Genomic DNA, 454,096 nt, shown 5'->3' with positions numbered 1-454,096 from the left:
ATTGCGGCTATTCCAGGTATTGCGACGGGGGGCGGCTGCGCGGGCGGCCACCGGTGACGCCGCCCAGGGCGCCGGCGGTGGTGCCGGCCGTGGTGCCCGATGTCGCTGCGCCGGTGGTCCCGGTGGTCGTCCCGCCGGTGGTGCCCTCGTTGCTCCGGCCTTCGGTCGTGTCGCCTTCGGTGGTGCCGCCCTCGGTGTCCTGCCCCTGGTTCCGGCCGCCCTGGTCCTGTTCGCCGTCCGGCGGTGTCGGGCGGTTCGGGCGGTTCGGTCGGCTCGGCGGTGCCGGGGATTGCGGGGTGCTCTCGTCCGGCGTCGGCTCGGGGCTGCTCGGGATGAACGGCGGCGGGGACGGGGCGGCGCCCGGCTGGAGTTCGAGGTCGAAGTCCAGCGGGTCGCTGCCTTCCAGGGCGGTCTTGGTGTATTGCGCCCAGATCCGGGCCGGGTAGCCGCCGCCCCCGATCCGGGCCTCGCCGAGTGCCCCGTACAGGGATTCCAGGGCGCCGGTGTCGGGGTCCTGGCCCATCATCGAGACGACCGTGACAAGGTCCGGGGTGTACGCCGCGAACCAGGCGGAGCGGTCCAGTTCGCCGGTGCCCGTCTTGCCGGCGGCCGGGTGCCCGGCTGCGAGGGCGGCCGTACCGGTGCCGTTGTCGACGACGCTGACCAGCATGGACGTGGTGGTGTCGGCGGCTTCGCGGCTGACGGCCTGCTTCGGGGTGCGGTCGGGCAGGTGGATGCTGTCGCTGCCCTTGGTGATCTTGTCGACGAGCGTGTACGGGGTGTAGCGGCCGTGGTCGGCGAGGGTCGCGTAGGCCTGGGTCATGTCCAGGACGCTGGCCTGCATGGTGCCGAGGGCCATGGCGGGGCTCGCTACGAAGTTCGGGGTGTTCTCGGGGATGCCGAGGTCGATGGCGATCTTCTTGACCTTGGCGGTGCCGACGTCGACGACCATCTGAGCGAAGACGGCGTTGACGGAGAGGTCGGTGGCGGTGCTGACGGGGATGTTCCCGTACGACAACTGGCCTTCGTTCTCGGGGGCGTAGGGGGTCCGGGTGCCGGCGACGCGGCGTTTGTTGTCGCCGTTGTAGACGGTGTTGGGGGTGATCAAGCGGCCGTCCTGGGTGCGGGAGTCGTTCTCGACGGCGGCGGCGAACACGAACGGCTTGAAGGTGGAGGCCACTTGGTAGTCGTGCCGGGTCGCGTTGTTGACGTACTGCTTGGTGTAGTCGATGCCCCCGTACATGGCGACGACCTTGCCGGTGGCCGGGTCGATGGAGACTCCGCCGGCCCGTACGACGCGGTCGGCCTTGCGGGCTTCCGGGTCGAGTTTGCCGACCATCTTCTCGTCGACGGCGTCGACGAAGGCGTTCTGGCGGCGCTTGTCGATGGTGGTGGTGATGCGGTGGCCGCCCTCGGCGAGGGTCTTCTCGTCGAGGATCTTGTGCTCGACGATGTAGTCCTTGACGGCCTCGACGAGGTAGCCGCGCTGCCCGGAGAGGCCGGCGGCCGGGCGGACCTTGCCGGGTTCGGGGAACTGCGTCGTGGTCCGCGCGGCCGCGGGCAGCCACTGCTTCTTGACCATGCCGTCGAGTACGTAGTTCCAGCGGGCGACCGCGCGGGCGCGGCTCTGGGGGTGCGCGACGACGTCGAAGGCGCTGGGGGAGTTGAGGAGCGTGGCGAGGTACGCGCCTTCGGCGGTGGTGAGTTTGCCGACGTCCTTGCCGTAGTAGGCCTGGGCGGCGGCCTGGATGCCGTAGGCGTTGCGGCCGAAGTAGCTGGTGTTGAGGTAGCCCTCGAGGATGTAGTCCTTCGATTTCTCGCGGCCGAGTTTGATCGCGATGAAGAACTCCTTGACCTTGCGCGTGATCGTCTGTTCCTGGCCCAGGTAGTAGTTCTTGACGTACTGCTGGGTGATGGTCGAGCCGGACTGGGTGCCCTTGCCGGTGGCCGTGTTCCAGGCGGCGCGGATCATCGCCTTGGGGTCCACCGCCCGTTCGGAGTAGAAGTCCCGGTCCTCGGCGGCCAGTACGGCCTCCTGGACCGTGCGGGGGATCTGCGAGAGCGGGACGTTGACGCGGTTGACCTCGCCGTCGCGGGCGAGCTGGGAGCCGTCGGCGTAGAGGTAGAGGTTGGACTGGGCGGTGGCGGCGGCGTTGGCAGGAGGGATGTGGACCAGCAGGTAGCCGGCGATGAGGGCGCCGATGACCAGCAGGGCGAGCAGCAGGACGGTGCCGAGGACGATGCGCCAGGTGGGGACGAGGCGGCGCCAGCCGGTCCGCTTCCGTTTCCGCTCGGCCTTGTCGGCGGCTCGGCGCGACTGCTTCTCGCCGGACGGCTGCCGTGGATTCTGTGGCTGCTGCGCGGGAGGTCCTGCGGGGGTGTCCGGGTCACGAGGGGTCCAGCCCGGTGGTGGTGACTGGTCGCTCATCGCCAGGACTCCTCGACGCCGTACGAAATAACCACATCTGTACTCCGTGCTGTCTACCCGATGACCGCTCATTCCGCTTCGGACGGGCGTAAATCGGTCGCGTGGATCGCCCCTCCGCACTAAGCTCGCGCGCTTTGGCCGACGTAGGAACGACCGGGGAAAACGGAGGGATACGGTGCGCCAGGCAACGGCTCGCAGAGCGTGGCTCTATCCGGCCGTGGCGGCCGGGGGGTTCCGGCGCTACGCCACGTACGGGACGGCGACGGCGGCAGGGGTGTTCACCAACACCGTCTTCGGCTTCATCCTGGCGTACACGTACGTCGCGCTGTGGGACGAGCGGCCCGGACTCGGCGGCTACGACCAGGCGCAGGCGCTGACCTTCGTCTGGGTGAGCCAGTCGCTGCTCGCCGCGGGCGCGCTCATCGGCGGCGGCTTCCAGGACGAGATGCAGGAGCGTATCCGTACGGGTGACATCGCCGTCGACCTGTACCGGCCGGCCGATCTGCAGATGTGGTGGCTCGCGGCCGATCTGGGGCGCGCGGGCTTCCAGTTGCTCGGGCGCGGGGTGGTGCCGTTGTTCGCGGGGGCGCTGGCGTTCGAGCTGGCGCTGCCCGCCGATCCGCTGCGCTGGCTGCTGTTCCTGGTGTCCGTACTGCTCGCGCTGGTCGTCAGCTTCGGGATCCGGTACCTGCTGGGGCTGGCCGCGTTCTGGCTGATGGACGGGGCCGGGATCAACCTGATGGCCGTCGTCGTCACGATCTTCTGCTCCGGGATGCTGCTGCCGCTGACGGTGTTCCCGGGCGGCCTCGGCGAGATCGTCCGCGTCCTGCCGTGGGCGGCGATGATCCAGGTGCCGCTGGACGTGCTGATGGGCGTGCACGCCGGCGCCGGGGGCGCGGTGCGGGCGCTGGGCTTCCAGGCGGGGTGGGCGCTCGTACTGCTGGGCGCGGGGCGGCTGTTGCAGTCGGCGGCGACGCGGAAGGTGGTGGTCCAGGGTGGCTGAGGCGGTGGTGGCTCCGGCGCGGCGGCCCGGAGGACTCGTGGACGTCCCGCCGCGGAACCGGGCCGTGGAGGGGCTGCGCGGCTACGGGCTGATCGTGGCGATGTGGGTCCGGTCGACGATGACGTACCGGACGTCCTTCCTGCTCTCCACGTTCGGGAACGCGGCGATCACGCTCCTCGACTTCGTCGCGATCTGGATCATGTTCTCGCACGTGGACGTGCTCGGCGGTTTCGCGCTGCCGGAGATCGCCCTGCTGTACGGGTCGGCCTCGGCCTCGCTGGGGCTCGCGGATCTGCTCCTCGGCAATACGGACCGGATCGGCGTCCGGATCCGCGACGGCTCGCTCGACACCATGCTGGTGCGCCCGGTCCCGGTGCTCGCGCAGGTCGCGGCGGACCGCTTCGCGCTGCGGCGGGTGGGGCGGATCGGGCAGGGCCTGGCGGTGCTGGTCTGGGCGGTCTCGGCGCTGGACGTGGAGTGGACGGCCGGGAAGGTGTGGCTGATGCCGGTGATGGTCGTGGCCGGGGCGGCGATCTTCGGGGCGGTGATGGTGGCCGGGGCGGCGTTCCAGTTCGTCGCCGGGGACGCGGCGGAGGTGCAGAACTCCTTCACGTACGGCGGGAACACGATGCTCCAGTACCCGCCGGCGGTGTTCGGGAAGGACCTGCTGCGCGGGGTCACCTTCGTCGTGCCGCTGGCCTTCGTGAACTGGCTGCCCGCCCTGTACGTGCTGGGGCGGCCCGATCCGCTGGGGCTGCCGGGGTGGGTGGCGTTCCTGAGCCCGCTGGTGGCGGTGGTGGTGTTCGTACCCGCGTCGCTGGTGTGGCGTGCGGGTCTTCGTTCGTACCGGAGTACGGGGAGCTGAGCGGCTGTGGGCACGGATGTGCTGATCGAGCTGGACGGGGTCGAGAAGGTCTTCGACGTACGGCGCCGGGTGGGCCTGATGCGGCGGGAGAAGCGGCAGGTCAGGGCGGTTGACGGGATCAGCTTCGAGGTGGCGCGGGGCGAGGTGGTCGGTTACATCGGGCCCAACGGCGCCGGGAAGTCGACCACGATCAAGATGCTGACCGGCATCCTCACGCCGAGCGGCGGCCGGCTGCGGGTCGCGGGCATCGACCCGGCGCGGGAGCGGATGCGGCTGGCGCACCGGATCGGGGTGGTGTTCGGGCAGCGGACCACGCTGTGGTGGGACCTGCCGCTGAAGGACTCGTACGGGCTGATGCGGCGGATGTACCGGATCCCGGCGGCGCGGTTCAAGGAGAACCTGGAGCGCTGCGTGGACCGCCTCGACCTGGCCGAGCTGATGGACGTGCCGGTACGGCAGCTGTCGCTGGGCCAGCGGATGCGCGGGGACATCGCGGCGGCGCTGCTGCACGATCCGGACGTGCTGTACCTGGACGAGCCGACGATCGGGCTCGACGTGGTGAGCAAGGCGAAGGTACGGGGCTTCCTGAGGCAGTTGAACGCGGAGCTCGGCACGACGGTACTGCTGACCACGCACGACCTTCAGGACATCGAGCAGCTGTGCGAGCGGGTGATGGTGATCGACCACGGGCGGCTGATGTACGACGGGCCGCTGGGCGGTCTGCACGCGATGGGGGAGGGCGGCGGCGAGCGGACGCTGGTGGTGGACCTGGAGCGGGAGCTTCCGGAGATCAGCGTGGCGGGGGCGCGGGTGGTGAAGGTGGACGGCCCGCGGCAGTGGCTGGCGTTCGCGGCGGGGACCTCGGCGGCGCCACTGGTGGCGGAGGTGGCGGCCCGGTACCCGCTGCTGGACCTGTCGGTCCGGGAGCCGGACATCGAGGACGTGATCGCGCGGATGTACGCGGGGCGGGGGTGAGGGGGCGGGCGGTCCAGGGGGCCGGGCGGCCGGGGCGCCCCGGGGCCAGGGACAGGGGATCAGGGATCAGGGATAAGGGATAAATCAGGGGCGAGCCGGGGTCGGAGCCAGGGCTGGGCCATACAACTCCCGTGCGTGGCTGCATAGGCTGTTCCCCATGACTGACGAGCGGCCGGAGAAGCCGTTGCCGGAGCTGAGGGCGTCGGACGCCGACCGTGACCGGGTGGTGGAGCGTCTGCGGGACGCCGTCGCCGAGGGCCGGATCGACATGGAGGAGTTCGAGGAGCGGCTGGAGGCTGCGTACAAGTCGAAGACGTACGCCGAACTGGAACCACTGACCCGCGACTTGCCGGCGCCGGGCGCGGCCCCGATGCCGATTGCGGCGTCGGGCCCGGCCCCGGCCCCGGTGCCTGCCGACAGCTCGTGGTCGTCCCGGATCGGCGGCGGCGTCGGTCTGCCCGCGGGATCCTCGGCGGCCGTCGCGGTCATGTCGTCGTTCCAGCGCAAGGGCAACTGGACGGTGCCCGCCCGCCTGGACGCGGTGGCGTTCTGGGGCGGCGGCGAGCTCGACCTGCGCGAGGCGAACTTCGCGCAGCGGGAAGTGGTCATCAACTGCGTCGCGATCATGGGCGGGATCCAGATCACCGTCCCGCCGGGCGTGGAGGTCGACGTCCGGGGCTTCGGCTTCATGGGCGCCTTCGACCAGCGCGACGCCCCGGGCCCGGTTGTCCCGGGCGCCCCGCGGGTGGTCGTGACGGGCTTCGCCTTCTGGGGCGGCGTCGAAATCAAGACCAAATCCCCCAAGCGCCCCAAACCCCTACCCGGCGGCCCGAACCTCCACAAGGAGCTGTAGCGGGCCCGCGCAGGCCTCCGGGCCGCGGCCCGGACACCCCGGACCGAGCCCTGGCCGGTACCCGAGGCCCGACGGAGCTCGGCCGGGCCGCACGGGTCGTCCGGCGGCGGTAGGTCCGGCGGGGGCGCGTGCCTCCGGGCTCGGTCGCGTCGTACGGGACGCCGGGCCCCTCGCGGGCAGTGAATCGGCGTGCCGGGAACTCCTCGGGCCTCCTGGGAGTCGGATGCTATGCAGACAAAACCGGCGCCCGGGGGAAGGGAGGAGCACGTGGACAACCGCACCAACGCCGTAGGCACTGGCACTGGCACTGGGACTGGCGGCTTCGTGTTCAGCGAGGCCGACGAGGAGCGCCGCCGCGGCGTCCGCCGCATGAAGACCACCGCGACCGGCCTCCTGATCCTGGTCGCGCTGGTCTACGTACTGACCACCTGGGCCGAGCACTCCGGGGCCGGCGGCTGGGCCGGCTACGTCCGGGCCGCCGCCGAGGCCGGCATGGTCGGCGCGCTCGCGGACTGGTTCGCCGTCACCGCGCTGTTCCGGCACCCGCTCGGCCTGCCCATCCCGCACACCGCGATCATCCCGACCAAGAAGGACCAGCTCGGCGTCTCCCTCGGAGAGTTCGTCGGCGAGAACTTCCTCTCCCCGGACGTGGTCCGCGCCCGCCTGCACGCCCTCCGCATCGGCAGCCGCCTCGGAGCCTGGCTGGCCGAGCCCGCGCACGCGGACCGGGTCACGGCCGAGCTGGCCACCGCGCTGCGCGGAGCCCTGACCGTACTGCGCGATTCCGACGTGCAGGCCGTCGTGGGCGAGGCCATCACCCGGCGGGCCGAGACCGCCGAGATCGCGCCGGGGATCGGCAAGACGCTGGAGAAGGTCGTCGCGGACGGCGGGCACCGCCGCGTCGTCGACCTCGTCTGCGTCAAGGCCCACGACTGGCTGGTGACGCACGGGGAGTCGGTGATGGGCGCGGTCCAGGGCGGCGCGCCCGGCTGGACCCCGCGGTTCGTGGACCGCAAGGTCGGCGAGCGCGTGTACAAGGAACTGCTCCGCTTCCTGACCGAGATGCGGGACATGCCGGAGCATCCGGCGCGCGGGGCGGTGGACCGGTTCCTGACGGACTTCGCGGCCGACCTCCAGTCGGACACGGACACCCGGGCCCGGGTGGAGCGACTGAAGTCCGAGATCCTGCAGCGCGAGGAGGTCCAGGACGTGATCGCCTCTGCCTGGACCGCGATCCGGTCGATGATCATCTCGGCGGCGGAGGACGAGCAGAGCGAGCTGCGGCTGCGGGTCCGGTCCTCGCTGCTGTCGCTGGGGGCGCGGCTGGCGACGGACGGCCGGCTCCAGGACAAGGTGGAGGGCTGGATCGAGGGCGCGGTGGTGTACGTGGTGACCACCTACCGGGCCGAGATCACCTCGCTGATCACGGACACCGTGGCCGGGTGGGACGCCGAGCACACGTCGCGGAAGATCGAGGCCCACATCGGCCGGGACCTGCAGTTCATCCGCATCAACGGCACGGTGGTCGGCGCCCTGGCCGGGCTGCTGATCTACGTGGTGTCGCAGGCGTTCGGCGCGTAGGCGCGTAGGCGGGCAGGCGGGCAGGCAGGCAGGCGGGCTCGACGCGGAGAGCCGTGTCTGCCACCGGGCCTGCCCGGCCCGGCTGCCTCAGCCGCGGTCGGCGACGACCCAGGACGCGGTCGCCACGACGGCCGCGGCCCCGAGGACGGCCGGCCACGCCCCGACCTTCTTGGCCAGCGGGTGCGCGCCCGCGAAGCCGGCGAGGTACAACGCGCCGAGCCCGGCCGCCGCGGGGGTGCCGCCGCGCCGGTGCCATTCCCGCCCGGCGGCGAGCCCGGCGGCGCCGAGTACGAAACCGCCCAGCGGACGCTTCTTGGTCCACCGGGCGACGGCGTACCCGCCGACCAGTCCGGCGGCCGCCACTGCGGAACTCGGTACGCGCGCCATGCCCACTCCTCAAGTCGTCTGATCTGACGGATCTCACCTGTACTACTACTGCGAGTGCTACGAGGCTAGCGCGGGGGCTTGACCACCCGGCGGGCCCCCAGCGCCCCCAGCACGAGCACGGCCCCGCCGATCACACCGTCCGGCACGGCGTCCTTGACGGCGCGCGGCAGCAGTGCCACCACACCCAGGACGAGAAGGAAGGCGAGCACGCACCGGCCGGTGGCCCGAAGCAGTCTGTCCACGGGCTGCTCAACGCGCCGCGGGTCCCCCCGACACGGAGTACGGGGAGGGGATTTGTCGCACACTCGCCGGATCCGCGCGATACGTGCTCCAGGAACCGGTCCGGCATAAATTGACTCTCCCATCCCAAACGGGAAAAAAGAGGAGCTCGGACATCGTGATCTGCTACGGACAGGCCGTCCTCGACCTCGCGGACGAACTGGTCGACGCCTATGCCGACGTCTTCTCCGCCCCGCCGTGGAACGAAGACGAAGAAACCATTCGTCAGTTCGCGGCCCGCCTCCCGGCCGACGCCCGGCGCCGCGGCTTCCGTACGGCGCTCGCCCAGTCCGCGGCCGGCATCGACGGCTTCGCCACGGGCTGGCTCACCCCGGCGTCCTTCCCCAAGGCCCGCGGGTACGCCCAGGTCGCGGCGCAGCTCGGCCCGGAGCGGGTGCGGGAACTCCTGACGGGTGCGCTGGAGATAGACGAGCTCGCCGTACGCCCCTACGCGCGCGGCCACGGCACGGGCCGGGCCCTGCTCACCGAGATCACCGCCGACGCCCCGGACCGGCGGGCCTGGCTGCTGACCTCCCGCCTGGCGACCGACACGGTGGCCACCTACCGGCGCCTGGGCTGGCACGAGGTCACCGCCCGGCCGGGCACGCAGACGGGGGTGATCGTCTTCCTGTCCCCGGACCACCCGGGCCGCTAGGTCGTGTCTTCGGCCCGGCACGACACATCTCGCGCCGTTGTCGAAGCGCGCCGGTACGGGCACCGGACGGCCAGGGCTGATCCGGCGTGATCGGGCGTGATCCGAAGGCGAGCCCGTGGGTGTCTGCGACTCATGCCGGGCATACCCGCGGCATGATCACACCGAAGCCGCTGCTGCGCAGGCAACTCAACCTGGCCACCCGCCACCAGCTCGCCGCGTCCGGGATCCCGGACGGCACGATCACCTCCCGCACCCGCCCGGGCGGGCCCTGGCAGCGCTTACTACCCAGGGTGTACCTCCTGCAGACCGGGCCCCCGGACCACCGCCAACGCGCCCTCGCCGCCGTCCTGTACGCCGCCGAGCCCGCCGCGGACCCGCTCTCCGGCGACACGGCCGTCCTCACCGGCGGCGCCGCCCTGGCCCTCCTCGGCATCCGCGACGTCCCGTACACCCCGGCCGACGTCCTGGTCCGCGCCCCGCGCCGGCTCACCGGCACCCCGGAGGTCCGCCCGCTGGCCACCGCGCGCTGGCCGCGCACCATCGCGGTGTCCGGCGTCCCGAGCACCCGCCCGGTGCGGGCGGCGGCCGACTTCGCCTCCCGGGCCGGGGATCCGGCGCGGATCCGCTCGACCCTGGCCCATGTCGTCCAGGCCGGCTGGTGCCACCCGCAGGACCTGCACGCCGAGCTCCGCGCGGCCCGCCTCCTCACCCGCCCGGCGATCCGCGCCGCCGCGTCGGAACTCGTCGCCGGGGTCCGCTCGATCGCCGAGGGCCTGGCCCGGGACACCCTCACGGCGACGGACCTCCCGACCCCGCTGTGGAACGCCCGCCTGTACACCCCGGACGGCACGTTCCTGGCCAGCCCGGACGCGTACTGGCCCGACGAGGGGGTCGCCCTGGAGATCGACTCGGCGGAGTACCACTACACGCGCGACGCCTGGCACGCCACCCTCCTGCGCCGCCTGCGCCTGGAGTCCCACGGCATCCTGGTCGTCAGCGCAACCCCGTCGATGATCCGCGACACCCCGCCCCAGGTCATCGCCGCCCTCCGCACCCTCCTCACCTTGGGAGCCACCCGCCCCACCCCACCCACGGCCCAAGCCCGCGGCCACCAACAGCTACAGCCCTTCCCGCGCGACCTGTAACCGGCCAGTTTTGACAGGATGCGATCGGTCATGTTTGACAGATGACAGTTGCTGCATAGCGTCGTGCCATGACGATGCGGGATCTGCTTCTTGAGGTTGCACACACCTACGACCAGAAGGCCGGCACGCGCGCAGAGGTGCCTGGCCAGCAGGTACTTCGCGGTGTCTCCAGCCGCGACGATCTCGGGGTGGTGGAGGGCTGGAGCGCTGCCGGCTACGGCGGCAATGGGAGCGCGGCCACGGCGCCATGGATCGGCGTATTCGATCTGAAGATCAACACAGATCCCAAGATTGGTGTGTATCTCGCCTATATCTTCAGCACGGATCTAAAGTCTGTGACGCTGACCCTTCAGCAAGGAGTCACTGACCTGAGCGAAAGGATCAGCGGAAAGAAAGCCTTCCACGCGCATCTTGAACGGCAAGCAGATGAGCTTTACGGGGCGCTGTCGTCGAGCCTGGCTGAGGAGTGGAACCATCGTCCGTCGTTCGGCTCGGGGAATCGTCCCGAGTCGTACGAAGCGGCGAGCGTGGTAGCTCGCACGTACGGGATCGACGAACTGCCCGCCGAGGAGCAGCTTCAGCAGGACCTGCGTGAGGCCGAGGTTCTTCTCCAGCTGGTGGCAGAGGCCGACACGGCCATGCGCTCCGCGCGAGAGGGTGGTGATGAGGCCTTTACCCCGCCAAAGCCGAAGCGGAAACGGAAGAACGCGGCGTCACCGGTGATTGCATTCAAGCCGGGGAACAGCAGCGAGTACGTTGCGCACATCGCTGCTCATCAGCAGATGAAGGGCCGGAAACATGAGCTGCTGATCGAGGAATTCGTCGAGTACATCAAGACCCGAGACTACGAGGCGAGGAACCAGCGGATTCACCCCAAGGACCTTATTCTCGAGCTGGCCGGCGTTGTAGACAGCGGCGCCCCAGAGTGGCTCGTCGAGGCCAAGGTCATCAGAAACGGGAACATCACCGCCGCTGTCCGTGAAGCCGTGGGGCAGCTGCGTGAGTACAGCTACTTCCTCTACCGAGAGAGCGAGTTGGCAACCCCCCACCTCGTAGGCCTGTTCTCCGAGGACATCGGCGTGTACGCGTCCTACTTGGAAGACCAAGGGATCGCAGCGGTTTGGCAGAGCGGTGATGGTTGGCAGGGAACGAGCACCGCTGCTGCCTGGGGGATGGTCGACTGAATAGAGGGCAGGCCTTCCTAGCCCCCGTGGCACTCCGAGTACGGCTTGCCTGAGGTGCACCAGCACGGGGACGTGGGGGTGGGGGGCCAGGGGGTGGCTTTGCCGCGGGCTGCCAGGGTCGTGGCGTATTCCGGGAGGAGGGACGGGGAGGCCGGGGAGGTCTTCTCGGATGCCGCGAAGGCCTCGTACGAGGGGACGCTCGCCGTCACAATGCCGAGGTTCGTCGTGCCCGAGGCCGCCAGGGCGCGCAGGGACGTCTCGATGTGCGCGAGGTGCGCAGCGTGCGAGGGGTATTCCGCCGCCAGGGTGGGGTACGACGTGAGGAGCTCGGCCAGTTCTCGCTGGGGCCAGTGGAGGATGGCCACCGGGAACGGGCGGGAGAGGGCGGCGCGGCGGTCGCCCAGTTCGGCGCGGAGGCGGGCGATCTCGGCGCGGAGCTCGGCCGGGTCGTCGGAGCCGAGGGCCCAGATGCGCTTCGGGTCGTGGAGCTCGTCCAGCGGGATCGGCCCGATGTGGCGGGTGTCGGCGACCATGTCCCAGTCGTCGTGCGGGAGTCCGAGGAGGCGGCGGACCCGGTGGCGTCCCGTCAGGAGGGCTGTCGTGGCCGGGGTCAGGGGTGCGCTCTCCGTGATCAGGAGGGTGGCCGCCTGGGTGAAGCACTCCTCCGACGTGGTCAACTCGTCGTGGGCCTCGAGGGCTTCCGCGATGACCTCCCAGGGGGCCGGGTCCGCGGGCGCGGCCGCGCGGATGCCCTGGATGAGGGCGCGGGCCTCGGGCTCGTGGCCGTACTCCCACAGGTTCGCGGCCTGGAGCGCCTTGATCAGGTGCGGGTCGGCCGGGGAGGCGGCGAGGAGTTGGTCGTACAGCGCGCTGGCGCGGTCCCGGGCGTCACCCAGTTCGAGGTGGGCCGCGGCCTGGAGGAGCAAAGGCTCCTGGTCCTCGGGGTAACGGGTCGCCGTGCGGATGAGGCGCTCGGCTTCGGCGATGTGCTCGGCAGGCGTGTCAGGGCGCATGAGTCACACCGTACTGCCGCTGGTCTGTTGACGGGGGAGGACTTAAGGTGCGGCCCGTGCGGGATCACATGGGTGTGGTGGTGCAGGGGGGTGGCCGGCGGGCGCGGCGGGCCGGTCTTGCCGGGGTGCTGTGGGGCGCCGCCGAACTGACCGTCACCGTGGGCGTGGTGGTGTTGTTGCTGGTGGTGCATCAGGTGTGGTGGACCAACCGGCAGGCCCTGGCCGCCGCGCACGAGCAGGTCCGGGAGTTGGAGAAGGAGTGGACCCTCCTTTCCGATCTTGATGCCGATCCCTCCACGGCTCCGGTGCCTTCCGCATCGCCTTCTGTGTCGCCTTCTGTTTCCGCGTCCGGGGCGCCGGGTGCCTCCGCCGCGCCGGCCCCGCCCGCCGGCGCGAAGGCGCCGCCGGCGCAGGAGTCGGCGTACGGGGTGCTGCGCATCCCGCGGCTCGGCGTCGTCGTGCCCGTCGCGCAGGGGGTCGACAAGCGGGCCGTGCTGGACAAGGGGTACGCCGGGCACTACCCGGGGACCGCGCAGCCCGGGACGGAGGGGAACTTCGCGCTCGCCGGGCACCGCAACACCCACGGCGAGCCGTTCCGGTACATCAACCGGCTGCGGGCCGGGGACGAGCTGATCGTCGATGTACGGGGACAGCGGTACACGTACGTGGTGGGGAAGGTCTTGGCGGAGACGAGCGAGCGGGACACCGGGGTGATCGCGCCCGTGCCGCGCAGTACGGTCCGGCCGGAGTCCGGGTACGGCGAGCCCGGCGCGTACATCACGCTCACCACCTGCACGCCCGAGTACACCTCCAAATACCGGCTCGTGGTGTGGGGAACCTTGAGGGGATAGCCCGCGTTCTTGTATTCGGTGAGTACGGATCTTGTGGGGGGGGGGCTCTGCATGGCTCGGCATGATCGTGGGCGGTTGATGTCGCCGCTGCTGATGTCCCTGTTGTTGTCCCTGCTCCTGTTCGCCGGGGTTCTCGGGTTCCTCGGGCTGTTCGCCGGGGAGGGCGGGCTGGGCGGGCTGGGTGCCGTCGTGGTCGCCCTCGCCGCCACCGTCACCGCGGGTGCCGCGGCCCTCGCCGCCCGGCTGGTGCGGCCTGTGCCGCCCCACCGCATACGCACCGCGATACGTGATCGCGAGCAGCGCACGGCTTTCCTGCCGCAGCGTGATCCCGATGCCTCGGGCCGCTCGCGGCCCAGGGCGCCAGGTCGTCGCGTCCTGACGGCCGCGTAGGGGCACCTGCTCCGTTCTTGCTCTGTTTGCTGTCGTGCCCCTCGTGGTCGTCGCGCCGAAATGCATTTTTTCGACGTTGACGAGACCCCTCGGAGGGCCCGCGTGTCCGTTTTCACCTCTCTTGTTGTCGAACTGGGCCGGTTCCTGGAGCCGGTACTGGCCGAGTCCGCGACCGCTGCCGCGATCGTGCTGTTCACCGTGCTCGTACGGCTCGCCCTGCATCCGCTGAACCGGGCCGCGTTCCGCGGTGCGACCCCGGTGGCCGGCTGTCTGCCCGTGCTGCTCCAGCTGCCGGTGTTCTTCCTCATGTACCAGGCCTTCTCCTCGTCCGGCGAGCTGCTGGAGCACCGGCTGTTCGCCGCCCCGCTCGGGGCGCGGTGGAGCGATGCCCTCGGGGACGGCGGCTTCCTCGGGGCGCAGGGGCTGGTCTTCCTTGGGCTGTTCGCGGCCATTGCGGCGGTCGCCGCGTGGAGCGCCGTACGGGGGCGGCGGGCCGCCGCCCTGGCCGCTGCAGCGGCCGCTTCGGCTCCCGTGGCGGCCGCCCCCCGGGCGAAGGGCAAGCCCGGGGTCGCCGCCGAGGTGAGCGCCGAGCAGCAGGCGATGCTGCGCAAGCTGGGCGGCGTACTGCCGCTGCTGTCGTTCGGGACGCTGATCACGGCGGGCGTGGTGCCGCTGGCCGCCGGGCTGTACCTGGTGACCACCACCGCCTGGTCCGTGGCGGAGCGGGCCTGGCTCCAGTACCGCAAGGAGGCGGCCGAGGGGCGCGAGCGTTCCAGTCTGTGAACAGGGTCTTGCGGATTGGGCGGCCATCTTGGAGGATCAACCAATTCTCCGATGGCCGCAACCCATCGGCAGGCCCGGGCTTGCCCATGGGCCGACCACCCACGACCAGGGGAGAATGCCCATGAAGCTGCTGCGTGTCGGACCGGTCGGAGCGGAGCGTCCCGCGCTGCTCGACCAGGACGGGACCCTGCGCGACCTGTCCGGCCTGATCACGGATGTGGACGGCGCCCTGCTCGCCGACGACTCCGTGCTGTCCCGGGTACGGGACGCGGCGGCGGCCGGGGAGCTCCCGATGCTGGACGCGGAGGGCCTGCGGATCGGTGCGCCGGTCGGCAGGATCGGCAAGATCGTGGGCATCGGGCTGAACTACTTCGGGCACGCGGCCGAGATCGGTGCGGAGCCGCCGGCCGAGCCCATCCTGTTCCTCAAGGCCGCGGACACCGTGGTCGGCCCGGACGACACCGTGCTGATCCCGCGCGGCAGCGTGAAGACCGACTGGGAGGCCGAGCTCGGCGTCGTCATCGGCAGCACCGCCCGCTACCTGTCCTCCGCTGCGGAGGGCCTGGCGCACGTGGGCGGATACACGCTGGTCAACGACGTCTCGGAGCGCGAGTTCCAGATCGAGCGCGGCGGAACCTGGGACAAGGGCAAGAACTGCGAGACGTTCACCCCGCTGGGCCCCTGGCTGGTCACCGCCGACGAGGTCGAGGACCCGCAGGTCCTGGACGTGAAGCTGTGGGTCAACGGCGAGCTCAAGCAGGACGGCAACACCGCGGACCAGATCTTCCCGGTCGGCGAGGTCGTCCGGTACCTGAGTCAGTTCATGACCTTGTACCCGGGCGACGTCATCGTCACCGGCACCCCGGCGGGCGTGGCCATGGGCCAGCCGGAGCCGAAGCCGTACCTGCGGGCCGGTGACGTCGTGGAGCTGGAGATCGAGGGCCTCGGGCGTCAGCGCCAGGAGTTCAAGAGCGCGTAGCCGCGAGCGAGCGGGCGAAGCGAGGGAGGGGGGGCCGTCTTTGGCGGCCTCCTCTCCTGCATCCGGTCGTATGCGGATGCGTGCGTACGCGGTGCCGGTCCGTCAGTCCTTCGCGGACCCGCGGCGACGGCGGCCGGCGAAGACCAGGCCGGCGCCCGCGCCGAGCGCGGCGGCGCCGCCACCCGCGATCAGGGCGGTCTGGGTGCCCGTGCTCGCGAGCGCGCCCGATCCGCCCGTCGTCGCCGTCACGTGGGTGTTGCCGCGCGACGCCGTGCCGGTGGCCACCGTCTGCTGGACGCCGCCGTCCTTGCCCGCCTCCGGCTTGCCGGTCTGCGCGTCGGCGGCCTTGTCCTTGTCGCGTGCCGTGAACTGCCCGGTCTTCAGGAACTCGACGCGGTCCGCGGGCGTGCCGTTGATCGCGATGATCGCGGCCTTCTTCAGCTCCGGGCCGGCCTTGTTGAGCATCGCCCAGATCAGGACCATGTTGTCGTCGTCGCGCAGCTCGTGCTGCGTGGTCGTGACGAACGTGCGCAGCTCCGCCGGGCTCGGGTTCCCCTTCAGGAGCGCGAGGATGCCCTCCTTCAGGCCCGGGCCGGCGCCGTCGAGCATCGTCAGCAGCGCCACGCGGTCGTCCACCGCCCGGATCTTGTGCTGCCCCGTCGCGACGAACTCGCGGACCTGCTCCGCCGTCCCGCCGTCCAGCAGCCGGTTGACCGCCTCGGTGATACCGCGGCCCGCCCCGTTCAGCATCCGCGCCAGCTCGACCCTGTCGTCCTCGAAGCGGGCCGTGTGCTGCCCGTTCTTGAGGAACTCGGTCAGCGCGGCCTGGGTGTCCGTCCTCAGGGCGGCCTTGCCGGCCTTCTGTACGGCCGGGCCGCCGACGTCGATGATCTGCGAGACCCGTACCCGGTCGTCGGTGAGCTGCTCCCGGGCCCACTCCACCTCGAGGAACTTCCGCATGCCCGCGGCCGATCCCTTGAGCGCCTTCTCGGCCGCCTCGCGTACGCCCGGCCCGCTCGCCGGGTCCGCGAGGATCGCCTGGATGGCTGCCCGGTCCTTCGCGGCCCGGGGGTCCTCGGCCGGGTTCTCGGCCGGCTTGTCCGCGGGCTTGTCCGCCTGCTCCTCCGTCGGCCTGGCCGCAGCCGGGTCCGCAGGCTTCCCGGCAGGCCCCTGGTCCTCGGCCCCCTGGTCCGGCACGCTCGGAGCGGCCGGCGTGGCCGGCGACGAGGCGTCGGCGGCGAAGGCCGGCGAGGCGAGCAGGACGGCCGGGGCTATCGCGGCGGTGGCGACGACCGATGCGATCCGGGGCAGCTTCACAGACAGATTCCATTCTTCACATGCGTGACGATCTTCAACCTGTGCAGGATAGATCGCCCGCGACCCGCAAACTGTCCATTTTCAGGACAAGGCGGTGCCCGTGCTCAGCTCGACGGTCACCCCGTCCCGGGACGACGTCCGCGCGGCCTCCAGCACGGCCAGGCACTGCGCCGCCTCGTGCGCGGTGACCGGCGCCGGGCCGCCCTCGCGCAGGGCCGCCGCCACCGCGGCGTAGTACGCGGGGTAGTCGCCCGGCACGGTCGGCACCGGTGCCCCGCCGCCGGTCAGCGGGGACTCGCCGGATCCCACCCGGCCCCACAGGTGCTCGGGCTCCTCGCCCCACTGGCTCTCCCCGACGCCCGGCCGCTGCCCGTCGCGCAGGGCCGCCTCCTGCGGGTCCAGCCCGTACTTCACGTAGCCCGCGCGGGAACCCAGTACGCGGAAGCGCGGACCCAGCTGGGCGGCGGTCGCGCTGACGTAGAAGTGGGAGCGGACCCCGTTCGCATGCGTGACGGCGATGAAGGTGTCGTCGTCCGCCTCGGCGCCGGGGCGGCGTACGTCGGTCTCCGCGTACACGCGCACGGCCGGGCCGAACAGCACCAGCGCCTGGTCGACGACATGGCTGCCGAGGTCGTACAGCAGGCCGCCGATCTCCTCCGGGGCCCCGGACTCGCGCCAGCCGCCCTTGAGCTGCGGACGCCACCGCTCGAACCGGGACTCGAAGCGCTGGATCTCGCCGAGCTCGCCGTCGGCGAGGAGGCGGCGCAGGGTGAGGAAGTCGTTGTCCCAGCGGCGGTTCTGGAACACGGACAGGAACGTGCCGGTCTTGTCGGCGAGGGCGGCGAGTTCGCGGGCCTCGGCGGCGGTGGCGGCGAGCGGCTTGTCCACGACGACCGGGATACCGGCGTTGAGCGCGGCGGTGGCGAGCGGGACGTGGGTCTTGTTGGGGGAGGCGACGACGATCAGGTCGAGGGCGGGGGTGAGGTCCCAGAGCTCCTGCGCGGAGCCGACGATCCGGACGTCGGGGTACGCCTCGCGCGCCTGGGCCTGCCGGCCGGGGTCGGAGGTGACGACCGTGTCGAGGACGAGCCCGTCCGTGGCCGAGACGAGCGGCGCGTGGAAGACGGAACCGGCGAGTCCGTAGCCGACGAGGCCGACACGGAGTGGGGCGGAGGAGGTGGTGGCGGTCATGGCTCCACTTTGGCAACAGTGTTGCCTAAGTGCAAGGAGGGTGGACAATGGAGAGGTGGACCGGGAGAGCAAGGGCAATGGAAGCGGCGTGAACCTACCGGCGCTGCGCGGGCACAACGACGCGCTGGTGCTCGGCCTGCTGCGCGAGGCGGGCATCGAAGGCCTCAGCCGCGCCGACCTCGCGGCCCTCACACGTCTCACCCCGCAGGCCGTCAGCAAGATTGCGGCGCGGCTGCGGGCGGAGGGGCTGGTCGCCGAAGCCGGGCGCGGCGCGTCCACCGGGGGCAAGCCGCGGACGCTGCTCCGGCTGGTCTCGGGTGCCCGGCACGCCGTCGGCGTCCACGCGGACCGCGACGAGCTGCGGGCGGTACGGGTGGACATTGCGGGCACCGTCGTCGACCGGCTCCGAGGCCCCCTGGACTTCAGGGCCGGACCGGAGGCCACCGCGGAGGAGGTCGCACGCGCCGTGATCCGGCTGTGCGGGGAGGCCGGGACGCGGTCCCTGCTGGGCGTGGGCGTCGCCACGCCGGGGCCGCTGGACTGGCAGGCGGGCGTACTGGGGCGGGTGACGGGACACCCCGACTGGGAGGGGTTCCCGCTGCGGCAGGCGGTGGCGGAGCGGCTCGGACCCGACGCCCCGCCGGTGGTGCTGGACAAGGACACCAGCGCGGGCGCCGCCGCCCCCGGCCGCCGGGCCTTCGAAACCTCGCTCTACCTGCACCTGAGCACCGGCCTGGGGGCCGGGCTCCGGCTCAACGGAGAGGTCTACCGGGGGGTGCGGTCCACGGCCGGGGAGTTCGGACACCAGGTCCTGAGCCTGGACGGCCCGCTCTGCCGGTGCGGAGGCCGCGGTTGCGCGGAGGTGCTCTGCCTCGCGGCGGTGGCCCGCGGAGACCTCCCGGGGGCAGCGCGGATCCTGGGCGAGGGCGCTGCGAACGTGGTCGCGCTGCTGGACGTGGACCGGGTGTGGCTCGGGGGACGGGTGGTGGACTCCGCCCCGGAGGTTTTCACGCAGGGCGTCCGCCGCGTCCTGGCGGCCCGCACCCTGGGCGGCCCGATTCCGGAAGTCGCCGCGTCCGAGGACGGCGTCGCCGAGGGCGCGGCGGAACTGGCCCTGGCCCCGCTGTTCGGCCGCGTGCGCTGAGGCTCCACCGCCCGGCGCGGCGCGCGGTGCCCGGCGCGATCCACAGCCTTCCGCGGCGGCTTTCCGCGCATCACGGCTTTCCGTGCATCGCGGCCATCCGCGCATCACGGCCGTCCGTGCATCACGTTCGCCCCCCGGGGCCGTGACGAGGCGGCGGATTTCTGGCGCGACGTCATGCAACGCGCCGGCCCTGCGTGTTGGGGCTGAGCCGGTGCTGTGACTGATGGGCGCGGTGTCGGTGTGGGTGCCGCCCGGCGGTTGGTGCGTCACCCGCGGCGAGCCCGTGGGGGCGGCGGCCCGGCGGCCCGGCCCGGCGGCCCGGCCCGGCGGCCCGGCCCGGTGGGCCGATCAGGCGTAAGCGGGGGGTGGGGTGGCGTGGCGGGGGGAGGGGGGTGCGGGGGCGTGGGAGGGTGCGGGGAGGCCGGGGTGATTGTCGCCTTGTCCGACCATCCTCCCGTCCGGCGAGCAGCGAAGCGAAGGTCTTCCATGCGACTGCGCAAAGCCCTTGCCCTCTCCGCCGTCCTGGTCGCCGTCGCCCTCTCCGTGCCGAACGCCGCCGCGGACATCGGCAACGGCGGCGGCGCCCGGCCCGCGCCCGCGCTGCCGTCCCGGATCGAGGCCACCTGCGGCGACGGGAAGAGCACCGCCTTCCCCATCGGCGCGCGGATCCGCGGCGGGCCGGCCGTGTACCGGGCCGGCGGCGGGCCGCAGACCTGGTTCCTGGACCTCACGAACACGACGAACTCCGAGTGCACCGCCATCCACCCCGTCGTGGTGTTCACGGACAAGGCCCGTGCCCTGCTCCCCGCCCACTTCCGGATGGAGTTCGAGACGCCCGGCGGGACCCTCCCCGTCAGCCTCGAGCGGAGTGACCGCGACGAGATCATCGCCGTCTTCGACGGGGGCGAGGCCTTCTCCGGCTTCGCCGTTCGCGGCGGCGGCTCCCTGACCGTCACGGTCCGCCTGGCGTTCGCGCCCGGCACCCCCGCGGGCGAGGTCGTCGCCGACGCCGCCCTCGTGCAGCGCCGGGCCGACGACGGCGACTGGGTCGGCGAGGCCGGCGGCTACCGGTTCTCCGTCGAGGGCCCGGAGGAGGAGACGGGCGCGGCGGGCTCCCTCGCCCACACCGGCCCCCGCGACTGGGCGTTCGCCACCGGCGCGGCCGCCGCCCTCGCCGTCGGCGGCGGCCTCCTGCTGACGGCCCGCCGACTGCGAACCCCCGCGTAGCCCGGCCGCCGCCGGTACCCCGGGCCCGCCCGGCACCCCGCCCACCCCCCGTACCCCATCGCGCTGATCTGCGTACACCCCGTCCGCGTACAGTCCGAGGGTGGAAGAACAGAACCAGCATCACCGCCCCGGCTCGCCCGTCCGGTCCGGGATTCCGGAGCACGGCCGCATCCCCAAGTACTACGCCGTCAAGGCCCTCATCGCGGATCTTCTCGACGACCTCGGCGAGGGCGGGCTGCTGCCCACCGAGCGGGATCTCGCCGAGCGGTACGAGGTGTCCCGCGAGACCGTGCGGCAGGCCCTGCGCGAGCTGCTCCTGGAGGGCCGTCTCCGCCGCTCCGGCCGCGGTACCGTCGTCGCCGGTCCGAAGCTCGAACAGCCCCTCTCCCTCGCGAGCTACACCGAGGGCGTACGGCGCCAGGGCCGCCGGCCCGGCCGTAACCTCATCGGGCTCGAGCAGTTCCCCTGCCCGCCCGAGCTGGCCCCCGGCATCGGCGCCGAGCCCGGCGAGCCCGTCTGGCACCTGGAGCGCGTCCTGCTCGCCGACGACGAGCGGGTGGGCCTGGAGAGCACGTACATCCGGGTGGCGCGGGCGCCGCGCCTGGACACCGAGTTCCAGCCGGACTCCTCCTTCTACGGGTACCTCCTCGACCGGCTCGGGATCTCGTTCGGGGACGCCGACGAGAAGCTGGAGACCGTCCTCGCGACCCCCCGCGAGGCCCTGCTGATCGGCACCCCGCCTGCTCTCCCCATGCTGCTCATCCACCGGTTCTCCCGGGACCAGGACGGGCATCCGCTGGAGCGGGTGCGTTCGCTCTACCGTGGTGACCGGTTCAGCTTCACGACCCACCTGCGCCCCGAGTAGTCCCGAGCGGATCACCGCCAAGGAGCCGAAAAGGGACGTATTCAAGGCGTAAGCAGATCACGAGAAGATAACGGGTCTAGTCCAAGCGTCGAGGGCTGTTCACCATCCCGTTGCCACCGCGATCCCCCCGGTCCACGGGCCGCGACCACCGTGGAGCGCGTGAGAGTCATAGTCGTCGGAGGCGGCGTGGTCGGCACCATGCACGCCTGGCAAGCAGTCGAACGCGGCCACGAGGTCGTCCAGATCGAGCGAGAGGCGGAGGCCAGAGGCGCGTCACTGCGCAATTTCGGCCAGATCTGGGTCAGCGGACGGGCCGGGGGCGAGGAGCTCGCGACCGCCCTGCGGGCCCGTGAGCTCTGGGAGCGGATCGGCGCGGAGGTGCCCGGCCTGGGCTTCCGTGCGATCGGCTCCCTCACCCCGGTCCGCAACGCCCGCGAGTACGCGGTCGCCGAGGCGGCCGCCGCCCGCCCCGACGCCGCCGCCCGGGGCTACGAACTGGTCACCGCCGAAGAGGCGCGGCAGATCAACCCCGCCCTGCGCGGCGCCTTCGAGGCCGCCCTGTGGTGCGAGCGGGACGCGGCCGTCGAACCGCGCACGGCCCAGCTGCACCTGCGCGAGGCCCTCGAGTCGAGCGGCCGCTACACCTTCCTGCCCGGACGGGAGGTGCGCGAGGTCGTCGGCAACGGCGCCGTCCGCGACGACCACGGCGACGTCCACCAGGGCGACGCCGTCGTCCTCGCCACCGGCGCCTGGCTGTCCGGACTCGTCCGCGAGCTGGTCCCCGGACTGCCCGTGCGCCGCGTCCGGCTCCAGATGATGCAGACCGCCCCGCTCGGCGAGAAGCTCACCACCTCCATCGCGGACGCCGACAGCTTCCGCTACTACCCCGCGTACAGGAGCGACGCGCTCGACGCCCTCAACGGCGAGCAGGCGCAGGCGCCGATCGCCGCCGCGCACAAGATGCAGCTGCTGATGGTCCAGCGCCAGGACGGCGGACTGACCATCGGCGACACCCACGAGTACGAGCACCCCTTCGCATTCGACACCCTCGAAGACCCGTACGCGTACCTCACCGAGATCGTCGAGGGCTTCCTGGGCCGCCCGCTGCCGGAGATCCGGCGCCGCTGGGCGGGCGTGTACGCGCAGTGCACCGACACCACCCGCGTCGTCCACCGCCAGCAGGTGGCCGACGGCGTATGGCTGGTGACCGGACCCGGCGGCCGCGGGATGACCTGCTCGCCCGCCATAGCCGAGACCACCGCGAACGAACTGGGCTGGTAGAGGACATGAGCAACATGAGCAGTGCAAGCAGCACGAACAACGCGTCCCACCGCCTCGTCGTCCTCGACATGGCCGGCACCACCGTCGCCGACGGCGGCCTCGTCGAGCGCGCCTTCGAGCGCGCCGCCGAATGCATCGGCGTCGAGCCCGGCACCGCCGACCACGCGGCCAAGCTCCAGTACGTCCGCGACACCATGGGCGAGTCGAAGATCTCCGTCTTCCGCCACCTCTTCGGCACGCAGGAGATGGCCCAGCGCGCCAACGCCGCCTTCGAGGAGGCGTACGGCGAGCTCGTCGACGGCGGGCTCATCGCCCCGATCCCCGGCGCCCGCCAGGCCATCGAGAAGCTCCGCGCCGACGGCCGCACTGTCGTCCTGACCACCGGCTTCGCCCGCGTCACCCAGGACGCCATCCTCGACGCCCTCGGCTGGCAGGGCCTGGCCGACCTCACCCTCTGTCCCGCCGACGCGGGCGGCCGCGGCCGGCCCTACCCCGACATGGTGCTCGCCGCGTTCCTGCGCACCGGCGCCGCCGACGACGTACGGGAGGTCGTGGTCGCCGGCGACACCGCGTACGACATGCTCAGCGGCCGCCGCTCCGGCGCCGGGATCGTGGCCGGCGTCCTCACCGGCGCCCACGACCTCGCCGCGCTCACCGAGCACGGCGCGACCCACGTCCTCGACTCGATCGCCGAACTGCCCTCGGTCCTGCCGGAGTCGGCGTGAGCGGCATCCGCTTCGAGGGGGTCAGCGTCGCGTACGGCGGCAACACCGTCCTGGACCGGCTCGACCTGACCGTCGAGCCCGGCGAGGTCATGGCGCTGCTCGGCCCCTCCGGCTCGGGCAAGACCACGGCGCTGCGCGCGGTCGCCGGTTTCGTACGGCCCGCCGCGGGCCGGGTGCTGATCGGCGGCCGGGACGTCACCGCGCTCCCGCCGCACAAGCGCGGCATCGGCATGGTCGTCCAGCAGTACGCGCTCTTCCCGCACATGCGGGTGGAGGACAACGTGGCGTTCGGCCTCAAGGCGCAGAAGGCCCCCAAGGCCGAGATCCCGGGCCGCGTCGCCGAGGCGCTGGAGATGACCGGGATGGCGGCGTACGCGAAGCGCTACCCGCGCGAGCTCTCCGGCGGACAGCAGCAGCGCGTGGCGATCGCCCGCGCGCTGGCGATCCGGCCCGGGGTGCTCCTGCTCGACGAGCCGCTGTCCGCGCTCGACGCGCAGCTGCGCTCCGGGATGCTCGCCGAACTGGCCCGGCTGCACCGCGAACTGCCCGACGTGTCGATTCTGTACGTCACGCACGACCAGGTGGAGGCGCTGACCCTCGCCGACCGGATCGCGGTCATGGACAAGGCGCGGCTGCAGGACTGCGGCACTCCGCAGGAGCTGTACCGGGCACCGCGCACCGAGTTCACCGCGTCGTTCGTCGGCAACGCCAACCTGCTGCCGGTCACCGTCGCCGACTCGGGGGCGCTCTTCGCCGGGCGGGCACTGCAGCTGGACCGAGGGCAGGCCGCGCCGGGCGCGAGCGCGACCCTGTGCGTACGGCCGCACCTGCTCGGCCTCGGGGCCGGGCCCAACGCGCTGACCGGCACGATCGCCGAGGTGCAGTGGCGCGGCTCGACGCACCGGCTGTACGTCGACGTCGACGGCCACCGCGTCAAGGCGGACCTGCCGGAGCTGCGCGAGACGCCCGCGCTGGGCGACACGGTGACGCTGCACTTCGAACCGCGGTACGCCGTCCTGCTGTCGGCGGGAGTCTCCGATGGCTGAGGTCCCCGCCCCGGCCGCCGCGACCGTCCCGCACGGCTTTGCGGTTCCCGCCGCACGGGCGCCCCGTACCGTGCCCGGCTGGCTCTGGTCCGTACCGCCCGTGGCCGTGCTCGCGCTGGTCTTCCTCTACCCCCTCGCGCTGGTCGTCCAGCAGTCCCTCACCCCCGAGAACGGCGGCGGCGCCTTCGACGCGTACGCCTCCGTCTTCCGCTCCCACGCCTTCGGCGAGGCGCTCGGGACCACGGTCTGGCTGGCCGCCGGCGCCACCGTCGGCTGTCTCGTCCTCGGCTTCGCGCTCGCGCTGATCATCGCCTTCGTCCCCTTCCCCGGGGCGCGCGGCGTCGCGAAGTTCATCGACGTCTTCCTCTCCTTCCCCTCCTTCCTCATCACCCTCGCCCTGCTCTTCATCTACGGGACCGTCGGCATGGCCAACGGGATCTGGACCGACGTGACCGGCGCCGCCGACGGGCCGTTCCACTTCCTCACCACCCCGTGGGGCGTGCTGCTCGCGGAGATCACGTACTTCACGCCCTTCGTGATGCGCCCGCTGCTCGCGGCCTTCTCCCAACTCGACACCGCCCAGCTCGAAGTGGCCTCCTCGCTCGGGGCGAAGCCCGCCCGGATCATCCGGCGCGTGATCCTCCCCGAGGCCCTCCCGGCGCTCGCCGCCGGCGGCAGCCTCGTCCTGGTCATGTGCCTCAACGAGTTCGGGATCGTCCTGTTCACCGGAGCCAAGGACGTCACCACGCTCCCGATGCTCATCTACGGCAAGGCGATACTCGAATCCGACTACTCGGCCGCCTGCGTGGTCGCCGTCGTCAACATCGTGATCTCCGTCGGCCTGTTCGGCCTCTACCGGGTGGTGAGCAAACGTGCTGGTGCATAGCAAGGCCGGCCGCTGGGCCGCCTGGGGCCTGTTCGGGCTCCTCTTCCTCCCCCTCTTCGCGCTGCCGCTGCTCGTCGTGGTGGCCGCGTCCTTCTCCACCCACTGGTCCGGCGCCTTCCCCTCCGGCCCGACCACCGGGAACTACGCCTCCGCCGTACGGGGCGAATCCCTCCAGGCGCTGACCACCTCGCTGGTGACCGCCCTCGTCGCCGGCCTGCTCGCGCTCATCGTCGGCACCTGGGCCGCGCTGGCCGCCGCCGGGCTGAAGCGGCGCGGAAAGCGGTCCCTGGACGCCCTGTTCATGCTGCCGGTCGCCGTGCCGTCCGTGGTCGTCGGCCTCGCCGTCCTGGTCGCCTTCAGCAAGCCCCCGCTGCTGCTCAACGGCACCAGCTCAATCGTGATCCTGGCGCACACGATTCTTGTCACGGCGTTTGCCCATCAGTCGGTTTCGGCCGCCATCGTTCGTCTCGACCCCGCGTACGAACAGGCGGCGGCCTCCCTGGGCGCCCGTCCCGCGTACGTGCTGTGGCGGGTCAAGCTCCCCCTCCTGCTGCCGTCCCTGACGGCGGCCGCCGGACTCTGCTTCGCCCTGTCCATGGGCGAGCTGAGCGCCACGATGATGCTCTACCCGCCGGACTGGATGCCGCTCCCGGTCCGGATCTTCACCGCCACCGACCGCGGTTCGCTCTTCGGCGGTTCCGCCGTCGCCGTGGTCCTGATGGCCGCCACCCTGCTGGTCCTCCTGGCCGTCTCCCGCATCCGCACCAGAGCCACGTACCGCTGACTCCCTTTCCCCGTAAGGAAGTTCCATGTCCAGCAAGCTCAGAACCGCCAACAGCCGTCGCCGCCTCCTGCGCATCACCGCCTCCGTCACCGGCAGCCTCGCCCTCGCCGCCGGCCTCACCGCCTGCGGCGGCTCGTCCTCCGACGGCTCCAAGGGCGGCGGCGAGAAGATCGTCACCGTCTACAGCGCCGACGGCCTCAAGAGCGACAAGGGCGACGGCTGGTACGACAAGGTCTTCGCCGACTTCACGAAGAAGACCGGCATCGAGGTCAAGTACGTCGAGGGCGGCTCGGGCGAGATGGTGCAGCGCGCCGTCCGGGAGAAGACCAACACCCAGGCCGACGTACTGGTCACCCTGCCGCCGTTCATCCAGCAGGCGGACGGCAAGGGTCTGCTCCAGGCCTACAAGCCGCAGGGCTCCGACAAGGTCAACGGGGCCAACAAGGCCGCCGACGGCAAGTGGACCTCGGTCGTCAACAACTACTTCGGCTTCGTCTACAACAAGAAGGAGCTCACCGAGGCGCCCAAGACCTGGGAGGAGCTGCTGGACGGCACGTACAAGGGCAAGCTCCAGTACTCCACCCCGGGCGTCGCGGGCGACGGCACCGCCGTCCTCATCAAGGCGATGCACGACTTCGGCGGCAAGGAGCCGGCGCTGGAGTACCTGAAGAAGCTCCAGGCCAACAACGTCGGCCCGTCCTCCTCCACCAGCAAGCTCGCGCCGAAGACCGACAAGGGCGAGCTGCTCGTCGCCAACGGCGACGTCCAGATGAACTTCGCGCAGTCCAAGTCCATGCCGAACCTGGGCATCTGGTTCCCCGCCAAGGACGGCGGCAAGCCGACCACCTGCGCCCTCCCGTACGCGGCCGGCCTGGTGGACAAGGCCCCGCACACCGAGAACGGCAAGAAGCTCCTCGACTACCTGCTCAGCGAGGACGCCCAGAAGCTGGTCAGCGAGGTCGGCGGCGGCTTCCCCGCGCGCACCGACGTCAAGCCGACCGACGCCAACGCCGTCGAACTCACCAAGCTGATGACCGGTGTCGAGGTCTTCGAGCCGGACTGGGCCGACATCGACAAGAACCTCGCGGGCTACGTAGACGCGTGGAAGTCGGCAACCGGAAGCTGACGGGTCGTCGATGTGGCCGCCACCGCCCTCGCGCAGGTCGGCGTCAACCCCGGCTCCGCGATCGACGGCATCCCGCTGAACGCCCCCGACGACAACGACCCGTTCGACACCCTGCGGCCGAACCTCCAGGGCCGCGTGGACGAGACGGGCATCCCCGCGGGCGTGAAGGGCTTCACACACACCCCGCCGGCCGGCTGGGCCGTCGACAACTCCAAGATGGGCACCGGCGGCGTCACCGAGTGGGCCGGCTGGGCCTTCGCGACCGACGAGTTCTGGAGCCAGGCCCAGCGCGACCAGTGGCGCGAGCTGAACGTCCGCTCCCGCGACGTGTTCGCCGTCGCCGACTCCGACGAGTGGGACGACAAGTCCCACACCGGCTCCTACGACTCCACCCTGATCACCCCCAAGTGGGCCGTGACCGGCGGCACCACGAAGAACCTCACCTTCCAGACGCACTACCACCACGAGGCCGGCCAGACCGCCCAGGTTCTGGTCTCCTACAACGGCGGTACGCCGACGGTCGTGAAGAGCTACACCGCCAAGGCGGAGTCCCTGGCCCTCCAGGTCCCGGCCGGCGCCACCGACGTCCAGATCCGCTTCCGCTACGCCGGCACCAACAACTGGTACTGGACCGTCGACAACGTCAAGCTCGGCTGATCCAGGCCCCCGCGGTCCGGGCTGTGGACGCCCGAAGCGTCCACGGCCCGGCCCCGATAGGGTGGTACAGGCCAGGGGTCACAGGCCGAAGGCGACAGGTCAGAGGTCACGGCCACCGAGAGCGGAGAACAATCCAGTGGCAGAGCGCAAGCCGATCGAATCCTGGCTCACCGACATGGACGGAGTCCTCATCCACGAGGGCACCCCGATCCCGGGCGCCGACGCCTTCATCAAGCGGCTGCGCGACTCCGGCAAGCCCTTCCTGGTCCTGACCAACAACTCCATCTACACCCCGCGCGACCTCCAGGCCCGGCTGTCCCGCATGGGCCTCGACGTCCCCGTCGAGAACATCTGGACCTCGGCGCTGGCCACCGCCAAGTTCCTCGACGACCAGCGCCCGGGCGGCACCGCGTACGTCATCGGCGAAGCCGGCCTCACCACCGCCCTGCACGACATCGGCTACATCCTGACCGACCACGAGCCCGACTACGTCGTCCTGGGCGAGACCCGGACGTACAGCTTCGAGGCGATGACGAAGGCGGTCCGCCTGATCAACGCGGGCGCCCGCTTCATCTGCACCAACCCCGACGAGATCGGCCCCTCCACCGAGGGACCGCTGCCCGCCACCGGCGCCGTCGCCGCACTGATCACCAAGGCGACCGGCAAGCAGCCGTACTTCGCCGGCAAGCCCAACCCGCTGATGATGCGGACCGGCCTGAACGCCATCGGCGCACACTCCGAGAGCAGCGCGATGATCGGCGACCGGATGGACACCGACGTCCTGGCCGGGCTCGAGGCCGGCATGCAGACCTTCCTCGTCCTGACCGGACTGACCTCCGCTGCGGACACCGAGAAGTTCCCCTACCGCCCGACCAAGACCGTCGCCTCCATCGCCGACCTGGTCGATCTCGTCTGATCCGAACGGGTCAAGCCCGCGGCGCTCCGGATGCGGAGCGCCGCGCCGCGCGTGAACCTCCTTGTTGAGGAGGTTCACCATGCGCAGTGCTCTGATCGCTCTCCGTGCCACCGGGGTGGCCGTCGCCCTGACGGCGCTCACCGCCGTGTCCGCGCCCACCGCCCTCGCGGCGGGCGAGGAGAACCGCGGCAACGTCTCGGTTGATCCGCACCAGGCCGAGCCGGGGGCGCAGGTCAAGCTGCGCGTCCGCGGGTGCGAGGACAAATGGGCGTCCGCCAAGTCAGCCGTCTTCGTGTCGGAGGTCCACCTGTCCTCCGGCCGCGACGGCGACAAGACGCTGACGGGCGACGCGATGGTCAGCTCCCAGGCCCAGCCCGGATGGCACGACATCCGGGTGAAGTGCGACGGAGGCGAGGACCGCGTCCGCGGCTCCATCGAGGTCGTCCGCCGCCGCGACGACCGCGAGAAGGACCGCGAGAAGGACCGCGACCGGCCGAACCCCCACCAGTCTCCCGTCCGGCCGGTCCACGCGGGCGGCGGCGGCATGTCCGCGGAGCTCGCCGCGCAGGCACAGGACCAGGCAGCGGCGGCCAGGAAGAACCACGGGGGCGACGGCCCCGGCCTCCCGCACACCGTGATCGGCGCCGTGCTCGCCGCCGCGGCCACCCTGGCCGTCGCGTTCCGGGCGCTGACGCTGCGCCGGCGCCGCAGCGGCGAGTGAGGGCCCGCCGGTGACGGGCTCGGGGGAGCCCAGATCCTCCGGCGGCGGGCGGCTGCTGACCTTCGCCGCATGGTCCGTACTGGTGCTCGGCCTGTGGCTGTGGGGCCGCGAGATCACCGGCGTCCCGCCGAGCCCGTCCCCCGGACTGGCCGCAGGCTCGTCGATCCCGGCCCCGGGGTTGCCCGTCGCGCACACACCGCTGGCGGCGTCCGTACCCGCACGGGTCGACGTGCCGTCGATGGGCATCCAGGCTCCCGTGATCTCCCGCGGCCTCGATGCCCAGGGCGCCGTCGAGCCGCCGCCGTTCGACCGCCCCGGCGCGGTCGGCTGGTGGGGCGGCGGCGCGAAGCCGGGCGAGGCCGGGACCGCGCTGCTGGTCGGGCACGTGGACACGGCGTCCAAGCCGGCGGTGTTCTACGGCCTGAGCTCGGCGCGCCCGGGCGGCACGGTGCGGGTGGTGCGGATGGACGGGTCGGTCGCCGAGTTCACCATCGAGGACGTACGGGTCTACGAGCGGGCCCGCTTCGACGCGCACCGGGCCTACGGCCCGCGGGTCCCGGGCCGGGCCGAGCTGCGCCTGGTGACCTGCGGGGGAACGTACGACAAGGCGGCGAAGGAGTACACGGCGAACGTGGTCGTCTCGGCCTACCTGACGGGCACGACCCCGCCCGCGAGGCCGGGTACGGGTACGGGCGCAGGTACGGGTACCGGCGCGGGCGGTGGCGCCGGAGCGGGAGTCCGGTCCGGCGCGGCGGCGTGAGGCGACACGCGCACGGTCGCGCGCACCGGCCCCGGCACCGCCGGCCGTCCGGTCCTCGACCGCGCGGCGCGCCCGGACCGCGGGAGGAGCCCGGGGACCGGCGCGGGAGGCCCGCCCGACACTCTAGGGCCGGGCGACAAGACGAAAAAGCCCCTCGCAGCTTTCGCTGCGAGGGGCTTTTCCTTGTCTGTGCGCCGCCAGGGACTCGAACCCCGGACCCGCTGATTAAGAGTCAGCTGCTCTAACCAACTGAGCTAGCGGCGCTTGCTGACAGGGAAAACTCTACCCCACCTCGAGTGGTGCTCGTGACCAGCCGCGCCGTCCTTGTCCGATTAACCCATGTTTGAGGGGTTTATCGTGCACGATATGTCTGGGCCCAGCCGAATCTGATGCCCCGACAGATGAGTGGCCCGCCGGACCAGCGACGAGCAGGGGAGTGGACGGAACCGCATGACGATCCAGCCGCCGATGCATGTGCAGATGCCTGCACCCATGCCTGCACCGATGCCGATGCCCGTTTTCGAGGAGTACGAGCCCACAGGCGACTGCGCCTGCCTCGGCTGTACGCAGCGCCGTCGCGCCCTCGCCCGTGCGCGGGCCATACCGCTCCGTGACGGCGGCCACCCGGCCGCCCGCGGGACCCGCCGGGCGCTGGTGCTGGCCACCGCGGCGGGCGTGGTCCTGAGCGGTGGCGGCTCGGCCGCACTGGCGGCGGCCACTCCGGTCCCCGGCCCGGAGCCGGTCTCCCTCGACACCCCGGGCTCCCTCGACCCCCCCGGCTCCCCGCAGGGCGGCCGGTCCCCGCTGCACGGGCGCCCGGCGCCGGCGAAGCCGACGGGTACGCCCGGGGCGCCCTCGGCGGTCAAGCGCATCGACCGGACGTCGATCATCACCCGGGCGAAGCTGTGGCTGGACGCACAGGTCCCGTACAGCATGTCCACGTACTGGTCCGACGGTTACCGGCAGGACTGCTCGGGCTTCGTCTCGATGGCCTGGAACCTTGGTACGAACGAGTGGACCGGCAGCCTCGACAAATTCGCCACCAAGATCACCAAGGAGGAGCTGCTGCCGGGCGACATGCTGCTCTTCCACAACCCGTCGGACCCCACCAACGGCTCGCACGTGGTGCTCTTCGGCGGGTGGGTCGACGAGACGCGCACGCACTACGTCGCGTACGAGCAGACCCGCCCGACCACGCGGAAGGGGGCCACCCCGTACGGCTACTGGAACAACGCGACGAAGTACCTGCCGTACCGGTTCAACGGGGTGACGGGCGGCATCACCGAGCCGGACCCGGCGACCGACCCGAAGCCGGCGGTCCCGACGGTCTTCCCCGGCGCCACACAGTTCGGCCCGGGCGCGAACAACGAGTACGTCGCCCAGCTGGGCCGGATGCTGATCGAGCGGGGCGGCCGCCGCTTCTACCCCAAGGGCGCGAGCACGGCGTGGAGCGACGCCGACCGGCTGGCCACCCAGGCCTTCCAGAGCGCCCAGGGCTGGACGGGCACGGACGCCGACGGGATCCCGGGCGCGCACACCTGGCAACTGCTCGTCGAACACAAGGGCAACGACATCCGGCCGACGGTGGACGCCGCGCCGGGCCCCGCCGGGGTGCCGGCCTATCCGGGCCTGCCGGCGTTCCGCCCCGGCTCCTCCCACCCGTTCATCGCCGTCCTCGGCCGCCAACTGGTGAAGAAGGGCTTCGGCAAGAACTACACGTCCGGCCCCGGGTCCAGCTGGAGCGAGGCCGACCGCCGCAGCGTCGAGGCCTTCCAGCGCGCCCAGGGCTGGCGCGGCGCCGCGGCCGACGGCTACCCGGGCCCGGAAACCTGGCGCCGGCTGTTCGCATGACGGAGGCAACGATGTACCCCACGCGCACCACCTCGACGACGGGCACCTTCCAGGTGCCGTCTGCAGCAGCCGTGCCCCCGACCGCCCCGGCCCTGCGAGTCACGGGCGACCTGTACCCGGCCCCGCCCCACCCCCCGGCCCCGCCCCACCCCCCGGCCCCGCCCGCGGTGCAGGCCGCTCCGACGGCCGAGCACCGGCCGTCTGCCGGGCCGGGGCCGGGGTCCGAGCCGCCCATCGAGCCCCTGCGGCTCGTGGATCCGCTCCCGCATGCGGCGCAGGCCGCTCCGGCGGCGGGCCCGTTCCCGTACGCGGCTGAGACCGGGCCCGGGGTCGGGCCTTCGGGCGTGGTCGCCGAGGTGGCGGATGCCGATGGGCAGGGTCGGTTCGGCGGGCGGGGGTGGGTTGCGGGGACTCCGGTCAGGCTGCTGGCCGCGCCCCGCGAGGTCGCCCTGCCGCACGGGCGCCCGGCGGCGGATGCCGCCCGGAGCGAGGTCCCGGCGGCCCGGAACCGGGCCGAGGCCGAGCCGGTGCCCGCACTGGCCGGGGCCGTCGACCGCGCCGAGTCCGGCGGGGGCTCGTACGGCCACGAACCCGATCCGCTGGTCTGCGTACCGGCCCCGGCGGGGCCCGGCCCGGACGAAGCCGCGCACGGGGGCGTGGCCACCCTGCGCCTGCGGGGCTTCGACGGCGGGGGTGAGCCCCTGCCCCCGCACGGGCAGGTCTGGCCGCCCGCCGGTCCCGGGGCGGACGCCGAGACCCGGTCGGCGACGGACGGCCCCGCGCAGCGGTACGGCGAGGAGTGGCCGCCCGCCGGCCCCCAGGCCGATCCCGAGCCTGTTCACGCGTACGTACACGCGTACGTACACGCGTACGGCCAGGCCGGCCACGAGGCCGATCCCGAGCCTGCTCACGCGTACGGCCCGGAGCCGGAGCCGGAGCCGGAGCCGGAGCTCGGTGCCGAGGCCGGCCGCGCCGGGGTGCCCGGACCCGCGGTCGCGGACATCGTCGCGCAGGCCGTGGCCCGCGGGATGGGGGCGGAGCGCGAGGAGCCCGACGCGCAGGACCTGCCCCGCATCGGGCCCGTCCGCGGGGCCGCGGTCACCGAGGTGCCGGTGCACCTGCCGTTCGCCGCAGAGTCCGGGCGGGCCCCGGCCCAGGCCCGGCCCCCGGCCGCCTCCCCGCGGCCCCGTGCCCCCCGCCCCGCCCCCGGCCGCCGGGTCCCGCTCGGCGACGACCGGCTCCGGGAACACCGCGGCCCCGTGCTGCCCGGCTGGGTCGGCGTCGGCGTCGGCGGGCTCGCCCTCGCCGGCTGCCTGGCGGTGCTCTGGCGGGCCGGGGCGGTCCCGGCCACCTTCGTGGCCGCGTTCGGCGCGACCCCCCGCGCCTACCAGGGGCTGCGCGCCACCCACTGGCCGCCGCTCGCCTTCCTCGGCATCGTCGCGCTGCTCGCACTCGGCGGACTGGGCCGGGCGAAGGCCGGCCACGCCTGGGTGCTCACCCTCTTCGGCCGCTACCGCGGCACGGTCCGCCGTACCGGCCTCACCTGGGTCAGCCCCCTCCTGCTGCGCCGCCGCGTCGACGTACGGCTGCGGCACTGGCGCAGCGAGCCCATGCCGGCCGTGGACTCCGGCGGCCTGGCCCTGCGGGTCGTCGTCCAGGTCGTCTGGCAGGTCAAGGACACCGCCCGGGCCACACTCGCCGTCGAGGACCACACGGACTACCTCGCCGAGCAGGTCGAATCGGCGATGGCCCGGGTCCTGTCGCAGCTGCCCGCCGACGCCTTCCACGAGGACGCCCCGACGCTGCGCGACGCCGAGGCCGTCGGCGACGCGCTGACCCGGATGCTGGCGACCGAGACCGAGGCGGTCGGGGTCGAGGTGTACTCGGCCCAGCCGACCCGGATCGAGTACGCCCCCGAGGTCGCCGAGGCCATGCGGCGGCGCCGGGTCGCGGCCATCGACGCCAAGCACCGGGACACGGTGCTGACCTCGGTCGTGGACGCCGTCGACGACACCGTCCACCGGCTCACCTCGCGCGGGCTGGTCGAGCTCGACGACTACGAGCGCAAGGCCCTCGTGAAGGACCTCACCGTCGCCTTCTACACGGGACGTCCGGAGTAGGGCGGAGCAACGGGGCAAGAGACGCAGCGCATACGGAACGGGTGGCCGGAATCGACCGGACCACCCGTTCCCCCATTGGTCTGGACATGGCCAACTCCCGTCAATAGTCTGGTACTTGGTCTAGACCTGAATCCCCACGCTCGATCCCCACGCGTGCGCACGCTCTCGCCGAACTCCCCCCACGTTCAAGGAGCATCATGCGTCCCATCCGCATGCCCGTTCACCTGCCCAGACGAGCCGGCGCCGCCACGCTCGGCCTCGGTGTCGTCGCCTCCCTGGCACTCCTCACCGCCCCCACCGCGAGCAGCCACGGCTACACGGACACCCCCATCAGCCGCCAGAAGCTCTGCGCCAACAAGACGGTCTCCGACTGCGGCCCGATCCAGTGGGAGCCGCAGAGCGTCGAGGGCTACAAGGGCTTCCCGGCCGCCGGTCCGGCCGACGGCCAGATATGCGCCGGCGGACACGGCGAGTTCGCGCAGCTCGACGACCCGCGCGGCGGGGCCTGGCCCACCACCAAGGTGACCAGCGGGCAGAGCTACGGCTTCCGGTGGCAGTTCACCGCCAACCACTCCACCACCGACTTCAAGTACTACGTCACCAAGAACGGCTGGGACCCCACCAAGCCCCTCACCCGCGCCGCCCTCGAGTCCCAGCCCTTCCTCACCGTCGCCTACAACGGCGCCCGGCCCGCCATGACCACCGTCCACCAGGGCGCCATGCCGAGCGGCAAGACCGGCCGGCACATGATCCTGGCCGTCTGGACGGTCAACGACACTCCCATGGCCTTCTACGCCTGCTCCGACGTCCAGTTCTGACCTTCAATTCTGACAGTACGTCAGCTAATCTCCGGCGGCATGCGGACGACACCCGAAACCGTCGCGGAGCTCATCGCGCGCCAATGGGGCGACCACCGGCCCGGGCTGCAGTACGGCGGCAGCACGCACACCGCCGTCCTCAGCCGCCACCGGACCGCCCAGGAGGCCGCCGCGCGCGCCGCGCTGCTCGTCGACCTGCTGCCGGCGGACGCCGAACCGCACATCGGGGTGCTGCTCGACAACACCCCCGAGTTCCCGTTCTGGCTCGGCGCGGCGGCCCTCGCCGGGGCCGCCGTCGCCGGGATCAACCCCACCCGGCGCGGCCCGGAGCTCGCGCGCGACGTCCTGCACACCGACTGCCGGATCCTGGTCACCGAGCGCGCCCGCCTGCCGCTGCTGCGCGGGCTCGACCTGCCGGGCGTACGGATCCTCGTGACCGACACCGAGGAGTACGCGGACCTGATCGCCCCGTACGCGGCCGCGAAGCCGGGCGAGGCGGTGATCGGCACCCCCGGTCCCGGCTCCCGCTTCCTGCTCTACTTCACCTCGGGCTCCACCGGCGCCCCCAAGGCCGCCCTGTGCAGCCAGGGCCGGATCGCCGCCGCCGGCGACTCCCTGGCCCGGCAGTTCTCGGTCACCCCGGACGACGTCCACTACATCTGCATGCCGCTCTTCCACGGCAACGCGGTGATCGCCGACTGGCTGCCCGCCCTCGCCGGGGGCGCGTCCGTCGCGCTGCGCCCCCGGTTCTCCGCCTCCGCGTTCCTGGACGACGTCCGCGCGTACGGGGCGACGTACTTCACCTACGTCGGCCGGGCCGTCCAGTACCTGCTGGCCACCGAGCGCCGCCCCGACGACCGCTCGCACAGCCTGCGCCTCGGCTTCGGCACCGAGGCCGGTGCGGTGGACGCGGCCCGCTTCGCCGAGCGGTTCGGGGTCCGGCTGGTCGAGGGGTACGGGGCCACCGAGGGCGGAGCCTCGGTCCAGAGGACGCCGGACACTCCGCCGGGCGCCCTGGGGCGGGCGGGGGCCGGGGACGACCTGGCCGTGATCGATCCGGAGACCGGAGCGGAGTGCCCGCCGGCCGTCCTGGACGCGCAGGGCCGCCTGCTCAACGGCACGGCGGCGATCGGCGAGCTGGTCAACCGCGGCCGGAGCCTGTTCGAGGGCTACTGGCGCAACCCCGAGGCGGAGGCCGCGCGGACCCGGGAGGGCTGGTACTGGACGGGCGACCTCTTCTTCCGCGACGCGGACGGGTTCCTCTATTTCGCGGGCCGCACCGACGACCGGCTGCGGGTCGACAGCGAGAACCTCGCCGCGGCCGTGATCGAGAACATCCTGGCGCGCTGGTCCCCGGCGGCCGCGGTCGCCGTGTACGCGGTGCCGGACGAGGCGGCCGGAGACCAGGTGATGGCGGCGGTCGCCCTCGAGGAAGGGGAGCGGTTCTCGCCGGAGGCCTTCTCCGTGTTCCTGGCCGCCCAGCCGGACCTGGGCACGAAGATGTCCCCCCGCTACGTCCGGATCGTGGAGTCCATGCCGACCACGGCGACGAACAAGGTCCACCGGGTCGCCCTGCGCCGGTCCGGTTTCCGCTGCCCGGACCCGGTCTGGTGGTCCCCGCCGGGCACCACCGGCTACCGCCTCCTGGGTCCGGGGGACATCTCCGGCCTGCTGGCGGCGTACGCGGCACACGGGCGCAGCGAGCTCCTGGACCGCTGATCCGCAGGCGACGGGTATTGGTTTTGAGCACCCCTGAGGAGCAGGTAGTATTTTCTCTGTCAGGCGCCGCTAGCTCAGTTGGTTAGAGCAGCTGACTCTTAATCAGCGGGTCCGGGGTTCGAGTCCCTGGCGGCGCACCTGTACTTCGGGCGGTTTCCGGTTCACCGGGAACCGCCCGAAGTGTTTCCGGGTCCTCTCCCGCCGCCCGCCCGCAACGCCTGCCCATGACCCGTGTCAAAGGGTGAGCGACAGGAGCAGCGGCGCGGCCTTCCGGTTCAGTGCGTCCGCGGCGGCCCGCAGCCGGTGTGCGTGCTCGACCGGCATCGACAGGGCCAGGCAGCCCACCGAGGCACCCGCCGTGATCGGCACCGCCGCGCAGACCGTGCCGACGGCGTACTCCTGGAGGTCGAGCACCGGAACCGTGGCCGGCTGGGCGTCGAGCTTCGAGAACAGGATCCGCTCGTTCACGATCGTCTTCGACGTGAGCCGGGCGATCTTGTGCCGCGAGAGGTGGTCGCGCCGCCCGTTCTGGTCGAGCTGGGTCAGCAGGCACTTGCCGACCGCGCTGGCGTGCGCCGCGGAGCGGAAGTCGACCCACTCGTGCACCTTGGGAGTGCGCGGGCTGTCCGCGAACTGCGTGATCTTCACTTCGCCGTCCACGTACCGGCTGATGTAGACCGCCGCGCCCACCGAGTCCCGCAGCCGGTCCAGGGTGTCCTGCAGCTTGTTCTGGAGGGCCTGCTGCCTGTCTATGCCGGAGCCGAGCAGGACCAGTGAGTCCCCTATGGCATAGGCGCCGTCCGCCACCTGGAGGACGTACCCCTCACGGCGCAGCATGAGGAGCATGGGAGCGAGATGGACCGAGGGCAGGCCGGTCTCACGCGCGATCTGTACATCGGTCACACCGCCGGTATGGCGGGCGATCGTTTCGAGTACGCGCAGGGCGTACTGCACCGAGTGGAACGGCGCGGTCGGCTCGGGCTTCAGCGCCACGGTTTTCCCCCTAGCAGGTTGTTACCGCTTGCCCTAACACGATAGCCATCAAGAGGCCCGTGTGGAGCGCCTGTTGATGAGATTGATGGCTCAATCATGTCCCCCTGCCTGTGTCTAATCCGGAGGCATATGCCAAGGTCACGCCTGCTGTCCCGGGATGCCGGGAATGACCGCAGGCCGCCGATGGTTCGAGTTCTTCGTACGGACGGCGAACCGAGACGGGAGCGACTATGAGTGACACCGGGGACGCGGGTCGGGGTGCGGACCGGGACGGCCGCGGAGATCCGGTCCGGGGTGCGATACGCGGCCGCGCGACGGTGCCGCTCTCGGTGCTCGACCTCGTCACCGTCGGCAGCGGCAGCACCGCCCACGACTCCCTGCGCACCAGCGTCGCGATCGCCCGGCTCGCCGAGTCCCGCGGCTACCACCGCCACTGGGTCGCCGAGCACCACTCCATGCCCGGGGTGGCCAGCTCCTCCCCGGCGGTGATCCTGGCCCACCTCGCCGCCCACACCTCCCGCATCCGGCTCGGCTCGGGCGGGGTCATGCTGCCCAACCACGCCCCGCTCGCCGTCGCCGAGCAGTTCGGCACCCTGGAGGCGCTCGCCCCCGGGCGGATCGACCTCGGGCTCGGCCGCGCGCCCGGCACCGACGGCCGCACGGCCGCGGCCCTGCGCGGGGCCGGACGCCCCGACGAGGCCGCGCAGGAGTTCCCCCGCCAGCTCGTGGAGCTGACCCGCTTCCTCGATGACGACTTCCCCGACGGACACCCGTACGCCCGCGTGCACGCGGTGCCCGGCCCCGTGCAGGGTCCCCCCGGGCGGCCGCCGCTGTGGCTGCTCGGGTCCTCCGGGTTCAGCGCCCGCCTCGCCGCCGAGCTCGGCCTGCCCTTCGCGTACGCCCACCACTTCTCGGCGGCCGGCACCCTGCCCGCGCTGGAGCTCTACCGGCAGGCCTTCCGCCCCTCGGCCGTACTGGACGCCCCGTACGCCGCGATCGGCGTCTCGGCGCTCGCCGCCGACACCGACGGGCAGGCCCGCGCCCAGGTGCTCACGGGGGCGCTGTCGATGCTGCGGCTGCGCAGCGGCCGGCCCGGGCTGATCCCGACGCCCGAGGAGGCGGCGGCGTACGACTTCTCCCCGCCGGAGCGGGAGTTCGTGGACGGCTGGCTCGCGAACGTCGTCCACGGCACCCCCGACGAGGTCCGCGCCGGGCTCGACGACCTGGCCAAGCGCACGGGCGCCGACGAACTGATGCTGACCTCCAACGCACACAGCGGCGCGGCCCGGTTGCGCTCCTACGAGCTCGTCGCAGATGTGTACGGGATGCCCGTGGAGGCGCCGCCGGCTGATTGATCGCACGCAAACGGAGTTCGGCTGGTTTGTTGTCGAAACCTTGCGCGAGGGTGTCCTAAGGCACCCTTAAACCGCTCGTCACCCGGGGTGGCGGGCGGTTTCTGCTGTGCTTCCAGGCCTCTGACGAGGGGATTTGCTCGGCGAGTGGTCTAGTCCTTCTTTGGTCCAAACCATTGACGCGACCCTCGGGTGATCGCTATCACTTCTCCCACCCGAACCTCTTGCTTCCCCCTCCCACCCCCCGGAGACAGTTCATGCACTTCCGTAAACCCCTCATCGCGGCCGCCGCCACGGCCGCGCTGGCAGCCGGAGCGCTGGCCGGCTTCGCGGGGCTCGGCACCGCGCAGGCCGCGGGCTCCGCCACCACCGCGGGCGGCGGCAACGTCAAGATCGCGTACTACGACCAGTGGAGCGTGTACGGGAACGCCTTCTACCCCAAGCACCTCGACACCCGCGGCATAGCGGGCAAGCTGGACGTCATCAACTACTCGTTCGGCAACATCCACCCCACGAACCTCACCTGTTTCGAGGCGAACAAGGCGGCGGGCGACGACAGCAACCCCAGCGCCGGTGACGGCGCGGGCGACTCGTACGCCGACTACCAGAAGTCCTTCAGCGCGGCGGACAGCGTCAGCGGCGTCGCCGACAAGTGGGACCAGCCGATCGTCGGCGTCTTCAACCAGTTCAAGCAGCTGAAGGCCAAGTACCCGAACCTCAAGATCAATATTTCGGTCGGCGGCTGGACGTACTCGAAGTACTTCAGCGACGCGGCGAAGACCGACGCCTCCCGCAAGAAGCTGGTCTCCTCCTGCATCGACCAGTACATCAAGGGCAACCTGCCGGTCGAGGGCGGCTACGGCGGCCCGGGCGCGGCGGCCGGCATCTTCGACGGCATCGACATCGACTGGGAGTACCCCGGCTCCTCCGGCGGGCACCTGGGCAACCACTACGCCCCCGAGGACAAGCAGAACTTCACGCTCCTGCTCAAGGAGTTCCGCGAGCAGCTCGACGCGTACGGCGCGGCCAACGGCGGCAAGAAGTACCTGCTGACCGCGGCGCTCCCGGCCGGCCAGGACAAGATCAAGTACATCGAGACGGACAAGATCGGTTCGTACCTCGACTACGCGAACATCATGACGTACGACATGCACGGCGCCTGGGACGGCGACGGGCCGACGTACCACCAGTCCCCGCTGGACAACTCGGCGGCGGACCCGACCGACCCGATCGCGCCGGGCACCCAGAAGTACGGCATCAAGAACGCCATCGACTCCTGGATCGACGGCAACGCGGCGTACGGCATCGCGGGCGGCTTCCCGGCGGGCAAGCTGACGCTGGGCTACGAGTTCTACTACCGCGGCTGGAAGGGCGTCCCCGCCGGGACCACCAACGGCCTGGCCCAGAGCGCGACCGGCCCCTCCGCGGCCCGTCCCACCAGCCAGCAGGCAGGCATCGCCAACTACAAGGAGCTCGGCGGGATCGTCGACAACCCGGCGACCACCTTCTGGGACGACCAGGCGAAGGCCTCGTACTTCTACAAGGACGGCGAGTTCTTCACCGGCCTGAACCAGCGGTCCGTCCAGGCCCGGGTCGACTACGGCAAGCAGCGCGGCCTGGCCGGCGCGATGATGTACTCCCTGCTCGGCCTGGACGCCAACACCACGCTGCTCAACCAGATCTCGGACGCCCTCGGCGGCACCACGGTCCCGCCGACCACCCCGCCGACGACGCCTCCGACCACTCCGCCCACGACCCCGCCGACCACGCCTCCGGCGACCGGCTGCGGTTCGACCCCGGCGTACGTCGCGGGCACGGTCTACACCGGCGGCAACGAGGTCTCCTACAACGGCCGCAAGTACAAGGCCCAGTGGTGGACGCAGAACGAGACGCCGGGCACCACCGGTGAATGGGGTGTCTGGAAGGACCTCGGCGCCTGCTGATCTCCCCCCACCCCGCGCCGAGCGACGCCTCCGCCCTGCCCCCGCCTCCCGGGTGCGGGGCGGAGGTGTGTGACATGGTTGCCGGATTCCCGACATCGGTGCGTGCCCATATCGCTACGCTCGGCGACAAGCTAGTTCTCCGCTTGGGGGTGCCGTCTCATGGTTCAGGCCCGTGAAATCGATCCCAGTGCCTCGCCGCTGGACTACTCAGAACCTGACGGGCGCGCTGTGGCGTAAGTCGTCCTACAGCGGCTCCAGTGGTGGCGACTGCGTGGAGTGCGCCCCCTCGGCGCGGCCGTCTGGCGCAAGGCCTCGTACAGCGGTAACACCGGCGGTGACTGCGTCGAGGTAGCCGCGCAGCCGTGCCGCATCGCCGTCCGGGACTCCAAGAACCCCGAAGGCCCCGCCTTCACCGTGGCCCCGGAGGCGTTCACCGCCTTCGTCCGGAGCCTCTGACCGTCAGAGCCAGCCCTGCTGCGCCGCCTTGAGGCCGGCTTCGAAGCGGCTCGTCGCGTGGAGGCGTTCCATCAGGGCGGACATCTGGCGCCTCACCGTGCGCAGGGACACCCCGAGGCGCTTGGCCGCGGCCTCGTCGGTCATCCCCGAGGCAAGGAGCTTCAGTAGCTCGAGTTCCGTCGCGGTGGGGCGGGTGTCGCTGGGGCGGGGGCGGTCGGCTCCGAGGGGTACGGCGGCGTCCCACGTCTGCTCGAACAGGGTGGCGAGGGAGGCCACGATCCCCGGCGCGCTGGTGCACAGGGCGCCCAGACGGGAATGGTCGGGGTCGATCGGGACGACCGCCACGGCGCGGTCGAATATCAGCAGGCGTGGCGGAAGGAGCGGGCTGGTGCGGACCTGGCCGCCCTGCTCGGTCAGCCATCGGGCGTAGGCCAGCGTCGTCGGATCGTTGCGGGCGCTGTCCTGGTACACCGAGCGCATCTCGATGCCGCGGGCCAGCGCACGCTGGTCCAGCGGCCGGGAGGACTCCAGGCTCGCCTCGGACAGCGCGCCGCCCGGCAGGATCGCCAGGCATTCGCGGGTCAGTCCATGGGCGAGCTGCTCCAGTCGGCTTTGGATGGCGTCCATCCCCACGAGCCGTTCCGCGCCGTCGACCTCGGTGTTCGGGCTGAGCTCCGCGAACTCGGAGACCACCTGCGCCGCGGCCGCCTTGCTGCGGGCCAGCTCCTGCTGCTGCCGGGCCAGCTCCTCCTCCTGGCGGCGCAGCAGCAGTTCCAGGCCCAGTTCGGGTCTGACCGCGCGCAGCGCGCCCGGGCTGTCCCGCGACGGTCTGAGCAGGTCGAGGTCGACGAGCCGGTCCAGGCCCTCGCGGACCTGCGCCTGGGTGAGGCCGAGGCGGGCGCTCAGCTCGGCGATGCCTCCCGAAGGGTCGGCCAGCATGCCCCGGTACACGGCTTCCACGTCGGCCCCGAGACCCAGCGTCTGCAGCATGTCCCAGCCCCCCGGCTGTAGTTGGGCCGCTCCCGGCGAGCGTCGCCTCCGTGATCGTAGGCGAAGTCTGGCACCAAGGTGCCAGGCCTGTTGGTGACAGCCGGAACCTCTTCTTCGCAGGGTCCAAGGGCAGCAACATGGTGATCACCGGGACGGCGGGGACGAAAGTCCCCGACTCAGGCCAGAGCCGCAAGGACGATCCGGATCAGCGCGCAGCACACCGCACCGAACGAATCGCTTCCCGGCTTCTGACCTTGGGGGAAACCATGTCCCGCACCGCCCGCTTCGCCGCTGTCGCCGCCGTCTTCACTGCCCTCTGCGCCGGTGCCGTCACCACCACCTCGGTGACCGCCTCCGCCGAGAGCCACCACAACAGCGCCTCCGGCGATGGCAGCATCAACTGGGACACGGCGCCCACGTCCGTCACGGACAGCATCAACTGGGACTAGCCGGTATGCGCGTCATCCGGGCTTCCCTCTCAGGGCCTTGTCATGATCCTGACGAGAAGGCGGTGCTCGCGCTCGTTTCCGATCTGATCTGGGCCCACACTCCCGCGGCGCACGGACTCGAGCACTTGCGGGCCAAAGCCGCCGCCGACGGCGTGGACGTCTACCTCTTCCTGCGTGCCGCCTCAGAAGCCGCAGCCCTCAACCAGGCCCACGCCATCCTCGACGGCGCCCGCGCCCCGCTGCGGGCGCACGGCTTCAGCACCACCGAGCCGCACCACTGAGCGCGTCTTCGGCCTCCCCGTGCACGTTCCCAAGGAGAACGCAGTGACCACCACCCTCCGTCAGGCTGCCCGTAAGAGCGCGGTCGCCGCCCTCTCCAGCGTCATCGGTGCCGGACTGCTGACCGCCGCGTCCGTCGCCGCCGCCCCGGCCGCACTGGCCGCGACATCCTGCAGTGGGACTGCCTCGATCTACGGCATCCTTCCCGACGGCCGTCTCACCTTCAGCACCATCACCCCGGCCACCGGCGAGCTGAAGAAGGTGCGCATCGGAGCGGCCCTGGGGTTCGAGCCCAAGGCGATGGCCACCCTCAACTTCAATACGGTGCTGGTGACATCGACGAGCGGCGCGCTCTATCGCCTCGACGTCCTCACCAACAACGAGTCCCTCGTCCTGGAGCGCCCGCCCGTCAAGATCTTCGACAGCGGCTGGACCCACGACAAGCTCACCTATGACGGACACGGGCATCTGTACGGTACGGCGGGCGGCCTCCTCCTCCAGTACCTGGTCTCGCAGCCCAAGCCGACCGGCTCGGCGCACATCGGCCAGCGCAGGGAGATCGGCAGCGGCTTCGTCCTGAAGACCCTGACTGCCGCCGGCGACGACCGGCTGCTCGCCACCACGTCCGCCGGCGCGCTCTACTCCTACAAGATCAGCAGCGACGGCACCTGGGACCGCGACGACCTCAAGACCGCCGGCTGGTCCGGCTTCGACCAGGTCGTATCGCCCGGTGGGGGTCTCTACTACGGCCGGATCGAAACCACGGGCGCCATGTACTGGTACAAGGACGCCAACCCGGCCGACGGCACCGGCACGGACATCGCCTACCACAACGACACACCCGTCAACACCGGCGGCTGGACGCAGGAGCTGCTGTCCGCCCAGCCGGAGACGTTCAGCTGCACCACCACCGCGGACCCGCTCGACGGTACCGACATACCTGCCGTGAAGGCGGCCGGCCGCGATCTGATGAACAAGCACGACGGCGGTGCCTGGAACAGCACCACCCAGTGGAACTGCCTGGAGCAGCTCTGGGACAAGGAGAGCGGCTGGCGCTACTGGGCCGACAACCCGGGCTCCACGGCGTACGGCATCCCCCAGGCCTTGCCCGGTTCCAAGATGGACGCCTTCGGCGATGACTGGCGCACCAACCCCATCACCCAGATCAAGTGGGGCCTGTCCTATATCGACGGCCGGTACAACACGCCCTGCGGCGCCTGGAACCACTTCCTGAACAACAACTGGTACTGAGCCGCGCCCGCGTGACTCCCCCAGCTACCGCTGGGAGGGGCCCCACGCCCTCCCCTTCGCTCTCCCTCTTCTCCCCCCTCATGCCTCGGCCCGGCGCGCGTACGTCAGGGCTGCCCAGAATCCGGAGACACCCATGTTCTCGTCGTCCCTCAAGCGCCGCTTCGCCGCCACCCTGGCCGTATCTGCCACCACCCTCGGCATGGTCACCCTCACCTCGGCGCCGGCCCAGGCCGCCGCGATCTGCGGCGGCAACGTGTCGATCTACGGCACCCTCCCCGACGGACGCCTCACCTACACGGCGATAGCCCCCAACACCGGCGACCGCGTCAAGACCCTGATCGGCGCGAACCTCGGCTTCACGCCCAAGGCGATGGCCACCCTCAACTTCAACACCGTCCTCGTGACGTCGACGGCCGGCGAGCTGTACCGCGTCGACATCCAGACCAACGACAGCGCCCTGGCCCTGGCCGGAGTCACCAAGATCTGGGACAGCGGCTGGACCTTCGACAAGCTGACCTACGACGGCGCCGGTCACCTCTACGGCACGGTCGCCGGTGAGCTCCACCGCTACAACGTCTCCCAGGCCAAGCCCAGCGGGCCCGCCCACATCGCCAAGCACGCGGTGATCGACACGGGCTTCGTCCTCAAGACGCTGGCCGCCGCGGGCGACGACGTCCTCATCGCCAGCACGGCCGACGGCCGGCTGCTCTCCTACCAGATCAACGGCGTCGGGGACTGGGAGAGCTCGGAGCTCAAGAGCTCCGGCTGGTCGGCGGTCGACAACCTGGTCTCGCCCGGCGGCGGCCTCTACTACGGCCGTACGAACGGCGGGATGTACTGGTACCACGACGCCGACCCCACCGACGGCAAGGGCGATGACATCGCCTACCACCCCGCCGACCCGGTCGACGCGAGCGGCTGGACCCAGAGCCTGCTCTCCGCCTTCGCCAACGACTGCACCTACCAGCCGCCGGCGCCCCCCACCCCCACCCCCTCCACCAAGGGCGGGCAGATCGCCCGCAGCGAGATCATGAGCCGCGCCGTGAACTGGCTGGGCCGTGACATCCCGTACAACCAGGGTGCCTACGCCACCGACCCGGACGGCGACCACACCTACCGCACCGACTGCTCCGGCTTCGTGTCCATGGCCTGGCACGCCGCCGGCAGCTACACGACCTACAGCCTGCCGAGCGTCAGCACCACCATCTCCAAGTCCGACCTGCAGCCCGGCGATGCGCTGAACACCCAGGACGGGCACGTGGTGCTCTTCGAGAAGTGGGTCGACAAGGCCGCCGGCAAGTTCTCGTACATCCACGAGGCCAACACCAACGACGACATGATGCGCGGTCAGGACTACCTCAACGGAGGCACGGACGGACGCATCGCCGGCCACGCCGCCTCGGGCTACGTCGCCCTGCGCTACGACAAGGTCGTCAACGGATAGAACGTGTCCGGGCGGCGCTGAGCGGAGCCCGTCCCGTACCCCTCCCGGTTCTCAGACGAGGGGGTGCGGGGCGGGCGTGCCTCATCGCGGACGGGGTCAGGCTCCGGGGCGGGTGCCGATCATCTCGGCGATCAGCTCCGGAGCCACCGCACGCGAGTACAGCCAGCCCTGGCCGGTGTCGCAGCCGACGCGGCGCAGCCGGGCCGCCTGGCCGGCCGTCTCCACGCACTCCGCCGTCACGGTCAGGCCGAGCCGGTGCGCGAGCTGCACCAGGGCCTCGACGATGGTCTCGTCGGCCGGGTTCGGGTGGGTGCCCTCCTCGTAGCGGAAGCCCCGTACGAAGGAGCCGTCCAGCTTCAGGACCGACACCGGCAGCCGGCTCAGGTACGCCAGGTTCGAGTACCCGGTGCCGAAGTCGTCGATGGCGATCCGCACCCCCATGTCGCTCAGCGCCTGGAGGGCCTGCAGCGGCCGCCCGGCGGAGCCCATCACCGCCGACTCGGTCAGCTCCAGCTGGAGCAGCTGCGGGGCCAGCCCGGTCTCGGCCAGGATCTCCGCCACGTCGCCGACCAGGTCCGAGTCCCACACCTGCCGTACCGCCACGTTGACGGAGACGAAGACCGGGCAGTCGCTCGGCTGCTCGATCTGCCAGCGCCGGGCCTGCCGGCAGGCGGTCCGCAGCACCCACCGCCCCAACTGGACGATGGAGCCGTCCTCTTCCGCAATCCCGATGAACCGATTCGGCGTCAGCGTGCCGAACTGCGGGTGGTTCCAGCGCACCAGGGCCTCCACCCCGCGCACCGTACCGCTCTCCAGGTCCACGAGCGGCTGGTACTCGAGCGCGAACTCGCCCCGCTCCACGGCCGGCCGCAGCGTCGAGCTGAGCGCCTGGCGGGTCATGCGGTGCGCGTTGCGCTCCGGGTCGAACAGCGTCCAGCGGGCCTTGCCGTCCGCCTTCGCCCAGTACAGGGTCGTGTCCGCGGCCTGCATCAGCCCGGTCGCCGAGGTCCCGTCCGTGGCCCGCTCCACGACGCCGATCGAGGCCGAGACCGACAGGCGCTGCCCGGCCAGGTCGAACGGCTCCTGCACGGCGGCCAGTACGCTGCGCGCCAGGTCGGCGAGCTGCTCGGTGCCGGTGGAGTCCTCGACCAGCAGGGCGAACTCGTCGCCGCCGAGCCGCGCCACGAGGTGCCCGCCGGTGCGCCCGTACCCGGACTGGTCGGCGCACTGGGTCAGCCGGGACGCGACGGCGGTCAGCAGCCGGTCCCCGACCCGGTGGCCCAGGGTGTCGTTGACGGCCTTGAACCCGTCGAGGTCGAGGTAGCACAGGCCGATCCGCCCGGTGCCGCCCTGTTCGTACGAGGAGGCCTCCAGGGCGGCGGAGAGCCGCTCGAAGAACAGCGCCCGGTTGGGCAGCCGGGTCACCGGGTCGTGCATCTGGAGGTGCCGCAGCCGGGCCTGGAGGTCGCGGCGGTCGCTGATGTCGGCGACGGACAGGAGCACGTCCCGGGTGCCGGGCACGGGCCCGAGGGTGACCTCGGTCCACAGGGAGTGCCCGTCCGGGTGTTTGAGCCGGCGGGTGCAGCGCAGTCTGGCCTGCCGGCCGCGCAGCACCTCCTGGTAGGCCTGCCAGGTACGGGCCTCGGCGCCCAGGTCGACCAGGTCGGCCGCGCACTGCTCGACGAGCGCGTGCGGCTCGGTGCCCAGCAGCCCGGCCAGCGCCGCGTTGGCGGCGACGACGTAGCCGGAGCGGTCGACGACGGCCATCGCCAGGTGGGCCGCGTTGAAGGCGGCCCGGTAATCGCGCAGCTCGGACTCGGTGCGGGGCGGCGACGTCGGCACGGCCGACACTGCTTGGTGACGCTCCGTAATGGCCGATCGGATGCTGTCGGCCGCCGAACCGGTTCCCTCTGAGGTTCCGCTCACCGTTGGCTCCCGCAGTGCTCGTGAGTGTCCGTGCAGGAAAGTGTGCCGATCATAGAGGCACCGTACGGCCCTATCCAGCGGCGTCGCCGTGCGGGGCACGGGACTTCGGCGTGCTGACGCCTCGCCGGCCGGATCCCGCGCGATCGTTTCTGCGCAGCTCTGAGCAGCGGAAGGCTCCCGCTGATCTCCCGTGATCGGTCGTGACGTTCTGTAGGCATGTGGGTGACCCCCGGGGTCACCGGCTTGCCGCAGTCCTCACTCGTGTGGGGCAGCGGAACAGGGCATTAGTAAGACAATCGCCCCAAGGTGGAACGAGATGGTACGAATCCACCACCGGAGGTCGATGTGCCGCGACAGCAGACACCCGGGGGAGTGGAACGCTCCCGCATGAGAAGCGCGGCGGCTGCGCTCACCTCCCTGACGGCGCTCGCCGCCATGTCGCTCGTCGCGGGTCCCGCGGTCGCCGTTCCGGGGGCCGCGCCGTGCGCCCTGACCCGTACGTCCGCACACCACTCCCTCGGCCTGGACACCTGGAACCGCGCCTACCCCAAGCCGGACCGCACCCTCGACGCGGTCATGGTCTTCCTCTCCTTCCCCGACCACCGGACCACCCTGACGACCGAGCAGCTGACCGGCGACTACTTCCCCGCGACCGGCGACTACTTCGAGCGGGCCTCGTACGGGAGGTTCCGCCTGGTCCCGCACCCGCAGAAGCAGTGGATCCGGATGCCCAAGCCGTCCACGGCGTACGGGATACAGCGCGACTGGGCGGCCGAGGACCGGGCCGCGTACCTGCGGGACGCGGTCGCCGCCGCCGACCGGGAGGTGGACTTCTCCCAGTACGACGTCGTGTACTTCGTCGCCGACCCGGACGCGCCCGGAGTGGACTCGGACGCCACCAAGGTCGTCAACTTCGACCGGCCGATCAGGGCGGACGGGACGGACCTGCGGCGGATCGTGACCGTCTTCGAGCGGCACCCGCCGGACCGGAACGTGCTGGCGCACGAGACCGGGCACGTCTTCGACCTGCCCGACCTCTACCACCGGCCGACGGACGGCAAGGGCGACTGGGACACGCACGTCGGGGACTGGGACGTCATGGGCAGCCAGTTCGGGATGGCGCCGGACCTGTTCGCCTGGCACAAGTGGAAGCTCGGCTGGCTCGACGCCTCCCAGGTGGACTGCGTGCAGTCGGGCTCCTCGCTGCACACCCTGCTGCCGCTGGCCCAGGCTCCGGTGGCGGGCGCCACGGGCGGGACGCGGCTCGCGGTGATCCGTACGGGCACCGGCAGTGCGATCGCCGTCGAGGCGCGGGGGTCCGCCGGCAACGACGGGGACACCTGCACGGAGGGGGTCCTGGTCTACAGGGTGCGCAACGAGGCGGCGTCGGGCGGCGGGCCGATCGAGGTGCTCGACGGGCATCCGGACACGGAGGCGTGCTGGGACCGTTCGGTGTACCCGCCGCTGGCGGACGCTCCGCTCGAGGTGGGGCAGGCGTTCACGGTGCCGGGGGAGCGGATCAGGATCGAGGTGGCGGACCGCACCCCGTCGGGCGCGTACACGGTCAAGATCACCACGTAGCGCGGTTCTGCCGGAACACGAAGAAGGCCCCCACTTGCGTGGAGGCCTTCTTCCGTCTGTGCGCCGCCAGGGACTCGAACCCCGGACCCGCTGATTAAGAGTCAGCTGCTCTAACCAACTGAGCTAGCGGCGCTTGCTGACGAGGAAGACATTAGCAGGGAGACGGCCGGAAGGAAAAATCGATATCCGCAGCTCGGGCGGCGCGGACGTACGCCCACAGGAGGGCCTCGGGTCCGGGGAGCCAGGGGGTGCGGGTGTCGGGGGCGACGAGCCAGCGCGACGGTCCGGGGGTGGCCGCGAGCGGCGGCACGGTGACGGCGTCGCCGCGGCCGTGGCACAGGGGGGCGGGCGCCGAGCTGCCCCACTCTTCCCAGGCGAGCAGCGCGGGCAGCCGGTGGGCGGTCCCGGTGGCGGCGAAGAGCAGCATCCGCCCGCGGTGCACGGCGACGGGCCCGGAGCCGGGGCCCTCGGCCCGGAGCAGGTCGAGCATCCGGCGCCCGAGGACGAGCGGGACGTTGACGACGTCGAAGGCAGTCCCGCAGGGCAGCGTGGCGGGCGCGGTGGCCCGGGCCTCCCACAGGGCGAGGGTGCGGTGCGGGTGTGCCGACGCGGAGGCGAGCCAGGCGGCGCCCTGGGGGGTGACGTGGGTGGCGGTGCGTGCGTCGGGGGTGGGGCAGGCGGGTGCCGTCGTCAGCGTCGTCATGCGGACCGGTCTACCGCGCGTAGTGATCCGGTTTCCGGGAGTTACGGAAAACCGGGACAGGGCGGGGGATGGTGGGCTATGTTGCGCCCCGCATATGCCAGCTGCGCCTTCTGGTGCGTCGGCGTGCCGGGCCCGCGGCCGGGCCCCGGCGGTCGCGAGTGCGTGCGTTCCGGAACTGTTCTAGCGTCGTATGAGCGGGGGTTCGCCGCCCGCTCGACCCGCCGGTGAGCCCGCTCTCCGGCGCCGGGGAATCCGCCCTTCGCCCTCAGGCACCGGCCCGGCCGCCCCCGCGCGCGGTCCGGGACACCCGGGGCCGCGGTCCCGACCGAGAGCAGGTGCATTCCCATGCGTCGTTCGGCTCGTATCCCCGGTGTCCTCGCCGCCCTGGCGCTCGCCCTGGGCGGCGTCGCCGTCGCCGCTCCGGCGGCCCACGCCGACATCGAGGCCTGCCAGAACATCGTCCAGCTGCAGGGTGCCGAGGTCACGGACGCCATCCGGATCGCCTGCTACGTGGGTCTCGTGGGAGACGAGGACGGCTGCACCAAGGGGCTGACCCAGGCCGGCGTGGAGGGGGTCGTCGCGACCGCGGCGTGCCGCCAGGCCCCCCAGTAGCCGACCCGTCCCGCCCGCGGCGGCCTAAGGGTGGCCTACGGTGCCTCCGGGCCTGCCTCGCGCTGCAGGGATTCGCCGAACTCGATCATCTTGCGCGCATAGTCCTCGGTCCACTCCGCCTGCGCGGCGATCGCCGCCGGCGGCAGCCGGTCGAACCGGCGCGGATCGGCGAGCTGCGCGGCGGCCATCGCCTGGAACTCCACCGCCCGGTCCTGGGCCGCCCGGAACGCGAGCGTCAGCTCGGTGGCCCGGGCCAGCAGCTCCCGCGGGTCCTCGATCGACTCCAGGTCGAAGAAGTGCTCCGGGTCCGTGGCGGCCTCCGAGGGCTCGAAGAGCAGCGGCGCGGGCCGCAGCTTCCGCTCGGTCGTCCGCTCGGGCTCTGCCATGCGTGTCCTCCTGCTGCGCGTTCGGGATCCTTCCGGGCCACCCTCCATTGTCCAACGCCGCGCAAGAGCGCCGCCCCTCAGGGCTTCCGGGCCACGCGGTGCTCGGCCAGGTGCGCCAGGACCGAGTGGTTCGCCTCCCAGCCGTCCGGGCTGTATCCGTTTGCCGCCTCCGGCGGCGTGCCGGACTCCGTCCGGCGATCGTGGTACCGCCCCTGGTCCGGTGCCGGGTTCGGCGGGCGGGTTCGGTTCACGGCCGCCACGCCACGCGGTGCTCGGCCAGGTGTGCCAGGACCGAGTGGTTCGCCTCCCAGCCGTCCGGGAACTTCACCGCCACCCCCAACTGGACCGGTTCCGTGGACGGATGGTCGTCCAGCAGCTCCGCTATCCCCGCCCGGGCCACGACCACGCACGCGTGCCGGTGCCGCGAGGCCAGTACGCACAGGCGGCCCGTCTCCAGGTGGAACGCCGTCGCGTCCGGGCGGCCCGACAGCGGGTGCAGCACCACTGTGAGGTCGTACTCCCGCCCCTGGAGCCGGTTCGCGGTGTCCACCGTGACCCCGGTGACGCCCAGTTCCGCCAGGGCGGCGCGGACCGCTGCCGCCTGGTCGCGGTGCGCCGTCCCGACCGCGATCCGGTCCGCGGTCAGCGGGGCCGGGACCTCGGACTGCTCGTCCGCCGTCACCGCCCCCCGGTCCAGCGCCCGGCGGACCACCAGGGCCACCGCCCGCACGGCCTCCGGGTCGGTGCGCGGGGTGTGCCGCGCGGGCAGCTCCAGCAGGCCCCAGCCCGACTCGGCGGCCTCGTCCAGCACCCGGTCCGGGCCCGAGCCGTCGCCCGCGACCCCGTACGACAGCCGCCGCTCGCCCGGACCCGTACCGCTGCGGAACTGCGTGTACGGGTAGAACGCCTGCGAGACCAGCGGCGCGGCCGTCGCCGGGAGCCGCCAGGACACGGGCAGCCGGTGCTGCGGCAGCTGCGGGTTGTGGGCCAGCAGGGTGCTGACCGCCGACGCCGACGGGTCGTACGACAGCCCCGCCCACTGCTCGGCGCCGACCACGCTGAACGGGTCCAGCTGCCCCGGGTCGCCGACGAACAGCGCCCGCTCGAACAGCCCGGCCACGGCCAGCAGCGCGTCCGAGCGCATCTGGTACGCCTCGTCGACGATCGCGTGCTCCCAGGGCTCCGTGTCCTTCACGTACGCCCACTTCGCCGCCGTCGAGATGGTGATCGGCAGCTCTGCCAGGTCCCCCGGCTTCGCCGAGAGGGTGACCGAGGGCAGCTCGCGCAGCGCCGGGTCGTAGGCGTCGCCGTCGCTGCTGTGCAGCCGGCCGACCTTCAGCTCCGGGTCCTTGTAGGCGAGCCGCAGCACCAGGTCGTCGACCTGCGCGTTGGTCTGCGCGACCACCATCAGCCGGCGCCCGGCCGCGGCCAGCTCCCGGGCGGCCCGCACCACCAGCGTGGACTTGCCGGCCCCGGGCGGGGAGTCGACGACCACGCCGCGCTCGCTGCCGTGCAGCGTGTCGCGCAGGATGGCGGCGGTCGCCTCGGCGGCGGCCGCGCCCGGATCGAAAGCGGTGCTCACAGGATGTCCTCAGCGGTTACCGGGTCGGGCGCTGCGTCGGGCAGCACGGCGGCGGTCGCGGATCCCGGCGGTCCGCCGTGCGTCCACGGGGTCTGCTCCGGCTCCGGCAGCTTCGGGCCGCCGCGCGCGTCGTGCTCGAACAGCGTCCAGCAGACCCGGTCGCCCTTCTCCGGAACCGAGCCCGGCTCCGGCTCCCGGCCGCGGCCCATCTTGTCCAGCAGCCGCAGCACGAGCCGGCCGTCCTCCTCGAAGCGGACGAACTGCGCTGCCTGCGGGCGGCCCTCCAGCGAGCGGAACACCTTGCCCCCGCCGCCCTCCGCGAGCTGCGGACGGTCCTCCGTGGCCACCGTCACCAGTGGGCGCGGACTCGGCCGCTTCGACTCCGTCCACTCCATCACCACCTCGGTGACCTCGCCCGCGAACGCCTCGCCCGACAGCCGCCGGCCCGCCATCACCAGCGGATCGTCCAGCGCCTCCTGGGCGTCGAGCCGTACCTGCTCGGTCTCCCGCGTCGCCAGCTTCCGGGCCGCCGTCACCGCGTCGTCGCGGCGCGGCTGCGGGGGCTCGCCCGCCCGGACCCGGTCCCGGTGGCCGGTGTACGACCAGCGGTCGCGGGTCCAGCGCTCCTCGGCCCGCTCCCCGGTCGGCAGCGCGCGCAGCAGCTCCAGCGACTGCCACACCGCCCGCCAGGTCGGCCGCATCTGCTCCGCGACGAGCTCCCGGACGGCCGCCTCGGCGCGGTCCAGGGCCGGCCCGTCGCCCGCGGTGCGCGCCGCGTCGTAGCGGGCCATCGCCGGCGCGAGCAGCTTGTTGTCGAAGGCCGGGTCGGTGGCGGGTCCGGCGGGCGGGACCAGCAGCTGCCCGTTCCGGTCGCGGCCCAGTTCGGCCCGCAGGGCCGCCTCCGCGCCCGATTCCCCTTCCGGCGGGGCTATCCACGACAGCAGTGCGCCCAGGTGCTGGTCCTCCAGGTTGCTCTGGCCGGTGGCCCAGTGCCGCCCCAGCAGCTCCGTCGCGGACAGCAGCATCGAGGCCCCCGGGACCCGGGAGCGCTCGCCGAGGTGCGTGAACCAGCGGCCCAGGAGCGGGACCCGGGTGGGCGCCGGATACGGGTTCTCCGGATCCTCCTCGGCCGTCCGCCGGAACCGCATCGACCGCCCCAGCAGCCGGACGTACTCGATGCCCGCCCGGCTCGGCACGATCACCTGGGGCGCGTCCAGGCACAGCTCGGCGGAGACCTTGCTCTTCGCGCCGGTCTCCGGATCGGTCTCGGTCCGCTCCACGTACTCGACGTCGTCGGCGTACCCGTCCACGTACGGCAGGACCACGTTCGCCAGCTCCGCCAGGAACGTCCAGCGCAGGTCCCGGTCGCGCGGCTGCGCCACCACCAGGAGCCGCGGCTCCGCGGGATCCGTGCCGATCAGCGCGCCGAGCGGGGCCCCGGCCTCGCCCGCCGTCGTCAGGGGTACGAGGACCAGCGGGCGCTCGCTCAGATGCCGGTGCCGTACGGTCGCCAGCTCCCGGGCCCGGCCGGCCCGGACGGCTTCTAGGCGCGCGAGGGTGTTCAGGAGGGACATGCGGCCGCCTCCAGCGCCTCGGCGCGCAGCCGGGCCGCCTGGTGCAGCGCGGCCGCGGTCGGGTCGTCGGGGCACCCGTCGCCGGCGGCGGCCGCGAGGGCCTCCTCGACGGTGGTGAGCGCACCGAGCTCCCCGCGTACGGAGCGGCCGAGGGCGGTCACCTCGGCGGCGGCGCGGGCCTGCTCCCGGCAGTGGAAGGCCAGTTCGCAGGCGGCGAGGCATTCGGGGGCGTAGGCGGCGGAGACGGCCGAGACCGCCTCGGTCAGCTCCTCGGCGGGCCGCGCCGGGTCGAAGCTGACCCCCTCGGGCAGGGCCGCGGCCAGCTCCTCGACCCGTGTCAGCCTCTCCAGCTGGCGCCGGGTCACGGCGCGCTCCCGGCGGACGTCGACGGGTGCGGCGGTCGGCAGGTTGGAGAAGTCCTTCGGGCAGACGAGCAGCACGGTGTGCCCGACCACGGCGGAGGCCAGTTTCTCGGCGGTGTTCTCCAGGGCCAGGACGTAGACGGCGGCCTGCCGGGCGGCGGCGCCCACCTTCGCGGGATCGGCCGCCCCGTCGATCAGCGGGAACGACTTGATCTCCACGACGGTCCAGCGGCCGTCAGGGTGCACCACGACGGCATCCGGCTCCAGATAGGCGGGGGTGCCCGCCACTTCCAGGGCCAGCATCGGGTGGTCCAGCAGGGTCCAGGCCCCGGTGGCGGCCCCTGCAGCGGTGGCCTCGCGCAGGGCGAGCGCGGTGCGCGCGGCGCGGCCCTCGGGCCCGGCGGCGGTCAGGTCGGGGACGCGGGCGCCCGGGCCGGGCGGTTCGGCCCCGGCGTCCATGTGCCGGTGGACCAGCTCCAGCAGGGCGGCTCCGCCGTCGCCCTTGACCCTGGCCTCGAAGGAGTTCCCGCGGACGATGGCGAACTGCGACTGGCCGAAGGCGGCGGGCGAGCCGAGGGCCGCGGCCAGGGCGGTCTTGTCCACACCGGCGCCGTCGAGCAGGGCTCGTCTGCCGCATCCGGGGTTGGCGGCGAGCGCCGCCAGCGCGCGGGCGTCGAGCGGGCGGGGCGGCACGGCGGGGCCGCGCAGGTCAGCGAGCCGCTGCCGCAGAGTCGTCTTCCGGGGCGGGCCGCTGGGCGGGTAGGAGCTCACGGGCGGAAGTGTCCCATCCGCCACTGACAATCGTGGTCTTACCGCGGAATCCGGCCGTACGGGCGGACAGCCGGCGCGAGATCGCGTACCCGGCGGCCATCACGGCGGCACCGGCGGCCGCGTCCAGGAAGTAGTGGTTGGCGGTGCCCATGACCACGAGCGTGGTGACGGCGGGATAGGCGATGCCGAGCGCTCGCAGCAGGGGGTGGCGCCCGTGCCGCCACAGCAGGATCCCGCACCACAGGGCCCAGCCGACGTGCAGGCTCGGCATGGCCGCGTACTGGTTGGTCAGGCCCCCGAGCCCGCGCGGCGCGCTGGCCTCGGCGCCCCACCAGCCGTACGCGCTGTACTGGGCCATCGTGTCGGTGAACCCGTGCGCGGCGTCCAGCAGCCGGGGCGGGCAGGTGGGCATCAGGGTGAAGCCGACGAGCCCGAGGAGGGTGGAGACCACCAGCCAGGTGCGGGCGCTGCGGTAGTGCTGCGGCCGGCGCAGGTACAGCCAGACCAGCACGGCCGGGGTGACGAGGTAGTGCAGGGAGGCGTAGACGAAGTCGGCGGGTATGCCGAGCAGTCCCTCGTGGGAGAACAGGCGGTTGAGCGGCCGTTCGAAGTCGATCCCCAGCAGCTTCTCCGCCCGGAGTATCGCGAGGCCGTGGCCGACGGCGAGGTGCACGTCGCCCCGGGCGAGGAGTCTGCCACCGGTGTACGCGCCGTAGACGAGCCCCAGGAGCAGCAGTTCGGCCCACCAGCGGGTGGGCTTCTGCCGATCAGTCATACGGTGTAGGACGCTTGTGCGACAGGGTGGGTTGCCTGGTGTTCACGTGATGGATGATGGACGGACGACGCAATCGCCCGAACCGTCGCATAAGCACGCGAACCCTTAAGTCCTTACGTACCGGGAGAATCTCCTATGGCCCCCCGAATCCTCCTGGCCCGTCACGGCCAGACGGCGTGGTCCCAGCTCGGCAAGCACACCGGACGCACGGACGTGCCCATGCTGGAGGAAGGCAAGCGGGGCGCGAAGCTGCTCGGCGAGCGGCTGGCCCGCGCCCCGTGGAACGGCCTGCCCGGCGTGGAGGTCCGCACCAGCCCGCTGGCCCGCGCGAGCGAGAGCTGCGACCTGGCGGGCTTCGGCGCCCGGGCGGAGCCGTGGGACGCGCTGATGGAGTGGGACTACGGCGCCTACGAGGGCATGACCCCGGCCGAGATCCAGGCGGTCCGCCCGGGCTGGCTGATCTGGCGCGACGGCGTCCCGGGCGGCGAGTCCGTCGCCGACGTCGCGGCCCGCGCGGACGAGGTGGTCGCCTGGGCCCGTGCGGCGGAGCGCGACGTGCTGGTCTTCGCCCACGGCCACATCCTGCGCACCCTGGCCGCCCGCTGGCTCGGCTTCGAGGCCTCCTTCGGAGCCCGCATCCGCCTGGAGCCCACCTCCCTCTCGGTCCTGGGCTGGGCGTACGGGGCCCCCGCACTGGAGCGCTGGAACGACACGGGCCACCTGGACCTCTGACCGCAGCCCGAAGCCCCGTACGGGGGCGGGCGGTTGACCGGACCGGGGGCCTGTCAGGGCCGCTCCGGCCGGGGCGCGGCCCGTCAGGCCGTGGCGTGGCGGGTCAGGAACTCCGCCACGCGCGGGCTGCGCTGGTGCGGGACCAGGGCGCGGGCCGTCCCCGACAGCATGGACCGGACGCGCGTGGACTGGACCTCGGTGAGCAGGTCCAGGACCCGCCCGCCGGCCCAGGCCGCCTCCTCCGGGGCGCCGGCCCGGGCCAGGTCGTCGGCCAGCTCGGCGGTGTAGAGGGCCACGTTGCGGGCGAAGTGCGGATCCTGGAGGTCCGCCGCGCGGCGGGCGTGCCGGGCCGCGCGGGCGTGCTCCCCGAGGGCCGCCCAGCACCGCGACTCCAGGGACTCCAGCTCGGCCTCGCCGAAGAACGACATCCACTCCGGGTCCGCGCCCGCCTCGCCGCGGGAGAACTCCGTGTGCGCCCGGGTCAGCGCCTCCTCGCAGGCCTTGCGGTCCGCCAGGCCCGCCCAGCCGCCCGCCTCGCGCAGGGCGAGCAGCGAGAGCAGCCGGGGGGAACCGAGGGAGCGGGCGGCGCGGCGGCCCGCCTGGGCCGCCCGTACCGACTCCCGCGGCCGCCCGCAGTCCCGGGCCAGGAAGGCCATGTTGCTGAACGCGTGCGCCTCCAGGCCCGCGTCCCCCGCGACCCGGGCCGCCGCCAGGGCCTCCGCGTAGTGCGAGCGGGCGTCCTCGAAGCGGCCGGAGTCGTGGGCCAGCCAGCCCACCGAGATGGCCAGTTCACCGGCGCCCGCGTGCAGCCGGTCCTCGGTGGACTGCCGGGTGGCTCCCGCATCCAGCAGCGCGTAGGCGGCGCGCAGGGGTTCGGCGGCCCTGCGGTACAGGGCGTCGGCGCCGTGCCGGTCGTCCAGCAGCCGGATCTGGCGTACGGCTTCCTCGACCGCCGCCGCTTCGGACTCGCCGGCCCGGGAGGGCGCCCGGCGGGTGTCGCCGAGCAGGGGGAGGCCGATCGTCGCGGCCGCCACGGTCGCGGAGCCGCCCGCCATGAACGCGCGACGCAGCACGTCGCTCTCCTTGTGGGTGAAGGGGCCGGTGCGCTGCGCCGACCGGCCGCGCACCGCCTCGCGCGGGGAGAAGCCCAGGTCGGCCAGAGTCCGGCCGGGGAACATGTGGAGGAAGACCCGCTCGTACGCGTAGTTGGGGCAGCGGATCTCGCCGGACTCGACCCGGCCGATGTAGCGGGCGTCGCAGGAAACCGTTTCTCCGATCTCCTTCGCGGCTCGGCGCACCATGGCCGCGAACTCGGCCGGGGAGTGCTGCCCGCGCAGCCGCCGGAACGTCTGATTGGGTGAGTGGGGGAACGCCGCCATGGACGTGGCCTCTCTGGCAAGGGACGCACCGCCGGTTCCGCGGGATGGAGCCGGGCCCGGCGCGCATGAACGTACCGCCAGCGGCGGACGGCTCATGCGGTGTTTGGCTACAAAAGGGATATCTCACCCGCGATCCGCCATGAACTGCCATCCTTTGCAGCGTCTTGCCGCCGCACCCGTTGACGTTTTGGCGCGTTGAGCCCATGTGGGGTGTGAGCTGATTCCCGCCCCGCTCGTACGCGGATCGAGGAGGGGTTCCCTTGGTGGAGGGCGGCATGGAGAGCACTGGAATGAACACCGCGCCCGTGTCTTCGGACGCGACCCCCGTCCCGGCCGCCACGGTCGTCCCGGGTGTCGCGATCGCCGCGGTCGTCCCGGGCGTCGTGGCCGTCGCGGTCGCCGCCCCGGCGGAGGCGCCGGACCTGGTGACCGTGCCCACCCGGCAGGGCCTGGAGGCCGTGGACATCATCCGCCGCGCCGCCAGCCTGGCCGGCGGGGTCGGCCCGGTGCTGCACGACGGGTCCGACGACACCCTCGGCTTCCTCGTCCCGCCCGGCACCGCCGACGCCTGGGACCTGCCCGGCAGCGCGTGCACGCAGACCAACGGACGCGGCATGCGCTTCGGCGACGTCGACGTGTCGCCCACCGCCGGCGACACCGGCTGGCTGCTCCCCCCGGAGGCCGTCGGTCCGGTCACGGACCCGGAGGTGCTGCGCGCCGCGCTCGGCGAGGCGGCCCGCCTCATCGAGGCGGCGGACAACTGCCGCTGACCGGCGACAATGGGGTGGTGGCAGGCAAGGGCAGAGGCAGCAGCAGACAGCGCGGGCGCGGTACCTCCGAGGCGGTCGTCGGGCAGGTGGCCGGCGGCACGGCGGAGCTGGCTCCCGACCGCGAGCGTGCGGACGCCTGGACCCTGCTCATCGACGGGGCCCCGCAGTCGCATGTGGACCTGGCCGATCCGGGGTACCTGGACTTCGCGTACCAGCGGCGGATCGGCCACCTGATCGACCTCGTCGCGCCCGCCCGGCAGCCCCTGAACGTGGTGCACCTGGGCGGCGGCGCCTTCACCCTCGCGCGCTACACGGCCGCCGCCCGCCCCCGCTCGACCCAGCAGGTCGTGGAGATCGACGCCGCGCTGGTGGCCTTCGTACGGGAACACCTGCCGCTGGACCCGCAGGCGCGGGTCCGGGTCCGGGCGGTGGACGCGCGGGCGGGCCTGGCCAAGGTTCCGGACGGCTGGGCGGACCTGGTGATCGCGGACGTGTTCAGCGGCGCGCGCACCCCGGCGCACCTGACCAGCGCCGAGTTCCTGGACGACGTACGCCGTGCCCTCGCGCCCGGCGGGTGGTACGTGGCCAACCTCGCGGACGGCCCGCCGCTCGCGCACCTGAAGGGCCAGATCGCGACGGCCGCGTCCCGCTTCGAGCACCTGGCGCTGGCCGCCGACCCGGTGGTGTGGCGGGGGAAACGGTTCGGCAACGCGGTGCTGGCGGCCGCCGACCGGGAGCTGCCGGTCGCCGAGTTCACCCGCCGGGTGGCGAGCGACCCGCATCCCGGCCGGGTCGAGCACGGCCGGGCCCTCGCCGACTTCGCGGGCGGCGCGGCCCCCGTCGGAGACGCCTCGGCGGTGGCCTCGCCCGAGCCCCCGCCGTCCGTCTTCCGCTGAGGGGCCGTGACCTGCCGCGACACGCCCTCGTTCGGATGACCTTGCGCTCCGGACGCCGCGGGGGCGGGTAGGTCTTCGTCTCGAGCGCCCCGTCGGGGCGAGCGGGTATCTGCAGGCATCAGGGAGACACGGACATGGCCAACGGCACCGTCAAGTGGTTCAACGCGGAGAAGGGTTTCGGGTTCATCGCGCCCGAGGACGGCAGCGCGGACGTCTTCGCCCACTACAGCGAGATCCAGGGGAGCGGCTTCAAGGAACTCCAGGAGAACCAGAAGGTCGCGTACGACCTCGGCCAGGGCACCAAGGGGCCGCAGGCGACGAACATCCGCGTCGTCTGACGACCCGCCTCGGCCGGCCGGACACCCCCTGAGCGGTCTCCCCGAGACCGCTCAGCCCTCGTACGTCTCCACCAGCGGCGGGTGGCCGTTCCAGGTGCAGAAGACCGACATCTCCCGGCCCGCCTTCGTGAAGGTGACCCGGATCCAGTACGGCTGCTTCCACACCTGCATCTGCCAGCCGGCGTCCGGCGTCGCCGAGACCAGCTCGGCCGAGGACGTCCCGAGGTCGAAGACCACCCGGCCACCCGTGACCGGGTAGGCCTTCACCTTGCCCGGATCCCCGCCGTCGCCCTGCTGCTCCTCCGGGCGCGGGCTCGGCGGGGCCGCCTTCTGCGCGGGCTTCGCCGAGGAGGCGGCGGCGGAGGGCGACGCCGAGGGGGACGGGGAGGGGGAGTCCGGGGCCGGTTCGGGCGACGGCGCCGCCGCGCTGTGCGTCGAGGAGGACAGCGGCTGCGTGGTCAGCGGCACCGCCAGCGGCGGATCGTAGGCCGTTCCGGACATGACGGTGTGCACGCCCCACCAGGACAGCGTCACCGCCGCCCCGGTCGCCAGCGTCCAGGCGAGAGCATGAACAAGTCCTCGGTGCATCAGGGCACATACTGCACCACTCGCCCCGGAGACGTCCCGACACCCCGCGTGGTCCCCCGAATGGACTACGGTGCCGCCCATGGCAAGTGTGCTCGTGGTCGAGGACGACCAGTTCGTACGTTCCGCCCTGATCCGGCACCTGACCGAGGCCTCGCACACCGTGCGGAGCGTCGGCACGGCCCTCGAGGCGCTGCGCGAGGTCGCCCACCACCGGTTCGACGTGGTCATCCTCGACCTCGGGCTGCCCGACCTCGACGGGTCGGAGGCGCTCAAGATGCTGCGTGGCATCACCGACGTACCGGTGATCATCGCCACCGCGCGTGACGACGAGGCCGAGATCGTCCGGCTTCTCAACGACGGCGCCGACGACTACCTGACCAAACCTTTCTCCGTGGAGCACCTCTCCGCCCGGATGTCCGCCGTGCTGCGCCGCGCCCGCGCTGCCGCCGGGGCCGAGCCGCCCTCGCGGGTCCTGCGGGTGGGCGGGCTGGCCATCGACCCGCTGCGGCGGCAGGCCGAGCTGGACGGGGCCGTGCTGGACCTGACCCGGCGGGAGTTCGACCTGCTGGCCTTCCTCGCCGGGCGGCCCGGGGTGGTCGTGGCCCGGCGCGAGCTGCTCGCCGAGGTCTGGCAGCAGTCGTACGGGGACGACCAGACCATCGACGTGCACCTGTCCTGGCTGCGCCGCAAACTGGGCGAAACGGCCGCCAGCCCCCGCTATCTGCACACCCTGCGGGGGGTCGGCGTCAAGCTGGAGCCGCCCCGGTGAGCACGGTGAACACGGTGGCCGCGGTGGGCGCGCGATGAGATGGGCGCTGGTCAAGGTGTGCCTTGCGGTCACGGCCATGGTGGTCGTGGCCTTCGCCGTGCCGCTCGGGCTGGTCGTCCAGGAGATGGCCAGCGACCGGGCCTTCTCCAACGCCGAGCGGCAGGCGGCCACCATCGGGCCGACCCTGTCCATCACCACCGACCCGGTGCAGCTGCGCAAGGCCGTGGAGTCCACGCAGATGGGCGCCGCCCAGCGGATGGCGGTCCACGTGCCCGCGATCGGCGGCGGCGCGCCGGTGGAGATCGGCATCGGCCGGGCCGGGGCGCACGCCGTGGCGGAGACCCGGCGGATGGGCCGGGGGATGACGGCCCCGCTGGCCGGCGGCGGTTCGGCGCTGCTCCAGCCGACCGCCCTCGGGTCGGGGGACATCGCCGTCGTGGAGATCTTCGTACCGGAGAGCGAGGTCAGCAACGGCGTCGCGACGGCCTGGGTGGTCCTCGCGGGCGTCGGCCTGGCGCTGATCGTGGGCTCGGTGGCGGTCGCCGACCGGCTCGGCGCTCGGCTGGTGCGGCCGGCCGAGCGGCTCGCGGACGCCGCGCACCAGCTGGGGGAGGGCCGGCTGGGGGCGCGGGTGCCGGAGGACGGGCCGAAGGAACTCCGATCGGCGGCCGTCGCGTTCAACTCGATGGCGGACCAGGTGGTGGAACTCCTCGCCAACGAGCGGGAGCTGGCCGCCGACCTCTCGCACCGGCTGCGGACGCCGCTGACGGTGCTGCGGCTCAACACGGCCTCGCTCGGCGACGGGCCGGCCGCGGAGCAGACCCGGGCGGCGGTGGAACAGCTGGAACGCGAGGTCGACACGATCATCCGTACGGCCCGCGAGCAGCGCGCACCCGCGGCAGCCGCGGGCGGGGCCGGGGCGGGCTGCGACGCCTCCGAGGTGATCCGCGACCGGATGGACTTCTGGTCGGCGCTGGCGGAGGACGAGGGCCGCGAGGTGCGGCTCGCGGGCGTGGACCGTACGGTACGGCTCCCGGTCGCCCGGCCGGAGCTCGCGGCCGCCCTCGACGCCCTGCTCGGCAACGTGTTCCGGCACACCCCCGAGGGCACACCGTTCGCGGTGGACGTCCACGACGCGGGGGACGCGGTCATCGTGCTCGTCTCGGACGCAGGGCCCGGCATCGCCGATCCGGACGCGGCGCTGCGGCGCGGCAACGACGGCGGCCGGGACGGCTCGACGGGCCTCGGCCTGGACATCGTGCGCCGGGTCGCGGAATCGACGGGCGGCGACGTGCGGATCGGCCGCTCGATGCTCGGCGGAACCGAGGTCAGGCTGTGGATCGCCCTCGACGACCGGGCGCGGGGCGGTGCGGGCGGAGTGCGGACGCGCCGCGGTCGCCGCAAGCGGCGCGGCGGCTGACGGGCGGTTCGCCGGTTCGCCCGGTTCACCGGCCTTCGCCCACGGCGGGCGCGGGCGGCATACCGTACGGGGTGGTTGGTTGTCCTTCCCCCGAACGGAATGGAACTGGTCATGCGCTACGCAGTCCTCGGCACCGGGATCGTCGGCCGTACGGTGGCCGGCCGCCTCGTCTCGCTCGGACACGAGGTGGTCATCGGCACCCGCGACCCCCAAGCCACCCTCGCCCGTACCGAGTACGCCGAATGGCAGGAGGCCCATCCGCAGGTCGGCCTCGCCTCCTTTCCGGAAGCCGCCCGGCAGGGCGAGACCCTGGTCAACGCCACCGGCGGGCAGGTCAGCGTCGCCGCCCTGACGGAGGCGGACGCCGCGCACCTGGACGGCAAGGTGCTGATCGACATCGCCAACCCGCTGGACTTCTCTCTGGGTTTCCCGCCCACCCTCGACCCGGTGGACGACGACAGCCTGGGCGAGCTGCTCCAGCGGACGTTCCCGCGGCTGCGGGTGGTCAAGACGCTGAACACGATGAACTGCCGGATCATGGTCGAGCCGGCCCGCGTCCCGGGCGAGCACACCGTGTTCCTGTCGGGCGAGGACGCCGACGCCAAGAAGTCCGTACGCGAGCTGCTGTACTCCTTCGGCTGGCCGGAGGCGAGCGTCCTGGACCTGGGCGGCATCGAGACGGCCCGCGGCACCGAGATGCTCCTCCCCATCTGGCTCCGCCTGATGGGGACCCTCGGCCACACGGACTTCAACTTCCACATCCAGGGCGCGCAGCAGGGCGGCTGAGGGTCCGTCCCGGATGGGCGCCGAGATGTTGCCGGTCGCCGTGGGCGCGCCGAGTGTGGCCCTGACGGAAGGAGTCAGGCATGAGAGTCATGCTCCGGGCCCACTTGGACACGGCGGCCACAAATGACGGCATCAAGAGCGGCGCCCTGCCCCAGGCCATGAAGAAGCTCATGGACACCATCAAGCCGGAGGCCGCCTACTTCGGGCTCCACGAGGGCGTCCGGTCCTGCTGGATCGTCTTCGACCTGCAGGACAGCTGGCAGATGCCGCCGCTGATGGAGGAGCTGTTCCTGCAGTTCAACGCGGAGATCGAGGTCGGTCCGGTGATGAACGCCGAGGACCTGGCGAAGGGTCTTGCGGCGATGCAGTCCTCGTAGGGCGGGTCGGCAGCCCCCGTACCCCGCCCCGCCGACGGCCGGCGGCCGTCCACGCGAGCACCACGGAGGCGGCCGCCGCCGCGCACGACACGGAGAATGCGGCCCGGTGGCCGTAGGCCCCCGCCAGCGGCCCGGCGGCCGCCGCGGCCAGCGCCTGACCGACGATCAGGCCGCTGCCCACCACGGTCATGGCCTCGCCCATGCGTTGCGCCGGGCCCGCCCGCTCGACGAGCCCGAACAGCGCGATCAGGTGCGGGGCCACGGCAAGCCCGATCCCGGCGACGGCCAAGGCGGCGCCGAGCAGCCCCGACACGGCGAGCAGCGGCAGCGTGAGCAGCGCCTGTACGCCGATGGTCCACCGCAGCCGTACGGCGAGGTCCGCGGACCCGGGGCGGGCGACCGTCACGAAGCCGGCGATCGAGCTGGTCACGGCCATGGCCGCCCACACCAGCCCGGCCGTTCCCGGCTCGCCCAGCGACTCGGCGAGCGCGTTCACCCCGGTGTTGGCCCCGCTCCACGCGGCGCCTTGCAGCACGGCCATCGCGCACAGCAGCACGAGCTCCGGCGACCACAGTCGTACGTCGGCACGTGCACCGGCATCCGGTGCGCCGAGGGGGCCGGGCGCGGTCGGGTGGACGGCGAACAGGGTCCCGAAGAGCAGGATCAGCCCGGCGGCGAGCACGAGCGCGGAGGCCGGGTGCACGGTCACGGCCAGGATCCCGGCGAGCGCGGGCCCGACCATGAACCCGACCTCGTCGAGGGTGGTGTCGAAGGACAGGGCCGTACCGGCCAGGGCTTTGTCCTCGCCCGCCAGGTGCGCCCAGCGGGCCCGGGCCAGCGGGCCGACCTGCGGGACGGTGAGCCCGGCGGCGCCGGCGAGGGCCAGCCGGGCGGGCAGCGGCAGTCCGCCGAGGACGGCCGCGACGAGGGCGGCCAGGACGGCGGCGTTCGCGACGCAGGCGACGAGGAGCACGGGGCGGTGGCCGTGCCGGTCGGCGAGCCGGCCGATGACCGGGCCGCCGAGGGCCTGGCCGAGCCAGAGGGCGGCCGCGACGGTGCCGGCGTTGCCGATGCCGTCGCGGCCGTTGATGAGCAGGAGCGTCCCGATGGGGCACAGCGCGGCGGGCAGCCGCGCAAGGAACGCGTAGACGGGCAGGGCGCTGCCGCCGAGTGCGAACACTCCGCGGAAGCCGCCGGGGGCGGCGTCGGATCCGGACACGGACAACCTCCATCCGCACGCCGACCCTCCCGTGTCTCCGGCGCGCACCGTTGCCCGTCGGGCAGGACGGTAGCCGCGGAATGCGGGCTTCGCCAGACCCGCGTGTTCGCCCGGGGGAGGTGGGGCCCGGTCGTCAGCCGCCGGAGTTGAGGCGCTGGGCCTGGGACCGGCCGACCTCGGCGGCGCGGTGCAGGTAGTCGGCGATGACCGCGAGTTCGGAGTCGGAGTAGCTCTCCAGGACCGCGCCGAAGGCCCGGCCGGGGGTGTCCCAGGCCTCGCCGATGCGCCGGCGGGCCTCGGGGGCGAGGGAGACGAGGGAGCGGCGGCGGTCGTGGGGGTCGGCATGCCGCTCGACGATGCCGGCCTTGACCAGCCGGTCGACGAGGCGGGTGGCGGAGCCGGAGGTCAGGCCGGTGAGGCGGGCGATGTCGCCGGTGCTGACGGGGCCGGGCTCCATGTCGAGGAGGGCGACGCACTGCATGTCGGTGGGGTGCAGCCCGACGTGGTCGGCCATGGCCTGGTTGAAGAGTGAGTAGTCGGCGTAGTGCCGCTGGCTCTCGGTGACGATGCGCGTGAGCAGCTCGGCGCGGCTCCACTCAGCACGGGCGTCACTCGGACGAGGGGAATCGGTTGACATCGGCTTCTCCATGCCTGAAATTTATCTGTGTGACGCAGAATATTGATCGTGCAGAATCTGTGCCACGTACTCATCCTAGCGTGCGCCGCACGCCGGGACAGCAACCGGAACAGCCACAAAAACAGCCGCCACAAGACCACCGACAAGAACAGGAAACAGGCCCGCCATGTCGATCCTCATCACCGGTGCCCGCGGCGCCGTCGCCCGCAGCCTCGTCCCCCTCTTCGCCGCCCGCGGCATCCCCCACCGCCTCGCCTCCCGCGAGCCGGACACGCCCGGCGCCGGCCACTGCGACCTCACCGATCCCTCGACCTTCCCCGGCGCCCTGGCCGGCGTCCGGTCCGTCTTCCTCTACGCCGAGGCCGCCGCCATCGGTGCCTTCGTCAAGGAGGCCGTCACCGCCGGAGTCGAGCACGTCGTGCTCCTGTCCTCCTCGTCGGTGCTCGGGCCGTCCGCCGCCGACAGCCCGCTGTCGGCCTCCCATCTCGCCGTCGAGGAGGCCCTGCTGGCCTCCCCGCTGCGCACCACCTTGCTGCGCCCCGGCTCGTTCGCGAGCAACGCCCTCGGCTGGGCCTGGTCGCTGAAGTCCGGCCGCGCGGTCCAGCTGCCCTACCCGGGCGCCCACTGCGACCCGGTCCACGAGGCCGACCTCGCCGAGGCCGCCTTCGCCGTCCTCACCGACCCCGCCCTCGGTGGCCGCGCGTACCACCTGACCGGCCCGCACTCCCTGACCTTCGCGACCCAACTGGCGATACTCGGCCGGGTACTCGGTACCGCGGTGCCCTTCGAGTCCGTCACCGCCGAGCAATGGAAGTCCGCGGTCGAGGGCTACATACCCGGCCCCTACGCCGATGCGCTCCTCGGCTACTGGGCCGCGAGCGACGGGCTCCCGGTCGAGATCACCGACGCCGTCGAGCGCCTCACCGGCCACCCGGCCCGCTCCTTCGAAACCTGGGCCGAGGACCACGCGGACGACTTCCGCGCCTGACCGCCGCGATCCCCTGCGTAGGGTGTCGGGAGATGCGGCACGGGGCTCGAGGGGATCGGCATGCAGGCATTCGGAATATCCGGGAGCGCGGAGAAGGTCGCGTCCCCGCGGCCGCGGCGGACGGCGAACACGCTGTTCTGGGCCGCGCTGATTCCGACGGTGGCCACGGTGGGCGGCTTCCTCAGCCAGTATCCCTATGGCATGTTGTGGGTCGGGGTCCTGATCGTCCTGGCCGCGGTGGCAGCCGGTCCGATCGTGGCGGGCTCCGTCTGGAACCGGGCGGGCGCCGCGACCCTGGTCGGCTTCTCCCTCCTCGCGCTGGGCCTCTTCGCCGGGTCCAACCTCAACGAGAACTACATGAAGCAGCTCGGTGAACGGACGGGCGCGGTGGTCGTCGAGGCGGGGGAGCGGGTCAACCACAAGGGCGACGTACGGCACTTCTGCAAGGTCGTCGACGACTCGGGGAGCCGCGCGGAACTGGGCGACATCCAGAACTGCCACGGCCAGTTCGCGACAGGGCGGCGCGTCGTCCTCTTCAAGGACCGGCTGGGCGGCCTGGATCCCTGGATCGAGGCCACGGACAACCGCGGCGTCGACCCCCTCGGACTGGGCATCACCGGCGGCCTCTACGCCCTTACCGCAGCGGCCCTCTTCTACGCGGGCCAACGGCGGCGCCCTGAGCTGGGCGCTCGCGCGTCGCGTGTCCTGTGACGTGGTGTGCGGTGACGGCTACTCGTGGTCCCCGTGGGGCTCGGGAACCCCGGGCCCGGAAACGCAGTGGGCCCGGAAAACGCAGAGGGCCCCGGTCCGCTTTCGCGGACCGGGGCCCTCTCGCAGGGTGAGTGACGGGACTTGAACCCGCGGCCACCTGGACCACAACCAGGTGCTCTACCAACTGAGCTACACCCACCATGTCCGGTCGGAGAACCGACCGGCCGAAGAAAAGGGTACAGGGTCCGGGAGGGTGCTCGCGCCCTCCTTTCCCCCGACCCGTCTCCGGAGGGTCGTGCCGGGTCCTATTCGGCGGACAGGGTGTGCTTGGCGGCGATGGCCCGGGCGGTGTCCGAGTCGGGCCCGGGCTGCGGCACGAAGACCGCCTCCCGGTAGTAGCGCAGCTCGGCGATGGATTCCCTGATGTCCGCGAGCGCCCGGTGGTTGCCGGTCTTCGGCGGGCTGTTGAAGTACGCCCGCGGGTACCAGCGGCGGGCCAGCTCCTTGACCGAGGACACGTCCACGATCCGGTAGTGCAGATGGCTCTCCAGCGCGGGCATGTCACGCAGCAGGAAGCCGCGGTCGGTACCGACCGAGTTCCCGCAGAGCGGAGCCTTGCGGGGCTCCTTCACGTGTTCCCGTACGTACGCCAGGACCTGCGCCTCGGCGTCCGCGAGGGTGATCCCGCCGGCCAGCTCGTCGAGCAGGCCGGAGGCGGTGTGCATCTCGCGCACCACGTCGGGCATGGTCTCCAGGGCCGCGTCCGGCGGGCGGATCACGAGGTCCACGCCTTCGCCGAGCACGTTGAGCTCCGAGTCGGTGACCAGTGCGGCCACCTCGATAAGTGCGTCGTCCGTCAACGAGAGCCCGGTCATCTCGCAGTCGATCCACACCATGCGATCGTTCATGCGGCCCAGCTTATGCGGATTACGCGGAAGGTCCCCCGCATCGGTGACGACCGATGCGGGGGACCTTCGTCAGGCAGTGCCCGTCGCGGGAGCTACGCGTGCTCGCGCAGGACCCGGTTCGGGGCGTACAGCTCGGTCACCGTCGGACCGGCCGCGGCCAGGGCCGCCGCGGCCCGCTGGGGCTGCGGAGTGCGCTGGTGCGGTACCGGGTTCCCCTGGATCTCGGCCACCTGGGACACGTCGGCCTGCGGCCGGCGCGCCCGGTAGGCCGAGCGGTAGGCGGCCGGGGAGGACCCCAGCTGCCGCCGGAAGTGCCCGCGCAGGGCGACCGGCGAGCGGAACCCGCAGCGCCCGGCGACCTCGTCGACCGAGTAGTCGGAGGTCTCCAGCAGCCGCTGCGCCTGGAGCACCCGCTGGGTGATCAGCCACTGCAGCGGCGCGCTGCCGGTCAGCGACCGGAAGCGCCGGTCGAACGTGCGCCGGCTCATGTACGCGCGGGCGGCGAGGGTCTCCACGTCGAACTGCTCGTGGAGGTGCTCCAGCGCCCAGGCGACGACCTCGGCCAGCGGGTCGGCGCCGATCTCCTCCGGCAGCGACCGGTCGAGATAGCGCTCCTGGCCGCCCGTTCGGCGCGGCGGGACGACGAGCCGGCGGGCCAGCGCCCCGGCCGCCTCGCTGCCGTGGTCCGTGCGCACGATGTGCAGGCACAGGTCGATTCCGGCCGCGGTGCCCGCGGACGTCAGCACGTCGCCGTCGTCGACGAACAGCTCGCGCGGATCGACATGGACGGACGGGTACCGCTTGGCCAGCGTCGGCGCGTACATCCAGTGCGTCGTCGCGGGCCGGCCGTCCAGCAGACCGGCGGCGGCGAGCACGAAGGCTCCCGTGCACAGTCCGACGATCCGGGCGCCTTCCTCGTGCGCCAGACGCAGTGCGTCGAGCGCCTCCGGAGGCGGCGGTGAAGTGATCGAGCGCCAGGCCGGAACGACGACCGTGCCTGCCCGGGCGATCGCCTCCAACCCGTACGGCGCGGTGAGCTCGAGTCCGCCGGTGGTCCGCAGCGGACCGTCCTCCCCGGCACACACGAGCAGTCGATAGCGTGGAACTCCCGCGTCCTGCCGGTCGATGCCGAACACGGAAAGTGGAATGGAGCTCTCGAAAATCGGTCCGCCGCTGAACAGCAGCACCGCGACGATCTCCCTGCGGCGACGCCCCGCAAGCTTCCTGCCGGCGTCCGCGACGACGGCGGTGGAATCCTGGCTCATGGCTAAGCCCCCCTTGGGTGTCGCGACTCCTTGGTCTGGTCGCACCTGCACGTTTCCCCTCGGCCTTGCACGTGGATCCCCCGCCGTAAATACATGATCGAATCTACTGCGTCCCGTGGTGTCGGCGTGACAAGTTCAGCACGCAGCGCTATGTCGACTTGGCAACTTGGCGAAAAGCATTCGATCAGGAAGCGTTCCACTCCGCTACCGGAGTGGGAAGCTCGCCGTCCGGCCATGGCCAGTACCCGTAGGGTCTCGGAGCCCCCCTGGCGGCGTAGTCGCTGGTGGTAGGGGGGTTGACGGGGCATTCCGGCAAGAACACCACTGTGCCGGGAAGTTGGCTGAAAACATGCGGGTGTGGGTGTGCGAATCAGTCAGTCCTCAAGGGAGATTCCACCAGACGAGTGGCAGCCGCGGTGCGCACGACCCCCGGCGCCGGCCCCGGCGCGCGAACGCCGCCGGCGCCCGCCCTGCGGCAGCCGGTCCTCCGCGAGGACCAGGGCGGCCCGCTCCGCCTTCTCCGAGTAGCGCAGCATCGCCCGGCATGCGGCCGTGACGGCGGCCAGCCCGAGGGTCGCGACGGCGGCCCCGTCGAAGGAGGTCCCGTAGACGACGAGGACCACGGGAACGAGCAGGCAGCTGAAGGCGGCCCAGCGCACCACGTCACCCGCGGGGTCGTCATGGGGGCGTCTGCCGGGGCGCACGGACGGGTGAACGGCGGCGGGGGTGAAATGCGCGGTCGTGTCGCTGTGCTGCGCGGTCCGGACGGAGCGGACGGACTGGGTCGGCTGAGCGGGCTGGACGGGGTGGACCGGATGGCCGGGCACGGCGTGCTCCCTGCGGGCTCTTCCTGGACGGTCGGACGCCTGTCCAACGGTGCGCGGCTGTGCTCGGTCACTGCGCGCACGGGTGGCGCGTGCCGCCGCTCGTCACTGGCTGTAGGGGCCAGCGGCCATTGCCAAGGAGCCCTCGCTCCGGCATGCTCCCTGGGACGCTCTCCAAGGGCGGCATGCCCTGTGCAGGACAGGAGTGTCGCCGTACCCTGGTGGGTATGGGCTTGGGAAGATAGTTCCCGGACAGAGCCCCGTCACCCTGAGTCGTCATTTTTTCAATCGTCGCTTACGCCCAATGTCGCCCCGTCGCCCTGTCCCTTCCCCCGAGGACCCCTTCGCCGAGACATCCATGGCCGGTCACGAATCCCCCGAACCCGCGGACCGCAAGCGCAAACCCCTCGCCGACCACGCGTCGAGCGACCTGCGCGCGGCGGAACAGACACGTCATCCCTGCGACCCGGCCTTCCGGCACGGGGTCGTGGTGGGGTTCGACGGCTCCATGTCCAGTGAGCGCGCCCTGGCGTACGCGATCGGGATGGCCCGCCGGTCCGGATCCGGCCTGATCATCGTGCACGTGGCCAACCGGCTGCCCACCACCGTGTGGGCCGGCTGCGAGCCGCCCGTCTTCGTGGACGTACCGGACCACCGCACCGAGGTGCTGGGGCTGGAGCTCGCCTGCGCGGACTATCTGGCCGAGGTGCCGTGGATCCTGGTCGAGCGGGGCGGGGACATCTGCCACGAGCTGGAGGAGGTCGGCCGGGAGTATTCGGCGGACGCCATCGTGGTCGGCTCCACGCACGGGATCGTGGGCCGGATCTTCGGGTCCGTGGCGGGCCGGCTGGCCAAGCGTGCGCAGCGACCGGTTGTTGTCATTCCGTAACCCACTGTACTTCGGTTGTGCGGTTGTGAACCCTCATGTAAAGGGTAGATAAATGCTGCTGGGACGCAGCAAACAACTGCAGATCGAAGGGAGCCCGCCGTGGACAATGGTGTCTCTGCGGGAAGCACGGCCTCGACTTCGACCCTCGGGAACATAGCCCTGGGTCTCACCCTTCTCGCATTCGGTATCGGCCACACCGCCGTCGTCAGCGGAGTGTCCGTCGCCAACTCCGTGTCACTCGCGACCTACGTCGGCGGTCTCGCCCTGTTCGTCCTCGGAATCCTCGAGTTCCGCGGCGGCAACGGCTTCAACGGCACGGCGTACGCGGGCCTCGGCGCCTTCTGGTTCACCTGGGCCTCGGGGGCGGACGGAAAGGTTTCGGCACACGCAGCCGGACTGTTCCTGGTCCTCTTCGCCCTGCTCGCGCTGACCCTCACGGTCAGTGCCTCGAGCGGACTGTTCGGTCAGGGCGCGTACGCCCTGCTCACCCTCTCCCTGCTGCTCCTCGCGGTCGGCTCCTTCGCCGACAGCGGCGGGCTCGCCAAGGCCGCCGGCTGGGTGGCCGCGGTCTCCGGGCTGCTGTTCTGGTACGGCGCCACCGCGGCGCTGGCCCACTGGCCCACCGCACTGGGCAAGGCCTCCGGCAGCGGCGCGGTCGCCGCGGGCTGAGGGACGTACGGGAACGGCCCCCGGGGAATCCCCCGGGGGCCGTTCTGCGTGCTCGGTGCGACTACTCGACCGTGACCGACTTCGCCAGGTTGCGCGGCTTGTCGATGTCCCGGCCCAGGGCCAGGGCCGTGTGGTACGCCAGCAGCTGGAGCGGGATGCCCATCAGGATCGGGTCCAGCTCGTCCTCGTTCTTGGGCACGAGGATGGTGTGGTCGGCCTTCTCCTGCTCGCGGTGGGCGACTGCAAGGATCCGGCCGCTGCGGGCCTTGATCTCCTCCAGCGCCGCGCGGTTCTTCTCCAGCAGGTCGTCGTCCGGGACGATCGCGACCGTCGGCATCGCCGGTTCGATGAGCGCGAGCGGACCGTGCTTGAGCTCGGAGGCCGGGTAGGCCTCGGCGTGGATGTAGGAGATCTCCTTCAGCTTGAGGGAGGCCTCCAGGGCCACCGGGTAGCCGCGGACCCGGCCGATGAACATCATCGACTTGGCCTCGGCGTACTCGGCCGCGAGCTTCTTGATGTCCTCTTCGCCCTCGAGGATCTCCTGGATCTGGGCGGGCAGCTTGCGCAGGCCCTCGATGATCCGCTTGCCGTCGGTGACCGACAGGTCCCGGATCCGGCCCAGGTGCACGGCGAGCAGCGCGAAGGCCACGACCGTGTTGGTGAAGCACTTGGTGGAGACGACGCAGACCTCGGGACCGGCGTGCACGTACACGCCGCCGTCGGCCTCGCGGGCGATCGCGGAGCCCACCACGTTGACGACGCCGAGGACGCGGGCGCCCTTGCGCTTGAGCTCCTGCACGGCGGCCAGTACGTCGTACGTCTCACCGGACTGGGAGACGGCGATGTAGAGCGTGTCGGGGTCCACGACCGGGTTGCGGTAGCGGAACTCGGAGGCCGGCTCGGCGTCCGCGGGGATACGGGCCATGCTCTCGATGAGGCCGGCGCCGATCAGGCCCGCGTGGTACGACGTGCCGCAGCCCAGGATCTTGACCCGGCGGATGCCGCGCGCCTCGCGCGGGTCCAGGTTCAGGCCGCCCAGGTGCACGGTGTTGAAGCGGTCGTCGATCCGGCCGCGCAGCACGCGGTCGACCGCGTCGGGCTGCTCGGAGATCTCCTTGTGCATGTACGTGTCGTGGCCGCCCATGTCGTACGAGGCGGCCTCCCACTCCACGGTCTCCGGCGTGGCCGTGGTGGTGGCACCGCTGGTGGTGTAGGTGCGGAAGTCGTCGGCCTTGAGGGTGGCCATCTCGCCGTCGTCGAGGGTGACGACCTGGCGGGTGTGGGCGACGAGCGCGGCGACGTCCGAGGCGACGAACATCTCCTTCTCGCCGATGCCGAGGACGACCGGCGAGCCGTTGCGGGCCACGACGATGCGGTCGGCGAAGTCGGCGTGCATGACGGCGATGCCGTAGGTGCCCTCGATGGCCTTGACGGCCTCGCGGACCTTCTCCTCGAGGGTGTCGGCCTGGGAGCGGGCGACCAGGTGGACGATCACCTCGGTGTCGGTTTCCGAGACGAAGACGACGCCCTCGGACACCAGCTTGGCGCGGAGCTCGTCGGCGTTGTCGACGATGCCGTTGTGGACGACCGCGACCTTGCTCTCGGCGTCCAGGTGCGGGTGGGAGTTGATGTCGCTCGGCGCGCCGTGGGTGGCCCAGCGGGTGTGGGCGATACCGGTGGTGCCGGTGAAGCGCTTGGGTACCCGGGACTCCAGCTCGCGGACGCGACCCTTGGCCTTGACCACCTTGAGCGCGGGGGACTTCGGGCTGTTGACGACGATGCCCGCGGAGTCGTATCCGCGGTACTCCAGTCGCTGCAGGCCTTCCAGCAGCAGCGGTGCCACGTCACGCTTGCCGATGTAACCCACGATTCCGCACATAAAGTCTTGCCCCTCCTGAAGTTCGGTTGCTCTTGCCGCTGTTGTCGCCGCGCCCTGCCGTCGGCAGGCCCTGTCGCTCAGCCGTAGACGATGCGGCGCAGCTGCCGGAGCGAGAGCTCCGGCGGCGCCACGGCGCGGTGCGGCAGCTCGGCCGCGATCCGTTCGAAGATCTCCGCGTTGACCGCGCCGCCGGACTGGAGCTCCCGGTGGCGGCGGCGCACGAATTCCTCGGTCGTCTCGTCGAAGTACGCGAGGACGTCGAGCACCACCCGGGCGGCCTCGCCGCGCTGCAGCGCGGTGCTGCGCACCAGGTGGTCGACAAGATCGTCATGAGACGGGCGGCGGTCGAGCACTCGTAGATACTGACGGGCCACGGCCGGGAACGCAAAGATCCTGCCCGGAATCGGGCAGGATCCATCTGGTCCAGACCAGCGGAATGCGTAAATCCGCTCACCAAGCGGTTAGAAACGACGCAAAATGGCCTGCTTGGCTGCGGCGAACTCCTCGGCCGTGAGGATGCCCCCCTGATGCAGATCGCCGAGCTCACGCAGCCGGCGCAGCAGGGCGTCGTGGTCCTCGGGGGCCGTCGGCTCGGGGGCCGAGGCCGCGAGCTCCGGCACCGGCACCGCGGACCGCACCGTGGCGGCCTCGGCCGGCGCCGAGGCACCGCGGGGATGGGGCATCCGCACCGCCACGGCCGCCGCGACCAGCGCCATCAGCGGGTCCTTCTTGAAACCGAACAGCTCCACCGTGTACGGGTCGTACTTGGGCGCCGGAGCCGCCGGGGCGCCCGCCAGCGTGAACCGGATCCATCCGTTGTCCAGGCCCTTCGAGGGGGACCACTCCACCGTCCGCAGGTCCGCGACCCGGAACTCGCGCGGTCCGCCGGAGCTCTTGGCCTCCTCCGTCGTCCAGTTCCAGTCCAGCGCCACCCGGTCCCCGTCGAAGGCCACCGTGCCGTCCCCCGCGGCCACCGTGATCGGCACGGCCGGCCCCGGCAGCAGGTACACGTCCGCCGGGCCGGGGTCCACCTGGTCCAGCAGCAGCGCATTGCGGACCTCGTCCACGAAATACTCCGCCACTCCCGTCCGGTCCGCCTCCACGGTCAGCCGGTACGGGTCGGAGGCCTCCGGCAGCCGCCCGCCCGTCACCTGGAGCAGCGGGTCGGCGCCGTCACGCAGCTTCAGCCTCAACCGGCCCGTCTTGCGGCCCGGTTCGTAGCTGACCCCGGCGAGCGCGGGCAGCGGTACGAGCACTTCGCCCAGCGTCTGGCGCAGCAGCCCCACCCCCTTGTCGCGACCGGGCACGATACGCACCGCGTCCCCGTCGAAGGTCCATGTGCCGTCCTTCTGGATGATTTCCGCCATCCATCGATTCTCGCACCGGCCACAGCACGCCAGTTGGCCTATACCTGCCCTATGAGAGTCCTGCGACGCACGCTCGGCACCCTCCTCGTCCTCGGCGCGGCCGTCTCCTGCGCCACGTCCCCCGGCGGCGACGCCAGACCCGGGGACGAGCGCCCCGCCGTCCTCGCCCCCTACGAACAGCTCCTGCCGGCGCCCGCATCCGCACGTGCCGAAGGCCCCGGGTACGCCGTCGGGGCGGGCACGGTCATCCGTGCCGGCGCGAGCGGCGGCGAGGAGGTCCGCCGGGTCGGCGAGCTCCTCGCGCAGCAGCTCCGGGGCCCCAGCGGGCTCCCGCTGCCGGTGGTCGACGGCGCCGACGGCGACGGGATCCGGCTGCGCCTGGACGGGGCGGCCGAGGGCGTAGGCGCCGAGGGGTACCGGCTGGAATCCGGCCCGGGCGGGGTCACGCTGACCGCCCGGACCCCGGCGGGGCTCTTCCACGCGGGCCAGACGCTGTCGCAGCTGCTGCCGGTGGCCGGTCCGGGCACGGTGCCCGGCGGCGAGATCACCGATGCGCCCCGGTTCGCGTACCGGGGGGCCATGCTGGACATCGCCCGCCACCACTTCGCGGCCGAGCAGGTCAAGCGGTACGTCGACCAGCTCGCCCAGTACAAGGTCAACACGCTGCACCTGCACCTGACCGACGACCAGGGCTGGCGGATCGCGATCGACTCCTGGCCCCGGCTGGCGGAGTACGGGGGCGGCAGCGGGGTCGGCGGCGGGCCGGGCGGGTACTGGACGAAGGACCAGTACCGCGACCTCGTGGCGTACGCGGCGGAGCGGTACGTGGACGTGGTCCCGGAGATCGACATGCCGGGGCACGTGAACGCGGCCCTGGCCTCGTACGCGGAGCTGAACTGCGACGGGAAGGCGCGCGAGCGCTACACCGGGATCAAGGTCGGCTTCAGCTCGCTGTGCGTCGGCAAGGAGCGGACGTACGAGTTCATCGACGAGGTGCTCGGCGAGCTGGCCGAGCTGACCCCGGGCCGCTACCTGCACATCGGCGGCGACGAGGCGCTCTCGACTCCGGCGGCGGACTACGCGGCGTTCATGGACCGGGCCCAGCAGGTGGTGGGGCGCCACGGCAAGACGGTGGTGGCCTGGCACCAGCTGGCGACGGCCCGCCCGGCGGCGGGGGCGGTGCTCCAGTACTGGGGCCACGACAGGACCCCGGCCGCCGAGAAGGCGGCGGTGGCCACGGCGGCGAAGGCGGGCCACCCGCTGATCCTGTCGCCGGCGGACCGGCTGTACCTGGACATGAAGTACGACCTGACGACGAAGCCGGGACTGGCCTGGGCGGGCTTCGTCCCGGTGCGCAGGGCCTACGACTGGAACCCGGGGACGTACCTGGCCGCGGCCGGAGTCCCGGAGTCCGCGGTCCTCGGAGTCGAAGCGCCGCTGTGGACCGAGACGATCGCGACCCGGTCCGACCTGGAGTTCATGGCGTTCCCGCGGGTGCTGGGCCTCGCGGAACTGGGCTGGAGCCCGGGCCCGCGAAACTGGACCGAGTACCGGCAGCGCGTGGCGGCCCAGGGCCCGAGGCTGGACGCCCAGGACATCACGTACTACCGGGCCCCGGACGTCCCCTGGCCGTAGCCGGGAAAAGGGACTGCCCGAGGCGTGTCCGCGAAGAGGGCCGGTCAGGGCTTCGCGGACACTTCCTCGGGCCGCAGCGGCGGGCGCGCTGCCGAGGGACCGTATTCGGCAGTGCACCCGCCCCCTTGATCACCGCCGCGATGCGTAAGGCGCGACGGGGTTCTTGAGGGTGCCGATCAGCTGGAGGGCGGCCGCCGGGTCGGCGAGGTCCACCATCTGCTTGTTGTTGCGCAGCTGGAGCCGGTTCAGGCAGGACAGCTGGAACTCCTCGGCGAACAGGTCGTACCGCTCGAAGCGCTCCGCCAGCTGCGGCATCGACTCCTGGTAGTCGTGGCCGCAGTCCGCGATCGCCCGCCAGAAGGTCTCCTCCTCGCAGATGCCCTCCGAGACCAGGATCGAGCCCAGGAAGCGGAAGAAGCAGTCGAACACGTCCGTGAAGATCGACAGGAGCTTCATGTCCTCCGGGATGTCGGCCCTGACGCGCTCGACGGCCGGCGGGAGCACCGCGTCGGGGTCCATGACCACGATCTCCTCGGCGATGTCCTTGAAGATCGCCCGCTTCACCACGCCGTTCTCGATGACGAGGATGGTGTTCTCGCCGTGCGGCATGTACGCCAGGTCGTACTGGTAGAAGCAGTGCAGGAGCGGGAGGAGGTAGGCCTTCAGGTACGGCTTCAGCCACTCAGACGGGGTGAGGCCCGACTCCTCGATCAGCGCGCCGACGAAGGACTTGCCCTCAGAGTCGACGTGCAGCAGCGAGGCCATCGTGGCCAGGCGCTCGCCCTCCCGGAGGTGGTTGACCGGGGACTCCCGCCACAGGGCGGCCAGCATCTTGCGGTACGGCGAGTAGCGGTCGGTGGCGCGCTCGTACTGGCGGTGGTGGTAGCCGATGGCCGCGCGCTCGCGGATGATCGAGAAGTCCACCGACTGCAGGACCTCGTCGCCCTCGATCAGCTGGTGCAGCCAGTCGTTGATCGCCGGGGTGGCCTCCATGTAGGCCGCCGACAGGCCGCGCATGAAGCCCATGTTGAGGACCGAGATGGCGGTCTTCACGTAGTGCTTCGCCGGCGTCGTGGTGTTGAAGAACGTACGGATCGACTGCTGGGCCAGGAATGCGTCCTCGCCCTCTCCGAGCAGCACCAGACGGCGGCTCGCGATCTCGGCCGCGAAGGTGACCGTGGTCTTGTTCCACCACTGCCACGGGTGGATCGGCAGGAAGTGGTAGTCCGCCGGGTCCAGGCCCATGGCGGACAGCTTGGCCTCGAACCCCGCGATGGCGGCCTCGCCCAGCTCGTCGCGCATGAACGAGTCGTGGTCCAGGCCGGCGCCGGCCGTGAAGGTGGAGACGTCCTTGCGGGCCGCCACCCACACCAGGTGGACGGGGCTCGCCGTCTCCGGGGCGTACGAGAGGTACTCGTGCACGCCGAAGCCGAGCCGGCCGTTGTTGGCGACGAAGCAGGGGTGGCCCTCGGTCATGCCGGTCTCGATGTCCTGGAAGGAGGACTTCGCCAGGACGGCGGCCGGGACCTGCGGCTTCGTGTACTTGAAGCCCGAGCCCGCCAGGGTGGAGGAGATCTCCTCCAGGTACACCGGCAGGACCTCGGCGCTGAGACCGAGGGCGTCCTTCAGCTCGATGTGGAAGTCGATCGCGTCCAGAGGCAGCTCGGCGCCGTCCCGGTGGCGGGTGACGGAGGCCTCGTCGACCGCCCAGTGGTCCAGGGCGTGGAGGGCCGCGCCGAAGCGGTACTCCACGGTGCCGTCGTCGCTCAGGACCGAGTACGTCGAGTCGCCGAGCGGCTTCGGGGTCAGCAGGCGCTCGTGCGAGAACTCCGCCAGGGCCTTGCGGACCAGTGCGCGGTTCGCGCGGGCCCACGGTTCGGGGGAGAGGTGCGAGATCGCGTCGGCGAGGCTCATATGGAGGCTCCCGTCAGGCCGGTGGCCGCCTCGAACTGCGCGCGGGTGCAGAAGCTCAGCAGGGCTTCCTTCTCCGGCTTGGTGACCTGCCGCTCCGGTACGAAGCCGACGGCCTCGTTCAGGGCGTGCACGGCGGTGTTGGCGACGTCCGGCTCGACCACGACGCGCTCGGTCGCCGGGTCCGCGAAGACGGCCGCCATCACGGTGGTGATGACCGCACGGGTGAAGCCGTGCAGCGGCCGGTCGCCCGGGGCGACGAGGAAGTGCATGCCGACGTCGCCGTGCTGGGCGTCGTACAGGCCGACCAGCTCCAGCTCGCTCGGGTCGTACGTCTCCATCAGGAAGGCCGGGCGGCCCTCGTGCAGGCCGATGAAGGCCTCGTGGTGCTCGTGGGCGGCGATCCGCATGTACTCGCGCTCGACGTCCGGCAGCGAGGCGTCCTGCATCATCCAGAACGAGGCCTTCGGGTGGGTGACCCAGCCGTGCAGCAGCTCCGCATCGGCGAAGGGGTCCAGGGGCCTCACGGAGAAGGCCCCGAGGTCCGTGTCGACGCGGCTGTACAGGATTTCGGTGGTGCTCATGCGTGCGGGCCTTCCGGGGCGGCGAACTGCTGGAACGCGATGGACTTCTCGACCTTGTAGTACTCGCGGCCGAGGAGCTCTCCGATGATGTACGCGTTGCGGTACGCGGCCATGCCCAGGTCGGGCGAGGTGATGGAGTGGTTGTGGACCGTGCCGTTCTGCAGGAAGACCCCGCGGCCGGTCACGTCGATGCTGTAGTTGCGGGCCGCGTCGGGGCGGCCGTGGCCGTCGAAGGACAGGCGCTCGCGCACGGGGTTCAGGAACTCCGGGAGCGTGTACTTGTAGCCCGTCGCGAGGATCAGGCCCTCGGTGGCGAGAGAGAAGTCGCGCTCCTGCTCCTCCTGGCGCAGCCCCAGGGTGTACGCGCCCGTGGTGGTGTCGTACGCCGCCGAGTTCAGCGAGGTGTTGGTCAGCAGGGTGGTCGGGACCGCGCCCGGCGAGGTGACCTTCTTCTGGTAGAGCATGTCGAAGATGGCGTTGATGAGCTCGCCGTCGATGCCCTTGAAGAGGTTCTTCTGCTGGTGCTCGAGCCGGTAGCGGGTCTCCTCGGGCAGCGCGTGGAAGTAGTCCACGTACTCCGGGGAGGTCATCTCCAGCGTCAGCTTCGTGTACTCCAGCGGGAAGAACCGCGGGGAGCGGGTCACCCAGTTGAGCTGGTAGCCGTACACGTCGATCTCGGCGAGCAGGTCGTAGTAGATCTCCGCCGCGCTCTGGCCGGAGCCGACCAGCGTGATCGACTTCTTCTGCTGGAGCTCCGCCTTGTTCTGCATGTACGCGGAGTTGTGCGTGAAGTCGCCGCCGAGCCCGGCGCAGGCCTGCGGGACGAACGGCGGGGTGCCGGTGCCCAGGACCAGGCGGCGGGCCAGGTGGGTCTCGCCGCGGTCGGTGTGGACCTCGTACAGGCCGGCCTGCTCGTCGTACGTGACCTCCGTGACGGAGGTGGAGTACTGCACGTTGTCGAGGCGGTCGGCGGCCCAGCGGCAGTAGTCGTTGTACTCGGTCCGCAGCGGGTAGAAGTTCTCCCGGATGTAGAAGGAGTACAGCCGGTCCTTGTCCTTCAGGTAGTTCAGGAAGGAGAAGGGCGAGGTCGGGTCGGCCAGCGTGACCAGGTCCGACATGAACGGCGTCTGCAGGTGCGCACCGTCCAGGAACATCCCGGCGTGCCACTCGAAGTGCGGCTTCGTCTCGATGAAGAGGCCGTCGAGCTCGTCGATCGGAGCGGTCAGGCAGGCGAGCCCCAGGTTGAAGGGACCGAGGCCGATACCGATGAAGTCGAACGGCCGGCGGGGCTCACGAGGCGTGGACAAGGGACTCTCCCAGGTACTGCTCGGCGTGGGACGCGAGGAGGTCGAGGACGGCCGCGATGTCGGCCGTCGTGGTCTGCGGGTTGAGGAGGGTGAACTTCAGGTACTGGTCGCCGTCCACCTTGGTGCCGGCGACGACTGCCTCGCCGGAGGCGAACAGCGCCTTGCGGGCGTGCAGGTTGGCCTCGTCGACGAGGTCCTTGCGGACGTCGCCGGAGGGCACGTAGCGGAAGACCAGGGTGGAGATCTGGGGCTTGACGACGACCTCGAAGCGCGGGTCGGCATCGATGATGCGCCAGCCGGCGGCGGCCAGGTCGATGACCTCGTCGAAGAGCGAGCCGAGGCCGTCGGCGCCCATGGTGCGCAGGGTCATCCAGAGCTTGAGCGCGTCGAAGCGGCGCGTGGTCTGGATGGACTTGTCGACCTGGTTCGGGATCCTCCCCCGCAGCCCTCCGGGCGCGGGAGGTGCCCCCACCTCCGCGCTGGGGAGGGGGTTGAGGTAGTCCGCGTGGTACGTGGCGTGCTTGAGGGTGTCGCGGTCGCGGACCAGCATCGCGCTGGAACTGACCGGCTGGAAGAACGACTTGTGGTAGTCGACCGTGACCGAGTCGGCCAGTTCGATGCCGTCGAGCAGGTGCCGCCGGGTGGGGGAGATCAGCAGTCCGCAGCCGTACGCGGCGTCCACGTGCATCCACGCGGAGTGCTCGGCGGCCAGGCGGGCGATCTCGGGGAGCGGGTCGATGGACCCGAAGTCGGTGGTGCCGGCGGTGGCGACGACGGCCATCGGGAACAGGCCCTCGGTGGCGCAGTTCTCCAGCTCGAGGGCGAGCACGGAGGTGTCCATGCGGCGGTTGCGGTCGACGGGGACGGCGATGACGGCCTCGTAGCCGAGCCCGAGCATGGCGGCCGACTTCTTGACGCTGAAGTGGCCGGCCTCGGAGGTGAAGATGCGCAGCTTGGGCAGGACCTCGGACTTCAGGAGCGCCCGCTCGCTGCTCTGCATGACCTTGCGGCAGGCCTCGTCGCGGGCCAGCAGCAGCGCGTGGAAGTTGGACTGGCTGCCGCCGGAGGTGAAGATGCCGTCCGCGTCCGGGCCGAGGCCGATGCGCTGCGCGGTCCAGTCGATCAGGCGGCGCTCGATGAGCGTGCCGCCTATGGACTGGTCCCAGGTGTCCAGGGAGGAGTTGACGGCCGAGAGGACGGCCTCGCCGAGGACGGCGGGGATGACGACCGGGCAGTTGAGGTGGCCCAGGTAGCGCGGGTGGTGGAAGTACACCGCGTCGCGCAGGTAGACCTCTTCCAGCTCGTCGAGGACGGCGGCCGGGTCTTCGAGGGGCCGGTCCAGGTCTATCCCGTTGATGACCGGGGCGAGTTCGTCGACGGATATGCCGGTGTGCGGCCGCTCGGTGGTCGCGAGTTTGGCAGCGACGCGCTCGACGCCTTCGGTGACGGCACGCCGGTACAGGTCCGCGGTCGTCTCATTCAGCAGATGCGAGCGCATCAACGTTCCTCCGGGCAGGGAAAGCGGCGGGTGGGGAAGGTGATTCTTAGGTTAGCCTAACCTAATCTTTCGGCCAAATAGCGATGGGCCCCGGCCGGAAGCCGGGGCCCATCGCTGAAGAGGGGTGGGGAGAGCGGGAGTTGCTACAGCTCGGACGTGGGTTCCTCGCCGGCCGCCTGGCCCGCGTACGCCTCGGCGAGGAGTTCCTCCTCGCTCGCACCGAGACGCCAGTAACCGGTGAAGCGCACCGCATGCCGGTCGATGGAACGTTCCTGCACGACATGCCGGCGGACCGCCCGAACCGTGCCGGCCTCGCCCGCGAGCCAGGCGTACGGAGCTTCGGCGACCGGCAGTTCGGCCGCCCGGAGCGCCTCCAGCACGCGCTCGGTGCGCTCCTTGCCCGCGCCGCTCTCCCGCACGATCCAGGTGATGTCCGCGTCGGCGCGCGTCGGCAGGACGAGCCGGTCGCCGGCGTGCGGGACCTCGAACCACGCGGCGACCCGGGTCCCGGCGGGGAGCCGGTCCAGGATCGCGGCGGCCGCGGGGAGCGCCGTCTCGTCCGCGTACATGAGCAGCGCGTCGGTGCCGGCCGGCGGCTGGAACCGTACGGACTTGTTCGCCGCGACGGCCGGGCCGATCGCCATGATCCGGCGGCCGGTCACCGCCCGCCCGGCCCAGTACGAGGCCGGAGCTGTGACATCAGCCGCTGCCGCGGAGGGGTCCCCGTGGAGCACGAAGTCGATGTCGACCTCGTCGGCGCCCTCGGGCGTACGGCGCTGCTCGCGCACGGTGTACGAGCGCATCACCGGCCGCTCCTCGTCCGGCATTCCGCGCCAGGCCGCGAACCAGGTGTCCTCGTCCGTGGACGGGAGCGCGGTGTGCTCCTGGTGGGCTGGCGGCAGGAAGAGCGACAGGCTCTGGTCGTAGCCGCCCGAGCGGAAGCCTGAGAGGGACTCCCCGCCGAACGTGACCCGCAGGAACGAGTGCCCGAGCCGGCGCGTGCGGAGCACTTCGAGTTCGAAGAACCGGAAGTGGGCGGCGGCCGGGGTGGTGTCGGATGCGGTGGCGTCGGACACCTGGACGTCGGGTGCGGTGGCGGTCATGCGGAGAGTCCCCCCTCGTCAGTGGAAACGGCGCCTGGTCGGGGCGCCGAGGGTCAGCCGACCTTCTTGGCGTTCTGGATGGACTTCGCGAGGTCCTCGAGGATCTGGGCGCACTTGTCGTACGAGTAGATCGGCTCGGTCACGCGCGGGGCGACCTGGCCGGCCTTGACGGCGGGCAGCTCGGCCCAGGTCGGCTTGGCCTTCAGCTCCTCCGGCTGCAGGGTGCCGGTGCGGTTGTCGAGCAGGACCAGGTCGGCCTTGTACTTGCCGGCGTTCTCCCAGCTGAGGCTCTCGAAGAAGCCGCCCGCGTCCAGCTTGCCCTGCTCCGGGGTGACGAACTCGACGCCGAGGGTCTCGAAGTACTTCAGGTCGGCCGAGGTCTTCGGGGTGGAGACGTAGAACAGGTCGGCGGAGCCGGAGCCGACGAGCACCTTGATGCCCGGGTTGGCCTTGGTGGCCTCGCGGACCTTGGTGGCGGCCGACTCGAAGCGGGCCTTGGCGTCGGCGGTCTGCTTGGTGTTCAGGTCGGCGCCCAGGGACTTGGCGAGGTCGGCCGTCCGCTCCAGCGCCTTGTCGAGGGAGGCGTCGCCGCCCACGCCGATCGCGGCGGCCGGGGCCAGCTTCAGGATCTTGTCCTTGGAGGCCTCCGGGACGAACCAGTAGCTGCCGTCCCAGGTGTTGGTGACCAGCAGCTCGGGCTGGAGGGCCGCGTACTTCTCGACGTTGAACTCGTCGTAGACGTTGCCGAGGATCTCGACCTTGGAGATGTCCATCGAGCCGGCCATCGTGTCGGCCTTGCCGTCGGCGGTCTTGGTCGGGCCGAAGACGCCCTTGACCTGGACGCCGTAGTCGTAGAGCGCGGCGGCGGTGCCGGTGTAGGCCACGATGTTCTTCGGCTTGGCCTTGAGGCTGATGTCCTTGCCGAGGTCGTCCTTGAAGGTCCAGGAGCCCGAGGTCGCAGCGCCCTTGTCCTTGTCGCCCGCCTCGCTCTTCGCCGAGTCGGAGCCGCCGCATCCGGTGAGGGCCGCGACGAGGCCGAGGGCGCCGCCGGCGGCGATGAGACCGCGACGGGAGAGGTAGGAGGTGCGGGACTTGGGCATGTCGATGTCCGCTTTCGTGCGTGCCGGGCGGCCACTGGGCCGTTCGGAGGGAAGGTTAGCCTAACCTTGGCCGAAAACGGTAAGGGGGCCCTAAGTTTCCTCAAGGCCCCCTCGTGCGTACTGCGATCCGTGGTGCCTAGCCGGCGAAGCCCAGCTCACGGGCGATGAGCATGCGCTGCACCTCGCTGGTGCCCTCGCCGATCTCCAGGATCTTGGAATCCCGCCACATGCGCGCCACCGGGTACTCGTTCATGAACCCGTAGCCGCCGTGGATCTGGGTGGCCTCACGCGCGTTGTCGACGGCGACCGTCGAGGAGTACAGCTTCGCGATCGCCGCCTCCTTCTTGAACGGCTCCCCGGCCACGAGGCGGGAGGCCGCGTCACGCCAGCCGATCCGCGCCATGTGGGCGCGCATCTCCATGTCCGCCAGCTTGAACTGGATGGCCTGGTTGTCGCCGATGGGCCGGCCGAACGCCTTGCGCTCCTTCGCGTACTTCACCGACTCGTCCACGCAGCCCTGCGCGAGGCCCGTGGCGAGCGCCGAGATCGCGATGCGGCCCTCGTCGAGGATCCGCAGGAACTGGGCGTAGCCGCGGCCCTCCTGGCCGACCAGGTTGGCCAGCGGCACCCGTACGTTGTCGAACGCCAGCTCCCGCGTGTCCGAGGAGTTCCAGCCGACCTTGGAGTACGGCGCGGCCACCGTGAAGCCCGGGGTGCCGGACGGGACGATGATCGAGGAGATCTCCGGGCGGCCGTCGGCCTTGCGGCCCGTCACGGCGGTGACGGTGACCAGGCCGGTGATGTCCGTACCGGAGTTGGTGATGAAGCACTTCGAGCCGTTGATCACCCACTCGTCGCCGTCCTTGACGGCCGTCGTCCGGGTGCCGCCGGCGTCGGAGCCGCCGTCCGGCTCCGTCAGGCCGAAGGCGCCGAGCACCTCGCCGGCGCACATCTTCGGCAGCCACTGCTGCTTCTGCTCCTCGGTACCGAAGAGGTAGAGGGGCATGGCGCCCAGCGAGACGCCCGCCTCCAGGGTGATGGCGACCGAGGAGTCGACGCGGGCCAGCTCCTCCAGGGCGATGCCGAGGGCGAGGTAGTCGCCGCCCATGCCGCCGTACTCCTCCGGGAAGGGCAGGCCGAACAGGCCCATGCGGCCCATCTCGCGGACGATCTCGTACGGGAACTCGTGCCGCTCGTACAGGTCGCCGATCTTGGGGGCGACGACGTCGTGCGCGAACGCCTCGACGGTACGGCGGAGTTCCTCGTGCTCGGGGGTGAGCCGGTGGTCGAGGGCCATGTCTTCGTTACTCCTTGTGGGAGAGGGCGCGGACGGTACGGGAGGGGCTGGGGCGTCCCAGCTGTTCGGCCATCCACACGCTCGTGGCGGTGAGGGCGGCCAGGTCGACGCCTGTCTCGATGCCGAGGCCGTCGAGCATCCACACCAGGTCCTCGGTGGCGAGGTTGCCGGTGGCGCTCTTCGCGTACGGGCAGCCGCCGAGGCCGCCTGCGGAGGCGTCGACGGTGGTCACTCCGTGCTGGAGCGCGGCGAGGGTGTTGGACAGGGCCTGGCCGTAGGTGTCGTGGAAGTGCACGCCGATCCGGTCGGTCGGCACGCCCTCCTCGTTGAGCTCGCTGAGCAGGGTCTGGACGTGGCCCGGGGTGGCGACGCCGATGGTGTCGCCGAGGCTGAGCTCGTCGCAGCCGAGGTCGAGCAGGGCCTTGGCCACGCGGACCACCTGGTGGACCGGGACGGGGCCCTCCCAGGGGTCGCCGAAGCACATGGAGAGATAGCCGCGGACATGCGCCTTGCCCTCCTTGGCGCGGGCCACGACGGGCTCGAACATGGCGAGGGACTCGGCGACGGTCCGGTTGAGGTTGCGCGAGGCGAAGGTCTCGGTCGCCGAGCCGAAGACCGCGATGCGGCCCGCGCCGAGGGCCAGGGCGCGGTCGAGCCCGCGCTCGTTGGGGACCAGGACGGGGAGGTGGACCCCGGCCAGGTCCTGGAGCTGCGGGAACAGCTCCTCGGCGTCCGCCAGCTGGGGCACCCACTTGGGGTGCACGAAGCTGGTCGCCTCGACGGTGGTCAGCCCGGCCGCGGCCAGCCGGTGGATGAACTCGGCCTTCACATGGGTGGGTACGGCCGTCTTCTCGTTCTGCAGTCCGTCGCGGGCGCCGACCTCGTGGATGCGGACGCGGGCCGGCAGCTCGGGGGCCGGGACGGTCATGGGCAGCCCGTTCACTTGGCCTCCCCTTCTTCCTTTTCCGCTTCCTCGTCCGGGGTGACGACGGCCAGGACCTGGTCCATGGCGACGGTCGTGCCGGGGGAGACGTCCAGCTCGGTGACCGTGCCGGAGTGGGGGGCGGAGATGACGTGCTCCATCTTCATCGCCTCGACGACGAGCAGGCTCTGCCCGGCGACGACGTGGTCGCCGACGGCGACCTTGACGACGGTGACGGTGCCGGGCATGGGGGCGGCGAGAGTGTCGGCGCCGGCGCCGGCCGTGCCCTTCGCCGCGACGGGGTCGTGGGTCTGGACGTGCCAGGAGTCGCCGTCGCGGCCGAGCCAGGTCCCTTCGGGGGAGCGGGCGTGGCTGAAGGTGTGGGTGACCCCGTCCAGCTCGACGGTGACGCGGTCGGCGGTCCGGGCCACGATCCGCCCGCGGGCCGGTGCGCCGGGGCTCTGCCCCGGACCCCGCGTTTCAATTGCCGGCGGGGCTGCATCGTCCCCGTCGTCGGTGAGCAGGAGCTCTGTCCGGGTGCCCGAGGGGCGGGTGCGGATGGTGATCGGGTCCTGGCCCGGGAGGCGGAAGTGGTGGACCGTCCAGGCGGGGGTACCGCCGAGGCGCCAGCCGTCGGCCGCCCCGAACGGGTCGACCCACCCATCCGCGGCCGCTGCCGCACCGTCCTGGGCCAGCAGCGCAGCCGTGGCGTACACCTCCGGCGGGACGCCCTCCGGCAGCATGCCTGCCAGGTCCCGCTCCACCAGCCCGGTGTCCAGGTCCCCGGACACCACATCCGGGTGCGCCAACAGCCTCCGCAGGAAACCGGTGTTGGTCTGGACGCCCAGGATCACGGTGTCGGCAAGGGCACTCCGCAGCACCCTGAGGGCAGCGGCCCGGTCCGGACCGTACGCGATCACCTTCGACAGCATCGGGTCGTACGTCGACCCGGTGTCCACCCCAGCCGTCAGGCCGGAGTCCGTACGGACAGAGCCACCCGACGGCTCGGACAGCGCGAGGACCGTACCGCCGGACGGCAGGAACCCCCGTGCCGGGTCCTCCGCGCAGACGCGGGCCTCGATCGCGTGCCCGGTCAGCCGGACCCCGGACTGGTCGAAGCCCAGCTCGGCGCCGGAGGCGACCCGCAGCTGCTGTTCCACCAGGTCCAGCCCGGTGATCAGCTCCGTCACCGGGTGCTCCACCTGGAGCCGGGTGTTCATCTCCATGAAGTAGTACGAGGACGGGTCCCCGCCCGGGACGATGAACTCCACCGTGCCCGCGCCGACGTACCCGCACGAGCGCGCCGCCTCCACCGCCGCCGCGCCCATCGAGGCCCGCAGTTCCGGGGTGAGCAGGACCGACGGGGCCTCCTCGATCACCTTCTGGTGGCGTCGCTGCAGCGAGCACTCGCGCTCGCCCAGGTGCACCACGTTCCCGTGCGCGTCCGCCAGCACCTGGATCTCGATGTGCCGCGGCCGGTCCACCCACCGCTCCACGAGCAGCGTGTCGTCGCCGAACGAGGAGCGGGCCTCGCGGCGGGCCGCCGCGATCTCCTCGCCCAGCAGGCCGGCGTCGCGGACCAGCCGCATGCCCTTGCCGCCGCCGCCCGCCGAGGGCTTCAGCAGCACCGGCATGCCGATCTCCTCGGCGGCCGCGATCAGTTCGGCGTCCGACAGGCCGCTGCCCGAGGAGCCGGGCACGACCGGGACCCCGGCCGCCTTCACGGTCTCCTTGGCGCGGATCTTGTCGCCCATCAGGGAGATCGCCGAGGCCGGCGGCCCGATGAAGGCCAGGCCCGCCTCCGCGCAGGCGGCCGCGAAGGCCGCGTTCTCCGCGAGGAAGCCGTAGCCCGGGTGGACGGCCTCGGCCCCCGTGCGGCGGGCCGCGTCGAGCAGCCGCTCCACCGACAGGTAGCTCTCGGCGGCCGCCGCCGGGCCGATCCGGACGGCCGTGTCGGCCTCCCGTACGTGCCGTGCGTCCGCGTCCGCGTCGCTGAAGACGGCCACGGACCGCACCCCGAGCTCCCGCAGCGTGCGGATGACCCGGACCGCGATCTCGCCCCGGTTCGCGACCAGAACAGTGCTGAACATCGAAGAAGTCCTCACGTCACACGTCACATTCGGAAGATGCCGAAGCCCGCGTCGCCCAGCGGGGCGTTCGCGCACGCGGTCAGGGCCAGTCCCAGCACCTGCCGGGTCTCCATCGGGTCGATGACCCCGTCGTCCCACAGCCGCGCGGTGGCGTAGTAGGCGTTGCCCTGTTCCTCGTACTGCGCGCGGACCGGGGCCTTGAAGGACTCCTCGTCCTCGAGCGGCCACTCCTGGCCGGCGCCCTCGATCTGGTCCCGCTTGACCGTGGCCAGTACGGACGCGGCCTGCTCGCCGCCCATCACCGAGATCTTGGCGTTGGGCCACATCCACATGAAGCGGGGCGAGTAGGCCCGCCCGCACATCGAGTAGTTGCCCGCGCCGTACGAGCCGCCGACGACCACGGTCAGCTTCGGGACCCGGGTGCAGGCCACGGCCGTGACCATCTTGGCGCCGTGCTTGGCGATGCCGCCGGCCTCGTAGTCCCGGCCGACCATGAAGCCCGAGATGTTCTGGAGGAAGAGGAGCGGGATCCCGCGCTGGTCGCACAGCTCGATGAAGTGCGCGCCCTTCTGGGCGGATTCGGAGAACAGGATGCCGTTGTTGGCGACGATCCCGACCGGGTGGCCGTGGATCCGGGCGAAACCGGTGACGAGCGTCTGCCCGAACTCCGACTTGAACTCCTGGAAGCGGGACCCGTCCACGATGCGGGCGATGATCTCGCGGGCGTCGTACGGGGTGCGCGAGTCGACCGGGACCGCGCCGTACAGCCCGTACGGGTCCACCTTCGGCTCTTCCGGCGCCTCGACCGACCAGGGCAGGGCCTGGCGCTCCGGCAGGGTCGCCACGATGTTCCGTACGATCCGCAGCGCGTGCGCATCGTCCTCCGCGAGGTGGTCGGTGACGCCCGAGACCCGGGAGTGGACCTCGCCGCCGCCGAGCTCCTCGGCCGTGACCACCTCGCCGGTGGCGGCCTTCACCAGCGGCGGGCCGCCGAGGAAGATCGTGCCCTGGCCGCGGACGATGACGGCCTCGTCGCTCATCGCCGGGACGTACGCGCCGCCCGCCGTGCAGGAGCCGAGGACGGCGGCGATCTGCGGGATGCCGGCGCCGGACATGCGCGCCTGGTTGTAGAAGATGCGGCCGAAGTGCTCCCGGTCGGGGAAGACCTCGTCCTGCATGGGGAGGAAGGCGCCGCCCGAGTCGACCAGGTAGAGGCAGGGGAGACGATTCTCCAGGGCCACTTCCTGCGCACGGAGGTGCTTCTTCACGGTCATCGGGTAGTACGTGCCGCCCTTGACGGTGGCGTCGTTCGCGACGATCACGCACTCGCGGCCGCTGACCCGGCCGATGCCTGCGATGACCCCGGCGGCCGGAGCCGCGCCCCCGTACATGCCCTCGGCGGCCAGCGGGGCCAGCTCCAGGAAGGGGGACCCGGGGTCCAGGAGGGCGTCCACGCGGTCGCGGGGGAGCAGCTTCCCGCGGGCGGTGTGGCGGGCGCGGGCCTTCTCACCGCCGCCGAGCCGGGCCGCTTCGAGCCGGGCCCGCAGCCCCTCGGTGAGCTCGCGGTGGGCGGCCTCGTTGGTCCGCCAGGCCTCGGACGCCGGGTCCGCGGCGCTCGTCAGCACTGGTGCCTGCTGCATCGGTCGAGCTCCCTTGCTCGGTGCACGCTGTTAATGAGCGTTAACGCATGTACCGCCTAGGTTAACGAGCGCTAACGGCCCTGTCTAGAATGGATTCCCATGAGCACCAGAGCCGCCGCCCCGACCCGTCGCGAGCAGATCCTCAGTGAGGCCGCCCGCCTCTTCGCCGAGCGCGGGTTCCACGGCGTCGGCGTGGACGAGATAGGGGCCGCCGTGGGCATCAGCGGCCCCGGCCTGTACCGCCATTTCGCGGGCAAGGACGCCATGCTCGCCGAGCTGCTGGTCGGGATCAGCGAGCGGCTGCTGACCGGAGGCCGCCACCGGGTGGCCGAGGCCGCGGGAGACCCGGCCGGCGTACTGGCCTCCCTCATCGACGGCCACATCGACTTCGCCCTCGACGACCGGGCGCTGATCACCCTGCACGACCGGGAGCTGGACCGGCTGCGGGAGACCGACCGCAAGCTCGTACGGCAGCTCCAGCGCAAGTACGTGGAGCTGTGGGTGGAGGTCGTACGGGAACTGCACCCGGAGGTCGGCGAGGCGGAGGTGCGGGTGTCCGTCCATGCCGTCTTCGGCCTGCTCAACTCCACCCCGCACCTGGCGGCGCTCGGCCGGGAGGCGACGGAATCGCTGCTGCGGCGACTGGCGCACGGGGCGTTCGGGGCGCTGTCGGGGTGACACGACGCGTCCGCTGGTCGGAATGGAACCGGCGACTCGGGCCCGGCGGCGGCAGAATGGGCCGCATGCCGAAGCCGATAGACACGCCCGCCCTGTCAGTTGAACCGCCGAGCCGCGCCGAACTCGTCGACCATCTGGTCCGCACCCGGATCTCGGGCCAGGTCGCCACGCCCCGTGAGAACAACCTGTCGCACTACCGCAAGCTCGCCAACGGCGACCGGCACTACTGGCTGGGCCTGGAGCTGGGCGACCGCTGGGCGGACGAGCAGGACGTGCTCGCCGTGATGGCGGAGCGGTGCGGGGTCGTCGACGACGCCGCGTACCGGTTCGGCCAGGACACGATCGACCCGGAGCTGACGGTGTCCGGCCTGGACCGGATGGCGGCGCGGCTGCGCAAGGCGGCCCTGGACCGGCAGAGCGTGCTGCTGGCCACGGGGCACCCGGGCGGCCTGCTGGACGTCCACCGGGCGACGGCGGCCGCGCTGCGCGCCGCGGGCTGCGAGATCGTGGTGATCCCGCCCGGCCTGGTCGCGGACGAGGGCTCGGTGTGGCAGTTCGCGGACGTCGCCGTGCTGGAGCGCGGGGCCACGCTGTGGCACACCCACTCCCCGGAGCCGATGGCCGCGATCCTGGACGGCCTGACAGCGGAGAACCGCCCCCAGCCGGACCTGGTCGTCGCCGACCACGGCTGGGCGGGGTGCGCGGCGCAACGCGGGCTGGACGCGGTGGGGTACGCGGACTGCAACGACCCCGCACTGTTCCTGGGCGAGGCGGAGGGCACCCTCCAGGTGGCGGTCCCGCTCGACGACCACGTACGCGACCCGCGCTTCTACGACCCGTTGGTGGCGTACCTGCTGTCGGCGGCCGGCCTCCTGTAGGGGTGTCCGGCTCCCCGCGCGCCTCCGGTTGACCGTCGGAGGCGCGGGGCCCGGAACGGTTCTAGCCGAGCCAGTCGGTCATCGCGGTCTGGACGGCCGAGCCGTCGAGGTCCGCGAGCTTCATGCCGACGAAGTCGCGCGCCCAGTCGGAGGTCTGGATCCGGAACGGCATCTTCTCGGCGGTCAGCGCCTCGATGACCGGCGCCGCCGCCTGCTCCGAGGTCTGGGCGGTGTCGCTGCCGAAGACCTGCAGGGCGTGGTTGATGTAGCCCTGCAGCGCCGGGGCGTACGGACCCGCCTGGGCGGTCAGCGCCGGGATGTCGAGCCCGACGTTGTTCACGAACTCGCTGGCGACGGCGCCCGGTTCGACGACGGCCACCTGGACGCCCGCGGACGCGGCGACCGGAGCCAGGGACTCCATGAACCCCTCGACGGCGAACTTGGCCGCGCAGTAGGACTCGTTGAACGGCTGGCCGATCATGCCGCCGACGCTCGTCACGGTGATGACCCGGCCGCCCGAGGCGCGCAGGTGCGGGAGCGCCGCCCGGGTGAGCTCGGCCACACCGAAGAAGTTGACCTCCATGACGTTCCGCAGCTGCTCCATGCTGTGCTGCTCGATCGTGCCCACGAAGCCGGCGCCCGCGTTGTTCACGACCGCGTCGAGGTGCCCGTGCTCGGCGACGACCTCGGTCACGCACGCGGCCACGGACTCCGCGTCGGTCACGTCGAGCCGCTTGACCTGGACGAGGTCGGCGACGCCGGCTTCGGCGGCGGCCTTGTTCAGGGCGTCGGCGCGGGTGGTGTCCCGCATGGTGGCGACGGTGTGCCAGCCCGCCCGGGCGGCGGCGACCGCGGCGGCCAGGCCGATGCCGGAGGAGGTGCCGGTGATGAGGACGGTCTTGGCGGCGGTGTTGGCGCTCATTGCTGTGCTCATGAAAGAGTCTCCCTATATTTGTGCGTGCACACACACATTAACGATGTGTGCGTGTGCACGCAACCCGGTATCCTTCCTGCATGGCGCACACGAATCTCAACTTGGACGGTCTCACCCCCCGCGACCACGCCTTCTACGGCCTGGTCTGGGCCGGAACCACCCTCACCGCCCAGGTCGACCAGGCGCTCACGCGCCGGCACGACCTGCCGTTGTCGTGGTTCGAGGTCATGCTGTGGCTGAGCGTCCAGCAAGAGCCGGTCGCCCCCTCCGAGCTGGGCACCAGGACCCTGCTCAGCCGCAGTCAGGTCTCCCGCGTCGCCGATTCGCTCCGGGCCCGCGGCCTGATCGAACGGGTCCCGTCCCCGACGGACGCCCGGTCCGTGGGCGTAGCCCTCACAGAGGCGGGCCGCCGCGCCTTCGCGGAGGCCGACGCCACCCGCCGCGAGGCCCTCGCCGAGGTCTTCGACGACCGCCTCGACGACGCGGACATAGCCGCACTGGAGGCGATCTGGGCCAAACTCAAGGCCCGCCCGGAGAACGAACAGCAGTCCTAGGGCCGGACCTCGGCGTCGGGGCCGGGGCCGGCGTCGGGGCCGGGGCCGGGGCCGGGCGTCGGGTCCAGGTACACCCTGCGGATGGCCGGCCACCGCTCCCGCAGCTGGTCCTCCGCGTCCTCGCACGCCGCCTCCACCTGCCGGGCCGACGCCAGGTCGTGGAAGTCGATCTTCGCCGCGATCAGCACCTCCGATGGCCCCTGCACCAGCGTCGTCAGCTCCAGCACGCCCTCGATGTGCAGCACGGTCAGCAGCTCCTCCCGCACCTCGGCCCGCATCCCCGCAGGCAGCGGCCGCCCGATCAGGTACTGGGCGTTCGAGCGGCCCAGCTCCCACGCCACCGCCACCAGCAGCAGCCCGATCAGCAGCGACGCGATCCCGTCGGACACCCCCGACCCGGTGAGCTGCGCCCCCAGCAGGCCGCCCGCCGCCAGGGCCAGCCCGATCAGCGCGGCCACGTTCTCCAGCAGCACCGCCTTCACCGCCGTGTCCGGGGTGTGCTTCACGTACACGCCCAGCGGGGCCCGCAATCGGGCCGCCTCGCCCCGCATCTGCCGCCAGGCCACCAGCAGCGAGTAGCCCTCCAGGAGGAACGCCACGGCGAGGATCACGTACGAGAGCGCGGGGTCGCCCGGCTCCTCGCCCTGCACCAGCGTGTGGATCCCGTCGTACACGGAGAACACCGCGCCGCCCGCGAACGTCGCGATCGACGCGAGCAGCGCCCAGATGTACCGCTCCGGCCCGTAGCCCAGCGGGTGGGCCTCGTCCGCGGGCCGTGCGCTCCGCTTCAGCGCGGTCAGCAGCAGGATCTCCGTCACCGTGTCGGCCACCGAGTGCGCGGCCTCCGACAGCATCGCGCTCGACCCGCTGACGATGCCCCCGAACGCCTTGGCCGCCGCGATCCCCAGATTGGTGACCACGGCGACGACGACCGTACCGACGCTTTCGGATTCCTCGGGCATGAGGTGACGGTAGGGCCGACGCTCAGTCCGAGGGGTCAGCGACACCCGACGGGACCGCCGTCCGGCCCCCGAGCGCCTTGCGCCGCAGCAGGGCCGCGAACGGCGCCGCGAACGTGCAGGCCGCGGCGGTCACGGCGGCGGCCACGAAGGCCGGGTTCACCCAGTCGGGGATCAGCTGCCGCCCGCCCGGATCCCCGGGGTGGTCGGCGCAGTGGACGGAGAGCGGGAACGACGATTCCCAGACGACCATCTTCTCGTGCTCGCCCCACTGGGCGTACCCGCACACCTCGTCGGGATCGAGGACGTACACCCCGTACGACACGCCCCAGACGTAGACCGAGCCCGCGGCGCACAGGGCGAGGAGGGCGGCCAGCAGGAAGGTGCCCGCGCCGAGCAGGTCCGGGGCGGAGCGCCGCCGGACCGTGACCACCACGTGGACGGCGAGCCGGCCGAGGACCAGCACGCCCGCGAACGGGGAGATCAGAGTGAGGGCGAACAGCAGAATGATCACGCTTGCAGTCGACGTCCTGCCCGTCCGGTCAGTTCCGCACTGTGGCCGAGCCCACGCAGTGCCCGGCCCACAGGATGCTCCGGGGTCAGGCGCGCGGGACGCGCACCACGCCCTCCTGGATGACGGTCACGGCGAGCCGCCCGTCCTGCGTCCAGATCCGGGCCTGCCCGAGGCCGCGCCCGGCGGCCGCCGACGGGGACTCCTGGTCGTACAGCAGCCACTCGTCGGCGCGGAACGGCCGGTGGAACCACATCGCGTGGTCCAGCGAGGCGCCGACCACGTCGCCGACGGCCCAGCCGCCCCGGCCGTGCGCGAGCAGCACCGAGTCGAGCAGGGTCATGTCCGAGACGTACGTGGCCAGGCAGGTGTGCAGGAGCGCGTCGCCGCTCTCCAGCTTGCCGGCCGTACGGAACCACACCTGCGAGCGCGGCTCGACCGGCTCGCCGACGCTGCCCCAGGGCGGGACGGTCGCGTACCGCAGGTCCACCGCGCCGCGCGCCTCGATCAGCCGCTCCACCGTGCCCGGGTCGCGGAAGATCTCCCGGTACGCCGGCAGGGACTCGGCGGCCGTCGGCAGGGTCTCCGGATCGGGCGCGTCCGGCATCGCGACCTGGTGGTCGAGGCCCTCCTCGTACGTCTGGAAGGACGCGGAGAGGTGGAAGATCGGCTGGCCGTGCTGGACGGCGACGACCCGGCGGGTGGTGAAGGAGCGCCCGTCGCGGATCCGGTCGACCGCGTACACGATCGGCGCGCCCGGGTCCCCGGCGCGCAGGAAGTACGAGTGCAGCGAGTGCGCGGTGCGGTCATCGGGAACGGTACGGCCGGCCGCGACCAGGGCCTGGGCCGCGACCTGTCCGCCGAAGACGCGCGGTACCAGCGCCGAACGGCTGGTACCGCGGAAGATGTTCTCCTCGATCTGCTCGAGGTCGAGCAGATCGAGGAGCGTCGTCAGTGCCTCGTTCATGAGGGGAAGGGTAAGTCCCTTGTCCCGAAGGGCCCTTACAGGCCCATCGACTTGGCGATGATGGACTTCATGATCTCGCTGGTGCCGCCGTAGATGCGGTTGACGCGGTTGTCGGCGTACAGGCGGGCGATCGGGTACTCGTTCATGTAGCCGTAGCCGCCGTGCAGCTGGAGGCAGCGGTCGATCACACGGTGCGCGACCTCGGTGCAGAACAGCTTCGCCGAGGCGGCCTCGGCGGGGGTCAGCTCGCCGGCGTCCAGGGCCTCCAGGGCGCGGTCCGCGACGGCCTGGGCGGCGTCCACCTCGGCCTGGCAGGCGGCCAGCTCGAACTTGGTGTTCTGGAAGTGCGCGACCGGCTTGCCGAAGACGGTGCGGTCGGTGACGTACTGCTGGGCGAACCGGACGGCCGCGGCGGCCTGGGCGTACGCACCGAACGCGATGCCCCAGCGCTCGGAGGCCAGGTTGTGGCCGAGGTAGTAGAAGCCCTTGCCCTCCTCGCCGAGCAGGTCCTCGACCGGGACCTTGACGTCGACGAAGGCCAGCTCGGCCGTGTCGGAGGTGCGCAGGCCGAGCTTGTCGAGCTTGCGGCCGATGGAGTAGCCCTCGGACTTGGTGTCCACGGCGAACAGGGAGATGCCGAAGCGGCGGTCGTCCTCGCGCGGGGCGGCGGTGCGGGCGCAGACGATCACACGGTCGGCGTGCACGCCGCCGGTGATGAAGGTCTTGGAGCCGTTGAGGACGTAGTGCGTGCCGTCCTCGGAGAGCTTGGCGGTGGTCTTCATGCCCGCGACGTCGGAGCCGGTGCCCGGCTCGGTCATCGCGAGGGCCCACATCTCCTCGCCGGAGACGAACTTCGGCAGGTAGCGCTTCTTCTGCTCGTCGTCGGCCAGCATCTTGATGTAGGGGAGGGCGAGCAGCACGTGCACGCCGGAGCCGCCGAAGTTCACGCCCGCGCGGGAGGTCTCTTCGTACAGGACGGCCTCGAACTTGTGGGTGTCCAGGCCGGCGCCGCCGAACTCCTCGGGGACGTTGATGCCGAAGACGCCCAGCTCGCCGAGCTTGTAGTAGAAGTCGCGCGGGGCCTGGCCGGCCGCGAACCACTCGTCGTAGACCGGGACGACCTCGGCCTCTATGAAGGCGCGGATGGTCTCGCGGAACGCCTCGTGGTCCTCGTTGAAAACGGTACGGCGCACAGCCGCCTCCTCGATCCTGTCGCCCGTCGCGCTGTCGCGCCGTGTCTAAGCGCTTGCTCAGACTATTAAGTTACCCGTGGGTTGGGCGGGCTGTCCAGAGTCGGGAGGGCGACCGGGTGTGATGTCCGACGGCCTTGTCGTGCGGGCCGCCGGACACCCGGTGCCCGGGCCTACTTGCCGAGCATGCTGCCGGTCCACTGGCCGGCGGCACCCTGCATCAGGGCCTCGTTGCTCAGGATCTGGGTCCCGGGCAGCGCCGCCATGCCGATGTCGCCGGTCGGCGCCCCGCCGTTGTGGGAGCCGACCGTGTTGTCGCGGCCGGCGTTGAACACGTCGTCGCCGGCCAGCTGGGTCAGGTCGCCGAAGACGATCGAGTACGTGTTGTCGATCGGCGCGTACACGACGAAGTTGTCGTCGGCGGAGGCTGCTGACGCACCGGCCAGGATGACGCCGCCGGCGGCGAGAGCGGTCAGGGCGAGGCGGATCGATCGCACGAGTAGTGCCTTTCGAGGAGGGGGCGGGGAACAGTGCGAACGTAGGCCGCCGCGCACCGCGAAGCACCGCATCCGCCGCCGTACGGCCCGAGTCCATCCGTACGGCGCAGTCGTCCCCGGCCGGTGCCCGTCAGACCCCGGTGTCCCGGGTCAGCGCGAACCACAGCTCCATCCGGGTGTCCGGGTCGTCGAGGTCGCTGCGGAGCAGGGCGGCGGCACGGGCGATGCGCTGGCGGACGGTGTTGCGGTGGACGCCGAGGGCCGCGGCCGTCCGGTCCCAGCTGCCGTGGTGCGCCAGCCAGGCGCGCAGGGTCTCCCGATGGGCCGGGGGCAGCGGGGCGAGCAGGGCCTCGGCGTGGGCGCGGGCCTCGGCGGGGTCCACCAGGGCGCCGAGCCCCGCGCCGGTGTGCCGGACCAGCGGGGTGCGTGCCGCCTCCGCCCGCTCCAGCGCCCGGCGGGCCTGCGTGTCGGCGGTGGCCAGGGTGTCGGGCGCGGCCGGGGCGCTCACCCCGAGCCGCCACCCGGGCTGTGCGGAGGGCTCCCGGTCGGTGAGGAGCCGTACGGCCGGGCCGGCCGGGTCCAGCAGTACGGTGCCCAGCGCGGCGGCGAGGGCCTGCGGGTCGGCGCCGCCGCGGGCGTGGACGGCGTACCAGGGTCCGGGCCCGGCCAGCGCCTCGGCGGGGGAGCCGCCCAGCAGCAGCCGGGCCAGCGCGGCGGCCTCGGCCCCGGCGGGCCGGTCGGCGGTGAGCAGGGCCAGCAGGACGGCGGCGACCGAGGCGACGGTGTGGTCGCCGGGGGTCCGCGCCGGGGTGGCCGTGCCGAGCGCGGCGTGGCGGCCGAGGGCGTAGGCGGCCAGGTGCCAGCCGTCGGCCTGGTCGGTGGCGGTCGCGGGACCTTCGGCGCGGCCGACGCGGGCCAGCAGCGCGTCGAGGGCAGCCGGTACGGCCCCGGCCTCCGGAGGCGGCGGGCTGCCCGCGGCCCGGCCGTCCGGCCACAGCCGTACGTGTCCGCCGAGGCCCGCCGCGAGGCGGGCCAGCACCGCCGGGACCGGATCGGGGCGGGCGGCCGCGGCGGCGAGGGCCTGCTGGGCTTCGGTGACCCGGCGCAGCTCGCGGGTCCGCGCTTCGGCCATGAGGCGCCAGACGGCGCGGGCGACGGCCGTGAACCGGGTCTGCGGCGGGACCTCGAGCAGCGGCAGCCCGTGCCGGGCGCAGGCCTCGGCCAGCGCGGGCGGCACCTCCTCGTGCACGGGGGCCACACCGAACCCGAGGGCGGCCGCCCCGGCCGCGACCAGCCGGGCCACGTAGGCGTCGTGGTCGGTGTTGCCGGCCCCGGCGGTCAGCAGCAGCTCCCCGCCCAGCAGATAAGGGGAAGGGTCGGCCATCTCGGAGGCGTGCACGCCGTGCACTCCTGCTTCGGCCGGCCCCGCGACGTGCCGCAGTCCGAGCTCCCGGTCCGCGAGCAGCGCCCCCAGTGCCACGGGCGCCACAGGGTGATCGGGCGGAGCAGGCGGGCCGGGCCGGGGGACGTCCATGGATACTCCGTACAAAAAAGTGGCACCGTGTGGATGAAATCTACACTTCGCGCGCCACAGGTACCCGCTTACGCTCGAAGGACCGCACCGTAGGACCTCCAGAAGGGCACACCCCGATGAGCAACGAGCGCACCGAGCAGACGCCGCGCGGACCGGTCGACTCCTCCCGCATCCCGCGCTACGCGGGCCCCGCGACCTTCGCCCGGCTGCCGCGCCTGGACGAGGTCGGCTCGGCGGACGTCGCCGTCGTCGGCGTGCCGTTCGACTCGGGTGTCTCGTACCGCCCCGGTGCCCGCTTCGGCGGCAACGCCATCCGCGAGGCCTCCCGCCTGCTGCGTCCGTACAACCCGGCGCAGGACGCCTCCCCGTTCGCGCTCGCCCAGGTGGCGGACGCCGGTGACATCGCGGTGAACCCCTTCAACATCAACGAGGCCGTCGAGACGGTCGAGGCGGCCGCCGACGAGCTGCTCGGCGCCGGCTCCCGCCTGATGACCCTGGGCGGCGACCACACCATCGCCCTCCCGCTGCTCCGCTCCGTCGCCAAGAAGCACGGCCCGGTGGCGCTGCTGCACTTCGACGCGCACCTGGACACCTGGGACACGTACTTCGGCGCCGAGTACACGCACGGCACGCCGTTCCGCCGCGCCGTGGAGGAGGGCATCCTCGACACCGAGGCGCTCTCCCACGTCGGCACGCGCGGCCCGCTCTACGGCAAGCAGGACCTCGACGACGACGCCAAGATGGGCTTCGGCATCGTGACCTCGGCCGACGTCTACCGCCGCGGCGCCGACGAGGTCGCGGACCAGCTGCGCCAGCGCATCGGCGACCGCCCGCTGTACATCTCGATCGACATCGACGTGCTGGACCCCGCGCACGCGCCCGGCACCGGCACCCCGGAGGCGGGCGGCATGACCTCCCGCGAGCTGCTGGAGATCATCCGGGGCCTGTCCTCCTGCAACCTGGTCTCGGCGGACGTCGTCGAGGTCGCCCCGGCGTACGATCACGCCGAGATCACCTCGGTCGCGGCCTCGCACACCGCGTACGAGCTGACGACGATCATGAGCCGCCAGATCGCTGCCGCGAAGGCGAAGTAAGCGGCGAAGCAAGAACCGATGAAGGGCGAGTAAGCGCACGTGACGCACGACCACGACCTGGTGCTCCGTCCCACCGAGGCCCAGACGGCGGCCGCTCTCGCGCCGCCGCCGGGGCGGACGGGCGGGGACCTGGTAGTGGAGACGCTGCGCTCGCTCGGCGCCACCACCGTGTTCGGGCTGCCGGGGCAGCACGCACTCGGCGTCTTCGACGCGGTGGGGCGCTCCGATCTGCGGCTGATCGGGCTGCGGACGGAGAACAACGCCGGGTTCGCGGCGGACGCGTACGGCCGCATCACCGGCGAGGCGGTCCCCCTCCTGCTCTCCACGGGGCCGGGCGCGCTGATGGCCCTGCCGGCCCTGGCGGAGGCGGCCGCCGCGTCGGCGCCGGTCCTCGCCATCGCCTCGCAGGTCCCGGTGGCGGGCCTGGGCGGCGGCCGGCGCGGGCACCTGCACGAGCTGCGGGACCAGTCGGCGTCCTTCCGGGACGTGGTGAAGTCGGTCCACACGGCCCGCACCCCGTCGCAGATCCCCTCCGTGATCGCGGAAGCCTGGGAATCGGCGCTGACGGCTCCGCACGGCCCGGTCTGGGTGGAGATCCCGGAGGACGTCCTCCGCGCCGAAACGGTGATCCCCCAGGTCACGGGCGTGGACGCAACCCCGCACGAGCTCGCCCCGCGCCCCGAGCTCACCGCTCTGGCGGCGCACTGGCTGGGGCGGGCCTCCCGCCCGGTGATCATCGCGGGCGGCGGGGTCATCCGTTCGGACGCGGCAGGAAAGCTCCGGCAGCTGGCCGAACGCCTCAACGCCCCGGTGGTCACCACCTTCGGCGGCAAGGGCGCCTTCCCGTGGACGCACCCGCTGTCGCTCCAGTCCTGGCTGGAGGACCGCCACATGACGGACTTCCTCGAGGACGCGGACGTACTCCTGGTCGTCGGCTCCGGCCTGGGCGAACTGTCCTCCAACTACCACACGTTCTTCCCGACGGGCCGGGTCGTCCAGATCGAGGCGGACCTCGGCAAGCTGGAGTCCAACCACGCGGCCCTCGGCATCCACGCGGACGCCCGCCTCGCCCTCCAGGCCCTCCTGGAAACGGTCCCGGAACGCGAGGACGCGCAGGCGCCGGAGCGCGTCCGGATGGTCCTGTCGGAGATCGAAACGCGACTCGCCGGCCAGGACGTGACTCTGGAGCGCGGGCTCCTCACGTCGATCCGCGCGGCGCTCCCCGCCAGCTCCCCTTCCTTCTGGGACATGACGATCCTGTCCTACTGGGCCTGGTCGGCGTTCGACGCGAAGCACCCCAACACGATGCACTCGGCCCAGGGCGCGGGCGGCCTCGGCTACGCCTTCCCGGCGGCCCTCGGCGCCTGCGTCGCGGAACCGGACACCCCGGTCCTGGCCGTCTCGGGCGACGGCGGCGCGATGTACTCGATCGCGGACCTGGCGACGGCGAAGCAGCACGACCTGGACGTGACCTGGCTGATCGTGGACGACGGCGGCTACGGCATCCTGCGGGAGTACATGACGGACTCCTTCGAGGGCCGCACGACGGGCACGGAACTCACGCGCCCGGACTTCGTTGCCCTGGCCCAGTCCTTTGGCGTCCCGGCGTCGACGACGACCCCGGAAACCCTCCGCGAAGACCTGGCCAAGTCCCTCGACACCCCGGGCCCGACACTCCTGCTCCTCCCGGCCACGCTCAAAATGTTCGCCCCGACCCACCTCTGACCCCCGAATCGGAGCACCCTCCCGATCTCCTGCCTAGGATGTCCGGAGATGTCCAGATCCATCCAGAGGTGATCAGGGAGGATTCGTATGCCGGGTGACGGCGCCGGACGGCTCCGCGTCGAGGGGCAGGCCGAGGTACGCGAGGGCTCCGGGGTCATCGTGCGGCGGCGCGGGATCCACCGGCCGGCCGCCGGGGTGCGGGGTGCGGGGCGCTCCGTCTGGGAGGGTGACACCGAGGGCCGGGAATCCGCCGTCGAGTTCCTCTCCGTCGGGGACGAGCCCGCACCGGCGGCCGTCTCGGCCGTGCTGGGACTCGCCGAGGGGGCGCCCGCCTGCGTCCGGCGTCGGAGGTTCCTGCTCGACGGGAAGCCCGTCATGCTCGCCACCTCGTACCTCGACGCCGCGCTCGTGGCCGGTACGCCCGTCACGGAGCCAGACAGCGGGCCCGGCGGGATCTACGCGCGGCTCGCCGAGCTCGGCCACGGGCCGGCCCGGTTCCGCGAGGAGGTCCGGTCGCGGATGCCCTCCCCCGAGGAGACCGAACGGCTCGGCCTGGCGGCCGGGACCCCGGTGGTGCTGGTCTGCCGTACCGCCTTCGCCTCCGACGGGCGGGCGGTCGAGGTCAACGAGATGGTCCTCGACGCCTCCGCATACGTACTCGAGTACGAGTTCGACGCGCCGTAGTCCCCCGGTCGGGTGAAGCGCGGTCGCCGGGGGTGAACGCCGGTGCGATTGTTGCCGGGGGATGAAATCCGCCGGTCGTGGCGTTGGGGGAGGCGGCAGGACAGGAACAACGGGGAGGCGTCACGTGGCGGCGGCAGAGATGGCAGCGGGCGGGAAACAGGGCTGGGCCCGGCGGCTCGCCGCATACACCTGGCGGTACCGGCTCAATGTGCTGCTGGCGCTCGGGTCCTCCCTGGGCGGCATGGCGGTCATGGCGCTGGTGCCGCTGGTCACCAAGGTCATCATCGACGACGTCATCGGCGACCACAGCAAGCCCATGGGGATATGGGCCGGGCTGCTCATAGGCGCCGCGGTCATCGTGTACGTGATGACGTACATCCGCAGGTACTACGGCGGCCGCCTCGCGCTCGACGTCCAGCACGACCTGCGCACCGACATGTACGACACCATCGCCCGCCTCGACGGACGCCGCCAGGACGAGCTGTCCACCGGCCAGGTCGTCGGGCGGGCCACCAGCGACCTCCAGCTGATCCAGGGGCTGCTCTTCATGCTGCCCATGACCATCGGGAACTTCCTGCTGTTCGGGATATCCCTCGGCGTCATGCTGTGGCTGTCCCCGCTGCTGACCCTCGTCGCGCTGCTCATGGCCCCCGCCCTCTGGTTCATCGCCAAGCGCAGCCGCAGGAAACTCTTCCCCGCCACCTGGTGGGCCCAGGGCCAGGCCGCCGCCGTCGCCACCGTCGTCGACGGGGCCGTCACCGGCGTCCGCGTCGTCAAGGGCTTCGGCCAGGAGGAGCAGGAGACCGGCAAGCTGCGCGCCGCCGGGCGGCGGCTGTTCGCCGGGCGGATGCGGACCATCCGGCTCAACTCCCGATACACCCCCGCCCTGCAGGCCGTGCCCGCCCTCGCCCAGGTCGCCATGCTGGCCCTCGGCGGCTGGATGGCCACCAACGGCCAGGTCACCCTCGGCACCTTCGTGGCCTTCTCCACCTACCTCGCCCAGCTCGTCGGCCCCGTCCGCATGCTCGCCATGGTCCTCACCGTCGGCCAGCAGGCCCGCGCCGGCGTCGAGCGGGTCTTCGAGCTCATCGACACCGAGCCCGTCATCGAAGAGGGCACGCACGAGCTGCCCGCCGACGCCCCCGCCACCGTCGAATTCGACGAGGTCGTCTTCGGGTACGACCCCGAGCGGCCCGTCCTGGACGGGTTCTCGCTCACCATCACCGAGGGCGAGACCGTCGCCGTCGTCGGATCCTCCGGCTCCGGCAAGTCCACCGTCTCCCTCCTCCTGCCCCGCTTCTACGACGCCGACCGCGGCACCGTCCGCGTCGGCGGACACGACGTGCGCGGGCTGACGTATGACTCGCTGCGCGCCGCCATCGGGCTCGTGCCGGAGGACTCCTTCCTGTTCTCCGACACCATCCGCGCCAACATCGCCTACGGCCACCCCGAAGCCACCGACGCGCAGATCGAGGCCGCCGCCCGCGCCGCCCAGGCCGAAGGGTTCATCAAGGCCCTGCCCGCCGGGTACGGGACCACGGTCGGCGAGCAGGGGCTCACCCTCTCCGGCGGCCAGCGCCAGCGCATCGCGCTCGCCCGCGCCATCCTCACCGACCCCCGGCTGCTGCTCCTCGACGACGCCACCTCCGCCGTGGACGCCCGCGTCGAGCACGAGATCCACGAGGCGCTGCGCGCCGTCATGGCCGGCCGCACCACCCTCCTCATCGCGCACCGCCGCTCCACGCTCGCGCTGGCCGACCGGATCGCCGTACTCGACCGCGGGCGGCTCTCCGACATCGGAACGCACGAGGAGCTGGAGCGCAGGTCGCCCCTCTACCGGCGGCTGCTCACCGATCCGGACGCGCTCGGCGCCGCCTCGCCGCGCACCCCCGACGCGCCCGCGATGGCCGAGTTCGAGCGGGACATCGAGGGGAACCTCGAACGGGACATCGAACTCGAGGCCGAGATCGACTCCGAGCCGGTCAACGCCAAGCGGCGGGTCGCCGACGGGGTGACCCCCGAGCTGTGGCGCCGCCAGGAGGAATCGGAGTCCGCCGCGGCGGTCGGGACCGCCGCGGGGACCGGCGCACCCGGCGCCGCCCCCTCCATGGCCGGCGCCGTGGCCGGCATGCCGGCCACCCCCGAGCTGCTCGCGCAGGTGGCCGCGCTGCCGCCCGCCGACGACGAGCCCGCCGTGGACGAGGACCGGGCCGCGTCCGCCGAGAAGAGCTACAACCTGCGCCGGCTGCTCCACGGCTTCTGGGCGCCCCTCGCCGTCAGCCTCGGCCTCGTCGCCGTCGACGCCGGCTCCGGGCTGCTGCTCCCGATCCTGATCCGGCACGGCATCGACAAGGGCGTCGAGCAGGCCGCGCTCGGCGCCGTCTGGGTGGCCGCCGTTCTCGCGCTCGCCGTCGTCGTCGCCCAGTGGGCCGCCCAGTTCGCCGAGACCCGGATGACCGGGCGCACCGGCGAGCGCGTGCTGTACGTCCTGCGCGTCAAGATCTTCGCCCAGCTCCAGCGCCTCGGACTCGACTACTACGAGCGCGAGCTGACCGGCAAGATCATGACCCGGATGACCACCGACGTGGACGCCCTCTCGACCTTCCTGCAGACCGGGCTCGTCACCGCCGTCGTCTCCGTCTTCACCTTCTTCGGCATCCTGATCGCCCTGCTCGTCCTCGACGTCGAGCTCGCGCTGATCGTCTTCGCCACGCTCCCCGTGCTGGTCCTCGGCACGTTCGTGTTCCGCCGCAAGTCGGTCGCCGCGTACGAGCTCGCCCGCGACCGGGTCAGCCTGGTCAACGCCGACCTCCAGGAGTCCGTCTCCGGGCTGCGCATCGTCCAGGCCTTCCGCCGCCAGCGTGCCGGCGCCGCCCGGTTCGCCGAGCGGAGCGACTCGTACCGCCAGGCCCGGGTGCGCGGCCAGTGGCTGATATCCGTCTACTTCCCCTTCGTGCAGCTGCTGTCCTCCGGGGCCGCGGCCGCCGTGCTGATCGTCGGCGCGGGGCGGGTCGAGGCCGGCACCCTCACCACCGGAGCGCTGGTGGCGTACCTCCTCTACATCGACCTGTTCTTCGCCCCCGTCCAGCAGCTCTCCCAGGTCTTCGACGGCTACCAGCAGGCCACCGTCTCCCTCGGCCGGATCCAGGGGCTGCTGCGCGAGCCCACCAGCACCCCGCGCCCGGCCGAGCCCCGCGAGGTCAGGGAGCTGCGCGGCGAGATCGCGTTCGAGGACGTGCGGTTCGCGTACGGCACCGCCGAGGAACGCGGCGAGAAGGGCGACGCACTGGCCGGAATCAGCCTGCGGATACCCGCAGGCCAGACGGTCGCCTTCGTCGGCGAGACCGGCGCCGGCAAGTCCACGCTGGTCAAGCTCGTGGCCCGGTTCTACGACCCGACCTCGGGTCGGGTCACCGCCGACGGCGCCGATCTGCGGGAGCTCGACCTGACGGCGTACCGCCACCGGCTGGGGGTCGTCCCGCAGGAGCCGTACCTGTTCCCGGGGACGGTCCGCGACGCGATCGCCTACGGGCGGCCCGAGGCGGGCGACGCCGAGGTGGAGGCGGCCGCCCGCGCGGTCGGCGCCCACGACATGATCGCCACCCTCGACGGCGGCTACCTGCACACCGTCGCCGAGCGCGGGCGCAACCTCTCGGCCGGCCAGCGCCAGCTGATCGCCCTGGCCCGCGCCGAACTCGTCGACCCGGACGTGCTGCTGCTCGACGAGGCCACCGCCGCGCTCGACCTGGCCACCGAGGCCCAGGTCAACCAGGCCACGGACCGGCTCGCCGGCAAGCGCACCACCCTGGTGGTGGCACACCGGCTGACCACGGCCGCGCGCGCCGACCGGGTCGTGGTCATGGACCGCGGCCGGGTCGTGGAGGACGGCACCCACGCCGAACTCGTCGCCCGCGGCGGCCGCTACGCCGAACTGTGGCGCACCTTCGTCGGCGAGGACGAGCCCGCAGCGGCATGAGTCGCCCCGTCTGAGCCGCAGTACCCGCCGCCGCTCCGTCCCGCCCCCCGGATCTTGCCGTATGCAACCTTCCGGGGGGTCCGTGCGTCGTACGTGCGTACGTGTTACGTACGACCGATCGGGGGGACAGGGTGGAGCACGGGCGGAAGGGGCGCGGCCGGGGGGCCGCGTCGGCAGGGGTGTTCACGGCGGGGCTCGCGCTCTGCCTCGGCGGCCTCATCGCGGCGCCGCCGGCGCACGCGGCGACCGGTGGCTGCGGGGGCGGCCTGGTCAGGACGCTGCCTCTGCCGACGGGCGAGGTACGCATCTACAAGAGCCGTACGCAGGCCTGCGCGGTGACGGTGGCCCACGACCCGGGCCGGCGCCGGGCGATGGCGGTCAGCATCCAGCCGCGCGGCGGGGTCCCGGTCGGCGATGCGGGGCGATTCACCCGATATGCCGGTCCTGTCACCGTCGGTGCGATCAGCCGCTGCGTGTATGTAAAGGGGAGCATCGAGGCCGGATCCGCCGAATCCGGCTGGATCCTGTGCTGAACGAGCGACCCAACTAGGTCTGGTCAGCCGTGCGTTGACCCCGCTAGGTTCACGGGCGACCGAAGTGAACTCAGGGGAGGGTGAATGCGCAAGACGCTCGGCTGGCTGCTGTCGCTCGTGGTGCTGATCGGCACCATGGGCGCAGCCGGCTTCACGGCTCAGGCGGCCACCGCCGCAGGGCCGTCCGCCGCGACGGACATCAAGGACGAGATCCTCGCCATTGCGGGGATGAGTCTGATCGAGGAGAAGGAGTACCCCGGGTACCGCTTCTTCGTACTCAACTACGAACAGCCGGTCGACCACCGGAACCCGTCGAAGGGCACCTTCAAGCAGCGCCTCACCCTGCTGCACAAGGACGTCTCCCGGCCCACGGTGTTCTTCACCTCCGGCTACAACGTCAACACCAGCCCGCGCCGCAGCGAGCCGACGACCATCGTCGACGGCAACCAGGTGTCGCTGGAGTACCGATTCTTCACGCCCTCCCGGCCCGATCCGGCCAACTGGGCGAACCTGGACATCTGGCAGGCCGCCAGCGACCAGCACCGCATCTTCACCGCCCTGAAGAAGGTCTACAAGAAGAACTGGCTCGCCACGGGCGGCAGCAAGGGCGGTATGACGGCGACGTACTACGAGCGCTACTACCCGCGTGACATGGACGGTGTCGTCGCGTACGTCGCGCCCAACGACGTCGTCAACAAGGAGGACTCGGCGTACGACCGGTTCTTCGCCAAGGTCGGCACCAAGGAGTGCCGCGACAAGCTGAACGCGGTGCAGCGCGAGGCGCTCGTCCGCCGTGAGCCGCTGGAGGCCAAGTACGTGGCCGCCGCCGCCGAGAACGGCTGGACCTTCACCACCGTCGGCAACCTCGACAAGGCCTACGAGGCCGTCGTGCTCGACTACGTGTGGGCCTTCTGGCAGTACAGCCTGCTCGCCGACTGCGCCTCCATCCCGGCCGCCGCGACCGCGAGCGACCAGGAGATCTGGGACTCGATCGACGCGATCTCCGGCTTCTCGGCCTACGCCGACCAGGGCCTCGAGACGTACACGCCGTACTACTACCAGGCGGGTACGCAGCTCGGTTCGCCCGACATCAAGCAGCCGCACCTGGGGGGCCTGAGCCGCTACGGCTACCAGCCGCCGCGCAACTTCGTGCCCCGCGAGATCCCGATGACCTTCCAGCCGGGGGTCATGGCGGACGTGGACAGCTGGGTGAAGCGCAACGCCGACCAGATGCTGTTCGTGTACGGGCAGAACGACCCGTGGGGTGCCGAACCGTTCCACCTCGGCTACACCGTCCGCGACAGCTACGTGATGATCGCGCCCGGTGCCAACCACGGGGCCAACGTCGCCAAGCTCCAGGAGGGCGAGAAGGCGCTGGCCACGCAGAAGATCCTGCAGTGGGCCGGGGTCGCCCCGGCCGCCGCGCTCGCCGACGCGGGCCGGGCGACGCCGCTGGCGAAGCCCGACGCGGTGCTCGACCAGAAGGACCAGGAGCGCGAGCCGCAGCTGCGGCCGTAGCTCCCGGGTAGGGCCCGAGGGGCCACGGGAGAGGTAGTACGGCTGGTCCTGGTACGCCTGGGCGTCCCAGGCGTCCCAGGCGCGTCCCAGGCGTACTAGTCGTACGACAGCCCGTGGCCCAGCGGGTAGCGGCCCGGCACCGGGACCGGGAGGCGGCCCGAAGGCCGTGCCGCCCCGGTGACCACCCGGGCCGCCGCCCGCATCTCCACGTCCGTCCAGGTGTACGTCGCCAGTTCCGCCGCGCACGTGGGCAGCCGGGCCGGGTCGTACGGATTGCGGATCGCCACCACGACCACCGGCACCCCGGTGGCCAGCAGCTCCGTGACCAGCGTGCGCTGCGGACCGTCCCCCTCCGGGACGTTGTACGTGCACACCAGCACCGCCGCGTTGCCGGGAGCCGCGGCCACCGCCCGGGCGGGCGGTACGGCCGTCGCACGGCAGCCCAGGGCGGTCAGCTCCCTGGCCAGTACCGCCGTAGGGGGCCCTGTCGTACCGCTGGGGGAGGCCGGGTCGCTCCCGGTGACCAGCACCAGGGGCCCGGCCGTCGCATCCAGGGGCAGCAGTTTCACGGGATTGGCCAGCAGGGTCGTCGTACCCGCCGCGATCTCGTCGGCGGCGGTCAGGTGGGCCGGGATCCCCACCATCGCGTCCATCTGCCCGGCGGCGGTGTGCGCCGCGTCGAACAGGCCCCGGCGGGCCTTCAGTTCGAGGATCCGCAGCACCGACTCCTCGATCCGGTCCTGCGTCAGCTCGCCCGCCTCCACGGCCGCGAGCACGCTGCGGTGCGCGAGCCCCAGGTCCGGCGGGTTCAGCAGCTGGTCGCACCCCGCCTTCAGGGCCAGCACCGGGACCCGGTCGTCCCCGTACTTCTGGCGGACCCCGGCCATGTCGAGGGCGTCGGTGACCACCACCCCCCGGAAGCCGAGGCGTTCGCGCAGGATGCCGGTCACGATCGGTCTCGAGAGGGTCGCCGGGTCCCCCGAAGGGTCGAGCGCGGGGAAGACGATGTGCGCCGTCATGACGGCGTCCACGCCCGCCTCCACCGCCGCCCGGAACGGCGGCTCGTCGAGCTCCTCCCACTGGGCCCGGCTGTGCCGCATCACCGGCAGACCGACGTGACTGTCGGTCTCGGTGTCCCCGTGGCCGGGGAAGTGCTTGGCGGTCGCGGCGACCCCGGCGCCCTGGTAGCCGCGGACCTGGGCGGCGACCAGGGCGGCCACCGCCTGCGGGTCGGAGCCGAAGGACCGTACGCCGATCACCGGGTTGGCCGGGTTGACGTTCACGTCGGCCACCGGCGCGTAGTCCTGCCGGATGCCCATCGCGGCCAGCTCGGCGCCCGCGATGCGCGCGGCGCGGCGGGCCTCGGCGGTGGCCGCGGAGTCGGCGCCGGTGCCGGCGCCGGTGCCGGTGCCTGCGTCCGGGCCGGCGGTGCCGGTACTACCCGTACTGCTACCCGTACCGCCCGTGCCGCTCGTACCACCCGCGCCGTGCCGCGCCCCCAGGGCCATCGCCCCGGGCAGCAGCGTCGCCGGCTTGCCGATGCGCGCCACGGCGCCGTGCTCCTGGTCGGTGGAGAGCATCAGCGGGATGCCGGAACCGGTGCCGGCGGCCGCCCGCTGGAGGGCGGCCGACAGCTCGGCGATCTGCTGCGGGCCACGGGTGTTGTGGGCCCAGGAGAAATAGATGATCCCGCCGAGGTGGTAGCGGGCGACCAGCTCCGCGGCCGTGCGCACCCCGAACAGCTTCAGGTTCTGCTCGGCGTCCGCCGGGTCGGGGTCGGTCGCCGAATGGCCGTATGCGCGGGACACGAAGAGCTGCCCGACCTTCTCGGCCAGGCTCATCCCGGCCACCAGGCGGCGCAGCGCCGCCCGGTCGGGTGCCCGGCCGGGCGGACGGTCGCCGGGACGCGGGTCGTCGGCGTGCGGTTCGCCGTCCCCGCCGCCCGGGCCACCGCCCACGGCGTACGAGGCCACTCCGGCGGCCGTGACGGCGGCCATGGCGGCCGCGGTGAGCAGGGACCTGCGGGACGCGTGGTACGACACGCGCCGGACCCTACTGCCGGGCCGCGCCCGCGGCACCGCGGACACTCGGGAGGTCCCCCGGAAGGGGTGCCGCGTACGCCCAGTGCTCCTGCAGGGTCCGCACGGCCTCGGTGATCGCCGGCCGGCGGGCCGCCCCCGTCCGCCACAGGGCGTACAGCCTGCGTACGGGGCCGGGCTCCAGCGGCACGGCCACCGCGCCCGGCGGCAGCGCTCCGGTGCCCAGTCGCGGTACGACGGCCACCCCGAGCCCGGCCGCGACCAGCGCGACGATGGTGTGGTTCTCCTCGGCCACGTGCGCGATGTCGGGCTCGAACCCGGCCGTGCGCAGCGTCCGCATCAGCCAGTCGTGGCAGACCCGGCCGGGCGGCTGGCAGACCCAGCGCTGGCCGCCGAGGTCGCCCCGGCGGATGACCGCCCGCGCCGTGAAGGGGTGGTCGTGCGGCACCACCAGGTCGCACGGGTCGTCCCCGATGACCGCCTGCTCGACGCCCTCCGGGGCCGGCAGCGGGGCGATGTCCCAGTCGTGGGCCACCGCCAGATCGGTGACGCCCCGGGCCACCAGGTCCACCGACAGATGGGGGTCGACCTCCGTGAGGCGCACGTCCAGCGCGGGATGCCGGCGCGCGAGATCGGCGAGCACCCCCGGCATGAGCCCGCGCGCCGCCGAGGCGAAGGCGGCGACGGTCAGCAGCCCGCTCGGCTGCCCGCGCCGCTCCTCCAGGGTGGTCTCGGCGCGCTCCACGATCGCCAGCAACTCCTGGGCGGTCTCGGCGAGATGCCGGGCCTCCTCGGTGAGCGCGACCCCGCGCCCGCGCCGCTCCAGCAGCGTGGTCCGGGTCTCCCGCTCCAGCTTGGCGATCTGCTGGGACACGGCGGAGGGGGTGTAGCCGAGGGCGGCCGCCGCGCCCGCGACCGAGCCGTGGACGGAGACGGCGTGCAGGGCGCGCAGCCGGGAGAGGTCGAGCATGCGGCCCATCGTAGGCACCGCCGGACCACGGGAGCATGCGTAAGCAATGCTTCATCCATCCTGGAAGAGATCCGCGCTGGTGCTACATGGTCGCACCGCCGATGCTCGAAGCATGCGTCCCGTCCACACTGCACTCGCCGTACTCGTCGCCGCCGTCTGGGGCTTCAACTTCGTCGTCATCGAGATCGGCCTCGGCCACTTCCCGCCGCTGCTCCTGTCCGCCCTGCGCTTCCTCGTCGCCGCGCTGCCCGCCGTGTTCTTCGTCGGCCGGCCCAAGACCGCCTGGAAGTGGATCATCGCGGTCGGAGTGGCCCTCGGCATCGCCAAGTTCGGCCTCCTGTTCACCGGGATGGCCGCCGGGATGCCGGCCGGACTGTCCTCCCTCGTGCTCCAGGTCCAGTCCGTCTTCACCGCCGTCCTCGCCTCGCTCGTACTGCGCGAGCGGCCCGGGCGGGTCCGGATCGCCGGCATGGCGGTGGCGCTCGCCGGGATCGCCGTCGCCGCCGTGGACGGGGGCACCTCAGGGCCGGTGCTCGGCTTCACCCTGGTCGTCGCGGCCGCCGCCTGCTGGGGCGTGTCCAACGTGCTGACGCGCAAGGCGTCCGCGTCCGACGCGCTCAACTTCATGGTCTGGGTGTGCACCGTGCCGGTGCTGCCGCTGTTCGGGCTCTCGCTGCTGCTGGAGGGGCCCGAGCGGGACCTGGCCGCGCTGCGCGGGCTGGACTGGTCCGGGGCCGCGGTCATCGGCTACGTGGCCTGGGTGTCCACCGTGTTCGGCTTCGGCGCCTGGAACCACCTGCTGAAGCGCTACCCGGCTTCGTCGGTCGCGCCGTTCTCGCTGCTGGTACCGGTGTTCGGGATGTCCTCGGCCGCGCTGGTACTCGGCGAGAGCATCTCGGGACTGCGCTGGGCGGCGGCGCTGCTGCTGGTCGGCGGGGTGGGCATGACCTCGCTGGCCCCCGCCCGCGCGGGAACCCGTACGAAGGGCGGCGGCGTGGCGCAAGGCGGCGCCGCGGCGGTCAGTGCGGGGAGTCCTCCTGCAACGGCAGTCGCCAGTCCTGCCCCGTGAGCGTCACGCCGTACGAGCGGTGCGGGCGCTCGGCGACCAGGGTGAACCCGGCGCGCTGGTAGAGGGAACGGGCCGAGGTCAGCACGTCGTTGGTCCACAGCACCAGTTCGCGGTAGCCGGCCGAGCGGGCGAACGCGACGACGGTGTCGACGAGGAGGGACCCGATGCCGTGCCCGCGTCCCTCCGGCTCGACGAGGAGCAGCCGCAGCCGCGCCGTGCCCGGTGAGCCGTCCTCGCGGACGCACATCACCGAGCCGACCGGGCGGCCGTTCAGCTCGGCCATCCAGACCCGCTCCAGATACGGTTCGTGGTCCTCGGCGAAGTCCGCGACGATCCGGGCCACCAGGCCCTCGAAGTCCGTGTTCCAGCCGTACTCGGCGGCGTAGAGCGCGCCGTGCCGCTGCACGATCCAGCCCAGCTCCCCGGGCTCGGGGTCCCGCAGCCGTACCGCTGCGGCGGAGTTGTCAGCAGGGGGCTCCATGGCGTCCCAGGGTAGCGGGCTATTTCCTGCCGCCGCCCAGGATCTGGCCCAGCAGGTCGCCGAGTCCGCCGCCCTCGGCCGGGGCAGCGCCGGGCGTGGCGCCCGGGGCACCGGCGGCGCCGCCCTTGCCGGTGGCCGCGCGCTTGGCGAAGACCGTCAGCAGCACCGGGATCAGCAGTTCGATGACGCGGCTGACGGTGGCCGGGGGGATGCCGGTCTTCTTGGAGAGGGCCGCGGCGACCGGCTTGCTCACCTTCGCGAGCACCCCGGCCATCAGGCCGCCGCCGAGCAGCCCGCCGCCGAGTGTGGCCACCCCCTGCAGCGGGGGTTCGGCGACCTCGGCGAAGGCCTGGCGGACCTCCTCGTCGTCGGCGCCCCCGGAGCCGGCCTTCTCCTGGAGGCCGCCGGCCATGGCGCCGACCGTGGTCGCGACGGTCTCGCGGGCGCCCGCCGCGTCGGTGCCGAGCAGGCCGGCGATCTCGGTCAGCCCGTCGGGGCCCAGCTCGCCGAGCACGTCATCCTGGAAGGAAGATTCACTCATGCCGGAAACGCTACTTCTGTGGTGGTTAAAGGGCACATCGGACCGGCGCCGGAGCGCCTGTTGGTAATGGAAACGTAAAGTTCCGATTCCGTGCGCAACCCCCGGGCGGGGCAGTGGGTCGTATGGTGCGTCGGCACTTCCGGGGAGGGATCTGGGGGGATCGGGAAGTCCGACACGGGAGGGGTAACCGTGAGGGGGTCCGGCCGCGAGGCCGGACCCCCTTCTGGTTGTCCACAGGCCTGACGGGCTGTCGGCGGCGGGCGGTAGTTTCATTGCCATGGCAACCAACGGGGCGGTGCAACCGGCAGTGGTCGAGGGGGTGCTCGAGCGCATCACCTACGCCAACGAGGAGAGCGGGTACACGGTCGCCCGGGTCGACACCGGCCGCGGCAGCGGGGACCTGCTCACGGTCGTCGGCTCCCTGCTCGGGGCCCAGCCCGGCGAATCGCTGCGCATGGAGGGCCGCTGGGGCTCCCACCCCCAGTACGGCAAGCAGTTCACGGTGGAGAACTACCGCACCGTGCTCCCCGCGACCATCCAGGGCATCCGCCGCTACCTCGGCTCCGGCCTGATCAAGGGCATCGGCCCGAAGATCGCCGACCGGATCGTGGAGCACTTCGGCACCGACACCCTCGACGTCATCGAGGCCGAGCCGAAGCGGCTGATCGAGGTGCCCGGGCTCGGTCCCAAGCGGACCAAGCTGATCGGCGCCGCGTGGGAGGAGCAGAAGGCGATCAAGGAGGTCATGGTCTTCCTCCAGGGCGTCGGCGTCTCCACCTCCATCGCCGTCCGCATCTACAAGAAGTACGCCGACGCCTCCATCTCGGTGGTCAGGAACCAGCCGTACCGGCTCGCCGCCGACGTGTGGGGCATCGGCTTCCTCACCGCCGACCGGATCGCCCAGGCCGTCGGCATACCGCACGACAGCCCCGAACGGGTCAAGGCCGGGCTCCAGTACGCCCTGTCCCAGTCCACCGACCAGGGGCACTGCTTCCTGCCCGAGGAGCGGCTGATCGCCGACGGGGTCAAGCTGCTCCAGGTGGACACCGGGCTGGTCATCGAATGCCTGGCCGAGCTCGCCGCCGACCCGGAGGGCGTCGTACGGGAATCCGTGCCGGATCCGCAGGGCGGTCCGGACCCGCTGACCGCCGTCTACCTGGTGCCCTTCCACCGCGCCGAGCTCTCGCTGGTGGGGCAGGTGCGGCGGCTCCTGGGCGCCGAGGACGACCGGATGCCCGGCTTCCAGGACGTGGACTGGGACAAGGCCCTGAGCTGGCTGGCCGGGCGCACCGGGGCCAAGCTGGCCCCCGAGCAGCGGGACGCCGTCAGACTGGCGCTGACCTGCAGAGTGGCCGTCCTCACCGGCGGGCCGGGCTGCGGGAAGTCCTTCACCGTGCGCTCGATCGTGGAGCTGGCCAGAGCCAAGAAGGCCAAGGTCGTGCTCGCCGCGCCCACCGGCCGGGCCGCGAAACGGCTCGCGGAGCTCACCGGGGCCGAGGCCTCCACCGTGCACCGGCTGCTGGAGCTGAAGCCGGGCGGGGATGCGGCGTACGACCGGGAACGCCCGCTGGACGCGGACCTGGTGGTCGTCGACGAGGCCTCGATGCTGGACCTGCTGCTGGCGAACAAGCTGGTCAAGGCGGTGGCACCGGGTGCGCACCTGCTGCTCGTCGGGGATGTGGACCAGCTGCCCTCGGTCGGCGCCGGGGAGGTGCTGCGAGACCTGCTGGCCGAGGGCGGGCCGGTGCCCGCGGTCCGGCTGACCCGGATCTTCCGGCAGGCCCATCAGTCGGGCGTGGTCACCAACGCCCACCGGATCAACACGGGCCTGCCGCCGCTCACCGACGGGCTGCCGGACTTCTTCCTGTTCCCGGAAGAGGACACCGAGGAGGCCGGGCGGCTCGCCGTGGACGTGGCGGCCCGGAGGATTCCGGCCAGGTTCGGGCTGGACCCGCGCCGCGACATCCAGGTGCTCGCGCCCATGCACCGCGGCCCGGCCGGCGCCGGAAACCTCAACGCCCTGCTCCAGCAGGCCATCACGCCGGCCCGGCCGAACCTGCCCGAGAAGCGGTTCGGCGGCCGTGTCTTCCGGGTCGGCGACAAGGTCACCCAGATCCGGAACAACTACGAGAAGGGCGCGAACGGCGTCTTCAACGGCACGGTCGGCGTGGTCACCGCTCTCGACGTGGACGAACAGCGGCTGACGGTACGGACGGAGGAGGACGAGGAGGTCGGCTACGAGTTCGCCGAACTGGACGAGCTGGCCCACGCCTACGCCGTCACCATCCACCGCTCCCAGGGGAGTGAATATCCGGCCGTGGTGATCCCGGTCACCACCGGGGCTTGGATGATGCTCCAGCGCAACTTGCTCTACACGGCGGTGACCAGGGCGAAGAAACTCGTCGTGCTGGTCGGGTCCCGCAAGGCCCTCGGCCAGGCTGTGCGTACCGTTTCCGCAGGCAGGAGGTACACGGCGGTCGCGCCCAGGCTGTCCGGACGCGTACCGGTGGGAAACATCACCTAAATGATCGATCATTTGGGGTTCCGGCACCGGTGCGCAGGGGGCAGGATGAGCAGGTTGAAGGCACTCAGTGCCGTCAAAAGGACCAAAGGCCGACCCCGAGTGCACTCTCCTGCGCCAAATGGGGGAAGGTAGAGGCAGTCAGGGCACCTCGAAGAAGAGGCACTACGTCGGTGAGGGATGACGTGAGCGACAACTCTGTAGTACTCCGGTACGCGGACGGTGAATACACCTACCCGGTGGTCGAAAGCACCGTCGGTGACCAGGGCTTCGACATCTCGAAGCTGAGGGCCCAGACCGGGCTCGTCACCTTGGACAGCGGATACGGCAACACCGCCGCCTACAAGTCCGCGATCACCTACCTCGACGGTGAGCAGGGAATCCTGCGTTACCGCGGTTACCCGATCGAGCAGCTGGCCGAGCGTTCGACCTTCATCGAGGTCGCGTACCTGCTGATCAACGGTGAGCTGCCGACCGTCGACCAGCTCGCGTCGTTCCGCAACGAGATCACCCAGCACACGCTGCTGCACGAGGACGTCAAGCGGTTCTACGACGGCTTCCCGCGCGACGCGCACCCGATGGCGATGCTGTCCTCCGTGGTCAGCGCGCTGTCGACGTTCTACCAGGACAGCCACAACCCGTTCGACGAGAAGCAGCGCAACCTCTCGACGATCCGGCTGCTGGCCAAGCTGCCGACGATCGCGGCGTACGCGTACAAGAAGTCGGTCGGCCACCCGGTGGTCTACCCGCGCAACGACCTCGGCTACGTCGAGAACTTCCTGCGCATGACCTTCTCCGTGCCGGCCCAGGAGTACGACCTGGACCCGGTCGTGGTCTCGGCGCTCGACAAGCTGCTGATCCTGCACGCGGACCACGAGCAGAACTGCTCGACCTCCACCGTGCGCCTGGTCGGCTCCTCGCAGGCGAACATGTTCGCCTCGATCTCCGCCGGCATCTCGGCCCTGTGGGGTCCGCTGCACGGTGGCGCCAACCAGTCCGTCCTCGAGATGCTCGAGGGCATCAAGAACGACGGCGGCGACGTCGACGCCTTCATCCGCAAGGTGAAGAACAAGGAAGACGGCGTCCGCCTCATGGGTTTCGGGCACCGCGTCTACAAGAGCTTCGACCCCCGGGCGAAGATCATCAAGGCGGCGGCGCACGACGTCCTCTCGGCGCTCGGCAAGAGCGACGAGCTGCTCGACATCGCGCTCAAGCTGGAAGAGCACGCGCTGGCCGACGAGTACTTCGTCTCGCGCAACCTCTACCCGAACGTGGACTTCTACACCGGCCTGATCTACCGGGCCATGGGCTTCCCGACCGAGATGTTCACCGTGCTCTTCGCGCTCGGCCGCCTTCCCGGCTGGATCGCCCAGTGGCACGAGATGATCAAGGAGCCGGGTTCTCGCATCGGCCGTCCGCGCCAGATCTACACCGGCGAGGTCCTGCGCGACTTCGTCCCGGTCGAGGCCCGCTGACCCGAGGCTCAACCGAGGTCTTCAGCCGACGCGTTCAGTCGGGCGAAGAGGCCGCCAGGCAAGCGAAAAGCGCCCCGCCGTCGATCCCCCCACGGGTCGACGGTCGGGGCGCTTTCCTGTCCCCGGAACGGATTCCCCCCACGGGACCCGAGCCGGGGTGTCGGCGAGGAGCGCACGCGTGGTGCGCTCCATTGGGTGTCTGCCGGGACCCGTACGGGTCGGGAGGGCCGCTCAAAGCACCCCGTTGAGCACGCGTCCCGGCCGGCTGATGCCCCGGACGTCCCCCAAGACCCCCGTGAACGTCCCCCAAGACGTTCCCGGCATCGCCCTATTAGACCCACTGCAGTGCCGGATGGTTACGTTGCGATCACTGTGATCTGCGTCTCCTGTGAAGGAAGTGTGCGCGCAGTGGGGAGAAGATCCACTAGCGGAAGGATCGCAACCGGAGGCTGTTGCTCACCACGAAAACGGAGGAGAACGCCATCGCTGCCCCCGCAATCATCGGGTTGAGCAGGCCGGCGGCCGCGAGCGGCAAGGCCAACACGTTGTAGCCGAACGCCCAGAACAGGTTGCCCTTGATGGTGGCCAGGGTCCGTCGGGACAGCCGGATCGCGTCCGCCGCCACCCGCAGGTCCCCCCGTACGAGGGTCAGGTCGCCCGCCTCGATCGCGGCGTCGGTTCCGGTGCCCATGGCCAGGCCCAGGTCCGCCTGCGCCAGTGCGGCCGCGTCGTTGACCCCGTCGCCCACCATGGCGACCGTACGGCCCTCCGCCTGGAGCCGGCGTACGACGTCCACCTTGTCCTGCGGGAGCACCTCGGCGATCACCTCGTCGATGCCCACCTCGCGGGCCACCGTCTCGGCCACGGCCTTGTTGTCGCCGGTCAGCAGCACCGGGGTCAGGCCCAGCGCCCGCAGTCGGGACACCGCCTCGGCGCTGGTCTCCTTGACCGCGTCGGCCACGGTCAGGACGCCGCGCGCCGCCCCGTCCCATGCCACCAGGACGGCGGTGCTGCCCGCGGCCTCGCCGGCCGCCTTGGCCTCGGCGAGGCCGGCGGGCAGGGGGATCGACCGGTCGGCCAGCAGCTGCTCGCGGCCGACCAGGACGGCGTGCCCGTCGACGACGCCCTGGACGCCGAGCCCGGCGAGGGCCTCGAAGGACTCCGGGACCGGCAGGGAGCCGGCCCTCTCGGCGGCGCCGGTGGCGATGGCCCGGGCGATCGGGTGCTCGGAGGAGTGCTCCAGCGAGCCCGCGAGGCGCAGCAGTTCGCGCTCGTCCGTGCCGGCGGCGGTGTGCACGCCGGACAGGGTCATCCGGCCGGTGGTGACCGTACCGGTCTTGTCAAGCACGACCGTGTCGACGCGGCGGGTGGACTCCAGCACCTCGGGGCCCTTGATCAGGATGCCGAGCTGCGCGCCCCGCCCGGTGCCGACCATCAGCGCGGTCGGGGTGGCCAGGCCCAGGGCGCAGGGGCAGGCGATGATCAGGACGGCCACGGCGGCGGTGAAGGCGGCCGTGGGGTTGTCGGTGATCAGCAGCCAGGTGACCCAGGTGCCGAGCGCCAGGACCAGTACGACCGGCACGAAGACCCCGGAGATCCGGTCGGCGAGGCGCTGCACCTCGGCCTTGCCGTTCTGCGCCTCCTCGACGAGCCTGGCCATGCGGGCGAGCTGGGTGTCGGCGCCGATCCGGGTGGCCTCGACGACGAGTCGTCCCGAGGTGTTGACGGTGGCGCCGGTGACGGAGTCGCCCAGGCCGACCTCGACGGGGACCGACTCGCCGGTCAGCATCGAGGCGTCCACGGCGGAGCCGCCCTCGACGACCGTGCCGTCGGTGGCGATCTTCTCGCCGGGGCGGACGACGAACCGGTCGCCGACCGCGAGCTGAGCCACGGGGATCCGTACCTCGCTGCCGCCGCGCAGGACGGCGACGTCCTTGGCGCCCAGCTCCAGCAGGGCCTTGAGGGCGGCACCCGCCTTCCGCTTGGAACGGGCCTCCAGGTAGCGGCCGAGCAGGATGAAGCTGACGACGCCGGCGGCGACCTCCAGGTAGATCGCGGAGGAGCCGTCCGTGCGCGAGATGGTGCCCCCCTGAACTGTGAAGAGGTCGAAGCCGTGCCGCATGCCCGGCATCCCGGCGTGGCCGAAGAACAGGGCCCACAGCGACCAGACGAAGGCGGCGAGCGTGCCGACCGAGACCAGGGTGTCCATGGTGGCGGCGCCGTGCCGGGCGTTGGTCCAGGCGGCCTTGTGGAAGGGGAGGGCGCCCCAGACCACCACGGGGGCGGCCAGGGTCAGCGAGAGCCACTGCCAGTTGTCGAACTGGAGGGCCGGGATCATCGAGAGCAGCACGACAGGCAGGGCCAGCACGGCGGAGACCAGCAGCCGCTGGCGCAGCGCGGCCAGTTCGGGGTCGCGCGCGGCCTCGGCTTCGGGGCGCGCGGTCTCCGGTTCCGGTTCCGGCGGCGGGGGCTCCTCGGCGGTGTACCCGGTCTTGACGACGGTCTCGATCAGGTCGGCGACCTGGACTCCGCCGCCGTACGAGACGCGCGCCTTCTCGGTGGCGTAGTTCACCGTGGCGGTGACCCCGTCCATCCGGTTCAACTTCTTCTCGATGCGGGCCGCGCAGGAGGCGCAGGTCATTCCGCCGATGCTCAGCTCGACATCGGCGGCTCCGGCCGCCGCTATGGGCCCGTCGTGCACTGTGCTGCTGCTCATGTCCGGCTCCAGGGGGAGGGCCGGGTCGTACGGAACCAGTATGAGCTGGCCGGCACGACCCGGCGGGGTGCTGCGAAGGAGAGGGGTGCTCAGGCGGCCCGGCCGGCGAACTCGTACCCGGCCTCGTCCACGGCGGCGGCGACGTCCTCGTCGGTGAGCGCGGCGGCGGAGACCACGGTGACCTCGCCGGTCGCGGCGACGGCCTTGACCGAGCTGACGCCCGGCAGGGCGGAGATCTCGGTGGTCACCGCGCCCTCGCAGTGCCCGCAGGTCATGCCGGTCACCCGGTAGACGGTGGTGGTCTGGGTGTCCGTCTCGGCGGTCATGTCGTTCTCCTCTTCAAGGGCGTGTCCGGTCGCCGGGGCCGGCGGTTACGCACCACCGTCCTCCCGACTCCTGGAGACTATACCCCTAGGGGGTATCAATGCGAGCGTTCGCCGCCACTTCCGGCCGGTTCCGGATGCGTCCGAAGCGGCGACCGCGGCGACTGTGACGGGCGTGACGGGCGTGACGGGCGTGACGGGCGTGACGGGCGTGGGAACGCGAAGGCGTACGTCAGTGCGCGCCGGACGTGGTGGCCATCGGCTCCAGGTAGCGAAGCAGCACGGTCTTCAGCTCGGCGACGTACGCGGCCCGCTCGGTGCCCTCGCTCGCCAGGATCAGGTCGAGCGACGCCTTGAAGATGCCCAGGATCATGTTGGAGACGTGGGCGATCTCGTCGGGCGTGCCGTCCGGGCAGAAGCTGCGCAGGATGCCCTGGACCCGGGTCAGCAGCCCGGAGTGCAGCTCCTCGTGCTCCTGGGTGATGCCGGGGATGCCGGAGCCGTGCATGAGGGCCCAGAACGCCGGGTTCTCGCAGTTGAAGGCGATGACCGGGTCCAGGACGGCGTCGAGCAGCTCGGGCAGGGGCCGGTCCAGGTTCTCGGGGAGGAAGGCCTGGCCGTGCATCTCGTGGGCGCGCCGGAGCAGCTGGCCGCCCAGCTCGATGGCGATGGCCTCCTTGTTCGGGAAGAACTGGTAGAGCGTGCCCGGCGAGACCTCGGCCTCGCGGGCGATGGCGTTGGTGCTGGCCGCGGCGTAGCCGGTACGGCAGAAAACGCTGGCGGCGGCAGCCAGGAGCTGGGCGATCCGGCGCTCCCCGCGGGCCTGGCGCCGGGGCGCGGCGGCCTCCTTCGTGGCCTTCGGGGCCTTTGCGGCGGTTTCGGCCTGGGACCTCTCCGGCATGTCACGTCCTTTGCTTCCCGTGGGTGATTGACAAACGCGAGAGGGCGCTCGCATTCTTGGAAAACGCGAGCGACTGCTCGTGTTTGCCAGTCTAATTGGCCTGGCAATCACGGTGAAGGGGACACCGAGTCATGTCCGAAGTCAAAAAACCGCCGTCGTCAGGGGAGAGCGGCCGGTGGACCCGGATCGTCACGGCCCGGCCGCGGCTCTCGCTGCTGCTCGCCCTCGTGGTCACGGCACTGGCCGTCCTCGCGGGCGGCGGCGTCGCCGACCGGATGGGCAGCGGCGGCTGGGAGGACCCGGACGCCCGGTCCACCTACGCCTCCAAGGTCCTCGAGCGCGAGTTCCCCGGCTCCCAGCCCAACCTGCTCCTGCTGGTGGACGCCGGCAGCGGGGCAGGCGCCGGGTCGGGGTCGGCCGGGGTGGACGATCCGGCCGTCGCCGCCGAGGCCGAGCGGCTGACCGCGCAACTCGCCTCCGAGCAGGGGGTGGCCGGAGTCGGCTCGTACTGGCGCACGCACCTGCCCGCGCTGCGCTCCGAGGACGGCAGGCAGGCCCTGATCGCCGCCCGGGTGCTGGGCGACGAGAAGACCCGCGCCGCGGTGCTGGAGCGGATCGCCCCGCGCTACCGGGGCGAGCACGGACCGGTGCGCGTCTCCCTCGGGGGGCCGGTCGCCGTCCAGCGCGAGGTGACCACCACCATCCAGGAGGACCTGCTGCGTGCCGAGGTGATCGCCCTGCCGGTGACCCTTGTCCTGCTCATCATCGTCTTCGGCAGCGCCGTGGCCGCGCTGCTGCCGCTGGGCGTGGGCATAGTCGCCATTCTCGGCACCAATGCCGTGCTGCGCGGCCTCACCGAGTTCACCGACGTCTCCGTCTTCGCCCAGAACCTGACCACCGCGCTGGGCCTCGGACTCGCCATCGACTACGCCCTGTTCATCGTGCGGAGGTTCCGCGAGGAGCTCGCCGCCGGGCGGGATCCGGTGGCAGCCGTGGGGGCCACGCTGCGGACCGCCGGGCGTACGGTGCTGTTCTCGGCACTGACCGTGGCCGTCTCGCTCTCGGCGATGCTGTTCTTCCCGATGTACTTCCTGCGGTCCTTCGCCTATGCCGGGGTCGCGGTGGTCCTGCTCGCGGCGGCCGCCGCCCTGATCCTGCTGCCGGCGGCGCTGGTGCTGCTCGGGGAGCGGGTCAACTCCCTCGACCTGCGGCGGCTGTGGCGGCGGGGGCGCGCCGGGGCGGCCGCAGGGGCGCCGGGCGCGGATGCCGAGGCCGGTCGGGGCTGGGCGCGCGCGACCGCGCTGGTGATGCGCCGGGCCCCCGTGTTCGCCATCGCCACCACGGCTGGGCTGCTCCTCCTCGGACTGCCCTTCCTCGGGGTGAAGTTCGGCACCGTGGACGACCGGCAGCTGCCGAAGACCGCCTCGTCCCACTTGGTCCAGCAGCAGATCCGCGACGGCTTCCCGGGCAGCCCCGGCGCCGGGCTGACCGTGCTGGCCGAGGGCGCGGCCGGCCCCGCGGACCTGGCCGCCTACCGGGACCGGCTGGCCGCCCTGCCCGGGGTGCGGGTGGACGGGCCGGTGAGCTCCGAGGCCCGGCCGGGGTACGCGTACTTCTCGGTGGTCACCGAGGGCGAGGCGGTGGGGCGGCAGGCCCAGGACCTCGTCGGCGAGGTGCGCGGGGTGGACGCCCCCTTCGACGCCTCGGTGACAGGACAGGCGGCGGTGCTCGTCGACGCCCAGAAGGCGATAGCGGAGAAGCTGCCGGCCGCCCTGGCCCTGGTGGTTCTGGCCACGCTGCTGCTGGTCTTCCTGCTCACCGGGAGCGTGCTGATACCCGTCCAGGCGGTACTGCTCAACGCGCTGAGCCTGACGGCGATGTTCGGGGCGGTGGTGTGGGTCTTCCAGGAGGGCAACCTCTCCGGACTGCTCTCCTTCACCTCCACCGGGGACATCGAGACCACCCTGCCCGTCCTGATGTTCTGCATCGCCTTCGGACTCTCCATGGACTACGGGGTGTTCCTCATATCCCGCATCAAGGAGGAGTACGAGCGGACCGGGGACCACGAGGGGGCGGTGCGTACCGGACTGGTCCGCACGGGTGGGCTGATCACCGCGGCGGCCGTGATCCTGGCGGTGGTGATGGTGGCCATCGGCAGCTCCCGGGTGACCAACACCAAGATGCTGGGGCTCGGGATCGCGCTGGCCGTGCTGATGGACGCGCTGGTCGTACGGAGCCTCCTGGTTCCGGCGGTCATGAAGCTGACGGGGAAGGCCACCTGGTGGGCGCCGGGCCCGCTGCGGCGCCTGCACGAGCGGTTCGGGCTGAGCGAGGGGGAGTCCGCGCCGGGACCGCTGCCGCAGGTGCCGGGGGAGACACCGGAGCCGGACCGGATACCCGCGGGCAGTCGCTAGGGGGTGGTGGGGGGAGCCGCCGCGGCTGGGGGCGGCTCCCCCTGCGGATGGGGCCCCGGCGGTTCCGTCCGCAGCCGGGGCCGTGGGCGTCAGTCCTCGCGGCGGCCCCGGTTGCCGGGGCGGTGGGCCACCCAGGTGCGGATCGTGTCGGCGTACCAGTAGGGCTTGCCGCCTTCCACGTGGTCGGGAGCGGGGAGCAGCCCGTGCTTGCGGTACGAGCGCACCGTGTCCCGCTGGACCCGGATGTGGGCGGCGATCTCCTTGTACGACCACAGCTGTCTGTCGCTCATCCACGACACCTCCTTGTCCACGCCGCGGGGCCGGCCTGGAAGCCGTCGGGGGAGCCGACGCGTGGACACAGACGATCAATCGGGTTGTGCCCGGAGAACGACGGAGGGCGAAGGCGCGGGAGGGGCTGTTGAGTTGCTGTGACGGAAAACCTGCGTCATGCGGATATCCGTGACACAAGGGCGACGCCTGTGACAGATGCGGCACAGCGGATGGGGGGTGAACGGGGAGCGGGAGGACGGCTGCTCAGCGGTACAGGGCCGGCCGTTCGATCAGCTCCACCGGGGTCCGCACGCCGCTGTGCGCGGCAGTGAGCCCCGCTGCGGAGACCGCGGCCGCCGCGTAGCCGTCCCAGGCATCGGGCCCGGCCACCCGGCCCTGCGCGGCCGCGGCCACCCAGCGCCGCAGCTGGCGGTCGTACGCATCGGCGAACCGGACGGTGAAGTCCTGGGCGATCTCCCCGTAGCTGCGGCCCGCGGACCGGACGACCATCGCCTGCCCCTCGCCGATCTGGGCGCTCCCCGCCTCGCCGACCGCCTCGCACCGGACCTCGTAGCCGAAGCCGCAGTTGACGAAGATCTCCACGTCCACGATCACCCCGCCCGAGGTCTCCAGCAGGACCAGCCGGGGATCGCGCAGCCCCTCGGGGGCCGCCGAGGTGGGCGTCGGGGAGAGCACGGACACCGCGGTGATCTCCTGCCCGAGCAGCCAGCGCGCCGCGTCGACCTCGTGCACGACGGAGTCGCTGATCAGCATGTCGCTGGTGAAGAACGACGGCGAGGAGGCATTGCGGTGCCGGCAGTGCAGGAACAGCGGCCGGCCGATCCCGCCCGCGTCCAGCAGCTCCTTGAGCCGCTCGTATTCGGCGTCGAACCGCCGCATGAACCCCACCTGCACCAGGCGCCGGCCCAGCCGCTGCTCCGCCTCCATCACCCGCAGCGCCCCCGCCGGATCCGGGGTCAGCGGCTTCTCGCACAGCACCGGCAACTCCCGCTCCAGGGCCTGCAGGATCGCCTCCTCGTGGGCGGGCCCCGGGGAGGCGATCAGTACGGCCTGCACCCCCGGTGCTGCTATCGCGGCCGCCGGATCCGTGTGCGCGCTCGCGCCGTCCAGCGCCGCCGCGACCGCCTTGACCCGGTCGCCGTCCGGGTCGGCCACGGCCACCACCCGCGCCCCGCCCACCGTCCGCCCGATCCGGCGGACGTGGTCGGCGCCCATCTTCCCCGTCCCGATGACGGCGATGCCCAGCGTGCTCATTTCGTATCCCTCCAGGGGTCAGCGGGCGCCGCAGGAGCGCAGGTAGGCGCGGGTGCGGCGGGCGATCGGCAGCGGCCGGTCGGGCGGGCACGGGTACATGTCCTGCTCCACGATCGCGAAGAGGTCCACGCCGAGCCGCTGGGCGGCCGCGAGTACGGGCTCCAGTGCGGGCACCCCCGACGGCGGTTCGCACATCACCCCGCGGGCCACGGCCGGCCCGAAGGGCAGCTGCTCCGCGACGACTTCGGCGAGGATCCGCGGGTCGACCTGCTTGAGGTGGAGGTAGCCGATCCGCTCGGCGAAGGTTTCGACGGCCTGGACGCTGTCGCCGCCGCAGTAGGCGTAGTGCCCGGTGTCCAGGCACAGGGAGACCAGCTCCGGGTCGGTGGAGTCCAGGAAGCGGGCCACGTTCTCGGAGGTGTCGATGTGCGTGTCCGCATGCGGATGGACGACGATCCGCAGCCCGTACCGGTCCTGGACCTCGCGGCCCAGACGCTCGGTCTGCGTGGTCAGTTCACGCCATTGCGCGGGCGTGAGGGTGCGGTCCTCCAGCACCTCGCCGGTCTTGTCGTCCCGCCAGAACGAGGGAATGACGACGAGGTGCCCCGCGCCCATGGCCTGCGTGAGCGCCGCGATCCGCGACACGTGCTCCCAGGTGTCCGCCCAGACGGCGGGCCCGTGATGGAGTCCCGTGAAGACGGTGCCCGCGCTGACCCGCAGGCCCCGTTTCGCGGTCTCCTCGGCGAGGCGGGCCGGGTCGGTGGGGAGATAGCCGTACGGGCCGAGCTCGATCCACTCGTACCCGGAGTCGGCGACCTCGTCGAGGAAGCGGTCCCACGGCGTCTGCAGCGGATCGTCGGGGAACCAGACACCCCAGGAGTCCGGAGCCGAACCGATGCGAATACGGGTCAACGCGGGCGGGGAGGACGTCATGACGGCCACCTTAGGGTGCGAGACGAGTGGGAGGACTGCCTGTGACCACCGCGGACGATGTCGCGTTCGACCTGATCACGATGGGGCGCATCGGGGTGGATCTCTACCCGCTGAGAACGGGCGTACCGCTGGCGGAGGCGGACACCTTCGGGAAGTTCCTGGGCGGCTCGCCCACCAACGTCGCCGTCGCGGCGGCGAGGCTGGGCCGCCGGGTGGCGGTGATCACCAAGACCGGAGCCGATCCCTTCGGCGCCTACCTGCGGGCCGAGCTGCGCGGGTTCGGGGTGGACGACCGGTGGGTGGGGGAGGAGGCGCGCTATCCGACCCCGCTCACGTTCTGCGAGATCTTCCCGCCGGACGATTTCCCCCTCTACTTCTACCGGCTGCCCAAGGCCCCCGACCTGGAGATCGAACCGGCGGAGCTGGACCTGGCGGCGGTACGGGCCGCACGGGTGTTCTGGATGACGGGGACCGGCCTGAGCGTGCAACCGAGCCGGTCCGCCACCCTGGCCGCGCTGGAAGCCCGCGCGAAGTCCGGGATCACGGTCTTCGACCTCGACTGGAGGCCGATGCTGTGGGAGGACGAGCCGGAGGGCGCGTACGCGCAGGCGCTGGGCCTCGCCACGGTGGCGGTCGGCAACGCGCAGGAGTGCGCGATCGCGACGGGCGAGTCCGAACCGCGGGCCGCGGCGCGGGCGCTGCTGGCGGCCGGGGTGGAACTGGCGGTGGTGAAACGGGGGCCGGACGGGGTACTGGCGATGCGGCGGGACGGAACGGTGGTGGAGGCGGCGCCGGTGCCGGTGGAGGTGGTGAACGGGCTGGGCGCGGGGGACGCGTTCGGCGGGGCGCTGTGCCACGGGCTGCTGGCGGGCTGGGACTTGGCGCAGGTGATCCGCTACGCCAATGCGGCGGGGGCGATCGTGGCGTCACGGTTGGCGTGCTCGGCGGCGATGCCGTACGCGAAGGAAGTGGAGGAGGTGCTGGAGCCGTGACCGTGACCGCGTCGCACGAGATGGAGTTCACCGCGCTGCGGGTGCTGGAGCTTGTGCCCGGCGAGACGCATGCGCACGCGTGCGGGGACCACGAGTGGATCGTCCTCCCGCTGACCGGCGGCTGCACGATCCGCTTGGGCGGGGCGGGGAGAGGCTCCGCAGGGTCCGGGCCCCAGGTGTTCGAACTCCGCGGGCGGGACAACGTGTTCAGCGGGCTGAGCGACTTCGTGTATCTGCCCCGGGCCGGGGAAGCGGAGATCGGGTCCCCCGCCGGAGGGCGGTTCGCGCTCGTCGGGGCGCGCTGCGAGCAGATCCTGCCCGCCCGGTACGGGCCCGCCCGGGACGTCCCCGTCGAGCTGCGCGGCGCAGCCCACTGCACGCGCCAGGTCAACAACTTCGCCGCCGCCGGCGTCTTCGACTGCGACCGCCTCATCGCCGTCGAGGTCCTCACACCCGGCGGGAACTGGTCCTCGTACCCGCCCCACAAGCACGACGAGTTCCACCCCGGCCACGAGTCCCGCCTCGAAGAGATCTACTACTTCGAGATCGCCCCGCACGGGGACACCCCCGGCCTCGGCTACCAGCGTGTCACCCCCTCCCCGGCGGGGAAGACCGACATCCTCACGGAGGTGAGGACCGGCGACGCGGTGCTCATCCCGGACGGCTGGCACGGGCCGTCCATCGCCGCGCCCGGGCACGACATGTACTACCTCAACGTCATGGCCGGGCCCCCGGGGCCGCCCCGGGAGTGGCTGATCCGGGACCACCCCGACCACCGCTGGATCCGGGACACCTGGACCGGGCAGGACACCGACCCCCGGCTGCCCTTCTACCGACACCGAGCGGAGGACGAGACCCCATGAGGCTCACCGTCGCCCAGGCCCTCGTACGGTTCCTGGCCGCCCAGTACACCGAACGCGACGGGCGCAGGCAGCGGCTGATCGCCGCCACCTGGGGGATCTTCGGACACGGGAACGTCGCCGGCATCGGGCAGGCCCTCCTCGAGAGCGGCCCTCGGGAGATGCCCTTCCTCCAGGGGCGCAACGAGCAGGCCATGGTGCATGCCGCCGTCGGGTACGCCCGCCAGTGCGGGCGGCTCTCGGCCCACGCCGTCACCACCTCGATCGGGCCCGGCGCCACCAACCTGGTCACCGGGGCCGCCCTCGCCACCATCAACCGGATCCCCGTCCTCCTCCTGCCCGGCGACACCTTCGCCACCCGGCCCGCCGATCCCGTGCTGCAACAGCTCGAGGTGCCGTACGCGGGTGACCTCTCCGTCAACGACACCCTGCGGCCCGTCTCCCGCCACTTCGACCGGATCACCCGCCCCGAGGCCCTGATCCCGGCCGCCCTCCAGGCCATGCGGGTGCTCACCGACCCCGTCCAGACCGGCGCGGTGACCCTGGCGCTGCCCCAGGACGTCCAGGCCGAGGCGTACGAGTGGCCGCCCGAGTTCTTCGCCGAGCGGGTGTGGGGCGTACGCCGGCCCCGGCCCGACCGGGACGAGCTCGCCCGGGCTGCCGCGGCCGTACGGGGCTCCGCGCGCCCGCTGATCGTCGCCGGCGGCGGGATCCGGCACAGCGCGGCCCAGGCCGCACTGGCGGAGTTCGCCGAGGCGACCGGGATCCCGGTCGCCTCCACGCAGGCGGGGAAGGGGGTGCTCCCGTACGACCACCCCGCCGATGTCGGCGGCATCGGGCACACCGGGACGGCCACCGCCGACGAGCTGGCCCGCGGCGCCGACCTGGTCATCGCCGCCGGGACCCGGCTCACCGACTTCACCACCGCCTCGGCGACCCTGTTCCAGAACCCCGCCGTCCGCTTCCTCGGGCTCAACCTCGACCCGTACGACGCCCACAAGCTCGCCGCCCGGCCGCTGGTCTGCGATGCGCGGGTGGGCCTGGAAGACCTCCGGGACGCGGCTGCCGGGTACCGCGTGGACCCCGCGTACGAGACGACGTACAAAGAAAAGAAACGCGGCTGGGAGCGGCTGGTCGAGCAGGCCTACGCGGCCCCCGACGAGGACGCCGCCCCGACGCAGGCCCAGGTGCTCGGGCTGCTCGACTCGCTTGTCGATGCCTCCGACATCCTGATCAACGCCGCCGGCTCGCTGCCCGGGGACCTGCACAAGCTCTGGCGGGCCCGCTCCACCCACCAGTACCACGTGGAGTACGGGTACTCCTGCATGGGCTACGAGATCCCGGCGGCGATCGGGGTCGCGCTCGCCGCCCCCGGCCGCCCGGTGTGGGCGCTCGTCGGCGACGGGACGTACCTGATGAACCCGACCGAGATCGTCACGGCCGTGCAGGAGGGCATCCCGATCAAGGTGGTGATCCTCGACAACCACGGCTACGCCTCCATCGGTGGCCTCTCCGGGGCCGTGGGCGGGGAGGGCTTCGGAACCGCATACCGCTTCCGGGCGGACGACGGCTCGTACACCGGAGCGCCCCTGCCGGTGGACCTCGCGGCCAACGCAGCCTCCCTCGGGATGGCCGTGATCCGCACCCGCACCATCGGTGACCTGCGGAAAGCCCTGGCCGAAGCGCGTGAGGCGGACCGTCCCACATGTGTCTACGCACAGACCCGAACACCCGACACTGTGTCGGGCCCGCCCCCGGCACAGGCGTGGTGGGATGTTCCTGTGGCCGAGACCGCGACCCGTGCGTCCGCGAACGCGGCCCGCGAAGAGTACGACCGGCAAGCCGCGCAGCGACGTCGCCATCTGTGAAGGAGCAAGGCAATGAAGACCGTCAACCACTGGATCGGTGGCAAGACCGTCGAGGGCGCGTCGGGCAACTACGGCCCGGTCACCGACCCGGCCACCGGCGAGGTCACCACGCAGGTCGCCCTCGCGTCGGCCGATGAGGTCGATGCGGCCGTACGGGTCGCCCAGGAGGCCTTCCAGACCTGGGGCCAGTCCTCGCTGGCCGCCCGCACCAAGGTGCTGTTCGCCTACCGCGCGTTGCTGGACGCCAACCGCGACGCCATCGCCGAGCTGATCACCGCCGAGCACGGCAAGGTCCACTCGGACGCGCTGGGCGAGGTCGCGCGCGGCCTGGAGATCGTCGAGCTGGCCTGTGGGATCACCACGCAGCTCAAGGGCGAGCTGTCCACGTCCGTCTCGAACCGAGTGGACGTCTCCTCGATCCGCCAGCCGCTCGGCGTGGTCGCGGGCATCACCCCGTTCAACTTCCCGGCGATGGTGCCGATGTGGATGTTCCCGCTGGCCGTGGCCTGCGGAAACACCTTCATCCTCAAGCCGAGCGAGAAGGACCCGTCGGCCGCCAACAAGCTGGCCGAGCTGGCGTCCGAGGCCGGCCTGCCGGCCGGTGTGCTCAACGTCGTCCACGGTGACAAGGTCGCCGTCGACGCGCTGCTCGCCCACCCGGGCATCGCGGCCGTCTCCTTCGTCGGCTCCACGCCGATCGCCCGCCACATCCACACCACCGCCTCCGCGAACGGCAAGCGGGTCCAGGCCCTGGGCGGCGCCAAGAACCACATGCTGGTGCTGCCGGACGCCGACCTGGACGCGGCCGCCGACGCGGCGGTCTCGGCCGCGTACGGCTCGGCGGGCGAGCGCTGCATGGCGATCTCGGCGGTCGTCGCGGTCGGCTCCATCGCCGACGAGCTGGTCGAGAAGATCCGCGAGCGCGCCGAGAAGATCAAGATCGGCCCGGGCAACGACCCGAGCTCCGAGATGGGCCCGCTGATCACCGCCGCCCACCGCGACAAGGTCGCCTCGTACGTGAAGGGCGCGGCCGACCAGGGCGCCGACGTGGTCCTGGACGGTACCGGCTACACGGTCGGCGGCTTCGAGAAGGGCCACTGGATCGGCCTCTCGCTGCTGGACAACGTGAAGACCGACTCCGACGCCTACCGCGACGAGATCTTCGGGCCGGTGCTGTGCGTGCTGCGCGCCGAGACCTACGAGGAGGGCGTGGCGCTCATCAACGCCTCGCCGTTCGGCAACGGCACCGCGATCTTCACCCGCGACGGCGGCGCGGCCCGCCGCTTCCAGCTGGAGATCGAGGCGGGCATGGTCGGCGTCAACGTGCCGATCCCGGTGCCGGTGGGCTACCACTCCTTCGGCGGCTGGAAGGACTCGCTCTTCGGCGACCACCACATCTACGGGAACGACGGCATCCACTTCTACACCCGCGGCAAGGTCGTCACGACCCGCTGGCCGGACCCCTCCGAGGCCCCGTCGGGCGTGGACCTGGGCTTCCCCCGCAACCACTGACCCGCGACCGCGCGCCGCAGGGCGCGTAGCACCGCAGGACCCGCTCGCCCCCGCACCCCTCCCGCGGGGGGCGAGCTCCGTTCCCGTCAGTGCGCTGCAGCCAAGTCCGGTGCGGGCTCGGCCTGTTCCACCGGGGACCGGCGGCGCCGCCGAAGTACCCAGGCGATGAGTGCGGCGCCCGCCAGGATCAGCAGTGCGCCGGCGGCGGGCCACGGCACGGCGACGAACTCCGCCTCGGCTGCCGAGGTGAGGTCCGGATAGGCGCTCGCCCCGGCCGAGATCCGTACGGTGACCCAGTCCGACTGCGGTGCGTCCGCCCACGGTTCGGTCAGCTCGATCCGCTGGCCGGGGAGCAGCACCAGCTTCAGCTCGCGGGCCGGCCGGTCGAGCACCGTACGGCCGAACAGCCCTTCGGCGGACACCGCCACCTTGGGCTCGACGACCACATTGCCCCGGTTGACCAGCGTGTACGAGACCGTGGCGCGGGCCTCCTTGACCCACGGCAGCAGCGGCGCCGACCGGCTGACCTTCACGTTCTCCACGCTCAGCCCCGGCGTCACCGGCCCCGGCACCCGGAAGTACAGCCGCGAGCCGACCTGCCGCTTCACCCCGACCTGGACCTTGCCCTCCTGGCGGATGCCCTCCACGGCGGTGTTGAGGGCGACGATCCCGCCGACGTGGTCGCCGGGCGTCGCGTCCTGGGGGACCGTCACCGTGAACGGGATGTCCTTGCGGCCCTTGGGCGGCACGGTCATCGTGGTCGCCGTCTCGGGCGGCAGCGCTGTCCAGGTGCCCACGTCCTTGGGCTTCTGGTCCACCGGAAGCAGCGCGAAGGCGCCGCCGGCCGGGGTGTTCACCGCATCGGTGGCGAAGATCTGGAAGGTCAGCTCCTTGTCGGAGGAGTTCAGGATCGTCACGCTGTCGCCGACCGTGGTCCCGGCCGCGCCCTGGTGGAAGAAGTACGCGCGATCGGTCATCGCGGCGCCGGCCGGGGGCGTCGGGAACACCCCCCAGGTGCCGTTGTCCGCGGCCGTCGCCGTCGCCGTGGGCAGGAGCAGGCCCGCGACCAGCAGCAACAGGGCGAGGAGCGGACCGTACGAAGCAGAGACGCGGGGGCGCATGGGCGGTTCTCCAGTCGGCGCGGGGCGGCGGGGGCGGGGGTGGGGGCGGAAGGCGAAGGGGTGGTGGGGGGGGGGGGGGGCGCCCCCCCCCCGGGGGGCGGGGGCGGGGGGGGGGGGGGGGGGGGGGGGGGGGGGGGCGGGCCGGGGGGGGGGGGGCGGGCGCCCCGCCCCCCCCCACCACCCTGGGTGCACTGCTCCTGCCGGGTCAGGCGATCGAGAAGGTGACGACCGTCTGGTAGGTGTCGGCGAACATGAACGGCGGGAGCTGGATCATCCCGGCGCCGCCGACGGCGAACTCACCGCCGGTCAGCTCGTCCCCGCCGGCGGCCTGCGAGGCCACCTTCATCGGGGTCTCGGAGATCGCGCTGGGCGTGCCCGCGGCACAGGTGCTCGGGCTGTCCGGGTTGGTCACGGTGCAGGACGGCTGGATGCCGATCTGCGCCTTCGCCATCGAGTGGCCGGTCGTCTGGTTCAGGAACGGCGTACGGGTCGCCGTCACGTCCCAGCCGAGCGTGCCGCCGCGGAAGTCCTGGACGGTCGCGGCGTTGAACACGCCGACCACCGACTGGGCCTTGCCGTTGATGGTGACCGAGGGGAAGGCGACGGCCGGCTGGCCGTCCTTCGGGCCGAGCGCCAGCGGGCCGGGGAGGACCTCGATGTCGACCGGGTTCTTCACGCCCGCCTGGTCCTCCAGGTACACGAAGGACTTGTACGGGGTGACCGAGCCGTCGATCTTCAGGGCGTCGGCCTTCTTGGTGACGGTGATGTTGCAGGTGGCGGCGCCGGTCGCGTCCGCCGTACCGGTGCCGGTGTCACCGGTGGCCGCGCCCGCGAGGAGGGCGGAGCAGGTGACCGGCCCGGCCGCGAAGTTGGCGCCGCTGACGACGACGGCCGTGCCGGCCTTGCCGCTGTTGGGCGTCAGCTTGGTGGTGACCGGGTCCTTGGGCAGGGCCTCGACGGCGACCGAGCCGAGGGTGGCGCTCGGCCGGGGCGCCGGGGTGCAGGTCGTGGTGAACACCGAACCGCTGAGGTCGGCGTCGGTGACCGCGAGGTCGAGCTTGATGTCGACCGGGGTGCCCTCGGTGCCGTCCGGGATCTTGATCGTTCCGGAGAAGGCCTTCGGGTCGAGCGGGGTGCCGGCGACGACGCTCACGGTTTCGGGCGGGCTGGTGACCACCTGGGTGGTCGTCCCCACCTTGAGGGTGATCTTGGTGGTGTTCACCGTCGTGACGGAGAAGCCGGGGATCAGCGGGCTCGCACCCGGATCGATCGTGATTGGTACGACGTCGCCGGCCTTGGCCGTGTCGGGCACCGTGACCGTGTAGTTCTGGTTGCCCGAAGCGTCCGGCTGCGGAGCCGGGGCGTCGCAGTTCTCGAAGACGGGGGTGGTCACGGTCGCCGCCTGGGCGGTGCCGGTCAGGCCCACCACGCCGCCCGTCAGCGCGAGGGACAGGGCGCCCGCCCCGGCCAGAATTCTTCGTCGGAACGTTGTACTCACTGGGTCGCGACTCCTTCGTCAGACGAACCCCTCCCCCCACCCGCTGTGTGGGGGAGGCCGAGCCGGTGCGGTGGCCGACATTGACGCGTCGCGGTGATGAGAAGTCAATGACTTGCTTTCGCCCGAAGCACACAGAAATTGATGTCCCATCAGGCCGGGTCCTCGGGGGTGCGGTGCGGGTGGGATGGGTGGGGTGCGGGCAGGGGGCTGACGTGGGGGCTGACCTGGGCGCTGACACGGCCGTCCGGTGATCCGGCCGTCGGCGTGGGGCGGGCGGCGGCGGGCGGGCCTGCCGGCCGGCGGCCGCCGGCCGGGGCCGCGGGTCCGAGGCCGCCCGCGCGGGCCCGTCAGCCCGCGGCCGCCGGGGCGCGCAGCAGCAGGTTGGCGGTGCCGGCCGGGACCCCGGCGAGGTGGTCCGGTACGGCGCCCCGCATCAGCGCGGCGGAGACCTCGGCAGGCGTCTTCGCCGTACCGCCCGCGGCGAGGCCGTCCGCGAGGATCAGGGCTGCGACGCCCGCCGCGTGCGGGGCCGCCATGGAGGTGCCGGAGGCACGGGCGAGGGCGGTCGCCCCGCCCTTCCAGGCCGACGTGACGGACACGCCCGGCGCGGCGAGGTCCACGCAGCTGCCGTAACTGGAGAACGGGGCCCACTGGTCCGCGGCGTCGGCCGCGCCGACCGTGACCGCCGCGGGGACGGCGGCGGGGGAGCCGGTGCAGGCGTCGTCGGCGGAGTTGCCGGCGGCGACGGTGAAGGTGATCCCGGCGGCGATGGCCCGCGTCACGGCCGCGTCCAGGGAGTAGCTGCGGGTGCCGCCCATGCTCATGTTGGCCACGGCGGGGGTGCCGGGGGCCTTGGCGGCGTCCTTCACCATCCACTCCAGGCCGCCCAGGATGGACGTCAGGGTCGCGGACCCCTTGCAGTTGGCGACCTTGACGCCGACGAGGGAGACCCCCTTCGCGACCCCGTACGTCGCCCCGCCCAGGGTGCCCGCGACGTGCGTGCCGTGGCCGTTGCAGTCGCTGGAGCTCTCGAGGAACACCCCGTTGTAGCCGACCCGGGCCCGGCCCCCGAACTCCTGGTGGCCGGTGTTGATGCCGGTGTCCACGACGTACGCGGTGACGCCCTGCGCGGTGGTCGCGTACGTGTACGAGCCATCGAGCGGGAGATCGCGCTGGTCGATCCGGTCCAGCGGCCACGGCGCCGGGTTCTGCGCGTCGCTGATCCGGAACTCGGCGTCCGGCTCCACCGAGGCCACCCGGGGGTCGGCGGCGAGGGCGGCGGCGCGGGCGGCGGTGGTGCGGACGGCGAAGCCGCTGAAGACGGTGTCGTAGACGGCCCCCACCTGATCCCCGGCGCCCGCGGCCTCGGTGGCCAGGGCGCGGGTCGGGGCGCGGGAGGCGGCGTCCTTGAGGACCACGACGTACGGGGCGGTGGCGGTTTCGGCGCGGTCGGCGGCGAGTGCGGGGGGCGGCGGCAGGGCGGTGGCCGCCGCGAGCAGGGCGGCGGCCGGGAGCAGCGCGGTGAGTGCGGTCATGCGGCCGATGCTCGGCGAGGTGCGGGCCGGGCGCGCGGAGGGTGCGCCGAGTGGGCGCACGACACGCCGCCGGACGGATGAGGCGGTGTCCGGCGGTTCACGACCCGGCCCGGCCCGCCGGACGCCCTGATGGCGACGGCCTCGGTCGTCTCTCTCGGGCGCCGCGGGCGATCCGAAACGGCGGCTTAGCCCCGGCTCAGCCCGCGAGGGGCCAGCCGCGCATGGCGAAGACGCCCTCGTCGCGGGAGCCGGCGGAGGCGTACGTGGCGAGGGCGGCCTCGTTGTCGGTGTCGACTCCCACCCACATGCCGTAGCAGCCGCGCGCCTTGGCCTGGTCGGCGAGGGCCGCGGTCAGGGCGCGGCCGATGCCGCGGCGCCGGTAGCCCTCGTCGACGGAGAGCTCGTACAGGCACATCTCGGTGCCCTTGTCGGGGTGGCTCATCTCGACCCCGGAGACCATGCCGGCGGGGATGTCGTCGACGTAGGCGATGAGCATCAGGTGTCCCGGCGCGGAGAGGAAGCGCTCGGACCAGTCGAGTCGGGCGGGGCCGTCGAAGAGCCCCTCCGCGGCCTGGAGTTCGGCGACGGTACGGGCGGGGCGGATGTCCATGGCGGTCACGATAATGGGCGCATGACGTGCGGCGACCTTGATTTCCCCACGGCGTGGCGAACCGCTCCGGAGGCGGTGTGCAGGGCGCTCGAGCCGGCGTACGAAGCACTGGCGGCCGGGGGCTGGCGGTGGGGGCGGTCCTGACGGACGCGGCGGGCACGGTGCTCTGCGAGGGCCGCGACGAGGCGTACGAGGAGGGGCCGTCCGAGCGGCCGTCCGGCGCGGGCCCGCTCCGGGGCACTCCGCTGGCCCATCAACGTCTTGAACCGGGCCGGGCTGGTCCGCTGCAACGCCAACCCGGCGTAACAGGAAGCCCCGTCATTTATGGCGGGGAGGAGTTACGCAGAGATGAACGCGCTCGGGGCCGCCCGGACGGGGTGGGACCTGGGCGGCGCGACCTTGTGGAGCACGCAGGAGCCGTGCGGGATGTGCGCCGCGGCGGCGGAGTTTACGGGGGTGGGCGAGGTGCGGTATCTGGCGCCGGACCCGTGGGCGCTGGAGGGTGGCTCCGGAACGGGAGCCGAGGCGGAGGGCGGGGTGTGGCTCCTGGCGGCCAACGTGATGTTCCTGCGGAGCGTATGGCCGCCGCGCCGGGCCCGGGGAGCCGCGGATCCTGACACACCACCGCACCGCGGAACCGGAGCCGGCGTCCCTCCACGACGCCTTGCCCCCGGGGCTGCCCGCGTCCCCCGCGGTGGAGACCTGGCCGGCACCACTGTGGCCGCCGGTGCGCTCGGCTGCGGCCTCCCGTACGAGCCGTACCTCCTGATGCCGTTTCTGCTGCGCGACCGCGCCGCCGGGCGGAGTCCTCGGGCCGGGGCGGGTCAGGTGCGCAGGGCGAGGGCCGCCGCGTAGGCCGGCGGTGCCGGGAGGTCCGTCACGTGCCAGCCGGGGACGGGCGCCGGGTGGGGGCCCGTGCCGACGTACGGGTCGGCCAGACCCGCGGCCAGGCCGGTGCCCGTCCCCTTGAAGTAGGCCTCCTTGCGCGACCACAGGCGGGCCAGTGCCCCCGGCTGCTCCGCCGCGGGCAGCGCGGAGAGCTCCGCGGTCTCCGCCGGATGCAGGCTGGTCAGGACGTCCGCCACGGCTGCCGCGCTCGGGGTCGCCTCCACGTCGATCCCGACCGGCACCCCCGCGAACGCGAGGTACGCCAGCTCGTCGCTGTGCGAGAGCGAGAACTGCACCGCGCCTCCCGCCACCGCCGGCCGCCCGTGCGGGCCGTCGCAGCACGGGCAGTCCTCCCGGACCAGGGCAACGTCCTGCGGGGCCAGTCCGAGGTAGCCGCCGAGCAGCACCCGCAGCCCCACGTGGGAGGCGAGGAACCGGTGCCGGTCCTCGGCCCGCACCAGCCGCTGGGCCCGCTCCCGTTCGTTCGCGTCCAGGAGCGCCGAGGTCTCGTCGATCCGGTGGCCGCCGACCACTTCGAGGGTGGTGTCCAGGGACCACACCGTCACGGCCGTCCCCGTCGGGACCTCGCCGGTCCGCGGTGGGTCCTCGCCGAGTCGGTTCACGTACGTACTCACCCGACGAGGGTAGACCAGCCGTTCGAGGCGGTCCTGGTTAATCTCGTCCTCTCGTCGATCAGCTGATCATCCGATCAAAGGAGCTCTTGATGCGAAGTGCCGCCGTCACCCCGGAAGATGACCGGATCCGCTGGGTCGAGCTGCCCGGGGAGGAGCCCGCCCGGGTGTACGTGCACGGGCTGGGATCGACCTCGCCCGCCTACTTCGCCGCGAGCGCCGTGCACCCGCTCCTCGCGGGCCGCCGCTCGCTGCTGGTCGACCTGCTGGGGCACGGGCACAGCGACCGGCCCGAGGGTTTCCCGTACACCCTCGAGGCGCATGCCGACACCCTGGCCGCCGCCCTGGACGCGGCCGGTGCGACCGGAGTCGAGCTGATCGCCCACAGCATGGGCGGCGCCGTGGCCATCGTGCTCGCCCACCGGCACCCCCGCCTCGTCTCCCGGCTGGTGCTGGTCGACGCCAACCTGGACCCGGTGCCGGTCGTTCCGCGCACCGCCGGCAGCAGCGGCATCGCCTCCTACACCGAGGAGGAGTTCCTGGCCGGCGGCTGGGCCGAGGTGCGCGACCGGATCGGCGCGCACTGGTGGTCCACCATGCGCCTGGCGGACCGTACGGCCCTGCACCGCACCGCCGTACACCTCGCGGCCGGCACGACGCCGACCATGCGCGAGCTGCTGCTGGAGCTGAAGATCCCGCGCACCTACCTGCTGCCCGCGGTCGACGGGCCCCTCGACGGAGCCGAGGCCCTGGAGGCCGCCGGAGTGTCCGTGGTCCCCGTTCGGGACTGCGGGCACAACATCATGCTCGACAACCCGGAAGCCTTCGCCCGGGCCACCGCGGCCGCACTCGCCCGCGACTAAGCGGTCTCGGGGAAGTGGGGTGCGTTTCCGCGTCGTGCGGTGCGGTGGATCGCACGGCGGAGCGGCGTCCCCGTACCGGGCGTACTCGGGTGCCGCGACAACGCGGCGAGGTGCCGTGCCGGGCGGCGCGGGGGCGCGGTCCACTTCCCCGAGACCACTTAGCCGCGGCTGCGTGCGTGGGCCGTCGCCGGGGTGCCGTCCTGCTGCGCCCCCGGCGAAGGGGTCCCGTCGGTCCAGGCGTAGACCCGCTTGCCGCGCACCGCGACCTGGTACTGGTAGAAGTCCCGGCACTCGGGCCGCTCCTCGGCCCGGGTGCCGTGCGGCCACCACTTGGCGCTCAGCTTCCGCCCGCCCTGGTCCTTCGGCGTGCCCGCGGTGCACTGCGGGCCGTCCAGCGGGGTCGCTCCGAGCGTGAAGCGGATCAGCCGGGCCTCTCCGGCGCTGCGCACGCGTATGCGTATGTCGGTGGCGTCCTTGGGCACCCAGGACGGCAGCGTGAAGGACTTCTCGCCGCGGGTGGGCGCGTCGGCGGCGGTAGCGAAGTGCTTGCTCTTCTCCTTGAAGACCTGGTCGTTGATGGAGTCGGTCAACGGGTTGGGCGGGAGATTGGGCAGCGCGAAGGCGGCGGTGGCGACGACTCCCACGGTGGCGGCGATGACGAGGGGACGGCGGTTCATGTGATCCAGTCTCGGCCGCGGCGCTCCCGCGCGCGTCCCTCCCCAGGACGAACCTGGTGTCTGCCGGAAGTCTGATACCGCGTCCTACCTGAGAGCTGCGTCGGTCAGCGACGCCTGCTGCGGGACAGGGCCAGGACCGAGCCGGGACGCCACTGACCCCTCGTCACCCCGACACCCGGGCCCGGCGAGCGGCGTTATAGCGGCGTTAAGGGGCGGCGATAGGACGTGCCCCGAGGGTGGAACCCGACGCCGTACCGGGGGTTACCCCGGGCGGCCCCCCACTCCCGTCCTGGAGGAATGCCATGCGCCGTCGTTCCGCTCCTCTCCTCGCATCGGTGGCTGCGGCCGCCCTACTCGTCGTCGCGACCCCCGCGTCGGCGGCCCCGGCCGACAAGCCGCAGGTCCTCGGCGGTTGGACGCAGACCAGCGCCGCCAGCTTCAACGCCTGGGTCGCGGCGCGCGGCAACCAGGGCACGTGGGGGGCGTACGGATTCGACTGGTCGACGGACTACTGCTCGACCTCGCCCGACAACCCGTTCGGCTTCCCCTTCCAGACATCCTGCGCCCGCCACGACTTCGGCTACCGCAACTACAAGGCCGCAGGTGTATTTCCGGCCAACAAGTCCCGGCTGGACGATGCCCTCTACGCGGACCTGAAGCGGGTCTGCTCGGCGTACTCGGGTGTGAAGAAGGGCTCTTGCGACAGCACCGCGTGGACCTACTACCAGGCCGTCAAGGCCTTCGGTGTCTCCCCGCAAGATGCGCCGCAGGACGCGCCCGCCGCCTGAGCCGTCCCACGATCGACCCTGTCCCCCCCTTGATCTCCGGTCCCGCCCGCACCCCCGTCGGGCGGGACCGGCCGGGTCCCCCGCACGTCGGACTACGTCCAGGGCCGTTCGGCTAACCCACCCGCGCGATCCGCAGGTCGACGACGTAATGCTCTTGGGCGGTCCCACCCGGGAACAACGCAGAAGAGCCGCTCCCGCTCGGCGCTGAGGAAGTCACCGGTCCCGGGTCGGCCGACCAGGAAGAGGGAGTGGGTCGCCAACTTGGCACGATGGGCGTCGATCGTGATTTCTCGGGACCAACGCAGCAGCCGGGTGGTGAACTCCAAGCTGCCCTGCGACCGGGGATGTTCGTTGATGTGCCAACCGGGACCGAATCTCTCATCGATCCGGGCCTGTTGGTCGGCGATCCGCTCGACGCCGACGTCCGGGTCGTTCGACCAGACGGCCGGCGCCCCGCCGGGCCGCAGCACCCGCAGGGCTTCCGGCCCGGAGCGGGCCGGATCGGTCCAGTGCCAGGACTGCGCGCGTACGTAAGGAGGTCGAGGGACCCGACAACAGCCCGGTCGCGATCCCGGTCCCGGCCCCCACATCGGCAACTCGCGCCCCGCCCAGTGCAACCCCGGAAACCTCCTCCAAGGCGTCCATCAGCGCGTCGGTATACGACGGCCGATGTTTCCCATACCGCCCGGCCGCCGACCCGAACGACCGCGCCCGCTCAAGAGATCCGTCCGCCATCCGCCCACCTTCCCGCATCACCCCATTTCCACACCGGGGCACACTGGGGCCATGGCCGCTCTCGTCTACTTCCGAAAGATCTCCGAGGACGCGGAAGCGGTCCGCTACGCCTTCGGCCCCGACCCGGAAGACCTCCCCCGCACCCTGACCCTGAACAAGGCCTCCCGTACCTCCGCAGTGGACGACGGCCGACTCGACCACCTGTCCCTGAAGGCATCCCGCAAGATCAACGCCCTCCACTCCCAATCCACCCACTGGCCAGACCGTGGCATGAGCGCCAGCTAGTGCCGCGTCAGGCGGCGTTCGCCCCGTCGCGGCGCCCGGCACGCACTCTCGCCGCGCCGGCCGAAAGCTCAAGTACGTCCAGTACGAGCGCTTGCTGCCGGCACGCCGAGAGCACGCACCGGACGCCGCTCCTTGACGGGCAAACGCTGCCTGACGCGGCACTAGCCCTGCCGCCCCTCAGGTAGTCGTCCAACTCCGCTGGTGCAGACACCCGGTGCACCTTGGCGTTCGTCGGCCCGAACGTCAGCCAGCGCACGTCCTTTGCCTCGTCGAGATGCCCGTCTGCGCGACCGGCGTCCTTCGGCCGGCCCGCCATCACCGCGGCACCGAGGTGCTACTGCCCGGTGACGACCTCCCGTTCCAGGGACGCGTCGGCCTGCCCGGCTCCCGATCTGACTCGACATCAGAACGGTATCGGCGGCACACGCAAAGGACGCCCCCTCCCGGCCCGCAGGCCAGGAGGGGCGTGCTGTTCGGCTTCATCCTGGAAGGCCGGCCCGCACACGGCGACATCGACCCGGACGAGGTCTCCCTACTCGGCTTTCGTCTCATCGAACCGGACGGACCCGACCCGGCACAGACTCAGGCTGAACTGCGGAAAGAGGTCAAGCGCATGCACCTCACGACACTTCGCCTTGACTCCGACGGCACCCTGACCGAAGTGCCCCCGGCTGGCCGCTGGCCGCTGGCCGCTGGCCGCTGGCCGCGGCTCAGGCCCGTGCCCTCCTGAAGCCCGTCAGGCAAGTCGTGCCCCTCCGCCTCGGCGGCCCCACTGAAGCGCCCCTGACCTGCACGAAAGCCCTCCCCGGAGGGAGGGCTTGAGGTGGCTGGTGGAGAGTGCCCCCGGCAGGACTCGAACCTGCGGCCAAGTGCTTAGAAGAGACCGACGCGATTCCTTGCTGCACCCCCTCTGACCTGCGCCGCAGAGGGGGTTCCGGCCGATCGGCTCCCAACTTCTCGCCAGATCACCGGAACCCCAGCCTCCGCAGTCTCAGCGACAGAGCCCGGCCGTCACTTCTTCCGGAGCTTGCGCATCTTGGCTTCGGCTTCCTTCCTCTTCCTCTGAGCCACCCCGTAGGCAGACCACGGCCCTTGGTGCTTGGCGCACCGCGAACTACCTGTGATCGCCTTGTTCTGGCACCGGCTCCCGCTTTGCGTGGGAGCCCCGCACTTCGGCTGCGTCACCTTGCCCCTCCCTGCGTCCGGCCTCGCCCCTGATGGGGCGCCGTAGCGATCGAGGATCCACGGCAGACGGGAGGCGCATCCAAGGCAGACAGGAGCACAGCCGGCACACGGCTCCGGAGGCCTCGTGCGTCCAACGCGTAGCAGCAGGTCAGCGACTTAGAGGGGCCCGTCCGCTGTCAGTGAGTCCACAGATAGGCCGCGGCTTGACTGGTCACCGAGCGTCCAACGTCTTGGGACCGCTGGTGGACTCGACAAGCGACGAGCCTAATGTCCGCTCGATGCAAAGCTGGTAGGACTGTCAGTGCGGTGATCTAGGGTCCATTTATGACCGCTAGCGTTGAAGTGATCAACCCCGGCGACGTGCGTACGCGCACTGAGATCCGTGCAGCGTTCGGGGGAAGCCCACAGGGAGGGATCTGCCCCTCTGACGGCATGCACACCGTCAACCTGTACTCGGACCCGGACGTGGGCGAGCAAGCCGGCTACTACGACGGCTGGTTGGCTGAGGAAGACGAGCTGGGGCCGATCTTTGAGTACACCGGCGCCGGCAAGTCTGGCAACCAGACCTTCGATGGAGTCGCCGGCTCAGGGAACCGGGCGATCCTGCGTCACGCGGAGCAGGACCGGGTACTTCGCGTATTCACGCGCGTGGGCAAGGTACCTGGGAGCGACACGAAGACGCACCGATACCTGGGAACGTTCACGCTGGACGGCATGCAGCCGTACGTGTGGCGCAGAGTCCACGGCGAGGACGGTCAGGAACGCAGCGTCGTTGTGTTCCGGCTGCGCCCCGAAGGTGCTGTCCAGCACGCCGCGCAAGACGTAATCCCTGCCGCAGAAGAGACTACTGCCGAGTTCGTTCCCTTCCAAGCCGTCACTGCGGCGATGTTCCAGTCAGAACCTGCAACAACCGGCGCTCTGCCGCTTCCCAAGCAGCGCGTCCGTAAGGGGACCACCGGACGAAAGGCAGCCCCCAACGCGGAAACCAGCGGCACTTTTGTGGTTCCTGAGGCATTCAGCACCAAGCTGAGCATCCGTGCTGCCACGGCCGCCACGGTTGCCGTCCGGCATGAGGCTGAACTAACGCAGGCCTACAAGGCGCTCCTGGAGTCTGCCGGACACCAGACCGGTGCCTTTCAGATCAAGGTGAAGGGCCTCACCTCAACGCTCCGTACGGACCTGTATGACGCGACGGATCACGTGTTGTACGAGGCGAAGGGATCGAACTCCCGAGAGGACATCCGGATGGCCCTGGGGCAGATCCTCGACTACAGCCGCTACGTCAAGACGCCGGAACATGAGGGTGAGCCCAAGCGTGTCATCCTGTTGCCGGCGGCTCCCCCGCCCGACATGTATACGCTGCTCGATCGATATGACGTCGAGGTGGTGTACCGATCCGACGATGGCCGTTTCGTCGGATCGCTAGTCCCTTAGGGCGGTTGCAAGCACAGCTAGCCTCTCCGTCGCCACGCTGCTAGCAGCGGAGAGGAGCTGGCGCATGCTCGCTAAATCATCCAATGCCTGGATAGCCGCCCCAACGGTGTTGCCCCGGAATAGGGGATGAGGTCGAGAGGATTCATCCACGCATCTGAGAAATGGATGTTGAGATGAAGCGCCAGTGCTAGCAAGATGTCTTGTTCGGGTTCGGCATCTACCTGGAAGAGCGATGCGCCTGCCACCGGAGACCTGAAGAGTGAACCCGTGCGGGCATCTCCCCACTGCAAGTGCCCCTTACCTGCAACCCACACGCTGTCCGGCCAGTCAATAGGGTTGCGGCTTCGGCACCAGTCCACAAGATGGGCTCCGATGGTCTCCAGCTTGAGGCTGTCGAAGGCGACGACCATGCCCGACGTCGGGAAGAAATCATACGCCTCGCCGTATGCCCTAGTGGAGCGAGGGATGATCCCAGCGATCGGCCGGTATGCCGTTTTAGGCATCCTGCGCATCCTGCTGATCTTGCTGCAGGCGTCCGTGAGCTGCGTCCGATCGAGCTTGGTCTTGACTTCGACTACGCCGTATACGCATTCATTCGGGATGATTCGGAAACCCTGAAGGCTGGTAAATGGGGGCGTTCCGCGATCAATGAGGACAATGTCAGACTGTGGCGATACGTCGCCATTCGTTGCGATGACCTCTGCATTGTGAACCGCTTTGACATGAGTCGGTAGATATCCAGAGAGAAACTGCTGGATGAGGACCTCTCGCGACGTGCCGGCTTCACCGTTGTGATTAAAAGTCTGAGACTGCTCAAAGTCGGCTCGCATCCTCTTCGCCACTGAACCTAGGATCTTGCCGAGCTTCTCTTGGGTCATGCACGGAGCTTAAAGGCGTTGCCTGCTTGCCGGGAGATCAGAAGTGGCGGCGAGTGTGGCTTGAAATCAACTACTCCGCCTGTCTGGTTTGGTCTAGAACGCATCGTGCTTATGGCTTGCGTTGGCGACTACTGCCACCCAGTGCGGGCCCTCCGCCTGAGTACGAGCCCCGATGCCCTCTTGCGTAGCTCCGTTCCAGGAAGCACGGTTTGTGGGGATGCTGCTCGGCGCTTCGGCGCCACCAGGGGAGGGCGGTACGTCTTGGGCACAGCAACTACATGGGCGCGCACAACCTTCGGGGACGTGGCCGACCAGCTTGCCGAGGTGATTCCGCATTGCCTCATACGAGCCCACGACAGGGCTCGCCACGGACTTGAAGGTGTCCACACTCAGACACTCGAGGCGTACGGCCACGGCCTGCACGCCGTGCAGTACGAGGAGCTCGCCGCCGGCCTAGCTCCCATCGGTGACGCCACCCCCGTCCGCTTGCAGGGGCGTACGGTGATGATCGTCGGTGGCCAAGTGATCTACCCGATCCGTTACGCGAAGAGGGACGTGCCCGTCACTGCCGCCCGACTGCGTAAGGCGGTCGGCTTCCGTGCGGACCTCATACGCCGCCATGGACCGGAGCCGATGCAGCAGTCCTTCGACTTCGGCCTGGAGGAACTCGACGGCCCCGAGGCTCATACAGATCTCGGACTACTCCCTGAGGACGTCCGCCTAGTCCTCGTCGCCTACGCCTGCTCCATGGAGCGCGGCATCATTCGCATCGAGTGGGGCTCTGCGGAACTGCGCCGCGAAGACCGCTACCTCATCTGGCACCACCACGAACCGCTTGTGCACAACTCCAGCAGGAGCTAGCTCTGATGCTGCCGATCGGCGGTCAGCCGTTCCTCGTGCCAACTGACCACGCGAACCGCTGTACCCACACGGGGCGAGGCTATGAGCTTGGGAATCCCCGCCCCTGCGACGCTGATTGCCACCCTGACCAGGGTGTTTGCTGGTATCGCTGGTTCCATGACGTGGGTACAGGTGACCGCTGTTTACCGCGTGTGGCCACACGATGTGGTGCGCAAGTGGTGCTACCAGCCTCTTCCGATCTTGGAGGATGACGGTGTCGTCCGCAGCGTCGGGTGGGCCTGCAACCTCAGAGTGGGCGGGTAGTTCTCCCGCTCCTTGCTGGCAGCCAGCCTCCGCCCCTGTCGTCCGCACTCGACCGTTACTTGCGGATCCTGCGGACTGCCTGACCTGCAGTGCACCGGATGGCTAGCATGCTGTGATGAGCGCAAACCCTGCCGAATTTCTTGGAATTCAAATCCCGACCCTAGCGCTAGGTGTCGGGTTGCTCAGCCTCACCGTGGCCGCATTTTCGCTCGGATGGCAGATTACCAAACACGTCCTTGATGGTGGGCGTGTCCGAGTCTATCTAAATGCGGGTATTCTCGGTGAGGGCTCGATCGCCGTCAACGAAACTGGGGAATGGGCGATTCCGTACCCATTTGAGGGTGGTCTCCACTCCGCTCATATTGAAATAGCTCAACTCGTCGTAGAAAATCCCGGCCGGTCTAGTGTGACGATTTATAACCCAGCGCTAGTCGTGACTGGAGTTAAGGAGAGCCACTATTCCGTGTGCCCTTCATTCTTCAAGTTTAATAGCGATGACACCATTTCGACAAAGAGTGTATTCCGACTTGAGCCGTATGCCAGGGTCACTTATCTGTTGGACTATTGGCGCGTGATTCCCTTCCTTCGGGAAGGGGCGTCTGGTGAGCCTGTTCGGCTGCAGGGAATGGTTAAGGTGGCGGGGCGGAGAAAGCCTCAGAAGTCGAGTAGGCGCCTCGAGTGGGTAATTCCAAACGAGGCGTGGACCGCCCGATCGGACGTCACGGAAATTGATCCCCACACGGTCATGTGGCGCGAGTTGTATAGGGAATTCTGTACATCCGAGGTTGCTGACGCTGAGGATGCTGAAGTATCCTTCAATCGCCTGAAAATCGTCCTCCAGAGGGCGAGGAGGACGCTTAAGGAAATGCCCACAGTGGACCAGCTGGAGGAAGCTCTGAATTCAAGTGCTGATGCGTTGAGGGTGCCGCGGTCCTATTTTGGTTGGACTGCATTCAATATGCATCAAGCTCTGATGTTGCATAAAGATCACCTTGGTGCTTGGGATTCTGGAAAGCATCCCGGTTCGCCCGCCTCGGAGTGAATCTGCGCGATTTGACTGTGCTGCGGATGGTCGGGTAGTGAGTTGCTCACACCTCGGAGTCCCTGTCATTCTCGGCGCCGCCCCCGCCTACCGAATACCTGATTCCCGTCAAGCAGGGTCAGAGAGTCTGCGATCTGGCGCATGTCAAGTACCACCGCATCCGCACCGGCGGCGGCCAACGATGCCTCCTTGTGCAGCTTGTTCGCGTACCCAATGCTCTTTGCTTCAGCAGCGTGCGCCGCTTCGATGTCCGTTAGTGAATCCCCGATGAGTACGGTGAGCTTGGATTCCACGCCGAACGCCGAAGCGGCGGCGAGTAGGGGGTGTGGTGAGGGTTTCATCAGGTCAGGCCGCAGCACGGGACGCCCGATGATCTTGTCGACAAGCCCCACGATTCCGTGCTGGGTCAGGTATTCCAAAACGCACTCGGTTGAATTGTTGCTCACGATCGCGACGTAACGTCCTGCTTCGCGTGCTGCGTGAAGAGCTTGAACGGAGCCGTCGGTAGGGGCGCCGGCGACCTTAACTGCCCGGATTTCCGCCGCCGTCAGAGCCGCTTCCACTGCCGCGAGGACAGTGCTGCCCCCCTCCTGGGCAAGGCTATGGACTTCCATAGGGTCGCTCGTGGCTCGCGCGGGACCTCCCAGGGCCGGCGCCAGTGCCGCGAGCAGGTCGGTCAGCTCGTCAGCGATGTTGGGCGCGGGGAGGCCGCGGAACACGTCGCAGATAGGTCCATCGAAGTCGAAGAGGACGGCCTTTGAGGTGCGAAGTACGGTGCCCAGTGCTTCAGCTTGCGTCGGCACTGGCGTTCCTTCCGATGGTTTCCCAAACGCTGTCGAACCACATGCGGGCTTGCTCTACCTGCTGCGCTCCGCTGGATGAGTCGCCGTCGTTGAGTGAGTAGTGGAAGAGGATCGTGTCCTTGCCGACGAGGTCATAGATATCGATGACCTCGCCCTGAGCCACCACCTTGTTCGGACGGATCGGGTAGTAGCCGAAGAAGGCATCCTCGTTGTTGATCACATAGAGCTTGAAGAACTGCGTTCCGCTGTGGACGCGCACGTCGACAGTGCTCTCCTGGACGAGTCCGAGGTGGCTGAGCTCGCTTATGGCATCGGAGATGCTTCGCGTGTAGCCGACCATGATGTCGTGCATACGAGCTCGAAGCCGCGGGTCGTCTGCGCAGTCCTCGCGACGCACGGGCGCCGCCTGGGGTACCGACATGTCGGGGACCAGGATGCGGATGCGGATGCTCGACGGGGTGAGGCGACCCACGCGGATCTTGTCGAGAGGCTCTTGCAGGGCTCCGTGCAGGGTCTCGCTGGAGAAGCCAGCGAAGTCGATTGTCACGTTCCGGCTGGCGAAGGCCTGCTCGACGTAGGGCCGCAGTCCGGCCGGCCGCTCCGTGCGGTTCCGTACGAACACGCCGCTGCCCTTGCGCGAGACGACCAGGCCTTCGTCTTCCAGGTCCCGCAAGGCTCGCTGAATCGTCGCGCGGGCGAAGCCGTAGTGGTCGGTCAGCATCTTGTGCGACGGCAGCCGCTCACCGGGAGCCAGCTTCCGCGTCCGGATCGCGGCGCCCAGGCTGCGCGCGACCTGCTCGTATGGCGGCCGGTCGTCGTCCGGGTCCAGAGGCTCAAGCGCAAAGGTCATGGCTCGATGCTACGACCCACCTGGCTATTTGGGCAGCATGGATAGTCATGTCTTGACGTGACTAGCCAGGCTGGCTACGTTGTTCTCGTGCCCACCGGGCTAGCCAAGTTGGTCAGGCTGGACGGGTGATCTGCGCCTGCATCGGTGCTGGTCAGGGGTACTGAGGCCTAGCAGCCGAGGGTGCCGGATCCCTTGTCAACCGGACGGCAGGTCTCTGCCTACAAGCGGGAGCACGCTCCCGGAAAGAGACGCAATCGATCTGATCAACCCCTCCGCCGCACTCCGCGCATGGCGGCCGGTTGCCTCCCCTGCCCGTCCAGCGCATTGCCGCTGTACGGGCGGGGTTGAGGGGAGCCGGAGTCTTTCCTGCTTCACAACGACGTGCAGCCCCGGTGCTGGAACACCGGGGCTGCTGTTCGGGCCCGTTCCTGTCTGAGAGGAGCAAGACCCAATGAAGTCCATCGGTGCACGTCACACGGGTGTTACCCCGCTGCCGGCCGACCTGGGGCCGACGGACGCAGAGCTGGACGCGATCGAGGCCGAGATGCCGGTGGTCTTGGCGGAGGTCGAGTTGCTGGACGCGCTGATTGCGCTGCTGGACCGGCCTGCGTCGGATTTCGGCGCCCGCCGGATCCGCCGGGCACACCGGCGCGTACTGGCAGCCCGCCGGAACGCGGCGAACAAGGCCCCCACGGCCGCCGACGAGGTGGCCTGATGAACCTGAAGGCGCACATGTCGAACCGAGCCGACTGGCACCTGTTCGTCGTCCTGATGACGGAGACCCGCTGGCCGTCGCACGAATGGCTCGACGGAACCTCGATCCCGACGCCGGCGGAGCGCGTCCGCGTGCTGGCCGACCTCGGCTACGAGATCGAGCCCGGGGCGGAGTGGTCCTGGATCGAAGGAGACCCCGCCGAGGACTGGGACGCACCGGTCCTGCTGATGGCCAGCGTCTCCGTCCGGCCGCTCGGGTCGGGAGACGAGCGGTGAGGGCGCGCAGCACAGCGGCTCAGATCCGCGCGTTGGAGCGTCTGCTGGGCTCGCTGACCCGGGTGCTGGTGTTCATTTGCGCGGTGGCGCTGGTCTTCACCGCGACCAACGTCACGACATTCGCCATCGATCACCATGTATCGCCGTGGATCGCGTGGCTGCTCGATCCCATGGTGGCGGTGGCCCTGGGAACGGTCCTGCTCTTCGACGGTCGGCTGTCCGAGTACGGACTGCGGCCCTCAGGGTGGGCGTCGGTGCTGCGCTGGTTCGCCGGTCTGGCGACGTGGGTGATGAATTGCTGGGGTTCCCTCTGGCCTGAGGGGACACCCTTCGGTGTCCCCCACAACGTCGACCCCGCCGGCCTGGTCCTCCATTCCATTCCCCCGGTGCTCCTGATCGCGCTCGCTGAAGCGATCAGCCACTACCGGCGGGCGATCCTCAACAAGATCGAAGACCTGCGGGCCACCTGGGTGGACACCCCGGCCGCCGAGGTGAACACTCCGTCCGTCCACTCAGTACCGTCCCCGGTGTCCACCGGCCCGGCCGCCGACACGACGGCCCCGGATCGGACGGGCGGTCGTCAGGGATCGTCGCTGGTCATCTGTGGTGGACAGCGGGTGTATCCCCTGACCGTCCCCCGCTCGTCCACCGTCGTTCCCCTCCATTGCGAACCAGTCGTGAAGCTGCCGGCGGAGGACGCGAAGCGGATCATCCGCGCGTGCTGGGAGAACGGCGAATCGATCGGGAAGGCGGCCCTGAAGTCCACCCGGTCCACCTCCTACGTACACAAGGTCTACACCCAGCTCGCTACCGCGTCCTCCCCGCCTGAGGGGGAGGCCCTGTGAGCGCCCTGCCCGTCTACCGCTGGCGCCTCGCGCCCGATGGGCTGGCCACTGTTCGCCAGCTTCGCGCCGTGGGTCTGCGCCCGGGTGGATCGGACGTGGTCGCGCAGGTGGAACGGCCGCGGCGGCGCCGTCCGCCTCTGGTGGCGTTCCTCTACCGCATCGACCACGCGGTGCCGGTGCGGCCGATGACCCCGGCCCGGTGGGCCGCCCTCGCCGCCGCGAACCTGGCCCGCCGCACTTGCCTGACCTGCCACCGGGACGCGGGATACGTGATCCCCGCCCGGCTCGGCGAGTGCGTGCCGTGTGCGTTCCCCGACTCCGAACCGTGCGCCGCCTGAACCTCCCCGACCTTGTTAGGAGTTCTGCTGTGTCTCGCCGTACGCGGCCCACGGCCGCATCCACGATCCACATCCCGCGTCAGCGCGGCGGCCGGCGGGAGCCGGTGATCCTCGTCGTCAGCTCCGAGCCGTCCCTGACCCTGACCAGCCGCGCTGCCCTCGCGGTGGGCCGGTGGGCGTGGAAGCACCGCCTCTCCTGGGCCCCCACCGCCGTCGCCACCGCCCTGCTCGCCGTGACCGGGGCCGTCCACCTGATCGAGCCCCGCACGGCCTGGTTCCTGGCCGCACTCGCGCTGGCTCCGGCCGGCGTGTGGGCGTGGGGCATGCTGCGCCGTCCCGCCTCCCGGCAGGCCGCGCTGTGGCGGGCCGTCCTCGCCGCGTTCACGACCGCCGTCAGCGCGTGGTTCGCGCTGGCCGTGTGGTTCGCCCCGACCCGCCCGGCCCTGTTCACCGCCTGGGCCGTCCTGACCCTGGCCGCGCAGGTTGCCTGGCTCATTGCCCGCCGCATGACCCTCGTGTCTGAGAAGGAGAGCGCCTGATGGCGAACCCCAGCAACGCCGCCGGCTGGAAGCCGGGCGGGCAGCAGGCCCGCACTCAGCGGACTCGGTCCGCGCCGCGGGCCGGTGCCAACGGCTCTCAGACCAAGGTCAACAACAAGACCTTCTCGCCGGGCTTCACCCTGAACGTCAACGCCGGCGGCCGCGGCAACGGTGGCGGCCGCCACGCCGCTCCGGCCGGGGGAGGGCAGGGCGGGAGCCGGTCTCAGTCCCTACTGCCGGCACCGGAGTTCACCTCCCCGGCGCAGGTCCGCCAGTACTGCAACGCCGTCCGCGCCGCCGGCGTCGCCCTCTCCATCGAGGTCGCCATGGGCGCCGAGATCCTCAAAGCCACCCTCGTCCAGGTCCCCGACCCGGACGGCCGGATCGGCGGCTCTCGGTTCCGGGCGGCGAAGGTCGCGCGGAAGATGCAACGCGCCGCCGACGCACTGCGGGACGCGGCGAAGAACGCCGCCGCAACGTACGCCTCCTTCCAGCAGGAGTATGAGGAAGAGATCAACCGCGTCCGCCACCGCGCCCGCAAACCCTCGCAGCCGCGCATGGACTGGGGCCAGCTCTAGAAGGGAGTAAGTCATGGCCACGACTGAACGCACCACCATTGAGCAGCAGTACGAAGACCAACTCCGCGGCTCCTCCGACGGCGCCGGGATCACCGCCTACGTCCTGCACCGCGCCAAGCCCCACCTCCCGCCGTGGCTGTGCGCCGGAGGGCTGGGGCTGGCCGGTGCGCTGGGCAGCGTCCAGTGGGAGGGCAGCGCCGCGGCCGGCGTCGGCCTCACCCTCGCCTCCGTCGCCCTGACCGGCCTCACCTGGTGGGCCGGCAAGGCAACCGGGCAGCAGCGGCGCCTGCACTCGGCCATCACCGTCGCCGCGGGCTCCGCCTGGCTGACGGGCGCGTGCCTGGCCGGACCCACCGCAGGGGCCCTGCCCGACCTCTACCTGATGGGCGCACCCGCGCTCGCCCTGTCCTGGAACATCCGCATGGTCTTGCGCCGCAACGTCGACGGCACCGCCGCCGGCAGCACGGACAAGGGCCTGCTGGAGAAGGTCGGCCTGGCACGAGCACAGATCGGCGCTACGTCCGTGGAGCCGAACCGGGTCACCGCGAAGATGGCGCTGGAGGCCGGGGAGCAGACCAACGAGGACGTGTCCCGGGTTCTGCCGCGGATCGCGTCCGCGCTGGACCTGCCGAAATCCGCGGTCCGCTACATGCCCGACCCTGACTCGGCCCGCCGCGGGGAACTCGTCATCGTCCCTGAGGACATGCTGGCGCAGGTCGCGGAGTGGGAAGAGCCGTCCAACCTGGGCGGCTCGATCGCGGAGCCGCTGGTGCTCGGCCGCTACGACGACGGATCGCCGCTCGTCCTGTGGCTGCCCGGTGATCCCGAGATCAAGCGCAACGCCACGCATGTGCTGATCGCGGGCGGTACCGGATCGGGTAAGGGTGAGACTGCTCTGAACCTGATGCTGGAGATCCTCTCCCGCCGCGACGTACTCCTGTGGGTCAGTGATCCGAAGATGTTCCAGGACTTCCGCCCCCTGCTGCCCGGCATGGACTGGGCTGCCGAGGGCGGACCCGACACCGAGGTCATGGTCGAGGCGATCAAGGCCGTCATCCCCGCCCGGACCCGCTGGCTCGGCGCCCACGGATACCGCCAGTGGATCCCCGAGGCCGCACTGCAGCAGACCAGCCGCGACCACACCTGCCGCCCGGACGGGCGTCCGTGCGGGTGCGAGGGGATGCCGTTCCTGGTCACCTGGATGGAAGAGGCCGCCAACACCCTCCGCCTCATGGGCGACGACGCGTTCACCGGCATCGCCCAAGAGGCCCGCTCCGCCGGCGTCGCCCTGATCGTCTCCCTGCAACGCCCCTCCTACGACCAGATGTCCACCTCCACCCGCGCCTCCCTGCCGTCCGTGATCGCGCTCGGCTGCGACCCCCGCGACGAGGGGTTCTCCCTCCCGGACGTGGTCATCGATGCGGGGGCGCATCCGGGGGCATGGGGGAACCGGCGGCCGGGCTACTGCTACGTCGTCTCACCCGGCATCCCCGAGGACCGCTACCCCTCCCCGGGCCGCACCTTCGCCGTCCCCCACACCGCCACCCCCACCATCGAGGCGCTTGCCCGGTGGGCGCAGGCCAACGGCGCCACCGCCGATCCGATCACCGCGGGCGCGGCGCGGGCGGTGGCCGGGCAGAACTACGCCGGCCGTACCGTCCCCGGTGCTGTGCCGACTCTGCGGCCCGCCGCGGACGAGGGGGACGTCCGGATGGAAGCGGAATCCGGCGGACTGCTCGTGGACCCGGAGGATGCGGGCATCGACCCCGAGGCTGATCTGCCCGTCGGGGAGGACGGCGACGACACTCCGTTGTGGGAGTCGCCGGGGCACAAGCCGTCCCCGGAGGAGGCGCGAGAGTTGTTCGCGTACGCGCTGGACGACTTCGAGAGCGCGGGTCGGATGGTGGTCGGTCCGAAGGACTTCATGGACTGGTGCGACCGCCACAACCTGTCCCGCCCCTGGGTCTCCGCCCGCCTGAAGGACGCTGCCCTGGACGGTCGGCTGGAGCCGACCTCGGCCACCGGTAGGTGGCGAATCGTCCCCACCCTCAAGATCGCCTGACGCCTGACACCCCCTGACAGTGTCAGGGCGCCGTGACACCCAAATCCCTAGGCAAACCCGCTGTCAGACGCCCTGACACCCGCTGTCAGACGCCCTGACACCCGCTGTCTGACACCCCCTGACAGTCCTGCCTGACACTCGCGCCTCGGGCCCGTGCCACCCATCCTCGGCGCGGGCCCGACCCATGCCCGGAGGCATCCCATGCACCACGAAAGGACCGTTCACCACCCCGAACCGATCACCTGGCAGCCCGCACCGGCCACTACGCCGGTGCCACTCGTACCCGTCTTCCAGGAGCAGGCGGGCATCGCGCTGGTGACCCTGCCGGACGGGACCCGCACCCTCGCTTACACCCACCCCACCCCCACCGCACCCGCTCCTGCGCTGGCGCCGGCCGCGGGGGTTCCGGGGTGGGCGAAGACGACCGCGCTCCTCGCTCCGACTCTCGGTGGCGGTATCGGCGCGGCCGGAATCGGAATCTCCTACGCCGCGCCCGGATTGATCGCTCTGACCGAAGCCCTCTGGGCCCTCGTCGCCCTCATCGCCGCCGGCGCCGCCCTCCCCATGCTCATGCGCTGCGGCCGCGGCCGCAGCGCGTCGACGACGCACATCACGCAGCACATCACCGCCACAGGCCTCTTCGGCCGTGCTCACGGGACGGCCAACCACCGTTGAAAGGACCGCCCATGGCTCAGCAGACGATCCGTGACCGTCTGACGGACGCGCTTGCCTTCTTCGCGGGCCAGCGCACCGTGCGCTGCCCGCGCCCGGGCTGCACCGTCCGGATCCGCTACCGGGGCGTCACCCCGGCTGAGGCCAAGCGCCTCACCGCACAGGCCACCGACCACACCCACCACTGAAGCGACGAGAGCGGCCCCCACTCACGCCAATGACTGGGGCCGCCCTCTTCCAGCAGTCACTGGAGGTATCCAGCATGACCCAGGTCACCGACTTCCCGCGAGACCCCGCCGGCCCGGCCTTACCGACTCACCTCCGCACCGCGCTCTGGCTCGCTGAACTCGGACTGCCCGTACTGCCGCTACGAAAGGGCAAACAGCCGTTCGGGAACTGCCGAGCCTGCACCCGCTCGGCGTGCGGCGACCGGCCGCATATGCTCGCCGCCGGCCCCTGTGTCTGCACTGCTCCCTGCCACGCCTGGGGCGCCGCCACGACCAACCCGGACGTTCTCACCTCGGCTGCGTGGGCGGGAGCCTGGAGGCAGGCTCAGGCCATCGCCTACCACCCCGGCGGGGCAGGGCTCACCGTCGTGGACCTCGATAACGATGACGCGGTCACGTGGGCCCGCCAGACCCTCCCCACGACCAAGACCGTGCCGACCACCCGCGGGGAGCACTGGATCTACCGGGGAACCCTGCGCTCGGTCAACGGCGTACGGCCCGGTGTCGACCTGAAGTCCACGATGGCCTACGCCCAGTGGCGCGGCCCCGGCACCGGCACCATGGCCGCGTTGCCGGAGGCCGTGCGCGCGCTGGCCGTGAAGAAGCCAGCCGCGGCCCGGCCCGAGCCCTGCACTGTCACCGCGACTGCGCCGGCCGGGGGCGGGGAGTGCCGCCACCGGTCACCCGCCTATCTGGAGCGGGGCATCGCCATGGCCGAGCAGCGCATCAAAGAGGCAGCGGCCGCCATCCACACGACCGTGTACCGGACGTTCCTCGCAGTGCTGTCCGCCCACGGCGGGTGCGGCTGCCTCACCGAGGCGCACATCAGGCGGCTGTTCACCGCCGCGCGGGCCAAGGGCGAGTCCCTGCGCAACTGCGAGGACGCCTGGACCAACGCCCGCACGACGCTGGGGATGTAGCGATGCCCGAGGAAGAGAAGAACCCGGCTCGCCAGATCATCACCGAATACGCGCAGGACCATTTCCGGTACTTCCGCACCACCGAAGGCACCGTCTATGCGCAGAAGAACGGCCATCCCGTCGCCCGCCCGATCCGCTCCCAGGGCACGACCGGCAGCCACCGGCAGGAACTCATGGTCGGCCTCTACAACGACGGCCGCGGCTCATTCAACGGCAGCGCGCTCAAGGAGGCACTGGACTTGATCGAAGCACTCGCACTCAGCCAGGACGTACAGCCCACCCACATCCGGGTCGCCCCGGGCTTCGACGGCGCGACGTGGCTCGACCTGGGCCGCGACGACGGCCAGTCCGTCCGCATCCACCCCACCGGCTGGGACATCCGTGTCCCCGACCCGCAAGAGGTGTGCTGGCGGCGCACCCAGCTCACCGGAGAACTCCCCCTCCCCGAGAAGGACACCGACGGCAAGGGCATCGACGCTCTGCTGCGGCTGTGCAACTTCGCCAACGCCGAGAGCGAGTGCCTCGCCATCGCGTGGCTGATCGGCTGTCTGGAGCCGTCCGTGCCCGTCCCCGCCCCGTTCCTCACCGGCCCCCAGGGCGCCGGGAAGTCGACCGCCGGGCGCATGCTGGTACGGATCATCGAGGGCATGACGGGCGACCTGCGTCGCGCACCGAAGGACGAGGAGAACCTGATCACGGCCGTGGCCGCCGGGTGGGTCACGGCCCTGGACAACCTCTCGCACCTGCCGCCGGACCTGTCCGACCTGATGTGCTGCATCGTCACCGGCGCCGAGAGCATCAAACGCGCCCTGTTCACCGACGGGGACGTCGTCCGCTCCCGCTACCGCCGCCCGCTCCTCCTGACCGGCATCGACGTGGGCGTCATCCGCCCCGACCTCGCGGAACGGCTCCTGCCCCTCCGCCTTGTGCGGCCCCAGGTGCGCCGGACCGAGGCCGAGCTGTGGGCGGAGTACAAGCCGGCGCTGCCCGTCATTCTCGGCTCCCTCCTCGACCTCACTGTCAAGGTCCGAGCCACCGAGGCCGACACCCCGACCGACCTGCGCATGGCGGACTTCGCCCACCTCTGCGCCCAGCTCGACACCGCCACCGGCCTGAGCGCGCTGACCGCCTACCGGGCCAGCCTCGACGACCTCAACGACGACGTCATCGAAGGCGACCTCCTGGCACAGACCGTCCTCAAGCACGCCGCCACCCTGGACCCGGGCGAGGAGGTGCGGATGGCCTCTGCGGAGTGGCTGCACGCTCTCACCCAGCTCTACGCCGGTGAGGACTTCCGCCCCCTGCCCAAAGGGTGGCCCACCACCGGGAAAGTCCTCTCCGACCGCCTCAAGCGCCTACAGCCCACCCTCGCCGCCCGCGGCGTCCTCGTCGACTGGGGCCGCACGAAGGCCGCCCGCTACATCGAGATGACCCGGCCCGCCGCCGCGGCGCCTCACGAGCAGGAAGCAGCGTTTTAACCCGCGCGACCACCCAGCCCCTGCACAGGCAAGAAGAGCACCCCGGCCCCGGGGTGGGGCGTGCTCCTCTTGCTTGTCCGGCGGCTTGCCGCCGCTGCAAAGGACGTGCCGCGCAGCGGCCCCTCACTTCGCCTGAAGACGCACCGCACCACAACAGAAACCCCCTCTCCTTTTCCTAAGAGAGGAGATGTTGCGTCACCCGCGTCACTGACGCCCTGAAAACCACTGCTGACCTGCCGGTATAGGGGTGACGCAGACGGCCCACGGCTGCGTCACCTCACGTCACCTGCGTCACCGTCCTGCGTCACCCGATGACACAGGTGACGCAGGACGGTGACGCACGCCCACCCCTTGCGTCACCCAAACCCGCAGGTCAGGCGCACGGATGACACAAGTGACGCGGTGACGCAGAAATCCCAGCCTCGGACAGGTAGCGAACCTCCCGAAGGCTCAACTCCCGCTGTTCCACGACAGGAGCCGACCGTGGCGCGCACGCCCGAAGAAAAGCTGACCATCCTCGAAGTCTGCACTGAGCTGAAGGTCTCGAAGTCCACCTTCTACGACTGGCGCCAGAAGCGGCGGGCTCCCCGCTGCATCAAGCTCCCGAACGGCGACCTCCGTGTCCGCCGCACCGACCTTGACATCTGGCTGAACGAGCGCGAGGACGCTGCCTGATGGACACGACGTACGACGTGAAGCTGTGGAAGACCTCGGTGTACGAGGGGAAGAAGAAGACCACCCACACCGTCCGTTGGGAGTTGGCGGGCAGGGAGTGGAGGAAGCCCTTCGCCACGGGACCCCTCGCGGAGTCCTTCCGCTCGGGTCTCGTGACCGCGGCTCGGAAGGGGGAGGCGTTCAGCCTCTCCACCGGGCTTCCCGTTTCCCATCAGTCCGGTGCGGCCGGCGTGAAGTGGTACGACTTTGCGGTCCAGTTCGTGGATCAGCTCTGGGAGCGGACGTCTGCGAACAACCGGCGGAACGTCGCGAAAGCGCTCACTCCCGTCACGGTGGCCCTGCTGCGCAGCAAGCCGACGATGTTCGACGACGTGGACGTCCGCCGAGCCTTGCGCGAGTACGCGTTCAACACCGGTCAGCGTGCCGAGGCCCCACCGGAGATCGCCGTGATCCTGCGGTGGGTGGAGCGCAACAGCCTCACGATGGCGGCCTGGGAGGACGAAAGCACCGTAGAGGTGCTGCTGCGTGCCGCAGGGACCAAACTCGACGGCACCGCGGCAGCCGCCAGCTCGGTTAGGCGGAACAAGCGTGTTCTCAACGTCGCGATCGAGCACGCCATCAAGCGGAAAGTGCTACGGGAGAACCTGCTGCCCAAGGGCAAGGGCACAACGGCGGCGAAGACCTCTTCCGCCGTCGATAAGCGGTCGCTCCTCAACAGGGTGCAGGCCGCCGAGCTGCTCGCCTGGATTTACGCGCGGCCGCGGGGCGGCCGGCGGCTCCACGCCTTCTTCGCCACGATGTACTACGCCGGGGCCCGGCCGGAGGAGGTTGTGGCGCTCAAGGTCGCGGACGTACGGCTCCCTGCCGCGGACACCGGCGACCAGTGGGGTGAGCTGTTGATCCACACCGCCCGGCCCGAGGTGGGCAAGCAGTGGACGGACACCGGTGAAGTCCGGGAGCGTCGGGGCCTGAAGGGGCGAGCCGCTGACGACATGCGTACGGTGCCCTGCCGTCCTGCCCTCACGCGCATCCTCCGTGCCCACATCGAGAGGGAGCGGCTGCGGGCGGGGGACCTGCTGGTTCAGGGGGAGAACGGCGGGCTCCTGGCTGGCTCGGTCATCCGGCGGGCATGGCGGCGGGCCCGAAAGGAGGTACTCGAACCCCACGCATTCGAGTCCCCTCTCGCCCGCCGCGTCTACGACCTCCGGCACACCTGCTTGACCAACTGGCTCAACGCCGGCGTCCCCGCCGCGGACGTCGCCGAGTGGGCGGGCAACAGCGTTCCCGTGCTCCTGGCCACGTACGCACGATGCATCAACGGGCAGCTGGACGACCTAAAGCAGCGGATCGAGAGGGCAGGGGAGCTGCCGGACCCGGCCACGCCAGGGGCTTGATTTTTCACCGCGTATTCTCCGCAGCGACCCGCAGGAACTCGGTATCAGCCGGACACCGCCGGACCCTCTCGGATCCGCCGAGGGGGTGAATCCTGAGATCGCCCCGCCGCCGGAAACCGCCCCTGACCAGCAGAAAGACCCTCCCGCGGGAGGGCCTTCAGGTGAGTGCCCCCGGCAGGACTCGAACCTGCGGCCAAGTGCTTAGAAGGCACCTGCTCTATCCACTGAGCTACGGGGGCCGGAAGGTGGCCGTGGTGGCCTGGAGCCCCGGGGTGGGGGTGGGACTGTCGTCCGGACCGGGTCAAGGATAGGGCTCCGGCCGCCTTGTCCCGGTTGCTTCACCCGCGTGCCACGATGTGGAGGTTCGGTGAAGCGGTCCCGATAATCGCAGGCAGGTGCGATTCTCGCACCGCTTTTGCGCCGCGGCGCCCCTGGTGTTGTGCACTCGTTATGCCTGCGCCCCACTCGTCCGCTGTGTCCAAAAGGTCCCACTGGAGTCGCGATCGGCGCGCAGAGGGCGTATAAGCTTCAAAAATGGCCCCAAATTGGGCATTCTTCGCATGTGGTGACCTTGGATGTTCGGCCTCAGCTGCTCGATGCCCTGTCCGCCCTGCGCGACCGGGTCGCGTCCGTGCGTCTGCCGCTGCCCCTGCCCGGCGCCCCACGCGCCCGCCAGACCAGAGCCGAGCTGCTCGCGCAGCTCGACGACTACCTCGTACCCCGGCTGAAGGCGCCCGAGGCGCCGCTGCTCGCCGTCGTCGGCGGGTCCACCGGGGCCGGTAAGTCCACTCTCGTCAACTCCCTCGTGGGACGCCAGGTGAGTGAGGCCGGCGTACTGCGCCCCACCACCCGCATCCCCGTACTCGTCTGCCATCCGGATGACCATCACTGGTTCGCCGGAATGCGGGTGCTCCCCGACCTGATGCGGGTCTGGGCCCCGCCCGGCGAGGACGACCCGCTCCCCGCCCCCCACCGCGGCTCCCACCGCGTGTTCGGGAACACCGCTGCCACCCGCGAGCTGCGGATCGAGACCGTCGCCGGCCTCCCGCGCGGGCTCGCCATCCTCGACGCCCCCGACATCGACTCCCTCGTCGTCGAGAACCGGACACTCGCCGCAGAGCTCATCTGCGCCGCCGACGTCTGGGTCATGGTGACCACCGCCTCGCGGTACGCCGACGCCGTGCCCTGGCACCTGCTGCGTACCGCCAAGCAGTACAAGGCGACCTTGGGCATCGTCCTCGACCGGGTCCCGCACCAGGTGCTCGCCGAGGTCTCGCGGCAGTACGGTGCCCTGCTCACCCGGGCCGGGCTGGGCGACGTACCCCGGTTCACGGTGCCCGAGCTGCCCGAATCGGCCGGTGGGGGCGGGCTGCTGCCCGCCAGCGCCGTCGCCCCGCTCTTCGCGTGGCTCGCCCACCACGCGCAGGACCCGGCCGCCCGGCAGTACGCCGTCGGGCGCACCGCGCTCGGCGCGCTGGACTCCCTCGGGCGCCGGATGCCGGAGCTGGCATCCGCCGTCGCCGCCCAGTACGCCGCCTCCGTACGGCTGACCTCGGCCGTGGAGGACGCGTACCGGAGGGAGGGCAAGCGGGTCCGCAACCGGCTCGACCAGGGCGCCGTACTGGCCGGGGACGCGCTGACCCGGTGGCGCGGCTACCCCCTCGACACCAGCACCGACGAACTGCTGGACTCGCTCGCCGAGTCGCTCGCCGCGCTCCTCCAGTGCGCGGTGGCCGCCGCCGACGAGCGGATCGCCCAGGCCTGGCGGCGCGAGCCGGCCGCCGGGGCGGTGCAGCTGCCCGGGCCCGACCGGGACGCGGCGGAACGTATCGGCTTGGCCGTACGGCGCTGGCGGCGCGTACTGGAGGAACTCGCCGAGGAGGAGGTCGCGCGGCTCGACAAGCAGCCCGCACCCGACCCCGACGGGATCGCCGCCCTGCTGGTCGCGGCCCTCCTCGGCGGCAAACGGGCCCGGCCCGCCGGGGAGAAGCTCGCCGAGCGGATCGGCGTACAGGCCGCCGTACGGCTGCGCGACCGGGGCGGCGAACTGGTCGCGCATCACCTGGAGCAGGTGCTGCGCGCCGAACGGGACCGCCGGCTGGCCCCGCTGGAGGCGCTCGAGGTGACGCCGGAACCACAGGCCGAGCTGATCGCCGCGCTGTCCCTACTGCAGAAGGAGAGGTGACGCGGTGACCGCTTTGACCGACCGCACCGACGACCGCTGGGACGACGGATTCATCGCACGCTCGCGCCGCGCCGGCGGGATCGACGTTGACCTTGACCTTGACCTCGACGCCGATGACGACGGGGACGAGGACGACGACGCGCTCGTGCGTGCCGTCTCCGGCGCCGGCAGCGACGGGGGCAAGGCGCCCTCGCCGCCGCCCAGCCCCGAGGGACAGGCGCTGCGCACGCGCCTCGAGGCGCTGCGCCAGCTGGTCGGGCTCTCACGGACCCGGCTCGACGGAAAGACCCTCGCCGAGGCCGGCCGGGTGCTCGACGAGGCGGCCGCGCGGCGCGGGCTGTCGCTGCAGCACACGGTCGTCGCGATCGCCGGGGCCACCGGAAGTGGCAAGTCCACGCTCTTCAATTCACTCGCCGGAGTGCAGATTTCCGAGACGGGGCTGCGCAGGCCGACGACCGCCGCGCCCATCGCGTGCAGCTGGTCGGACGGCGCGGCCGGGCTGCTCGACCGCCTCGAGATCCCGGGCAGGCTGCGCCGCCGGCCGCGCGAGACCTCGGAGACCGGGGCGCTGCGCGGGATGGTCCTCGTGGACCTGCCGGACCTGGACTCCGCGGTCGGCGCCCACCGCGACCACGTGGACCGGGTGCTCGCCCTGGTCGACGCGGTGGTGTGGGTGGTCGACCCGGAGAAGTACGCCGACGCGGTGCTGCACGAGCGGTACCTGCGGCCGCTGGCCGGGCACGCCGAGGTGACGTTCGTCGTGCTGAACCAGGTGGACCGGCTGCCCGGCGAGTCGGCGGACCTCGTGCTGGACGACCTGCGGCGGCTGTTGGACGACGACGGCATCGCCCTCGGCGAGCACGACGAGCCCGGCGCCACCGTCCTCGGGCTGTCGGCGCTGACTGGCGAGGGCGTCGGGGAACTCCGCGACCTCCTCGCACAGTTCACCCAGGAGAAGGGCGCCGCGACCCGGCGGATCTCCGCCGATGTCGACCGGGCCGCCATGCGCCTGCGCCCGCTGTACGTGGCCGATGGCCATCCAGGGCCGGAGATCGGGGAGGCGGCGCGCGCCGAGTTCGAGGACCGTCTCGCGGAGGCGGTCGGGGCGTACGCGGCCGGGCTGGCCGCCGAGCGGGCCTGGCGGCGCAATGCCGGCAAGGCGTGCGGCACCCCGTGGCTGCGGCTGTGGCGGTGGTACGAGGGCCGGCGCGCCCCGCGCACGCTGGCCGGGCTGGCCGCCCTGGCGGCGATCGGCGGCCGGGGGCCCGCGACCGCGCAAACGCCGGTCGAGGAGGAGGTGACCGCGCGCCAGCGGGTGGAACAGGCTGTGCGGGCGGTCGCCGACGCGGCGGCCGACGGGCTGCCCGACGCCTGGGCGCAGGCGGTACGGGAGACCGCGGTGCGCGGCGCCGAACAGCTCCCGGAGTCGCTGGACGAGATCGCGGTGACGCTGGGGTCGGCGGTCACGGTGCCGGGCGCCAGGCCGCCGCGGCCGGCGTGGTGGCCGGCGGCGGTGCTGGCGCAGGCGGCGATGACGCTGCTGCAGATCTACGGCGGGCTGTGGCTGGTCGGGCAGATCGTCGGGGTCCTGGAGCCGCGCCTGATGCCGCCGGTGCTGCTGATGGTGGCGGGCATCATCGGCGGGCCGCTGGTGGAGTGGACCTGCTCGATCGCGGCCCGGGGCCCGGCGCGGAGGTGCGGGCAGGACGCGGAGCGGCGGCTGCGGCAGGCGGCGGCCGGCTGCGGGCGGGCCCGGGTGCTGGAGCCGGTGGCGGCGGAGCTGCTGCGCTACCGGGAGGTGCGCGAGCAGTACGCGACGGTGGCCTCAGGGGGGACGAAGTTGTCCACAACCCGCCAGTAGTCCACAGGCCGGAGCGGGAATCGGGGGGCCGCGCCAGCATGGGTCGTACCTCGTGCGGATGGTCCGTGCGGGTCGTGCGGATGGTCTGTGCAGGTCGTGCGGATGGTCCGTGTGCGTCGCACGGATGCTCCGTGCGGGTACGGATGCGGGGGAGGGCTGCCGGGATGAACGACACCACGGTGACGCTGATCGGCCATGTGGCCACGCAGATCGACTACAAGGAGACGGTGAACGGGCCGTCGGCGCGGTTCCGGTTCGCCGTGACGCCGCGGTACTTCGACCGGCGCAAGGACGCCTGGACGGACGGGACCACCAGCTTCTACACCGTGTGGGCGCGGCGCACGCTGGCGGTGAACCTGGCCGGATCCGTCGCGGTGGGCGAGCCGCTGGTGGTGCACGGGCGGCTCCGCGTACGGGAGGATCCGCCCGACGGGGAGGGCAGCCGTTGGTTCTCGGCGGAGATCGACGCGACCGCCGTCGGCCACGACCTGAACCGGGGAACGGCGGCATTCCGGCGGGTCGTCAAGGCGGATTCCCCGCTGATGGCCACTCAGAAGGCGGCGGTGGTCTGAGTGTTCGAGGCGGTTAGGATTCCCCGGTACTCACGGGCACCTGGGTCATTGGCCCGAAGGGGAAGACTGTGTCGATTGCCGTTCCCGCATCCTCCGCTCCTGATTCCGTTCCTCCTTCGCTGTCTGCTGCTGTCGCTTCCGCGAGACCCGTCACGGCGGTTGCGGCGGCTGTACGGGCGTCCGCGCGGCGGCCGTTGGCGGCTGCGCTGCTGGCCGCGGCCCTGGCCGCCGCCCCGGCCGCGCGGGCGGCCGCCGACTCCGGGGCATCTGCGCCCCGGACACCGGAGGGCGCGAGCGCCGTGCTGGACGGGCTGAAGACGTACGGCCAGGCGGTCCTGCACGCGAAGGACGGGTCGGTCCGGCAGATTCCGGCCGGGCTGTACGAGATGCGGGTCGACGGCGGCGGGATGCTCCAGACCTACGGGGTCGGCGTGGCGGGCAACGCCCAGCCGCAGGCCCGGTACACGGAGAGCGGCTGGAGCGGCACCCTGCTCGCGGGGAACGGGGAGGCGGGCCGGATCCGCTGGGTCCTCGAGCACTCCTATCCGCAGCTGAACGATCTCGCCGGACTGGCCAAGGCGGCCGGGGCCGGGGCCCTGACCGCGGAGAGCGCGGCCGCCGGGACCCAGGTCGCGATCTGGCGGCTCGCGGACGGGGCGCAGGTGGAGGCCGCCGACCCGGCGGCCGAGAAGCTGGCCGACTACCTCCAGCGGTCGGCGGGCAAGCTGCCGGAGCCGCCGGCCTCGCTGGGGCTGGACCCGGAGAACGTGTCGGGTCCCGCGGGCACCCGCCTCGGGCCGGTCACCGTGCGGACCGGGGCGCAGAGTGTGACGGTCACCCCGGACGCGGCAGCCGTGGCCATGGGGGTGCGGGTGGTGGACGCCGAGGGGCGGCCGCTCACCACCGCGGCCAACGGGAGCCGGCTGTACTTCGAGGTGCCGGCGGGCACCCCGGACGGCGCGGCCTCGGTCACCGTCCAGGGCTCCACGAAGGTGCCGGTCGGGCGGGTCTTCACCAGCGGGGTGCCGGCCCAGGCGCAGATCGTGGCGGGCTCCAGCGAGTCCGCGGCGGCGGCCTCGGCGAACGCGGTCTGGCCGCAGCCCGTGGTGGCCGAGGCCGGCACCACCGGCGACGGGCCCGCCGTGACGCAGGCCGCGGCCGCGGCTGCGGCTGCGGTTTCGTCGGAGTCCACCCCGGACGAGGAGCGGCTCGCCACCAGCGGCAGCTCCGCCGCCACCCCGGTCATCGCCTCGCTGGCGGTGGGCCTGGTGGTACTGGGCGGCCTGGTGGTCCTCCTGCTCCGCAAGCGCCCACTGGACGAGGAGGACCAGGCGTAGGAGGGCATCCGCATGCCCTGGGCACGGGTCCCGGGGGCAGCGGCGTGCTGCCGATGACGTCCCTCCTGTGTCGGGGTGCCCGAGACGAGGCCAGAGGTGGCGGCATGTCACCCATGAGGTGGCTCCGGCGCGCGGAGTGCGGGTGTTCTGGAGGGCCGGTTGGTGGAGGCGTTGGTTCCGGGGCGGACGTTTCGGGTAGGCGCACGCAATGGCCGATCAGGAGCTGACCTGGCGGGGCGCCGCCGCGCGGTGGGACCGGATGCTGTTCGACGGGGTGGCCCGCCGGCACTGGCCCGCGGCCGACCGGGTGCTGCCGGGACTCGGGCGGGCCGCGAACCACGGGGTGCTGTGGGGCGGGGCCGCCGCGGCGATCGCGCTCCTCGGCTCCGCCGGAGCCCGTAAGGCCGCGCTGTGCGGAGCCGCCTCGCTGGCGCTGGCCTCGGCGACCGTCAACACCGTCGGCAAATGGTCCGTACGCCGGCCCCGGCCGCTGCTGGAGGGGGTGCCCGAGGTGCGGCGGCTGATGACGCAGCCGACGACCACCTCGTTCCCGTCCGGGCACTCGGCGTCCGCGTTCGCGTTCACCACCGGGCTCGCGCTGGAGGCGCCCGGCTGGGGCGCCGTGCTGGCCCCGGTGGCCGTGTCGGTGGCGTTCTCCCGCGTGTACACGGGGGTCCACTACCCGTCCGACGTGGTCGCGGGGGCGGCGCTGGGCGTGGCCGCGGGCCTGGTCGTACGCCGCCTCGCGCGCGGCGTCGAGGAGGCGCGGGCCGTGCCGGGCGACGAGCGGACGGCCGCGGAGGCGCCTGCGCTGCCGGACGGGGCCGGGCTCACGGTGGTGGTCAACACCGGGTCGGGCACGGCCGCCGACGAGGGGCTCGGCGTCCTGCGCGCCCGGCTGCCCAAGGCCGAGGTGGTCGAGTGCGAGGGCCCGGAGCTGGCCGCGGAACTGGCGGCGGCGGCCGCCCGGGCCACCGTGCTCGGGGTGTGCGGCGGCGACGGCACGGTCAACGCGGCCGCCACCGCCGCGCTGAGGGCCGGGGTGCCGCTCGCGGTGTTCCCCGGCGGCACGCTCAACCACTTCGCCCTCGACCTCGGCCTCGCCGGAGCCGAGGACACCTGCCGCGCCCTTGCCGCCGGACAGGCGGTCCACGCCGCGGTGGGCCGCTTCACCCCGGGCCCCGACCCCGAGGACGGCCGCTCCGGCCACTTCCTGAACACCTTCAGCATCGGCGCTTACCCGGAGCTGCTGCGGCACCGCCTGTACTGGGCGCCGCGGATCGGCGGCGGGCCCGCCGCGCTCCTGGCCGCCTGGAAGGTGCTGCGTACGGAGCGCCCCGTACGGCTCCGGCTGGCCGGGCGGCCCCGGAACGTCTGGCTGCTGTTCGCGGGCAACGGCACCTACCACGGCACCGGCCCGGCCCCGCGTCGCCGCGACAGCCTCGGCGAGGGCCTGCTCGACGTCCGCCTCGTGCACGGCGGCGGCCGTCCCGGCCCGCGCCTGCTCGCCGCCGCGCTCACGGGCCCGCTGAGCCGTTCCCCCGTCCACACGGCCACCCGCCTGCGCAGCCTGCGCCTCGCGGAGATTCCCGCCGGCACCCCGCTGGCGTACGACGGGGAGTACGCGCACGCCCCCGCCGCGCTCGTTCTCGACGCCCTCCTGAACGCCCTGACGGTGTACCGCCCCCGCTGAATGGAGCCCCCACGGCTCCGCCGCCCGACGCCCCACCGCGTCCCGGCGGGCTCCCACGCGTCCGGGCCCCCGTGCCTCCGCACCCGGCGGCTCGGCGTCTCCCAGCCTCCGCACCCCTGCCTCCGTGGCTTCCCGCCCCGGCCCCCCGCCCCCCCCCCCCCCGCCTAGGCTCAGGGGCGTGACGACGATCTACGTGCTCGACGGCCGCCGGATCGGGGGGCTCGAGGACTTCTGGGTGCTGATAGGGGAAGCCGTCAACGGGACCGGGGGGTACTTCGGGCGGAACCTCGACTCCCTCAACGACTGTCTTCGGGGCGGCTTCGGAACCCCCGACGACGGCGACTTCGCGATCGAGTGGCGCGACCACGAGGCGTCCCGGCGGGCACTCGGCCACCCCGAGACCGCGCGATACCTCGAAGGAGTGCTCACGCGCTGTCACCCGACGAACCGCGAGCGCGTCGCAGACGAGCTGGCACGGGTGCGCGGCGGCTGCGGGCCCACACTGTTCGACTTCCTGACGGAGATCTTCGAGGGGCAGGTCCCGGGCGCCCTCCGCCTCCGCTGACCTGCCCGAAGTCCCTTCGCGGGGCCGCCCCGGGCGGGGTCCGCGGGACCATACGGGTTTCCCCCGGGGGATGGACGTACGGCAAGATGGGGTGTATCTGCCCACCCATCGATCTGCCGGACGGTTTCTCTTGGCTGAGTTCATCTACACCATGCGCAAGACGCGCAAGGCGCACGGCGACAAGGTGATTCTTGATGACGTCTCCTTGAACTTCCTGCCCGGCGCGAAGATCGGTGTGGTCGGCCCGAACGGTGCCGGTAAGTCCACCGTTCTGAAGATCATGGCTGGCCTGGAGCAGCCGTCCAACGGTGACGCGTTCCTGTCGCCCGGCTTCACCGTCGGCATCCTCATGCAGGAGCCCAAGCTCGACGAGTCGAAGACCGTTCTGGAGAACGTCCAGGACGGCGCCGCCGACATCATGAAGAAGCTCAAGCGCTTCAACGAGGTCGCCGAGCTGATGGCGACCGACTACTCGGACGCGCTCCTCGACGAGATGGGCAAGCTCCAGGAGGACCTGGACCACTCCAACGCCTGGGACCTCGACGCCCAGCTGGAGCAGGCCATGGACGCCCTGGGCTGCCCGCCCGGCGACTGGGCCGTCACCACCCTCTCCGGTGGCGAGAAGCGCCGCGTGGCGCTCTGCAAGCTGCTGATCGAGGCCCCGGACCTGCTCCTCCTCGACGAGCCCACCAACCACCTCGACGCCGAGTCGGTGAACTGGCTGGAGCAGCACCTCTCGCAGTACAAGGGCGCCGTCGTGGCCGTCACCCACGACCGCTACTTCCTGAACAACGTCGCCGAGTGGATCCTCGAGCTCGACCGCGGCCGCGCGCACCCCTACGAGGGCAACTACTCCACCTACCTGGAGAAGAAGGCCACCCGCCTCAAGGTCGAGGGCCGCAAGGACGAGAAGCGCCAGAAGCGCCTCAAGGAAGAGCTGGAGTGGGTCCGCTCCAACGCCAAGGGCCGCCAGACCAAGTCCAAGGCCCGTCTCGCCCGCTACGAGGAGATGGCGGCCGAGGCGGACAAGATGCGGAAGCTGGACTTCGAGGAGATCCAGATCCCGCCGGGCCCGCGTCTGGGCTCGATCGTGGTCGAGGTCAACAACCTCTCCAAGGCGTTCGGCGACAAGGTCCTCATCGACGACCTGTCGTTCACGCTGCCGCGCAACGGCATCGTCGGCATCATCGGCCCGAACGGCGCCGGCAAGACCACGCTCTTCAAGATGATCCAGGGCCTGGAGGCGCCGGACGCCGGCTCCGTCAAGGTCGGCGAGACCGTCAAGATCAGCTACGTCGACCAGTCCCGCGCCAGCATCGACCCCAAGAAGACCCTCTGGGCGGTCGTGTCGGACGAGCTGGACTACATCAACGTCGGCCAGGTCGAGATGCCGTCCCGCGCGTACGTCAGCGCCTTCGGCTTCAAGGGCCCGGACCAGCAGAAGCCGGCCGGCGTCCTGTCCGGTGGTGAGCGCAACCGCCTCAACCTGGCGCTGACGCTCAAGGAGGGCGGCAACCTGCTGCTCCTCGACGAGCCCACCAACGACCTCGACGTCGAGACCCTGTCCTCGCTCGAGAACGCGCTCCTCGAATTCCCGGGCGCGGCCGTGGTCATCTCCCACGACCGCTGGTTCCTCGACCGGGTCGCCACGCACATCCTGGCGTACGAGGGCGAGTCCAAGTGGTACTGGTTCGAGGGCAACTTCGAGTCGTACGAGAAGAACAAGATCGAGCGTCTCGGCCCGGACGCGGCCCGTCCGCACCGTGCCACCTACAAGAAGCTCACGCGAGGCTGAGGCCGAAATCATGGCCAGACACCACTACCGGTGCCCCCTGCGCTGGGCGGACATGGATGCCTTCGGGCACGTCAACAACGTCGTCTTCCTCCGCTATCTGGAGGAGGCACGGATCGACTTCATGTTCCGCCTCGCGCCGGGGGAGGGCAGCGAATCCTTCACGGGCGGCTCCGTCGTGGCCCGCCACGAGATCGACTACAAGCTGCCCCTCGTGCACCGTCATGAGCCGGTCCTCATCGAATCCTGGGTGACCCGGATAGGCGCCGCATCCCTGACCATCCGCTACGAGGTCAAGGACGAGGCGACCGAGGACGCACCCGAGACGGTGTACGTGCGCGCCGAGACCGTGGTCGTGCCGTACAACCTCGCCGAGGGGCGGCCCCGCCGCATCACGGCCGAGGAGAGGCACTTCCTCGAGAGGTACCTCGACGAGCCGGCCAAGCCGGCCGGCAAGGCCAAGGCCGCCGAAGGGCGCCTGGCGGCATGACCGAGCAGCTGCGCTTCGCCGATTCCGGGGAGGCGGCGGACCTCGCCGCCTTCCTGGGCCGGCTGGTGCACTACGACCGCGCCGCCGCGGTCCGCCTGCAGGCGCAGGCGGGCGGCGGCGCGCTCGCCGTCTTCGGACGGCCGGCGTCCTTCGAGGTGCTGGCCATCCGCACGGTGCGCCTCGCCGCGCCCGTCTCCGGGCCGCTGGACGTGACGGTGTCCGCCGGCGAGCTGCTGGAGTCCGTCGACGAGGCCACCGCGAGCGCCGCCGTGCCCGGGCCGGTCACCGGCCCGCCCTGGACCGGGGTGCTCCCGCCCCGCGGCGGCTGGCGGCAGCTGTCCGGGCTGCCCGGCGCCGAGGAGGTACGGGCCGCCGTGGCGGACTCCGTCGCCGAGTTCCGGGCCCGTGACGAGGCCCTGCCCCCGCAGCACCGGACCCGGTCCGAGCGGGACCGCATCGGCCGCGAGATCTGGTCCCGGACGCTGGGCGACACCGAGCTCCCGCTGCGCGCCGTGCATGCCGCGCAGTCCCTGGGCTTCCTGCGGCCGATCCGGTCGGCCGTGCCGAGCGGTGCCCCCGCACCCGGCGCCCCCGAGCCGGTGGCCCTGCTCGCCTCGGGCGGCTGGCTCCGGCTGCGTACCCCGTACGGCTCGATCGCGATGCGCCGCCCCGGCGGCAACGGCGGCCTGGGCGCCCTCCAGGTCCGGCCGGTCTAGGCTTCCGCTCGGGGTTCCGCGTTCCGCGTACGGGCGCTCGTACCGGTTCTCTTAGCCCGCGGTGTTGATCATCGATGCGGCGGCGTACGTCAGGTACCGCCACAGCTGCGCCTCGTGCTCCGGCGCCAGGCCCAGCTCGTCCACCGCCACGCGCATGTGCCCCAGCCACGCGTCGTGCGCCGCCGCGTCCACCTGGAACGGGGCGTGCCGCATCCGCAGGCGCGGGTGGCCGCGGTTCTCGCTGTACGTGTTCGGGCCGCCCCAGTACTGCATCAGGAACAGGGCGAACCGCTCCTCGGCGGGGCCGAGGTCCTCCTCCGGGTACATCGGGCGCAGCAGCGGGTCCTCCGCGACCCCCTGGTAGAAGCGCCGCACCAGGCGGCGGAACGTCTCCTCGCCGCCCACCTGCTCGTAAAACGTCTGCTCCTGAAGCGTGCCCCGCGGAATCTCATTCACCCGACCATCGTCTCAGACGCCCGGACGGAGGACCGGGGGCTTAGGACCAGCGGCTCCCCCGGCCCCCGGCTCCCGCGACAGGCCCGGCTCCCACGGCCACCGCTCGCCTCCCGGGCCCGGCCGCAGGACAGTGGAGCCATGGGTGCACACTCCGCACGCCCCGCCCACCCCGCGCACGCCGCCCACGCCGAGACACGGGACCTGAGGGACGCCGCCCACGCCGCGCAGGTGCGGGAGCTGACTGCTGCCGGAGTGCTGCAGGATCCCGCCTGGCGCTCCGCCTTCGCGGCGGTGCCCCGGCACCTCTTCGTCCCGTACTTCTTCACCGGCCGAGGCGCCGGCCACGAGCGGCTGTGGGGCGAGGACCCGGACCCGGCCCACCGCGCGCGCTGGCTGCGCGGGGTCTACACCGACGGCCCGCTCGCCACCCGGCTGCGCGACGGCGAACTGGTCTCCTCCAGCAGCCAGCCGTCCCTCATGGCGAAGATGCTGCAGGCGCTGGACGTCCGCGACGGGGACAACGTGCTGGAGATCGGCGCCGGCACCGGCTACAACGCCGCGCTGCTCTGCCACCGGCTCGGCGACGAGCACGTCACCACGGTGGACCTGGACGAGGAGATCACCGAGTCCGCGCGGGCGCACCTGGCCCGGCTCGGCTACCGGCCGACCGTGGTCACCGGGGACGGGGCGCGCGGCTGTCCCTCCCGGGCCCCGTTCGACCGGATCCTGGTGACGTGCACGCTGCCGCTTATCCCGCACGCCTGGCTCGGCCAGTGCCGGCCAGGGGCGCGGATCCTGGCCCCGCTGTCGACCGGGCTGATCGCGCTCACGGTCCGGGACGCCGACCTTGCGGAGGGCCGCTTCCTGCACACCCAGGCGTACTTCGTCCCGCTGCGCGGGGCCAAGGCCTCGCCGACCGCGCCCGGGCTGCCGTACGGGCTCCCGTACGAGCTGGTGGAGAACGAGCGCTTCCAGTTCATGCTCGTGCTGACGGCGGGCGCGCTGCACCCGCGCGAGGCCCTGGACCTGTGGCGCGGCGAGGGCAGGCCGGGCCGCGAGCGGTTCGGGGTGACGGTCAGCACGGAGGGCCAGTGGTCCTGGCTCGACGACCCCCAGGGCCCGTACGTATGGCCCCTGGGGGAGGAGAGCAGGCCCTAAGCGGTCTGGGGGAAGTGGACCGCGCCCCCGCGCCGCCCGGCACGGCACCTCGCCGCGTTGTCGCGGCACCCGAGTACGCCCGGTACGGGGACGCCGCTCCGCCGTGCGATCCACCGCACCGCACGACGCGGAAACGCACCCCACTTCCCCGAGACCGCTTAGCCCTCGCTTAGCCCCGGCGGATGGTGATGGTGGTCCAGGCGCCCACGTGGACGCGGTCGCCGTCGGTCAGGGGGATCGGGACGTAGGGCTGGATCGGGTCCTCGCCGCCGTTGATCGTGGTGCCGTTGGTGGAGTTCTGGTCCACCACCGCCCAGCTGAGGTCGGGCTGCTGGACGAGCACCGCGTGCTGGTGGGAGACGCCCGGGTCCTCCGGGGGCACCGACAGGTCGATGTCCGGGGACTCGCCCGTCGAGGCGCGGCGGCGGCCGATGGTGATCTGGCCGCCGGAGAGCGGAAGATGCTGCTCCGGGGAGTACGCGGGCAGGTTGAGCCCGGCCGCCTCCGGGCCGCTGCGCTGCATCATCGCCATGAAGTACGAGCGGTCGGGGCCGATCGTCGCGCTCCAGGCGCCGGTGCTCTGCGGCGGGAACGGCTGCTGGGGCTGGGGCGGGGACTGGTACTGCTGCTGAGGCTGGTGGGACTGCTGGTACTCGTGCTGCTGCGGGTACTCCGGTTGCCGGTACTCCTGCTGCGGCGGGGGCTGCTGCCGGTACTGCTGCTGGGCCTGGGCCTGAGCCTGGGCCTGGTTCTGCTCGTGCGCCGGGGGCGGCAGCAGCCAGTCGTCCTCGCGCTGCAGCGGCTCCGCCGGCCGGTTGACCCGGGACGGCCGGGAGCCCTGGTACTCGAAGTGGTCCTGGGAGAACGGCGCCGGGGCAGGAGCCGGCGGTGCGGGAGGCGGAGGCGGCGGGGTCGCCCCGGCGCCGGTCCCGCCGACGGCTCCGCCATCGGTGCCGAGCGGCGCGTACGAGGTCGCCGAGCGCGTCAGGAAGTTGTACCGGCACTCCTCGCAGAACGGGGCCATGGCCTCGCGCGGGGTCCGGCACTGGGGGCAGAGCTCAGCCTGGGCGGTCGGCTCACCGGCGGTGGGAGGGTAGCCGTAGCCGTAGGAGGGCGCCGCGGGCGCACCCGTGGCGGCAGCCATGCGGTGGCCGCAGACCTCGCACCAGTCGTCGGAGGCGGACTGGTGCCCGTTCGGGCAGGTCGGCATGGCGGCTCTTCCCCCTTCAGCCTGCGTCATCGCGTCAGGTCTTCTCAGGTCTCTCAGGTCTTCTTCACTCGGACGGTCTGGATCGAACGCGTTTCGAGGGTCATCTCGTCGGCATCCGCGACCTTCGCCTTCAGCCGCACAGTACCCGCCGCGGCATCGACGACATCCACCACCTTCGCGAGCAGTTTGGCCGTGTCTGCGTTTCCGGAGGCACTGGCCAACTGCACGGCACGGCCGAGCTTGGCCGTGGCGCCGTCGACATCGCCCAGTTTGCGCGCTTCCAGGCCCTGTTGGATAGCCTGCGCGAGCTCCGCCTGCCCCGTGTAGTGGGCGACCTGCGGGTTGATGGCGGTGGACGCGGCCAGATCGTCCGTCCACACCGCCCGGACCAGTCCCTGCGCGAGCGTGGCCGACGGTTCGCCCGGCGCGCCGGGGAGGAGGAGCGTGGCCCGGGCGGCCAGCATCTCCTGCCCGACGGACGCGGCCGGGACCCGGACGCACACGTGGTACTCGCGGGACTCGTCGCCCCACGACCCGGTCGGGTAGTCGCCGGCGCGCGGGCCCGCCTGGGTACGGCGGTCGCTGAGGTCCTGGACGGTGGGCGCGACCTGCTTGACGTACTGGATCTCCACGCCGACCGGGGTCCACAGGCGCAGCGCGACGTCCGCGACCTCCTTGCCCATGACGTTCTCCATCATGCGCGTGAAGTCCTCGGTGAGGTGCGCCGGATCGGCCACGATGTCGGCCGAGCCGAGCAGGGCGCTCGCGATGCCGGTGACCTCCTTGACCTCCCAGTCGGTCCCCACCCCGCGGGCGTCGCAGGTGAAGCGGCCCGCGCAGGCCTCGAGGGTGGCGCGGAGCACGGCCGGTTCCTCGTGCTCGTTGCGGCCGTCGGTGAGCAGGATGCCGTGCCGTATGGCGGCCGAGGACTGGCGCAGCAGGCCGTCGGCCAGGCGCAGCCAGGTGCCGATGGCGGTGCCGCCGCCGGAACTCAGGGACCGCAGGGCCTCCTTGGCCTGGGCACGGGTGGCCGGGTCGGCGACGGCGAGGCGGCCCTGGCCGGGGTAGACCTCCTTCGCCACGTGCGTTCCGGCGATGACGGCGAATGCGGTGCCGTCGCGCAGGGTGTCGATCGCGGCGGCGGTGGCCTCGCGGGCGCCGCGCATCTTGTCCGGCGGGTACTCCATGGACCCTGAGCAGTCCACCATGATCACGACGGCGGCCGAGCCGTGGGCGGCCGCCGCGCGGGTGGCGGCGGCGCCGCCGGTGGACGTGACCGTGACGATGGCGTGGACGTCCCGCCCGCCCTCGGGGAGGAACTCGTTCTGGTACACCTCCACGCTGAAGCGCGGGGCGCTCGGCTTGGCGAAGTTCGCCATCGGTTGGACTCCTAGGAGGAGAGGGACGGGGGACGCGGCGGGCGGATCAGCCCTGAGGGCGTACTTCCGCTTCCGTTTCCGATTCCGCTTGCGACTGCTCCGGCCTCGATGCGGCTGCTGCCGACTCTGCTGCTCCCGGCCCGGTCGGCGCGGCGAACGGGACGACGGCGACCGTGACGTTGTCGTGGCCGCCCCCGTCCAGGGCGTGCCCGACCAGGACCTGCGCACTGTGCAGAGGGCGGGTGGCGGCGTCCGCGGGCAGCACCTGGGCCATGTCCTGGGCGGACTCGGCGTAGTTCCACAGGCCGTCGGTGCAGACGACCACCACGCCCGCGTGGTCCGGCTTGAACGTGGCGGTGTGCGGCTCCAGGTCGTACGCATCGGCCCCGAGCCAGCCGGTGATGGCGTGGGCGCGGACGTCGGCGTAGGCCTCGGCCTCGCCCATCAGCCCGGCCGCGACCATCTGCGCCGCCCAGGAGTCGTCCTCGGTGAGGCGTCGCGGCAGCGCGTCGCGGTCGTCGGGGACCCAGTATGCGCGGCTGTCGCCGACCCAGCCGATGGTCAGCAGGCCGCCGCTGACGACGGCGCCGACCAGGGTGCAGGCGGGGGCGTTCTGCGCGCCGGAGACCTCCGGGGCCAGGGCGTTCACGGCGGTGGCCGCCGCCAGGATGGCGTCGTGCATGGCCTCTTGGGGGTGGGCGCCTCGCGGGAGGGCTTCGAGCAGGGCCTCGTTGGCGGCGCCGGCCGCGGCGGCCGATGCCTCGTCGGGGCGGCTGGCGGAGGACACGCCGTCGCAGACGATGGCCACGGTGGCGGCCGAGCCGTCGGGCAGGGCGGTGGCCGCGACCGCGAACGAGTCCTCGTTGCGGTGGTGGCGCAGCCCCCGGTCGCTGACGGCTGCGACGCTGCCGAGCTCCTCCTCGAGGTGGTCCCGCTCCCGCGGCTGGGCGTGCCCGCAGTGCTCGCAGTACCCGTCGGTGTCGACCCGCCCGGACCGGCAGGCCACACAGGTCTTCCCGCCGTCGGCCGCCGCGGGGCTGCTGCCCTGTGCGGTGCCGGAGGCGTACGGGTCCTCGTGCCCGGGGCCGGGGGCGCCGTACGGGGCTTCGGCCGCGCCCCAGGGGGTCCCTTCGGGAGGAGTGGGGGTGCTGCCGGGCCGGTCGTGGCGGATCTCGCCGCCGGCCGCCGGATCGGGCACGCCGCCGTACGCCGGCACGGGCGCCCCGTACGAGGATCCCTGCGGCGGTACGGGGGCGGCCTCGGCAACGGGCGCGGTGACCGGCGGGGCGACCGGCCGCGCGGCGGCAGCCGCGTCGGGCTCGGCGGCCGGCTCCGCCGGTGCGGACCAGCCGGCGGTGTCCCCGACCAGCGTGGGCGTCGCACCGGCCGCGGCACTGCCCCACCCGGGCGCGGGCTCCGCGAGGGCGTACCCGCCGGCCGGACCCGCCGGGAGCGGCGGGATCGGGAGGGTCGGGTTGTCCCGGGACGCGGGAGGGGGCGCGGCGGACACGGGGGAGCCGCAGACGCCGCAGAAACGGTCACCCTCCTCGAGGGGCTCCGCGCAGCTGGGGCAGCCAGACGGCCGATGCATCGACATCACTCACACCCACGTCCGGGGACGGAAACGGTTTGCCCGCTCCACCAGTTCGATCCTGTCCTCGCCCCGCTGCGCCAGCCGCGCGAGTACGCGGTACGAGCGCTCCAGGCCGAAGCGCAGGCCCCGCTCGTCCAGTTGACTGCCGAGCAGCGAGGTCCGACCGGGGTCGGAACCCCGGCTGCCCGACAGTACCCAGTCCAGGGCCGAGCCCAGAACCTCTGTCGACAGCCGCTCGTGACGCACCGCGTCCAGGCCGAACCGCTCCAGCGCCTCCACCTGCGCGGCAGCCGCCGCCAGATCCGGCAGCAGGGCCTCCTCGGGAGACCGGTCGCGCAGGCGTGCCCGTACCGCCGCCACCCGTGCGGCGGTGTAGTGGATCGACGCCTCGGGCACGGACTCCAGCGTGCGCACCGCCCCGGACCGGTCGCCCGCGGCGAGCTGGACGCGGGCCAGCCCGAAGGCCGCGCTCACGAATCCCGGGTCGGTGATCCAGACCAGCCGGTAGTACTCGGCGGCGTTGTCCAGCTGGCCCAGGATCTCCGCGCACAGACCCAGCGCCAGCTTCGGCGCGGGCTCGCCCGGGAAGGCGTCGTAGATGGCGTCGAAGGACAGCGCCGCTATCTCGTCCTCGCCGGTGGCCAGCGAGGCGATCCCGCGGGCCCACACCACCCGCCAGTCGTCCGGATGCCGGGCTTCCAGGTCGGTCAGGGCGCCGCCGGCCGCGGCGAGTTCGCCGAGCTCCAGGCGGGCCCGCAGCTCGCGCAGCCGCAGCTCCGCCGAGTCGGCGGGCGCCGAGCGCAGGGCGCCCAGCAGGTCGCCCGGTGCGGAGGCCAGCAGTCCGGCCAGGAAGCCGGAGTTCGGGTCGCCCGCGTCCACCAGCGGCACCGGCAGGGCCAGCGCCATGCCCCGGGCGTCCAGCGCGGCCAGTTCGCCGGGGCGCACGGCCGGTGGGGGCACCGCCACGGGTCCGGCCGCCTCACCCGCCCCCGGGGCGTGCCGGCCGGCCGGCACCGGGGCCTGGCGCGGAGCCGGGACGGCACCTGCGGGCACCGCTCCGGCCGCCGGGCCGCCGGCCCGGTGGGTCGCCGTGGTCCCGAGCGGCGCCGAGAGGGCCGCCGCCCCCGGGGTCCCCGCAGGGGCAGCGGCCACGGCAGCCGCCGGGGCCGCCGACGGCACCGGCCTGCGCCCGAGCCTGCGTCCCGCCGCGGGAGCCGGCAGAGTCCGCGCCCCGAGCCGGGACACCTCGGCCCCGGCCACGTCGGCGAACAGCCGGGTGTCCAGCACCCGGAGCTCCGGCCCGAAGAGCGTGGAGACCTGCGGCCGCGGGTGGCCCGTCTGCAGGGCGACGACCTCCCGCAGCACGCCCGTCAGCTGGTCCGCCATCTCCTGCGCGGACGAGAACCGCCGGCCTGGATCCGGGTCGGTCGCACGGACCAGCAGCCGGTAGAAGGACTCGTACCGCCCGAACACCTCGATGTGCTCCGGATCCGGCAGCGAATCCACGAACACGTTGGTGTAGCCCTGGAAGTCGAAGGTCAGGACGGCCAGCGTCCGCGCCACCGTGTACAGGTCGGAGGCGACCGAGGGGCCGAGCTCGGCCACCTCCGGCGCCTGGTAGCCCACCGTGCCGTAGATGGCCGACTCCTCGTCGTCCATCCGGCGCACCGCGCCCATGTCGATCAGCTTCAGCTGATCCTGCTGCTGGATCGCGTTGTCGACCTTGAAGTCGCAGTACAGCAGGTTCCTGCTGTGCAGGTGCCCGAGCGCCTCCAGCGCCTCGATCCCGTACGCGCAGGCCTGCTCCACCGGCAGCGGATCACGGCGGCCGTCCGGCCGCCGCCGCTCGTTCGCTATCTCCTTCAGCGACTTGCCGCCGACGTACTCCATGACGATGTACCCGTCCAGCGAACCCGTCCGCTGGTCCAGGTGCTCCACGAAGTTGTAGATCCGCACGATGTTGGAGTGCTCGATCTCCGCGAGGAAGCGCCGCTCCGAGATCGCCGCGGCCATCGCGTCCTGGTCCCCGGTGTCCAGCAGGCCCTTGAGCACCACCCACCGGTCCGACACGGCCCGGTCCACCGCCAGGTACACCCAGCCGAGGCCGCCGTGCGCCAGACAGCCCGCCACCTCGTACTGGCCGTGCACGACCTCTCCTGCGCGCAGCTTGGGCACGAAGGAGTACGGGTGGCCGCACTTGGTGCAGAAGCCCTCGGTCCGGCCCGGCCGGTCCCCGCGGGCCCGGCCCACCGGAGCCCCGCAGTCCGAGCGCGAGCAGAACCGCTTGCGCTCCGGCACCTCCGGGTTCTCCAGCACCGCCGCCGAAGGATCCGGACGCGGCACCTCCGGGACGTTGACCAGCCCGGCGCCCAGCCGGCCGCGCCCCGAGGGCCCGGAGGCCGAGCCCGAACTGCGCACCGACACCGAGCGGCTGGACGCGGCGCCCGGCAGGGAGCGGGAGAGCCGGCCCGACACCGAGCGGCGCGAGGACGAGGAGCGCGAGGACCGTGAGGAGCGCGCCGAGGCCGATGTCGACCCCGAGCGGCCGGACCGGGCCGAGCCGTGCGACCCCTGCGATCCCTGCGACCCGTGCGCGTCGGGGTACCGGGCCGCGCTCGTCATCCCCGTCGGCGGCGAGACCAGCTCCTCCGCGCCCGCCGCGACGGCGCCGATCGGCGCCAGACCGCAGGTGTCGCAGTACAGCCCGCCGTCGCCCATGTCCTCGTACGACCCCGGGCAGTCGGGGCGAACGCACGCGGTTCCGACCAGGCTCATGCGTCCTCCTCTCCCGGCCACTCGGGCCGGTACTGCGGCTGCGGCGGTGCCAGTGACTCGGCCGTCGCCTGTTGGTAGCGCAGTACGGCCTGCTCGGCGGCCCGCAGATCGCAGGGCGCGCTCCACAGCATCCGCCGGGCCGTGTCGTACCGCTCGATCAGCAGCGGATCCTCCGCCATCCCGTGCCGGGCCACCTTCGCCTTGTACGCGTCCAACCGCCCGCGCAGTTCGGCCCGTACCGCCAAGGGAGCCGTCACTGCCGTCAACGATTCGCGGGCCCGGCGCAGTTCCTCCTCGGCCCGCTCCTCCAGCGATTCCAGCAGCGGCGAGAGCCGGTGCCACCGGGCCTGGCGCCGGTACTCGGCCGCGACCGCCAGCTGCTCCTGCAGCGCCGTCGGCGGGCCGCTGACCACCGGCACCTCGGACGCCGCGATCTTCGCCAGCACCTCGCCGCGCGCGGTCCGGGCCTCCGCCAGCGTCCGGTCGGCCCGCGAGAGCACGTCCCGCAGGCTGATCAGCCGCTGCTCGGCGTCCTGCCGTACGGCCAGGACCGCCTCGATCTCCCGGCGTACGTCCTCCAGCGCGACCGCGGCCCGGTCGTAGCGGGTGGTCTCCGGACGGCCGCCGCCGGGCGCGGAACTCCCCGCCACCGGCTGCCAGAACGCCAGCGGATCCGCGATCACCTGCGCCCGCAGCCCCGTCAGCTCGGCGGTGATGTCCTCCAGGTCGTCGCCCGAGGGGTGTTCACCGGGGCGGACCCCCACCGAGTGGGCCAGCGAGCGGGTGCGGTGCAGTTCGGCCGCGAGCAGGTCGATGCGGGCGGGCAGCGCCGACCACACCGAGTCGGCGGCCACCACCACGTCCAGCGAGCTCGCGTACAGCTCGTTCATCCGGGACACCAGCTCGGCGAGCGAGAGCCGCTCCGCCAGCGCCACGCCCTCCGCCGCGGCCCCGGCGATCAGCACCCCCGGCCCGCGCAGCCGCTCGGTCAGCTCGATCAGCTCCTCGCGGCCCGGCCAGCGGTGCCGCTCGCGGATCTCCCGGGCTGCGCCCAGCGCCCCGCTGTAGGCGTCGAAGTACGTCCACAGCCGGGTGATGGCGGCGTCGGCCTGCGCCCATCGCTCCTTGGTGACGCCGGTCAGCCCGGCCCCTTCCAGCAGCCGGCGCCCGGCGTGGTCCTGGAGGGCGAGCAGCGAGGTCTCGACGGCCTCGTGCTCCGCGCCGAGCCGGGCCAGGGCGCGGTCGACGTCGTCCCGGTCCATCACTGCCGACTGCGCTTCCAAAGACCCCGCCTCCGCTTTCCTGACATCGGGCTCCGACTCTGCCACCTGCCTCAGCCGTCCCGGTACTTCGGCGAGGGCGGTCCGGCCACTCCGGGCAGGACGGGCTTGAGGTGCGTCACGTAGGCCTGCATCCAGGGGCTGTTGTCACCGCCGGCGCGGTAGTTCTCCAGCACCTTGTTGACCCGGCGCACCAGGTCGGAGGCGTCCTTGTTCATGGCGACCCCGTAGAACTCCTTGGTGAAGGGGGAGCCGACGAGGCGCACCGACGGGTCCTGCGCGGCCTGGCCGGCCGCGAGCGCGTTGTCCGTGATGATGCCGTCCACCTCGCCCAGCTGGAGCCGGACCAGGCAGTCGAGCTGGTTGGGCACGCTGACCTGGACCGAGCCGTACGGCTGGGCCTTGAGCGCCGCCTCGGCCGTGGAGCCGGCCGCGGTGCAGATCCGGCGGCCGTTCAGCGAGGCGTCGTACCCGGTGATCGGCGAGCCCTTGGGGGCGAGGACCTGCTGCCCGGCCTCGAAGTACGCCGTCGAGAAGGCGACGTCCTCCAGCCGCTTGCAGTTGATCGTCATGGTCCGCACGACGACGTCGACGCGGCCGTCGTGGAGGGCGGGGACGCGCTGGCTGGTGGGGATGGCCCGGTAGATGACCGCGTTCTCGTCGCCCAGGATGTCCTTCGCGATGGCCTTGACCAGGGCGATGTCGAACCCGTCGAGGCGGCCGTCGACCGGGTTGCGGTAGCCCCACTTGAAGCTGTTCTGGTCCACGCCCGCGACGAGTTTGCCCGCCTTGCGGATCCGTTCGATGGCCGGCCCGTCCACGCCGGACGGGCGCAGGCTGGCCTCCGGGTCCTGGCAGGTGTCGGTGAGAGACCAGGGTGCCGGGGCGGCCGCCATCGAGGCGGGCTCGCGGACCAGGGCAGGGTGGCCGGAGTCCGGGGCGGCATGGGCCAGCGGCAGCAGGACGGCCGCGGCCGTCACCGCGCAGGCGGCGGCCATGGCGCTCACCCCGCCCCAGCCGCGCAGCCGCCCCGCGAGCCGGCGCAGGCCGGTTCCGCCGCCGTGGCCCTCGGCGTGGCCCTCGTCGTGGGACTTCACGCGTATCCGCATCGCTCTCACCTGTACTCCGAAAGCCGGCGCCCGATGCCCAGCAGCGCCGCCGCGGCGCCGACGACCGCGAGGGCCGCCGAGCCCGTCACCAATCCGCCCAGCGCACCGAGACCGCCCCGGGCCGCCCGGGTGAACTCCTTCTGCTCATGGGCCACTGCCTGCTCCAGGGACGCGTCCACCGTGTCGAACGAGGCCCCGCTGCTGTCCTTGTGGTCCTTGTCCCCGATGACCTGGGGCAAAGCGTCCTGGTAGTCGCCGCGCAAGTCGGTCTCCCGGGCCGCCGCGTGCCGCTGCTTCCACTGCTTGACACCGTCCGCGGCGCGGCCGACCGGATCCCGCCCGCTGCTGTCGTCGGCGAGCTTCAGCGCCGTCGCCAGCCCGGTGTCCAGCTCCTTCATCTCGGTCGTGAAGTCGACGTCGTACTTGTCGGACTTGTTGTCCGCGGCCAGTACGGCGCCCCGCGCGATCAGCGTCAGGTTCTCACTGGCGCGCGCCTGGAGCGAGGCGATCCGCGCGTCGTTCAGCACTTTCAGCGACTCCTGCCCGTCCGATCTGGCCTCCGCCAGCTCCGACCGGGCGACCGTGTGCCCCACGGCCAGCCACATCAGCACCACCAGCGAGGCGGCCGTCGCCGCCACGAGACCGTGATTGAAGACCCGGTTCGTCCGCCGGTAGTTGCGGCGCTGCGCCCACGCCAGCGCGGCGAGCGCGAGCAGCCCCGCACCGAGCGAGGCCAGCGGCAGCGAGCGGGCGTCGTCGTAGTCCGTGTAGAGCCGGCCCGTCTCCGCCTCGTACAGCCGCTGTGCGGCGGGCAGCAGCTGGGTGCTCATCTGCTCGTTGGCGTACCGCAGATAGGCGCCGCCCAGCGGCAGGCCCTGCTTGTTCGTGGCCCGCGCCTGCTCGATCAGGCCCGTGTAGCGGGGCAGCTGCTCGCTGAGCAGCGCGATCTGCTTGCGGGAGTCCTCGTCCGCCCCGGTATTGGCGGCCGCGCTCACGAGCAGCTTCGACGCGTTGGAGATGTCCTTCTCGTACCGCCGGCGGACCTCCCGCGGCTCGTCGCCGCCGGCCAGGAAACCGCTGGAGGAGGCCGTGTCGGCGTCCGCGAGCGAGCGGTAGATGCTCGCCGCGTCCGCGCTCAGCGGCTGGCTGCGGCCCACCACGTCCTCGGCCGCGCCGGCCCGGCCGGAGATCTCCAGGACGGTCACCGCGCCGAACAGCAGTACCAGGGCGGCCAGGACCGCGCCGATGATGCGCAGCCGGCCGGGCTCGGTCGTCGCGGCCGCGCGCAGCCGCTCCACACCCTCGGCCCAGGCCGTACCGGGCCGGGGAGGCGCCTGCGGCGGACCCGCGGGCGGCACGGCGACACCGCCCCCGAGCGCGGGCGCGCGTGATGTGATGGCCACCGTGACCTCCCCCTTGGTCCTCTGCTCCGCAGCAGTATGGCCGTAGTGGCGGTCAACCACAGCACCCGGTGCCGGATCCTGGCGATCCACCCCCTGTGCGCGCCGACCCCACCCCTTCACCGTGAATACGACTCCACGGCCGCCACGGTTCCAGAACCGGGGCCTCCCGGGGCAGGTTCACCCGAAATGGGCACGGAGTTTTCCATAGGTCTCGGGCAGGGCCCCGAGCGCGTCCAGCCCCAGCAGCCCGGCGCCCAGCACCGGCGGGGCCGCGACCACCGACACCCGGGCCCGCGGGGCCCGCCGCGCCAGCCCCGCCGCGATCCGCTCGTCCAACTGCCGGTGACCGGCCGTGAGCACCCCGCCGCCGAGCAGTACCGGAGCCTCCTCGTCCAGCAGGTCCAGCCGGGCCAGCGCCACCGACGCCAGCGCCACCACCTCGTCCGCCTGCCGCTCCACGATCGCCGTGGCCACCGCATCACCCGCCGCGGCCACCGCGAACAGCACCGGTACCAGCTCGTGGGTCCGCCGCTGCGCCAGGGTCCCCAGGTGCAGCGCCTCGATCAGCCCGGCCATCGAAGCGAGCCCGAAGTGCTGCGGCAGCGCCGCCGCCAGTTCCGTCGGTCCGCCGCGGCCGTCCTCCGCCCGCGCCGCCCACCACAGGGCCTCCGCGGCCAGGCCACCCCCGCCGCCCCAGTCCCCGGAGATCTGCCCGAGCGCCGGGAACCGGGCCGTGCGCCCGTCGGGCAGCATCCCCACGCAGTTGATGCCGGCCCCGCACACCACCGCCACCCCGCGTGGCGGCTCGCTCCCGGAGAGCCCGGCCCGCAGGATCGCGAACGTGTCGTTGAACACCCGGGTCGCCGCGCCCCAGCCGCGCGCCCCGATCGCGTCCGCGAGCTGCCGCTCCTCCACCGGGAGATCGGCATTGGCCAGACAGGCCGATACCTGGTCGGCGTACGGCACACCGGGCCCCGGCAGGGGCAGCGCCGCCGCCTCGGCGGCCCCCGCGACCGCCTGGGCCAGTACGTCCACCGCCGCCTCGACACCGGTGCGCTGCGGCTGGAAGCCGCCGGAGCGCCCGGTGCCGAGGACCGTGCCGTCCGCGGCGATCAGGGCCGCGTCCGTCTTGCTGTTGCCCGCGTCGACGGCCAGGACGGCGGACCGTGCGGGAGGGGCGGGAGGGGCGGGACGGTTCACGCCCATGCCAGGTGCTCCTTGTTGTGCGCGAGGAGCCGGTCGGTCAGCCCCTCGGCGAGGTCGAACTGGCCGACCAGCGGGTGGGCCAGCAGCGCCTTGAAGACCCGTTCGCGGCCGCCTCGTACGGCCGCGTCCAGCGCCAGGTTCTCGTACGCCGTGACGTGCGCGACCAGTCCGGCGTACAGCGGGTCGAGCCGCGCCGCGGCCAGCGGCGCCGGGCCGGACCGGTCCACCCGGGCCTGCACCTCGATCACCGCGTCGTCCGGGAGGAACGGCAGCGTCCCGTCGTTCCGCGTGTTGACGACCTGCAGTGCCTCCGGGCCCGGGCCGCCGTCGCCCAGCAGCGCGGCCGCCAGGTCCACGGCCGCCTCCGAGTAGAAGGCCCCGCCCCGCTTGGCCAGCAGTTCCGGCTTCTCGTCCAGCGCCGGATCGGCGTACAGGGCGAGCAGCTCCTTCTCCATCGCGGCCACCTCGGCGGCCCGCGAAGGCTTGCCGCCCAGCTCGCGCACCACCGCGTCGTGCGCGTAGAAGTACCGCAGGTAGTACGACGGGACGACGCCCAGGCGGTCCAGTACCGCGCGCGGCAGCCGTAGGTCCTCGGCGACGGCCGCGCCGTGCTCGGCGAGCAGCCGCGGCAGCAGGTCCTCGCCGTCCGGGCCGCCCTTGCGTACGCCCAGCTCCCAGGTGAGGTGGTTGAGCCCCACGTGGTCCAGGTGGATGTCGGCCGGGGCCAGGTCCAGCAGCGCCGCGAACTTCCGCTGGAAGCCGATGGCGACGTTGCACAGCCCGACCGCCTTGTGCCCGGCCTGCAGCAGGGCGCGGGTGACGATCCCGACCGGGTTCGTGAAGTCGATGATCCAGGCGTCCGGGTTGGCCCGCCGGACCCGCTCGGCGATGTCCAGCACCACCGGGACCGTCCGCAGCGCCTTGGCGAGCCCGCCGGCGCCCGTGGTCTCCTGCCCGACGCAGCCGCACTCCAGCGGCCACGTCTCGTCCTGCAGCCGGGCCGCCTGCCCGCCGATGCGCAGCTGGATCAGCACCGCGTCGGCGCCCTCGACGCCCGCGTCGAGATCGGCGGTGGTGGTGACCCGTCCCGGATGCCCCTGCTTGGCGAAGATCCGCCGGGCCAGCGCGCCGATCAGCTCCAGCCGCTCGGTGGCGGGGTCGACGAGCACCAGCTCGCCGATCGGCAGGGTGTCGCGCAGCCGCGCGAATCCGTCGATCAACTCGGGGGTGTAGGTGGAACCGCCGCCCACCACTGCGAGTTTCATGGTCATCAGCCTTTCACTCCGGTCAGGGTGACGCCTTCGACGAACGCCTTCTGGGCGAAGAAGAAGAGGGCGATCACGGGGGCCATGACCAGCACGGTTGCGGCCATGGTCAGATTCCAGTTCGTGTGGTGAGCTCCCTTGAAGGACTCCAGTCCGTAACTGAGGGTCCACGCGGCGGGGTTGTCCGAGGCGTAGATCTGCGGGCCGAAGTAGTCGTTCCAGGCGCAGAAGAACTGGAACAGCGCGACGGCGGCGATGCCCGGCCTGGCCATCGGCACGACGACGCGCAGCAGGGTGCGGACCTCGCCGCAGCCGTCGACCTTGGCCGCGTCCAGGTACTCGTCGGGGATGGTCAGCAGGAACTGGCGGAGCAGGAAGATGGAGAACGCGTCGCCGAAGGCCATCGGGATGATCAGCGGCCACAGCGTTCCGGACAGGTCCAGCTGCTTGGCCCAGAAGAGGTACATCGGGATGACCAACACCTGCGGCGGCAGCATCATCATGGCGATCACCAGCAGCAGCGAGAGCCGCCGCCCGCGGAAGCGGAACTTGGCGAGGGCGTACGCGACGGGCACCGAGGAGACCACGGTCAGCAGCGTGCCCAGGCCCGCGTACAGCAGGGTGTTGCGCCACCAGGTCAGGAAGCCGGGGGTGTCCCAGACCTTGGCGTAGTTGCCCCATTCCCATGTGTCGGGCACCAGGTCGCGGGTCAGCGCCTGCTGGTCGCTCATCAGGGAGGTCAGGAGGAGGAAGACGAACGGGAGAACGAAGAACAGGGCGGCCGCGACGCCGAGGGCGTGCACCCCGACCCAGTGCAGGACGGCCTTGCGGTTTCGGCGCATGCTCAGTCACCTGCTCCGATCAGCCCGCCACGGCGGCGCATCAGGAGTGCGGTGAAGGCCATGGAGAGGGCGAAGAGGACCAGCGCGACGACACATGCGGTGCCGTAGTCGAAGCGCTGGAAGCCGACGTTGTAGACGACCTGGGGGAGGGTCAGCGTGGACTTGTCGGGGTAGCCCGGCTCGAACTGCTGGCCCGAGCCGCCGATGACACCCGCGGCGACCTTCCCCGCCACCAGGGGCTGCGTGTAGGACTGCATGGCCTGGATGACCCCGGTGACCACCGCGAACAGGATGATCGGCGAGATGTTCGGCAGGGTGATGTGCCGGAACCGCTGCCAGGCGCCGGCCCCGTCCAGCTCGGCGGCCTCGTACTGCTCCTTCGGTACGTCGAGCAGCGCGGCCATGAAGATGACCATCAGGTCGCCGATCCCCCACAGGGCGAGGAGGGTCAGCGCGGGCTTGGACCAGTCGGCGTCGGTGAACCAGCCGGGGGCGGGCAGGCCGGCCCCCTCCAGCAGGGTGTTGACCGGGCCGGTGCCGGGGTTGAGCAGGAAGACGAAGGCCAGCGTCGCGGCCACCGGCGGGGCCAGGTAGGGCAGGTAGAACAGGGTCCGGAAGATCCCCGCCGCCGTCTTGATCTTGGTGATGAGCAGGCCGATGCCGAGGCCGAAGACGACCCGGCTGACGACCATCACCACGACCAGCCACAGGGTGTTGCGCATGGCCGGCCAGAACAGCGGATAGTCCGTGAAGACGTACGTCCAGTTGTCCAGGCCGTTGAAGACGGGCGGGCGGAAGCCGTCGTACTTCGTGAAGGAGAAGTACACGGTGGAGACGAGCGGGTACGCGAAGAAGACGGCGAACCCGATCAGCCAGGGCGACATGAAGGCCGCGGTCCGCAGGGCGGACCGCCGTCGCTTCGCCCGCAGGGCGGGTGCGGTGGGGATGGTGCCGGTGCTCGGCATCGCGGCGGTCATCGGGGGCTACTTCGCCTTCGCGATGTCCGTGTCGATCTGCTGGTCGGTCTTGGCGAGGCCGGCCGGGATGTCGGCGACGTCGCCCTTCTCGACCCCGTAGGTGAAGTCCTCGAAGGTCAGCTGGTAGGTGCCCCCGTCGGCCTGGGCCGGGGTGGTGCTCGACTTCGGGTGCTTGGCGATGTCGATGAAGGTCTTGAACTCCGGGGTCACCTGGAGCTTCGGGGAGTCCAGCGCCGTCAGCGTGGACGGCAGGTTGTGGATGGCGTTGGCGAAGTCCACGACCGCGTCGGTGTCAGTCGTCATGTACTTCACCAGCTCCCAGGCGGCGTTCTGCTTCTTGCTGCCCGAGGCGATGCCCATGACCGTGCCGGAGAGGTAGCCCTTGCCGTAGTCGGAGAGCCTGTCGTCCGGCACCGGCAGCGGCGCCGTGCCGATCTCGAACTTGATGCCGGCCTCCTTCGCCATGGACGCCCGCCACTCGCCGTCGATCTGCATCGCGACCAGGCCCAGGTGGAACGGGTGCTCGGCGCTCCACTCGTCACCGAAGGTGTTGCGGAATTTCTCCAGCTTCTCGTAGCCGCCCAGCTTGGCTACCAGGCTCTTCTGCGCCGTCAGCATCTGGGTGAAGGCAGGGTCCTTGGCCAGGTTGGACTTGCCCTGCGCGTCGAAGTACGTCCCGCCCCACTGCGCGGCGAGCCGGGTCGGCTTGGTCTCGTAGCCGTGGAAGGTGGGCATGATGCCGAGCTGGTCGTACGAATCGCCCTTGGCAACCGTCAGCTTCTGCGCGACCTCCTCGAACTGGCTCCAGGTCTTGGGCGGTTCGGTGATGCCCGCGGCCTTGAAGGCGTCCTTGTTGTAGACGAGGCCGTACGCGTCGTTCAGCAGCGGCAGCGTGCACTGGTTGCCGTTGAACTGCGTGTATTCCAGCAGGGTCTTGGGGAAGACCTTCGCCTTGTCGACGCCCGACTTCTTGAGGAAGGGGTTCAGGTCGGCGAAGGCGCCGGAGTTGCAGAACTTGCCGACGCTGTCGGTGGTGAAGGAGGAGACCACGTCGGGGGCCTTGTCCCCGCCTGCCCGGAGGGCCTGGTTGATCTTGTCGTCGGTCATGTTGCCCGTGACCTTGACCTTGATGTTCGGGTGCGCCTTCTCGAACCGGGCGATGTTCTCCTCGATCGCCTTGGCCTCGCTCGGCGCGGACCAGCCGTGCCAGAAGTTGAGCGTGACCTCCTTGTCCGGGTCGTCGGCGGCCGCGTTGCCGCTCTGGCCCGTACACGCGGTGGCCAGGACGGATATCGCGGCGACGGCGGTGGCCACGGCGGTCAGACGGCGGTTTCTGGGCATGGCGGTGCTCGCTCTCTGCGGGAGGAACTTCCGGAGGTGTGCCAGGGGTGCGACGACGGGTTTCGGTGACGCGGGTGGTGCCGGTGACGCCGGGGAGCCGGTGGGGGCCGGAGGTGCTGGTCGTACGTTCGGGGGCCGGGCCGGGCCGGGTCGGTCAGCGGCGCGAGGTGTCGAAGACCTCGTCGCGGGTGGCGGCGAGGGCGCTCTCCAGTGCGCCGCGCAGTACGGGCCGCTCGCGCACCGTGCCCGACACGAGGCGGGGCCGGGAGGGGGCGAGATCGGCGAGCTCGGCCTCGACGAGCTCGCGCAGCACGTCCCCGCCGGCGGCGGTCACCGCGCCGGAGAGGACCACGATCTCGGGGTCCAGTACGGCGACCAGCGCGGCGAGACCGGTGGCCAGCGCGGTCGCGTACTGCTGCAGGAGCCGCAGGTTCGCCCCCTCGGGATGCCGGGCGGCCTGCGCCAGCAGCGCGACCGCCGCGGCGACCGGCGTCCCCGCCTCGGCCCCGGGCGGCATCCCGATGCCCAGCGCGGCCGCCATGCCGGGCACCACCTCGACGCCGGCCAGCGCCTGGTAGCCGCCGGAGTTGACCCGGGTGACCTGCCGGACCAGGGGGTGGCCCGGCACGGGCAGGAACCCGACCTCGCCCGCGCCGCCGGTCCAGCCGCGGTGCAGCCGGCCGCCGAGCACCAGGGCGGCGCCGAGGCCCTCCTCGTTCCACAGCAGGACGAAGTCCCCGTGGCCGCGGGCCGCGCCGAGGCGCTGTTCGGCGACCGCGGCGAGGTTCACGTCGTTCTCGTACCCGACCGGCATCGGCAGGGCCGCCGCCAGCTCCTCGAGGAGGGTGGGGGAGTGCCAGCCGGGCAGGTGCTCGGCGTAGCGCAGCGCCCCGGTGTGCGGATCGAAGGACCCCGGGGTGGCGATGACGACGCGGTGGACGGCGGACCGCTCGAGCCCGGCGTCCTTGACGGCCCCGCCGAGGGCCCGGGTGACCCGGTCGACGGCCCCGGCGCCCTCGGTGTACGGGAGCTCGTGGCTGCCGATCACCTCGCCGGTGAGATCGGCGACGGCCGCGACGATGCCGCTCGGGGTGACGTCCAGTCCGGCGACGTGGGCGGCGCGCGGGTTGACCCCGTACAGCTGGGCGTTGGGTCCGGGGCGGCCGCCGGCGGTGCCGGTGGCCACGACCAGCCCGGCGGCTTCGAGGCGGGCCAGCAGCTGGGAGGCGGTGGGCTTGGAGAGCCCGGTGAGCCGGCCGATCCGGGTGCGGGACAGGGGCCCGTGCTCCAGCAGCAGGTCCAGCGCTGCGCGGTCGTTCATGACGCGCAGCAGGCTGGGCGTTCCGGGGGTGGTGCCGGTCATGAGCGCTCTCTCCGTCGTCGGCTCACGCCGTGGTCAGGAACTGTTAGGTAAGTTTCCTATCGGTGTTTGAGCTGTGTCAATGCCGCTGCCCCCGCAGAAATGAACCTGCGGGGGCAGCGGTGAGGGAGAAGGGGGAACGGGCTACTTGCTGATCCGGGGGCCGCCGGCGGCCGGCGCCGCGATCGGGGCGGTGGCCAGGGACTGAGGGGAAGCCGGGTTCGCGAGCGCCGACGGCGGCGCCACGGCGGCCGACGGGTCGGCCGGGGCCTCGTCCTCCTCGCCGTCGGCGGCCGGCAGACCGCCGATGATCCGGATGCCGGACTCGTCGAAGGCCTCCTTGATCCGCCAGCGCAGCTCGCGCTCCACGGCGAACTGCTGGCCCGGCATCGTCTTCGCGGAGATCTTCACCGTCATCGATGCCAGCAGTACCTCGTCCAGGCCCAGCACCTCCACCGGGCCCCACAGGCGCTCGTCCCACGGGGACTCCTTCGCCATGCCGTCGGCGACGTGCTTGACGACCTCGCGGACGCGGGTCAGGCTCTCCGACGGCTTGACCTGGACGGCCACGCCCGCGGTCGCCCAGCCCTGGCTGAGGTTGCCGATCCGCTTGATCTCGCCGTTGCGGACGTACCAGATCTCGCCGTTGTCCCCGCGCAGCTTGGTCACGCGCAGGCCGACCTCGACGACCTCGCCGGAGGCCACCCCCGCGTCGATCTTGTCGCCGACGCCGTACTGGTCCTCGAGGATCATGAACACGCCGGACAGGAAGTCCGTCACCAGGTTCCGCGCACCGAAACCGATCGCCACACCGGCCACACCGGCACTCGCGAGCAGCGGGCCGAGGTTGATGCCCAGGGCGCCGAGCACCATCAGCCCGGCCGTGCCGAGGATCAGGAACGAAGCGACCGAACGCAGGACCGAACCGATCGCCTCGGAGCGCTGCCGTCGGCGCTCCGCGTTGACGAGGAGCCCGCCGAGCGCCATGCCCTCAACGGCCTCGGCGCCCCGGTTCATCCGCGTTATCAGCTTGGTCAGCGACTTGCGGACCAGCGAGCGCAGTGCTGCCGCGATCACCAGGATCAGCAGGATCTTCAGGCCGAGGTACAGCCATCCGGCCCAGTTCTCCTCGATGAAACTGGCGGCGTTCGTGACGCTCTCGTGGGCTTCCTTGACCGAAGCGGTCGGGTCCGGGGTGTCGGCAGCCAGGGGCAGCAGGGCGGCAGGCCAGGGCACGACGGGAACCTCCAGGTGTAGCGGTCTGCCCGCGGATGGGGGTACCCCCGGACGGAGTCCGGGGGAGGGTGTGCGGGTGTGCGGGACAGACCAACCACACTAACGGGGCATTCGTGTGACCCCGTTGCCGTGTTCGAGGGAGAGACCAGACTCACCTGGGGATGAACCGGGTGTGGTTGAAAACACCTCGGACCCGTTACGGGCGCGTGGTGGCGCTTCGACCAGCCGTAAGGAGAGACTGGAGAGCAGATCGTCCCGGCGCGAGCCACGCGCCGCCGACGTACAAGGAGGCAGTCCGTGCCGCACGTCCTGGTCCTCAATGCGTCGTACGAGCCGCTCGGCGTCGTACCGCTCCGCCGCGCGCTCGTCCTCGTCCTGGAGAACAAAGCTGTCTCCCTGGAGGAATCCGGCGCCTTTCTGCACAGCGCGACGAGAGTCGTCCCCGCGCCCAGCGTGGTCCGGCTCAAGCGCTTCGTGCGGGTCCCCTACCGGGGGCCCGTTCCACTCACCCGCCGCGCGCTGTTCGCCCGCGACGGCGGCCGCTGCATGTACTGCGGCGGCGTCGCCACGAGCGTCGACCACGTGATCCCGCGCAGCCGGGGTGGGCAGCACGTATGGGACAACGTGGTCGCCGCATGCCGGCGGTGCAACCACGTCAAGGCGGACCGGCACCTGCTGGAGCTGGGCTGGCGGCTGCGGCACCAGCCGGCTCCGCCGTCGGGGCTGGCCTGGCGGATCATCGGTACGGGCCACCGGGATCCGCGCTGGATGCCGTACCTCCAGCCGTACGGCGCGGCGGATGCCCTGGACCGCATCGGCGCGGCAGCCTCCTGACTCCTGGGCCCCGTAGCCCCGGCCCCCGGGCCGGGGCTACGGGGCGACCGCGTAGGCCTCCGCCGCGAAGAGGCTGCAGCCGAACCGGGTTGCGCGCTTCTCGCAGGTGACGCGGACGAAGCGGGCCGGGGCCGACGCGTCCAGGCGGACCGTCTCCAGGCCGCCGCGGGATGCCGGGACCGTCGCCGCGGGGTGCCAGGTGACGCCGTCCGGGGAGGTCTCCACCCGGTACGCCGACGGGTACGCCTCCTGCCAGTGCAGGACCAGCTTGCCGATCCGGGCCGCCGCCGGGAGCTCCGCCTGCCACCATGCGCCGTCGACCGGCTTGGAAGACCAGCGCGTGGTCGGGGAGCCGTCCACCGCCGCCGAGGCCGGGAACGCCGGGGTCTCGTCCCCCGACGACGAGGCCCGCGCCGAGCGGAACAGGTCCGGCCCGCCCGTACGCGGGACCGCCCGGACGGTCAGCGTCCGGGTCTGCCCCGCGAACGTGACCGGCACCGGGTAGCTGCCCGCCGGGGTGCCCGCCGGGACCGTCACCGACACCGGGACGGTGACCTGCGTACCCCGCGGAGCAGCGGCCTCCGCAGGGAGTTTCACATCGACGCCCTTCGGCGGTGCCGCCGAGAGCGGGCCCCGGACCCCGCCGGGGCTCAGCGCCGACAGCCGGCCCGGCACCACCTGCGCGGCCCCGCCGATCTCCACCTCCACGGTCTCCGGCAGCTCGAACGCGGCCGAGGGCCCGTCCGCCAGCCACGGCACCACCTGATGCACCGCCGGAGCCGGCCCCGCCCACGACAGCCGTACCGCGTCCGCGCCGAGGCCGCCGACGTCCGCCTGCGTCCAGCCCGACGCCGAGGCCTCGGCGACCTTGCGCCAGCCCTCGCCCGGCACGTGCGCCTCCACCGCCGCGCCCCGGACGCCCGGCGACAGCGGGTCCGTCATCACGGTCACCACCGACACCGGCCGCACCGTGTCCAGCCGGACCGTGTACGAGTCCCGCTCCTGGGACACCGTGCCCGGCCGGCGGGCCGCCCCCGTCCACGCGTCCGCCTCCGCCACCGCCTGCGCGAGGAAGGGGTCCAGTACGGTCTGGTCCAGCCGGGCGGTGCCCGGCTCGGCCAGTGCCTTGCGGGCCGCCGACAGGTCCTGCGAGGCCTTCCACGCCGCCGCCCCGTCCCCGCGGGACTGGGCCCGCAGGAGATCCACCGCCAGCTCGCCCGCCGTTCCGTACGCCGACAGCCGCGCCAGCCACGGCCCCGCCTCGGCCGACAGCCCGGGCAGCCGCGCAGGCGCCTCCCGCAGGGCCGTGAACGCCGCCCGCAGCCGGTCACCGGCCGCCGGGTCGCCCGAGCCGCGGCTGCGCCAGAACTCGTCCACCAGCGGGCGCAGGTACGCCGACTCCTGGTGGCCGAGGCCCGAGGAGGCCGTGTTCCCGGCCAGCGCGGCCAGGGACCGGCGGGCGGCCTGGTCCGGCCCGGACAGGTCGGAGACCGCCGCCGCCCAGGACTCGCCCGGCCGGTAGCCGTTCGCGTTCCACGCGAAGTCGGCGGCCGTGAACAGCGGGATCCGCGCCAGGGTGCCCTGCTGCATCGCATTGGCCAGCAGGGCCGCCGAGCCGCCGGCCACCGCCGGCTCCCGGCCCGTGTACGGGCCGAGGAAGACCCGGCCCGGGTCCCAGTCGTTGACCGGGTAGTTGTCCATGGTGACGAGCGGGTGCTGCCCGAAGGCGCTGCGCGCCCCGTCGAGTTCCTTCCCGGTGATCGAGCGCGGCACCACGCCCACGCCCGTCCAGGCGACCTCCACCCGCCCGTCGAGCTGGCTCGCCAGGGCGGTCCGGTACGCGGTCGCGCCCTTCTGGTGGTACTCCGTCGGCATCAGCGACAGCGGCGCCGCGCCCGGATGCCGCGCGGCGAGGTGCGCCGCCAGCTCGTCCGCGACCTCCGCGTGCGCCTTCGCGGCCGCCGCCGGGCCCGTCCCGTAGCGCACCCGGTCCGCCCGGCAGCCCCACTCCGTGTAGCTGACGTCCTGGAACTGCACCTGGAACGCCCGGAAGCCCAGGTCCCACATCGCGTCCAGCTTGCGCGCCAGCGCCGCCCGGTCGGCGGCCGAGGCCAGGCACATCGACTGCCCGGGGGCCACCGCCCAGGCCAGCACCACCCGGTTGGCGCGGGCCCGCTCGGCCAGGGCCCGGAACTCCGTCTGCTGCGCCGCCGGGTAGTCCTCGCGCCAGCCGGTCGTACGGTACGGGTCGTCGCCGGGCGCGAGCAGCAGCCGGTTCTGCTTGGTCCGGCCCATGAAGTCCAGCTGTGCGAGCCGCTGGTCCTGCGTCCACGGCTGCCCGTAGAACCCCTCGGTGATCCCGCGTACGGGCGCGGTCGGCCAGTCCCGCACCACGACCCCGGGCACCTTCCCGCCGCCCGCTCCGGCCGGGGCCAGCAGCTGGCGCAGCGTCTGCGCCGCGTGGAACAGCCCGTCCTCACCCACGCCGGCCAGCGCGACCGTGTCCCGGCCCGCGGCCTTGCCGACGGCCAGCCGGTAGCCCCCGTTCGGCAGCTCCGCAGCCCCCGCCGCCGGGGCCGCGCCCAGCGCCCGCAGGGCCTCCTGCGCGTCGGGGCCCTGCAGCCGTACGACGGTGCCCCGTTCGGGCAGCGGCGCCCCGGGGGCCGGTTCGTGCAGGGTCCGTACGCCCGCCGCGCGCAGGGCGGTGCGGACCAGCCCGACCGCGTACGGATCGGCGTCCGGCGCCGCCACCAGCACGGCCTCGGCGCCCAGCGGGACCTCGCGCGCCGCGTCGGCGGTCATCGACTGCGGCCGCGGCCACACGGCCGGTCCCTCGGCGGCCGCTCGCGGAGCGTCGGGGCCGGGGTCGAACGCGGGCCCAGGAGCCAGCCCCGTCGCGGGGTCGGATCCCGGCGCGGCGGCGGACCCGGTCGCAGGCCCTGCAGCAGGTCCGTTCGCATGTCCGGCCGCGGTCCCGGCGGCCGGCCCGGCAGCGGGGTCCGGTCCCGGGAGGGCCGGCGCGCTCGGCGCCGCGAACGCGGCGGGCGGACCGGCGAACACCCCGCCGCCCAGCAGCGTCCCGATGACCGCCACCGCCGCTGCCGTCGCCCGCTTCCTGCCCCTGAGCTGCACGGAGCCTCCCCGTCCCGAGTCGTCACCCGCCCGTACGAATGACCCCGAGCCCACCACCCGTGCGGCCGGAGTGTCAATGCGGGCGGGCGTTCTGACCTGGATACGCAGGAATTGCGGCGCTGCCTGCGGGGTATGGCTGCGATGTTCCCGGCGGTGTTCCATGACTCCTGACCCACCCTCACACCTCTTACGGACGAAGGAGCAACCGCGCGTGAACACCGCAACCGGCACCCCGCACACCCCCGCCGCCCCGCCGCACACCCCGCTGCTCGCCCACCTGCCCGCGCAGGGCGGGCCCGCCGAAGGACCCCTCACCAGCGAGCCCCCGCTCGCCGGTGCCGCCCACGCGCCGCTGACCAGCGAGCCCCCGCTCACCGACGAGGCCCCGCTGACGAGCGAGCCGACCCCACCCGCCGCGGCCGCTGCCGCAGGCGACTAGACACAGGGACACAGGTATTCACATGGACGACCTCGCCCGGCTCGCGGCCCTGCACGGCATCGCCACCACCTACCGGCCCGCCGAGGACGTCACCGTCCGGGTCCCGGAGGCCACCGTCAAGGCCCTCCTCGGGCTGCTGGGGGTCGTCGCCGACGACGCCGAGGACGTCCGGGTGTGCGCCGAGGACGCCGTACGGGAGGCGGCCGAGCGGCTGCTGCCGCGGACGGTGGTGCTCTGGCAGGGGGAGCCCGTACCGCCGGAGCCCGCCGGGCTGCCGCCGGGCACCCGGGTGCGGGTGGCCGCAGAGGAGACGGGGGAGGAGCTCGCGTGGGGCCCCGGACTCCCGCTCGGCGTGCACCGGCTCGCCGCCGAGGCTCCGGACGGCCGCACCGGCGCCGCCACCCTGATCGTGGCCCCGGAGCGGGCCCCGGCCGCGCCCGAGCGGGCCCACGGGCTGCTCGTCCAGCTGTATTCCCTGCTCTCCGAGCACTCCTGGGGCATGGGTGACCTCGGCGACCTGGCCGCGCTCGCCCGCTGGGCCGGCCGTACCCACGGAGTCGGGTTCATCCAGGTCAACCCACTGCACGCGGCCGTGCCCGGAACCCCGACCGACCCCTCCCCGTACCGGCCCTCCACGCGCCGCTTCCCCGACCCGGTGCACCTGCGGATCGAGGACGTCCCCGAGTACGCCGACTGCCCCGATCCGGGCGCCCTCGCCGAACTCGCCGCCCGGGGCGGGGAGCTGCGCCGCGAGGTCCTGGAGAAGGGGGCGCTGATCGACCGCGACGCCGTCTGGGCCCTCAAGCGCGCCGCCCTGGAACTGCTGTACGCCGTCCCGCGCACGCCCGAACGGGACGCCGCCTACCGGGAGTTCTGCGCCGAGCAGGGCGAGGCGCTGGACCGGCACGCCACGTGGTGCGCCGGGCACGCAGGCGACGACCAGGGAAGCGGGGCCGACTTCCACCGCTGGCTGGTCTGGCTGACGGTCACCCAGCTCGCCGCGGCCCAGAGCGCCGCCCGCGAGGCCGGGATGACGGTCGGCATCGTGCACGACCTGGCCGTCGGGGTGCACCCGAACGGCTCGGACACCTCCGGCCCGCCCCTCTACGCGAACGGCGTGTGCGTCGGCGCCCCGCCGGACGCCTTCAACGCGCGCGGCCAGGACTGGGGGCTGCCGCCGTGGCGGCCCGACCGGCTCGAGGCCACCGGGTACGCGCCGTTCCGGGCCCTGCTGCGCGGGGTGTTCCGCTACGCCGGCGCCCTGCGCATCGACCACGTCATGGGCCTGTTCCGGCTCTGGTGGATCCCGGAGGGCGCCCCGCCCGCCGACGGCGCGTACGTCTCGTACGACGGCGAGGCCATGCTCGCGGTCCTGGTGCTCGAGGCCCACCGGGCCGGGGCCCTGGTCATCGGCGAGGACCTCGGGACGGTGGAGCCGCGGGTCCGCCGGGCACTGGCCCGGCGCGGGGTGCTCGGCACCTCCGTGCTCTGGTTCGAACGGGACTGGGCGGGCGACGGGCAGCCGCTCGCCCCCGAGGCCTGGCGGGCCGACTGCCTGGCCACCGCCACCACCCACGACCTGCCGCCCACCGCCGCCAAGCTGGCCGGCGGCCATGTGGAACTGCGCGACCGGCTCGGCCTGCTGACCTGCCCGGTGGAGCAGGAGCGGGCCCAGGACGCCGCGGACACCGCCCAGTGGCTGGACGTGCTGGAGGGGCTCGGCCTGGACACCAAGGGCGAGGAGGCCGCCGTACGGGCCCTGTACGGCTTCCTGCTGTGCACCCCCGCCCGGCTGGTCGGCGTATGGCTGCCGGACGCGGTCGGGGACCGGCGGCCGCAGAACCTGCCGGGAACCTGGGACCAGTACCCCAATTGGCGGCTGCCGGTCGCCGACGCGGCGGGACGGCCGCTGTCCCTGGAGGCGCTGGCCGCCTCGCCCCGGGCGAACGCCCTGCTGGGCGCGGTGCGGGAGGGAGCGCGTGCCCGTACGGCACCCCCGGGCGCGCGCGTCGTTTAGGTGTTCGCTACGTTTGCACCGTGGACAAGAAGAACGCTCTGCGCGCCGGCGCCGTCACGGCCGGATCGACGCTGATGATGCTGCTGATGACGTCTCCCGCGCTCGCGGTGACCCGCGACGACGGCGACGACCCGGGCCCGGGCCTGAGCGTCGCCCAGACCTTGGGCCTGTACGTGGCCACGCCGATCGTGCTGTTCCTGATCATCGCGGGCCTCGTCATGGTCCTCGACAAGTCGGACAGGCCGCAGACGCAGGGCTGACCCGGCGGGGGGTAGTACCCGTCAGAGACTTCCGGGGCGCCGGGGGTCCGCAGGCCGACGCCGTGTCGGCGTCGGTGCGGACCCCCGGCGCCCCGTTGTGCGTTCCGGGCGCCGGCCGGGCGCTTTTCGACAGGCCGCTTAGGCCACGCTTAGGCCGTCGGGACGCCGGACATCAGCTTGCGGAGCAGGCCGGTCAGGACGGCGACCTCCTCGTCGCCGAGCCCGGTGAGCGCGGCGCGCTGCACCTCCAGGCCGGCGGCGACGGCCTCGTCGATGAGGGCGAGCCCGCGGTCGGTGATCGTCACCTGGAGCCCCCGCCGGTCGTGCGGATCGGGCTTGCGGCAGAGCAGGCCGGCCTTCTCCAGCTTGTCCAGGCGCCCGGTCATGCCGCCCGTCGTGAGCATGAGCGTGGCCGACAGCTGGCGCGGCGAGAGCGTGTACGGGGTGCCGGAGCGGCGCAGCGTGGCGACGACGTCGAACTCGCCGCGCGAGATCCCGTAGCGGGCGTAGGCCTTCTCCATCGCATCACCCATGGCCCGCGCGATCCGGTAGATGCGGCCGAAGACGGCCATGGGGGCGGTTTCCAGGTCGGGCCGTACTGCAGCCCACTGGTCGATGATCGCGTCGACGGCGTCCTTGTTGGCCTCGGTCATGCGTGCAGTATCCGGCCTTCCTCCGATCGTTCGCAAGAAAGTTGCTTGACGGAAAGTAGCTTAGGGGTAAGCTACTTTCCAGCAACCTACTCGGGGAGGGGTAATGGCCATGGCCAAGGAAGCAAGGGTGGCGGGGGAGCGGTCCCTGCTCGTCGGCGTCGGTGTCAGCGCGGTCGGGATCGGCATGTACGTCCCCTTCTCGCTCGTCTTCTTCCACCACGTCACCGGCCTCTCCTTCGCCCTCGTCGGCGTGGTCATGACCGCCACCGGCCTGGCCGGACTGGCGTTCATGCCGCTGGCCGGCTCGGCCGTCGACCGGTTCGGCGCCCGGCGGATCGTCCTGGTCCTCTACGCGCTGCGGGCGCTCGGCTTCGCGCTCTACCCGTTCGCCGGCTCGCTGCCCGCCTTCGCCGCCGTCGCGCTCGTCACCGCCCTGGCCGACCGGTCCTTCCCCGCCGTCCAGCAGTCCCTGATCGGGGAGGTGGCGCGCGGCGGCGCCCGGGACCGGCTCCAGGCCTCCCTGCGCGCCCTGCAGAACGCCGGGATGGGCGCCGGGGCCCTGATCGTCTCCGGAGTGCTGGCGCTGTGGGGGACGGCCGCCTTCACGTACACCGCCTGGGGCAACGCGCTGGCCTTCGGGCTCGCCGGACTGCTCGTGCGCCGGGTCCGCCCGGTGCGCGACGGGCAGGACGCCACCGCCGAGCGGCCGCCCGCCGGATACCGGATGGTCCTGCGCGACCGGCCCTTCCTCGCGCTGACCGCCGCCAACTTCCTGACCGCACTGGGCTACGCGGCCCTGTCCGTGCTCTTCCCGCTCTACATCGCCACCTGGCTGCACGGGCCCGACTCCCTCACCGGAGCCGCGTTCACCGTCAACACCGCCCTGTGCGCCGGGATCGGCGTGCTCGTCGCGAGCCGGGTCCGCCGCTCGGGGGCCCGCCGCACCCGATCGGCCGCCCTCGGCGCACTGCTCTTCGCCGCCGCCTTCGTCGGGCAGATCGTGCTCGGCACCCTGCGCCCCGGGCGGACCGCGACCCTGGTCGCGCTGCTGGCCATCGTCGTCGTCTACACGCTCGGCGAGCTCGTGCACAGCCCGTCCGGCGGGGCTCTGTCGGTCTCCGCCGCCCCGGCAGCCGTACGCGGCCGCTACCTGGCCACCTACCAGCTGTCCTACTCGTTGGCCACCGCGCTGGCCCCGTCCCTCTTCACGGCCCTGCTCTCCGTCGACGGCCGCCTGCCCTGGGCCGTCCTCGCCGCCGCCGCGGGCGGCGCCGCCCTGGCGCTGGTCCGGCTCGAGCGGCGGCTGCCGGTCGAGGCCGTGTGCGTGCAGCCGCCGGTGGTGGTGGCCGCCGCCGGGGCGCGGACCCCGGCCGCCGAGGCGCAGGCCCCGGCTGCCTGAGCCGCCTGCCTGAGCCGCCTGCCTGAGCCGTCTGCCGGTGGTCCGGCTCCGCTCCGTCCCGAGTTCCTCACCCGCCCGAGGAGTCCCCTGTCATGAACCGTCTCGCCACCGTCGCCCTGACCGCACTCGCCCCGGTCTCCTGGGGCTCGACCTACGCCGTCACCACCGAACTGCTCCCGCCCGACCGGCCCCTGTTCACCGCGGTGATGCGGGCCCTGCCCGCCGGACTGCTGCTCACGGCCCTGTCCCGCAGACTCCCGAGCGGGCAGTGGTGGTGGAAGTCCGCCGTCCTGGGCACGCTCAACATCGGCGCCTTCTTCCCGCTGCTGTTCCTCTCCGCGTACCGGCTGCCCGGCGGGGTGGCGGCCGTGCTCGGCTCCGCCGGCCCGCTGTTCGTCGTCGGACTCGCCGCCCTCGTCCTGGGGGAGCGGGCGAGGCTGCGGACCGTCCTCGCCGCCGTCGCGGGGGCGTTCGGCGTGAGCATGGTCGTCCTGACCGCCGAGGCCCGGCTCGACCTCGTCGGCATCGTCGCCGGTGTCGTCTCCTCCGCCTCCATGGCCGCGGGCACGGTCATGACCAAGCGCTGGGGGCGCCCGGACGGGGTCGGCCCGCTGGCCGTGGCCGGCTGGCAGCTCACCGCGGGCGGGCTGGTCATCATCCCCGTCGCGGCCCTGATCGAGGGGGCGCCGCCCGCGCTCGACGGCAACGCCCTCCTCGGCTACGGCTACATGATGCTGATCAACACCGGTATCGCGTACTGGCTCTGGTTCCGCGGCATCGGCCGGCTCACCGCCACCTCGGTCACCCTGCTCGGCCCGCTCTCCCCGCTCAGCGCGGCCGTCATCGGCTGGGCGGCCCTCGGGCAGGCGCTGTCGCCCGTGCAGCTGGTGGGCATGGGGGTCGCCTTCGGCGCCACCGTCGCGGGCCAGCTGTTCGCCGCCGCCCCCGCCCCCGCCTCCGTCGAATCGTTCAGTTCTACTGAACAGAATGATCGAAACATTTCGATGGACCTGACGGATGGCCCGGTGCGACGGTAGACCTGCGTCGGACGGACGGACCGTCGGACCAGCACCCGAGGGGGAGATACACCGTGGCCGTCATGGACCGGGTCCGTACCGTTGCGCAGCACAAGCCGGGCATCCAGGTGAAGAAGGGGTCCGCCGGACTCGGCGTACTCCTCGCCCTGGTCGCCACGGTCGTCTGGTCCGGCAGCTTCGTCGCCACCCGGGGGATGGCCGACGCCGTCCCGCCCGTCCAGGCCGTGTTCTGGCGCTGGATCATCGCCACCCTCGCCGTCGCCCCCTTCGCGGCCCGGCAGGCCTGGCAGCAGCGGGAGCTGATCCGCAAGCACCTCGGCTTCATCGCCCTCGCCTCGCTGTTCGGCGTCGCCCTGTACAACACGCTCGTGCACCAGGCCGGACTGACCACCTCCGCCTCCAACATGGGCATGATCATGGCCGCCTCGCCGGTCGTCATGGCGCTGTACGCCCGCCTCGGCGGCGAACGGCTCGGCGCCCGGCGCACCTTCGGACTGCTGCTCGCCGCGTTCGGTGTGCTGCTGCTCGTCGGGGACGGCTCGCTCGGCTTCGACTTCGGGGCCGGCGACCTGTGGATGCTCGCCGCCGCCCTGTCGTTCGCCACGTACAGCGCACTGCTCAAGCGCAAGCCCGCCGAACTCGGCGGACTGGCCTTCCTGATCACCACCTTCGTGCTCGGCGCGCTGATGCTGGCCCCCGCGTACGCCGTGTCCGTCACCGTCCAGGGCGGCTTCGAGGTCACCGCGGGCACCGGCGGCATGCTGCTCTACGTCGGCGTCATGTCCTCCGCGGTCGCCTTCTTCGCCTGGAACAAGGCCATCTCGCTCATCGGCGCGGCCCGGGCGGGAGTCGTCTACTACCTCCAGCCGGTGTGCGTCGCCGGCCTCGGCCTCCTGCTGCTGGACGAGCGGACGGGCCCGGCGCAGCTGCTCTGCATGGCGCTGATCCTCGGCGGCGTGGGCCTGGGAGCCCGGCGGTAGGTTCGGTCCCATGACCGAGTGGGACATCAAGAAGCTGCGGATCCTGCGGACCCTGGCCGACCGGGGGACCGTGACCGCGACGGCCGAGGCGCTGCACATGACGCCCTCGGCCGTTTCGCAGCAGCTGACCAATCTCGCACGGCAGTTGGGGGTGCCGCTGCTGGAGGCGCAGGGGCGCCGGGTCCGGCTCACGGATGCCGCGCACCTCGTACTGCGCCATGCGGAGGCGGTGTTCGCGCAGCTGGAGCGGGCGGACGCCGAGCTGGCCGGGTACCTGGCCGGGGATGCGGGGGAGGTCCGGATCGGGGCGTTCTCCACGGCCGTGCCGGTGCTGGTGGTCCCGGCGGTGGCGGCGCTGCGGCGGAGCCACCCGGGGGTGGAGGTGCGGGTACGGGAGACCGAGGCGGCGGAGTCGTACGAGCTGCTGTCGGCCGGGGCGGTCGACCTGGCCCTCTCGCTGGCGGCGCACGCCCCGACCGCCCGGGACCCGCGCTTCACCCGGCTGACGCTGATGGAGGACCCGCTCGACGTGGCGCTGCCGCCGGGGCATCCGCTGGCGGCGGTGCCGGTCCTGCGGCTGGCGGACCTGTCCGGCGATCCGTGGATCTACGGGGGCAGCGGGCCGTGGCAGGAGATCGCCCGCAATGCCTGCGAGGCGGCCGGCTTCGTCCCGGAACAGGCGCACTCGGCATCCGGCTGGACCGCGATCCTGGCGATGGTGGAGGCCGGGATGGGCGTGGCGCTGGTCCCGCGCATGGTGTCGAGCCGGGCCTCGGGGGTGACGGTGCGGGTCCTGACCCACGACCGCCCGACCCGGCACGTCATCGCGGCCACGCGCCGGGGCTCGGAATCCGCACCGGCGGTGGCCCATGCACTGGCCGCTCTCCGCGAAGCCGCCGCGGCCCGCTAGTGCCGCGTCCGGCAGCCTTTGCCCGTCAGGGAGCGGCGTCCGGTGCGTGCACTCGGCGTGCCGGGCGTCGCGACGGGGCGAACGCTGCCGGCCGCTTAGCCCTTCGGGCCCCCGCTGCGCGGAGCCCGGTGCCCGGCGGGCCCGGCCGAACGTGCTCGGCCGGGCCCGCCGGGGGTGGGGTCAGGCGGAGGCTGCGTCTGCCGCCTGGGCCTTCAGGGCGCGCTCCACGCCCGAGCGGGACTCCGAGACCAGGCGGCGCAGGGCCGCGTTCGGCTCCGCCGAGGCCAGCCACGCGTCCGTCGCCGCCAGGGTCTCCGGGGAGACCTGCAGGGACGGGTACAGGCCCACCGCGATCTGCTGGGCGATCTCGTGGCTGCGGTTCTCCCAGATCCCCTTGATCACCGCGAAGTACTTCTCGGTGTACGGGGCCAGCAGCTCGCGCTGGTCGGTCTGGACGAAGCCGCCGATCACGGCCTCCTGCACGGCGTTCGGCAGGTCCGCCGAGTCCACCACCGAGGCCCACGCCTCGGCCTTGGCCTCCGCCGTCGGACGCGCGGCCCGCGCGGTGGCCGCGTGGCGCTCGCCCGCCGCCGTACGGTCGCGCTCCAGCTCCGCCGCGATGGCCGGCTCGTCCAGCACACCCGTGGCGACCAGGCGCTCCAGGAACGCCCACCGCAGCTCGGTGTCGACGACCAGGCCCTCGATCTCCGCCGAACCGTCCAGCAGCGCGGACAGGTACGTCAGCTGCCCCTCGGTGCGGGCCGTGGCCGCGAACGCGCGGGCCCACGCCAGCTGGTGGTCGCTGCCCGGCTCGGCGCCGCGCAGGTGCTCCAGCGTCGCGTCGGTCCAGGTCGCCAGGCCCTGCTCGCGCCACGCCGGGTCGGCGTACAGGTCGACGGCCAGCTTCACCTGCCGGTGCAGCGACTGGACGACGCCGATGTCCGACTCCTTGCCGATGCCCGACAGGACGAGGGCGAGGTAGTCGCGCGTGGCCAGTTCGCCGTCGCGGGTCATGTCCCACGCCGAGGCCCAGCACAGCGCCCGCGGCAGCGACTCGGTGAAGTCGCCCAGGTGCGCGGTGACGTTGGCGAGGGAGGCCTCGTCCAGGCGGACCTTGGCGTACGACAGGTCGTCGTCGTTCAGCAGGACGACCGCCGGACGGGCCCGGCCGACCAGCTCCGGCACCTCCGTCAGCGCGCCGTCGATGTCCAGCTCGATCCGGTCCGTACGGACGAGCTTGCCGCCGTCCAGGTCGTACAGGCCGATCGCGATCCGGTGCGGCCGAAGGGTCGGCTCGCCCTTGGCGCCCGCGGGCAGCGCCGGGGCCTCCTGGCGGACCGCGAACGCGGTGATCTTCCCGGCCGCGTCGGTCTCGATCGCGGGGCGCAGGATGTTGATGCCGGCCGTCTCCAGCCATGCCTTCGACCAGGTGGTCAGGTCGCGGCCCGAGGTCTCCTCGAGGGCGCCCAGCAGGTCCGACAGGCGCGTGTTCCCGAACGCGTGTGCCTTGAAGTACGCCTGCACGCCCTTGAAGAAGGCCTCCGTGCCCACGTAGGCGACGAGCTGCTTGAGCACCGAGGCGCCCTTGGCGTACGTGATGCCGTCGAAGTTGACCAGGACGTCGTCCAGGTCACGGATGTCGGCCATGATCGGGTGCGTGGACGGCAGCTGGTCCTGCCGGTACGCCCAGGTCTTCATCGAGTTGGCGAAGCTCGTCCACGCATGCGGCCACTTCGTGCCCTCGGCGTACGCCTGGCAGGCGATCGAGGTGTACGTCGCGAACGACTCGTTCAGCCACAGGTCGTTCCACCACTCCATGGTGACCAGGTCGCCGAACCACATGTGCGCGAGCTCGTGGAGGATCGTCTCGGCACGGCCCTCGTACGCCGCGTCCGTCACCTTCGAGCGGAAGACATACTGGTCGCGGATGGTGACCGCGCCCGCGTTCTCCATCGCGCCCGCGTTGAACTCGGGGACGAAGAGCTGGTCGTACTTCGCGAACGGGTAGTCGTACGCGAACTTCTCCTGGAACCAGTCGAAACCCTGACGCGTGACGGCGAAGATCGCGTCGGCGTCCAGGAACTCGGCGAGCGACGGCCGGCAGTAGATGCCGAGCGGCACCGACTGGCCGTTCGGGCCCTCGTACGAGCTGTGAACCGCGTGGTACGGGCCGACGATCAGCGCCGTGATGTACGTGGAGATGCGCGGCGTCGGCTCGAAGCGCCAGACGTTGTCCTTGACGTCCGCAGCCTCGGGCGTCGGGGAGTTCGAGATGACCGTCCAGCCCTCGGGGGCCGTGACGGTGAACCGGAACGTCGCCTTCAGGTCGGGCTGCTCGAAGCTGGCGAACACACGCCGCGCGTCCGGCACCTCGAACTGGGTGTACAGGTAGGCCTGCTCGTCGACCGGGTCGACGAAGCGGTGCAGGCCCTCGCCCGTGTTGGTGTACGCGCAGTCCGCGACGACCTTCAGCTCGTTGGCCCCGGCCGCGAGGTGGTGCAGCGCGATGCGCGAGTCCCGGAAGACCTCGGCCACGTCCAGCGCCTTGCCGTTCAGGACGACCTCGTGCACGGCCGGAGCGACCAGGTCGATGAAGGTCTCCGCGCCCGCCTCGGCGGACTGGAAGCGCACGGTGGTCACGGAGGGGTACGTGCCGCCCTCCTGCGCCCCGCTCAGGTCGAGGTCGATCTCGTACGAGTCGACGCTGAGCAGCTTCGCCCGCTGCTGAGCCTCTTCACGGGTCAGATTCGTGCCAGGCACGCGTTCATCTCCTTCGATGGTGACGTTGCCCCGCCATCCTTCCACGTGGCGCAGACCAGGTGCCCTGGAGTAATCCACGGGCGAAACGCGGCGTCCGATTTCCGCCAGCTTCGCCGGGTCCGGGCGGGCACCCTGGACGGCATGACCACGCAACCGGCGCCCCGACCGGCGCTCCACGCCGTACGCCCCCTCGCCCCCGCCGCCCTCGCCGGCCTGCGCGTCCGTGACGACGCCGGCCGGCCCTGCCTGCCCTACGAGGACCCCGAGGGCGGAGCCCCGCTGCGCTGCTGCCTGCGCCGCAGCCACCCCGGGGAGCTGATCGCCCTCGTCTCGTACGCGCCGCTGCGCCGCTGGGCCGCCGAGACCGGCGCCGACCCGGGCGCGTACGACGAGCAGGGCCCGGTGTTCATGCACGCCGCCGACTGCGGCGGGCCTGCCGGGGCCCCCGGATACCCCTTCGCCTCCCCCGGCGCACTGCGCACGGCGCGCCGCTACGACGCCGGGGGCCGGATCCTCGGCGGCCGCGCCCTGTCTCTCGGTGAGGAACCGGACGCAGTGCTGGAGGAGGCGCTGGCAGAGGCCTTCGCCGACCCGGAGGTCGCCCTCGTGCACGTCCGCGCAACCGAGTTCGGCTGCTTCCTCTTCGAGGCCCGCAGGTCCTGACGGCCGGCGCGAACGCGTAAAGGGCGGCACCGGCCGGTGCCGCCCTTTACGCGTGGTCGAAGGCTCAGCCGCGCAGTTCCTCGGCGACGAGCTCGGCGATCTGGACCGCGTTCAGGGCCGCGCCCTTGCGCAGGTTGTCGTTCGACAGGAACAGCGCGAGGCCGTTCTCGACCGTCTCGTCGACGCGGATGCGGCCGACGTACGAGGCGTCCTTGCCCGCCGCCTGCAGGGGGGTCGGGATCTCCGAGAGCTCGACGCCCGGGGCGTCCTTGAGCAGCTCGTACGCGCGCTCCACGCTGATCGGGTTCGCGAAGCGGGCATTGACCTGGAGGGAGTGGCCGGAGAACACCGGCACGCGCACGCAGGTGCCGGAGACCTTGAGCTCCGGGATCTCCAGGATCTTGCGGGACTCGTTGCGGAGCTTCTGCTCCTCGTCGGTCTCGAAGGAGCCGTCGTCGACGAGGTTGCCCGCGAGCGGGACCACGTTGTACGCGATGGGGCGCTTGTAGACGGCCGGCTCCGGGAAGTCCACGGCGCCGCCGTCGAAGGTCAGCTGGTCGGCGGCCTCGGAGACGGCGCAGGCCTGGCCCTTGAGCTCGGCCACACCGGCCAGGCCCGAGCCGGAGACGGCCTGGTAGGTGGTGGCGACCATCGCGGTCAGGCCGGCCTCGTCGTGGAGCGGGCGCAGCACCGGCATCGCGGCCATGGTGGTGCAGTTCGGGTTCGCGATGATGCCCTTGGGGCGGTTCTTGATCGCGTGCGGGTTGACCTCGGAGACGACGAGGGGCACGTCGGGGTCGCGGCGCCACGCGGAGGAGTTGTCGATCACGACCGCACCCTGGGAGGCGACCTTCTCGGCGAGGGCCTTGGACGTCGAGCCGCCCGCGGAGAAGAGGACGATGTCCAGGCCGGAGTAGTCGGCCGTGGAGGCGTCCTCGATGGTGATCTCCTTGCCCTCCCACTCGAGGGTCGAGCCCGCGGAACGGGCCGAGGCGAACAGCCGCAGCTCGTCCACCGGGAACTTGCGCTCGGCGAGGATGCCGCGCATGACTGCGCCGACCTGACCGGTGGCTCCGACGATTCCGACCCTCACGGTGACTCCTTCTGCTCCGTACGACGCGTGCGCGCGTGAAGCCATCATGCGTTCGACCCCACGAGGCTTGTCCAATCCATTGTCCGAGGAACGGACGGTTTCCTGCGGATGTGAACCTGATTACCGTCCGGTAGTCGCGACTCGCAGGCCCAGGAGAAGCCCGAAGGGGCGGTGCTCGGAAGAGCACCGCCCCTTCGGTCCGGAACCGTGGAACCGGAGGTACTACGGGGTGACCTTTTCGATCTGGACGCTGCCGGTGCCGGCGGCGGTGCCGCGGGCGTTGAGCAGCTTGACCTCGCCGAAGAACTGACGGCCCTCGGGGGCCGGAGCGGCCGCGAGGACGTTCGCCGTGACGGAGGCCGAGGCACCGTTGGCGAGGTTCACCGCGGCACCCTCGTCGACCTGGACGGAGCCCAGGGCGGACGAGAAGTACACGTCGCGGTAGTTGAACGTGGTGGAGCCGGACGGAACGGCGTAGCCGTCCACCTGGATGGTGTAGGTACCGGCGGCCGGGTTGAGCAGGGTCACGGCCTCCTCGGAGTCGCCGTCGGCGGACGAGCCGACCTTCACGCCGTCCTTGAGGACGGTGAGGTCGAGGTCGGCACCGGTGTCGGAGACACCGCCGATGGCCACGTCCAGGCGGGAGACGCCCTCACCGATGGTGACGGTGCTCGTCTGGGTCTCGCCGTTCGCGATGGTCGGCTTGGCGACCTTCGCGGAGCCGAGCGGACCGCCCTGCAGCTTGCCGCCGGAGATGGCAGCGGCGTCGTTCTTGATCGTCCACTGGACCGGGGCCGGGGTGCCCTGCTTCACCTCGGGCAGGACCTTGACCGCCGGGTCGAAGGCCGCGCCGAGGACGCTGACGTCCAGCTTGAACGGGTTGTCGAGCAGCGGCGACGTACGGCGCGACTCGACCTCGATCTCCCAGACGCCCGGCTGCGGGTTCTCGTACGAGCGCAGGTCGGGGCGGCACTTGTTGGCCGGGTTGTCGTAGTTCGGGTAGCACTGGGTGGTCGCGCTGTCCTCGACGCCCACACCGTACGGGTGGATCGAGATGAAGCGCGTCTGGCTGCCCGCCGCGAGACCGCCGAGGGCGACCTCGAGGGACTTCGCACCCTGCGGGACGGTGACGAAGTACGACTTGTGGCTGTTGCGCTGGACGGAGGAGGTGTCCGACAGCGTGAACGACGGCTTCGCCAGCGGGGTGGAGGCGACGACCGTGGTCAGGATCTGCTTGTCGATGCCCTCGGTGGTCTCGTCGTCCAGCTGCAGGATGCCGCTGTGGACGCCGGCCGTCTTGGGGTTGGCCTCGACCTTGATGGTGACCGGCTTGTTCAGCGGCAGCGTGACGTAGTCGTAGCCGCCGACGACCTTGAACGTGCCGTCGTTGTTGCGCCAGCTCAGGTTGTGCCGGGTGCCGTACTTGACGCCCGTGGTGCGGGTGACGACGACGTCGTAGACCTTCTTCTGGCCGACCTTGAGGCCGCCCTCGCGGTCGTAGAGGCCGGTGCCGAAGCCCGGGGTCTTCAGGAACTGGTCGATCGCGGTGTCGACCGGAGCCTTGACGGTGAACTCGTTGGCCTTCGCGCCGCGCTGGAGGGACTCCCACGCGTCGACGATGTTGATGAGGCCCGCGCCCTGGGCGTGCGCCGGGACGTCGTCGATCTTCTTCGCGGTGCTGGTGAGCGCCACGCGCAGGCTCGCCGGGGTGACCGTCACGTGCTGCTGCTTGGCGGCCGAGAGCAGCAGGGCGCTGGCGCCCGTCGCCTGCGGCGAGGACATCGAGGTGCCCTGCAGCATCGAGTAGCCGGCCGGCAGGTCGTAGCCGGCCTCCTTCACCGGGGAGCCGGGCAGCCAGGTCTGCGTGGTGTTGATGGCCGCGCCGGGGGCGGTGATGGTCGGCGTGAAGCCGCCGTCCTCACGCGGACCGCGCGAGGAGAACGGGAACATGTTGTACTTCTTGGTCACGCCGGAGCCGTAGTTCGCGGCCCAGGTCTCCTTGGAGACCGCGGCACCCACGGAGATGACCTTGTCCGCGAGACCGGGGTCGCCGATGGTGTTGACACCGGGGCCCTCGTTGCCCGCCGAGATGACGAGCTGGACACCGTAGGTGTCGATGAGGTTCTTGTAGAGCTCGGCGCGGGCGTTGTTGCCGTCGTTCAGCGCCGGCAGGCCGCCGATGGACATGTTGACGATGTCCACACCGCGGTTGACGACGAGGTCGATCATGCCCTCGGTCAGTGCGACGTTGGTGCAGCCGCCGGACCAGGAGCAGGCGCGCGAGGAGACGATCTTCGCGCCGGGCGCCTCGCCGTTCATCTTGCCGCCGAAGAGGCTGTTGGCGGCGGTGATGCCGGCGACGTGCGTGCCGTGCTCGGACTCGATGATGCCGATGTTGACGAAGTCGGCCTTCTTGCCGACCCAGTCCCCGCCGAGCGGGTCCATCGGGACGTCCTTGCGGATCTGGATCACGAACGGGATGCGCTCGGCGACGTCGGTCGCCGGGTTGTCCGTGCCGAAGTAGCCGATCTGGTAGCCGTCCTTGTACGGCTTCATCGGCTCGTTGTTCGTGAAGTCGCCGTCCTGGTCGGTGTCGACGCGGACGGTGCCGGCGGCGGCGTCGTAGAGCATGCCGAACCGGTCGGTGGTGTCCCCGTCCCGGTTGACGTCGCCCTTCGCGTCACCGGTGGCGGTGATCGACTCGCTGAACCGGCTCCACTGGTACGAGCCCTCCGGAGCCTTCCAGCTCTGGCCGCCCGCGGAGAAGGTGCCGGCCGCGGCCGTCACCGGGGTGATCTGCGCGCGCCAGGTGGCGTCGTTGTCGGTGATCGGGTCGGTCGCGGTGACCCAGTCGACGATCTTGCGCTCGCCCGTGGTGGTCTTCTGGAGCGCCGGGTGGCCGAGGTCGACGCCCGAGTCCAGGATGCCGATGGTCACGCCGCGGCCGTCGGCCTGCGGGTTCTTGGCGACGAAGTCCACCGCACCGGTCTCGAAGGACGGGTTGTACGGGTTCTTCGCGGGGGTGTTCTTGTCCGGCCCAGCGTAGGTCTCGGAGGCGGTCTTCTTCGCCGAGCTCGATTCCTTGCCACCGTCGGGGCGCGGGTCCGACAGCTGGATCTCGTGCTTGAGGTCCATGGCGTGCACCGAGGACAGCTTGGCGGCCGCCTTCAGCGCGGCCTCGGCCTTGCCGGTGGGCAGCGTGGCCCGCACGTAGCCGAGCTTGTCGTTCGTCTGGCCGACCGAGGCGCCCTGGACCGCACCGAGCTGGTCCGCGACCTGCTTGGTCTGGCCGGGGGCGGTGGCCACCATGACGGTGACGGTCGCGTCACCCTTGGCCTTGGCGTCCTGAAGAAGCTCGGCGTCCGCCGAACCCATCTTCTGGTCGGCGGACTTGACGGCCGGGCCGGTGCCCGGGGTGCCGGCTGCGGGGCCGGTGGCCGCGAACACGGGCATCGCGCCCGCGGTCGCGAGCGCGGCGACCAGACCGGCCGCGGCCGCGACGCGTGCAACGCGTCTGGCCCCGGATATGGAGCTGGGGGATTCGAGGGTCATCAGCATCCCTGGATAAGAGAAAGATACGGTCCGGATTTCGGTGCCGGATGACCGGTCAGCTTTGCGTAAGTGACAGCTCTTTGGGGAACGTTGTCTTGACCGAGACCTGACATGGCGGACTCCCGCCAGCTCAGGGGATGTGCCATCAAGGCCGTACCGGGGCGTACTCGTACGAATCACAGGGGTTGGAGAGTTGCTTTGTCGACTTCCCGACCTCTTGGCGGAGGTGAGGCGGTGCCCGGTCTCAGATCGGGTGTGACAACTTCCGGCTTCTCAGCGCTCGCGCGTGCGCGCGTAGTGCTCGTGGAGCCGCTCGGGCGCAGAGACCAGCAGCTCCAGGTAGTCGCGGGCGGCCGTCCAGGCCGGACCCCAGGTCGGGTCGTCGAACTCGGCCCGCTCGCCCGGGCCCTCGGCGGTCAGGGTGACCCGGATCCGCCCGTGCTCCAGGACGGCGTCGATCAGGGCGCGCGCACTCGCGTCGGCCCGGTCCGCGACGGCGCGGGCCAGCGCCTCGCGGGCGGTCAGCAGGTGGACGAGGGTCGCGGCGTCGGCGCGGAAGCGGTCGGCCAGCCCGGCGGTGCGCAGCCAGATCGCGAGCCCCTCGACCCGGGTCAGCCCGAAGGCCCCGGCGAAGAGGTCGGCGGGCTCGCCGTCCTGGGTCCAGCGCGTGTTCAGCAGGTCCAGGGCGATGGGTCCGCCCGTCAGCGGGCGTGGGTCCGCCGTCTCTGCCGCCATCCCACCGCTCCTCCGTGCACGCCTGCCGATCCGTCGAGCGTACGTGACCGGCCGGCGCCGGTCGCCCCTCACCGGGGGAGTACGACCAGGTAGGCGGCGGGCTCGCGGTCGGCGGACGCCGTCAGGGCGGTCCGGACGACCGCGGCCTGCTGCTCGGGCCAGTCGCGGAGCTTGCGCGGGGTGATGTGCAGGACGGTCACCCCGAGCCGCTCCAGGGTCTCCCGCTTGCGGACGGCCTCCGAGAACTGCTCGTCCTCGCCCTGCCGCGGCGCGCGGGTGTCGATCTCCACGGCGACGGCCTGCTCGGGCCAGAACGCGTCGACCCCGCCCAGGTGCGGGCCGCCGGGCAGGCGCAGGTCCACGTTCCAGACCGGCTCGGGCAGCTCGTAGCCCTGTACGAGCCGGTACAGCCGGTCCTCGGCGATGGCCCGGCCCTCGGCGAGCAGGGACTCGACGGCGTCCACCACGTGGGGGCGGTTCAGCAGCCGGGCCACCGTCAGCTCCCGTACGACGGCGCCGGGTTCACAGTGCCCGCCGCGGACTGCCTCGCTCAGCAGGCGGCGTACGGTGCCCGCGTCGTTGAGCTGGGAGACGGCGTCGGCCACGGCCCGGGCCACGGGCGCGACGGGCAGCCCGGTCACCTGCTGCGCGCGGGGCGGGGTGTGCGACCGCACGATCCGTACGGTGCCGACGGAGCGGAGCCGGCGGGTGTGGGGCACCAGTACGTCGATCTGCGCGAGGGCCGTCAGTGCGGGGGCGGAGGCGAACCGGTACAGCGCGAGGGCCGCCAGCCCGGTGATCATGGCCTCGCCGCCGCGGCGGCCCGCGTACAGCAGGGCGGCGTGCAGGCGCTCCTCGCTGGTCGCGGCGCCCGGGTGGAGCAGGAACACCCCCGGCAGGATCTCCTGCCAGGGGCGCGCGGCGGCGTCGGAGGCGCTCACGCCGTGCTCGCGGAGCTGGGCGAGGCTCAGCACGCGGGGGCGGCTGCCGGTGAGGTGGGCGAGGGGGAGGGGTGCGTTGTGGTTCATGCGGCGGTGATTCCCGCTCGCCCCGGCCCTGCTAACCCCTGTTACGTTCCCGTCGACAAATCCGGACAAGCCCGCACTAAAGTACGGCCGTTCGAAAGCCGATACCGCCGTTCGCTTCCGTCGGCGGGGCCGGAGATGCGGCCCCGCCGACGGTGCGCTACACCGCGGCGGCCGCCGCGTCGCAGGCCTGCGCGCGCAGGGCGCGGGCCAGGTCGTCACGGGCCTCCAGCACCAGGCGGCGAAGCGCCGGCGGAGCCGACTCGTGGGCCGACAGCCAGGCGTCCGTCGCGGCCAGCGTGGCCGGCGAGTCCTCCAGCGACGGGTACAGCCCCTTCACGACGTGCATGCCGATCTGGATCGAGCGCTCCGCCCAGATCCGCTCGATCACCTCGAAGTAGCGCTCCGCGTAAGGCGCCAGCAGCGCCCGCTGCGAAGACTGCTGCATGCCCGCGATCGTCGCCTCCACCAGCGCGTTCGACAGCGCGTCCGACTCGACGACCGCCGCCCATGCCTGGTCCTTGACCGCCTCGGACGGCCGCGCCGCAAGGCACCGCACCTGGTGCCGCTTGCCCGACGCGGTGTCGTCCCGTGCCAGTTCCGCCGCCAGCACGGCCTCGTCCACGGCGCCGTGCGCGGCCAGCGGCAGCAGGAAGTCCCACCGCAGCTCCTGGTCCACGTCCAGCCCGTCGATCCGCGCCGACCCGTCCAGCAGCCCCAGCAGCAGCTGGAAGTCGCCCTCCGTCGCCGCGCTCGCCGCGAAGAAGCGGGCCCACGTCAGCTGGTGCTCCGAGCCCGGCTCCGCCATCCGCAGCTCCTGCAGCGCGACCGCCGACAGCACCCGGCCGCCCTGCTCGCGCCAGTCGGCCGCCGCGTAGTGGGTAACGGCGGTCAGCGCCTGCGCGTGCACCATCTGCAGCACGCCGACGTCGCTCTCGCGGCCGGCGTGGGCCAGCACCAGCGAGACGAAGTCGCGCGCCGGCATCAGCCCGTCCCGCGTCAGGTTCCACAGCGCCGACCAGCACAGCGCCCGCGCCAGCGGATCCGCCACGTCCCCCAGCCGCACCCGCAGGGTCTCCAGCGAGCCCTCGTCGAAGCGCATCTTGCAGTAGGTGAGGTCCTCGTCGTTGACGAGCACCAGGTCGGGCCGCTCCTGCCCGGCCAGCTCCGCCACGACCGTCCGGATCCCCGCCACGTCCGCCTCGGCCTGCGCGTAGCGGACCAGCGAGCCGTCCTCCAGCCGGTACAGGCCGACCGCGACCCGGTGGGGGCGAAGCTCCTCGCCCTCCTGGACCACCGCCAGCTCGGTCACCCGGCCGCCCGCGTCGTACGTCACCACCGGCGTCAGCACGTTCACGCCGGCCGTCTGCAGCCACGCCCGCGACCACTCGGCCATGTCCCGCCCGGAGACCTCCCCGAGCACCGCCAGCAGGTCGTCCAGCGTGGTGTTCCCGTACGCGTTGGCCTTGAAGTAGCGCCGCGCGCCCTCGAGGAACGCGTCCCGCCCCACGTATGCCACCAGCTGCTTGAGCACCGCCGCGCCCTTGGCGTACGTGATGCCGTCGAAGTTGAGCTTCGCGTCCTCCAGGTCACGGATGTCGGCCGTGACCGGGTGCGTGGAGGGCAGCTGGTCGGCCCGGTACGCCCACGCCTTGCGGCTGTTGGCGAAGGTCACCCACGCCTGGTCGAAGCGGGTCGCCTCCACCTGCGAGAAGGAGCCCATGAAGTCCGCGAAGGACTCCTTCAGCCACAGGTCGTCCCACCACTTCATGGTGACGAGGTCGCCGAACCACATGTGGGCCATCTCGTGCAGGATCGTGTTGCAGCGGCGCTCGTACGCGGCCCGCGTCACCTTGCCGCGGAAGATGTACTCCTCGCGGAAGGTCACCATCCCCGGGTTCTCCATCGCGCCCAGGTTGTACTCGGGCACGAAGGCCTGGTCGTACTTCCCGAAGGGGTACGGGTAGTCGAAGTGCTCGTGGAAGAAGTCGAAGCCCTGCTTGGTGACCAGGAAGACGTCGTCCGCGTCGAAGTGCTTCGCCAGCCCCTTGCGGCACATCGCGCCCAGCGGGATCGTCAGGTCCCCGCGCGTGTAGGTGTCCGTGACGTAGTGGTACGGGCCCGCCACCACGCACGTGATGTAGGTGGAGATCGGCGCGGTCTCGGCGAACCGCCAGGTCTGGCCCTCGCGGGACTCCTCCGCGCCGTTGCTCCAGACCTGCCAGCCCTCCGGCGCGGTCACCTCGAAGCGGTAGGGCGCCTTCAGGTCGGGCTGCTCGAAGTTCGCGTACACCCGCCGGGCATCGGCCGGCTCGTACTGCGTGTAGAGGTAGACCTCGCCGTCCTCCGGGTCCACGAAGCGGTGCATGCCCTCGCCCGTCCGGCTGTACGCGCAGTTCGCGTCCACCACCAGGACGTTCTCGGAGGCCAGCCCGGCCAGGGCGATCCGCGCCCCGTCGAAGACGGCGGCCGGGTCCAGTGCGTGCCCGTTGAGTGTGACGGAGTTCACCGACGGGGCGACGAGGTCCGCGAAGCCGGCCGAGCCGGGGGCCGCGGCCCGGAAGCGGATCGTGGTCACCGAGCGGAAGGTCCGGGGGCCCTCGGCCGGTTCGGCCTCGTCCACGGCGGACCTCAGGTCGAGGACCACCTCGTACCCGTCGACGGACAGCAGCTCGGCCCGCTCGCGGGCCTCGTCACGGGACAGATTCTCTCCGGGCACGTGCACTCCTTCGTGCGTGATCGCGATACCTGATCGAATCCTCGCATGGGGGAATGCGGAAGGTCCTGGCCTGGTTGGCGAGGGGGAACACGACGCGTGGTACCCAAGCGACTCGAGGAGAGACATGGCCGACACCCAGGTGCGAGAGAAGACCCCGGTCGACTTCTGGTTCGACCCGCTCTGCCCCTGGGCCTGGATGACGTCCCGCTGGATGCTGGAGGTCGAGAAGGTCCGCGACGTCGAGGTGCGCTGGCACGTGATGAGTCTCGCCGTCCTCAACGAGAACAAGCTCGACGAACTGCCCGAGCGTTACCGCGAAATCCTCGGCCCCAAGGGCTGGGCGCCCGTCCGCGTGGTCATCGCGGCCCAGCAGAAGCACGGTGACGAGATCACCGGCAAGCTCTACACCGCGCTCGGCACGCGGATCCACAACGAGGACAAGGGCGCGACCCGCGAGGTCATCGCCGAGGCGTTGGAGGAGGTCGGCCTGCCGGCCGAACTGCTCGCCTACGCCGACTCCGACGAGTACGACCAGGTGCTGCGCGACTCCCACAACAACGGCATCGAGCGCGTCGGCCAGGAGGTCGGCACCCCGGTGATCTCCGTGCCCGGCGCCGAGGGCGACGAGGTGGCCTTCTTCGGGCCGGTCGTCACCCCGACCCCGCGCGGCGAGGCCGCGGCCCGGCTGTGGGACGGCACCCTGCTGGTCGCCTCCACCCCCGGCTTCTACGAGATCAAGCGCACCCGCACCAAGGGCCCGATCTTCGAGTAGGCCTCCTGGTGGATGTGGATACAGAAGACCCCCGCAAGTCACGTCCTTGCGGGGGTCTTCCGTTGGACACGCCCGCACGCGAAGGCTGAGAAGACGATCACGAGGCGGACGGCTTACGGGGCTGTGATCAGCCCTTGGCGGGGATCAGCAGCGGGGTGTTCGCCTTGGCGTCGGCGTAGCGCTTGGCCACGTCCTGCCAGTTGACGACGTTCCACATGGCCTCGATGAAGTCCACCTTCTGGTTCCTGTACTGCAGGTAGAAGGCGTGCTCCCAGGCATCGAAGACCAGGATCGGCACCGAGGCCTGGCCGACGTTGCCCTGGTGGTCGTAGATCTGCTCGACGAGCAGGCGGCCGCTGACCGGCTCGTACGCGAGCACGCCCCAGCCGGATCCCTGCGTGGCGGAGGACGCGAACGTCAGCTGCTTCTTGAACTTCGCGAAGGAGCCGAAGGACTCGGCGATGGCGTCCGCGAGCTCGCCGATGCCGTCCGCGGCGGTGGGCTCGCCGCCGCCCTCACCGGTCGTCGGGCTGGCCATGTTGTGCCAGTAGATGCTGTGCAGGATGTGGCCGGAGAGGTGGAAGGCCAGGTTCTTCTCCAGGCCGTTCAGCGCGCCCCAGTTCTCCTTGTCGCGCGCCTCCTCCAGCTGCTCCAGCGTGGTGTTGGCGCCGGCGACGTAGGCCGCGTGGTGCTTGTCGTGGTGCAGCTCGATGATCTGCGGGTTGATCACCGGCTCGAGCGCCGCGTAGTCGTACGGAAGCTCAGGAAGCGTGTAGATGGCCATGCGTGTTATCCGGTCCCCTCAGCGTGCCAACTGCTTATTGCAATCAATGCGCAACTGCACGCTAGCAGTATCTATTCCAGTGATCACATAAGGGTTACCTGACCTCGTTGCGTGTGCCCCGGGTACGACGAAGGCGCTCCCCGTGCCCGGTGGCAAGGGGAGCGCCTTCGTCGTGTGAGGGCCGGTCAGGCCCGGGCCGCAGCCCGGCGCTGCATCACGTAGCCGGTTGCCGCGAGGGCGAGGGTGAGGCCGCCGGTGAACACCACCTGGACCCGGGTGTCCTCGCCCAGGACCATCAGGACCAGGACCCCGGCCACCCCGGCCAGCGCCACCCAGGTCAGGTACGGGAAGCCCCACATCCTCACGACCAGCTTCTCGGGGGCCTCCCGCTCCAGCCGGCGCCGCAGCACGAACTGCGAGACGGCGATGAAGCCCCAGACGACGAGGATGACCCCGCCGACCATGTTCAGCAGCCAGGCGAACAGGGTGTCCGGGTACCAGTACGACAGCAGCACGGTGACGAAGCCGAACCCGCAGGAGGCGAGCACCGCGCGGCGCGGCACCCGGCCGCTGACCTTGCCCAGCGCCTTGGGGCCCTGGCCGCGGGAGACGAGCGAGTGGGCCATCCGCGAGGCGCCGTAGACGTTGGCGTTCATCGCCGACAGCAGGGCGATCAGGATGACCACGTTCATGATCTCGCCGGCGGCCGGGATGCCCAGGTGGTCCAGGGTGGCCGCGTACGGGCCCTCCCCGGTCACCGCCGGGTCGTTCCACGGCAGCAGCGTGACGATGACCAGCATGGAGCCGACGTAGACGATCGCGATCCGCCACATGGTGGTCTTCACTGCCCGGGCCACGCCCTTGACGGGGTTGTCGGACTCGGCTGCCGCGATGGTCACCGTCTCCAGGCCGCCGTACGCGACGACCGAGGCCAGCAGTCCGACCAGCAGGCCGTCCATGCCGCCCGGCAGGAACCCGCCGTTGTGCAGCAGGTTGGCGGCGCCGGGAGAGGAGGTGCCGGGCAGCAGGCCCAGGACGGCCAGCACGCCCAGGCCCAGGAACAGCGCGATCGCACCGATCTTGAGGGCGGCGAACCAGAACTCGAACTCGCCGAAGTGGGAGACGGCGGCCAGGTTGGTGCCGCAGAACAGGGCCATGAAGGCCAGCACCCACATCCAGGACGGAGTGCCGGGGAACCAGCCGGTCATGATGTGCGCCGCGCCGATCGCCTCGATGGCCACGCCCACGCACAGCAGCGTCCAGAACATCCAGCCGGCCGTGAACCCGGCCCAGGGGCCGATCGCCCGGTCCGCGTGCACGGAGAACGAGCCAGAGGCGGGGTTCGCGGCGGACATCTCGCCGAGCATCCGCATCACGAACATCACGAACATCACGAGCAGCCCGGACGCGGCGTACGCGATCACGATGGAGGGGCCCGCGGCGGCGATGCCTGCGCCGGAGCCGACGAAGAGGCCGGCGCCGATGACCCCGCCGAGGGCGATCATCGAGAGGTGGCGCTGCTTGAGGCCGTTGCCGAGGGGGGATCCGCCGTCGGCCGGCGCTGCCGTGCCGTGCTGCTGCTCGGGGGGTGTGATGGTGCTCTGACTCATGGGGCCATACTGCCCACCGTCCGATTATCGAACATGCGGCGTCCAGTATTCGGACGGTCGATATCCGGACGGTGGGCTTGAAATGTGGTGCAGGCGTCAGGCCCGGCGCGCCCGGATCTCCCGCACCCACGCCACCACCAGCACGGCCGCCGCCGCACCCGTGGACCACAGCAGCTGCGGCCGCGCCGAGTCGTCGAACAGCATCAGCACCAGCACCGCAGCCATGCCGACCAGCGCCGCCCACGTCAGGTACGGGAAGCACCACATCCGCAGCGTGAGGCGCTCCGGCATGTCCCGCTCCAGCGCGCGGCGCAGCTTCAGCTGCGAGACCGCGATCAGCGCCCACACGAACAGCAGCACCGCGCCGACCGCGTTGAGCATGTAGAGGAAGACCGTGTCCGGCCACAGCAGGTTCAGCACCACCGACACGAAGCCGAAGGCCACCGAGGCGAACACGGCCCGGCGCGGCACTCCGCCGCCGGACACCTTCAGCAGCGCCTTGGGCGCCTCGCCGCGCTCGGCCAGCGAGAACACCATGCGGGAGGAGCCGTACAGGTTGGCGTTGAGCGCGGAGAGCAGCGCCACGAACACCACGATGTTCATGATCTGGCCCGCCGCCGGGATCCCGATGGAGTCCAGCACCGCGACGTACGGGCTCTCGCCCGGCTTCAGCGAGTCCCACGGCAGCAGGGTGACGATGACCACCATCGAGCCGACGTAGAAGAAGAGGATGCGCCACACGGCGCTGCGCACCGCGCGCGCCACGGACTTGGCCGGGTCGTCGGACTCGGCTGCCGCGATGGTGACGACCTCCAGGCCGCCGAAGGCGAAGATGACGGCGAGCATGCCGGCGACCACTCCGCCGAAGCCCTCGGGGAAGAAGCCTTCCTGGCCGGTGAGGTTGGCCATGCCGATGGGGTCGGTGTCCGGCAGCAGGCCGAAGATCGCGAGGGTGCCGAGGATCAGGAACAGCACGATCGCGCCGACCTTGAGGGCCGCGAACCAGAACTCGAACTCGCCGAAGTTCTTCACGGCGGCCAGGTTGCTCACGGTGAAGACCACCATGAAGATCAGCACCCAGACCCACTGGTCGACCGAGGGCAGCCAGCCGTTCGCGATCTTCGCCGCGCCGGTGGCCTCCACGGCCAGCACCACGACCAGCAGGAACCAGTAGAGCCAGCCCGCGGAGAACCCGGCCCAGCGGCCCAGCGCCCGCTCCGCGTACACGGAGAACGAGCCGGAGGCGGGCATCGCCGCCGACATCTCGCCGAGCGCGCGCATCACCAGCATGGCGAGGGCGCCCGCCAGCAGGTACGAGCAGATGATCGCGGGGCCGGCGATGCCGATGCCGGCGCCGGAGCCGACGAACAGCCCGGCGCCGATCACGCCGCCGAGACCCAGCATGGTCAGGTGGCGCTGCTTGAGGCTGTGGCTGAGGGGTTCTGCCGGCATCTCGGTCCCCGGAGGTGGGGTGGGCCCGGCGGGCGGTGCGGTGGGCAAGCGGTCGCGCATGAGTGGGTGCTCGTACTCTCGTGCTCGGCAGCGGCGGTGGGGGCTCCGCAGAGGATTGGCGGGACCCTACAGTCTCGCCGGACGGCGCCCCTCCGTGCAAAACGGACGTGTTGTCTGAATCTGGCTCGTGACGCGGATCACTGCATGTCAGGTGTGAACCGGCCTCTTTGTGTACTCCCCACCAAACCGGTGAGTAGGGCTTTGTCCCGGCCGGCGGTGGGGAGGCGCCCTGCCGCGCATTAGCGTCGGTGATCGTCCCGTCACCCTCACTCCGCGGAGCCTCCGATGAGCACTGCTTCCGTCTCCTTCCGCCCCGGCGCCGTCCTCGCCGACCTGCTGCCCGCGAGCCGCGTCCGCGACATCGCGCTCGTCGTCGGCGGAGCCGCGCTCACCGGCCTGGCCGCGCAGCTCTCCGTGCCCGTCCCCGGCTCCCCGGTCCCGGTCACCGGCCAGACCTTCGCGGCCCTGCTGGTGGGCACCGCCTTCGGTGCCCGCCGCGGCTTCCTCTCGCTCGCCCTCTACGCGCTCGTCGGCATGGCGGGCGTGCCGTGGTTCGCGGGCGGCACCTCCGGCGCGGGCGGCGCCTCCTTCGGCTACGTGCTCGGCATGCTGCTCGCCGCCACCGTCGTGGGCGCCCTGTCCCGCCGCGGCGCCGACCGCTCGGTGCTCCGTACGGCCGCCACGATGGCGCTGGGCTCCGCCCTGATCTACGCGGTGGGCGTCCCGTACCTGGCGCTGTCCACCGGGATGTCGTTCGGCGCGGCCGTCGCGGCGGGTCTGACCCCGTTCCTGATCGGCGACGCGCTCAAGGCGGCGCTGGCCATGGGTCTGCTGCCCGCCACCTGGAAGCTGGTCGGCCGCAAGTAGCCCCCGTACGGCAAGCGCTGCAAGCACAGCAGCCCCGGACCACGCGAAGTGGTCCGGGGCTGCCGTGCTTGCCTGCCTGCCTGGACGTGCCTAGACGCGCTCGGCAGCCTTGCGGCGCATGTCGCGCACCACGCCGATGACCAGCACGACGGCGGCGACCAGCAGCGACAGCATGACCGTCTCGCGGTTGTCCTTGTCGTAGACCATGTAGGCCAGGACGAAGGTGATCATCGCTGCGGTGGCCCACGTCAGGTACGGGAAGAGCCACATCTTGACCGTCAGCTTCTCCGGCGCCTCGCGCACGAGGATCTTGCGCATCCGCAGCTGGGTCAGGCAGATGACCAGCCACACGAAGAGCGCGATCGCACCCGAGGAGTTCAGCAGGAAGCTGAAGACCGTGTCCGGAGAGGAGTAGTTGAAGTAGACGGCGGCGAAGCCGAAGACCACCGAGCCCAGGATCGCGGCCGTGGGCACGCCCCTCTTGCTGACCTTGGCGAAGACCTTGGGTGCGTCACCACGCTCGCCCAGCGAGAACGCCATGCGGGAGGCCGTGTACATGCCCGAGTTCAGGCAGGACAGCACGGCGGTCAGGACGATCACGTTCATGATCTGGCCGGCGTGCGCGATTCCGATGGAGTCCAGGGCGGCGACGTACGAGCCCTTGTCGACGATCGACTTGTCGTTCCACGGCAGCAGGGTGAGGACGATGAAGATCGAGCCCAGGTAGAAGACGCCGATGCGCCAGATCACCGAGTTGGTGGCCTTGGTGACCGCGCGGCGCGGGTCCTCGGACTCGCCGGCCGCCAGGGTGACGATCTCGCTGCCCATGAAGGAGAAGACGACCATCAGCACACCGGTGAGGATGGAGCCCCAGCCGTTGGGCATGAAGCCGCCGGCGTCGGTGAGGTGGGCGAAGCCCGCGCCAGGGTTGTCCGAACCCGGCAGCACGCCGAAGACGGCGAGCATGCCGACGATCACGAAGGCGCCGATGGCGACGACCTTGATGCCGGCGAACCAGAACTCGAACTCGCCGTAGGAGGCGACGGAGCCGAGGTTGGTGATCGTCAGGACCACCATCACGATCAGGGCCCAGCCCCACTGCGGGACGGCCGGGACCCAGCCCTCGAGGATCTTCGCACCGGCGGTCGCCTCCACGGCGAGCACGACGACCCAGAAGAACCAGTACAGCCAGCCGATGGAGAAGCCGGCCCAGCGGCCGAGCGCCCGGTCGGCGTATGCGGAGAAGGAGCCCGAGTTCGGGCTGGCGGCGGCCATCTCGCCGAGCATCCGCATCACGAAGACGACCATCGCGCCGACGAGGAGGTACGAGATCAGGATGGCGGGGCCGGCCTTGGCGATACCGCCGCCGGAGCCGACGAACAGGCCGGCGCCAATGACGCCGCCGATGGCGATCATGGACAGGTGGCGGTTCTTGAGACCGGCCTTCAGACCGTCGGAGGGCTGACCGTCACCGTTGTTTCCGGTGGGGTTGCCTTCCTTCTGAAGGGTCGTCGTGGAGCTCATGGACGGATCCTTAGGTTCTCGGGTTGCGAGCCCCGGCATTCAAACCTGAGATGAACGCAGGGCGGAAGACCCCAATCCGGATCGTTGCGTAGGGACGAACGTCCAGGACCTTGGTCCCCCCTGTCCCATCTGCGCTCTTTGGGTTTACTTGAGCTTTAGAAGTGACTTACGCGACACCCTCTGCGGGCCTTCCGGCACGCTCGTGCCACACTCGTCCCATGCGCGTGTACCTCGGATCCGACCATGCCGGCTTTGAGCTCAAGAACCACCTGGTGGACTGGCTCAAGAACAACGGCCACGAGCCCGTCGACTGCGGGCCCCACATCTACGACGCGGTGGACGACTACCCGCCGTTCTGCCTGCGCGCCGCGGAGAAGACCGCCGCGGACGCCGACGGCCTCGGCATCGTCATCGGCGGCTCCGGCAATGGCGAGCAGATCGCCGCGAACAAGGTCAAGGGCGTCCGCGCCATCCTGGCCTGGAGCGTCGAGACCGCGAAGCTCGGCCGTGAGCACAACAACGCCAACGTGATCTCCGTCGGCGGCCGCATGCACACGCAGGACGAGGCCGTCGCCTTCATCGAGGCCTTCCTGGCGACCCCGTACTCCGGCGAGGAGCGCCACACCCGCCGCATCGACATGCTCTCCGCGTACGAGACCACCGGCGAGCTCCCCCCGATCCCGGCCCACCACCCGCAGGGCTGATCTTCCGCTTCGCCGTGCCGCCGTGGCCTCCGGCCCGGCGGCACGGCCGTTTCCAGAGGTAGGAGCAGTGCAGTGCCCGAGGGGCATACGATCCACCGCCTCGCCCAGGACCACACCGAGCGCTTCGCCGGGCGGCCGGTCCGGGTGAGCAGCCCGCAGGGCCGCTTCGCAGAGAGCGCCGCCCTGCTCGACGGGCGGGACCTGGAGAGCGCCGAGGCACACGGCAAGCACCTGTTCCTGGAACTCGGCGACGCCTGGATCCACATCCACCTCGGCCTGTTCGGCAAGCTCGGCTTCGGCCCCGCCCCGGCGCCCCCGGCCACCGACACGGTCCGGTTGCGGCTGCTCAATGCGGAGCACTGGGCCGATCTGCGCGGCCCCACGGCCTGCGCACTGATCGGCGAGGCCGAGAAGAAGGCGATACACGAGCGGCTCGGCCCCGACCCGCTGCGCCCGGCCGACGACCCGGACCGCGCGTGGAAGCGGATCTCCCGCTCCCGCACCACCGTCGCCGCCCTGCTGATGGACCAGAAGGTGATCGCGGGCGTCGGCAACGTCTACCGCGCCGAGGTCCTCTTCCGGCACGGCATCGACCCGTACCGGCTGGGCAAGGACCTCGCGCGCGGTGAGTGGGACGCCATGTGGGCGGACCTGGCGGTGCTGATGCGCGAGGGCGTACGGAACAACCGGATCGACACGGTCCGCGACGAGCACCTGCCCGAGGCCATGGGCCGCCCGCCGCGCGTGGACGACCACGGCGGCGAGGTGTACGTCTACCGCAGGGCGAACATGCCCTGCCACATCTGCGGGGCCGAGGTCCGCACCGCCGACCTGGCGGCGCGGAACCTCTTCTGGTGCCCGTCCTGTCAGACCCGCTGAGGCCGGACCCGGTGAAGCCGGCGGCTCAGAAGCCGTGCGGGAGCCAGGGGGCCACATCGGCGGTGAAGGCCCGCGAGGCCGCCGCCAGGGCGCCGGGGCGCAGCTCGCGTACCCGGCCGGCCGTCGCCAGCGCGGCCAGGGTGATCCCGCCGAGGTACGCCGAGCCCAGCTCCCGGGCCGACAGCCCGGGTGTACCCGACCACCTCGCCGTCGGCCCGCTCCGCCACCACGCACTTCAGCGGCGAGGCGCCCTCGCGCATCGCCTCCGGATCCAGTACCGCCAGCCGCTCCCAGCCGGGCAGCCGCGCCGGCATGCCGGGCCGCCGCGCGACCAGCTCCGCGTACACCTGCTCGCAGTCCGGCAGGGCCTTCTCCGGATCGACGAGCCGCAGCCGCACCTCGTCCGTCCCCGGCGGCACCGAGAGCCGGACGCGCGTGCTGTCGATGGCCAGGGCCAGCGCGTACGACGCGATGCCGTAGCCGAACCGCCCGTAGATCGCCGCCTCCGAGGCCGTCAGCACGGCGAGCGGCTCGCCACCCGCCCGGATGTCGTCCAGTTGGCGACGCATCATCGACGTGAGCACGCCCCGGCGGCGGTGCGTCGGCGCGACACCCACCATCGTGACCCCGGCCGCGGGCACCACCGCGCCGCCCGGCACCGACAGGCGGAACGAGAAGGCGCCGGCCGAGCCGACGCAGGTCCCGCCCTCCCAGACGCCCAGCGAGCGCCCGAGCTCCGTCAGGGACTTGTAGAGTTCCCGCTCCTGGGGAGACTCGGGCACCCCGCCGAACGCCAGTTCCAGGTGGTCGTACCAGACATCCCACTCATCAGCCTGCAATACGCGCATCTCAAGAGCCATACGGCCATCCTTACCAGGGCATTCCGTCACAGTCGAAGGGTTTTCGACCGGCCGGAGCCCTCAGGTCCGGGGGTCCCCCTGCGCATGCACAGCCAGGATGGATAAGGTCCCGAAGCAATGGCCGGAGCACGCATGGAGACGCTCATGGCCCGGACGCGCATGCTGTCGCACCGGGCTCGCACCGCCCTGCGCAAATCCGCCGTCGACTACTTCCGCGGGGACGCCTCCGACTGGCTCGCCTTCGCCGGGCTGCTCCTGACCATCCCCGCCATCGCCTGCGGCACGATCATGCTGCCGGTCTGGTTCTCGCCCTCCGCCCTCGTCCTGCCGATCGTCGCGGGCGGGCTGCTGCTGCGCCCCGCGAGCCTGCTCGCGCTGTACGCGGCCTCCGCGGCGGCCCTCATCGTCGAGGCCCTGGTCCTCGGGCCGTACACCCTCGGCCCCGCCCGGGTCACCCCCGGCACGGTCCTGGTCGTGGCCGCCTGCGGATTCTTCGGACTCGTCATCGCACAGTTCCGCAGCCGCGTCGGCGTGCCCTGGCGGCGTGGCGGCACCATGCTCTTCGACCTGCGCGAACGCATCCGGGTCCAGAGCAAGCTGCCCGCCCTGCCGCGCGGCTGGCACCGCGAGATGGCCCTGCGCCCGGCCGGCGGCCAGTCCTTCTCCGGAGACTTCGTCGTCGCCGCCCGCACGAACGGCGGCCGGACCCTCGAGGTCGTCCTGACCGACGTCTCCGGCAAGGGCATGGAGGCCGGCTCCCGCGCCCTGCTCCTGTCCGGGGCGTTCGGCGGCCTCCTCGGCGCCCTGCCCCCGCACGGCTTCCTGCCCGCCGCCAACGGCTACCTGCTCCGCCAGGACTGGGACGAGGGCTTCGCCACCTCCATCCACCTCGTCCTGGACCTGGAGACCGGCGACTACGAACTCCTGTCCGCCGGCCACCTGCCCGCCCTCCAGCTCTCCGCGGGCACCGGCCGCTGGCAGGAGAAGTCCGGCGAGGGCCCGCTGCTCGGCGTCTACGACGGCGCCGAGTTCGAACCCGCCCGCGGCAACCTGCGCCGCGGCGACGTCCTCATGCTCTTCACGGACGGCCTCGTCGAGACCGCCGACCGCGACATCAGCGAGGGCATCGACCGCCTCACCGGCGAAGCCGACCGCTACGTCGCCGCCGGCTGGGACGGCGCTGCCTGGCACCTGATCGAAAAGGTCGCCAAGGACGTCAACGACGACCGCGCGCTCCTCCTGATCCGCCGCTCAACCTGAGCCCGGATCGCTCGCGGTGGGGTTTTCCCCACCAGTGATCCGCCTGGCTGCGCCATGTCCGCCCCCGTACCTCCGTCCGTAGCGTCGAGACCACGGTCATCGACGGACACGGAAGGCGGCACACCATGGGGCTCCGGCGGAGCAGGCGGCAGCGCGAGACGGGGCAGACGGCGTCCGGTGCGCCGAACGGCACGGGGCACGGCACGGCGTCCGGTACGCCGTACGACACGGGGTACGACAGCACCGCCGCCGTCGAGCTGCGCGGCGTACGGCGCGAGTACGGGCGGGGGGCCGCCACCGTGCACGCCCTGCGCGGCATCGACCTCGGCCTGCCCCGCGGCAGCTTCACCGCCGTGATGGGGCCCTCCGGCTCCGGCAAGTCCACCTTCCTGCAGTGCGCGGCCGGACTCGACCTGCCCACCGCGGGCTCCGTCCGCCTCGGCGGCACCGAGATCACCGGCATGAACGAGAACGAGCTCACCGAACTGCGCCGCAGCCGCCTCGGCTTCGTCTTCCAGGCCTTCAACCTGCTGCCCTCCCTCACCGTGGAGCAGAACGTGCTGCTCCCGATGCGGCTCGCCGGCGGCCGCCAGGACCGGGGCCGGGCCGCCGACCTGCTCGCCCGCGTCGGCCTCGAGGGCAAGGGCCGGCGCCGCCCCGCCGAGCTCTCCGGCGGCCAGCAGCAGCGCGTCGCCATCGCGCGGGCCCTGATCACCCGGCCCGACGTCGTCTTCGCCGACGAGCCCACCGGCGCCCTCGACACCACCGCCGCCGCCGAGGTCCTCGGGCTGCTCCGGGCCGCCGTGGACTCCATGGGCGCCACCATCGTCATGGTCACCCACGACCCGGCCGCCGCAGCCCACGCCGACCAGGTGCTCTTCCTCGCCGACGGGCTGATCGCGGACCGGCTGCCGCACAGCTCCGCCGCGACCATCGCCGACCGGATGACCGCCCTCACCGCCCCGGCGTACGCGGGAGCGGCCGCCTGATGCTGCCCCGCCCCAACGGCCTGGCCCGGGCGGCGGTCCGCTTCCGCCCCGCCGCCTTCGCCGGCACCTTCATCGCCCTGCTCATGACCGTCGCCATCGTCTCCGCCTGCGGCATCCTGCTGGAGAGCGGAGCCCGGGCGAGCGTCCCGCCCACCCGGTACGCCCAGGCCCCCGTCGTCGTGGCCGCCGACCAGCAGATCCGCCGGCAGGTGGGCAGCGGCGAAGGCTCGTACGAGGAATCCGTGCGGGTCCCGGAGCGGGCCCGGGTCGACGCCGCCCTGCTGGAGCGGCTGGCTCCGCTCGGGCGGGCCGTCCCCGACGTGGTCTTCCCCGTACGGGGGGACGCGGGCTCTGCCGTGGAGGCTTCGGGCTGGGGGGCGTCGGCCTTCACGGGTGCGCAGCTCGGCCAGGGCCGGGCCCCGGTGGCTCCGGGCGAGGTCGTGCTGGGTACGGGTGCGGGGTTCGCAGGAGACCGCGTATCGCTCGACACCCCGGTCGGGAAGCGGGAGTTCCGAGTCGTGGGACACGCCGAAGGCACCGGTGTCCGGTTCTCCGACGCCGAGGCCCGGACCCTCTCCGGGCACCCCGGCACCCTCGACGCCGTCGTCCTGTTCGATGCCGACCCGGCCCGGGTCCGCGCCGCCGTCGACGGCCGCGCCCAGGTGCTGACCGGCGCCGCCCGCGCCGTGGACCCGCAGCTCGCGGGCGCCAAGGAGATGCTGATCGGCCTCGGCGGCTCCTTCGGCGGCACCGCCACCCTCGTCGCCGTCTTCACCGCCGCCGCAACGGTCGCGCTCTCCGTCGGGCAGCGCTCCCGCGAGTTCGCCCTGCTGCGCGCGGTCGGAGCCACCCCGCGGCAGATCCGCCGCACCGTCGCCACCGAAGCCCTGCTCGTCGCACCGGTCGCGGGCGCGCTGGGCTGCGTACCCGGAATCGGCCTCGCCGCCTGGTGGTTCGGGCAGCTCAAGGCCAAGGGCGCCATCCCGGCCGGGGTCGACCTCGCCGTCACCTGGATCCCCCTCGTCTCGGCTGTCGGCATCGGCCTCGTCGCCGCGCTGCTCGCCGGCTGGGCCGCCGCCCGCCGGCCCGCCCGGATCCGTCCCGGCCAGGCGCTGGCCGAGGCCGCCGTGGAACGCCTCCGCCCGGGGTGGATCCGTACGCCGCTCGGCCTCGCGGCCGTGGCCGGCGGGACCGTGTGCGCGGGTCTGGCCGCCGGCGGCTCCGGCGAGGACGCCGCCAACGCCGCGCTCGGCGTCGTCATGCTCTTCATGCTGGCCGTGGCCCTGCTCGGCCCGCTGATCGCCCGCGCCTGCGCCGCCGTACTCGGCCTCCCGCTGCGCGCCGGCGGGGCGTCCGGCTCGCTGGCCGCCGCCAACTCCCGGGCCCACGCCCGCCGGCTCGCCTCCGCGATCACCCCGATCGTGCTCGCCATGGCCTTCGCCTCGACCCTGGTCTTCCTGCACACCAGTCAGGAACGGGCCGCCCGGCAGCAGCAGGAGGCCGGACTGCTCGCCGACCACGTGATCACCGACCCGCCCTCCGACGCCCGCGCAGGCGTCGCGATCACCCGTTCCTCGGTCCTCGTGATGGCCGGCAGCGGCGGCGAACGCCGACTGCAGTCCGCATCGGCCCAAGGCGTCGCGGGCGATGTCACCACCGTCCAGGACCTGGGCGTACGCGAGGGCAGCCTCGCCGCGCTCCCACCCGGCACGGTGGCCGTGGACCGCAGCCTCGCCGACTCCGCACACGCCGCCGTCGGCGACCGCATCGAACTCCGCCTCCCGGACGGAGCTTCGGCGACTCCCGAGATCGTGGCCGTCTACACCCGTGGCCTGGGCCTCGGTCAGGTCACCCTCCCCACGGCCGACCTGACCGGCCACACCACGGCCGGGCACGCCACCGAGCTCCTGATCCGCGGTCCGGTGCCGGCGGACCTCGGCCCGGCGGTGTCCGCCTCGGCGGTGCCTGCCTCGGCCTGGACCACCGCCCAGGACCTGGACCGCGAGCTCAACGCCTGGGCCAACACCACCATGGCGGCCGTCCTCGGCGGCTTCGCGGCCGTCGCCGCCGCCAACACCCTGGTGATGACCGTCCTCGACCGCCGCCGCGAGCTGCGGATGCTGCGCCTCGTCGGCTCCACCCGCCGCCAGGTGTTCCGGATGCTCCGCTGGGAGGCCCTCCTGATCGGCGGCGCGGGCGTCACCCTCGGCAGCGCGATCGCCCTGGCCACGCTGTTCCCGCTGACCAAGGCCCTCACCGGAGCGCCCCCGCACATCCCGCCGATGCTCTACGCCTCCTTCGCAGCGGCGGCCCTCGCCCTGGGCCTGACCGCCACCACCCTCCCGGCCCGCTGGGCCCTCCGCCGGGAAAGGTAGGACCCCCCGGTCGCACCGGATGTGCCGGACACCGACCAGCGCGCGCCGCCGCAACCGGCCGCGGAGCGCGCCTTCGGTGTCCGGGGCCGCCCGCAGCCCCGGCACGGCTCCGGATCGCAGACGACGCTGCCGGGCAGCCGCCGGTGCAGCTCGTACGCGGTCTGTGTCTGCCCGCCCCCGTAAGGTCCGTTGAGCCGGATGATCACCGGGCCGGCGTCTTCCAGGGGCCGATCCCGAGCTTCCCGGTGTTCCCGAGGTCGACGGAATGGCCGAGCTCCAGCTCAACCCGGGGCGCGCCGGCCCGCGGGGTCACGTCCAGCACCCATCCCTCGGCGGCCGGCACCGTCGCATCGGTCACCAGGTTCCGCCACACCATCATGACCGTGGCCGCCTGGCCGGGCCGGAGCTCCACCCTCTGAGGGGCACCCTCCACGCCGGTCGGCGCGGACGTGATCTCCTCCGACCCGTGCACGACCGCGACTTCCACCGGAACCCGCTTCTTGTCCAGCAGCCGGATCTCCGGATAGCCCTCGAGTACGTACGGCTGCGTGCCGCAGTTGACCAGCTGGACGTCGGTCACCCGAAGCCCCATCGCGGCATTCCCGTCCCCTTCGAGCAACCGCACCCCGCCCTCGGGACAGCCCTCCTGCGCCCCTGCCCCCGACGGGGCAGCACGGACGGACGGCGCAGCCCCCGCCCAGGTGGGCCCCGGCGCAGCCTCGGGCGCGGGCGGCGTTTCGCACCCCACGACCACCCCCGCCAAGACGGCACCCCCGACAACCCCCGCCACCCACCGCACGCTCGCCATCCCCCGACCCTACGACCCCCACCCGCCACGCGCCCTGCTCCGCTCGCCGCCCTGCCCCGCCCAACTCCGGGCCGTGCAGCGGCAGATCCGGCCCCGCCGGCGTGTGAGGCGCGGGGCCCGGCGCGGAGCCCCGGAAGGCCCGGGCGCCGGCCCGGGGCCGCTCGCGCAGCGGCGCCGCACATCTCGCGCGGGCCCCGGGGGCGGCCCCGGGTCCCCGGGCCGGGCCAATCACCCCCGATTGGCCGGTCCGCCGCGCCCGGCGGATCCCTACCGTGCCCCCATGGACCGCACGCTCGCCGCCGACCTCGCCCGCCTCCCCGACCTCCTGGAGGCCACCCGCCGTACCGCCGCCGACGCCCTCGGAGCCCTGGACGCCCGTCCCGTCGTACCGCCCGCCGGGCCTCCGCGGGACCCCGAGCCCCTGCCGGAGCACGCCGCCGGGGCGGACGCCGCCCTCGCCGCCTTCCGGGACCGGTGGGAGCCCCGCCTCTCCGCCTCCGCCGGCCCCCGCTACCTCGGCTTCGTCACCGGCGGCGCCACCCCGGCCGCCCTCGCCGGGGACTGGCTGACCGCCGTCCACGACCAGAACTCCAACTCCGCCCTGGACGGCGCCGGCCAGGACCTCGAACGCGAAACGATCACCTGGCTCCGCGAGCTCTTCGGCCTCACCGACGCCCACACCGGCGCCTTCGTCAGCGGCGCCACCATGTCCAACACCACCGGCCTCGCCATCGCCCGCGAGTGGCTCGGCGAACGCCTCGGCGTCTCCCCCTCCGAGGACGGCGCGGCAGCCCTCGGCCCCGTCCGCGTCCTCTCCGGAGCCCCGCACTCCTCCATCGCCAAGGCCCTCTCCGTCCTCGGCCTCGGCCGCAGCTCCCTCGTCGCCGTCCCCACGCTCCCCGGCCGCGAGGCCGTCGACCCCGCCGCTCTCGACCGCGCCCTCGCCGACACGCCCGGCCCGGCCGTCGTCGTCGCCAACGCCGGCACGGTCAACACCGTGGACTTCGACGACCTCCGCGCCATCGCCGCCCTCCGCGAACGCCACGCGTTCTGGCTCCACACCGACGCCGCGTTCGGCGCCTTCGCCGCCCTCTCCCCGGAGCACGCCCACCTCGCCGACGGCCTCGACGCCTCCGACTCCCTCTGCATCGACCTGCACAAGTGGCTGAACGTCCCCTACGACAGCGCCGTCCAGTTCACCCGCCGCCAAGACCTCCAGGCCCGCGTCTTCCAGAACGCCGCCGCCTACCTCGGCCCCCTCGGCGACCGCCCCGACCTGGTCCACCTCACCCCCGAGAACTCGCACCGGCTGCGCGCCCTCGCCGCCTGGTTCACCCTCCGCGCGTACGGCCGCGCAGGCCACCGCGAGATCGTCGAGCGGGACATCGCCTGCGCCCGAGCCCTCGGCGCCGCACTCGAGCAGGACCCGGCTTTCCGCCTCCTCGCCCCGGTCCGCCTGAACGTCGTCTGCTTCACCCTCGCCGAGGACCCCACCCCGGCCCGCCTGACGGCCCTCCGGGAGGCGGCGCAGGAGGAGGTCTTCGTCACCCCCACCGTCTACGCGGGAACCCCCGCCCTGCGCGCAGCGTTCTCCAACTGGCGCACCACGCAAGCGGATGTGCGCCGGGCCGCACAGGCCCTCCGTACGGCGGTGAAGGGGACGGTATGACGCAACGGCAGCAGCAACCGCTGACCCTGCTCGAGGTCGAGGCCCTGGCGCGCTCCGCGCACGAGGGCCAGACCGACAAGGCCGGCCGGCCGTACGCCGAGCACCTCGCGGCCGTCGCGGAGGGAGTCCGCGCCCGCGGCGGCAGCGCGGAGCAGCAGGCGGCGGCCTGGCTCCACGACGCCGTCGAGGACGACGCGCTCAGCCGGCAGTGGCTGGATTCCGCCGCCCTGCCCCAGCCGGTGAAGGACATGGTCCTGGCGGTCACCAAGCGCCCCGGCGAACCGGTGGAGGAGTACGCGGCCCGGATCCTCGCCACCCCGGGCGCCCTCCTGGTCAAAGAGGCCGACCTGGCGCACAACGCGGACCCCGTACGGCTCTCCGTACTGGACGGCCCCACCCGGGAACGGCTGTCCGCGAAGTACGCATATGTCCGCTCCCTCCTCGGCCTCACCGCGCCATGACCCCGGCCCCGCGCCCGAAATATGCCCGGCGCACGGGCGGTTGGCGGGAAAGCGCCGACGCCGATTCGCCACGCGGCGGATAGCCGGGGCCCGTTGGTGGGAGGATGGTCCATGTGGGTGCGCGCGCGGCCGTGCGCCCCAGGCCGACCAGGGGACGACCGAAGGTGTGATCAGTAGTGGCCATTTCGCTGTCAGTGGTGGTTCTGTTGGCGGTCATCCTGGTGGTGCTCGTCCGCGGGAACCACATCAAGGCCGGCCCCGCGATCGTCGCGGTCCTCTTCGGCTTCTTCCTGGCGTCCAGCTCCATCGCCCCGGACGTCAACCGCTTCCTCAACTCCCTCGCCGACACCATCGCGGGAATCAAGCTCTAGGGGAAGCTCAGGGAGTGCCGGCCGTCCGCCGGTACTCCAGGTCCGCGTTCACCTGGCCGCCCAGCGTCATGACGTTGAGGGTGGCCGAATTCTCGTTGGCGATCGCCTTCTCCACCCGGGACACGAGCACCGTGAACGCATCGGCCTCGGACAGCCCGGCGTACGGACCGACCCCGGTCTCGAAGTAGATCCGCTCGTGCCCCAGCAGCTGCTCGGTCGACCGGTAGTTCTTCCACTGTTCCCGGTACCGGTACACGCTCTCGAGGGACACGGAGACGACCACAAGCAGGCTGAGCACGGTGGCGGTGATCCGGGCGAACGGCACGTCGAGATTGACCAGCACGGGCACGAGCGCCCCGCCGGCGACCGACAGGGTCCGCATCCGTAAATGCACGGCCTTGCTCCGCACGGCCTTGCGGTCGTACCACTCCTGGTACTGACCCAGCCGCGTCTCGACGTACTCCCGCGCCCCGGCGCCCCGGCTCCCGCACGCCCCTGACATGCAGGGGAGTACACAACCTCCCCTCACCCCCGTCAAGAGCAAGGAACAGCCGCGGGCAGCCCGCGAGATGCCATGCGGCAAATCGGACGATAGGATGAAAACCGCCATCGACCTCACGCGTCATGTGGGGCGATATGAGCACGGCGTGACGGAGTAGGACTCTCCCCTCGGCGTCCCGTGCGACCACTGCCGCGGGTATCGGAGCCGTCACGCCCCACCAGCCGCACCGTCAGCGTCCAAGGCAGGTTGAATGATGAACCGGACACGTCGTCTTGCAGCACTCGCGCTCCTGGCGGCCCCCGCTCTCGCGCTGGGACCCGCCGTCGCCGCACACGCCTCGACCACCGCCGCGACGTGCAAAGTCGAATCGGATTCGGCCGGCAAGTACCACCTCTGGGGTCAGGGATTCCCCGGCGGCGCGACGGTGACCTACTCCGGATCCACCTCGGGTTCCGTCCCCATCGACAAGTCGGGAAGGTTCGACCTCGGCGGTCTCAGCGGAAGCAAGTACGTCGTCAAGACGGCCGATGGCACCACCGTCAACTGCACTGTGCTCCAACACTGAGTCCATGCCGCCTGCGCTGCGATAGCAGACCCCGTGAACGACCGAGGGCCAGGTCAGAGGAAACATCCTCTGACCTGGCCCTTTGTTCTTCAGAGCGGGCGACGGAAATCGAACCCGCGCAGCTAGTTTGGAAGATTGCGTACCCGCATCCACCCTGACCAGCCAAGACGCTGACCTGCACGTATCCAGTCGCAGCTCCGCAGCTCCCCGAGACTCCCCGCCCACTCCCACCCAACCGGGCACGTGGGGGACACGCCTGCGCGGGCCGGCGACTCGGTCACCAACCGAAAAGGTGCGGCGTCGGGCACAGCTCCATCGCTTCATCAGGCCGATCCGCCCAGTGCCACCAGAGCTGCTTCTCCGGACACCGCCAGAGCGCCCGACAGACGCGCTGATCGTCCTCCTCTCGCCGAAACAGGGCGAAGCCGCCGCTCTTCATCGGCTGACCGCACTGCGGGCATAGGGGAGGGCCACTAGACATGCGGGGCACCCTATCGGGCCGCGTGGCCTGCACTGGCGTACGCCGGCCGGGCTGGCAGGCGCCACCCTTGGAGACCGCGTAACCACGTGACGCCTAGAGCGAGTCGTTACGCTCCAGAACGAGGCTGGCCGAGCCGTCCTCAAGGTCGACGCCCGCATCAAGGTGAAGGTGGTACCCGTTCTGTAGGTCAGGGTCGGCAAGCTCCAACAGTCGCTCCGCGAGGACGCGAAGTCCTTCCGCGTTGGCCGTGATGAGGGTCTCGCCTGTTGAGGTCTGTACCTTGATCAGTGGTTCATTCATGCCGCCACGCTAGCCTGCGGCCGACCGAGCGACTGTCCGCCCTGGACGGGGACTTGCCGCCTCGGCCTCACTCGCCATGCCGCGCAGCCTGCTGCAAGGCGAGGCTCCCGGCCACGAAACGGGGTGCGGTGTATCCGGGCTAGCGACTGATCGGGACCTCGTACACGATCTCGCACAGTGCGACGGGAACGATGATGTCCGCCGTCTCCACGGGTTGCCCCTGGTCGCTGTAGTAGGTCCGCCGGATGTGGGTCACCAAGGCCGCCTTCTGGATGCCAAGGAGCGATGCCTCCTCGGTGCTCGCCTGCCGCGGTTCCGGTTGCTCTACCGCGTGGCTGACCGTGATGCCGATCTCGGACATGCGGTTCACGACGCCCGCTCCGGCGTGCGGACCACCCTCAGGGAGGACGACGAGCGTGCCGGCGGTGAGGTCGTACGGCTCCCAACTCGTCGACAGCTGTACCGGCCTGCCGTCGGCGAGAAACTCGTACACCGTGCGCACGCAGAGATCCCCTGCGGCGATTCCGATACGCGCCGCGACCTCGGCCGGCGCGGGCACCTTGGCTTCCGTGCGACTCTCCCAGTTCCCCTGCCTGCCCAAGGCCTGCATGTCCGCGCGGAAGGGAGAGCCGCCCGGCTGTTCGCGAGCCGATGAACGGACCACTCGTACGCGCTGACGGGGCTCCGCGACGTACGTGCCCGAACCTGCGCGACCTTCCAGCACACCTTGGGAGATCAGTAGCTCCTGCGCCCGGCGCACCACGTTCTCGCCAACGCCGCACTCCTCGGCGATCTGGGCGCGGGAGGGGAGCCGATCTCCGGCCGTCCACACGTGCTCCGCGATCTGCTGCCGCAGGACGTCGGCGATACGGAGATAGGGCGGCTGCTCAGGCTCCACGGCAGCGGCAACTTCGTCCGCCGCCCCCTCCGCAGGACCACGTACGCCGGAGGCGCCGGCACGGCGCCCATCGCACCCCTGCGAGCGACTGTCCGCACCACGAACGTCCAAGCGCACGGTCACCTGACCGCCCTTCTGAACGTCCCACCCCTCAGCCCACTGACCGAAGTCCTCTACGTGACCCACGAAGGGAAGTTGCCACACAGCCTGGCCCGCATCTACGTCCCCCGCGACCTGACGCCAGCCGACTCGTCCTCGCCCGACGAGATAGCATCGCGCTTGGCAGATCTCCGCCCACCGCTGGCCGAAGTCCAAGAGCGGCTCAGCGCCCGCCTCCCGACCCAGGAAGAAGGAACGGTCCTCCGGATCAGTACATCCCTGGCAGTCCTCTCGCTCACCCGCGTGGCGACCGACACCACGGGTCGTGTGGTCGAGGCAGCCCTCGTGGTCCTCCCTGGCGACAGAGCGGACGCACTCTTCACCACCCGCTTCATGCCCGACGAGGGGACCTCACCGGAATGACGCCGAGCAGCGAACTACGCCTCCTCCCATGGATGGGCTCGGACGACAAGCCCTGCTACCTGAGCACCGACGACACCGGCGGCCTCCTGTCCCGCCTAGCCGACGCCTAGCCGACCACACCGAGGCCACCCAACTCGACGCTGGCGCCGAACTCCTGGAGCACGCCCGGGAGGCACTCGCCGACGAGGAGTCGGATCCGGAAGAACTCCGCCACCTGGCACGGGACCTCGCGGACGCCTTGCGGGACACCCTCCGCGTGGCCGTAAGCCGCGGCCACCGCGACCCGACGCGGGATCCCTCCGCGCGCGGAGGAGACGAGGGCCCAGAGCTCCCAGCGGCGGCCTTCTGCTAGCACCAGGCCCCGCGACAACACGAAGCCCCGGACTTTGGTCCGGGGCTTCGCGACTTGAGCCCGCTGAGCCCCCGCCCAAGGTCCAACCCCCTGGGACACACGCTTGCCAAGCCGTTAACGTCGCGACCGGCCTTGCTCAGTTGCGGAGGTACCTGGCTCCTCTGCTGCACAGCAACGGCTAGGGCCCCAGGGGGCCTTGCCCTCGATATGATGCCGCCCCCAAGGACTCAGTTCGGCATCAGGCGGAGGCGAACGTAGCACCGCCGGGCGCTGCATACCGGAGGAGATCTCATGGATGGGTTTGACGCGTCCCAGTGGGCAGCACCTGCAGTGCAGGCGCTCATCAGTTCCATGTCGAGCGATCTGTGGGCAAGCGCTCGCGCCCGCTTCGCCAGGGTCCTGGCAAGACGCTCTGGGGCCACGGAGGATGTGCTCGACGACCTGGATGAGGCCCGTCAGCAAATGGTGGATCGCGGAGACGCAGACGAGGTACGCGACGAGATCTCAGCAGAGTGGCTGAACCGGTTCCGCCGAGCCCTCACGCGGGATCCCTCACTGGTTGAAGAAATCCGCTCCCTCGTCGACGAATACGGCCACAAGGCGGCGTCCTCTGAGGGCGGTGTCACGCAGAACGTTAACGCGTCGGGGCATGCCGTTATCTTCAATCAGGGAACCGGCACGCAGAACAACCGGATGGAGCCCAAGTGACTTCTGCAGCCGAGCCGCCGCCGGAGACACGACAGGACGTCCATGTAGAGGATTCCGCTGTTGCATTCACTCAAGGAACAGGAACGCAGAACAACTATGTGACGCACAACCACGTCGTCTACAACGGCGCGCCGCCAAGCAACCCTGAAGGCCTTTATCGGCAAGGTAAGGCCAAGCTGGGGGCGGGAGACGAGGAGGGCGAACTCCTCATTGTTGCGGCAGCTGAAGCAGGTCACGTCGAGGCTGTTAAGGAAATGCGGAAACTGAGCGCTCTCAGGTGGGCCTACCTCAGCGAGGAGCGGGATCGATGGAACTTGAAACTCATCGAGCTGGGCGTGCCAGAGGGCTACTCAGACCTCGCTGCTTGCAAAAAACTTCGAATGGATGACGCCGAGACGATAGAAGAGCGGGTACCGCTATACAGAGAGGCGATTGCCTATTACGAAAAGGCAATCGATGTCGGCCTGGAGGGTGATACAGAAGACCTCGGTATGCTTCTGTACGACGCGGGAAATTATGAAGAGGCGATCCCATACCTGGAGCGCGCAATCACGTACATCAAAGACGAGGGGGACTTTGAATGGCGTGACGTCGAGTCGACTCTCAGATCAGCGCGGAAGAAACTTCAGAGTGAGCGCCGTAAGGCCGAGCGGGACCAGCAAGGGGGAAGTGTTGAGCGGGGATGGTGGCGTCGTAGGGGGTGAGGAACCATAGGGTCGCACCACACTCGCGGTGCGGGCGTTCTTACCGTCCTGCCGACCTGACGGAAGCTCGGGGGAGCATCGGATTTGTTGAGTCCAGTGAGGCTGGCAGCACTATCGAACACGCCCTTGACCCACCACTCGCCCCCTCACTCCCATCCCGTCTGCCGTCGGCCCACACGCATGTGGAGCGGACGCCCGGTGCCGTGTCTGCTCGGCTTGTCCTGGGCCCGATGGCGGACGGGATGGGAGTTCCCCGCCCTAGCCATCCACGGGCCGGCACCCGCCAACGGTGCCCCCGCCATCCCGGAGCCGGAGGCCCCCGCCGGAGGCATGTCGGTGAGCGATGGAATCGCCGGCCTTTGGGGCTCGACTCATGCCCTTGGGCCTATCCCGTCTTGCAGGGGCGGGCGGCGGCGCAGCGGGGGCGGAGCGGGCCGAAGGCAGGAGCGTCGCCCCGAGCGGAGCCGGAAAGGCCGCCCGGCGGAGCGGAGCGCAGCCGGGTGCTTGATGAAGTAGGGAAACTCTTACCGCGGCTCAGAGCGAGAAGGGTTCATAGGCCATTGCTCGGTCCACGATCTTCTCGGCGCTCAGGTCGGGGTCGAAGTCCCAGTAGATGTAGTTGCTGACGTGGGGACATCGGAGGCCCTGTTCCAGGGCGTCCAAGGTCGCTTCGGCTTCGGCCTCATCCGTGATGCTGCCGTCCATGAGCTGTTGGACCAGCCGTACTCGTCGCGCGTCACGCCGTGAGTAGCTGGCGGCCGTCGTGGCTGCGGACGTGGGGGCCTGCGTCGTCCAAGGTGTCCAGGAGGCGGATCGCGAAGACCGCGGACATCTGCTCGGAGACCTCTTTCGGGGTGAGCCACGCGACCGCGGTCGATTCCTCCGAGGTGCGCTCGGTGCCGCCGGACGGCTTGCAGCGGAATGGGCGGGTCTTCGTCGGGGCCAAAGGGGCGACTCCGCGGCGGAACCACTTCAACCGGCTGTGGCACAAGGCCTGTCGGGATGCCGGGGTCAAGGGGCTGCATTTCCATGATCTTCGGCACACCGGCAACCCCCTGGCCGCGTCAACGGGGGCCGGCACCCGTGAGTTGATGAGCTGGATGGGGCACAGCACCGCCCGCGCCGCGCTGATCTGCCAGCACGCCAGTGCCGACCGGGACCGACTGATCGCCGACGCGCTCAGCGGGCTCGTGAAGAAGGGCCAGAAGGGCCCGAGGAAACGCAGGGGGTACCTGGGGGACGCGGAGAGCTGATCGCAACCCCCGGAAACGACTCAGGGCCAGGCGGAGGAAACATCCTCTGACCTGGCCCTTAGTGCTTCAGAGCGGGCGACGGGAATCGAACCCGCGTAGCTAGTTTGGAAGACTAGGGCTCTACCATTGAGCTACGCCCGCAACGCGTGCGCCGCAGGTCCGGGGGACGGCGGCACGGACAGCATCCTAGCGGGTCGGGCCGGGGGAGTGCACACCGCATTACGCGCCCGCGGTGCGGCGTCCGGAAACGTTCGCTCAAAACCCCGCGACATCAGAGGGTCTCCGGGCATGTACCCTACGTGTCGCACCGACGGGGTGTGGCGCAGCTTGGTAGCGCGTCCGCTTTGGGAGCGGAAGGTCGTCGGTTCGAATCCGGCCACCCCGACCACCGGCACCGCCATCACAAGATCGCGTTGTGGGCTGATTGCCGCTTGCGGTTACTATGCAAACTGCGTGCCCGTGTGTCTGATGTACCGGGCCGAATCCGCCGAACCGCTGAATCGCAGCGCGGACGCAGAACCCCAAGCAGTCAGCCACAAGGAGACCGAACCGTGAAGAGCGCCGTGGAGACCCTGAACCCGACTCGGGTTCGGCTCACTGTTGAGGTGCCCTTCGAGGAGCTCAAGGACAGCCTCGACGCGGCGTACAAGAAGATCAACCAGCAGGTCACGGTGAAGGGCTTCCGCAAGGGCAAGATCCCCGCCCGGGTCATCGACCAGCGCTTCGGTCGCGGTGCGGTGCTGGAGGAGGCCGTCAACGACGCCCTCCCGAAGTTCTACACCGAGGCCGTCAACGAGGCCGACCTGAACCCGCTGGGCCAGCCTGAGGTCGACATCACGGAGCTGAAGGACGGCGAGCTGCTGGCCTTCACCGCCGAGGTCGACGTCCGCCCCGAGATCGAGATCCCGGACTACTCCGGCATCGAGGTCGAGGTCGACGCGGTCGAGGTCTCCGACGAGGACATCGAGAAGTCGGTCGAGCAGCTGCGCGGCCGCTTCGCGTCCACCAAGGACGTCGAGCGCGCGGCCGAGGACGGCGACGTCGTCACCATCGACCTGGAGGCCAAGGTCGGCGGCGAGGTGCTGCCGGACGGCGTCGCCTCCGACGTCTCCTACACCATCGGCTCGGGCGAGCTCCTCGAGGGCATCGACGACGCCGTCAAGGGCCTGGAGGCCGGTGGCGAGACCACCTTCACCTCCCAGCTGAAGGGCGGCTCCGCCGAGGGCCAGGACGCCGAGGTCACCGTCAAGGTCACCAAGGTCTCCGCCAAGGAGCTCCCGGAGCTGGACGACGAGTTCGCGCAGATGGCGAGCGAGTTCGACACGCTCGAGGACCTCAAGGCGGACAGTCGCAAGCGCCTCGAGAACATGAAGCAGTACGACCAGGCCACGCAGGCCCAGGAGCGCGTCCTGGAGAAGCTGCTGGAGCTCGTCGAGGTGCCGATCCCCGAGAAGCTGCTCGAGGACGAGGTCAACACCCGCAAGCACAACCTGGAGCACCACCAGCTCGGCCAGATGGGCCTGACCATCGAGAAGTACCTGGAGTTCCAGGGCAAGACGGTCGAGGAGTTCGACGCCGAGACCAAGGACCAGGCGATCAAGGGCATCAAGACCCAGTTCGTCCTGGACGCGCTCGTCAACAAGGAGAAGCTGGGCGTCGACCAGGAGGAGCTCACCGAGCACCTCATGCGCCGTGCGGCTTCCTCCGGCATGTCCCCCGACCAGTTCGCCCAGGCCGTCGTCGAGGGTGGCCAGGTGCCGATGCTCGTCGGCGAGGTCGCCCGCGGCAAGGCCCTCGCGGTCGTCGTCGAGGCCGCCAAGGTCGTCGACACCAACGGTGAGGTCGTCGACCTCTCCGACGAGGAGGACGAGGTCGAGGCTGCCGCCGAGACCGTCGAGGCCGTCGTCGACGGTGACGCCGCCGAGGCGCAGGCCGACGAGGCCAAGTAACACCCTGGGCGCCGCCCCGCGCGGCGCCCGCTGAGCAGCATCCCGAAGGGCCCGTACGCAGCCGTGTACGGGCCCTTCGCACACTCCGTGCACGGCGCCGTCCACGGGGCCTCCGCCCGGCCCCCGAAGGGCCCACGGACCTTGCGCTCCGAGCGAACAGTTCGGGAAGCGGGATGGCGTTGTCCGACCTGCGCGTTAGGGTCCATGAATACGAGGGCACGGGAGCACCCGGAAGCCGGCGGCCACCGCGGCCCCGATCGGTCCGCGCCCCAGAACGAGACGCTGAGACGGCATGTGGCCGTCGGAGACGAGCAGGTGGATACGTGACGAATCTGAAGCCTTACGCCGCGGGTGAGCCGTCCATCGGTGGCGGCCTCGGCGACCATGTCTACAACCGGCTGCTCGGCGAGCGCATCATCTTCCTCGGCCAGCAGGTCGACGACGACATCGCCAACAAGATCACGGCGCAGCTCCTCCTCCTGGCCGCGGAGCCGGAGAAGGACATCTTCCTGTACATCAACAGCCCTGGCGGCTCGGTGACGGCGGGCATGGCGGTCTACGACACCATGCAGTACATCCCGAACGACGTCGTCACCATCGGCATGGGCATGGCGGCCTCGATGGGCCAGTTCCTGCTCACCGGCGGCGCCCAGGGCAAGCGCTTCGCGCTCCCGAACACCGACATCCTGATGCACCAGGGTTCCGCCGGCATCGGTGGCACCGCCTCGGACATCAAGATCCAGGCCGAGTACCTGCTGCGCACGAAGCAGCGCATGGCCGAGATCACCGCCCACCACTCCGGCCAGACCGTGGAGGTGATCATCCGCGACGGCGACCGCGACCGCTGGTTCACGGCGGAGGAGGCCAAGGAGTACGGCCTCATCGACGAGATCATCTCCGCCGCGTCGCTGGTCCCGGGCGGCGGCGGCACCGGGGCCTGATCCCGGCCCCGGCGCGCGGGACCTCGTACGAGGCCCCGTACGCCCGCCCGCACCCGGCAAGCCCCAGCCCGCAGAACGCCACCAGGATGGTGAACACCCAGATGCACATGAACGACCTCTCTCCCGCGAGCGGCCTCTACACCGGCGCGCCGGTGGACAACCGCTACGTCGTCCCGCGCTTCGTCGAGCGCACCTCGCAGGGCGTGCGCGAGTACGACCCGTACGCGAAGCTCTTCGAGGAGCGCGTGATCTTCCTCGGCGTGCAGATCGACGACGCCTCCGCCAACGACGTCATGGCGCAGCTGCTGTGCCTGGAGTCGATGGACCCGGACCGCGACATCTCGATCTACATCAACAGCCCCGGCGGCTCCTTCACCGCGCTGACGGCCATCTACGACACGATGCAGTTCGTGAAGCCGGACATCCAGACGGTCTGCATGGGCCAGGCGGCCTCCGCCGCCGCGGTACTGCTGGCAGCCGGCACCCCCGGCAAGCGCATGGCGCTGCCGAACGCCCGCGTGCTGATCCACCAGCCGTCGGGCGGCACCGGCCGCGAGCAGCTCTCCGACCTGGAGATCGCGGCCAGGGAGATCCTGCGCATGCGTGACCAGCTGGAGACCATGCTGGCCAAGCACTCGACCACGCCGATCGAGAAGATCCGCGAGGACATCGAGCGCGACAAGATCCTGACGGCCGAGGACGCGCTCGCGTACGGCCTGATCGACCAGATCGTCTCGACCCGCAAGAACTCCCACTGATCCTTGCCGCCAATTGGCGTGGGCACGTCGTCACATTCGGCGATGTGAACCACGTCAAGGGGGCCCCGTACGGGGCCCCCGGCAAGGTACCGTCGGATATGAGGCACCAGGAGCGCTGAACCAGGCGTCTCCCAGGCGAAGGGGAAGCACCTCGTGGCACGCATCGGTGACGGCGGCGACCTGCTCAAGTGCTCGTTCTGCGGAAAGAGCCAGAAGCAGGTGAAGAAGCTCATCGCAGGACCCGGTGTGTACATCTGCGACGAGTGCATCGACCTCTGCAACGAGATCATCGAGGAGGAGCTCGCCGAGACCTCCGAGGTCCGGTGGGAGGAACTCCCCAAGCCTCGTGAGATCTACGAGTTCCTGGAGGGCTACGTCGTCGGCCAGGAGCCGGCGAAGAAGGCCCTCTCGGTGGCGGTCTACAACCACTACAAGCGGGTCCAGGCCGGCGAGAACGGCGGCGGGACGGGCCGGGACGACGCGATCGAGCTCGCGAAGTCCAACATCCTGCTGCTGGGTCCGACGGGCTCGGGCAAGACGCTCCTCGCCCAGACGCTCGCGCGCATGCTCAACGTCCCGTTCGCCATCGCCGATGCGACGGCGCTGACGGAGGCCGGGTACGTCGGCGAGGACGTTGAGAACATCCTGCTCAAGCTGATCCAGGCGGCCGACTACGACGTCAAGAAGGCCGAGACCGGGATCATCTACATCGACGAGATCGACAAGGTCGCCCGCAAGAGCGAGAACCCGTCGATCACGCGCGACGTGAGCGGCGAGGGCGTGCAGCAGGCCCTGCTGAAGATCCTCGAGGGCACGACGGCCTCGGTCCCGCCGCAGGGCGGCCGCAAGCACCCGCATCAGGAGTTCATCCAGATCGACACGACGAACGTGCTCTTCATCGTGGGCGGCGCCTTCGCCGGCCTCGAGAAGATCATCGAGTCGCGTGCGGGCGCCAAGGGCATCGGATTCGGGGCGACGATCCGCTCGAAGCGCGAGATCGAGGCGAGCGACCAGTTCCAGGAGGTCATGCCGGAGGACCTGGTGAAGTTCGGGATGATCCCGGAGTTCATCGGCCGTCTGCCCGTGATCACCTCGGTCCACAACCTGGACCGCGAGGCGCTGCTGCAGATCCTGGTGGAGCCGCGGAACGCGCTGGTGAAGCAGTACCAGCGGCTGTTCGAACTCGACGGCGTCGAGCTGGACTTCGAGCGCGAGGCCCTCGAAGCCATCGCGGACCAGGCGATCCTCCGCCAGACGGGCGCGCGCGGCCTGCGCGCCATCATGGAAGAGGTCCTGATGTCGGTGATGTACGAGGTCCCGTCCCGCAAGGACGTGGCCCGCGTGGTCATCACCTCGGACGTCGTCCGCTCGAACGTGAACCCGACGCTGGTCCCCCGCATCGTCCCGAAGGACCAGGGCCCCCAGGAGAAGTCGGCGTAGCCGTCACGACGTACGAGGAGGGGCGCCCAGCCAACGGCTGGGCGCCCCTCCTCACATTCAGGACCAACATGGTCGATAATCGGACATGTGTTCGATCTTTCCTGCTCGCCTGAAGTGCGGGCCGGTCGGCACGGGGCATACGCCCTGTGCCGACCGGTTCTGATCAGGCCTTGACGCGGGCGGTGTTGTAGAGCTTCGCCGTCAGGTCGGCGGTCTGCTCCAGGGTGTAGCCCGGCTTGCCCGCCAGGATGGAGGCCGCGTCGGACGCACTGATCATGCCCAGGGTGCTGTAGTCGCCCCAGATGCAGATCGGTACGGTCAGCTCCTTCGGCCCCTTGGTCGTCGTGGTGGACTTGAAGCTGAACTTCATCTCCTGGCACTTCATCACGGCGCCGCTGAACCCGGACGGGGTCATCGCCTTCGGGCTGCCGATCAGCTCGACCGAGGCGGACTTGTCTTCGCCCGCCTTGAGCTTGGCGGTGGCGAAGTACGCGTCCACGGTCTTCTCGGGGTCCGTCAGCTCACCGTAGATGCCCTGGAAGCCCAGGCTCTTGGCCGTCAGCTTGTTGGCCGGGTCGCCGGCCTTGTAGTTCATCCCCATCTTGGTGGGGTTCTTGATGCCGATCCCCTCCAGCTCCGTGCGGTCCTTGTCGCTGAGCGGGGGCGCCTCCTTGTAGGCGGGGTCCTTCTTGAAGTCGTTCACGGTCTCCGGGGCGACCAGCTTGTAGCCCTTGGTGGCGGACGAAACCGAGCCGCCCGCGCCGCCGCCCTGCGTGAAGTACCAGCCCGCCCCCGCGATGACTGCCACCGCTACGACCACGGCGATGATCACGCCGGCTTTGGACTTCTTCGGGGGCTGCTGCATCCCGTACGGCTGCTGCTGCGGGGGCATGCCCGGCTGCTGGTAGCCGTAGCCGGGGGGCTGCTGGGGGTAGCCCTGCGGGGGGACGCCCGGCGGGGGCTGCTGCGGGTAGCCGTAGCCGGGCTGCGGAGCGGGCTGCCCGTACGGACCCGGCTGCGGCGGCTGGCCTCCGTACGGTCCCGGCTGCTGCGGCTGCTGGCCTCCGTACGGCCCCGGCTGGTTGTAGCTCATGCCCGCTTCCCCCTTCAGGAATCCTTATGCGTTTCAGACATCCTGACGGAAGCCGATCCCCCACAGGGCGCCGGGCCCCCTCATTACCGGTTTCATGACTGGACTGTTACGGCTCTAAACTGTGCCTCGTGACCGAGAACACGCAGACACCCAGCAGCCCCAACTCCGAACTGCCGACCGCGTACGCTCCGGCCGAGGTAGAGGGGAAGCTCTACGAGCGCTGGGTGGAGCGTGGGTACTTCACGGCCGATCCCGCGAGCGAGAAGCCCGCGTACACCATCGTCATCCCGCCGCCGAACGTCACCGGCTCCCTGCACCTGGGGCACGCCTTCCAGCACACGCTCATGGACGCCCTGACCCGCCGCAAGCGCATGCAGGGCTACGAGTCCCTGTGGCTGCCCGGCATGGACCACGCCGGTATCGCCACCCAGAACAAGGTCGAGCAGCAGCTCGCCGAGGAGGGCAAGTCCCGCCACGACCTGGGCCGCGAGGAGTTCGTCGAGCGCGTCTGGCAGTGGAAGGAAGAGTACGGCGGCAAGATCCTCGGCCAGATGCGCCGCCTCGGCGACGGCGTCGACTGGTCGCGCGAGCGGTTCACCATGGACGAGGGCCTCTCCAAGGCCGTCCAGACGATCTTCAAGAAGCTCTACGACGACGAGCTGATCTACCGCGCCGAGCGCATCATCAACTGGTGCCCCCGCTGTCTCACGGCCATCTCCGACATCGAGGTGGAGTACCAGGAGGACGCGGGCGAGCTCGTCTCGATCAAGTACGGCGAGGGTGAGGACTCCCTCGTCGTCGCCACCACGCGCGCCGAGACGATGCTCGGCGACACCGCCGTGGCCGTCCACCCGGACGACGAGCGGTACGCGCACCTCATCGGCAAGCAGATCAAGCTGCCGCTGACCGACCGGACCATCCCGGTCGTCGCCGACACGCACGTCGATCCGGAGTTCGGAACCGGCGCCGTCAAGGTGACCCCGGCGCACGACCCGAACGACTTCGCGATCGGCCAGCGCCACAACCTGCCCTCCATGACGATCATGGACGAGCACGGCATCATCACCGTCCACGGCCCCTTCATCGGCCTGGACCGCTTCGAGGCCCGCTCCGCGGTCGTCGGGGCGCTGCGCGAGCAGGGCCGGATCGTCGCCGAGAAGCGCCCGTACCTGCACTCCGTCGGGCACTGCTCCCGCTGCCGCACCACCGTCGAGCCGCGCCTGTCCCTCCAGTGGTGGGTCAAGGTCGAGACGCTGGCCAAGGCCGCCGGCGACGCCGTCCGCGACGGCCGCGTCTCGATCCACCCCGAGGAGATGTCGAAGCGCTACTTCGACTGGGTCGACAACCTCAACGACTGGTGCATCTCGCGCCAGCTGTGGTGGGGCCACCGGATCCCGGTCTGGTACGGCCCGGACGGCGAGATCGTCTGCGTCGGCCCGGACGACGAGGCGCCCACCGGCGAGGGCTGGCACCAGGACACCGACGTCCTCGACACCTGGTTCTCCTCCGGCCTGTGGCCGTTCTCCACGCTCGGCTGGCCGGAGAAGACCCCGGACCTGGCGAAGTTCTACTCCACCGACGTCCTGGTCACCGGCCACGACATCATCTTCTTCTGGGTCGCCCGGATGATGATGTTCGGCCTGTACGCCATGGACGGCGAAGCGCCGTTCAAGACCATCGCGCTGACCGGCCTGGTCCGCGACGAGCGCGGCAAGAAGATGTCGAAGTCCTTCGGCAACGTCGTCGACCCGCTGGACTGGATGGACAAGTACGGCTCCGACGCCGTCCGCTTCACCCTGGCCAAGGGCGCCAACCCGGGCACCGACGTGCCGATCGGCGAGGACTGGGTCCAGGCGTCCAGCAAGTTCGCCAACAAGATCTGGAACGCCACGCGCTTCGCGCTGATGAACGGCGCCACCATCGAGGGCGAGCTGCCGCCGGCCGGGCAGCTGTCGGCCACCGACCGCTGGATCCTGTCCCGCCTGAACAAGACGGTCGCGCAGGTCGACGCGTACTACGAGGACTTCCAGTTCTCGAAACTCAGCGAGGCGCTGTACCACTTCGCGTGGGACGAGGTCTTCGACTGGTACGTGGAGCTGTCGAAGACGACGTTCTTCGCGGGCGGCGAGCAGGCCAAGGTCTCCGGCCGCGTGCTCGGCGAGGTCATCGACGTCATGCTGCGGCTGCTGCACCCGGTGGTCCCCTTCGTCACCGAGACGCTGTGGACCACGCTGACCGGCCGCGAGTCCCTCGTCATCGCCGAGTGGCCCAAGGACAGCGGCTTCCGCGACGAGGCCGCCGAGGCGGAGATCGAGAGCGTCCAGAACCTCGTCCGGGAGGTCCGCCGGTTCCGCAAGGAGCAGGGTCTCGACGACAAGCAGAAGGTCCCGGCCCGCCTGGACCTGTCGGGCACCGCGCTGGCCGCCCACGAGGCCGCCATCCGCCAGGTGCTGCGCCTCCAGCCGGAGGGCGACGCCTTCAGCGCCACCGCGACGCTCCCGGTCGTCGGCGCCAGCGTCGCGCTCGACCTGTCGGGCACGATCGACGTGGCCGCCGAGCGCAAGCGCCTCTCCAAGGACCTCGCGGCCGCGGAGAAGGAGAAGCAGCAGGCCGAGGCGAAGCTCGGGAACGAGGCTTTCCTGGCCAAGGCCCCCGACAACGTCGTGGACAAGATCAAGGGACGGCTGGCCAAGGCCGTGGCGGACATCGCCCGGATCCAGGCCCAGCTGGAGACGCTGCCCGCGGCGTAACACGTACAAACGGTGAACCACACGTACATACGGTGAACCTTCGGCCCCCGAGTGCATCGCTCGGGGGCCGACGCGTAGGGTGACAGCGGCCCCAGGGGTTCCGTGCAACCAGCCGGGGCCGTCGTCGGCCGGTGTCGACCGAGGGGGGTCTCGGAGTGTTGGGTCGTGACGTGCCGGGCCGCCCGGTCTTAGGCCGCGAGCTCAAACGCCGCAATCTCCTCCTGGGCGCGGCGGCCACCGCGGCCACCGGCGGCGCCCTCGCCGGAGTGGCGGCCTTCAGCACCTCGCGCGCGCCCGCCACCGCACTCCAGAAGGACCTGCTGTCGCGGGACCCCAAGGCCTCCAAGGCGGCCCGGTCCGTGTACCGGTTACTGGCCGGGCTGGAGGCGGACGCCCGGGCCGGCCGGCGCCGCGGCACCCTGATCGGCCAGCACGCCGAAGTGCACAACGAGCGGTACAACCCGGAGTACGGCGACCACACCGGTCCCAAACCGCCCGGCTACTACTACCGCAAGCCCCAGGACATCACCGGGAAGCTGCCGGCCTTCCTCGAACTGGACCTGGGCCCCGGCTACCAGCAGGAGAGCTGGGGCGTGGGCGAGGCCCGGGACTACTCGCGCGCCGCCTGGCCCGCCCGCCGCGAGTTCTGGACCTACACCAACGACGTCGTCGACCTCGCCATGGGCGTCTGGCACGGACTGCCGCGCAAGGACGACGGCTCGTACAACCCGACCGGCACCGAACCCCTCTGGAACGGCACCAAGACCGTGCTGCCGGCCAACGGGGGAGCGCCCGCGGGCCTGGTCGGGATGTCGTTCCACCAGCCGTGGCCGGGCAGCCCGGTCAAGAGCTACGAGCAGACACTGCGCCGCAGCGCGCCCTCGGCGAAGGACCCGGGCTGGATCGACCGGGTGCTCACCCCCGGCTCCGTCGAGCACGCGGCGCTCCTGCTCGACCTGTCGTTCCTCGCGGACCACCTCGGCTACCTGGCCGCGTACGACGTACCCGTACTGCTGCGCCCGTACCACGAGATGAACTCGCTCGGCGGGGGGCAGAGCTTCTGGTGGGCGGGGCTGAAGCCCCAGCAGTACACGGCTCTCTGGGAGTTGCTCTACCACTACCTGGTGGGATCCCGCGGGCTGCACAACCTGATCTTCGTGTGGGCTCCCACGGCCTGGGACGGCATCCACGGCAGCGAACCCTGGGACTTCTACCCGGGCGGCGAGTACGTGGACGTGGTCGGGGTCGACGACTACAGCGGAACCCCGGGCAACCCCTTCGACCCGGCCGCCTGGACATCGACGTGGCACCGCGGCCTCGAGGACTACGGCAAGCCGCGGATCCTCGCGGAGTCCTTCCACGTGCCGCTGGGCGCGGCGCAGCGCTCGACGCTCGACAAGGCTCCCTGGGTGCTGTGGACCGTGTGGGGGGACGGACTCACGGCGAAGAACCCGGACGCCGATGTGCAGCAGACGTACGACGACCCCAAAACGATCACCGGCGGCCGGGAATCCGGCCCCGCGGGCGTGCAATGGCTCGCCTTGCACGACGGAACATTCGAATAGGAGTGAAGTTGAGCGCGTCAACGCCACGCGCCCACCGTGTGGCCGCCTTCGTGGCCATGGGCTGGGCAGGCATCCTGCTCCTCTGGGCCCTGTACAACTGCTTCTGGCAGGTCGGCGTCGCCGACTTCCTGCAGGGGATCGTGTACTACGGCACGGGCGACGGCTCCGGAACCGCAGAGACGTTCAACCTCAACTGGGGTGTCGTCTATGTGGCGGGCGGGCTGCTGGTCCTGCGGGGGAACACCCTCGGGCGGGGCATCATCATCGGCGGCGCCGCCATCGAGGGCTACAACCGGGTGCGCAGCCTGTCGGGTGCGCTCTTCGACGATAAGCAGGCCGAGTACTTCACCACGACCGTCCAGGGCGGGCTGAAGCTGGCGACCTTCGCCGCCGGTGTCCTGGTGACCTGCACGCTCATCGTGCTGCTGCTGCGGGACTTCGCGGTGTACGAAGCGTGGCAGCCGCCGGTGAACCCGTGGACCCAGCAGGCCAACGAGGCCCGGCAGGCGCAGCAGGTGCCGCAGCAGCAATCGCCGCAGCCGTCCCACGGGTTCGGGGCTCCGCCGGCCTACCCGGCCCAGCCCGGGCCGCAGCTGCCGCAGACGGGCTACGGGCAGCCGCAACCCCACCAGCCGCAACCCCAACAGCCCCAGCCTTACCCGCCCCAGCAGCCGCAGCCCGGTTACGGGCCCGGCCCGTACGGCAGTCAGCCCGCCTGGCCCCAGCAGCCCCAGCAGCCCCAGCAGCCCCGGCAGTCGCCGCCGCAGCAACAGCAGCAGTAGGAACACCGAAGGACCTCTTCCATGACCCTCGCCCCCGTACAAGAGGTCGCGCCCACGTCACGGCGCGATGCGAAGCTGGTGCAGCGCCTTGCCGACTGGAAGCCAGGCGTGGCGGCCTTCCTGCTGCCCTTCCTGCTCCTCGCCGGCTTCGGTCTGTGGTCGTTCAAGCCGAATCCGACCCCGCTGGGCTGGACGCTGTCGGTCGTCTGGTCGCTGCCCGGGATAGGCGTCATGGTCGGCCTCCAGGGCGCCCTGCTGATCCGCCGCCGGCTGCGCAAGTCGCACGAGATGGTCCCGCCGACGCCGGTGGAGGAGGACTTCCTCATCGTGCTCGTGCCGACCATCGGCCGCCACGACACGTACCCGGCGCTGGAGCGCTCGGTGCTCAGCTACGTGGAGCACCTGCCCCCGTACTTCCCCCGGATGCGGGTCGACGTCCTCACGGAGGAGGGCTGCGAGGCGACCGAGCAGATCGACGGTCTGGCCGCCATGAACCCCCTGATCCGGGTGGTCACCGTGCCCAAGGCGTACGAGACGGCGAACGGGACCCGGTTCAAGGCCCGCGCCAACCACTACGCGCACGAGCTGCGGATCGACGAGGGCGAGGCCCTCGACGACATCTGGGTGCTGCACATGGACGACGACACCGGGGTCGGCCCCGACACCGCCGCGTCCATGGCCCAGTTCGTCAACCGCCAGCGGCGGGACGGCGACGAGGGCAAGCACATGGCGCAGGGCATCCTCGCCTACCCGCGCGAGAACGCCGTGAACCGCTTCACCTGGCTGGCCGACGCGGTCCGCCCCGCCGACGACATAGCCCGGTTCCGTGCCCTCACCGGTCTCGGCACCCCGGTCGCCGGCGTGCACGGGGAGCTGCTGCTGCTCCGTGCCTCCATCGAGGCGACCATCGGCTGGGACTTCGGCCCGAAGGCCATCGTCGAGGACGCCCAGCTGGCGCTGTCTTTCTGCCGCAAGTACCCGGGCCGCAGCGACTGGTTCAACGGCCGCTGCTACGGCGCCTCCCCGGCCACCACCAGGGACTTCATCAAGCAGCGCGAGCGCTGGTCCTGGGGTCTGGTCGCGCTGTGCTTCAACCGCACGGTGCCGTTCCGGTACCGCTGGTTCCTGCTGCTCTGCGTGGCCACCTGGGTCTTCGGCCCGCTCCAGCACATCGCGACCGTGATCTTCGTGGCCTGGCTCATCGGCGACTTCAACACCTCGCCCGTGGCCCAGTCCGTCGTGATCATGTGGGCGCTCAACTTCGCGTACGTCATCTGGACGTACTGGGAGGGGCTGCGGCTCAATGCCCTGGTCTCGGCGAACGGCAGGCGGCTCTGGTGGGAGCCGATCGTCGTACTGGCCCTCATCCCGGTGTTCTCCGTGATGGAAGGGCTCGGCGGCCTGCGCGGGCTGATCAAGTTCATCAAGCGCGAAGAGAACAAGTTCGTCGTCATAGCCAAGCCCGCGTGAGAAAACGAGAGTCCCTCGTGAACAACGAGAAGAACCGGAAGAACCAGAAGGACCAGGACGAGAAGAAGAAGCGCTCCAAGGTCCCCCTGCTCGCGATCCTCCCGGTGACCGTGACGTCCCTGGTCATCGGCCTCCCGTTCGTGATCGGGGACCACCCGCTGCGCTGGCGGTCGGGCTCCCTCAAGCCGGTCCTGGTCCTGCACGACTCCACCCCCGCCAAGGGCGGCGCCGCCCCCGCCCCCGCCGACGGCGGAGGCGGCGCGGCTGAGGAGACCAAGGCGGCCCAGCCCGCCGGGCCCGCGCTGAAGGTGGACAAGCCCTGGAAGGCAGGCATGCCCGAGTGGGGCGTCCAGATCTTCTGGGAGGACGAGAAGGAACACAGCGATGCCTACGTCGAGAAGCAGGCGCGCAGGCAGGCCGACTACCTCGTCGGGCTGAAGGCCAACGCCGTATCCGTCTCCTTCCCCTTCTACACGGAGGGCCGCACCTCGACGAAGCTCACGGCCGGCAAGAGCACCCCGACGCCCGAGCACCTCGAGACGGTGCTGCGCGTTTTCCACGAGGCCGGACTGCGCACCACCGTCCGCCCGACGCTGGACGAGACGGTGCTCGTTCCTCCGGCGGGCTGGCGCGGCAACATCAAGCCGACCGACAAGGAGGCCTGGTTCGATTCGTACGAGGCCCTGCTCGGCCCGTACCTCGACGCGGCCCAGCGCCGGCAGGCGGCGACGTTCGTGATCGGCACCGAGCTGAACTCGATGGAGGGCCACCCGGGCTGGAAGGGCCTGATCGCGGCGGCCGAGAAGCGGTTCAAGGGCGAGGTGTCGTACGACGCCAACTGGGACAACTACGTGGGCGGCCACATCGACGTGCCCGTCAAACGGCTCGGCGTCGACGCGTACTTCCCCGTCAAGGTCGCCGACGACGCCCCCGTCGACCAGCTCGTCGACGGCTGGAACACCTGGCTCGACAAGAAGACCAAGGGCTCGCTGCCGCGGATCGTGCTCGCCGAGGCGGGCATCAGCGCCATGGACGGGGCGTACCACGCACCCGGCGACTTCTATGCGCGGCGCAAGCTGAACCCCGCGGTGCAGGCCAACTGGTACAAGGCGGTCTGCCAGGTCGTCCGCGAGCGGAAGATGACGGGCCTCTACTGGTGGTCGGTCTCCTTCGATGCCGACCCCAAGGCCGCCCCCAAGGAGGAGGACTCCCGGCTCAACTTCGCGGGGCGCCCGGACTCCGAGAGGGAGATCCGGTCCTGCTTCGGTTCCGACTACGCGGGCCCGGGCACCGATCCTGCGCCCTGACGAGTTGTGTCCCGAGTTGTCCGGAGTGTCGGACATCACGTATTCGGCCCGGTCGGCTGATCCGATCCCCCTCGGCGAGCACGGATGATGGAGGGCATGCACGTCCCGCCCGTCGCCCCGGTGCTCCGCCGGGCCGCGGCCACCGGCCGCCGGCTCGCCGAGAGCTGGACCGGGTCTCCCCGGGCGCTTGACGTGCTCACCGCAGTCAGCTGCCTCGCCCTGATGGCGCTGGACCTGCCCGGCCTGGCCGCCGCGGACAACTCGCTCAGTGGCCCGATGGCGGCCGTCGTGCTCGCCGCCGGGTGCTCGAGCCTGGTGGTGCGCCGCCGGGCGCCCTGGATCTCGTACCTCATCGCGCTGCTCTTCATCGGCTGGCTGCACGAGCTGACGCTGATCCAGTTCGCGCTCTACTCGGTCGGCCGCTTCCGGGGGCGCCGGCCCGCGGTCCTCGCCACCCTCGGATACATCGCCTTCGCGCTGATCGTCTTCAGCGTCCCGGGCTGGCCCGAACCGCATGCCCAGACCCTCAGCTCGTTCCTGAGCCTGGTCGTGCCCATCGGGGTCCTCGCCTCGGCCGTCGGCATCGCCGCCTACCGGCACGACCTGGTGCGCGAGCTGGCCGTCCGGCGGGCCGAATCAGCGGTGCTTCAGGCAGTCCAGCAGGAGCGCACCTCGGTCGCCCGCGACGTCCACGACTTCGTCGGCCGGGAGCTGACGCTGCTGACGGTGCGCTCCGAGGTGCTGTCGGTGCGGTCGCGAGCGTCGGCGCACGCCAAGGACTTCGAGGAGCTGGCCGACACCGCGCGCCGGGCCCATCTGGTGCTCAACGAGATCATCGTGCAGCGCGGGGAGCGGGCCGCGACCCCGGGGGTGGACGGGCTGCCGGCCCTCGCGCAGGAGAGCGGGCGGGCCGGTTCGCCCGTACGGCTGGCCCTGGATCCGCAGGTGCACGGGCTGTCGCCGCTGCGGCAGGCCGCGGTCTACCGGGTGGTGCAGGAATGCCTGACCAACGCGGCCAAGCACGCCTGCGGGGAGATCGTCGACGTGTCGATCGCGGCGGACGGCCCGCAGCTGCGGATCGCGGTCAGCAACGGCCTGCCCGTCCGTACGCCCACGCACGCCCCCGTCTCGGCCGGCTCGGGCACGGCGAGCATGTCCGAGCGCGTGCGCAGCCTGGGCGGAACCCTGACGGCGACGCGCACGGAGGACTCGTACACGGTGGTGGCCACCCTCCCCAGGGGGTAGCCGCGGTCAGGCCTTCGCCGGGACCAGCAGGCTGTTCAGGGTGTCCAGGTCCTCCACGCACCTGCCGGAGCCCAGGGCCACGCAGTCCAGCGGGGCGTCGGCGACGAACACCGGGATCCCGGTCGCGGAGGCCATCCGCAGGTCCAGGCCGGGCAGGAGTGCGCCGCCGCCGGTCAGGACGATGCCGTGCTCCATCACGTCGCCGGACAGCTCGGGCGGGCATTTGTCCGCAAGGTTTGCATAACGATCCGGTCGCAACGGGCGCCGAACGTCCTGAAACGGCCGGGTCGAAAGTCCCCGGGCCCCCCGTCCGTAGACTGGCCCCGTGAGTGAGCAGCAGCCCGAGAGCAACGGACCCGACGACCGCGACGAGACCACGGAGGTCTTCGACCGGATCGTGGCCGAAGAGTCCGACCGCGACCCCGACCTGGCGGTGATCGAGGCCGGCAGCCGTACCCTGCGTGCCCAGGCCGGACCGCCCCAGGGCGACCCGGTGCCCGCGCACCCCCTCAACCCGGAGGTGACGGCGGCGCTGCAGGAGGTGGAGCAGGAGCTCGCCACCCGCTGGGGCGAGACCAAGCTGGAGCCGTCCGTCACCCGGATCGCCGCACTGATGGACGTCCTCGGCGAACCGCAGCGCGCGTACCCGTCCATCCACGTCACCGGCACCAACGGCAAGACCAGCACCGCCCGCATGATCGAGGCCCTGCTGAACGCCTTCGAGCTGCGCACCGGCCGCTACACCAGCCCGCACGTGCAGTCGGTCACCGAGCGGATCAGCCTGGACGGGGCGCCGATCAGCGCCGAGCGCTTCATCGAGACGTACTACGACATCAAGCCGTACGTGGAGATGGTCGACGCCGCCGAGGAGTTCCGGCTGTCCTTCTTCGAGGTGCTCACCGGCATGGCGTACGCGGCCTTCGCGGACGCCCCGGTCGACGCGGCCGTCGTCGAGGTCGGCATGGGCGGCACCTGGGACGCGACCAACGTGATCGACGGCTCGGTCGCGGTGATCACCCCGATCAGCCTGGACCACACCGACCGCCTCGGCGCGACGCCCGGCGAGATCGCCCAGGAGAAGGGCGGCATCATCAAGCAGGACGCCACCGTGATCCTGGCGCAGCAGCCGGTGGACGCAGCGCAGGTGCTGCTGAAGAAGGCCGTCGAGGTCGACGCGACGGTGGCCCGCGAGGGCATGGAGTTCGGCGTCGTAGCGCGCGAGGTGGCGGTCGGCGGGCAGATGCTGACGCTGCGCGGCATGGGCGGCGAGTACGACGGCATCTTCCTGCCGCTGTACGGGGCCCACATGGCGCACAACGCGGCGGTGGCGCTGGCGGCGGTCGAGGCCTTCTTCGGCGTCGGCGCGCAGCAGTCGCGGGAGCTGGACCTGGAGACCGTACGCAGGGCCTTCGCCTCGGTGACCTCGCCGGGCCGGATGGAGGTCGTGCGGCGCAGCCCGACGGTGGTCCTGGACGCGGCGCACAACCCGGCCGGCGCGCAGGTCACGGCGGAAGCGGTGACCGAGGCCTTCGGCTTCAGCCGGCTGATCGGGGTCATGGCCGCGAGCGAGGGCAAGGACGTCAAGGGGGTCCTGGAGGCCTTCGAGCCGATCTTCGCGGAGATCGTCGTCACGGAGAACTCCAGCCACCGGGCGATGTCCGCGGACGAGCTGGCGGCCGTGGCGGTCGAGGTCTTCGGGCCGGACCGGGTGCAGGTGGAGCCGCGGCTGGACGACGCCCTGGAGGCGGCGATCACCCTCGCGGAGGAAGAGGCCGAGTACGGAGGGGCCGGGGTCCTGGTGACCGGGTCCGTGATCACGGTGGGCGAGGCCCGCCTGCTGATGAAGAGGGGCTGAGGGATGCGCACGCTGTGTGCTTCGACGCTGATCGGCGAGTTCTTCGTGATCGGTTTCGCGGGGCTGGTCGCGATGAAGAACCCGGATCTGACCCAGGCCACGGTCTGGACGGTCTGCGGGGTCGCCATGCTGCTGTCGGTGCTGCTGTGCGGGATGCTGTCGCGTCCCGGCGCGGTGCAGATCGGCTGGGCCCTGCAGATCGGTCTGATCCTGAGCGGGTTCTTCGTGCCGATGATGTTCTTCCTCGGTGCGGTGTTCGCGGGGCTGTGGTGGTGCTCGGTGCACTACGGCGGCAAGATCGACGCGATCAAGGCCCGCTGGGCCGCGCAGAGCGAGGCGCAGGCCTGACGGGCCCGTGCTCCGGCCCTGTCCAGCCCCTGTAGCCTCGGGTAACCGCACCCGTTTGCCGCAAGGAGTTACAACATGACCCAGCGCACGCTCGTCCTGCTCAAGCCGGACGCGGTCAGGCGTGGCCTGGTGGGCGAGATCATCGGCCGTATCGAGCGCAAGGCCGGCTGGAGCATCCCGGCGCTGGAGCTGCGTACGCTCGACCGGAGCATCCTGGAGCAGCACTACGCCGAGCACGTGGGCCGCCCGTTCTACGAGCCCCTCATGGGCTTCATGGCGAGCGGCCCGATCGTGGCCCTCGTGGTGGAAGGGGAACGCGTGATCGAGGGTGTCCGCCAGTTGGCCGGACCGACCGACCCGATCGCCGCGGCGCCCGGCTCCATCCGGGGGGACTTCGGCACGATCACCCGGGAGAACCTCATCCACGCCTCGGACTCCGAGGAGTCCGCCGAGCGCGAGCTGAAGCTGTTCTTCCCCACCCTGGGATGAGTCCTTCCTGACGTAACATCAGCCGAATAGCGCTCATGACCTGGGGCGACCGAAGTAATTTCGGTCGCCCTTCGGTATTGCCGCGCACTTGCGGGAACGCATGGGCAGGACACGTCGTCACCACTAAGGGGGCGGGTCTCCGTTCCGGCGGGATTGCCGGAGTCCCGTCGCGCGGTGTTCATGCTTGCGGCACTACGATGGGGCCTCCACCCACACACCCACCTCGCCGACCTGACAGCAGCCGCTATCAACTGGAAGGCCAGACGCTCCTCATGGGGAACAAGGGGAACAACATGTCGTTCATCGGCCGTGACATGGCGATCGACCTCGGGACCGCCAACACGCTGGTGTACGTGAGGGGCCGGGGGATCGTCCTGAACGAGCCGTCCGTGGTCGCCATCAACACGAACACCGGCGGCATCCTGGCGGTCGGCTCCGAGGCGAAGAAGATGATCGGCCGGACGCCCGGCAACATCGTCGCCGTCAGGCCCCTCAAGGACGGCGTCATCGCCGACTTCGAGATCACCGAGCGTATGCTCCGGTACTTCATCCTCAAGATCCACAAGCGCCGCTACCTGGCCCGCCCGCGCGTCGTGGTCTGCGTACCCTCCGGCATCACGGGAGTGGAGCGGCGCGCCGTCATCGAGGCGTCCACGCAGGCCGGTGCCCGCCAGGTGCACATCATCGAGGAGCCGATGGCCGCCGCCATCGGCGCGGGCCTGCCCGTCCACGAGGCCACCGGCAACATGGTCGTGGACATCGGCGGCGGCACCACCGAGGTCGCCGTCATCTCCCTCGGCGGAATCGTCACGGCACAGTCCATCCGGGTGGCCGGCGACGAGCTCGACAACGCGATCATCCAGCACATCAAGAAGGAGTACTCGCTCCTCCTCGGTGAGCGCACCGCCGAGCAGATCAAGATCACCATTGGGTCGGCCTACGACCTCGACAAGGACGAACACACCGAGATCCGCGGCCGCGACCTGGTCTCCGGCCTCCCCAAGACGGTCGTGATCTCCGCAGCCGAGGTCCGCAAGGCCATCGAGGAGCCGGTCAACGCCATTGTCGACGCGGTCAAGACGACCCTCGACAAGTGCCCGCCGGAGCTCTCCGGCGACATCATGGACCGCGGCATCGTCCTGACCGGCGGCGGCGCCCTGCTGCGCGGGCTCGACGAGCGGCTGCGCCGCGAGACGGGCATGCCGATCCACATCGCGGAGGACCCGCTCGACTCCGTGGCGCTCGGCTCCGGCAAGTGCGTGGAGGAGTTCGAGGCGCTCCAGCAGGTCCTGGACGCCCAGCCCCGGCGCTGATACAGACCCCCGTCCGGGGGCCATGCGGAACACAAGGATCCGCCGTACGGGTGCTGCCGCGCCCGTGCGGCGGATCGTTGATATACAGACGAAGAAGAATCCGACGAGGAAGGCACGGCCGCCGCACGTGAGGGACACACGAGAAAGCCGGCTGCTCCTGGTGCTCCTGATCGCCATCGCGTTCGCATTGATCACGGTGGACATCAGGGCAGGCGAGGAGTCACCGGTCGACGGCGCCCGGCAGGCCGCCGCAGCGGTCTTCGGCCCGGTCGAGGAAGGTGTGGCGACCGCGGTCGATCCGGTCGCCAACGCCATAGGGGCGGTACGGGACTCCGGCGAGCGTCACAACCGCATCGCCACGCTGGAGCGCGAGAACGCGGCGCTGAAGGCCAAGCTGGGCAGCGACGACCAGACCCGCAGCCGCATCCACGAGCTCGACGAGATGCTCAAGCGGGCCGGCGCCGGACAGTACGGCATCAAGGGCGCCGAGGTCATCGCCATAGGAGCGGCCCAGGGTTTCTCCTGGACCGTCACCATCGACGCCGGCAGCAAGGACGGCATCGAACGCGACATGACCGTCCTCAACGGGGAAGGGCTCGTCGGCCGGGTCGCCACCGTCGGCCCCGACACCGCCACCGTCGTCCTCGCCAACGACCCCGACTTCACCGTGGGCACCCGCCTGGAGAAGACCGGCGAGCTCGGCTTCGCCACCGGCCAGGGCGACCGCTCCCTGTCCGTGCAGATGCTCAACGGCAAGGCCAAGGTCAGCCCCGGCGACCGGCTCGTCACGTTCGGCTCCCGCGGCAACAAGCCGTTCGTGCCCGGCGTCCCGATCGGCGAGGTGGTCAAGGTCGACCCCTCGCGCGGCGACCTGACCCGCACCATCTGGGTGCGCCCGTTCGTCGGCTTCTCGCGCCTGGACATCGTCGGCGTCGTCGTCATGCCGCCGCGCGAGGACCCGCGCGACGCCGTCCTGCCCCCCAAGCCCGAGGTGAAGCCGACCCCGACGGTCACCGTCACGGTCACCCCGTCACCGTCCGCCAGCGTGCCCGGCAAGCCGGACGACGAGTAGGAGCTGACCCTCATGCGCTTCAACCGGATCCTGCTCTCGGCCACGCTCATCGTGGTCGCCCTCGTCGTCCAGGTCTCCGTCCTGGGCCGGCTGCAACTGCCCGGCGCCGTGCCCGACCTGGTCCTGCTCACCGTCGTCGCCCTCGCCCTCGTGTACGGGCACCTCAGCGGCGCGCTCATCGGCTTTGCCGCCGGACTCCTGGCCGACCTGGCCCCGCCCGCCGACCACGCCGCCGGGCGGTACGCGCTCGTACTCTGCGTCATCGGGTACGCCGCCGGCCTGGTCCGCCCCGACTCCGGGCGGTTCCGCTCCGCCTGGGGCCCGATGCTGACCGTCGTCGCCGCCGCGATCGGCTCCACCCTGCTCTACGCCGGGGTGGGCGCCCTCGTCGGCGACACCGCCGCCCGCCACGTCGGGCTCACCGGGCTGCTGTTCACCGCGACCCTCTACGACCTGCTGCTCGCGCCGTTCACCGTGCCGTTCATCATGGCGCTGGCCCGGCGCGCCGAGAACGACCCGATGGCCGTCGAGGCGAACGGCGGACAGGCCAAGGCCGCCGACGTGTCCTCCGGCTGGCTCTCCGGCGGCACCGGCCTGCGCATCGGCAGCCAGCGCGGCGGCCTGCGGCTGAAGACGGCCCGCAGCCGAGCCAACAAGGCCGGCCGGATAAAGGGCGTCAAGGGAATCAAGGGTGTGAAGAGCGTCAAGAAGCTGTGAGGGAGGAGCAGACGTGACCAATGTTCCGGAGACCGGCCGCACCCCCCGGGTGCAGATCCGGCTGATCATGATCCAGGTCCTCGTCTTCTCAACGCTGTTCACCCTCGGCGGCCGGCTCTGGTTCCTCCAGATCCGCGACGGCGCGGAGTACTACCACGAGGCGAAGAGCAACCACGTCCAGCGGGTCGTCCAGCCGGCCGTGCGCGGCTCGATCCTCGACGCCCGCGGGGTCCCGCTCGCCGACAACGAGACCCGCCTGGTCGTCTCCGCCAGCCGCACCAAGCTCATGAAGATGAAGGACAGGGGCAAGGACGTCATGACCCGCCTCGCCGACGTCTTGGACATGAGCCCCAAGGAGGTCATGGAAAAGGTCCGGCTCTGCGACTCCCAGACCCCCGCGCCCTGCTGGAACGGCTCCCCGTACCAGCCGATTCCGGTCACCCTCGAAGCCACCACGCAGCAGGCGCTGCAGCTGCGCGAACGCCCCGAGGAGTTCCCCGGCATCACCGCGGAGCCCACCGCCGTCCGCCGCTACCCGGCTCCCGGCGGGGCCCGCACCGCGCAGGTGCTCGGCTACCTCTCGCCGGTCACCGACGACGAGATCCAGAAGGCCAAGGACACCGACTCGCCGCATCTGCGCTCCGATCAGGTCGGCCGCTCCGGGATCGAACGCACATATGACAAGCAGTTGCGCGGCAAGGCGGAAGTCACCTCGTACGAAGTCGACAACCTCGGCCGGGTCATGGGCCAGACCAAGTCCGACCCGGGCGTGGCCGGGGCCACCCTCATCACCAGCATCGACACCCGGGTCCAGGCCGTCGCCGAGTACGAGCTCCAGCAGGCGATGAAGACCGTCCGCAACGAGACCGACAACATCACCGGCCGCAAGTACGAGGCCGACTCGGGCGCCGTCGTCGTCATGGAGGCCAAGACCGGCCGGGTCGTCGCGATGGCCTCCCAGCCCGACTACGACCCCAACGCCTGGGTCGGCGGCATTTCCGGCAAGGACTACGCCAGGCTCACCAGCAAGAACTCCAACTACCCGCTGCTGAACCGGGCCATCCAGGGCCAGGCCCCCGCCGGCTCCATCTTCAAGGTGGTGTCGGCGAGCGCGGCCGTGCGGGCCGGCTACGACTTCGACGGCAAGTACAACTGCAGCGCTTCCTACAACATGGGCGGCCGGAGCTTCGCGAACTTCGAGTCCAAGGGGCACGGCCCCATCACCCTGGGCGAAGCCCTCAAGTTCTCCTGCAACACCGTCTTCTACGCCCTCGGGCACAAGGAGTGGCAGCGCGACGGCGGCCTCACGCCCAAGAAGGATGCCCACGACTGGTTCTACCGGACCGCCCGGGAGTTCGGACTCGGCGCCGAGACCGGCGTCGACCTGCCGAACGAGGTCACCGGCCGTATCCCCGACCGCAGGTGGAAGCAGAGCTTCTGGAAGGCCAACAAGGACTCCTGGTGCAAGCAGGGCAAGAAGGGCGGCACCTACGTCGAGCAGATCGCCTACGAGAGCTGCCTCGAAGGCAATCAGCTGAAGGCCTACGACAGCATCAACTTCGCCATCGGGCAGGGCGACGTACTCGTCACCCCCATCCAGATGGCCACCGCCTACTCCGCGATCAGCAACGGGGGCACCCTTTACGACCCCACGGTCGGCAAGGCCGTGATCAGTCCCGACGGCAAGCGCGTCGAGATGATCAAGCCGCGGGCGCACGGCAGGCTGCCGATCGACGCCCACACCATCGGCAACCTGGACAGGGGTCTGCGCATGGTCGTCGAGCCCGGCGGCACCGCCGCCTGGCGGTTCATGGGCTGGCCGCAGGACAAGATCCCGATGCACGCCAAGACCGGCACCGCCCAGGTCTACGGCAAGCAGACCACTTCCTGGCTGGCGACCTACACCAAGGACTTCACGATCGTCATGACGATCTCCCAGGGCGGCACCGGCTCCGGAGCCTCCGGCCCCGCCGTCCGCAGCCTCTACAACGCCATCTACGGTCTCGACATGGCCGGCAAGCAGGACCTGAAGAAGGCCCTGCTGCTGGGACCGGAGACCAAACTGCCCAAGATCGACCCCGACGGCTCCATCGAATCCCCCGAGATCCGGCCGTACGTGCCGCCGTCGCCGGAAGAGCCGGACCCGCCCGCGCTCGCCGGGCCGCCCGCCGCGTCCCCCGCACGGCCAGACTGAGGACCGAAAACCGACATGCAGACCGCCAACAAGTTCTCCGTATCCCGGTACGCGCCCGAGCGCGGCGCGATGGCCAAGCTGACCTCGCGCGACTCGGTGCTGCGCCGGCTCGACTGGCCGATACTCCTCGCGGCGCTCACCCTGTCCTTCATCGGCGCCCTGCTGGTGTGGTCGGCGACCCGCAACCGCACCCAGCTCAACCAGGGCGACCCGTACTACTTCCTGGTCCGGCACGCCCTGAACACCGGCATCGGGCTCGTCCTGATGATCGGCACCATCTGGCTCGGGCACCGCACCCTGCGCGGCGCCGTGCCGATCCTGTACGGGCTCTCCCTGGTGCTCATCCTCGCCGTGCTCACCCCGCTCGGCGCCACCATCAACGGCGCCCACGCGTGGATCGTGATCGGCGGCGGCTTCTCGCTCCAGCCCTCCGAGTTCGTGAAGATCACGATCATCCTGGTCATGGCCATGCTGCTGGCCACCCGGGTGGACGCGGGCGACCTCGCCCACCCCGACCACCGCACCGTGGTCAAGGCGCTGTGCCTGGCCGCCGCCCCGATGGGCATCGTCATGCTGATGCCCGACCTCGGCTCCGTCATGGTCATGGTCATCATCGTGCTCGGCGTCCTGCTCGCCTCCGGCGCCTCCAACCGCTGGGTGCTGGGGCTGATGGGCTCCGGCGCGGCCGGGGCCATCCTGATCTGGCAGCTCGGCGTGCTCGACGAGTACCAGATCAACCGCTTCGCGGCCTTCGCGAACCCCGAACTCGACCCCGCCGGCGTCGGCTACAACACCAACCAGGCGCGCATCGCGATCGGCTCCGGCGGACTGACCGGCTCCGGGCTCTTCAAGGGCTCGCAGACCACCGGCCAGTTCGTGCCCGAGCAGCAGACCGACTTCGTCTTCACGGTGGCGGGGGAGGAGCTGGGCTTCCTCGGTGCCGGGCTGATCCTGGTCCTGCTCGGCATCATCCTCTGGCGGGCCTGCATGATCGCCCGCGAGACCACCGAGCTGTACGGGACGATCGTGTGCGCCGGGATCATCGCCTGGTTCTCCTTCCAGGCGTTCGAGAACATCGGGATGACGCTCGGGATCATGCCGGTGGCCGGGCTCCCGCTGCCGTTCGTCTCCTACGGGGGCTCGTCCATGTTCGCGGTGTGGGTGGGGGTCGGACTGCTGCAGTCGATCAGGGTGCAACGGCCGATGTCGGCCTAGCGGGGGCCGATCTTCGGCCGCATTCCGCAGCCGATTCGCCGTTCACCCTGCCGTCGTGATCCGTTCAGGACTAAGTTCGATCCATGGCGGACACGAAACGCGAGATCGAGCGCAAATTCGAGTTCACGACGAGCAAGGCCGCGCGCCGCGGAGTCCCGGACCTGACCGGCACGGCCGCGATCGCGGCCGTCGCCGACCGGGGCACCGTCGACCTCGACGCGGTCTACTACGACACCCCCGACCAGCGGCTCGCCGCAGACGGCCTCACCCTCAGACGCCGCACCGGCGGCGCCGACGCCGGCTGGCACCTCAAACTGCCCGTCTCCCCGGGCGTCCGCGACGAGATCGCCGCCCCCCTCAGCGACACCGTCCCCCGCTCTCTCGCCTCCCTCGTCCGCTCCCGCGTCCGCGACACCCCCCTGGAACCCCAGGTCCGGCTGCTCTCCTCCCGTCGCGTCACCCACCTCCTCGACGCCGACGGCGCCCTCCTCGCCGAACTCTCCACCGACGACGTCCGCGCAGAGCGCGACGAGGCCGCCGCAGCCTGGACCGAGGTCGAGGTCGAACTCGCCGACGGCGTCGACCCCGCCCTCCTCGACGCCGTCGAGAAGAAGTTCCGCAAAGCCGGACTCCACGTCTCCGACGCCCCCTCCAAACTCGCCCGCGCCCTCACCGAGACCGGCACCGCGCCGCCCCCCCGGCCCGAACCCGCCTCCGCCGAGGACACCGCGGGCGCGCACGTCCTCGCGTACCTGCGCGAACAGCGCGACGCCCTCGTCGCCCAGGACCCCGCCGTCCGCCGCAACCTGCCCGACTCCGTCCACCAGATGCGGGTCGCCTGCCGCCGCATGCGCAGCGCATTCAAGACCCACCGCAAGGTCCTCGACCGCACCGTCACCGACCCCCTCGGCGAAGAGCTGCGCTGGCTGGCCGCCGAGCTCGGCCTCGACCGCGACCAGGAAGTCCTGTCCGAGCGCATCCAGACCCGCATCACCGAGCTCCCCCGCACCCTCATGCTCGGACCCGTCCGCGGGCGCCTGCGGGTCTGGAACAACGCCCGCCGCTCGGGAACCCGGCGCCGCGCCCTCGCCGCCCTCGACGGCAAGCGGTACGCCGCCCTGCTCGACGCCCTCGACGCCCTGCTGGCCGACCCGCCCCTGCTCCCCGGCGCGGCCAGGCCCGCCGCCCGGGCCCTGTCCAAGGCCGCCCTGCGCGACTACGGGCGGCTCGCCACCCGCGTCGCGGGCGCCCTAGACCTGAATCCGGGCCACGAGCGCGACCTGGCCCTCCACGAAGCCCGCAAGGCCGCCAAACGCGCCCGCTACGCGGCGGAGGCCGCCGCACCCGCGCTCGGCAAACCGGCAAAACAGCTGGCCAAGGCCATGAAGTCGGTCCAGACCCTGCTCGGAGACCACCAGGACAGCGTCGTCGCCCGCGAAGCCCTGCACGGCCTCGGCGTCCAAGCGGCCGGAGCCGGAGAGTCCGCCTTCACCTGGGGCGTGCTCTACGCCCGCGAGGAAGCTCTGGCCGAGCGGCGCGAACGGGAACTTCCGGACGTATGGGCGCAGGCCTCCGATCCCGCGCTCCGGGCGGACCTCGCCGCCTAGGCGGTGATCTTGGCGGCAGGCGGCGGCTGCGCCTCGGGTTACGCTTGAGAGTCGCCCCCTGCCCGCTTCACGAAAGTCGCGTGATGTCCGAGTCGGTCTTCCCACAGCTCGAAGCTCTGCTCCCGCATGTGCAGAAGCCCATCCAGTACGTCGGCGGTGAGCTCAACTCCACCGTCAAGCCGTGGGATTCGTGTGACGTCCGCTGGGCGCTCATGTACCCGGACGCGTACGAGGTCGGGCTGCCCAACCAGGGCGTCATGATCCTGTACGAGGTGCTGAACGAGCGCGAGGGCGTGCTGGCGGAGCGCACGTACAGCGTGTGGCCCGACCTCGAAGAGCTGATGCGCGAGCACAAGGTGCCGCAGTTCACCGTGGACAGCCACCGCCCCGTGGGTGCCTTCGACGTGTTCGGCCTGTCCTTCTCCACGGAGCTGGGCTACACGAACATGCTCACGGCCCTGGACCTGGCGGGCATCCCGCTCGAGGCCAGGAACCGTACGGTCGACCACCCGATCGTCCTCGCGGGCGGCCACGCGGCCTTCAACCCCGAGCCGATCGCGGAATTCATCGACTGCGCGGTCATCGGCGACGGCGAGCAGGCCGTCCTCGACATGACCGAGATCATCCGCACGTGGAAGGCCGAGGGCCGTCCGGGCGGGCGCGAGGAAGTCCTCTTCCGCCTGGCCAGGACCGGCCAGGTCTACGTGCCGGGCTTCTACGACGTCGACTACCTGCCCGACGGTCGCATCGCGCGCGTCGCCCCGAACAAGTCGGGCGTCCCGTACCGCGTGTCCAAGCACACGGTCATGGACCTCGACGAGTGGCCGTACCCCAAGCAGCCGCTGGTCCCGCTCGCCGAGACCGTCCACGAGCGGATGTCCGTCGAGATCTTCCGCGGCTGCACCCGCGGCTGCCGTTTCTGCCAGGCCGGCATGATCACGCGCCCCGTGCGGGAGCGAAGCATCACCGGCATCGGCGAGATGGTCGAGAAGGGTCTGAAGGCGACCGGCTTCGAGGAGGTCGGCCTCCTGTCGCTCTCGTCGGCGGACCACTCCGAGATCGCGGACATCGCCAAGGGCCTCGCGGACCGCTACACGGACGACAAGGTGGGCCTGTCCCTGCCGTCGACCCGCGTGGACGCGTTCAATGTGGACCTGGCGAACGAGCTGACCCGCAACGGGCGTCGCTCCGGTCTGACCTTCGCCCCCGAGGGCGGCTCCGAGCGCATGCGCAAGGTCATCAACAAGATGGTCTCGGAAGAGGACCTGATCCGGACGGTGGCCACCGCGTACGGCAACGGCTGGCGGCAGGTGAAGCTGTACTTCATGTGCGGCCTGCCCACCGAGACCGACGAGGACGTGCTCCAGATCGGCGACATGGCGGTCAACGTCATCGCCAAGGGCCGCGAAGTCTCCGGCCAGAACGACATCCGCTGCACGGTGTCGATCGGCGGATTCGTGCCGAAGCCGCACACCCCGTTCCAGTGGGCGCCGCAGCTGTCGGCCGAGGAGACGGACGCCCGCCTGGGCAAGCTCCGTGACAAGATCCGGGCCGACAAGAAGTACGGCCGCTCGATCGGCTTCCGCTACCACGACGGCAAGCCGGGCATCGTCGAGGGCCTCCTCTCGCGCGGCGACCGCCGCATCGGCGACGTGATCCGTGCCGTGTACGAGTCGGGTGGCCGCTTCGACGGCTGGCGAGAGCACTTCTCGTACGACCGCTGGATGGAGGCCGCGGAGAAGACGCTGCCGGCCTACGGCGTGGACGTGGCCTGGTACACGACGCGCGAGCGTACCTACGAGGAGGTCCTGCCCTGGGACCACCTGGACTCCGGTCTCGACAAGGACTGGCTCTGGGAGGACTGGCAGGACGCCCTCGACGAAACAGAGGTCGAGGACTGCCGCTGGACCCCGTGCTTCGACTGCGGCGTGTGCCCTGAGCTCGGAACGAACATCCAGATCGGGCCGACCGGGAAGAAACTGCTCCCGCTGAGCGTGGTGGGCGGCGACTCCCAGAAGGCGTGACGCTGTGCGCATGTCCCCCTGCCGGAAGGCGGGGGGACATGCGCATTTCTATAGGCGGACCGTGAACTCGTCCCTGGTCGTCACGAGTCGTCGGCGTACGTCGTCCGGCATGACGAGCTCCGTGTGGATCTGAAGGGCGCGGACCTTCCGGACCTTGGTCCTTCTCCTGACGCATGGGCGAGGTGGTGCCCTCCGCGAGCACCGATAGCCGCACGGACAGCAGCGCGCGCGGCGCGTTTGCCGGCAAGGACCCCTCGTCCCTCTCCAGATCGGCCAGGAGGGCTGCATCTGCCGCCGTCCATGAGGGGACTGCTGGTGTGCCCGTATTCGCATGCCTATTCATGCCGGGAAAATAGTCATGGGAGGTGAGGGGATTTTCAGGCATGTTTGAGGTCGGTCGAAGTTGACCTCATGTGTGCGTGGTTGTTTCTGGTTTCGCTCACGAATCGAATGCATGAGATGAAATGTGCTATTGCTTTCCGGCGGTAAGTCTCATTCTCTGTGGGGAGTCGGCTGATGACCATGGTCGAGATCGACATCGACGAGGAAGCGCTGGCTCTCGCTGCCGAGGCGCTCGGTACCCACACGGCTGAGGACACCGTGAATGCGGCCCTGTGGGAGGTCGCGATGCTCGCCCGGCGTGGGTGGGTGCCCGGGTCCATCGACTGACCGGAGGTCTCCCGCCGCAACGGTCGGGGGGTTCTGGGTGTCCTTAGCGGTATGGAACTCGACAAGCGGCAGTCCGCGGACAGTGGCGAGGGCTGCCTCGTGGGGGTCGTCCGGATACCCGTCAAGATCGTGGCGCTGATCGTCGTACTGCCCGTACGGGTGGTTTGGGATCTGCTCGTTGCGTTCGGGCAGGCCGTTCAGCGGCATGTGCTGGGGCCCTTCTCCGTGTACGTCCTCCAGCCGGTGCTGCGCGGGATCGGCTGGGTGCTGACCGTGCTGCTCAAGCTGATGTTCGTCTGGCCTTGGGTCGGTCTGTGGCGGTATGTGCTCCAGCCCGTGTACGCGTATCTCGTCGCTCCCGTCGGGCGGGCTCTGTACACGTACCTCCTGCACCCGCTCGGTGCGGCGCTGGCCTGGGCCGGGCGTGGCGGGATGCGGTATCTGCTCGCCCCGCTGGCCAAGGGCGTGATGTGGCTCGTGTGGGCGCTCTGCATGACCCTGTTCGTCTGGCCCTGGGTGGGGCTGTGGCGGTACGTGCTCGCACCCGTCGGGCGGGGGCTGCTGTGGGTGGCCGGGGTGTTCTACCGGCACGTGCTCACCCCGGTCGGGCATGGACTGGCCGTCATCGGGTCCGTGGTCTACCGGTATCTGCTGCGGCCCGTGGGGGTCGGGGTGTACCGGTACGTGCTCGTGCCCCTCTGGCAGGTGCTCGTCTGGGCCTGGCACGTCGCCGGGCGGATCGTGCGGGCCGTGTGGCGGGGAGTCCGGCTGGTCGGGTGGGTGCTCGTGGGCTGGCCCGTGTCGCAGGTGTACCGGCACGTGCTGACGCCGGTCGGACATGTCGTCCGGGAGGTGTGGCGCACCGTCCGCGCCACCGTCCGCGAGGTCCGGGCCGATGTGCGAAGGGTGCTGTTCGGGGGCCCCGGCCGGGAACCGGCGAGGTCACGGGCGCGTACTCTGGGTAGTACGACAGCCGCAGGCAAAAACGCGCCCGCCCCCGAGATCTCCCTGCACGAACAGAAGCAGGGGTGAGCCGGAGGGCACGGTGTGGCCGGCAGGCTCACCAGACCTCAGGGCGACGCGCGAGCCGCGGAGCCCCGCACAAGGAGAAGAACCACTGGGCAAGCGACAGCCCGAAGGCCCACCCCCCGCACCGGTGGTGCAGCGCATCCGACTGCGCTACACCAAGCGCGGCCGCCTCCGGTTCACCAGCCACCGAGACTTCCAGCGCGCGTTCGAGCGGGCCCTGCGCCGCGCCGAGGTGCCCATGGCGTACTCGGCAGGCTTCACCCCGCACCCGCGCGTCTCGTACGCGAACGCCGCGCCGACCGGCACCGGCAGCGAGGCCGAGTACCTCGAGATCGCCCTCGCCGAGCACCGCGACCCCGAGCAGCTCCGCGAGCTCCTCGACGAGTCGATGCCGCTCGGGCTCGACATCATCGAGGCCGTCGAGGCCCGTACCTCCGGGCTCGCCGACCGGCTGACGGCCTCCGTATGGGAGCTGCGGCTGGACGGCGTGGAGGTCGCCGACGTCGAGCGCGCGGTCGAGGCCTTCCTGGCCGCCGAGGCGGTCGAGGTGCAGCGACGCACCAAAAACGGCATGCGCAGCTTCGACACCCGGGGCGCCGTAGTGAGCCTCGAGGCGGTTCCTACCCCGGCTGATAGGCCGCTGGACAATGCCTGTGCGATACTGCGGCTGGTTGTTCGGCATCTGACACCTGCCGTGCGACCCGACGACGTCCTGTCCGGTCTCCGAGCTGTGGCCGACCTGGCGCCGCCGGTCCCCGCAGCGGTGACCAGGCTGGCGCAGGGGCTCTTCGACGAGGAGTCCGGCACGGTGACCGACCCGCTCGCGCCCGACCGCGAGGCTGTCACGGCCGCCCCACCCACGGCCGCCGTAGCCGCCGACGCGAAGGCGCCGGAAGGTCCCGCCGCGTAGGGATCGTCGTCGTCGCGCAGCCCTGGCACTCGGGAGCCACCTGGGTCGGGCCGCGCACTCACCTGAAGACTTCCGCCAGGCCGTACGGACAAGACGTACGGAACCGGCGGCCATGGACTACAGCTCCCGTGTGGCGAACGCGCCCCGGAGGCCGGTTCCGCGCTGATCGCGCGGGGCCGTGCCGGACCGGAAGTCAGCCGCGGCGCCCGGGAGCGTGACGGGAGAACCGCCCGCATGCTCAACAACGAAACCAACAACACCCCCGGTGGCGCCGACAGCGGCAGCCCGAGCGACAACCTGCCTCCGCGCAGGCGTCGCCGTGCCGCGTCGCGGCCCGCCGGCCCGCCCGGCGCGACCGCCACCCCGGCCGCCGAGGTGACCGAGGCCGCTCCGGCCGCCCCCGCCGCCGCCGTCGAGGAGGCCGCTCCGGCCGCCGCACCGGCCCGTACCCGCCGCCGCGCGACCCGCGCCGTGGCCGCCACCGAGACTCCTGCCGCCGAGGCCGTCGCCCCGGCCGCCGAGGAGGCCGCTGCTCCCGCGCCGCGTGCCCGTCGTCGTGCGACCCGTGCCGTGGCCGCTCCCGAGGCTCCGGCCGCTGCCGAGGCCGTCGTAGAGGCTGCCGCCCCCGCCGCTCCGGTTGTCGAGGAGGCTGCGGCTCCCGCGCCGCGTGCCCGTCGCCGTGCGACCCGCGCTGTGGCCGCTCCCGAGGCTCCGGCCGCTGCCGAGGCTCCGGCCGCTGCCGAGGCCGTCGTAGAGGCTGCCGCCCCCGCCGCTCCGGCTGTCGAGGAGGCTGGGGCTCCCGCGCCGCGTGCCCGTCGTCGTGCGACCCGCGCTGTGGCCGCTCCTGAGGCTCCGGCCGCTGCCGAGGCCGTCGTAGAGGCTGCTGCCCCGGCCGCTCCGGTTGTCGAGGAGGCCGCTGCTCCCGCGCCGCGTGCCCGCCGCCGTGCCACCCGCGCCGTCGCCGCTCCTGAGGCGCCCGCCGCCGAGGTCGCCGAGGCCGTCGTGGAGGAGGCCGCTCCCAAGGCCACCGTCACCGTCGCCGACGCCGTGGACTCCCCGAAGCGCGGCGGCCGCCGCCGCGCCACCCGCTCCGCAGCCTCCGCCGCTCCGGCCGCCCAGGCCGCTCCGGTGGAGCCCGCCGCCGAGGAGGAGCCCGCCGCTCCGGCTCGTGGCCGCCGCGCCGCGCGCCCCGCCGTGGCCGTGTTCCAGGCCCCGGTCTTCACCGAGCCGATGTTCCAGACCCCGGAGACCGCCGCCATGGCCGCCGCGGCCGCCGCCGCAGCCGGCGAGGCGGAAGAGGTCGAGGAAGAGGAAGAGCTCGAGGCCGAGGCCGAGGCCGTCCAGGCCCCCGCCCCGCAGCCGGCCGGCCGTCGTCGCCGCCGTGGCCGCGGTGCGGTCGAGGCCGCCCCGGCCGCCGAGTCCGCGCCGGTGTCGCTGGCCGACGTGGAGCGTGTCGAGGACGAGGCCGAGGCCGCCGAGCTCGACGAAGAGGCTGCCGAGTTCGAAGAGGGCGACGAGACGGGCGAGCGTCCGTCCCGCCGTCGCCGTCGTGGCGGCCGTCGCCGTCGCCGCGGTGAGGCCGCCGACCTGGACGAGTCCGCCGAGGACGAGGCCGAGGAGGCCGCCGAGCAGGAGGCGGAAGAGGAAGAGGCCGAAGAGGACGAGGAGACCGGCGCCCTGGGCTCCAGCTCCAGCCGTCGCCGCCGTCGCCGCCGCCGCCGCAGCGGCGAGCCCTCCGACGCCACGGCCGAGGGCGAAGCGGGCGAGGAGGACGGCGTACGCACCGTCGTCAAGGTCCGCGAGCCGCGCCCGGCGCGCGAGAAGGCCGAGCCGTCCGACGAGGTGCAGTCCATCAAGGGCTCGACCCGTCTGGAGGCGAAGAAGCAGCGCCGCCGCGAGGGCCGCGAGCAGGGCCGCCGCCGCGTGCCGATCATCACCGAGGCCGAGTTCCTGGCCCGCCGTGAGGCCGTCGAGCGCGTGATGGTCGTCCGCCAGGCCGGCGAGCGCACCCAGATCGGCGTCCTCGAGGACAACGTGCTCGTCGAGCACTACGTCAACAAGGAAGAAGCCACCTCGTACGTCGGCAACGTCTACCTGGGCAAGGTCCAGAACGTGCTGCCGTCGATGGAGGCCGCCTTCATCGACATCGGCAAGGGCCGCAACGCCGTCCTGTACGCCGGCGAGGTCAACTTCGAGGCGCTCGGCATGGCCAACGGGCCGCGCCGCATCGAGTCCGCCCTCAAGTCCGGCCAGTCGGTCCTGGTGCAGGTCACCAAGGACCCGATCGGCCACAAGGGCGCCCGCCTGACCAGCCAGGTCTCGCTGCCCGGCCGCTACCTGGTCTACGTGCCCGAGGGCTCGATGACCGGTATCAGCCGCAAGCTGCCCGACACCGAGCGCGCGCGCCTGAAGACCATCCTCAAGAAGATCGTCCCCGAGGACGCGGGCGTCATCGTGCGCACCGCCGCCGAAGGCGCGAGCGAGGACGAGCTGCGCCGCGACGTCGAGCGTCTGCAGGCCCAGTGGGAGGACATCCAGAAGAAGTCGAAGCAGATCTCGACCTCTTCGCCGAGCCTCCTGTACGGCGAGCCGGACATGACCGTCCGCGTCGTGCGCGACATCTTCAACGAGGACTTCACGAAGGTCATCGTCAGCGGTGACAGCGCCTGGGAGACCATCCACGGCTACGTGAACCACGTGGCCCCGGACCTGGCCGACCGGCTGTCGCGCTGGACCTCCGAGGTGGACGTCTTCGCGACGTACCGGATCGACGAGCAGCTCGCCAAGGCGCTCGACCGCAAGGTGTGGCTGCCCTCGGGCGGTTCCCTCGTGATCGACAAGACCGAGGCGATGATCGTCATCGACGTCAACACCGGCAAGTTCACCGGTCAGGGCGGCAACCTCGAAGAGACCGTCACCAGGAACAACCTGGAGGCGGCCGAGGAGATCGTGCGCCAGCTGCGGCTGCGCGACCTCGGCGGCATCGTCGTCATCGACTTCATCGACATGGTCCTGGAGTCGAACCGCGACCTGGTCCTGCGGCGCATGCTGGAGTGCCTGGGCCGCGACCGTACGAAGCACCAGGTCGCCGAGGTGACCTCGCTGGGTCTGGTCCAGATGACCCGCAAGCGGGTGGGCCAGGGCCTGCTGGAGTCCTTCTCCGAGACCTGTGTCCACTGCAACGGGCGCGGTGTGATCGTGCACATGGAGACGCCGACCGCGATCGGCGGCGGTGGCAACGGCAAGCGCGCGAAGCGGCGCGGCGGCCGCGGCCACGAGCACGACCACGAGATCGAGGGCGCTGCGACCGTCGAGCACGAGGCGCTCGAAGCCGAGACCGAGGCCGAGGTGGCCGCCGAGCTCGCGGCGCCGGTGGCGCTGCCCGAGCCGGCGTTCGTCGCGGACGAGGAGCTCTACGGCAGCCCGGCGGAGGCGGAGGCCGCGGCCGGCCTGAGCGGCCGTCGCAACCGTCGCCGTGCCACTCGCAAGGCGACCGCTCCGGCGGGTGCCCCGCGCGGTGCGGCAGCCCAGGCGGCTCCGGCCCCCGTGGCCGAGGCCGAGCCCGTCGCCGCCCCGGCGGCGGAGCCGGTGCCCGAGGCAGAGCCGGTGACCGAGGCGGCCGACACGGTGCTCGAGCCGGTCTCCGAGGTCGTCGCCGAGGCCGTGGAGGCCGCCGAGACGGTCGAGGCCGCGCCCAAGGGCCGCACGCGTCGCCGTGCCACCCGCAAGGCCACCGCCCCGGCGGGTGCCCCGGCTGCGGCCGAGGCCGCCCCGGAGCCCGAGCCGGTCGTCGAGGCCGCCCCCGAGCCCGTCGTGGAGGCGGAGCCCGAGCCCGTCGCCGAGGCGCCGGTCGAGGAGGCCCCCGTGGCGGAGGCCGCACCGGCCCGTCCGCGTCGGCGTGCCACCCGTAAGGCCACCGCACCCGCCGGTTCCCCGGCAGGCGCGGCGGAGGCTGCCGTACTGGTCGTCGAGACCCCCGCCGCCGAGCCCGAGGCCGCCCCGGCCCCGGCCGAGGCAGCGGAGGCCGCAGAGGCCGAGGAGGCTGCCCCGGCGGCCAAGAAGGCGGTCCGCAAGACGGCCGCCAAGAAGGCCCCGGCGAAGAAGGCCACCGCCGCCAAGAAGGCGACGGCCGCCAAGAAGACCGTCGCGAAGAAGGCGACGGCCAAGAAGACCGTGGCGAAGCGGGCGACGAAGAAGACCGCGGCGGCCGAGCAGCAGTCGCAGCCGTCCGTCTCGGCTCCGACCGAAGCCTGATCCGCTGTACGGCCGTGGGCCCCGCCGAGAGGCGGGGCCCACGGCCGTGCGGGGCCCGGTTTGACCCTCCGGAACCGGCCCCGTAACCTAGACCGTCGGCATGTCCTAGATGGTTACGTCTAGTGCGCGTCGCGCTCCTGAGCACCTTCCTCCGGCCGGGCACCGCCCGCAGGAGAGGCCGCTCGTCCAATCCGGATCCGTACGGGCCCCAGGCCCGTCTGAGCGGCTGGCTTCAGGAGCATCCGTCCCGAGTGAGAGAGAGATCCGCGTGTACGCCATCGTGCGCAGCGGTGGTCGCCAGCACAAGGTTGCTGTTGGTGACATCGTTGAGGTTGACAAGATTTCCACTGCCAAGGTTGGCGACACGGTCGAGCTCTCGACCCTGCTCGTTGTCGACGGCGACGCCGTGACCAGCGACCCGTGGGTCCTGGCCGGCATCAAGGTCCAGGCCGAGATCGTGGACCACCACAAGGGTGCCAAGATCGACATCCTTCGGTACAAGAACAAGACCGGCTACCGCCGTCGCCAGGGTCACCGCCAGCAGTACACGGCGATCAAGGTCACCGGTATCCCCGCGGCTGCGAAGTAAGAGGGACTGAGACATGGCACACAAGAAGGGCGCATCGTCCACCCGGAACGGGCGCGATTCCAATGCTCAGCGGCTCGGCGTGAAGCGCTTCGGCGGTCAGGTCGTTTCCGCCGGCGAGATCCTCGTCCGCCAGCGCGGCACCCACTTCCACCCGGGCTCGGGTGTCGGTCGTGGTGGCGACGACACGCTGTTCGCGCTGCAGGCCGGTGCCGTGCAGTTCGGCACGCACCGTGGCCGCAAGGTCGTCAACATCGTTCCGGCCGCCTGATCCAGCTCCTGCTGATCAGCGGTACGTAACTTCCCGAGGGCGGATCTCAGCTCTTCCCGGCGCAAGCCGGGAAGAGAGGTCCGCCCTCGGCGCGTTGGCACATAGGCACGGTTAGGCACGTTTAATGGGCAGCAAGGCCTGCCCGGGACATTCCCGTATGTATCTGGAGGAACAACCATGACCACCTTCGTGGACCGCGTCGAGCTGCATGTCGCCGCGGGTAACGGGGGCCACGGCTGCGCCTCCGTTCACCGGGAGAAGTTCAAGCCGCTCGGCGGCCCCGACGGCGGCAACGGCGGCCGTGGCGGCGACGTCATCCTGGTGGTGGAGCAGGCGATCACCACCCTGCTGGACTACCACCACAGCCCGCACCGCAAGGCCACCAACGGCCAGCCCGGCGCCGGCGACAACCGCTCCGGCAAGGACGGCCAGGACCTGGTCCTGCCCGTGCCGGACGGCACCGTCGTCCTCGACAAGGAGGGCAACGTCCTCGCCGACCTGGTCGGCCAGGGCACCACCTTCATCGCGGGCCAGGGCGGCCGCGGCGGCCTCGGCAACGCCGCGCTCTCCTCTGCCCGCCGTAAGGCCCCCGGCTTCGCGCTCCTCGGCGTCCCCGGCACCGCCGGCGACATCGTCCTGGAGCTCAAGACCGTCGCCGACGTGGCGCTGGTCGGCTTCCCGAGCGCCGGCAAGTCCTCGCTGATCTCGGTGCTCTCCTCCGCCAAGCCGAAGATCGCGGACTACCCCTTCACCACCCTCGTCCCGAACCTGGGCGTCGTCACCGCGGGCTCGACGGTCTACACGATCGCCGATGTCCCGGGCCTGATCCCCGGCGCCAGCCAGGGCAAGGGCCTCGGCCTGGAGTTCCTGCGCCACGTCGAGCGCTGCTCGGTGCTCGTGCACGTGCTGGACACCGCCACCCTGGAGTCCGACCGTGACCCGATCGCCGACCTCGACGTCATCGAGGAGGAGCTCAAGCTCTACGGCGGCGGCCTGGAGAAGCGCCCGCGCCTCGTCGTCCTGAACAAGGTCGACATCCCGGACGGCCAGGAGCTCGCCGACATGGTCCGCCCTGACCTGGAGGCGCGCGGCTACAAGGTCTTCGAGGTCTCAGCGGTCGCCCGTACGGGCCTCAAGGAGCTCTCCTACTTCCTCGCCGAGGTCATCGCCAAGGCCCGCGCCCGGAAGCCGAAGGAGGAGGCGACCCGTATCGTCATCCGCCCGAAGGCCGTGGACGACTCCGGCTTCACCATCACCTACGACGAGGTCGAGGACGTCTACAACGTGCGCGGTGAGAAGCCGGAGCGCTGGGTCCGCCAGACCGACTTCAACAACGACGAGGCCGTGGGCTACCTGGCCGACCGCCTCAACCGCCTCGGTGTCGAGGACGCGCTGAAGAAGGCCGGTGCCCGTGCGGGTGACGGTGTCGCCATCGGCTCCGACGAGAACGCGGTCGTCTTCGACTGGGAGCCGACCATGATGGCCGGCGCCGAGATGCTGGGCCGCCGCGGTGAGGACCACCGCCTGGAGGCTCCGCGTCCGGCCACCACCCGCCGCAAGGAGAAGGAAGCCAAGCGCGGGGACTCGGTGCAGCAGGAGTACGACGAATTCCGGCCCTTCTGATCTGCTGCTTTGCCGTTCTTGTGCCCCGGACGGCGGAGTTGAAGTGATGTTTACCCCGGTCGCCTAGGATCCACTGGGTGAGCAGCACCAACACTCCCAGCGTTTCCGTCGTGGTGATCGCGTACAACGACGCCGTGCTCGTGGGCGAGGCCGTGGCTTCGGCTCTCGCCCAGGGCCCGGTGGTCGCCGAGGTGATCGCCGTGAACGACGCCTCGTCCGACGGCACCGCGCGGGTGCTGGACGAGCTGGCCGCCGCCCATCCCCGCCTCGAGGTCGTGCACCGCACGGAGAACAGCGGCGGATGCGGTACCCCGCGCAACGACGGGATCGCGCGTGCGACCTCGCCGTACGTCCTCTTCCTCGACAGCGACGACATCCTGCCCCCGGGGGCGGCCGACGCCCTCGTACGCGCCGCCGAGGCGCACCGCGCGCCGGTGACCGTCGGCGCGTGCGTACGCCGTGAGCTGCCGCAGTACCACGACGTGCCCTGGATGCCCGGGCTGTACACCGCGGGCGATGTGATCGAGCGGCCCGCGGACCGGCCCGAGCTGGTCCGCGACACCCTCTGCGTCAACAAGCTGTACGACCGGTCCTTCCTGGAAAAGCATGCGATCCGCTTTCCCGACGGCCGATTCGTCTACGAGGACTTCGTCTTCACCGCGCGCGTGCTGTCCGCCGCGCCCCGCATCGCCGTCATCGGCGACCTCGTCTACGTCTGGCACGTGCGCCGCAGTGCCGCCCAGGTGTCGATCTCCCTGGACCGCAAGGACGTCGGCAACTGGCGCTCCCGGATCGAGGCCCACCGCACGGCCTGCCGGATCATCACCGACTCCTCCCCGCAGCTGGGCCTCGCCTGCCAGGTGAAGTTCCTGGAGTACGACCTGCGCATGTACCTGCGCGAGCTCGGCAAGGACCCCGAGTACCAGGCCGCCTGGTGGACGCTGACCCGCGACTACCTCGCCGGGTTCGACGAGGCCGCGATCGAGGCCGCCGGGGCGCACGCCCGCTGGATCGTCCGGCTGCTGCTGGCGGCCCCGGCCCCGCCCGCCGACGTGGAGCGGCTCACCCGCTTCGCCGCCGAGCCGCCGCGGCTGCTGCCCCCGTACGCGACCGGCCCGGGCGGGCTGCCCGTGTGGAGCGAGGAGCTCCCGGTGGTCCTGGACGGGCTGGACGGGCTGCCGGTCGCCGATCTGCCCGTCAGCATCGACGCCGAACCGGTCGGCGCCGGCCGGCTCCGGATCCGGGTGCGCGACCTGTACGGGCGCCTCGCCGAGGCCGGACCCCGCACCGCCCGGCTGCGCTTCGTACCGCGCTCGGGCGGGGAGCCCGTCCTCGACCGGCCCGTGGAGCTGCGCCCCGCCGCCGACGGTGACGGCTGGACCGCCGCGCTGCCGTTCCGGCTCACCGGCGTGGCCGCCGCCGGGCGCCGCCAGGGTCGCCGCGGCATGCAGGCGTGGGGCGTCCAGGTGGGCGTGGAGTTCGCCGACGGGAGCTCCCTGGTCACCTCCCCGCGCCCCCTCGACGACCTCCTCCACCGCCGGGCGCTGCCCAGCAGCAGGTACGGTGTTCTGCTGGCGCAGCCGTTCCGCACGGGCGGAGGATCGCTGGCCCTGCGGCTCGCGCCGGGTGCCGCGGGCGCGCTGAGCCTCGTACGCAACCGTCTCCACCGGGCCCGGGCAGGCCGCGGATCGGAGTGAAGACAGGCGGCGATCGCAAGGTCGCCCGAGATTTCGGACAGGACCCCGGACCCGGTCCGGGGACCCCAGGGAGATACGCATGACTTTTCTGATCACTGGTGGCGCCGGCTACATCGGCTCCCACGTCGTCCGCGCGATGCTCGCCGCAGGTGAGAAGGTCGTCGTCTTCGACGACCTCTCCACGGGCAACGAGGACCGCGTCCCGGAGGGCGTCCCGCTGGTGATCGGCTCGGTCCTGGACCGGCTGAACCTGGACGAGACCCTCCGGCGCTACAAGATCACCGGTGTGGTGCACCTGGCGGGCAAGAAGCAGGTCGGCGAGTCCGTCGAGAAGCCGCTGTTCTACTACCACGAGAACGTGGAGGGCCTTCAGGTCCTGCTGGGCGCGGTGGCCGCGGCCGGCGTCCGCAACTTCCTGTTCTCCTCCTCCGCCTCCGTGTACGGCATGCCCGACGTGGAGCTCGTCACAGAGGAGACCCCGTGCGCGCCGCTGAGCCCGTACGGCGAGACGAAGCTGGCCGGTGAGTGGCTGGTCCGCGCGGCGGGCAAGGCGCACGGCATCTCCACCGCCTGCCTGCGCTACTTCAACGTGGCGGGCGCGGCCGCCCCCGAGCTCGCGGACACCGGGGTCTACAACCTGGTCCCGATGGTCTTCGAGCGCTTCGACAAGGGTGAGGGCGCCCGTATCTTCGGCGACGACTACGCGACCCCGGACGGCACCTGCATCCGCGACTACATCCACGTCGAGGACCTCGCCGAGGCCCACGTGGTGGCGGCCCGCAAGCTCGTCGAGTGGGGCGCGACCGGGGACTACAAGGACCTCACCGTCAACATCGGCCGCGGCGAGGGCGTCTCCGTACGGGAGATGGCGCAGCTGCTGAACGAGGGCACCGGGCACACCTACGAGCCCGTCGTCGTCCCGCGGCGCCCCGGTGACCCGGCGAAGGTCGTGGCCTCGGCCGACAAGATCGCCGCGGAGCTGGGCTGGAAGGCCAAGCACGATGTCCGCGAGATGATCACCTCGGCCTGGGCGGGCTGGGAGGCCAACCGCAAGGGCGAACTGCCGCACGTCGCGCGCTGAGCCCGCACGCCGCAGCGAACAACGCGAAGCCGCCCGCCCCGGATGCGTTCCGGGGCGGGCGGCTTCGTGCTGCGTACGCGGGCTCAGCGCTCCAGGGCTCAGCGCTCCAAGAACGTGAAGAGCTCTTCCCAGCGGTCGGTGATCTCGGCGCTGGAGTAGCGCTGCACACTGCGGAAGGCGTTGTCGCCGAGCCGGTCGCGCAGCTCGCGGTCCGACATCAGCACGTCGAGGTGCCCGGCCAGCTCCATCGTGTTGCCCAGCCGGGCCAGCAGCCCGTCCTCGCCGTGCTCGACGATCTCCCGTACGCCCGGCGCGCAGTCGAAGGCGGCCACCGGCAGGCCCGTCGCCATCGCCTCCAGCAGGGTGATCGGGAAGCCCTCGGCCCGCGAGGCCTGCGCGAAGACCGAGGCCCCGCGCAGCGCGCCCAGCACGTCGTCGGTGCTGCCCATCCACGTGACGGAGGTCTCCAGCCCCAGTGCGGTCGCGTGCGCCTGCAGCGCCGGCTCCTCCACGCCCGCTCCGTAGATCCGCAGGACCCAGTCGGGGTGCTGCGGGGCGGCTTCCGCCCACGCGTCGAGCAGCAGGTCCACGCCCTTCTCGAAGGCGAGGCGGCCGACGCTGGCGACGACCTTCTCCGTTCGGGGGGCGGGGGAGTCCGGCATGAACGGCAGCGGGTTCGGCATGCTGCCCACGTTCTCCATGCCGGCCCGGATCCACATGTCCGCGTCCTCGGGGGTCAGCACCAGCAGCCGGTCGACCTCGGGGTAGTACCGGCGGACCCGCTCGCCGCGGGTGGACTTCTGGCTGGCCTCGAACGACTCGTGGCTCATGCCGATGACGCCGAGCCCCTTGGTGTCGGCGAGCGCCACCCACTCCATCGCCCAGACCTGCGTGACGATCACGACGGCCCCGGGGCGGGCCGCGCGGAACAGCTCGTTCAGCGTCTCCGCCTTGGCCCGCATCTTCGCCCGCCGGGCCGCCTGGCGGCGCCGCTCGGGGGCGTTCAGCCGGCCCTTGATCCCGCGCAGGCGGCGGGCCTTCGGCGGGTGGGCGTCGTACAGGGTGGTCATCGCGTACGGCAGGTCCTGCGGCAGCTTCTGCCGGATCTCCTCGGCGACGGGGGCGATGCCGACGATGTGCACCCGGTGACCGCGGTCGGTGAACAGCCGGGCCATCTGGTGCGACCAGGTCGTCACGCCGCCGAGCTCGTCGACGCTGTTGGAGACGATGAAGACGTCACGGCCGCCAGGCTGTTCGTCGCGCGCGCCGGACTCGGCGGTCTGCTGGCTCACTTGCCGCTCCTGGTGAAGAACTTCTCGACGATCTGGCGGGCCGCGTCCCCGCGGTCGTACTCGCCGAACTCGGTGAGGAAGCGCTGCCGCGCCTCCGCGTACTTGGCGTCCGCCTCGTCGAAGGCGGCGAGGGCCTGGAGGAGTTCGTCGGCCGTGGCCACCACCGGGCCGGGGGCCTTCTCCTTCAGGTCGAAGTACGTGCCGCGGATGTCGGTCGCGTACTTCTCGTAGTCGTACGCGAAGAACAGCATCGGCCGGTCCAGCACCGAGTAGTCGAACATCACGGACGAGTAGTCGGTGATCAGCCCGTCGGCGAGCGCCAGCAGCGGGGTGATGTCGTGGTGCCGGGACACGTCGACGACCCGGCCCGCGACCGACGGCGGCAGCGAGACGCTGTTGAGGTAGTGGGTGCGCACCAGCAGCGTGAAACGGTCGCCGAGCCGCTCGGCGAACTCCTCCACGTCGAAGGGGAACTCGAAGCCCTCCACCGCGCCGTCCGCGTTCGCCCGGAAGGTCGGCGCGTACAGCAGCACCTTCTTCCCCGGGTCGATGCCCAGCTCGGCGGCGAGTGGCCCGCGCACCCGCTCCCCGCTCTGCGCCTCGGCCCGCTGCGCCTCGACCAGGGCGTCGTTGCGCGGGTAGCCCGTGCGCAGCAGCACCTCGTCGCGCAGCCGGAAGCCCTTGGCGAGGGTGCGGGTGTCGTGCTCGGAGCGGATCAGGAAGTGGTCGAAGCGGTTGACGGCCGCCTGGAAGCGGTCCTGGCCGGCCTTGCCCTGCGCCTTGGTGCGGGGCTCGTGGAAGCCCATGCGCTTGAGCGCGGAGCCGTGCCAGGTCTGGATGTACGTGGTTCCCTCGCGCTTGGTCAGGGCGAGGGGGAAGCCCTGGTTGTCGACCCAGAACTCGGCCTGCGCCAGCGCGCGCAGGTACGGCCAGCTCCAGCGGCGCACCAGGGTGGCCTCCTTGGGGAAGCCGGTGGGCTTGCCGCCCGCGTACGACCAGATCGCCTCGAACGGGACGCCCTGGCGGACCATCTCCTCGTAGATCGCCTTCGGGCTGTCGCTGTACTGCTTGCCCATGTGGCTCTCGAAGACGACCGTGCCCTTCTTGATGGGCAGCTTCGAGAAGACCTCGTGGTAGACCTTCACCTTCTGCTCGCCCGAGCCGAGGTTGCGGCGGGCCCGCAGGGCCTTGCGCAGGCCCCGCTTGACCACGCCGGCGGCCTTGCCGTGCATCGCGCTGCTGATCAGCGTCTGGGTGCGGACGGCGGCGGCGCCCTCGGCGGTCAGGACGTAGGAGAGGTTCCCCTTCTTGGTCACCTCCGGCTCGAAGCGGTCGGAGACCAGCCGGGTCAGCCGCGGGCGCACGCGCAGGCGGGCCGCCGGCTCCATGTCGACTCCGCCGACGGAGACGCGGGTGGTGAGGCGCTCGCCGCCGGCGGTCAGCTTCAGGCGGACGTCCCAGACGGCGTCGATGATGCCGAGGGGGCGGACGGTGCCGGCGATGTCGGCCGTGGCGGTCCACTCGATCGTGTCACCGGCGTGGCGCACGGTTGCCACCGGGAAGCTGAAAGAGCGCACGCCGATCTGCCGGCGTGCCCGGAACTCCAGCGTGGCCCCCAGTTCCGCTTCCGGGCTGATCCGGCCCAGCGGGTTCACCACGGCGCCCGAGAGCGTGACGGTGCCGCGCCCGTCGTCCTCGTACGAGGTGAGCCGGTTGCCCAGCGTGAGGGAGGTGAGCGGGGTGGTGTGGAAGCCCTGCTCGGTGACGTCCAGTATCCGGCGGGCCTCGGCGGCCTCGGCGCTGTCGGGGTCGTCGATGTGCTGCGCGCACCAGTAGACGCGCCCGTCGCGCTCCGCGAGCGGCGAGGACAGCCGGCCCTTGTTGGTCATGGCGTCGGCGGCCGGGAGCAGGTTGTCCCAGTCCTCCTTGCCCAGCAGGTAGGCGCAGATCGCCTGGAGGTACGTGACGTGCTCGTACGCCGCCGGGTCGATGCCGGCCAGGTAGCCGTTGGCGAGGCGGGCGAACTCCTGGCGGTACGCATCGCCCAGCAGGGGCAGGTCGCGCAGGTGCAGCACCAGGTCGTGCTTGAGGAACTTGGCGTCCTTCGCGGACTTGATGTCCGTGTGGCCCTTGGCGGCCAGCAGCTCGTCGACGCGGCGGTGGATCTCCATCCGGTGGACGAAGTTCGCGATCTCGTGGCGCCGGTTGCTGATCGATTTCGCCGAGGCCTTCTCGACCACGTTCCAGTAGTAGACGTGGTTCGGGATCAGCGTGATGCGGCGGGCGGCGACGTAGGCCTGCGCGGAGAACAGCAGGTCCTCGTAGTGGATGCCGACCGGGAACTCCAGGCCCTGCTCCAGCAGGAACGCGCGCCGGTAGCACTTGTTCGTGGAGAGGGTGTCGTAGACCAGCAGGTCGGGGTCCTCGGTGATCGACTCCAGCGTGCGGGTGCGGGAGTAGATCCAGGGGTACCACTCGGTGGTCTTGCCCCACCGGTTGTCGAGGTGCACGCGCACGCACATGCCGGAGACCAGGTCGGAGCCGGTCCGCTCGGCCGCGGCCAGCATGTTCCGGCAGGCGTTTCGCTCCAGCACGTCGTCGCTGTCCAGGAACATGACGTACGTGCCGGTGGCCTGCTGGATGCCGTGGTTGCGCGGGGCGCCGCAGCCCCCGCTGTTCTCGGGCAGCCGGAAGGCGCGCACCCTCCCCGGGTGCGCAGCTTCGAGCTCCTGCGCGATCGCGTACGACCGGTCTTTGCTGCAGTCGTCGACGATCACGACTTCGACCCCGTGCAGGGTCTGGTCCAAAACCGACTGGACTGCTGTCGGCAGACGCTCTGCGTCGTTGTAGACGATGACGACCACGGAGACGTCAGGCACGTGCACCTCGATCCCTTCGTTCCATTCCGCTTAACCCGTCAAAGCTACCGTGTGCTGCGCTCGGATCCGGCAGGCCGACCCTCGACGTGCATACTTCTAAGGAAGAGGTGTGCGGCGGGTCCGGTCGCCGGCAATCACCCGTTCGGACCCAGCAGGAAGTGTTCATGACGAAGCTGTCCGTAGTCGTCCCTTGCTACAACGAAGAAGCCGTGATCGACAGCTTCGACGTGGAGATCCGCAGGGTCCTGGACTCCCTGCCCGTCGAGTACGAGGTCTGCTACGTCGACGACGGCAGCCGCGACGGGACCCTCGCCAAGCTCCGCAAGATCGCCGCCGAACACGGTGACCGTACCCGGTACGTCTCCTTCAGCCGCAACTTCGGCAAGGAGGCCGGCATGCTCGCCGGTCTGCGCGAGGCCACCGGCGACGCCGTCGTGATCATGGACGCCGATCTCCAGCACCCGCCGGAGCTCATCGCCACCATGCTCGACTACTACCGGCAGGGCCACGACCAGATCATCGCCCGCCGCACCCGCGAGGGCGACAAGAAGGTCCGCTCCGCGCTCAGCCGCCTCTACTACCGGGGCGTCAACCGCTGGGTCGACGTGGAGCTCACCGACGGCGTCGGGGACTTCCGCCTGCTGTCCCGGCCTGCCGTGGACGCGCTGCTGTCGCTGCCGGAGTACAACCGCTTCTCCAAGGGCCTCTTCTCCTGGATCGGCTTCGACACCGTCCACTTCGACTACCGCAACGCCCAGCGCGAGGCCGGCGAGACGAAGTGGAAGTTCGGCTCCCTGCTGAACTACGCCATGGACGGGCTGATCTCCTTCAACAACCGGCCGCTGCGCATCGGCATCTGGGCCGGCGTGTCCCTGGTGGCGCTGACCGCCCTGTACGCCCTGTACATCGCGGTCATGGCCATGACCCACGGGGTCGACGCACCCGGTTACGTCACCCTCGTGGCGATCATCGTCGGCATCGGCGGCGTTCAGATGATCATGCTGGGTCTGATCGGCGAGTACATCGGCCGCATCTACTACGAGACCAAGCGCCGCCCGCACTTCCTGGTCAAGGAGGCGCACGGCGCGGACGCGCAGGCCCGGCCCGACACCACCCGGGTCCAGGCGGAACGCGAACGCGGCGGCCTGTCCGCCTCGCGCCTCACGGTCTCCGCCGAGCACGAGGTGCGCTGAACCATGCGAACCCAGCTGGGCCAGATCCTCCGCTTCGGCCTCGTCGGCGCGGTCAACACCGGCACCTTCTTCGCCATCTACCTGCTCCTGCACCCGTGGATGCCGTACTTCCTCGCCTACACCCTCGCCTTCCTGCTGGCGATGGTCGGCTCGTTCTTCATGAACACCTACTTCACCTACCGGACCAAGCCCACCTGGAAGAAGTTCCTCCTCTTCCCCCTGACGAACGTCACGAACTACGTGATCCAGTCCGCCGGGCTCTACGCCCTGGTGACCTGGGCCGGGCTCGACACCCGGATCGCCCCGCTCGTCGCCGCCGTCGTGGCGATCCCGTTCACGTACCTGCTGTCCCGCAAGATCCTGGTCCCGGGCGCGGCAGCCGCGGCCGAGAACCCGGAGCCGGCCCGCAGCGGGTCCGCGGGCTGAGTCCACCGTCTGAAACCCCTGAGCGGCCGCTCCGGGGCACCCCGTAGATTGAGGTGGCAGACGTACCGGCAAGGGGCAAGGGGACAGACGTGTCAGCGGCTAGGCAAGGTGTCGTGGACGCCCGCAGGATCGTGGTCAAGGTCGGATCCTCCTCCTTGACCACCGCGGCCGGCGGACTCGACGCCGATCGGGTGGACGCCCTGGTCGACGTACTGGCCAAGGCCCGCAGCGGCGGCGAGAAGGAGATCGTCCTCGTCTCCAGCGGAGCCATCGCCGCCGGGCTCTCCCCGCTCGGCCTGCGCCGTCGCCCCACGGACCTGGCCCGGCAGCAGGCAGCCGCCAGCGTCGGGCAGGGGCTGCTGGTCGCTCGGTACACCGCCTCCTTCGCCCGGTACGGAGTCCGCGTCGGCCAGGTGCTGCTGACCAGCGACGACACCAGCCGGCGCGCCCACTACCGCAACGCGTACCGGACCCTGGACCAGCTCCTGGCCATGGGCGCCCTGCCGGTGGTCAACGAGAACGACACCGTCGCCACGGACGAGATCCGCTTCGGCGACAACGACCGGCTCGCGGCCCTCGTCGCCCACCTGGTCCGCGCCGACCTCCTCGTTCTCCTGTCCGACGTGGACGGCCTGTACGACGGCGACCCGTCGCTGCCCGGCACCACCCGCATCGACGAGGTGCGCGGCCCCGAGGACATCGCGCACGTCTCCATCGGCAGCTCCGGCAAGGCGGGCGTGGGCACCGGCGGCATGGTCACCAAGGTCGAGGCGGCGCGGATCGCGGCGGCGGCCGGCATCCCGGTCGTCCTCACCTCGGCGAGCCAGGCCGCGGACGCCCTGGCCGGGCGGCCTACCGGTACGCACTTCCACGCCACCGGCCGCCGCTCGGCGGACCGGCTGCTGTGGCTCCAGCACGCCTCGACCCCGCAGGGGCACCTGGTCCTGGACGAGGGCGCCGTACGCGCGGTGACCGAGCGCGGCAGCTCCCTGCTGCCCGCAGGGATCGCCGCGGTCGAGGGAGAGTTCGTCGCCGGCGACCCGGTGGAACTGCGCGCGCCCGACGGCCGCGCCGTGGCCCGCGGGCTGGTCAACTTCGACGCCAAGGAACTCCCGCAGCTCCTCGGCCGCTCCACCCGGGAGCTTGCGAAGGAACTCGGCCCGGAGTACGAGCGCGAGGTCGTACACCGCGACGATCTGGTCCTGCTGCAGGGCTGAGGTTCGGTAAAACCGCCGCGCGGCGGGCCGGGGACTGGTCAACTGTGAGGGGCGGACAGGCATGGCGCAGACAGGAGGCGGGCTGGTGAGACGAGCGCTGACCAGCATCAGCGGCGGCGGGGACGGCGAGCAGGACGAAGCCTCCCGCCTCTGGCACGTCACCCTGAGCGTCTCGGGCAAGCCGGCGCCGCTGTCGGAGGTCCGACGCGGGCTGGAACAGCTGGCCCACGACCACCCGTTCCTCCTCACCAGCCGGTACGCCGACGACCATGCGGAGATCCGGTACTGGGAGGAGGCCCGCGACCTTCACGACGCCGCGGCCGTCGCCCTGCGCCTGTGGGGCGAACACCGCTCCTCGGCGCAGCTCCCGCCGTGGGAGATCGTCGGCCTGGAGGTCATCGACCGCGCGACGTACCACCTCCGAGTGGCGGAGGGCTACGGTCCACCTCCCGCGCACCCGGTGGGTGTCCACCCGTACTAGGGCCGCATCCGGCCCACCGGCACCACCCAGCCCCGCCGGCGTTTGAGGCGCGGGGTCCGGGGCGGAGCCCGGGGTCTTTCGGGGTCCGGGGCGGAGCCCGGGGAATGGCGGAAGGGCGGGTAGGGGACGAGCCCCGCAGGGCCCACTAGCCGCACCCCGGCCAGTGCATCGAACAAGGGCATCTCGCGGGATGGAACCCCGTCGGCCGGGGCGGGGCCGGGGACTACCCTGGGCGGCATGACCTCGCTCGACGCCCCCGTCTCGCCCGTGATCGCCACCGCGCAAGCGGCCCGCACCGCCGCCGCGGCCATCGCCCCCCTCCCGCGGTCCGCCAAGGACACCGCGCTGCTGGCCATCGCGGACGCCCTGGAGGCCCGTACGGCCGAGATCGTCACCGCCAACGCCGTCGACACCGACAAGGCGCGCGCCGCCGGCACCAGCGAGACTGTCATCGACCGCCTCACACTCACCCCCGAGCGCGTCCGCGCCATCGCCTCCGACGTGCGCGACGTCGCCGCCCTCCCCGACCCCGTCGGCGAGGTCGTCCGCGGCTCGACCCTCCCCAACGGGATCGACCTGCGCCAGATCCGCGTCCCGCTCGGCGTCGTCGGCATCATCTACGAGGCCCGCCCCAACGTCACCGTCGACGCCGCCGCCCTCTGCCTCAAGTCCGGCAACGCGGTCCTGCTGCGCGGCAGCTCCTCCGCCTACGCCTCCAACACCGCCCTCGTCGCCATCCTGCGCGACGCCGTCGAGAGCGCAGGCCTGCCCGCCAACGCGATCCAGCTGGTCCCCGGCGAGTCCCGCGACTCCGTCCGCGAGCTGATGCGCGCCCGCGGCCTCGTCGACGTCCTCATTCCGCGCGGCGGCGCCTCCCTCATCAAGACCGTCGTCGAGGAGTCCATCGTCCCGGTCATCGAGACCGGTACCGGCAACTGCCACGTCTACGTGGACGCCCAGGCCGACCTGGACATGGCCGTGGACATCCTCATCAACTCCAAGGCGCAGCGGCCCTCCGTCTGCAACTCCGCCGAGACGCTCCTCGTCCACCGCGACATCGCCGACGCCTTCCTGCCGCGCGCCCTCGACGCCCTCGCCGACGCCGGCGTCACCGTCCACGGCGACGACCGGGTCCTCGCGGCCGCCGAGAACTCCAAGGCCACCGCGCTCCCCGCCACCGACGAGGACTGGGCCGCCGAGTACCTCTCCTACGACATCGCCGCCGGCGTCGTGGACTCCCTCGACGACGCCGTCGCCCACATCCGCCGCTGGACCTCCGGCCACACCGAGGCGATCGTCACCACCTCGCAGGCCGCCGCCCGCCGCTTCACCCAGCTGGTCGACTCGACCACGGTCGCCGTAAATGCCTCCACCCGGTTCACCGACGGTGGCCAGTTCGGCTTCGGCGCCGAGATCGGGATCTCCACGCAGAAACTGCACGCCCGCGGCCCGATGGGCCTCCCGGAGCTCACCTCCACCAAGTACATCGTCACGGGCGACGGTCACGTTCGGTAGTCGGACCTCGAACGCCGGGTGGCCGGATTTCGGCGCACACCCTGCCCAAAGCAGCCCCCCAGGTCTAGGCTGTTGCTGTGCCGGACGACGTGGGGGGCAAGTTCCCGGACGACGGGGAGCCCGACAACGACGACCGCGGAGGCGCGGATCACGACTTCGCCTCCGTGGTGTTCGACGAGGACTTCGTCCGGAACGCCGAGATCCATGAACCGAGCGCCGCAGAGCGCCAGCGGGCCGCCGACCGGGCGCGCGCGGAGGCGGAAGCCGCCCGCGCCGTCGCCGGCGGCTGGACCTCGGACGACGACTACGGCTACGGCCGCCCCGACGGGTACGGCATCGACGAACCCGGCTGGGAATACGGCGCCAGCTACGCGGAAGGCCCGTACGGGGCCTACGGCGGCGCCCTGCGCCCCTACCGGGGCCGCTCGCCCTGGCTGCGCCCGGTCGCCTGGGTGCTCGCCTTCGTGATGGGCCTCGGCATGGTCGCCCTCGCCTTCAGCGCCGTCTACCGCAGCGCCTCGAGCGACGCGGACCACGCTCCCGCGCCCGCCAGCACCCCGCTGACGGAAGTCAGCGGCGCCGGAGCGTTTATGTACCCCGTCGGCCGCCAACCCTGAAGGTACGACCCCACTCGCGTTCGCCGGAGCTGGGGGCTTCTCTGAAGCGGGGACAGCGGGGAGAAGCAATGGCCGTGCCAGGAGACCCACCCGACGGCACCCCCGAGGGCATCGGCGGGGGCGACGAGGAGTTCCGGTCGGACGAGTACCGATCGGTGGTGTTCGACGAGGACTTCGTCCGGGCTGCCCGGCTCCAGGAGTTCTCCGCCCAGGAGCGGATGGGCGAGCATGCGCGGGCCGTCCGCAGCCGGTCCATCTGGTCCGGCGGCGGCTCCTCCCGGCCCCGGACCAGCACGCCCGGCCGGGGAGCCCGCCAGGGCATGCTGCTGGTGCTGCTCATCGCCGTGGCCTTCGCAGCGGCCGTCTACATGGGCCTGAGCAACCCGGCCGGACCCCCGTCCACCGGCCGGACCGATCCGCTGAGCAGTACGGTCGTGCCCCTCGCGCCGAGCACCGCCGTGCCCGGCGGGCGGCCCGTCGACCTGTACGCGAAGAGCCCGGCGGCCGAGTACCGCGTCGGGGCGGCCGGGATCACCCTGCCGGCCGTGCGCCGCACTCACCACTTCACCGAGGGGCAGGTCGTCACCGCCCTGTCGATCGCCAAGGACTACCTGGTGCAGTCCTCGCTGGACCCCGACGTCCTGGCCGGCGCTGCCACCCGGCCCGTGCGCGTCCTGCTCGACCCCGAGCAGCTGGCGCAGTTCGACCGCAGCATGACCTCGCCCTCCGGTGACGGGCGGCACGCCTCCACCGGCTGGCTGGTCCGCTTCGACCCGGGCACGGCCGTCGTCGCCGACACCCGGGTCCGGGTGGGCGGAACCCTCGCCTTTGAGGAGGTCTCCGCGGACGTGCTCGAGGTGACCAGCGACCACGCCTTCGTGTACGCCGTGCGCCCCGCCACCGGATCCCCGGCCGCGGCCGACGGAGCCTCGCTCTTCACCGTCCGGCGCGAGCTGCGGCTGCGCTTCGACCGGGAAGACCTGGCGGCCCGGCGGGCGGAGCTCGTCTCGGCCTATGTGATGGCCGGTCCACAGGACTGCTCCACCGATCCCGCCGAAGGCTTCCGCCCGGTCCTGGCCGGGGCGGGACCCACCACGGTCGGCCCGGCCGCGAGCGACCCGTACGCCAGCGGCACCCCGCGGCGCACCGCCGGGCTGTGCGGGGTACTGGCGCCACCCACGGCCGCCGGGACCGCCCCCGTCAGCCCTGCTCCGTAGTGGGGCCGCCCTTGTTCTCGGCGCCCGAGCCCGTACCGGCGCCGCCGGCCGCACCCGTGAACTTGTCGCGCAGCTTGCCGCCGACGTCGGCCGCGCCGCCCGCGATGTCGCCGACCAGCTTGAACAGCGGGTCCTTGCTGCTGCGCACCGCGTCCGCGTAGTGCGAGGCCGACTCCCGGAAGGAGTCCGTGACCGAGGTGTCCTTGTCCTCGTCCCGCCGCGGGTAGTGGCCGTCCATGATCCGCTGGTAGTCCCGGTGCTGCGACCACTTCTTCAGCTCGGCCGCCCGCACGGTGGTGAAGGGATGCGTCCGCGGCAGCACATTGAGGATCTTCAGCACCGAGTCGCGCAGATCGCCGCTCGACTCGTACTCCTCGGCCTGGGCCAGGAAGGAGTCCACGTTCATCTCGTGGAGGTGGTTGCCGCCCGCGATCTTCATCAGGCCCCGCATCGACGCGTTCACGTCCTGCCCGACCAGCAGCCCCGCCCGGTCCGCGGACAGCTCCGACTTGCGGAACCACTCCCGCAGCGCGGTCACGATCGCCATGATCGCCACATTGCCCAGCGGGATCCACGCCACCTTCAGCGCCAGACCCGTCAGGAACAGCAGGATCGTGCGGTACACCGCGTGCCCCGACAGCGCATGGCCCACCTCGTGGCCCACGACCGCCCGCATCTCCTCCTCGTCGAGCAGCTCGACCAGGCCCGTCGTCACCACGATGATCGGCTCGTCCAGCCCGATGCACATCGCGTTCGGCTTCGGGTCCTGCTGCACGTACATCTGCGGGACCCTCTCCAGGTCCAGGATGTAACAGGCGTCGCGCAGCATCTCGTACAGGTGCGGGAACTGGGTCTCGCCCACCCGGACGGATTCCGACAGGAAGAGCAGGCGCAGGCTCCGCTCCGGAAGCAGCCCGCTCAGGGCCTTGAACACGGTGTCGAACCCGCTCAGCTTGCGCAGCGCCACCAGCGCCGAGCGGTCCGCCGGGTGCTCGTACGCGCGCGAGGAAATTCCGGGAAACCTCCTGCGGTCCCGCGCCGGTACCTTCTCGAACCCGGTCTCCGTCATAACGCCCTCCCCCTTGATCGGCCTGTGCGCTTCTGCGTCTATCCTCTCCAACGCCTGAGTCGGCGTGAGCGTGCCCCAGGCCCCCGCATACGATGTGAGCGAAGTCTCCGCCCGCTCCCCGACTCGATAGGTATCTGCCTGATGAGCCTCTCCACCACCGCCCACAACCTGGTCGTTCTCGCGTCGGAGGGCGCCGAGCAGCACGGCGGCAACCACGACAGCCTGAACCCGTACCTGACCGGTGGCGGCGCGCTGTTCATCCTGCTGCTGATGCTCTGGGTGACCACGCGCCTGAACCGCGACCGCTGAACCCGCGCTCGCGCACACGCTCGAATGCGGGTCCGCACCGCTCCGCCGGGCCAGTAGGCTCTGCGCTCATGGGAGAGCAGGAGATGCCTACCGGCCCGGTCAAGCGCCGGCTCGGCGTGATGGGCGGGACATTCGACCCGATCCACCACGGACACCTGGTGGCCGCCAGTGAAGTGGCCGCCCTGTTCCACCTCGACGAGGTGGTGTTCGTACCGACCGGCCAGCCGTGGCAGAAGTCGCAGCGCGCCGTGTCCCCCGCCGAGGACCGCTATCTGATGACGGTCATCGCGACGGCCTCGAACCCCCAGTTCTCGGTGAGCCGCATCGACATCGACCGCGGCGGGCCGACGTACACGATCGACACCCTGCGGGATCTGAGCGCGCTCAACGAAGACGCCGACCTCTTCTTCATCACCGGCGCCGACGCCCTCGCCCAGATCCTGACCTGGCGGAACGCCGACGAGCTCTTCTCGCTCGCCCACTTCATCGGAGTGACCCGGCCGGGCCACGTGCTCACCGACGACGGGCTCCCCGAGGACGGCGTCTCGCTGGTGCAGGTGCCCGCCCTGGCGATTTCGTCCACGGACTGCCGCGCACGGGTCGCCCAGGGGGATCCTGTCTGGTATTTGGTGCCCGACGGTGTGGTGCGCTACATCGACAAGCGTGAGCTGTACCGGGGAGCCTGAGCTTCCGGAGAGAGGGGCCCCGCGGTGAACGACCGACAGGAGCCGTACGACCCGTACGCCGCACAGGAGCAGCAGCTCATCGGCTACGACGCGTACGGGCGGCCGGTGTACGGCCAGGTGCCCGCGCAGCCCGCCCAGTACGAGCAGGCGTACGAGCAGCAGTACGGCTACGACCACCAGGGCTACGGCCAGCAGGCGTACTACCCGCAGCAGCAGCCGCAGCAGCCGGCCGCCCCTGACTACGGGCAGCAGGAGTACACCCAGGCCCCCGGCTACGGGTACGACACCCAGCACACGCAGCAGACCCAGCAGTGGATCCCGCAGCAGGCCGCCCCCGAGCAGCCCCCCGCCCCGGCCCCCGCGGCCGGGCCGCAGCCCCCGCGCCCCGCCCAGGTCCCCGAACCGCGCCGGGCCGAGGAGGACGGGCAGGCCGCGCCCGACTACCGCACCGAGCAGTTCGCGTTCATCGATCAGCCGGACGAGGACTCCGAGGACGTCATCGACTGGCTCAAGTTCACCGAGAGCCGGACCGAGCGCCGCGAGGAGGCCCGCCGCCGCGGCCGCAACCGGGTGGTCGCCCTGATCGTCGTCCTCGCCCTCTTCGTCGTCGGCGGCGTCGGCTACCTCTGGTACGCGGGCAAGCTGCCGTTCCTCGACGGCCCCGGGCAGAAGAAGGACTCCGCGGCCGCCGCCGGACCGCAGAAGCGCGACATGATCGTCGTCCACCTGCACAACACCAAGAAGGGCGGCACCTCCACGGCGCTGCTCGTCGACAACGTCACCACCAAGAAGGGCGCCACCGTCCTGCTGCCGAACACGCTGGGCGTCCCCAAGGACGACGGCACCGCCGCGGGCCTCGGCAAGGCGGTCGAGGACGGCGGCGTGGGCGTACGGGACTCCCTCGACTCGGTGCTCGGCACCCACATCGGCGGCACCTGGCGCCTGGACACCCCCTTCCTGGAGAACCTGGTCGAGCTGGTCGGCGGCATCGAGACCGACACCGACACCGCGGTCCCGGCCGACGACGCCGCCAAGACCCCGGCCGTGGCCCAGGGCCAGAAGCAGCACCTCAGCGGTGCGATGGCCGTCGCTTACGCCACCCACCGCGCCCAGGGCGAGCCCGAGGCAAAGCAGCTGGACCGCCTCGGCAAGGTCCTCTACGGCGTGCTGCGCAAGATCCCCGGCGACGCGAAGTCGGCGACCGTCACCGTCGAGAGCATGGGCCAGATCCTCGACCCCTCCCTGAACGCCCAGGCCCTCGGCGCCCTGCTGGCCAGGCTCGGCGAGCACGCCAAGGAGGGCGCCGACGCGTACCGCACGGACGTCCTCGCGGTGAAGCCGGACGGCACGCTCACCGACGACGCCAACAAGAACGTCGTCAAGGAGGTGCTCGGCGGCAGCTTCACGGCGGCCCAGGCCGGCACCGCGCCGCGCGTCGGCCTCAAGGACGCCACCGGCGACGACAAGACGCAGGTCGCGGCGAAGGCGGCCCTGCTGAACGGCGGCTACACCTTCGTGGACGGCGGCAAGGCCGACAAGACCCAGCCCGCCACGCAGATCACGTACCAGGACGACGCGCAGCGGGCCAAGGCGGTCGAGGTCGCCAAGACGCTGGGCCTGCCGGAGACCGCCGTGAAGAAGGGCGAGAACGCCGTGAACGCCGACGTCGTGGTGACCCTGGGCAAGGACTACAAACCGTCCTGACCCGGGCCTGACCAGGCCTTTGGGGAGTGCCCCGGCCCGCGCGGGACGCTGCGCGCGGGCGGGGTCGGCGGTACATGAGACCCTTGTAAGGATCTGCCCGCCAACCCGAAAGCATGGCCAGTGACCGCCACGGACCGCTCCATCGAGCTCATCACCGCCGCCGCCCAGGCCGCGGCCGACCGGCTCGCGCACGACATCATCGCGTACGACGTCAGCGACGTGCTGTCGATCACCGATGCCTTCCTGCTCGCCTCGGCGCCCAACGACCGCCAGGTCAAGTCGATCGTCGACGAGATCGAGGAGCGCCTGCTCAAGGAGCTCGGCGCCAAGCCGGTGCGCCGCGAGGGCGACCGCGACGCCCGCTGGATCCTGCTCGACTACATCGACATCGTCGTCCACGTGCAGCACAGCGAGGAGCGGGTCTTCTACGCGCTGGAGCGCCTGTGGAAGGACTGCCCCGAGATCGAGCTGCCCGAAGACGCCAAGCTCACCAAGGGCAAGGCGGAGGAGCACGCCAAGCTGCGCGAGGCGGCGGGCGACGACGACCTGGACGGTGATCTGTTCTGAGCGCGACCGCCACCGGGAAGACCGGCCGGAAGATCGTCCTCTGGCGACACGGCCAGACCTCGTGGAATCTGGAGCGCCGCTTCCAGGGCTCCACGGACATCGAGCTGACCGAGACGGGTGTGGCGCAGGCGCGCCGCGCCGCCCGGCTGCTCGCCTCGCTGCAGCCGGACGCCATCGTGGCCTCCGACCTGAAGCGGGCCGCCGCCACGGCCGCCGAGCTGGTCGCCGTCACGGGCCTGGCCGTGACCCACGACGCCGCGCTGCGCGAGACGTACGCCGGTGAGTGGCAGGGCCTCACGCACGACGAGATCATCAAGAAGTACGGCGAGCAGTACGCGGCGTGGAAGCGCGGCGAGCCCGTCCGCCGAGGCGGCGGCGAGCTGGAGACCGAGGTCGCCGACCGTGCGGCGCCGGTGGTGCTCGAGCACGCCGGCCGGCTGCCGGAGGGCGGCACGCTCGTCGTGGTCAGCCACGGCGGGACCATCCGTACGACCATCGGCCGTCTGCTGGGCCTGGAGGCGTACGACTGGGAGAGCCTGGGCGGGCTCTCCAACTGCTGCTGGTCCGTCCTCGGCGAGGGCGCGCGCGGCTGGCGTCTGATGGAGCACAACGCCGGCACGCTGCCGGAACCGGTGCTCGGCGACGACGACTGAGACCGCCTCAGGGCGGCTCCCACCCGGATTTCACTTTCCGGCTGGTCGCAGGCTAGAGTTCTTCTTGTTCGCAGCGCAGAACACCGGAAACGGGGAGAGCGCAGCGGAGAGCGGGGCTATAGCTCAGTTGGTAGAGCGCCTGCATGGCATGCAGGAGGTCAGGAGTTCAATTCTCCTTAGCTCCACAATCAGGATCCCGTCCCCAACAGGGGGCGGGATCCTTCCGTTTGTTCCTTCGATGCCTGCTGACCTGCCCCGTACCACGTGGCAGAATCGGACCGCCGGAGGGGTGAGTCGACGGCCCGATGCGGGAGGGAGTCGCTGACGGATGGGTGCACACCGGCGGCGGTGCGACTGGTGCAACAACGGCACGCCGATCGTGCGGGACATGGACCCGGTCAACCCCGACTACCAGTACTGGTGCGAGGAATGCGCGCGGGCGCTGATCATAAAAGGCGACCCGATCGAGACGTACCGCGAGCTGGAGGGGGAGCCGATCTACGGCCGACTGCTCGACGAGCACTGCACGCTCAAGCGGTTCTACCAGTTCGCCAGAGCCTAGAGCCGCGGCGCGGAACAGGGATGAGGAGCGGGGTCTGGAACAGAGTCCGGAACGGGATGAACCGGGCGAAGCCGAACGCCCGGAAATCGATTTTTGGACCTGGGCCATGACCGTGTAATGTTCTCGATGTCGCCAGGGGGAACCGGCAAGGGAAACCGAGCAGGGGCCCGGCGGCAGAGAAGCAAGGGGCTATAGCTCAGTTGGTAGAGCGCCTGCATGGCATGCAGGAGGTCAGGAGTTCAATTCTCCTTAGCTCCACAGAAGAGAAGCGGACCACCCGGATCGGGTGGTCCGTTTCTCGTTGTGCGGAACGGTCGAGCGGCCGCCGGACCCGCTGCGGTACCCTGGCGCCATGCGTGCCGTACGCCTTCTGCTTACCGAGCCGCGCTGATCAGTGCCGACCCTTCGAGACGGTCGGCATCGGCGCGGCGCCCCCTCCTGTGCGAGGGGTTTTTTCGTTTGGGCAGGCAGAGACGGCAGAGACGATCGATGGAGCTTCAGAAATCATGAGCGAGACGAACACCCCGGCCCCCGAGGCGGCCGAGGCGCACCGTTACACGGCTGCCATGGCCGCCGACATCGAGGCACGCTGGCAGGACGTATGGGACGCGCAGGGCACCTACGAGGCCCCCAACCCGACCGGTGACCTGGCCGGGGACGCGGCGGTCGTCGCGCGGCCCAAGAAGTTCATCATGGACATGTTCCCGTACCCCTCCGGTGCGGGCCTGCACGTCGGTCACCCGCTGGGGTACATCGCCACCGACGTCTTCGCCCGCCACCAGCGGATGACCGGCCACAACGTCCTGCACACCCTGGGATTCGACGCCTTCGGCCTGCCGGCCGAGCAGTACGCCGTGCAGACCGGCACGCACCCGCGCGTGTCCACCGAGGCGAACATCGAGAACATGAAGCTCCAGCTGCGCCGGCTGGGCCTGGGCCACGACAAGCGCCGCTCGTTCGCGACGATCGACCCGGACTACTACAAGTGGACCCAGTGGATCTTCCTGCAGGTCTACAACTCCTGGTACGACGCGGACGCGGCCAAGGCCCGCCCGATCGCCGAGCTGGTCGCAGCCTTCGAGGACGGCTCCCGTGAGGTCCCCGGGGGCCGCGCCTGGGCCGACCTGACCGCGGGCGAGCGCGCCGGCGTGCTGAACGAGTACCGGCTGGCGTACGCCTCGGACGCGCCCGTGAACTGGTGCCCCGGGCTGGGCACCGTACTGGCCAACGAGGAGGTCACCGCGGACGGCCGCTCCGAGCGCGGCAACTTCCCGGTCTTCAAGGCCAAGCTGAGCCAGTGGAACATGCGGATCACCGCGTACGCCGACCGGCTGCTGGACGACCTGGACGCGCTGGACTGGCCCGAGGCCATCAAGCTGCAGCAGCGGAACTGGATCGGACGCAGCGAGGGCGCACGCGTCGACTTCGCGGTCGGCGACGACGCCATCACGGTGTTCACCACGCGGCCCGACACCCTGTTCGGCGCCACCTACATGGTGCTGGCGCCCGAGCACGAGCTGGTCGAGAAGATCGTCCCCGCCGAGTGGCCCGAGGGCACGCACCAGGTGTGGACCGGCGGCGCCGCGACCCCCGGCGAGGCCGTCGACGCGTACCGCAAGCAGGCCGCCGGGAAGTCGGACGTCGAGCGCCAGGCGGAGGCCAAGGACAAGACCGGTGTCTTCACCGGCGCGTACGCGGTCAACCCGGTCAGCGGCGACCAGGTCCCCGTCTTCATCGCGGACTACGTGCTGATGGGCTACGGCACCGGCGCGATCATGGCCGTCCCGGCGCACGACAGCCGCGACTTCGAGTTCGCGCGCGCCTTCGAGCTGCCGATGCGCTGCGTCGTGGAGCCCTCGGACGACCGCGACGCCGACCCGGCCGAGTGGGATGACGCGTTCTCCTCGTACGACGGCACCATCGTGAACTCGACGGGCGAGGGCGTCTCCCTGGACGGCCTGGGCGTCGTCGAGGCGAAGGCCGCCATCACCGCGTGGCTGGCCGAGCAGGGCATCGGTGAGGGCACCGTCAACTTCCGCCTGCGCGACTGGCTGTTCAGCCGCCAGCGCTACTGGGGCGAGCCCTTCCCGATCGTCTACGACGAGGACGGCATCGCGCACGCGCTGCCCGAGTCGATGCTGCCGCTGGAACTGCCCGAGGTCGAGGACTACTCGCCGCGCACGTTCGAGCCGGACGACGCCACCTCCAAGCCGGAGACCCCGCTGTCGCGGAACGAAGAGTGGGTCAGCGTCGAGCTGGACCTGGGCGACGGCCGCGGGGTGCGCCCGTACCGCCGCGAGACCAACACCATGCCCAACTGGGCCGGTTCCTGCTGGTACGAGCTGCGCTACCTGGACCCGCGCAACGGGTCCGCGCTGGTCAGCCCGGAGATCGAGCAGTACTGGATGGGGCCGCGCGAGGGCGCTCCGCACGGCGGTGTCGACCTGTACGTCGGCGGCGCCGAGCACGCGGTGCTGCACCTGCTGTACGCGCGCTTCTGGTCGAAGGTGCTGTTCGACCTGGGCCACGTCTCGTCGGCCGAGCCGTTCCACAAGCTGTTCAACCAGGGCATGATCCAGGCGTACGCGTACACCGACGCGCGCGGTGTGTACGTGCCGGCTGCCGAGGTCGAGGAGCGCGACGGCGGCTACTTCTACCAGGGCGAGCCGGTCAAGCGCGAGCACGGCAAGATGGGCAAGTCCCTGAAGAACGCCGTCACGCCGGACGAGATCTGCGAGGAGTACGGCGCGGACACCCTGCGCCTGTACGAGATGGCGATGGGCCCGCTGGACGTCTCGCGTCCGTGGGACACCCGGGCCGTGGTGGGCCAGTACCGGCTGCTGCAGCGCCTGTGGCGCAACATCGTGGACGAGGAGTCCGGCGCGGTCACCGTCGTGGACGGCGAGCCGGGCGAGGACACCCTGCGCGCGCTGCACAAGGCGATCGACGGGGCCGGCGCGGACATGGCGGGGCTGCGCTTCAACACCGCCATCGCGAAGATCACCGAGCTGAACAACGCGCTGACCAAGGCCGGCCGCCCGCTGGAGCGCTCGGTCGCGGAGCGGCTGGTCCTGCTGATCGCCCCGCTGGCCCCGCACATCGCGGAGGAGCTGTGGCACCGCCTGGGCCACAGCGATTCGGTGGTCCACCGGGACTTCCCGGTCGCGGACCCTGCGTACGTCGTGGACGAGAGCGTGACCTGCGTCGTCCAGATCAAGGGCAAGGTCAAGGCCCGCCTGGAGGTGCCGCCGACGATCTCCGAGGGTGACCTGGAGCAGCTGGCGCTGGCCGACGAGGCGGTCGTGGCGGCGCTGGGCGGGGCCGAGATCCGCAAGGTGATCGTGCGCGCGCCGAAGCTGGTGAACATCGTCGTCTGAGGCGCCGTGCCCCTGATCCGGTCGGGCTGAGCGATCCGGTCGGTCTGGTTGATCTAGGGGTGTTCCCGTACGGGCAGGTTGGGGGTTCGTTTGGAACCCCCAACCTGCCCGTGGCGTTTACGGTGGAGGGGACGGTATCGGCAGGGGAAGGGAGCCTCTCATGGAGGCGGGCGCGTTGATCATCATCTTTGCCCTGTTGGTGCTGTTCGCCTTCCTGGGGCTGGGTGCCTGGGCCACGGTGAAGGTCGTCGGCGCGGCGAAGCGCGGCGTGGACCGCACCCTCACGCAGGCCCGCCGGACCGTGGAGGACACCGCGCTGAAGGCGAAGAGCTTCGGGCAGGTGGGCGTGGCCGGGGCACTGGCGCAGCTGCGGCTGGACCTGCGGACGTCGATGCGGGCCACCCAGCAGGCGCTGTACCAGGGGGTTCAGGCGGATGCCTCGCTGAAGGAGTCGATCGGGCTGTTCGAGCGGCTGAGCGCGCACGGGCACGAGCTGGACGACGAGCTGAAGCGGCTGGAGCAGGAGCCGGACCGGGGGCGGATCAGCGGGATGCTGCCGGAGCTGAAGGAGCGGACGGCCAAGATCACGCAGGCCGCGGACTCGCTGCGGTGGGCGGCCCGCGACCGGGCCCGGCGCTTCGCGCAGGACGACCTGTCGACGCTGTCGGAGCAGATCGAGGTCGAATCGGGGGCGCTGCGGGACTGGTCCCGTGAATCGGTGGACGACCTCGCGGCGGCGGCAGCGGCGTGGGACGCCCAGCAGGCGTCCGCGGCAGGGCCCGCAGGCCGTTCCCCGGAGCCCCCGGCGGGACGCCCCGGGCGCACCCAGGACCCCCGGCCGGCGGCCCTGAACCCGTCGGCCCCGCCGACCCGCCACCCGTGGCAGAAGACCCCGCGGCCGGAGACGACGACCTGAGCCGCAATCGCTGACCGGGGCGGGCGCCGGGGCCGGTGGCAGGCTCGCGGCCGGTCTGCCGGGCGCAATGCCGGTGCAGACGCCGACGGCTCTGGGGCGGCGGCGGAATTGCCTCCTGTCCGCTCCTCGAACGAGTGGGCGGGTGGGATGCCGGCCCGTGCGCAGCGCGGGGCCCAAGCGGCGGCGCAGCGGCCGCTCCGCCCCCCCGGCCAGGGGCTGGGCTGCCGTCCCACCCCCACTGGCGGTAACCTCCGGCTCATGTCCCGCCATGTCGCGATCGTCACCGATTCCACGGCCTACCTGCCCCAACCGGCCATGTCGCGGCACGGAATCATCTCCGTCCCGCTGACCGTGGTGCTCGGCGACGAGGCCCTCGAGGAGGGCACCGAGATCTCGGCCCGCAGCCTCGCCCTGGCCCTGCAGAAGCGGCGGCCGGTCACCACCTCCCGCCCCAGCCCGGAGGAGTTCGTACGGGCCTACCGGGCGGCCGCAGAGGCCGGTGCGACCGGCATCGTCAGCCTGCACCTGTCCGCCGAGTTCTCCGGCACCTACGACGCCGCCGTGGTCGCCGCCAAGACCGCCCCGGTCCCCGTCCGCGTCGTCGACACCGGCATGGTCGCGATGGCCCTCGGGTTCTGCGCCCTCGCCGCCGCCGAGGCGGCCGAAGCCGGCGGTTCCGTGGACGAGGCCGTGGCCGCCGCCGAGAAGCGGGCCGCGGACATGTCGGCGTACTTCTACGTGGACACCCTCGACTACCTGCGCCGCGGAGGCCGCATCGGGGCCGCCCAGGCCCTCCTGGGCTCGGCCCTCGCCGTCAAGCCGCTGCTCACGCTGGAGGGCGGGCGGATCGAGATGCTGGAGAAGGTCCGTACGGCCTCCAAGGCCATCGCCCGCCTCGAGGAGCTGGCCGTCGAGCGGGCCGGGGCGGGCAGCGTCGACGTGGCCGTGCACCACCTCGCGGCGCCCGAGCGGGCCGAGAAGCTCGCGCAGCGGCTCCGTGAGCGCATCCCCGGCCTGGTCGAGCTGCACGTCAGCGAGGTCGGCGCGGTGATCGGCGCGCACACGGGGCCGGGGCTGCTGGCGGCGGTCGTCTCGCCCCGCTGATCACCGGAACGAGTGGCCCGGTTATCCACAACGATCGGGATATCCACCGGAATTGATAAATCCGGACCGCGGCCGGGATTCGTCCCTAACGTCGTGGCATGACTCTTCGCACGCGTACCTCGCACCCTTCCGGAGCCACCAGCGGACCTGGCCGTTCCCGTCTCTCCGACGGGCGGCTGCGCCACCGGCGGGGCCGCGCCCGCCCGCACCACCCCGAGCCCGCGGCGGTGCGCCGCCGGGCCGAAGCCCTGCTCGGCGGCAGCGGCCCGCCGCAGGCCCCGCCGCCGGAGGCGCCGCTACGAGGGGCCCCACCACGGGAGGTGCCGCCAGGGGAGGTGCCGCCTCCGGACGCGGTGTCGGGTCCGGGGTCCGGGATCCGGTCCGTGGCCGATCCGCCGCCCGAGGGGGCGCCGCTGTCCGGCGGAGTCGCGCTCCGGCTCGCCGTGCGGGAGCGGCTGCCGATGTGGCTGCAGGCCCGGTGCGGCGTGGAGCCGCGCACGGTGGCCGCCGTGGCCGTGGTGCTGGTCGCCGCCGTTGCCTTCGGTGCGCAGCAGTACTGGACGGCCCGGCCGGAACCCGTGACCGCGCCCTCGGTGGTCACACCGGCACCGTCGCCGGCGCCGAGCCCCGGACCTCCCGTCGCCGCCGGAGGGGCCGGCCCGCGGATCGTGGTGGACGTCAGCGGCAAGGTCCGCGATCCCGGTGTGCGGCGGCTGCCTGTCGGCTCGCGGGTCGAGGACGCGCTGGCGGCCGCCGGGGGAGTACGGCCCGGTACGGACACCACCGGGCTCAACCGGGCCCGGGTCCTGCTCGACGGCGAGCAGGTGGTGGTGGGCGCCCCGACGCAGCCCGCTCCGGGTGTGCCGGGTTCCGGTGCCGGCCCCGGCTCCGCTTCCGGCCCGCTGAGCCTCGGCACGGCCACGGTGGAGCAGCTGGACGGCCTGCCCGGGGTCGGCCCGGTCCTGGCGCAGCACATCGTGGAGTTCCGGACCACCCGCGGCGGCTTCCGCTCGGTGGAGGAGCTCCGGCAGGTCGACGGCATCGGCGAGCGGCGGTTCGCCGACCTGCGCAAGCTGGTCCGGCCGTGAACCGCCCCGAGGGCGCGGGCCCGCTGGATCTGCGCCTTGCGGTACCGGCGCTGGCCGCCTGGGCGGCGGCCGCCCTCGCCCTCGACGCACCGCCCGGCTGGGCCGCCGCCGGGGCCGGGCTCGCGGTCCTCGGCGCGGGGCTGCTGCTCCTGGCCGGGTGCCGGCGTCCGGAGTCGCTGTGGCGGGTCGGCACGGCCGCGGCCGCCGTTCTGCTCTGTGCGGCCGCCGGTGCCGGGGTGGCGGGCCTCCAGCGGGCCGAGGCGCGGGCCGGGCCGGTCGTGGGCCTGGCCGGGGAGCACGCCCGGGTCCTCGCCGAGCTCACCGTCGGTTCCGACCCGCGGCCCGCGCGCAGCGGGAGCGGCCCGCCCGTGGTCGTCCTGGATGCGGTGGCGACCCGGGTGACCGGACCCGACGGGAAGCAGACCCGCGTCGAGACCCCCGTACGGGTGCTGGCCGGGCATCCGCAGTGGGCCCGGCTGCAGCCCTCCACCCGGGTTGCGGTTGTCGCCCGGCTGGCCCCGGGCCGGGGCGGGGAGCGGGCCGTGGCGCTGCTGCGGCCTGCCGGGGACACCCCGCCCCGGGTGACGGGCGGCCCCGATACCGTCCAGCGGCTGGCCGGGAGGCTGCGGGCCGGGCTGCGCGAGGCCACCGAGGGGCTCGCCCCGGATGCCCGGGCCCTGCTGCCGGGGCTGGTGGTCGGGGACACCTCCCGGGTGCCGCCCGACCTGGAGGCGGCGTTCCGGTCCACCGACCTGCTGCACCTGCTGGCCGTGTCCGGGTCGAACCTGACCGTGGTGCTGTTCCTGCTCATCGGCTCGCCCGCCTCCGCGCAGCGCGCCGAGCGGGGCGGGCTCGCACCCCGCCTCGGGCTGTCCCTGCGGGCGACGGCCCTGTGCGGGACGGCGCTGACGCTGGCATTCGTGGTGGTGTGCCGGCCGGAGCCGAGCGTGCTGCGGGCCGCGGCGTGCGGGGCGGTCACCCTGCTGGCCATCGCCACCGGCCGGCGCAGATCCCTGGTCCCCGCCCTGGCGGCCGCCGTCCTGCTGCTGGTGCTCTACGACCCGTGGCTCGCCCGCAGCCCCGGCTTCCTGCTCTCGGTCCTGGCCACCGGGTCCCTGCTCACGCTCGGCCCGCGCTGGAGCGAAGCCCTGCAACGGTGCGGGATGCGGCCCCGGTTCGCCGAGGCGCTGGGTGCCGCCGCGGCCGCGCAGGCGGTCTGCGCGCCGGTGGTCGCCGTGCTTTCGGCCCGGGTGGGCCTGGTCGCGGTGCCCTGCAATCTGCTCGCCGAGCTCGCGGCGGGTCCGGCGACCGTCCTCGGCTTCGCGGCGCTCGTGGCGGCGCCGCTGTCCCTGCCCGTCGCGGAGCTGCTCGCCCGCTGCGCGGGGGTGCCGGCCGGGTGGATCGCCGCCGTGGCGCGGGCCGGGGCGCGGCTGCCCGGCGCGGAGCTGGCCTGGCCGGGCGGGCTCACCGGGGGACTGCTGCTGGCCGCCGCCACCCTGGCCGTCGTGGCAGCCGGGGCGCGGATCCGGCGGCGGCCGTGGGTGTGCTCCGCCCTGGCCGTGCTGCTGCTCCTGGCCGTGCTGAGGCCGCCGCAGCTCACCCGTACGCTCACCCGCTGGCCGCCGCCCGACTGGAGCTACGTCCAGTGCGCGGTGGGCCAGGGCGACGCCGCCGTACTCGCCGCCGGCCCGGGCACGGCCGTGGTGGTGGACGCCGGCCCCGAACCGGGCCCGGTGGACGCATGCCTGCGAGCCCTGGGGGTGAGCCGGGTGCCGCTGCTCCTGCTGACGCACTTTCACGCCGACCACGTCGGCGGCCTGTCCGGGGTGCTGCGGGGGCGGGCCGTGGGTGTGATTCAGACCACCACACTGGAAGAGCCGGCCGGTCAGGCCGAGTTCGTCCGCAGGACCGCGGCGGCCGCCCATGTACCCGTCGTGGCGGCCGCGGCAGGGGAGCGGCGCCGGGCCGGACCCCTGGAGTGGCAGGTGCTGTGGCCCTCGCCCGACGGCCCGCGGCCGGAGGGCCCCAACGACGCCAGCGTCGCCCTGCTGGTCCGCGGCGCAGGCCTGGTCCTGCTCCTGCTCGGGGATCTCGAACCACCCTCGCAGCAAGCGCTTCTGACGGCCCATCCGGAACTTGGACCGGTCGACGTCCTCAAGGTCGCCCACCACGGTTCCGCACACCAGGACCCCGGTCTGCAGGCGAAGGTCCGGCCCCGGCTCGCGATCGTCCCGGTCGGCGCGGGCAACCGCTACGGGCACCCCGCACCGGGTACGCTCGCGCACCTGCGGACCCTGGGCGCGACCGTACTGCGCACCGACACCGACGGCTCGATCGCCGTCGCCGGGAGCGGCCCGCGGATGCAGGCTTTCCCCTCCCGTCGGAGGCGGCGCCGACACGGGCATACCGGACACCGTCTTTCTGTTTGCCCACAACCCGACAGCATGATCGAATGCGTCTTCGCCAGAGCGGTACAAGTCCACACAGCACGGGGGTGCATCAACCATGTTCAGTCGCCGAAGGGGGATGGAGACGGCCGGAAGCGCCAGTCCCCACACATCCGCGACACTGACGCTGCCTCATACGGCGCGGCTGCTCAGCTGTCGTGTCCTCGACACCGTCCACCAGCCGGTCAGACAGGCCAAGTTCGAGGTGACCGACCCGATCGGCCGGCGCATCGTCAGCGGCGAGACCGACCCGTACGGCGGGTTCACCGCGGCCGTTCCGGAGGGCGAGTACCGGCTCTCCGTCACCGCCGAGGGCTACGCCCCCTTCCACGGGGCGACGCTGGTGGGGGACCCGGCGCAGCCCGGCACCGGGGAGATCGTCCTCGACGCCGTGGAGCCGCCGCTGCTGCCGGCGCCCGGCCACTGGGAACTCGACCCGACGCATTCGTCCATCGCCTTCACGGCCCAGCACATCGGCTTCGCCCGGATCCGCGGCCGGTTCAACACGTTCGCCGGTGCGGTACGGATAGCCGACCGCATGGAGGACTCCTCCATGCACGTGATCATCGACGCAGCGAGCATCGACACCGGTTTGCGGTTGCGGGACGATCACCTGCGCTCCGGCGACTTCCTGGACGCGGCACGGCATTCGACGGTCGAGTTCTACAGCGAGCGGTTCATCCACCGCAGCGGCAGCCGCTGGACCGTCGCGGGCGCCCTGACCCTGCACGGGGTCAGCCGTTCGGTGACCCTGGACACCGAGTACCTGGGCCTCGGCACCGGGTTGGAGGGCGAACCGCGCGCGGCCTGCCGGGCCACCACCGAGCTGCACCGCGAGGACTTCACCCTGAACTGGCAGTCCGTGCTGGCCCACGGGATAGCCGCGATCGGCTCGAGCGTCGAAGTGGCGCTGGACATCCAGATCGTGCACAAGGCCTAGCAGGGCATCCCCGAGCGCAGGCCGGCGGGGTGTTACGAGGTTTCCAACCAGCCCTCGTACTCGGCGGCGAGGCCGTCCAGCACCGTGGCGTCGAGCCGCTCCTGCGGGTCCTCGACGACCACCAGCCACTGGGCGTCCTCGGCGTCGTCCTCGCCGGCCAGCGCATCGCGGACCAGCTGCGGTTCCTCGGGGAGGCCGAAGCGGTCGACGGCCTCCTGGGCCACCTCCTCGGCGGTGTCGCGGTCGGGCAGCACCAGTACATGTCGCACGTTCACGCGGCCATTCTCGGGTACGGGGCGAGGGGGCCCGCGGTGCGGGGGGCTGTCACTGCGGCATGGGATGCTGGACGCGATGGCCACCAGGAAGAACCCCACCGACGATCCGCTCGCCCCGCTGACCCTCGCGGTGGGGCAGGAGGACCTGCTGCTCGACCGCGTCGTACGGGAGGTGGTGGCGGCCGCCCGGGCCGCCGACGCCGACACGGACGTGCGGGACCTCGCCCCCGAGCAGCTCCAGCCCGGCACGCTCGCCGAGCTGACCAGCCCGTCGCTCTTCTCCGAGCGCAAGGTGCTGGTCGTACGCAATGCGCAGGACCTGTCCGCGGACACGGTCAAGGAGGTCAAGGCGTACCTCGCGTCGCCGTTCGAGGAGATCATCCTCGTGCTCCTCCACGCGGGCGGCGTCAAGGGCAAGGGGCTGCTGGACGCGGCCCGCAAGGCCGGGGCGCGGGAGATCGCCTGCCCGAAGATGACGAAGGCGGCGGACCGGCTGGCGTTCGTGCGGGGCGAGTTCCGCACGCTGGGCCGGTCGGCCACCCCGGAGGCCTGCCAGACGCTGGTCGACGCGATCGGGAGCGATCTGCGGGAGCTGGCGAGTGCGGCCGCGCAGCTGTGCGCGGACGTCGAGGGCACGATCGACGAGGCCGTGGTCGGCCGCTACTACACCGGCCGGGCCGAGGCCTCCAGCTTCACGGTCGCCGACCGGGCGGTCGAGGGGCGGGCGGCGGAGGCCCTCGAGGCGCTGCGGTGGTCGCTGTCCACGGGGGTGGCGCCCGTCCTGATCACCAGTGCGCTGGCACAGGCGGTCCGGGCGATCGGCAAGCTCGCCTCCGCGCCGCGGGGGGCCCGGCCGGGGGACCTGGCGCGGGATCTGGGCATGCCGCCGTGGAAGATCGACCGGGTGCGTCAGCAGATGCGGGGCTGGTCGGCGGACGGGGTCTCGGAAGCGCTGCGGGCCGTGGCTGCGGCCGATGCCGGTGTCAAGGGCGGGGGCGATGATCCCGGGTACGCGCTCGAGAAGGCCGTTGTCGCGGTGGCGAGGGCGGCTCGGCCTCAGCGGCACTAGTGCCGCGTCAGGCAACGTTCGCCCCGTCGCGACGCCCGGCACGCACTCTCGCCGCACCGGCCGAAAGCTCACGTACGTCCAGTACGAGCGCTTGCGGCCGGCACGCTGAGAGCCCGCACCGGACGCCGCTCCTTGACGGGCAAACGTTGCCAGACGCGGCACTAGCCACCGGCCGGCCGCTTCCGGCCCTGCCGGTCTGGGGTGCGGGCTGAGGGGGTGCCTCAAGCGCCGGCGGGGGAGCTGTGGGGAAAGCGAAGGCCCCGGGGCCGCCCTGGGGAAGGGGGGCGCCGGGGCCTTCGGTTACTTCTTGTTTGCACCGCACCCGCGTGGCGAACGCTTCGTGTGCGGCGCGGGGTGCCGGTCAGGAGCGGGAGAGAGGGCCCGCTGGATCCGTTCCGGCGATCACATCAGAGCTCAGCCCTGGAGGGAGGCAACCTTGGTGGCCAGCGCCGACTTCTTGTTGGCGGCGGCGTTCTTGTGGATGACACCCTTCGAGACAGCCTTGTCGAGCGCACGCGCGGCGGCGCGAGAAGCCACGGTGGCCTTCTCGACGTCACCGGCGAGGACGGCCTCGCGGGCCTTGCGGATCGCGGTCTTGAGCGAAGACTTGACGGCCTTGTTGCGCAGGCGCGCCTTCTCGTTCGTCTTGTTCCGCTTGATCTGGGACTTGATGTTCGCCACGAAAGAGCCTTTTCAGGTTCAGAGTTTGATCTTCGGATTGTGTCCCGACAGCTGAGAGGGCATACGAGACACAGCTGCCCAGGCTACCAGGCACGCTCCGACCGGCCCAAACCGAGCGCATCGCCCCGTCCATGGGACCATGGGAACCTGCGTACAGATCCGACGAGAGCCGGAAACGCTTCCGACTGCGACCCGAGAATCAGGACACTGCGTGCCCGCGATCCCCAGCCACGTGCCCGAGCCGAGCCGTACCGACCCGGCGCTGATCCGCAATTTCTGCATCATCGCGCACATCGACCACGGCAAGTCGACGCTCGCCGACCGGATGCTCCAGCTCACCGGTGTCGTCGACCAGCGGCAGATGCGTGCCCAGTACCTCGACCGCATGGACATCGAGCGTGAGCGCGGCATCACGATCAAGTCCCAGGCGGTCCGACTGCCCTGGGCGCCCACTGTGGGTGAGGGGCAGGGCAAGACGCACATCCTCAACATGATCGACACCCCCGGGCACGTCGACTTCACGTACGAGGTCTCGCGCTCCCTCGCCGCCTGCGAGGGCACGGTCCTCTTGGTGGACGCCGCCCAGGGCATCGAGGCGCAGACCCTCGCCAACCTCTATCTGGCGATGGAGAAGGACCTCGCGATCGTCCCGGTCCTGAACAAGATCGACCTGCCGGCCGCCCAACCGGAGAAGTTCGCCGAGGAGCTCGCGAACCTGGTCGGCTGCCAGCCCGAGGACGTGCTGCGCGTCTCCGCGAAGACCGGTGTCGGCGTGGACGCCCTGCTCGACAAGATCGTCGCCACCGTCCCGTCCCCGGTCGGCGTCAAGGACGCCCCCGCCCGTGCGATGATCTTCGACTCGGTCTACGACTCGTACCGCGGTGTCGTGACGTACGTCCGTGTGGTCGACGGCCAGCTCAACAAGCGCGAGCGCATCCGGATGATGTCCACCGGCGCCACGCACGAGCTGCTGGAGATCGGTGTCTCCTCCCCGGAGATGACCCCGTCCGACGGCATCGGCGTCGGCGAGGTGGGCTACATCATCACCGGCGTGAAGGACGTGCGTCAGTCCAAGGTCGGTGACACCATCACCAGCCTGCACAACGGCGCGACCGAGGCCCTCGGCGGCTACAAGGACCCGAAGCCGATGGTCTTCTCGGGCCTCTACCCGCTCGACGGCTCCGAGTACCCGGACCTGCGCGAGGCCCTGGACAAGCTCCAGCTCAACGACGCCGCGCTCGTCTACGAGCCGGAGACCTCGGCCGCGCTGGGCTTCGGCTTCCGCGTCGGCTTCCTCGGCCTGCTGCACCTGGACGTGGTCCGCGAGCGACTGGAGCGCGAGTTCGGCCTCGACCTGATCGCCACCGCGCCGAACGTGGTCTACCGGGTCGTCCTGGAGGACGGCAAGGAAGTCACCGTCACCAACCCGAGCGAGTTCCCCGAGGGCAAGATCTCGGACGTGTTCGAGCCGGTCGTACGGGCCACCCTGCTCGCGCCTTCCGAGTTCATCGGCGCGATCATGGAGCTCTGCCAGCAGCGCCGCGGCACCCTCCTCGGGATGGACTACCTCTCCGAGGACCGGGTCGAGATCCGCTACACCCTCCCGCTCGCCGAGATCGTCTTCGACTTCTTCGACCAGCTGAAGTCCAAGACGCGCGGTTACGCCTCCCTCGACTACGAGCCCACCGGCGAGCAGGCCTCCGGCCTGGTCAAGGTCGACATCCTGCTGCACGGCGACAAGGTCGACGCCTTCTCCGCCGTCACGCACAAGGACGCCGCCTACGCCTACGGTGTGCGCCTCGTCGCCAAGCTGCGCGAGCTCATCCCGCGGCAGGCCTTCGAGATCCCGATCCAGGCAGCCATCGGCTCCCGCGTCATCGCCCGCGAGACCATCCGCGCCATCCGAAAGGACGTCCTCGCCAAGTGCTACGGCGGTGACATCTCCCGTAAGCGGAAGCTGCTGGAGAAGCAGAAGGAAGGCAAGAAGCGCATGAAGATGGTCGGCTCGGTGGAGGTGCCCCAGGAGGCCTTCATCGCCGTCCTCTCCAGCGACGAGTCCGGCGGCAAGAAGAAGTAGCCCCCGGCCGTGAACGGCCGTGAAGCGCCTTGATCCGTATACGGAGCAGGCCCCCGTGCAGCAGCGCGGGGGCCTGTTTCGTTATGAATCGGCGTCTCAAGGGCTCTTACGCGCCAGGCGGAGGGCCCCTAGTCTGATCACTGCCCGTTGGTTACTCGCCAGTTACAAGCGCTGGTTGCAAGCCCTGTTGGAAGCCGTCATTCACCGCCTTGGATGACAGGCCCTGCCGCGTGGTCCGGAGGACGTCCGTGAGCGACACACAGACCTTGATCGAGAACCGCCCGCCCACCGTGGCGGCACTCTTCCTTGAGCGTGTCGCCGCCACGCCGAACGCCGAGGCCTACCGGTTCCCGGTGCCCGCGGCCGACGGCAGAGGCCCCGACGACTGGAAGTCGCTGAGCTGGGGCCAGGCGGCCGAGCGGGTCTTCGGTATCGCCGCGGGTCTGCTGGACCTCGGCCTGCAGCCCGAGGAGCGGGTCGCGCTCGCCTCCAACACCCGCGTCGAGTGGATCCTCTCCGACCTGGGCGTCATGTGCGCCGGCGGCGCCGTGACCACGATCTACCCGAGCACCAACGCCGAGGAGTCGGCGTTCATCCTCGCCGACTCGGCCAGCCGCGTGCTGATCGCCGAGGACGCCGCCCAGCTGGCCAAGGCCCGCGAGCGCCGAGCCGACCTGCCCGAGCTCGCCCACGTGGTGGTCCTGGAGTCCGCCGGCGCGGTACCGGCCGAGGGCGACCCGGAGGGCTGGGTGCTCTCCCTCGCCGACCTGGAGGCGCGCGGCAAGGAGTACCTCGCCAAGCACCCCGAGGCGATCAAGGAGCGGATCGCGGCCATCACCGCCGACCAGCTCGCCACGCTGATCTACACCTCCGGCACGACCGGCCGCCCCAAGGGCGTACGGCTCCCGCACGACAACTGGTCGTACATGGCCAAGGCCACCGTCGCCACCGGCATGATCCACAGCGACGACGTCCAGTACCTGTGGCTGCCGCTCGCGCACGTCTTCGGCAAGGTCCTGACCTCCGGCCAGATCGAGGTCGGCCACGTCACCGCCGTCGACGGCCGGATCGACAAGATCATCGAGAACCTGCCGGTCGTCCAGCCGACCTACATGGCGGCCGTCCCGCGCATCTTCGAGAAGGTCTACAACGGCGTGGCCGCCAAGGCCCGGGCCGGCGGCGGCGCCAAGTACAAGATCTTCCAGTGGTCGGTCGGCGTCGCCCGCGAGTACGCCAAGGTCACCCAGGACAACTACCGGCGCACCGGCAGCGCCACGGCCCCCTTCGGCCTGGCCACCAAGCACAAGATCGCCGACGCGCTCGTCTTCTCCAAGCTCCGCGAGGCCTTCGGCGGCCGGCTGCGCGCCGCCGTCTCCGGCGCCTCCGCCCTGGCCCCCGAGATCGGCTACTTCTTCGCCGGCGCCGGCATCCACATCCTCGAGGGCTACGGCCTCACCGAGTCCAGCGCCGCCTCCTTCGTCAACCCCGGCGAGGCCTACCGCACCGGCACCGTCGGCAAGCCGCTCCCCGGCACCGAGGTCCGCATCGCCGACGACGGCGAGATCCTGCTGCGCGGCCCCGGCATCATGCAGGGCTACCACCTGCAGCCGGAGAAGACCACCGAGGTGCTGGAGGAGGACGGCTGGCTGCACACGGGCGACATCGGCGAGCTCTCGCCCGACGGCTACCTGCGCATCACGGACCGCAAGAAGGACCTGATCAAGACCTCGAACGGCAAGTACGTCGCCCCGGCCGAGATCGAGGGCCGGTTCAAGGCGATCTGCCCGTACGTGTCGAGCATCGTGGTGCACGGCGCCGACCGGAACTTCTGCGCCGCCCTGGTCGCGCTCGACGAGCCGTCGATCATGGGCTGGGCCGCCGAGAACGGGCTCGAGGGCAAGACGTACGCCGAGGTCCTGGCCGCGGCGGAGACGAACCGGCTGATCGAGACCTACATCCAGACCCTGAACGAGGGCCTGCAGCGCTGGCAGACGGTCAAGAAGTTCCGGATCCTGCCCCGCGACCTCGACGTGGAGCACGGCGACCTCACGCCCAGCCTGAAGCTGAAGCGGCCGGCCGTCGAGCGTGAGTTCAAGCACCTGATCGACGAGATGTACGAGGGCTCGCGCGAGGCGTAGCACGAGGCGCAGCGCCCGCCACGGCGCCTGCCGCGGTCTCGCACGACGCGAGCCGGGGCGGGCGCGGTGGCGGGTGCGGGACAATGGGTGCATGCCTTCCGCACTGCCCGACGGTGAACCCATGCCCGAAGACGGCTCGCTGCCGTCGCATGCCCTGGCGGGTGCCGGGGACCGGCCGCTCGGGTTCTACCTGCACGTCCCGTACTGCGCCACGCGGTGCGGGTACTGCGACTTCAACACCTACACCGCGACCGAGCTGCGCGGCACCGGCGGCGTGCTCGCCTCCCGGGAGAACTACGCCGACACCCTGATCGACGAGGTCCGCCTCGCCCGCAAGGTGCTCGGCGACGACCCGCGGGCCGTGCGGACGGTGTTCGTCGGCGGCGGTACGCCGACGCTGCTGCCCGCCGGCGACCTCGTACGGATGCTCGCGGCGATCCGGGACGAGTTCGGCCTGGCCGAGGACGCCGAGGTCACCACGGAGGCCAATCCGGAGTCGGTGAACCCGGAGTACCTGGCGGAGCTGCGGGCCGGGGGCTTCAACCGGGTCTCCTTCGGCATGCAGAGCGCGAAGCAGCACGTCCTGAAGGTGCTCGACCGCACGCACACGCCGGGCCGGCCGGAGGCGTGCGTCGCGGAGGCGCGGGCGGCGGGCTTCGAGCACGTGAACCTGGACCTGATCTACGGGACGCCGGGGGAGAGCGACGAGGACTGGCGCGCGTCCCTGGCCGCCGCGCTCGGGGCCGGCCCGGACCACATCAGCGCGTACGCGCTGATCGTGGAGGAGGGCACGCAGCTGGCGCGGCGGATCCGGCGGGGCGAGGTCCCGATGACGGACGACGACGTGCACGCCGACCGGTACCTGATCGCGGACTCGGTGATGGCCGAGGCCGGGTACTCCTGGTACGAGGCCTCGAACTGGGCCACCACGGAGGCGGGCCGCTGCCTGCACAACGAGCTGTACTGGCGCGGCGCCGACTGGTGGGGCGCGGGCCCCGGGGCCCACTCGCACGTGGGCGGGGTCCGCTGGTGGAACGTGAAGCACCCGGGCGCGTACGCCGCCGCCCTCGCGGAGGGCCGCTCCCCGGGCGCGGGCCGCGAGCTCCTCTCCGAGGAGGACCGCCGGGTGGAGCGGATCCTGCTGGAGCTGCGCCTGGTGGACGGCGTCCCGCTGTCCCTGCTCGCTCCGGCCGGCCTCGCGGCCTCCCGCCGCGCCCTGGCGGACGGTCTCCTGGACCCGGCCCCGTACGAGGCCGGGCGGGCCGTGCTGACCTTGCGCGGGCGCCTCCTGGCCGACGCGGTGGTCCGCGACCTGGTGGACTGATCCCTCGCGAGGGTGAATCCCCGCCGAACCGGCCTGAGCCTGCCTACTCTGTCCCTAGGCTGCCGTCGACAGTACGCGGCGGATGTGGAGGACCACGGAGATGACCGCTGTGGACGAGCGTGGGATGGCGAAGTTCTTCGATCAGTTCGAGCCTCCCGAGGGCGTCAAGGTCGAGCTCCTCCGGGGGGAAATCGTGATGATGGCCAGTCCCGATCTGGTTCACAACCTGATCGTCGAGGACGTGCAGGACCAGATCCCGCGCAAGCGGTGGGCACGGCTACAGACCCAGGACGTCGACGTCACCGACGAGGCCAGCGAGCCCGTCCCCGATCTTGTGGTCGTCGATCGCCAGGTCCACCCGGACTCGGGTCGCCTCCTGCCGTCCAAGCTGATCACCCTGGTGGTGGAGGTCGTTTCCAAGACCAGCGTCGACAGGGACTACGGCGTCAAGCGCTCGATCTACGCCGCAGGCGAGGTGCCCGCCTATCTGATCATCGACCCGGTCGTGGCGCACTGCGTCCTGCTCACGATCCCGGTCGGCAGGGGCGACGAAGCCGACTACCGGGCCCAGCAGATCACGAAGTTCGGTGAGCCGCTTCCGCTGGAACTGCTCGGCATCGAGTTGGACACCAGCGAATTCGGCACGTATCAGGGAGTCAGGCCCCACCGCCGACCGTGACGAAGTCGATCAGTTCCTCCACGCGGCCCAGCAGGACCGGCTCCAGGTCCTTGTAGGACGTCACGCGGGACAGGATGTGCTGCCACGCCGCCCCGGTGTTCTCCGGCCAGCCCAGCGCCCTGCAGACGCCCGTCTTCCAGTCCTGGCCGCGCGGGATCACCGGCCACGCCGCGATGCCCAGCGCGGACGGCTTCACCGCCTGCCAGACGTCCACGTACGGGTGGCCGACGATCAGGACGTCCGACGAGGTCACCGACGCCGCGATACGGGACTCCTTCGAGCCCGGGACCAGGTGGTCCACCAGGACGCCGAGGCGGGCGGCGGCCGTCGGGGCGAAGTCCGCCACCACCGCCGGGAGGTCGTCGATGCCCTCCAGATACTCCACCACCACGCCCTCGATCCGCAGGTCGTCGCCCCAGACCCGCTCCACCAGCTCGGCGTCGTGCCGGCCCTCGACGTAGATCCGCCCGGCGCGCGCCACGCGGGCGCGCGCCCCCGGGACGGTAAGAGAGCCCGAGGCCGTGCGCAACGGGCCCGAAGGGGCCCGTGAGGGGCGGGTCAGGGTCACGACCGCGCCCTCCAGCAGGAACCCGCGCGGCTCCATCGGGAACACCCGCCGCTTGCCGAACCGGTCCTCCAGGGTCACCGTGCCCGCCTCGCAGGCCACCACCGCGCCGCAGAAGTCCGTACCGGCCACCTCGACCACCAGGTCCGGCTCGGCCGCCACCTCCGGTACGGCCTTGGGGCGCTTCCACTGCGGGGTCAGGTCGGGGGAGTACTCACGCATTCGGCCGACATTAGGAGAGGCGCGCCGCTCATGCCTCCGACACGCCGAAACGGGCGGCCAGTGTGGCGCGTTGCGCACGCACGAAGCCCGCGTCGACCACCGCTCCGTGACCCGGCACGTACAGTGCGTCCTCCCCGCCCAGCGACAGCAGCCGGTCCAGCGCGGCCGGCCACTGCCCCGGTACGGCGTCGCGGCCCGCCTGCGGCTCGCCGGACTCCTCCACCAGGTCCCCGCAGAACACCGCCTCGCGCTCGCCCGGCACGAAGACGGCCAGGTCGTGCCCGGTGTGGCCGGGCCCCACATTGGCGAGCAGCACCTGGACCCCGCCCAGGTCGAGCGTCCACTCGCCCGACACCTGATGGCGCGGCACCACCAGCCGGTCCACCGCCTCCACCGCCTCGGCCTCCGCCAGCCCGTGCCGTACCGCGCTCGTACGCAGCGCCTCGCGTCCGGCAGACAGGACGGCGTCCAGGCCCACGGCCCCGAACACCTCCGCCCCGGAGAAGGCCGCGGCCCCCAGTACATGGTCGAAATGTCCGTGGGTGAATGCGATATGGGTCACCCGGCGGCCGGTCAGCTCCTCCGCCTGCCGCCGCAGCTCCGCCCCCTCCCGGAGGCAGGAACCGGGGTCGATCAGGAGCACCGATTCGTCGCCCACCACCAGTCCCGCCGTGCAATCCCACACCGGGAGCCGCCTCCGGCCGCTCCGCGCGGTCAGCCGTTCCCAGCCCGCCTCTTCCCAACGCACGTCCATGCCGCGACGCTACCCTGGCGGGCCTCCCTTGCCAGGGTCTTACTACCCGGCCGTACACTGAGCGGGGGATCTCTGGCACTCGAACGATCAGAGTGCCAATGACCAAGACAACGGACCAGAGCTGGAGGTGTGCGCGCGATGCTCAGCGAACGCAGACTCGAAGTGCTGCGCGCCATCGTCCAGGACTACGTCGGGACGGAGGAGCCGGTCGGCTCCAAGGCGCTCACCGAGCGGCACCGGCTCGGCGTCTCGCCCGCCACCGTGCGCAACGACATGGCCGTGCTGGAGGACGAGGGCTACATCGCGCAGCCCCACACCAGCGCCGGCCGGATCCCCACGGACAAGGGCTACCGGCTCTTCGTCGACAAGCTGGCCGGGGTCAAGCCGCTGTCGACGCCCGAGCGCCGGGCCATCCAGAACTTCCTCGACGGGGCCGTCGACCTCGACGACGTGGTCGGCCGTACGGTGCGGCTGCTCGCGCAGCTCACCCGGCAGGTCGCCGTCGTCCAGTACCCGAGCCTGACCCGGTCCACGGTCCGGCACGTCGAGCTGCTGTCGCTCGCTCCGGCCCGGCTCATGCTCGTGCTGATCACCGATACAGGACGGGTCGAGCAGCGGCTCGTGGACTGCCAGACTCCGTTCGGCGAGACCTCGCTCGCCGATCTGCGGGCGCGGCTCAACAGCCGGGTCGTCGGCCGCCGGTTCACGGACGTGCCGCAGCTCGTGCAGGACCTGCCGGAGTCGTTCGATCCGGATGACCGCAGCACGGTGTCGACCGTGCTCGCGACCCTGCTGGAGACGCTGGTCGAGGAGGCCGAGGAGCGGCTGATGATCGGCGGAACCGCCAATCTCACGCGCTTCGGACACGATTTTCCCCTGACGATCAGGCCGGTGCTCGAGGCGCTGGAGGAGCAGGTCGTGCTCCTCAAGCTGCTCGGCGAGGCCAACGAGTCGGGAATGGCCGTACGGATCGGGCATGAGAATGCCTACGAGGGACTGAACTCCACGTCCGTCGTCTCCGTCGGCTACGGTTCGGGCGGCGAAGCAGTCGCCAAACTCGGCGTGGTCGGACCGACCCGCATGGACTACCCCGGAACGATGGGAGCGGTACGCGCAGTGGCACGTTACGTCGGACAGATCCTGGCGGAGTCGTAAGTGGCCACGGACTACTACGCCGTTCTCGGCGTGCGCCGCGACGCATCGCAGGACGAGATCAAGAAGGCCTTCCGCCGCCTCGCGCGCGAACTCCACCCGGACGTGAATCCGGACCCGAAGACGCAGGAGCGCTTCAAGGAGATCAACGCGGCCTACGAGGTGCTCTCGGACCCGCAGAAGAAGCAGGTCTACGACCTTGGCGGCGACCCGCTGTCCTCCTCGGGCGGCGGCGGCGCGGGCGGCTTCGGAGCGGGCGGCTTCGGCAACTTCTCCGACATCATGGACGCCTTCTTCGGCCAGGCCTCGCAGCGCGGACCGCGCTCGCGGACCCGCCGCGGCCAGGACGCCATGATCCGCCTCGACCTGGAGCTGGACGAGGCGGCCTTCGGCACGACCAAGGACATCCAGGTCGACACGGCCGTCGTCTGCACCACCTGCTCCGGTGAGGGCGCCGCCCCCGGCACCTCGGCGCAGACGTGTGACATGTGCCGTGGCCGCGGTGAGGTGTCGCAGGTCACCCGGTCCTTCCTGGGCCAGGTCATGACCTCGCGCCCCTGCCCCCAGTGCCAGGGCTTCGGCACCGTGGTCCCGACCCCGTGCCCCGAGTGCGCGGGCGACGGCCGGGTCCGCTCCCGCCGCAGCCTCACGGTCAAGATCCCGGCCGGTGTCGAGAACGGCACCCGGATCCAGCTCGCGGGCGAGGGCGAGGTCGGCCCCGGCGGCGGCCCCGCCGGCGACCTGTACGTGGAGATCCACGAGCTGTCGCACCCGACCTTCCAGCGGCGCGGGGACGACCTGCACTGCACGGTGACCATCCCCATGACGGCCGCGGCCCTCGGCACCAAGTGCCCGCTGGAGACGCTGGACGGCATGGAGGAGATCGACATCCGCCCCGGCACCGGTTCGGGCCAGTCGATCCCGCTGCACGGGCGCGGCGTCACGCACCTGCGCGGCGGCGGCCGCGGCGACCTGATCGTCCATGTCGAGGTCACCACCCCGGGCAAGCTGGACGCCCAGCAGGAGGAGCTGCTGCGCCAGTTCGCCAAGCTGCGCGGCGAGGAGCGGCCCATGGGCCAGTTCGCGCCGGGTCAGCAGGGCCTGTTCAGCCGCCTGAAGGATGCCTTCAACGGCCGCTGACCGGCCCGCGAGCACCCGTACGAGCCCGGTCCGGGGATGCCCCGGACCGGGCTCGGCGCATTGATCCGGACGCGCCCGCTGAAGCGGACTATGCCAGGCGAATGCCGTGATTCGGCCCGGTGGGCGGGACATGGCACGATGCAGTGCATGTCCTCCGCACCGAACGGTCTCTCCCCGTATCCGATCGTGCAGGCTCCCATGGCGGGCGGCGCCAGCTGTCCGCCGCTCGCCGCCGCCGTGTGCGAGGCGGGCGGGCTGGGCTTCCTGGCCGGCGGCTACAAGACCGCCGACGGCATGTACCAGGAGATCAAACGGCTGCGCGCGCTCACCCGGCGCCCGTTCGGCGTGAACCTCTTCATGCCGCAGACGGGGTACGTGGACCCGGCCGCCGTGGAGGCGTACCGCGGGCAGCTGGCCGGCGAGGCCAGCTGGTACGAGATCTCCCTGGCCGACGAGGACATCATCGGCACCAGCGACGACGGCTACGACGCCAAGCTCGCGATCCTCCTCGAAGACCCCGTTCCCGTCGTCTCGTTCACCTTCGGCTGCCCCACGCCCGTGGTCCTCGCCGCCCTGCGCAAGGCGGGCACGTACTCGGTCGTCACCGTCACCTCGGTCGACGAGGCCCGCGCCGCACAGGCCGCGGGCGCCGACTCCGTCTGCGTCCAGGGCGTGGAGGCCGGCGGGCACCAGAGCACCCACCGCGACGACCCGCAGGCCGACGGCACGGCGGGCGTGGGCCTGCTCGCGCTGGTCGCGCAGGTACGGGAGGCCGTGGGCCTCCCGATCATCGCGGCGGGCGGTCTGATGCGCGGCTCGCAGATCGCGGCGCTGCTGGCGGCGGGCGCGGAGGCGGCGCAGCTCGGCACGGCGTTCCTGGCCTGCCCCGAATCGGGTGCGCACCCGCTGCACAAGAAGGCCCTCACGGACCCCCTGTTCGCCCACACGGAGCTGACCAGGGCGTTCTCGGGGCGACCGGCCCGGGGCCTGGTGAACCGGTTCATGCGGGAGCACGGGCCGTACGCCCCGGCCGCTTACCCGCAGATCCACCACATGACCGCGGGGCTGCGCAAGGCCGCCGCCGCGGCCGGAGACCCGCAGGGCATGGCCCTGTGGGCGGGCCAGGGGCACCGGCTGGCGCGGGCGCTGCCGGCGGGGGAGCTGGTGGAGGTGCTGGCGGCCGAACTGGCCGAGGCCCAGAGCGCGTTGAAGGCAATGCAGAAGAGGAGTACGTCATGACCGCCCCCGTGTTCGTGGTCGAGGAGGTCCCCGCGGGGCCGGAGTTCGTGCTCGACGGCCCGGAGGGCCGGCACGCGGTGTCCGTGAAACGGCTGAACCCGGGCGAGGACGTGGTCCTCACCGACGGGCGCGGTCACTGGACGGAGGGCGTGGTCAAGGCCGCCGAGGGCAAGGACCGGCTGGTCGTCACGGACCTGCACGCCATCGAGGAGGAGCCGGAGCCGGCCGTCCGGATCACGGTCGTCCAGGCCCTGCCCAAGGGGGACCGCGGCGAGCTCGCCGTCGAGACCATGACCGAGACCGGCGTGGACGCGATCGTCCCCTGGCAGGCCTCGCGCTGCATCACCCAGTGGCGCGGCGACCGCGGCGCCAAGTCCCTGGCCAAGTGGCGGGCCACGGCCCGGGAGGCGGGCAAGCAGTCCCGCCGGGTCCGCTTCCCCGAGGTGGCGGAGGCCATGTCCACGAAGCAGGTCGCGGCGCTGCTGGCCGGCGCCGACCTGGCGATGGTCCTGCACGAGGACCGGGACGCGCCCTCGGGGGCCCTGGCCACGGCCGAGCTCCCGGCCGGCGGCTCCGTCGTCCTGGTCGTAGGACCCGAGGGCGGGGTCTCCCCGGAGGAGCTGGCCGTCTTCGCGGAAGCCGGCGCCCTCCCCTACCGCCTGGGCTCCTCGGTCCTGCGCACCTCCACCGCCGGCACCGCGGCGACGGCGGTCCTGCTGGCGCGCACCGGCCGCTGGTCCTGAAAACGCGTACGAGGCCGCCGACGGCGCCGGTTACGATGCCGGAGCTGATCAACGTCGGCGTCGACGGCCCGTCAACGCCACTGTCACGGAAGGCGGAGCAATGGCCGGGGAACCGCAGGCGGACTGCCTGTTCTGCAAGATCGTCGCGGGGAACATCCCGGCGACCGTGGTCCGGGAGACCGAGACGACGTTCGCCTTCCGGGACATCAACCCGCAGGCGCCCACGCACGTCCTCGTGATCCCGCGCGTGCACTACCCGGACGCCTCCTCGCTCGCCGCCGCCGAACCGGCCGTCGCCGCCGACCTGCTGCGCGTGGCCGGCGAGATCGCCGCCGAGGAGAAGATCGACGGCCACGGCTACCGGATCGTGTTCAACACCGGCGCCGGCGCCGGCCAGACCGTGTTCCACGCGCACGCGCACGTCCTCGGCGGGCGCGGCCTCCAGTGGCCCCCCGGATAAACCGTGTCCGTACGAGAGTTCGTGGTGCTGGGTACCGCCAGTCAGGTGCCCACCCGCCACCGCAACCACAACGGCTACCTCCTGCGCTGGGACGGCGAGGGCATCCTCTTCGACCCGGGCGAGGGCACCCAGCGCCAGATGCTCCGCGCCGGGGTGGCCGCGCACGACATCAACCGGATCTGCATCACCCACTTCCACGGTGACCACAGCCTCGGCCTCGCCGGGGTGATCCAGCGCATCAACCTGGACCGGGTCCCGCACCCCGTCACCGCGCACTACCCGGCCTCCGGGCAGAAGTTCTTCGAACGGCTCCGGTACGCCACCGCCTACCAGGAGACCGTCGCGCTCCGGGAGGAACCCGTGGCCGAGGACGGGACGCTGGCCCAGGGGCCCTCGTACACCCTCGAGGCCCGCCGGCTCTCGCACCCGGTCGAGTCCTTCGGCTACCGGCTCACCGAGCCCGACGGGCGCCGGATGGTGCCCGAACTGCTCGCGCAGCACGGGATCAAGGGGCCCGACGTGGGCCGGATCCAGCGCGAGGGGCAGCTGGGCGGGGTCACGCTCGACGACGTCAGCGAGCACAAGCCGGGGCAGAGCTTCGCCTTCGTCATGGACACCCGGCTGTGTCCCGGTGTCGATGCGCTCGCCGCGGGCTGCGACATGCTGGTGATCGAGTCCACCTTCCTCGACGAGGACGAGGCACTGGCCACCGACCACGGGCACCTCACCGCCGGCCAGGCGGCCCGGGTCGCGCGCGACGCGGGCGTACGGCACCTGGTGCTGACGCACTTCTCGCAGCGCTACGGGGACCCGCAGGAGTTCGAACGCCAGGCCCGCGCGGCCGGCTTCGAGGGCGAACTGACGATCGCCGCGGACCTCGTACGAGTCCCCCTGCCGAAGCGGGGCTAGCTTTGGGCTGGTGCCGCGTCAGGCAACGTTCGCCCCGTCGCGACGCCCGGCACGCACTCTCGCCGCACCGGCCGAAAGCTCGAGTACGTCCGGTACGAGCGCTTGCGGCCGGCACGCCGAGAGCACGCACCGGATGCCGCTCCTTGACGGGCAAACGCTGCCTGACGCGGCACTGAGCGGTTTCGGGGAAGTGGGGCACGCCCCCGCGCCGCCCGGCACGGCACCTCGCCGCGTTGTCGCGGCACCCGAGTACGCCCAGGGAACGCACCCCACTTCCCCGAGACCGCTCAGCCGCCGAGGATCCCGGCTCGCTCTTGGTCCTGCTCCGAGGCCCGCTCCTGGTTCCGGGAGCGGCGGGCCGCCGGGGAGAGCAGCAGCACCCGGCGCGGGGTGCGGCGTACGCGGACGGGCAGTCCGCTCGCGGGGTCGGGCCGGACCGCCGTGGCCGGGGCACCGCCGCGGCGGACCGGCCCCTCGGCCGGAGCCGGCCCGCGGCCGCCGGCGCGCAGCGCGACCGCGGTCATCGGCCCGGCCACCACCAGCAGCAGCGTGCCCAGCACCAGCCCCATGCCCCGGAAGCCGAACCCCTCGGCGAGCAGGCTGCCGGCCACGGGCCCGCATGCCGTGCCCAGCGAGGAGGCGGAGCCGGCGAGCACCGCCCAGCGGCCGCGCGCGTCCAGGGCCGCCGCGAGGCCGATCACGTAGGAGAGGACCACCGGGTAGACCGCGTTCCACAGGATCTCCCCGGCGGCGAACCCGGCGAGCCCGTCCGCGGAGGCGGTCAGCACGACGCAGCCGGCGATGGCCGCCGTGCCCGCGCCGATCGGGACCGCCCGCCCCAGCCGGGCCCCGAACGCGGAGGCGGCCGTGACCCCGAGCAGGCCCGCGCCCAGTGCCACCGCGAAGACGACGCCGAGCGTGGCCTCGGGCAGGCCCGCCTGCTCGGCGCCGATCCGGCCGCTGACGCCCCACAGGGCCTCCTGGGTCAGCGACCAGAGCAGCAGGCAGCCCGCCAGCACCGCCCCGGCGCGCGGGTACGGCAGCCGCCCGGAGCCCCGTACGGCGGGACCCGGGCGGGTGGGCCCGCCGAGGCGGCCGGTCGCGGGCCAGGCCAGGGCCGCGACCAGGGCGATGGCCGCGAACGGCAGCGCGTGCCCGCCGCCGAGGCGCGGCAGGGTCAGGTACAGGGCCCCCGCGGTCGCCGAGACCGACAGCAGCCCGAGGGACGAGATGCGGTGCGGATCGCGCTGCCCGGCGATCCCCGAGGCGGCCACGGCGGTGGCGGTACCGGAGCCGAAGCCGCCGACCACCACGCCCGCGACCACCAGCGGGAGCAGCGTGGTCGCGGCCGCCGTGCCGTAGCCGAGGGCGGCGAGCAGCAGTCCGAGCCGGGCCAGCGGGCGCTGCCCGTGGCGGGGGATGCGGGAGGCCAGGGTGAGGCCGGCCGTGGCGGAGCCGAGGAGCAGGGCCGTGCCGACGAGCCCCGCCTGCGCGGGACTCAGCGGGAGATGGGCGTCGAGCCGTCCGACGACGGTGGGAAGCAGGTAGGGAGCGAGGTAACCGGCCGTGAAGAGGGCCACCAGGGGCCAGGCGGCGGGCGGCGCGGAGGTGTTGTCGGACACGGCTGTTCCCGGTGGTGCGCAGGTGCGGCGAGAGGATCCGCGGAGCCGCGGCGTCTTTGTCTATCAAGTGGTTCACGATGCGGAGAAGAGCGACCCGATCGTGATCTGCGACACACTGTGTTTGGGCCTGCCGGGGGAGGGCAGGGTTGCCAGCTTCCCACCGCATGCCCGCGCGCAGAAACGACCCTTCGCGAAAACGGGGAGTACACCGTGACCAGTCGGGACAGCACCACCGCTCTCACCCCGGCCGTGGACCCGCTCGGTCCGCTGCGGGACCCGCAGGAGCCGTGGTGCGACGTGTTCCTGACCGGCACGGTCTTCCTCGACATCATCTTCACAGGCCTCGACTCGGCCCCGGTGCGCGGTACGGAGTCCTGGGCGCGCGGCATGGGCTCCAGCCCCGGGGGAGTGGCCAACATGGCCACCGCGCTGGCCCGGCTCGGCCTGCGCACCTCGCTGGCCGCGGCGTTCGGCGACGACCACTACGGCGAGTACTGCTGGGACGCGCTCGAGCAGGGCGAGGGCATCGACCTGTCGATGTCGCGGACCATCCCCGGCTGGCACAGCCCGGTCACGGTCTCGATGGCGTACGAGGGCGAGCGCACGATGGTCTCCCACGGCCACGAGGCCCCGCCCCCGGCGGCCCCCGGGCCGTTCCCGCAGTGCCCGCCGCGCACCCGGGCGGCCGTGGCCTCGCTGGGCCCGGGGCGGACGGACCCGTGGATCGCGGAGGCGGCGCGGCGCGGATCGCGGATCTTCGCGGACGTGGGGTGGGACGAGAGCGGGCGCTGGGACCTGGGGGACCTGCCGGACCTGGAGCACTGCGAAGCCTTCCTGCCGAACGCGGGGGAGGCCATGCGGTACACGCGGACCGACTGCCCGAGGGCGGCGGCGCGGGCGCTGGCGCGGAAGGTGCCGCTCGCGGTGGTGACGATGGGCCCGGAGGGCGCGTACGCGGTGGACGGGCGGACCGGCGAGGAGGCGGAGGTCCCCGGGATCGCGGTGGACGCGCTGGACCCGACGGGGGCGGGGGACGTCTTCGTGGCGGGCTTCGTCACCGGCGCCCTGGCGGGGTGGCCGCTGGCGGACCGGCTGGCCTTCGCGGGCCTGACGGCGGCCCTGTCGGTCCAGGAGTTCGGCGGCTCGCTGTCGGCCCCGGGCTGGCCGGAGGTGGCCCACTGGTGGCGCGCGGCCCCCGAGGCCCTGCGGCCGCGCTACGGCTTCCTGGACGCGCTGGTCCCGCCGGGCACGGAACCGGCCTCCCGCCGCAGGGCCGTCCCGACCATCGGCTTCCGCCACCCGGCCTAGCGGGCGGGCCTTCGGGAGGGGCTCCGGGAGCGCCGGAAAACCCCTCGGGGATGGCGCGGCGGAGTCGTACGCTTGGTACTCCGGAGGTCGTCGATCGGCGCGGCCCCTCAGCGGGAGGTATGTGCAGGCCACAGTGCCGGCCCATGACTCAGACACCCACAGCCCAGACACCGGCGCCGGGGCAGGCGCGAGCCCACTTCACCGTTCCGGCCAGGCACCCGATGGTCGCGGTGCTCGGCTCTGGTGACGCCCTGTTGCGCGTGATCGAGAAGGCCTTCCCGAAGGCCGACATCCATGTTCGGGGCAATCAGGTCAGCGCGGTCGGCGATGCGACGGAAGTCGCCCTGATCCAGCGCCTGTTCGACGAGATGATGCTGGTGCTCCGCACCGGGCAGCCGATGACGGAGGACGCAGTGGAACGCTCGATCGCCATGCTCAAGGCGAGCGCCAACGGCAACGGCCCGGACGAGACGCCCGCCGAGGTGCTCACCCAGAACATCCTCTCGAGCCGCGGCCGCACCATCCGGCCCAAGACCCTCAACCAGAAGCGGTACGTCGACGCGATCGACAAGAACACGATCGTGTTCGGCATCGGCCCCGCCGGCACCGGCAAGACCTACCTCGCCATGGCCAAGGCGGTCCAGGCCCTGCAGTCCAAGCAGGTCGGCCGGATCATCCTGACCCGCCCCGCCGTCGAGGCCGGAGAGCGGCTCGGCTTCCTGCCCGGCACGCTCTTCGACAAGATCGACCCGTACCTGCGCCCGCTGTACGACGCGCTGCACGACATGATCGACCCGGACTCGATCCCGCGCCTGATGGCGGCGGGCACGATCGAGGTCGCGCCCCTGGCATACATGAGGGGTCGCACCTTGAATGATGCGTTCGTCGTGCTGGACGAGGCGCAGAACACGACCGCCGAGCAGATGAAGATGTTCCTGACCCGCCTGGGGTTCGACTCGAAGATCGTCGTCACCGGTGACGTCACGCAGATCGACCTGCCCGGTGGCGCCAAGAGCGGTCTGCGGCAGGTGCAGGAGATCCTCGAAGGGGTTCCCGACATCCACTTCTCGCGGCTCACGTCCGAGGATGTCGTCCGGCACAAGCTGGTCGGCCGTATCGTCGATGCGTACGAGAAGTACGACGACAGCCAGGACGCCCAGCAGTCCCGGAACGGCTACCAGCGGAAGTAGAACCCAGCGCACCATGTCGATCGACGTCAACAACGAGTCCGGAACCGAGGTCGACGAGCGGGCGATCCTCGACATCGCCCGCTACGCACTCACCCGGATGCGGATCCACCCGCTGTCCGAGCTCTCCGTCATCGTCGTCGACGAGGACGCCATGGAGCAGCTCCACATCCAGTGGATGGACCTGCCCGGACCGACCGACGTCATGTCCTTCCCGATGGACGAGCTCCGTCCGCCGGCGAAGGACGACGAGGAGCCCCCGCAGGGGCTCCTCGGCGACATCGTGCTCTGCCCCGAGGTGGCGAAGAAGCAGGGCGAGGACGCCCCGACGCAGCACTCCATGGACGAGGAGCTCCAGCTCCTGACCGTCCACGGGGTGCTGCACCTGCTCGGGTACGACCACGAGGAGCCGGACGAGAAGGCCGAGATGTTCGGCCTCCAGGCGGCCATCGTCGACGGCTGGCGCGGTGAGCGCGGCATGACCGGTCCGTCCCCGGCCCCGACCGTCTCGTGACCGCCCCGCAGCTGATCACCGGCGCGGTGCTGCTGGTGGTGGTGGCCTGGTTCGCGGCGTGCGCCGAGTCCGGGATCGCCCGGATCTCGAGCTTCCGCGCCGAGCAGGCCGTACGGGAGGGCCGGCGCGGCAGTGCGAAGCTCGTGCAGGTCGCCGCCGACCCGACCCGCTACCTCAACGTGGCGCTGCTCGTGCGGGTCACCTGCGAGATGGCGGCCGGCGTGCTCGTCACGTACGTCTGCCTCGACGAGTTCGGCGACAACTGGAAGGCGCTGCTCATCGCGATCGCGGTGATGGTGCTCGTGTCCTTCGTGGCCGTCGGCGTCTCCCCGCGCACCATCGGCCGCCAGCACCCTCTCAACACGGCGACGGCGGCCTCGTACGTCCTGGTCCCGCTCGCCCGTGTCATGGGGCCCATTCCGCAGCTGCTGATCCTCATCGGCAACGCGCTCACGCCTGGAAAGGGCTTCCGCAAGGGGCCGTTCGCCTCCGAGGCCGAGCTGCGCGCGATGGTCGACCTGGCGGAGAAGGAGTCGCTGATCGAGGACGAGGAGCGCCGGATGGTGCACCAGGTCTTCGAGCTCGGAGACACCCTCGTGCGCGAGGTGATGGTGCCGCGCACCGATCTGGTGTGCATCGAGCGGTACAAGACGGTCCGTCAGGCGACGACGCTGGCGCTGCGGTCGGGTTTCTCGCGCATCCCGGTGACCGGGGAGAACGAGGACGACATCGTCGGCATCGTGTACCTGAAGGACCTGGTCCGCAAGACGCACATCAGCCGGGAGGCGGAGGTCGACCTGGTGACGACGGCGATGCGGCCGGCGGTGTTCGTACCGGACACGAAGAACGCGGGCGATCTGCTGCGGGAGATGCAGCAGGTGCGCAACCACGTGGCCGTGGTCATCGACGAGTATGGCGGCACGGCGGGCATCGTCACCATCGAGGACATCCTCGAGGAGATCGTCGGCGAGATCACCGACGAGTACGACCGCGAGCTCGCGCCCGTCGAGGACCTGGGCGAGGACCGCTACCGGGTGACGGCGCGGCTCGACATCACCGACCTCGGCGAGCTGTTCAAGGTCGAGGACTACGACGACGAGGACGTGGAGACGGTCGGCGGGCTGCTGGCGAAGGCGCTCGGCCGGGTGCCGATCGCGGGCGCCTCATCGGTCGTGGAGCTGCCGGACGGGCGGCCGCTGCGGCTGACGGCCGAGTCCCCGGCAGGCCGGCGGAACAAGATCGTGACGGTACTGGTGGAGCCGGTGGCCCCGGCGTCGGGCGAGGGTGAGGAGGGCGAATGACGCCGGCGGAGCTGCGCGCGTTCTGCCTGGGTTTCAACGCGGCGGTGGAGGAGTTCCCCTTCACGCCCGAGACCTCGGTGTTCAAGGTGCTGGGGAAGATGTTCGCGCTGAGCGCGCTGGACGCCGACCCGCTGAAGGTCAACCTCAAGTGCGAACCGGAGCCGGCGGTGCGGCTGCGGGAGGAGCACGAGGCGATCGCGCCGGGCTGGCACATGAACAAGCGGCACTGGAACACGGTGACGGTCGGCGGGCTGCCCGACGCACTGGTGCGGGAGCTGATCGAGGACTCGTACGACCTGGTGGTCGCGGGCCTGCCGAGGGCGGAGCGGCTGCGGCTCGACCGGCCGTGAGGGCGGAACGGGGACGGGACGAAGGTCCCGGCGCTCTGCGACCTTTGGATCACAGGATTTCCTTATAGAGCGCTTAGGTTTGATCCCGCGTGGCACAAGATCCCGGGGGGACGGAGGGGAGAGTGCCTCGGCAGGGCCGTTGTGCGGTCCTGCCGAGACGCTCCATATGCTTTCGCCCATGACCGACACCACCGGGATCAACCCCGAGGACAGCAAGATCATCACGCTGGCGCGCAGCGCCCGGGCCCGCAACGGGGTGCCCGAGGGTGCGGCGGTGCGGGACGAGACGGGCCGTACGTACGTCGCCGGGACGGTGGAGCTGGAGTCCCTGAAGCTGAGCGCGCTGCAGACGGCGGTCGCGATGGCGGTGGCGAGCGGGGCCGAGTCCCTGGAGGCCGCGGCCGTGGTCAGCTCGGCGGAGGCGGTGGCCGACGCCGACCGCGCGGCGGTCCGCGACCTCGGCGGCCCGGACACCCCGGTCCTGCTGGCCGGCCCGGACGGCACCCTCAAGTCCGCCACCCCGGCAGGCGCCTGACCCCGCGGGGGCCCGCCTGTCAGGCTTCGCGCCAGACCAGGGTGTAGCGCCAGAACAGCCTTCGGCGAAGCCGCGCGCCCGGCAGTGCGGCCCCGGCCTCGCGGGCGATGGCCCGGAAGCCCATGCCCGCCGGGCGGGTCGGTGCGGTCATGGACGGCGGCCGGGGAGCCGTACGCCCCTTGTTCTTGATCCAGCCCAGTGCGGCGTTGAGCGGGATCGCGGCCGCGCCGAGCAGGTGGTCGCCCGGGGTCTGCGCTTGCGCGAGACCGACGACGACCAGGGTTCCGCCCGGCGCCAGGCGGCGGCGGAAGAGCCGCAGGGCCTCGCCGAACGGCAGGTGGTGGATCGTGGCGACGCAGGTGATGACGTCGTACGGCCCCGGCGGGAGCTCCGTCAGGGCGTCCCCCACGGAGAACGCCACCGGGGCGTCCGGCGCGGTCAGTTGTCGTGCCCGGGCGACGATCGCCGCATCGGCGTCGACGGCGTGCACCGACCCGGCCCGGCCGGCCAGCAGCCGGGCCAGGTCGCCGCTGCCCGAGCCGACGTCCAGCGCCCGGCCGAACCGCCCGGGCAACTGCCGCAGGATCCAGCGGTGGTAGTGGGCGTTGTGGTCCCACGGGTGGGCGTCGTTGAACCGGCCGATCGCCGCGAAGGCGCGCTGCGTCAGTGTCGTCGTCACACGGTGAGTTGATCATTTCCGCGACGGCGGATCACCATGGCCATCAGCGCCGCCATCGCGCACAGCGCGCCCGACGCGTACCAGACCAGGTCGTACGAGCCGAAGGCGTCGCGGGCCAGGCCGCCCAGGAAGGCCACCACCGCCGCGCCCACCTGGTGCGAGGCCAGCACCCAGCCGAAGACGATCGCGCTGTCCTCGCCGTAGTGCTCACGGCAGAGCGCGATGGTCGGCGGGACGGTCGCGACCCAGTCCAGGCCGTAGAAGACGATGAAGAAGACCATCGGCGGGTGCACGGACGGCGCCAGCAGCATCGGCAGGAAGAGCAGCGAGATCCCTCGCAGGGCGTAGTACACCGCCAGCAGGCGGCGCGCCTCGAAGCGGTCCGTGAACCAGCCGGAGGCGATGGTGCCGATCACGTCGAAGACGCCGACCACCGCCAGCAGCCCGGCCGCTGCGGTCACCGGCATGCCGTGATCGTGCGCAGCCGGTACGAAGTGGGTCTTGACCAGCCCGTTCGTCGAGGCCCCGCAGATCGCGAAGGTGCCCGCCAGCAGCCAGAACGGGCCGGTGCGGGCCGCCTTGAACAGCACCGCCACCGTTCGCCGCGCCGCGCCCGTCACCGGGGCGGGCCTTTCCGCGTACGTGCCCCCGTACGGTGCGAGGCCCATGTCCGCCGGGTGGTCGCGCAGCAGCAGCCACACGAACGGGACGACGGCCAGGGCCGCCAGCGAGACCGTCACGGCCGCCGGGCGCCAGCCGTGGTGCTCCACCAGCCAGGACAGCAGCGGCAGGAAGATCAGCTGACCGGAGGCCCCGGCCGCGGTCAGGATGCCGGTGACGAGCCCACGCCGGGCGGTGAACCAGCGGTTGGTCACCGTCGCCGCGAAGGCCAGGGCCATGGAGCCGCTGCCCAGGCCCACCAGCACGCCCCAGAACAGCACCAGCTGCCAGGACTCCGTCATCCACAGGGTGGCCACGGTGCCGCCGGATATGACCAGCAGGGCCAGGGCCACCACCTTGCGGATGCCGAAGCGGTCCATCAGGGCGGCGGCGAAGGGTGCGGTGAGTCCGTACAGAGCGAGGTTCACCGAGACGGCGAGGCCGATCGTGCCGCGTGACCAGTCGAACTCCTCGTGCAGCGGCTCGATGAGCAGTCCGGGCAGGGAGGCGAAGGCGGCGGCGCCGATGATCGTCACGAAGGCGACGGCCGCGACGAACCAGGCGCGGTGGATGCGCCCGGTCGGGGTGGGGGCTGGGGGCGGGGTCGGGGCGGTGGGGGCGGGGGTGGGGGCTGTCTGCGTCACGCAGAAAGCTTCCGGCCCGCAGTGCCCCGTACGACAGTGGCCTGACTGACACCCTTCGATACGATTGGGCCATGGCCCCTCACCGTGTCGTCGTCCTCGCGCTCACCGGGCTGCTGCCCTTCGAGCTCGGCATCCCGCACCGGATCTTCGGCCGCGCCAAGGATCCCGCCGGAGGGCCGCTGTACGAGATCCTCACGTGCGCCCTCACCCCCGGGCCGGTGCGCACCGACGCCGACTTCGCGGTCCAGGTCGAGCACGGCCCCGAGCTGCTGGCAACGGCCGACACCGTGGTGGTGCCCGCCTCGTACGAGCTGGGCCCCGTGTACGAGGAGGGCAGGCTGAGCGACGCGCTCGCCGCGGCGCTCGCGCACATCCGGCCCGGGACGCGGCTCGTCTCCATCTGCACGGGCGGGTACGTCCTGGCCGCAGCCGGATTCCTGGACGGCCGCCCCGCCACCACGCACTGGGCCCACGCCGAGCACTTCCAGCGGCTCTTCCCGGCCGTACGGGTGGACGCCGGCGTGCTCTACACCGACGACGGGGACGTGCTGACCTCGGCCGGGGTCGCCGCCGGCATCGACCTGTGCCTGCACATCGTGCGCCGCGACCACGGCGCGGCCGTCGCCAACGACGTGGCCCGGCGGACCGTCGTACCTCCCCACCGGGACGGCGGGCAGGCCCAGTTCGTCGACCGCCCGGTGCCGCAGCCGCAGCAGGCCAGTACTGCGGCGGCCCGCGCGTGGGTGATGGACCGGCTGCACGAGCCGGTGCGGCTGGTCGACCTGGCCCGGCAGGAGGCCATGTCGGTACGGACGTTCACGCGCCGGTTCCGGGAGGAGTCGGGGGTCAGCCCCGGCGAGTGGATCGTCGGCCAGCGGGTGGAACGGGCCCGGCGGCTGCTGGAGCGGACGGATCTGCCGATGGAACAGGTGGCGCGGGAGACGGGGTTCGGGACGGCGCAGTCGCTGCGCAAGCACGTGCAGGCGGCGCTGGGGGTGAGCCCGACGGCGTACCGGCGTACGTTCCGCGCGACCGGTGGACTGGGGGAGCCTGCCATCTCCTGATGGGCCATCAGTTGCTGCCGGGTCCGTGCATTGACTTCTCCCGCCGCCCGCTCGTGAATGGCCCCCTGTCGGCGCGAGGGAACCCAGGGGGCGGGCCGTGCGAACACGGGCGGGCAGCAGGAGGTGGTCGGCGGCCATCGGCGTGGCGGTGCTCGCGGCCACGACCGGGGGTGCACTGAGCCCGCCTGCCGCGGCGGAAGGGGAGGCGCCGTCCGGGCAGGTGGAGTTCCCGACGCACTGCGCGCCGCCGCAGGAGGCCGCTCTGCCGCCCGCCGACGGGCCGACCACGGCCCGGATCACCGTCGACGACCCGGCGCCGAAGGTCGGCGACACGGTCACCGTGACGTACCAGGTGGCCCGGACGCCTGCCGTGAATCCGCTCGGCGCCGAACTCCCGGCGGACGCGCTGACCCCGACCGGGCGGATCCTGCTGGGAGGTGCGCAGAGCGGTGAGGTCACCGTCGTGGGAGCGAAGCGGAACGACCCCGTCGAGGCGGGTGCGGGGCTGCCCGCCGTCACCATGACCGGCACGTTCAGCGTGACCGCGCCCGGCGGGATCACCCTGGCCCCGGGCAGCTACACGCTGCACACCGGCCACCTGCTGGACCTGGACACCGCCTGCGCCGTCACCGGGGCGCCGGTGTCCGAGCGGCTCACCGCGACCCCGCTGCCCCGGGCCAACCTGCGGTCGGTCGCGCTGGGCACGGCGTACGGGAGGCCGGGCGCCAAGGTCAAGGTCAGGGGCGTCGGCTTCGCCCCGGGCGCGGCCGTGACGGTGACCGGCCGGGCGGGCGCCGCCGAGACCGCGGACCGGGTGGCGGCCACGGCGGACGAGCGGGGCGAGGTCCTGGCGGAGCTGCCGGTCACGGACGGGGCGACGACGGCGGTGGTGGCGTACGAGGGCACGGCGTGGTCGGCGCAGGAGGGCTCGGGGCCGGCGGCGTACACGGTGATCGCGGCTACGCCTTCGGGCACGCAGAAGGTGACGGCGGTGGTGGAGCCGGGGGCCCTGTCGATGACCCAGGCGGGCGCGTCGATCGCGCTGGGCGCGGTCCCGTACGGGGAGGGCGGCGCGGCACCCGGCCGGATCGGCACGGTCACGGTCAAGGACGCGCGGGGCGGACCGGCGGGGTGGTCGCTGATCGGCAAGGTTACGGACTTCACGGGCCCGGGCGGGGTCGTGATCCCGGGGGCCTCGCTGAGCTGGACCCCGTCCTGCACGGCCGCGTCGGGCAGCCCGAGCCGGTGCGTGGCGGGCAGTGCGGGGGTGGTCGGGCCGGAGGGTGCGGTGCTGGCGTCGACGCCGGATGCGGAGCTGGTGGGCGGGACGTTCACGATCGACGCGACGGTCGCCCTCACGGTGCCGCCGTACACCCCGCCGGGCGCGTACCAGGCGGTCCTGACCCTGACCCTCTCGTGAGCCACCCCGCTGCGCGGGTCCCGCTGCGCGGGTCCCGCTGCGCGGGTCCCGCTGCGCGGGGCCTTCTCCCCGCCCCGCCCTTTCTCCGTTTCCCAGGGCTCCGCCCCGGACCCCCGCCGGTGCGGCGCCGTTGCGGGGGCCGGCCCCCGCGCCCCCGCGCCTCAAACGCCGGCGGGGCTGGATCTTCCAGCCCGTCCGGCGTTCGAGGACCGGGTCCGGGCGGAGCCCGGGAAACGGCGGCCCCGGCTGCGCAAGGCCCCGTACCGGCTGGTCCGGCTGGTCGGGGTGGCGATGGTCGTCGGGGGGATCTGCGGAGCCGTACTGCTGCCCGCCGGGACGGCAGCGGCCGCCGACAACGGGCAGTGGTCCGTCCTCCCCGCAGCCAACGCAGTGACCCGGCGGCCCTGCTTCTACCTCGCCGCCGCCCCCGGCCAGGCCGTCACCGACGCCGTCACCGTCACCAACCGCACCGACCGCCCCCGCACCTTCCGGCTCTACGCCGCCGACGCGTACAACACCGCCCGCGACGGCGGCTTCGCGCTCCGCGGCCCCGACGAGCCGCGCCGCGCCACCGCCGCCTGGGCGCGGCTCGCGCAGGAGCGGGTCACCGTACCGGCCCGCGCAGCGGTGAGCGTCGGCTTCACGCTCACCGTCCCCGACCGGGCGGAACCGGGCGACCACCCCGGCGCCATCGTCGCCCTCGCGGAGAGGGAGGAGAACACCGCCGCCCCCGCCCAGGGGATCGGTGTCCAACAGGCCGTCGCCGCCCGGCTGTACCTGCGGGTGGCCGGCCCCACCGCCCCCGCGCTGGCCGTCGAGGACCTGCGGGCCTCCGGGACCGGGGTCTCGTACACGCTCCACAACCTCGGCAACATCACCCTGCGCCCCCGCGCCACCCTCTCCGCCTCCGGGGCCCTCGGCCGGCGCCTCCTCGGCCGTGAGCTCACCGGGCTGCCCACCGAGCTGCTGCCCGGCCAGGAAGTCCGGCTGAGCACCAGGTGGGAGCACCCGCCCGCCGTCGAATGGGCCGAGGTCACGGTGCGCGCCGAGGCCGCGGGAGCCGCTGCCCGGGCCGCCACGTCCTACTCCGCCCGGCCCCCGCTGACGGCCGTGCTCGCGGGCGCCCTGGCCCTCGTCGCGGCAGCCTGGTCGGCGCTGGGACCCGCATCGGGGAGAATGGCCCGTATGAGCGATCGTTCCCCCGAGTCCACCAGCCCGCACCGTGCGGGCTTCGCCTGCTTCGTCGGCCGCCCCAACGCGGGGAAGTCGACCCTGACCAACGCACTCGTGGGCACCAAGGTCGCGATCACCTCCAACCGGCCGCAGACCACCCGCCACACCGTCCGCGGCATCGTGCACCGCCCCGACGCCCAGCTCGTACTGGTCGACACGCCCGGTCTCCACAAGCCGCGCACCCTCCTCGGCGAGCGGCTGAACGACGTCGTACGGACCACCTGGGCCGAGGTCGACGTCATCGGCTTCTGCCTGCCCGCCGACCAGAAGCTCGGCCCCGGCGACAAGTTCATCGCGAAGGAGCTCGCGGGGATCAAGAAGACCCCCAAGATCGCCATCATCACGAAGACCGACCTCGTCGAGTCCAAGCAGCTGGCCGAGCAGCTCCTGGCCGTCCACCAGCTCGGCGCGGAGCTCGGCTTCGAGTGGGCCGAGATCGTCCCCGTCTCGGCGGTCGGCGACACCCAGATCCAGCTGCTGGCCGACCTGATCGCGCCGCTCCTGCCCGAGAGCCCGCCGCTGTACCCGGAGGGAGACCTCACCGACGAGCCCGAGATGGTGATGGTCGCGGAGCTGATCCGCGAGGCCGCGCTGGAGGGTGTACGGGACGAGCTCCCGCACTCCATCGCCGTGGTCGTCGAGGAGATGATCCCGCGGGAGAACCGCCCGGCGGACCGGCCGCTGCTGGACATCCACGCGAACGTCTACATCGAGCGGCCGAGCCAGAAGGGCATCATCATCGGCCCGAAGGGCTCCCGGCTGAAGGAGGTCGGGATGAAGTCGCGCAAGCACATCGAGGCGCTGCTCGGCACCCCGGTCTTCCTCGACCTGCACGTGAAGGTCGCGAAGGACTGGCAGCGCGACCCCAAGCAGCTGCGCAAGCTCGGCTTCTGACCCTCTTGACGCGCAGTCGGCACGGCTCGGCCCGGCACCCCGGCAGGGGGCCGGGCCGGCCTGTTCACACGGGTCGGCGCATCCGCACCACATTGTCCGTGCGGGTCCCGGGCGTGCCGTCGGGCTGGTTCTGGATCCGTTCGGTCTCCTCGGCCCGCAGGACCTCCCAGCCCGCCGTGACCGGCTCCAGCTGCGCGACGACCTCCGGCGGCGTCGGGAAGTGCGCCTCCTCCCGGTCTTCCTGCCAGGGCGCCCAGCCCGCGTGGCCGACGACCAGCAGGGTGCCGCCGGGCGCCACGGCCGCGGCGGCGCTGCGCAGGACGCGGTCGCGGGGGAAGTCCCCGTAGTTGTGCAGGAAGCAGGCCGAGACGAGGTCGAACTCCCCGTCCGGGAAGGACTCGGTCAGGTCGTGCCGCGCCCAGGTGGCGCGGTCCGCGACCCCGGCGTCCGCCGCGTGCTCGGCGGCCCGGCCGAGGGCGACCCCGGAGATGTCGGTCCCGGTGACGGTCCACCCGCGGCGGGCCAGCCAGACGGCGTCGGCGCCCTCCCCGCAGCCGAGGTCCAGGGCCCGCCCGGGGGCGAGGCCGGACACCTCGTGCACCAGCATGGCGTTGGCCTCGCCGCTCCAGATACGGTCGCTCTCGCCGTAGCGGCCGTCCCAGAACTCCTCGCCCGCCGAGGCCCCGGCTGCGGGGGAGTGGGGGGAGTGCGTGTGTGCGTGCGGGTGCTCGGTCATGGCTTCCTCTTCCGGTACGGGTGCCGATGCGGCCGATGCTGCGCCCGCCCCGCCCGCCGGGCAAACCTTGTTGCCGATCCGGCAAACCGAGCGGGACGCCCGTGTCCGGCGAGGGCTGGTTCCGGCCACCCGTCCGAAGGTGAAGGCGCCCGGCTCAGGCGCCTTCCTTCAGCAGCCGGGAGATCAGCGTCCGCTGCGCCTCCGACAGGTTCGGCTCCTGGCAGGAGACCGTCCGTCCGTCGACGGTGATCCGGTACGAGAACCCGTCCCGTATCCGGTCCGACCCGGGCGCGGCCGGGACGGGCCGCAGCGCCAGCTGGGCCAGGGCCTGCCACTCGTCCTCGTCGGGCCGGCCCGAGGTGTCCACCTCGGCCCGGCGCTCGATGCCCGCGAAGCCGCCCGTCCGCACCACCAGAATCCGCATGTCCGCCTTTCCACCCCGGAAGGGCCGGCTACCCGAGCCCGACCGTCGACCACGCCTTCTGCAGCGCCTGGTGCTCCGCGCCGCCGTCCCCGTACCGGGCCACCGCGGCGGCCACCGACAGCCGGGCGAAGTCCTTGAAGTCCGCGTCCGCGGCCAGCTCGCCGCCCGTCAGCGTGTCGTACCAGATCCGCCCGGCCCGCTCCCACGCCTTGCCGCCGAGTTCCGTGGCCACGAGGTAGAACGCGTGGTTCGGGATCCCGGAGTTGATGTGCACCCCGCCGTTGTCCCGCGCGGTGTCCACGTAGTCGTCCATCGTCGCCGGCTGCGGGTCCTTGCCGAGCTCGTCGTCGTCGTACGCCGTGCCCGGCGCCTTCATCGAGCGCAGCGCGACCCCGCTGACGTTCGGGCCAAGCAGGCCGGCGCCGATCAGCCAGTCCGCGTCCTCGGCCGTCTGGTCGAGCGAGTGCTGCTTGATCAGCGAGCCGAAGACGTCGGACATCGACTCGTTCAGCGCGCCCGACTGCCCGTGGTACTCCAGGTTCGCCGTGTACTGGGTGACCCCGTGCGTGAGCTCGTGGCCGATGACGTCCACCGACACGGTGAAGTCGAGGAAGAGGTCCCCGTCCCCGTCGCCGAAGACCATCTGCTGCCCGTCCCAGAACGCGTTGTTGTAGTCCTCGCCGTAGTGGACGCTCGCGTCGAGCGCCAGCCCGGAATCGTCGATCGAGTGCCGGCCGAAACCCTTCAGGAACAGCTCGTACGTGGCGCCGAGCCCCGCGTACGCGCGGTTGACGGTGGCGTCCTTGGACGCCGCCTCGCCCTCGCCGCGCACCTTCTTCCCGGGCAGCCGGGTGCGGTGCTGGGTGTCGTAGATCGTCCGGCGGGGCTCGTCGGAGACGGGCGTCCCGAGCGCAGGGGCGATCCCGCGGACGGTGGTGACCCGGCGCCGGGTGCGCAGGAGGGAGTCCTGCTCGAGGGTGCGCTGGGCGGCGTCGGCGCGCCGGGTGTCCTCGGACTGGGCGATCTTGTCGAGCAGGTGGGGCGGGACCACCGTGCAGAAGACGGGGTGGTGGTGAGCGTGGGAGGCATCCATCCCGGCAATGTGGCAGTGGGTCACTCTCATGTCACTACCTGCAACCATGATTCATTCAGTTGTCTGAAAGCCGTCGCGCCGCGTTGACGGTTCGACCGGACCTGTAGCGGAGGAACGAGACGGACCCCACATTCGGTATAAATCGGACACCGGGGTCTTGCATACTGAAACAGGTCCTCGCGTTACGGGGCGGCTCGGTTAGGCTCGGCCCATCATGCGTTTCGGGCTGCTTCTCCTTAGCTGCCGCGGCGAGGGCCTGTAGTCGTAGGCCGACCCCCTCCCCGCGGAGTTTGGTGTTGCGGTTCTTACGACCGCCGTCGGCCGTCCCAGCGAACTACACGCGGACACGCGAGGAGCCCAACGCCATGAGCCAGCAGCCTTTTGTCGGTCGCCCCACGCCCATCACGAACGCGACCCACACCCAGAAGACCTCCGGGATGCCGATCCACAAGTACGGCCGGTACGAGCAGGTGGACATCCCGGACCGCACCTGGCCGGAGGCCCGCGTCACCAAGGCCCCTCGCTGGCTCTCCACCGACCTGCGCGACGGCAACCAGTCTCTGATCGACCCGATGACCCCCGCCCGCAAGCGCGAGATGTTCGACCTGCTGGTGCGCATGGGCTACAAGGAGATCGAGGTCGGCTTCCCGTCCTCCGGCGAGACCGACTTCGCCTTCGTACGCTCCATCATCGAAGAGGGCGCGATCCCGGACGACGTCACCATCTCCGTCCTGACCCAGGCCCGCGAGGATCTGATCGAGCGGACCGTCGAATCGCTGATCGGCGCCAAGCGCGCCACCGTGCACCTGTACAACGCGACCGCCCCGACCTTCCGCCGGGTCGTCTTCCGCGGCTCCAAGGAGCAGATCAAGCAGATCGCCGTCGACGGCACCCGCCTGGTCATGGAGTACGCCGAGAAGCTGCTGGGCCCGGAGACGGCCTTCGGCTACCAGTACAGCCCGGAGATCTTCACGGACACCGAGCTGGACTTCGCCCTGGAGGTCTGCGAGGCCGTCTGCGACGTGTGGCAGCCGTCCGAGGGCCGCGAGATCATCCTGAACCTGCCCGCCACCGTGGAGCGTTCGACGCCGTCCACGCACGCGGACCGCTTCGAGTGGATGGCCCGCAACCTGACCCGCCGCGAGCACATCTGCATCTCCGTGCACCCGCACAACGACCGCGGCACCGCCGTCGCCGCCGCCGAGCTGGCCCTGATGGCCGGCGCCGACCGCATCGAGGGCTGTCTGTTCGGGCAGGGCGAGCGCACCGGCAACGTCGACCTGATCACGCTGGGCATGAACCTGTTCTCCCAGGGCATCGACCCGCAGATCGACTTCTCGCAGATCGACGAGATCCGTCGCACCAGCGAGTACTGCAACCAGATGGAGGTCCACCCGCGCCACCCCTACGCGGGCGACCTGGTCTACACCGCCTTCTCCGGCTCCCACCAGGACGCCATCAAGAAGGGCTTCGACGCCATGGAGGCCGACGCGGCCGCCGCCGGCAAGACCGTCGACGACATCGAGTGGGCGGTCCCGTACCTGCCGATCGACCCGAAGGACGTGGGCCGCTCCTACGAGGCGGTCATCCGCGTCAACTCGCAGTCCGGCAAGGGCGGCATCGCGTACGTCCTGAAGAACGACCACAAGCTGGACCTGCCGCGCCGCATGCAGATCGAGTTCTCGCGGATCATCCAGGCCAAGACCGACGCCGAGGGCGGCGAGGTCACGCCGAAGGCGATCTGGGACGTCTTCAGCGACGAGTACCTGCCCAACCCCGAGAACCCGTGGGGCCGCATCCAGCTGCGCTCGGGCTCGACGGCCACGGACAAGGACGGTACGGACACGCTGAACGTCGAGGCGGTCGTGGACGGCGTGGAGGCGGTCCTGAACGGCACCGGCAACGGCCCGATCTCGGCCTTCTTCGACGCGCTGGCCGGCATCGGCGTCGACGCCCGCCTGCTGGACTACACCGAGCACACGATGAGCGAGGGCGCTTCCGCCGTGGCCGCCTCGTACATCGAGTGCGCGATCGACGGCCGCGTCCTGTGGGGCATCGGCATCGACGCCAACACCACCCGCGCCTCCCTGAAGGCGGTCATCTCCGCCGTCAACCGCGCGGGCCGCTGACCGTTCGTACGAGAACCCCGTCCTTCCCTGCGGAGGGGCGGGGTTCCGTCGTTCCCGGATTCAGCGGGCCAGGTAGCCGCCGTCCACCGGCAGGATCGCGCCCGTCACGAACGAGGCCGCGTCGGAGGCCAGGAAGGCGATGACCCGGGCCACCTCCTCCGGCTCGCCGAGCCGCCCCATCGGATGGGCCGCGGAGACCTCCGCCAGGTACTCCGGCCCGCCCGGCTCGTCCTTCAGCGCCAGCACCCGCTCCGTACGGATGGTGCCGGGGGCCACCGCGTTGACCCGGATCCCGCGCGCCGCCCACTCCACCGCCAGGTGCTTGGTCAGCCCCGACGCCACGAACTTCGCCGGCCCGTACGCCGCCTGCCGGGCCTGCCCGGCCACCCCCGACACCGAGGACACGCAGACCAGCGCCCCGCCGGGGTCCGGCTGCGCCAGCATCGCCTCGATGGCGTACTTGCAGGTCAGGAACATGCCCCGGCCGTCGATCGCCATGACCCGGTCCCAGTCGTCCGGACTGGTCTCCCGTACATCCGAAAGAGGGAGCACTCCGGCGTTCGCCACGGCGACGTCGAGCCGTCCGTACGCCCCGAGCGCGGCCCCGACCATCGCGCGGTTGGCTTCCGGATCGGCGACGTCACCGGCCACGGCCGTGATGTCGTACCCCTCGGCGGCCAGTTCCGTACGCAGTTCCTCGACGCCGGGGCCATTGATGTCAGCCGCGGTCACGAGGGCGCATGAGCGGGCCAGCAGCCGGGCGGTGGCCCGGCCGATCCCGCTCGCCGCGCCCGTGACCAGACAGGATTTGTTGTTCACGCGGGCGAGCGTAGGCAAAACGCGACGTCCGCGGGCGCGGCGGCAGGGATGCAGACCGGCCAAGTGCGGGCGGCGGGACATGTTGTCTTGTCACACGACTGACGCATCCTCACCGATGTGGCTAACATCACGCCAACCCGGCGAAGCTGCCTGGGGTTCCCGCCCGTGCCCGCAGGGCCACGGGGGAGTGACGGAGGTGCGACGTGCTGCCAGTTCGGGGTGGGGACGGCCGGAAGCTGACGGTCTGGGGCATCCGTACCACCTGGAGCACCGTGGGCGACGGGGAGTTCTTCTGCCCCGACTGCGGTGGCGACCGCAACTACCGCAGGCGCACCGGGCGCCGCCGGTTCACGGTCCTCGGCGTCCCGCTGCTGCCGCGCGGAGCGGCCGGCCCCGTCATCGAGTGCCAGGGCTGCCGGGAGCGCTTCGAGACCGAGGTCCTCGACCACCTGACCACCACCCGCTTCTCGGCGCTGCTGCGTGACGCCGTGCACACCGTGACGCTGGCCGTCCTCGCGGCGGGCGGAACCGCCTCGCGCGGCGCGCTGGAGGCCGCTGTGTCGGCCGTACGGGCGGCGGGCTTCCAGGACTGCACGGAGGAGCAGCTGGAGTCCCTCGTGGAGGCGCTCGCCACCGACGAGGGCCGGCTCGGGCTGTACGACGGCCCCGAATGCTGCGGCGCCGCGCTGGCGATAGAACTCCACGAGGCGCTGGAACCGCTGGCTCCGCACCTGGCCGCGCCCGGGCGTGAATCGATCCTGCTGCAGGGCGCCCGGATCGCCCTCGCGGACGGCCCGTACACCCCCGCCGAGCGCGAGGTGCTCGCCACGGTCGGCGCCGCGCTGCGGATGGCTTCCGACGAGGTGACCCGGCTGCTGTCGGCGGTCCGGGCGCCGTGAACGTGACCGAAACAGCCTCGGTACGGCCTCGGTACGGCCTCGGTACGCCTTCGCCGAGGTAACGATCCGGCCTCACGCGGCTGAATCCGCCCCCCTTCACACTCTGCGTGAAGGGGGGATTCGTGCGTTCCGGCCCCGGCCGTCCACCCATTGGACACCCGTACGGACCCGTGACCTGCACATACGGGCCCTGTGGCCCTCGGCTTTACGCCCTTGCGGAGACATCCGCCACTGGAGATATCTACAGATCTGACCTCCCCAGACGTCAACACTTTGTAGAAGTCCACGATATCTGTGAGCACCCCCACAGGCGTTCAATTCCGGTCACACGACGAGACGCCGCCAGTAACACAGCGGGGCTTCGATTTACGTGAACGCACTGACAACCCTGGCGGACCAACGGCTGGGGGTACCTCCCAGCGGTAGCTGGAGGAGACCCCCTCCGCCCAGGGATAACCAGATTCCTCTCGTTTACCTACCTCTTGAAGGGCAAGGCAGAGATGGCACGTGTCGCCGCCCGGCTCACCGACAGCGGAGAGCCCAGCACGCACCCGGTCGACGAGGTGCTCCCCCTCCCCAAGCTCGCGCTGTACGGCTTCCAGCACGTACTCGCGTTCTACGCCGGTGCGGTGATCGTCCCGATCATCGTGGGCGGTGCCCTCGGCCTGACCACCGAGCAGCTGGTCTACCTGATCAACGCCGACCTGTTCACCTGCGGTATCGCCTCGATCATCCAGGCGTGGGGCATCGGCCGGATCGGTGCGCGCCTGCCCCTGATCCAGGGCGTCACCTTCACCGCGGTCTCCCCGATGATCGCCATCGGGCTCGGAGCCGGCGGCGGAACGGCGGGCCTGCTCGTCATCTACGGCGCGGTCATCACGGCCGGCATCGCCACCTTCGCCTTCGCCTGGCTGCCCCCCAAGGCCTTCCGTACGATCATGAGGCTGTTCCCGCCGGTCGTCACCGGCACGGTGATCACCGTCCTCGGCATCGTGCTGATCCCCGTCGGCCTGAACGACGCCGCGGGCGGCGTCGGCAGCCCCGACTTCGGCGACCCGAAGAACTTCGCGTACGCCGGCGGCACGATGCTCTTCATCCTCGTCCTGATGAAGCTCGGCAAGCCCTTCCTCTCCAGCATCTCCATCCTGCTCGGCCTGGTCGGCGGCACCGCCGTCGCCTTCCTGCTCGGCGACGCCAAGTTCGGCGACGTGAGCAACTCGGACTGGATCGGCATCACCACCCCGTTCCACTACGGAGCGCCGAAGTTCGCCTGGTTCCCGATCCTGCTGATGCTCATCGTCATGCTGATCACCATGGTCGAGACCACCGGCGACACGTACGCCGTCGGCGACATCGTCGGCAAGGAGATCGACAGCGAGACCGTGGCCCGCGCGCTGCGCGCCGACGGCGCCGCGACCGCCCTCGGCGGCGTCCTCAACTCCTTCCCGTACGTGGCCTTCGCCGAGAACGTCGGCCTGGTCCGCATGACCAAGGTCAAGAGCCGGTTCGTCGTGGTCGCCGCGGGCGTCTTCATGATCGTGCTCGGGCTGATCCCGAAGGCCGCCGCGATCGTCGCCGCAGTCCCGCACGGAGTGCTCGGCGGCGCGGCGACGGTGATGTTCGCGATGGTGGCCCTGGCGGGCATCCAGACCCTGGCCAAGGTCGACCTCAAGGAGGAGAAGAACGCGCTGATCGTGGGTGTCTCCCTGGCCTTCGCGCTGCTCCCGGCCACCGTCCCGGTGCTCTTCAAGGACCACATGGACGCGGACCTCTCCTCGCTTCTCAACAGCGGTGTGACGCTCGGTGCCACGGCCGCGATCGTGCTCAACCTGATCTTCAACGGCCTGGGCAAGGATGATGCGCACAGCGCCGTGGCGGCCGTGGTGCCCGCCCAGGCGGTGGGCCCTGCCGACGCCGCGACGGCCGCGACGGCCGCGGCGGACGAAGTGTCCGAGGCCCCCGAAGCCCTCGAGGCGAAGACGGCGCCCGAGGCCGAGACGGTGGCCGAGGCCACGGTCGGCGCCGCCGTGACCGCAGTCGCCGCCGGGGCGCCGAGGACGGACGCGGACGACGAGGCCGCGCCCGCCTCCTGACCCTCCCAAGGGGCGAAGGCCCTCCGTCCGGACCCGGGTCCGGACGGAGGGCCTTCCGCCGTCCCGGCACAGGCGACAATGGGCGCATGAGTCTGTTCCGCGACGACGGCATCGTGCTGCGCACCCAGAAGCTGGGTGAGGCGGACCGCATCATCACGCTGCTGACCCGAGGCCACGGACGGGTGCGGGCCGTCGCCCGCGGGGTGCGCCGGACGAAGTCCAAGTTCGGCGCCGGGCTGGAACCTTTCTCCCACGCCGACGTCCAGTTCTTCGCCCGGGGCAGCGAGCTGATCGGCCGCAGCCTCCCGCTGTGCACCCAGACCGAGATCATCGCCCCGTACGGCAACGGCATCGTCACCGACTACGCCCGCTACACCGCCGGCACCGCGATGCTGGAGACCGCCGAGCGGTTCACCGAGAACGAGGGCGAGCCCGCCGTACAGCAGTACCTGCTGCTGATCGGCGCCCTGCGCACGCTCTCGCGCGGGGAGCACGAGCCGAACCTCATCCTCGACGCGTTCCTGCTGCGCTCGCTCGCCGTCAACGGCTACGCGCCCAGCTTCACGGACTGCGCGAAGTGCGGGATCCACGGCCCCAACCGGCACTTCTCCGTCGCCGCGGGCGGGGTCGTCTGCGGGGACTGCCGGGTGGCCGGCAGCGTCGTACCCTCGTCTGAGGCCATCGCCCTGCTCAGTGCGCTGCTGACGGGCGACTGGGGGCATGCGGACGCCTGCGAGGCGCGGTACGTGCGGGAGGGCAGCGGGCTGGTCTCCGCCTATTTGCACTGGCATCTGGAGCGCGGGCTACGCTCCCTGCGATACGTCGAGAAATAGGAGCTGGGCACATGGCACGACGCGGGATTCTGGGACGCTCTCGCCGGGAGTACAAGGTTCCCGAGCCGCACCCGTCCGGTGAGCGCCCGCCGAAGATCCCCGGCGAGCTCGTCCCGAACCACGTCGCCGTGGTCATGGACGGCAACGGCCGCTGGGCCAAGGAGCGCGGTCTGCCGCGCACCGAGGGCCACAAGGTCGGCGAGGGCGTCGTACTCGACGTGCTCAAGGGCTGCCTGGAGATGGGCGTCAAGAACCTGTCCCTGTACGCCTTCTCGACGGAGAACTGGAAGCGCTCGCCCGACGAGGTCCGCTTCCTGATGAACTTCAACCGCGACGTCATCCGGCGCCGCCGGGACGAGATGAACGAGCTGGGCATCCGGATCCGCTGGGTCGGCCGCATGCCGAAGATGTGGAAGTCGGTTGTCCAGGAGCTCCAGGTCGCCCAGGAGCAGACCGTCGACAACGACGCGATGACCTTGTACTTCTGCGTGAACTACGGCGGCCGCGCGGAGATCGCGGACGCGGCGCAGGCGATCGCGCGGGACGTGGCCGCGGGCAGGCTGGACCCGTCGAAGGTCAATGAGAAGACCTTCGCGAAGTACATGTACTACCCGGACATGCCGGACGTGGACCTGTTCCTGCGGCCGAGCGGCGAGCAGCGGACCTCCAACTACCTGCTCTGGCAGAGCGCGTACGCCGAGATGGTCTTCCAGGACGTGCTGTGGCCGGACTTCGACCGCCGCAACCTGTGGGCGGCCTGCCTGGAGTACGCCCAGCGCGACCGCCGCTTCGGCGGCGCCGTCCCGAACCAGGCGGAGGGCTCCTCCGGCTGACCGGGGCGCGGCGCTTGGGCCTGGCCGGGCCGTGGTCCCGCTCGGGCCTGGCCGGCCTCTAGGCTGCGCTGTCATGGACACGAACACGGTGCCGGCGGCCGGCGAGGCCGTACAGCTCGTCTACCGGCCCACGACGGCGGATCTCACCGAGGCGATCCGGGCCCGGAGCAGCCGGACGCCGGCCGGGCGGCGCAGGCGCCGGCTCTACGTCGGGTTCGCCGTGCTCTTCCTGGCCCTGGCCGTGCTGGTCACGCTCGCACGGGACGGCTTCCAGCCGCTCTCGGTCGGGCTGACGGCGGGTGCGCTGTCCTTCGGCGTGACGCCGAGGCTGATGCACGGGCTCCAGGCGCGCGCCTTCGGAGCGCTGCTGGAGCGGGCGGGGGAGACGCGGGCCGTCGTGGACGACACCGGGGTCCAGGTGATCACCGCGGACACGGCGACCCGCATCGGCTGGACCGCGCAGCCCTCGTACGTGGAGACCGACCTGGCGTTCGTCATGCTGAGCGCCGACAAGCAGTCGATCGGCATGACGGTCCTGCCCAAGCGCGGGGCGGCGCACCCGGCCGACATCGACCGGATGCGTTCGATCTTCGACCGGAACCTGACCCGGGTCGGCTAGCCGGCCGCTGCGCAGTCGGCGCAGGTGCCGAAGATCTCCACGGTGTGGGCGACGTTCACGAAGCCGTGCTCCGCCGCGATCGACTCCGCCCACCTCTCCACCGCCGGGCCCTCCACCTCGACGGCCTTGCCGCACTTGCGGCAGACCAGGTGATGGTGGTGGTCCCCGGTGGAGCAGCGCCGGTAGACCGACTCGCCGTCGCTGGTGCGCAGCACATCGACCTCGCCGGCGTCGGCGAGCGACTGGAGGGTGCGGTACACGGTCGTCAGGCCCACGGAGTCACCGCGGTGCTTGAGCATGTCGTGCAGCTCCTGGGCGCTGCGGAACTCGTCCACCTCGTCCAGCGCCGCCGCCACGGCTGCCCGCTGCCGGGTGGATCGTCCTCGTACTGGCGCGGTATTCATCTCGCCAGGCGCAGTCGCCACCGGTTCCTCCTCGTATCGGCCTCGGCCCATTGTGCCAGGCGGCCGACTTCCTTAGACCTTCACATCATCGCGCGTGCAGACCTCTTCGGCGGCGCGGGCCGCATTCGCCCGGCGCCGGGCGAGCGGGGTGGACAGTGCGGTCATCACCATGAAGACGCCGATGGCGAGCAGCACGATGGTGCCGCCGGAGGGGGCGTCGATGTAGTAGGTCGCGACCGTGCCGGAGAGCGAGACCAGCACGCCGATCACCATCGCCACCGACAGGGTGGCGGTGAACCCGCGGGTGACGCGCTGCGCCGCCGCGACCGGGATCACCATCATGGCGCTGACCAGCAGCAGGCCGACGATCCGCATGGCCACGGTGACGGTGACGGCGGCGGTGACCGCGATCAGCAGGTTCAGGAAGCGCACCGGCAGGCCGGTGACCCGGGCGAACTCCTCGTCCTGGCAGACGGCGAACAGCTGGCGGCGCAGGCCGAGGGTGACGGCGATCACGAACGCCGCGAGGATCACGACCGCGGTGACGTCCTCGGCTGAGACCGTGGTGATCGAGCCGAAGAGGTAGCTGGTCAGATTGGCCGTCGAGCCGCCCGGAGCCAGGTTGATGATCATCACGCCGCCTGCCAGGCCGCCGTAGAAGAGCATGGCGAGCGCGATGTCGCCGCTGGTCTTGCCGCGGGAGCGGATCAGCTCCATGCCGACCGCGCCGATGACCGCGACCAGGGTCGCCATCCACACCGGGCTCGTGTTGAGCAGGAAGCCGAGCGCGACACCGGTCATGGCCACGTGCCCGATGCCGTCGCCCATGACGGCCTGGCGGCGCTGCACGAGGTACGTGCCGATTGCGGGGGCGGTGACGCCGACCAGGACGGCTGCGAGGAGGGCCCGCTGCATGAAGGCGTAGGTGAGGAGGTCCATCAGCTCAGCAGTCCCGTCCGAAGCGGCTCGGCGTCGTGCGCCGCGTGGGGGTGTACGTGGTCGTGGCCGGGCAGGGCGTGCTGGCCCACGGCCTCCGGGGGCGCGCCGTCGTGGACGACGCAGCCGTCGCGCAGCACGACGGCGCGGTCGATCAGCGGCTCCAGCGGGCCCAGCTCGTGCAGGACGAGCAGGACGGTCGTGCCGGCGGCGACCTGCTCGCGCAGGGCGTTCGCGAGGACCTCCTGGTTGGCGAGGTCCACGCCGGCCATCGGCTCGTCCATGATCAGCAGTTCGGGTTCCACGGCGAGCGCCCGCGCGATGAGCACGCGCTGGTGCTGGCCGCCGGAGAGGGCGTTGACGGAGGCGTCGGCGTACGGGCCCATGTCGACGAGGGCCAGGGCCCGCTCGACGGCCGCCTTGTCGGCCTTGCGGAGGATGCCGAAGCGGGAGCGGGCGAGCCGGCCGGAGGAGACGACCTCGCGGACGGTGGCCGGGACGCCGCTGGCGGCGGTGGTGCGCTGCGGGACGTACCCGATGCGCGACCAGGCGCGGAAGCGCTTGAAGTCGGTCCCGAACAAGGCCAGTTCGCCGTCGGACAGCGGGACCTGGCCGACGACGGCGCGCACGGCCGTGGACTTGCCGGAGCCGTTGGCGCCGAGCAGGGCGACGACCTCGCCGCGCCGGACGGTGAGGTCGACCCCGCGCAGCACGGGGCGTGAGCCGAGCGAGGCGGTGGCCCCGCGCAGGGATATGACGGGCTGGTCCGCTGCCTGCGAGGGCTGGGACTCCATGGCACGCGCCTCCGTTACTGCCATTACTTGCTACCGAGCGCCTTCTGCAGGTTCTTCAGGTTGGACCGCATGACTTCGAAGTAGTCAGCGCCCTGGGACTTGTCGGTGATTCCCTCGAGCGGGTCGAGGACCTCGGTCTTCAGGCCCGTGTCGGCGGCGAGGGTCTTGGCCGTCTTGTCGCTGGCCAGGCTCTCGAAGAACACCGTCGAGACATTGTCCTTCTTCGCGACGGCCTGGAGTTCCTTCATCCGGGCCGGGCTCGGCTCGGACTCGGGGTCGACGCCGGAGATGCCCTCCTGGTCGAGGCCGTAGCGCTCGGCGAGGTAGCCGAAGGCGGAGTGCGTGGTGATGAAGGTCTTGGAGGCGGTGTTCTTCAGGCCGTCCTTGAACTCCGTGTCGAGCGCGGTCAGCCTGCCGAGCAGCTCGTCGGTGTTCTTGCGGTAGTCCGCCGCGTGGTCCGGGTCGGCCTTCTCCAGGGCCGCGCCGACGCCCTTGGCGACCTCGGCGTACTTCACCGGGTCCAGCCAGATGTGCGGGTCCTCGCCGGCCTCGCCGTGGCCGTGGTCGTGGCCCTCGGCCTCGCCTTCGGCGTGGCCTTCTTCGCCCTCGTGGGCGTGGTCGTGGCCGGAGGAGCCGTGGACCTCGAGCTTGGTGAGCTTGGCGGCGTCGACGACGTGCTTCACGCCGGACTGGGCGACGGCCTTGTCGACGGCGGGCTGCAGGCCCTTGAGGTAGAGGACGACGTCGGATTCGCCCAGCTGCCCGGTCTGCTTCGGGGTGATCTCCAGGTCGTGCGGTTCGACGCCCGGCTTGGTCAGGGTGTCGACCTTCACGTGGTCCTTGCCGATCTGTTCGGCGAGGAACTGCATCGGGTAGAACGACGACATGACGCCGAGCTTGCCGTCCTTGCCGCCTCCGGCGGCGGAGGCTCCGGAGCAGGCGGTGAGGGCCGTGGCACCGAGGGCTACGGCTCCGGCGAGGGCGGCGGCGGGTATGAGGCGTCGTACGTTCATGACATCCATTTTCATCAAAGATGGAAACGATTGTCAAAAACCCAGGTGGGGGGCCCGGGGGAGGCGCCGTCGAACGGGAACCGATTTGAAAGGGGGGGTGCGGGCGCCGGTAACCTAAAGCCTTCGCCGTTCGTCCTCGTAATGAAGAGAGCACCGTGGCCGCCGACAAGATCGAAACCATCGTCAGCCTGAGCAAGCGCCGTGGCTTCGTTTTCCCGTGCAGTGAGATCTACGGCGGCACCAAGGCCGCCTGGGACTACGGCCCGCTCGGTGTCGAGCTCAAGGAGAACATCAAGCGCCAGTGGTGGAAGGCGATGGTCACCGGGCGTGAGGACATCGTCGGTATCGACTCGTCCGTGATCCTGGCCCCCGAGGTCTGGGTGGCCTCCGGCCACGTCGCGACCTTCTCGGACCCGCTGACCGAGTGCACCTCCTGCCACAAGCGCCACCGTGCCGACCACCTGGAAGAGGCGTACGAGGCCAAGCACGGCCGTGTGCCCGCCAACGGTCTCGCCGACATCAACTGCCCCAACTGCGGCGTGAAGGGCCAGTTCACCGAGCCGAAGCAGTTCTCCGGCATGCTGGAGACCCACCTCGGCCCGACCCAGGACACCGGCTCGAAGGCGTACCTGCGCCCCGAGACCGCCCAGGGCATCTTCACCAACTTCGCCCAGGTGCAGACCACCTCGCGCAAGAAGCCCCCGTTCGGCATCGCGCAGATGGGCAAGTCCTTCCGCAACGAGATCACTCCGGGCAACTTCATCTTCCGCACGCGCGAGTTCGAGCAGATGGAGATGGAGTTCTTCGTCAAGCCGGGCGAGGACGAGCAGTGGCAGGAGTACTGGATGCAGGAGCGGTGGAACTGGTACCGCGACCTCGGCATCCGCGAGGAGAACATCCGCTGGTACGACCACCCGAAGGAGAAGCTGTCCCACTACTCGAAGCGCACCGCCGACATCGAGTACCGCTTCAACTTCGGCGGCAGTGAGTTCTCCGAGCTCGAAGGCGTGGCCAACCGCACCGACTTCGACCTCAAGGCCCACTCCGCCGCCTCCGGCCAGGACCTCGTGTACTTCGACCAGGAGTCCAAGGAGCGCTACACCCCGTACGTCATCGAGCCGGCGGCCGGTGTCAACCGCGCCATGCTCGCCTTCATGCTCGACGCGTTCAACGAGGACGAGGCCCCGAACGCCAAGGGCGTCATGGAGAAGCGCACCGTGATGCGCTTCGACCCGCGCCTGGCCCCGATCAAGGTCGCCGTCCTGCCGCTGTCCCGCAACCCGCAGCTGTCGCCGAAGGCCAAGGGCCTCGCCGCCGACCTGCGCAAGTTCTGGAACATCGAGTTCGACGACGCGGGCGCCATCGGCCGCCGCTACCGCCGCCAGGACGAGATCGGTACGCCGTTCTGCGTCACCGTCGACTTCGACACCCTGGACGACAACGCGGTGACCGTGCGCGAGCGCGACACCATGAAGCAGGAGCGCGTCTCCCTGGACCAGATCCAGAGCTACCTGGGCAGCCGTCTGCTCGGCTGCTAGGTCGCATGCCCTGGACGGGCTGAAACGGCCGGTGGCCCGGTGCGCATCACGCGTACCGGGCCACCGTCGTTTTCTCCGCCTCCGCTCAGGCGGTCTGGGCCTGGGACTGGGCCGCGGCCTCCGCGGCAGCGCGCCGCTCTCCCTCGGCCTTCGAGCGCTTGCCGTAGAACGTGGTCCACGCGGCCAGCAGGCCGAGCACTCCGTAGATCATGATCGGGCTGATGACCACCATGGTGTCGGTGGGCAGCGTGTAGGCCAGGACGACCCGTACCGCCGCCTCGGCGAGGTAGGCCACGCCCCACACGGTGGTCATGACGATCATCGTGCGGCGGAAGCCGTCGAACGCCCACAGGCCGTTCCACCACGCGGTGCTCTCGGGGGTGCCGTCGGTGGCGAACTTGCGGCCGAAGTAGAACATCAGCGGCCGCGGCGCGAGCAGGGTGGCCAGGCAGAGCAGCCCGAACAGGCCGGTCACGCCCGAGTCCTTGATCAGCAGGGCGCGGGCCGAGTGCGCGCCGACGAGCGAGACGACGGCCGTGATCACCAGGAACACCAGGGTGACGACGGCGAATTCGTCGAGCTTGCGGCGCCAGGCGAGGCTGATCACGCTGTCGAGCACCGGCCAGGCGCTGCTGGCCAGCAGCGCGCCGAACTCGCTCCAGCCGTGGTCGTGCAGTTGGTTGTACGTGAGGATCGGCGCGACCACGTTGAGGCCGATGGTCAGAATCCAGCCGAGGGCGGCGGCGCCACCCGAACGGGCCGGAGGCCCGGGCTGCGCTGCCTGAGTTGCTTGAGCGGACAAGGTTCCCCCTGGAACGTGCCTGATGAAGTGCGGTAGGGGGACCGTATGGAGTTTGACGGGGGACAGACAAGATAGACGCGCCCAAAATGATCATCAAGCTGTCCGGAGCGGCTGGTTCCGGACGTTGCGTTGCGTGCGTTGCCGACCCGATCAGGCGCGCAGGCCCCGGATCACGAGGGCGGTGACGGCCTCGAACTCCGTGATGATCGTGGGCGAGAGCCAGTCGGCCGCGTACTGCGGATCGTGGAAACGGCCGGTGGCGTCGAACACCGCCCGGGCGGCGGCCGGCACGTCGGGCGCACTGAGCGAGCCTGCCTCGACACCCTCGGAGATGATCCGGCCCAACTGGTCGATCAGCTGGCTCAGGTGGTGGTCCACCACACCGCTGTTCTCGGCGAGCAGTACCGTGTACGTCGCGAACAGCTCCGGGTCGTCACCGGCCTTGTGCCGCTTGGCCTCGAACAGCGCCTCCAGCCACGCCTCCAGCTTGGAGGGCGCGGCCGCGCCGGGGGCGGAGGCGATCTCATCCAGGCGGACGACGCTCTTGGCGAGCCAGCGGTCGGTGACGGCCTCGCGCAGCGCCGCCTTCGACGGGAAGTGCCGGTACACGCTGCCGTGGCTGACGCCCAGGGCGCGGGCCACGTCCACCACGGTCGCCTTGGTGGGGCCGTAGCGGCGCAGCACCTCCTCGGTGGTCTCGAGGATGCGCTCGGGTGTCAGGGGCTCGGCAGCTGCGGGGGGCATGAGTACGACCGTACCGCCCGCTCAGTGCTCGCTGTCGAGGTGGGCCATCTGCGCTTCCGGGTACCGCTCGCCGGCCGCGGCTCCCGCCGGGACCGCCTCCTCGACGGCCGCCAGGTCCGCAGGGGTCAGCTCCACGTCCATGGCACCCAGTGCCTCGGACAGCCGGTCCCGGCGACGGGCGCCCACCAGCGGCACGATGTCCTTGCCGCGCGAGAGCACCCAGGCGATGGCGGTCTGGGCGACGCTGACCCCCTTGCCCTCCGCGACCTTGCGCAGGGCGTCGACCAGGTCGAGGTTGCGCTGCAGGTTCTCGCCCTGGAAGCGGGGGCTCATCCCGCGGAAGTCGCCCGGCGCCAGCTCCCGGTCGCGGCTGAAGTGCCCGCTGATCAGACCGCGGCTCAGTACCCCGTACGCCGTGACGCCGATGCCCAGCTCGCGGGCGGTCGGCAGGATCTCCTCCTCGATGCCGCGGGAGATCAGCGAGTACTCGATCTGGAGGTCCGCGATCGGGGCCACGGCCGCGGCTCTGCGCAGCGTGTCCGCGCCGACCTCAGAGAGGCCGATGTGCCGCACGTGCCCGGCCTCGACGGCCTCGGCGATGGCGCCGACGGTCTCCTCGATCGGGACGGCCGGGTCGACACGGGCGATCCGGTAGATGTCGATGTGGTCCCGGCCCAGGCGCTGGAGCGAGTAGGCCAGGAAGTTCTTGACGGCCTCGGGGCGGCCGTCGTAGCCGGTGAATCCGCCCTCGACGGTGCGCAGGGCGCCGAACTTCACGCTGATCAGCGCCTGCTCGCGGGCAGCGGCGGGCGCGGTGCGCAGGGCCTCGCCGATGAGCATCTCGTTGTGCCCCATGCCGTAGAAGTCGCCGGTGTCGAGCAGCGCACTCGTTCCGGCGGGGACGGCGTCCAGGTAGGCGTGGATGGTCGCGATCGACTCGGTGCGGTCGGCCTCCCCATACAGGGCGGACATGCCCATACAGCCCAGCCCCAGGGGGAAGACGGAGGGGCCGGTCGAGCCGAGGGTGCGGGTGTTCTCGTTCTTGGTCATGGAACAACCATGGCATGACGGGTGACAGATTTCAATATCTGTCACCCGTCAGGGTTACTGCGCCGCCACCCGCAGGGCGAGCGCCGTCGCGGCGACCAGGGCGAGGGTGGCCGCCGGGGCCAGTTCGAAGTCCTTCACGCGCAGGTGGCTGATGACCGCGCCGATGAAGTAGAGGGTCACGCCGACGGCCGCGGCCACGCCCAGCGGAGTCACCCAAAGGCCTGCGACCAGGCCTATCGCGCCGGCCGCCTTCAGGGTGGCCAGCCGGGGCAGCCAGGCGTCGGGGACCTGGACCTTCTGCATGCTCGCCACGATCGCGTCGTTGCGCTGGAGTGTGAGCGTGGCGGACGCGACCAGGACGAGTGCGAGCAGGCCGGCGACGACGGCGTACGCAATGAACATGAAGAGCTCCAATGATCGGGGGTATTGAATCATTGAATAGCATCAACGATCGAACCTCCGCAACCATTCCCCGGTTGTTACGATGTCTGATATGACGGCAGCTCAGGAGTCTCCGCACCCACCGCAGCGGCTGGGCCTGCTGCTGGCCTGGCACGGCTCGATCACCGAGACCCGCATGAAGAAGGCGCTCAGCGCGGCCGGGCTCACCCCGCGGCACGCGATGACGCTGATGCGCCTGGAGGACGGCCCCATCGGCCAGCGGGCACTCGCCGAGCAGCTCGAGGTGGACCCGAGCGTGCTGGTCGGCATCCTCAACGACCTGGAGGGTGAGGGCCTCGCCCTGCGCCGCCGGGATCCGGCCGACCGCCGCCGCCACAACGTGGCCATCACCGAGGCCGGATCGGCCGCCCTCGCCAAGACGAACGCGGCCCTCGACGAGGTCGAACTCTCCATGTTCGCCGCGCTCTCGCAGCAAGACCAGGACGCACTGCGCGGCCTGCTGGCCCGGATCGACTCGAACGCCGACGACTTCAACTGCGGCGAGTAGGCGGCCTCCCGGACGGCCCGCCCGGTCGTCAGCCGCGCGGCGGAGCTCCGGCCGCCTGCGAGGATGCCATGCCCGTCCGCTCCAGCGTCCGGGCGGTCCGCGCCGCCGTCCCCATGGCCCACCGGCCACTGGTGGCGGCGCCCACGACGAGTGCGAGCAGCCCGCAGCCCGTGATGATCCACCAGGCCGGCCGGGTCGCCTCGACGAAATCGGCGCCGCTCGCCGTCCCGGCCGCCAGGACCGCGCCGATCACGGCCACGCCCAGCGTGCCGCCGGTCTGCCTGCTGGTGGAGGCGACCGCGGCCGCGACCCCCGCCTGGGCCCGGGGCATCCCGGAGACCGCCGTGTTGGTGATGGGCGCGTTCACCATGCCGAAGCCCAGCCCGAACAGCACGTACGCGGTGAACAGCAGCGGTGTCGAGGTCTCCGCGGAGAAGGCGGCGAACAGCACCCCGCTCGCCGCCATCGCCGTCCCCGCGATCAGCAGCGAGGGCCGCGGCCCCCGATTGCCGACCAGTCGGCCCGACAGCGGTGCGCAGAGGAACGTCATCAGGGCCATCGGCAGCATGTAGAGCCCGGCGTCGAGCGCGCTGAGCCCCCGTACGTCCTGCAGGTACAGGGTGTTCAGGAACAGGAACCCGGACAGCGCGGCAAAGGCACTGATCGCTATCACCGTCGCGCCGCTGAACGGAGCGCTCCGGAAGAACCGCGGGTCGATCAGCGGCTCCGCCCGTCGCGGCTCGTAGAACAGCAGCCCGGCCAGCGAGGCCACGGCCAGGGCCGTGCAGCCGAGGATGACCGGCGAGCTCCAGCCGGCGGTCGGCGCCTCGATGATCCCGTACGTCACGGACCCCAGCAGGGCCATGACCAGCAGTTGGCCCACCGGGTCCGGGCGGCGCGGGTGTCCGGCCCGCGACTCCGGGACGAACCGCAGGGTCAGCGCGAAGGCCAGCAGCCCGACCGGGAGGTTGATCCAGAAGATGGACCGCCAGCCGACCGAATCCACGAGCAGCCCGCCGATCAGCGGGCCCACGGCCATGGAGATGCCGACCACCGCGCCCCAGACGCCGATGGCGCGGGCCCGCTCGCGCGGCGCCGTGAAGGTGTTGGTGATGATCGACATGGCGACCGGGTTGAGCATCGAGCCGCCCACGGCCTGGACCATCCGGAAGGCGATCAGCCACTCCAAGGTCGGCGCCAGCGAGCAGAGCAGCGAACCCGCGGTGAAGACGACGAGCCCCGCGGCGAAGACCTTGCGGCGCCCGATCCGGTCCGCCGTGGAGCCCGCCAGCATCAGCAGCGAGGCCAGGACCAGCGTGTACGCGTCGATCGTCCACTGCATACCGGCGACGGAGGCGTCCAGCTCACGGCGCATCGAGGGCAGGGCGACGTTGAGGACGGTCACGTCGAGGCTGACGATGAGCAGGCTCATGCAGCAGATCGCCAGGACCAGCATCCTCCGGCGGAGGCTCGGCTCGGACATGTTTACGATAGTACGCCTAACTAAAGAAATGCGTGCTGTGCTTCGGCTAAGCGACAATGGGGGGATGACCACGCTCCCCCCGCCGCTCGCGATCGGCCCGCACACCGTGCAGCCCCCCGTGGTGCTCGCCCCCATGGCCGGCATCACCAATGCCCCGTTCCGTACCCTCTGCCGCGAGTTCAGCGGCGGCAAGGGGCTGTTCGTGAGCGAGATGATCACGACCCGCGCCCTGGTCGAGCGCAACGAGAAGACCATGCAGCTGATCCACTTCGACGAGACCGAGAAGCCCCGTTCGATCCAGCTGTACGGAGTCGACCCGGCGACGGTCGGCAAGGCGGTCCGCATGATCGTCGAAGAGGACCGGGCCGACCACATCGACCTGAACTTCGGCTGCCCGGTCCCCAAGGTGACCCGCAAGGGCGGCGGCTCCGCGCTCCCGTACAAGCGGAACCTGCTGCGCGCGATCCTGCGCGAGGCCGTCGCGGGCGCCGGCGACCTGCCGGTCACCATGAAGATGCGCAAGGGCATCAACGACGACCACCTCACCTACCTGGACGCCGGCCGGATCGCCGTCGAGGAGGGCGTCACCGCCATCGCCCTGCACGGGCGCACGACCGCCCAGCACTACGGCGGGACCGCCGACTGGGACGCCATCGCGCGGCTCAAGGAGCACGTGCCTGAGATCCCCGTGCTCGGCAATGGGGACATCTGGTGCGCCGAGGACGCGCTGCGCATGGTCCGCGAGACCGGCTGCGACGGCGTGGTCGTCGGGCGCGGCTGCCTGGGCCGCCCGTGGCTGTTCAACGACCTGGTGGCGGCCTTCGAGGGGCGCCCCGAAGACTTCCACAAGCCCACGCTGCGCGAGGTCGCGGCCACCATGCACCGGCACGCCGAGCTGCTGGGTGAGTGGATCGGCGACGAGGCGCGCGGGGTGATCGACTTCCGTAAGCACGTGGCCTGGTACCTCAAGGGCTTCTCGGTGGGTTCCGAGATGCGGAAGAGGCTGGCGGTCACCTCGTCCCTGGCCGAGCTGGATGCTCATCTGAGCGAGCTCGACCTGGACCAGCCGTGGCCCGACAGCGCGGACGGCCCGCGCGGCCGGACGTCCGGAAACAACCGGGTTGTCCTGCCGGACGGCTGGCTGAAGGATCCGTACGACTGTGCCGGGGTGAGCGAGGACGCCGAACTGGACACGTCCGGAGGCTGAGAAACAGCTGACAAATTATGCCGCCGACGGCGTGACATACGCCACGCATGGGTGGGGTTGCGCTCACATGAGCGCGAAAATCACGGGTAAGACTTCCAAAGGGTGGCACTGGGTGCCACCCTTTGTTCGTTCAAGACTTGAACGCAAATGTATCGATGATCGCTCATCCGAGCGGAAACAAGCCTCGGGAGGCCCTTGATCCTTCGGGAGGTGAACGCTCTTCGTAGGTTCTGGCTACTCATCGGTTACTTTCGATCTGCTGGCGCACGAGTGGTTACAGCCATATGACGACCAAGTGGACGTACCCAGAAGCCTTCGATCTGGGTATGTTCCTGGCCGTCAGGGCAGCCACCGAGTCCTCGAGGAGTCGAGACCCGTGTCGGAAAACAAAGATCAGAAGTTCGTCTACGACTTCACCGATGGAAACCGCGACCTCAAGGACCTTCTCGGCGGCAAGGGGGCCAACCTCGCCGAGATGACCAACCTGGGTCTGCCGGTCCCTCCCGGCTTCACCATCACCACCGAGGCCTGCAAGGTCTACCTCGCCAGCGGTGAGGCCCCGGCCGCGCTGCGCGACGAGGTCAGCGCCCACCTGGCCGCCCTCGAGGCGAAGATGGGCAAGAAGCTCGGCCAGTCGGACGACCCGCTGCTGGTCTCCGTGCGCTCCGGTGCCAAGTTCTCCATGCCCGGCATGATGGACACGGTCCTCAACATCGGCCTCTCCGACGAGTCCGTCGTCGGCCTCGCCTCCCAGGCCGGCAACGAGCGCTTCGCGTGGGACTCATACCGCCGCCTCATCCAGATGTTCGGCAAGACCGTCCTCGGGGTCGAGGGCGAGCTCTTCGAGGAAGCCCTCGACGAGGCCAAGGCCGCCAAGAAGGTCACCGTCGACACCGACCTCGACGCCGCCGACCTGAAGAAGCTGGTCACCCGCTTCAAGAAGATCGTCGCCAAGCAGGCCGGCCGCGAGTTCCCGCAGGACGCCCGCGAGCAGCTGGACCTCGCCGTCGAGGCGGTCTTCAACTCGTGGAACACCGACCGCGCCAAGCTCTACCGCCGCCAGGAGCGCATCCCGAGCGACCTGGGCACCGCGGTCAACATCTGCTCCATGGTCTTCGGCAACCTCGGCCCCGACTCCGGCACCGGCGTCGCGTTCACCCGCGACCCCGCCAGCGGCCACGCCGGCGTGTACGGCGACTACCTCCAGAACGCCCAGGGCGAGGACGTCGTCGCGGGCATCCGCAACACCGTCCCGCTGGCGGACCTCGAGGCGATCGACAAGGCCTCGTACGACCAGCTCATGACGATCATGACGACGCTGGAGACCCACTACAAGGATCTCTGCGACATCGAGTTCACCATCGAGCGCGGCCAGCTGTGGATGCTGCAGACCCGCGTCGGCAAGCGCACCGCCGGTGCCGCCTTCCGGATCGCCACCCAGCTCGTCGACCAGGGCCTGATCGACGAGGCCGAGGCCCTCCAGCGCGTCAACGGCGCCCAGCTGGCGCAGCTGATGTTCCCGCGCTTCGACGAGGACGCCAAGACCACCCTGCTCGGCCGCGGCATCGCCGCCTCCCCGGGTGCGGCGGTCGGCAAGGCCGTCTTCGACTCGTACACGGCCGTCAAGTGGTCCCGCTCCGGCGAGAAGGTCATCCTGATCCGCCGCGAGACCAACCCGGACGACCTGGACGGCATGATCGCCTCCGAGGGCATCCTGACCTCCCGCGGCGGCAAGACCTCGCACGCCGCCGTCGTGGCCCGCGGCATGGGCAAGACCTGCGTCTGCGGCGCCGAGGACCTCGAGGTCGACACCAAGCGTCGCCGCATGACGGTCGGCGGGACGGTCGTCGAAGAGGGTGACGTCGTCTCCATCGACGGCTCCACCGGCAAGGTCTACCTCGGTGAGGTACCCGTCGTACCGTCCCCGGTCGTCGAGTACTTCGAGGGCCGCATGCACGCCGGCGCCGACGACGCCGACGAGCTGGTCGCCGCCGTGCACCGGATCATGGCGTACGCGGACCGCGTCCGCCGGCTGCGGGTGCGTGCCAACGCCGACAACGCCGAGGACGCGCTGCGCGCCCGCCGCTTCGGCGCCCAGGGCATCGGCCTGTGCCGTACCGAGCACATGTTCCTCGGTGAGCGCCGCGAGCTGGTGGAGCGCCTGATCCTCGCGGACACCGACAAGGAGCGCGAGGCGGCACTGAGCGCCCTCCTGCCGCTGCAGAAGAAGGACTTCGTCGAGCTGTTCGAGGCGATGGACGGCCTGCCCGTCACCGTCCGCCTCCTCGACCCGCCGCTGCACGAGTTCCTGCCCGACATCACCGAGCTGTCGGTGCGCGTCGCCCTCGCCGAGGCCCGCAAGGACGCCAACGAGAACGACCTGCGCCTGCTCCAGGCCGTGCACAAGCTGCACGAGCAGAACCCGATGCTGGGTCTGCGTGGTGTCCGTCTCGGCCTGGTCATCCCCGGTCTGTTCGCCATGCAGGTCCGGGCGATCGCCGAGGCCGCCGCCGAGCGCAAGAACGCCAAGGGTGACCCGCGCGCCGAGATCATGGTCCCGCTCGTGGGCACCGTCCAGGAGCTGGAGATCGTCCGCGAGGAGGCCGACGCGGTCATCGCCGAGGTCGAGGCCGCGACCGGCACCAGCCTCAAGCTGACCATCGGCACGATGATCGAGCTGCCCCGCGCCGCCCTCACGGCCGGGCAGATCGCCGAGGCGGCGCAGTTCTTCTCCTTCGGCACGAACGACCTGACCCAGACGGTGTGGGGCTTCTCCCGCGACGACGTCGAGGCCAGCTTCTTCACCGCGTACCTGGAGAAGGGCATCTTCGGGGTATCGCCGTTCGAGACCATCGACAAGGACGGCGTCGGCGCGCTGGTCCGCAGCGCGGTCCAGGCCGGCCGGGCCACCCGCCCCGACCTCAAGCTCGGCGTCTGCGGCGAGCACGGCGGCGACCCGGAGTCCGTCCACTTCTTCCACGAGGTCGGTCTCGACTACGTCTCCTGCTCGCCCTTCCGGATCCCGGTGGCGCGCCTGGAGGCCGGCCGGGCCGCCGCCGAGGCGAAGGGCAGCGACAGCCGCTGACCCCTCCACGGCCCTGACAGGGCCTGCTGACTGCGCGTCCGCCCCCGGGTTCCCTGACCCCCGAGGGCGGACGCGCCCATTTTTTGTTGTTCAACAAATCTTTACGCCAGCAGGCGGTGGACGGATCCCCACCCGTCCACCGCCCGCTGTCAATCTGCCAGGCACGTCGGCGCTTCCCGGTGCGACCGACCGCCAGGCCCCGCAAAGCCCCCCACGGCCTTCACGGAGCGTTTCGGTCGCACTGGAGTGTCCCTGGCGGAGTACAGGATTTCGGTTGTCACGCCCCCGCCGAAAGGGGTTTCAACTGTGGCCGAAAGGGCGTGGTGACGTCGTGTGACGGCATGCATACTCATGGGGCGGGGGGATTGCGGTTGCACAGGTGGGGGTTCGGTGCTGCGTATCCATTTCACTGGAGTGGACCTGGCACGCGTACGGATGGCAGGGCGTCCCGATGCGTTGTGGGAAACGATTCTGAGTTTTCACCGCTTAAGAGACCGGCGCGATGCCCGGCTCTTCGGTGAATGGCGTACGGAAACCCGGAGCAGGTTGAATAGTGAAACACGTTTACTTGGTGCGCTCATACCGAGTCGCGGGTATTTTCCCGATTTCCTGACCCCTGTGGAGGGGCAGTACGGGTGGGACGTGGGACTCGACGCCCTGCGCGGGATCCGCCCCGAGCGGATGCGGCGCGAGCTGACGCTGCTGGGCGCGGGCACGGGCGTGGGAGCCGCGTTCGGCATGCCCTCGGCCGTGAGCGGAGGCGCCGACGCGCCGGTCCCGCGGCGGCTGCGGGACTTCATGGACGGCGGCACCAAGCACCTGCCGAGGCTGCTGGGCGAGCTGCGCGGCTACCACCGGGCGGCCGTGGAGCCGTACTGGACGCACATCCAGGCCCAGATCGAGGCCGAGCGGGCCGCGCGCGGCCGGGCCCTCCTCGACGGCGGCGCAGACGAGCTGCTGGCCTCGCTGCCGCCGATGCTGCGCTGGCGTGCTCCGGTCCTGGAGTGCGACTACCCCGTGGACCGCGACGTACGGCTGCGGGGGCGCGGGCTGCTGCTCCAGCCGTCGTTCTTCTGCCGGAAGACCGCCGTGACCCTGCACGACCCGGAGCTGCCCCCGGTGCTGGTCTACCCGGCCGCCGCGCAGCTTGCCTCGGCGCCCACCGGCGGCGAATCGATTCGGCCCCTGGAGGAGCAGCGCCAGCGCACGCTGGGCAAGCTCGTCGGGCACACCCGCTCGGTGGTGCTGCGGGCCATCGGCGACGGCGCCACCACCAGCGAACTGGCCCGCAGGGCCGGGGTCTCGCTGGCCTCCGCGAGCCAGCACGCCTGCGTGATGCGCGAGGCGGGCCTGGTCACCACCCTGCGCCGGGGCAACGCCGTCCTGCACACGGTGACCCCGCTGGGGGCCGCGCTCCTCAAGGGCGGCGCGGTGGCCTCGTAGCCGCCCACGGCCCCGGACCGGCAATCGCGGTCCGGGGCCGTGGGGAGGGCCACCGTCAGACCCGGAAGGGTCCGGTCACCTCGTACGTGATGCCGCCCGAGGAGCTGCCCGTCGTGCCGCGCTGGCTCGAGAAGTACAGCCGGGTGCCGTCGGGGGAGAAGGCCGGGCCGGTGATCTCCGAGGAGGACTGGCCGGTGATCCGCAGGAACGGGGCGACCACGTCGTCCGGGGTGATCACGCAGATCTCCATGTTGCCGCCGTCCTCGGCCACGTACAGGTCCCCGTACGAGGACCCGGTGACGTTGTCCACGCCCGTCAGCGGGGCCGCACCGCCGGGCACGAGCGAGTCGTCGTAGGCCAGTTCGTACGTGCCGCTCGCCAGGTCGACCTGCCAGACCCGGTTGTCGCCCTTGGTGGTGAACCAGACCGTGTCGCCGGCGTAGTGGCAGCCCTCGCCGCCGTTGAAGTGCTTGGCGCCGGAGACCTGGGTGCGGGTCGTGGTCGGCGAGCCGTCCGGGTCGGGCACGTTCGCCCAGGTGAAGGAGCCGGAGGTGGCGGTGCCGGCCACCAGCACCTGGAGGGTGCCGGAGGACAGGTTGCCCCAGGTCGTGGGCAGGAACCGGTAGAAGCAGCCGTTGGTCTCGTCCTCGGTCAGGTAGATCGCCTGGCGCACCGGGTCGGCGGCCGCGGCCTCGTGCTTGAACCGGCCCAGAGCCGGCCGCTGCACGGCCGCGTTCACCCCGTACGGGTCGGTCTCGTAGACGTAGCCCAGGCTCACCTCCTCGCAGGACAGCCACGTGTTCCACGGGGTTTTGCCGCCGGCGCAGTTCTGCCGGGTGCCGGAGAGGATCCGGTAGGCGCCGGTGACCGCCCCGGAGGAGTTCAGCTTCACCGCGCTCGCGCCGCCGGACGGGTTGATCTCGGAGTTGGAGACGTAGATCCAGCCGGTGCCGTCCGTGAAACAGGCGCCGCCGTCGGGGGCGCTGTGCCACTTGTAGCTCGTGGGGCCGACGTTCTGGCCGGACCGGGCGATCACCCGGCTGCTGAAGCCTGCGGGCAGCTGGATGCCGTTCGCGTCCGCCGCGCCGAGGGCCCCGTAGGGCCCCGCGCCGGGCTGGGCGGGCGCCGCGTAGGCGGCCCCGTGCGTCAGCGTGCCGCCGAAGGCGGCGGCCGAGGATCCGATGACGGCGCCGCGCAGGAAGGTACGACGTTCCACGGTCACTCCTGTGGGAGGAGGGGCTCCGCACCCGGTCAGGCGCGGAGTCGCACGCGCACAGGACCCTACGAGCGCCGAATTGCCGCAGTCTCAACGCGGCGTGACGCGGGGGCGACCGGTTTGCGTTCGATCCGCACGATGTTTCGATCCGCACGATGTGACGAATCGGGGGACTTTCCGCCCTGGAGGGACGCCGCTTCGGCAAGGATGGTCAAGCAATGAACCAGTTCGCCGCGGACAACGACATCTCCGGCCGCGCCGACCTCGCCGTCGTGCTGCGCCGCTTCTACACCGCCGCCTTCGCCGACCGGCGCATCGGGCCGTTCTTCACCGAGATCGCCGGGACGGACCTCGAGGTCCACCTGTGCCGGATCACCGACTTCTGGGAGCGGGCCCTGTTCCGCACGGCCGACTACCGGCGCGACGCCTTCGCCCCGCACGCCGCCCTGCACGCGGCGCGGGCGCTGACCGCCGAGGACTTCGGGCGCTGGGTGCAGCTGTGGCACGCCACCGTCGACGGCCTGCACCGGGGGCCGACCGCGGAGCGGGCGAAGGCGACCGGCGAGCGGATCGCGCTGGCCCTGCACCGGCGGCTGGCCGGGCCGGATCCCGCGCTGCTCCGGAGGGAGGACGCCTGCGGGTTCGTACCGCTGGCCGCGCTGGAACTCCGCTCCACCGTCTGACCTGCGGTGACGGGCCTCGGCCGGCCGCCCCGCGGAGATCATCGGAAAAGTTTTCACGGGAGCGATGAGTTTTCCCGGCGCCCCCGGTCTATCTCTCGAAAGCACACCACACGAGAGAAGAGGGACCGAGATGCCCACCATGATCTTCGTCAACCTGCCGGTCAAGGACATCGATGCCGCCAAGGCGTTCTGGGGCAAGCTCGGCTACTCGTTCAACCCCCAGTTCAGCGACGAGTCGACCGGCTGCCTCGTCATCAGCGACACGATCTTCGCGATGCTGATGACCGAGGCCCGGTTCAAGGACTTCGCCACCAAGGAGGTGGCGGACGCCACCAAGACCACCGAGGTCATGCTCGCCCTGAGCGCGGACAGCCGGGAGAAGGTCGACGAGGTGGTCGACGCCGCCCTCGCGGCGGGCGGCACCGAGCCCCGCCCGGCCCAGGACCTCGGCTTCATGTACGGCCGCGCCTTCGAGGACTTGGAGGGCCACGTCTGGGAGTACGTCTGGATGGACCCGGCGGCCGTCCAGGGCTGACGCCCCGCCACGCACCCGCCAAGTCCGCCCCACGCCCTCGCTACGCCACCGCGCCGGAGGTCACGGCGGTCCGCACCGGATAGGTCCGGACCGCCGCCTCCTCGTCGTCCAGACAGCGGCCCGTGGCGAGGTCGAAGCGCTGCTTCAGCAGCGGCGAGGCCACGAACGGCTTGCCGTCGATGCATCCGACCAGCCCCCGCGAGAGCACGGCCGCCCCGGTGAACGGGTCCTGGTTGTCGATGGCGTACATACCGCCCGAGCGGCCGATGAACACCGCGGCCTGGCTCCCGTCGGGCAGCAGGACCGCCACCCCCCGTCCGGGGGTCAGGTCGGACAGCTCGCACACCGTCAGCCAGCCTTCGGCCACATGCAGTTCCACGGTCATCGGATGCCTCCCACGGCCTCCAGCGGCCGGATGTTGAGAATGGTCAGGTCGGGCTTGACCTGGTCGCGTTCGGGAACGAACTTCACGGTCGGGTCGGGGGCGCCCGGCGCGTTGACGAAGGACACGAACCGGCGCAGCCGCTCCGGGTCCTGGAGCGTTTCGGCCCATTCGTCGCGGTAGTGCGACACGTGGTCGGCCATCAGCGACTCCAGCTCCGCGCACAGCCCGAGCGAGTCGTGCACGACCACGTCCCGCAGGTGGTCCAGGCCGCCCTCCAGCCGGTCCAGCCAGGTCGAGGTGCGCTCCAGCCGGTCCGCCGTGCGGATGTAGAACATCAGGAACCGGTCGATGAGCCGGACCAGTTCGGCGTCGGACAGGTCCTGGGCCAGCAGGTCCGCGTGGCGCGGGGTGGCCCCGCCGTTCCCGCCGACGTACAGGTTCCAGCCGTTCGCCGTCGCGATCACCCCGAAGTCCTTGCTCTGCGCCTCCGCGCACTCGCGCGCGCAGCCGGACACCGCCGACTTGAGCTTGTGCGGGGCGCGCAGGCCCCGGTAGCGCAGCTCCAGGTCGATGGCCATCCGCACGCTGTCCTGGACCCCGTACCGGCACCAGGTCTGGCCGACGCAGGACTTCACCGTGCGCAGGGCCTTCCCGTACGCGTGGCCGGACTCGAACCCGGCCTCGACGAGCCGGGCCCAGATCCGCGGGAGCTGGTCGACGCTGGCGCCGAAGAGGTCGATGCGCTGGCCGCCGGTGATCTTCGTGTAGAGCCCGAAGTCGCGGGCGACCTCCCCGATCACGATGAGCTTGTCGGGGGTGATCTCACCACCGGGGATGCGCGGGACGACCGAGTACGAGCCGTTGCGCTGGAGGTTCGCGAGGAAGTGGTCGTTGGTGTCCTGGAGGGCGGCCTGCTCCCCGTCGAGGACGTAACCGCTCGCGCCGAGGGTGGGGGCGAGCGAGGCGATGATCGAGCCGACGGTCGGCTTGCAGACCTCGCAGCCGTCGCCGCCGCGGGCCGCCTCCCGGCCGTGGCCGTCGAGGAGCTGCTCGTACGAGGTCAGCCGACGGGTACGGACGATCTCGTAGAGCTCGGCGCGGGTGAAGGGGAAGCAGTCGCACAGCCCTTTGTCGGCGGCCGCGGGCAGCAGCTGGCCGATCACCTTGAGGCAGCTGCCGCAGCCGGTGCCCGCTTTCGTGCACTGCTTGACCTCGGGGAGTGTGGCGCAGGCGGTGATCGCCTTCTTGGTGACGTTGTGGCAGGAGCAGATCACCGCGGAGTCGGGGAGCGCCGACGGGCCGAGCGCCGCGGGCGCGCCGAGGCCGGCGGGCAGGACCAGCTGGTCGGGACTGACGGGCGGGACGCTGCCGGTGAGCGGGCGCAGCAGGCCGTACGAGTCGGCGTCGCCGACCAGGACCCCGCCGAGCAGCACCCCGTCGGGGGAGACGACCAGCTTCTTGTAGACGCCGGAGCGGGAGTCGGAGTAGACGACGTCGAGGCTGCCCTGGGTGGCGCCGTGGGCGTCGCCGAAGGAGGCCACGTCCACGCCGAGCAGCTTGAGCTTGGTGGAGAGGTCGGCTCCGGTGAACTCCTTGTCGCGGCCCAGGAGGTCCTCGGCGGCGGTCTCGGCCATCTCGTAGCCGGGGGCGACCAGTCCGTAGACGCGGCCGTCGGTGGCCAGCGCGCACTCGCCGATGGCGTAGACGCGCGGGTCGGAGGTGCGGCAGCGGGCGTCGACGCCGATGCCGCCGCGCTCGCCGACGGTCAGGCCCGAGTCGCGGGCGAGCTGGTCGCGGGGGCGGACCCCGGCGGAGAAGACGACGAGGTCGGTGTCGACGGTGGAGCCGTCGGAGAGCCGCATTCCGCTGACGTGGCCGTCCTCGCCGGTGACGACCTCCTGGGTGCCGACGCCGGTGTGGACCGTCAGCCCCATCGACTCGATGGTGCGCAGCAGGGCCGCGCCGCCGCCGTCGTCGACCTGGACGGGCATCAGGCGCGGGGCGAACTCCACGATGCGGGTGGCGAGGCCGAGGCCCTGGAGGGCGCCGGCGGCCTCGAGCCCGAGGAGGCCGCCGCCGACGACGGCGCCGCTGGTGCGGGTCTTCGCGTACTCCTCGATCGCGAACAGGTCCTCGATGGTGCGGTAGACGAAGCAGCCGGGGGCGTCCTTGCCGGGGACGGGCGGCACGAAGGGGTAGCTGCCGGTCGCCAGGACGAGCACGTCGTACGGGAACACCTGCCCGGAGCGGGAGGTGACGGTACGGGCCTCGCGGTCGATGGACTCGGCGGGGTCGCCGAGGTGCAGCTCGATCCCGTGCTGCTCCATGAAGCCGGCGGGGGTGAGGGAGAGGTCCTCGGGGGTGCTTCCGGAGAAGTACGAGGTGAGGTGAACGCGGTCGTAGGCCGGCCGGGGCTCCTCGCAGAGCACGGTGATCCGGTGCGTGGCCGTGGCCCCGCGCTCGGCGAGTGCCTCGAGGTAGCGCTGGCCGACCATGCCGTGGCCGATGAGCACGATGGCGGGAGTGGGCGTGGGCGTGGCTGCGGCCATGATCAGGAGCCTCCGTCGTCGGTGAGCAGGTGGAACAGGTCGGTCAGGTCCTCCTCGTCCTCCCAGCTGCGGGCGAGGGCGCCCACGCTGGAGAGTTCGCCGAGGAGGACGCCGCCGACGAGGCGGTCGCCGCGGACGACGACCTTCCGGTAGGTCCGGCGGGTGGCGTCGGCGAGGCGGACCACGTCGTCGCCGGGGAGCGGGGTGGTCTCGCCGAACGCGGCGAGATCGAGGGAGCCGGTACCGGTTCCGGTGCCTCCGGCGGTGGTGAGGGTGAGGCGGGTGAGGGCGCGGGTTCCGGTGTATCGGGGGGCGGCGGCGGTACCGGTGGTGCCGGTCAGCTGCGCGGCGAGGGCGTCGGCCTGCTCCAGCGCGGGGCCCGCGAGGCCGTACACCCGGCCGGCGTGCTCGGCGCAGTCGCCGATGGCGTGGATGCGGGGGTCGCCGGTCCGCAGCCGGTCGTCCACGACGATCCCGGTGCGCACCTCGAGCCCGGCGGCGAGCGCGAGCCCGGTCCGGGGCCGCACGCCGCAGGCGAGCACGACGACATCGGCATCGAGCCGGTACCCGTCGGCGAACTCGACCCCGGTGACCCGCCGCCGGCCGGTGTCCTGCGCTGTCGTCAGGCCGCGGACCCGGCATTCCGTGTGGATCTCGATGCCGAGGGCGGTGAGGTGCGTGTGCAGCAGCGCCGAGGCGTCCGCGTCCAGCTGGCGTTCCATCAGCCGTTCGCCCTGCTGGGCCAGGACCACCTGGGCGCCGCGTTCGGCCAGGGCGCGGGCCGCGGAGACGCCGAGGAGGCCGCCGCCGATCACCACCGCGCGCACGCCCTCCCGTACGGCCACGGCCGCCGACAGGGCCAGGCAGTCGTCCATGGTGCGGAACGCGTGGACCCCGTCGGGCAGTTCCCGCCCCTCGGGTTCGAACAGCCCGCGCAGCGGCGGGAGGACCGCGTTGGAGCCCGTGGCCAGGACCAGCGTGTCGTACCGCTCCGTGCTGCCGTCGTCGCAGTGGACCGCCCGGTCGGCGCGGTCGATGCGGACCGCCCGGACACCGCGCCGCAGCGCCGGACCGGGGGCCGGGAGGGCGGTCACCTCCGGTGCGTACCGGCCCGCCAGCACGTCCGCCAGCAGGACCCGGTTGTACGGGACGTGCGGCTCCTCGCCGAGGACCGTCACATCCGTACCGGCACCCGTACCCGTACCCGCGCCCAGCCGCGCAGCGAGCCGCAGGCCCGCGAGGCCGCCGCCGATCACCACCACACGCTGCTGCTCCGATGTCATGGCATGAGCGTGCGCGGCCGCTGTTTCCCCGCCGCATCGCCGTTGTTACCCGGACGGAACGCGCACCTCAGCGCCCGGGTCAAGGGTCGGTGAGGCCTCGTACTGCGGTCCGAGCCGGAGGCCATCGCCGTCGAGCGGCAGGCCGGGCTGCACTACCTGCTCGGGTCCTCGGATGCCTGGGGGCACCTCCCAGCGGTAGCTGGGGGAGATCCGCCGGCCCCGCAGACGCTGCTCGCGCTGGTGCCGGACCTGGCCGAGCACGACGTGTACCTCTGCGGGCCGCCGGGGATGGCCGAGGCGACGCAGAGCGCGCTGCTGCGGGCCGGGGTGCCGGCCGGACGCATCCATTCCGAGTGCTTCGGCTTCTGACCCCGACCTGCTTCCGAGAGGCTGCCGCGCCATGCGTCATCCGCTGCACGTTCCCCTGTCCGTACCGGTCGGGGCCGCTGCATTCGCCGCTCCCGTTCCGTCGGCCGGCAGGGCGCAGGCCCGGCACCGCAAGCCGCGCCGGCCCTCCGCGCTGCGGGCGGGCGCCGCCGCGCCGGCCTCCGTACCGCCCGCGCGACGGCTCGCCGCCGGGCCGGGCCGGGGCTGGCCGGCGTGCCGGCCGCGACCGTGCTGACGGCGACCGTGGACCCGGCGGCTCCGGTGGCTCCGGACCGGGTACCGGCCCGGGAAAGCTCAACCTTTGCGCAAGTTTCCGGGGATTGATGGGTCCTGCACCGATCGGCTTCATAGGGTCGTGGGCGTGCCTGACATATCAATGACGATGATCATCGTGCTGTGCGTGGCCGCCGCGGCGGCCGGCTGGATCGACGCGGTGGTGGGCGGCGGCGGGCTGCTGCTCCTGCCCGCACTGCTCCTCGGCCTGCCGAACGCCCACCCCGCCGCCGTGCTCGGCACCAACAAAGCCGTGGCCATCGTCGGCACCGCGGGCGCGGCGGTGACGTACGTACGCAAGGCCCCGGTGGACGTGAAGATCGCCGTCCGGATCGGCCTGGCCGCGCTCGCCGGATCCATGGGCGGTGCCGCGCTGGCCGGCGGGATCAGCAAGGACGCCCTTCGCCCGCTGATCATGGGGGTGCTCGTGGTCGTCGCGGGCATCGTGCTCTTCAAGCCGGGCTTCGGCACCGCCCCGTCGACCGCGCCGGTCAGCCGGCAGCGGGTGCTGCTCGCCATCGGGCTCGCGGGCCTCGGCATCGGCTTCTACGACGGGCTCATCGGGCCCGGCACCGGCACCTTCCTGGTGCTCGCCCTCACCGCGCTGCTCCACCTCGACCTGGTCACCGCCTCCGCCACCGCCAAGATCGTCAACTGCTGCACGAACGCCGGGGCGCTCGCGATGTTCGCCTACCAGGGCATGGTGCTGTGGCAGCTGGCCGCGCTGATGGCGGTGTTCAACCTGGCCGGCGGCATGATCGGGGCCCGGATGGCGCTGAAGAAGGGGAGCGGGTTCGTCCGTGGCGTGCTGCTGACCGTGGTCGGCGCACTGGTGATCAAGCTCGGTCTGGAGCAGTGGGGCTGACCGGTCCGACCGTCCCTGCTTGCTGCTTGCCGCTCTCCGCTCCCTGCTAGTACGTGCCGGTGAGGTGGGCGAAGACGACCACGTTGCCCTGGTAGCCGGTACGCGGCGAGAAGCCCCCGCCGCAGGTGATCACCCGGAGCTCGGCGCGCGGCGAGGGCCCGTACACGCGGGTGTCCGGAAAGCGGTCGGCTTCGTAGACCTCGACCGCGTGCGCGGTGAACACGGCCGTACGTCCGTCCGCGCGCGGCACCTCGATCGCGGCTCCGCGGTGCAGTGCGCCGAGGTGGTAGAAGACCGCCGGGCCGGCGGCGTGGTCGACGTGCCCGACGACCACGGCGGTGCCGACGGCGCCGGGGGTGGTGCCGTCCCGGTACCAGCCCGCCAGGTCGCGGCGCGCGGGCGGGGGCACTTCGATGCTGCCGTCACGCCCCAGGCCCAGCCCGGTCAGCGGGGCGTCGACCCGGATGGACGGGATCCGGATCCGGGTCGGCGGGGATCCGGGGAGCGGGGCGATGCTGCCGGGGTAGCTCGCCCGGCCGCTCAGCGCCTCTGCGGGGGAGGGCAGCGGAGGCCCGACGGACTGGCCGGATCCGCTGCCGACGAGCCAGATGCCGACACAGGCGGTGAGCGCGACGAGCCCGCCGCGGCCGGCCTGGCCTCTGCCCATGGGTGCCCCCTGGCTGTGTTCCGGGTCCGTGTTCCGTGTGGCAGGCCGTCGCCCGGCCCCGCGAACGGGGGGACCTCGCGGGGCGGGCGACGGGGGACGGTACCGGTCGGACCGCGGCCGCAGCCGCGGTGGGCGCCCGTCAGCTCCGCGTGCCGCTCGCCCGGCGACGCAGGAGCCAGGTACCGCCGACGGCGGCGGCGGCCAGCACGGCCGCTCCCGCCGTGATCTTGGTGGGGTCGACGGTGGTGGTCGTCCCGCCACCCACCCCGGTGCGGACGTGGCCCTGCGGGCCGCGTTCGGTGACGACCAGGTCGCCGGTGGCGAACTTGCCGTCGGCGCAGGTCGCGCCGATGTTGTAGGTGCCGGGGCGGGTGCCGCGGGCGATCTGGAACTGCCCGATGACCACCTCTTTGTGGGTGCCGGGCACCAGCTTGAAGCGGCCGCCGCCGACCGTGGTGGCATCGCCGTCGGCATGGCTGCCCGAGCCGCAGGCGGTGGTGTTCACGGTGACGCTCGCCCCGGGGGCGGCGGATTTCGGCCACACCTCCAGTTTCGCGAAGTCGCCGGGCGCGAAGCCCGCCGTGCCGAGTTCCGCGGCGGCCACCGCGCCGGCGACCGGGCCCGTGAACGCGGCGGCGGTCAGCGCGGTGGCGGTGAGCACGTGAGCGGTGCGTCGGCGCATGGGGACTCCTGGAGGCGCGGGGTCGTGTTCCCGAGGAAACCCGGCCGGGCCGCGGCCCGCCTGCTGATGTTCCATCAGATCTGTCCGGCGGGCGACCTTTGCCGCAGGTCACGGCCCCTGGCTTCGGCCGTTCAGGTGACCCACCCCGTCCGGGTGAGGCCGGGCCCGGGCCGGGGCTCGTACGGGGCTCGGGCCGGGGCCGGGCCCGGCGGGACTCAGCCCGCAGGGAGCGTCACCGTCGCCGCCGCGCCCGCCGGGGCCGGGTTGGACAGGGTCACCCGCGCGCCGATCACCTGCGCCTGGCCGAAGGCGATGGTCAGACCCAGCCCCGTCCCCTGGCCCCGTTCGGCCGCACCCGTCAGGAACCGCTGCGGCCCCTCCCGCAGCAGCTTCGCCGGGAAGCCCGGACCGCAGTCCCGTACGGTCACCGTGTTCCCGTAAACCATCACCGTGACCGGGTCACCGCCGTGGCGACGGGCGTTGACCAGCAGGTTCGTCAGGATCCGCTCCAGGCGGCGGACGTCCGTACGGACCGGGGCCGGGCAGTCCGCCCCGACCACCTCCGCCGCCACCCCCGCCCGCCGGGTGATCGTCGCGACCAGCGGACCCAGCGCGTGCACCGCCAGCTGCGCCTCCTCCCGGCGCGCGTCCAGCCGTGCGACCTCCAGCAGGTCCTCGGTCAGCGTCCGCAGCGCCGCGACCCGGTCCCGGACCAGCTCCGTCGGCCGCCCCGCCGGCAGCAGCTCGGCCGCGGTGTGCAGCCCCGTCAGCGGTGTCCGCAGTTCGTGCGCCACATCGGCCGTGAACCGCTGCTCCGCCTCCAGCCGCTGCTGAAGACTGGCCGCCATCGTGTCGACCGCCGAGGACAGTTCGGCGACCTCGTTCCGGGTTCCCGGCACGCCCGACGCCCCGATGCGCGCGTCCAGCTCGCCCTCGCTGATCCGGCGGGCCGTCTCGGCCGCCGTCCGCAGGTCCTTGCTCAGCCGGCTCGCCAGCAGCGCCCCGCCGATCGCCGCGAGCGTCACGACACCGGCCCCGGAAGCCGCCAGCTGCTTGTCCAGTTCGGCCAGTTCGGCCTGCTCGCCGGCCAGCGACCGGCGTACGGACAGCACGTGGTCGCCGCCGACCGGGCGCGCGGCCCACACCGCCGGATCGGACCCGGACAGGTCGAGGTAGGTGGTGCGCTGCCCCGCGAGGGCTGCCCGGCGCAGCGGCTCCGGCAGGCCGGGGCAGTCGATCCACGCATCGGCCTCGCCGACCTTGTCGTCGTCCAGCCGCCCGGTGAGCTCGTACACCTGGCGTACGCGGATCAGCTGGGCGACGGCGCTCTCCCGCGCAGCCTCGCCCACCTGCCGGGCCCGCGCCTCGTGGATCAGTACGCCGATGGTCACCGCGACGAGCGAGCAGCCGGCCGCGAGCAGGGCGGAGATCTTCCAGCGCAGGCCGAGGGCCCGCAGGAGGTGGCGGCAGCGGATCAGGCCGGGCTTCACTCGCACGCCTCCCCGAACCTGTCGGTGCGCTTCGGCTGGGGGACCTGCCCGCTGTCGCAGTCCGCCTGGGACTTGCTGTAGCGCCGCTCGTCGCTGACGACCCGCATCCGCTCGCCGTCCCAGTGGTAGCGGACGGCCTGCTCGGAGCCGTCGTCGGCGGCGGTGCGCAGCAGCAGGTCGCCGCCGATGGACTCCGCGGCCATCCGTCGGCCGACGGTGAACAGGATGGGGACGATCCGGGTGCCTTCCGCGGTGTACACGGTCAGCGCGGTGCGCCCGGTCTGGGCGTCGGCGGCGACGATCAGCTCCGGCTTCCCGTCGCCCGTGAGGTCGCGGTACAGGGGCGGGCGGATCCCGACCTTGCCGGGCGCGTCGATCCACCCCTTCGCGGCGAACGGCTTCATCTGCTTGTCGGCTTGCACGACGTCCTTCACGTCCACCGCGGGCAGCCCGCCGGGCCCCACCTCCGGCGCGTTCTTCAGCGGCTGCGGCGGGGGCTCCCGGGTGCCGACCGGCTTACCGTGCGCCGCAGGGGTGTGGTCGGTCCACAGCGGCCAGAGCGACTCGGGCTGCGGCTGGGCCGACACGGGCGGCGCGGGCTCACCGGCGCCGAGCCCTCCGGGCGCGGCGCAGCCGCCGACGGCGAGTGCACAGGTACAGGCGCACAGGAGGACGGCGGTGAGCTGTCGGGTGGGTCGCTTCATGAGGGGCCGGGCCAAAGGGGTCTGAGGGAGGACAAGCCGACGGTAGAGGGCGACGGTCACGGCCACCGGGAGGTTGTGTAACAGCGGTGCGTACGGTGGAAGGGCGCAGGCAGACTCGGGACCAAAGTCCCGGACCGCGTGCTGTCCGCCGTAACCGAGGGAGGGCTCCCGTGACATCAGCCGATCGGCCATCGCCGTCGCAGCCGCCACTGGATCCGGTGCATCCGGTGCATCCGGTGCTCGGGGTGCTCACCGTCCTGGCCACGGTCGATTCGGCGGAGGCGGCTGCGGCGCTCGCCCGCGCCGCGGTGGAGTCGCGGCTGGCCGCCTGCGCGCAGATCTCCGGGCCGGTGACCTCCGTCTACCACTGGAAGGACGCGCTCGAGACCTCCCAGGAGTGGCAGGTGCTGTTCAAGACCACCACGGCCGCCTACCCGGCCCTGGAGGACCGGCTGACCGCCGGGCACCCGTACGACACGCCGGAGATCATCGCCACCCCGGTGGTGCAGGGCAGCGCGGACTACCTGGCGTGGGTCGCGCAGGAGGTGACGGCCGGATGACCGCCGAGCTCCCGTTCTTCGTGTACGGGACCCTGCGCCCCGGGGAGGTCAACCACGCCCTGTTCCTGCGGGGCCGCACGGCCGCCGAGGAGCCCGCGCGGCTCCCGGACGCGCTCCTCTACGACGGTCCCGGCTACCCGTACGCCGTCCAGCACCCGGGATCGGAGATCGTCGGCGAGCTGGTCACCCCGGCGCCCGGCGCGTACGAGAGACTGCTGGCCGAACTGGACCGGCTGGAGGAGTACCACGGCCCCGACCGGCCGCTGAACGTCTACGACCGGGTCCGCCGGGACGCGGTCCGCCCGGACGGCACCCGGACCCCCGCCTGGGTCTACCTGGCGGCCCCGCTGCTGGCCCGCCGACTGCGCGAGTCCGGCACCGAGATAGCGGGCGGCGACTGGTTCGGACGGCGTTAGCCGGAGCTCTACAGGCCCTCGGCGCCGCGGTTGCGCAGGCGCTGGCCGTACTGCTGGAGGACCCACAGTTCCTCTTGGACCGCCGCCAGTTGCTCCGTCGGGGCCTGGGAGCCCAGGCGCGACATCGTGCCCTGGACCTCGTGGACCCGGCGGTCGACAGCGCGCAGCCGGACCTGGACCAGCTGGACGCCCGCGTACACCTCGTCCACTGTCTTGGCGTGGATGGCCTCGACCGCCAGCTCGGTGACGAGTGCGCGGACCGTGTCGTTCGGCGCGGCGTCGCGGACCCGAGCCAGGTAGTCGTCGGTGCCCAGGGAGGCGCCGCCCGCGGCCTGGATGGCCTCGCGGACCGCCGCGTACGGAGGGGCGGTGAACTCGTCCACCCCGTACGCGTCGAAGGCCGGCGAGACCAGGGCCGGCCGCTGCAGCGCCAGCTTGAGCAGCTCGCGCTCGGTGCGGTGCGCCGGGCTGCGCAGGTTCAGCGCCGGTCCGCCCGGCGCCGGGCCGGAGAGCGTCGGCGCAGCCTCGTGCGACGAGTGCGAGGACCGGCCGCGGCCCTGCTGCTGCCCGCCGGGCTGGTTGCCCCGATCCCGCGCCCAGCGCGCCAGCTGCGCGACCCGCTTGACGACGAACTGCTCGTCCCGGATGCCCAGCATCCCCGCGAGCTGGACCGCCGACTCGTGCTGGATCGCGATGTTCTTGATGTTGGCGACGACCGGGGCCGCCTCGTCCAGCGCGGCCGCCCGGCCCGCCGGGTTCTCCAGGTTGTGCCGGGCCACGATGTGCCGCAGCGCGAACTCGAACAGCGGGGTCCGCGCCTCCACCAGCCCGGACACCGCCGCGTCCCCCTGCGCCAGGCGCAGGTCGCACGGGTCCATGCCGCCGGGGGCGATGGTGATGGAGGTTTCGGCGGCGAACTTCTGGTCGTCCTCGAAGGCGCGCAGCGCGGCCTTCTGGCCGGCCGCGTCGCCGTCGAAGGTGAAGATCACCTCGGCCGTCGCGTTGTCCATCAGCAGGCGGCGCAGGATCTTGATGTGGTCGCCGCCGAAGGCGGTGCCACACGTCGCGATCGCGGTCGTCACGCCCGCCATGTGGCAGGCCATCACGTCCGTGTAGCCCTCGACCACCACGGCCCGCGAGGTCTTCGCGATCTCCTTCTTCGCCAGGTCGATGCCGTACAGCACCTGGGACTTCTTGTAGATCGCCGTCTCCGGCGTGTTCAGGTACTTCGGTCCGTTGTCGTCGTCGCGCAGCTTGCGCGCGCCGAAGCCGACCACCTCGCCGCTGATGTCGCGGATCGGCCACATCAGTCGGCCGCGGAAGCGGTCGATGGGCTTGCCGCTGCGGCTGTCCTGGGCCAGACCGGAGGTGATCAGCTCCTTGTCGCTGAAGCCCTTGCCGCGCAGGAAGCGGGTCAGGTGGTCCCAGCCGGCCGGGCTGTACCCGACGCTGAAGTGCTCGGCGGCGGCCTGGTCGAAGCCGCGCTCCGCCAGGAACCTGCGGCCGATCTCGGCCTCGGCGCTGCCCAGCTGCTCGACGTAGAACTGGGCGGCCGCCTTGTGCGCCTCGACGAGCCGGATGCGCTCGCCGCGGCCGCTGGTGCCGGCGGTGTAGCCGCCCTCCTCGTACCGCAGGGTGATGCCGGCCTGCCCCGCGAGGCGCTCGACCGCCTCCGAGAACGACAGGTGGTCGATCTTCATGATGAAGTCGAGGGTGTCCCCGCCAGCCTGGCAGCCGAAGCAGTGGTAGAGACCCTTGCTGGGGCTGACCTGGAAGGACGGGGACTTCTCGTCGTGGAAGGGGCAGAGGCCCTTGAGGTTGCCGCCGCCCGCGTTGCGCAGTTGGAGATAGTCGGAGACCACGGCGTCGATCGGGACCGCGTCCCGTACCGCCTTCACGTCGTCGTCGTTGATCCGTCCTGCCACCCGTGAAGTCTACGGCCGGGCGCCGACAAACCCGTCAGGCCCCCTCGGCCGGCAGCAGGGAGTCAAGCGGAATCGATGGGTCCGCCAGCGCCTCGCGGTTGACCTGTGCCTTCGACCGGATCAGGGCCTGGATGTGCTCGGTGACATCCCACACATTCACGTTCATTCCGGCCAGCACCCGCCCCTCCGACAGCCAGAACGCGATGAACTCCCGCTTGGCCGCGTCACCGCGGATCAGCACCTGGTCGTAGCCGCCCACCGGGGCGTACCCGGAGTACTCGAGGCCCACGTCGTACTGGTCGGAGAAGAAGTACGGCACCCGGTCGTACGACACCTCCTGCCCCAGCATCGCCCGCGCCGCGGCGGGGCCGCCGTTGAGCGCGTTCGCCCAGTGCTCGACCCGCAGCCGGGTCCCGAGCAGCGGGTGGTGCGCGGCGGCCACGTCCCCGACGGCGAACACGTTCGGGTCGCTGGTCCGCAGCGAGGCGTCCACGGCGATGCCGCCGCCGTGCTGCCGGTCGACCAGGGCCAGCCCGGAGGTCTCGGCGAGCGCGGTCCGCGGCGCCGCCCCGATCGCCGCCAGCACGGCGTGCGCCGGATGCTCCTCCCCGTCGTCGGTCCGGGCCGCGAGCACCATGCCGTCGTGCCCGATGATCTCGGTGAGCCGCGAACCGAAGTGGAAGCGGACCCCGTGCTCGGCGTGCAGGTCCCCGAAGAGCCGGCCGATCTCCGGGCCGAGCACCGCGTGCAGCGGGGTGGCCAGCGACTCGACCACGGTGACCTCGGCCCCGTACCCGCGGGCCGCGGCGGCGACCTCCAGACCGATCCAGCCGGCCCCGGCGATCAGCAGATGGCCGTTGTCCCGACCGAGGGTGGCCAGTACGCCCTTCAGCCGCTCGGCGTGGGCGAGCCGGCGCAGGTGGTGCACCCCGGCCAGGCCCGTGCCGGGGATGTCGAGGCGGCGCGGCTCGGCCCCGGTGGCCAGCAGCAGCTTGTCGTAGTGCAGCGCCGTGCCGTCGCCGAGGACCACCTTCCTGGCCTCCCGGTCCAGGTGGACCGCGGGCTGGCCGAGGTGAAGCTCGACATCGGCCCGGGCGTACCAGGACGGCTCGTGGACGAAGACGCTGTCACGCTCCTCCTTGCCCTGGAGGTACCCCTTGGACAGCGGGGGCCGTTCGTAGGGATGGTCGCGCTCGTCGCCGATCAGGATCACCCGCCCGGTGAACCCCTCGGACCTCAGCGTCTCGGCCGCCTTAGCTCCGGCAAGCCCTGCGCCGACGATGACGAATGTCCGGTGTGCGTCGACCACCTGATGCCTCCTCATAACCTCTCCGCCACATGCGACCACATGCGAGCGTCCCGCACTGAGCCTGCCGCGTGAAGGGGGAGTGGCCCGATCGGCTCACCCTTCGGACCGGCGCGTGCGCCGCGTGAGCCGGGCGTGCAGGGAGCGCGCAGAGGCGTCCGTGAGCGCCGCGATCTGGTCGATGACCGCGCGTTTGCGGGCTCTGTCGTCGGGCGCGGTATCGAAGATCGCCCGGGACTGCGGGTCCAGTCCCTCGGGTGCGCGGGCGCTGAGCGCCTCGGCGAGTTCGGCCAGGACGATGCGCTGGTCGGCGCGCAGCCGCTCCTGCTCGTCGCGCTGCATCACGTACAGATCGGCGACGGCCTTGAGGACCGCGCACTCGTTGCGCGCCTCGCGCGGGACGACCAGCTCGGCCGCGTACCGGGTCAGCCGGCCGGACCCGTACGCCTCGCGGGTGGCGCCCTCGGCGGCCAGGCAGAACCGGCCGATCAGCTGGCTGGTGGCGTCCTTGAGACGGGCCTGGGCGACGGCCGATCCGTCGTACCCGTGCGGCCACCACTCCTGCTCCATCAGCCGGTCGAGGGCGTCCCGCAGCTCCTCCGGCTCGGTGTCGGCCGGCACGTAACGGCCGATCGCGACACGCCAGATGGCGGTGCGCTCGGGTTCGGCGAAGAGGAGGTTGGGGTCGAGGTGTCCGGCGTGCAGGCCGTCCTCGAAGTCATGGACGGAGTAGGCCACGTCGTCCGACCAGTCCATCACCTGGGCCTCGAAGCACTTGCGGTCCGCGGGCGCGCCGCGCCGCAGCCACTCGAAGACCGGCAGGTCGTCGTCGTACGCGCCGAACTTGACCGAGTCGGGGTCGGTGGGGTGGCCGCCGCGGGCCCACGGGTACTTGGTGGCGGCGTCCAGGCAGGCCCGCGTGAGGTTGAGCCCGACGCTGACGAGCTCGCCGGTGGTCGGGTCCGGCACGAACCGCTTCGGCTCCAGGCGGGTCAGCAGGCGCAGCGACTGGGCGTTGCCCTCGAAGCCGCCGCAGTCCTTGGCGAACTCGTTCAGCGCCTCCTCGCCGTTGTGCCCGAAGGGCGGGTGGCCCATGTCGTGCGAGAGGCAGGCGGCCTCGACGAGGTCGGGATCGCAGCCGAGGGCCGCGCCGAGCTCGCGGCCGACCTGGGCGCACTCCAGGGAGTGCGTCAGCCGGGTGCGCGGGCTGGCATCCCAGTCGTACGAGCGGCTGCCGGGGGTGACCACCTGGGTCTTCCCGGCGAGGCGGCGCAGCGCGGCGGAGTGCAGTACACGGGCCCGGTCGCGCTGGAAGGCGGTCCGGCCGGGCCGTTTGTCGGGCTCGGCGGCCCAGCGCTCGGTGTCGGAAGCGTCGTAAGGGCCGTTCGGGTCGAGGTGACGGACGGGTGCGCTGGCGGTGCCTTCCATGCCTTCCATGCTCAGACGGTAACCGGAAGCACCGACAATGCGACCAATCTGAGCAATCCGCGCCAACGCGGTCTTTATGCGGTGGCCAGTTTCAGGGAGGTCAGGGCGGCCGGGGCGGCCAAGGGGCTCTGCTGCCGGGCCAGCGCCTCGTCGTAGCGCTGGAGTACGAGGCGGGCCAGGGCCGGGTGGTCGCCCAGCGGGGCCGCCGCCGGGCCGGGCGCGGCGGCGGCGCTCTGCGCGGCGAAGCGGCCGGGGGCGGTGAAGTACGAGGCCACGGCGATCCGGTGGTGGCCGCGGGCGGCGAGGGCGCGGACGGCGTCGGGGACGGTGGGGGCCGCGGCGGAGGCGTAGGCCGGTACGACGGCCGCGCCGCCCAGGCGTTCGGAGAGCAGGGCGGCGGTGCGGCGGGTGTCGGCCGCCGACTCGGGGTCGCGGGAGCCGGCGGCGGCGAGTACGACGGCCGTACTCGCGCCGGGGGCCCGGCCGGCTTCGAGGAGGCGCTCGTACAGGGCCTCGACCAGCAAGGGATGCGGGCCGAGCGGGGCGGCGACGCGGGTGTCGAGGTGGGCGGCGCGGGCGGCCGCCGCCGGGAGGTCCCGCTTGACGTGGTGGCCGCGGCCGAGGAGCAGCGGGACGAGCACGGCCGCGCCGGTGGTGTCCCCGAGGGTCTCGCCGAGCAGCGGCCGGTTCAGCTCGACGTGTCCGAGCCGGACGTCGAGGCGGGGGCGGAGCTCGCGGATCCGGTCGAGGAGGGCCAGGACGGTAGGGAGGGCGCGGGGGTCGCGGCTGCCGTGGGCGACGGCGACGAGGGTGGGCTGCATGGGCGGACTCCGTCGGACCGGCCCCCCGCGGTGTGCCATGGGCGCAGTCCGCTGAGCTGCATGCCGAGTTGGGTGGTGATCCGGGTCAGCAGCTCCGTGGCCGTGGCGGGGGGAAACGAGAGGGACAGGGACTCGGGAGGGTGCACCAGCTCCGTCATGAACCGATCCTGCGGGCCGGAGGTTGCGTGGGCATTGCGCGGGGGTGACGGGTGTTTTCCATGTGCTCACCCGCTCATTCGTCCGAGTGAAAGGCGGGGGAGGGGGAACTGGGGGCCGGGCGTAGATCGTCAATGTGTGCGAACGGCGTGTGGCGCAACGGGGGGATCGACCATGAAGCTGAAGCTGAAGCTGAAGCCGGGCTGGACGGGGACGGTGGCGGGGCGGCGGCGGGCCGTCCAGGCGGTGGCGGCCGCGTTCGTGCTGGCGCTGCTGCCGTCGGCATGGACGCATGCGGTGGCCGCGGACCGGCTGCGGAGCACGGCCGATGCGCCGGCCACCGAGGTGGCGGTGGTGTTCGGGGCGGGGCTGTGGAACGGGCGTCCGACCCCGTATCTGGCCAGACGGCTCGATGCGGCGGCCGAGCTGTACCGGACCGGCAAGGCCAAGGTCGTGCTGGTCACCGGGGACAACAGCCGCACCGAGTACGACGAGCCCGACGCGATGCGGACGTACCTGACCGCCCACGGGGTGCCGGGCGACCGGATCGTCAGCGACTACGCCGGCTTCGACACGTGGGACTCCTGTGTCCGGGCCAAGGAGATCTTCGGGGTGAAGCGGGCCGTGCTGATCAGCCAGGGCTTCCACATACGCCGGGCCGTCGCGCTGTGCGATGCGGCGGGGGTGGAGGCGTACGGGGTCGGGGTGGACGACGAGCACGACTCGACCTGGTACTACGGCGGCACGCGCGAGGTCTTCGCGGCCGGCAAGGCAGTGCTGGATGCGGCCTTCAAGCCGGAACCGCGGTTCATGGGGCCGAAGGAACCGGGGGTGTCGCGGGCCCTGGGTGCTCTGGCAAGCTGACGCGCCGTCGGCTGTCTATGCCGATTAGTCATACACGAGTGTGTCCGTCTCGCTGTCAGGGGTGTGGAACCGTGGCTGTTGTGGATCTGAGCGGCAAGGCCGTCGTCATCACCGGGGGAGCCCGGGGGCTGGGCGCGGCGGCAGCGCAGGCCGTCGTGGACGGCGGCGGCAGTGTGCTGATCACCGACGTGCTGGAGGCGGAGGGCGCCCAGACGGCCGAGAAGCTGGGCGGCGCGGCGCGGTTCCTGCGGCACGACGTCACGAGCGAGGCCGACTGGCAGGCCGCCCTCGACCACGCGGTGGCCGAGTTCGGCCGGATCGACGGGCTCGTGAACAACGCCGGCATACCCACCGGGCAGCTCCTGGAGCACGAGAGCGTCGAACACTTCCGCCGGGTCGTCGAGATCAACCTGGTCGGCACCTTCATCGGCATCAAGACCGCGATACCGCTGCTGCGGGCGAACGGCGGCGGCTCCGTCGTCAACATCTCGTCCGCGGCCGGGCTCACCGGTCTGGCGCTCACCGCGGGGTACGGGGCCTCCAAGTGGGGCGTGCGCGGCCTGTCGAAGATCGGCGCGGTCGAGCTCGCCGAGGCGAGGATCCGGGTCAACTCGGTGCACCCGGGCATGACGCTGACCCCGATGACCGCTCCGGTCGGCATCCAGCCGGGCGAGGGCAACTTCCCCGGCGCCCCGATGGGCCGCGTGGGCGCCCCTGAGGAGATAGCCGCGGCGGTCGCCTTCCTCCTGTCCGACGCCGCCGCGTACATGACCGGCGCCGAACTCGCGGTGGACGGCGGCTGGACGGCCGGCCTGACCGTCCGGACCCTCACCGGCCAGTAGTAGCGGCCCCGACCGGACGCGGCCGGCTCCGCCGGGAGGCGGCGGTGGGCGTCGACCGGGCGTCGGCGGCCTCACAGGCGTCCGGCGGGCCTCACCGGGCGTCCGCGGGCACGCTGAGGTGCCCGTACGGGAGGTGTAACCGGAGGCGGCGGCCCGCGTAACACCGCCGCCGCAGGCTGGGCCGTATGCACACCCCGGACTCCGTCACCGCCACGCACTGCCCGTACTGCGCGCTGCAGTGCGGGATGAACCTCCGCCCTGAGCCGGGCGGCGCGAGCGTCGTGGTGGAGGAACGGGCGGATTTCCCCGTGAACCGGGGTGCGCTGTGCGGCAAGGGGCGTACCGCCCCCGCCGTGCTCTCCTCCCGGGTGCGCCTGACCGGGCCGCTCGTCCGCACCCACGCCGGACGGCTGGAGCCGGCCACCTGGGAGGAGGCCCTCGACACCGTCGCCGAGGGCCTCGCCCGCACGGGCCGTACGCACGGGCCCGACGCCGTCGGCGTGTTCGGCGGCGGCGGGCTGACCAACGAGAAGGCCTACGCGCTCGGCAAGTTCGCCCGGGTCGCCCTGCGGACCTCGCAGATCGACTACAACGGCCGCTTCTGCATGTCCTCGGCCGCAGCAGCCCACCAGCGCGCCTTCGGACTGGACCGCGGACTCCCCTTCCCCCTGGAGGACATCCCGCGGACCGGCTGCGTCATCCTCGTCGGCTCGAACCTCGCCGAGACCATGCCGCCCGCCCTGCGCTACCTCACCGAGCTCAAGGCGAACGGCGGCACGCTGATCGTCATCGACCCGCGCCGGACCCGGACCGCCGAGCAGGCCGACCTGCACCTCACCCCCCGCCCCGGGACGGACCTGGCCCTCGCGCTGGGCCTGCTGCACCTGGTCGTCTCCGAAGGCCGCACCGACGAGGAGTTCATCGCCGAGCGGACCACCGGCTGGGAGGAGGCCCGGGCCGCGGCGATGGCGCACTGGCCGGAGCTGGTGGAGCGGATCACCGGCGTGCCCGTCCCGAAACTCCGCGAGGCGGTCTCGCTGTTCTGCGCGCCGTCCTCCGCGATGGTCCTGACCGCCCGCGGACCCGAGCAGCAGTCCAAGGGCACCGACACCGTCGGCGCGTGGATCAACCTGTGCCTGGCCACCGGCCGCGCCGGCCGCCCGCACTCCGGGTACGGCTGCCTCACCGGCCAGGGCAACGGCCAGGGCGGCCGCGAGCACGGCCAGAAGGCCGACCAGCTCCCCGGCTACCGCAAGCTCACCGACCCCGCGGCGCGGTCGCACGTAGCCGAGGTCTGGGGCGTCGACCCCGACAGCCTGCCCGCTCCCGGCCGCAGTGCGTACGAACTCCTCGACGCCCTCGGCACGGAGGTGAAGGCCCTCCTCCTCATGGGCTCCAACCCGGTGGTCTCGGCCCCCCGCGCCGCCCACATCGAGGACCGCATCCGCTCCCTGGACTTCCTGGCGGTGGCGGACGTGGTCCTCTCCGAGACGGCAGCCCTGGCCGACGTGGTCCTCCCCGTCACCCAGTGGGCGGAGGAGACCGGCACCACCACCAACCTGGAGGGCCGCGTCCTGCTGCGCCGCCGCGCCCTGACCCCGCCGCCGGGGGTGCGCACCGACCTGGAGGTCCTGCACGGGCTGGCATCCCGTCTTGGCATCGAGAAAGGCTTCCCCACCGCCCCCGAGGAGGTTTTCGAGGAGCTCCGCCGTGCCTCGGCCGGCGGCCCGGCGGACTACTCGGGCATCTCCTACGCCCGCATCGAGGCCGAACAGGGCGTCTTCTGGCCCTGCCCGGACGACTCCCACGCCGGCACCCCGCGCCTGTTCCTCGACCGGTTCGCCACCGACGACGGCCGCGCCCGCTTCGTCCCCGTCTCCCACCGCGACGCGGCCGAGATCCCGGACGCCGAGTACCCCGTCCTGCTCACCACCGGCCGCGTGGTCGCCCAGTACCAGTCGGGCGCCCAGACCCGCCGCGTGGACGAGCTCAACGCGGCCGCCCCCGGGGCCTTCGTGGAACTCCACCCACGCCTCGCGTCCCGTATCGGCGCGGTCGAGGGCGCCCCGCTCGCGGTCGTCTCCCGCCGCGGCCGCGCCGTGGCCCTGGCCCGCATCACGGACACCATCCGTGCGGACACGGTCTTCATGCCGTTCCACTGGCCGGGCGAGGGCCGCGCCAACTCCCTGACCAACCCGGCCCTGGACCCCATCTCCCGCATGCCGGAATTCAAGGTCTGCGCGGTCCGCGTCGAGCCGGCCTAGGCGTGGCCTAGGCGTGGCCGGAGCCCCCGCGAAGGTCGGGACCAGCGCCGCCACCAGGCGCCGGGCGTAGTCCTCTTCGGAACTGGAGAGGTGCGGGTACTCGGCCGTGAAGTGGCTCCACTCATGGCCGACGTTCCCGTACGCGGCGATGTCCGCCGCGGTCACTCCCGGGTTCGGCAGCGGCTGCTCGGGCGCCAGCCGGAACACCTGGTCCAGCAGCGCAGGTGGGCACCGTGCGGAGTCACCAGGGCCTCCAAGGCGGGCCGGTCGAACGCGGCGGGCAGCAGCAGCTTGAGGTGGTGCTCGAAGTAGCCGCCCCCGGGGCCCGGCCGGTCCGTGGTCCACGGGACCGTCTCCACCTTCACGCGCACCGGATCGAAGCCCGCCGCCCGCAGCCGCGGCACCAGGGTCTCGTGGCCCGTGCGGTCCCGCAGCGTCAGCATCGGCTGCGACACCATCCGGCCCCGGGCCAGCAGGATGTGGGTCACCTTCAACCCCCGCCCCCCGCCCCCCGCCCCCCGGCCCACGCTTCGAGCCGCGCCGGCTCCCCCGGGTCCGGGCAGCGCACCGTCACGTGGGTTTCGTACTCGGACATGGCATCGATCTTCTCGGACATGCGTCCGGTCCGCATCGGGATTCCCGGCGGGGGGTAACCATCCGGTCACGCACCGGACTCAGAAAGTGCTCGCACGCCCCTCGTGGCAGTGATGTGTCGTACCCCACACTGAGGTGCGGTGCCCCCGTCCTCGGAGCCCTGGAGGTCGCCCCCGTGCAGACCCAGATCCTGACCGTCAACGTGAGCCCGTCCGCCCATGACACCGAGGCCACTGCGGGTGAAGAGCCCGAGGTCGACGCCGTGGACGAGGAGCCCGAAGAGCCCGAGGTGCTGGAGCTGATCGAGCAGGTGCCCGAGCCGCGCCGGCGCGCGGACAGCGGCGGAGCGAGCCCTTCCGCCGACCTGTTCCGGCAGTACCTGCGCGAGATAGGCAGGATCCCGCTGCTCTCCGCCGCCGAGGAGGTCGAGCTCGCGCGCCGCGTCGAAGCCGGACTCTTCGCCGAGGAGAAGCTGGGCAACACCCCCGACCTCGACCTGCGGCTCGCCCTCGACCTCGACAAGCTCGTCGTCATGGGGCGCATGGCCAAGAGGCGCCTCATCGAGTCGAACCTGCGGCTCGTCGTCTCCGTCGCGAAGCGCTACGTGGGCCGCGGGCTCACCATGCTCGACCTCGTGCAGGAGGGGAACCTCGGGCTCATCCGGGCCGTTGAGAAGTTCGACTACGCCCGCGGGTACAAGTTCTCCACCTACGCCACCTGGTGGATCCGGCAGGCCATGTCGCGGGCCCTCGCCGACCAGGCCCGCACCATCCGCGTGCCCGTGCATGTCGTGGAGCTGATCAACCGCGTCGTGCGCGTACAGCGCCGCATGCTCCAGGAACGCGGGTACGAGCCCACCGCCGAAGAGGTCGCCGTCCACCTCGAGCTGACCCCCGAGCGGGTCCTGGAGGTGCTGCGCCTCGCCCAGGAGCCGGTGTCGCTCCACGCGCCGGTCGGCGAGGAGGACGACGTCGCCCTCGGCGATCTGATCGAGGACGGGGATGCGGCCTCGCCCATGGAGTCCGCGGCGTTCTTCCTGCTCCGCGAGCACCTGGAAGCCGTGCTGTCGACGCTCGGCGAGCGCGAGCGCAAGGTCGTGCAGCTGCGCTACGGCCTGGCCGACGGCCGGCCCCGCACCCTGGAGGAGATCGGGCGGATCTTCGGCGTGACGCGCGAGCGGATCCGGCAGATCGAGTCCAAGACGCTCAACAAGCTGCGCGACCACGCCTTCGCCGACCAGCTCCGCGGCTACCTGGACTGAGTACGGAGAAGGGGTGCCCCCTGTTGAGAGGGCACCCCCTGGCACCACCGGCGAACGGCACGACGGCCGACGCTAGTCGACCTCGGCCACCGCCTGCGCGAACTGCGCCGCGTACAGCCGCGCGTACGCGCCGTCCGCCGCCAGCAGCTCCTCGTGCGTGCCCTGCTCCACGATCGAGCCGTTCTCCATCACCAGGATCACGTCCGCATCGCGGATCGTGGACAGCCGGTGCGCGATCACGAAGGACGTACGGCCGTGCGCGAGGCGGGCCATCGCCTTCTGGATCAGCACCTCGGTACGGGTGTCCACCGAGCTCGTCGCCTCGTCGAGCACCAGGATCACCGGGTCCGACAGGAACGCCCGGGCGATGGTGATCAGCTGCTTCTCGCCCGCGCTGACGCCCGCGCCCTCGTCGTCCAGCACGGTGTCGTAGCCGTCCGGCAGGGTGCGGATGAACCGGTCCGCGTGGGCGGCCCGCGCCGCCTCCTCGATCTCGGCGCGCGTGACCTCGCGCGACGCGCCGTAGGCGATGTTCTCCGCGATCGTGCCGCCGAACAGCCACGTGTCCTGGAGCACCATGCCGATGCCGCTGCGCAGTTCCTCGCGGGTCATCTTCGCGATGTCCACCCCGTCGAGGGCGATCTCGCCGCCCGTGACCTCGTAGAACCGCATCAGCAGGTTGACCAGCGTGGTCTTGCCGGCGCCCGTCGGGCCGACGATCGCGACCGTGTGGCCGGGCTCGACGCTCAGCGACAGGTTCTCGATCAGCGGCTTGTCCGGCTCGTACCGGAAGGCCACCTTGTCGAGCGTGACCTGGCCGCGCAGCTGCTCCGGCTGCTCCGGCACCTCGGCGTCCGGCTCCTGCTCCTCCGCGTCCAGCAGCTCGTACACCCGCTCCGCCGAGGCGACACCGGACTGGACCAGGTTCGCCATCGACGCGACCTGCGTCAGCGGCATCGAGAACTGGCGCGAGTACTGGATGAAGGCCTGCACGTCACCGATCGACAGGGTGCCCGAGGCCACCCGCAGACCGCCGACGACCGCCACCAGCACGTAGTTGATGTTCGAGATGAAGAACATCACCGGCTGCATGATCCCGCTGACCAGCTGCGCTTTGAACGAGGCCCGGTACAGCGCCTCGTTCTGCTCGGCGAAGACGGCCGCGGACTCCTTCTGCCGGCCGAAGACCTTGACCAGCGCGTGGCCCGAGTACATCTCCTCGATGTGCGCGTTGAGCGCGCCCGTGGACTTCCACTGCGCCACGAACTGCGGCTGCGACTTCTTGCCGATCTTCGCCGCGACGAAGACCGAGACCGGAATGGTCAGCAGGGCGACCAGCGCCAGCAGCGGAGAGATCCACAACATCATCGCCAGCACGCCGACGATCGTCAGCAGCGAGTTGAGCAGCTGACCCATCGTCTGCTGCAGCGTCTGCCCGATGTTGTCGATGTCGTTGGTGGCCCGGCTGAGCACCTCACCGCGCTTCTGCCGGTCGAAGTACGACAGCGGCAGCCGCGACAGCTTCCCCTGCAGCTCCTCGCGCATCCGGTACACGGTGCCGTTCATGATGTGGTTCGACAGCCGCGTCGCGACCAGCATGAGCAGGCCGGCGAGGGTGAAGACCACCAGCGCCCAGATCGCCACGACCCCGACGGCACCGAAGTCGATGCCCTCGCCGGGGGTGAAGTCGGTGCCGGACAGCATGTCCGCCATGCCGCCCTCGCCCTTGGCACGCAGCCCGTCCAGCGCCTGCTGCTTGGTGATCCCGGCCGGCATCTGCCGGCCGACGATGCCCGCGAACACCAGGTCGGTGGCCTCGCCGAGGATCTTCGGGCCGATGACCGAGCAGCCGACGCTGCCGACGACGGCGACGACCATGCCCCACAGCTTGGCCCGGTCGTGCGCGATCTGGCGCAGCAGCCGTTTGCCCGAGCCCTTGAAATCCAGGGACCGCTCGGCCGGCCCCATCATCATCCGTCCTCCGGGCCCGCTCATGCGGCCTCCGCCTCCGTCAGCTGGGAGAGCACGATCTCCCGGTAGGTCTCGTTGTCGGCCATCAGCTCGTGGTGGCGCCCCTCGCCCACGACCTGGCCCTCGTCCAGCACGATGATCCGGTCGGCGTCGCGGATCGTGGAGACCCGCTGCGCGACGATGACCACCGTCGCATCCTCGGTCTCGCGGGCGAGCGCCGCGCGCAGCGCCGCGTCCGTCGCATAGTCCAGGGCCGAGAAGGAGTCGTCGAAGAGGTAGATCTCCGGGCTCTGCACCAGCGTGCGGGCGATGGCCAGGCGCTGGCGCTGGCCTCCGGAGACGTTCGTTCCGCCCTGGGTGACGGGCGCGTCCAGACCGCCCTGCAGTTCGGACACGAAGTCCCTCGCCTGCGCCACCTCGAGCGCGTGCCACAGCTCCTCGTCGGTGGCGTCGGGACGCCCGTACCGCAGGTTGGAGGCGACGGTTCCGGAGAAGAGGTACGGCTTCTGCGGGACCATGCCCACCGTCTTCGCCAGCAGCTCCGGCTCGATGCGGCGGACGTCCTCCCCGTCGACGAGCACGTGGCCGCCGGTCGCGTCGAACAGCCGGGGAACCAGGCCCAGCAGCGTGGACTTGCCGCTGCCGGTGGAGCCGATCACCGCCGTGGTCTCGCCGGGGCGGGCCACCAGGTCCACCCCGCGCAGCACCGGGGCCTCGGCGCCCGGGTAGCGGAAGTCGGCGCCGCGCAGCTCCAGCTGCCCGCGGGCGAGGAGCTTGCGGACCGGGTCGACGGGCGGGACCACGCTGGACTCGGTGTCCAGGACCTCCTGGACGCGCTCGGCGCAGACCTCGGCGCGCGGCACCATCATGAACATGAAGGTGGCCATCATCACGGACATGACGATCTGCATCAGGTAGGCGAGGAAGGCCGTCAGCTGGCCGATCTCCATGCCGCCGCTGTCGATGCGCATCGCGCCGAACCAGATGACGGCGACGCTGGAGATGTTCACGACCACGATCACGGTCGGGAACATCAGCGCGAGCAGCTTGCCGGCTGCGAGGGAGACCCCGGTCAGGTCCGCGTTGGCGTCCCGGAACCGGTCCTTCTCGTACTCGTCGCGGACGAACGCGCGGATGACGCGGTTGCCGGTGATCTGCTCGCGCAGCACCCGGTTCACGGTGTCCAGGCGGACCTGCATCTTCCGGAACAGCGGCCGCGTCCTGAAGACGATCGCGCCGACCGAAAGGCCGAGGACGGGGACCACGGCCAGCAGGACGCCCGACAGCTTCACGTCGAGCGAGAGGGCCATGGCGATGCCGCCGATGCACATGATCGGCGCGGAGACCATCAGCGTGAAGGTCATCAGCACCAGCATCTGGATCTGCTGCACGTCGTTCGTCGTGCGGGTGATCAGCGAGGGCGCGCCGAACTGTCCGAGCTCCCGCGCGGAGAAGCTCTGCACCCGGTCGAAGACGGACGCGCGGATGTCGCGGCCGACGGCGGCCGCGGTACTGGCGCCGAAGTAGACGGCGCCGATGTTGCACCCGAGCTGGACGAGGGAGACGCCGAGCATCAGGGCGCCGAAGCGCAGGATGTAGCCGGTGTCCCCGCTGACGACACCGTTGTCGATGATGTCCGCGTTCAGCGTGGGGAGGTAGAGGCTCGCACTTGTCTGCAGCAGTTGCAGCAGGACCAGGAGGGCGATCGGTTTCCGGTACGGACTCAGATGGGTCCGCAGAAGTCGTATGAGCACGCGCAGGCTCCGGTTGGCAGTTCGTGGGGTTCACCCCATCTTCGGCCACCCCGGCTCCGATCCCCACCGCTTTTCGCAAAGGCCGGTCAAAAGGAGTAGACCGGCCGCCGGGCCTACTGCGACGGCAGTAGGCCCCGCGCCCGAGGGGAGGACGGGCTCTACCCCTGGAACGCCCCGGGGTGGATCTGCTCCCGCGTCGCGACGTACTGCTGGCGCACCGCCTGCCAGGCCGGGTACTCCTCGCCCGGCTCGAAGACCTGTGCCGCCGGGCCCGGCCACACCGGAGGGGTGTGCGGGGCCAGCGTGCCCTGCTGCACCCCGAGAGCCCAGGCCGCCTGGCGCGCAGCGCCCAGCGCCGCGTAGTCGGCCGGCGCCGGAACGACGATCTGCGTGCCGAACAGCCCCGGAGCTGCGGCCTGTACGGCGGGCAGCTCGGCCGCCGCGCCCAGCAGGAACACCCTGCGGATCTCGACCCCGCGCGAACGCAGCACGTCCAGCGCATCGACCAGCCCGCACAGCATGCCCTCGAACGCGGCCCGGGCCAGGTGCTCCGGCTTCATCGAGTCCCGCCGCAGCCCGGACAGGGTCCCGGCGGTGTGCGGCAGGTTGGGCGTGCGCTCACCCTCCAGGTACGGGAGGAGTACGAGGCCGTGCGCGCCCGGCGTCGACTTCAGCGCGAGCGCGGACAGCCCCTCGAGATCGGTGCCCAGCAGCTCGGCGGTGCCGCGCAGGGCCCGTACGGCATTGGAGGTGTTCACCACCGGTAGGTGCATGCCGCTGGCGTCGGCCAGCGAGGTGATCAGCCCGCCCGGCTCCGACAGCGCCTCGTGGTGCACGGCCATCACCGAGCCGGAGGCGCCCAGCGAGACCACCGCGTCGCCGGGCCCGAGGCCCAGACCGAGCGCGGCGGCCATGGTCTCCCCGGTGCCCGCGGAGATCAGCAGCCCCTCCGGGGTCATCCCGGCGGCCTCGGCCGGCCCGAGCACCTCGGGCAGCAGCGCCATGTGCCCGAGCGCCAGCTCGACCAGGTCGGGGCGGTACGAACCGGTGGCCGCCGACCAGTACCCGGTGCCCGAGGCGCCGCCCCGGTCGGTGGTCCGCCGGGCGGGGCGGCCCAGCAGCTGCCAGACCAGCCAGTCGTGCGCGGACATCAGCACGGCCACCCGCCGGGCTGCCTCCGGCTCGGCGCGGGCCAGCCAGGCCAGCTTCGCCACCGGCTGCGCGGACTGCGGGACGGACCCCACGGCCTCGGCCCAGGCGTGCCGGCCGCCGAGCGCCTCGATGAGGTCGGCGGCGGCGACCTGGCCACGCTTGTCGTTGCCGACCAGGGCCGGACGTACGAGGGCGCCCTGCTGGTCCAGGGGCAGCAGGGCGTGCTGCTGCGCGGAGACCCCTATGGCCTGGACCCCTTCGAGGAGCCCGCCGCCGGCGGCCTCGCCGAGGGAGAGCAGCCAGGCCTGAGGGTCGGTCTCGTGGGGGTGGACGCTCTCGGGATCGCCCGCGGGCTGCGGATGGGGTGCGTACCCCTGGCGCAGCACGGCACCCGTGTCGGTGTCACAGACGACGATGCGAGTGAAGGCGGAAGAACTGTCCAGCCCGGCGACTATCCCCATACGGAGAATTCTGCCGCACGCCGGGCCGGGATCCGCCGCCCGGAGGCGCCGGATCCCGTCCGGCTCCGGGGGAACCTTCCGGCTCAGGTGTTGCTGGTGCCCCAGTCGTCCTCGGAGCCGCCGCCGGCCCGGTCGCGCAGACCCCGTACCCGCCCGGCCAGGGAGGCGGGGACCGCGTTGCCGACCTTGTCGCTCACGGCGGCGAAGGCCTTCCCGGCGTACTCGCGGCCCGTCTGGCCGGCGGACTCGGCGGCGTTGCGCACCGCCGGGTTCTGCGCGATCTCCCGCGCGGACTTCTTCATCTGCTCGTAGCGCTCGCGCCCCGCGCGCGTTCCGAGCACGTACCCGAGGGCCAGTCCGACCACGAACGTGACCTTGTACCGCATGCCTGCCACCCTTCGTCGTGTGGTGCCCGGCCGGCTGGCGATACCGATTGGCGGAGCACCCCCCTGCTTGCGCTAATCTATGACTCGCAACGGGCGCTCGCCCCCCGGCAAGGCCGGAGGTGGGCTGTTCGGCGCACCGCAGCAATCCCCTGTAGCTCAATTGGCAGAGCAGCCGGCTGTTAACCGGCAGGTTACTGGTTCGAGTCCAGTCGGGGGAGCGCAGTCCCCTGTAGCTCAATTGGCAGAGCAGCCGGCTGTTAACCGGCAGGTTACTGGTTCGAGTCCAGTCGGGGGAGCGTGAAAGAAGAGGACCTCGTGCGGGTCCTCTTTCTTTTTGCCCTGGTCCTGGAACCGGGCAGCCCTCAGAACGGTCTCCCTCAGCAGGCGAAGCCGATCATGCGAGGCATCCGAGGCAGGAGATCGTATGAGCGGCTATGCTGCGGCAGACGGCGCGCACACATGTACGCGCCACGCCGTGAAGGGGCGGTAGCTCAGCCGGTTAGAGCAGCGGACTCATAATCCGTCGGCCGTGGGTTCGAGTCCCACCCGCCCCACTGCGAGCCGCAGGTGAAGAAACGATTGCACCTGCGGCTTTGGCGTTTAAGGGGTCTGTCGGGCCATCAGTCTGTGGTGATCGTCACGGTGAAGGACGGGGTGTCCGCCTGCCGTCCCCGCAGGACGTGGCTCGCTGCCTCCAGGTGTTGGCGTCGACAGGGCGAAACGGTTCACCGGGTTGCGGTAGCTGTGTGAGCCGTCACAGATCCAGGTGCCGCCGTCCTCGCGCCAGTTCGCGGACGTCCACTGGCCCTGCCGGCGCAGGAGCAGGCCGGCGAATTCGACCGGGTCCTCGATGGCGCTGAGGGCGTTCAGCGCAGCGGCGAGACGGGGTGCTGCGGATTCGGGTATGTCGGCATCCCCGAGCATGGGGAAGAGCAGGAGCAGTCGGGCGTCCGGGTCTGTGACACCCGCGCGGGCTTCCTGGTCGGCCGCGGATTCCAGTTCGGGCCAGGACAGGCCTGGTCCCATGAAGTGGCCGTCGTCCACGGCGAGGGTGACGGCCTCCTTCCAATCGGAGTGGAAGAGCAGGTAGTCGACGCCGTGGTCGCCTTCGAGGTTGCGGTAGACGACGTGGATGGCGTACCCGGAGTGCAGGTGCACGGTGAACACGGGCCATTCGTCCGAGGCCGAGACGGTCTCGTGGAGCGTCTGGGCGTCGTCCCAGTCCGCGCCGAAAGCGATGGCCTGCGCTTCCTCGCCCCACAGGCTTGAGCCGAGGTGGCACGGCCAGAAGAGCGGTTGGTCGAGGAACCTCGAACCGTCCGCCAGTGGACCGGCTTCATAACCCGCGATCTCCAGCATCAGCAGATGATCGCATGGCAGGTCGCCGGGCACGGGGCGGGTGCGGCAGGGGGTGGGCGTGGGCGCTGCCGGGAGTGGGGGGTGCTGGCGGGGGTGGCTTGTTCTGGTTGCTCAGCGTCACCCGTTAAGGCGAACCGCGCATGCGATCCCTCCCGTAAGGGGAGCTTTGCCTCGACAGTAGTCACTGTAAGTAATCATCGAGATGCCTGCTTGACTCTGGGGGGTTGCAGTCATGTCAGACAACTGTGCGCCGCGTCCGACCACATCCGCCGCTGTCGACGTCGTGCCGTTGGGCGCCCGGAGCGAGGACATAGTCAAACGCGGCGATCACGCGTTATTCGGCGTGAGTACGGGCAACGGCTACTTCACCCGGCGGCGCCTGGCCGAAGTGGTGTCCTGGGCGGCTGCGCACTTCGCCGTGGTCGACGTCATCCACGCCGACCTGTATCTGGACACGATGTGTGAGGCGCTCGGCTACGGGCGTGCGGACGCCCGCAGGAGCGCCGCCAAGCAGCTGCGCGGCGTCCGGCGGCGGATCCAGGGCGCGTTGGAGGACATCGGCGGCACGGCGGAGCGCGTGCGGGCACGGCCGCTGTCCGCCTTCGTGGACGAGCCCGCCTATCGGGAGGTGCGGACCCGGACACGGGAGGCGTTGCGCACCGATGTGGAACTGCGCGGGATCCGGGACGCGATGGCGCATCAGTTCCTGGCCAAGCGGCTGGATGCGGGAGCCTTCCCCACCGTGGCGCAGGTACAGGCGGCGCTGGACTACGTCGATGCCGAGCTGCCGTTCTTCGTGGACAGCCCGAGCATTCTGGGCGTGCCCTCCTCCGCCCACTGCTATCACGCAGTCCTGGGGATGGGGCGCCTGCTGTTCAGCGACCGGGCCGCCGGTCTGCGGCCGGCACACAACCAGGGCTATGCCGTCGTCGCCTGCCACGACTGACCACTGACCACTGACCACTGACCACTGACCACTGACCACTGACCACTGACGACCGACGACTCGACGAGGAGACAGCAGCATGTCATCAGCAGCCACCGGGCCCACCGGTACACCCACCACCCCCTACGCATCCGTTGCCTGGCCGCTCTCCCGGCGCGGCGACGTCGTGCCCGCCGAGTGCGCGCAGCTGCGCCGGGAGAGCCCGGTCGCCCGCGTACGGACCCTCACCGGCGACGAAGCCTGGCTGGTCAGCAACCACGCTCTCGCCAAGCAGGTCCTGGAGGACGAACGCTTCAGCCTGCGCGAGACGGCCGCTCCCGGTGTGCCCCGTCAGTACGCGCTGACGATCCCGCCGGAGGTCGTCAACACCATGGGCAACGTCAACAGCTCGGGACTGCACCAGGAAGTCTTACGGGCGTTCGGTCCCCGGTCCGGCCCGGCCTCCCCGGAGTGGCTGCGCGAGCAGGCGCACGCACTGATCGACGACATGGTCGCCGAAGGGCCGCCGGTCGATCTGCGGGAGCGGTTCGCCGAGCCCTACTCCGCCGCCCTCGCCTGTGAAGTGCTCGGCCTGCCGCCCGAGGACGGACGCAAGCTCCTGTCCGGCCTGGACCTCGGCTTCCTCACGAGCCCCACCGCATTCGACGGGTGCACCGCCAACTGGGACAAGGACTACGCCTACGTCATGCGGCACGTCCGTGCCGACCGCAACACCCAGCGAGGGCTCATCCGCACCCTGTGTGAGCTGCGGGACGATCCGACGCGGGACGGCACAGCGTTGACCGACCACATGCTCGCAGCCGTGGTCACCTCGCTGTTCGGGGCCGGAGTGATGAGCACCTACGTGTTCCTGCTGCACGCCGTGCTCACCTTGGTGCGGCACCCCGAGGCGATGGACCGCCTGCGGGAGCAGCCGGAGCTGATGCCGCGGGCAGTGGAGGAGCTGATGCGCTGCACCCTCTCCATCGGGGACGGGCTGCCCCGCATCGCCACCGCCGACGTGCAGGTCGGGGAGGTGTGGGTGCGGGCCGGGGAGCTGGTCCTCGTCTGTGTGGAGGGCGCCAACTTCGACCCGGTTCAATTCGAGGACGCCGACACGTTCGACATCGACCGCACCCCCAACGCCCACCTGTCCTTCGGCGCCGGCCGCCACTACTGCCCCGCCTCGGCCATCTCCCGCGTGCACGCGGCTGAGGCCCTCGGCGCGCTCCTGGAACGCCTGCCCGGGCTGCGGCTGGCGCTGCCCGTCGACCAGCTGGTCTGGAGGACGGGCAACATCAAGAGGGTTCCCGAACGGCTGCACGTCCTGTGGTGAGACCGGGCAGAGGCCCCGGGGTCCGCAACGGGCCGGAGCCAGGTGCGTCTGCCGGGGCGTCTGCCGGGTTCAGAAGTTCTCCGTTTCGTCCGCCAAGTGGCGCAGTACGTCGTTCAGGTCCTGGCGGCGGGCGAATGCCGCGCGTTGGCGGTGGGCGCCCGAGCCGTCGCGCAAGAGGCCTCCCAGAGTCTTGGCCGCGTGGTCGAGCTCGCCCGACGCCGCCAGTTCCGGGGCGACCAGTTCCAGCAGGGCCTCCGCCAGGTCCGCCGCCGGGATTTCGGCCCCCGTGTACGGGTCGAGGCCGAAGCCCTCCAGCCCGTCGTGGGCCGCCCGCCAGCGCGCGAGGCGCAGTACGTCTTCCCGCAGCGCCGGTTCGGGACGCTGCTCCGCGATGTCCCGCAGGATGGTCGCCACCAGGGCGCGGACCAGCTCGGCCTGGAGGATCGCCGTGTCGATGTCCGGGGACATGTCGGGCGCCCGGATCTCGAGCGTCGGCCAGTGCCCGGACGGGCGGAGGTCCCAATAGACCATCTTCGTGTCCAGGGCCGCCCCGGAGCCGAGCAGGGTCTGCACCGAGCGCCGGAAGTGGGCCGTGGACGTGAAGTGCGGGGGCAGGCCCGCCGAGGGCCAGCCCGACCAGGCCATCGCCCGCCAGCTGGCGTGACCGGTGTCACGGCCGCCCCAGAACGGCGAGTTGGCGGCCAGCGCGATCAGCGTGGGCAGCCATGGTCTGACCCGGTTCGAGACCGCCACCGCCGTGTCCACGTCGAGGGTGCCGATGTGGATGTGGCGGCCGCAGCTGACGAGGGTGTCGGTGAGCGCGCCGAAGCGGCGGTGCTGCTCGCGCTGGCGCGGCTCGTCGTCGGTCAGGTGCAGCGGCCCTTCCACGGCCACGACCGGCGAGGGCGCGGCCAGCAGCCGGCAGCCGTGGGCGCGGGCCGCCCGGGCGAGGGTACGCCGCAGGGTGGCGAGCTCCTCGCGCAGGACGGGCGCCGAATCGGCGACCGGGGTGGAGATCTCCACCTGGTAGCGGGTGCCCTCGGGGTGCACTTCGTGGGGCAGGCCCGCGGCGGTGGCCAGGACGAGCGGGGCGGCCGGGACCACCCGGAAGGTGCGGGCGTCGACGAGGAGGAACTCCTCCTCGACACCGACGGTCAGCGGGGCCGTGAGAGGGGTCGCGTGGACGCCGTTGTCCGCGCTGCCGGTGCTCGTGGTGCTGTTGCCAGGTTCGATCACTACGCCTCCCTGGACATACGAGTCTTTTCATCATGAGCTGAACACGAGGTGAGGAGCGCACGCCGATTCAGTCAAATGTGCGGCGGCAGTGGCGAGTTACCGGCAAGGATCGGCTCGGTCTGAGACCGCGGATCCGGGTGGGGCGACTGGTGCGCGTGCGGGAACCGGCCGGGGTGCGAACGAGGTGCGGGGACGGGGTACCGGCGGGCTCCTGCCGGGCGCCGGCCCCGGCTCGGGCCCGGCTCCGGCCGCGTTTAATGCCTGGGGCCGTCGAACGGCCGCCGGTTATCATCCGCTGTGACCGGTACGAGCACCCCCACGCCCACACCCACACCCACCCGACGCGCGACGCGGATATTCGCGGACCTGACCCCGCTGCGCACGTCCCCGGACTACCGGCGGCTGTGGGTCGGCGGCACCATCTCCTGGATGGGCCAGGCGATGACCGCCCTCGCGATCTCGCTCCAGGTGTACGACATCACCCGGTCCAGCTTCTCGGTCGGGCTCGTCGGACTGTTCTCCGTCGTCCCGCTCGTCGTCTTCGGGCTCTACGGCGGGGCCATCGCCGACACCGTGGACCGGCGCAAGCTCGGCCTGTACAGCTCCCTCGGCCTGACGGCCCTGTCGATCGCGCTCGCCGGCGCCGCGCTGCTCGACTACCACCGGGTCTGGCTGCTGTACACGGTCGTCGCGCTCCAGGCGGTCTGCGGCGCCCTCAACGGGCCTGCCCGGTCCGCGATGATCCCGCGCCTGCTGCCGGCCGAGCAGCTGCCCGCCGCCAACGCGCTGAACTCGGTGACGATGACCTCCGGGACGATGATCGGCCCGGTGCTCGGCGGGCTCATCGTCGGCTGGTGGGGCTACCAGGCCGCGTACCTGGTCGACGCCGTCACGTTCTGCGCCGCCCTCTACGCGATGTGGCGGCTGCCCGCGATGCTGCCCGAGCGGGAGGGCGGCAAGCGGGGGCGGGCCTCGGTACTGGACGGGCTGCGCTTCCTCGGGACGCGGCCGAACATCCGGATGACCTTCTTCTCCGACATGGCCGCCATGGTGCTGGCCCAGCCGAAGGCGCTGTTCCCGGCCATCGCCGTGCTCTGGTACGGCGGCGACGCCAAGACCGTCGGCCTGCTGGTGGCCGCGCCGGCCGTCGGGGCGCTGCTGGGCGGGCTGTTCTCCGGCTGGCAGGGCCGCATCCGCCGGCACGGGCTGGCCATCCTGATCTCCGTGGCCGCCTGGGGGCTGGCCATCGCCGTCTTCGGACTCACCCGGAACCTGTGGCTCGGGCTGTTCTTCCTGGCCCTGGCCGGCTGCGCCGACACCATCTCCATGGTGTTCCGGTCCACGATGATGCAGGCCGCGACGCCGGACGAGATGCGCGGCCGCCTGCAGGGCGTGTTCATCGTGGTCGTCGCGGGCGGGCCCCGGCTCGGGGACTTCTTCGCCGGGACCGTCGGCGACCGGACCTCCCCGACCATGGCGATCACGGGCGGCGGGCTCGGGTGCGTGCTGGTGCTGCTCCTGCTGGCCCTGCGCTGGCGCGGGTTCGCCCGGTACGACGCGAGGTCGCCGCAGGCGTGATGCATGAGGCTTGATGCGCACCGCCCGATGCGCACCGCCCGATGCGTGCCGCCTGCCGAGTGAGGCCCCGGGACCGCTCAGGCGTCGACCGGCTCCCGGGTGCGCTCGCCGCCCGCATCGCCCGTGTTGGCCGTGCCGGCCGGCTCGAACAGCAGGATCGAGACCTCTTCGTCCGCCGCCGGGCAGTGCTCGACCCCGCGCGGTACGACGTACAGCTCGCCGGGGCCGACGACCACGTCCCCGTCGCGGAGGCGGATCGTGAGGGTCCCGCTGACGACGAGGAACATCTCGTCGGTGTCCTCGTGGGTGTGCCACACGAACTCGCCCTGGAGCTTGGCGGCCTTGACCTCGTAGTCGTTGATCCGGGCGATGCGGCGCTGGGCCCACTGCTCGTCGAACGCGGACAGCTCCCGCGCGATGTTCACGGGGTGCATCGGGTGCGTTGTCATGGGGAGAGACTGCCGGAGGGAGCAGGGGCCGTCTTGTACGTTCCTGGCATGGCCGCGATCCGTCCGCGCAGTACCGTCTCCGCCTGGCAGCCGTCGGTTGCCGGCATCGCCGAGGTCTTCCACGCCCGTTTCACCGACCACGCGTACCCGGCCCATGTCCACGACACCTGGGCGCTGATGATCCTGGACGGCGGCCGCGTCGACTTCGCGCTCGACCGGGAGCGGCACGGCGTCGGGGTCTCGGACGCCGTGGTCCTGTTGCCGCCCGGGGTCGCGCACGACGGACGGACCGTCACCGAGGCCGGATTCCGCAAGCGGGTGCTCTACCTCGACACTTCCGTCCTCCCGGAGCACCTGGCCGGCGCCGCCGTCGACACGCCGCTGCTGTTCGACCGCGCGCTGCTGGAGCGTGTACACGGGCTGCACCTCGCGCTGGGCTCGCAGCAGTCGCCGGCGGAGGGCTTCGAGGCGGAATCGCGGCTGGCTTTCGTTCGGGAGCGGCTGTGGATCCGGCTGGCGGGCCGGGAGGCCGCCCCCGGCGGCGCGCCGGGCGCGGGGCTCGCCGTACGGCTGCGCGAGCTGCTCGACGCGCGGGTGGTCGAGGGGATCACCCTGGAGGAGGCGTCGGCGGTGCTGGGACCCGTACATCCCACGCACCTGATCCGCAGCTTCCGGAAGGCGTACGGGCTGCCGCCGCACGCGTACCTGACCGGGCGGCGGGTGGCCCGGGCGCGGCGGCTGCTGCTGGCCGGGATGCGTCCGGCCGCGGCGGCCGTGGCTGCCGGATTCTACGACCAGGCGCATCTGACGCGGCACTTCGGGCGGTACGTGGGGATCAGTCCTGCACGGTTCGCACGGTCCGGGCGGATGTGAACGGGAGTTGGCGGAAGCGGCGGCCGGTCAGGGAGTTACGCCGGCTCCAGGAGTACGGCCGGGAGGGTGCCGGTCACGATCTCGTCCCGGGGCAGCGAGAGGCCGAAGTGGCGCTCCACGATCCCCAGGGCGGTGCGGTGGACGTCCCTGCGGTCCGCTTCCTCGTCCGGGAGGCCGGCGGCGGTCAGCTCGGCCTGGACGCGGGAGGCCACCTCGGGCTCGCCGACGACACCGTCGTAGCCCCAAGAGCCGTCCAGGTGCAGGTTGAAGGCGCTCAGCACGACCTCGTCGTGGACGTAGGCGAACTGGGGCGGGACCGGCTTGCCGTTCTCCTCCTCGAACTCCAGGTGGCAGATGTCCACGCCGCCGCGGGAGAGCGGCGGCCCACCGCCGAACTCGCCCATCCAGCCCCCGTAGGCGACCGTGTACGACCAGTCGCCGCACCGGCCGTGGCGCAGGCCGATGGAGTCCCACTCGCTCCCGTACCTGTCGGCCATGAGCTCGAGAAGGCCGTCTCCGGTGAGGTCCCCGACGGGGACGGCCGTGTGCTGGGGGCCGAGCACGGTCTCGGTGAGCCGCCCGACGAGTTCCTCCGGGGTGAGTCCGCGCGCCATCACCACGCTGTATCCGCCGAAGGCGATCGAATGCGGGGCTGCCAGCCAGGTCATTCCGTCCGTCATGACGGACATCCTGACCGATGCCTCTGACAACGCGGGGGCCGGCGAGGGCGGTTCGCTCAGGCGGGCCCGACCACGGGCCCGACCACGCCGCGTGCGACGCCGAGGGCGACCAGGTCCTGGGGGCGGATGCGGAGCTGGTCCGCCGTGGACGGCGCCTCGGACGGGGGGCGCTTGAGGATGGCCGCCGCCAGCTCGGGGGCGATCACCGAGAAGTAGCTGTCCGGGGTGACCCAGGTGTTCCCCGGCGCGGCCAGCGCAAGGGCGCCGCCCGAGCCCCCCTCGCCGATCAGGAGGGTGGTCACCGGGACCCCGGCCGCCGCGACCGCCGCGAAGGTGTCCGCGATGGCCGCTCCGGCGCCCGCGTGTTCCGCCGCGGCGTCGTTGGCCGCGCCGGGGGTGTCCACCAGGGTGAGTACGGGGATCCCGAGGCGGTCCGCGAGGCGGATCACGCGGGCCGCCGTACGGTAGCCCGCCGGACGGGTCGCCGTGCCGCACTGGGCCGCGTACGCGACGGCCCGCCCCTCCCGCAGCCCGAACCCGCACAGCATCCCGGGGTCCGTGCCGCCCGCCCGGTCCCCGGAGAGGGGGAGGCGGAGCGCGAAGTACGCGTCCAGGTACGCCTCGGCGCGCGGCCGGTCCGGGTGGCGGGCCTGCCGTACGGCGTCCCAGCCGCCGGCCGGGGGCGGTACGTCCGACAGCGCCTCCGGCGGCTCGACCGGCTCGGCGGAGCGGGGCGCGGCCAGGATGCGGAGCCAGCCGGCCAGGGTCGCGGGCAGCTCGGCGGCGGGGACGACGGCGTCGACGTGCCCGGCGGCGTACTGGCCCTCGGCGGTGTACGCCGCCGGGTCCGCGTCCGCCGGCCGGACCCGGGAGCCCGCGAAGCCGACCTGCGCACCCGGGAGTGCGAGCACGACGTCCGCCCCGGCGCCGAGCGTGGCCCAGCCGCCGCCGGTGGTGGGATCGCGGAGGACGGCGATCTGCGGGAGTCCGGCGGCGCGGGTGAGCACGGACTGGCGGGCCACGCGCTGGAGTTGGGTCAGCGCGAGCATGCCCTCCTGCATGCGGGAGCCGCCGGTGGCGATCAGGGACACGAGGGGGAGGCGGTGTTCGCGTGCGTACGTGTAGGCGGCTTCGAGCCGGTCTCCGGTGCGTTCGCCGAGGGAACCGCCGAGGAAGCCGAACTCGAAGGAGATCACGGCGGCTTGGCGGCCGCCGATGGGGGCGGTTCCGGTGACGACGGATTCCTCTTCGCCGGTCCGCGCGGCGGCGCGGGCGCGGGAGTCGTCGTAGCCGGCCCAGGTGAGAGGCCCGTCGGGGGCCGATTCCCGGTGGGGGGTGGGGAGTTCGGCGAAGCTGCCGGGGTCGGTCACGGAGGCGATGGCTGCGCGGGCCGAGAGGCGGGTCGTCGTCACGGAATCACCCTAGGGGGTGGCTGTCGGGCGGGGGAGGTTGCGTTGGGGCCGGTCATGTCAGGTGGGGGAGGGGGAGGGCGATCTTCAGGGCGTAGGCCGCGACGAGGCCGTAGCCGAGGCGGAAGGTCCAGGCGCGGGCGGCGGGGGAGACCTTGCGGCCGGCGAAGGCGCCGAGCGTGACGAGGGTCTGCTGCCAGAGGAGCGAGGCGGCGGCGACGCCGATGAGGAAGGCGGCGGCGGTGGTGGGGGTGGTGAGGGTGGAGGCCTGGGCGGTGGTGAGGGCGGCGAAGTAGAGGGCGGTGGTGGGATTGACGGCCGTGAGCCCGACAAACCGCCCGAACGCCCTGACGGCTCCGGCTCCGGCCCGTGGCTCGACCCCGGTCCCCGCCCGGGGATCGGCCTCAGCCCTGGGCTCGGCCCCGACCCCATGCTGAGGGTCGGCCCCGGCGCCACGCTTGGGCCCTGCCCCGGCCCAGGGCGTCGTTCCGGTCCCCGCCATGGCTCCGGCCAGGGGGTGTGGCGCGGGCCGAGGGTCAGGCCGGTCGGTGGGTTCGGGCCCTGCGGGAGGCAGTTCCCCACCCCGCCCCTTCCCGAAACTGGGGCTCCGCCCCAGGCCCCGCGCCTCAAGCGCCGGCGGGGCTGAGGGATCGGGGCTGCGCCCCGGATCGGGCGTCTGAAGGGGCGACGGGTCCGAAGGGTCGGGGCCGTGGCCCGGGCCTCGGGGCGCGAGTGGAGGTGGGGCGGAGGTGTGGGCCGGGTGCGGTGCCGCGAGTGGCGGTGGCGTTGACGCCGCGGAGTCGCGGAGGCCGTGGGCCGCGATCGCGAGGAGGACTGCCGCCGAGGCCAGGCGGATCCAGGCCTCGATCGGGGTGACCTGGGAGGCCACCCAGGGGCCCAGCGCTGTGGCCAGGGCCGCGTAGGCGAGGTCGACCGTGGCGATGCCCGCCGCCGCGGCCATCGCCGTGCGGCGGTTCCGCATTGCCTCCTGGAGCAGCAGCACGCTCATCGCACCCATCGGCATCGCCACGCCCAGGCCCGCGACCGCGCCCGACAAGGCGGGGGAGAGGAATTCGCTCATGGAACGGGAGGGTGAGGGGTGGGGGCGTCCGCGCAGCGGCGTATATCGGCCCTGACTGCGAGAATCGCGGTGTGGACCGCCTCGACAGGGAAATCCTCGGCATCCTGCAGCAGGATGCGCGGATCTCGTACCGCGATCTCGGCGTCTGCGTCGGGCTCAGTGCCAACGCCACCGCCGACCGGGTGCGCCGGATGCGGCGGGACGGGGTGATCCGCGGGTTCACCGTCATCGTGGATCCGGCCGCCGACACCCGGGGCGGGCTCGTGGTCTTCATCGATCTGAGCCTGCGGCAGGACACCTCCAACGACGAGTTCGAGCGGAAAGTCGCCACGCTTCCCGGGATCACCGAAGTGGTGCATGTGACCGGGGAGTACGACTACCTCGTACGGGCCCGGGCCGCCGACCCCGCCGCGCTCGACGCGCTGCTGCGCCGGCTCAAGCGGGAGGCCGGGGTGGCTCAGTCCAGCACCCGGATCGCCTTGCGGGCAGCGGTCACACACCGGCCGCCGGGCGCCCCCTAAGCGGTCTCGGGGAAGTGGGGCACGCTCCCGCGTCGTCCGGCACGGTGCCTCGCCGCGTTGTCGCAGCACCCTGGTACGTCCCGTACAAGCGTGCCGCTCCGCCTTGCGATGCACCGCACCGGACGACGCGAAAACGAAACCCCACTTCCCCGAGGCCGCTTAGAGCGCCGACTCCCAGCGCAGGCTCGTCCCCCGCGTGCCCGACTCCGTGCGGCCGTCGTCCGTGACCTTCAGGCGGGCCCGGGTCGGGGTGGCGTCCACCTCGACCTCGATCGAGGTGACCTCCGAGCGGCGGTGGGCCGCGGCCAGGGCGCCGCGCAGGGCGGAGAGGAGATCGCCGGCCACCGGCTCGCGGAGCAGGGCGTCCACCGCGCCCGCGAAGTGGACCGACGGCTGGAAGCCCAAGAGGACCGCCGCCCCGCCCGTTTCACGCAGGACCCGGCCGCGGAACGTCGTCGGGGCATCCGTCGGCGGCTGCTGGAGGGCGAAGATGGCCGTGCGGACCTCCTGGATGGTGGAGTCGAGCTCGTCCACCGCCCGGCCGAGTTCGTCGCCCACCGTGTCCCCGGACGGTGCGGCCGCCGACCTCTTCTTCGTGCTCTCCAGCATCATCTCCGTCGCGAACAGCCGCTGGACCACCAGATCGTGCAGGTCCCGCGCGATCCGGTCGCGGTCCTCGTAGACCGCCAGCTGCTCCCGGTCGTGTTGCGCGTCCGCCAGTACGAGGGCCAGCGCGGCCTGGGAGGCGAACTGCGAGGCCAGCAGCCGGTCCACGGCGTCGTACGGGCGCCCGCCGCGGGCGCGCGGCAGGGCGAGGGTGCCGATCAGCTGGCCGCCGCTCTGGAGCGGGAGCATCATGCTCGGGCCGAAGCGCTCGCGGACGTGCGTGGTCATCCGGGGGTCGGTGGCCGAGTCCTCTATGAAGACCGGCTCCCCGCCGAGGAGTTGTTCCAGCACCGGCGAACCGGGGGCGATCGCGGTCCCGACCAGGTCCCCGGGGTCCCCGTGCGTGGAGGCGGCCACGATCTCCATGCCGCCCTCGGGAGTCGGCTGGAGGACCACGCCGGCCGCCGCGTCGGCGAGCAGCCGGGCCCGTTCGGCCACGCACATCAGCGCGTCCATGGCCGGCCGGCCCGCCAGCAGGGTCGTGGTGACGGCGGCGGCGCCCTCGATCCAGCGCTCCCGGCGGCGCGCGGTTTCGTACAGCCGGGCGTTGCCGATCGCTATCCCCGCCTGCGAGGCCAGGACGCGTACGAGGGCGAGGTCCTCCTCGGTGAACGGCCCGCCGCCCACCTTCTCGGTGAGGTAGAGGTTGCCGAAGACCTCCTTGTGGACCCGGATCGGGATGCCCAGGAAGCTGCGCATGGGGGGATGGCCCGGCGGGAACCCCGCCGAGCGCGGATCCTTCGACAGGTCCTTCAGCATCAGCGGGCGCGGATCGGTGACCAGCGCGCCGATCAGGCCCGAACGCCCGTCGGGCAGGCGGCGGATCGCGGCGCGCTCCGCCTCGCTCAGCCCGGCCGTGTACAGCTCGGTCAGGCGCAGGCGCTCGGGGTCGACGACCCCGAGCGCTCCGTACCGGGCCGTGCACAGCTCGGTCGCCGAGTCCACGATGTGCTGGAGGGTGGTCTGTCGCTCCAGTTCGGAGCCGACGCTGAGCACCGCCTCCAGGAGTGCGGGCAGCCGGGCCCGTTGCCCGGGACCGTCCGGACCGGCGGGCTCGGGCACCGCGTCCGTCATTCGGCCAGTGGGTTGAGGACCATCGGGGCGATCTTCCCTTCGAGCATCATGCCGAGACCGAGCACGGCGCACACGTCCGGCCGTTCCGCGATGGCGACGGGCATACCGGTGGCGTCGCGCAGCATCTGGTCCAGGCCCGGCAGTAGGGCGCTGCCTCCCACCATCATGATCCCCCGGTCCGTCAGGTCGGCGACCAGGTCCGGCGGGCAGTCCCGCAGCACCTTGCCGATGCCGTCGAGCACGGCGGTCAGCGGGGTGTGGATGGCGTCCCGTACGGCGGCGGTGTCGACGTGGACCGAGCGGGCCAGTCCGGTGGCCACGTCACGGCCGTGGATGAGGGTGGAGGTGGGGCCCCCGCCGGTGATGCCGTTGCCGTGCAGGGCGACCTGGAGCGGCCGGACGGCCTGGCTGGGCAGCATCAGCTCGTGCGCGTGGCGCAGGTGCTGGACGACGGCGTGGTCGATGGCCTCGCCGCCGACCGGGATCCGCTGGGCGGTGACGATCGAGCCTAGGGAGAGGACGGCGATCTGGGTGGCGGCGGCCCCGCACACCATGATCATCGTCGCGGTCGGCTGCTCCACGGGCAGGCCGCAGCCGACGGCCGCCGCGATCAGGGTGTCGACGAGTTCGACGCGCCGGGCCCCGAGCCCGACCATCGTCTCCACGGCGGCGCGCTGGGCGAGCGGGTCGGCGTCGTGCGGGGTGCAGGCGGCGGCCCGCAGCCGGGGCTTGCGGCGCAGGGCGCGCCGCAGCTTCTCGCCGAGCAGGTGGCGCAGCATCCGCTGGGCCATCTCGATGTCGACGACGGTGCCGCCGGAGACGGGGCGTACGACGCGGATGTAGTCGGGCGTGCGGCCCGTCATCCGTTCGGCGAAGGACCCGACCGCGATGAGTGCACCGGTGCGGGTGTTCACGGCGGCGACGCTGGGCTCGTCGACGACCAGGCCGGCGCCCTTGACGTACACACGGGTCCTGGCTGCTCCCAGGTCGACGGCGACGTGGCAGCGGCGCAACTGCTCAAGACTGACGGTCACGGCAGATCCTCCCGAGAGCGCTGGCGCAAGAAGACCGGCGACTGCCGGTTGCACTTCATATCTTCTCGGGCGAATGGGGCATATCGCCCGTTGGGCTGCTCCGGCCGGGTGTGGCGCACGGGGTGAGAGGTGCTGCACGGGGGTGGATTTCTGTACCGACAGGCACCACGATGCCCGCACCGTCCGCGCTACTCGTGCGTAACAAGGTAAAGGGGACCCCATGCTGACGCCCCGCCAGAGACTGTTGGCGCTCGTGACGCTCTGCCTGGCGCTCCTCGCGCCCCTCCCGGCGCAGGCCGCCGCCGCTGTGCAGCCGCACAACCCGGTGGTCTTCGTCCACGGCTACAACGCCGACCCGGGCGTCTGGGGCGGCCTGCGCGAGGACCTGCGTGCCGCCGGGTACACCGACGCGGAGCTCTTCTCCTGGGGTTACGACACGCACCGGTCCGTCAACGAGGTGCTGGCCGGGCAGCTCGGCGCGTACGTCGACCAGGTCCGCCGGCAGACCGGCGTCGCGCAGGTCGACATCGTGACGCACTCCTTCGGCTCGCTCGTCGGCCGCTGGTACCTGAAGTTCGGCGGCGGCGCCGCGACCGTGGACCACTGGGTCTCGCTGGCCGGACCCAACCACGGCACCTCCACCGCGTGGGCCTGCGCCCTGTGGGACCAGGCGTGCCGGGACATGACGCCCGGTTCGTACATCGTGAAGAACCTGAACGCGGGGGACGAGACCCCGGGCGCGGTGAAGTACGCGACCTTCTGGTCGAACTGCGACGAGGTCATCAACCCGGACAACAGCGTCCCGCTCGCCGGGGCCGCCAACACGCCGGTCGGCTGCCTCCAGCACAACGACCTGCTGGGGGACGACGCCACCTCGGCGGGCGTCCGGTCCTTCCTCGCCTCGTAGAACTCGCGGCCCGGACCCTCCCGCTCAGACCTCGACCCCGTCGACCGCGATGCGCTGGAGCAGGCCGTACGTGAACTCCGCCACGCACGGCCGGCCCTGCGCGGTGAACGCGAGCCGCCACCGGGTCGGCGCGGTGCCCTCCATCGGGCGCACCGGGGCGAAGGCCCGCGCCACCTCGTCCACCGTGGCCGACCAGGGCCGCAGGTCCTCGGGCGTCTTCAGTACGGGCCCCCGCGCGCCCGGGGCCCGTACCAGCCACTCGTTCCACACCGCCCCGTCCGGCGCGGCCAGCACCTCGAAGCGCAGGTCCGGCCAGAGCGGCACCGGCCACAGCAGGGCCTCGCACTCCAGGTCGCCGATGGTGCGGGCGGCCGTGGACTCCGGCGGGCCGAGCACCGAGCGGTAGCGGGCCAGCGCCCCGCGGGCGCGGGGGGACCGGACCATCGCCTGCCAGCGCTTGTTCGCCTCCCGCTGCTCGGCGAGCGAGGCACCCAGCCGCCGTCGCGCCTCCTCGGCGAGGTCCGGCCGGAAGTCCGCCATCCGGCGCAGCAGCACCAGCTGGAAGGCGGCCGGACCGAAGGGTCCCGAGGGCGCTGAGGCAGTCATGGAGGAAACGATTCCACACAGGACCTCCACGAACCCGCGATACGGATGTTGCGTGGAACCACGTAGCGTGCGGACGTCATGGACTACTGCCACGCCTGTCGGAGGCACCTCAACGGAGCCCTGGCGTGCGCCGGGTGCGGAACCCCTGTCGAGTACCTGCCGCCCGCCGCCGCCGGTGGGCCTCCCGTGCCCGCAGCCCCGTACGGCTCCGCACGGCCGGAAGAGCCCGCCGACCCGTTCGCGGACTCGATCGTCGTGCTGTCCGGAGCGCACAGCGGCCGGGCCGGTGCGCGGCGCCGCTCCACGCACCGCCGGCGCCGCCGGACCATGCTGACGGTCGGGCTGGGCCTGGTGCTCGCGGTCGGCGGCACGGTCGTGCTCGCCCGGATCGTCACCGAGGGGCAGAAGACCGACCGGGCCGCCGAGGTGGTGCTCACCGACGGGAACGGCCCGCAGGAGCCGGCTCCACTGCCGAGCGGCAAAGGGACTCCCGGCGCGCCTTCGGCGCTGAAGCCGGTGAAGGCCTCGGGGGCCGCGAAGGCCACCGCGGGCGGAACGCAGTCGGCCGGACCCGGGGCGTCTGCCGAGGGGACGCCGGAGCCGGGTCCGTCGGCGTCGGCCTCCGCGTCGGGCAAGACGGGGCCGACGAAGGGTGTCACCGGGCACGGGCCGTCCGTAAAGCCCGGTCAGTCGGGGAAGCCCTCGCCGAGCGCTTCCGGGACGGCGCAGCCGCCGTCCCCGACGCCGAGCCCGTCGCCGACGAAGCCGGCGGAGTCGTGCTGGTTCTTCATCTGCTTCTGAGCCGGACGCTTAGCCCCGCCTAGCCCAGCATCCGCTTGAGCAGGTCCCGCAGGACCGCCCGCTCGGCCGTGGACAGCCCGGCCAGCGGTTCGCGCGCGAAGTCCAGCGACTCGCGCAGCCGGTCCGCGGTCTGCAGGCCCTCCTCCGTCGGCGCGGCCAGCTTGACCCGGCGGTCGGCCGGGTCCGGCCTGCGCTCGACCAGGCCGCGCGACTCCAGCCGGTCCACGATGCCCGTGATGTTCGAGGGCTCGCACTTCAGCTGCTGCGCGATCCGCCGCATCGGCATCGGCTCCAGGGACAGCAGGTTCAGTACCCGGGCCTGGGCGCCGGTGAGCTGGTGGCTGGCTGCCGCGTGCTCGTACTCCTCGTGGTAGCGGGCCACGACGGTGCCGATGAGCTCGACAACCTCAACGGTCAGGGGATCTGCGCGACGACTGGGCATGGATCCAGAGTACCCATTTACTTGACAACATGAAATATCCAGGCGCATGGTTGTTTCACGTACTGAAGTATTCGTCGATTCCTCGATTCGGGAGCGCCCCATGTCTCAGATCCCCGCCGTCAGTCGCGAGTGGCACCTCGTCCGCCGCCCGCAGGGCTGGCCCGTAGCCGAAGACTTCGCCCTGCGCGAGGTCGAGGTCGCGGCCCCGGCCCCCGGCCGGATCCTGGTGCGCAACCTGCACATGTCCGTGGACCCCTACATGCGCGGCCGGATGAACGACGTGAAGTCCTACATCCCGCCCTTCCAGCTGGACAAGCCGATGGACGGCGGCGCGGTCGGCGAGATCGTGGCCTCCGCCGCCGAGGGCTTCGAGGTCGGCGACCACGTGCTGCACGGCCTGGGCTGGCGCGAGTACGCCGACCTGGACGCCAAGCACGCCACCAAGGTCGACGCCTCGCTCGCGCCGCTCTCCTCCTACCTCGGCGTGCTCGGCATGCCGGGCCTGACCGCGTACGCGGGCCTCTTCGAGGTGGCCTCCTTCAAGGAGGGCGACTCCGTCTTCGTCTCCGGCGCGGCGGGTGCGGTCGGCAGCCTCGTCGGCCAGTTCGCGAAGATCAAGGGCGCCGCTCGAGTGATCGGCTCGGCCGGCTCGGACGAGAAGGTGACGCTCCTCACGGAGAAGTACGGCTTCGACGCCGCGTTCAACTACAAGAACGGCCCCGTCGGCGAGCAGCTGAAGGCAGCCGCCCCGGAGGGCATCGACGTCTACTTCGACAACGTCGGCGGTGACCACCTGGAGGCCGCCATCTCCTCCCTGAACGTGCACGGCCGCGCCACCCTGTGCGGGGCGATCGCCCAGTACAACGCCACCGAGCCGACCCCCGGCCCGCGCAACCTGGCCCTGGTCATCGGCAAGCGGCTGCGCCTGCAGGGCGTGCTGGTCGGCGACCACGCCGGGCTCCAGCCGCAGTTCGTCCAGGACGTCGCCGGCTGGCTGCGCTCCGGCGAGCTCGTGGCCGACGAGACCGTGGTCGAGGGCGTGGAGAACGCGACCGAGGCCTTCCTCGGCATGCTGCGCGGCGACAACACCGGAAAGATGATCGTTTCCTTCACCGGTTAGGCTCACTGCACACCGTCGTGATCGTGGGCGCGAGTCACGGCGATTACCAGGAGGATCTCTTTACATGTCCATCCAGCAGACCGACGTTCTCTACACCGCTGTCGCCACCGCCGAGAACGGCCGTGACGGCCGCGTCGCGACCAACGACGGCCGGCTCGACGTCGTCGTGAACCCGCCGAAGGAGATGGGCGGCAGCGGCGCCGGCACCAACCCGGAGCAGCTGTTCGCCGCCGGCTACAGCGCCTGCTTCCAGGGCGCCCTCGGCGTCGTCGCCCGCAACGAGAACGCGGACGTCTCCGGTGCCACCGTCACCGCCGAGGTCGGCATCGGCAAGAACGACGAGGGCTTCGGCATCATCGTCAAGATCTCCGCGGTGATCCCGAACGTGGACGCCGCCACCGCCAAGGACCTGATCGAGAAGGCCCACCAGGTCTGCCCGTACTCCAAGGCGACCCGCGGCAACATCACGGTCGAGCTCGCCGTCTGATCCGGCTCGCGCTCCGCGAAGGCCGCACCCCGACCCCGGGGTGCGGCCTTCGCCGTGTGCGGCCGGTCCTAGACTGGACCCATGCGTGATCTTGCGGGGGGATTCGGCTACCTGCTGGCCGGACAGAGATGGGTGCTGCGACACGGCCGCTGGCTGGGCTTCGGCCTGCTGCCGGGGCTGGTCTCGCTGGTGCTGTACGCCGGCGCACTGGTCGGGCTCGGCTACGGCGCCGACGACCTGACCGCCTGGGCCACCCCCTTCGCCGACGGCTGGTCCTCGCCGTGGCTCGGGCTGTTCCGGGGCTTCCTCACCGCCCTGCTCTTCAGCCTCGGGCTCTTCGTCGCGGTCATCACCTTCACCGCCGTGACCCTGCTGATCGGCCAGCCGTTCTACGAGTCCCTCTCGGAGCAGGTCGACCGCAGCGAGGGCGGCGACGCCCCGGAGTCCGGGCTCCCGCTCTGGCGGGAGCTGTGGATCTCGGCCCGGGACAGCCTGAAGGTGCTGGTCCGGGTGCTGCTGTACGGGATCCTGCTCTTCGGGCTCGGATTCATCCCGGTGATCGGGCAGACCGTGATCCCGGCGATCGGGTTCTGCGTGTCCGGGTTCTTCCTCGCCGAGGAGCTCACCGCCGTCGCGCTGCAGCGGCGCGGGGTGGAACTCGCCGACCGGCTCACCCTGCTGCGGACGCGGCGGATGCTGGTGCTCGGCTTCGGCATCCCGCTGGTGCTGGCGTTCCTGGTGCCGCTGGTGGCGGTGTTCCTGATGCCGGGTGCGGTGGCCGGGGCGACCCTGATGGTCCGGGACCTGACCGGGGAGGACGAGGCCCCGGCGGCCGGGGCCGCCGACCCGAAGACCGACACCGACGCGGCCGCCTCCGGGGACGCGCAGGCTCCGGCCGCGGGCGCGGCCGAAGGTTTCGGACCGCCGCCGCCCGCGTACTCGTAGACCGCTCGCCCGTAGATCGCCGGCCCCGCGGGGCTACCGCTTCAGCAGGGTGATCGCGCCGACCGTGTCCTCGCCTGCGTGCGCGACCGGGTCGGCGGCCAGCCGGCGCCGCATCAGCTCGAGGTACGGGGTGATCAGCTCGGCGCTGACGCCCTGTTCCTCGGCCGTGCGCAGCAGGGTGCTGCTGCCCGCGACCTGCATGGCCAGGTTCGACACGACGCCGGTGGTGAAGTCCCCGGAGGTCAGCCGGTCGGCCGCGTTGCCCACGAAGAACCCCATCGCGCCGAGCCACTCGGACAGCAGCGGCGCCAGTTCCTTCGGGGCGATGTCCTCGCCCTCGATCAGCGCGTAGGCGTGCGAGATGCCGGCGAACAGCCCGTACATCCCGCTCAGCAGTGCCATGTCGAACAGCGCGGCGTGGCCGGGGTCCTCGCCGACGAACCGGGCGCCGGCCGGGACCTGCAGGGCGGCGCGGTGGGTGTCGAACAGGGCGCGGGAGCCGCTGTGGAAGACGTACGCGCCGGATGCGGGGACGCCGATCATCGCCGGGGTGCCCATGATCCCGCCGTCCACGAACCGGGCCCCGCGCGCCTCGGCCCAGGCGGCGCGCCTCCGGCCCTCGGCGGGCGTACCGGTGGTGAGGTCGACCAGGTCCTTGCCGGTCAGGTCGATGCCGTCCAGGACCGAGCCGACGCTGGCGTCGTCCAGCAGGCAGAGCACGACCAGGGTGTTCGCCGCCACCGCCTCGGCGGGGCTCGCGGCGACGGCGGCGCCTTCGGCGGCGAGCGCCTCGGCCTTGGCGGCGGTGCGGTTCCAGACGGTCAGGGGATGCCCGGCGGCGAGCCAGGTGCGGGCGAGTGCGGTGCCCATGTCGCCGAGGCCGAGCAGGGTCAGCGGGCGCTTCGTCACGGTGTTGTCGGTCATGCCGTTTAGCCTGGTGGCAGGCCGAGAGGCGCTCAAGTACGCACTTCGGAGTGGGTGGTTACTCCCAGGTGAGCGAGCAGGTGGGGAGGGGTGCGTGATGTCGGTGACGCGAAGGCCCGGGGCGGACCACTGCGGTGTGGCCGCGGCGATGTCCGTGATCGACGGCAAGTGGAAGGTGTCGCTCCTGTGGGAGCTGGAGCAGCGGCCGCGCCGCTTCGGGGAACTGCGCCGGCTGGTCCCGGGGATCTCGGAGAAGGTGCTCGCGGCCCAGCTGCGTGAGCTGGAGACGGACGGCATAGTCCACCGAGAGGTCTACGACGAGGTCCCGCCGCGCGTGGAGTACTCGCTGACCCCGCCGGGCCAGGAGCTCAACACGGCCCTGGAAGCTCTGGGGGCATGGGGGACCAAGCACCGTGTCCCCGGGCCGGCTCAGCAGTCGGCCCAGGTCCAGGTCCAGGTCTCGGTCCAGGTCCAGGGCTAGACCTGGACCTGGGCCGGGGTGCGGGGTTCCACCCACAGGGCCTCGCCGACCGCGCACAGATCGCCTCCGGCGGTGGCCAGGGCCGTGCCCACGCGGTACTTGCGTCCCTCGCTGCCGAGCAGCCAGGCGTACGAGACGAGGCCCGCGCCGACTGGCACCGGCCGCAGCAGCCGCGCGGTCAGGGCGGCCGTGACCGCACCGGCCCGCCGGTCGTCGAGCAGCCGGCCGGCGGCGTTGCCCGGGCAGTCCAGCGCGCCCCACACCAGCTCGGGCGGCAGCAGTCCGTCCGCGCCACCGAGTCCGGGACCGGGGGTCCAGGCGGCGGCCACCAGGGCGCTGCCGGGCACCGGGCCGCAGTGCAGGCGCAGGCCTGTGGCGGGCGTGCGGTGCAGACCGCAGCCGAAGCAGTCGACCATCCCGTCCGGGGGAGCCGCCCGGTACGCGTCGGCCGCCGCCTGCGCCTGCTCCCAGGACGGCGGCTCGGGGGCCTCGACGGCCGGCTCGGCAGGGGTCGCCGCCGCCAGCAGGAGCTCGCCGTCCACCAGCTGGACGCCGCCTTCGGCGGTCGGGGCGAGCCGGACCGGGGCGTCCGTGGGCACCGGCCGGCGGAAGTCCACCCGGACGGTCTCCGCGGCCGCCCGCGCGGCCAGCACCCCGGCCACGTAGCCGCCGAAGGCCACCCCGGGATATCCGCACAGGTGGGCCGGAACCGTGATCGTCTCGAAGTCGGTCATGCCCGCCACCTCATCACATCCGCCATCGCCCCCGCCGCCCGCGGCGCAGGCATCGGTCTCGTCACAGCTGTCGGCCGGGGGCACCGCAACCATCGCCGTTGCCCGTTCGTCCTCCATCCTGGACGGACGCGCACCACGCGCAGGGGCTTCGGAGGTGGCCGGATGGCAGAACAGCCGTGGGGGCAGCCGTACCCGGTCCGCCCGCAGCAGCAGTCCTACGGGCAGCCGTGGCAGCCCGCGCACACCCCGCAGTCCGCGATGCGCGCCTCGCACACCGACCGCGACCGGACGGTGGACGTGCTCAAGGCCGCCTTCGCGGAGGGCCGGCTCTCCCGCGAGGAGTACGGGCAGCGCTTCGACGCGGCGTACAAGGCGCAGACGTACGGGCAGCTCGCGCAGCTGGTCGCGGACCTGCCGGCCGGGCCGATGGTGGCCCCGTTCGGCGCCGCGGTACCGGTGCTGCCGCCCGGCTACGGGCCGCCGCCGGGGCCGCTGCCCATGCCCGTGCCGCCCCGCCCGGTCAACGGGATGGCGATCACCTCGCTCGCGCTGGGTGTGCTCAGCCTGCCGACGCTCGGCGCCGCGGGCCTGGGCGCCGTGATCACCGGGCACATCGCCAAGGCGCAGATCCGCGCGCGCGGCGACGAGGGCGCCGGGCCCGCGACGATCGGCCTGGTGCTCGGCTGGCTGTCGTTGGGCGGCTGGGTGCTGCTCTTCCTGCTCGCCGGCTTCGGGGTCCTCGACTGACCTGCGCCTCACACCGGGCCGCGGGCCGTTCCCTGGCGGTCCCGGCCGCCGTCCCGGGACCCCCGCTCGCCACAGGCGGCCCGATAGTATGCGTGGCGGCAAGAGCCGAGGCTGTCCCACACCGTCCTTGAGTCCGCCGCCCGCGTCCGATCTCCGGACCTGCGGGCCCGGAGCCGGGCAGTGGCTTGCCGAGAACGACCGGCCGTCGCGCCGAGTACCGACCAGCAGTAGGGACACCGTCAGTGACAGTCAGTACCGAGGGGTCGGCGGCCGCGCGCCCGGGCCCCCCGAGCGGACCGGCCGCACACGCCCCCAGCAGCTCCGGATCCTCGGATCCGGCCCCGCGGCGCGCACTGCGCTCCCGCGGCGGGCTCCTGCTGCTGGAGGCCGCCGTGGCGTTCGCCGCGGCACTGGTCCTCCCGCTCCTGGCGCGCGGCCTGGGGCTCAACCCGCTCAACCGGATCGCGCAGGTCAGCGGCCTCGCCGCGATCCAGCTGCGGTTCGCGCTGATCGGGCTGCTGTTCGTCGCCGCCGTGGTGCTGGCGATGCGGCTGCGCGGCGGGCGCCACTTCGACCTGGCCACCCGTCTTGCCGCCGCGGCCATCGCGGGCCTGGCGAGCGGCTTCGTCGCGGCGGGCGCGGTCGTCGCGCTGCTGGGCACTCCGTGGCCGATGTTCGGCCTCAACGGCGACAGCGGCCGGATCGTCGAATGGGCCCACGCCGTCGCGAACGGGCAGCCCTCGGGCTCGCCGGTCTACCCGCCGATGCCGCTCTACACCCTCGGCTACTACGCCGAGTGGTTCCACGGCGGCAACACCGCGTACGCCTTCAAGGACCTGCAGATCCTCGGCGCCGCCGCCTTCGGGCCGCTGGTCTACCTCGCCTGGCGGATGCTGCTGAGCCCGGTCCGGGCGCTCGCCTTCGGTGTCGTGCCCGCGTTCGCGCTGATCGACTCGTACAAGCCGTACAGCCAGACGGTGCTCGTGCTGCTGGTCCCGGTGCTGGTGGCGATGGTGCTGGCGCTGCGCCGCAGCGGCACGGAGGGCTGGCGGCCGCTGCTGCTCAAGGGCGCAGGGGTCGGCGTGCTGCTGGGCGTGCTGTTCCTCACGTACTCGGGCTGGTTCCTGTGGAGTGCGGCCGGCGTGCTGTTCGCCGCGCTGCTGTACTTCCCGTGGAAGACCGGCCGTCTCAAGGGCGCGGCGTTCATGGGCACGGCCCTGGCGGCCTTCCTCGTGGTGGCCGGGCGCTACCTGATGGTCATGCTGAAGGAAGGGCAGACCACCAAGGACTACAACTTCCGCTTCGACAACTTCACCGACCCGGCCTACTACCTGATGTGGCGTACGGACATGCCCGGCAAGGTGGGCGACTGGCCGCCGCCGGGGGAGTTCGGCGGGGTCGGGCTGTTCGCCCTCGTGACCTTCCTCTGCCTGGGCGCCGCGATCTGGCTGGGCCTGCGCAAGCCGCTGGTCGTCACCATCGCCGCGATGTTCATCAGCGCGTGGGTGATGCGCATGTACATCGCCTCGCACATGTACGAGACGCAGACGGTCCAGCTGTACACGCGCACCAACAACCAGCTGCTCTACTGCGGTCTGATCCTCTGCGCGCTGGTGGCGCACCTGGTCTCGCTGAAGCTGGCCGAGCGGCGCACGGCGCCCGAGGCAGCCGCACCTGCATCCGAGGCATCCGGGGCATCCGCGCCCGCCACGGGCCGTACCGGCTTCCCCGGCCGCGAGGGCGCCGTGATCGGAACCCTCTGCGCCCTCCTGCTGCTGCTCGGCACGGTCTCCTCCTCGATGTCCGACCGCTACATGCCCGCGCAGGACGGCACCTACCGGATCCTGCCCTGGGTCTCGCACACCATCCGGCAGCAGGACGGGAAGTGCCCGAAGTTCGCGCCCAAGGGCGAGTGCTCCAAGGACGGCGACCAGAGCTGGCTGAGCTACATCCGATGATCAGAAGGAAGCGATGATCTCCGCACTGAAGCGCCTGGCCGACTGGTCGGCCCGGACCCCCAAGCGGCTCTGGGCCATCGCCTTCGCGCTGTTCTTCACGCTCGCGGCCTCCTGGTCCGCAGCCACCCCGCTCGGCGGCTCCCCCGACGAGCACGCCCACTTCATCCGCGCGGCCGCCGTCGCCCGGGGCCAGATCGGCGGCCCCGAGGTGATGGTTCCGCACATGGTGGCGGGCATCGAGGGCCAGTTCGCCGAGACCGGGGTGCAGCTCCCGGAGTGGTACAAGCAGCTCCCCAAGCAGCACGAGTGCTACGCCTGGCACGAGGAGAAGCCCGCCTCCTGCGCGCCGAAGCTCGGGCACTCCGAGAAGACCGTCCAGGTCACCACCGCGGCCGGCCGCTACCACCCGGCCTACTACCTGGCGACCGGCTGGCCGAGCCTGCTGGTCAAGGGCCCGCACGGGCTGTACCTGATGCGGCTGATGTCGGCCGCGCTCTGCTCGGCGCTGCTGGCCGGCGCGGTGGTCACGGCCGCCGAGTGGAGGCGCCGGCGCTCGGTGGCGCTGCTCGGCGTGTTCACCGCGGCCACGCCGATGACCCTGTACATGGCCGGCATGGTCAACCCCAGCGGCGGTGAGATCGCCGCCGGCATCCTCGTCTGGACCGCCCTGCTGTCGATCCTGATGTCGCCCGATGCACGGCTGCTGAACCGGCGGCTGGCCCGGGTGGGCATCGGCGGACTGGTGCTGATCAACATCCGCCCGCTCGGGCTGATCTGGTTCGCCGGCGCGGTCTTCTTCGGCCTGCTGCTCGCCCACCGCGGCGTCCTGCGCTCGGTGCTGCGCCGCAAGGCCCTGTGGGTCTGGACGGCGCTGCTCGGCGTGGCCACGGCCGGTGCGCTGCTCTGGGCCGGGGCGCACCCCGACAACTCGGTGATCAACACGCCCAAGACGCTCACCGCCAAGGAAGCCGCCCGGCAGACCTTCGGCAACGCCGAGACGTACGTCCACCAGATGCTCGGCTACTTCGGCTGGCTGGACACCCCCGCACCCGCCTTCACCTGGCTGGTCTGGCTCGGCGTGATCGCGGTGCTCACCGCGCTGGGACTGGCGTACGGCCGGCTGCGCGAGGCGGTGGCGCTGATCGGCATGCTGGTGGCGATCGTGGTGGTGCCGGTGGTCGCCCAGGCCTCGCAGGCGGAGAAGCTCGGCATGGTCTGGCAGGGCCGCTACCTGCTGCCGTTCGCCGTGGGCCTGCCGCTGATGGCGGTGCTGATCTGCGCGAGCCGGGCGCCCGAGCAGGGTTTCCCGTGGCGCAGGCTGGTCGGCTTCGGCGCGGCCGGGCTCGCACTGGCGAACGCGGCGGCGTTCTTCTGGACGCTGCGGCGCTTCGCCGTCGGCACCAGCGGCTCCTGGGTGCCGTTCTCGGCGCACTGGGTCCCGCCCGGCGGCTGGATGCTGTGGACCGGCGTGTACACGGCGGCGGCGTTCGCCCTGGTGCTGCCGGCGCTGGTGCGGGACCGCGAGCCGGCTCCGGCGGAGGATCCCGCGGAGCGGAACGACAGCACGCGCTCGGGACGGCACTCGAAGGTGCCGGCGATCGGCTGACCCCGGTCGACCCCGGGTGGCGGGGCCGGCTGCCGGGCCGTCAGGCGCCGACCTCGGCCGTCACCACGGAGGGCGTCCGGTCGTCCGCCTCGGCCAGCAGCGCGCCGCCCGGGGCCCAGACCGCGGCGCGGCCGCAGCCGGTCCACGGGCCCGCCGGCCCCACGTGGTTGCCGAGGACGACGTACAGGCCGTGCTCCTCGGCGATCCCGGGGTACACGGTGGCCCGCTCCCGGATCCCGTCGCCCGTCCCGTACAGGGAGCTCGCCAGGTGCACCCGGCAGCCGTCCGCCGCCGCGCGGCCGGTGAGCTGCGCGAAGTGGTTGTCGTAGCAGACGCCGAGGGAGAAGCGGATCCCGCCGAGCTCGAAGCGGCCCTGGCTCTCGCCGGCCGCGAAGCCGCCCTGCTCGTGCCCGTACAGGTGCTGCTTGGCGTACGTCGTCACGTGCCGGCCGTCCGCGCCGTAGACCAGGGTCGCGATGGCGGGCAGCGGCCCGGCGGTGCGCAGCGCGACATTGACCGCGACGGCGATGCCGGCGGAGCGCAGCGGATCCAGGCGGGGATCGTCGGCGTCCGCCATCCACAGGCCGGGGTCGGCGGCCATGGCCTCCAGCTCGTAGCCGGTGAGCGTGAACTCGGGGAACACGACGAGCTCGGCGCCCTGCTCCCGGGCCTCCGCGGCGAGGGCGAGGCTCCGCTGCGTGTTGGCGGGTATGTCGGCCGGGATGCAGGTGAGCTGGGCTGCGGCGATCTTCACGGGTCCAGGATGCCAGGCCGGCTGCCCGCTCCTACGTCCACCCGGGGGTCGACGGGGGAGCGGGGCCGGGGTGATGCTGTAACAGCCCGCTTGCTCACCGGAGTTGACGGAGGATCGGCTGATGCCCGACTGGATCCAACCGGTCCTCGCCGGCACCTTCCTGGTCGTGTCGTACCGCGTGGTCCGCACGAGCGGGGCCGGACTGCGGGTGGCGGTGCTCCTCATGGCCGTCCTGAACGCAGGCGTGCTGTGGCTGCTCGCGGCCACCGGCCCGCCCTGGGGCGTGGTCGGGGTCGCCCTCGTGTCCCTGGCGGCCGCCGTCCACAGCCTGTTCGCGGCGATGCGGACCCTGATGGCCCGGATCCAGCGGGTCGACGCCGAAGCCTTCCGCGGCCTGGTCCTCCAGGCGGCGAACGCCCCCGGCCCCCAGGTGATGGGCGTGTGCGTCATGTTCGGCGGCTCGCTCGCCCTCACCGCGTTCGCCGACGACGCCCACCCCGAGGGCCGCCAGTTCCACCTCCTGCCCGGACCGGACTGCCCGTTCTGCCTGGTGGAGGATCAGATCCGGGATTTCCTCGGCCCCGCGGACCCGCTGCTCGACGCCTACCGCACCCACCTGCAGGCGGGCAGCAGCCGCCACCTCCTGGTCAAGCGGCGCTCGGAGCAGGAGGCCTGGACGGGACGCCTGCGCGACCGGGTGTACTACCGGATCCCCGCTCCCGCCCGGCGCCCGCCCTGCGCGGTCCACGACCCGCTCCTGGGCCGCCCCTAGGGGTGTCGTCAGCCCGCTTCCGGCCCCCGCAGCAGGGTCAGGAACGAGCGGAAGGCGGCCGGCATGTCCACCGATTCCGGCGCGAGCAGCCACTGGTACTGGAGGCCGTCCATAACCGCGGTCAGCAGCGGAGCCGCCTGCTCCGGGGTCAGGCCCGAGGGGAGCCGGTCGCCGAACTCGGCGCGCAGCACCTGCGTCATCTCGGCGCGTACCTGGGCGTAGCGCTCGGTGAAGAACTCCCGCGCCGGATGCCCGTCGGTGACGCTCTCGCCCAGCAGCGCCGAGAAGGTCTGCACGATCCCGGGGCGCATGGCGTTGTACTCGACCAGCGAGGCCAGCAGGTCCAGGCGCCAGGCGCCGGCCGAGGCGCGCGAGCCGCCGCCGGTGTCCCAGCGGTCGCGCTCCTCCAGCACCGCGACCAGCAGCGCCTCCTTGGTCGGGAAGTAGTGCAGCAGCCCCTGCTGGGTCAGGCCGACGCGCTCGGCCACCGCGCCCAGCGACGCACCGCGGTAGCCGCGCTCCGCGATCACCTCGACCGCCGCGCGCACGATGTCGCCGCGCCGCTCCTCGCTTCTCGCCCTGGCCATCGCCCCGGCACCTCTCCTGCTCACGCCGTGCCCCGCCTCGCCGGCGGCACCCTCAGTACGTTATCGGAATATCACGAACACATTACGAACCCTACCGCTCTACCGGTATCGGGTCCACGATGGGGGCACCCCCGCGGCACCCGCACCACACCCCGCCGCATGCACCCGCACGCACGCACGCATGCACCCGCACGCACTCAACGAGGAGGCACGGCCGTGACCGATGCCGATCAGGTCCGCAACGACGCCGTAGAGGCGGCGCTCGGCAAACTCGACCTCGACACCAAGGCCCGGCTGCTGGCCGGCCAGGACATGTGGTCCCTGCCCGCCGTCCCCGGGATCGGGCTCGAGTCCCTCGTCATGTCCGACGGCCCCATCGGCGTCCGCGGCGTGCGCTGGACCGCCGACGACCCCTCGATCGCCCTGCCCTCCCCGACCGCGCTCGCCGCCGCCTGGGACCCCGCGCTCGCCCGCCGCGCCGGCCGCCTCCTCGCCCAGGAGGCCCGCCGCAAGGGCGTCCACGTACTCCTCGCCCCCACCGTCAACCTGCACCGCTCCCCGCTCGGCGGCCGGCACTTCGAGTGCTACTCCGAGGACCCGTACCTCACCGGCGCCATCGGAACCGGCTACGTGAACGGCGTCCAGGACGGCGGCGTCGGCACCACCGTCAAGCACTTCGTCGGCAACGACGCCGAGACCGAGCGGTTCACCGTCGACAGCGTCATCGCCCCGCGCCCGCTGCGCGAGCTGTACCTGGCGCCCTTCGAGGCCATCGTCGCGAACGCCCACCCCTGGGGCATCATGACGGCGTACAACCAGGTCAACGGCACGACGATGAGCGAGCACCGCTACCTCGTGAACGAAGTCCTGCGCGGCGAATGGGGCTTCGACGGGTACAACGTCTCCGACTGGATGGCCGCCCGCTCCACCACCGGCGACATCCTCGGCGGCCTCGACGTCGCCATGCCCGGGCCGCAGACCGTCTACGGGCCCGCCCTCGCCGAGGCCGTCCGGTCCGGCGAGGTCCCCGAGTCCGCCGTGGACGAGGCCGTGCGCAACGTCCTGCGCCTCGCCGCCCGCGTCGGGATCCTGGAGGGCGCCTCCGCCGCCGTCACCGAGACCCCGGCCCCGATCGACGGCCAGGCACTGGCCCGGGAGATCGCCGCCCGCGGCTTCGTCCTCGTCCGCAACGAGACCGTGTCCGGCGAGCGGCCCGCCCTGCCGCTGGACGCCGCCCCCGGCCGCACCGTCGCCCTGATCGGGGCCGCCGGCCGCGACGCCCGCGTCCTCGGCGGCGGCTCCGCCACCGTGTTCCCCGAGCGGATCGTCTCCCCGCTGGACGGGCTGACCGCCGCCCTCCCGGAAGGGGCCCTGACCTTCACCGTCGGAGCCGACCCCAGCGAGGAAGCCGGCCCCGCCGACAAGGGCTTCGAGCTCAGCGCGGTCTGCCGCGACGCCTCCGGCGCCGTCCTCGGCGAGGGCAGCCTGCCGACCGGCCAGGTCCAGTGGATCGGCGACGACCTGCCCGCGGGCGTCTCGTACGAGACCATGGCGAGCATCGAGGTCACGGGTACGTTCGTGCCGCGCGAGAGCGGCGAGCACACCTTCGGCACCCGCGGACTCGGCGCCTTCGCCCTCGCCGTCGGCGGGGAGACCCGCTGGGAGGGCGTCCAGGCGATGGGCAACGAGGCCGACCCGTTCGAGGCCTTCTTCGGCGCCCCCAGCGAGCGCGCCCGCGTCGATCTCACCGAGGGCGAGGCCGTCGAGGTCTCGCTGACCTTCCAGGTCCCCGACATGGCCACCCTGCCGCTCAAGGCGATCATGTTCTCGCTGCTCCACCTCGGCCCGCGGCGCGACGCCGACGAGCTGATCGCCGAGGCCGTGGCCGCCGCCCGCGCCGCCGACACCGCCGTCGTGGTCGTCGCCACCACCGAGCGCGTGGAGTCCGAGGGCTTCGACCGGCGGGACCTCGCCCTGCCGGGCCGTCAGGACGACCTCGTGCGGGCCGTCGCCGCCGCCAACCCGAACACCGTGGTCGTCGTCAACGCCGGATCCCCGGTGGAACTGCCGTGGCGGGACGAGGTGGCCGCCGTACTCCTGACCTGGTTCCCCGGGCAGGAGGGCGGGGCCGCGCTGGCCGACGTACTCCTCGGGCACGCGGAGCCCGGCGGGCGGCTGCCCACCACCTGGCCCGCGCGGTTCGCCGACGCGCCCGTCACCGAGGTCGTCCCGACCGACGGCCGGCTGGAGTACCGCGAGGGGCTGTTCATCGGCTACCGGGCGTACGAGGCCCAGGGCATCGCCCCCGCCTTCCCGTTCGGGCACGGCCTCGGCTACACCGACTGGGCGTACGAGTCCCTCGAGGTCACCGGCACCACTGCCCGGGTCCGCGTCACCAACACCGGCACCCGGCCCGGCCGTGAGGTCGTCCAGCTCTACCTGGCCCCCGTCGCCACGGCGTCCGGCAGCGCGCAGAGCGCGGCCGTGGAGCGCCCGGCGAGCTGGCTGGCCGCCTTCGCCGGCGTCGAGGCGGGCCCCGGGGAGAGCATCGAGGCCGAGATCGCCCTGCCCGCCCGGGCCTTCGAGATCTGGGACGAGGAGGCCCGCGGCTGGCAGCGGATCGGCGGCGCGTACGAGGTCCGCGCGAGCCGCGCCCACGGCGACACGCGGCTCACGGCGATCCTGGAGGTCTAGACCCCCAGGGCCGGCCGGAAATCACCCATGAACCGGACCGGGGGCGGGCCCTGACACGCGCCCCCGGTCCCCCCGGCCGCCTCTGCCGGTCCGTCAGCGCGGCGGCTCGGCCGCCGTCACCTGGCGGTGCGCCAGCTCCGCGAGCCGGGCCTGCCCGTCCTTGCCCGGGTGGAACCAGTCCCAGCGGCTCAACTGGTCGGCGGCGAACGGGTACTGGAACACCGCACCGCCGTCGTAGCGGCACAGCGCGTCCTTCTTGCAGACCTCGCGGAGCACCTCGTTGTACTCGACCACCCGCGCCCGCACCTGCTCGCGCCGGGCCGTCGCCCCGGACGCCGCCGACAGCGGATCCGCCAGCATCGACTGACAGATCCCCAGCTTCCAGATCTGCCGCACCATCGGGCTGTCCTTGCCCTGCTCCCACAAACGCTGCAGGTCCGGCACGCTGGAGACGTACACCTGCGACGCGGGGGAGGCCGCCCGCAGACCCGCGAGGGCCTTCTCGAATGCGGCACGGAACTCCGCCACCGGCGTCATCGAAGAAGCCGACGGTCGGCAGGCGTCGTTCGAGCCCACCATCACCGTGACCAGGTCGGGCTTGTGTTCCGCGGCCGAAGCCAGCTGACCTGCCAGGTCCGCCATCCGCGAGCCCGTCACCGCGTAGTTCCAGCTGCGCGCGGGCACCTCGGCCTCCCCGAGCAGCCGGGTGGCGAGGGAGTGGACGGCGGGGTCGTTGCCGGTGGCCCAGGAGACCTCCGGGCAGTCCGCCAGCACCGAACAGGCGTCGAAACCCCGTGTGATGGAGTCGCCGACGGCGGCGACCGACGCGGGCGCGGTGTTCCAGCGCGGCCCTGCCTGCGCCCCCCGCTCACCCTCCGTGGCCGACCCGCCCGACTGACACCCGGTCAGCGCCCCGGCCAGGAGGACCGCCGCCGCGCCCGCGCCCGCGAGAGTCCGGCGCGCGCGGCGGCACAGGGCGGTGGTGCACATCGGGTGGTCCCCTCCTCGTCGCCCCACGTCCTCCGGGGGCGTCCTGCTGAGTGAATGCTCTGTGTTTGGCGGCCTCGGACCGACCGTACGTCACACCATGACCCCTGGCGCACGGTAGCTTTTTCCCGTGGTGTTTCGGCCGCAGGTCCCGTAGCGCAATGTCAAATAATTTCCGTTACATTACATCACGTCACATACTGTCCGTTTTCTGGAGTTTATTCCCGACCTCGTCCCACACTGGAGGTCCCGGTGACGACACGTGGAGTTCTGTACGTGCATTCCGCACCGCGCGCGCTCTGCCCGCACGTGGAATGGGCTGTTGCGGGCGTGCTCGGGGTGCGGGTGAACCTCGACTGGATCAGGCAGCCCGCCTCCCCCGGCACCTGGAGAGCCGAGTTCTCCTGGCAGGCCGAAGCGGGCGCCGCGTCGAAGCTCGCCTCCGCGCTGCGCGGCTGGCACCTGCTGCGCTTCGAGGTGACCGCGGAACCCTGCCCGACCGCCGAGGGCGAGCGCTACAGCTCCACCCCGGAGCTCGGCATCTTCCACGCCGTCACCGGCATGCACGGCGACATCCTGATCCCCGAGGACCGGCTGCGCGCCGCCCTCGCCCGGTCGGCGCGCGGCGAGACCGACCTGGAGGCGGAGATCGCCAAACTGCTCGGCAAGCCCTGGGACGACGAGCTGGAGCCCTTCCGCTATGCCGGCGAGGGCGCCCCGGTCCGCTGGCTCCACCAGGTCGTCTGAGTCCCGGGGCATACGGAAAGGGCCCGCCCGGCGAGTGCCGGGCGGGCCCTTTCGTACGTACTGCCTCGCCGACTAGACGCTCCGGAACGCCAGCGTCACGTTGTGGCCGCCGAAGCCGAACGAGTTGTTGATCGCGGAGATCGGGCCCTCGGCCGGCAGCTTGCGCGGCTCGCCGACGACGATGTCCGCGTCGATGCCCTCGTCGAGCTCGTCGACGTTGATGGTCGCCGGGGCGATCCGGTGGTACAGCGCGAGCACGGTCGCGACGGTCTCGATACCGCCGGCGCCGCCCAGCAGGTGACCGGTCATCGACTTGGTCGCGGAGATCGCGATGTGGTCGAGGTCGTCGCCCAGGACCTTGCGCAGGGCCTTCAGCTCGGCCGTGTCACCCTGCGGGGTCGACGTGGCGTGCGCGTTCAGGTGGACCAGCTCGGCCGGGTCGAGACCCGTGTTGTCCAGCAGGTTCTGCACCGCCGCCGCGACACCGCGGCCGGTCGGCTCAGGCTGCGCGATGTGGTGGCTGTCCGCGGACAGCCCCTGGCCCAGCACCTCGCAGTAGACCCGGGCGCCGCGCGCGGCGGCGTGCTCGGCGGACTCCAGGACGACGACGCCCGCGCCCTCGCCGAGGACGAAGCCGTCGCGGGCCTTGTCGTACGGGCGGGAGGCCTGCTGGGGGTTCTCGTTGTTCTTGGACATCGCCATCATGTTGGCGAACGCGGCGATCGGCAGCGGGTGGATCGCCGCCTCGGTGCCGCCCGCGACGACCACGTCGGCGCGGCCGGTACGGATCATCTCGACGGCGTAGCCGATGGCCTCGGCACCCGAGGCGCACGCGCTGACCGGAGTGTGCACGCCCGCCTGGGCGTTGACCTCCAGGCCGACGTTGGCCGACGGGCCGTTCGGCATGAGCATGGGGACGGTGTGCGGGGAGACCCGGCGCACACCCTTTTCCTTCAGTACGTCGTACTGGTCGAGCAGGGTGGTGACGCCGCCGATACCGGAGGCGATCACGGTGCCCAGGCGCTCGGGCGCGATGGCCGCGTCCTCGCCCGCCGGGGCGGTGTAGCCGGCATCCGCCCAGGCCTCACGGGCGGCGATGACGGCGAACTGGGCCGAGCGGTCCAGCTTGCGGGCCAGCGGGCGCGGCAGGACCTCACTCGGGTCCACGGCGACCGGGGCGGCGATACGGACCGGGAGTTCGGCGAAGCGCTCGCCCTCGAGGGGCTTGACGCCGGAACGACCGGCGAGCAGACCTTCCCAGGTCGAAGCGCTGTCGCCACCCAGCGGAGTGGTTGCGCCGATACCGGTGACGACCACGGTGCGATTGGTCGGGCTCACAGGAATTCTTTCTCCACGTCTCAGGGGGTGCTGAATTGTCACGGCGCCACCGCAGGGTGGCGACAAACGCTCGTCAGGCTCAGGCCTGGTGCTTCAGGATGTAGTCCGCGGCGTCGCCGACCGTCTTGAGGTTCTTGACGTCCTCGTCCGGGATCTTGACGTCGAAGCGCTCTTCGGCGGCGACGACGACCTCGACCATGGAGAGCGAGTCGACGTCCAGGTCGTCGGTGAAGGACTTCCCGAACTCGACGTCCTCGACGGGGATGCCGGCGATCTCGTTGACGATCTCCGCGAGACCCTCGATGATCTCTTCCTGCGTGGCGGCCATGTGGCGCTCCTTCTATAGCTAACTGGGGTGAAGCAGGGTCGGGATGTGGATCCCGGGCCCTAGGGGAGGGTAACGACCGTCGCGGCGTAGACGAGTCCCGCCCCGAAGCCGATGACGAGCGCGGTGTCGCCGCTCTTCGCCGCTCCGGTCGCCAGGAGCCGCTCCATAGCGAGCGGGATCGAGGCGGCCGAGGTGTTGCCGGTGGTCTCCACGTCACGGGCGACCGTGACGTGCTCCGGCAGCTTCAGAGTCTTCACCATCGAGTCGATGATCCGCATGTTTGCCTGGTGCGGGATGAAGACGTCCAGGTCCTCTGCGGTGATCCCGGCCGCGTCGAGCGCCTGCTGGGCCACCTTGGCCATCTCGAAGACGGCCCAGCGGAAGACCGCCTGACCCTCCTGCGTGATGGCCGGGAACTTCTCGCCGCCGTCCTTGCCGAGGTACTCGTCCCACGGCACGGTCTGCTTGATCGTCTCGGACTTGTCGCCCTCGGAACCCCACACCGTGGGGCCTATGGCCGGCTCGTCCGAGGGGCCGACGATCACGGCGCCGGCGCCGTCGCCGAACAGGAAGGCCGTCGCGCGGTCCTCCAGGTCGGTCAGGTCCGACAGCCGCTCCACGCCGATGACGAGGACGTACTGGGCGGAACCTTCCACCACGAGGCCCTTGGCGAGCGTCAGTCCGTATCCGAAGCCGGCGCAGCCCGCGGAGATGTCGAACGCGGCGGGCTTGACCGCTCCGACCCGGTGCGCGATCTCGGTCGCGACGGCCGGGGTCTGCTTGAAGTGCGAGACCGTCGAGACGATCACGGCACCGATCTGCTCCGGCGAGACACCCGCATCGGCCAGCGCCTTGCCGGAGGCCTCCACGGACATCGCGGCGACGGTCTCCTGGGGCGAGGCCCAGTGCCGGGTCGCGATCCCGGAGCGGGAGCGGATCCACTCGTCCGACGAGTCGATCGTCTCGAGGATGACCTCGTTGGAGACCACGCGGGTAGGGCGGTAGCCGCCGACGCCGAGGATACGGGCGTACGGGGAGCCCTTGGCAGGCTTGATCTTCGACATGCTGTGTGGGCTCCTTCTCTCAGGCCGCGTGCTCGGCGATGAGTGCCGCGGCCTTTTCGAGATCGTCCGGCGTCTTCAGGGCCACGTTCGGTACGCCCTTGAGCGCACGCTTGGCCAGACCCGTCAGAGTGCCACCCGGGCTGAGCTCGATGATCCCGGTGACGCCCAGCTCGCGGAACCTCTCCATACACAGGTCCCAGCGGACCGGGTTCGCGACCTGGCCGACCAGGCGGGCGACGACGTCGGCGCCCGCGGTGACGACGTGGCCGTCCTTGTTCGAGACGTACGTCAGCTCCGGGTCGGCCGGGGTGAGGGCCTGAGCGGCCTTCTCCAGCGTGGCGACCGCAGGAGCCATGTGGTGCGTGTGGAAGGCGCCCGCGACCTTGAGGGCGACGACCTTCATGGAGCCCTCGGGCTTCTCGGCCACCAGGGCCGCGATCTGCTCCATCGTGCCCGCTGCCGCGATCTGGCCGGCACCGTTGATGTTCGCCGGGGTCAGCCCCAGCTTCTCCAGGTGCGCGACGACCACGTCCTGGTCGCCGCCGAGTACCGCTGCCATACCCGTCTCGGTGACGGCGGCGGCCTCGGCCATGGCCAAGCCGCGGGTCCGTACGAACGACAGTGCGTCCACGTCGGACAGCACACCGGCGTACGCGGCGGCGGTGATCTCACCGACGCTGTGGCCCGCGACGGCACCGAAGGCCGTACGGCCGTGCCCATCGGAGGGGGCGAGCGCGGAAGCGGACAGCAGACCGGCGGCCACCAGCAGGGGCTGGGCCACCGCCGTGTCGCGGATCTCGTCCGCGTCGGCCTTCGTGCCGTAGTGGGCAAGGTCGAGCCCGATGGCGTCGGACCACTCGGCGACGCGGTCAGCGGCGCCGGGGAGGTCGAGCCAGGGAGTCAGGAAGCCGGGCGTCTGTGCGCCTTGGCCGGGAGCGACGAGTACGAGCACCCTCACACTCTCTCTTGTGGATGGTCCCGCCCGCCCGTGGGGACAGGGACGAAGAACCGTCGGGGTAATTGTTGATGTCCGACAAAAGTCTAGGACTGCTGATCGCCGTCGGCCAGACGCCCGAGGATCAAGGCGATCCGCAGCGTGAACGCGGAGCGGACATCGGACGGCGACCAGCCGGTGACGTCGGTCACACGTCGGAGCCGGTAGCGCACCGTGTTCGGGTGCACGAACAACATCCGCGCCGCCCCTTCCAGGCTGCTCGCCTGCTCCAGATACACGCTCAGCGTCTCCAGCAGCGCCGACCCCGCCTCTTCCAGCGGTCTGTAGATCTCCTCCACCAACTGCTCCCGGGCGGAGGGATCCGAGGCGATCGCTCGCTCGGGCAGGAGATCGTCCGCAAGCACCGGCCGCGGGGCGTCCTGCCAGGCCGTGCCCGCCTTCAGCCCGGCCGCCGCGGCCTGCGCGGACTTGGTGGCGTTCAGCAGGTCCGGAACCACCGGCCCCGCTACCACCGGCCCCGCCGCGAACGGCCCGATCAGCGACTTCGCCACCTGGATCGGGTTGTCGCTGCCGCCCGCGATCACGACCAGGCGGTCACCGAGCACACCCGTGAGCACCTGCAGCTTGTGGTGCCGGGCCGCGCGCCGGATCGCCTCGACCGTCAGCTCGCTGTCGCCCTCCGGTGCGGTGCCCAGCACCACGCACACGTGCTCCGGCGAGTTCCAGCCCAGCGCCGCGGCCCGCGACAGCGCGCCCTCGTCGGCCTCGCCGGACAGCACCGCGTTCACGACGAGGGACTCCAGGCGGGCGTCCCACGCCCCCCGCGCCTCGGCGGCCTGCGCGTACACCTGGGCCGTCGCGAACGCGATCTCCCGGGCGTACACCAGCAGCGCCTCGCGCAGGATCGACTCGTCGCCCGGGGCCGCGACCTCCTCGATCGCGGCCTCCATGACCTCGATCGTCGTACGGACCATCTCCACGGTCTGGCGCAGCGTGATCGCCCGGGTCAGCTCGCGCGGAGCCGTCCCGAAGACGTCCGTCGAGATCGCCTGCGGGGTCTCCGGGTGCCGGAACCACTCCGTGAACGCGGCGATGCCGGCCTGGGCGACCAGGCCGATCCAGGACCGGTTCTCCGGGGGCATCGCCCGGTACCACGGCAGGGTCTCGTCCATGCGGGCGATCGCGTTGGCGGCGAGCCGGCCGGAGGACTTCTCCAGTCGGCGCAGCGTCGCGGCGTGCGGATGGGCGGGAGCGGGATGCGCGGGGGAATGCTCACGTTCGGCTTGGGGCACGGGACAAGACTGCCTTATCGGGACGGCGGCGCGGAGTCCGGTCCCACGGCGGCGTTCCGCCGGGGGGCTACGGTGACCCCCATGATTGACGTACGCCGCGGGGCCGACCGGTACGGGGGCGGGGATCCGGACAGCGGGATCACCACCTTGCACGCCTTCTCCTTCGGCCGGTTCTACGACCCGGACAACGTGCGCTTCGGCCCGGTCCTGGCCTGCAACGAGGAGACCCTCGCCCCGGGCGCCGGCTTCGACGAGCACCCGCACAGCCACACCGAGATCGTGACGTGGGTCGTCCAGGGCGAGCTCACGCACAAGGGCAGCACCGGCGAGAGCACCGTGGTCCGGCCCGGCGACGTGCAGCACCTCGGCGCCGGATCCGGCGCCCGGCACATCGAGCGCAACGACGGCGCGGTGCCGCTGCGCTTCGTGCAGATGTGGTTCGCGCCCCTCGCCTCGGGCGGGGAGCCCTCGTACACGCTCGTCCGCGGGATCTGCGACGACACCCCGTACGAGGTCCCCGCGGCCGGCGCCGTCCTGCACGTCCGCAGGCCCGGCGCCGGCGAGCGGGTCGCCGTACCGGCGGCGGAGCGGGTCTACCTGCACGTGGTCCGCGGGGACCTGCGCCTGGACGGGGAGGAGCTCGGACCCGGGGACGCGGCGCGGATCACCGGCGAGCCGGGCCTGGAGATCGTCGCCGGATCCCCGGGGGAGCTGCTGATCTGGGAGCTGACCTAACGGGTGAGCTGCCCTAGCGGGTGAGCAGCCCTGGCCGGTCAGCGGCCGGCGAGCTCGGCGAGGACCGCGTCGGTGAACGGAGGCCAGGCTTCCACGGCCCACGGGCCGAAGGCGCGGTCGGCCAGCGCCACACACGCGGCGCGCGCGTCCGGGTCGACCCACAGGAAGGTGCCGGCCTGCCCGAAGTGGCCGAACGTGCGCGGCGAGGACGAGGCGCCCGTCCAGTGCGGGGCCTTGCCGTCGCGGATCTCCAGGCCGAGCCCCCAGTCGTTGGGGGACTGGATCCCGTACCCCGGGAGCACGCCCTTGAGGCCCGGGTGGACGACGGAGGTGGCCTCCGCGACCGTACGGACGTCGAGCAGCCGGGGCGCCTGGAGCTCGGCGGCGAACCGGACCAGGTCGGAGACGGTCGAGACGCCGTCCTTGGCGGGCGAGCCCTCCAGCGTCGTCGACGCCATGCCGAGCGGCTCGAACACCGCTTGGTGCACGTACTCCGCGAAGGGGATGCCGGTGGCCTTGGCGATGTGGTCGCCGAGCACCTCGAAACCGGCGTTCGAGTACAGCCGGCGCGTGCCGGGCGCCGCCATCGCGCGGTGCTCGTCGAAGGCCAGCCCGCTGGTGTGGGCGAGCAGGTGACGGACCGTCGAGCCCTCGGGCCCGGCCGGCTCGTCCAGCTCGATCGCCCCCTCCTCGTACGCGACGAGTGCGGCGTACGCGGCGAGCGGCTTGGTCACCGAGGCCAGCGCGAAGCGGTGGCCGACGGGCCCGTGGGAGCCGGCCAGGCTCCCGTCGGCGCGTACGACGGCCGCCGCGGCGGTCGGTACCGGCCAGTTCTCGATGATCCGCAGACTCTGCAGGGTTTCCACGCTCTCCATGCGGCCGAGCCTACTTGCTTGGAGTGCACTCCAAGGTTTTAGCGTGGTCGCCATGAGCCTGACGCAGACGCGGTACACGATCAGCGAGGTCGAGGCCCGGACCGGTCTGACCCAGCACACCCTGCGCTGGTACGAGCGGATCGGCCTGATGCCGCACGTGGACCGCTCCCACTCGGGACAGCGCCGGTTCACCGACAAGGACCTCCACTGGCTGGCCTTCGTGGGCAAGCTGCGCGCCACCGGGATGTCGGTGGCCGACATGGTCCGCTACGCGGAACTCGTGCGCGAGGGCGAGCACACCGTCGACCAGCGCCGCGAACTGCTGGAGCAGACGCGGCGCGAGGTGCGCACGCGCATCACGGAGCTGACCGACGCGCTCGCCGTACTGGACTTCAAGATCGGCATGTATGCCACGGTCACGACCGCGGGGAAGGCGAAAGAACAATGACGAAGAACACCACCATCGAGCAGGCCGAACTCGGCAAGGGCGGCCCGCGGGTCGGTGTCCAGGGCCTCGGCTGCATGGGCATGAGCGAGTTCTACGGGGACACCGACGAGGCAGCCGCCCGCGCGACCCTGGACGCGGCCCTTGCCGCCGGGGTCACCCTCTTCGACACCGCGGACGTCTACGGGCGCGGCCGCAACGAGGAGTTCCTCGCGCCGTTCGTGGCCGCGCACCGGGACGGGATCACCCTCGCCACCAAGTTCGCCATCGAGCGCACCGACGACCCGCAGTACCGGGGCATCCGCAACGACCGCGCGTACATCCGCGGGGCCGTGGAGGACAGCCTGCGGAGGCTGGGGACCGAGGTGATCGACCTCTACTACATGCACCGGCGCGACCCGGCCGTGCCGTTCGCCGAGTCGGTGGGCGCGATGGCCGAGCTGGTGCAGGAGGGGAAGGTGCGCCACCTGGGGCTCAGCGAGGTCACCGGCGCCGAGCTGCGCGAGGCGTACGCGGTGCACCCGATCGCGGCGCTCCAGTCGGAGTGGTCGCTGTTCAGCCGGGACGTGGAGCGCAGCGCGGTGGGCGCGGCGGCGGAGCTGGGCGTGGCCTTCGTGCCGTACTCCCCGCTCGGACGCGGCTTCCTGACCGGTGCGTTCACGGACGCGGCGGAGCTGTCGGCGGGTGACTTCCGCGCCTTCCAGCCGCGGTTCACCGGCGACAACGCCAAGGCCAACGCGGCGCTGCTGGAGCCGGTGCGGCAGATCGCGCAGGCGCACGGGGCGACCCCGGCGCAGATCGCGCTGGCCTGGGTGCACCAGCAGGCGCAGGTGCACGGGCTGACGGTGGTCCCGATCCCCGGCACCCGCAAGCCGAGCCGCCTCGCGGAGAACACCGCGGCGACCCGGATCACCCTGACGCCGGCGGAGCTGGCCCTGCTGGAGCCGATCGCCGCCCAGGTCGCGGGCGACCGCTACCCGGACATGAGCTCGACCTCGGCGGCCCGCGAGGAGTAGCCCGCAGCCACCGCGCCGGGGCACCCCCCGGCGCGGTGGCCGGCGGAGGTCAGGCGTCGGCGGCGAAGCGGTCGCGCAGGGCCGCGTACTCCGCGTCGGTCAGCAGGCCCGCGCTGTACAGCTCGCTCAGGTGGTGCAGGCGTTCGTCCGTGCGGGCCGCCGGGACCGCGGCCACCGGGGTGCGGCTGCGCAGGGCGGCGAGGACGGCCGCCGCGAACGGCAGCGACTCGTGCACCGCCCCGTACCCGACGCCGAACACCGCGGCCGCCAGGTCGTGGTCGGGCCGAGGGTCGCCGGTGGCGTCCCGCGGGAGCAGCCGCAGGTGGCCGCCCGGCGCCTCCGGCGAGTTCCACTCGACGCCCGTCAGCGCGGACAGCGGGTAACGCTGGTCGCCCGCCTTCCACTTGGTGCTCGTGGCGCCTGTACGCGACCAGTGGAAAGTGACGGCCGAACCGTCGAAGCCCAGCCGCGCGTCGTACGCCTTCAGCTGCAGCGGCGGCTGCGGCACCTCGACGAGGAAACGTTCCGCCGGATCGGCGGCATCCGGGCCCAGCCGGGCCCGTACGGCGTCCGCGAACTCGGCCGCCTGCGCGGCCCGGTCCCCCGGCAGCACCAGCCGGTACGGATCGCAGGCCGCCCGCAACTGCCCGGCGGCGGCCTCCATCAGCGGATCCGCGCCCGTCCGCGGCACGGCATGCAGGACCACCGCGTCCCGTTTCCCCCCGGACCCGGTCGCGTTCACGCTCACCCCCGACAACGCCTCGAAGGGGATCCGCCGCGCCCCGAGGGCATGCAGGAGTCTCGGAGTCCTCGGCGTTCTTATCCCCCGTGCGAAGCGGATGAGCACCGAGTCCGAGTCGAACTCCCAGACGGCATGATTTCCGGCCAGTACATCACCCATGCGGCACATCGTAAGGGGACGTACCCCTGCGCGTCCCCCTCGATGCAGAGCCCGTTTTCCGAGGCTCTACACGTGTCAGTCCCCGTCTGTCCCGGAAATTCCACGGCGGCACGCATCGTCGCCGGTCGCGCACACAACGGAACCGAACGCACCGGTTCCGATTTTGGCGAAGTTGTCCAGGGATCCCGTACCTGGCTCGAAATAGCCGGTGTGGAGCTTCGCCCCGGCCGAGGACAGCAGCCGCGACCCGAAGTCCGGCGACACCGGGTCCGCCCCGTGGCCGACCCCGCCGACCTCCAGGTGCGGTACGTCGGCGATCCAGTCCCCGGCGTCCCGCGTCGCCCACACCCGCGCCGACGTGTGCAGCTCGGCCGCCGAGCCGGCGCGCATCCCGGGACTGCCCGCCACCACCACGTCCGTCACCCGCTCCGGCAGCGCGTGCGCGGCGACCCCGCACACCACCGAGCCGTAGCTGTGGCAGAACAGCGCCACGCTCGCGTCGCCGGGCAGCGCAGCGGCCAGGGACTCCAGCCGTACGGCCCCGTCCACCGCCATCCGGCCGGTCGCCGCGTCCATGCCGACCCCGGTGGGAGCGGTGTAGCCGGCCCAGGCGATGACCGCGGTCCGGCTGTCGGGAGCCGCCGCGCGCTGGGCCTCGTACAGCGACTGCGCCATGCCGACGGGTGCGGTGAGGCGGCGCTGCGTGCGCTCGAAGGTGAGCACGTCGGTGTCGACGCCGGGGACGACCACCGAGATCCGGCCGGCCCGGTCGACGTCGCCGAACACCTCGGCGACGCGGCCGCCGCCGGTGGGGTCGAAGGCGAGGATCTGCCGGCCCGGCAGGGCCAGGGATGCGAAGCGGTGAGAGCGCCGGCCGGCCGTGGTGCGGTCGGCCGGGGTCAGGCTGACGTCCCGGCTGCGGGCCTCCTCCACGCGCTCGGCCTGCTCGAGGCCCCGCAGGTTGGCCCGGTAGCGCAGCGCGGCCGGCGCCCCGTCGAGGTTCCCGACGACCAGGGGGTACCCCTCGGCGAGCCGGGCCCGCTGGGATCCGTCGAGCTCGGCGAAGAACCGGGCCACGGTCCGTACGGGGGCGTCGGCGGGCGGCACCGGCCGGCCGTCGATCCGGGCCGTGGACCAGGAGGCGAGGGCGGCGGCGCGCAGGGTGGTCCCGGCGTCGGGCCGGTGCACGGAGGTCCAGCCGGTGGTCGCCAGCATGATGAAGACCACCGCCAGCGCGAGCAGGGTGCGCAGGGCGGCGGGGCGCGGGTCGGCGCCGACGGCGGGGGAGTGGGCGAGGCCGGGCAGGTTCACTGGGACCAGCGTAGGAGACCGGATCCGGACACGGCGCCCAGGGTGACCGGGTTCACGGCCGACCGTGGGACCCCGTACGGATGTTCAGCGCCAGTCCGCGGCCAGCGCCGGGCCGATCTGGTCAAGGCAGGCCTCGGCCATCCGCCGGATCGAGGCCACGCTGGAGTCCTCTCCCTGGCCCCACAGGCGACCGGTGACCCTCATCACTCCATAGAACGCGGCGACCGCCAGCCGCGGCCGCGGGTCGGTGTCCACGTCCAGCCCCTCGCGCTCGGCGATCAGCCGGGCGACCCGCTCCTCCAGCCCGGTGGAGCGGCGCAGGTGGACGGCGAGCAGGGCCGGCGTCGACTCGATGAGCCGGTACGTGCGCATGTAGAGGTCGACCGGGACCACGGCGCAGAGGGCCTCGTCGAGGGTGTCCCAGGCGCCGAGCACGGCGCCCCGCAGCGCCTCGAGCGGGCCCTCGGCGGGCGGCCGGGAGCGCAGCGCGGCGACGAAGTGCGACTCGACCAGGTCCTGGACGGCGAAGGCGGCCTCCTCCTTGTTGGCGAAGTACCGGAAGAAGGTCCGCTGGGAGACGTCCACGGCGTCGGTGATCTCGTCGACGGTGGTGCGCTCGTACCCCTGCGCGACGAAGAGGAGGAGGGCGGCGCGCAGCAGCGCGTCCCGGGTGCGCCGCTTCTTGCGTTCGCGCAGCCCGGGCGCCGGCACCGGCCGCTCGTCGGTCATCACCGGGGGTGTCCTTCCCGCATGCTCCGCATGCCGAATCCGACGCCGAGTGAGCGGTCAGGTTACCCGTGACGGACCTGGCAGCCACCGTCCCGTTAACCCGTTGGTGAGGGCAGCGGCCGCTGCGGCCGCCCCGGCCGGCAACCCGATCGGGGACAACCGGCAGTCGGTGCAGCCGCCCCCGCCACCACAGCTCACGGCACAGGCGTCAACCGAGTCCGTACGAGAGCCCCGCGGGACGGTTCCGGCGGGGCCGTCGCCTATCAGGGTGGACCCGCCCGCGGCCCCTTCCGCCCGGCCGTCCTCGCAGGTCAGCGTGGGGTCCGAGGCGCTCCGGAACCGGTCCGGGGAGCCCCGGTCCACAAGGAGTTGACCTGTCATGCGTACGAGTTCACCCGCACGGTCCACCACCGTCCTCGCCGCGACCGTCCTGGCCCTCGCCGCGTTCGTCCCGAGCACGGCAGGCACCGCACACGCCGCCGGCCCGCCGCCGGGCAAGGCCCCCGCCTGCGCCGCCGGGCAGCTGTGCCTGTGGGCGAAGCCGGAGTTCAAGGGCACCCGCCACGCCCACGAGCTGAGCACCATGGACATCAACAGCTGTACGGCACTGCCCGCCGGGACCAGCGCCCAGTCGCTGGTCAACCGCACCGGGCGGCCGGTGACCACCTACCAGTCGGCCGAGTGCGCCGAGACCGGCGAGTTCCAGACCTACCCGGGCGACGGGGTCCAGCTGCCCCAATCGCTCTACCTGGTCAGGGCCTTCAAGGTGTGGGAGCGCTAAGCGGCCTCGGGGAAGTGGGGTGCGTTTTCGCGTCGTGCGGTGCGGTGCATCGCAAGGCGGAGCGGCGCCCCCGTACCGGGCGTACTCGGGTGCCGCGACAACGCGGCGAGGCGCCGTGCCGGGCGGCGTGGGGACGTGCCCCACTTCCCCGAGGCCGCTCAGGCGCCCGCCGCCGGGGCCGTTTCGGGCACCTGGGCCGGTACGTCGGCCCCCGCGCCCGGAGCGGCCGCCTCGCCGAGGCGCCCGATCTCGGCGCGCAGCGCCCGTACCTCCGCGGCCAGTTCGGCGATCGCGGCGGTCTGTGCCCGCTCCACCCGGTCGTCGCGTTCGAAGCGGGAGATGAACCAGGCGGCGATGTTGGCCGTGACCACACCGAGCAGGGCGATCCCCGACAGCATCAGCCCCACCGCGAGCACCCGGCCGAGCCCGGTGGTGGGGGAGTGGTCCCCGTACCCGACGGTCGTCATGGTGGTGAAGCTCCACCACACGGCATCGCCCAGGTTCTTGATGTTGCCGTCGGGCGCGTCCCGCTCCACGCTCAGCACGGCGAGCGAGCCGAACATCAGCAGCCCGACCACGGCCCCCGCCACGTACGTGGTCAGCCGGATCTGCGGGGCCATCCTGGCCCGCCGGCCCACCAGCAGCAGCGTGGACACCAGCCGCAGCAGCCGCAGCGGCTGGAGCATCGGCAGCAGCACCGCGCCCAGGTCCAGCCAGTGGGTCCGGACGAACGCCTTCTTCGCCGTCGACAGGCCCAGCCGCATCAGGTAGTCGGCGGCGAACGCGCCCCACACCACCCACTCGGTGAGCGTGCACGCCCGGTGGACGGCCGCGTCCGCGTCGGGCGCGACGATCGGTACGGCGTACGCGACGGTGAAGGCCGCGGCGAGCACGAGCAGCGGGGTCTGGCTCCGCCGCTCCCACCGCAGCTGGCGGGAGGGTTCCTTCATACGGAGCATCGTAAGGAACAGGTAAAGCGAAGCGGGCCCCCGGCACTGCCGAGGACCCGCCTTGACGCTCGCCCGCGCAGTGCTACGCGTCGCCGCCCGCCGCGCCCGGGTCGGCCGCCGAGACGTCCAGCAGCCGGTACCGGTCCACGGCCTGCTTCAGCGCGGAACGGTCGATCTTGCCCTCCTTGGCCAGCTCGGTCAGCACCGCCAGCACCACCGACTGCGCGTCGATGTGGAAGAAGCGCCGGGCCGCGCCGCGCGTGTCCGCGAAGCCGAAGCCGTCCGCACCCAGCGAGGTGTACGCGCCGGGCACCCACCGTGAGATCTGGTCCGGGACGGATCGCATCCAGTCCGAGACCGCCACGAACGGCCCCTCCGCACCCGACAGCTTCCGCGTCACGTACGGGACGCGCTGCTCCTCCTCCGGGTGGAGCAGGTTGTGCTCCTCCACCTCGACGGCCTCGCGGCGCAGCTCGTTCCAGGAGGTCGCCGACCAGACGTCCGCCCGGACGTTCCACTCCTCGGCCAGGATCCGCTGGGCCTCCAGCGCCCACGGCACCGCCACGCCCGAGGCCATGATCTGCGCCCCGATGGAGCCCGCCGAGCCCGTGGACACCCGGTGGATGCCCTTGAGGATCCCGTCCACGTCGACACCGGCCGGCTCGGCCGGGTGCTGGATCGGCTCGTTGTAGACGGTCAGGTAGTAGAAGACGTCCTCGGACTCCGGGCCGTACATCCGCCGCAGGCCGTCCTTGACGATGTGCGCGATCTCGTACCCGTACGCCGGGTCGTACGCCACACAGCCCGGGTTCGTCGACGCCAGCAGCTGGGAGTGACCGTCGGCGTGCTGCAGGCCCTCACCCGTCAGGGTGGTCCGGCCGGCGGTCGCACCCAGCACGAAACCGCGCGCCAGCTGATCGGCCATCTGCCAGAACTGGTCACCCGTGCGCTGGAATCCGAACATCGAGTAGAAGACGTAGACCGGGATCAGCGGCTCGCCGTGCGTCGCGTACGCCGAACCCGCGGCGATCAGCGAGGCCGTGCAGCCCGCCTCCGAGATGCCGTCGTGCAGCATCTGGCCGGTCGGCGACTCCTTGTACGCGAGCAGCAGGTCGCGGTCGACCGCCTCGTACTGCTGGCCCAGCGGGTTGTAGATCTTGGCGCTCGGGAAGAACGCGTCCATGCCGAACGTGCGGTACTCGTCCGGGGCGATCAGCACGAAGCGCCTGCCGATCTCCTTGTCCCGCATCAGGTCCTTCAGGATGCGCACGAACGCCATGGTCGTGGCGATCGACTGCTGGCCCGAGCCCTTCCTGGCCGCCGCGTACGCCTTGTCGTCCGGCAGCTGCAGCGGCTTCGCGCGCACCACGCGGGTCGGCACATAGCCGCCCAGCGAGCTGCGGCGGTCGTGCATGTACTGGATCTCCGGCGAACCCGGGCCCGGGTGGTAGTACGGCGGGGCGCCGCCCTCCAGCTGCGCATCCGTGATCGGGATGTGCAGGCGGTCGCGGAAGCGCTTGAGGTCGTCGACCGTCAGCTTCTTCATCTGGTGCGTCGCGTTGCGGCCCTCGAAGTTCGGGCCGAGCGTCCAGCCCTTGACCGTCTGCGCCAGGATCACCGTCGGCTGGCCCTTGTGGGCCTTGGCCGCCGCGTACGCAGCGTAGATCTTCTTGTGGTCGTGGCCGCCGCGGCCCAGGTGCAGCAGCTGCTGGTCGCTCATGTTCTCGACCATCGCCCGCAGCCGCTGGTCGTCGCCGAAGAAGTGGTCGCGGATGTATGCGCCCGTCTCGGTGGCGTACGTCTGGAACTGGCCGTCCGGCGTCGAGTTCATCTTGTTGACCAGGATGCCGTCGCGGTCCTGCGCCAGCAGCGGGTCCCAGGAGCGGTCCCAGATCAGCTTGATGACGTTCCAGCCGGCGCCGCGGAACTGCGACTCCAGCTCCTGGATGATCTTGCCGTTGCCGCGCACCGGGCCGTCGAGCCGCTGCAGGTTGCAGTTCACGACGAAGGTCAGGTTGTCCAGACCCTCGCGCGCCGCGATCGACAGCTGGCCGAGCGACTCCGGCTCGTCCATCTCGCCGTCGCCGAGATACGCCCAAACGTGTGACTTCGAGGTGTCGGCGATCCCGCGCGCCTCCATGTACCGGTTCATCCGGGCCTGGTAGATCGCGCCGAGCGGGCCGAGGCCCATCGAGACGGTCGGGAACTCCCAGAAGTCCGGCATCAGCCGCGGGTGCGGGTAGCTGGACAGGCCGTACGGGGCCTTCGACTTCTCCTGCCGGAACGCGTCGAGCTGCTGCTCGGAGAGTCGGTCCAGGAGGTAGGCGCGCGCGTAGATGCCGGGCGAGGCATGGCCCTGGAAGAAGATCTGGTCGCCGCCGTCGCCCTCGTCCTTGCCCCGGAAGAAGTGGTTGAAGCCCACGTCGTAGAGGGAGGCGGAGGAGGCGAACGTGGCGATGTGGCCGCCGACGCCGATCCCGGGACGCTGGGCGCGCGAGACCATGACGGCCGCGTTCCACCGGGTGGCGTTCAGGACCTTGCGCTCGATCTCCTCGTTGCCGGGGAAGAACGGCTCGTCCTTGGTGGCGATCGTGTTGACGTAGTCCGAGCTGCGCATCTCGGGCACGGCCACGCGCTTCTCGCGGGCCCGCTCGATCAGCCGCAGCATCAGGTAGCGGGCGCGCTCACGGCCCCGCTCGTCGACGGCGGCGTCCAGGGAGTCGAGCCACTCCTGCGTCTCCTCCGGATCGAAGTCCGGGACCTGGCTCGGCAGGCCGCCAATGATGATCGGATTGCGATCGGATGCGGAAGCCACGCTGTTCCTTCGCTGTCAGGGGAGTCGTGCCATGGGGTTTCGCCGCCTCCCATCGTCTTACTCTCGGTCGGAATCGTCACCTGTACCACTGGGTAATCACCGGAGTCCGCGGCGATTCGGGGCGCAGTCGGCGGCCGGTCCGGCCATACCGCAACCCTACGCCCAAGATGATCAGAGGGTTCGTAAGCCCGTTCGTCCCTCAAACAGGTAGGAAAGCCGTTAGCGTCGCCGATGATGTCGAATGAGCTGGAATGGTGTGGGATGAATCACCAGACGTCCGCGCGGGAAGGCTGAAAGTTGCGGCGAGACGGCCGTAATCGTCACCGTTTCGACGGTCTCGGCGGCCGGGTACTTGCGCGATCCGCCGCGCCCGTGTGGACTACGCCCAATGCTGCGCGTACGCGCGCCGCCGAAGACATTCACCGAACATGAGCAGGAGGCACCCCGTGAGCGCGACCGCGGACCACGCGGAGAGCCTGGCCGCCCGGCTGGGTTTCCAGTCCGAACAGGTGGTCCAGGAGATCGGCTACGACGAGGACGTCGATCAGGAATTCCGTGAAACCGTCGAGAAGCTCGTGAGCGACCTCGCCGACGAGGACTACGACGACGTCGCCGACGCGGTGTTGCTGTGGTTCCGCGACGAGGACGGCGATCTGACGGACACCCTGGTCGATGCGACCGAGCTGGTCGAGGACGGCGCACTGATCCTGCTGCTGACCCCCAAGACGGGCCGTGACGGCTACGTCGAGGCCAGCGACATCAGCGAGGCCGCCGAGACCGCCGGCCTCTCCCTCGCCAAGGGTCTGCCCGTCGGCAAGGAGTGGACCTCCACCAAGCTGGTGACGCCGAAGGCCGCCAAGTCCAAGCGCTGAGCCGCGCCCCGCAGCCAAGCGGACACGCACCCCGTCGGCCGGATTCCAACCCGGTCGGCGGGGTGCGTGCGTTCCGGGCACCTGATCCCCATAGGCTGGACCCACCCGAACAGCCCAATGCAGGGATGCAGGAACGAAGGGATGCGACAGATGGCGATCGAGGTCGGCAGCAAGGCCCCGGACTTCGAGCTCAAGGACAACCACGGCGCGACCGTGCGGCTCTCCGACTTCCGGGGGGAGAAGGCCGTGGTGCTGCTCTTCTACCCGTTCGCCTTCACGGGGGTCTGCACCGGCGAGCTGTGCGAGCTGCGCGACCAGCTGCCGCGGTTCCAGAACGAGGACGTCCAGCTCCTCGCGGTCTCCAACGACTCCGTGCCGACCCTGCGGGTCTTCGGCGAGCAGGAGAACCTGGACTACCCGCTGCTGTCGGACTTCTGGCCGCACGGCGAGACCTCCCGCGCGTACGGCGTCTTCGACGAGCAGAAGGGCTGCGCGGTCCGCGGCACCTTCATCATCGACAAGGACGGCATCGTGCGCTGGACGGTCGTCAACGGGCTGCCCGACGCGCGTGACCTGAACGAGTACATCAAGGCCCTCGACAGCCTCTGAGCCGGCCTCCGAGCCAGGCTCCGAGTCGGCCTCCGAGCCCCGTCGGGGACCTCGGGCACTTGGTGCACTTCCAGCGGGTTCCGGCATCTGTTCACCGGGAAAGACGCCGGCAGGCGGGAACCCGTCACTAGGATCGAAACGTTGATCCCGGTAGAAACCGCACGACGGGGCACCGCCCCACACATGAACCCAATGGAGGACCCGTGGGAGTCAGCCTCAGCAAGGGCGGAAACGTCTCGCTGACCAAGGCCGCGCCGAATCTGACGGCGGTCATCGTCGGTCTGGGCTGGGACGCTCGCACCACCACCGGCGTCGACTTCGACCTCGACGCCAGCGCGATCCTGACCAACGACCAGGGCAAGGTCGCCAGCGACTCGAACTTCGTGTTCTTCAACAACCTGAAGAGCCCGGACGGCTCGGTCGAGCACACCGGTGACAACACCACCGGTGAGGGCGAGGGCGACGACGAGGCCATCAAGGTGAATCTGGCCGGCGTCCCGGCCGATGTAGCCAAGATCGTCTTCCCGGTCTCGATCTACGAGGCCGAGAGCCGCCAGCAGAGTTTCGGGCAGGTCCGCAACGCGTACATCCGCGTGGTGAACCAGGCCGACAACTCCGAGCTCGCCCGCTACGACCTCTCCGAGGACGCGTCGACCGAGACCGCCATGGTCTTCGGCGAGCTGTACCGCAACGGTGCGGAGTGGAAGTTCCGCGCCATCGGCCAGGGCTACGCCTCCGGCCTGCGCGGCATCGCCCAGGACTTCGGCGTCAACGTCTGAGCCGAGCCTGCCAGCAGTCACCCGTCCGGCGCCGTGCACTGTGTGTACGGCGCCGGACGTGCTTTGCAGCGATCCACCGGCCGAGATCACCGGCCGGGATTCACCACCGGCCCGCCACGCGGGCGCGCCGCGATCACCACGTCGTCCGGGGAGGACCACAACATGGGCGTCACACTCGCCAAGGGGGGCAACGTCTCCCTCTCCAAGGCCGCACCGAACCTCACCCGGGTCCTGGTCGGTCTCGGTTGGGACGCGCGCTCGACCACGGGGGCCGATTTCGACCTCGACGCCAGCGCGCTGCTGTGCCGCGACGGCCGGGTCCTGGGGGACGCGTACTTCGTCTTCTACAACAATCTGAAAAGCCCCGAGGGGTCCGTCGAACACACGGGGGACAACCTCACCGGCGAGGGTGAGGGCGACGACGAATCGATCATCATCGACCTGACCAAGGTGCCGGTCGAGGTCGACAAGATCGTCTTCCCGGTCTCGATCCACGAGGCGGAGGCCCGCCGTCAGAGCTTCGGCCAGGTCAGCAACGCCTTCATTCGTGTGGTGAACGAATCGGACGGCCAGGAGCTGGCCCGTTACGACCTCACCGAGGACGCCTCCAGCGAGACCGCGATGATCTTCGGCGAGGTCTACCGGTACGGCGGCGAATGGAAGTTCCGAGCGGTGGGGCAGGGGTACGCGTCGGGGCTCCGGGGCATCGCTCTAGACTTCGGGGTCAACGTTTCGTAAAGCCGTACAAGACGATGGGGTGCCAGTGGTTCTCAAAACCTTCGGCTGGTCGTTCGCAGTCACTGCGCTCGGTCTGGTCGCAGCGGTGTTCTACGGGGGGTGGACCGGATTCGGGATCGTCGCGATCCTGTCCATCCTTGAGATCTCGCTGTCCTTCGACAATGCGGTGGTCAACGCCGGAATCCTGAAGAAGATGAATGCCTTCTGGCAGAAGATCTTCCTCACGGTCGGCGTGCTGATCGCCGTGTTCGGCATGCGCCTGGTCTTCCCCGTCGTGATCGTCGCGATCACCGCAGGCATCGGCCCCATCGAGGCCGTCGACCTGGCGCTGAACGACAAGGAGATGTACGAGCAGCTGGTCACGGACGCCCACCCGGCGATCGCGGCCTTCGGCGGCATGTTCCTGCTGATGATCTTCCTCGACTTCATCTTCGAGGACCGGGACATCAAGTGGCTCGCGTGGCTCGAGCGCCCGCTGGCCAAGCTCGGCAAGATCGACATGCTCTCGGCGTGCATCGCGCTGATCGCCCTGCTGATCACGTCCATGACCTTCGCCGCCAACGCCCACCAGCACGGCGGGGCCCACGTGGACAAGGCGCAGACCGTCCTGGTCTCCGGCATCGCCGGCCTGATCACGTACATGATCGTCGGTGGTCTCTCCGGCTACTTCGAGAACCGCCTCGAAGAAGAGGAAGAGGCCGAGCACGAGGCCGAGGAAGCGGCCAAGAAGAGCGGCAAGCCCGTCACGGCCGTCGCCATGGCCGGCAAGGCCGCGTTCTTCATGTTCCTCTACCTCGAAGTCCTCGACGCCTCCTTCTCCTTCGACGGGGTCATCGGCGCCTTCGCCATCACCAACGACATCGTGCTGATGGCCCTCGGCCTCGGCATCGGTGCCATGTACGTCCGGTCGCTCACGGTCTACCTGGTCCGCCAGGGCACCCTCGACGACTACGTCTACCTGGAGCACGGCGCGCACTACGCCATCGGCGCGCTCGCCGTGATCCTGCTCGTCACCATCCAGTACGAGATCCACGAGGTCATCACCGGTCTCGTCGGCGTGCTGCTCATCGCCTGGTCCTTCTGGTCCTCGGTGCGCCGCAACAAGCGGTTGGAACTGGAGGGTTCCGCCGCCGAGGCATGATCACGGCGGTAATGCGGAACGCTCCATCTGCGGGGCGGCCGGGCTGGTCTGCGGACCTTCCGGCCGCCCCGTCCGCGTAGGCCGCGCAGTCCGCAAAGCGCTGTCCGCACAGCATGAGGGGGGTAGGGGAATGGGATTCTTCGACGGGATCAGGGGCAGCCGGGCCCTGCAGTTCGACTCGGGCGGCGCCTCGGCGGCGATCGAGCTGACGAAGCGGCATCCGACGGTGTCGCTCACCAAACAGGGGGCGGTCCACGGCAACCTCCGGGTCAACCTGTCCTGGCGCATGCGCAGCTCGGACATCGGCGGCCGCGGCGGCGAGGGCAGCCGGCTTCTGCGCCACCCGTTCAAGCTGTTCAAGCCCGACATGGTGCAGGCGCACACCCAGGGCATGGTCAACGTCGACCTGGACCTCGGCTGCCTCTACGAGCTGGCCGACGGAACCCGGGGCGTCGTCCAGCCGCTGGGCAACCTCCACGGCGACATCAACAGCCCGCCGTACGTGAAGCTCAGCGGCGACGACCGGTTCGGGGCGCCCTCCGGGGAGACGGTCTTCGTCAACCTCGACCACGCCGAAGAGATCAAGCGGCTGCTGGTGTTCGTCTACATCTACGACCAGACCCCGGCCTTCGACCGGACGCACGCCATGGTCACCCTGTACCCGATCAACGGGCCGCGGATCGAGATCCCGTTGGAGGAGCGGCAGCCGCAGGCCCGCTCCTGCGCGGTGCTCACCCTGGAGCACGTCAAGGGCGAGCTGATCGTGCGGCGCGAGGTGAAGTTCGTGTACGGGTTCCAGGCCGAGCTGGACCGGCTGTACGGGTGGGGCCTGCAGTGGGGGCGGGGCTACAAGAGCGCCAAGGCCTGACCGGGACCTGACCGGGACCCTGGGCGGGGGCCCCGGTCAGGCGGGGTGTCAGCGGCGGATGAACTGCGGGCCCTGCACCGGCAGCCGGAACGTCGGGTCGCCGCCCGGTACCGGCACCGGGGCCGGGGACACCGGCTGCGGGTACCCGTACGCCGGCTGCGCGGCCGGCGGGGCCTGCGTCAGCGGCGCCGGCGGGGTCGGCGGGCGCATCGCGGCCGTCTGCTCGGCGGTCGGCCCGGCGGCAGGGGCGGCCCCGGACGAGGCCTCGGCGGCGTTCTCGTCGACGGAGATCCCGTGGTCGGTCGCCAGCCCGACGAGGCCGTTCGAGTAGCCCTCGCCGAGTGCGCGGAACTTCCACCCGTCGCCGCGGCGGTACAGCTCCCCGCAGATCAGGGCCGTCTCGGCGCCGGTCTCGGGCCGTACGTCGAAGTAGGCCAGCGGCTCGGAGCCGCCGGTCGCCGTGGCGTCGTACAGCAGGATCCGCAGGTCCCGGACCTGCTCGAACGGCACGTCCTCGGCCGAGGCCACCACCAGGATCCGGTCCACGACCGGCGGCACCGCACGCAGGTCCGCCTGCACGGCGTCGGTGATCCCGTCGCCGAGCTGCTTCTTGCCGAGCCGCCAGACGGATCCCGAGGGGTGCCGGGGCTGGTTGTAGAACACGAAGTCCTCGTCCGAGCGCACCCGCCCGTCCGGGCCCACGAGCAGCGCCGAGGCGTCGACGTCCGGCACCTCGGGGCCGCCGGTCCAGCGCAGCACCGCCCGGACCGCCACGGCGGTCACCGGGATGTTCGAGCCCTTCTGCATCGCGTGCGTCATGCCCGTCATCCTGCCCTCCCGGGGCGGCGCGGAACAACGCGGCCCCCCGCAGGGCCTTGTCCCGGACGAAAGACCTGGGCATGGTGCAAGAGGGTTACCTGAACTTCATGTGCTTGAGGAACTCTTGACTCATATTCGTACGTACTATTACCGGCCATGCCAGTTGGGCCGCCGAGGCAGTACGGGGGAAGCACATGCGTCACTTTGGGCACGTATCGCCCACCGTCCGTAAGGACCTCTTCCACCAGGAGCCGGCCGAGTTCACCTCCGCCTCGCCCGCCCGCATTCTCGCCGCCGCCCTCGGCGCCACCCTCTACAGCCCCGCCACCCGCCCCCACCTCGCCGGGGACGTCCACAAGCAGGCCGGCCGCGGAGTCGTCTCCATGGTCCTCTGCCTGGAGGATTCCATCAGCGACGCCGAGGTCACGGACGCCGAGGACAACCTCGTCCGGCAGTTCGCCGCCCTCGACGCCGACGGCGGGGAGCTCCCGCTCCTCTTCATCCGGGTCCGCACCCCCGAGCAGATACCCGACCTCGTGCACCGCCTCGGCGGCTCCGCACGAAGACTGGCCGGATTCGTACTCCCCAAATTCACCGAGAAGCGCGGAACGGCCTTTCTCGACGCCGTCGCCCAGGCCGAGGCGGAAAGCGGACACCACCCGCTGTACGCAATGCCCGTCCTGGAGACCCCCGACCTCCTCCACCTCGAAACCCGCGTCGAAGCCCTCGCCGGCATCTCCCGCACCGTGAACCGGTACCGCGACCGCGTCCTGGCCCTGCGCCTCGGCGTCACCGACTTCTGCTCGGTCTACGGACTGCGCCGCACCCCGGACATGACCGCCTACGACGTCCAGATCGTCGCCGGAGTGATCGCCGACGTGGTGAACGTGCTCAGCCGCGCCGACGGCACCGGCTTCACGGTGACCGGACCCGTCTGGGAGTACTTCCGCAGCCAGCAGCGCCTCTTCAAGCCCCAGCTGCGCCGCAGCCCCTTCCTCCAGGAAGGCGCCGAGGAACTGCGCACCACCCTCATCGAGCACGACCTCGACGGGCTGCTGCGCGAGATCGAACTCGACCGGGCCAACGGACTCCTCGGCAAGACCTGCATCCACCCCGCCCACGTCACACCCGTCCACGCACTGTCGGTGGTCTCCCACGAGGAGTTCAGCGACGCCCAGGACATCCTGCGCCCCGAGCGCGGCGGCGGCGGAGTCATGCGCTCCGCCTACACGAACAAGATGAACGAAGTGAAGCCCCACCGGGCCTGGGCCGAACGCACCATGCTGCGCGCCGAGGTCTTCGGTGTGGCGAAGGAGGAGGTCGGCTTCGTCGACCTGCTCACGGCCGGGCTTCAGGTGTGAGCCCGCCCTTGAGTCCCTCGAACACGTTGAACAGCTTGAACAGGTCGAACACGGAGAGAGGCAAGACGATCGACGCGGTGTGGTCGGGAACCTGGGTCGCGGACCGGCTGGGCGTACGCCTGGAGGAGGCCGGCGACCCGGGGTCGCCACGGCTGGACGAGCTGCTCGGGCTGGCGCTGCGGCGCAACCCGAAGCGGGCCCACCTGCTGGTCTCGCAGGTGCTGGGCAAGCACGTCCCGCAGTCCCCGGAGGCCGTTTACGCCGCCGGACACGGACTCGGCGAGCGGGTCCGCGCCCTGCTGGGCGACGATGCCGCCTCCGCGGTGGTCCTCGGGTACGCAGAGACCGCGACCGGGCTGGGCCACTGCGTGGCCGACGGCCTCGGCGCGGCCCCCTGCCTGCACTCCACCCGCCGCCCCGTGCCGGGCGTGGAGCCCGCCGGCGGGTTCGAGGAGGCCCACTCGCACGCCACCTCACACCTGCTGCTGCCGGAGGACCCGAAGCTGCTGGCCGGCAGCGGGCCGCTGGTCCTCGTCGACGACGAGTTCTCCACCGGCAACACGGTCCTGAACACCATCCGCGATCTGCACGCCCGCCACCCCCGCGGGCACTACGTGGTCGTCGCCCTCGTCGACATGCGCTCCCCGGCTGACCGCGACCGGCTCACCGCCTTCGCCGCCGAGCTCGGCGCGCGGGTCGACCTGATAGCCCTGGCCTCCGGCACGGTGCACCTCCCGGAGGGGGTCCTGGCCAAGGGACAGGCGCTGGTCGAGGAGTACGAGGAGCAGGGCGCGGGCTCTTCCACGGCCGGTACGGGCTCTTCCACGGCCGTTGCGGCCGCTACGGCTTCGGCCGCCGCTCCGGTCGGGCGTGTCGTGCTGGACTGGCCCGACGGGGTCCCCGACGGCGGCCGGCACGGGTTCACCCCCGAGCACCGGGCCCGGCTCGAGGCGGCCCTGCCCGCGCTGGCCCGGCAGCTCGCCGGCGCACTCGGAGCCGAGCCCGGGAGGGTCCTCGTACTCGGCAACGAGGAGCTGATGTACGCGCCGCTGCGCCTCGCGCGGGCCCTGGAGGAGTCGGGTGCCGCGGCCGAGGTCCGGTTCTCGACCACCACCCGCTCGCCCGTGCTCGCCGTCGACGACCCCGGCTACGCCATCCGCACCCGGCTCGTCTTCCCCGCCCACGACTGCCCCGCCGACGGGCCCGGCGACCGGTACGCCTACAACGTCGCGGGCGCCGGCTTCGACACCGTCGTCGCCGTAGTCGACACCCACGGGGACACCGGTGCGCTGCACGCCCCCGACGGGCTCCTCGCCCGCCTTGCCCCGCACACCGGCCGGGTCCTGCTCGCGGTGGTCCCCTCGTACACCCCCGACGTTTCCTCCGACCGGCGGGAGCCGATCATGCCCGAGCCGATCCTGCCCGAGCCCCTGCGCGGACCCGCCTTCTCCTCGTACGCCGCCGAGGACTGCGGCTGGCTGCTCCAGGACCTCTCCGACGTGGCGCTCGAGGCCCCGACCGAGGAGCGCGAGGAGGCCATCCAGGCGGGCGGCGCGCACTACGCCGAATCGCTGCCCGTCGAGTACCAGCCGTCCCCCCAGTACCAGGAGCTGTACCGGAGCGCGCTGGCCGCGTCCGCCGCCCGCATAGCCCGGGCCGTCGGCACGGTCACCGAGACGGTCCTCGCCGAGCGGTCCCCCTCCCCGGTCCTCGTCTCGCTCGCCCGCGCCGGCACCCCCGTCGGCGTCCTCATGCGCCGCTGGGCCCAGGCCCGGCACGGCCTGGACCTGCCGCACTACGCCGTCTCCATCGTGCGCGGCCGCGGCATCGACCCCAACGCACTGCGCTGGCTGGCCGCCCACCACAACCCCGCCGACGTGGTCTTCGTGGACGGCTGGACGGGCAAGGGCGCCATCACGCGCGAACTGGCGGCGGCGCTCGCGGCCCATGGGAAGGAAGTAGGGGGCCCGGGCTTCGATCCGGAGATCGTGGTCCTCGCCGACCCCGGCTCCTGCGTGCGCACGTACGGCACCCGCGAGGACTTCCTGATCCCCTCCGCCTGCCTCAATTCCACCGTGTCCGGACTGATCTCGCGTACGGTGCTCAGGTCCGACCTGGTCGGGCCCGCCGACTTCCACGGCGCGAAGTTCTACCGCGAGCTCGCCGGAGCCGATGTCTCCACCGGCTTCATCGACGCCGTCTCCGCCAGCTTCGACGAGGTGGCCGAGGCCGTCGACGCCGAGGTCAAGGAGCTCCTCGCCGCCGACCGCACGCCCACCTGGGAGGGCTGGGCGGCGGTCGAGCGGATCAGCGAGGAGTACGGCATCCACGACGTGAACCTGGTCAAGCCCGGCGTCGGCGAGACGACGCGGGTACTGCTGCGGCGCGTGCCGTGGAAGATCCTGGCGCAGCGCGGCGCCGGGGCCGACCTGGACCACGTACGGCTGCTCGCCGAGCAGCGGGGCGTGCCGGTGGAAGAGGTCGACGGGCTCCCTTACACGTGTGTAGGACTCATCCATCCCCGGTTCACGCGCGGCGCCACGGGCGCCGACGGAAAGGCTGTGGCCTCCAAGTGACTGTCCTGGTAGCCAGTGATCTCGACCGCACGCTCATCTACTCGGCGGCCGCGCTCGGCCTGACCATGCCCGACCCGGTGGCCCCGCGGCTGCTGTGCGTCGAGGTGCACGAGAGCAAGCCGCTGTCGTTCATGACGGAGACGGCTGCGGCGCTGCTGGCCGAGCTGACCGCCGATCCCGCGGTGGTGTTCGTCCCGACCACGACCCGTACGCGCAAGCAGTACCAGCGCATCCGCTTCCCCGGGCGCCCGGCGTCGTACGCGATCTGCGCCAACGGCGGGCAGCTGCTCGTCGACGGCGTCCCGGACCGGGACTGGCGGCGCCAGGTGGCCGCGCGGCTGGCCGAGGAGTGCGCCCCGCTGGAAGAGGTACACGGGCACCTGCTGGCCACGGCGGACCCGGCGTGGCTGCGCAAGGCTCGGGTCGCGGAGGACCTGTTCGCGTACCTGGTCGTCGAACGCGCCCTGGTCCCGGAAGAGTGGGTCAAGGCGCTGACGGAATGGGCCGACGGCCGCGGCTGGACGGTCTCCCTCCAGGGCCGCAAGATCTACGCCGTGCCGCGCCCGCTGACGAAGAGCGCGGCCATGCACGAGGTGGCCCGCCGTACCGGCGCGTCCACGGCCCTCGCCGCCGGCGACTCCCTGCTGGACGCGGACCTGCTGCTGGCGGCGGACGCGTCCTGGCGCCCGGGCCACGGCGAGCTGGCCGACGCGGGCTGGACCGCGCCGACGGTCACGCCCCTGGCCACGGCGGGCGTCCTGGCGGGCGAGGAAATCCTGCGCGCATTCGCCCGGGCGGTCGCCCGGGAGGGTGTCCGCCCGGGCGGCGAAGTCGGCACACTGGGCGCATGACCAAGGGCAACAGCACCAAGATCACCGACGAGCTGTACCGCTACATGCTCGACCACAACCCCCCGCTGGACGAGATCCAGCGGGGGCTGGTGGCGACGACGTACGAGAAGTTCCCGGACGTGGCCGGCATGCAGTCGGCGGAGGAGCAGGGCCCGCTGCTGGCCTTCCTGGTCCGGCTGACGGGCGCCCGGCACATCGTCGAGATCGGCACCTTCACCGGCTTCTCGACCCTGTCGATGGCGCAGGCACTGCCTGCGGACGGCACGCTCGTCGCCTGCGACGTCTCGGAGGAGTGGACCGCGTACGGCCGCGAGGCCTGGGAGGCGGCGGGCGTCGCCGACCGGATCGACCTGCGGATCGCCCCGGCGCTGGACACCCTGCGCGCCATGCCGCAGGAGCCGCACATCGACATGGCGTACGTGGACGCGGACAAGGAAAGCCAGATCGCGTACTGGGAGGAGCTCGTTCCGCGGCTGCGCCCGGGCGGGCTGATCGTCACGGACAACACGCTGTTCCACGGCACGGTCCTGGACGAATCGGTCAAGGGCTCGGCGGCGGGCGTGCGCGCCTACAACGACCACGTCGCGGCCGACTCCCGCATGGAGTCGGTCCTGCTGGCGATCTCGGACGGCATCACCCTGTCGCGCAAGCGCCGGTAGCGCCGGGTCAGCAGCAGCCCCCACCACCGCAGCAGCCTCCGCCGGACGGGGCGGGGGCGCTGCTGGTCCCGCCCACGGCGACGGCGGACAGCAGCTTGACGGTGTCGGCGTGCCCGGCCGGGCAGTCGGCGGGAGCGGACGACTCGGCCATGGGCCGGCTGAGCTCAAAGGTGTCGTCGCAGGTCCGGCAGCGGAATTCGTAACGAGGCATGGCCCAAGGCTACAGAGCGGGATGCCCCCGCCACAGCCTCAGAGCCGGCCCCGCCGCAGTCTCAGAGCCCGTGCAGGACGGCGGCGCGTGCCCGGTCCTCCCGTGCGGCCTGCTCGGGGTTGCGGGCGCGCCAGTACGGATTGTCGTGCGGCAGGGCGCTGCCCACCCGCCCGTACATCCCGAACCACATCAGCATCACGCCGACGATGAAGCTGAACAGCACGTTCTGGATCCGGAAGGCCAGGAAGTTCAGGCCGGTGTCCAGCAGGGCCAGGTTCACGAACCCGCTGGCGATGAAAGCCAGCCCCAGCACGATGTTGAGGGTGGAGGCGAAGTTCCCGCCGATCACCATCCCGACGAAGAGCAGCAGCCCGATGCAGATCGACAGGACGCTCAGCGCGCCGTTGGTGTTCAGCGCGAGCACCCGGTCGCCGCCGGTGTCGAAGAACCCGATCTGGTCGATGAGCCCGAGGATCCCGAAGACGACCAGCAGCAGACCCGTCAGGCCCGCGCCCACCCGGTACACCTTGCTGAGCTTGTGGTCGGAAGGCAGGTGCTCGTCGAGCCGGGCATTGACGGGATGCGCGACGCGCCGCACCAGGTAGGGGACGTGCGGTGCGGGGAGCTCGATCGGCGCATGGGACACGTATGGCGCGTAGTGCTCATGGGGCTCGTGACACCCGTAGGCCGCATGCGGTGCGGTCACGGGGGGTGCGCTCGCGCCGGGTGCGCCGGACGCACGAGACGTATGCGAAATGTGGGCAGCCATCACGCCCTCCTAGGCTCTGTTCCAGCCACCTTCCAGCATCCGCCCATGCCCACCCCGCGACAAGCGCGGGCCACCCCGCGAGAAGCGCGGGCCTCAGCCGCCCCCGCGGGCCGACCTCAGCCGCTCCCGCGCCCGCCGCGGATATCGGAGACGACCCGCCCCACATCTCCCCGCACCTGCTCCATCTCCTGAAGGAAATGCCAGTAGTCGGGATGCCGCTCCTCCAGCGCGGCGAGCGCCCGCTCCATCCGGGCCACCGACTCGTCCAGCGGCCGCGCATGCCGAGGATCGGGCACACTGCGGCCCTCCATCGCCAGCCGCTGCGCATCCCGGATCGCGAAGCGGGTCCGCTGCACCTCCGCCTGCGGGTCCCGCGCCACCGCCTCCAGCCGCGTCAGCCGGTCCTGCGCGGCCGACACCGCCTCGTCGGTCGCATCCAGCGCACCCCGGACCGACTCGACCAGCGCCCCGACGTCCGCCCAGCGCTGCTCCTCCCGCGCCCGCGCGGCCTCCGTCAGCTGCTCCTCGGCCCGCGCCACGTCCCGTACGGCCTGGTCGGGCACCTGCTGCAGGTCCTGCCAGCACGCGGCACTGAACCGCCGGCGCAGCTCACTGAGGACCGGATCCACCCGGTCCGCCCGGTTGCGCAGCGCCTGCGCCCGGGTCCGCAGGCTGACCAGGCGCCGGTCGATCTCCGCAGCACGCTCCGGGAGCCGCGCCACCTCGGCCCGTATCGCCTCCGCGTCACGCAGGATCCGGTCCGCGCGCTGGACGGTCTCCTGCACCCCGTGCTGCGCGGCGCCCTGGTTCAGCAGGGTCAGCTCCGGCCCCAGCGCGGCCAGCCGCGCCGCGAACTCGTCGGCCCGCATCCCCTTGCCGCGTACGTCGTCCAGCGCCGTGCTCGCCGCGAGCAGCGCGGCCCTGGCCCGCTCCCGGGCGGGCGCCACCCGCGCCAGCTGCGTCTCGGCCTTGTCCAGCAGCGGCTGCAGCCCCAGCGCAAATCGGTCCAGCTCGCCCTTGACCCGTACGAGCTCGTCCCGCGCCCGCGTCAGCTGCTCCCGCGCCCGCGCGGCGACGGACCCTTCGAGATCGACGCGATCCAGGTCGTGCGCATCCACAGCCTCGATGTACACGTGACTGACCTGGTCGATCCGCTGCCCGAGCGCGGCGAACCCCTCCCCGGCCTGCCGGGCGGCGGGCGACCCGTCGGCGGCCGCGATGGTCTCCATGGAAATCCGCAGATCCCGCTGTGCGGTATCCAGCTCGTAGAACGCGGCCGCGGCGGCATCCTTCGCCGCCTGCGCATCCGCCCGCCGACTCTCGTCCCGCCCGCCGAACCACCGCCGGGATGCCGTCGTCACAATCCCTCTCCCGTACCGCCTCCGCCATGCCCCGGTCCATTCTCTCCCACGGATGCGGGTTTGCGTGGGGGGTCTGCCTGCCATGTAGGCTGTCCACTCATCCACGGGTGTGTAGCTCAGGGGTAGAGCGCTGCTCTTACAAAGCAGATGTCGGCGGTTCGAAACCGTCCACGCCCACCAGCACGAAGGCCCCCAACCGATCACGGTTGGGGGCCTTTGGCATCTCGTTACGGCGATCTGCGGGTGCCGAGGATCTCCATCACGCGGTCCAGACCGTCGCCCACATGCACAATCACGCCCTTGCGTCATGAGCAGAAGAGCCCGCCACCCGCACTGACCTGACCGCACTCAGCCTTGTGCAGCACCCTTCAGGAGCAGCCGGGTACGGTGCTGGGGCTACCACAGTTGTTGGGCTGGTTGCCGGTGACGGGACTGGCGCTCCGCGTCACCGTGCCGCTGGCTCTGAAGATGCCGCCACCGTTTGCACCCGTTCCCAGCGCGCGGTTGTTGGTCACCGAGCTACCGGTGAGAGTCACCGTGCCGGAGGTATTGAAGTTGCCGCCACCGCGGGAGTTCGTGCCGTTGGCAGTGTTGTCGGTGACCGGGCTGTTGTAGAGCTGCACCGCGCCGGCAACGTTATAGATGCCGCCGCCTTGCGCATTGGTACCGGTGTCGGTGTTGCCCGTGACCTGGCTTCTGTAGAGCGTCATGGTTCCGGCTTGCGCGATGCCGCCTCCCTGCCCGTTGTTACCGGTGACGTCGTTGCCGGTGACTGGGGTGTAGTTCAGCGTCACCGTCGTGCCGACGGCGGCGGCGATCCCGCCGGCCAGGCTGGTTGCATGGTTGCCGGCGATCCTGCTTCCGTCGACGGTCACCGTGCCGGAACCTCCGAATGGGCTGACGAACACGGCCCCGCCGGCACTCGCCGTGTTGTTGGAGAGCGTGCTCCTGTTGAGGCTCACCGAGCCATTGTCGTTATCGATGGCCCCACCCTAGGTGTCGGCGGTGTTGGTGGTGAGGGTGGTGTTGTCCAGCGTCAGTGCGGGACCGGCGCCGCTGAGCCAGACGGCACCGCCCCGGCCGTTGCCAAGGCCAGAGGACGCGTGACCGTTGCTGAGGGTCAGGGTGTTGAGAGTGAGGTTTCCAATGGGGCCGTCGATTTCGAAGAAGCGGAAATTCGCCGCGGTTGCGGCTCGGGTGATGGTGTCGCCGTTTCCGTTGATCGTCACGTTATTCGTGATGACCGGCAGTCCGTTGTCGTCGTTGGGCGGTGTGGCGTCGGTGAGGGTGTAGGTGCAGCCGGGCCTGAGGTTGACCGTGCCGCCTACTGTGGCGACAGCGCCGATCGCGGCTTGCAGGTCGCTCTCACTGCAGCTGGTCAGGTTCACAATCAGTGCCCGGCTGGTGGCACGAGTGGTGCTGCTTGCCTCGGCGGAGGGGGTGCCGGGCACTGGTTTGGTAGGCGCCGTGGCCGACTACGGTACGCCGAGTAGGTCCGGACCCGGTGTGTCGGCTTGTGCGGTAGCGGGCGGCGCAACGGCGCCAAAGGCGGCGAGGGTGAGTCCCATGAGAACGGGGGCGGTACGAGAGATGCTCCGACGCATCGGGGCTCCTTCGGCGGATCGCGAGTCGTTCCCGTGAGTGATACGGGAATATCAACGGAAATGATTTATGTCGGATAAATCAGTGGGAAGGCAACACACCCAGCTACGATCACAGTTCAACCGAGAGGCCCTCACCTGAATGGCCGCCGGTGATGTTTCGAAACTTCTGGCCGCTCCGCTCGGTGAAATGTGGATCACGCTGAAGGCCGTCGACGAGCTGGCGCGGCAGATTTCCGGGGAACCCGGCAAGCGCCTTCCTGACGTCCGTACGTCACATCAACGACGGCAGTTCCCTTCGACCGGCCGGTCCGTGCGGAGCCCGGTGTGGTCGCGCCGGCGAAGTCACCTGCCCTCACTGCACAGTTCACTGCCGCGG

Annotated in this window: 405 protein-coding genes, 13 tRNA genes and 13 pseudogenes; 254 read left to right on the top strand and 177 right to left on the bottom strand. The window is 71.7% G+C overall.

Features of this window, described 5'->3' with window-relative positions; genetic code table 11:
* Positions 1 to 7: 7 nt before the first annotated feature.
* Entirely contained in the window at positions 8 to 2,428 is a 2,421-nt protein-coding gene (locus AB0M76_RS09405) for a transglycosylase domain-containing protein (RefSeq protein WP_365952312.1), read from the bottom strand.
* A 175-nt stretch (positions 2,429 to 2,603) separates the two neighbouring features.
* Here AB0M76_RS09405 and AB0M76_RS09400 point away from each other — a divergent pair, with 175 nt between their 5' ends.
* From AB0M76_RS09400 to AB0M76_RS09380, 5 genes are all read left to right on the top strand, one after another.
* Positions 2,604 to 3,431, top strand: coding sequence for an ABC-2 family transporter protein (locus AB0M76_RS09400; protein ID WP_365952311.1), 828 nt, complete (start codon positions 2,604 to 2,606; stop codon positions 3,429 to 3,431).
* Complete coding sequence (locus AB0M76_RS09395; RefSeq protein ID WP_266994699.1) at positions 3,424 to 4,296, top strand: ABC transporter permease; 873 nt, start codon at positions 3,424 to 3,426, stop codon at positions 4,294 to 4,296. Before AB0M76_RS09400 ends, AB0M76_RS09395 begins: the two co-directional genes overlap by 8 nt.
* 6 nt (positions 4,297 to 4,302) lie before the next feature.
* Entirely contained in the window at positions 4,303 to 5,271 is a 969-nt protein-coding gene (locus tag AB0M76_RS09390; protein ID WP_365952310.1) for an ATP-binding cassette domain-containing protein, read from the top strand.
* Between the two features lie 157 nt (positions 5,272 to 5,428).
* Positions 5,429 to 6,124, top strand: a complete 696-nt coding sequence (locus AB0M76_RS09385) for a DUF1707 domain-containing protein (protein WP_365952309.1) — start codon at positions 5,429 to 5,431, stop codon at positions 6,122 to 6,124.
* 267 nt (positions 6,125 to 6,391) lie between these two features.
* Positions 6,392 to 7,705, top strand: a complete 1,314-nt coding sequence (locus AB0M76_RS09380) for a DUF445 domain-containing protein (protein ID WP_365952308.1) — start codon at positions 6,392 to 6,394, stop codon at positions 7,703 to 7,705.
* 87 nt (positions 7,706 to 7,792) lie between these two features.
* On the opposite strand, the gene AB0M76_RS09375 is transcribed toward AB0M76_RS09380, so the two are convergent.
* Both AB0M76_RS09375 and AB0M76_RS09370 read right to left on the bottom strand, forming a co-directional pair.
* A complete protein-coding gene (locus tag AB0M76_RS09375) occupies positions 7,793 to 8,092 on the bottom strand; it encodes a hypothetical protein (RefSeq protein ID WP_365952307.1) in 300 nt (99 codons plus the stop codon).
* 65 nt (positions 8,093 to 8,157) lie between these two features.
* Complete coding sequence (locus AB0M76_RS09370) at positions 8,158 to 8,334, bottom strand: hypothetical protein (protein ID WP_266666706.1); 177 nt, start codon at positions 8,332 to 8,334, stop codon at positions 8,158 to 8,160.
* 155 nt (positions 8,335 to 8,489) lie between these two features.
* On the opposite strand from AB0M76_RS09370, the gene AB0M76_RS09365 reads away from it, so the two are divergent.
* The 3 genes from AB0M76_RS09365 to AB0M76_RS09355 all read left to right on the top strand — a co-directional run bounded on the left by AB0M76_RS09365 (position 8,490) and on the right by AB0M76_RS09355 (position 11,355).
* A complete protein-coding gene (locus AB0M76_RS09365; protein WP_365952306.1) occupies positions 8,490 to 9,026 on the top strand; it encodes a GNAT family N-acetyltransferase in 537 nt (178 codons plus the stop codon).
* Between the two features lie 152 nt (positions 9,027 to 9,178).
* Positions 9,179 to 10,171 carry a hypothetical protein gene (locus AB0M76_RS09360; protein WP_365952305.1) on the top strand — a complete coding sequence of 331 codons (993 nt, stop codon included), beginning with the start codon at positions 9,179 to 9,181 and terminating at the stop codon, positions 10,169 to 10,171.
* 68 nt (positions 10,172 to 10,239) lie between these two features.
* Complete coding sequence (locus AB0M76_RS09355; protein ID WP_365952304.1) at positions 10,240 to 11,355, top strand: DUF3578 domain-containing protein; 1,116 nt, start codon at positions 10,240 to 10,242, stop codon at positions 11,353 to 11,355.
* Between the two features lie 17 nt (positions 11,356 to 11,372).
* Here the strand turns inward: AB0M76_RS09355 and AB0M76_RS09350 are convergent, their stop codons facing one another.
* Positions 11,373 to 12,368, bottom strand: coding sequence for an SEC-C domain-containing protein (locus AB0M76_RS09350; protein WP_365952303.1), 996 nt, complete (start codon positions 12,366 to 12,368; stop codon positions 11,373 to 11,375).
* A 56-nt stretch (positions 12,369 to 12,424) separates the two neighbouring features.
* Here AB0M76_RS09350 and AB0M76_RS09345 point away from each other — a divergent pair, with 56 nt between their 5' ends.
* The 4 genes from AB0M76_RS09345 (at position 12,425) to AB0M76_RS09330 (ending at position 15,371) form a co-directional block, all read left to right on the top strand.
* Positions 12,425 to 13,219, top strand: coding sequence for a class E sortase (locus AB0M76_RS09345; protein WP_365952302.1), 795 nt, complete (start codon positions 12,425 to 12,427; stop codon positions 13,217 to 13,219).
* 51 nt (positions 13,220 to 13,270) lie between these two features.
* Positions 13,271 to 13,609: a DUF6412 domain-containing protein gene (locus AB0M76_RS09340; RefSeq protein ID WP_365952301.1), complete on the top strand. Its 339-nt coding sequence runs from the start codon at positions 13,271 to 13,273 to the stop codon at positions 13,607 to 13,609.
* Between the two features lie 60 nt (positions 13,610 to 13,669).
* Positions 13,670 to 14,392 (top strand): YidC/Oxa1 family membrane protein insertase, encoded by a 723-nt coding sequence (locus tag AB0M76_RS09335; RefSeq protein WP_365952300.1) that lies wholly within the window; start codon positions 13,670 to 13,672, stop codon positions 14,390 to 14,392.
* A gap of 121 nt (positions 14,393 to 14,513) precedes the next feature.
* Positions 14,514 to 15,371: a fumarylacetoacetate hydrolase family protein gene (locus AB0M76_RS09330; RefSeq protein ID WP_365952299.1), complete on the top strand. Its 858-nt coding sequence runs from the start codon at positions 14,514 to 14,516 to the stop codon at positions 15,369 to 15,371.
* Positions 15,372 to 15,473: 102 nt separating this feature from the next.
* Here the strand turns inward: AB0M76_RS09330 and AB0M76_RS09325 are convergent, their stop codons facing one another.
* Positions 15,474 to 16,688, bottom strand: a complete 1,215-nt coding sequence (locus AB0M76_RS09325) for a hypothetical protein (protein WP_365952298.1) — start codon at positions 16,686 to 16,688, stop codon at positions 15,474 to 15,476.
* An 81-nt stretch (positions 16,689 to 16,769) separates the two neighbouring features.
* Positions 16,770 to 17,879, bottom strand: a complete 1,110-nt coding sequence (locus AB0M76_RS09320; RefSeq protein ID WP_365952297.1) for a Gfo/Idh/MocA family oxidoreductase — start codon at positions 17,877 to 17,879, stop codon at positions 16,770 to 16,772.
* A 40-nt stretch (positions 17,880 to 17,919) separates the two neighbouring features.
* On the opposite strand from AB0M76_RS09320, the gene AB0M76_RS09315 reads away from it, so the two are divergent.
* The 13 genes from AB0M76_RS09315 to AB0M76_RS09255 all read left to right on the top strand — a co-directional run bounded on the left by AB0M76_RS09315 (position 17,920) and on the right by AB0M76_RS09255 (position 30,017).
* Positions 17,920 to 19,023 carry an ROK family transcriptional regulator gene (locus tag AB0M76_RS09315; protein ID WP_365952296.1) on the top strand — a complete coding sequence of 368 codons (1,104 nt, stop codon included), beginning with the start codon at positions 17,920 to 17,922 and terminating at the stop codon, positions 19,021 to 19,023.
* Between the two features lie 486 nt (positions 19,024 to 19,509).
* On the top strand, positions 19,510 to 20,250 hold the full coding sequence (locus tag AB0M76_RS09310; RefSeq protein ID WP_365952295.1) for a hypothetical protein: 741 nt from the start codon (positions 19,510 to 19,512) through the stop codon (positions 20,248 to 20,250).
* A 100-nt stretch (positions 20,251 to 20,350) separates the two neighbouring features.
* Positions 20,351 to 21,115 (top strand): GntR family transcriptional regulator, encoded by a 765-nt coding sequence (locus tag AB0M76_RS09305; RefSeq protein ID WP_365952294.1) that lies wholly within the window; start codon positions 20,351 to 20,353, stop codon positions 21,113 to 21,115.
* Positions 21,116 to 21,274: 159 nt separating this feature from the next.
* Positions 21,275 to 22,396: a TIGR03364 family FAD-dependent oxidoreductase gene (locus AB0M76_RS09300; RefSeq protein WP_365952293.1), complete on the top strand. Its 1,122-nt coding sequence runs from the start codon at positions 21,275 to 21,277 to the stop codon at positions 22,394 to 22,396.
* 14 nt (positions 22,397 to 22,410) lie between these two features.
* The gene (locus AB0M76_RS09295) at positions 22,411 to 23,121 is read left to right on the top strand and encodes a phosphonatase-like hydrolase (RefSeq protein WP_365952292.1); all 711 of its coding nucleotides are present in this window, start codon (positions 22,411 to 22,413) and stop codon (positions 23,119 to 23,121) included.
* On the top strand, positions 23,118 to 24,167 hold the full coding sequence (locus AB0M76_RS09290; RefSeq protein ID WP_365952291.1) for an ABC transporter ATP-binding protein: 1,050 nt from the start codon (positions 23,118 to 23,120) through the stop codon (positions 24,165 to 24,167). Before AB0M76_RS09295 ends, AB0M76_RS09290 begins: the two co-directional genes overlap by 4 nt.
* The gene (locus AB0M76_RS09285) at positions 24,160 to 25,053 is read left to right on the top strand and encodes a 2-aminoethylphosphonate ABC transporter permease subunit (RefSeq protein WP_365952290.1); all 894 of its coding nucleotides are present in this window, start codon (positions 24,160 to 24,162) and stop codon (positions 25,051 to 25,053) included. The genes AB0M76_RS09290 and AB0M76_RS09285 overlap by 8 nt, the downstream gene beginning before the upstream one ends.
* Entirely contained in the window at positions 25,040 to 25,837 is a 798-nt protein-coding gene (locus AB0M76_RS09280; protein WP_365952289.1) for an ABC transporter permease subunit, read from the top strand. Before AB0M76_RS09285 ends, AB0M76_RS09280 begins: the two co-directional genes overlap by 14 nt.
* Before the next feature lie 25 nt (positions 25,838 to 25,862).
* Complete coding sequence (locus AB0M76_RS09275; protein ID WP_365952288.1) at positions 25,863 to 26,963, top strand: 2-aminoethylphosphonate ABC transporter substrate-binding protein; 1,101 nt, start codon at positions 25,863 to 25,865, stop codon at positions 26,961 to 26,963.
* Between the two features lie 12 nt (positions 26,964 to 26,975).
* Positions 26,976 to 27,620: a hypothetical protein gene (locus AB0M76_RS09270; RefSeq protein ID WP_365952287.1), complete on the top strand. Its 645-nt coding sequence runs from the start codon at positions 26,976 to 26,978 to the stop codon at positions 27,618 to 27,620.
* 136 nt (positions 27,621 to 27,756) lie between these two features.
* Positions 27,757 to 28,536, top strand: coding sequence for an HAD-IIA family hydrolase (locus AB0M76_RS09265; protein ID WP_365952286.1), 780 nt, complete (start codon positions 27,757 to 27,759; stop codon positions 28,534 to 28,536).
* A 79-nt stretch (positions 28,537 to 28,615) separates the two neighbouring features.
* Positions 28,616 to 29,257, top strand: a complete 642-nt coding sequence (locus AB0M76_RS09260) for a hypothetical protein (protein WP_365952285.1) — start codon at positions 28,616 to 28,618, stop codon at positions 29,255 to 29,257.
* A gap of 10 nt (positions 29,258 to 29,267) precedes the next feature.
* The gene (locus AB0M76_RS09255) at positions 29,268 to 30,017 is read left to right on the top strand and encodes a class F sortase (RefSeq protein WP_365952284.1); all 750 of its coding nucleotides are present in this window, start codon (positions 29,268 to 29,270) and stop codon (positions 30,015 to 30,017) included.
* Between the two features lie 190 nt (positions 30,018 to 30,207).
* On the opposite strand, the gene AB0M76_RS09250 is transcribed toward AB0M76_RS09255, so the two are convergent.
* Positions 30,208 to 30,281 (bottom strand) — tRNA-Lys (locus AB0M76_RS09250).
* Positions 30,282 to 30,521: 240 nt separating this feature from the next.
* On the opposite strand from AB0M76_RS09250, the gene AB0M76_RS09245 reads away from it, so the two are divergent.
* The 5 genes from AB0M76_RS09245 (at position 30,522) to AB0M76_RS09225 (ending at position 36,662) form a co-directional block, all read left to right on the top strand.
* Positions 30,522 to 31,868 (top strand): peptidoglycan-binding protein, encoded by a 1,347-nt coding sequence (locus AB0M76_RS09245; protein WP_365952283.1) that lies wholly within the window; start codon positions 30,522 to 30,524, stop codon positions 31,866 to 31,868.
* Positions 31,869 to 31,879: 11 nt separating this feature from the next.
* Complete coding sequence (locus tag AB0M76_RS09240; protein WP_365952282.1) at positions 31,880 to 33,988, top strand: SPFH domain-containing protein; 2,109 nt, start codon at positions 31,880 to 31,882, stop codon at positions 33,986 to 33,988.
* A 224-nt stretch (positions 33,989 to 34,212) separates the two neighbouring features.
* Complete coding sequence (locus AB0M76_RS09235) at positions 34,213 to 34,806, top strand: lytic polysaccharide monooxygenase (protein WP_365952360.1); 594 nt, start codon at positions 34,213 to 34,215, stop codon at positions 34,804 to 34,806.
* Between the two features lie 39 nt (positions 34,807 to 34,845).
* Positions 34,846 to 36,525: an AMP-binding protein gene (locus tag AB0M76_RS09230; RefSeq protein WP_365952281.1), complete on the top strand. Its 1,680-nt coding sequence runs from the start codon at positions 34,846 to 34,848 to the stop codon at positions 36,523 to 36,525.
* A gap of 63 nt (positions 36,526 to 36,588) precedes the next feature.
* Positions 36,589 to 36,662 (top strand) — tRNA-Lys (locus AB0M76_RS09225).
* Positions 36,663 to 36,759: 97 nt separating this feature from the next.
* Here AB0M76_RS09225 and AB0M76_RS09220 read toward each other — a convergent pair.
* Positions 36,760 to 37,518 carry an IclR family transcriptional regulator C-terminal domain-containing protein gene (locus AB0M76_RS09220; RefSeq protein WP_365952280.1) on the bottom strand — a complete coding sequence of 253 codons (759 nt, stop codon included), beginning with the start codon at positions 37,516 to 37,518 and terminating at the stop codon, positions 36,760 to 36,762.
* Between the two features lie 230 nt (positions 37,519 to 37,748).
* Between AB0M76_RS09220 and AB0M76_RS09215 the strand changes: the two genes are divergently transcribed.
* The 3 genes and pseudogenes from AB0M76_RS09215 (at position 37,749) to AB0M76_RS09205 (ending at position 41,269) form a co-directional block, all read left to right on the top strand.
* Entirely contained in the window at positions 37,749 to 38,873 is a 1,125-nt protein-coding gene (locus AB0M76_RS09215; protein ID WP_365952279.1) for an LLM class flavin-dependent oxidoreductase, read from the top strand.
* A 254-nt stretch (positions 38,874 to 39,127) separates the two neighbouring features.
* Complete coding sequence (locus AB0M76_RS09210; RefSeq protein ID WP_365952278.1) at positions 39,128 to 40,813, top strand: glycosyl hydrolase family 18 protein; 1,686 nt, start codon at positions 39,128 to 39,130, stop codon at positions 40,811 to 40,813.
* Between the two features lie 214 nt (positions 40,814 to 41,027).
* Positions 41,028 to 41,269 (top strand): annotated as a pseudogene (locus AB0M76_RS09205) (DUF397 domain-containing protein).
* A 3-nt stretch (positions 41,270 to 41,272) separates the two neighbouring features.
* Here the strand turns inward: AB0M76_RS09205 and AB0M76_RS09200 are convergent.
* Positions 41,273 to 42,259, bottom strand: coding sequence for a helix-turn-helix transcriptional regulator (locus tag AB0M76_RS09200; protein ID WP_365952277.1), 987 nt, complete (start codon positions 42,257 to 42,259; stop codon positions 41,273 to 41,275).
* Positions 42,260 to 42,525: 266 nt separating this feature from the next.
* On the opposite strand from AB0M76_RS09200, the gene AB0M76_RS09195 reads away from it, so the two are divergent.
* The 4 genes from AB0M76_RS09195 (at position 42,526) to AB0M76_RS09180 (ending at position 45,682) form a co-directional block, all read left to right on the top strand.
* Positions 42,526 to 42,708: a hypothetical protein gene (locus tag AB0M76_RS09195; protein WP_365952276.1), complete on the top strand. Its 183-nt coding sequence runs from the start codon at positions 42,526 to 42,528 to the stop codon at positions 42,706 to 42,708.
* Positions 42,709 to 42,770: 62 nt separating this feature from the next.
* Positions 42,771 to 42,989, top strand: a complete 219-nt coding sequence (locus AB0M76_RS09190) for a hypothetical protein (protein ID WP_365952275.1) — start codon at positions 42,771 to 42,773, stop codon at positions 42,987 to 42,989.
* A 43-nt stretch (positions 42,990 to 43,032) separates the two neighbouring features.
* Positions 43,033 to 44,238, top strand: coding sequence for a peptidase S1 and S6 (locus AB0M76_RS09185; protein ID WP_365952274.1), 1,206 nt, complete (start codon positions 43,033 to 43,035; stop codon positions 44,236 to 44,238).
* Between the two features lie 133 nt (positions 44,239 to 44,371).
* Positions 44,372 to 45,682, top strand: coding sequence for a tachylectin-related carbohydrate-binding protein (locus AB0M76_RS09180; RefSeq protein ID WP_365952273.1), 1,311 nt, complete (start codon positions 44,372 to 44,374; stop codon positions 45,680 to 45,682).
* 96 nt (positions 45,683 to 45,778) lie between these two features.
* On the opposite strand, the gene AB0M76_RS09175 is transcribed toward AB0M76_RS09180, so the two are convergent.
* Complete coding sequence (locus AB0M76_RS09175; RefSeq protein ID WP_365952359.1) at positions 45,779 to 47,644, bottom strand: EAL domain-containing protein; 1,866 nt, start codon at positions 47,642 to 47,644, stop codon at positions 45,779 to 45,781.
* Between the two features lie 309 nt (positions 47,645 to 47,953).
* Here AB0M76_RS09175 and AB0M76_RS09170 point away from each other — a divergent pair, with 309 nt between their 5' ends.
* Entirely contained in the window at positions 47,954 to 49,189 is a 1,236-nt protein-coding gene (locus tag AB0M76_RS09170; protein ID WP_365952272.1) for a M6 family metalloprotease domain-containing protein, read from the top strand.
* A gap of 59 nt (positions 49,190 to 49,248) precedes the next feature.
* On the opposite strand, the gene AB0M76_RS09165 is transcribed toward AB0M76_RS09170, so the two are convergent.
* Positions 49,249 to 49,322 (bottom strand) — tRNA-Lys (locus tag AB0M76_RS09165).
* Positions 49,313 to 49,892, bottom strand: a pseudogene (locus AB0M76_RS09160) (hypothetical protein). The gene AB0M76_RS09165 and the pseudogene AB0M76_RS09160 overlap by 10 nt, the downstream one beginning before the upstream one ends.
* Before the next feature lie 345 nt (positions 49,893 to 50,237).
* Here AB0M76_RS09160 and AB0M76_RS09155 point away from each other — a divergent pair.
* A complete protein-coding gene (locus AB0M76_RS09155; RefSeq protein WP_365952271.1) occupies positions 50,238 to 50,504 on the top strand; it encodes a hypothetical protein in 267 nt (88 codons plus the stop codon).
* A gap of 35 nt (positions 50,505 to 50,539) precedes the next feature.
* Here AB0M76_RS09155 and AB0M76_RS09150 read toward each other — a convergent pair whose 3' ends face one another.
* From AB0M76_RS09150 to AB0M76_RS09125, 6 genes are all read right to left on the bottom strand, one after another.
* Positions 50,540 to 50,890, bottom strand: coding sequence for a hypothetical protein (locus AB0M76_RS09150; protein ID WP_365952270.1), 351 nt, complete (start codon positions 50,888 to 50,890; stop codon positions 50,540 to 50,542).
* A gap of 77 nt (positions 50,891 to 50,967) precedes the next feature.
* Positions 50,968 to 51,141 (bottom strand): hypothetical protein, encoded by a 174-nt coding sequence (locus AB0M76_RS09145; protein ID WP_365952269.1) that lies wholly within the window; start codon positions 51,139 to 51,141, stop codon positions 50,968 to 50,970.
* Positions 51,138 to 52,472, bottom strand: a complete 1,335-nt coding sequence (locus tag AB0M76_RS09140) for an AAA domain-containing protein (protein WP_365952268.1) — start codon at positions 52,470 to 52,472, stop codon at positions 51,138 to 51,140. Before AB0M76_RS09140 ends, AB0M76_RS09145 begins: the two co-directional genes overlap by 4 nt.
* Positions 52,469 to 54,046, bottom strand: coding sequence for a hypothetical protein (locus AB0M76_RS09135; protein WP_365952267.1), 1,578 nt, complete (start codon positions 54,044 to 54,046; stop codon positions 52,469 to 52,471). Before AB0M76_RS09135 ends, AB0M76_RS09140 begins: the two co-directional genes overlap by 4 nt.
* Positions 54,034 to 55,179, bottom strand: a complete 1,146-nt coding sequence (locus tag AB0M76_RS09130) for a hypothetical protein (protein ID WP_365952266.1) — start codon at positions 55,177 to 55,179, stop codon at positions 54,034 to 54,036. Before AB0M76_RS09130 ends, AB0M76_RS09135 begins: the two co-directional genes overlap by 13 nt.
* A complete protein-coding gene (locus AB0M76_RS09125) occupies positions 55,118 to 55,954 on the bottom strand; it encodes a phosphatase PAP2 family protein (RefSeq protein WP_365952265.1) in 837 nt (278 codons plus the stop codon). Before AB0M76_RS09125 ends, AB0M76_RS09130 begins: the two co-directional genes overlap by 62 nt.
* A 135-nt stretch (positions 55,955 to 56,089) precedes the next feature.
* On the opposite strand from AB0M76_RS09125, the gene AB0M76_RS09120 reads away from it, so the two are divergent.
* The gene (locus AB0M76_RS09120; protein ID WP_365952264.1) at positions 56,090 to 56,686 is read left to right on the top strand and encodes a histidine phosphatase family protein; all 597 of its coding nucleotides are present in this window, start codon (positions 56,090 to 56,092) and stop codon (positions 56,684 to 56,686) included.
* 83 nt (positions 56,687 to 56,769) lie between these two features.
* On the opposite strand, the gene AB0M76_RS09115 is transcribed toward AB0M76_RS09120, so the two are convergent.
* The gene (locus AB0M76_RS09115) at positions 56,770 to 58,065 is read right to left on the bottom strand and encodes a tetratricopeptide repeat protein (protein ID WP_365952263.1); all 1,296 of its coding nucleotides are present in this window, start codon (positions 58,063 to 58,065) and stop codon (positions 56,770 to 56,772) included.
* 275 nt (positions 58,066 to 58,340) lie between these two features.
* Between AB0M76_RS09115 and AB0M76_RS09110 the strand changes: the two genes are divergently transcribed.
* The 3 genes from AB0M76_RS09110 (at position 58,341) to AB0M76_RS09100 (ending at position 60,069) form a co-directional block, all read left to right on the top strand.
* The gene (locus AB0M76_RS09110) at positions 58,341 to 58,835 is read left to right on the top strand and encodes a hypothetical protein (RefSeq protein ID WP_365952262.1); all 495 of its coding nucleotides are present in this window, start codon (positions 58,341 to 58,343) and stop codon (positions 58,833 to 58,835) included.
* An 86-nt stretch (positions 58,836 to 58,921) separates the two neighbouring features.
* Positions 58,922 to 59,731, top strand: coding sequence for a fused MFS/spermidine synthase (locus AB0M76_RS09105; RefSeq protein WP_365952358.1), 810 nt, complete (start codon positions 58,922 to 58,924; stop codon positions 59,729 to 59,731).
* Positions 59,732 to 59,865: 134 nt separating this feature from the next.
* Positions 59,866 to 60,069, top strand: coding sequence for a cold-shock protein (locus AB0M76_RS09100; RefSeq protein WP_365952261.1), 204 nt, complete (start codon positions 59,866 to 59,868; stop codon positions 60,067 to 60,069).
* A gap of 51 nt (positions 60,070 to 60,120) precedes the next feature.
* On the opposite strand, the gene AB0M76_RS09095 is transcribed toward AB0M76_RS09100, so the two are convergent.
* Positions 60,121 to 60,657, bottom strand: a complete 537-nt coding sequence (locus AB0M76_RS09095) for a hypothetical protein (RefSeq protein WP_365952260.1) — start codon at positions 60,655 to 60,657, stop codon at positions 60,121 to 60,123.
* A 79-nt stretch (positions 60,658 to 60,736) separates the two neighbouring features.
* Between AB0M76_RS09095 and AB0M76_RS09090 the strand changes: the two genes are divergently transcribed.
* From AB0M76_RS09090 to AB0M76_RS09075, 4 genes are all read left to right on the top strand, one after another.
* Positions 60,737 to 61,426: a response regulator transcription factor gene (locus tag AB0M76_RS09090; protein WP_362628139.1), complete on the top strand. Its 690-nt coding sequence runs from the start codon at positions 60,737 to 60,739 to the stop codon at positions 61,424 to 61,426.
* A 34-nt stretch (positions 61,427 to 61,460) separates the two neighbouring features.
* Entirely contained in the window at positions 61,461 to 62,846 is a 1,386-nt protein-coding gene (locus AB0M76_RS09085; protein ID WP_365952259.1) for a HAMP domain-containing sensor histidine kinase, read from the top strand.
* A 111-nt stretch (positions 62,847 to 62,957) separates the two neighbouring features.
* Complete coding sequence (locus AB0M76_RS09080) at positions 62,958 to 63,632, top strand: NAD(P)-binding domain-containing protein (RefSeq protein WP_365952258.1); 675 nt, start codon at positions 62,958 to 62,960, stop codon at positions 63,630 to 63,632.
* An 80-nt stretch (positions 63,633 to 63,712) separates the two neighbouring features.
* A complete protein-coding gene (locus AB0M76_RS09075; protein WP_365952257.1) occupies positions 63,713 to 64,009 on the top strand; it encodes a hypothetical protein in 297 nt (98 codons plus the stop codon).
* Here the strand turns inward: AB0M76_RS09075 and AB0M76_RS09070 are convergent.
* Both AB0M76_RS09070 and AB0M76_RS09065 read right to left on the bottom strand, forming a co-directional pair.
* Positions 63,930 to 65,228 carry an MFS transporter gene (locus AB0M76_RS09070; protein ID WP_365952256.1) on the bottom strand — a complete coding sequence of 433 codons (1,299 nt, stop codon included), beginning with the start codon at positions 65,226 to 65,228 and terminating at the stop codon, positions 63,930 to 63,932. The genes AB0M76_RS09075 and AB0M76_RS09070 overlap by 80 nt on opposite strands.
* A gap of 133 nt (positions 65,229 to 65,361) precedes the next feature.
* On the bottom strand, positions 65,362 to 65,865 hold the full coding sequence (locus AB0M76_RS09065; RefSeq protein WP_365952255.1) for a MarR family transcriptional regulator: 504 nt from the start codon (positions 65,863 to 65,865) through the stop codon (positions 65,362 to 65,364).
* A gap of 166 nt (positions 65,866 to 66,031) precedes the next feature.
* Between AB0M76_RS09065 and AB0M76_RS09060 the strand changes: the two genes are divergently transcribed.
* Together AB0M76_RS09060 and AB0M76_RS09055 are read left to right on the top strand one after the other, a co-directional pair.
* Positions 66,032 to 66,853, top strand: a complete 822-nt coding sequence (locus AB0M76_RS09060) for an NAD(P)H-binding protein (protein ID WP_365952254.1) — start codon at positions 66,032 to 66,034, stop codon at positions 66,851 to 66,853.
* 60 nt (positions 66,854 to 66,913) lie between these two features.
* The gene (locus tag AB0M76_RS09055; protein ID WP_365952253.1) at positions 66,914 to 67,564 is read left to right on the top strand and encodes a hypothetical protein; all 651 of its coding nucleotides are present in this window, start codon (positions 66,914 to 66,916) and stop codon (positions 67,562 to 67,564) included.
* Between the two features lie 126 nt (positions 67,565 to 67,690).
* On the opposite strand, the gene AB0M76_RS09050 is transcribed toward AB0M76_RS09055, so the two are convergent.
* The 4 genes from AB0M76_RS09050 to AB0M76_RS09035 form a co-directional block, all read right to left on the bottom strand.
* A tRNA-His gene (locus AB0M76_RS09050) sits at positions 67,691 to 67,763 on the bottom strand.
* A 106-nt stretch (positions 67,764 to 67,869) separates the two neighbouring features.
* Positions 67,870 to 68,472, bottom strand: coding sequence for an oligoribonuclease (gene orn / locus AB0M76_RS09045; RefSeq protein ID WP_266666816.1), 603 nt, complete (start codon positions 68,470 to 68,472; stop codon positions 67,870 to 67,872).
* Positions 68,473 to 68,564: 92 nt separating this feature from the next.
* On the bottom strand, positions 68,565 to 69,737 hold the full coding sequence (locus AB0M76_RS09040; protein WP_266629066.1) for a helix-turn-helix domain-containing protein: 1,173 nt from the start codon (positions 69,735 to 69,737) through the stop codon (positions 68,565 to 68,567).
* A gap of 374 nt (positions 69,738 to 70,111) precedes the next feature.
* A complete protein-coding gene (locus AB0M76_RS09035) occupies positions 70,112 to 70,564 on the bottom strand; it encodes a hypothetical protein (RefSeq protein ID WP_365952252.1) in 453 nt (150 codons plus the stop codon).
* A gap of 355 nt (positions 70,565 to 70,919) precedes the next feature.
* Between AB0M76_RS09035 and AB0M76_RS09030 the strand changes: the two genes are divergently transcribed.
* Together AB0M76_RS09030 and AB0M76_RS09025 are read left to right on the top strand one after the other, a co-directional pair.
* Entirely contained in the window at positions 70,920 to 71,450 is a 531-nt protein-coding gene (locus tag AB0M76_RS09030) for a universal stress protein (protein WP_266666820.1), read from the top strand.
* Positions 71,451 to 71,549: 99 nt separating this feature from the next.
* Complete coding sequence (locus AB0M76_RS09025; RefSeq protein ID WP_266666822.1) at positions 71,550 to 72,119, top strand: GPR1/FUN34/YaaH family transporter; 570 nt, start codon at positions 71,550 to 71,552, stop codon at positions 72,117 to 72,119.
* Between the two features lie 61 nt (positions 72,120 to 72,180).
* Here the strand turns inward: AB0M76_RS09025 and glmS are convergent, their stop codons facing one another.
* The 3 genes from glmS to AB0M76_RS09010 form a co-directional block, all read right to left on the bottom strand.
* Positions 72,181 to 73,998 (bottom strand): glutamine--fructose-6-phosphate transaminase (isomerizing), encoded by a 1,818-nt coding sequence (gene glmS / locus AB0M76_RS09020; RefSeq protein ID WP_266666824.1) that lies wholly within the window; start codon positions 73,996 to 73,998, stop codon positions 72,181 to 72,183.
* Positions 73,999 to 74,075: 77 nt separating this feature from the next.
* Positions 74,076 to 74,351, bottom strand: a complete 276-nt coding sequence (locus tag AB0M76_RS09015; RefSeq protein WP_030008735.1) for a hypothetical protein — start codon at positions 74,349 to 74,351, stop codon at positions 74,076 to 74,078.
* Between the two features lie 108 nt (positions 74,352 to 74,459).
* Complete coding sequence (locus AB0M76_RS09010) at positions 74,460 to 75,365, bottom strand: DUF4429 domain-containing protein (protein ID WP_365952251.1); 906 nt, start codon at positions 75,363 to 75,365, stop codon at positions 74,460 to 74,462.
* 51 nt (positions 75,366 to 75,416) lie between these two features.
* Between AB0M76_RS09010 and AB0M76_RS09005 the strand changes: the two genes are divergently transcribed.
* A complete protein-coding gene (locus AB0M76_RS09005) occupies positions 75,417 to 77,000 on the top strand; it encodes a beta-N-acetylhexosaminidase (RefSeq protein ID WP_365952250.1) in 1,584 nt (527 codons plus the stop codon).
* 129 nt (positions 77,001 to 77,129) lie between these two features.
* Here AB0M76_RS09005 and AB0M76_RS09000 read toward each other — a convergent pair whose 3' ends face one another.
* The 10 genes from AB0M76_RS09000 to AB0M76_RS08955 all read right to left on the bottom strand — a co-directional run bounded on the left by AB0M76_RS09000 (position 77,130) and on the right by AB0M76_RS08955 (position 90,452).
* Positions 77,130 to 78,914, bottom strand: a complete 1,785-nt coding sequence (locus AB0M76_RS09000; protein ID WP_365952249.1) for an IucA/IucC family siderophore biosynthesis protein — start codon at positions 78,912 to 78,914, stop codon at positions 77,130 to 77,132.
* Positions 78,911 to 79,495, bottom strand: coding sequence for a GNAT family N-acetyltransferase (locus AB0M76_RS08995; RefSeq protein WP_365952248.1), 585 nt, complete (start codon positions 79,493 to 79,495; stop codon positions 78,911 to 78,913). Before AB0M76_RS08995 ends, AB0M76_RS09000 begins: the two co-directional genes overlap by 4 nt.
* Positions 79,492 to 80,802 carry a SidA/IucD/PvdA family monooxygenase gene (locus AB0M76_RS08990; RefSeq protein ID WP_365952247.1) on the bottom strand — a complete coding sequence of 437 codons (1,311 nt, stop codon included), beginning with the start codon at positions 80,800 to 80,802 and terminating at the stop codon, positions 79,492 to 79,494. The genes AB0M76_RS08995 and AB0M76_RS08990 overlap by 4 nt, the downstream gene beginning before the upstream one ends.
* Positions 80,786 to 82,300 (bottom strand): aspartate aminotransferase family protein, encoded by a 1,515-nt coding sequence (locus AB0M76_RS08985; protein ID WP_365952246.1) that lies wholly within the window; start codon positions 82,298 to 82,300, stop codon positions 80,786 to 80,788. The genes AB0M76_RS08990 and AB0M76_RS08985 overlap by 17 nt, the downstream gene beginning before the upstream one ends.
* A gap of 143 nt (positions 82,301 to 82,443) precedes the next feature.
* The gene (locus AB0M76_RS08980; RefSeq protein WP_365952245.1) at positions 82,444 to 83,403 is read right to left on the bottom strand and encodes a siderophore-interacting protein; all 960 of its coding nucleotides are present in this window, start codon (positions 83,401 to 83,403) and stop codon (positions 82,444 to 82,446) included.
* Between the two features lie 53 nt (positions 83,404 to 83,456).
* Positions 83,457 to 84,503, bottom strand: a complete 1,047-nt coding sequence (locus AB0M76_RS08975) for an ABC transporter substrate-binding protein (protein WP_365952244.1) — start codon at positions 84,501 to 84,503, stop codon at positions 83,457 to 83,459.
* 136 nt (positions 84,504 to 84,639) lie between these two features.
* Positions 84,640 to 85,800 carry an acyl-CoA dehydrogenase family protein gene (locus tag AB0M76_RS08970; protein ID WP_365952243.1) on the bottom strand — a complete coding sequence of 387 codons (1,161 nt, stop codon included), beginning with the start codon at positions 85,798 to 85,800 and terminating at the stop codon, positions 84,640 to 84,642.
* A gap of 7 nt (positions 85,801 to 85,807) precedes the next feature.
* The gene (locus AB0M76_RS08965; RefSeq protein WP_266999420.1) at positions 85,808 to 86,728 is read right to left on the bottom strand and encodes a hydroxymethylglutaryl-CoA lyase; all 921 of its coding nucleotides are present in this window, start codon (positions 86,726 to 86,728) and stop codon (positions 85,808 to 85,810) included.
* Positions 86,729 to 86,739: 11 nt separating this feature from the next.
* On the bottom strand, positions 86,740 to 88,812 hold the full coding sequence (locus tag AB0M76_RS08960; RefSeq protein WP_365952242.1) for a biotin carboxylase N-terminal domain-containing protein: 2,073 nt from the start codon (positions 88,810 to 88,812) through the stop codon (positions 86,740 to 86,742).
* Between the two features lie 23 nt (positions 88,813 to 88,835).
* Entirely contained in the window at positions 88,836 to 90,452 is a 1,617-nt protein-coding gene (locus AB0M76_RS08955) for a carboxyl transferase domain-containing protein (RefSeq protein ID WP_365952241.1), read from the bottom strand.
* 99 nt (positions 90,453 to 90,551) lie between these two features.
* Between AB0M76_RS08955 and AB0M76_RS08950 the strand changes: the two genes are divergently transcribed.
* Together AB0M76_RS08950 and AB0M76_RS08945 are read left to right on the top strand one after the other, a co-directional pair.
* Positions 90,552 to 91,130 (top strand): TetR/AcrR family transcriptional regulator, encoded by a 579-nt coding sequence (locus AB0M76_RS08950; RefSeq protein WP_365952240.1) that lies wholly within the window; start codon positions 90,552 to 90,554, stop codon positions 91,128 to 91,130.
* A 56-nt stretch (positions 91,131 to 91,186) separates the two neighbouring features.
* On the top strand, positions 91,187 to 92,008 hold the full coding sequence (locus tag AB0M76_RS08945; protein WP_365952239.1) for a phosphatase: 822 nt from the start codon (positions 91,187 to 91,189) through the stop codon (positions 92,006 to 92,008).
* 61 nt (positions 92,009 to 92,069) lie between these two features.
* On the opposite strand, the gene AB0M76_RS08940 is transcribed toward AB0M76_RS08945, so the two are convergent.
* Positions 92,070 to 92,942: an SDR family NAD(P)-dependent oxidoreductase gene (locus AB0M76_RS08940; RefSeq protein WP_365952238.1), complete on the bottom strand. Its 873-nt coding sequence runs from the start codon at positions 92,940 to 92,942 to the stop codon at positions 92,070 to 92,072.
* A gap of 80 nt (positions 92,943 to 93,022) precedes the next feature.
* On the opposite strand from AB0M76_RS08940, the gene AB0M76_RS08935 reads away from it, so the two are divergent.
* Positions 93,023 to 93,496 carry a MarR family transcriptional regulator gene (locus tag AB0M76_RS08935; protein ID WP_365952237.1) on the top strand — a complete coding sequence of 158 codons (474 nt, stop codon included), beginning with the start codon at positions 93,023 to 93,025 and terminating at the stop codon, positions 93,494 to 93,496.
* Here AB0M76_RS08935 and AB0M76_RS08930 read toward each other — a convergent pair.
* The 6 genes from AB0M76_RS08930 to AB0M76_RS08905 all read right to left on the bottom strand — a co-directional run bounded on the left by AB0M76_RS08930 (position 93,493) and on the right by AB0M76_RS08905 (position 99,154).
* Positions 93,493 to 94,458 (bottom strand): cation diffusion facilitator family transporter, encoded by a 966-nt coding sequence (locus AB0M76_RS08930; protein WP_365952236.1) that lies wholly within the window; start codon positions 94,456 to 94,458, stop codon positions 93,493 to 93,495. The genes AB0M76_RS08935 and AB0M76_RS08930 overlap by 4 nt on opposite strands.
* 22 nt (positions 94,459 to 94,480) lie before the next feature.
* Positions 94,481 to 94,969 (bottom strand): hypothetical protein, encoded by a 489-nt coding sequence (locus AB0M76_RS08925; RefSeq protein ID WP_365952235.1) that lies wholly within the window; start codon positions 94,967 to 94,969, stop codon positions 94,481 to 94,483.
* Positions 94,970 to 95,054: 85 nt separating this feature from the next.
* Positions 95,055 to 95,933, bottom strand: a complete 879-nt coding sequence (locus AB0M76_RS08920; protein WP_365952234.1) for an acyl-CoA thioesterase II — start codon at positions 95,931 to 95,933, stop codon at positions 95,055 to 95,057.
* A 35-nt stretch (positions 95,934 to 95,968) separates the two neighbouring features.
* Positions 95,969 to 97,126, bottom strand: coding sequence for an acyl-CoA dehydrogenase family protein (locus AB0M76_RS08915; protein ID WP_030297823.1), 1,158 nt, complete (start codon positions 97,124 to 97,126; stop codon positions 95,969 to 95,971).
* Between the two features lie 170 nt (positions 97,127 to 97,296).
* Positions 97,297 to 97,620 (bottom strand): hypothetical protein, encoded by a 324-nt coding sequence (locus AB0M76_RS08910; RefSeq protein WP_365952233.1) that lies wholly within the window; start codon positions 97,618 to 97,620, stop codon positions 97,297 to 97,299.
* 130 nt (positions 97,621 to 97,750) lie between these two features.
* Positions 97,751 to 99,154: a helix-turn-helix domain-containing protein gene (locus AB0M76_RS08905; RefSeq protein ID WP_365952232.1), complete on the bottom strand. Its 1,404-nt coding sequence runs from the start codon at positions 99,152 to 99,154 to the stop codon at positions 97,751 to 97,753.
* 116 nt (positions 99,155 to 99,270) lie between these two features.
* On the opposite strand from AB0M76_RS08905, the gene speB reads away from it, so the two are divergent.
* The 6 genes from speB (at position 99,271) to AB0M76_RS08875 (ending at position 108,684) form a co-directional block, all read left to right on the top strand.
* Positions 99,271 to 100,248 carry an agmatinase gene (speB, locus tag AB0M76_RS08900; protein ID WP_266666864.1) on the top strand — a complete coding sequence of 326 codons (978 nt, stop codon included), beginning with the start codon at positions 99,271 to 99,273 and terminating at the stop codon, positions 100,246 to 100,248.
* Between the two features lie 39 nt (positions 100,249 to 100,287).
* Entirely contained in the window at positions 100,288 to 101,973 is a 1,686-nt protein-coding gene (locus AB0M76_RS08895; protein ID WP_365952231.1) for a thiamine pyrophosphate-binding protein, read from the top strand.
* 87 nt (positions 101,974 to 102,060) lie between these two features.
* On the top strand, positions 102,061 to 102,657 hold the full coding sequence (locus tag AB0M76_RS08890) for a UTRA domain-containing protein (protein WP_365952230.1): 597 nt from the start codon (positions 102,061 to 102,063) through the stop codon (positions 102,655 to 102,657).
* 139 nt (positions 102,658 to 102,796) lie between these two features.
* Positions 102,797 to 106,633, top strand: coding sequence for an ABC transporter ATP-binding protein (locus AB0M76_RS08885; protein WP_365952357.1), 3,837 nt, complete (start codon positions 102,797 to 102,799; stop codon positions 106,631 to 106,633).
* 131 nt (positions 106,634 to 106,764) lie between these two features.
* Complete coding sequence (locus AB0M76_RS08880) at positions 106,765 to 107,166, top strand: hypothetical protein (protein ID WP_365952229.1); 402 nt, start codon at positions 106,765 to 106,767, stop codon at positions 107,164 to 107,166.
* Positions 107,167 to 107,250: 84 nt separating this feature from the next.
* Positions 107,251 to 108,684, top strand: a complete 1,434-nt coding sequence (locus AB0M76_RS08875; protein ID WP_365952228.1) for a S28 family serine protease — start codon at positions 107,251 to 107,253, stop codon at positions 108,682 to 108,684.
* Between the two features lie 95 nt (positions 108,685 to 108,779).
* Here AB0M76_RS08875 and AB0M76_RS08870 read toward each other — a convergent pair whose 3' ends face one another.
* Together AB0M76_RS08870 and AB0M76_RS08865 are read right to left on the bottom strand one after the other, a co-directional pair.
* Positions 108,780 to 110,726: a glycoside hydrolase family 3 N-terminal domain-containing protein gene (locus tag AB0M76_RS08870; protein ID WP_365952227.1), complete on the bottom strand. Its 1,947-nt coding sequence runs from the start codon at positions 110,724 to 110,726 to the stop codon at positions 108,780 to 108,782.
* 10 nt (positions 110,727 to 110,736) lie between these two features.
* Positions 110,737 to 111,693: a LysR substrate-binding domain-containing protein gene (locus AB0M76_RS08865; protein WP_365952226.1), complete on the bottom strand. Its 957-nt coding sequence runs from the start codon at positions 111,691 to 111,693 to the stop codon at positions 110,737 to 110,739.
* A gap of 112 nt (positions 111,694 to 111,805) precedes the next feature.
* Between AB0M76_RS08865 and AB0M76_RS08860 the strand changes: the two genes are divergently transcribed.
* Positions 111,806 to 112,762: an EamA family transporter gene (locus AB0M76_RS08860; protein WP_365952225.1), complete on the top strand. Its 957-nt coding sequence runs from the start codon at positions 111,806 to 111,808 to the stop codon at positions 112,760 to 112,762.
* Here the strand turns inward: AB0M76_RS08860 and AB0M76_RS08855 are convergent.
* Both AB0M76_RS08855 and AB0M76_RS08850 read right to left on the bottom strand, forming a co-directional pair.
* Positions 112,713 to 113,204: pseudogene (locus tag AB0M76_RS08855) on the bottom strand (GNAT family N-acetyltransferase); the annotation flags it as partial. The gene AB0M76_RS08860 and the pseudogene AB0M76_RS08855 overlap by 50 nt on opposite strands.
* 58 nt (positions 113,205 to 113,262) lie before the next feature.
* Positions 113,263 to 113,784 carry a DUF937 domain-containing protein gene (locus AB0M76_RS08850; protein ID WP_365952224.1) on the bottom strand — a complete coding sequence of 174 codons (522 nt, stop codon included), beginning with the start codon at positions 113,782 to 113,784 and terminating at the stop codon, positions 113,263 to 113,265.
* Between the two features lie 277 nt (positions 113,785 to 114,061).
* On the opposite strand from AB0M76_RS08850, the gene AB0M76_RS08845 reads away from it, so the two are divergent.
* Both AB0M76_RS08845 and AB0M76_RS08840 read left to right on the top strand, forming a co-directional pair.
* Positions 114,062 to 116,308, top strand: a complete 2,247-nt coding sequence (locus AB0M76_RS08845; RefSeq protein WP_365952223.1) for an ATP-dependent RecD-like DNA helicase — start codon at positions 114,062 to 114,064, stop codon at positions 116,306 to 116,308.
* A gap of 182 nt (positions 116,309 to 116,490) precedes the next feature.
* Complete coding sequence (locus AB0M76_RS08840; RefSeq protein ID WP_031145430.1) at positions 116,491 to 117,780, top strand: citrate synthase; 1,290 nt, start codon at positions 116,491 to 116,493, stop codon at positions 117,778 to 117,780.
* Between the two features lie 424 nt (positions 117,781 to 118,204).
* Here AB0M76_RS08840 and AB0M76_RS08835 read toward each other — a convergent pair whose 3' ends face one another.
* The 3 genes from AB0M76_RS08835 to AB0M76_RS08825 form a co-directional block, all read right to left on the bottom strand.
* Complete coding sequence (locus tag AB0M76_RS08835) at positions 118,205 to 120,496, bottom strand: heavy metal translocating P-type ATPase (RefSeq protein ID WP_365952222.1); 2,292 nt, start codon at positions 120,494 to 120,496, stop codon at positions 118,205 to 118,207.
* Positions 120,497 to 120,585: 89 nt separating this feature from the next.
* On the bottom strand, positions 120,586 to 120,822 hold the full coding sequence (locus AB0M76_RS08830) for a cation transporter (RefSeq protein WP_266666889.1): 237 nt from the start codon (positions 120,820 to 120,822) through the stop codon (positions 120,586 to 120,588).
* A 229-nt stretch (positions 120,823 to 121,051) separates the two neighbouring features.
* A complete protein-coding gene (locus tag AB0M76_RS08825; RefSeq protein WP_365952221.1) occupies positions 121,052 to 121,720 on the bottom strand; it encodes a TetR/AcrR family transcriptional regulator in 669 nt (222 codons plus the stop codon).
* Between the two features lie 131 nt (positions 121,721 to 121,851).
* Between AB0M76_RS08825 and AB0M76_RS08820 the strand changes: the two genes are divergently transcribed.
* Positions 121,852 to 124,134 (top strand): MMPL family transporter, encoded by a 2,283-nt coding sequence (locus tag AB0M76_RS08820; protein ID WP_365952220.1) that lies wholly within the window; start codon positions 121,852 to 121,854, stop codon positions 124,132 to 124,134.
* Positions 124,135 to 124,223: 89 nt separating this feature from the next.
* Here the strand turns inward: AB0M76_RS08820 and AB0M76_RS08815 are convergent, their stop codons facing one another.
* The 3 genes from AB0M76_RS08815 to AB0M76_RS08805 form a co-directional block, all read right to left on the bottom strand.
* Positions 124,224 to 124,424, bottom strand: a complete 201-nt coding sequence (locus tag AB0M76_RS08815; RefSeq protein WP_365952219.1) for a MerR family transcriptional regulator — start codon at positions 124,422 to 124,424, stop codon at positions 124,224 to 124,226.
* Between the two features lie 244 nt (positions 124,425 to 124,668).
* On the bottom strand, positions 124,669 to 125,679 hold the full coding sequence (locus AB0M76_RS08810; protein WP_365952218.1) for a Gfo/Idh/MocA family oxidoreductase: 1,011 nt from the start codon (positions 125,677 to 125,679) through the stop codon (positions 124,669 to 124,671).
* 18 nt (positions 125,680 to 125,697) lie between these two features.
* Positions 125,698 to 126,612 carry a sugar phosphate isomerase/epimerase gene (locus AB0M76_RS08805; protein ID WP_365952217.1) on the bottom strand — a complete coding sequence of 305 codons (915 nt, stop codon included), beginning with the start codon at positions 126,610 to 126,612 and terminating at the stop codon, positions 125,698 to 125,700.
* Positions 126,613 to 126,692: 80 nt separating this feature from the next.
* On the opposite strand from AB0M76_RS08805, the gene iolC reads away from it, so the two are divergent.
* From iolC to AB0M76_RS08785, 4 genes are read left to right on the top strand one after another with little or no spacing between them, the layout of a single operon-like run.
* Entirely contained in the window at positions 126,693 to 127,604 is a 912-nt protein-coding gene (gene iolC, locus AB0M76_RS08800; protein ID WP_365952356.1) for a 5-dehydro-2-deoxygluconokinase, read from the top strand.
* Positions 127,605 to 127,624: 20 nt separating this feature from the next.
* Positions 127,625 to 128,467: a 5-deoxy-glucuronate isomerase gene (gene iolB, locus AB0M76_RS08795; RefSeq protein ID WP_365952355.1), complete on the top strand. Its 843-nt coding sequence runs from the start codon at positions 127,625 to 127,627 to the stop codon at positions 128,465 to 128,467.
* The gene (iolD, locus tag AB0M76_RS08790; RefSeq protein ID WP_365952216.1) at positions 128,464 to 130,332 is read left to right on the top strand and encodes a 3D-(3,5/4)-trihydroxycyclohexane-1,2-dione acylhydrolase (decyclizing); all 1,869 of its coding nucleotides are present in this window, start codon (positions 128,464 to 128,466) and stop codon (positions 130,330 to 130,332) included. The genes iolB and iolD overlap by 4 nt, the downstream gene beginning before the upstream one ends.
* A gap of 12 nt (positions 130,333 to 130,344) precedes the next feature.
* On the top strand, positions 130,345 to 131,844 hold the full coding sequence (locus AB0M76_RS08785) for a CoA-acylating methylmalonate-semialdehyde dehydrogenase (protein WP_365952215.1): 1,500 nt from the start codon (positions 130,345 to 130,347) through the stop codon (positions 131,842 to 131,844).
* An 86-nt stretch (positions 131,845 to 131,930) separates the two neighbouring features.
* Here AB0M76_RS08785 and AB0M76_RS08780 read toward each other — a convergent pair whose 3' ends face one another.
* The 4 genes from AB0M76_RS08780 to AB0M76_RS08765 all read right to left on the bottom strand — a co-directional run bounded on the left by AB0M76_RS08780 (position 131,931) and on the right by AB0M76_RS08765 (position 136,608).
* A complete protein-coding gene (locus tag AB0M76_RS08780; protein ID WP_365952214.1) occupies positions 131,931 to 132,965 on the bottom strand; it encodes a DUF916 domain-containing protein in 1,035 nt (344 codons plus the stop codon).
* Positions 132,966 to 133,170: 205 nt separating this feature from the next.
* On the bottom strand, positions 133,171 to 134,463 hold the full coding sequence (locus tag AB0M76_RS08775) for a hypothetical protein (RefSeq protein WP_365952213.1): 1,293 nt from the start codon (positions 134,461 to 134,463) through the stop codon (positions 133,171 to 133,173).
* A gap of 347 nt (positions 134,464 to 134,810) precedes the next feature.
* Positions 134,811 to 135,998 (bottom strand): S8 family peptidase, encoded by a 1,188-nt coding sequence (locus tag AB0M76_RS08770; RefSeq protein ID WP_365952212.1) that lies wholly within the window; start codon positions 135,996 to 135,998, stop codon positions 134,811 to 134,813.
* Between the two features lie 196 nt (positions 135,999 to 136,194).
* Complete coding sequence (locus AB0M76_RS08765; protein WP_365952211.1) at positions 136,195 to 136,608, bottom strand: GNAT family N-acetyltransferase; 414 nt, start codon at positions 136,606 to 136,608, stop codon at positions 136,195 to 136,197.
* Between the two features lie 348 nt (positions 136,609 to 136,956).
* Here AB0M76_RS08765 and AB0M76_RS08760 point away from each other — a divergent pair, with 348 nt between their 5' ends.
* The gene (locus AB0M76_RS08760) at positions 136,957 to 137,463 is read left to right on the top strand and encodes a hypothetical protein (protein WP_365952210.1); all 507 of its coding nucleotides are present in this window, start codon (positions 136,957 to 136,959) and stop codon (positions 137,461 to 137,463) included.
* Here the strand turns inward: AB0M76_RS08760 and AB0M76_RS08755 are convergent.
* Positions 137,433 to 138,131, bottom strand: a complete 699-nt coding sequence (locus AB0M76_RS08755; protein ID WP_365952209.1) for a 4'-phosphopantetheinyl transferase superfamily protein — start codon at positions 138,129 to 138,131, stop codon at positions 137,433 to 137,435. The two genes, AB0M76_RS08760 and AB0M76_RS08755, sit on opposite strands and share 31 nt — an antisense overlap.
* An 89-nt stretch (positions 138,132 to 138,220) precedes the next feature.
* Here AB0M76_RS08755 and AB0M76_RS08750 point away from each other — a divergent pair, with 89 nt between their 5' ends.
* Positions 138,221 to 138,991, top strand: a complete 771-nt coding sequence (locus AB0M76_RS08750; RefSeq protein WP_365952208.1) for an alpha/beta hydrolase — start codon at positions 138,221 to 138,223, stop codon at positions 138,989 to 138,991.
* Positions 138,992 to 139,149: 158 nt separating this feature from the next.
* On the opposite strand, the gene AB0M76_RS08745 is transcribed toward AB0M76_RS08750, so the two are convergent.
* Complete coding sequence (locus tag AB0M76_RS08745; protein ID WP_365952207.1) at positions 139,150 to 139,668, bottom strand: hypothetical protein; 519 nt, start codon at positions 139,666 to 139,668, stop codon at positions 139,150 to 139,152.
* Between the two features lie 302 nt (positions 139,669 to 139,970).
* Here AB0M76_RS08745 and AB0M76_RS08740 point away from each other — a divergent pair, with 302 nt between their 5' ends.
* A complete protein-coding gene (locus AB0M76_RS08740; protein WP_365952206.1) occupies positions 139,971 to 140,456 on the top strand; it encodes a phospholipase in 486 nt (161 codons plus the stop codon).
* A gap of 786 nt (positions 140,457 to 141,242) precedes the next feature.
* Positions 141,243 to 141,476 (top strand): hypothetical protein, encoded by a 234-nt coding sequence (locus AB0M76_RS08735; RefSeq protein WP_365952205.1) that lies wholly within the window; start codon positions 141,243 to 141,245, stop codon positions 141,474 to 141,476.
* Positions 141,477 to 141,657: 181 nt separating this feature from the next.
* Here the strand turns inward: AB0M76_RS08735 and AB0M76_RS08730 are convergent.
* A pseudogene (locus tag AB0M76_RS08730) lies at positions 141,658 to 141,855 on the bottom strand (hypothetical protein); the annotation flags it as partial.
* Between the two features lie 87 nt (positions 141,856 to 141,942).
* On the opposite strand from AB0M76_RS08730, the gene AB0M76_RS08725 reads away from it, so the two are divergent.
* Both AB0M76_RS08725 and AB0M76_RS08720 read left to right on the top strand, forming a co-directional pair.
* Positions 141,943 to 142,206, top strand: a complete 264-nt coding sequence (locus AB0M76_RS08725; protein WP_365952204.1) for a hypothetical protein — start codon at positions 141,943 to 141,945, stop codon at positions 142,204 to 142,206.
* A gap of 779 nt (positions 142,207 to 142,985) precedes the next feature.
* On the top strand, positions 142,986 to 144,095 hold the full coding sequence (locus AB0M76_RS08720) for a hypothetical protein (protein WP_365952203.1): 1,110 nt from the start codon (positions 142,986 to 142,988) through the stop codon (positions 144,093 to 144,095).
* A 71-nt stretch (positions 144,096 to 144,166) separates the two neighbouring features.
* Here the strand turns inward: AB0M76_RS08720 and AB0M76_RS08715 are convergent, their stop codons facing one another.
* Positions 144,167 to 144,973, bottom strand: a complete 807-nt coding sequence (locus AB0M76_RS08715) for a DUF6602 domain-containing protein (protein ID WP_365952202.1) — start codon at positions 144,971 to 144,973, stop codon at positions 144,167 to 144,169.
* Positions 144,974 to 145,276: 303 nt separating this feature from the next.
* Here AB0M76_RS08715 and AB0M76_RS08710 point away from each other — a divergent pair, with 303 nt between their 5' ends.
* Positions 145,277 to 145,834, top strand: coding sequence for a hypothetical protein (locus AB0M76_RS08710; RefSeq protein WP_365952201.1), 558 nt, complete (start codon positions 145,277 to 145,279; stop codon positions 145,832 to 145,834).
* Between the two features lie 418 nt (positions 145,835 to 146,252).
* A complete protein-coding gene (locus AB0M76_RS08705) occupies positions 146,253 to 147,179 on the top strand; it encodes a hypothetical protein (protein ID WP_365952200.1) in 927 nt (308 codons plus the stop codon).
* A 65-nt stretch (positions 147,180 to 147,244) separates the two neighbouring features.
* Here the strand turns inward: AB0M76_RS08705 and AB0M76_RS08700 are convergent, their stop codons facing one another.
* Complete coding sequence (locus tag AB0M76_RS08700) at positions 147,245 to 147,982, bottom strand: HAD family hydrolase (protein WP_365952199.1); 738 nt, start codon at positions 147,980 to 147,982, stop codon at positions 147,245 to 147,247.
* Entirely contained in the window at positions 147,966 to 148,832 is an 867-nt protein-coding gene (locus tag AB0M76_RS08695; RefSeq protein ID WP_365952198.1) for a winged helix-turn-helix domain-containing protein, read from the bottom strand. The genes AB0M76_RS08700 and AB0M76_RS08695 overlap by 17 nt, the downstream gene beginning before the upstream one ends.
* A gap of 451 nt (positions 148,833 to 149,283) precedes the next feature.
* Between AB0M76_RS08695 and AB0M76_RS08690 the strand changes: the two genes are divergently transcribed.
* The 13 genes from AB0M76_RS08690 to AB0M76_RS08630 all read left to right on the top strand — a co-directional run bounded on the left by AB0M76_RS08690 (position 149,284) and on the right by AB0M76_RS08630 (position 159,550).
* Complete coding sequence (locus AB0M76_RS08690) at positions 149,284 to 149,547, top strand: DUF6284 family protein (protein WP_365952197.1); 264 nt, start codon at positions 149,284 to 149,286, stop codon at positions 149,545 to 149,547.
* On the top strand, positions 149,547 to 149,822 hold the full coding sequence (locus tag AB0M76_RS08685) for a DUF6303 family protein (protein ID WP_365952196.1): 276 nt from the start codon (positions 149,547 to 149,549) through the stop codon (positions 149,820 to 149,822). The genes AB0M76_RS08690 and AB0M76_RS08685 overlap by 1 nt, the downstream gene beginning before the upstream one ends.
* 32 nt (positions 149,823 to 149,854) lie before the next feature.
* Positions 149,855 to 150,667 (top strand): hypothetical protein, encoded by an 813-nt coding sequence (locus tag AB0M76_RS08680; protein WP_327132124.1) that lies wholly within the window; start codon positions 149,855 to 149,857, stop codon positions 150,665 to 150,667.
* A complete protein-coding gene (locus AB0M76_RS08675) occupies positions 150,664 to 151,005 on the top strand; it encodes an RRQRL motif-containing zinc-binding protein (protein ID WP_365952195.1) in 342 nt (113 codons plus the stop codon). The genes AB0M76_RS08680 and AB0M76_RS08675 overlap by 4 nt, the downstream gene beginning before the upstream one ends.
* A 29-nt stretch (positions 151,006 to 151,034) precedes the next feature.
* Positions 151,035 to 151,544 carry a hypothetical protein gene (locus AB0M76_RS08670; protein ID WP_365952194.1) on the top strand — a complete coding sequence of 170 codons (510 nt, stop codon included), beginning with the start codon at positions 151,035 to 151,037 and terminating at the stop codon, positions 151,542 to 151,544.
* Complete coding sequence (gene traA, locus AB0M76_RS08665) at positions 151,544 to 152,122, top strand: plasmid transfer protein TraA (RefSeq protein WP_365952193.1); 579 nt, start codon at positions 151,544 to 151,546, stop codon at positions 152,120 to 152,122. The genes AB0M76_RS08670 and traA overlap by 1 nt, the downstream gene beginning before the upstream one ends.
* A gap of 13 nt (positions 152,123 to 152,135) precedes the next feature.
* Positions 152,136 to 154,184: a plasmid transfer protein TraB gene (gene traB, locus AB0M76_RS08660; protein ID WP_365952192.1), complete on the top strand. Its 2,049-nt coding sequence runs from the start codon at positions 152,136 to 152,138 to the stop codon at positions 154,182 to 154,184.
* Between the two features lie 201 nt (positions 154,185 to 154,385).
* Complete coding sequence (locus AB0M76_RS08655; protein WP_365952191.1) at positions 154,386 to 154,859, top strand: hypothetical protein; 474 nt, start codon at positions 154,386 to 154,388, stop codon at positions 154,857 to 154,859.
* A gap of 11 nt (positions 154,860 to 154,870) precedes the next feature.
* Complete coding sequence (locus AB0M76_RS08650; protein WP_365952190.1) at positions 154,871 to 155,044, top strand: hypothetical protein; 174 nt, start codon at positions 154,871 to 154,873, stop codon at positions 155,042 to 155,044.
* A 74-nt stretch (positions 155,045 to 155,118) separates the two neighbouring features.
* Entirely contained in the window at positions 155,119 to 156,003 is an 885-nt protein-coding gene (locus tag AB0M76_RS08645; RefSeq protein WP_365952189.1) for a bifunctional DNA primase/polymerase, read from the top strand.
* A 2-nt stretch (positions 156,004 to 156,005) separates the two neighbouring features.
* A complete protein-coding gene (locus AB0M76_RS08640) occupies positions 156,006 to 157,481 on the top strand; it encodes an ATP-binding protein (protein ID WP_365952188.1) in 1,476 nt (491 codons plus the stop codon).
* Between the two features lie 483 nt (positions 157,482 to 157,964).
* Positions 157,965 to 158,156, top strand: a complete 192-nt coding sequence (locus AB0M76_RS08635; protein WP_365952187.1) for a helix-turn-helix domain-containing protein — start codon at positions 157,965 to 157,967, stop codon at positions 158,154 to 158,156.
* Entirely contained in the window at positions 158,156 to 159,550 is a 1,395-nt protein-coding gene (locus tag AB0M76_RS08630; RefSeq protein WP_365952186.1) for a site-specific integrase, read from the top strand. Before AB0M76_RS08635 ends, AB0M76_RS08630 begins: the two co-directional genes overlap by 1 nt.
* A 166-nt stretch (positions 159,551 to 159,716) precedes the next feature.
* Here the strand turns inward: AB0M76_RS08630 and AB0M76_RS08625 are convergent.
* A tRNA-Arg gene (locus AB0M76_RS08625) sits at positions 159,717 to 159,789 on the bottom strand.
* Between the two features lie 332 nt (positions 159,790 to 160,121).
* Between AB0M76_RS08625 and AB0M76_RS08620 the strand changes: the two genes are divergently transcribed.
* The 9 genes from AB0M76_RS08620 (at position 160,122) to AB0M76_RS08580 (ending at position 170,761) form a co-directional block, all read left to right on the top strand.
* Positions 160,122 to 161,735: a GTPase domain-containing protein gene (locus tag AB0M76_RS08620; protein WP_365952185.1), complete on the top strand. Its 1,614-nt coding sequence runs from the start codon at positions 160,122 to 160,124 to the stop codon at positions 161,733 to 161,735.
* A gap of 4 nt (positions 161,736 to 161,739) precedes the next feature.
* Positions 161,740 to 163,596: a GTPase gene (locus AB0M76_RS08615; RefSeq protein ID WP_365952184.1), complete on the top strand. Its 1,857-nt coding sequence runs from the start codon at positions 161,740 to 161,742 to the stop codon at positions 163,594 to 163,596.
* A 164-nt stretch (positions 163,597 to 163,760) separates the two neighbouring features.
* Entirely contained in the window at positions 163,761 to 164,168 is a 408-nt protein-coding gene (locus AB0M76_RS08610) for a single-stranded DNA-binding protein (protein WP_365952183.1), read from the top strand.
* A gap of 194 nt (positions 164,169 to 164,362) precedes the next feature.
* A complete protein-coding gene (locus AB0M76_RS08605; protein WP_365952182.1) occupies positions 164,363 to 165,505 on the top strand; it encodes a thioester domain-containing protein in 1,143 nt (380 codons plus the stop codon).
* Between the two features lie 208 nt (positions 165,506 to 165,713).
* Entirely contained in the window at positions 165,714 to 167,198 is a 1,485-nt protein-coding gene (locus AB0M76_RS08600; protein ID WP_365952181.1) for a phosphatase PAP2 family protein, read from the top strand.
* A 178-nt stretch (positions 167,199 to 167,376) separates the two neighbouring features.
* On the top strand, positions 167,377 to 167,763 hold the full coding sequence (locus AB0M76_RS08595; protein ID WP_365952180.1) for a barstar family protein: 387 nt from the start codon (positions 167,377 to 167,379) through the stop codon (positions 167,761 to 167,763).
* Between the two features lie 130 nt (positions 167,764 to 167,893).
* The gene (ettA, locus tag AB0M76_RS08590; RefSeq protein ID WP_365952179.1) at positions 167,894 to 169,558 is read left to right on the top strand and encodes an energy-dependent translational throttle protein EttA; all 1,665 of its coding nucleotides are present in this window, start codon (positions 167,894 to 167,896) and stop codon (positions 169,556 to 169,558) included.
* A 10-nt stretch (positions 169,559 to 169,568) separates the two neighbouring features.
* Positions 169,569 to 170,045: a thioesterase family protein gene (locus tag AB0M76_RS08585; RefSeq protein WP_365952178.1), complete on the top strand. Its 477-nt coding sequence runs from the start codon at positions 169,569 to 169,571 to the stop codon at positions 170,043 to 170,045.
* The gene (locus tag AB0M76_RS08580; RefSeq protein WP_365952177.1) at positions 170,042 to 170,761 is read left to right on the top strand and encodes a hypothetical protein; all 720 of its coding nucleotides are present in this window, start codon (positions 170,042 to 170,044) and stop codon (positions 170,759 to 170,761) included. Before AB0M76_RS08585 ends, AB0M76_RS08580 begins: the two co-directional genes overlap by 4 nt.
* Positions 170,762 to 170,812: 51 nt before the next feature.
* Here the strand turns inward: AB0M76_RS08580 and AB0M76_RS08575 are convergent, their stop codons facing one another.
* Positions 170,813 to 171,217: a globin gene (locus AB0M76_RS08575; RefSeq protein ID WP_266629170.1), complete on the bottom strand. Its 405-nt coding sequence runs from the start codon at positions 171,215 to 171,217 to the stop codon at positions 170,813 to 170,815.
* Positions 171,218 to 171,355: 138 nt separating this feature from the next.
* On the opposite strand from AB0M76_RS08575, the gene AB0M76_RS08570 reads away from it, so the two are divergent.
* The gene (locus AB0M76_RS08570) at positions 171,356 to 172,375 is read left to right on the top strand and encodes a methyltransferase domain-containing protein (protein WP_365952176.1); all 1,020 of its coding nucleotides are present in this window, start codon (positions 171,356 to 171,358) and stop codon (positions 172,373 to 172,375) included.
* A 169-nt stretch (positions 172,376 to 172,544) separates the two neighbouring features.
* Here the strand turns inward: AB0M76_RS08570 and AB0M76_RS08565 are convergent, their stop codons facing one another.
* From AB0M76_RS08565 to AB0M76_RS08500, 14 genes are all read right to left on the bottom strand, one after another.
* Positions 172,545 to 173,585 carry an FHA domain-containing protein gene (locus tag AB0M76_RS08565; RefSeq protein ID WP_365952175.1) on the bottom strand — a complete coding sequence of 347 codons (1,041 nt, stop codon included), beginning with the start codon at positions 173,583 to 173,585 and terminating at the stop codon, positions 172,545 to 172,547.
* A gap of 53 nt (positions 173,586 to 173,638) precedes the next feature.
* Positions 173,639 to 174,964, bottom strand: coding sequence for a VWA domain-containing protein (locus tag AB0M76_RS08560; RefSeq protein ID WP_365952174.1), 1,326 nt, complete (start codon positions 174,962 to 174,964; stop codon positions 173,639 to 173,641).
* Positions 174,965 to 175,010: 46 nt separating this feature from the next.
* Positions 175,011 to 176,561, bottom strand: a complete 1,551-nt coding sequence (locus tag AB0M76_RS08555; RefSeq protein ID WP_365952173.1) for a protein phosphatase 2C domain-containing protein — start codon at positions 176,559 to 176,561, stop codon at positions 175,011 to 175,013.
* Between the two features lie 3 nt (positions 176,562 to 176,564).
* Positions 176,565 to 179,333: a tetratricopeptide repeat protein gene (locus AB0M76_RS08550; protein ID WP_365952172.1), complete on the bottom strand. Its 2,769-nt coding sequence runs from the start codon at positions 179,331 to 179,333 to the stop codon at positions 176,565 to 176,567.
* Complete coding sequence (locus AB0M76_RS08545) at positions 179,330 to 180,595, bottom strand: hypothetical protein (protein WP_365952171.1); 1,266 nt, start codon at positions 180,593 to 180,595, stop codon at positions 179,330 to 179,332. Before AB0M76_RS08545 ends, AB0M76_RS08550 begins: the two co-directional genes overlap by 4 nt.
* A 71-nt stretch (positions 180,596 to 180,666) precedes the next feature.
* The gene (locus AB0M76_RS08540; RefSeq protein ID WP_365952354.1) at positions 180,667 to 181,611 is read right to left on the bottom strand and encodes a glutamate ABC transporter substrate-binding protein; all 945 of its coding nucleotides are present in this window, start codon (positions 181,609 to 181,611) and stop codon (positions 180,667 to 180,669) included.
* A gap of 116 nt (positions 181,612 to 181,727) precedes the next feature.
* The gene (locus AB0M76_RS08535) at positions 181,728 to 183,020 is read right to left on the bottom strand and encodes a hypothetical protein (RefSeq protein WP_365952353.1); all 1,293 of its coding nucleotides are present in this window, start codon (positions 183,018 to 183,020) and stop codon (positions 181,728 to 181,730) included.
* 282 nt (positions 183,021 to 183,302) lie between these two features.
* A complete protein-coding gene (locus tag AB0M76_RS08530) occupies positions 183,303 to 184,331 on the bottom strand; it encodes a BadF/BadG/BcrA/BcrD ATPase family protein (RefSeq protein ID WP_365952170.1) in 1,029 nt (342 codons plus the stop codon).
* Entirely contained in the window at positions 184,322 to 185,596 is a 1,275-nt protein-coding gene (locus AB0M76_RS08525; RefSeq protein ID WP_365952169.1) for a 6-phospho-beta-glucosidase, read from the bottom strand. Before AB0M76_RS08525 ends, AB0M76_RS08530 begins: the two co-directional genes overlap by 10 nt.
* A gap of 5 nt (positions 185,597 to 185,601) precedes the next feature.
* Positions 185,602 to 186,438, bottom strand: a complete 837-nt coding sequence (locus AB0M76_RS08520; RefSeq protein WP_365952168.1) for a carbohydrate ABC transporter permease — start codon at positions 186,436 to 186,438, stop codon at positions 185,602 to 185,604.
* A gap of 2 nt (positions 186,439 to 186,440) precedes the next feature.
* On the bottom strand, positions 186,441 to 187,415 hold the full coding sequence (locus AB0M76_RS08515) for a sugar ABC transporter permease (protein WP_365952167.1): 975 nt from the start codon (positions 187,413 to 187,415) through the stop codon (positions 186,441 to 186,443).
* A 6-nt stretch (positions 187,416 to 187,421) separates the two neighbouring features.
* On the bottom strand, positions 187,422 to 188,756 hold the full coding sequence (locus AB0M76_RS08510) for an ABC transporter substrate-binding protein (protein WP_365952166.1): 1,335 nt from the start codon (positions 188,754 to 188,756) through the stop codon (positions 187,422 to 187,424).
* Positions 188,757 to 188,910: 154 nt separating this feature from the next.
* Positions 188,911 to 190,119 carry an ROK family transcriptional regulator gene (locus AB0M76_RS08505; protein WP_365952165.1) on the bottom strand — a complete coding sequence of 403 codons (1,209 nt, stop codon included), beginning with the start codon at positions 190,117 to 190,119 and terminating at the stop codon, positions 188,911 to 188,913.
* 141 nt (positions 190,120 to 190,260) lie between these two features.
* Complete coding sequence (locus AB0M76_RS08500; RefSeq protein ID WP_365952164.1) at positions 190,261 to 191,352, bottom strand: mechanosensitive ion channel family protein; 1,092 nt, start codon at positions 191,350 to 191,352, stop codon at positions 190,261 to 190,263.
* Between the two features lie 297 nt (positions 191,353 to 191,649).
* Here AB0M76_RS08500 and AB0M76_RS08495 point away from each other — a divergent pair, with 297 nt between their 5' ends.
* Positions 191,650 to 192,186 carry an HNH endonuclease gene (locus AB0M76_RS08495; protein WP_365952163.1) on the top strand — a complete coding sequence of 179 codons (537 nt, stop codon included), beginning with the start codon at positions 191,650 to 191,652 and terminating at the stop codon, positions 192,184 to 192,186.
* Between the two features lie 36 nt (positions 192,187 to 192,222).
* Here AB0M76_RS08495 and AB0M76_RS08490 read toward each other — a convergent pair whose 3' ends face one another.
* Entirely contained in the window at positions 192,223 to 195,318 is a 3,096-nt protein-coding gene (locus AB0M76_RS08490; protein ID WP_365952162.1) for a beta-N-acetylglucosaminidase domain-containing protein, read from the bottom strand.
* Between the two features lie 211 nt (positions 195,319 to 195,529).
* Here AB0M76_RS08490 and AB0M76_RS08485 point away from each other — a divergent pair, with 211 nt between their 5' ends.
* From AB0M76_RS08485 to AB0M76_RS08475, 3 genes are read left to right on the top strand one after another with little or no spacing between them, the layout of a single operon-like run.
* Positions 195,530 to 195,757: a hypothetical protein gene (locus AB0M76_RS08485; RefSeq protein WP_365952161.1), complete on the top strand. Its 228-nt coding sequence runs from the start codon at positions 195,530 to 195,532 to the stop codon at positions 195,755 to 195,757.
* Positions 195,758 to 195,779: 22 nt separating this feature from the next.
* Positions 195,780 to 197,774 (top strand): 4-alpha-glucanotransferase, encoded by a 1,995-nt coding sequence (locus tag AB0M76_RS08480; protein ID WP_365952160.1) that lies wholly within the window; start codon positions 195,780 to 195,782, stop codon positions 197,772 to 197,774.
* A gap of 20 nt (positions 197,775 to 197,794) precedes the next feature.
* Positions 197,795 to 198,034 carry a hypothetical protein gene (locus tag AB0M76_RS08475; RefSeq protein WP_365952159.1) on the top strand — a complete coding sequence of 80 codons (240 nt, stop codon included), beginning with the start codon at positions 197,795 to 197,797 and terminating at the stop codon, positions 198,032 to 198,034.
* Between the two features lie 149 nt (positions 198,035 to 198,183).
* Here the strand turns inward: AB0M76_RS08475 and AB0M76_RS08470 are convergent, their stop codons facing one another.
* Positions 198,184 to 198,687 carry a MarR family transcriptional regulator gene (locus AB0M76_RS08470; RefSeq protein ID WP_365952158.1) on the bottom strand — a complete coding sequence of 168 codons (504 nt, stop codon included), beginning with the start codon at positions 198,685 to 198,687 and terminating at the stop codon, positions 198,184 to 198,186.
* Positions 198,688 to 198,796: 109 nt separating this feature from the next.
* Here AB0M76_RS08470 and AB0M76_RS08465 point away from each other — a divergent pair, with 109 nt between their 5' ends.
* From AB0M76_RS08465 to AB0M76_RS08450, 4 genes are all read left to right on the top strand, one after another.
* Entirely contained in the window at positions 198,797 to 200,086 is a 1,290-nt protein-coding gene (locus AB0M76_RS08465) for an MFS transporter (RefSeq protein WP_365952157.1), read from the top strand.
* A gap of 92 nt (positions 200,087 to 200,178) precedes the next feature.
* Positions 200,179 to 201,123 (top strand): EamA family transporter, encoded by a 945-nt coding sequence (locus AB0M76_RS08460; protein ID WP_365952156.1) that lies wholly within the window; start codon positions 200,179 to 200,181, stop codon positions 201,121 to 201,123.
* A gap of 62 nt (positions 201,124 to 201,185) precedes the next feature.
* Entirely contained in the window at positions 201,186 to 202,103 is a 918-nt protein-coding gene (locus AB0M76_RS08455) for a DMT family transporter (RefSeq protein ID WP_365952352.1), read from the top strand.
* A 10-nt stretch (positions 202,104 to 202,113) separates the two neighbouring features.
* On the top strand, positions 202,114 to 203,013 hold the full coding sequence (locus AB0M76_RS08450; RefSeq protein WP_365952155.1) for a LysR family transcriptional regulator: 900 nt from the start codon (positions 202,114 to 202,116) through the stop codon (positions 203,011 to 203,013).
* Between the two features lie 180 nt (positions 203,014 to 203,193).
* On the opposite strand, the gene pepN (AB0M76_RS08445) is transcribed toward AB0M76_RS08450, so the two are convergent.
* Positions 203,194 to 205,773, bottom strand: coding sequence for an aminopeptidase N (gene pepN / locus AB0M76_RS08445; RefSeq protein WP_365952154.1), 2,580 nt, complete (start codon positions 205,771 to 205,773; stop codon positions 203,194 to 203,196).
* A gap of 141 nt (positions 205,774 to 205,914) precedes the next feature.
* Between pepN (AB0M76_RS08445) and AB0M76_RS08440 the strand changes: the two genes are divergently transcribed.
* Complete coding sequence (locus AB0M76_RS08440; protein WP_365952153.1) at positions 205,915 to 206,436, top strand: DUF1203 domain-containing protein; 522 nt, start codon at positions 205,915 to 205,917, stop codon at positions 206,434 to 206,436.
* Between the two features lie 64 nt (positions 206,437 to 206,500).
* Here AB0M76_RS08440 and AB0M76_RS08435 read toward each other — a convergent pair whose 3' ends face one another.
* From AB0M76_RS08435 to pepN (AB0M76_RS08415), 5 genes and pseudogenes are all read right to left on the bottom strand, one after another.
* Positions 206,501 to 207,529, bottom strand: a complete 1,029-nt coding sequence (locus AB0M76_RS08435) for an aspartate-semialdehyde dehydrogenase (RefSeq protein ID WP_365952152.1) — start codon at positions 207,527 to 207,529, stop codon at positions 206,501 to 206,503.
* A gap of 222 nt (positions 207,530 to 207,751) precedes the next feature.
* Positions 207,752 to 211,081, bottom strand: coding sequence for a S8 family serine peptidase (locus AB0M76_RS08430; RefSeq protein ID WP_365952151.1), 3,330 nt, complete (start codon positions 211,079 to 211,081; stop codon positions 207,752 to 207,754).
* 306 nt (positions 211,082 to 211,387) lie between these two features.
* A pseudogene (locus AB0M76_RS08425) lies at positions 211,388 to 211,816 on the bottom strand (ABATE domain-containing protein); the annotation flags it as partial.
* A gap of 68 nt (positions 211,817 to 211,884) precedes the next feature.
* The gene (locus tag AB0M76_RS08420; RefSeq protein WP_365952150.1) at positions 211,885 to 212,844 is read right to left on the bottom strand and encodes a hypothetical protein; all 960 of its coding nucleotides are present in this window, start codon (positions 212,842 to 212,844) and stop codon (positions 211,885 to 211,887) included.
* Positions 212,845 to 213,001: 157 nt separating this feature from the next.
* Positions 213,002 to 215,560, bottom strand: coding sequence for an aminopeptidase N (gene pepN / locus AB0M76_RS08415; protein ID WP_365952149.1), 2,559 nt, complete (start codon positions 215,558 to 215,560; stop codon positions 213,002 to 213,004).
* Positions 215,561 to 215,684: 124 nt separating this feature from the next.
* Here pepN (AB0M76_RS08415) and AB0M76_RS08410 point away from each other — a divergent pair, with 124 nt between their 5' ends.
* The gene (locus AB0M76_RS08410) at positions 215,685 to 216,332 is read left to right on the top strand and encodes a DsbA family protein (RefSeq protein WP_266629226.1); all 648 of its coding nucleotides are present in this window, start codon (positions 215,685 to 215,687) and stop codon (positions 216,330 to 216,332) included.
* Between the two features lie 127 nt (positions 216,333 to 216,459).
* On the opposite strand, the gene AB0M76_RS08405 is transcribed toward AB0M76_RS08410, so the two are convergent.
* The 3 genes from AB0M76_RS08405 to AB0M76_RS08395 form a co-directional block, all read right to left on the bottom strand.
* Positions 216,460 to 217,116: a superoxide dismutase gene (locus tag AB0M76_RS08405; RefSeq protein ID WP_365952148.1), complete on the bottom strand. Its 657-nt coding sequence runs from the start codon at positions 217,114 to 217,116 to the stop codon at positions 216,460 to 216,462.
* 185 nt (positions 217,117 to 217,301) lie between these two features.
* Positions 217,302 to 218,726 carry an amino acid permease gene (locus AB0M76_RS08400; protein ID WP_365952147.1) on the bottom strand — a complete coding sequence of 475 codons (1,425 nt, stop codon included), beginning with the start codon at positions 218,724 to 218,726 and terminating at the stop codon, positions 217,302 to 217,304.
* 96 nt (positions 218,727 to 218,822) lie between these two features.
* Positions 218,823 to 220,178 (bottom strand): amino acid permease, encoded by a 1,356-nt coding sequence (locus tag AB0M76_RS08395; protein ID WP_365952146.1) that lies wholly within the window; start codon positions 220,176 to 220,178, stop codon positions 218,823 to 218,825.
* A 345-nt stretch (positions 220,179 to 220,523) separates the two neighbouring features.
* Here AB0M76_RS08395 and AB0M76_RS08390 point away from each other — a divergent pair, with 345 nt between their 5' ends.
* The gene (locus AB0M76_RS08390; RefSeq protein ID WP_365952145.1) at positions 220,524 to 221,105 is read left to right on the top strand and encodes a biotin transporter BioY; all 582 of its coding nucleotides are present in this window, start codon (positions 220,524 to 220,526) and stop codon (positions 221,103 to 221,105) included.
* Between the two features lie 90 nt (positions 221,106 to 221,195).
* Here AB0M76_RS08390 and AB0M76_RS08385 read toward each other — a convergent pair whose 3' ends face one another.
* Entirely contained in the window at positions 221,196 to 222,629 is a 1,434-nt protein-coding gene (locus tag AB0M76_RS08385; RefSeq protein ID WP_365952144.1) for an amino acid permease, read from the bottom strand.
* A gap of 218 nt (positions 222,630 to 222,847) precedes the next feature.
* On the opposite strand from AB0M76_RS08385, the gene AB0M76_RS08380 reads away from it, so the two are divergent.
* Complete coding sequence (locus tag AB0M76_RS08380) at positions 222,848 to 223,333, top strand: ribose-5-phosphate isomerase (RefSeq protein WP_365952143.1); 486 nt, start codon at positions 222,848 to 222,850, stop codon at positions 223,331 to 223,333.
* 72 nt (positions 223,334 to 223,405) lie between these two features.
* A complete protein-coding gene (locus tag AB0M76_RS08375; RefSeq protein WP_266667035.1) occupies positions 223,406 to 224,212 on the top strand; it encodes a DNA-formamidopyrimidine glycosylase family protein in 807 nt (268 codons plus the stop codon).
* Positions 224,213 to 224,237: 25 nt separating this feature from the next.
* Here the strand turns inward: AB0M76_RS08375 and AB0M76_RS08370 are convergent.
* Positions 224,238 to 225,072 (bottom strand): annotated as a pseudogene (locus AB0M76_RS08370) (GNAT family N-acetyltransferase).
* 117 nt (positions 225,073 to 225,189) lie between these two features.
* Here AB0M76_RS08370 and AB0M76_RS08365 point away from each other — a divergent pair.
* The 3 genes from AB0M76_RS08365 to AB0M76_RS08355 all read left to right on the top strand — a co-directional run bounded on the left by AB0M76_RS08365 (position 225,190) and on the right by AB0M76_RS08355 (position 229,696).
* Entirely contained in the window at positions 225,190 to 226,332 is a 1,143-nt protein-coding gene (locus AB0M76_RS08365) for a PP2C family protein-serine/threonine phosphatase (protein WP_365952142.1), read from the top strand.
* 125 nt (positions 226,333 to 226,457) lie between these two features.
* A complete protein-coding gene (locus tag AB0M76_RS08360) occupies positions 226,458 to 227,321 on the top strand; it encodes an ABC transporter ATP-binding protein (RefSeq protein ID WP_365952141.1) in 864 nt (287 codons plus the stop codon).
* The gene (locus AB0M76_RS08355) at positions 227,321 to 229,696 is read left to right on the top strand and encodes an ABC transporter permease (protein ID WP_365952140.1); all 2,376 of its coding nucleotides are present in this window, start codon (positions 227,321 to 227,323) and stop codon (positions 229,694 to 229,696) included. The genes AB0M76_RS08360 and AB0M76_RS08355 overlap by 1 nt, the downstream gene beginning before the upstream one ends.
* 107 nt (positions 229,697 to 229,803) lie before the next feature.
* Here the strand turns inward: AB0M76_RS08355 and AB0M76_RS08350 are convergent.
* Positions 229,804 to 229,902: pseudogene (locus AB0M76_RS08350) on the bottom strand (ATP-binding protein); the annotation flags it as partial.
* Positions 229,899 to 230,276: a DUF4232 domain-containing protein gene (locus AB0M76_RS08345; protein WP_365952139.1), complete on the bottom strand. Its 378-nt coding sequence runs from the start codon at positions 230,274 to 230,276 to the stop codon at positions 229,899 to 229,901. The gene AB0M76_RS08345 and the pseudogene AB0M76_RS08350, both read right to left, overlap by 4 nt.
* Positions 230,277 to 230,784: 508 nt before the next feature.
* Between AB0M76_RS08345 and AB0M76_RS08340 the strand changes: the two genes are divergently transcribed.
* The 3 genes from AB0M76_RS08340 to AB0M76_RS08330 all read left to right on the top strand — a co-directional run bounded on the left by AB0M76_RS08340 (position 230,785) and on the right by AB0M76_RS08330 (position 233,005).
* The gene (locus AB0M76_RS08340; RefSeq protein ID WP_365952138.1) at positions 230,785 to 232,173 is read left to right on the top strand and encodes a pyridoxal-dependent decarboxylase; all 1,389 of its coding nucleotides are present in this window, start codon (positions 230,785 to 230,787) and stop codon (positions 232,171 to 232,173) included.
* Positions 232,170 to 232,634, top strand: coding sequence for an HD domain-containing protein (locus tag AB0M76_RS08335; RefSeq protein WP_266994473.1), 465 nt, complete (start codon positions 232,170 to 232,172; stop codon positions 232,632 to 232,634). Before AB0M76_RS08340 ends, AB0M76_RS08335 begins: the two co-directional genes overlap by 4 nt.
* A 176-nt stretch (positions 232,635 to 232,810) precedes the next feature.
* Complete coding sequence (locus AB0M76_RS08330) at positions 232,811 to 233,005, top strand: hypothetical protein (RefSeq protein ID WP_030297273.1); 195 nt, start codon at positions 232,811 to 232,813, stop codon at positions 233,003 to 233,005.
* Positions 233,006 to 233,012: 7 nt separating this feature from the next.
* Here the strand turns inward: AB0M76_RS08330 and AB0M76_RS08325 are convergent, their stop codons facing one another.
* Positions 233,013 to 233,507, bottom strand: a complete 495-nt coding sequence (locus AB0M76_RS08325) for a DUF4231 domain-containing protein (protein ID WP_365952137.1) — start codon at positions 233,505 to 233,507, stop codon at positions 233,013 to 233,015.
* Between the two features lie 250 nt (positions 233,508 to 233,757).
* Here AB0M76_RS08325 and AB0M76_RS08320 point away from each other — a divergent pair, with 250 nt between their 5' ends.
* On the top strand, positions 233,758 to 234,072 hold the full coding sequence (locus AB0M76_RS08320; protein ID WP_365952136.1) for a hypothetical protein: 315 nt from the start codon (positions 233,758 to 233,760) through the stop codon (positions 234,070 to 234,072).
* Between the two features lie 574 nt (positions 234,073 to 234,646).
* Here the strand turns inward: AB0M76_RS08320 and AB0M76_RS08315 are convergent.
* Both AB0M76_RS08315 and AB0M76_RS08310 read right to left on the bottom strand, forming a co-directional pair.
* Positions 234,647 to 234,853, bottom strand: coding sequence for a hypothetical protein (locus AB0M76_RS08315; RefSeq protein ID WP_365952135.1), 207 nt, complete (start codon positions 234,851 to 234,853; stop codon positions 234,647 to 234,649).
* Between the two features lie 139 nt (positions 234,854 to 234,992).
* Positions 234,993 to 235,751: a GntR family transcriptional regulator gene (locus tag AB0M76_RS08310; protein ID WP_365952134.1), complete on the bottom strand. Its 759-nt coding sequence runs from the start codon at positions 235,749 to 235,751 to the stop codon at positions 234,993 to 234,995.
* On the opposite strand from AB0M76_RS08310, the gene AB0M76_RS08305 reads away from it, so the two are divergent.
* From AB0M76_RS08305 to AB0M76_RS08290, 4 genes and pseudogenes are all read left to right on the top strand, one after another.
* Positions 235,686 to 236,273: a UTRA domain-containing protein gene (locus tag AB0M76_RS08305; RefSeq protein WP_365952133.1), complete on the top strand. Its 588-nt coding sequence runs from the start codon at positions 235,686 to 235,688 to the stop codon at positions 236,271 to 236,273. The genes AB0M76_RS08310 and AB0M76_RS08305 overlap by 66 nt on opposite strands.
* Positions 236,270 to 236,625, top strand: a pseudogene (locus AB0M76_RS08300) (hypothetical protein). The gene AB0M76_RS08305 and the pseudogene AB0M76_RS08300 overlap by 4 nt, the downstream one beginning before the upstream one ends.
* A 291-nt stretch (positions 236,626 to 236,916) precedes the next feature.
* Complete coding sequence (locus tag AB0M76_RS08295) at positions 236,917 to 237,333, top strand: hypothetical protein (RefSeq protein ID WP_365952132.1); 417 nt, start codon at positions 236,917 to 236,919, stop codon at positions 237,331 to 237,333.
* Entirely contained in the window at positions 237,330 to 238,037 is a 708-nt protein-coding gene (locus tag AB0M76_RS08290) for a tetratricopeptide repeat protein (protein WP_365952131.1), read from the top strand. Before AB0M76_RS08295 ends, AB0M76_RS08290 begins: the two co-directional genes overlap by 4 nt.
* 534 nt (positions 238,038 to 238,571) lie before the next feature.
* On the opposite strand, the gene AB0M76_RS08285 is transcribed toward AB0M76_RS08290, so the two are convergent.
* Positions 238,572 to 238,742, bottom strand: a complete 171-nt coding sequence (locus AB0M76_RS08285; protein WP_365952130.1) for an e9imm peptide — start codon at positions 238,740 to 238,742, stop codon at positions 238,572 to 238,574.
* Positions 238,743 to 238,773: 31 nt separating this feature from the next.
* Positions 238,774 to 238,959, bottom strand: a pseudogene (locus AB0M76_RS08280) (NUDIX hydrolase); the annotation flags it as partial.
* Here AB0M76_RS08280 and AB0M76_RS08275 point away from each other — a divergent pair.
* Positions 238,892 to 239,098 (top strand): annotated as a pseudogene (locus tag AB0M76_RS08275) (hypothetical protein); the annotation flags it as partial. The pseudogenes AB0M76_RS08280 and AB0M76_RS08275 overlap by 68 nt on opposite strands.
* 30 nt (positions 239,099 to 239,128) lie before the next feature.
* Entirely contained in the window at positions 239,129 to 239,290 is a 162-nt protein-coding gene (locus tag AB0M76_RS08270; protein ID WP_365952364.1) for an integrase, read from the top strand.
* 70 nt (positions 239,291 to 239,360) lie between these two features.
* Here the strand turns inward: AB0M76_RS08270 and AB0M76_RS08265 are convergent.
* Positions 239,361 to 239,431, bottom strand: a tRNA-Gly gene (locus AB0M76_RS08265).
* A 170-nt stretch (positions 239,432 to 239,601) separates the two neighbouring features.
* On the opposite strand from AB0M76_RS08265, the gene AB0M76_RS08260 reads away from it, so the two are divergent.
* The 5 genes from AB0M76_RS08260 to clpX all read left to right on the top strand — a co-directional run bounded on the left by AB0M76_RS08260 (position 239,602) and on the right by clpX (position 244,378).
* Positions 239,602 to 239,678, top strand: a tRNA-Pro gene (locus tag AB0M76_RS08260).
* Positions 239,679 to 239,841: 163 nt separating this feature from the next.
* Positions 239,842 to 241,239 (top strand): trigger factor, encoded by a 1,398-nt coding sequence (tig, locus tag AB0M76_RS08255; protein ID WP_365952129.1) that lies wholly within the window; start codon positions 239,842 to 239,844, stop codon positions 241,237 to 241,239.
* A gap of 323 nt (positions 241,240 to 241,562) precedes the next feature.
* Positions 241,563 to 242,180 carry an ATP-dependent Clp protease proteolytic subunit gene (locus tag AB0M76_RS08250; protein ID WP_365952128.1) on the top strand — a complete coding sequence of 206 codons (618 nt, stop codon included), beginning with the start codon at positions 241,563 to 241,565 and terminating at the stop codon, positions 242,178 to 242,180.
* Positions 242,181 to 242,266: 86 nt separating this feature from the next.
* Entirely contained in the window at positions 242,267 to 242,938 is a 672-nt protein-coding gene (locus AB0M76_RS08245; RefSeq protein ID WP_365952127.1) for an ATP-dependent Clp protease proteolytic subunit, read from the top strand.
* A gap of 153 nt (positions 242,939 to 243,091) precedes the next feature.
* Positions 243,092 to 244,378: an ATP-dependent Clp protease ATP-binding subunit ClpX gene (gene clpX, locus AB0M76_RS08240; RefSeq protein WP_365952126.1), complete on the top strand. Its 1,287-nt coding sequence runs from the start codon at positions 243,092 to 243,094 to the stop codon at positions 244,376 to 244,378.
* Positions 244,379 to 244,541: 163 nt separating this feature from the next.
* On the opposite strand, the gene AB0M76_RS08235 is transcribed toward clpX, so the two are convergent.
* Complete coding sequence (locus tag AB0M76_RS08235; protein ID WP_365952125.1) at positions 244,542 to 245,471, bottom strand: hypothetical protein; 930 nt, start codon at positions 245,469 to 245,471, stop codon at positions 244,542 to 244,544.
* A gap of 128 nt (positions 245,472 to 245,599) precedes the next feature.
* On the opposite strand from AB0M76_RS08235, the gene AB0M76_RS08230 reads away from it, so the two are divergent.
* The 6 genes from AB0M76_RS08230 (at position 245,600) to AB0M76_RS08205 (ending at position 254,590) form a co-directional block, all read left to right on the top strand.
* Positions 245,600 to 248,221: a valine--tRNA ligase gene (locus AB0M76_RS08230; protein WP_365952124.1), complete on the top strand. Its 2,622-nt coding sequence runs from the start codon at positions 245,600 to 245,602 to the stop codon at positions 248,219 to 248,221.
* 170 nt (positions 248,222 to 248,391) lie between these two features.
* Positions 248,392 to 249,786, top strand: a complete 1,395-nt coding sequence (locus tag AB0M76_RS08225) for a glycosyl hydrolase (RefSeq protein ID WP_365952123.1) — start codon at positions 248,392 to 248,394, stop codon at positions 249,784 to 249,786.
* An 8-nt stretch (positions 249,787 to 249,794) separates the two neighbouring features.
* Positions 249,795 to 250,568 (top strand): hypothetical protein, encoded by a 774-nt coding sequence (locus AB0M76_RS08220; protein ID WP_365952122.1) that lies wholly within the window; start codon positions 249,795 to 249,797, stop codon positions 250,566 to 250,568.
* A gap of 21 nt (positions 250,569 to 250,589) precedes the next feature.
* The gene (locus tag AB0M76_RS08215) at positions 250,590 to 252,038 is read left to right on the top strand and encodes a glycosyltransferase family 2 protein (protein ID WP_365952121.1); all 1,449 of its coding nucleotides are present in this window, start codon (positions 250,590 to 250,592) and stop codon (positions 252,036 to 252,038) included.
* Positions 252,035 to 253,345, top strand: a complete 1,311-nt coding sequence (locus tag AB0M76_RS08210; RefSeq protein WP_365952120.1) for a hypothetical protein — start codon at positions 252,035 to 252,037, stop codon at positions 253,343 to 253,345. Before AB0M76_RS08215 ends, AB0M76_RS08210 begins: the two co-directional genes overlap by 4 nt.
* 96 nt (positions 253,346 to 253,441) lie before the next feature.
* Positions 253,442 to 254,590, top strand: coding sequence for a histidine kinase (locus AB0M76_RS08205; RefSeq protein ID WP_365952119.1), 1,149 nt, complete (start codon positions 253,442 to 253,444; stop codon positions 254,588 to 254,590).
* Between the two features lie 6 nt (positions 254,591 to 254,596).
* Here AB0M76_RS08205 and AB0M76_RS08200 read toward each other — a convergent pair.
* A pseudogene (locus AB0M76_RS08200) lies at positions 254,597 to 254,818 on the bottom strand (rod shape-determining protein); the annotation flags it as partial.
* A gap of 97 nt (positions 254,819 to 254,915) precedes the next feature.
* On the opposite strand from AB0M76_RS08200, the gene AB0M76_RS08195 reads away from it, so the two are divergent.
* From AB0M76_RS08195 to galE, 19 genes are all read left to right on the top strand, one after another.
* A complete protein-coding gene (locus AB0M76_RS08195) occupies positions 254,916 to 256,445 on the top strand; it encodes a folylpolyglutamate synthase/dihydrofolate synthase family protein (RefSeq protein ID WP_365952118.1) in 1,530 nt (509 codons plus the stop codon).
* 3 nt (positions 256,446 to 256,448) lie between these two features.
* Positions 256,449 to 256,793, top strand: coding sequence for a DUF4233 domain-containing protein (locus AB0M76_RS08190; protein ID WP_266994449.1), 345 nt, complete (start codon positions 256,449 to 256,451; stop codon positions 256,791 to 256,793).
* A 75-nt stretch (positions 256,794 to 256,868) separates the two neighbouring features.
* Entirely contained in the window at positions 256,869 to 257,282 is a 414-nt protein-coding gene (ndk, locus tag AB0M76_RS08185; protein ID WP_266629291.1) for a nucleoside-diphosphate kinase, read from the top strand.
* Between the two features lie 293 nt (positions 257,283 to 257,575).
* A complete protein-coding gene (locus AB0M76_RS08180; protein ID WP_069923827.1) occupies positions 257,576 to 258,595 on the top strand; it encodes a rod shape-determining protein in 1,020 nt (339 codons plus the stop codon).
* A gap of 127 nt (positions 258,596 to 258,722) precedes the next feature.
* Complete coding sequence (mreC, locus tag AB0M76_RS08175) at positions 258,723 to 259,667, top strand: rod shape-determining protein MreC (protein WP_365952117.1); 945 nt, start codon at positions 258,723 to 258,725, stop codon at positions 259,665 to 259,667.
* Positions 259,668 to 259,679: 12 nt separating this feature from the next.
* Positions 259,680 to 260,384: a rod shape-determining protein MreD gene (gene mreD / locus AB0M76_RS08170; protein WP_266667077.1), complete on the top strand. Its 705-nt coding sequence runs from the start codon at positions 259,680 to 259,682 to the stop codon at positions 260,382 to 260,384.
* A 13-nt stretch (positions 260,385 to 260,397) separates the two neighbouring features.
* The gene (gene mrdA / locus AB0M76_RS08165) at positions 260,398 to 262,578 is read left to right on the top strand and encodes a penicillin-binding protein 2 (RefSeq protein ID WP_365952116.1); all 2,181 of its coding nucleotides are present in this window, start codon (positions 260,398 to 260,400) and stop codon (positions 262,576 to 262,578) included.
* 15 nt (positions 262,579 to 262,593) lie between these two features.
* Positions 262,594 to 263,793, top strand: coding sequence for a rod shape-determining protein RodA (rodA, locus tag AB0M76_RS08160; RefSeq protein ID WP_365952115.1), 1,200 nt, complete (start codon positions 262,594 to 262,596; stop codon positions 263,791 to 263,793).
* A gap of 83 nt (positions 263,794 to 263,876) precedes the next feature.
* Positions 263,877 to 265,400, top strand: coding sequence for a CYTH and CHAD domain-containing protein (locus AB0M76_RS08155; RefSeq protein ID WP_365952114.1), 1,524 nt, complete (start codon positions 263,877 to 263,879; stop codon positions 265,398 to 265,400).
* Positions 265,401 to 265,480: 80 nt separating this feature from the next.
* A complete protein-coding gene (locus AB0M76_RS08150; RefSeq protein ID WP_365952113.1) occupies positions 265,481 to 267,424 on the top strand; it encodes a TIGR03960 family B12-binding radical SAM protein in 1,944 nt (647 codons plus the stop codon).
* 516 nt (positions 267,425 to 267,940) lie between these two features.
* Positions 267,941 to 268,093, top strand: coding sequence for a hypothetical protein (locus AB0M76_RS08145; RefSeq protein WP_365952112.1), 153 nt, complete (start codon positions 267,941 to 267,943; stop codon positions 268,091 to 268,093).
* A 51-nt stretch (positions 268,094 to 268,144) separates the two neighbouring features.
* Positions 268,145 to 269,125 carry a hypothetical protein gene (locus AB0M76_RS08140; protein WP_365952111.1) on the top strand — a complete coding sequence of 327 codons (981 nt, stop codon included), beginning with the start codon at positions 268,145 to 268,147 and terminating at the stop codon, positions 269,123 to 269,125.
* 127 nt (positions 269,126 to 269,252) lie between these two features.
* The gene (locus AB0M76_RS08135) at positions 269,253 to 270,032 is read left to right on the top strand and encodes a TIGR03936 family radical SAM-associated protein (RefSeq protein WP_365952351.1); all 780 of its coding nucleotides are present in this window, start codon (positions 269,253 to 269,255) and stop codon (positions 270,030 to 270,032) included.
* A gap of 234 nt (positions 270,033 to 270,266) precedes the next feature.
* The gene (locus tag AB0M76_RS08130) at positions 270,267 to 274,286 is read left to right on the top strand and encodes an Rne/Rng family ribonuclease (protein WP_365952110.1); all 4,020 of its coding nucleotides are present in this window, start codon (positions 270,267 to 270,269) and stop codon (positions 274,284 to 274,286) included.
* A gap of 268 nt (positions 274,287 to 274,554) precedes the next feature.
* Positions 274,555 to 274,875 (top strand): 50S ribosomal protein L21, encoded by a 321-nt coding sequence (rplU, locus tag AB0M76_RS08125; protein ID WP_008738952.1) that lies wholly within the window; start codon positions 274,555 to 274,557, stop codon positions 274,873 to 274,875.
* Between the two features lie 13 nt (positions 274,876 to 274,888).
* The gene (gene rpmA, locus AB0M76_RS08120) at positions 274,889 to 275,143 is read left to right on the top strand and encodes a 50S ribosomal protein L27 (protein WP_030027134.1); all 255 of its coding nucleotides are present in this window, start codon (positions 274,889 to 274,891) and stop codon (positions 275,141 to 275,143) included.
* Positions 275,144 to 275,320: 177 nt separating this feature from the next.
* A complete protein-coding gene (gene obgE / locus AB0M76_RS08115; RefSeq protein WP_365952109.1) occupies positions 275,321 to 276,766 on the top strand; it encodes a GTPase ObgE in 1,446 nt (481 codons plus the stop codon).
* A 77-nt stretch (positions 276,767 to 276,843) separates the two neighbouring features.
* On the top strand, positions 276,844 to 278,463 hold the full coding sequence (locus AB0M76_RS08110) for a glycosyltransferase family 2 protein (protein WP_365952108.1): 1,620 nt from the start codon (positions 276,844 to 276,846) through the stop codon (positions 278,461 to 278,463).
* Positions 278,464 to 278,542: 79 nt separating this feature from the next.
* Positions 278,543 to 279,544 carry a UDP-glucose 4-epimerase GalE gene (galE, locus tag AB0M76_RS08105; RefSeq protein ID WP_266667099.1) on the top strand — a complete coding sequence of 334 codons (1,002 nt, stop codon included), beginning with the start codon at positions 278,543 to 278,545 and terminating at the stop codon, positions 279,542 to 279,544.
* 98 nt (positions 279,545 to 279,642) lie between these two features.
* Here galE and AB0M76_RS08100 read toward each other — a convergent pair whose 3' ends face one another.
* Together AB0M76_RS08100 and AB0M76_RS08095 are read right to left on the bottom strand one after the other, a co-directional pair.
* Positions 279,643 to 280,836, bottom strand: a complete 1,194-nt coding sequence (locus AB0M76_RS08100) for a glycosyltransferase (RefSeq protein ID WP_365952107.1) — start codon at positions 280,834 to 280,836, stop codon at positions 279,643 to 279,645.
* Entirely contained in the window at positions 280,833 to 283,721 is a 2,889-nt protein-coding gene (locus tag AB0M76_RS08095) for a bifunctional glycosyltransferase family 2 protein/CDP-glycerol:glycerophosphate glycerophosphotransferase (protein WP_365952106.1), read from the bottom strand. The genes AB0M76_RS08100 and AB0M76_RS08095 overlap by 4 nt, the downstream gene beginning before the upstream one ends.
* A 158-nt stretch (positions 283,722 to 283,879) precedes the next feature.
* On the opposite strand from AB0M76_RS08095, the gene AB0M76_RS08090 reads away from it, so the two are divergent.
* The 7 genes from AB0M76_RS08090 (at position 283,880) to AB0M76_RS08060 (ending at position 290,381) form a co-directional block, all read left to right on the top strand.
* Complete coding sequence (locus AB0M76_RS08090; protein ID WP_365952105.1) at positions 283,880 to 284,908, top strand: glycosyltransferase family 2 protein; 1,029 nt, start codon at positions 283,880 to 283,882, stop codon at positions 284,906 to 284,908.
* Between the two features lie 3 nt (positions 284,909 to 284,911).
* On the top strand, positions 284,912 to 285,334 hold the full coding sequence (locus AB0M76_RS08085) for a GtrA family protein (RefSeq protein WP_266667107.1): 423 nt from the start codon (positions 284,912 to 284,914) through the stop codon (positions 285,332 to 285,334).
* Between the two features lie 89 nt (positions 285,335 to 285,423).
* A complete protein-coding gene (gene proB / locus AB0M76_RS08080; protein ID WP_365952104.1) occupies positions 285,424 to 286,551 on the top strand; it encodes a glutamate 5-kinase in 1,128 nt (375 codons plus the stop codon).
* A gap of 85 nt (positions 286,552 to 286,636) precedes the next feature.
* A complete protein-coding gene (locus tag AB0M76_RS08075) occupies positions 286,637 to 287,032 on the top strand; it encodes a hypothetical protein (protein ID WP_234321066.1) in 396 nt (131 codons plus the stop codon).
* 237 nt (positions 287,033 to 287,269) lie between these two features.
* Positions 287,270 to 288,547: a glutamate-5-semialdehyde dehydrogenase gene (locus AB0M76_RS08070; RefSeq protein ID WP_365952103.1), complete on the top strand. Its 1,278-nt coding sequence runs from the start codon at positions 287,270 to 287,272 to the stop codon at positions 288,545 to 288,547.
* A 77-nt stretch (positions 288,548 to 288,624) separates the two neighbouring features.
* Positions 288,625 to 289,164 (top strand): hypothetical protein, encoded by a 540-nt coding sequence (locus tag AB0M76_RS08065; protein ID WP_365952102.1) that lies wholly within the window; start codon positions 288,625 to 288,627, stop codon positions 289,162 to 289,164.
* A 68-nt stretch (positions 289,165 to 289,232) separates the two neighbouring features.
* Entirely contained in the window at positions 289,233 to 290,381 is a 1,149-nt protein-coding gene (locus tag AB0M76_RS08060) for a hypothetical protein (RefSeq protein ID WP_365952101.1), read from the top strand.
* Here AB0M76_RS08060 and AB0M76_RS08055 read toward each other — a convergent pair.
* Positions 290,365 to 291,450 carry a M48 family metallopeptidase gene (locus AB0M76_RS08055; RefSeq protein WP_365952100.1) on the bottom strand — a complete coding sequence of 362 codons (1,086 nt, stop codon included), beginning with the start codon at positions 291,448 to 291,450 and terminating at the stop codon, positions 290,365 to 290,367. The two genes, AB0M76_RS08060 and AB0M76_RS08055, sit on opposite strands and share 17 nt — an antisense overlap.
* Before the next feature lie 141 nt (positions 291,451 to 291,591).
* Between AB0M76_RS08055 and AB0M76_RS08050 the strand changes: the two genes are divergently transcribed.
* The 14 genes and pseudogenes from AB0M76_RS08050 (at position 291,592) to AB0M76_RS07985 (ending at position 305,803) form a co-directional block, all read left to right on the top strand.
* Positions 291,592 to 291,759, top strand: coding sequence for a hypothetical protein (locus tag AB0M76_RS08050; RefSeq protein ID WP_037635354.1), 168 nt, complete (start codon positions 291,592 to 291,594; stop codon positions 291,757 to 291,759).
* 68 nt (positions 291,760 to 291,827) lie between these two features.
* On the top strand, positions 291,828 to 292,445 hold the full coding sequence (nadD, locus tag AB0M76_RS08045) for a nicotinate-nucleotide adenylyltransferase (RefSeq protein ID WP_030297205.1): 618 nt from the start codon (positions 291,828 to 291,830) through the stop codon (positions 292,443 to 292,445).
* Between the two features lie 24 nt (positions 292,446 to 292,469).
* Positions 292,470 to 294,149, top strand: coding sequence for an LCP family protein (locus AB0M76_RS08040; protein WP_365952099.1), 1,680 nt, complete (start codon positions 292,470 to 292,472; stop codon positions 294,147 to 294,149).
* Between the two features lie 120 nt (positions 294,150 to 294,269).
* On the top strand, positions 294,270 to 294,716 hold the full coding sequence (gene rsfS / locus AB0M76_RS08035; protein WP_053786810.1) for a ribosome silencing factor: 447 nt from the start codon (positions 294,270 to 294,272) through the stop codon (positions 294,714 to 294,716).
* Complete coding sequence (locus tag AB0M76_RS08030) at positions 294,713 to 295,369, top strand: histidine phosphatase family protein (RefSeq protein ID WP_365952350.1); 657 nt, start codon at positions 294,713 to 294,715, stop codon at positions 295,367 to 295,369. The genes rsfS and AB0M76_RS08030 overlap by 4 nt, the downstream gene beginning before the upstream one ends.
* 112 nt (positions 295,370 to 295,481) lie before the next feature.
* A tRNA-Ala gene (locus AB0M76_RS08025) sits at positions 295,482 to 295,554 on the top strand.
* Positions 295,555 to 295,697: 143 nt separating this feature from the next.
* The gene (locus AB0M76_RS08020) at positions 295,698 to 295,931 is read left to right on the top strand and encodes a hypothetical protein (RefSeq protein ID WP_008738908.1); all 234 of its coding nucleotides are present in this window, start codon (positions 295,698 to 295,700) and stop codon (positions 295,929 to 295,931) included.
* Positions 295,932 to 296,116: 185 nt separating this feature from the next.
* Positions 296,117 to 296,189, top strand: a tRNA-Ala gene (locus tag AB0M76_RS08015).
* A 248-nt stretch (positions 296,190 to 296,437) separates the two neighbouring features.
* Positions 296,438 to 299,308, top strand: coding sequence for a leucine--tRNA ligase (gene leuS / locus AB0M76_RS08010; RefSeq protein ID WP_365952098.1), 2,871 nt, complete (start codon positions 296,438 to 296,440; stop codon positions 299,306 to 299,308).
* A gap of 160 nt (positions 299,309 to 299,468) precedes the next feature.
* Entirely contained in the window at positions 299,469 to 300,224 is a 756-nt protein-coding gene (locus tag AB0M76_RS08005) for a hypothetical protein (protein WP_365952097.1), read from the top strand.
* A 258-nt stretch (positions 300,225 to 300,482) separates the two neighbouring features.
* Positions 300,483 to 301,328, top strand: coding sequence for a DegV family protein (locus tag AB0M76_RS08000; RefSeq protein ID WP_365952096.1), 846 nt, complete (start codon positions 300,483 to 300,485; stop codon positions 301,326 to 301,328).
* Positions 301,329 to 301,426: 98 nt separating this feature from the next.
* Positions 301,427 to 302,416 carry a ComEA family DNA-binding protein gene (locus AB0M76_RS07995; RefSeq protein WP_365952095.1) on the top strand — a complete coding sequence of 330 codons (990 nt, stop codon included), beginning with the start codon at positions 301,427 to 301,429 and terminating at the stop codon, positions 302,414 to 302,416.
* Positions 302,413 to 304,785 (top strand): annotated as a pseudogene (locus AB0M76_RS07990) (ComEC/Rec2 family competence protein); the annotation flags it as partial. The gene AB0M76_RS07995 and the pseudogene AB0M76_RS07990, both read left to right, overlap by 4 nt.
* A 157-nt stretch (positions 304,786 to 304,942) precedes the next feature.
* Entirely contained in the window at positions 304,943 to 305,803 is an 861-nt protein-coding gene (locus AB0M76_RS07985) for a YceI family protein (protein ID WP_365952094.1), read from the top strand.
* A 32-nt stretch (positions 305,804 to 305,835) separates the two neighbouring features.
* Here AB0M76_RS07985 and AB0M76_RS07980 read toward each other — a convergent pair whose 3' ends face one another.
* A complete protein-coding gene (locus AB0M76_RS07980) occupies positions 305,836 to 306,078 on the bottom strand; it encodes a hypothetical protein (RefSeq protein WP_365952093.1) in 243 nt (80 codons plus the stop codon).
* 76 nt (positions 306,079 to 306,154) lie between these two features.
* On the opposite strand from AB0M76_RS07980, the gene holA reads away from it, so the two are divergent.
* Complete coding sequence (gene holA / locus AB0M76_RS07975; protein WP_365952092.1) at positions 306,155 to 307,147, top strand: DNA polymerase III subunit delta; 993 nt, start codon at positions 306,155 to 306,157, stop codon at positions 307,145 to 307,147.
* A gap of 414 nt (positions 307,148 to 307,561) precedes the next feature.
* Here the strand turns inward: holA and rpsT are convergent, their stop codons facing one another.
* Positions 307,562 to 307,828, bottom strand: coding sequence for a 30S ribosomal protein S20 (gene rpsT / locus AB0M76_RS07970; RefSeq protein ID WP_030010251.1), 267 nt, complete (start codon positions 307,826 to 307,828; stop codon positions 307,562 to 307,564).
* Positions 307,829 to 308,039: 211 nt separating this feature from the next.
* Between rpsT and lepA the strand changes: the two genes are divergently transcribed.
* From lepA to AB0M76_RS07950, 4 genes are all read left to right on the top strand, one after another.
* Positions 308,040 to 309,905, top strand: a complete 1,866-nt coding sequence (lepA, locus tag AB0M76_RS07965; protein WP_365952091.1) for a translation elongation factor 4 — start codon at positions 308,040 to 308,042, stop codon at positions 309,903 to 309,905.
* Between the two features lie 248 nt (positions 309,906 to 310,153).
* Positions 310,154 to 312,043, top strand: a complete 1,890-nt coding sequence (locus AB0M76_RS07960; protein ID WP_365952090.1) for an AMP-dependent synthetase/ligase — start codon at positions 310,154 to 310,156, stop codon at positions 312,041 to 312,043.
* A gap of 91 nt (positions 312,044 to 312,134) precedes the next feature.
* Complete coding sequence (hemW, locus tag AB0M76_RS07955) at positions 312,135 to 313,367, top strand: radical SAM family heme chaperone HemW (protein ID WP_365952089.1); 1,233 nt, start codon at positions 312,135 to 312,137, stop codon at positions 313,365 to 313,367.
* A gap of 100 nt (positions 313,368 to 313,467) precedes the next feature.
* Entirely contained in the window at positions 313,468 to 314,046 is a 579-nt protein-coding gene (locus AB0M76_RS07950) for a Uma2 family endonuclease (protein WP_365952088.1), read from the top strand.
* Here AB0M76_RS07950 and AB0M76_RS07945 read toward each other — a convergent pair.
* Positions 314,024 to 314,833, bottom strand: coding sequence for a DUF3097 domain-containing protein (locus AB0M76_RS07945; protein ID WP_365952087.1), 810 nt, complete (start codon positions 314,831 to 314,833; stop codon positions 314,024 to 314,026). The two genes, AB0M76_RS07950 and AB0M76_RS07945, sit on opposite strands and share 23 nt — an antisense overlap.
* A gap of 28 nt (positions 314,834 to 314,861) precedes the next feature.
* Positions 314,862 to 315,587, bottom strand: coding sequence for an MBL fold metallo-hydrolase (locus AB0M76_RS07940; protein ID WP_365952086.1), 726 nt, complete (start codon positions 315,585 to 315,587; stop codon positions 314,862 to 314,864).
* A gap of 138 nt (positions 315,588 to 315,725) precedes the next feature.
* Here AB0M76_RS07940 and hrcA point away from each other — a divergent pair, with 138 nt between their 5' ends.
* The 6 genes from hrcA to AB0M76_RS07910 all read left to right on the top strand — a co-directional run bounded on the left by hrcA (position 315,726) and on the right by AB0M76_RS07910 (position 321,230).
* The gene (gene hrcA, locus AB0M76_RS07935; protein ID WP_365952085.1) at positions 315,726 to 316,742 is read left to right on the top strand and encodes a heat-inducible transcriptional repressor HrcA; all 1,017 of its coding nucleotides are present in this window, start codon (positions 315,726 to 315,728) and stop codon (positions 316,740 to 316,742) included.
* On the top strand, positions 316,743 to 317,879 hold the full coding sequence (dnaJ, locus tag AB0M76_RS07930) for a molecular chaperone DnaJ (protein ID WP_365952084.1): 1,137 nt from the start codon (positions 316,743 to 316,745) through the stop codon (positions 317,877 to 317,879).
* A 147-nt stretch (positions 317,880 to 318,026) separates the two neighbouring features.
* Positions 318,027 to 319,118: a nitronate monooxygenase gene (locus AB0M76_RS07925; protein WP_365952083.1), complete on the top strand. Its 1,092-nt coding sequence runs from the start codon at positions 318,027 to 318,029 to the stop codon at positions 319,116 to 319,118.
* Positions 319,115 to 319,861, top strand: a complete 747-nt coding sequence (locus tag AB0M76_RS07920; RefSeq protein ID WP_365952082.1) for a 16S rRNA (uracil(1498)-N(3))-methyltransferase — start codon at positions 319,115 to 319,117, stop codon at positions 319,859 to 319,861. Before AB0M76_RS07925 ends, AB0M76_RS07920 begins: the two co-directional genes overlap by 4 nt.
* Before the next feature lie 100 nt (positions 319,862 to 319,961).
* The gene (locus AB0M76_RS07915; RefSeq protein ID WP_365952081.1) at positions 319,962 to 320,321 is read left to right on the top strand and encodes a histidine triad nucleotide-binding protein; all 360 of its coding nucleotides are present in this window, start codon (positions 319,962 to 319,964) and stop codon (positions 320,319 to 320,321) included.
* 3 nt (positions 320,322 to 320,324) lie between these two features.
* Positions 320,325 to 321,230, top strand: a complete 906-nt coding sequence (locus tag AB0M76_RS07910) for a ribonuclease Z (RefSeq protein WP_365952080.1) — start codon at positions 320,325 to 320,327, stop codon at positions 321,228 to 321,230.
* Positions 321,231 to 321,517: 287 nt separating this feature from the next.
* On the opposite strand, the gene AB0M76_RS07905 is transcribed toward AB0M76_RS07910, so the two are convergent.
* Positions 321,518 to 322,852, bottom strand: coding sequence for an MFS transporter (locus AB0M76_RS07905; RefSeq protein WP_365952079.1), 1,335 nt, complete (start codon positions 322,850 to 322,852; stop codon positions 321,518 to 321,520).
* Between the two features lie 210 nt (positions 322,853 to 323,062).
* On the opposite strand from AB0M76_RS07905, the gene AB0M76_RS07900 reads away from it, so the two are divergent.
* The 6 genes from AB0M76_RS07900 to AB0M76_RS07875 all read left to right on the top strand — a co-directional run bounded on the left by AB0M76_RS07900 (position 323,063) and on the right by AB0M76_RS07875 (position 328,047).
* Positions 323,063 to 324,160: a PfkB family carbohydrate kinase gene (locus tag AB0M76_RS07900; RefSeq protein ID WP_365952078.1), complete on the top strand. Its 1,098-nt coding sequence runs from the start codon at positions 323,063 to 323,065 to the stop codon at positions 324,158 to 324,160.
* 143 nt (positions 324,161 to 324,303) lie between these two features.
* Positions 324,304 to 325,350: a PhoH family protein gene (locus AB0M76_RS07895; protein WP_365952077.1), complete on the top strand. Its 1,047-nt coding sequence runs from the start codon at positions 324,304 to 324,306 to the stop codon at positions 325,348 to 325,350.
* A 13-nt stretch (positions 325,351 to 325,363) separates the two neighbouring features.
* On the top strand, positions 325,364 to 325,861 hold the full coding sequence (gene ybeY / locus AB0M76_RS07890) for an rRNA maturation RNase YbeY (RefSeq protein WP_030862467.1): 498 nt from the start codon (positions 325,364 to 325,366) through the stop codon (positions 325,859 to 325,861).
* Entirely contained in the window at positions 325,858 to 327,162 is a 1,305-nt protein-coding gene (locus tag AB0M76_RS07885) for a hemolysin family protein (protein WP_365952076.1), read from the top strand. Before ybeY ends, AB0M76_RS07885 begins: the two co-directional genes overlap by 4 nt.
* Complete coding sequence (locus AB0M76_RS07880) at positions 327,159 to 327,512, top strand: MmcQ/YjbR family DNA-binding protein (protein WP_365952075.1); 354 nt, start codon at positions 327,159 to 327,161, stop codon at positions 327,510 to 327,512. The genes AB0M76_RS07885 and AB0M76_RS07880 overlap by 4 nt, the downstream gene beginning before the upstream one ends.
* Before the next feature lie 178 nt (positions 327,513 to 327,690).
* Entirely contained in the window at positions 327,691 to 328,047 is a 357-nt protein-coding gene (locus AB0M76_RS07875; protein ID WP_266667175.1) for a cytidine deaminase, read from the top strand.
* Between the two features lie 19 nt (positions 328,048 to 328,066).
* On the opposite strand, the gene AB0M76_RS07870 is transcribed toward AB0M76_RS07875, so the two are convergent.
* Together AB0M76_RS07870 and AB0M76_RS07865 are read right to left on the bottom strand one after the other, a co-directional pair.
* Positions 328,067 to 328,726 (bottom strand): class I SAM-dependent methyltransferase, encoded by a 660-nt coding sequence (locus AB0M76_RS07870; protein WP_365952074.1) that lies wholly within the window; start codon positions 328,724 to 328,726, stop codon positions 328,067 to 328,069.
* Positions 328,723 to 330,030, bottom strand: coding sequence for an MFS transporter (locus AB0M76_RS07865; RefSeq protein ID WP_365952073.1), 1,308 nt, complete (start codon positions 330,028 to 330,030; stop codon positions 328,723 to 328,725). Before AB0M76_RS07865 ends, AB0M76_RS07870 begins: the two co-directional genes overlap by 4 nt.
* A 71-nt stretch (positions 330,031 to 330,101) precedes the next feature.
* Here AB0M76_RS07865 and AB0M76_RS07860 point away from each other — a divergent pair, with 71 nt between their 5' ends.
* The 4 genes and pseudogenes from AB0M76_RS07860 to era all read left to right on the top strand — a co-directional run bounded on the left by AB0M76_RS07860 (position 330,102) and on the right by era (position 334,641).
* Complete coding sequence (locus AB0M76_RS07860) at positions 330,102 to 331,094, top strand: helix-turn-helix domain-containing protein (protein WP_365952072.1); 993 nt, start codon at positions 330,102 to 330,104, stop codon at positions 331,092 to 331,094.
* A gap of 97 nt (positions 331,095 to 331,191) precedes the next feature.
* Positions 331,192 to 332,514: a beta-xylosidase gene (locus AB0M76_RS07855; protein ID WP_365952071.1), complete on the top strand. Its 1,323-nt coding sequence runs from the start codon at positions 331,192 to 331,194 to the stop codon at positions 332,512 to 332,514.
* Between the two features lie 291 nt (positions 332,515 to 332,805).
* Positions 332,806 to 333,195: pseudogene (locus AB0M76_RS07850) on the top strand (DUF916 domain-containing protein); the annotation flags it as partial.
* Positions 333,196 to 333,690: 495 nt separating this feature from the next.
* A complete protein-coding gene (gene era / locus AB0M76_RS07845; protein ID WP_266673057.1) occupies positions 333,691 to 334,641 on the top strand; it encodes a GTPase Era in 951 nt (316 codons plus the stop codon).
* Between the two features lie 64 nt (positions 334,642 to 334,705).
* Here the strand turns inward: era and AB0M76_RS07840 are convergent, their stop codons facing one another.
* The 3 genes from AB0M76_RS07840 to AB0M76_RS07830 all read right to left on the bottom strand — a co-directional run bounded on the left by AB0M76_RS07840 (position 334,706) and on the right by AB0M76_RS07830 (position 336,894).
* Complete coding sequence (locus AB0M76_RS07840; RefSeq protein WP_365952070.1) at positions 334,706 to 335,377, bottom strand: class I SAM-dependent methyltransferase; 672 nt, start codon at positions 335,375 to 335,377, stop codon at positions 334,706 to 334,708.
* Positions 335,378 to 335,531: 154 nt separating this feature from the next.
* Positions 335,532 to 335,801, bottom strand: a complete 270-nt coding sequence (locus tag AB0M76_RS07835) for a protealysin inhibitor emfourin (RefSeq protein ID WP_365952069.1) — start codon at positions 335,799 to 335,801, stop codon at positions 335,532 to 335,534.
* 28 nt (positions 335,802 to 335,829) lie between these two features.
* On the bottom strand, positions 335,830 to 336,894 hold the full coding sequence (locus AB0M76_RS07830) for a M4 family metallopeptidase (RefSeq protein ID WP_365952068.1): 1,065 nt from the start codon (positions 336,892 to 336,894) through the stop codon (positions 335,830 to 335,832).
* A 365-nt stretch (positions 336,895 to 337,259) separates the two neighbouring features.
* On the opposite strand from AB0M76_RS07830, the gene leuA reads away from it, so the two are divergent.
* A complete protein-coding gene (gene leuA, locus AB0M76_RS07825; RefSeq protein WP_365952067.1) occupies positions 337,260 to 339,023 on the top strand; it encodes a 2-isopropylmalate synthase in 1,764 nt (587 codons plus the stop codon).
* 60 nt (positions 339,024 to 339,083) lie between these two features.
* On the opposite strand, the gene AB0M76_RS07820 is transcribed toward leuA, so the two are convergent.
* Positions 339,084 to 339,842 (bottom strand): SDR family NAD(P)-dependent oxidoreductase, encoded by a 759-nt coding sequence (locus AB0M76_RS07820; protein WP_365952066.1) that lies wholly within the window; start codon positions 339,840 to 339,842, stop codon positions 339,084 to 339,086.
* Positions 339,843 to 340,045: 203 nt separating this feature from the next.
* Here AB0M76_RS07820 and AB0M76_RS07815 point away from each other — a divergent pair, with 203 nt between their 5' ends.
* The 5 genes from AB0M76_RS07815 (at position 340,046) to AB0M76_RS07795 (ending at position 345,119) form a co-directional block, all read left to right on the top strand.
* The gene (locus AB0M76_RS07815) at positions 340,046 to 340,741 is read left to right on the top strand and encodes a TerB family tellurite resistance protein (RefSeq protein ID WP_266667189.1); all 696 of its coding nucleotides are present in this window, start codon (positions 340,046 to 340,048) and stop codon (positions 340,739 to 340,741) included.
* 500 nt (positions 340,742 to 341,241) lie between these two features.
* Positions 341,242 to 342,834 carry a nucleobase:cation symporter-2 family protein gene (locus tag AB0M76_RS07810; RefSeq protein ID WP_365952065.1) on the top strand — a complete coding sequence of 531 codons (1,593 nt, stop codon included), beginning with the start codon at positions 341,242 to 341,244 and terminating at the stop codon, positions 342,832 to 342,834.
* Positions 342,835 to 342,920: 86 nt separating this feature from the next.
* Complete coding sequence (gene recO / locus AB0M76_RS07805; RefSeq protein ID WP_030162779.1) at positions 342,921 to 343,667, top strand: DNA repair protein RecO; 747 nt, start codon at positions 342,921 to 342,923, stop codon at positions 343,665 to 343,667.
* A gap of 11 nt (positions 343,668 to 343,678) precedes the next feature.
* Positions 343,679 to 344,500 carry an isoprenyl transferase gene (locus tag AB0M76_RS07800; protein WP_033224710.1) on the top strand — a complete coding sequence of 274 codons (822 nt, stop codon included), beginning with the start codon at positions 343,679 to 343,681 and terminating at the stop codon, positions 344,498 to 344,500.
* 73 nt (positions 344,501 to 344,573) lie between these two features.
* Entirely contained in the window at positions 344,574 to 345,119 is a 546-nt protein-coding gene (locus tag AB0M76_RS07795; RefSeq protein ID WP_365952064.1) for a hypothetical protein, read from the top strand.
* Here AB0M76_RS07795 and AB0M76_RS07790 read toward each other — a convergent pair.
* The 4 genes from AB0M76_RS07790 to AB0M76_RS07775 are packed head-to-tail and all read right to left on the bottom strand — an operon-like array spanning position 345,116 to position 348,266.
* Positions 345,116 to 345,544 (bottom strand): transcriptional repressor, encoded by a 429-nt coding sequence (locus AB0M76_RS07790; RefSeq protein WP_365952063.1) that lies wholly within the window; start codon positions 345,542 to 345,544, stop codon positions 345,116 to 345,118. The genes AB0M76_RS07795 and AB0M76_RS07790 overlap by 4 nt on opposite strands.
* Before the next feature lie 51 nt (positions 345,545 to 345,595).
* Entirely contained in the window at positions 345,596 to 346,462 is an 867-nt protein-coding gene (locus AB0M76_RS07785; protein ID WP_266629405.1) for a metal ABC transporter permease, read from the bottom strand.
* The gene (locus AB0M76_RS07780; RefSeq protein ID WP_365952062.1) at positions 346,462 to 347,253 is read right to left on the bottom strand and encodes a metal ABC transporter ATP-binding protein; all 792 of its coding nucleotides are present in this window, start codon (positions 347,251 to 347,253) and stop codon (positions 346,462 to 346,464) included. The genes AB0M76_RS07785 and AB0M76_RS07780 overlap by 1 nt, the downstream gene beginning before the upstream one ends.
* A gap of 23 nt (positions 347,254 to 347,276) precedes the next feature.
* Positions 347,277 to 348,266: a metal ABC transporter substrate-binding protein gene (locus tag AB0M76_RS07775; RefSeq protein ID WP_365952061.1), complete on the bottom strand. Its 990-nt coding sequence runs from the start codon at positions 348,264 to 348,266 to the stop codon at positions 347,277 to 347,279.
* A gap of 155 nt (positions 348,267 to 348,421) precedes the next feature.
* On the opposite strand from AB0M76_RS07775, the gene AB0M76_RS07770 reads away from it, so the two are divergent.
* Complete coding sequence (locus AB0M76_RS07770) at positions 348,422 to 349,804, top strand: glycine--tRNA ligase (RefSeq protein WP_365952060.1); 1,383 nt, start codon at positions 348,422 to 348,424, stop codon at positions 349,802 to 349,804.
* A gap of 85 nt (positions 349,805 to 349,889) precedes the next feature.
* Here the strand turns inward: AB0M76_RS07770 and AB0M76_RS07765 are convergent, their stop codons facing one another.
* The 4 genes from AB0M76_RS07765 to AB0M76_RS07750 all read right to left on the bottom strand — a co-directional run bounded on the left by AB0M76_RS07765 (position 349,890) and on the right by AB0M76_RS07750 (position 352,802).
* Positions 349,890 to 350,606, bottom strand: coding sequence for a VC0807 family protein (locus tag AB0M76_RS07765; protein ID WP_365952059.1), 717 nt, complete (start codon positions 350,604 to 350,606; stop codon positions 349,890 to 349,892).
* Between the two features lie 150 nt (positions 350,607 to 350,756).
* Positions 350,757 to 351,350, bottom strand: a complete 594-nt coding sequence (locus tag AB0M76_RS07760; RefSeq protein WP_365952058.1) for a TetR family transcriptional regulator — start codon at positions 351,348 to 351,350, stop codon at positions 350,757 to 350,759.
* Positions 351,351 to 351,371: 21 nt separating this feature from the next.
* The gene (locus tag AB0M76_RS07755) at positions 351,372 to 352,400 is read right to left on the bottom strand and encodes an aldo/keto reductase (RefSeq protein WP_365952057.1); all 1,029 of its coding nucleotides are present in this window, start codon (positions 352,398 to 352,400) and stop codon (positions 351,372 to 351,374) included.
* 54 nt (positions 352,401 to 352,454) lie between these two features.
* Positions 352,455 to 352,802 (bottom strand): DoxX family protein, encoded by a 348-nt coding sequence (locus AB0M76_RS07750; protein ID WP_365952056.1) that lies wholly within the window; start codon positions 352,800 to 352,802, stop codon positions 352,455 to 352,457.
* A gap of 91 nt (positions 352,803 to 352,893) precedes the next feature.
* On the opposite strand from AB0M76_RS07750, the gene AB0M76_RS07745 reads away from it, so the two are divergent.
* The gene (locus tag AB0M76_RS07745; protein ID WP_365952055.1) at positions 352,894 to 353,349 is read left to right on the top strand and encodes a MarR family winged helix-turn-helix transcriptional regulator; all 456 of its coding nucleotides are present in this window, start codon (positions 352,894 to 352,896) and stop codon (positions 353,347 to 353,349) included.
* Between the two features lie 28 nt (positions 353,350 to 353,377).
* Here the strand turns inward: AB0M76_RS07745 and AB0M76_RS07740 are convergent, their stop codons facing one another.
* Positions 353,378 to 354,832 (bottom strand): MFS transporter, encoded by a 1,455-nt coding sequence (locus tag AB0M76_RS07740; RefSeq protein WP_365952054.1) that lies wholly within the window; start codon positions 354,830 to 354,832, stop codon positions 353,378 to 353,380.
* A 64-nt stretch (positions 354,833 to 354,896) separates the two neighbouring features.
* Between AB0M76_RS07740 and dusB the strand changes: the two genes are divergently transcribed.
* The 3 genes from dusB (at position 354,897) to AB0M76_RS07725 (ending at position 360,567) form a co-directional block, all read left to right on the top strand.
* Positions 354,897 to 356,039 carry a tRNA dihydrouridine synthase DusB gene (gene dusB / locus AB0M76_RS07735; RefSeq protein WP_328621539.1) on the top strand — a complete coding sequence of 381 codons (1,143 nt, stop codon included), beginning with the start codon at positions 354,897 to 354,899 and terminating at the stop codon, positions 356,037 to 356,039.
* Positions 356,040 to 356,415: 376 nt separating this feature from the next.
* A complete protein-coding gene (gene ppdK / locus AB0M76_RS07730; protein ID WP_365952053.1) occupies positions 356,416 to 359,124 on the top strand; it encodes a pyruvate, phosphate dikinase in 2,709 nt (902 codons plus the stop codon).
* Positions 359,125 to 359,514: 390 nt separating this feature from the next.
* Complete coding sequence (locus tag AB0M76_RS07725; RefSeq protein WP_266994360.1) at positions 359,515 to 360,567, top strand: helix-turn-helix domain-containing protein; 1,053 nt, start codon at positions 359,515 to 359,517, stop codon at positions 360,565 to 360,567.
* A 55-nt stretch (positions 360,568 to 360,622) separates the two neighbouring features.
* Here AB0M76_RS07725 and AB0M76_RS07720 read toward each other — a convergent pair whose 3' ends face one another.
* Complete coding sequence (locus AB0M76_RS07720; protein WP_365952052.1) at positions 360,623 to 361,783, bottom strand: alkaline phosphatase PhoX; 1,161 nt, start codon at positions 361,781 to 361,783, stop codon at positions 360,623 to 360,625.
* 218 nt (positions 361,784 to 362,001) lie between these two features.
* Here AB0M76_RS07720 and AB0M76_RS07715 point away from each other — a divergent pair, with 218 nt between their 5' ends.
* Positions 362,002 to 362,466 carry a group III truncated hemoglobin gene (locus AB0M76_RS07715; protein WP_365952051.1) on the top strand — a complete coding sequence of 155 codons (465 nt, stop codon included), beginning with the start codon at positions 362,002 to 362,004 and terminating at the stop codon, positions 362,464 to 362,466.
* Positions 362,467 to 362,596: 130 nt separating this feature from the next.
* Positions 362,597 to 363,001: a VOC family protein gene (locus AB0M76_RS07710; RefSeq protein ID WP_053785341.1), complete on the top strand. Its 405-nt coding sequence runs from the start codon at positions 362,597 to 362,599 to the stop codon at positions 362,999 to 363,001.
* 40 nt (positions 363,002 to 363,041) lie between these two features.
* On the opposite strand, the gene nirD is transcribed toward AB0M76_RS07710, so the two are convergent.
* The 3 genes from nirD to AB0M76_RS07695 are packed head-to-tail and all read right to left on the bottom strand — an operon-like array spanning position 363,042 to position 367,218.
* Positions 363,042 to 363,386, bottom strand: a complete 345-nt coding sequence (gene nirD, locus AB0M76_RS07705; RefSeq protein WP_266667226.1) for a nitrite reductase small subunit NirD — start codon at positions 363,384 to 363,386, stop codon at positions 363,042 to 363,044.
* The gene (gene nirB / locus AB0M76_RS07700) at positions 363,383 to 365,935 is read right to left on the bottom strand and encodes a nitrite reductase large subunit NirB (RefSeq protein ID WP_365952050.1); all 2,553 of its coding nucleotides are present in this window, start codon (positions 365,933 to 365,935) and stop codon (positions 363,383 to 363,385) included. The genes nirD and nirB overlap by 4 nt, the downstream gene beginning before the upstream one ends.
* Before the next feature lie 2 nt (positions 365,936 to 365,937).
* Positions 365,938 to 367,218, bottom strand: a complete 1,281-nt coding sequence (locus AB0M76_RS07695) for an FAD-dependent oxidoreductase (RefSeq protein WP_365952049.1) — start codon at positions 367,216 to 367,218, stop codon at positions 365,938 to 365,940.
* Positions 367,219 to 367,458: 240 nt separating this feature from the next.
* Between AB0M76_RS07695 and AB0M76_RS07690 the strand changes: the two genes are divergently transcribed.
* On the top strand, positions 367,459 to 367,587 hold the full coding sequence (locus AB0M76_RS07690) for a hypothetical protein (protein WP_365952048.1): 129 nt from the start codon (positions 367,459 to 367,461) through the stop codon (positions 367,585 to 367,587).
* Between the two features lie 379 nt (positions 367,588 to 367,966).
* Positions 367,967 to 368,743, top strand: a complete 777-nt coding sequence (locus tag AB0M76_RS07685; protein WP_365952047.1) for a TSUP family transporter — start codon at positions 367,967 to 367,969, stop codon at positions 368,741 to 368,743.
* Between the two features lie 46 nt (positions 368,744 to 368,789).
* Here AB0M76_RS07685 and AB0M76_RS07680 read toward each other — a convergent pair whose 3' ends face one another.
* From AB0M76_RS07680 to AB0M76_RS07665, 4 genes are all read right to left on the bottom strand, one after another.
* A complete protein-coding gene (locus AB0M76_RS07680; protein WP_365952046.1) occupies positions 368,790 to 369,410 on the bottom strand; it encodes a class F sortase in 621 nt (206 codons plus the stop codon).
* A gap of 139 nt (positions 369,411 to 369,549) precedes the next feature.
* Positions 369,550 to 370,092, bottom strand: coding sequence for a hypothetical protein (locus tag AB0M76_RS07675; protein ID WP_266667239.1), 543 nt, complete (start codon positions 370,090 to 370,092; stop codon positions 369,550 to 369,552).
* 215 nt (positions 370,093 to 370,307) lie between these two features.
* Entirely contained in the window at positions 370,308 to 371,588 is a 1,281-nt protein-coding gene (locus tag AB0M76_RS07670) for a HAMP domain-containing sensor histidine kinase (RefSeq protein ID WP_365952045.1), read from the bottom strand.
* Positions 371,579 to 372,286 carry a hypothetical protein gene (locus tag AB0M76_RS07665; protein WP_365952044.1) on the bottom strand — a complete coding sequence of 236 codons (708 nt, stop codon included), beginning with the start codon at positions 372,284 to 372,286 and terminating at the stop codon, positions 371,579 to 371,581. The genes AB0M76_RS07670 and AB0M76_RS07665 overlap by 10 nt, the downstream gene beginning before the upstream one ends.
* Positions 372,287 to 372,522: 236 nt before the next feature.
* Here AB0M76_RS07665 and cutA point away from each other — a divergent pair, with 236 nt between their 5' ends.
* Together cutA and AB0M76_RS07655 are read left to right on the top strand one after the other, a co-directional pair.
* Positions 372,523 to 372,846 (top strand): divalent-cation tolerance protein CutA, encoded by a 324-nt coding sequence (cutA, locus tag AB0M76_RS07660; protein WP_365952349.1) that lies wholly within the window; start codon positions 372,523 to 372,525, stop codon positions 372,844 to 372,846.
* Positions 372,843 to 373,262 (top strand): gamma-glutamylcyclotransferase family protein, encoded by a 420-nt coding sequence (locus AB0M76_RS07655; RefSeq protein WP_365952043.1) that lies wholly within the window; start codon positions 372,843 to 372,845, stop codon positions 373,260 to 373,262. Before cutA ends, AB0M76_RS07655 begins: the two co-directional genes overlap by 4 nt.
* Before the next feature lie 8 nt (positions 373,263 to 373,270).
* On the opposite strand, the gene dnaG is transcribed toward AB0M76_RS07655, so the two are convergent.
* The 4 genes from dnaG to AB0M76_RS07635 form a co-directional block, all read right to left on the bottom strand.
* A complete protein-coding gene (dnaG, locus tag AB0M76_RS07650) occupies positions 373,271 to 375,187 on the bottom strand; it encodes a DNA primase (protein WP_365952042.1) in 1,917 nt (638 codons plus the stop codon).
* 34 nt (positions 375,188 to 375,221) lie between these two features.
* Positions 375,222 to 376,496 (bottom strand): FAD-dependent oxidoreductase, encoded by a 1,275-nt coding sequence (locus AB0M76_RS07645; protein WP_365952041.1) that lies wholly within the window; start codon positions 376,494 to 376,496, stop codon positions 375,222 to 375,224.
* Between the two features lie 93 nt (positions 376,497 to 376,589).
* Positions 376,590 to 377,930, bottom strand: a complete 1,341-nt coding sequence (locus AB0M76_RS07640; RefSeq protein ID WP_365952040.1) for a deoxyguanosinetriphosphate triphosphohydrolase — start codon at positions 377,928 to 377,930, stop codon at positions 376,590 to 376,592.
* Positions 377,931 to 377,995: 65 nt separating this feature from the next.
* Positions 377,996 to 378,742, bottom strand: coding sequence for a sirohydrochlorin chelatase (locus AB0M76_RS07635; protein WP_365952039.1), 747 nt, complete (start codon positions 378,740 to 378,742; stop codon positions 377,996 to 377,998).
* 330 nt (positions 378,743 to 379,072) lie between these two features.
* Here AB0M76_RS07635 and AB0M76_RS07630 point away from each other — a divergent pair, with 330 nt between their 5' ends.
* The 3 genes from AB0M76_RS07630 to AB0M76_RS07620 all read left to right on the top strand — a co-directional run bounded on the left by AB0M76_RS07630 (position 379,073) and on the right by AB0M76_RS07620 (position 382,868).
* Positions 379,073 to 379,762, top strand: a complete 690-nt coding sequence (locus AB0M76_RS07630) for an ElyC/SanA/YdcF family protein (protein WP_365952038.1) — start codon at positions 379,073 to 379,075, stop codon at positions 379,760 to 379,762.
* 17 nt (positions 379,763 to 379,779) lie between these two features.
* The gene (locus AB0M76_RS07625; RefSeq protein WP_365952037.1) at positions 379,780 to 380,604 is read left to right on the top strand and encodes a glucose 1-dehydrogenase; all 825 of its coding nucleotides are present in this window, start codon (positions 379,780 to 379,782) and stop codon (positions 380,602 to 380,604) included.
* 185 nt (positions 380,605 to 380,789) lie between these two features.
* The gene (locus AB0M76_RS07620; RefSeq protein ID WP_365952036.1) at positions 380,790 to 382,868 is read left to right on the top strand and encodes a molybdopterin oxidoreductase family protein; all 2,079 of its coding nucleotides are present in this window, start codon (positions 380,790 to 380,792) and stop codon (positions 382,866 to 382,868) included.
* Positions 382,869 to 383,029: 161 nt separating this feature from the next.
* Here AB0M76_RS07620 and AB0M76_RS07615 read toward each other — a convergent pair whose 3' ends face one another.
* A complete protein-coding gene (locus AB0M76_RS07615; protein WP_365952035.1) occupies positions 383,030 to 383,356 on the bottom strand; it encodes a hypothetical protein in 327 nt (108 codons plus the stop codon).
* A 281-nt stretch (positions 383,357 to 383,637) separates the two neighbouring features.
* Here AB0M76_RS07615 and AB0M76_RS07610 point away from each other — a divergent pair, with 281 nt between their 5' ends.
* Positions 383,638 to 384,723 carry an RNA polymerase sigma factor gene (locus AB0M76_RS07610; protein WP_365952034.1) on the top strand — a complete coding sequence of 362 codons (1,086 nt, stop codon included), beginning with the start codon at positions 383,638 to 383,640 and terminating at the stop codon, positions 384,721 to 384,723.
* 72 nt (positions 384,724 to 384,795) lie between these two features.
* Here AB0M76_RS07610 and AB0M76_RS07605 read toward each other — a convergent pair whose 3' ends face one another.
* From AB0M76_RS07605 to AB0M76_RS07590, 4 genes are all read right to left on the bottom strand, one after another.
* Complete coding sequence (locus AB0M76_RS07605) at positions 384,796 to 386,718, bottom strand: ABC transporter ATP-binding protein (protein ID WP_365952033.1); 1,923 nt, start codon at positions 386,716 to 386,718, stop codon at positions 384,796 to 384,798.
* On the bottom strand, positions 386,715 to 388,448 hold the full coding sequence (locus AB0M76_RS07600; RefSeq protein ID WP_365952032.1) for an ABC transporter ATP-binding protein: 1,734 nt from the start codon (positions 388,446 to 388,448) through the stop codon (positions 386,715 to 386,717). Before AB0M76_RS07600 ends, AB0M76_RS07605 begins: the two co-directional genes overlap by 4 nt.
* 158 nt (positions 388,449 to 388,606) lie before the next feature.
* Positions 388,607 to 390,061 (bottom strand): FGGY family carbohydrate kinase, encoded by a 1,455-nt coding sequence (locus AB0M76_RS07595; RefSeq protein ID WP_365952031.1) that lies wholly within the window; start codon positions 390,059 to 390,061, stop codon positions 388,607 to 388,609.
* Positions 390,062 to 390,144: 83 nt separating this feature from the next.
* Complete coding sequence (locus tag AB0M76_RS07590) at positions 390,145 to 390,447, bottom strand: YtxH domain-containing protein (RefSeq protein WP_266667268.1); 303 nt, start codon at positions 390,445 to 390,447, stop codon at positions 390,145 to 390,147.
* Positions 390,448 to 390,592: 145 nt separating this feature from the next.
* On the opposite strand from AB0M76_RS07590, the gene AB0M76_RS07585 reads away from it, so the two are divergent.
* The 3 genes from AB0M76_RS07585 to AB0M76_RS07575 all read left to right on the top strand — a co-directional run bounded on the left by AB0M76_RS07585 (position 390,593) and on the right by AB0M76_RS07575 (position 391,001).
* Positions 390,593 to 390,665 (top strand) — tRNA-Asn (locus AB0M76_RS07585).
* Between the two features lie 5 nt (positions 390,666 to 390,670).
* Positions 390,671 to 390,743 (top strand) — tRNA-Asn (locus AB0M76_RS07580).
* A 184-nt stretch (positions 390,744 to 390,927) separates the two neighbouring features.
* A tRNA-Ile gene (locus tag AB0M76_RS07575) sits at positions 390,928 to 391,001 on the top strand.
* Positions 391,002 to 391,047: 46 nt separating this feature from the next.
* Here AB0M76_RS07575 and AB0M76_RS07570 read toward each other — a convergent pair.
* A complete protein-coding gene (locus AB0M76_RS07570; protein WP_365952030.1) occupies positions 391,048 to 391,806 on the bottom strand; it encodes a hypothetical protein in 759 nt (252 codons plus the stop codon).
* Positions 391,807 to 392,038: 232 nt separating this feature from the next.
* On the opposite strand from AB0M76_RS07570, the gene AB0M76_RS07565 reads away from it, so the two are divergent.
* Both AB0M76_RS07565 and AB0M76_RS07560 read left to right on the top strand, forming a co-directional pair.
* Positions 392,039 to 392,752, top strand: a complete 714-nt coding sequence (locus tag AB0M76_RS07565) for a tRNA-dependent cyclodipeptide synthase (protein ID WP_365952029.1) — start codon at positions 392,039 to 392,041, stop codon at positions 392,750 to 392,752.
* 79 nt (positions 392,753 to 392,831) lie between these two features.
* Positions 392,832 to 394,067: a cytochrome P450 gene (locus tag AB0M76_RS07560; protein WP_365952028.1), complete on the top strand. Its 1,236-nt coding sequence runs from the start codon at positions 392,832 to 392,834 to the stop codon at positions 394,065 to 394,067.
* Between the two features lie 69 nt (positions 394,068 to 394,136).
* Here the strand turns inward: AB0M76_RS07560 and AB0M76_RS07555 are convergent, their stop codons facing one another.
* Entirely contained in the window at positions 394,137 to 395,303 is a 1,167-nt protein-coding gene (locus tag AB0M76_RS07555; protein ID WP_365952027.1) for a glutamate--cysteine ligase, read from the bottom strand.
* A gap of 297 nt (positions 395,304 to 395,600) precedes the next feature.
* Between AB0M76_RS07555 and AB0M76_RS07550 the strand changes: the two genes are divergently transcribed.
* Positions 395,601 to 396,881 carry an MFS transporter gene (locus tag AB0M76_RS07550; protein ID WP_365952026.1) on the top strand — a complete coding sequence of 427 codons (1,281 nt, stop codon included), beginning with the start codon at positions 395,601 to 395,603 and terminating at the stop codon, positions 396,879 to 396,881.
* Between the two features lie 77 nt (positions 396,882 to 396,958).
* Here the strand turns inward: AB0M76_RS07550 and AB0M76_RS07545 are convergent, their stop codons facing one another.
* Complete coding sequence (locus AB0M76_RS07545) at positions 396,959 to 397,330, bottom strand: cupin domain-containing protein (protein WP_365952025.1); 372 nt, start codon at positions 397,328 to 397,330, stop codon at positions 396,959 to 396,961.
* 48 nt (positions 397,331 to 397,378) lie between these two features.
* On the opposite strand from AB0M76_RS07545, the gene AB0M76_RS07540 reads away from it, so the two are divergent.
* Entirely contained in the window at positions 397,379 to 398,203 is an 825-nt protein-coding gene (locus AB0M76_RS07540; RefSeq protein ID WP_365952024.1) for an AraC family transcriptional regulator, read from the top strand.
* Between the two features lie 35 nt (positions 398,204 to 398,238).
* On the opposite strand, the gene AB0M76_RS07535 is transcribed toward AB0M76_RS07540, so the two are convergent.
* The 3 genes from AB0M76_RS07535 to AB0M76_RS07525 are packed head-to-tail and all read right to left on the bottom strand — an operon-like array spanning position 398,239 to position 401,373.
* Positions 398,239 to 398,883 carry a hypothetical protein gene (locus AB0M76_RS07535; RefSeq protein WP_365952023.1) on the bottom strand — a complete coding sequence of 215 codons (645 nt, stop codon included), beginning with the start codon at positions 398,881 to 398,883 and terminating at the stop codon, positions 398,239 to 398,241.
* A 56-nt stretch (positions 398,884 to 398,939) separates the two neighbouring features.
* Positions 398,940 to 400,295, bottom strand: coding sequence for a carboxyl transferase domain-containing protein (locus AB0M76_RS07530; RefSeq protein WP_365952022.1), 1,356 nt, complete (start codon positions 400,293 to 400,295; stop codon positions 398,940 to 398,942).
* Positions 400,296 to 400,347: 52 nt separating this feature from the next.
* Positions 400,348 to 401,373: a LysE family transporter gene (locus AB0M76_RS07525; protein WP_365952021.1), complete on the bottom strand. Its 1,026-nt coding sequence runs from the start codon at positions 401,371 to 401,373 to the stop codon at positions 400,348 to 400,350.
* Between the two features lie 71 nt (positions 401,374 to 401,444).
* Between AB0M76_RS07525 and AB0M76_RS07520 the strand changes: the two genes are divergently transcribed.
* Complete coding sequence (locus AB0M76_RS07520; RefSeq protein WP_365952020.1) at positions 401,445 to 401,894, top strand: Lrp/AsnC family transcriptional regulator; 450 nt, start codon at positions 401,445 to 401,447, stop codon at positions 401,892 to 401,894.
* 159 nt (positions 401,895 to 402,053) lie between these two features.
* On the opposite strand, the gene AB0M76_RS07515 is transcribed toward AB0M76_RS07520, so the two are convergent.
* Entirely contained in the window at positions 402,054 to 403,634 is a 1,581-nt protein-coding gene (locus AB0M76_RS07515) for a GAF domain-containing protein (protein WP_365952019.1), read from the bottom strand.
* Positions 403,631 to 404,668 (bottom strand): rod shape-determining protein, encoded by a 1,038-nt coding sequence (locus tag AB0M76_RS07510; protein WP_266629506.1) that lies wholly within the window; start codon positions 404,666 to 404,668, stop codon positions 403,631 to 403,633. The genes AB0M76_RS07515 and AB0M76_RS07510 overlap by 4 nt, the downstream gene beginning before the upstream one ends.
* Before the next feature lie 220 nt (positions 404,669 to 404,888).
* Between AB0M76_RS07510 and AB0M76_RS07505 the strand changes: the two genes are divergently transcribed.
* Positions 404,889 to 405,575, top strand: coding sequence for a triacylglycerol lipase (locus AB0M76_RS07505; RefSeq protein ID WP_365952018.1), 687 nt, complete (start codon positions 404,889 to 404,891; stop codon positions 405,573 to 405,575).
* Between the two features lie 24 nt (positions 405,576 to 405,599).
* Here AB0M76_RS07505 and AB0M76_RS07500 read toward each other — a convergent pair whose 3' ends face one another.
* Entirely contained in the window at positions 405,600 to 406,181 is a 582-nt protein-coding gene (locus AB0M76_RS07500; protein WP_365952017.1) for a hypothetical protein, read from the bottom strand.
* 186 nt (positions 406,182 to 406,367) lie between these two features.
* On the opposite strand from AB0M76_RS07500, the gene AB0M76_RS07495 reads away from it, so the two are divergent.
* A complete protein-coding gene (locus tag AB0M76_RS07495; RefSeq protein WP_365952016.1) occupies positions 406,368 to 406,982 on the top strand; it encodes a hypothetical protein in 615 nt (204 codons plus the stop codon).
* A gap of 19 nt (positions 406,983 to 407,001) precedes the next feature.
* On the opposite strand, the gene AB0M76_RS07490 is transcribed toward AB0M76_RS07495, so the two are convergent.
* Entirely contained in the window at positions 407,002 to 407,424 is a 423-nt protein-coding gene (locus tag AB0M76_RS07490) for a MarR family transcriptional regulator (RefSeq protein WP_266994296.1), read from the bottom strand.
* A 100-nt stretch (positions 407,425 to 407,524) separates the two neighbouring features.
* Here AB0M76_RS07490 and AB0M76_RS07485 point away from each other — a divergent pair, with 100 nt between their 5' ends.
* The 3 genes from AB0M76_RS07485 to AB0M76_RS07475 all read left to right on the top strand — a co-directional run bounded on the left by AB0M76_RS07485 (position 407,525) and on the right by AB0M76_RS07475 (position 409,976).
* Positions 407,525 to 408,544, top strand: coding sequence for an NADP-dependent oxidoreductase (locus tag AB0M76_RS07485; protein WP_365952015.1), 1,020 nt, complete (start codon positions 407,525 to 407,527; stop codon positions 408,542 to 408,544).
* A gap of 64 nt (positions 408,545 to 408,608) precedes the next feature.
* Entirely contained in the window at positions 408,609 to 409,031 is a 423-nt protein-coding gene (locus tag AB0M76_RS07480) for an organic hydroperoxide resistance protein (RefSeq protein ID WP_365952014.1), read from the top strand.
* Between the two features lie 81 nt (positions 409,032 to 409,112).
* A complete protein-coding gene (locus AB0M76_RS07475) occupies positions 409,113 to 409,976 on the top strand; it encodes an EI24 domain-containing protein (protein ID WP_365952013.1) in 864 nt (287 codons plus the stop codon).
* 33 nt (positions 409,977 to 410,009) lie between these two features.
* Here AB0M76_RS07475 and AB0M76_RS07470 read toward each other — a convergent pair whose 3' ends face one another.
* A complete protein-coding gene (locus tag AB0M76_RS07470) occupies positions 410,010 to 410,900 on the bottom strand; it encodes an NAD(P)-binding domain-containing protein (RefSeq protein ID WP_365952012.1) in 891 nt (296 codons plus the stop codon).
* 97 nt (positions 410,901 to 410,997) lie between these two features.
* Here AB0M76_RS07470 and AB0M76_RS07465 point away from each other — a divergent pair, with 97 nt between their 5' ends.
* Positions 410,998 to 411,381, top strand: a complete 384-nt coding sequence (locus tag AB0M76_RS07465) for a helix-turn-helix domain-containing protein (protein WP_365952011.1) — start codon at positions 410,998 to 411,000, stop codon at positions 411,379 to 411,381.
* Here the strand turns inward: AB0M76_RS07465 and AB0M76_RS07460 are convergent.
* Entirely contained in the window at positions 411,378 to 412,115 is a 738-nt protein-coding gene (locus tag AB0M76_RS07460) for a hotdog fold domain-containing protein (protein WP_365952010.1), read from the bottom strand. The two genes, AB0M76_RS07465 and AB0M76_RS07460, sit on opposite strands and share 4 nt — an antisense overlap.
* A 162-nt stretch (positions 412,116 to 412,277) precedes the next feature.
* Between AB0M76_RS07460 and AB0M76_RS07455 the strand changes: the two genes are divergently transcribed.
* The 3 genes from AB0M76_RS07455 to AB0M76_RS07445 all read left to right on the top strand — a co-directional run bounded on the left by AB0M76_RS07455 (position 412,278) and on the right by AB0M76_RS07445 (position 416,426).
* Entirely contained in the window at positions 412,278 to 412,862 is a 585-nt protein-coding gene (locus tag AB0M76_RS07455) for a DUF1707 and DUF4190 domain-containing protein (RefSeq protein ID WP_266994286.1), read from the top strand.
* 242 nt (positions 412,863 to 413,104) lie between these two features.
* Positions 413,105 to 414,820, top strand: coding sequence for a hypothetical protein (locus AB0M76_RS07450; RefSeq protein WP_365952009.1), 1,716 nt, complete (start codon positions 413,105 to 413,107; stop codon positions 414,818 to 414,820).
* 13 nt (positions 414,821 to 414,833) lie between these two features.
* Positions 414,834 to 416,426, top strand: a complete 1,593-nt coding sequence (locus tag AB0M76_RS07445; protein WP_365952008.1) for a DUF2142 domain-containing protein — start codon at positions 414,834 to 414,836, stop codon at positions 416,424 to 416,426.
* 40 nt (positions 416,427 to 416,466) lie between these two features.
* On the opposite strand, the gene AB0M76_RS07440 is transcribed toward AB0M76_RS07445, so the two are convergent.
* Positions 416,467 to 417,180 carry a carbon-nitrogen hydrolase family protein gene (locus AB0M76_RS07440; protein WP_266667320.1) on the bottom strand — a complete coding sequence of 238 codons (714 nt, stop codon included), beginning with the start codon at positions 417,178 to 417,180 and terminating at the stop codon, positions 416,467 to 416,469.
* 121 nt (positions 417,181 to 417,301) lie between these two features.
* On the opposite strand from AB0M76_RS07440, the gene AB0M76_RS07435 reads away from it, so the two are divergent.
* A complete protein-coding gene (locus AB0M76_RS07435; protein ID WP_365952007.1) occupies positions 417,302 to 417,952 on the top strand; it encodes a hypothetical protein in 651 nt (216 codons plus the stop codon).
* 8 nt (positions 417,953 to 417,960) lie between these two features.
* Here the strand turns inward: AB0M76_RS07435 and AB0M76_RS07430 are convergent, their stop codons facing one another.
* Positions 417,961 to 418,539: a TetR/AcrR family transcriptional regulator gene (locus AB0M76_RS07430; protein ID WP_328621579.1), complete on the bottom strand. Its 579-nt coding sequence runs from the start codon at positions 418,537 to 418,539 to the stop codon at positions 417,961 to 417,963.
* A gap of 159 nt (positions 418,540 to 418,698) precedes the next feature.
* Between AB0M76_RS07430 and AB0M76_RS07425 the strand changes: the two genes are divergently transcribed.
* Entirely contained in the window at positions 418,699 to 421,233 is a 2,535-nt protein-coding gene (locus AB0M76_RS07425) for a glycoside hydrolase family 3 C-terminal domain-containing protein (RefSeq protein ID WP_365952006.1), read from the top strand.
* Positions 421,234 to 421,326: 93 nt separating this feature from the next.
* Here AB0M76_RS07425 and AB0M76_RS07420 read toward each other — a convergent pair whose 3' ends face one another.
* Entirely contained in the window at positions 421,327 to 422,223 is an 897-nt protein-coding gene (locus AB0M76_RS07420) for an SGNH/GDSL hydrolase family protein (protein WP_365952005.1), read from the bottom strand.
* A 249-nt stretch (positions 422,224 to 422,472) separates the two neighbouring features.
* Between AB0M76_RS07420 and AB0M76_RS07415 the strand changes: the two genes are divergently transcribed.
* Positions 422,473 to 422,967, top strand: a complete 495-nt coding sequence (locus tag AB0M76_RS07415) for a DUF3145 domain-containing protein (protein ID WP_365952004.1) — start codon at positions 422,473 to 422,475, stop codon at positions 422,965 to 422,967.
* Between the two features lie 72 nt (positions 422,968 to 423,039).
* Here the strand turns inward: AB0M76_RS07415 and fabF are convergent, their stop codons facing one another.
* The 5 genes from fabF to AB0M76_RS07390 all read right to left on the bottom strand — a co-directional run bounded on the left by fabF (position 423,040) and on the right by AB0M76_RS07390 (position 427,944).
* On the bottom strand, positions 423,040 to 424,305 hold the full coding sequence (gene fabF, locus AB0M76_RS07410; RefSeq protein ID WP_266667330.1) for a beta-ketoacyl-ACP synthase II: 1,266 nt from the start codon (positions 424,303 to 424,305) through the stop codon (positions 423,040 to 423,042).
* 79 nt (positions 424,306 to 424,384) lie between these two features.
* Positions 424,385 to 424,633, bottom strand: coding sequence for an acyl carrier protein (locus AB0M76_RS07405; protein WP_266629538.1), 249 nt, complete (start codon positions 424,631 to 424,633; stop codon positions 424,385 to 424,387).
* Positions 424,634 to 424,692: 59 nt separating this feature from the next.
* Complete coding sequence (locus tag AB0M76_RS07400; RefSeq protein ID WP_365952003.1) at positions 424,693 to 425,697, bottom strand: ketoacyl-ACP synthase III; 1,005 nt, start codon at positions 425,695 to 425,697, stop codon at positions 424,693 to 424,695.
* A 19-nt stretch (positions 425,698 to 425,716) separates the two neighbouring features.
* Complete coding sequence (locus tag AB0M76_RS07395; RefSeq protein WP_365952002.1) at positions 425,717 to 426,649, bottom strand: ACP S-malonyltransferase; 933 nt, start codon at positions 426,647 to 426,649, stop codon at positions 425,717 to 425,719.
* A gap of 89 nt (positions 426,650 to 426,738) precedes the next feature.
* On the bottom strand, positions 426,739 to 427,944 hold the full coding sequence (locus tag AB0M76_RS07390; RefSeq protein WP_266667338.1) for a helix-turn-helix domain-containing protein: 1,206 nt from the start codon (positions 427,942 to 427,944) through the stop codon (positions 426,739 to 426,741).
* A gap of 81 nt (positions 427,945 to 428,025) precedes the next feature.
* Here AB0M76_RS07390 and AB0M76_RS07385 point away from each other — a divergent pair, with 81 nt between their 5' ends.
* Entirely contained in the window at positions 428,026 to 428,679 is a 654-nt protein-coding gene (locus tag AB0M76_RS07385; RefSeq protein WP_365952001.1) for a pirin family protein, read from the top strand.
* 38 nt (positions 428,680 to 428,717) lie between these two features.
* Here AB0M76_RS07385 and AB0M76_RS07380 read toward each other — a convergent pair whose 3' ends face one another.
* Entirely contained in the window at positions 428,718 to 429,536 is an 819-nt protein-coding gene (locus AB0M76_RS07380) for a serine hydrolase domain-containing protein (protein ID WP_365952348.1), read from the bottom strand.
* A gap of 70 nt (positions 429,537 to 429,606) precedes the next feature.
* On the opposite strand from AB0M76_RS07380, the gene AB0M76_RS07375 reads away from it, so the two are divergent.
* Both AB0M76_RS07375 and AB0M76_RS07370 read left to right on the top strand, forming a co-directional pair.
* Complete coding sequence (locus AB0M76_RS07375; RefSeq protein ID WP_266667342.1) at positions 429,607 to 430,002, top strand: MerR family transcriptional regulator; 396 nt, start codon at positions 429,607 to 429,609, stop codon at positions 430,000 to 430,002.
* Positions 429,999 to 431,015, top strand: a complete 1,017-nt coding sequence (locus AB0M76_RS07370; RefSeq protein WP_365952000.1) for an aldo/keto reductase — start codon at positions 429,999 to 430,001, stop codon at positions 431,013 to 431,015. Before AB0M76_RS07375 ends, AB0M76_RS07370 begins: the two co-directional genes overlap by 4 nt.
* 49 nt (positions 431,016 to 431,064) lie before the next feature.
* On the opposite strand, the gene AB0M76_RS07365 is transcribed toward AB0M76_RS07370, so the two are convergent.
* The 3 genes from AB0M76_RS07365 to AB0M76_RS07355 form a co-directional block, all read right to left on the bottom strand.
* Positions 431,065 to 431,916: a DUF4429 domain-containing protein gene (locus AB0M76_RS07365; protein WP_365951999.1), complete on the bottom strand. Its 852-nt coding sequence runs from the start codon at positions 431,914 to 431,916 to the stop codon at positions 431,065 to 431,067.
* Positions 431,917 to 431,991: 75 nt separating this feature from the next.
* Positions 431,992 to 433,131 carry an alpha/beta hydrolase gene (locus AB0M76_RS07360; protein WP_365952347.1) on the bottom strand — a complete coding sequence of 380 codons (1,140 nt, stop codon included), beginning with the start codon at positions 433,129 to 433,131 and terminating at the stop codon, positions 431,992 to 431,994.
* Between the two features lie 180 nt (positions 433,132 to 433,311).
* A complete protein-coding gene (locus AB0M76_RS07355; protein WP_365951998.1) occupies positions 433,312 to 433,956 on the bottom strand; it encodes a TetR family transcriptional regulator in 645 nt (214 codons plus the stop codon).
* A gap of 379 nt (positions 433,957 to 434,335) precedes the next feature.
* Between AB0M76_RS07355 and AB0M76_RS07350 the strand changes: the two genes are divergently transcribed.
* Positions 434,336 to 434,737, top strand: coding sequence for a peptidase inhibitor family I36 protein (locus AB0M76_RS07350; RefSeq protein ID WP_266629555.1), 402 nt, complete (start codon positions 434,336 to 434,338; stop codon positions 434,735 to 434,737).
* Positions 434,738 to 434,895: 158 nt separating this feature from the next.
* On the opposite strand, the gene AB0M76_RS07345 is transcribed toward AB0M76_RS07350, so the two are convergent.
* Together AB0M76_RS07345 and aceE are read right to left on the bottom strand one after the other, a co-directional pair.
* Positions 434,896 to 435,687: a potassium channel family protein gene (locus AB0M76_RS07345; protein WP_365951997.1), complete on the bottom strand. Its 792-nt coding sequence runs from the start codon at positions 435,685 to 435,687 to the stop codon at positions 434,896 to 434,898.
* An 82-nt stretch (positions 435,688 to 435,769) separates the two neighbouring features.
* A complete protein-coding gene (aceE, locus tag AB0M76_RS07340; RefSeq protein WP_365951996.1) occupies positions 435,770 to 438,502 on the bottom strand; it encodes a pyruvate dehydrogenase (acetyl-transferring), homodimeric type in 2,733 nt (910 codons plus the stop codon).
* A 446-nt stretch (positions 438,503 to 438,948) separates the two neighbouring features.
* Between aceE and AB0M76_RS07335 the strand changes: the two genes are divergently transcribed.
* The 6 genes from AB0M76_RS07335 to AB0M76_RS07310 all read left to right on the top strand — a co-directional run bounded on the left by AB0M76_RS07335 (position 438,949) and on the right by AB0M76_RS07310 (position 443,509).
* Positions 438,949 to 439,374, top strand: a complete 426-nt coding sequence (locus AB0M76_RS07335; RefSeq protein WP_365951995.1) for a DUF3052 domain-containing protein — start codon at positions 438,949 to 438,951, stop codon at positions 439,372 to 439,374.
* Positions 439,375 to 439,524: 150 nt separating this feature from the next.
* Complete coding sequence (locus AB0M76_RS07330; RefSeq protein ID WP_266633570.1) at positions 439,525 to 439,983, top strand: peroxiredoxin; 459 nt, start codon at positions 439,525 to 439,527, stop codon at positions 439,981 to 439,983.
* Between the two features lie 203 nt (positions 439,984 to 440,186).
* The gene (locus AB0M76_RS07325) at positions 440,187 to 440,762 is read left to right on the top strand and encodes a TerD family protein (protein WP_266667357.1); all 576 of its coding nucleotides are present in this window, start codon (positions 440,187 to 440,189) and stop codon (positions 440,760 to 440,762) included.
* A gap of 162 nt (positions 440,763 to 440,924) precedes the next feature.
* Positions 440,925 to 441,500 carry a TerD family protein gene (locus tag AB0M76_RS07320; protein ID WP_053688414.1) on the top strand — a complete coding sequence of 192 codons (576 nt, stop codon included), beginning with the start codon at positions 440,925 to 440,927 and terminating at the stop codon, positions 441,498 to 441,500.
* 25 nt (positions 441,501 to 441,525) lie between these two features.
* Positions 441,526 to 442,641, top strand: a complete 1,116-nt coding sequence (locus AB0M76_RS07315) for a DUF475 domain-containing protein (protein ID WP_365951994.1) — start codon at positions 441,526 to 441,528, stop codon at positions 442,639 to 442,641.
* Between the two features lie 130 nt (positions 442,642 to 442,771).
* A complete protein-coding gene (locus AB0M76_RS07310) occupies positions 442,772 to 443,509 on the top strand; it encodes a Tellurium resistance (protein ID WP_365951993.1) in 738 nt (245 codons plus the stop codon).
* Between the two features lie 48 nt (positions 443,510 to 443,557).
* Here AB0M76_RS07310 and AB0M76_RS07305 read toward each other — a convergent pair whose 3' ends face one another.
* Positions 443,558 to 444,328 (bottom strand): TerD family protein, encoded by a 771-nt coding sequence (locus tag AB0M76_RS07305; protein WP_365951992.1) that lies wholly within the window; start codon positions 444,326 to 444,328, stop codon positions 443,558 to 443,560.
* A gap of 194 nt (positions 444,329 to 444,522) precedes the next feature.
* On the opposite strand from AB0M76_RS07305, the gene AB0M76_RS07300 reads away from it, so the two are divergent.
* From AB0M76_RS07300 to AB0M76_RS07285, 4 genes are all read left to right on the top strand, one after another.
* Entirely contained in the window at positions 444,523 to 445,689 is a 1,167-nt protein-coding gene (locus tag AB0M76_RS07300) for an HpcH/HpaI aldolase/citrate lyase family protein (RefSeq protein WP_365951991.1), read from the top strand.
* A gap of 68 nt (positions 445,690 to 445,757) precedes the next feature.
* Entirely contained in the window at positions 445,758 to 448,265 is a 2,508-nt protein-coding gene (locus AB0M76_RS07295) for a phosphoribosyltransferase (RefSeq protein ID WP_365952346.1), read from the top strand.
* Positions 448,262 to 449,116 (top strand): HAD family hydrolase, encoded by an 855-nt coding sequence (locus AB0M76_RS07290; protein ID WP_365951990.1) that lies wholly within the window; start codon positions 448,262 to 448,264, stop codon positions 449,114 to 449,116. Before AB0M76_RS07295 ends, AB0M76_RS07290 begins: the two co-directional genes overlap by 4 nt.
* Positions 449,113 to 449,775: an O-methyltransferase gene (locus AB0M76_RS07285; RefSeq protein ID WP_365951989.1), complete on the top strand. Its 663-nt coding sequence runs from the start codon at positions 449,113 to 449,115 to the stop codon at positions 449,773 to 449,775. The genes AB0M76_RS07290 and AB0M76_RS07285 overlap by 4 nt, the downstream gene beginning before the upstream one ends.
* Positions 449,776 to 449,782: 7 nt before the next feature.
* Here AB0M76_RS07285 and AB0M76_RS07280 read toward each other — a convergent pair whose 3' ends face one another.
* The 3 genes from AB0M76_RS07280 to AB0M76_RS07270 form a co-directional block, all read right to left on the bottom strand.
* A complete protein-coding gene (locus AB0M76_RS07280) occupies positions 449,783 to 449,986 on the bottom strand; it encodes a zinc ribbon domain-containing protein (RefSeq protein WP_365951988.1) in 204 nt (67 codons plus the stop codon).
* Between the two features lie 61 nt (positions 449,987 to 450,047).
* A complete protein-coding gene (locus AB0M76_RS07275) occupies positions 450,048 to 450,632 on the bottom strand; it encodes a DUF4383 domain-containing protein (protein WP_365951987.1) in 585 nt (194 codons plus the stop codon).
* A gap of 239 nt (positions 450,633 to 450,871) precedes the next feature.
* A complete protein-coding gene (locus tag AB0M76_RS07270) occupies positions 450,872 to 452,116 on the bottom strand; it encodes a hypothetical protein (protein ID WP_365951986.1) in 1,245 nt (414 codons plus the stop codon).
* Between the two features lie 105 nt (positions 452,117 to 452,221).
* Between AB0M76_RS07270 and AB0M76_RS07265 the strand changes: the two genes are divergently transcribed.
* Positions 452,222 to 452,296 (top strand) — tRNA-Val (locus tag AB0M76_RS07265).
* A gap of 188 nt (positions 452,297 to 452,484) precedes the next feature.
* On the opposite strand, the gene AB0M76_RS07260 is transcribed toward AB0M76_RS07265, so the two are convergent.
* On the bottom strand, positions 452,485 to 453,078 hold the full coding sequence (locus AB0M76_RS07260; RefSeq protein WP_365951985.1) for a hypothetical protein: 594 nt from the start codon (positions 453,076 to 453,078) through the stop codon (positions 452,485 to 452,487).
* Between the two features lie 30 nt (positions 453,079 to 453,108).
* Positions 453,109 to 453,504, bottom strand: a complete 396-nt coding sequence (locus AB0M76_RS07255) for a hypothetical protein (RefSeq protein WP_365951984.1) — start codon at positions 453,502 to 453,504, stop codon at positions 453,109 to 453,111.
* Positions 453,505 to 454,096: the final 592 nt, after the last annotated feature.

This window comes from Streptomyces sp. NPDC051364 (genome assembly GCF_040682115.1).
GTDB lineage: Bacteria > Actinomycetota > Actinomycetes > Streptomycetales > Streptomycetaceae > Streptomyces.
Note: the sequence above shows the minus strand (reverse complement) of the source record. Positions and strands in the feature narration are given on the sequence as shown.

Bases quoted from the DNA above. Each gene is read 5' to 3' on its own strand.
- speB (WP_266666864.1), top strand. From the start codon at position 99,271: ATGAGCAACGAGCGCACCGAGCAGACGCCGCGCGGACCGGTCGACTCC.
- AB0M76_RS08020 (WP_008738908.1), top strand. From the start codon at position 295,698: ATGGGTGCACACCGGCGGCGGTGCGACTGGTGCAACAACGGCACGCCG.
- AB0M76_RS08315 (WP_365952135.1), bottom strand. From the start codon at position 234,853: ATGAATGAACCACTGATCAAGGTACAGACCTCAACAGGCGAGACCCTC.
- AB0M76_RS08565 (WP_365952175.1), bottom strand. From the start codon at position 173,585: ATGCCGACCTGCCCGAACGGGCACCAGTCCGCCTCCGACGACTGGTGC.
- AB0M76_RS07835 (WP_365952069.1), bottom strand. From the start codon at position 335,801: ATGCGGATTCTGGTGGTGCGGACGGGCGGCTTCGCGGGCATCGAGCGC.
- AB0M76_RS09245 (WP_365952283.1), top strand. From the start codon at position 30,522: ATGCCGATGCCCGTTTTCGAGGAGTACGAGCCCACAGGCGACTGCGCC.
- AB0M76_RS07400 (WP_365952003.1), bottom strand. From the start codon at position 425,697: ATGTCGAAGATCAAGCCTGCCAAGGGCTCCCCGTACGCCCGTATCCTC.
- AB0M76_RS07420 (WP_365952005.1), bottom strand. From the start codon at position 422,223: ATGTGCACCACCGCCCTGTGCCGCCGCGCGCGCCGGACTCTCGCGGGC.
- AB0M76_RS07505 (WP_365952018.1), top strand. From the start codon at position 404,889: ATGCTGACGCCCCGCCAGAGACTGTTGGCGCTCGTGACGCTCTGCCTG.
- AB0M76_RS08750 (WP_365952208.1), top strand. From the start codon at position 138,221: ATGCGAAGTGCCGCCGTCACCCCGGAAGATGACCGGATCCGCTGGGTC.
- AB0M76_RS08930 (WP_365952236.1), bottom strand. From the start codon at position 94,458: ATGCCCGAGGAATCCGAAAGCGTCGGTACGGTCGTCGTCGCCGTGGTC.
- AB0M76_RS08180 (WP_069923827.1), top strand. From the start codon at position 257,576: ATGTCGTTCATCGGCCGTGACATGGCGATCGACCTCGGGACCGCCAAC.
- AB0M76_RS08765 (WP_365952211.1), bottom strand. From the start codon at position 136,608: ATGGACATCCGCCCCGCCCGTACCGTCGCCGAACTCCAGGCCGCGGAG.
- AB0M76_RS07310 (WP_365951993.1), top strand. From the start codon at position 442,772: ATGGGATTCTTCGACGGGATCAGGGGCAGCCGGGCCCTGCAGTTCGAC.
- AB0M76_RS08905 (WP_365952232.1), bottom strand. From the start codon at position 99,154: ATGGACGTCCCCCGGCCCGGCCCGCCTGCTCCGCCCGATCACCCTGTG.
- AB0M76_RS08785 (WP_365952215.1), top strand. From the start codon at position 130,345: ATGAAGACCGTCAACCACTGGATCGGTGGCAAGACCGTCGAGGGCGCG.
- AB0M76_RS07775 (WP_365952061.1), bottom strand. From the start codon at position 348,266: ATGAACGTACGACGCCTCATACCCGCCGCCGCCCTCGCCGGAGCCGTA.
- rpmA (WP_030027134.1), top strand. From the start codon at position 274,889: ATGGCACACAAGAAGGGCGCATCGTCCACCCGGAACGGGCGCGATTCC.
- AB0M76_RS08825 (WP_365952221.1), bottom strand. From the start codon at position 121,720: ATGCCGGAGAGGTCCCAGGCCGAAACCGCCGCAAAGGCCCCGAAGGCC.
- AB0M76_RS08585 (WP_365952178.1), top strand. From the start codon at position 169,569: ATGGCCAGACACCACTACCGGTGCCCCCTGCGCTGGGCGGACATGGAT.
- AB0M76_RS09155 (WP_365952271.1), top strand. From the start codon at position 50,238: ATGCGTCGTTCGGCTCGTATCCCCGGTGTCCTCGCCGCCCTGGCGCTC.
- AB0M76_RS08835 (WP_365952222.1), bottom strand. From the start codon at position 120,496: ATGAGCAGCAGCACAGTGCACGACGGGCCCATAGCGGCGGCCGGAGCC.
- traA (WP_365952193.1), top strand. From the start codon at position 151,544: ATGGCGAACCCCAGCAACGCCGCCGGCTGGAAGCCGGGCGGGCAGCAG.
- AB0M76_RS09150 (WP_365952270.1), bottom strand. From the start codon at position 50,890: ATGGCAGAGCCCGAGCGGACGACCGAGCGGAAGCTGCGGCCCGCGCCG.
- AB0M76_RS08890 (WP_365952230.1), top strand. From the start codon at position 102,061: ATGCCGGGTGACGGCGCCGGACGGCTCCGCGTCGAGGGGCAGGCCGAG.
- AB0M76_RS08740 (WP_365952206.1), top strand. From the start codon at position 139,971: ATGCGCCGTCGTTCCGCTCCTCTCCTCGCATCGGTGGCTGCGGCCGCC.
- AB0M76_RS07875 (WP_266667175.1), top strand. From the start codon at position 327,691: ATGACCGACACCACCGGGATCAACCCCGAGGACAGCAAGATCATCACG.
- AB0M76_RS07985 (WP_365952094.1), top strand. From the start codon at position 304,943: ATGGAGACGGCCGGAAGCGCCAGTCCCCACACATCCGCGACACTGACG.
- AB0M76_RS07795 (WP_365952064.1), top strand. From the start codon at position 344,574: ATGGACACGAACACGGTGCCGGCGGCCGGCGAGGCCGTACAGCTCGTC.
- AB0M76_RS08985 (WP_365952246.1), bottom strand. From the start codon at position 82,300: ATGCGCTCGCATCTGCTGAATGAGACGACCGCGGACCTGTACCGGCGT.
- AB0M76_RS09005 (WP_365952250.1), top strand. From the start codon at position 75,417: ATGAGAGTCCTGCGACGCACGCTCGGCACCCTCCTCGTCCTCGGCGCG.
- AB0M76_RS07755 (WP_365952057.1), bottom strand. From the start codon at position 352,400: ATGACCAAGAACGAGAACACCCGCACCCTCGGCTCGACCGGCCCCTCC.
- AB0M76_RS07920 (WP_365952082.1), top strand. From the start codon at position 319,115: ATGACCGCCCCCGTGTTCGTGGTCGAGGAGGTCCCCGCGGGGCCGGAG.
- AB0M76_RS09080 (WP_365952258.1), top strand. From the start codon at position 62,958: ATGCGCTACGCAGTCCTCGGCACCGGGATCGTCGGCCGTACGGTGGCC.
- AB0M76_RS08805 (WP_365952217.1), bottom strand. From the start codon at position 126,612: ATGACGTCCTCCCCGCCCGCGTTGACCCGTATTCGCATCGGTTCGGCT.
- AB0M76_RS08360 (WP_365952141.1), top strand. From the start codon at position 226,458: ATGGGGCTCCGGCGGAGCAGGCGGCAGCGCGAGACGGGGCAGACGGCG.
- AB0M76_RS08640 (WP_365952188.1), top strand. From the start codon at position 156,006: ATGCCCGAGGAAGAGAAGAACCCGGCTCGCCAGATCATCACCGAATAC.
- AB0M76_RS08005 (WP_365952097.1), top strand. From the start codon at position 299,469: ATGGAGGCGGGCGCGTTGATCATCATCTTTGCCCTGTTGGTGCTGTTC.
- AB0M76_RS08055 (WP_365952100.1), bottom strand. From the start codon at position 291,450: ATGACGGAGACCGGGTTCGAGAAGGTACCGGCGCGGGACCGCAGGAGG.
- AB0M76_RS07500 (WP_365952017.1), bottom strand. From the start codon at position 406,181: ATGACTGCCTCAGCGCCCTCGGGACCCTTCGGTCCGGCCGCCTTCCAG.
- AB0M76_RS08770 (WP_365952212.1), bottom strand. From the start codon at position 135,998: ATGACCGCACTCACCGCGCTGCTCCCGGCCGCCGCCCTGCTCGCGGCG.
- AB0M76_RS08760 (WP_365952210.1), top strand. From the start codon at position 136,957: ATGAACGCGCTCGGGGCCGCCCGGACGGGGTGGGACCTGGGCGGCGCG.
- AB0M76_RS09340 (WP_365952301.1), top strand. From the start codon at position 13,271: ATGGCTCGGCATGATCGTGGGCGGTTGATGTCGCCGCTGCTGATGTCC.
- AB0M76_RS08830 (WP_266666889.1), bottom strand. From the start codon at position 120,822: ATGACCGCCGAGACGGACACCCAGACCACCACCGTCTACCGGGTGACC.
- AB0M76_RS07305 (WP_365951992.1), bottom strand. From the start codon at position 444,328: ATGACGCACGCGATGCAGAAGGGCTCGAACATCCCGGTGACCGCCGTG.
- AB0M76_RS08145 (WP_365952112.1), top strand. From the start codon at position 267,941: ATGACCATGGTCGAGATCGACATCGACGAGGAAGCGCTGGCTCTCGCT.
- AB0M76_RS07950 (WP_365952088.1), top strand. From the start codon at position 313,468: ATGACCGCTGTGGACGAGCGTGGGATGGCGAAGTTCTTCGATCAGTTC.
- AB0M76_RS08405 (WP_365952148.1), bottom strand. From the start codon at position 217,116: ATGGCCATCTACACGCTTCCTGAGCTTCCGTACGACTACGCGGCGCTC.
- AB0M76_RS08525 (WP_365952169.1), bottom strand. From the start codon at position 185,596: ATGAAACTCGCAGTGGTGGGCGGCGGTTCCACCTACACCCCCGAGTTG.
- AB0M76_RS07665 (WP_365952044.1), bottom strand. From the start codon at position 372,286: ATGAAGCGACCCACCCGACAGCTCACCGCCGTCCTCCTGTGCGCCTGT.
- AB0M76_RS08520 (WP_365952168.1), bottom strand. From the start codon at position 186,438: ATGCGCCGAAACCGCAAGGCCGTCCTGCACTGGGTCGGGGTGCACGCC.
- AB0M76_RS08460 (WP_365952156.1), top strand. From the start codon at position 200,179: ATGAACCGTCTCGCCACCGTCGCCCTGACCGCACTCGCCCCGGTCTCC.
- AB0M76_RS08735 (WP_365952205.1), top strand. From the start codon at position 141,243: ATGGCCGCTCTCGTCTACTTCCGAAAGATCTCCGAGGACGCGGAAGCG.
- AB0M76_RS08215 (WP_365952121.1), top strand. From the start codon at position 250,590: ATGACCCTCGCCCCCGTACAAGAGGTCGCGCCCACGTCACGGCGCGAT.
- AB0M76_RS08970 (WP_365952243.1), bottom strand. From the start codon at position 85,800: ATGGCCCTCGACCACCGGCTCACCCCCGAGCACGAGGAACTCCGCCGT.
- ybeY (WP_030862467.1), top strand. From the start codon at position 325,364: ATGTCGATCGACGTCAACAACGAGTCCGGAACCGAGGTCGACGAGCGG.
- AB0M76_RS08235 (WP_365952125.1), bottom strand. From the start codon at position 245,471: ATGAGCTACAACCAGCCGGGGCCGTACGGAGGCCAGCAGCCGCAGCAG.
- AB0M76_RS07535 (WP_365952023.1), bottom strand. From the start codon at position 398,883: ATGACGGACGGAATGACCTGGCTGGCAGCCCCGCATTCGATCGCCTTC.
- AB0M76_RS08390 (WP_365952145.1), top strand. From the start codon at position 220,524: ATGAGCACTGCTTCCGTCTCCTTCCGCCCCGGCGCCGTCCTCGCCGAC.
- AB0M76_RS08600 (WP_365952181.1), top strand. From the start codon at position 165,714: ATGGCCGATCAGGAGCTGACCTGGCGGGGCGCCGCCGCGCGGTGGGAC.
- AB0M76_RS08540 (WP_365952354.1), bottom strand. From the start codon at position 181,611: ATGGCCGCCGCCTGCGCGGTGACGGCCGCGGCCGTCCTGCTGCCGCTG.
- AB0M76_RS08685 (WP_365952196.1), top strand. From the start codon at position 149,547: ATGAACCTGAAGGCGCACATGTCGAACCGAGCCGACTGGCACCTGTTC.
- AB0M76_RS09195 (WP_365952276.1), top strand. From the start codon at position 42,526: ATGTCCCGCACCGCCCGCTTCGCCGCTGTCGCCGCCGTCTTCACTGCC.
- AB0M76_RS08860 (WP_365952225.1), top strand. From the start codon at position 111,806: ATGCGTCCCGTCCACACTGCACTCGCCGTACTCGTCGCCGCCGTCTGG.
- AB0M76_RS09055 (WP_365952253.1), top strand. From the start codon at position 66,914: ATGCAGGCATTCGGAATATCCGGGAGCGCGGAGAAGGTCGCGTCCCCG.
- AB0M76_RS08745 (WP_365952207.1), bottom strand. From the start codon at position 139,668: ATGAACCGCCGTCCCCTCGTCATCGCCGCCACCGTGGGAGTCGTCGCC.
- AB0M76_RS07605 (WP_365952033.1), bottom strand. From the start codon at position 386,718: ATGAGCGGGCCCGGAGGACGGATGATGATGGGGCCGGCCGAGCGGTCC.
- AB0M76_RS07385 (WP_365952001.1), top strand. From the start codon at position 428,026: ATGATTGACGTACGCCGCGGGGCCGACCGGTACGGGGGCGGGGATCCG.
- AB0M76_RS09100 (WP_365952261.1), top strand. From the start codon at position 59,866: ATGGCCAACGGCACCGTCAAGTGGTTCAACGCGGAGAAGGGTTTCGGG.
- AB0M76_RS08645 (WP_365952189.1), top strand. From the start codon at position 155,119: ATGACCCAGGTCACCGACTTCCCGCGAGACCCCGCCGGCCCGGCCTTA.
- AB0M76_RS09285 (WP_365952290.1), top strand. From the start codon at position 24,160: ATGGCTGAGGTCCCCGCCCCGGCCGCCGCGACCGTCCCGCACGGCTTT.
- AB0M76_RS08365 (WP_365952142.1), top strand. From the start codon at position 225,190: ATGGCCGGAGCACGCATGGAGACGCTCATGGCCCGGACGCGCATGCTG.
- AB0M76_RS08470 (WP_365952158.1), bottom strand. From the start codon at position 198,687: ATGACCGAGGCCAACAAGGACGCCGTCGACGCGATCATCGACCAGTGG.
- AB0M76_RS07620 (WP_365952036.1), top strand. From the start codon at position 380,790: ATGCACACCCCGGACTCCGTCACCGCCACGCACTGCCCGTACTGCGCG.
- AB0M76_RS08400 (WP_365952147.1), bottom strand. From the start codon at position 218,726: ATGAGTCAGAGCACCATCACACCCCCCGAGCAGCAGCACGGCACGGCA.
- AB0M76_RS09260 (WP_365952285.1), top strand. From the start codon at position 28,616: ATGCGCAGTGCTCTGATCGCTCTCCGTGCCACCGGGGTGGCCGTCGCC.
- AB0M76_RS09230 (WP_365952281.1), top strand. From the start codon at position 34,846: ATGCGGACGACACCCGAAACCGTCGCGGAGCTCATCGCGCGCCAATGG.
- AB0M76_RS08335 (WP_266994473.1), top strand. From the start codon at position 232,170: ATGACGCAACGGCAGCAGCAACCGCTGACCCTGCTCGAGGTCGAGGCC.
- AB0M76_RS09090 (WP_362628139.1), top strand. From the start codon at position 60,737: ATGGCAAGTGTGCTCGTGGTCGAGGACGACCAGTTCGTACGTTCCGCC.
- AB0M76_RS07565 (WP_365952029.1), top strand. From the start codon at position 392,039: ATGTCAGACAACTGTGCGCCGCGTCCGACCACATCCGCCGCTGTCGAC.
- AB0M76_RS07350 (WP_266629555.1), top strand. From the start codon at position 434,336: ATGCGTACGAGTTCACCCGCACGGTCCACCACCGTCCTCGCCGCGACC.
- AB0M76_RS08285 (WP_365952130.1), bottom strand. From the start codon at position 238,742: ATGGACGGCAGCATCACGGATGAGGCCGAAGCCGAAGCGACCTTGGAC.
- AB0M76_RS07830 (WP_365952068.1), bottom strand. From the start codon at position 336,894: ATGGATGCCTCCCACGCTCACCACCACCCCGTCTTCTGCACGGTGGTC.
- AB0M76_RS07545 (WP_365952025.1), bottom strand. From the start codon at position 397,330: ATGACAACGCACCCGATGCACCCCGTGAACATCGCGCGGGAGCTGTCC.
- AB0M76_RS08155 (WP_365952114.1), top strand. From the start codon at position 263,877: ATGGCGGACACGAAACGCGAGATCGAGCGCAAATTCGAGTTCACGACG.
- AB0M76_RS08325 (WP_365952137.1), bottom strand. From the start codon at position 233,507: ATGTCAGGGGCGTGCGGGAGCCGGGGCGCCGGGGCGCGGGAGTACGTC.
- AB0M76_RS09330 (WP_365952299.1), top strand. From the start codon at position 14,514: ATGAAGCTGCTGCGTGTCGGACCGGTCGGAGCGGAGCGTCCCGCGCTG.
- AB0M76_RS07995 (WP_365952095.1), top strand. From the start codon at position 301,427: ATGACTCTTCGCACGCGTACCTCGCACCCTTCCGGAGCCACCAGCGGA.
- AB0M76_RS08190 (WP_266994449.1), top strand. From the start codon at position 256,449: ATGCGCACGCTGTGTGCTTCGACGCTGATCGGCGAGTTCTTCGTGATC.
- AB0M76_RS08380 (WP_365952143.1), top strand. From the start codon at position 222,848: ATGCGCGTGTACCTCGGATCCGACCATGCCGGCTTTGAGCTCAAGAAC.
- AB0M76_RS08050 (WP_037635354.1), top strand. From the start codon at position 291,592: ATGAGCCTCTCCACCACCGCCCACAACCTGGTCGTTCTCGCGTCGGAG.
- AB0M76_RS08950 (WP_365952240.1), top strand. From the start codon at position 90,552: ATGAGCACCAGAGCCGCCGCCCCGACCCGTCGCGAGCAGATCCTCAGT.
- AB0M76_RS09065 (WP_365952255.1), bottom strand. From the start codon at position 65,865: ATGTCAACCGATTCCCCTCGTCCGAGTGACGCCCGTGCTGAGTGGAGC.
- AB0M76_RS08940 (WP_365952238.1), bottom strand. From the start codon at position 92,942: ATGAGCACAGCAATGAGCGCCAACACCGCCGCCAAGACCGTCCTCATC.
- AB0M76_RS09085 (WP_365952259.1), top strand. From the start codon at position 61,461: ATGAGATGGGCGCTGGTCAAGGTGTGCCTTGCGGTCACGGCCATGGTG.
- dusB (WP_328621539.1), top strand. From the start codon at position 354,897: ATGACCACGCTCCCCCCGCCGCTCGCGATCGGCCCGCACACCGTGCAG.
- rodA (WP_365952115.1), top strand. From the start codon at position 262,594: ATGCAGACCGCCAACAAGTTCTCCGTATCCCGGTACGCGCCCGAGCGC.
- AB0M76_RS08885 (WP_365952357.1), top strand. From the start codon at position 102,797: ATGGCAGCGGGCGGGAAACAGGGCTGGGCCCGGCGGCTCGCCGCATAC.
- AB0M76_RS07750 (WP_365952056.1), bottom strand. From the start codon at position 352,802: ATGTTCATTGCGTACGCCGTCGTCGCCGGCCTGCTCGCACTCGTCCTG.
- AB0M76_RS07430 (WP_328621579.1), bottom strand. From the start codon at position 418,539: ATGGCCAGGGCGAGAAGCGAGGAGCGGCGCGGCGACATCGTGCGCGCG.
- AB0M76_RS07435 (WP_365952007.1), top strand. From the start codon at position 417,302: ATGCCCGACTGGATCCAACCGGTCCTCGCCGGCACCTTCCTGGTCGTG.
- AB0M76_RS07405 (WP_266629538.1), bottom strand. From the start codon at position 424,633: ATGGCCGCCACGCAGGAAGAGATCATCGAGGGTCTCGCGGAGATCGTC.
- AB0M76_RS08865 (WP_365952226.1), bottom strand. From the start codon at position 111,693: ATGCTCGACCTCTCCCGGCTGCGCGCCCTGCACGCCGTCTCCGTCCAC.
- AB0M76_RS09000 (WP_365952249.1), bottom strand. From the start codon at position 78,914: ATGAGCCTCGCCGACGCGATCTCGCACCTCTCCCCCGAACCGTGGGCC.
- AB0M76_RS08560 (WP_365952174.1), bottom strand. From the start codon at position 174,964: ATGGCGAACTTCGCCAAGCCGAGCGCCCCGCGCTTCAGCGTGGAGGTG.
- AB0M76_RS08610 (WP_365952183.1), top strand. From the start codon at position 163,761: ATGAACGACACCACGGTGACGCTGATCGGCCATGTGGCCACGCAGATC.
- AB0M76_RS07590 (WP_266667268.1), bottom strand. From the start codon at position 390,447: ATGCGGTACAAGGTCACGTTCGTGGTCGGACTGGCCCTCGGGTACGTG.
- AB0M76_RS07710 (WP_053785341.1), top strand. From the start codon at position 362,597: ATGCCCACCATGATCTTCGTCAACCTGCCGGTCAAGGACATCGATGCC.
- iolD (WP_365952216.1), top strand. From the start codon at position 128,464: ATGAGGCTCACCGTCGCCCAGGCCCTCGTACGGTTCCTGGCCGCCCAG.
- nadD (WP_030297205.1), top strand. From the start codon at position 291,828: ATGGGAGAGCAGGAGATGCCTACCGGCCCGGTCAAGCGCCGGCTCGGC.
- AB0M76_RS08695 (WP_365952198.1), bottom strand. From the start codon at position 148,832: ATGACCTTTGCGCTTGAGCCTCTGGACCCGGACGACGACCGGCCGCCA.
- AB0M76_RS08395 (WP_365952146.1), bottom strand. From the start codon at position 220,178: ATGCCGGCAGAACCCCTCAGCCACAGCCTCAAGCAGCGCCACCTGACC.
- AB0M76_RS07635 (WP_365952039.1), bottom strand. From the start codon at position 378,742: ATGCAGCCCACCCTCGTCGCCGTCGCCCACGGCAGCCGCGACCCCCGC.
- AB0M76_RS08815 (WP_365952219.1), bottom strand. From the start codon at position 124,424: ATGAGCGACAGACAGCTGTGGTCGTACAAGGAGATCGCCGCCCACATC.
- AB0M76_RS07490 (WP_266994296.1), bottom strand. From the start codon at position 407,424: ATGCCCAGTCGTCGCGCAGATCCCCTGACCGTTGAGGTTGTCGAGCTC.
- AB0M76_RS07630 (WP_365952038.1), top strand. From the start codon at position 379,073: ATGAAGCTGAAGCTGAAGCTGAAGCCGGGCTGGACGGGGACGGTGGCG.
- AB0M76_RS08510 (WP_365952166.1), bottom strand. From the start codon at position 188,756: ATGCCCAGAAACCGCCGTCTGACCGCCGTGGCCACCGCCGTCGCCGCG.
- AB0M76_RS07895 (WP_365952077.1), top strand. From the start codon at position 324,304: ATGACTCAGACACCCACAGCCCAGACACCGGCGCCGGGGCAGGCGCGA.
- AB0M76_RS09180 (WP_365952273.1), top strand. From the start codon at position 44,372: ATGTTCTCGTCGTCCCTCAAGCGCCGCTTCGCCGCCACCCTGGCCGTA.
- iolC (WP_365952356.1), top strand. From the start codon at position 126,693: ATGGGGCGCATCGGGGTGGATCTCTACCCGCTGAGAACGGGCGTACCG.
- holA (WP_365952092.1), top strand. From the start codon at position 306,155: ATGGCCACCAGGAAGAACCCCACCGACGATCCGCTCGCCCCGCTGACC.
- AB0M76_RS07485 (WP_365952015.1), top strand. From the start codon at position 407,525: ATGTCTCAGATCCCCGCCGTCAGTCGCGAGTGGCACCTCGTCCGCCGC.
- AB0M76_RS08130 (WP_365952110.1), top strand. From the start codon at position 270,267: ATGCTCAACAACGAAACCAACAACACCCCCGGTGGCGCCGACAGCGGC.
- galE (WP_266667099.1), top strand. From the start codon at position 278,543: ATGACTTTTCTGATCACTGGTGGCGCCGGCTACATCGGCTCCCACGTC.
- AB0M76_RS08655 (WP_365952191.1), top strand. From the start codon at position 154,386: ATGCACCACGAAAGGACCGTTCACCACCCCGAACCGATCACCTGGCAG.
- AB0M76_RS08550 (WP_365952172.1), bottom strand. From the start codon at position 179,333: ATGAGCCTGGTCGGAACCGCGTGCGTTCGCCCCGACTGCCCGGGGTCG.
- AB0M76_RS09030 (WP_266666820.1), top strand. From the start codon at position 70,920: ATGGCCGGTCACGAATCCCCCGAACCCGCGGACCGCAAGCGCAAACCC.
- iolB (WP_365952355.1), top strand. From the start codon at position 127,625: ATGGAGTTCACCGCGCTGCGGGTGCTGGAGCTTGTGCCCGGCGAGACG.
- hemW (WP_365952089.1), top strand. From the start codon at position 312,135: ATGCCTTCCGCACTGCCCGACGGTGAACCCATGCCCGAAGACGGCTCG.
- traB (WP_365952192.1), top strand. From the start codon at position 152,136: ATGGCCACGACTGAACGCACCACCATTGAGCAGCAGTACGAAGACCAA.
- AB0M76_RS07375 (WP_266667342.1), top strand. From the start codon at position 429,607: ATGAGCCTGACGCAGACGCGGTACACGATCAGCGAGGTCGAGGCCCGG.
- AB0M76_RS08205 (WP_365952119.1), top strand. From the start codon at position 253,442: ATGCACGTCCCGCCCGTCGCCCCGGTGCTCCGCCGGGCCGCGGCCACC.
- AB0M76_RS08480 (WP_365952160.1), top strand. From the start codon at position 195,780: ATGGACGACCTCGCCCGGCTCGCGGCCCTGCACGGCATCGCCACCACC.
- AB0M76_RS07595 (WP_365952031.1), bottom strand. From the start codon at position 390,061: ATGGGGATAGTCGCCGGGCTGGACAGTTCTTCCGCCTTCACTCGCATC.
- glmS (WP_266666824.1), bottom strand. From the start codon at position 73,998: ATGTGCGGAATCGTGGGTTACATCGGCAAGCGTGACGTGGCACCGCTG.
- AB0M76_RS08975 (WP_365952244.1), bottom strand. From the start codon at position 84,503: ATGCCCAAGTCCCGCACCTCCTACCTCTCCCGTCGCGGTCTCATCGCC.
- AB0M76_RS09210 (WP_365952278.1), top strand. From the start codon at position 39,128: ATGCACTTCCGTAAACCCCTCATCGCGGCCGCCGCCACGGCCGCGCTG.
- AB0M76_RS07625 (WP_365952037.1), top strand. From the start codon at position 379,780: ATGCCGATTAGTCATACACGAGTGTGTCCGTCTCGCTGTCAGGGGTGT.
- AB0M76_RS08630 (WP_365952186.1), top strand. From the start codon at position 158,156: ATGGACACGACGTACGACGTGAAGCTGTGGAAGACCTCGGTGTACGAG.
- AB0M76_RS09375 (WP_365952307.1), bottom strand. From the start codon at position 8,092: ATGGCGCGCGTACCGAGTTCCGCAGTGGCGGCCGCCGGACTGGTCGGC.
- AB0M76_RS08945 (WP_365952239.1), top strand. From the start codon at position 91,187: ATGGGCCGCATGCCGAAGCCGATAGACACGCCCGCCCTGTCAGTTGAA.
- AB0M76_RS07640 (WP_365952040.1), bottom strand. From the start codon at position 377,930: ATGGAAGGCATGGAAGGCACCGCCAGCGCACCCGTCCGTCACCTCGAC.
- AB0M76_RS08650 (WP_365952190.1), top strand. From the start codon at position 154,871: ATGGCTCAGCAGACGATCCGTGACCGTCTGACGGACGCGCTTGCCTTC.
- AB0M76_RS09335 (WP_365952300.1), top strand. From the start codon at position 13,670: ATGCATTTTTTCGACGTTGACGAGACCCCTCGGAGGGCCCGCGTGTCC.
- AB0M76_RS09215 (WP_365952279.1), top strand. From the start codon at position 37,749: ATGAGTGACACCGGGGACGCGGGTCGGGGTGCGGACCGGGACGGCCGC.
- AB0M76_RS09355 (WP_365952304.1), top strand. From the start codon at position 10,240: ATGACGATGCGGGATCTGCTTCTTGAGGTTGCACACACCTACGACCAG.
- orn (WP_266666816.1), bottom strand. From the start codon at position 68,472: ATGAACGATCGCATGGTGTGGATCGACTGCGAGATGACCGGGCTCTCG.
- AB0M76_RS08780 (WP_365952214.1), bottom strand. From the start codon at position 132,965: ATGCGCCCCCGCGTCTCTGCTTCGTACGGTCCGCTCCTCGCCCTGTTG.
- AB0M76_RS09275 (WP_365952288.1), top strand. From the start codon at position 25,863: ATGTCCAGCAAGCTCAGAACCGCCAACAGCCGTCGCCGCCTCCTGCGC.
- AB0M76_RS08980 (WP_365952245.1), bottom strand. From the start codon at position 83,403: ATGACCGCCACCGCACCCGACGTCCAGGTGTCCGACGCCACCGCATCC.
- AB0M76_RS08875 (WP_365952228.1), top strand. From the start codon at position 107,251: ATGCGCAAGACGCTCGGCTGGCTGCTGTCGCTCGTGGTGCTGATCGGC.
- era (WP_266673057.1), top strand. From the start codon at position 333,691: ATGGCCCGTATGAGCGATCGTTCCCCCGAGTCCACCAGCCCGCACCGT.
- AB0M76_RS07360 (WP_365952347.1), bottom strand. From the start codon at position 433,131: ATGCTGGCGACCACCGGCTGGACCTCCGTGCACCGGCCCGACGCCGGG.
- AB0M76_RS07330 (WP_266633570.1), top strand. From the start codon at position 439,525: ATGGCGATCGAGGTCGGCAGCAAGGCCCCGGACTTCGAGCTCAAGGAC.
- AB0M76_RS07445 (WP_365952008.1), top strand. From the start codon at position 414,834: ATGATCTCCGCACTGAAGCGCCTGGCCGACTGGTCGGCCCGGACCCCC.
- AB0M76_RS07320 (WP_053688414.1), top strand. From the start codon at position 440,925: ATGGGCGTCACACTCGCCAAGGGGGGCAACGTCTCCCTCTCCAAGGCC.
- AB0M76_RS07455 (WP_266994286.1), top strand. From the start codon at position 412,278: ATGGCAGAACAGCCGTGGGGGCAGCCGTACCCGGTCCGCCCGCAGCAG.
- nirD (WP_266667226.1), bottom strand. From the start codon at position 363,386: ATGACCGTGGAACTGCATGTGGCCGAAGGCTGGCTGACGGTGTGCGAG.
- AB0M76_RS07370 (WP_365952000.1), top strand. From the start codon at position 429,999: ATGACGAAGAACACCACCATCGAGCAGGCCGAACTCGGCAAGGGCGGC.
- AB0M76_RS08965 (WP_266999420.1), bottom strand. From the start codon at position 86,728: ATGACCGTCCCGGCCCCCGAGCTGCCGGCCCGCGTCCGCATCCACGAG.
- AB0M76_RS08070 (WP_365952103.1), top strand. From the start codon at position 287,270: ATGACCTCGCTCGACGCCCCCGTCTCGCCCGTGATCGCCACCGCGCAA.
- AB0M76_RS07525 (WP_365952021.1), bottom strand. From the start codon at position 401,373: ATGAGCGAATTCCTCTCCCCCGCCTTGTCGGGCGCGGTCGCGGGCCTG.
- AB0M76_RS08850 (WP_365952224.1), bottom strand. From the start codon at position 113,784: ATGAGTGAATCTTCCTTCCAGGATGACGTGCTCGGCGAGCTGGGCCCC.
- AB0M76_RS08000 (WP_365952096.1), top strand. From the start codon at position 300,483: ATGTCCCGCCATGTCGCGATCGTCACCGATTCCACGGCCTACCTGCCC.
- AB0M76_RS07280 (WP_365951988.1), bottom strand. From the start codon at position 449,986: ATGCCTCGTTACGAATTCCGCTGCCGGACCTGCGACGACACCTTTGAG.
- AB0M76_RS07570 (WP_365952030.1), bottom strand. From the start codon at position 391,806: ATGCTGGAGATCGCGGGTTATGAAGCCGGTCCACTGGCGGACGGTTCG.
- AB0M76_RS09110 (WP_365952262.1), top strand. From the start codon at position 58,341: ATGGAGAGCACTGGAATGAACACCGCGCCCGTGTCTTCGGACGCGACC.
- AB0M76_RS08270 (WP_365952364.1), top strand. From the start codon at position 239,129: ATGAGCTGGATGGGGCACAGCACCGCCCGCGCCGCGCTGATCTGCCAG.
- AB0M76_RS07680 (WP_365952046.1), bottom strand. From the start codon at position 369,410: ATGGGCAGAGGCCAGGCCGGCCGCGGCGGGCTCGTCGCGCTCACCGCC.
- AB0M76_RS07785 (WP_266629405.1), bottom strand. From the start codon at position 346,462: ATGGACCTCCTCACCTACGCCTTCATGCAGCGGGCCCTCCTCGCAGCC.
- AB0M76_RS08555 (WP_365952173.1), bottom strand. From the start codon at position 176,561: ATGTCGATGCATCGGCCGTCTGGCTGCCCCAGCTGCGCGGAGCCCCTC.
- AB0M76_RS09385 (WP_365952309.1), top strand. From the start codon at position 5,429: ATGACTGACGAGCGGCCGGAGAAGCCGTTGCCGGAGCTGAGGGCGTCG.
- AB0M76_RS09360 (WP_365952305.1), top strand. From the start codon at position 9,179: ATGATCACACCGAAGCCGCTGCTGCGCAGGCAACTCAACCTGGCCACC.
- AB0M76_RS09320 (WP_365952297.1), bottom strand. From the start codon at position 17,879: ATGACCGCCACCACCTCCTCCGCCCCACTCCGTGTCGGCCTCGTCGGC.
- AB0M76_RS07945 (WP_365952087.1), bottom strand. From the start codon at position 314,833: ATGCGTGAGTACTCCCCCGACCTGACCCCGCAGTGGAAGCGCCCCAAG.
- recO (WP_030162779.1), top strand. From the start codon at position 342,921: ATGAGTCTGTTCCGCGACGACGGCATCGTGCTGCGCACCCAGAAGCTG.
- leuS (WP_365952098.1), top strand. From the start codon at position 296,438: ATGAGCGAGACGAACACCCCGGCCCCCGAGGCGGCCGAGGCGCACCGT.
- AB0M76_RS08340 (WP_365952138.1), top strand. From the start codon at position 230,785: ATGGACCGCACGCTCGCCGCCGACCTCGCCCGCCTCCCCGACCTCCTG.
- AB0M76_RS07365 (WP_365951999.1), bottom strand. From the start codon at position 431,916: ATGGGTGATGTACTGGCCGGAAATCATGCCGTCTGGGAGTTCGACTCG.
- AB0M76_RS08715 (WP_365952202.1), bottom strand. From the start codon at position 144,973: ATGACCCAAGAGAAGCTCGGCAAGATCCTAGGTTCAGTGGCGAAGAGG.
- AB0M76_RS08995 (WP_365952248.1), bottom strand. From the start codon at position 79,495: ATGAGCACCACCGAAATCCTGTACAGCCGCGTCGACACGGACCTCGGG.
- AB0M76_RS08810 (WP_365952218.1), bottom strand. From the start codon at position 125,679: ATGAGCACGCTGGGCATCGCCGTCATCGGGACGGGGAAGATGGGCGCC.
- AB0M76_RS08570 (WP_365952176.1), top strand. From the start codon at position 171,356: ATGGGTGCACACTCCGCACGCCCCGCCCACCCCGCGCACGCCGCCCAC.
- AB0M76_RS07655 (WP_365952043.1), top strand. From the start codon at position 372,843: ATGACCGCCGAGCTCCCGTTCTTCGTGTACGGGACCCTGCGCCCCGGG.
- AB0M76_RS07515 (WP_365952019.1), bottom strand. From the start codon at position 403,634: ATGACGGACGCGGTGCCCGAGCCCGCCGGTCCGGACGGTCCCGGGCAA.
- obgE (WP_365952109.1), top strand. From the start codon at position 275,321: ATGACCACCTTCGTGGACCGCGTCGAGCTGCATGTCGCCGCGGGTAAC.
- AB0M76_RS09040 (WP_266629066.1), bottom strand. From the start codon at position 69,737: ATGAGCCAGGATTCCACCGCCGTCGTCGCGGACGCCGGCAGGAAGCTT.
- AB0M76_RS09310 (WP_365952295.1), top strand. From the start codon at position 19,510: ATGCGACTGCGCAAAGCCCTTGCCCTCTCCGCCGTCCTGGTCGCCGTC.
- AB0M76_RS08505 (WP_365952165.1), bottom strand. From the start codon at position 190,119: ATGACCGGCACCACCCCCGGAACGCCCAGCCTGCTGCGCGTCATGAAC.
- AB0M76_RS09405 (WP_365952312.1), bottom strand. From the start codon at position 2,428: ATGAGCGACCAGTCACCACCACCGGGCTGGACCCCTCGTGACCCGGAC.
- AB0M76_RS08295 (WP_365952132.1), top strand. From the start codon at position 236,917: ATGGATGGGTTTGACGCGTCCCAGTGGGCAGCACCTGCAGTGCAGGCG.
- AB0M76_RS07695 (WP_365952049.1), bottom strand. From the start codon at position 367,218: ATGACATCGGAGCAGCAGCGTGTGGTGGTGATCGGCGGCGGCCTCGCG.
- AB0M76_RS09135 (WP_365952267.1), bottom strand. From the start codon at position 54,046: ATGTCCCTCCTGAACACCCTCGCGCGCCTAGAAGCCGTCCGGGCCGGC.
- AB0M76_RS09060 (WP_365952254.1), top strand. From the start codon at position 66,032: ATGTCGATCCTCATCACCGGTGCCCGCGGCGCCGTCGCCCGCAGCCTC.
- AB0M76_RS08720 (WP_365952203.1), top strand. From the start codon at position 142,986: ATGACCGCTAGCGTTGAAGTGATCAACCCCGGCGACGTGCGTACGCGC.
- AB0M76_RS09075 (WP_365952257.1), top strand. From the start codon at position 63,713: ATGAGAGTCATGCTCCGGGCCCACTTGGACACGGCGGCCACAAATGAC.
- AB0M76_RS08690 (WP_365952197.1), top strand. From the start codon at position 149,284: ATGAAGTCCATCGGTGCACGTCACACGGGTGTTACCCCGCTGCCGGCC.
- AB0M76_RS08580 (WP_365952177.1), top strand. From the start codon at position 170,042: ATGACCGAGCAGCTGCGCTTCGCCGATTCCGGGGAGGCGGCGGACCTC.
- AB0M76_RS07780 (WP_365952062.1), bottom strand. From the start codon at position 347,253: ATGGAGTCCCAGCCCTCGCAGGCAGCGGACCAGCCCGTCATATCCCTG.
- AB0M76_RS07840 (WP_365952070.1), bottom strand. From the start codon at position 335,377: ATGACCGAGCACCCGCACGCACACACGCACTCCCCCCACTCCCCCGCA.
- AB0M76_RS08955 (WP_365952241.1), bottom strand. From the start codon at position 90,452: ATGCAGCAGGCACCAGTGCTGACGAGCGCCGCGGACCCGGCGTCCGAG.
- AB0M76_RS07345 (WP_365951997.1), bottom strand. From the start codon at position 435,687: ATGAAGGAACCCTCCCGCCAGCTGCGGTGGGAGCGGCGGAGCCAGACC.
- AB0M76_RS09095 (WP_365952260.1), bottom strand. From the start codon at position 60,657: ATGCACCGAGGACTTGTTCATGCTCTCGCCTGGACGCTGGCGACCGGG.
- AB0M76_RS07675 (WP_266667239.1), bottom strand. From the start codon at position 370,092: ATGCGCCGACGCACCGCTCACGTGCTCACCGCCACCGCGCTGACCGCC.
- nirB (WP_365952050.1), bottom strand. From the start codon at position 365,935: ATGGCCGCAGCCACGCCCACGCCCACTCCCGCCATCGTGCTCATCGGC.
- AB0M76_RS08320 (WP_365952136.1), top strand. From the start codon at position 233,758: ATGATGAACCGGACACGTCGTCTTGCAGCACTCGCGCTCCTGGCGGCC.
- AB0M76_RS07745 (WP_365952055.1), top strand. From the start codon at position 352,894: ATGACGGCAGCTCAGGAGTCTCCGCACCCACCGCAGCGGCTGGGCCTG.
- AB0M76_RS08440 (WP_365952153.1), top strand. From the start codon at position 205,915: ATGACCACGCAACCGGCGCCCCGACCGGCGCTCCACGCCGTACGCCCC.
- hrcA (WP_365952085.1), top strand. From the start codon at position 315,726: ATGCTCAGCGAACGCAGACTCGAAGTGCTGCGCGCCATCGTCCAGGAC.
- AB0M76_RS08430 (WP_365952151.1), bottom strand. From the start codon at position 211,081: ATGACCCTCGAATCCCCCAGCTCCATATCCGGGGCCAGACGCGTTGCA.
- AB0M76_RS08935 (WP_365952237.1), top strand. From the start codon at position 93,023: ATGGCGCACACGAATCTCAACTTGGACGGTCTCACCCCCCGCGACCAC.
- AB0M76_RS07760 (WP_365952058.1), bottom strand. From the start codon at position 351,350: ATGCCCCCCGCAGCTGCCGAGCCCCTGACACCCGAGCGCATCCTCGAG.
- AB0M76_RS08920 (WP_365952234.1), bottom strand. From the start codon at position 95,933: ATGAACGAGGCACTGACGACGCTCCTCGATCTGCTCGACCTCGAGCAG.
- AB0M76_RS09010 (WP_365952251.1), bottom strand. From the start codon at position 75,365: ATGGCGGAAATCATCCAGAAGGACGGCACATGGACCTTCGACGGGGAC.
- mreD (WP_266667077.1), top strand. From the start codon at position 259,680: ATGCGCTTCAACCGGATCCTGCTCTCGGCCACGCTCATCGTGGTCGCC.
- AB0M76_RS07715 (WP_365952051.1), top strand. From the start codon at position 362,002: ATGAACCAGTTCGCCGCGGACAACGACATCTCCGGCCGCGCCGACCTC.
- AB0M76_RS09295 (WP_365952292.1), top strand. From the start codon at position 22,411: ATGAGCAGTGCAAGCAGCACGAACAACGCGTCCCACCGCCTCGTCGTC.
- AB0M76_RS09240 (WP_365952282.1), top strand. From the start codon at position 31,880: ATGTACCCCACGCGCACCACCTCGACGACGGGCACCTTCCAGGTGCCG.
- AB0M76_RS07880 (WP_365952075.1), top strand. From the start codon at position 327,159: ATGACGCCGGCGGAGCTGCGCGCGTTCTGCCTGGGTTTCAACGCGGCG.
- AB0M76_RS08960 (WP_365952242.1), bottom strand. From the start codon at position 88,812: ATGTTCAGCACTGTTCTGGTCGCGAACCGGGGCGAGATCGCGGTCCGG.
- AB0M76_RS07740 (WP_365952054.1), bottom strand. From the start codon at position 354,832: ATGTCCGAGCCGAGCCTCCGCCGGAGGATGCTGGTCCTGGCGATCTGC.
- ndk (WP_266629291.1), top strand. From the start codon at position 256,869: ATGACCCAGCGCACGCTCGTCCTGCTCAAGCCGGACGCGGTCAGGCGT.
- AB0M76_RS07425 (WP_365952006.1), top strand. From the start codon at position 418,699: ATGCACCCGCACGCACGCACGCATGCACCCGCACGCACTCAACGAGGA.
- AB0M76_RS07460 (WP_365952010.1), bottom strand. From the start codon at position 412,115: ATGACCGACTTCGAGACGATCACGGTTCCGGCCCACCTGTGCGGATAT.
- AB0M76_RS09120 (WP_365952264.1), top strand. From the start codon at position 56,090: ATGGCCCCCCGAATCCTCCTGGCCCGTCACGGCCAGACGGCGTGGTCC.
- AB0M76_RS08420 (WP_365952150.1), bottom strand. From the start codon at position 212,844: ATGAACCACAACGCACCCCTCCCCCTCGCCCACCTCACCGGCAGCCGC.
- AB0M76_RS07300 (WP_365951991.1), top strand. From the start codon at position 444,523: ATGCGTCACTTTGGGCACGTATCGCCCACCGTCCGTAAGGACCTCTTC.
- AB0M76_RS08450 (WP_365952155.1), top strand. From the start codon at position 202,114: ATGACCGAGTGGGACATCAAGAAGCTGCGGATCCTGCGGACCCTGGCC.
- AB0M76_RS07470 (WP_365952012.1), bottom strand. From the start codon at position 410,900: ATGACCGACAACACCGTGACGAAGCGCCCGCTGACCCTGCTCGGCCTC.
- AB0M76_RS07560 (WP_365952028.1), top strand. From the start codon at position 392,832: ATGTCATCAGCAGCCACCGGGCCCACCGGTACACCCACCACCCCCTAC.
- AB0M76_RS08455 (WP_365952352.1), top strand. From the start codon at position 201,186: ATGGACCGGGTCCGTACCGTTGCGCAGCACAAGCCGGGCATCCAGGTG.
- AB0M76_RS07465 (WP_365952011.1), top strand. From the start codon at position 410,998: ATGTCGGTGACGCGAAGGCCCGGGGCGGACCACTGCGGTGTGGCCGCG.
- AB0M76_RS08515 (WP_365952167.1), bottom strand. From the start codon at position 187,415: ATGACCGCCGCGATGCCGAGCACCGGCACCATCCCCACCGCACCCGCC.
- AB0M76_RS08545 (WP_365952171.1), bottom strand. From the start codon at position 180,595: ATGGACCGGGACGACGTCGACCGCGCCCTGGCCCGGCTCGGCGCGGAG.
- AB0M76_RS07810 (WP_365952065.1), top strand. From the start codon at position 341,242: ATGGCACGTGTCGCCGCCCGGCTCACCGACAGCGGAGAGCCCAGCACG.
- AB0M76_RS08090 (WP_365952105.1), top strand. From the start codon at position 283,880: ATGACGAAGCTGTCCGTAGTCGTCCCTTGCTACAACGAAGAAGCCGTG.
- AB0M76_RS08140 (WP_365952111.1), top strand. From the start codon at position 268,145: ATGGAACTCGACAAGCGGCAGTCCGCGGACAGTGGCGAGGGCTGCCTC.
- AB0M76_RS08845 (WP_365952223.1), top strand. From the start codon at position 114,062: ATGGCAACCAACGGGGCGGTGCAACCGGCAGTGGTCGAGGGGGTGCTC.
- AB0M76_RS08355 (WP_365952140.1), top strand. From the start codon at position 227,321: ATGCTGCCCCGCCCCAACGGCCTGGCCCGGGCGGCGGTCCGCTTCCGC.
- AB0M76_RS09115 (WP_365952263.1), bottom strand. From the start codon at position 58,065: ATGGCGGCGTTCCCCCACTCACCCAATCAGACGTTCCGGCGGCTGCGC.
- AB0M76_RS08385 (WP_365952144.1), bottom strand. From the start codon at position 222,629: ATGAGCTCCACGACGACCCTTCAGAAGGAAGGCAACCCCACCGGAAAC.
- leuA (WP_365952067.1), top strand. From the start codon at position 337,260: ATGAGCCAGCAGCCTTTTGTCGGTCGCCCCACGCCCATCACGAACGCG.
- AB0M76_RS07285 (WP_365951989.1), top strand. From the start codon at position 449,113: ATGACCAAGGGCAACAGCACCAAGATCACCGACGAGCTGTACCGCTAC.
- AB0M76_RS08820 (WP_365952220.1), top strand. From the start codon at position 121,852: ATGTCCGAAGTCAAAAAACCGCCGTCGTCAGGGGAGAGCGGCCGGTGG.
- AB0M76_RS09125 (WP_365952265.1), bottom strand. From the start codon at position 55,954: ATGACTGATCGGCAGAAGCCCACCCGCTGGTGGGCCGAACTGCTGCTC.
- AB0M76_RS07915 (WP_365952081.1), top strand. From the start codon at position 319,962: ATGGCCGGGGAACCGCAGGCGGACTGCCTGTTCTGCAAGATCGTCGCG.
- AB0M76_RS07475 (WP_365952013.1), top strand. From the start codon at position 409,113: ATGCGTGATCTTGCGGGGGGATTCGGCTACCTGCTGGCCGGACAGAGA.
- AB0M76_RS09200 (WP_365952277.1), bottom strand. From the start codon at position 42,259: ATGCTGCAGACGCTGGGTCTCGGGGCCGACGTGGAAGCCGTGTACCGG.
- AB0M76_RS08085 (WP_266667107.1), top strand. From the start codon at position 284,912: ATGCGAACCCAGCTGGGCCAGATCCTCCGCTTCGGCCTCGTCGGCGCG.
- AB0M76_RS08705 (WP_365952200.1), top strand. From the start codon at position 146,253: ATGAGCGCAAACCCTGCCGAATTTCTTGGAATTCAAATCCCGACCCTA.
- AB0M76_RS07800 (WP_033224710.1), top strand. From the start codon at position 343,679: ATGGCACGACGCGGGATTCTGGGACGCTCTCGCCGGGAGTACAAGGTT.
- AB0M76_RS09350 (WP_365952303.1), bottom strand. From the start codon at position 12,368: ATGCGCCCTGACACGCCTGCCGAGCACATCGCCGAAGCCGAGCGCCTC.
- AB0M76_RS08245 (WP_365952127.1), top strand. From the start codon at position 242,267: ATGGTGAACACCCAGATGCACATGAACGACCTCTCTCCCGCGAGCGGC.
- AB0M76_RS08530 (WP_365952170.1), bottom strand. From the start codon at position 184,331: ATGGGCGTGAACCGTCCCGCCCCTCCCGCCCCTCCCGCACGGTCCGCC.
- AB0M76_RS08410 (WP_266629226.1), top strand. From the start codon at position 215,685: ATGGCCGACACCCAGGTGCGAGAGAAGACCCCGGTCGACTTCTGGTTC.
- AB0M76_RS07925 (WP_365952083.1), top strand. From the start codon at position 318,027: ATGTCCTCCGCACCGAACGGTCTCTCCCCGTATCCGATCGTGCAGGCT.
- AB0M76_RS07860 (WP_365952072.1), top strand. From the start codon at position 330,102: ATGGCCCCTCACCGTGTCGTCGTCCTCGCGCTCACCGGGCTGCTGCCC.
- AB0M76_RS07355 (WP_365951998.1), bottom strand. From the start codon at position 433,956: ATGACCGACGAGCGGCCGGTGCCGGCGCCCGGGCTGCGCGAACGCAAG.
- AB0M76_RS07940 (WP_365952086.1), bottom strand. From the start codon at position 315,587: ATGGACGTGCGTTGGGAAGAGGCGGGCTGGGAACGGCTGACCGCGCGG.
- AB0M76_RS08465 (WP_365952157.1), top strand. From the start codon at position 198,797: ATGGCCAAGGAAGCAAGGGTGGCGGGGGAGCGGTCCCTGCTCGTCGGC.
- AB0M76_RS08060 (WP_365952101.1), top strand. From the start codon at position 289,233: ATGGCCGTGCCAGGAGACCCACCCGACGGCACCCCCGAGGGCATCGGC.
- AB0M76_RS07480 (WP_365952014.1), top strand. From the start codon at position 408,609: ATGTCCATCCAGCAGACCGACGTTCTCTACACCGCTGTCGCCACCGCC.
- AB0M76_RS07540 (WP_365952024.1), top strand. From the start codon at position 397,379: ATGGCCGCGATCCGTCCGCGCAGTACCGTCTCCGCCTGGCAGCCGTCG.